The sequence below is a fragment of the Larkinella ripae genome, assembly GCF_054780775.1.
This window is the reverse complement of sequence record NZ_BAAGVR010000022.1, coordinates 346029-806084: the sequence shown is the minus strand read 5'-3', so window position 1 is coordinate 806084 and position 460056 is coordinate 346029. Positions and strand designations below refer to the sequence as shown.

407 protein-coding genes and 1 pseudogene (2 of these 408 running past the window's edge) are annotated in these 460056 nt (G+C 54.5%); 231 read left to right on the top strand and 177 right to left on the bottom strand.

From position 1 onward, the window contains the following. The 3 genes in view from ACYVHX_RS16305 to ACYVHX_RS16295 are tightly spaced (at most 38 nt apart) and all read right to left on the bottom strand, a layout consistent with a single transcriptional unit that may run on beyond the window. Positions 1-739 carry the 5' portion of an adenylate/guanylate cyclase domain-containing protein gene (locus ACYVHX_RS16305; RefSeq protein WP_460672725.1) on the bottom strand. It extends 308 nt beyond the left edge of the window, so only the first 739 of its 1047 coding nucleotides appear in the window; it begins with the start codon at positions 737-739; its stop codon lies off the left edge, out of view. Continuing rightward, the gene (locus ACYVHX_RS16300; RefSeq protein WP_460672724.1) at positions 736-1110 is read right to left on the bottom strand and encodes a response regulator; all 375 of its coding nucleotides are present in this window, start codon (positions 1108-1110) and stop codon (positions 736-738) included. The genes ACYVHX_RS16305 and ACYVHX_RS16300 overlap by 4 nt, the downstream gene beginning before the upstream one ends. A gap of 38 nt (positions 1111-1148) precedes the next feature. Next, on the bottom strand, positions 1149-2498 hold the full coding sequence (locus tag ACYVHX_RS16295) for a sensor histidine kinase (protein WP_460672723.1): 1350 nt from the start codon (positions 2496-2498) through the stop codon (positions 1149-1151). Between the two features lie 219 nt (positions 2499-2717). On the opposite strand from ACYVHX_RS16295, the gene ACYVHX_RS16290 reads away from it, so the two are divergent. Beyond that, on the top strand, positions 2718-3743 hold the full coding sequence (locus ACYVHX_RS16290) for an aldo/keto reductase (RefSeq protein ID WP_460672722.1): 1026 nt from the start codon (positions 2718-2720) through the stop codon (positions 3741-3743). A 93-nt stretch (positions 3744-3836) separates the two neighbouring features. Here the strand turns inward: ACYVHX_RS16290 and ACYVHX_RS16285 are convergent, their stop codons facing one another. After that, positions 3837-4283: a PaaI family thioesterase gene (locus ACYVHX_RS16285; protein ID WP_460672721.1), complete on the bottom strand. Its 447-nt coding sequence runs from the start codon at positions 4281-4283 to the stop codon at positions 3837-3839. Positions 4284-4424: 141 nt separating this feature from the next. Between ACYVHX_RS16285 and ACYVHX_RS16280 the strand changes: the two genes are divergently transcribed. The 3 genes from ACYVHX_RS16280 to ACYVHX_RS16270 all read left to right on the top strand — a co-directional run bounded on the left by ACYVHX_RS16280 (position 4425) and on the right by ACYVHX_RS16270 (position 6582). Next, positions 4425-5216 (top strand): phosphosulfolactate synthase, encoded by a 792-nt coding sequence (locus tag ACYVHX_RS16280; RefSeq protein ID WP_460672720.1) that lies wholly within the window; start codon positions 4425-4427, stop codon positions 5214-5216. 21 nt (positions 5217-5237) lie between these two features. After that, positions 5238-5888 carry a DedA family protein gene (locus ACYVHX_RS16275; protein WP_460672719.1) on the top strand — a complete coding sequence of 217 codons (651 nt, stop codon included), beginning with the start codon at positions 5238-5240 and terminating at the stop codon, positions 5886-5888. A 115-nt stretch (positions 5889-6003) separates the two neighbouring features. Then, positions 6004-6582 carry a peptidylprolyl isomerase gene (locus tag ACYVHX_RS16270; RefSeq protein ID WP_460672718.1) on the top strand — a complete coding sequence of 193 codons (579 nt, stop codon included), beginning with the start codon at positions 6004-6006 and terminating at the stop codon, positions 6580-6582. A 201-nt stretch (positions 6583-6783) separates the two neighbouring features. Here the strand turns inward: ACYVHX_RS16270 and ACYVHX_RS16265 are convergent, their stop codons facing one another. Further along, positions 6784-6978 (bottom strand): cold-shock protein, encoded by a 195-nt coding sequence (locus tag ACYVHX_RS16265; RefSeq protein WP_460672717.1) that lies wholly within the window; start codon positions 6976-6978, stop codon positions 6784-6786. A gap of 287 nt (positions 6979-7265) precedes the next feature. Here ACYVHX_RS16265 and ACYVHX_RS16260 point away from each other — a divergent pair, with 287 nt between their 5' ends. The 4 genes from ACYVHX_RS16260 (at position 7266) to ACYVHX_RS16245 (ending at position 14109) form a co-directional block, all read left to right on the top strand. Then, entirely contained in the window at positions 7266-7859 is a 594-nt protein-coding gene (locus ACYVHX_RS16260; protein ID WP_460672716.1) for an RNA polymerase sigma factor, read from the top strand. 143 nt (positions 7860-8002) lie between these two features. Continuing rightward, positions 8003-9013 carry a FecR family protein gene (locus ACYVHX_RS16255; protein WP_460672715.1) on the top strand — a complete coding sequence of 337 codons (1011 nt, stop codon included), beginning with the start codon at positions 8003-8005 and terminating at the stop codon, positions 9011-9013. Positions 9014-9068: 55 nt separating this feature from the next. After that, entirely contained in the window at positions 9069-12497 is a 3429-nt protein-coding gene (locus ACYVHX_RS16250) for a TonB-dependent receptor (RefSeq protein ID WP_460672714.1), read from the top strand. Positions 12498-12591: 94 nt separating this feature from the next. Then, complete coding sequence (locus ACYVHX_RS16245; protein ID WP_460672713.1) at positions 12592-14109, top strand: RagB/SusD family nutrient uptake outer membrane protein; 1518 nt, start codon at positions 12592-12594, stop codon at positions 14107-14109. Between the two features lie 145 nt (positions 14110-14254). On the opposite strand, the gene ACYVHX_RS16240 is transcribed toward ACYVHX_RS16245, so the two are convergent. Continuing rightward, positions 14255-14497: a type B 50S ribosomal protein L31 gene (locus ACYVHX_RS16240; protein ID WP_114406759.1), complete on the bottom strand. Its 243-nt coding sequence runs from the start codon at positions 14495-14497 to the stop codon at positions 14255-14257. A 487-nt stretch (positions 14498-14984) separates the two neighbouring features. Between ACYVHX_RS16240 and ACYVHX_RS16235 the strand changes: the two genes are divergently transcribed. Further along, positions 14985-17444 (top strand): ribonucleoside-diphosphate reductase subunit alpha, encoded by a 2460-nt coding sequence (locus tag ACYVHX_RS16235; RefSeq protein WP_460672712.1) that lies wholly within the window; start codon positions 14985-14987, stop codon positions 17442-17444. 473 nt (positions 17445-17917) lie between these two features. On the opposite strand, the gene ACYVHX_RS16230 is transcribed toward ACYVHX_RS16235, so the two are convergent. From ACYVHX_RS16230 to ACYVHX_RS16215, 4 genes are all read right to left on the bottom strand, one after another. Continuing rightward, positions 17918-18148, bottom strand: coding sequence for a PspC domain-containing protein (locus ACYVHX_RS16230; protein ID WP_460672711.1), 231 nt, complete (start codon positions 18146-18148; stop codon positions 17918-17920). 141 nt (positions 18149-18289) lie between these two features. Further along, positions 18290-20434 (bottom strand): FUSC family protein, encoded by a 2145-nt coding sequence (locus tag ACYVHX_RS16225; RefSeq protein ID WP_460672710.1) that lies wholly within the window; start codon positions 20432-20434, stop codon positions 18290-18292. 73 nt (positions 20435-20507) lie between these two features. Continuing rightward, the gene (locus tag ACYVHX_RS16220; RefSeq protein WP_460672709.1) at positions 20508-20732 is read right to left on the bottom strand and encodes a hypothetical protein; all 225 of its coding nucleotides are present in this window, start codon (positions 20730-20732) and stop codon (positions 20508-20510) included. Between the two features lie 489 nt (positions 20733-21221). Continuing rightward, positions 21222-21656: a hypothetical protein gene (locus ACYVHX_RS16215; protein WP_460672708.1), complete on the bottom strand. Its 435-nt coding sequence runs from the start codon at positions 21654-21656 to the stop codon at positions 21222-21224. Positions 21657-21788: 132 nt separating this feature from the next. Between ACYVHX_RS16215 and ACYVHX_RS16210 the strand changes: the two genes are divergently transcribed. The 3 genes from ACYVHX_RS16210 to ACYVHX_RS16200 all read left to right on the top strand — a co-directional run bounded on the left by ACYVHX_RS16210 (position 21789) and on the right by ACYVHX_RS16200 (position 25254). Then, positions 21789-22805 (top strand): AraC family transcriptional regulator, encoded by a 1017-nt coding sequence (locus tag ACYVHX_RS16210; RefSeq protein WP_460672707.1) that lies wholly within the window; start codon positions 21789-21791, stop codon positions 22803-22805. A 168-nt stretch (positions 22806-22973) separates the two neighbouring features. Continuing rightward, a complete protein-coding gene (locus ACYVHX_RS16205) occupies positions 22974-24080 on the top strand; it encodes an AI-2E family transporter (RefSeq protein ID WP_460672706.1) in 1107 nt (368 codons plus the stop codon). 49 nt (positions 24081-24129) lie between these two features. Then, positions 24130-25254 (top strand): DmpA family aminopeptidase, encoded by a 1125-nt coding sequence (locus tag ACYVHX_RS16200; RefSeq protein WP_460672705.1) that lies wholly within the window; start codon positions 24130-24132, stop codon positions 25252-25254. A gap of 8 nt (positions 25255-25262) precedes the next feature. Here ACYVHX_RS16200 and ACYVHX_RS16195 read toward each other — a convergent pair whose 3' ends face one another. After that, the gene (locus tag ACYVHX_RS16195) at positions 25263-26036 is read right to left on the bottom strand and encodes an NUDIX hydrolase (RefSeq protein ID WP_460672704.1); all 774 of its coding nucleotides are present in this window, start codon (positions 26034-26036) and stop codon (positions 25263-25265) included. A gap of 87 nt (positions 26037-26123) precedes the next feature. Here ACYVHX_RS16195 and ACYVHX_RS16190 point away from each other — a divergent pair, with 87 nt between their 5' ends. From ACYVHX_RS16190 to ACYVHX_RS16180, 3 genes are read left to right on the top strand one after another with little or no spacing between them, the layout of a single operon-like run. Continuing rightward, positions 26124-28892, top strand: a complete 2769-nt coding sequence (locus tag ACYVHX_RS16190; RefSeq protein WP_460672703.1) for a PQQ-dependent sugar dehydrogenase — start codon at positions 26124-26126, stop codon at positions 28890-28892. 14 nt (positions 28893-28906) lie between these two features. Then, positions 28907-29932: a TIM barrel protein gene (locus ACYVHX_RS16185; protein ID WP_460672702.1), complete on the top strand. Its 1026-nt coding sequence runs from the start codon at positions 28907-28909 to the stop codon at positions 29930-29932. 20 nt (positions 29933-29952) lie between these two features. After that, positions 29953-30795: a ThuA domain-containing protein gene (locus ACYVHX_RS16180; protein ID WP_460672701.1), complete on the top strand. Its 843-nt coding sequence runs from the start codon at positions 29953-29955 to the stop codon at positions 30793-30795. 12 nt (positions 30796-30807) lie between these two features. Here ACYVHX_RS16180 and ACYVHX_RS16175 read toward each other — a convergent pair whose 3' ends face one another. Next, a complete protein-coding gene (locus ACYVHX_RS16175; protein ID WP_460672700.1) occupies positions 30808-31860 on the bottom strand; it encodes a methyltransferase in 1053 nt (350 codons plus the stop codon). A 122-nt stretch (positions 31861-31982) separates the two neighbouring features. Further along, a complete protein-coding gene (locus ACYVHX_RS16170; protein WP_460672699.1) occupies positions 31983-32528 on the bottom strand; it encodes a DUF4833 domain-containing protein in 546 nt (181 codons plus the stop codon). 162 nt (positions 32529-32690) lie between these two features. On the opposite strand from ACYVHX_RS16170, the gene gldG reads away from it, so the two are divergent. The 3 genes from gldG to ACYVHX_RS16155 all read left to right on the top strand — a co-directional run bounded on the left by gldG (position 32691) and on the right by ACYVHX_RS16155 (position 38879). Further along, positions 32691-34346: a gliding motility-associated ABC transporter substrate-binding protein GldG gene (gene gldG, locus ACYVHX_RS16165; RefSeq protein WP_460672698.1), complete on the top strand. Its 1656-nt coding sequence runs from the start codon at positions 32691-32693 to the stop codon at positions 34344-34346. Between the two features lie 161 nt (positions 34347-34507). Beyond that, positions 34508-35644 carry a DNA polymerase III subunit beta gene (dnaN, locus tag ACYVHX_RS16160; RefSeq protein ID WP_460672697.1) on the top strand — a complete coding sequence of 379 codons (1137 nt, stop codon included), beginning with the start codon at positions 34508-34510 and terminating at the stop codon, positions 35642-35644. 235 nt (positions 35645-35879) lie between these two features. Beyond that, complete coding sequence (locus tag ACYVHX_RS16155; protein ID WP_460672696.1) at positions 35880-38879, top strand: DEAD/DEAH box helicase; 3000 nt, start codon at positions 35880-35882, stop codon at positions 38877-38879. A 6-nt stretch (positions 38880-38885) separates the two neighbouring features. Here ACYVHX_RS16155 and ACYVHX_RS16150 read toward each other — a convergent pair whose 3' ends face one another. Next, positions 38886-39377 carry a GtrA family protein gene (locus ACYVHX_RS16150; RefSeq protein ID WP_460672695.1) on the bottom strand — a complete coding sequence of 164 codons (492 nt, stop codon included), beginning with the start codon at positions 39375-39377 and terminating at the stop codon, positions 38886-38888. Between the two features lie 208 nt (positions 39378-39585). Here ACYVHX_RS16150 and ACYVHX_RS16145 point away from each other — a divergent pair, with 208 nt between their 5' ends. From ACYVHX_RS16145 to ACYVHX_RS16130, 4 genes are all read left to right on the top strand, one after another. Then, complete coding sequence (locus tag ACYVHX_RS16145; protein WP_460672694.1) at positions 39586-40752, top strand: 5-(carboxyamino)imidazole ribonucleotide synthase; 1167 nt, start codon at positions 39586-39588, stop codon at positions 40750-40752. A 65-nt stretch (positions 40753-40817) separates the two neighbouring features. Beyond that, positions 40818-41300: a 5-(carboxyamino)imidazole ribonucleotide mutase gene (purE, locus tag ACYVHX_RS16140; protein ID WP_460672693.1), complete on the top strand. Its 483-nt coding sequence runs from the start codon at positions 40818-40820 to the stop codon at positions 41298-41300. Positions 41301-41400: 100 nt separating this feature from the next. Next, positions 41401-42180 carry a LysM peptidoglycan-binding domain-containing protein gene (locus ACYVHX_RS16135; protein ID WP_460672692.1) on the top strand — a complete coding sequence of 260 codons (780 nt, stop codon included), beginning with the start codon at positions 41401-41403 and terminating at the stop codon, positions 42178-42180. A gap of 72 nt (positions 42181-42252) precedes the next feature. Continuing rightward, a complete protein-coding gene (locus ACYVHX_RS16130) occupies positions 42253-42639 on the top strand; it encodes a Dabb family protein (protein WP_460672691.1) in 387 nt (128 codons plus the stop codon). 93 nt (positions 42640-42732) lie between these two features. Here ACYVHX_RS16130 and ACYVHX_RS16125 read toward each other — a convergent pair whose 3' ends face one another. Next, a complete protein-coding gene (locus ACYVHX_RS16125; RefSeq protein WP_460672690.1) occupies positions 42733-43302 on the bottom strand; it encodes a YcxB family protein in 570 nt (189 codons plus the stop codon). Between the two features lie 178 nt (positions 43303-43480). Between ACYVHX_RS16125 and ACYVHX_RS16120 the strand changes: the two genes are divergently transcribed. Beyond that, the gene (locus ACYVHX_RS16120) at positions 43481-43990 is read left to right on the top strand and encodes a phosphoribosyltransferase family protein (RefSeq protein ID WP_460672689.1); all 510 of its coding nucleotides are present in this window, start codon (positions 43481-43483) and stop codon (positions 43988-43990) included. Positions 43991-44025: 35 nt separating this feature from the next. Here the strand turns inward: ACYVHX_RS16120 and ACYVHX_RS16115 are convergent, their stop codons facing one another. From ACYVHX_RS16115 to ACYVHX_RS16095, 5 genes are all read right to left on the bottom strand, one after another. Continuing rightward, positions 44026-45273: a hypothetical protein gene (locus ACYVHX_RS16115; protein ID WP_460672688.1), complete on the bottom strand. Its 1248-nt coding sequence runs from the start codon at positions 45271-45273 to the stop codon at positions 44026-44028. Positions 45274-45332: 59 nt separating this feature from the next. Further along, positions 45333-45638, bottom strand: a complete 306-nt coding sequence (locus tag ACYVHX_RS16110; RefSeq protein ID WP_460672687.1) for a winged helix-turn-helix domain-containing protein — start codon at positions 45636-45638, stop codon at positions 45333-45335. Positions 45639-45720: 82 nt separating this feature from the next. Further along, positions 45721-46347, bottom strand: a complete 627-nt coding sequence (locus ACYVHX_RS16105; protein ID WP_460672686.1) for a hypothetical protein — start codon at positions 46345-46347, stop codon at positions 45721-45723. Positions 46348-46499: 152 nt separating this feature from the next. After that, positions 46500-48254: a M14 family metallopeptidase gene (locus ACYVHX_RS16100; RefSeq protein WP_460672685.1), complete on the bottom strand. Its 1755-nt coding sequence runs from the start codon at positions 48252-48254 to the stop codon at positions 46500-46502. A 96-nt stretch (positions 48255-48350) separates the two neighbouring features. Continuing rightward, positions 48351-50033, bottom strand: coding sequence for a M14 family metallopeptidase (locus ACYVHX_RS16095; protein WP_460672684.1), 1683 nt, complete (start codon positions 50031-50033; stop codon positions 48351-48353). A 121-nt stretch (positions 50034-50154) separates the two neighbouring features. Here ACYVHX_RS16095 and ACYVHX_RS16090 point away from each other — a divergent pair, with 121 nt between their 5' ends. Beyond that, entirely contained in the window at positions 50155-51087 is a 933-nt protein-coding gene (locus tag ACYVHX_RS16090; protein WP_460672683.1) for a sugar phosphate isomerase/epimerase family protein, read from the top strand. Here the strand turns inward: ACYVHX_RS16090 and ggt are convergent. The 3 genes from ggt to ACYVHX_RS16075 form a co-directional block, all read right to left on the bottom strand. Then, positions 51081-52781 (bottom strand): gamma-glutamyltransferase, encoded by a 1701-nt coding sequence (gene ggt / locus ACYVHX_RS16085; RefSeq protein WP_460672956.1) that lies wholly within the window; start codon positions 52779-52781, stop codon positions 51081-51083. The genes ACYVHX_RS16090 and ggt overlap by 7 nt on opposite strands. 178 nt (positions 52782-52959) lie before the next feature. Continuing rightward, complete coding sequence (locus tag ACYVHX_RS16080) at positions 52960-54189, bottom strand: ABC transporter permease (RefSeq protein ID WP_460672682.1); 1230 nt, start codon at positions 54187-54189, stop codon at positions 52960-52962. 6 nt (positions 54190-54195) lie between these two features. Beyond that, positions 54196-54822, bottom strand: a complete 627-nt coding sequence (locus ACYVHX_RS16075; RefSeq protein ID WP_460672681.1) for an ABC transporter ATP-binding protein — start codon at positions 54820-54822, stop codon at positions 54196-54198. A 74-nt stretch (positions 54823-54896) separates the two neighbouring features. Here ACYVHX_RS16075 and purN point away from each other — a divergent pair, with 74 nt between their 5' ends. Next, positions 54897-55490, top strand: coding sequence for a phosphoribosylglycinamide formyltransferase (gene purN, locus ACYVHX_RS16070; protein WP_460672680.1), 594 nt, complete (start codon positions 54897-54899; stop codon positions 55488-55490). Then, positions 55490-55921, top strand: a complete 432-nt coding sequence (locus tag ACYVHX_RS16065; protein WP_460672679.1) for a hypothetical protein — start codon at positions 55490-55492, stop codon at positions 55919-55921. The genes purN and ACYVHX_RS16065 overlap by 1 nt, the downstream gene beginning before the upstream one ends. Positions 55922-55924: 3 nt before the next feature. On the opposite strand, the gene ACYVHX_RS16060 is transcribed toward ACYVHX_RS16065, so the two are convergent. The 5 genes from ACYVHX_RS16060 to ACYVHX_RS16040 form a co-directional block, all read right to left on the bottom strand. Beyond that, on the bottom strand, positions 55925-56161 hold the full coding sequence (locus ACYVHX_RS16060; protein ID WP_460672678.1) for a DUF4834 domain-containing protein: 237 nt from the start codon (positions 56159-56161) through the stop codon (positions 55925-55927). A 66-nt stretch (positions 56162-56227) separates the two neighbouring features. After that, entirely contained in the window at positions 56228-56662 is a 435-nt protein-coding gene (locus ACYVHX_RS16055; RefSeq protein ID WP_460672677.1) for a putative toxin-antitoxin system toxin component, PIN family, read from the bottom strand. Positions 56663-56672: 10 nt separating this feature from the next. After that, the gene (locus tag ACYVHX_RS16050; RefSeq protein ID WP_460672676.1) at positions 56673-56888 is read right to left on the bottom strand and encodes a hypothetical protein; all 216 of its coding nucleotides are present in this window, start codon (positions 56886-56888) and stop codon (positions 56673-56675) included. A 101-nt stretch (positions 56889-56989) separates the two neighbouring features. After that, on the bottom strand, positions 56990-59884 hold the full coding sequence (gene carB, locus ACYVHX_RS16045) for a carbamoyl-phosphate synthase large subunit (RefSeq protein WP_460672675.1): 2895 nt from the start codon (positions 59882-59884) through the stop codon (positions 56990-56992). A gap of 276 nt (positions 59885-60160) precedes the next feature. Continuing rightward, a complete protein-coding gene (locus ACYVHX_RS16040) occupies positions 60161-60943 on the bottom strand; it encodes a class I SAM-dependent methyltransferase (RefSeq protein WP_460672674.1) in 783 nt (260 codons plus the stop codon). A gap of 192 nt (positions 60944-61135) precedes the next feature. Here ACYVHX_RS16040 and ACYVHX_RS16035 point away from each other — a divergent pair, with 192 nt between their 5' ends. The 4 genes from ACYVHX_RS16035 (at position 61136) to ACYVHX_RS16020 (ending at position 65124) form a co-directional block, all read left to right on the top strand. Further along, positions 61136-62614, top strand: a complete 1479-nt coding sequence (locus tag ACYVHX_RS16035) for a hypothetical protein (protein ID WP_460672673.1) — start codon at positions 61136-61138, stop codon at positions 62612-62614. 10 nt (positions 62615-62624) lie between these two features. Beyond that, positions 62625-63422 (top strand): class D beta-lactamase, encoded by a 798-nt coding sequence (blaOXA, locus tag ACYVHX_RS16030; RefSeq protein WP_460672672.1) that lies wholly within the window; start codon positions 62625-62627, stop codon positions 63420-63422. 432 nt (positions 63423-63854) lie between these two features. Continuing rightward, positions 63855-64526: a DUF4369 domain-containing protein gene (locus ACYVHX_RS16025; protein WP_460672671.1), complete on the top strand. Its 672-nt coding sequence runs from the start codon at positions 63855-63857 to the stop codon at positions 64524-64526. 91 nt (positions 64527-64617) lie between these two features. Continuing rightward, a complete protein-coding gene (locus ACYVHX_RS16020; protein WP_460672670.1) occupies positions 64618-65124 on the top strand; it encodes a hypothetical protein in 507 nt (168 codons plus the stop codon). 30 nt (positions 65125-65154) lie between these two features. On the opposite strand, the gene ACYVHX_RS16015 is transcribed toward ACYVHX_RS16020, so the two are convergent. The 3 genes from ACYVHX_RS16015 to recG form a co-directional block, all read right to left on the bottom strand. After that, positions 65155-66087, bottom strand: a complete 933-nt coding sequence (locus ACYVHX_RS16015) for a sugar phosphate isomerase/epimerase family protein (RefSeq protein WP_460672669.1) — start codon at positions 66085-66087, stop codon at positions 65155-65157. 81 nt (positions 66088-66168) lie between these two features. Next, the gene (locus tag ACYVHX_RS16010) at positions 66169-66354 is read right to left on the bottom strand and encodes a hypothetical protein (RefSeq protein ID WP_460672668.1); all 186 of its coding nucleotides are present in this window, start codon (positions 66352-66354) and stop codon (positions 66169-66171) included. 82 nt (positions 66355-66436) lie between these two features. Further along, entirely contained in the window at positions 66437-68539 is a 2103-nt protein-coding gene (gene recG, locus ACYVHX_RS16005; protein ID WP_460672667.1) for an ATP-dependent DNA helicase RecG, read from the bottom strand. Positions 68540-68776: 237 nt separating this feature from the next. Here recG and ACYVHX_RS16000 point away from each other — a divergent pair, with 237 nt between their 5' ends. Continuing rightward, positions 68777-71176: a gliding motility-associated C-terminal domain-containing protein gene (locus ACYVHX_RS16000; protein ID WP_460672666.1), complete on the top strand. Its 2400-nt coding sequence runs from the start codon at positions 68777-68779 to the stop codon at positions 71174-71176. Positions 71177-71394: 218 nt separating this feature from the next. Beyond that, complete coding sequence (locus tag ACYVHX_RS15995; RefSeq protein WP_460672665.1) at positions 71395-71847, top strand: response regulator; 453 nt, start codon at positions 71395-71397, stop codon at positions 71845-71847. Here ACYVHX_RS15995 and ACYVHX_RS15990 read toward each other — a convergent pair whose 3' ends face one another. The 5 genes from ACYVHX_RS15990 to rplU form a co-directional block, all read right to left on the bottom strand. Beyond that, complete coding sequence (locus ACYVHX_RS15990; RefSeq protein WP_460672664.1) at positions 71848-73050, bottom strand: OmpA family protein; 1203 nt, start codon at positions 73048-73050, stop codon at positions 71848-71850. 12 nt (positions 73051-73062) lie between these two features. Further along, complete coding sequence (locus ACYVHX_RS15985) at positions 73063-74487, bottom strand: DUF5723 family protein (RefSeq protein ID WP_460672663.1); 1425 nt, start codon at positions 74485-74487, stop codon at positions 73063-73065. 82 nt (positions 74488-74569) lie between these two features. Continuing rightward, positions 74570-75172, bottom strand: a complete 603-nt coding sequence (locus tag ACYVHX_RS15980; RefSeq protein ID WP_460672662.1) for a NifU family protein — start codon at positions 75170-75172, stop codon at positions 74570-74572. 144 nt (positions 75173-75316) lie between these two features. Beyond that, positions 75317-75619, bottom strand: a complete 303-nt coding sequence (gene rpmA / locus ACYVHX_RS15975) for a 50S ribosomal protein L27 (RefSeq protein WP_460672661.1) — start codon at positions 75617-75619, stop codon at positions 75317-75319. Between the two features lie 115 nt (positions 75620-75734). Further along, positions 75735-76046: a 50S ribosomal protein L21 gene (gene rplU, locus ACYVHX_RS15970; protein ID WP_460672660.1), complete on the bottom strand. Its 312-nt coding sequence runs from the start codon at positions 76044-76046 to the stop codon at positions 75735-75737. 281 nt (positions 76047-76327) lie between these two features. Between rplU and ACYVHX_RS15965 the strand changes: the two genes are divergently transcribed. Then, positions 76328-76957, top strand: coding sequence for a thioredoxin family protein (locus ACYVHX_RS15965; RefSeq protein ID WP_460672659.1), 630 nt, complete (start codon positions 76328-76330; stop codon positions 76955-76957). Positions 76958-77091: 134 nt separating this feature from the next. After that, a complete protein-coding gene (locus ACYVHX_RS15960; protein WP_460672658.1) occupies positions 77092-77607 on the top strand; it encodes a sll1863 family stress response protein in 516 nt (171 codons plus the stop codon). Positions 77608-77798: 191 nt separating this feature from the next. Here the strand turns inward: ACYVHX_RS15960 and ACYVHX_RS15955 are convergent, their stop codons facing one another. From ACYVHX_RS15955 to cysS, 3 genes are all read right to left on the bottom strand, one after another. Then, the gene (locus ACYVHX_RS15955; RefSeq protein WP_460672657.1) at positions 77799-78164 is read right to left on the bottom strand and encodes a hypothetical protein; all 366 of its coding nucleotides are present in this window, start codon (positions 78162-78164) and stop codon (positions 77799-77801) included. 73 nt (positions 78165-78237) lie between these two features. Beyond that, positions 78238-79239 carry a M28 family peptidase gene (locus ACYVHX_RS15950; protein ID WP_460672656.1) on the bottom strand — a complete coding sequence of 334 codons (1002 nt, stop codon included), beginning with the start codon at positions 79237-79239 and terminating at the stop codon, positions 78238-78240. A 15-nt stretch (positions 79240-79254) separates the two neighbouring features. After that, on the bottom strand, positions 79255-80757 hold the full coding sequence (gene cysS / locus ACYVHX_RS15945; RefSeq protein ID WP_460672655.1) for a cysteine--tRNA ligase: 1503 nt from the start codon (positions 80755-80757) through the stop codon (positions 79255-79257). A gap of 186 nt (positions 80758-80943) precedes the next feature. Here cysS and ACYVHX_RS15940 point away from each other — a divergent pair, with 186 nt between their 5' ends. Both ACYVHX_RS15940 and ACYVHX_RS15935 read left to right on the top strand, forming a co-directional pair. Then, positions 80944-82128: a hypothetical protein gene (locus ACYVHX_RS15940; RefSeq protein WP_460672654.1), complete on the top strand. Its 1185-nt coding sequence runs from the start codon at positions 80944-80946 to the stop codon at positions 82126-82128. 87 nt (positions 82129-82215) lie between these two features. Next, positions 82216-83133, top strand: a complete 918-nt coding sequence (locus ACYVHX_RS15935) for a PfkB family carbohydrate kinase (RefSeq protein WP_460672653.1) — start codon at positions 82216-82218, stop codon at positions 83131-83133. A gap of 77 nt (positions 83134-83210) precedes the next feature. Here ACYVHX_RS15935 and ACYVHX_RS15930 read toward each other — a convergent pair whose 3' ends face one another. Further along, on the bottom strand, positions 83211-84323 hold the full coding sequence (locus tag ACYVHX_RS15930) for a T9SS type A sorting domain-containing protein (protein ID WP_460672652.1): 1113 nt from the start codon (positions 84321-84323) through the stop codon (positions 83211-83213). Positions 84324-84448: 125 nt separating this feature from the next. Between ACYVHX_RS15930 and ACYVHX_RS15925 the strand changes: the two genes are divergently transcribed. From ACYVHX_RS15925 to ACYVHX_RS15910, 4 genes are all read left to right on the top strand, one after another. After that, positions 84449-85273 (top strand): enoyl-CoA hydratase/isomerase family protein, encoded by an 825-nt coding sequence (locus ACYVHX_RS15925; RefSeq protein WP_460672651.1) that lies wholly within the window; start codon positions 84449-84451, stop codon positions 85271-85273. Positions 85274-85387: 114 nt separating this feature from the next. After that, a complete protein-coding gene (locus ACYVHX_RS15920; RefSeq protein ID WP_460672650.1) occupies positions 85388-85714 on the top strand; it encodes a hypothetical protein in 327 nt (108 codons plus the stop codon). Further along, complete coding sequence (locus tag ACYVHX_RS15915; RefSeq protein WP_460672649.1) at positions 85711-86379, top strand: ATP-binding cassette domain-containing protein; 669 nt, start codon at positions 85711-85713, stop codon at positions 86377-86379. Before ACYVHX_RS15920 ends, ACYVHX_RS15915 begins: the two co-directional genes overlap by 4 nt. Positions 86380-86439: 60 nt before the next feature. Beyond that, positions 86440-87192, top strand: coding sequence for a hypothetical protein (locus ACYVHX_RS15910; protein WP_460672648.1), 753 nt, complete (start codon positions 86440-86442; stop codon positions 87190-87192). A 19-nt stretch (positions 87193-87211) separates the two neighbouring features. On the opposite strand, the gene ACYVHX_RS15905 is transcribed toward ACYVHX_RS15910, so the two are convergent. Continuing rightward, entirely contained in the window at positions 87212-88105 is an 894-nt protein-coding gene (locus ACYVHX_RS15905; RefSeq protein ID WP_460672647.1) for an outer membrane beta-barrel protein, read from the bottom strand. 38 nt (positions 88106-88143) lie between these two features. Between ACYVHX_RS15905 and gldB the strand changes: the two genes are divergently transcribed. Genes gldB through ACYVHX_RS15885 form a run of 4 tightly spaced genes read left to right on the top strand, consistent with a single transcriptional unit; the run spans position 88144 to position 93235 of the window. Next, entirely contained in the window at positions 88144-89118 is a 975-nt protein-coding gene (gene gldB, locus ACYVHX_RS15900) for a gliding motility lipoprotein GldB (RefSeq protein WP_460672646.1), read from the top strand. Positions 89119-89159: 41 nt separating this feature from the next. Further along, the gene (locus tag ACYVHX_RS15895) at positions 89160-90974 is read left to right on the top strand and encodes an ABC transporter ATP-binding protein (protein WP_460672645.1); all 1815 of its coding nucleotides are present in this window, start codon (positions 89160-89162) and stop codon (positions 90972-90974) included. 24 nt (positions 90975-90998) lie between these two features. Further along, positions 90999-91424, top strand: a complete 426-nt coding sequence (locus tag ACYVHX_RS15890; protein ID WP_460672644.1) for a Fur family transcriptional regulator — start codon at positions 90999-91001, stop codon at positions 91422-91424. Then, the gene (locus tag ACYVHX_RS15885; RefSeq protein WP_460672643.1) at positions 91424-93235 is read left to right on the top strand and encodes a MutS-related protein; all 1812 of its coding nucleotides are present in this window, start codon (positions 91424-91426) and stop codon (positions 93233-93235) included. The genes ACYVHX_RS15890 and ACYVHX_RS15885 overlap by 1 nt, the downstream gene beginning before the upstream one ends. Here the strand turns inward: ACYVHX_RS15885 and ACYVHX_RS15880 are convergent. Together ACYVHX_RS15880 and ACYVHX_RS15875 are read right to left on the bottom strand one after the other, a co-directional pair. Continuing rightward, positions 93225-96332, bottom strand: coding sequence for a GEVED domain-containing protein (locus ACYVHX_RS15880; protein ID WP_460672642.1), 3108 nt, complete (start codon positions 96330-96332; stop codon positions 93225-93227). The two genes, ACYVHX_RS15885 and ACYVHX_RS15880, sit on opposite strands and share 11 nt — an antisense overlap. Before the next feature lie 430 nt (positions 96333-96762). Continuing rightward, positions 96763-97974 carry an ATP-grasp domain-containing protein gene (locus ACYVHX_RS15875; protein WP_460672641.1) on the bottom strand — a complete coding sequence of 404 codons (1212 nt, stop codon included), beginning with the start codon at positions 97972-97974 and terminating at the stop codon, positions 96763-96765. A 385-nt stretch (positions 97975-98359) separates the two neighbouring features. Between ACYVHX_RS15875 and ACYVHX_RS15870 the strand changes: the two genes are divergently transcribed. Then, positions 98360-101191: an outer membrane beta-barrel protein gene (locus ACYVHX_RS15870; RefSeq protein ID WP_460672640.1), complete on the top strand. Its 2832-nt coding sequence runs from the start codon at positions 98360-98362 to the stop codon at positions 101189-101191. 23 nt (positions 101192-101214) lie between these two features. Next, the gene (locus ACYVHX_RS15865) at positions 101215-101961 is read left to right on the top strand and encodes a GLPGLI family protein (RefSeq protein ID WP_460672639.1); all 747 of its coding nucleotides are present in this window, start codon (positions 101215-101217) and stop codon (positions 101959-101961) included. Positions 101962-102044: 83 nt separating this feature from the next. Here ACYVHX_RS15865 and ACYVHX_RS15860 read toward each other — a convergent pair whose 3' ends face one another. Further along, positions 102045-103772, bottom strand: a complete 1728-nt coding sequence (locus ACYVHX_RS15860) for a GMC oxidoreductase (RefSeq protein WP_460672638.1) — start codon at positions 103770-103772, stop codon at positions 102045-102047. A 63-nt stretch (positions 103773-103835) separates the two neighbouring features. Here ACYVHX_RS15860 and ACYVHX_RS15855 point away from each other — a divergent pair, with 63 nt between their 5' ends. Continuing rightward, complete coding sequence (locus tag ACYVHX_RS15855; RefSeq protein ID WP_460672637.1) at positions 103836-104096, top strand: transposase; 261 nt, start codon at positions 103836-103838, stop codon at positions 104094-104096. Positions 104097-104105: 9 nt separating this feature from the next. Further along, entirely contained in the window at positions 104106-104450 is a 345-nt protein-coding gene (locus ACYVHX_RS15850; RefSeq protein WP_460672636.1) for a transposase, read from the top strand. Positions 104451-104512: 62 nt separating this feature from the next. Here the strand turns inward: ACYVHX_RS15850 and ACYVHX_RS15845 are convergent, their stop codons facing one another. After that, the gene (locus ACYVHX_RS15845; protein ID WP_460672635.1) at positions 104513-105229 is read right to left on the bottom strand and encodes a S24 family peptidase; all 717 of its coding nucleotides are present in this window, start codon (positions 105227-105229) and stop codon (positions 104513-104515) included. 118 nt (positions 105230-105347) lie between these two features. Here ACYVHX_RS15845 and ACYVHX_RS15840 point away from each other — a divergent pair, with 118 nt between their 5' ends. The 3 genes from ACYVHX_RS15840 (at position 105348) to ACYVHX_RS15830 (ending at position 108253) form a co-directional block, all read left to right on the top strand. Beyond that, on the top strand, positions 105348-106625 hold the full coding sequence (locus tag ACYVHX_RS15840) for a DNA polymerase Y family protein (RefSeq protein WP_460672634.1): 1278 nt from the start codon (positions 105348-105350) through the stop codon (positions 106623-106625). A gap of 177 nt (positions 106626-106802) precedes the next feature. Further along, on the top strand, positions 106803-107366 hold the full coding sequence (locus ACYVHX_RS15835) for a thioredoxin family protein (RefSeq protein ID WP_460672633.1): 564 nt from the start codon (positions 106803-106805) through the stop codon (positions 107364-107366). Between the two features lie 176 nt (positions 107367-107542). Beyond that, positions 107543-108253: a DUF3291 domain-containing protein gene (locus tag ACYVHX_RS15830; protein WP_460672632.1), complete on the top strand. Its 711-nt coding sequence runs from the start codon at positions 107543-107545 to the stop codon at positions 108251-108253. 32 nt (positions 108254-108285) lie between these two features. Here ACYVHX_RS15830 and ACYVHX_RS15825 read toward each other — a convergent pair whose 3' ends face one another. Then, positions 108286-109065: a 3-hydroxyacyl-CoA dehydrogenase gene (locus ACYVHX_RS15825; protein ID WP_460672631.1), complete on the bottom strand. Its 780-nt coding sequence runs from the start codon at positions 109063-109065 to the stop codon at positions 108286-108288. A gap of 6 nt (positions 109066-109071) precedes the next feature. Further along, positions 109072-109764 carry a YjjG family noncanonical pyrimidine nucleotidase gene (locus tag ACYVHX_RS15820; RefSeq protein WP_460672630.1) on the bottom strand — a complete coding sequence of 231 codons (693 nt, stop codon included), beginning with the start codon at positions 109762-109764 and terminating at the stop codon, positions 109072-109074. Between the two features lie 515 nt (positions 109765-110279). Between ACYVHX_RS15820 and ACYVHX_RS15815 the strand changes: the two genes are divergently transcribed. From ACYVHX_RS15815 to nth, 3 genes are all read left to right on the top strand, one after another. Then, positions 110280-110879: an RNA polymerase sigma factor gene (locus ACYVHX_RS15815; protein ID WP_460672629.1), complete on the top strand. Its 600-nt coding sequence runs from the start codon at positions 110280-110282 to the stop codon at positions 110877-110879. Further along, positions 110854-111090, top strand: a complete 237-nt coding sequence (locus ACYVHX_RS15810) for a hypothetical protein (protein WP_460672628.1) — start codon at positions 110854-110856, stop codon at positions 111088-111090. Before ACYVHX_RS15815 ends, ACYVHX_RS15810 begins: the two co-directional genes overlap by 26 nt. A gap of 135 nt (positions 111091-111225) precedes the next feature. Continuing rightward, positions 111226-111933: an endonuclease III gene (gene nth, locus ACYVHX_RS15805; RefSeq protein ID WP_460672627.1), complete on the top strand. Its 708-nt coding sequence runs from the start codon at positions 111226-111228 to the stop codon at positions 111931-111933. Here nth and ACYVHX_RS15800 read toward each other — a convergent pair. Beyond that, the gene (locus ACYVHX_RS15800; RefSeq protein ID WP_460672626.1) at positions 111930-112349 is read right to left on the bottom strand and encodes a nucleoside-diphosphate kinase; all 420 of its coding nucleotides are present in this window, start codon (positions 112347-112349) and stop codon (positions 111930-111932) included. The two genes, nth and ACYVHX_RS15800, sit on opposite strands and share 4 nt — an antisense overlap. A 108-nt stretch (positions 112350-112457) precedes the next feature. Here ACYVHX_RS15800 and ACYVHX_RS15795 point away from each other — a divergent pair, with 108 nt between their 5' ends. From ACYVHX_RS15795 to rdgB, 4 genes are all read left to right on the top strand, one after another. Continuing rightward, positions 112458-113474: a DHH family phosphoesterase gene (locus ACYVHX_RS15795; RefSeq protein ID WP_460672625.1), complete on the top strand. Its 1017-nt coding sequence runs from the start codon at positions 112458-112460 to the stop codon at positions 113472-113474. Between the two features lie 164 nt (positions 113475-113638). Next, positions 113639-114553: an FKBP-type peptidyl-prolyl cis-trans isomerase gene (locus ACYVHX_RS15790; RefSeq protein ID WP_460672624.1), complete on the top strand. Its 915-nt coding sequence runs from the start codon at positions 113639-113641 to the stop codon at positions 114551-114553. Between the two features lie 116 nt (positions 114554-114669). Then, positions 114670-115578 carry an FKBP-type peptidyl-prolyl cis-trans isomerase gene (locus tag ACYVHX_RS15785; protein WP_460672623.1) on the top strand — a complete coding sequence of 303 codons (909 nt, stop codon included), beginning with the start codon at positions 114670-114672 and terminating at the stop codon, positions 115576-115578. A 66-nt stretch (positions 115579-115644) separates the two neighbouring features. Beyond that, positions 115645-116217 carry an RdgB/HAM1 family non-canonical purine NTP pyrophosphatase gene (gene rdgB / locus ACYVHX_RS15780; RefSeq protein ID WP_460672622.1) on the top strand — a complete coding sequence of 191 codons (573 nt, stop codon included), beginning with the start codon at positions 115645-115647 and terminating at the stop codon, positions 116215-116217. A 131-nt stretch (positions 116218-116348) separates the two neighbouring features. On the opposite strand, the gene ACYVHX_RS15775 is transcribed toward rdgB, so the two are convergent. Further along, the gene (locus tag ACYVHX_RS15775) at positions 116349-118457 is read right to left on the bottom strand and encodes a peptidylprolyl isomerase (RefSeq protein ID WP_460672621.1); all 2109 of its coding nucleotides are present in this window, start codon (positions 118455-118457) and stop codon (positions 116349-116351) included. Between the two features lie 271 nt (positions 118458-118728). Here ACYVHX_RS15775 and ACYVHX_RS15770 point away from each other — a divergent pair, with 271 nt between their 5' ends. Next, complete coding sequence (locus ACYVHX_RS15770) at positions 118729-119739, top strand: sterol desaturase family protein (RefSeq protein WP_460672620.1); 1011 nt, start codon at positions 118729-118731, stop codon at positions 119737-119739. A 262-nt stretch (positions 119740-120001) separates the two neighbouring features. Beyond that, positions 120002-120904, top strand: coding sequence for an alpha/beta fold hydrolase (locus tag ACYVHX_RS15765; RefSeq protein ID WP_460672619.1), 903 nt, complete (start codon positions 120002-120004; stop codon positions 120902-120904). Here ACYVHX_RS15765 and ACYVHX_RS15760 read toward each other — a convergent pair. Together ACYVHX_RS15760 and ACYVHX_RS15755 are read right to left on the bottom strand one after the other, a co-directional pair. After that, positions 120901-121767, bottom strand: coding sequence for an alpha/beta hydrolase (locus tag ACYVHX_RS15760; protein ID WP_460672618.1), 867 nt, complete (start codon positions 121765-121767; stop codon positions 120901-120903). The genes ACYVHX_RS15765 and ACYVHX_RS15760 overlap by 4 nt on opposite strands. A gap of 126 nt (positions 121768-121893) precedes the next feature. Beyond that, a complete protein-coding gene (locus ACYVHX_RS15755; RefSeq protein WP_460672617.1) occupies positions 121894-122445 on the bottom strand; it encodes a DUF4142 domain-containing protein in 552 nt (183 codons plus the stop codon). A 658-nt stretch (positions 122446-123103) separates the two neighbouring features. Between ACYVHX_RS15755 and ACYVHX_RS15750 the strand changes: the two genes are divergently transcribed. Continuing rightward, on the top strand, positions 123104-123457 hold the full coding sequence (locus ACYVHX_RS15750; RefSeq protein ID WP_460672616.1) for a hypothetical protein: 354 nt from the start codon (positions 123104-123106) through the stop codon (positions 123455-123457). Then, positions 123441-124052 carry a DUF1684 domain-containing protein gene (locus tag ACYVHX_RS15745; RefSeq protein ID WP_460672615.1) on the top strand — a complete coding sequence of 204 codons (612 nt, stop codon included), beginning with the start codon at positions 123441-123443 and terminating at the stop codon, positions 124050-124052. Before ACYVHX_RS15750 ends, ACYVHX_RS15745 begins: the two co-directional genes overlap by 17 nt. Before the next feature lie 65 nt (positions 124053-124117). Here the strand turns inward: ACYVHX_RS15745 and ACYVHX_RS15740 are convergent, their stop codons facing one another. Beyond that, entirely contained in the window at positions 124118-125590 is a 1473-nt protein-coding gene (locus ACYVHX_RS15740; RefSeq protein ID WP_460672614.1) for a mandelate racemase/muconate lactonizing enzyme family protein, read from the bottom strand. A 302-nt stretch (positions 125591-125892) separates the two neighbouring features. Between ACYVHX_RS15740 and ACYVHX_RS15735 the strand changes: the two genes are divergently transcribed. From ACYVHX_RS15735 to ACYVHX_RS15725, 3 genes are all read left to right on the top strand, one after another. Beyond that, the gene (locus tag ACYVHX_RS15735) at positions 125893-126825 is read left to right on the top strand and encodes an RraA family protein (RefSeq protein ID WP_460672613.1); all 933 of its coding nucleotides are present in this window, start codon (positions 125893-125895) and stop codon (positions 126823-126825) included. Positions 126826-126965: 140 nt separating this feature from the next. Further along, complete coding sequence (locus ACYVHX_RS15730) at positions 126966-127898, top strand: RraA family protein (protein ID WP_460672612.1); 933 nt, start codon at positions 126966-126968, stop codon at positions 127896-127898. Between the two features lie 157 nt (positions 127899-128055). Then, entirely contained in the window at positions 128056-128520 is a 465-nt protein-coding gene (locus tag ACYVHX_RS15725; RefSeq protein WP_460672611.1) for a regulatory protein RecX, read from the top strand. A gap of 74 nt (positions 128521-128594) precedes the next feature. Here ACYVHX_RS15725 and ACYVHX_RS15720 read toward each other — a convergent pair whose 3' ends face one another. Beyond that, the gene (locus tag ACYVHX_RS15720) at positions 128595-129584 is read right to left on the bottom strand and encodes a ribonucleotide-diphosphate reductase subunit beta (protein ID WP_460672610.1); all 990 of its coding nucleotides are present in this window, start codon (positions 129582-129584) and stop codon (positions 128595-128597) included. 255 nt (positions 129585-129839) lie between these two features. Between ACYVHX_RS15720 and ACYVHX_RS15715 the strand changes: the two genes are divergently transcribed. Beyond that, positions 129840-130628, top strand: coding sequence for a glycosyltransferase family 2 protein (locus ACYVHX_RS15715; protein ID WP_460672609.1), 789 nt, complete (start codon positions 129840-129842; stop codon positions 130626-130628). Positions 130629-130786: 158 nt separating this feature from the next. Continuing rightward, positions 130787-131848 (top strand): zinc-binding metallopeptidase family protein, encoded by a 1062-nt coding sequence (locus ACYVHX_RS15710; RefSeq protein ID WP_460672608.1) that lies wholly within the window; start codon positions 130787-130789, stop codon positions 131846-131848. A gap of 6 nt (positions 131849-131854) precedes the next feature. On the opposite strand, the gene ACYVHX_RS15705 is transcribed toward ACYVHX_RS15710, so the two are convergent. Next, on the bottom strand, positions 131855-133681 hold the full coding sequence (locus ACYVHX_RS15705; protein ID WP_460672607.1) for an ABC transporter ATP-binding protein: 1827 nt from the start codon (positions 133679-133681) through the stop codon (positions 131855-131857). Between the two features lie 216 nt (positions 133682-133897). Between ACYVHX_RS15705 and ACYVHX_RS15700 the strand changes: the two genes are divergently transcribed. From ACYVHX_RS15700 to ACYVHX_RS15690, 3 genes are read left to right on the top strand one after another with little or no spacing between them, the layout of a single operon-like run. Next, entirely contained in the window at positions 133898-134776 is an 879-nt protein-coding gene (locus tag ACYVHX_RS15700) for a PE-PGRS family protein (RefSeq protein ID WP_460672606.1), read from the top strand. A 50-nt stretch (positions 134777-134826) separates the two neighbouring features. Beyond that, positions 134827-136320: a 1-hydroxycarotenoid 3,4-desaturase CrtD gene (gene crtD, locus ACYVHX_RS15695; protein ID WP_460672605.1), complete on the top strand. Its 1494-nt coding sequence runs from the start codon at positions 134827-134829 to the stop codon at positions 136318-136320. Between the two features lie 53 nt (positions 136321-136373). Next, positions 136374-137552, top strand: coding sequence for a cation:proton antiporter (locus ACYVHX_RS15690; protein ID WP_460672604.1), 1179 nt, complete (start codon positions 136374-136376; stop codon positions 137550-137552). Positions 137553-137563: 11 nt separating this feature from the next. On the opposite strand, the gene ACYVHX_RS15685 is transcribed toward ACYVHX_RS15690, so the two are convergent. After that, positions 137564-137899 carry a hypothetical protein gene (locus ACYVHX_RS15685; RefSeq protein WP_460672603.1) on the bottom strand — a complete coding sequence of 112 codons (336 nt, stop codon included), beginning with the start codon at positions 137897-137899 and terminating at the stop codon, positions 137564-137566. Between the two features lie 236 nt (positions 137900-138135). Here ACYVHX_RS15685 and ACYVHX_RS15680 point away from each other — a divergent pair, with 236 nt between their 5' ends. From ACYVHX_RS15680 to map, 5 genes are all read left to right on the top strand, one after another. Continuing rightward, positions 138136-139542 carry a M16 family metallopeptidase gene (locus ACYVHX_RS15680; RefSeq protein ID WP_460672602.1) on the top strand — a complete coding sequence of 469 codons (1407 nt, stop codon included), beginning with the start codon at positions 138136-138138 and terminating at the stop codon, positions 139540-139542. Between the two features lie 34 nt (positions 139543-139576). Further along, positions 139577-141670 (top strand): M16 family metallopeptidase, encoded by a 2094-nt coding sequence (locus ACYVHX_RS15675; RefSeq protein ID WP_460672601.1) that lies wholly within the window; start codon positions 139577-139579, stop codon positions 141668-141670. A gap of 123 nt (positions 141671-141793) precedes the next feature. After that, positions 141794-142288, top strand: a complete 495-nt coding sequence (locus tag ACYVHX_RS15670; RefSeq protein WP_460672600.1) for a hypothetical protein — start codon at positions 141794-141796, stop codon at positions 142286-142288. A gap of 117 nt (positions 142289-142405) precedes the next feature. Continuing rightward, complete coding sequence (locus ACYVHX_RS15665; RefSeq protein ID WP_460672599.1) at positions 142406-143008, top strand: type 1 glutamine amidotransferase family protein; 603 nt, start codon at positions 142406-142408, stop codon at positions 143006-143008. Between the two features lie 153 nt (positions 143009-143161). After that, positions 143162-143923 (top strand): type I methionyl aminopeptidase, encoded by a 762-nt coding sequence (map, locus tag ACYVHX_RS15660; RefSeq protein ID WP_460672598.1) that lies wholly within the window; start codon positions 143162-143164, stop codon positions 143921-143923. A 717-nt stretch (positions 143924-144640) separates the two neighbouring features. On the opposite strand, the gene ACYVHX_RS15655 is transcribed toward map, so the two are convergent. Continuing rightward, positions 144641-145840: a hypothetical protein gene (locus tag ACYVHX_RS15655; protein WP_460672597.1), complete on the bottom strand. Its 1200-nt coding sequence runs from the start codon at positions 145838-145840 to the stop codon at positions 144641-144643. Between the two features lie 131 nt (positions 145841-145971). On the opposite strand from ACYVHX_RS15655, the gene ACYVHX_RS15650 reads away from it, so the two are divergent. The 5 genes from ACYVHX_RS15650 (at position 145972) to ACYVHX_RS15630 (ending at position 151982) form a co-directional block, all read left to right on the top strand. Then, positions 145972-146346, top strand: a complete 375-nt coding sequence (locus ACYVHX_RS15650) for a hypothetical protein (RefSeq protein WP_460672596.1) — start codon at positions 145972-145974, stop codon at positions 146344-146346. 130 nt (positions 146347-146476) lie between these two features. Continuing rightward, positions 146477-148837, top strand: coding sequence for a TonB-dependent receptor (locus ACYVHX_RS15645; protein WP_460672595.1), 2361 nt, complete (start codon positions 146477-146479; stop codon positions 148835-148837). 23 nt (positions 148838-148860) lie between these two features. Continuing rightward, positions 148861-150054: a sialidase family protein gene (locus ACYVHX_RS15640; RefSeq protein WP_460672594.1), complete on the top strand. Its 1194-nt coding sequence runs from the start codon at positions 148861-148863 to the stop codon at positions 150052-150054. A 37-nt stretch (positions 150055-150091) separates the two neighbouring features. Then, a complete protein-coding gene (locus ACYVHX_RS15635) occupies positions 150092-150877 on the top strand; it encodes an MbnP family protein (protein ID WP_460672593.1) in 786 nt (261 codons plus the stop codon). Position 150878: 1 nt separating this feature from the next. Then, positions 150879-151982 carry a cytochrome-c peroxidase gene (locus tag ACYVHX_RS15630; protein ID WP_460672592.1) on the top strand — a complete coding sequence of 368 codons (1104 nt, stop codon included), beginning with the start codon at positions 150879-150881 and terminating at the stop codon, positions 151980-151982. 12 nt (positions 151983-151994) lie between these two features. On the opposite strand, the gene ACYVHX_RS15625 is transcribed toward ACYVHX_RS15630, so the two are convergent. The 8 genes from ACYVHX_RS15625 to ACYVHX_RS15590 form a co-directional block, all read right to left on the bottom strand. Further along, positions 151995-153053 (bottom strand): LacI family DNA-binding transcriptional regulator, encoded by a 1059-nt coding sequence (locus ACYVHX_RS15625; protein WP_460672591.1) that lies wholly within the window; start codon positions 153051-153053, stop codon positions 151995-151997. Between the two features lie 133 nt (positions 153054-153186). Continuing rightward, on the bottom strand, positions 153187-153951 hold the full coding sequence (locus ACYVHX_RS15620; protein ID WP_460672590.1) for a glucosamine-6-phosphate deaminase: 765 nt from the start codon (positions 153949-153951) through the stop codon (positions 153187-153189). A gap of 30 nt (positions 153952-153981) precedes the next feature. After that, positions 153982-155202 carry an N-acetylglucosamine-6-phosphate deacetylase gene (gene nagA / locus ACYVHX_RS15615; RefSeq protein ID WP_460672589.1) on the bottom strand — a complete coding sequence of 407 codons (1221 nt, stop codon included), beginning with the start codon at positions 155200-155202 and terminating at the stop codon, positions 153982-153984. Further along, complete coding sequence (locus tag ACYVHX_RS15610) at positions 155168-156547, bottom strand: sugar MFS transporter (RefSeq protein ID WP_460672588.1); 1380 nt, start codon at positions 156545-156547, stop codon at positions 155168-155170. Before ACYVHX_RS15610 ends, nagA begins: the two co-directional genes overlap by 35 nt. 11 nt (positions 156548-156558) lie before the next feature. Further along, complete coding sequence (locus tag ACYVHX_RS15605) at positions 156559-157941, bottom strand: Gfo/Idh/MocA family protein (RefSeq protein ID WP_460672587.1); 1383 nt, start codon at positions 157939-157941, stop codon at positions 156559-156561. Positions 157942-157981: 40 nt separating this feature from the next. Then, complete coding sequence (locus ACYVHX_RS15600) at positions 157982-158182, bottom strand: hypothetical protein (protein WP_460672586.1); 201 nt, start codon at positions 158180-158182, stop codon at positions 157982-157984. A gap of 128 nt (positions 158183-158310) precedes the next feature. After that, positions 158311-159327, bottom strand: a complete 1017-nt coding sequence (locus ACYVHX_RS15595) for a Gfo/Idh/MocA family protein (protein ID WP_460672585.1) — start codon at positions 159325-159327, stop codon at positions 158311-158313. Between the two features lie 277 nt (positions 159328-159604). Next, on the bottom strand, positions 159605-159985 hold the full coding sequence (locus tag ACYVHX_RS15590) for a MerC domain-containing protein (RefSeq protein ID WP_460672584.1): 381 nt from the start codon (positions 159983-159985) through the stop codon (positions 159605-159607). A 175-nt stretch (positions 159986-160160) separates the two neighbouring features. On the opposite strand from ACYVHX_RS15590, the gene ACYVHX_RS15585 reads away from it, so the two are divergent. Further along, positions 160161-160730 carry a hypothetical protein gene (locus ACYVHX_RS15585; protein ID WP_460672583.1) on the top strand — a complete coding sequence of 190 codons (570 nt, stop codon included), beginning with the start codon at positions 160161-160163 and terminating at the stop codon, positions 160728-160730. A gap of 76 nt (positions 160731-160806) precedes the next feature. On the opposite strand, the gene ACYVHX_RS15580 is transcribed toward ACYVHX_RS15585, so the two are convergent. From ACYVHX_RS15580 to ACYVHX_RS15570, 3 genes are read right to left on the bottom strand one after another with little or no spacing between them, the layout of a single operon-like run. Next, complete coding sequence (locus tag ACYVHX_RS15580) at positions 160807-161232, bottom strand: hypothetical protein (protein WP_460672582.1); 426 nt, start codon at positions 161230-161232, stop codon at positions 160807-160809. A gap of 54 nt (positions 161233-161286) precedes the next feature. After that, a complete protein-coding gene (locus ACYVHX_RS15575; protein WP_460672581.1) occupies positions 161287-161598 on the bottom strand; it encodes a hypothetical protein in 312 nt (103 codons plus the stop codon). Positions 161599-161619: 21 nt separating this feature from the next. Next, positions 161620-162240, bottom strand: coding sequence for an RNA polymerase sigma factor (locus ACYVHX_RS15570; protein WP_460672580.1), 621 nt, complete (start codon positions 162238-162240; stop codon positions 161620-161622). Positions 162241-162702: 462 nt separating this feature from the next. Between ACYVHX_RS15570 and ACYVHX_RS15565 the strand changes: the two genes are divergently transcribed. The 8 genes from ACYVHX_RS15565 to ACYVHX_RS15530 all read left to right on the top strand — a co-directional run bounded on the left by ACYVHX_RS15565 (position 162703) and on the right by ACYVHX_RS15530 (position 171066). Continuing rightward, the gene (locus ACYVHX_RS15565; RefSeq protein ID WP_460672579.1) at positions 162703-163293 is read left to right on the top strand and encodes a gluconate 2-dehydrogenase subunit 3 family protein; all 591 of its coding nucleotides are present in this window, start codon (positions 162703-162705) and stop codon (positions 163291-163293) included. Positions 163294-163435: 142 nt separating this feature from the next. Further along, complete coding sequence (locus ACYVHX_RS15560; RefSeq protein WP_460672578.1) at positions 163436-165154, top strand: GMC oxidoreductase; 1719 nt, start codon at positions 163436-163438, stop codon at positions 165152-165154. 141 nt (positions 165155-165295) lie between these two features. Next, positions 165296-166558: an Ig-like domain-containing protein gene (locus ACYVHX_RS15555; protein ID WP_460672577.1), complete on the top strand. Its 1263-nt coding sequence runs from the start codon at positions 165296-165298 to the stop codon at positions 166556-166558. A gap of 74 nt (positions 166559-166632) precedes the next feature. Then, positions 166633-167184, top strand: a complete 552-nt coding sequence (locus tag ACYVHX_RS15550) for an RNA polymerase sigma factor (protein ID WP_460672576.1) — start codon at positions 166633-166635, stop codon at positions 167182-167184. After that, entirely contained in the window at positions 167171-168577 is a 1407-nt protein-coding gene (locus ACYVHX_RS15545; protein WP_460672575.1) for an outer membrane protein, read from the top strand. Before ACYVHX_RS15550 ends, ACYVHX_RS15545 begins: the two co-directional genes overlap by 14 nt. 118 nt (positions 168578-168695) lie before the next feature. Further along, positions 168696-169244, top strand: a complete 549-nt coding sequence (locus ACYVHX_RS15540) for a hypothetical protein (RefSeq protein ID WP_460672574.1) — start codon at positions 168696-168698, stop codon at positions 169242-169244. Positions 169245-169313: 69 nt separating this feature from the next. Next, a complete protein-coding gene (locus tag ACYVHX_RS15535; protein ID WP_460672573.1) occupies positions 169314-169589 on the top strand; it encodes a hypothetical protein in 276 nt (91 codons plus the stop codon). 178 nt (positions 169590-169767) lie between these two features. Continuing rightward, positions 169768-171066, top strand: coding sequence for a glucuronyl esterase domain-containing protein (locus ACYVHX_RS15530; RefSeq protein ID WP_460672572.1), 1299 nt, complete (start codon positions 169768-169770; stop codon positions 171064-171066). Positions 171067-171152: 86 nt separating this feature from the next. Here ACYVHX_RS15530 and ACYVHX_RS15525 read toward each other — a convergent pair whose 3' ends face one another. The 3 genes from ACYVHX_RS15525 to ACYVHX_RS15515 form a co-directional block, all read right to left on the bottom strand. Continuing rightward, positions 171153-172244: an alkene reductase gene (locus ACYVHX_RS15525; protein ID WP_460672571.1), complete on the bottom strand. Its 1092-nt coding sequence runs from the start codon at positions 172242-172244 to the stop codon at positions 171153-171155. Between the two features lie 73 nt (positions 172245-172317). Then, complete coding sequence (locus tag ACYVHX_RS15520) at positions 172318-172605, bottom strand: ArsR/SmtB family transcription factor (RefSeq protein WP_460672570.1); 288 nt, start codon at positions 172603-172605, stop codon at positions 172318-172320. 339 nt (positions 172606-172944) lie between these two features. Beyond that, entirely contained in the window at positions 172945-174078 is a 1134-nt protein-coding gene (locus ACYVHX_RS15515) for a hypothetical protein (RefSeq protein WP_460672569.1), read from the bottom strand. 189 nt (positions 174079-174267) lie between these two features. Here ACYVHX_RS15515 and ACYVHX_RS15510 point away from each other — a divergent pair, with 189 nt between their 5' ends. The 3 genes from ACYVHX_RS15510 to ACYVHX_RS15500 all read left to right on the top strand — a co-directional run bounded on the left by ACYVHX_RS15510 (position 174268) and on the right by ACYVHX_RS15500 (position 176160). Continuing rightward, complete coding sequence (locus tag ACYVHX_RS15510; protein ID WP_460672568.1) at positions 174268-175224, top strand: helix-turn-helix transcriptional regulator; 957 nt, start codon at positions 174268-174270, stop codon at positions 175222-175224. A gap of 91 nt (positions 175225-175315) precedes the next feature. Beyond that, positions 175316-175771, top strand: coding sequence for a GyrI-like domain-containing protein (locus tag ACYVHX_RS15505; protein ID WP_460672567.1), 456 nt, complete (start codon positions 175316-175318; stop codon positions 175769-175771). An 11-nt stretch (positions 175772-175782) separates the two neighbouring features. Then, positions 175783-176160: a VOC family protein gene (locus tag ACYVHX_RS15500; protein ID WP_460672566.1), complete on the top strand. Its 378-nt coding sequence runs from the start codon at positions 175783-175785 to the stop codon at positions 176158-176160. A gap of 61 nt (positions 176161-176221) precedes the next feature. On the opposite strand, the gene ACYVHX_RS15495 is transcribed toward ACYVHX_RS15500, so the two are convergent. After that, positions 176222-176725, bottom strand: a complete 504-nt coding sequence (locus tag ACYVHX_RS15495) for an NUDIX domain-containing protein (RefSeq protein ID WP_460672565.1) — start codon at positions 176723-176725, stop codon at positions 176222-176224. A gap of 84 nt (positions 176726-176809) precedes the next feature. Between ACYVHX_RS15495 and ruvX the strand changes: the two genes are divergently transcribed. From ruvX to ahcY, 5 genes are all read left to right on the top strand, one after another. Continuing rightward, on the top strand, positions 176810-177223 hold the full coding sequence (gene ruvX / locus ACYVHX_RS15490; protein WP_460672564.1) for a Holliday junction resolvase RuvX: 414 nt from the start codon (positions 176810-176812) through the stop codon (positions 177221-177223). Beyond that, positions 177223-177795 (top strand): peptide deformylase, encoded by a 573-nt coding sequence (def, locus tag ACYVHX_RS15485; RefSeq protein ID WP_460672563.1) that lies wholly within the window; start codon positions 177223-177225, stop codon positions 177793-177795. The genes ruvX and def overlap by 1 nt, the downstream gene beginning before the upstream one ends. Positions 177796-177909: 114 nt before the next feature. Beyond that, positions 177910-178680, top strand: coding sequence for an amidohydrolase (locus tag ACYVHX_RS15480; RefSeq protein ID WP_460672562.1), 771 nt, complete (start codon positions 177910-177912; stop codon positions 178678-178680). Between the two features lie 134 nt (positions 178681-178814). Continuing rightward, positions 178815-180032, top strand: coding sequence for a pyridoxal phosphate-dependent aminotransferase (locus ACYVHX_RS15475; RefSeq protein WP_460672561.1), 1218 nt, complete (start codon positions 178815-178817; stop codon positions 180030-180032). A gap of 167 nt (positions 180033-180199) precedes the next feature. Then, positions 180200-181516, top strand: a complete 1317-nt coding sequence (gene ahcY, locus ACYVHX_RS15470) for an adenosylhomocysteinase (RefSeq protein ID WP_460672560.1) — start codon at positions 180200-180202, stop codon at positions 181514-181516. A 78-nt stretch (positions 181517-181594) separates the two neighbouring features. Here the strand turns inward: ahcY and ACYVHX_RS15465 are convergent, their stop codons facing one another. From ACYVHX_RS15465 to ACYVHX_RS15395, 15 genes are all read right to left on the bottom strand, one after another. Further along, a complete protein-coding gene (locus ACYVHX_RS15465; RefSeq protein WP_460672559.1) occupies positions 181595-182878 on the bottom strand; it encodes a M16 family metallopeptidase in 1284 nt (427 codons plus the stop codon). Between the two features lie 87 nt (positions 182879-182965). Next, a complete protein-coding gene (gene porV / locus ACYVHX_RS15460) occupies positions 182966-184222 on the bottom strand; it encodes a type IX secretion system outer membrane channel protein PorV (RefSeq protein WP_460672558.1) in 1257 nt (418 codons plus the stop codon). Between the two features lie 115 nt (positions 184223-184337). Then, entirely contained in the window at positions 184338-187757 is a 3420-nt protein-coding gene (gene porU, locus ACYVHX_RS15455; protein ID WP_460672557.1) for a type IX secretion system sortase PorU, read from the bottom strand. Next, a complete protein-coding gene (locus ACYVHX_RS15450) occupies positions 187732-188334 on the bottom strand; it encodes a SprT-like domain-containing protein (RefSeq protein ID WP_460672556.1) in 603 nt (200 codons plus the stop codon). The genes porU and ACYVHX_RS15450 overlap by 26 nt, the downstream gene beginning before the upstream one ends. A gap of 66 nt (positions 188335-188400) precedes the next feature. Continuing rightward, on the bottom strand, positions 188401-188592 hold the full coding sequence (locus ACYVHX_RS15445) for a hypothetical protein (RefSeq protein ID WP_460672555.1): 192 nt from the start codon (positions 188590-188592) through the stop codon (positions 188401-188403). A 124-nt stretch (positions 188593-188716) separates the two neighbouring features. After that, a complete protein-coding gene (locus ACYVHX_RS15440; protein ID WP_460672554.1) occupies positions 188717-189202 on the bottom strand; it encodes a GtrA family protein in 486 nt (161 codons plus the stop codon). 99 nt (positions 189203-189301) lie between these two features. Then, positions 189302-190693, bottom strand: coding sequence for an NADH-quinone oxidoreductase subunit N (locus ACYVHX_RS15435; protein WP_460672553.1), 1392 nt, complete (start codon positions 190691-190693; stop codon positions 189302-189304). Between the two features lie 98 nt (positions 190694-190791). Next, positions 190792-192246, bottom strand: a complete 1455-nt coding sequence (locus ACYVHX_RS15430) for a complex I subunit 4 family protein (protein WP_460672552.1) — start codon at positions 192244-192246, stop codon at positions 190792-190794. Positions 192247-192295: 49 nt separating this feature from the next. Continuing rightward, on the bottom strand, positions 192296-194209 hold the full coding sequence (gene nuoL, locus ACYVHX_RS15425) for an NADH-quinone oxidoreductase subunit L (protein WP_460672551.1): 1914 nt from the start codon (positions 194207-194209) through the stop codon (positions 192296-192298). A gap of 123 nt (positions 194210-194332) precedes the next feature. Further along, complete coding sequence (nuoK, locus tag ACYVHX_RS15420) at positions 194333-194680, bottom strand: NADH-quinone oxidoreductase subunit NuoK (RefSeq protein WP_460672550.1); 348 nt, start codon at positions 194678-194680, stop codon at positions 194333-194335. Positions 194681-194834: 154 nt separating this feature from the next. After that, positions 194835-195644, bottom strand: a complete 810-nt coding sequence (locus tag ACYVHX_RS15415) for an exonuclease domain-containing protein (RefSeq protein WP_460672549.1) — start codon at positions 195642-195644, stop codon at positions 194835-194837. Between the two features lie 109 nt (positions 195645-195753). Further along, entirely contained in the window at positions 195754-197253 is a 1500-nt protein-coding gene (glpK, locus tag ACYVHX_RS15410; protein ID WP_460672548.1) for a glycerol kinase GlpK, read from the bottom strand. Positions 197254-197319: 66 nt separating this feature from the next. After that, positions 197320-197826 carry a hypothetical protein gene (locus ACYVHX_RS15405; RefSeq protein WP_460672547.1) on the bottom strand — a complete coding sequence of 169 codons (507 nt, stop codon included), beginning with the start codon at positions 197824-197826 and terminating at the stop codon, positions 197320-197322. A gap of 55 nt (positions 197827-197881) precedes the next feature. After that, positions 197882-198721, bottom strand: coding sequence for a rod shape-determining protein MreC (gene mreC, locus ACYVHX_RS15400; RefSeq protein WP_460672546.1), 840 nt, complete (start codon positions 198719-198721; stop codon positions 197882-197884). Positions 198722-198815: 94 nt separating this feature from the next. Then, on the bottom strand, positions 198816-199841 hold the full coding sequence (locus ACYVHX_RS15395) for a rod shape-determining protein (RefSeq protein WP_460672545.1): 1026 nt from the start codon (positions 199839-199841) through the stop codon (positions 198816-198818). A gap of 239 nt (positions 199842-200080) precedes the next feature. Here ACYVHX_RS15395 and ACYVHX_RS15390 point away from each other — a divergent pair, with 239 nt between their 5' ends. From ACYVHX_RS15390 to lon, 7 genes are all read left to right on the top strand, one after another. Continuing rightward, positions 200081-201583, top strand: coding sequence for a GH3 auxin-responsive promoter family protein (locus tag ACYVHX_RS15390; RefSeq protein WP_460672544.1), 1503 nt, complete (start codon positions 200081-200083; stop codon positions 201581-201583). Positions 201584-201587: 4 nt separating this feature from the next. Beyond that, a complete protein-coding gene (locus ACYVHX_RS15385; protein WP_460672543.1) occupies positions 201588-201899 on the top strand; it encodes a nucleotidyltransferase domain-containing protein in 312 nt (103 codons plus the stop codon). A 26-nt stretch (positions 201900-201925) separates the two neighbouring features. Next, complete coding sequence (locus tag ACYVHX_RS15380; RefSeq protein WP_460672542.1) at positions 201926-202327, top strand: HepT-like ribonuclease domain-containing protein; 402 nt, start codon at positions 201926-201928, stop codon at positions 202325-202327. Beyond that, positions 202320-203489 (top strand): 1-deoxy-D-xylulose-5-phosphate reductoisomerase, encoded by a 1170-nt coding sequence (locus ACYVHX_RS15375; RefSeq protein ID WP_460672541.1) that lies wholly within the window; start codon positions 202320-202322, stop codon positions 203487-203489. The genes ACYVHX_RS15380 and ACYVHX_RS15375 overlap by 8 nt, the downstream gene beginning before the upstream one ends. Positions 203490-203759: 270 nt before the next feature. Continuing rightward, positions 203760-205097, top strand: a complete 1338-nt coding sequence (gene rseP, locus ACYVHX_RS15370; protein ID WP_460672540.1) for an RIP metalloprotease RseP — start codon at positions 203760-203762, stop codon at positions 205095-205097. A 55-nt stretch (positions 205098-205152) separates the two neighbouring features. After that, a complete protein-coding gene (locus ACYVHX_RS15365) occupies positions 205153-205683 on the top strand; it encodes a DUF6702 family protein (RefSeq protein WP_460672955.1) in 531 nt (176 codons plus the stop codon). Positions 205684-205890: 207 nt separating this feature from the next. Next, positions 205891-208410: an endopeptidase La gene (lon, locus tag ACYVHX_RS15360; RefSeq protein WP_460672539.1), complete on the top strand. Its 2520-nt coding sequence runs from the start codon at positions 205891-205893 to the stop codon at positions 208408-208410. 190 nt (positions 208411-208600) lie between these two features. Here the strand turns inward: lon and ACYVHX_RS15355 are convergent, their stop codons facing one another. Both ACYVHX_RS15355 and ACYVHX_RS15350 read right to left on the bottom strand, forming a co-directional pair. Further along, entirely contained in the window at positions 208601-210055 is a 1455-nt protein-coding gene (locus tag ACYVHX_RS15355; protein WP_460672538.1) for a SusD/RagB family nutrient-binding outer membrane lipoprotein, read from the bottom strand. A 103-nt stretch (positions 210056-210158) separates the two neighbouring features. Further along, the gene (locus ACYVHX_RS15350) at positions 210159-213365 is read right to left on the bottom strand and encodes a SusC/RagA family TonB-linked outer membrane protein (RefSeq protein WP_460672537.1); all 3207 of its coding nucleotides are present in this window, start codon (positions 213363-213365) and stop codon (positions 210159-210161) included. Between the two features lie 273 nt (positions 213366-213638). Here ACYVHX_RS15350 and ACYVHX_RS15345 point away from each other — a divergent pair, with 273 nt between their 5' ends. Further along, positions 213639-215012, top strand: coding sequence for a methyltransferase RsmF C-terminal domain-like protein (locus ACYVHX_RS15345; protein ID WP_460672536.1), 1374 nt, complete (start codon positions 213639-213641; stop codon positions 215010-215012). A 64-nt stretch (positions 215013-215076) separates the two neighbouring features. Further along, complete coding sequence (locus tag ACYVHX_RS15340; RefSeq protein WP_460672535.1) at positions 215077-215904, top strand: enoyl-ACP reductase FabI; 828 nt, start codon at positions 215077-215079, stop codon at positions 215902-215904. 90 nt (positions 215905-215994) lie between these two features. Here the strand turns inward: ACYVHX_RS15340 and ACYVHX_RS15335 are convergent, their stop codons facing one another. The 3 genes from ACYVHX_RS15335 to ACYVHX_RS15325 all read right to left on the bottom strand — a co-directional run bounded on the left by ACYVHX_RS15335 (position 215995) and on the right by ACYVHX_RS15325 (position 221171). After that, the gene (locus ACYVHX_RS15335; RefSeq protein WP_460672534.1) at positions 215995-219075 is read right to left on the bottom strand and encodes an AAA family ATPase; all 3081 of its coding nucleotides are present in this window, start codon (positions 219073-219075) and stop codon (positions 215995-215997) included. Further along, the gene (gene sbcD, locus ACYVHX_RS15330) at positions 219047-220309 is read right to left on the bottom strand and encodes an exonuclease subunit SbcD (protein WP_460672533.1); all 1263 of its coding nucleotides are present in this window, start codon (positions 220307-220309) and stop codon (positions 219047-219049) included. Before sbcD ends, ACYVHX_RS15335 begins: the two co-directional genes overlap by 29 nt. Before the next feature lie 76 nt (positions 220310-220385). Further along, on the bottom strand, positions 220386-221171 hold the full coding sequence (locus tag ACYVHX_RS15325) for a UDP-2,3-diacylglucosamine diphosphatase (RefSeq protein WP_460672532.1): 786 nt from the start codon (positions 221169-221171) through the stop codon (positions 220386-220388). 116 nt (positions 221172-221287) lie between these two features. Between ACYVHX_RS15325 and ACYVHX_RS15320 the strand changes: the two genes are divergently transcribed. Next, on the top strand, positions 221288-221923 hold the full coding sequence (locus tag ACYVHX_RS15320) for an acetyltransferase (RefSeq protein ID WP_460672531.1): 636 nt from the start codon (positions 221288-221290) through the stop codon (positions 221921-221923). A 48-nt stretch (positions 221924-221971) separates the two neighbouring features. Here the strand turns inward: ACYVHX_RS15320 and fcl are convergent, their stop codons facing one another. Further along, entirely contained in the window at positions 221972-222913 is a 942-nt protein-coding gene (gene fcl / locus ACYVHX_RS15315) for a GDP-L-fucose synthase (protein ID WP_460672530.1), read from the bottom strand. A 114-nt stretch (positions 222914-223027) separates the two neighbouring features. Here fcl and ACYVHX_RS15310 point away from each other — a divergent pair, with 114 nt between their 5' ends. Beyond that, the gene (locus ACYVHX_RS15310) at positions 223028-223969 is read left to right on the top strand and encodes a toxin-antitoxin system YwqK family antitoxin (protein ID WP_460672529.1); all 942 of its coding nucleotides are present in this window, start codon (positions 223028-223030) and stop codon (positions 223967-223969) included. Position 223970: 1 nt separating this feature from the next. On the opposite strand, the gene ACYVHX_RS15305 is transcribed toward ACYVHX_RS15310, so the two are convergent. From ACYVHX_RS15305 to ACYVHX_RS15295, 3 genes are all read right to left on the bottom strand, one after another. After that, complete coding sequence (locus ACYVHX_RS15305; protein ID WP_460672954.1) at positions 223971-224600, bottom strand: SGNH/GDSL hydrolase family protein; 630 nt, start codon at positions 224598-224600, stop codon at positions 223971-223973. 191 nt (positions 224601-224791) lie between these two features. Then, the gene (locus ACYVHX_RS15300) at positions 224792-225901 is read right to left on the bottom strand and encodes a hypothetical protein (protein WP_460672528.1); all 1110 of its coding nucleotides are present in this window, start codon (positions 225899-225901) and stop codon (positions 224792-224794) included. After that, positions 225858-227117 (bottom strand): asparagine synthetase B, encoded by a 1260-nt coding sequence (locus ACYVHX_RS15295; protein ID WP_460672527.1) that lies wholly within the window; start codon positions 227115-227117, stop codon positions 225858-225860. Before ACYVHX_RS15295 ends, ACYVHX_RS15300 begins: the two co-directional genes overlap by 44 nt. A gap of 239 nt (positions 227118-227356) precedes the next feature. Between ACYVHX_RS15295 and ACYVHX_RS15290 the strand changes: the two genes are divergently transcribed. The 3 genes from ACYVHX_RS15290 to ACYVHX_RS15280 all read left to right on the top strand — a co-directional run bounded on the left by ACYVHX_RS15290 (position 227357) and on the right by ACYVHX_RS15280 (position 229859). Beyond that, entirely contained in the window at positions 227357-228358 is a 1002-nt protein-coding gene (locus ACYVHX_RS15290; RefSeq protein WP_460672526.1) for an ankyrin repeat domain-containing protein, read from the top strand. Then, complete coding sequence (locus tag ACYVHX_RS15285; protein ID WP_460672525.1) at positions 228355-228936, top strand: hypothetical protein; 582 nt, start codon at positions 228355-228357, stop codon at positions 228934-228936. Before ACYVHX_RS15290 ends, ACYVHX_RS15285 begins: the two co-directional genes overlap by 4 nt. Positions 228937-228998: 62 nt before the next feature. After that, entirely contained in the window at positions 228999-229859 is an 861-nt protein-coding gene (locus ACYVHX_RS15280) for a DMT family transporter (RefSeq protein ID WP_460672524.1), read from the top strand. Here the strand turns inward: ACYVHX_RS15280 and trxA are convergent. Together trxA and ACYVHX_RS15270 are read right to left on the bottom strand one after the other, a co-directional pair. After that, entirely contained in the window at positions 229856-230182 is a 327-nt protein-coding gene (gene trxA / locus ACYVHX_RS15275; RefSeq protein ID WP_460672523.1) for a thioredoxin, read from the bottom strand. The two genes, ACYVHX_RS15280 and trxA, sit on opposite strands and share 4 nt — an antisense overlap. Before the next feature lie 83 nt (positions 230183-230265). Next, positions 230266-230745 (bottom strand): Cif family virulence factor, encoded by a 480-nt coding sequence (locus ACYVHX_RS15270; protein ID WP_460672522.1) that lies wholly within the window; start codon positions 230743-230745, stop codon positions 230266-230268. Positions 230746-230866: 121 nt separating this feature from the next. On the opposite strand from ACYVHX_RS15270, the gene ACYVHX_RS15265 reads away from it, so the two are divergent. Further along, positions 230867-231670, top strand: a complete 804-nt coding sequence (locus tag ACYVHX_RS15265; RefSeq protein WP_460672521.1) for a methyltransferase domain-containing protein — start codon at positions 230867-230869, stop codon at positions 231668-231670. Between the two features lie 136 nt (positions 231671-231806). Here the strand turns inward: ACYVHX_RS15265 and ACYVHX_RS15260 are convergent, their stop codons facing one another. The 3 genes from ACYVHX_RS15260 to ACYVHX_RS15250 all read right to left on the bottom strand — a co-directional run bounded on the left by ACYVHX_RS15260 (position 231807) and on the right by ACYVHX_RS15250 (position 234878). Further along, positions 231807-232733: an FKBP-type peptidyl-prolyl cis-trans isomerase gene (locus ACYVHX_RS15260; RefSeq protein WP_460672520.1), complete on the bottom strand. Its 927-nt coding sequence runs from the start codon at positions 232731-232733 to the stop codon at positions 231807-231809. Between the two features lie 90 nt (positions 232734-232823). Next, the gene (locus ACYVHX_RS15255) at positions 232824-233882 is read right to left on the bottom strand and encodes an MBL fold metallo-hydrolase (RefSeq protein WP_460672519.1); all 1059 of its coding nucleotides are present in this window, start codon (positions 233880-233882) and stop codon (positions 232824-232826) included. 9 nt (positions 233883-233891) lie between these two features. Then, a complete protein-coding gene (locus ACYVHX_RS15250; protein ID WP_460672518.1) occupies positions 233892-234878 on the bottom strand; it encodes a fasciclin domain-containing protein in 987 nt (328 codons plus the stop codon). 185 nt (positions 234879-235063) lie between these two features. On the opposite strand from ACYVHX_RS15250, the gene ACYVHX_RS15245 reads away from it, so the two are divergent. Beyond that, positions 235064-235666: a 3-keto-disaccharide hydrolase gene (locus ACYVHX_RS15245; protein WP_460672517.1), complete on the top strand. Its 603-nt coding sequence runs from the start codon at positions 235064-235066 to the stop codon at positions 235664-235666. A gap of 70 nt (positions 235667-235736) precedes the next feature. On the opposite strand, the gene ACYVHX_RS15240 is transcribed toward ACYVHX_RS15245, so the two are convergent. The 3 genes from ACYVHX_RS15240 to ACYVHX_RS15230 all read right to left on the bottom strand — a co-directional run bounded on the left by ACYVHX_RS15240 (position 235737) and on the right by ACYVHX_RS15230 (position 239188). Continuing rightward, complete coding sequence (locus ACYVHX_RS15240) at positions 235737-237545, bottom strand: serine hydrolase domain-containing protein (RefSeq protein ID WP_460672516.1); 1809 nt, start codon at positions 237543-237545, stop codon at positions 235737-235739. Between the two features lie 52 nt (positions 237546-237597). After that, a complete protein-coding gene (locus ACYVHX_RS15235) occupies positions 237598-238611 on the bottom strand; it encodes a family 43 glycosylhydrolase (protein ID WP_460672515.1) in 1014 nt (337 codons plus the stop codon). 184 nt (positions 238612-238795) lie between these two features. Continuing rightward, positions 238796-239188, bottom strand: coding sequence for a DUF5991 domain-containing protein (locus ACYVHX_RS15230; RefSeq protein WP_460672514.1), 393 nt, complete (start codon positions 239186-239188; stop codon positions 238796-238798). Positions 239189-239405: 217 nt separating this feature from the next. On the opposite strand from ACYVHX_RS15230, the pseudogene ACYVHX_RS15225 reads away from it, so the two are divergent. The 7 genes and pseudogenes from ACYVHX_RS15225 to ACYVHX_RS15195 all read left to right on the top strand — a co-directional run. Then, positions 239406-239735: pseudogene (locus tag ACYVHX_RS15225) on the top strand (alpha/beta fold hydrolase); the annotation flags it as partial. A 44-nt stretch (positions 239736-239779) separates the two neighbouring features. Then, positions 239780-240241 carry an alpha/beta fold hydrolase gene (locus ACYVHX_RS15220; protein WP_460672513.1) on the top strand — a complete coding sequence of 154 codons (462 nt, stop codon included), beginning with the start codon at positions 239780-239782 and terminating at the stop codon, positions 240239-240241. A gap of 228 nt (positions 240242-240469) precedes the next feature. Next, positions 240470-241804 carry an MFS transporter gene (locus ACYVHX_RS15215; RefSeq protein ID WP_460672512.1) on the top strand — a complete coding sequence of 445 codons (1335 nt, stop codon included), beginning with the start codon at positions 240470-240472 and terminating at the stop codon, positions 241802-241804. A 130-nt stretch (positions 241805-241934) separates the two neighbouring features. Next, positions 241935-242270, top strand: coding sequence for a PadR family transcriptional regulator (locus tag ACYVHX_RS15210; RefSeq protein ID WP_460672511.1), 336 nt, complete (start codon positions 241935-241937; stop codon positions 242268-242270). After that, entirely contained in the window at positions 242267-244897 is a 2631-nt protein-coding gene (locus ACYVHX_RS15205) for an ABC transporter permease (protein ID WP_460672510.1), read from the top strand. The genes ACYVHX_RS15210 and ACYVHX_RS15205 overlap by 4 nt, the downstream gene beginning before the upstream one ends. 118 nt (positions 244898-245015) lie before the next feature. Then, positions 245016-245882: a macrolide hydrolase EstT gene (gene estT, locus ACYVHX_RS15200; RefSeq protein ID WP_460672509.1), complete on the top strand. Its 867-nt coding sequence runs from the start codon at positions 245016-245018 to the stop codon at positions 245880-245882. A 67-nt stretch (positions 245883-245949) separates the two neighbouring features. Next, positions 245950-248286, top strand: a complete 2337-nt coding sequence (locus ACYVHX_RS15195) for an ATP-binding cassette domain-containing protein (protein WP_460672508.1) — start codon at positions 245950-245952, stop codon at positions 248284-248286. A 7-nt stretch (positions 248287-248293) separates the two neighbouring features. Here the strand turns inward: ACYVHX_RS15195 and ACYVHX_RS15190 are convergent, their stop codons facing one another. The 14 genes from ACYVHX_RS15190 to ACYVHX_RS15125 all read right to left on the bottom strand — a co-directional run bounded on the left by ACYVHX_RS15190 (position 248294) and on the right by ACYVHX_RS15125 (position 266807). Further along, positions 248294-249085 (bottom strand): SDR family oxidoreductase, encoded by a 792-nt coding sequence (locus ACYVHX_RS15190; protein WP_460672507.1) that lies wholly within the window; start codon positions 249083-249085, stop codon positions 248294-248296. Further along, on the bottom strand, positions 249085-250008 hold the full coding sequence (locus ACYVHX_RS15185) for a Gfo/Idh/MocA family protein (RefSeq protein ID WP_460672506.1): 924 nt from the start codon (positions 250006-250008) through the stop codon (positions 249085-249087). The genes ACYVHX_RS15190 and ACYVHX_RS15185 overlap by 1 nt, the downstream gene beginning before the upstream one ends. Positions 250009-250058: 50 nt before the next feature. Continuing rightward, positions 250059-250958 carry a hypothetical protein gene (locus ACYVHX_RS15180; protein ID WP_460672505.1) on the bottom strand — a complete coding sequence of 300 codons (900 nt, stop codon included), beginning with the start codon at positions 250956-250958 and terminating at the stop codon, positions 250059-250061. 129 nt (positions 250959-251087) lie between these two features. Then, on the bottom strand, positions 251088-252122 hold the full coding sequence (locus ACYVHX_RS15175) for a hypothetical protein (RefSeq protein ID WP_460672504.1): 1035 nt from the start codon (positions 252120-252122) through the stop codon (positions 251088-251090). A gap of 9 nt (positions 252123-252131) precedes the next feature. Beyond that, positions 252132-253397 (bottom strand): MFS transporter, encoded by a 1266-nt coding sequence (locus ACYVHX_RS15170; RefSeq protein WP_460672503.1) that lies wholly within the window; start codon positions 253395-253397, stop codon positions 252132-252134. Positions 253398-253425: 28 nt separating this feature from the next. After that, the gene (locus tag ACYVHX_RS15165; protein WP_460672502.1) at positions 253426-254631 is read right to left on the bottom strand and encodes a sialidase family protein; all 1206 of its coding nucleotides are present in this window, start codon (positions 254629-254631) and stop codon (positions 253426-253428) included. A 190-nt stretch (positions 254632-254821) separates the two neighbouring features. Next, positions 254822-256459 (bottom strand): glycoside hydrolase family 32 protein, encoded by a 1638-nt coding sequence (locus ACYVHX_RS15160; RefSeq protein WP_460672501.1) that lies wholly within the window; start codon positions 256457-256459, stop codon positions 254822-254824. Then, positions 256456-258255: a hypothetical protein gene (locus ACYVHX_RS15155; protein ID WP_460672500.1), complete on the bottom strand. Its 1800-nt coding sequence runs from the start codon at positions 258253-258255 to the stop codon at positions 256456-256458. The genes ACYVHX_RS15160 and ACYVHX_RS15155 overlap by 4 nt, the downstream gene beginning before the upstream one ends. 33 nt (positions 258256-258288) lie before the next feature. After that, a complete protein-coding gene (locus tag ACYVHX_RS15150; protein ID WP_460672499.1) occupies positions 258289-259647 on the bottom strand; it encodes a sialidase family protein in 1359 nt (452 codons plus the stop codon). Positions 259648-259694: 47 nt separating this feature from the next. Then, positions 259695-260423, bottom strand: coding sequence for a sialidase family protein (locus ACYVHX_RS15145; RefSeq protein ID WP_460672498.1), 729 nt, complete (start codon positions 260421-260423; stop codon positions 259695-259697). Beyond that, complete coding sequence (locus ACYVHX_RS15140; RefSeq protein WP_460672497.1) at positions 260399-261034, bottom strand: sialidase family protein; 636 nt, start codon at positions 261032-261034, stop codon at positions 260399-260401. The genes ACYVHX_RS15145 and ACYVHX_RS15140 overlap by 25 nt, the downstream gene beginning before the upstream one ends. 38 nt (positions 261035-261072) lie before the next feature. Next, positions 261073-262554 carry a RagB/SusD family nutrient uptake outer membrane protein gene (locus ACYVHX_RS15135; RefSeq protein WP_460672496.1) on the bottom strand — a complete coding sequence of 494 codons (1482 nt, stop codon included), beginning with the start codon at positions 262552-262554 and terminating at the stop codon, positions 261073-261075. Positions 262555-262567: 13 nt separating this feature from the next. Next, on the bottom strand, positions 262568-265789 hold the full coding sequence (locus tag ACYVHX_RS15130; protein WP_460672495.1) for a SusC/RagA family TonB-linked outer membrane protein: 3222 nt from the start codon (positions 265787-265789) through the stop codon (positions 262568-262570). A 145-nt stretch (positions 265790-265934) separates the two neighbouring features. After that, entirely contained in the window at positions 265935-266807 is an 873-nt protein-coding gene (locus tag ACYVHX_RS15125; protein ID WP_460672494.1) for an AraC family transcriptional regulator, read from the bottom strand. A gap of 199 nt (positions 266808-267006) precedes the next feature. Between ACYVHX_RS15125 and ACYVHX_RS15120 the strand changes: the two genes are divergently transcribed. The 11 genes from ACYVHX_RS15120 to ACYVHX_RS15070 all read left to right on the top strand — a co-directional run bounded on the left by ACYVHX_RS15120 (position 267007) and on the right by ACYVHX_RS15070 (position 277572). Continuing rightward, positions 267007-267396, top strand: a complete 390-nt coding sequence (locus ACYVHX_RS15120) for a RidA family protein (RefSeq protein WP_460672493.1) — start codon at positions 267007-267009, stop codon at positions 267394-267396. A 14-nt stretch (positions 267397-267410) separates the two neighbouring features. Beyond that, a complete protein-coding gene (locus tag ACYVHX_RS15115; RefSeq protein ID WP_460672492.1) occupies positions 267411-268388 on the top strand; it encodes a 3-hydroxyacyl-CoA dehydrogenase family protein in 978 nt (325 codons plus the stop codon). Between the two features lie 7 nt (positions 268389-268395). Next, entirely contained in the window at positions 268396-269715 is a 1320-nt protein-coding gene (locus tag ACYVHX_RS15110) for an aspartate aminotransferase family protein (RefSeq protein ID WP_460672491.1), read from the top strand. A gap of 38 nt (positions 269716-269753) precedes the next feature. Then, entirely contained in the window at positions 269754-270722 is a 969-nt protein-coding gene (locus ACYVHX_RS15105; RefSeq protein ID WP_460672490.1) for a 3-hydroxyacyl-CoA dehydrogenase family protein, read from the top strand. Continuing rightward, on the top strand, positions 270715-271797 hold the full coding sequence (locus tag ACYVHX_RS15100; RefSeq protein ID WP_460672489.1) for a dipeptidase: 1083 nt from the start codon (positions 270715-270717) through the stop codon (positions 271795-271797). The genes ACYVHX_RS15105 and ACYVHX_RS15100 overlap by 8 nt, the downstream gene beginning before the upstream one ends. Positions 271798-271812: 15 nt before the next feature. Continuing rightward, positions 271813-273207, top strand: a complete 1395-nt coding sequence (locus ACYVHX_RS15095) for a hypothetical protein (protein WP_460672488.1) — start codon at positions 271813-271815, stop codon at positions 273205-273207. A gap of 16 nt (positions 273208-273223) precedes the next feature. After that, positions 273224-273973 (top strand): phytanoyl-CoA dioxygenase family protein, encoded by a 750-nt coding sequence (locus ACYVHX_RS15090; RefSeq protein ID WP_460672487.1) that lies wholly within the window; start codon positions 273224-273226, stop codon positions 273971-273973. A gap of 1 nt (position 273974) precedes the next feature. Then, a complete protein-coding gene (locus ACYVHX_RS15085) occupies positions 273975-274937 on the top strand; it encodes an NHL repeat-containing protein (protein ID WP_460672486.1) in 963 nt (320 codons plus the stop codon). A gap of 69 nt (positions 274938-275006) precedes the next feature. Next, positions 275007-275813 carry an HpcH/HpaI aldolase family protein gene (locus ACYVHX_RS15080; RefSeq protein WP_460672485.1) on the top strand — a complete coding sequence of 269 codons (807 nt, stop codon included), beginning with the start codon at positions 275007-275009 and terminating at the stop codon, positions 275811-275813. A 1-nt stretch (position 275814) separates the two neighbouring features. Continuing rightward, complete coding sequence (locus ACYVHX_RS15075; protein WP_460672484.1) at positions 275815-276771, top strand: aldo/keto reductase; 957 nt, start codon at positions 275815-275817, stop codon at positions 276769-276771. A gap of 24 nt (positions 276772-276795) precedes the next feature. After that, complete coding sequence (locus ACYVHX_RS15070) at positions 276796-277572, top strand: SDR family oxidoreductase (RefSeq protein ID WP_460672483.1); 777 nt, start codon at positions 276796-276798, stop codon at positions 277570-277572. 12 nt (positions 277573-277584) lie between these two features. Here the strand turns inward: ACYVHX_RS15070 and ACYVHX_RS15065 are convergent, their stop codons facing one another. From ACYVHX_RS15065 to ACYVHX_RS15050, 4 genes are read right to left on the bottom strand one after another with little or no spacing between them, the layout of a single operon-like run. After that, entirely contained in the window at positions 277585-278283 is a 699-nt protein-coding gene (locus tag ACYVHX_RS15065; protein WP_460672482.1) for a GDSL-type esterase/lipase family protein, read from the bottom strand. Positions 278284-278288: 5 nt separating this feature from the next. Then, positions 278289-279302, bottom strand: coding sequence for a D-2-hydroxyacid dehydrogenase (locus tag ACYVHX_RS15060; protein ID WP_460672481.1), 1014 nt, complete (start codon positions 279300-279302; stop codon positions 278289-278291). A 3-nt stretch (positions 279303-279305) separates the two neighbouring features. Then, positions 279306-280562 carry a mandelate racemase/muconate lactonizing enzyme family protein gene (locus ACYVHX_RS15055; RefSeq protein ID WP_460672480.1) on the bottom strand — a complete coding sequence of 419 codons (1257 nt, stop codon included), beginning with the start codon at positions 280560-280562 and terminating at the stop codon, positions 279306-279308. A 15-nt stretch (positions 280563-280577) separates the two neighbouring features. Then, positions 280578-282377, bottom strand: coding sequence for a glycoside hydrolase family 10 protein (locus ACYVHX_RS15050; protein WP_460672479.1), 1800 nt, complete (start codon positions 282375-282377; stop codon positions 280578-280580). 392 nt (positions 282378-282769) lie between these two features. Between ACYVHX_RS15050 and ACYVHX_RS15045 the strand changes: the two genes are divergently transcribed. Continuing rightward, positions 282770-283279 carry a hypothetical protein gene (locus tag ACYVHX_RS15045; RefSeq protein ID WP_460672478.1) on the top strand — a complete coding sequence of 170 codons (510 nt, stop codon included), beginning with the start codon at positions 282770-282772 and terminating at the stop codon, positions 283277-283279. A gap of 519 nt (positions 283280-283798) precedes the next feature. Here the strand turns inward: ACYVHX_RS15045 and ACYVHX_RS15040 are convergent. Then, a complete protein-coding gene (locus ACYVHX_RS15040) occupies positions 283799-284587 on the bottom strand; it encodes an AraC family transcriptional regulator (RefSeq protein WP_460672477.1) in 789 nt (262 codons plus the stop codon). Between the two features lie 828 nt (positions 284588-285415). Between ACYVHX_RS15040 and ACYVHX_RS15035 the strand changes: the two genes are divergently transcribed. Then, a complete protein-coding gene (locus tag ACYVHX_RS15035; RefSeq protein WP_460672476.1) occupies positions 285416-287026 on the top strand; it encodes a sensor histidine kinase in 1611 nt (536 codons plus the stop codon). A gap of 30 nt (positions 287027-287056) precedes the next feature. Here ACYVHX_RS15035 and ACYVHX_RS15030 read toward each other — a convergent pair whose 3' ends face one another. After that, positions 287057-288274 (bottom strand): hypothetical protein, encoded by a 1218-nt coding sequence (locus ACYVHX_RS15030; protein WP_460672475.1) that lies wholly within the window; start codon positions 288272-288274, stop codon positions 287057-287059. Positions 288275-288305: 31 nt separating this feature from the next. Next, positions 288306-289478, bottom strand: coding sequence for an FAD-dependent monooxygenase (locus ACYVHX_RS15025; RefSeq protein WP_460672474.1), 1173 nt, complete (start codon positions 289476-289478; stop codon positions 288306-288308). Between the two features lie 368 nt (positions 289479-289846). Here ACYVHX_RS15025 and ACYVHX_RS15020 point away from each other — a divergent pair, with 368 nt between their 5' ends. Genes ACYVHX_RS15020 through ACYVHX_RS15010 form a run of 3 tightly spaced genes read left to right on the top strand, consistent with a single transcriptional unit; the run spans position 289847 to position 294778 of the window. After that, positions 289847-291241 (top strand): Kelch repeat-containing protein, encoded by a 1395-nt coding sequence (locus ACYVHX_RS15020; protein ID WP_460672473.1) that lies wholly within the window; start codon positions 289847-289849, stop codon positions 291239-291241. Between the two features lie 57 nt (positions 291242-291298). After that, positions 291299-292387 (top strand): DUF4249 domain-containing protein, encoded by a 1089-nt coding sequence (locus tag ACYVHX_RS15015; protein ID WP_460672472.1) that lies wholly within the window; start codon positions 291299-291301, stop codon positions 292385-292387. A gap of 18 nt (positions 292388-292405) precedes the next feature. After that, complete coding sequence (locus ACYVHX_RS15010; protein WP_460672471.1) at positions 292406-294778, top strand: TonB-dependent receptor; 2373 nt, start codon at positions 292406-292408, stop codon at positions 294776-294778. 18 nt (positions 294779-294796) lie between these two features. Here ACYVHX_RS15010 and ACYVHX_RS15005 read toward each other — a convergent pair whose 3' ends face one another. Then, the gene (locus ACYVHX_RS15005) at positions 294797-297304 is read right to left on the bottom strand and encodes a family 16 glycoside hydrolase (RefSeq protein ID WP_460672470.1); all 2508 of its coding nucleotides are present in this window, start codon (positions 297302-297304) and stop codon (positions 294797-294799) included. A 39-nt stretch (positions 297305-297343) separates the two neighbouring features. After that, positions 297344-299425 carry a glycoside hydrolase family 127 protein gene (locus ACYVHX_RS15000; protein ID WP_460672469.1) on the bottom strand — a complete coding sequence of 694 codons (2082 nt, stop codon included), beginning with the start codon at positions 299423-299425 and terminating at the stop codon, positions 297344-297346. A gap of 125 nt (positions 299426-299550) precedes the next feature. On the opposite strand from ACYVHX_RS15000, the gene ACYVHX_RS14995 reads away from it, so the two are divergent. Then, entirely contained in the window at positions 299551-300528 is a 978-nt protein-coding gene (locus ACYVHX_RS14995) for a GntR family transcriptional regulator (protein WP_460672468.1), read from the top strand. Between the two features lie 23 nt (positions 300529-300551). Beyond that, the gene (locus tag ACYVHX_RS14990; protein ID WP_460672467.1) at positions 300552-300998 is read left to right on the top strand and encodes a DMT family transporter; all 447 of its coding nucleotides are present in this window, start codon (positions 300552-300554) and stop codon (positions 300996-300998) included. 61 nt (positions 300999-301059) lie between these two features. Here the strand turns inward: ACYVHX_RS14990 and ACYVHX_RS14985 are convergent, their stop codons facing one another. The 3 genes from ACYVHX_RS14985 to ACYVHX_RS14975 form a co-directional block, all read right to left on the bottom strand. After that, on the bottom strand, positions 301060-301545 hold the full coding sequence (locus ACYVHX_RS14985; protein WP_460672466.1) for a DUF2306 domain-containing protein: 486 nt from the start codon (positions 301543-301545) through the stop codon (positions 301060-301062). Positions 301546-301776: 231 nt separating this feature from the next. Next, positions 301777-303342, bottom strand: coding sequence for a SusD/RagB family nutrient-binding outer membrane lipoprotein (locus tag ACYVHX_RS14980; RefSeq protein ID WP_460672465.1), 1566 nt, complete (start codon positions 303340-303342; stop codon positions 301777-301779). Positions 303343-303360: 18 nt separating this feature from the next. Further along, on the bottom strand, positions 303361-306762 hold the full coding sequence (locus ACYVHX_RS14975) for a SusC/RagA family TonB-linked outer membrane protein (RefSeq protein ID WP_460672464.1): 3402 nt from the start codon (positions 306760-306762) through the stop codon (positions 303361-303363). An 834-nt stretch (positions 306763-307596) separates the two neighbouring features. On the opposite strand from ACYVHX_RS14975, the gene ACYVHX_RS14970 reads away from it, so the two are divergent. The 12 genes from ACYVHX_RS14970 to ACYVHX_RS14915 all read left to right on the top strand — a co-directional run bounded on the left by ACYVHX_RS14970 (position 307597) and on the right by ACYVHX_RS14915 (position 319398). Further along, the gene (locus tag ACYVHX_RS14970; RefSeq protein ID WP_460672463.1) at positions 307597-308028 is read left to right on the top strand and encodes an SgcJ/EcaC family oxidoreductase; all 432 of its coding nucleotides are present in this window, start codon (positions 307597-307599) and stop codon (positions 308026-308028) included. 60 nt (positions 308029-308088) lie between these two features. Further along, positions 308089-308733, top strand: a complete 645-nt coding sequence (locus tag ACYVHX_RS14965) for a hypothetical protein (protein WP_460672462.1) — start codon at positions 308089-308091, stop codon at positions 308731-308733. 18 nt (positions 308734-308751) lie between these two features. Beyond that, a complete protein-coding gene (locus ACYVHX_RS14960; protein WP_460672461.1) occupies positions 308752-309882 on the top strand; it encodes a sensor histidine kinase in 1131 nt (376 codons plus the stop codon). Then, the gene (locus ACYVHX_RS14955; protein WP_460672460.1) at positions 309879-310145 is read left to right on the top strand and encodes a hypothetical protein; all 267 of its coding nucleotides are present in this window, start codon (positions 309879-309881) and stop codon (positions 310143-310145) included. The genes ACYVHX_RS14960 and ACYVHX_RS14955 overlap by 4 nt, the downstream gene beginning before the upstream one ends. A gap of 3 nt (positions 310146-310148) precedes the next feature. After that, on the top strand, positions 310149-310916 hold the full coding sequence (locus ACYVHX_RS14950) for a LytR/AlgR family response regulator transcription factor (RefSeq protein WP_460672459.1): 768 nt from the start codon (positions 310149-310151) through the stop codon (positions 310914-310916). Between the two features lie 422 nt (positions 310917-311338). Continuing rightward, positions 311339-311494: a hypothetical protein gene (locus ACYVHX_RS14945; RefSeq protein WP_460672458.1), complete on the top strand. Its 156-nt coding sequence runs from the start codon at positions 311339-311341 to the stop codon at positions 311492-311494. 274 nt (positions 311495-311768) lie between these two features. Beyond that, on the top strand, positions 311769-312482 hold the full coding sequence (locus ACYVHX_RS14940) for a LytR/AlgR family response regulator transcription factor (protein WP_460672457.1): 714 nt from the start codon (positions 311769-311771) through the stop codon (positions 312480-312482). 275 nt (positions 312483-312757) lie between these two features. Next, positions 312758-313498: an isoprenyl transferase gene (locus tag ACYVHX_RS14935; protein WP_460672456.1), complete on the top strand. Its 741-nt coding sequence runs from the start codon at positions 312758-312760 to the stop codon at positions 313496-313498. Between the two features lie 3 nt (positions 313499-313501). Next, positions 313502-316144, top strand: a complete 2643-nt coding sequence (gene bamA, locus ACYVHX_RS14930; RefSeq protein ID WP_460672455.1) for an outer membrane protein assembly factor BamA — start codon at positions 313502-313504, stop codon at positions 316142-316144. 116 nt (positions 316145-316260) lie between these two features. After that, a complete protein-coding gene (locus ACYVHX_RS14925; RefSeq protein WP_460672454.1) occupies positions 316261-316902 on the top strand; it encodes an OmpH/Skp family outer membrane protein in 642 nt (213 codons plus the stop codon). A gap of 10 nt (positions 316903-316912) precedes the next feature. Further along, complete coding sequence (locus ACYVHX_RS14920) at positions 316913-317551, top strand: OmpH/Skp family outer membrane protein (protein WP_460672453.1); 639 nt, start codon at positions 316913-316915, stop codon at positions 317549-317551. A gap of 227 nt (positions 317552-317778) precedes the next feature. Beyond that, a complete protein-coding gene (locus ACYVHX_RS14915) occupies positions 317779-319398 on the top strand; it encodes a hypothetical protein (RefSeq protein ID WP_460672452.1) in 1620 nt (539 codons plus the stop codon). Between the two features lie 29 nt (positions 319399-319427). Here the strand turns inward: ACYVHX_RS14915 and ACYVHX_RS14910 are convergent, their stop codons facing one another. Then, a complete protein-coding gene (locus ACYVHX_RS14910) occupies positions 319428-319781 on the bottom strand; it encodes a hypothetical protein (protein WP_460672451.1) in 354 nt (117 codons plus the stop codon). A gap of 322 nt (positions 319782-320103) precedes the next feature. Between ACYVHX_RS14910 and ACYVHX_RS14905 the strand changes: the two genes are divergently transcribed. Both ACYVHX_RS14905 and ACYVHX_RS14900 read left to right on the top strand, forming a co-directional pair. Beyond that, positions 320104-320688, top strand: coding sequence for a hypothetical protein (locus ACYVHX_RS14905; RefSeq protein ID WP_460672450.1), 585 nt, complete (start codon positions 320104-320106; stop codon positions 320686-320688). Continuing rightward, positions 320685-321680: an alpha/beta fold hydrolase gene (locus ACYVHX_RS14900; RefSeq protein WP_460672449.1), complete on the top strand. Its 996-nt coding sequence runs from the start codon at positions 320685-320687 to the stop codon at positions 321678-321680. The genes ACYVHX_RS14905 and ACYVHX_RS14900 overlap by 4 nt, the downstream gene beginning before the upstream one ends. A 21-nt stretch (positions 321681-321701) precedes the next feature. Here the strand turns inward: ACYVHX_RS14900 and ACYVHX_RS14895 are convergent, their stop codons facing one another. Continuing rightward, complete coding sequence (locus ACYVHX_RS14895; RefSeq protein WP_460672448.1) at positions 321702-322382, bottom strand: hypothetical protein; 681 nt, start codon at positions 322380-322382, stop codon at positions 321702-321704. A 147-nt stretch (positions 322383-322529) separates the two neighbouring features. Between ACYVHX_RS14895 and ACYVHX_RS14890 the strand changes: the two genes are divergently transcribed. Next, on the top strand, positions 322530-323381 hold the full coding sequence (locus ACYVHX_RS14890; protein WP_460672447.1) for an aldo/keto reductase: 852 nt from the start codon (positions 322530-322532) through the stop codon (positions 323379-323381). 138 nt (positions 323382-323519) lie between these two features. On the opposite strand, the gene ACYVHX_RS14885 is transcribed toward ACYVHX_RS14890, so the two are convergent. The 4 genes from ACYVHX_RS14885 to ACYVHX_RS14870 all read right to left on the bottom strand — a co-directional run bounded on the left by ACYVHX_RS14885 (position 323520) and on the right by ACYVHX_RS14870 (position 330300). Continuing rightward, complete coding sequence (locus ACYVHX_RS14885) at positions 323520-323861, bottom strand: hypothetical protein (protein WP_460672446.1); 342 nt, start codon at positions 323859-323861, stop codon at positions 323520-323522. A 190-nt stretch (positions 323862-324051) separates the two neighbouring features. Further along, positions 324052-325554: a SusD/RagB family nutrient-binding outer membrane lipoprotein gene (locus ACYVHX_RS14880; RefSeq protein WP_460672445.1), complete on the bottom strand. Its 1503-nt coding sequence runs from the start codon at positions 325552-325554 to the stop codon at positions 324052-324054. Positions 325555-325579: 25 nt separating this feature from the next. Next, positions 325580-329164 carry a SusC/RagA family TonB-linked outer membrane protein gene (locus tag ACYVHX_RS14875; protein WP_460672444.1) on the bottom strand — a complete coding sequence of 1195 codons (3585 nt, stop codon included), beginning with the start codon at positions 329162-329164 and terminating at the stop codon, positions 325580-325582. A gap of 38 nt (positions 329165-329202) precedes the next feature. Then, positions 329203-330300 carry a FecR family protein gene (locus ACYVHX_RS14870; RefSeq protein WP_460672443.1) on the bottom strand — a complete coding sequence of 366 codons (1098 nt, stop codon included), beginning with the start codon at positions 330298-330300 and terminating at the stop codon, positions 329203-329205. A gap of 177 nt (positions 330301-330477) precedes the next feature. Between ACYVHX_RS14870 and ACYVHX_RS14865 the strand changes: the two genes are divergently transcribed. From ACYVHX_RS14865 to ffh, 3 genes are all read left to right on the top strand, one after another. Further along, on the top strand, positions 330478-331038 hold the full coding sequence (locus tag ACYVHX_RS14865; RefSeq protein WP_460672442.1) for an RNA polymerase sigma factor: 561 nt from the start codon (positions 330478-330480) through the stop codon (positions 331036-331038). 14 nt (positions 331039-331052) lie between these two features. Then, positions 331053-331409: a VOC family protein gene (locus tag ACYVHX_RS14860; RefSeq protein WP_460672441.1), complete on the top strand. Its 357-nt coding sequence runs from the start codon at positions 331053-331055 to the stop codon at positions 331407-331409. A gap of 257 nt (positions 331410-331666) precedes the next feature. Further along, positions 331667-332986: a signal recognition particle protein gene (gene ffh, locus ACYVHX_RS14855; RefSeq protein ID WP_460672440.1), complete on the top strand. Its 1320-nt coding sequence runs from the start codon at positions 331667-331669 to the stop codon at positions 332984-332986. A gap of 54 nt (positions 332987-333040) precedes the next feature. On the opposite strand, the gene ACYVHX_RS14850 is transcribed toward ffh, so the two are convergent. After that, on the bottom strand, positions 333041-334723 hold the full coding sequence (locus ACYVHX_RS14850) for a S41 family peptidase (RefSeq protein ID WP_460672439.1): 1683 nt from the start codon (positions 334721-334723) through the stop codon (positions 333041-333043). 170 nt (positions 334724-334893) lie between these two features. Next, positions 334894-336936 (bottom strand): acetoacetate--CoA ligase, encoded by a 2043-nt coding sequence (locus tag ACYVHX_RS14845; protein ID WP_460672438.1) that lies wholly within the window; start codon positions 336934-336936, stop codon positions 334894-334896. A gap of 192 nt (positions 336937-337128) precedes the next feature. Between ACYVHX_RS14845 and ACYVHX_RS14840 the strand changes: the two genes are divergently transcribed. After that, positions 337129-339069, top strand: a complete 1941-nt coding sequence (locus ACYVHX_RS14840; RefSeq protein ID WP_460672437.1) for a pseudouridine synthase — start codon at positions 337129-337131, stop codon at positions 339067-339069. Between the two features lie 392 nt (positions 339070-339461). Here the strand turns inward: ACYVHX_RS14840 and ACYVHX_RS14835 are convergent, their stop codons facing one another. Both ACYVHX_RS14835 and ACYVHX_RS14830 read right to left on the bottom strand, forming a co-directional pair. Continuing rightward, entirely contained in the window at positions 339462-340085 is a 624-nt protein-coding gene (locus ACYVHX_RS14835; RefSeq protein ID WP_460672436.1) for a hypothetical protein, read from the bottom strand. A 2-nt stretch (positions 340086-340087) separates the two neighbouring features. Further along, complete coding sequence (locus ACYVHX_RS14830) at positions 340088-340837, bottom strand: response regulator (protein ID WP_460672435.1); 750 nt, start codon at positions 340835-340837, stop codon at positions 340088-340090. Positions 340838-341155: 318 nt separating this feature from the next. Here ACYVHX_RS14830 and ACYVHX_RS14825 point away from each other — a divergent pair, with 318 nt between their 5' ends. The 7 genes from ACYVHX_RS14825 to ACYVHX_RS14795 all read left to right on the top strand — a co-directional run bounded on the left by ACYVHX_RS14825 (position 341156) and on the right by ACYVHX_RS14795 (position 350323). Beyond that, positions 341156-344632: a response regulator gene (locus tag ACYVHX_RS14825; protein ID WP_460672434.1), complete on the top strand. Its 3477-nt coding sequence runs from the start codon at positions 341156-341158 to the stop codon at positions 344630-344632. Next, positions 344629-345456, top strand: coding sequence for a CheR family methyltransferase (locus ACYVHX_RS14820; RefSeq protein ID WP_460672433.1), 828 nt, complete (start codon positions 344629-344631; stop codon positions 345454-345456). The genes ACYVHX_RS14825 and ACYVHX_RS14820 overlap by 4 nt, the downstream gene beginning before the upstream one ends. Before the next feature lie 151 nt (positions 345457-345607). Next, a complete protein-coding gene (locus ACYVHX_RS14815) occupies positions 345608-346183 on the top strand; it encodes a chemotaxis protein CheB (RefSeq protein WP_460672432.1) in 576 nt (191 codons plus the stop codon). A 6-nt stretch (positions 346184-346189) separates the two neighbouring features. Further along, positions 346190-347302, top strand: a complete 1113-nt coding sequence (locus ACYVHX_RS14810; RefSeq protein WP_460672431.1) for a sensor histidine kinase — start codon at positions 346190-346192, stop codon at positions 347300-347302. Positions 347303-347321: 19 nt separating this feature from the next. Then, positions 347322-347744 carry a response regulator gene (locus tag ACYVHX_RS14805; protein WP_460672430.1) on the top strand — a complete coding sequence of 141 codons (423 nt, stop codon included), beginning with the start codon at positions 347322-347324 and terminating at the stop codon, positions 347742-347744. 111 nt (positions 347745-347855) lie between these two features. Then, on the top strand, positions 347856-348059 hold the full coding sequence (locus tag ACYVHX_RS14800; RefSeq protein WP_460672429.1) for a heavy-metal-associated domain-containing protein: 204 nt from the start codon (positions 347856-347858) through the stop codon (positions 348057-348059). Then, positions 348056-350323, top strand: coding sequence for a heavy metal translocating P-type ATPase (locus ACYVHX_RS14795; protein ID WP_460672428.1), 2268 nt, complete (start codon positions 348056-348058; stop codon positions 350321-350323). The genes ACYVHX_RS14800 and ACYVHX_RS14795 overlap by 4 nt, the downstream gene beginning before the upstream one ends. A gap of 46 nt (positions 350324-350369) precedes the next feature. Here the strand turns inward: ACYVHX_RS14795 and ACYVHX_RS14790 are convergent, their stop codons facing one another. From ACYVHX_RS14790 to ACYVHX_RS14775, 4 genes are all read right to left on the bottom strand, one after another. After that, positions 350370-351107, bottom strand: a complete 738-nt coding sequence (locus ACYVHX_RS14790) for a nuclear transport factor 2 family protein (RefSeq protein WP_460672427.1) — start codon at positions 351105-351107, stop codon at positions 350370-350372. 464 nt (positions 351108-351571) lie between these two features. Then, positions 351572-352705 carry an Ig-like domain-containing domain gene (locus ACYVHX_RS14785; RefSeq protein WP_460672426.1) on the bottom strand — a complete coding sequence of 378 codons (1134 nt, stop codon included), beginning with the start codon at positions 352703-352705 and terminating at the stop codon, positions 351572-351574. Next, positions 352689-353798, bottom strand: a complete 1110-nt coding sequence (locus ACYVHX_RS14780; protein WP_460672425.1) for a hypothetical protein — start codon at positions 353796-353798, stop codon at positions 352689-352691. Before ACYVHX_RS14780 ends, ACYVHX_RS14785 begins: the two co-directional genes overlap by 17 nt. A gap of 185 nt (positions 353799-353983) precedes the next feature. Beyond that, complete coding sequence (locus ACYVHX_RS14775; RefSeq protein ID WP_460672424.1) at positions 353984-355102, bottom strand: Gfo/Idh/MocA family protein; 1119 nt, start codon at positions 355100-355102, stop codon at positions 353984-353986. A 243-nt stretch (positions 355103-355345) separates the two neighbouring features. On the opposite strand from ACYVHX_RS14775, the gene ACYVHX_RS14770 reads away from it, so the two are divergent. From ACYVHX_RS14770 to ACYVHX_RS14760, 3 genes are all read left to right on the top strand, one after another. After that, a complete protein-coding gene (locus tag ACYVHX_RS14770) occupies positions 355346-357802 on the top strand; it encodes a TonB-dependent receptor (protein ID WP_460672423.1) in 2457 nt (818 codons plus the stop codon). Positions 357803-357817: 15 nt separating this feature from the next. Then, positions 357818-358738 (top strand): DUF4249 domain-containing protein, encoded by a 921-nt coding sequence (locus ACYVHX_RS14765; protein ID WP_460672422.1) that lies wholly within the window; start codon positions 357818-357820, stop codon positions 358736-358738. 253 nt (positions 358739-358991) lie between these two features. Then, entirely contained in the window at positions 358992-359513 is a 522-nt protein-coding gene (locus ACYVHX_RS14760) for a hypothetical protein (protein WP_460672421.1), read from the top strand. Positions 359514-359617: 104 nt separating this feature from the next. Here ACYVHX_RS14760 and ACYVHX_RS14755 read toward each other — a convergent pair whose 3' ends face one another. After that, a complete protein-coding gene (locus tag ACYVHX_RS14755) occupies positions 359618-361690 on the bottom strand; it encodes a ComEA family DNA-binding protein (protein WP_460672420.1) in 2073 nt (690 codons plus the stop codon). Positions 361691-361805: 115 nt separating this feature from the next. Beyond that, a complete protein-coding gene (locus ACYVHX_RS14750) occupies positions 361806-362708 on the bottom strand; it encodes a polyphosphate kinase 2 family protein (RefSeq protein ID WP_460672419.1) in 903 nt (300 codons plus the stop codon). 271 nt (positions 362709-362979) lie between these two features. On the opposite strand from ACYVHX_RS14750, the gene msrA reads away from it, so the two are divergent. From msrA to ACYVHX_RS14695, 11 genes are all read left to right on the top strand, one after another. Beyond that, on the top strand, positions 362980-363567 hold the full coding sequence (gene msrA, locus ACYVHX_RS14745; protein WP_460672953.1) for a peptide-methionine (S)-S-oxide reductase MsrA: 588 nt from the start codon (positions 362980-362982) through the stop codon (positions 363565-363567). 158 nt (positions 363568-363725) lie between these two features. Beyond that, the gene (locus tag ACYVHX_RS14740) at positions 363726-364859 is read left to right on the top strand and encodes a tyrosine-type recombinase/integrase (protein WP_460672418.1); all 1134 of its coding nucleotides are present in this window, start codon (positions 363726-363728) and stop codon (positions 364857-364859) included. A 3-nt stretch (positions 364860-364862) separates the two neighbouring features. Continuing rightward, positions 364863-365879: a hypothetical protein gene (locus ACYVHX_RS14735; RefSeq protein ID WP_460672417.1), complete on the top strand. Its 1017-nt coding sequence runs from the start codon at positions 364863-364865 to the stop codon at positions 365877-365879. Between the two features lie 111 nt (positions 365880-365990). Further along, positions 365991-366362: a helix-turn-helix domain-containing protein gene (locus ACYVHX_RS14730; RefSeq protein WP_460672416.1), complete on the top strand. Its 372-nt coding sequence runs from the start codon at positions 365991-365993 to the stop codon at positions 366360-366362. Further along, positions 366359-366754 carry a hypothetical protein gene (locus ACYVHX_RS14725; RefSeq protein WP_460672415.1) on the top strand — a complete coding sequence of 132 codons (396 nt, stop codon included), beginning with the start codon at positions 366359-366361 and terminating at the stop codon, positions 366752-366754. The genes ACYVHX_RS14730 and ACYVHX_RS14725 overlap by 4 nt, the downstream gene beginning before the upstream one ends. Next, on the top strand, positions 366751-367173 hold the full coding sequence (locus tag ACYVHX_RS14720; RefSeq protein WP_460672414.1) for a hypothetical protein: 423 nt from the start codon (positions 366751-366753) through the stop codon (positions 367171-367173). The genes ACYVHX_RS14725 and ACYVHX_RS14720 overlap by 4 nt, the downstream gene beginning before the upstream one ends. Positions 367174-367213: 40 nt before the next feature. Then, positions 367214-368833, top strand: coding sequence for a primase-helicase family protein (locus tag ACYVHX_RS14715; protein WP_460672413.1), 1620 nt, complete (start codon positions 367214-367216; stop codon positions 368831-368833). Between the two features lie 116 nt (positions 368834-368949). Beyond that, the gene (locus ACYVHX_RS14710; protein ID WP_460672412.1) at positions 368950-370113 is read left to right on the top strand and encodes a hypothetical protein; all 1164 of its coding nucleotides are present in this window, start codon (positions 368950-368952) and stop codon (positions 370111-370113) included. Next, complete coding sequence (locus tag ACYVHX_RS14705) at positions 370110-370490, top strand: hypothetical protein (protein ID WP_460672411.1); 381 nt, start codon at positions 370110-370112, stop codon at positions 370488-370490. Before ACYVHX_RS14710 ends, ACYVHX_RS14705 begins: the two co-directional genes overlap by 4 nt. A gap of 153 nt (positions 370491-370643) precedes the next feature. After that, positions 370644-371156, top strand: coding sequence for a phage terminase small subunit P27 family (locus ACYVHX_RS14700; protein ID WP_460672410.1), 513 nt, complete (start codon positions 370644-370646; stop codon positions 371154-371156). Positions 371157-371574: 418 nt separating this feature from the next. Then, positions 371575-372288, top strand: a complete 714-nt coding sequence (locus tag ACYVHX_RS14695) for a hypothetical protein (RefSeq protein WP_460672409.1) — start codon at positions 371575-371577, stop codon at positions 372286-372288. A 565-nt stretch (positions 372289-372853) separates the two neighbouring features. Here ACYVHX_RS14695 and ACYVHX_RS14690 read toward each other — a convergent pair. Further along, positions 372854-373159, bottom strand: a complete 306-nt coding sequence (locus ACYVHX_RS14690) for an HNH endonuclease (protein ID WP_460672408.1) — start codon at positions 373157-373159, stop codon at positions 372854-372856. Between the two features lie 3 nt (positions 373160-373162). Continuing rightward, positions 373163-373480: a hypothetical protein gene (locus ACYVHX_RS14685; protein ID WP_460672407.1), complete on the bottom strand. Its 318-nt coding sequence runs from the start codon at positions 373478-373480 to the stop codon at positions 373163-373165. Between the two features lie 180 nt (positions 373481-373660). Here ACYVHX_RS14685 and ACYVHX_RS14680 point away from each other — a divergent pair, with 180 nt between their 5' ends. From ACYVHX_RS14680 to ACYVHX_RS14645, 8 genes are all read left to right on the top strand, one after another. Then, positions 373661-374041, top strand: coding sequence for a hypothetical protein (locus ACYVHX_RS14680; RefSeq protein WP_460672406.1), 381 nt, complete (start codon positions 373661-373663; stop codon positions 374039-374041). Positions 374042-374064: 23 nt separating this feature from the next. Further along, positions 374065-374412 (top strand): hypothetical protein, encoded by a 348-nt coding sequence (locus tag ACYVHX_RS14675; protein ID WP_460672405.1) that lies wholly within the window; start codon positions 374065-374067, stop codon positions 374410-374412. A 3-nt stretch (positions 374413-374415) separates the two neighbouring features. Beyond that, positions 374416-374829, top strand: a complete 414-nt coding sequence (locus ACYVHX_RS14670; RefSeq protein ID WP_460672404.1) for a hypothetical protein — start codon at positions 374416-374418, stop codon at positions 374827-374829. 5 nt (positions 374830-374834) lie between these two features. After that, positions 374835-377774 (top strand): tape measure protein, encoded by a 2940-nt coding sequence (locus ACYVHX_RS14665; RefSeq protein ID WP_460672403.1) that lies wholly within the window; start codon positions 374835-374837, stop codon positions 377772-377774. Between the two features lie 3 nt (positions 377775-377777). Beyond that, positions 377778-378245 carry a hypothetical protein gene (locus ACYVHX_RS14660; RefSeq protein ID WP_460672402.1) on the top strand — a complete coding sequence of 156 codons (468 nt, stop codon included), beginning with the start codon at positions 377778-377780 and terminating at the stop codon, positions 378243-378245. Positions 378246-378251: 6 nt separating this feature from the next. Beyond that, the gene (locus ACYVHX_RS14655) at positions 378252-378479 is read left to right on the top strand and encodes a hypothetical protein (RefSeq protein WP_460672401.1); all 228 of its coding nucleotides are present in this window, start codon (positions 378252-378254) and stop codon (positions 378477-378479) included. After that, positions 378469-378663 (top strand): hypothetical protein, encoded by a 195-nt coding sequence (locus ACYVHX_RS14650; RefSeq protein ID WP_460672400.1) that lies wholly within the window; start codon positions 378469-378471, stop codon positions 378661-378663. Before ACYVHX_RS14655 ends, ACYVHX_RS14650 begins: the two co-directional genes overlap by 11 nt. 84 nt (positions 378664-378747) lie before the next feature. Continuing rightward, the gene (locus ACYVHX_RS14645; protein WP_460672399.1) at positions 378748-378948 is read left to right on the top strand and encodes a hypothetical protein; all 201 of its coding nucleotides are present in this window, start codon (positions 378748-378750) and stop codon (positions 378946-378948) included. On the opposite strand, the gene ACYVHX_RS14640 is transcribed toward ACYVHX_RS14645, so the two are convergent. Next, a complete protein-coding gene (locus ACYVHX_RS14640) occupies positions 378945-379682 on the bottom strand; it encodes a hypothetical protein (protein WP_460672398.1) in 738 nt (245 codons plus the stop codon). The genes ACYVHX_RS14645 and ACYVHX_RS14640 overlap by 4 nt on opposite strands. A gap of 177 nt (positions 379683-379859) precedes the next feature. On the opposite strand from ACYVHX_RS14640, the gene ACYVHX_RS14635 reads away from it, so the two are divergent. The 9 genes from ACYVHX_RS14635 (at position 379860) to ACYVHX_RS14595 (ending at position 387031) form a co-directional block, all read left to right on the top strand. Next, positions 379860-380531 carry a hypothetical protein gene (locus ACYVHX_RS14635; RefSeq protein WP_460672397.1) on the top strand — a complete coding sequence of 224 codons (672 nt, stop codon included), beginning with the start codon at positions 379860-379862 and terminating at the stop codon, positions 380529-380531. 474 nt (positions 380532-381005) lie between these two features. Beyond that, positions 381006-381338, top strand: a complete 333-nt coding sequence (locus ACYVHX_RS14630; RefSeq protein ID WP_460672396.1) for a hypothetical protein — start codon at positions 381006-381008, stop codon at positions 381336-381338. A 200-nt stretch (positions 381339-381538) separates the two neighbouring features. After that, positions 381539-382438 (top strand): NUMOD4 motif-containing HNH endonuclease, encoded by a 900-nt coding sequence (locus tag ACYVHX_RS14625; protein WP_460672395.1) that lies wholly within the window; start codon positions 381539-381541, stop codon positions 382436-382438. A 39-nt stretch (positions 382439-382477) separates the two neighbouring features. Next, a complete protein-coding gene (locus ACYVHX_RS14620) occupies positions 382478-383395 on the top strand; it encodes a hypothetical protein (protein ID WP_460672394.1) in 918 nt (305 codons plus the stop codon). A 120-nt stretch (positions 383396-383515) separates the two neighbouring features. Then, complete coding sequence (locus tag ACYVHX_RS14615; RefSeq protein ID WP_460672393.1) at positions 383516-385021, top strand: hypothetical protein; 1506 nt, start codon at positions 383516-383518, stop codon at positions 385019-385021. 306 nt (positions 385022-385327) lie between these two features. Continuing rightward, positions 385328-385486, top strand: coding sequence for a hypothetical protein (locus ACYVHX_RS14610; protein ID WP_460672392.1), 159 nt, complete (start codon positions 385328-385330; stop codon positions 385484-385486). 24 nt (positions 385487-385510) lie between these two features. Then, positions 385511-385723 carry a hypothetical protein gene (locus tag ACYVHX_RS14605; protein ID WP_460672391.1) on the top strand — a complete coding sequence of 71 codons (213 nt, stop codon included), beginning with the start codon at positions 385511-385513 and terminating at the stop codon, positions 385721-385723. A gap of 47 nt (positions 385724-385770) precedes the next feature. Then, the gene (locus tag ACYVHX_RS14600) at positions 385771-386007 is read left to right on the top strand and encodes a hypothetical protein (protein WP_460672390.1); all 237 of its coding nucleotides are present in this window, start codon (positions 385771-385773) and stop codon (positions 386005-386007) included. Further along, positions 386000-387031 (top strand): hypothetical protein, encoded by a 1032-nt coding sequence (locus tag ACYVHX_RS14595; protein ID WP_460672389.1) that lies wholly within the window; start codon positions 386000-386002, stop codon positions 387029-387031. Before ACYVHX_RS14600 ends, ACYVHX_RS14595 begins: the two co-directional genes overlap by 8 nt. Positions 387032-387043: 12 nt before the next feature. Here ACYVHX_RS14595 and ACYVHX_RS14590 read toward each other — a convergent pair whose 3' ends face one another. The 4 genes from ACYVHX_RS14590 to ACYVHX_RS14575 form a co-directional block, all read right to left on the bottom strand. Beyond that, positions 387044-387472 carry a protein-export chaperone SecB gene (locus ACYVHX_RS14590; protein WP_460672388.1) on the bottom strand — a complete coding sequence of 143 codons (429 nt, stop codon included), beginning with the start codon at positions 387470-387472 and terminating at the stop codon, positions 387044-387046. Next, positions 387469-387711 carry a hypothetical protein gene (locus ACYVHX_RS14585; RefSeq protein WP_460672387.1) on the bottom strand — a complete coding sequence of 81 codons (243 nt, stop codon included), beginning with the start codon at positions 387709-387711 and terminating at the stop codon, positions 387469-387471. Before ACYVHX_RS14585 ends, ACYVHX_RS14590 begins: the two co-directional genes overlap by 4 nt. Before the next feature lie 4 nt (positions 387712-387715). Then, a complete protein-coding gene (locus ACYVHX_RS14580) occupies positions 387716-388243 on the bottom strand; it encodes a hypothetical protein (RefSeq protein WP_460672386.1) in 528 nt (175 codons plus the stop codon). A 144-nt stretch (positions 388244-388387) separates the two neighbouring features. Beyond that, positions 388388-388960 (bottom strand): restriction endonuclease, encoded by a 573-nt coding sequence (locus ACYVHX_RS14575; RefSeq protein ID WP_460672385.1) that lies wholly within the window; start codon positions 388958-388960, stop codon positions 388388-388390. An 86-nt stretch (positions 388961-389046) separates the two neighbouring features. On the opposite strand from ACYVHX_RS14575, the gene ACYVHX_RS14570 reads away from it, so the two are divergent. Both ACYVHX_RS14570 and ACYVHX_RS14565 read left to right on the top strand, forming a co-directional pair. Next, positions 389047-389853 (top strand): hypothetical protein, encoded by an 807-nt coding sequence (locus ACYVHX_RS14570; RefSeq protein ID WP_460672384.1) that lies wholly within the window; start codon positions 389047-389049, stop codon positions 389851-389853. A gap of 10 nt (positions 389854-389863) precedes the next feature. Further along, positions 389864-390286, top strand: coding sequence for a hypothetical protein (locus ACYVHX_RS14565; protein WP_460672383.1), 423 nt, complete (start codon positions 389864-389866; stop codon positions 390284-390286). Between the two features lie 331 nt (positions 390287-390617). On the opposite strand, the gene ACYVHX_RS14560 is transcribed toward ACYVHX_RS14565, so the two are convergent. From ACYVHX_RS14560 to ACYVHX_RS14550, 3 genes are all read right to left on the bottom strand, one after another. Then, on the bottom strand, positions 390618-391001 hold the full coding sequence (locus ACYVHX_RS14560) for a hypothetical protein (protein WP_460672382.1): 384 nt from the start codon (positions 390999-391001) through the stop codon (positions 390618-390620). 7 nt (positions 391002-391008) lie between these two features. Then, on the bottom strand, positions 391009-391353 hold the full coding sequence (locus ACYVHX_RS14555) for a hypothetical protein (protein WP_460672381.1): 345 nt from the start codon (positions 391351-391353) through the stop codon (positions 391009-391011). A gap of 688 nt (positions 391354-392041) precedes the next feature. Then, the gene (locus tag ACYVHX_RS14550; RefSeq protein WP_460672380.1) at positions 392042-392752 is read right to left on the bottom strand and encodes a recombinase family protein; all 711 of its coding nucleotides are present in this window, start codon (positions 392750-392752) and stop codon (positions 392042-392044) included. Between the two features lie 191 nt (positions 392753-392943). On the opposite strand from ACYVHX_RS14550, the gene ACYVHX_RS14545 reads away from it, so the two are divergent. The 9 genes from ACYVHX_RS14545 to ACYVHX_RS14505 all read left to right on the top strand — a co-directional run bounded on the left by ACYVHX_RS14545 (position 392944) and on the right by ACYVHX_RS14505 (position 406762). Beyond that, a complete protein-coding gene (locus tag ACYVHX_RS14545) occupies positions 392944-393105 on the top strand; it encodes a hypothetical protein (RefSeq protein WP_460672379.1) in 162 nt (53 codons plus the stop codon). Between the two features lie 333 nt (positions 393106-393438). Further along, complete coding sequence (locus ACYVHX_RS14540; protein ID WP_460672378.1) at positions 393439-394209, top strand: hypothetical protein; 771 nt, start codon at positions 393439-393441, stop codon at positions 394207-394209. A 225-nt stretch (positions 394210-394434) separates the two neighbouring features. Beyond that, complete coding sequence (locus tag ACYVHX_RS14535; RefSeq protein WP_460672377.1) at positions 394435-395049, top strand: RNA polymerase sigma factor; 615 nt, start codon at positions 394435-394437, stop codon at positions 395047-395049. 92 nt (positions 395050-395141) lie between these two features. Beyond that, positions 395142-396212, top strand: a complete 1071-nt coding sequence (locus ACYVHX_RS14530; protein ID WP_460672376.1) for a FecR family protein — start codon at positions 395142-395144, stop codon at positions 396210-396212. A gap of 352 nt (positions 396213-396564) precedes the next feature. Continuing rightward, positions 396565-400044, top strand: coding sequence for a SusC/RagA family TonB-linked outer membrane protein (locus ACYVHX_RS14525; RefSeq protein ID WP_460672375.1), 3480 nt, complete (start codon positions 396565-396567; stop codon positions 400042-400044). A 12-nt stretch (positions 400045-400056) separates the two neighbouring features. Then, on the top strand, positions 400057-401730 hold the full coding sequence (locus tag ACYVHX_RS14520; protein ID WP_460672374.1) for a SusD/RagB family nutrient-binding outer membrane lipoprotein: 1674 nt from the start codon (positions 400057-400059) through the stop codon (positions 401728-401730). Positions 401731-402120: 390 nt separating this feature from the next. Continuing rightward, on the top strand, positions 402121-402780 hold the full coding sequence (locus tag ACYVHX_RS14515) for a hypothetical protein (protein ID WP_460672373.1): 660 nt from the start codon (positions 402121-402123) through the stop codon (positions 402778-402780). 184 nt (positions 402781-402964) lie between these two features. Then, complete coding sequence (locus ACYVHX_RS14510) at positions 402965-406102, top strand: ATP-binding protein (protein WP_460672372.1); 3138 nt, start codon at positions 402965-402967, stop codon at positions 406100-406102. A 33-nt stretch (positions 406103-406135) separates the two neighbouring features. Beyond that, positions 406136-406762: a DUF3575 domain-containing protein gene (locus tag ACYVHX_RS14505; RefSeq protein ID WP_460672371.1), complete on the top strand. Its 627-nt coding sequence runs from the start codon at positions 406136-406138 to the stop codon at positions 406760-406762. 483 nt (positions 406763-407245) lie between these two features. Here the strand turns inward: ACYVHX_RS14505 and ACYVHX_RS14500 are convergent, their stop codons facing one another. Then, on the bottom strand, positions 407246-407926 hold the full coding sequence (locus tag ACYVHX_RS14500; RefSeq protein ID WP_460672370.1) for an OmpA family protein: 681 nt from the start codon (positions 407924-407926) through the stop codon (positions 407246-407248). Positions 407927-408228: 302 nt separating this feature from the next. Here ACYVHX_RS14500 and ACYVHX_RS14495 point away from each other — a divergent pair, with 302 nt between their 5' ends. After that, entirely contained in the window at positions 408229-408453 is a 225-nt protein-coding gene (locus ACYVHX_RS14495) for a hypothetical protein (RefSeq protein ID WP_460672369.1), read from the top strand. A 708-nt stretch (positions 408454-409161) separates the two neighbouring features. Here ACYVHX_RS14495 and ACYVHX_RS14490 read toward each other — a convergent pair. From ACYVHX_RS14490 to ACYVHX_RS14455, 8 genes are all read right to left on the bottom strand, one after another. After that, entirely contained in the window at positions 409162-410745 is a 1584-nt protein-coding gene (locus ACYVHX_RS14490; RefSeq protein WP_460672368.1) for an FAD-dependent oxidoreductase, read from the bottom strand. Between the two features lie 39 nt (positions 410746-410784). Then, positions 410785-411663, bottom strand: coding sequence for an SDR family oxidoreductase (locus ACYVHX_RS14485; RefSeq protein WP_460672367.1), 879 nt, complete (start codon positions 411661-411663; stop codon positions 410785-410787). 132 nt (positions 411664-411795) lie between these two features. After that, on the bottom strand, positions 411796-412962 hold the full coding sequence (locus ACYVHX_RS14480; protein WP_460672366.1) for a zinc-dependent alcohol dehydrogenase: 1167 nt from the start codon (positions 412960-412962) through the stop codon (positions 411796-411798). Positions 412963-413097: 135 nt separating this feature from the next. Next, the gene (locus tag ACYVHX_RS14475; protein WP_460672365.1) at positions 413098-414168 is read right to left on the bottom strand and encodes an alpha/beta hydrolase; all 1071 of its coding nucleotides are present in this window, start codon (positions 414166-414168) and stop codon (positions 413098-413100) included. 552 nt (positions 414169-414720) lie between these two features. Beyond that, positions 414721-415428 carry a DUF4097 family beta strand repeat-containing protein gene (locus tag ACYVHX_RS14470; RefSeq protein WP_460672364.1) on the bottom strand — a complete coding sequence of 236 codons (708 nt, stop codon included), beginning with the start codon at positions 415426-415428 and terminating at the stop codon, positions 414721-414723. Between the two features lie 7 nt (positions 415429-415435). Next, complete coding sequence (locus ACYVHX_RS14465) at positions 415436-416215, bottom strand: DUF4097 family beta strand repeat-containing protein (protein ID WP_460672363.1); 780 nt, start codon at positions 416213-416215, stop codon at positions 415436-415438. 36 nt (positions 416216-416251) lie between these two features. Further along, entirely contained in the window at positions 416252-417016 is a 765-nt protein-coding gene (locus tag ACYVHX_RS14460) for a HEAT repeat domain-containing protein (protein ID WP_460672362.1), read from the bottom strand. Beyond that, entirely contained in the window at positions 417000-417518 is a 519-nt protein-coding gene (locus ACYVHX_RS14455; protein WP_460672361.1) for an RNA polymerase sigma factor, read from the bottom strand. The genes ACYVHX_RS14460 and ACYVHX_RS14455 overlap by 17 nt, the downstream gene beginning before the upstream one ends. Positions 417519-417848: 330 nt before the next feature. Here ACYVHX_RS14455 and ACYVHX_RS14450 point away from each other — a divergent pair, with 330 nt between their 5' ends. Then, positions 417849-418388 carry a hypothetical protein gene (locus ACYVHX_RS14450; RefSeq protein ID WP_460672360.1) on the top strand — a complete coding sequence of 180 codons (540 nt, stop codon included), beginning with the start codon at positions 417849-417851 and terminating at the stop codon, positions 418386-418388. A gap of 86 nt (positions 418389-418474) precedes the next feature. On the opposite strand, the gene ACYVHX_RS14445 is transcribed toward ACYVHX_RS14450, so the two are convergent. Continuing rightward, positions 418475-420565, bottom strand: coding sequence for a prolyl oligopeptidase family serine peptidase (locus ACYVHX_RS14445; RefSeq protein ID WP_460672359.1), 2091 nt, complete (start codon positions 420563-420565; stop codon positions 418475-418477). A 312-nt stretch (positions 420566-420877) separates the two neighbouring features. Here ACYVHX_RS14445 and ACYVHX_RS14440 point away from each other — a divergent pair, with 312 nt between their 5' ends. The 10 genes from ACYVHX_RS14440 to ACYVHX_RS14395 all read left to right on the top strand — a co-directional run bounded on the left by ACYVHX_RS14440 (position 420878) and on the right by ACYVHX_RS14395 (position 434724). Continuing rightward, positions 420878-423781, top strand: coding sequence for a putative Ig domain-containing protein (locus ACYVHX_RS14440; RefSeq protein WP_460672358.1), 2904 nt, complete (start codon positions 420878-420880; stop codon positions 423779-423781). 290 nt (positions 423782-424071) lie between these two features. After that, the gene (locus ACYVHX_RS14435) at positions 424072-427236 is read left to right on the top strand and encodes a ligand-binding sensor domain-containing protein (protein WP_460672357.1); all 3165 of its coding nucleotides are present in this window, start codon (positions 424072-424074) and stop codon (positions 427234-427236) included. 14 nt (positions 427237-427250) lie between these two features. Continuing rightward, positions 427251-427586, top strand: coding sequence for a winged helix-turn-helix domain-containing protein (locus ACYVHX_RS14430; RefSeq protein WP_460672356.1), 336 nt, complete (start codon positions 427251-427253; stop codon positions 427584-427586). Between the two features lie 338 nt (positions 427587-427924). Beyond that, positions 427925-428698, top strand: a complete 774-nt coding sequence (locus tag ACYVHX_RS14425) for a ferritin-like domain-containing protein (RefSeq protein ID WP_460672355.1) — start codon at positions 427925-427927, stop codon at positions 428696-428698. 15 nt (positions 428699-428713) lie between these two features. Continuing rightward, on the top strand, positions 428714-429550 hold the full coding sequence (locus ACYVHX_RS14420) for a ferritin-like domain-containing protein (protein WP_460672354.1): 837 nt from the start codon (positions 428714-428716) through the stop codon (positions 429548-429550). Positions 429551-429971: 421 nt separating this feature from the next. Further along, positions 429972-430340: a sugar 3,4-ketoisomerase gene (locus tag ACYVHX_RS14415; protein ID WP_460672353.1), complete on the top strand. Its 369-nt coding sequence runs from the start codon at positions 429972-429974 to the stop codon at positions 430338-430340. Continuing rightward, positions 430337-431428: a DegT/DnrJ/EryC1/StrS family aminotransferase gene (locus ACYVHX_RS14410; protein WP_460672352.1), complete on the top strand. Its 1092-nt coding sequence runs from the start codon at positions 430337-430339 to the stop codon at positions 431426-431428. The genes ACYVHX_RS14415 and ACYVHX_RS14410 overlap by 4 nt, the downstream gene beginning before the upstream one ends. Then, a complete protein-coding gene (locus ACYVHX_RS14405; protein WP_460672351.1) occupies positions 431428-432393 on the top strand; it encodes a glycosyltransferase family 2 protein in 966 nt (321 codons plus the stop codon). Before ACYVHX_RS14410 ends, ACYVHX_RS14405 begins: the two co-directional genes overlap by 1 nt. Then, positions 432374-433096, top strand: coding sequence for a class I SAM-dependent DNA methyltransferase (locus ACYVHX_RS14400; protein WP_460672350.1), 723 nt, complete (start codon positions 432374-432376; stop codon positions 433094-433096). Before ACYVHX_RS14405 ends, ACYVHX_RS14400 begins: the two co-directional genes overlap by 20 nt. Next, positions 433096-434724: a hypothetical protein gene (locus tag ACYVHX_RS14395; RefSeq protein WP_460672349.1), complete on the top strand. Its 1629-nt coding sequence runs from the start codon at positions 433096-433098 to the stop codon at positions 434722-434724. Before ACYVHX_RS14400 ends, ACYVHX_RS14395 begins: the two co-directional genes overlap by 1 nt. Here ACYVHX_RS14395 and ACYVHX_RS14390 read toward each other — a convergent pair. Together ACYVHX_RS14390 and ACYVHX_RS14385 are read right to left on the bottom strand one after the other, a co-directional pair. Beyond that, positions 434714-437134 (bottom strand): alpha-L-rhamnosidase-related protein, encoded by a 2421-nt coding sequence (locus ACYVHX_RS14390; protein ID WP_460672348.1) that lies wholly within the window; start codon positions 437132-437134, stop codon positions 434714-434716. The two genes, ACYVHX_RS14395 and ACYVHX_RS14390, sit on opposite strands and share 11 nt — an antisense overlap. 82 nt (positions 437135-437216) lie before the next feature. Next, on the bottom strand, positions 437217-438242 hold the full coding sequence (locus tag ACYVHX_RS14385) for a YpdA family putative bacillithiol disulfide reductase (RefSeq protein WP_460672347.1): 1026 nt from the start codon (positions 438240-438242) through the stop codon (positions 437217-437219). Positions 438243-438668: 426 nt separating this feature from the next. On the opposite strand from ACYVHX_RS14385, the gene kefF reads away from it, so the two are divergent. The 4 genes from kefF (at position 438669) to ACYVHX_RS14365 (ending at position 443071) form a co-directional block, all read left to right on the top strand. Continuing rightward, positions 438669-439265 (top strand): glutathione-regulated potassium-efflux system oxidoreductase KefF, encoded by a 597-nt coding sequence (kefF, locus tag ACYVHX_RS14380; RefSeq protein ID WP_460672346.1) that lies wholly within the window; start codon positions 438669-438671, stop codon positions 439263-439265. 9 nt (positions 439266-439274) lie between these two features. After that, on the top strand, positions 439275-441161 hold the full coding sequence (locus tag ACYVHX_RS14375) for a monovalent cation:proton antiporter-2 (CPA2) family protein (protein ID WP_460672345.1): 1887 nt from the start codon (positions 439275-439277) through the stop codon (positions 441159-441161). A 216-nt stretch (positions 441162-441377) separates the two neighbouring features. Beyond that, on the top strand, positions 441378-441752 hold the full coding sequence (locus ACYVHX_RS14370) for a DoxX family protein (protein ID WP_460672344.1): 375 nt from the start codon (positions 441378-441380) through the stop codon (positions 441750-441752). A 191-nt stretch (positions 441753-441943) separates the two neighbouring features. Next, the gene (locus tag ACYVHX_RS14365) at positions 441944-443071 is read left to right on the top strand and encodes a serine hydrolase domain-containing protein (RefSeq protein ID WP_460672343.1); all 1128 of its coding nucleotides are present in this window, start codon (positions 441944-441946) and stop codon (positions 443069-443071) included. 111 nt (positions 443072-443182) lie between these two features. Here ACYVHX_RS14365 and ACYVHX_RS14360 read toward each other — a convergent pair whose 3' ends face one another. Continuing rightward, positions 443183-443344 (bottom strand): hypothetical protein, encoded by a 162-nt coding sequence (locus ACYVHX_RS14360; protein WP_460672342.1) that lies wholly within the window; start codon positions 443342-443344, stop codon positions 443183-443185. 57 nt (positions 443345-443401) lie between these two features. Between ACYVHX_RS14360 and priA the strand changes: the two genes are divergently transcribed. Next, the gene (priA, locus tag ACYVHX_RS14355; protein WP_460672341.1) at positions 443402-445906 is read left to right on the top strand and encodes a replication restart helicase PriA; all 2505 of its coding nucleotides are present in this window, start codon (positions 443402-443404) and stop codon (positions 445904-445906) included. A gap of 61 nt (positions 445907-445967) precedes the next feature. Here priA and ACYVHX_RS14350 read toward each other — a convergent pair whose 3' ends face one another. The 4 genes from ACYVHX_RS14350 to ACYVHX_RS14335 all read right to left on the bottom strand — a co-directional run bounded on the left by ACYVHX_RS14350 (position 445968) and on the right by ACYVHX_RS14335 (position 447119). After that, entirely contained in the window at positions 445968-446147 is a 180-nt protein-coding gene (locus tag ACYVHX_RS14350) for a hypothetical protein (RefSeq protein ID WP_460672340.1), read from the bottom strand. Between the two features lie 4 nt (positions 446148-446151). Next, on the bottom strand, positions 446152-446613 hold the full coding sequence (locus ACYVHX_RS14345) for a pPIWI_RE_Z domain-containing protein (RefSeq protein ID WP_460672339.1): 462 nt from the start codon (positions 446611-446613) through the stop codon (positions 446152-446154). Positions 446614-446718: 105 nt separating this feature from the next. Next, the gene (locus ACYVHX_RS14340; RefSeq protein WP_460672338.1) at positions 446719-446892 is read right to left on the bottom strand and encodes a hypothetical protein; all 174 of its coding nucleotides are present in this window, start codon (positions 446890-446892) and stop codon (positions 446719-446721) included. 59 nt (positions 446893-446951) lie between these two features. Further along, positions 446952-447119 (bottom strand): hypothetical protein, encoded by a 168-nt coding sequence (locus tag ACYVHX_RS14335; RefSeq protein WP_460672337.1) that lies wholly within the window; start codon positions 447117-447119, stop codon positions 446952-446954. 132 nt (positions 447120-447251) lie between these two features. Here ACYVHX_RS14335 and ACYVHX_RS14330 point away from each other — a divergent pair, with 132 nt between their 5' ends. Then, entirely contained in the window at positions 447252-448301 is a 1050-nt protein-coding gene (locus tag ACYVHX_RS14330) for a helix-turn-helix transcriptional regulator (RefSeq protein ID WP_460672336.1), read from the top strand. 294 nt (positions 448302-448595) lie between these two features. On the opposite strand, the gene ACYVHX_RS14325 is transcribed toward ACYVHX_RS14330, so the two are convergent. From ACYVHX_RS14325 to ACYVHX_RS14315, 3 genes are all read right to left on the bottom strand, one after another. Next, positions 448596-448925, bottom strand: a complete 330-nt coding sequence (locus ACYVHX_RS14325) for a hypothetical protein (protein ID WP_460672335.1) — start codon at positions 448923-448925, stop codon at positions 448596-448598. A gap of 30 nt (positions 448926-448955) precedes the next feature. Next, entirely contained in the window at positions 448956-449393 is a 438-nt protein-coding gene (locus tag ACYVHX_RS14320) for a DUF3592 domain-containing protein (protein ID WP_460672334.1), read from the bottom strand. A 74-nt stretch (positions 449394-449467) separates the two neighbouring features. Beyond that, the gene (locus ACYVHX_RS14315; protein ID WP_460672333.1) at positions 449468-450556 is read right to left on the bottom strand and encodes a hypothetical protein; all 1089 of its coding nucleotides are present in this window, start codon (positions 450554-450556) and stop codon (positions 449468-449470) included. A gap of 590 nt (positions 450557-451146) precedes the next feature. Here ACYVHX_RS14315 and ACYVHX_RS14310 point away from each other — a divergent pair. Beyond that, entirely contained in the window at positions 451147-451452 is a 306-nt protein-coding gene (locus ACYVHX_RS14310; protein WP_460672332.1) for a hypothetical protein, read from the top strand. 217 nt (positions 451453-451669) lie between these two features. Here ACYVHX_RS14310 and ACYVHX_RS14305 read toward each other — a convergent pair whose 3' ends face one another. Further along, positions 451670-452281, bottom strand: a complete 612-nt coding sequence (locus tag ACYVHX_RS14305; protein ID WP_460672331.1) for a TetR/AcrR family transcriptional regulator — start codon at positions 452279-452281, stop codon at positions 451670-451672. Positions 452282-452366: 85 nt separating this feature from the next. Between ACYVHX_RS14305 and ACYVHX_RS14300 the strand changes: the two genes are divergently transcribed. From ACYVHX_RS14300 to ACYVHX_RS14290, 3 genes are all read left to right on the top strand, one after another. Then, entirely contained in the window at positions 452367-453053 is a 687-nt protein-coding gene (locus tag ACYVHX_RS14300) for an FAD-dependent oxidoreductase (protein WP_460672330.1), read from the top strand. Further along, on the top strand, positions 452960-453496 hold the full coding sequence (locus ACYVHX_RS14295; protein WP_460672329.1) for an FAD-dependent monooxygenase: 537 nt from the start codon (positions 452960-452962) through the stop codon (positions 453494-453496). The genes ACYVHX_RS14300 and ACYVHX_RS14295 overlap by 94 nt, the downstream gene beginning before the upstream one ends. Positions 453497-453781: 285 nt before the next feature. After that, a complete protein-coding gene (locus ACYVHX_RS14290; RefSeq protein ID WP_460672328.1) occupies positions 453782-454060 on the top strand; it encodes a hypothetical protein in 279 nt (92 codons plus the stop codon). A gap of 254 nt (positions 454061-454314) precedes the next feature. Here ACYVHX_RS14290 and ACYVHX_RS14285 read toward each other — a convergent pair whose 3' ends face one another. After that, positions 454315-454767, bottom strand: a complete 453-nt coding sequence (locus ACYVHX_RS14285) for an OsmC family protein (protein WP_460672327.1) — start codon at positions 454765-454767, stop codon at positions 454315-454317. Positions 454768-455276: 509 nt separating this feature from the next. Between ACYVHX_RS14285 and ACYVHX_RS14280 the strand changes: the two genes are divergently transcribed. From ACYVHX_RS14280 to ACYVHX_RS14270, 3 genes are all read left to right on the top strand, one after another. Next, the gene (locus ACYVHX_RS14280) at positions 455277-455771 is read left to right on the top strand and encodes a hypothetical protein (RefSeq protein ID WP_460672326.1); all 495 of its coding nucleotides are present in this window, start codon (positions 455277-455279) and stop codon (positions 455769-455771) included. Positions 455772-455957: 186 nt separating this feature from the next. Further along, positions 455958-456803, top strand: coding sequence for a hypothetical protein (locus tag ACYVHX_RS14275; RefSeq protein ID WP_460672325.1), 846 nt, complete (start codon positions 455958-455960; stop codon positions 456801-456803). Between the two features lie 304 nt (positions 456804-457107). Continuing rightward, positions 457108-460056 carry the beginning of an amino acid adenylation domain-containing protein gene (locus ACYVHX_RS14270; RefSeq protein WP_460672324.1) on the top strand. Its footprint extends 3036 nt past the window's final position, so the window shows 2949 of its 5985 coding nt (coding positions 1-2949); its start codon is at positions 457108-457110; its stop codon lies beyond the right edge, outside the window.

Genomic DNA, 460056 nt, shown 5'->3' with positions numbered 1-460056 from the left:
TGTGATTCCGAACGGCCAGCGCAGCTTCAATAGCGCGGTCGAGGTGGTATTCGCCCCGGAAAACCGCCATCACGGCATCGCCCATGAACTTGTCGACAAAACCGCCCTGGGCAATGATTTCCTTCACCATCACATCGAAATAAAGATTGATGAGCTTCACCACCGTATCGGCGCTTTCCCGTTCCGTAATGGCCGTAAACCCGCAGATGTCGATAAAAACCGCCGTGGCTTCCACGGTTTCGTTCATCATCAGCGAGGACTCAAACTCCCGGCGATCCATGAAATTCAGCACCGACTCGTCGACGTACATCCTGAGAATGTTGTTCTCCTTGATGGCTTGCAGCGTTTGGCGCAGCTGGGCCACGTGCCGGAGCGTTTTCTGCATGGTTGCGTCCAGATCGTCGAAATTGACGGGTTTACAGACAAAATCGAAGGCACCCCGGTTCATGGCCGTCCGGATGTTGATCATGTCGCCGTAGGCCGACACAATCACGGTTTTGGTCAGGGGGCTCACTTCCGTGAGTTTTTCGAGCAGGGTCAGCCCATCCATTTCGGGCATGTTGATATCGCTCAGAACAATATCAATATCGGGATGCTCCTGGAGTTTGACCAGCGCATCGACGCCATTGTAAGCAAAAACAAACTCGTATTGCAGTTCGCGGATTTGCCGCCGGAACTTCTGCCGAATCAGCAGCTCCAGGTCGGTTTCGTCGTCCACGACCAGAATCTTAGACTTCATAACGCGTTTTTGAGTTTTTCTTTCAGGTTAGAAAAGTCGAGCGGTTTGGTCAGAAACGCGTCGGCTCCCAGTTCCATCGCCTGATCATGACTATCCGTATCTCCGTAGGCCGTAATCATCATCACGACGGGTGGGGGAGTCGGATACGTAGTCCTGATCAGCCGCAGTAATTCCAGACCGCTCATGCCGGGCATGTTGATATCCGACAGAATCAAGACGTATTCGGAAGGGTGTTCGTTCAAATAGTTCAGCGCTTTTTCGCCCGAATGGGCAAATGCAAACTGGATTTCGCCCGCGCGGATCTCGCGCCGGAAGCGTTGTTCAAAAAGCAATTGTACGTCCGTTTCGTCGTCTACAACCAATACTTTCATGTCGGCGAAGGGGTAAAAGGTATCTTCAAAGATAAACATTAACTAGGTAACCAGATGGTGAATTCCGTAAATTCACCTTCTTCCGTCTCAACGGTCAATTCGCCACCGTGGCCTTTGGTAATGATATCGTAGCTGAGCGACAGGCCCAGTCCGGTACCCTGCCCGGTGGGTTTGGTGGTAAAAAAAGGCTGGTAAATTTTGTTCAGCACGGCCTGCGGAATCCCGCAGCCATTGTCCCGAACTTTGATTTCAATCTTGTCGTCTTCGCGTAGCGTACTGACCTGCACCGTCGGTTGATAACCGGCCAGCCCGGTTTTTCGTTTTTGTTCCGTTGCGTAAAAAGCATTGGTGAACAGGTTGAGCAACACCCGTCCCATATCCTGGGGCATCACCAGAACCGGCCCCAGCTGGTCGTCAAAATTCATGACCAGTGTGGCATTGAACGATTTGTCACTCGCCCGCAGCCCGTGGTAGGCCAGCCGCAGGTATTCGTCGGCCAGGGCGTTCAGGTTGGTGGGTTCCCGTTGCTGGGTGCTGGCGCGGGAGTGTTGCAGCATCCCTTTCACAATGGAGTCGGCCCGCTTGCCGTGGTGCGTGATTTTTTGCAGATTTTGCGCAATATCGCCCAGAATTTCTTCTTCCAGCTCCGCATCCCGTTCGTCCTTCCGGCGTTCCTCCTTTAATTCCTCAATCAACTCCACCGACACTTCCGAAAAGTTATTGACAAAGTTGAGCGGGTTCTGAATCTCGTGGGCAATACCGGCGGTCAGTTCCCCGAGCGAGGCCATTTTCTCCCGTTGAATGAGCTGATCCTGCGTTACTTTCAATTCGGTCAGGGCCTGCTCGAGTTCTTCTTTCTGGCGCGTCAGTTCGGCGGTTCGTTCGGCCACCAGTTCTTCTAGGGCGGCATTCTGCCCGGCAATAATGCGGTTTTGCTCTTCTTCCTGCTGCCGTTTCAAGCGTTCTTTTTCAAGGGCTTTCTGCTGTTTCTGGCTGCTGATCCAGGTGGCAATCAGCCAGACGAAGGCCGAAATCCGGGCAATGTCAACCACGCTATCGATGGTTTCATAAAAACTCCTGGAAATCAACTGCGCCAGATCGCCGAAAAGTGATACCACGATGTACGGCCCAACCGCCAGCCAGACGTTGCGAACCGGCCGGAAATCTTTCAATAAATAAGCCGCACCCACCATGCCCAGCAGCAGCAGGTGCCAGAGCCACTTGGTAAGGTCGGTATCCAGAAAAACTTCCGAAGCCAGCAAACCGGTGGCCGCATATTGGACGATGGTCAGCATCCGGTCCCACTCCGGAAATCGCTCGGCGGTCTGGAGCGAATTTCGGATGTACCGAATCATAAAAAAGACAATCAGAAACGAAGCTACTTCCATAGACGGTCAACGGTGGTGCGCATGAAAGCCGATTTGGCCCCTCAAATTAAGTTTTCCGGCGAAGAGTTACAATGAATGCATCGACGGACTTTGGTCCGGGCGGGGTTGAAGCCCGTGGATGAACAGAAATCTCACCCCCTTTCGTCCGTCGGTACGACAGGATTTTCTAACTTGACACCGTTTAACAACCTGTTCTTTAAATCGCTTAGCACTATTGGTATGGAATACAGGCAATTAGGAGGTTCTGGGCTAAAGGTTCCGGTCCTGAGTTTCGGCACCGGGACGTTCGGGGGCGGAACGGAATTTTTTAAAGCGTGGGGCGCTACGCAGGTCGAGGAAGCTACCCGGATGGTCAACCGTTGTCTGGATGCCGGTTTGACCCTGTTCGATACGGCCGACGTCTATTCCCGGGGGCAATCCGAAGAAATTCTGGGCAAGGCGCTGAGCGGTTTGCGGCAGAAAGCCCTGATTTCGACCAAGACGACGTTTAAAATGGGCGATGGGCCGAATGATTTTGGCTCGTCGCGGTTTCGGCTGGTGAAAGCCTGCGAAGACAGCCTGCGCCGGTTGCAAACGGATTACATCGACATCTACTACATGCACGGTTTTGACGGCCATACGCCGGTGGACGAAACGCTGAGCGCCCTGAACGATCTGGTGCAGAGTGGTAAGGTGCGCTACATCGGCTGTTCCAACTTTTCCGGCTGGCATTTGATGAAATCGCTGGCGGTTTCCGAGCGCTACGGCTGGGCGAAGTACGTGACGCATCAGGCGTATTATTCGCTGCTGAGCCGCGAGTTTGAGTGGGAGCTGATGCCGCTGGGCCTCGATCAGCGGGTGGGAACGATGGTCTGGAGCCCTTTGGCCGCCGGACGACTGGGCGGAAAATACCGCCGAAACAATCCCGCACCCGCCGAAAGCCGGATTGCGCAGGGCGGGGGCGAAGGGCCGCCGATTCCGGAAGAATACTGGTTTACGATCATGGACACGCTGGATGAGCTGGCCGCCGAAACCGGCAAAACCGTGGCGCAGGTGGCCCTGAACTGGGTGCTGCAACGACCAACGGTGTCGAGCGTCGTCATCGGAGCGCGTACCGAAGAGCAACTGATTCAGAACCTGGGCGCCGTGGGTTGGAACCTCTCGAAGGAGCAGGTCGCCAAACTGGATGCCGCCAGCGACAAACCAACTATTTATCCGTACTGGCACCAGCGCATGAACCCGGATTTGAATCCGCTGCCGGTGTAATTCCTTGTTCATTATTCGTTATTCGCCATTCGCTATTCGTTGTTCAGGGTTGAAGAATATTGAATACTGAATGTTGAATAACGAATGGCGAAGTTAATGCTTCATCGACGTCTGAACCAGGTTCGACGCGGCTTTGGCAATGAGTTTGCCGTCGGCTGCGGTAAGGATGCATTCAACGTGAATGATATTTTTTCCCATCCGGACAAGGCGGGTCTGCGCCGTGATAACGTCGTCCAGCCGGGCGCTGTGCAGAAAATCGACGTTCAGATTGACGGAGGTATAGACGTATTCCCGGTTCAGGACGTAAACCGTCGCGCCAATCAGATCATCAATAATGGCCGAAACCGCCCCGCCGTGCAGAATCCGCATGGGGTTGGTCATCTCTTCCCGCACCGTGTAATCGATGGTCAGCGACCCTTCTTCGACAGCTCGCAGGGTGCCATTGAGCCAGCGACCCAGGGGGGAAGGACTTTGGCTCATATCCTCCCCAATCAGGGAGCTAAAAAAAAGCAGACGCGGGTTCTCTTCGGAAGTGGACATAAATCCTGAATGTTTTCACAAAAATAGCATTTAACTAAGCCGAATGGGCCTCAATTCACGATAATCTGTGGATTTTCTTGGGAGGTAGCCGCACAAGTGTTACTTTTGGGCGTTTTTGCGCCTATACGCTATCCCCTCAAAATGAATTATACGCTTTCCCACATTCCGGAACGGACCGTGAAACCCCGTCAGAATGGCCTGACGATGGTGATGGACAAGGGATTAAGCATCAGACAAGTCGAAGATTTCCTTTCTACCTCTGATGCGTATGTCGATTTGGTGAAACTGGGCTGGGCCACCTCCTTTGTAACGCCTAATCTGAAAGAAAAACTGAACGTTTACAAAGAGGCTGGCATACCGACGTATTTTGGTGGTACGCTTTTTGAAGCATTCGTGATCCGGAAGCAGTTCGATGAATACCGCCGGGTGCTCGACACCTACGATTTGCAGTACGCCGAAGTGTCGGATGGTTCGATTGAAATGAACCAGGACGAAAAATGCGGCTACATTTACGAGTTGGCCAAACAGGTAACGGTTTTGTCGGAAGTGGGGTCGAAAGACGAAGCCAAGATCATTCCGCCTTATAAATGGATTCAGTTGATGCGGGCCGAACTGGAGGCCGGCGCCTGGAAAGTGATCGGCGAAGCCCGCGAAGGCGGAACCGTCGGTTTGTTCCGGTCGAGCGGTGAGGTCCGGCAGGGGTTAGTGGAAGAAATTCTGACCCAGATTCCCTCCGAGAAAATCATCTGGGAAGCTCCGCAGAAAGAACAGCAGGTCTGGTTTGTCAAATTGCTGGGCGCCAACGTCAACCTGGGTAATATCTCGCCGAACGAAGCAATTCCGCTCGAAACCATCCGTTTAGGTTTGCGCGGAGACACCTTTTCCCATTTTCTGAACGGTCTCGGGTCCAATGGCCTGGGGGCACACCATTAATCAACCAAGCTATTCACACGTATGGAATTCATTCAGTCGGTTCTCGACTTCTTTTTGCACCTGGACAAGCATCTGGCCGACATCATCAATGAGTATGGTACGCTGACGTACGCCATTCTGTTTCTGATTATTTTCGTCGAAACCGGCTTGATTGTCATGCCCTTACTGCCGGGCGACTCGCTGTTGTTTGCCGCTGGCGCACTGGCGGCTTCAACCGGCGCGCTGGACATCAAGATCATGATTCCGCTGCTGATCGTAGCGGCCCTGATGGGCGATAACGTCAATTATTTCGTGGGCAAATTCCTCGGAGGACAGATCAAAATGCGGGAACGAATTCTCTTTTTTAAGCGGGAATACATCACCGAAACCGAAAATTTTTACCACAAGCACGGCGGAAAAACCGTCATTATGGCCCGGTTTATCCCCATTGTCCGCACGATCGCGCCATTCGTAGCCGGCGCGGGCAGCATGGACTATCCGAAGTACATCGGTTACTGCGTGGCGGGTGCGATTCTGTGGGTAGTCGGTGTTACGACGCTGGGCTATCTGTTTGGTAATCTGCCTTTTATCAAAAATAACTTTGAACTGGTCATCTTCGGGATCATCGGCCTGTCGATTGCACCCATCATTTTCCAGTTTCTCAAATCGAAATTTCGCCGGGCCACGGCCTAAGACGTTCGCATTCAAAGCAAAAACCGGGTGGTTGAACGGAAATACAGTTCTGTTCACCATCCGGTTTTTTGTTGGGAATCGGGCTATTTTTGAAAACCGCCAAGCTCCTGATTGCATGAAGAACGTCGTAGTACTCGCGCTCCTCCTGCTGGGCCTGAACGTTCAGGCCCAGCGCGTCCGGCTGGAAACCGAAGCCGGTTCAATCGTGCTGGAACTTTATGCCGACAAAGCGCCCGTTACGGTGGCTAATTTCCTGCGGTATGTGGACGAAAAACGGTATGACGGCGGCCGGTTTTACCGCGTGGTCCGGATGGACAACCAGCCGAACAATGCGGTGAAAATCGAAGTGATTCAGGGCGGTTTTCAGGACGATACGACCCGGCAGCTGCCCGCTATTCCGCAGGAAACCACCCGGAAAACCGGGTTGCGGCATTTGGATGGTACGCTCTCGCTGGCCCGGGCGCAGCCCAGCAGCGGAACGTCCGAATTTTTCATCTGCATCAACGGGCAGCCGGAACTGGATTTTGGCGGTAAACGCAATCCCGACGGGCAGGGCTTTGCCGCTTTCGGGCGCGTAGTGGAAGGCATGGACGTGGTTCGCCGGATTCAGCAGGGCGAAACCGGCGCGGAAGGAAGTGCATTGCAAATGCTCCGAAAACCGGTCCTGATTCGGACCGCCCGGCGTGTCAACTAGGCACTAGCCGTAAATTTCTTCTTAAAAACAGACCATACCCTTTCGGCCCGTTCCTTTTTGGAAGAACGGATTGGGAACATACCGCAAAAAACAGTGGTGGGATCAATCACAGGAAGCGACGCACCTGTGATCTTACGTAAAGACGGGAAAGCCGGTTAGCCCGGGAAAAGAAAGTTTCCGGAGGCTAACCGGCCATCGGGGTTATCGAGCCCGCTTCACGTTGGTTGCATTCAATCCTTTCGGTCCGCGCTCAACTTCGAACGTTACTTTGTCGTTCTCCCGGATTTGGTCCTGGCAGGCAGAAACGTGAACAAAAACGTCGCCACTTGCATCATCGGGTACAATAAACCCGAATCCTTTGTTCTCATTAAAAAACTTAACTGTACCCGTTGGCATGATTGTCAAAAATAAGATTGAGCTGTAAGGTAAGAGTTTCTGGCCGGTAGTCCTTACTGTCGGCACAAAAAATTAGGTTGAGGACTCAAAAAAAAACGATCAATGCGCCTGTCCATTAAAAACAGGCGGTTTTACCCCGGGTTTTCGGAAGTGGCTGGCTTCAAAGTCTTTAGCAAACGGTTTGGACGAAGGCATTTTTTCTTATCAAAATGGTGGTAGTATTACTAAAAAAAATGATACTTTCGAGTTTGTATTGCCCCTTCCCAACCTATGATAAAGACTCAACGATGAAGCGTTATTACCAGACAGAAGACGACATCGGATTATTTCAGCGAATGCAGCAGGATGACGCCCGGGCTTTTGAAGAAATTTATTCCCGGTATTTTCTGAAGTTGTCCAATACGGCGTTTAAGCGGCTTCAGGACCGGGAAACCACCGAAGAAATTGTTCAGGAACTGTTTGTGAACCTTTGGTTGAAACGTCACCGGCTTCCGGTGCTGAAATGCCCCGAAAGTTACCTGAGAACCCTGCTCCGCAATGCGGTGATCGACTGGTTTCGGGCGCAGGCCCGCCAGGAAGGTTTTGCCACCGAATGGCTGGCGCAACCGGATCGGCAGGTCATCAACGCCACCGAACAGCACGTTTTGTACACGGATTTACAACAGGCCTACGAATCGACCATTGATCAACTGCCGGAAAAATGCCGGCAGGTATATGGCCTCCACCAACAGGGCCACATGGTAGCCGACATTGCCGGGCAACTTCAAATTGCGCCCAAAACCGTCGAAAGCCATCTGCTTAAAGCCCACACGACCCTGCGGCATTTGCTGAAAGAGTATTCAGCCGCGACCATTACGCTGTTTCCCCTGCTCCTGACGTAACCGGCACTCCGGCAGCGCGTTGCCGGAGTGCCGATTAAAAAAATCAAAAAAATAGTTCTCGCCGACTAAGGTTTTCCAGACACTTCTTCGTCTTATGGTAAATGGATTGGACTTTCCCGTCATAATCTATTAACCTGTACAGAATGGAGAACCGCTACCCTTCGCCCGAATTGCTGGAAAAATACCTCGCTGGTCGTTGTTCTCCCGACGAAGCCTGGCAGATCGAGGCTTGGTATGACTCGTTTGAAAACCGGGATGAGTTAACCCAACGTCATCCGGAGACGCAGGAACCGGCCTATGCCCAGAAAATGCTGGAAGAAATTCGGCAGCGGATCGAAGACGCCGAACCCAACCCACTCCGCCGGTTCCGGCTTGGCAACAACTGGCTCTGGACGCTGAGTGGCGTTGCGGCTGCGCTGTTCCTGCTGGCGGTGGGCATCTGGCAGTTTCAGCGAATCGAGCAGGCCCAGCAGCCGAAAATCAACGGGTTGGCGATTTCCCCGGTAGCTACGCTTGAAAACAAACGGAAAACAATCCTGCGGCATGAGCTGGCCGACGGCAGCGTGGTCTGGTTGAGCCCGGCCACCCGCCTGCGTTACCCGAAACAGTTTGCCGCTTCCATCCGGGCCGTCCAACTGGAAGGCGAAGCTTTTTTTGAGGTCCGCCGGGACGCGGCCCGCCCGTTTGTGATTCAGGCCGGCAAACTCAAAACCGAAGTGCTGGGCACCACCTTCAACGTCCGGGCCTACCGCAACAGCCCGCGCTTCGAGGTGTCGGTTGTCACCGGAAAAGTGGCGGTGAGTGTGTCCGATAAAAACCGGGTGTTGCTGACGGCGCGCCAGCAGGCGGTTTTTAATCCCAAAGCCGAATCGCTCGCCAAAACCGGATTGCCGCGCACGGCCAAACCCAAACTGTGGGAACCCGCCACGGTCGCCTTTGAATGGGCGTCGCTCCGGCAGGTGGCCGATGCGTTGGAGGACACATTCGGCGTCCGGATTCAATTCCGCAACCCGGCGCTCCGCAATTGCAGGCTGCGGGCCGATTTCACAAACATGCGGTTGCCCGTCATTCTGAATTTACTCTGTAAATCGACCGACGCGACGTATACGCTCAACGGGCAGGAGATTGAACTCGATGGCCCGGGTTGCCTTTGAAAATGCTTTCTAATCAATACCCAATTTTTATTAACCTGTTTCACTAATTACTGCTATGAGCAATCAATTTTACGCCCCGCCAGGCGGCACCGCATCACCTTTCCGGTTGACATTCGTCCAACTGCTGCTGGTGGTTCTGTTGTCGTCTGCATCCTTTGCCGGCAATCGGCCCGGGCAGGATGAACTGAGCCGAAAAGTGGTTTTGAAGGTTGAAAACGTCATGCTGCGCGAAGCCCTGCTGCAGATTGAGCGGAAGGCAAACATCAAATTTGTATACAGCAGCCGGATTATTCAGGAACAGCGCGTGAGCTTCCAGACCCAGGGCGGTCGGCTGGCCGAAGTGCTGGATAAGCTGCTGATGCCGCTGGGTATTTCGTACGAATTGGTCGATAACCAGATCGTCTTGTCCAAAAAGGAAGCGTCCGCAACGGGCACGACGGCTCCGGCACCCGAAGCAACGGCGCAGGGTAGTCAGCCCCAGGCCGTAGTTTTTGCGGTAAGAGGGGTGGTAAAAGAAGCCAACGGCTCTCCGCTACCCGGCGTTAACGTCGTTGAAAAAGGCACCACGCGCGGAACCAACACCGACGCCAACGGGGCGTTTCAACTGGATGTGTCGGACGGAAATGCCACGCTGGTGTTCAGTTCGATCGGCTACGCGAAAAAAGAAGTGGCCGTTGGGAACCGGAGTTCTGTCGAAGTAAGCCTGGACGCCGATAACCGCAGCCTGGAAGAAGTGGTCGTGATTGGCTACGGAACCGTCAAGAAAAGTGACCTGACCGGTTCGGTGGCCGCCATCAAAGGCGACAAGCTGCTCGACCGGCAAGCCGCCAACGTGGCCCAGGCGCTGCAAGGCCGGATTCCGGGCGTTGACGTGATGGTGAACTCCTCGGCACCGGGCTATCAGCCCCGCGTGCGGATTCGGGGGGTTGGTTCCATCAACTCCAGCCTGGAACCGCTGTACGTTGTGGATGGCATCATTGGGGTGAGTAACGCCAACCTGCTGAACCCGAACGATATCGAATCACTCGAAGTGCTGAAAGATGCCTCGGCAACGGCCATTTACGGGGCGCGGGGTGCCAATGGGGTAATCATCATCACCACCAAACGCGGAAAATCCGGCCAGTCGCAGGTTTCGTACGACGTTTGGGGATCGGTCATTACACCGGCTCGTTACATCGGTACGCTGAGTTCCGATGAATTCATGTCGGTCTACAACAAGGCGTTCGACAATGCGGCCAAATACGATCCGGCCGGTTTTGCCAGCGGTAAATTTGTCCGTAACGACCCCAAAAACTTCCCCAACCTGTTCGATGGGAGCGGAAGGCCGTTGTACAACACGGACTGGGAGCGTGAAGTGTACAAACCGACCGGTGCCCAAAACCACGAGTTTGCGGTACGCGGGGGCAGCGAAAAAACGTCGTATAGTCTGGGTCTGGGCTACACCGATCAGGGCGGTTTGATGCTCAACTCCTGGTTCAAGCGGTATTCGGCCAAGTTTACGCTGGACAACGAAGTAAACAAATGGCTGAAAATTGGCGGAAGCATGTTCCTGACCAAAACCAACCAGCGCGAAGTGGACGATGCTTCCGGCGGCTTGAACGTGCCCCGGATGGTGATGGAAGCCCTGCCGATTCTGCCGATCCAGTATCCCGACGGAACCTGGGGCCGCAACAAAGACTGGCCCGGCATGGAAGGGGGTGAAAACCCGGTTCGGATTGCGAATCAGCGCATGCGGATCAACCCCAAAACGCAGTTGCTCGGACAGATTTACTCGACGCTGACCTTCACGCCTGACCTGACGCTGCGGACCAACTTCGGGTACGAATTGAAGTACGAGAAAAACAACTTCTATTCGGGTCGGGATCTGAACGCCCTGTCGGCCGACCAGAAAGGAACTGCCGATATCTGGTCGAATACCGAGTATTACTGGCAGTTTGAAAACTACCTGAACTGGAACAAGACCATCGGCACCGATCATACGATTTCGGCCCTGGGCGGTCTTTCGTGGCAGAAACGGAGCTGGGAGCAATACCTGGCGGCTGCGCAGAATTTCATCGACGATTTCTGGGGCTATCACAACCTCAACGTCGGAACTACCCTGGTAAAACCGACTTCAACCGATCAGGAGTGGAGCCTGAACTCGTATTTTGCCCGTCTGAACTACAACTTCAAGGATAAATACCTGGTGACGTTCACCGGCCGGTACGACGGGGCGTCGAAGTTCGGGGAAAACAACAAGTTTGCCTTCTTCCCGTCGGCGGCCGTTGCCTGGAACGTGAGCCAGGAAGAATTCCTGAAATCAGCGACCTGGTTGTCGAACCTGAAACTGCGGGCCAGCTACGGAAAAACCGGTAACCAGGAAATCGGTCAGTATGCGTCACAGCAATTCCTCGGCACGGGCGATGTGCTGCTGAATGGCGCCCGGCGGACCGGAATCTGGCGGAGTTCGTTCGGAAACCCGGATTTGCGCTGGGAGTATACGAACCAGCTGGACGTGGGTGCCGACATCGGTTTGCTGAACAACCGGATCGACCTGACCATCGACTACTACCACAAAGTGACGAAAGACCTTTTGCTGAACGCACCCATCCCCTGGTCGACGGGCTTGAGCACGGTAACGCAGAACATCGGTTCGGTGGAAAACAAGGGGCTGGAACTGGGCATCAACACCCGCAACATCAGCACCAGTAATTTCACCTGGTCAACGAACATCGCGTTCTCGACTAACAAGAACAAAATTCTGAAGCTGGGTGTGAACGGTGACGATATTTTCCCCGGTCCTAACTTCTTGGGTAACACCAACATCCTGCGCATTGGCTACCCGATCGGGACGATCTGGGGCTACAAACGACTGGGCGTGTTCGGAACGAACGAAGCGGATCTGGCGGCTAAATACAACAAACGGCCGGGCGACCTGAAATGGGCGGATTTGAACAACGACGGCAAAATCGACGCGCAGGATGAAACCATCATCGGCCGCTCGTATCCGAAATGGACGATGAACCTGGCCAACTCCTTCCAGTTTGGCAAGTTTGACCTGTCATTCGACATCCGGTTTGTGATCGGGGTTAACACCGTTAATGCCACCAAACACTCCGTGGAAGACCGGCAGGCCATCGCCAGCAGCGCACGGACGGTTCTGGGCGCCTGGACACCCGAGAATCAGAACAGCATGATTGCCGAAATCCGGCACTACAACGCCGGTTATTCGACCCACATGGACGACTGGTGGATGGAAGATGGCTCGTTCATTCGCGGCCAGAACGTGGTGTTAGGCTATTCGTTGCCGACCAAGTTTGGTAAAGTGAATTTCCAGCGCCTGCGGGTGTACGCCAGCGCGCAGAACTTCTTCCTGGTCGACAAATACTCGGGCTACGATCCGGAAGCACTGACCGGTTTTGGCGGGCAACTGGTGGCCAACATGGAGTTCTTCCAGTATCCGCGCCCCCGCACGTTTAACCTGGGTCTGAATGTGACATTTTAAGGTTTACGGTTTTGAGTTTAACGGTTGAGGGAGCTTACCTTTTGCCTTAAACGTTAATCCTGAGCCGATAAACGAAGAAAATTTAATTTCAATTATGAAAAAACACTTGATTTTACCCATACTAGCGGCCGGTTTGACGCTCACGTCCTGCGAAGACTTTTTAAAGGAAAATCCAACCGGTTCGCTCACCACTTCTTCGTCGGTTTCGAGTGCGGAAATTGCCCGCGCGTTTGCCGACGGAGCGTATTCGAACATCAACACCTGGAACAACGGCGGTGGAGGCTGGGGGGGCAACAACGCGTCGCTGCTCGAATACATGACCGGGAAAGCCGACGGCAACTCGCAGACGGAAGCCTTCAAGTTCTACAACCTGGAGTATACATCCAACGCCTTTTACATCGACAACTGGTGGTCGGGGATGTATTCGGGGATTGCCCGCGCCAACCTGGCGATTCAGAAGCTGAACGAATTCACGACGCTGCCGGCGGCTACGAAAGCCAACATGCTGGCGGAAGTGAAAACCCTGCGGGCGCTGTATTATTTCCAGCTGGTGCGGATGTACGGCGATGTGCCCAAACTGACGTCGCTGGTTTCGGAACTGGGACAGGTCACCACGCCCCGTTCGCCGGTGAAGGAGATTTATGACGAGATCATCATCCCGGATCTGCTGGAAGCCGAAAAATCGACCTTGCCCTGGCGCGAAACGGGCGGCCAGATTTCGATGGGTGCGGTTAAGTCCATTCTGGCGGACGTGTATCTGACGTATGCCGGTTTTCCGGTCAAAGCCGGAACCCCCGCGTATGTGGAGTCGGCGAAACGCTCGAAAGAACTGCTGGACAATGGCTCCTACACGCTGTTCACGGAGTACACGGATATGATCAATCCGGCCAACCGCAACCAAAAGGAATTCATTCTGCAGGTGCAGCACGAGAAAGACATCCGCAACAACGGGATGACGCCGGTTACGCTGCCGACGCTGCGCGGCATTGCCCAGTACTCCGACGAATACGGCGGTTTGATTCCGCGGAAGGAGTTTGTGGAGAGCTACGAAAAAGGCGACAAGCGGGTGGAAGAAAAGCAATTCTACTACACGTTCTACAAAGGCCACCCGACGGATTATCCGCTGGGCGACGCGCGTCGCGACCGGCTGGATCTGGGCGGCTACTACATTTATAAGTACTTCGACAAGCAGGCCGTCGACAGCGATGCTAAAGCCAACATCAACTTCACGATTTATCGCCTGGCCGACGTGATGCTGATGTACGCCGAAGCTTCAAACCGGGCGGAAGGCAAACCGAATGCGCAGGCTGCCAAAGCGCTGAACGACATCCGGGCGCGCGCCAAACTGGCCCCGGTGACCACCACGAACGTGGATCAGTTTGAGCAGGCGGTGTGGGCCGAGCGGTATTTCGAGCTGGCTTACGAAGACAAGATGTGGTTTGACATGCTCCGGACCCGGAAAGTGCGCAACGATGTGACCAAGCAGTGGGATGACTTTGTGGGGCATAAAACCGTGTATGGCAAAACCTTCACGGCCAACCAGTTACTGTTCCCGATTCCGCTGCGCGAGATCAACAACAACCGGAATCTGGTGCAGAATCCCGGTTTTTAATCGTCCTTCTGACTGCCCTAAACCCAACCCCGACGGAGCGCTCCGTCGGGGTTTTTTGCGTCCGTGGCCTCTAGTCCGCAGGGCGGAAAATAAAAAACCGTCACCGGACGAATCCAGTGACGGTTTTCAGAAAGACGGGTCCGGTTTATTTCTTGCCGTACCGTTTCAGGAATTTATCAACGCGACCCGCGGTGTCGAGCAGAACGTTCTTACCCGTGTAAAAAGGGTGTGACTCGGAACTTACTTCGACTTTAACCACCGGGTAGGTGTTGCCTTCGAACTCGATCGTTTCTTTGGTTTGAATGGTCGAGCGGCTCAGAAATTTGTGATCGCTGGTCAGATCCCAGAACACAACATCTCTGTATTCTGGATGGATGCCTTTTTTCATGACAATATAAAAAATACAAAAATGAATCGGTTGACAATTGCCCCGCCATCGGCACCCGCGTGGTGGCGTGACGGATTTAAGGACTGCAAAGGTACAGACATTTTGTGTGGTTTCCAACCGATTCGGCAGCTTTTGTTTGATTGAAAAAAAGTATGTTATTCTGGGTTGATTTTCTATTGCTTTTTCGGCAATTTGGCTAACAATTCGGTAACAATCAGTGTTTTAGAAGAGCGACACAACCATTAACTAAATTATCCCTATCAAGTTTTTTAGACTGTTTTCCCGATAGGCTTTTCCTAAGTTATTCTGCGTAAGCTCTTAACAGTTTCTTAACATCACCCTTGGTTAGAACATTTCTAAGTTGCTTTGGTTGGCGTGAACATTCCGCTTTGCTTTGTTGTACTACTGCTTAGTACCTTTAAGGAATCATAAAAGACGAGTCTCCTATTTTTGTATATATCTACTACAACATCTCCCATAACATACTATGTACGTAATCAAGCGTGACGGCCGCAGGGAATCGGTCAAACTCGACAAAATCACCGCACGGATTGAGAAACTGTGCTACGGTTTGGACCCCGCCTATGTTCAACCGATCGAAGTGTCGATGAAGGTAGTCAACGGGATTTATGACGGCGTAAAAACCACCGAGCTGGACAACCTGGCGGCCGAGACGGCGGCTTCGATGACCACGCGCCACCCGGATTACGCGATTCTGGCGGCCCGAATGGCCATCTCCAACCTGCACAAAGAGACCAACAAGTCTTTTTCGGGCACCATCAAACGGCTGTATAATTACGTCGATCCGAAGACCAGCGAAAATGCCGCCCTGATTTCGAAGGAAGTCTACGACGTGGTTCGGAAAAATGCCGCCCTGCTTGATTCAACCATCATCTACGACCGTGACTACGGTTACGATTATTTCGGCTATAAAACGCTGGAAAAATCGTATCTGCTGAAGATGGACGGCAAAATTGCCGAACGTCCGCAGCACATGCTGATGCGCGTGGCTGTCGGGATTCACATGAACGATGTCGAGGCCGCGATTGAAACCTACAATCTGCTGTCGGAAAAGTGGTTTACGCACGCAACGCCGACGCTCTTCAACGCCGGAACGCCCAAACCGCAGATGTCGAGCTGCTTCCTGCTGACGATGAAGGACGACAGCATCGAGGGCATCTACGACACACTGAAACAAACCGCCAAAATTTCGCAGTCGGCGGGCGGTATTGGTCTGAGCATTCACAACATCCGCGCAACCGGCACGTACATCAAAGGCACCAACGGAACCTCGAACGGGATTATCCCGATGCTGCGGGTTTTCAACGATACGGCCCGCTACGTCGATCAGGGCGGGGGCAAGCGCAAAGGCTCGTTTGCGGTTTATCTGGAACCTTGGCACGCCGATATTTTCGATTTCCTGCAACTGAAGAAAAACCACGGCAAGGAAGAACTCCGCGCCCGTGATTTGTTCTACGCCCTCTGGGTTCCGGATTTGTTCATGAAACGGGTGGAAGACAACGACGTCTGGTCGCTGATGTGTCCGCACGAATGCCCGGGGCTGGCGGATACGCACGGCGACGAATTTGTCGAGCTGTACGAGCAATACGAGCGCGAAGGCCGGTTCCGTCGGCAGGTAAAAGCGCAGGATCTGTGGTACGAAATTCTGGAATCGCAAACCGAAACCGGCACTCCCTACATGCTGTTCAAAGATGCGGCCAACTCGAAATCGAACCAGAAAAACCTCGGAACGATCAAGTCGTCGAACCTTTGCACCGAAATCATCGAGTATACCGATGCCGACGAAGTAGCGGTTTGTAACCTGGCGTCGATCGCCCTGCCGAAATTCATTACTAAAGGACAGGACGGTATTCTGCGCTTCGATCACCAGAAACTGTATGATATTACGAAGGTTGCGACCAAGAACCTGAATAAAATCATCGACATCAACTACTATCCGGTCGAAGAAGCCCGTCGGTCGAACATGCGCCACCGCCCGATCGGAATTGGGGTTCAGGGCCTGGCTGATGCGTTCATCATGCTGCGGATGCCGTTTGAATCGGACGAAGCAAAGCAGTTGAACAAAGATATTTTCGAGACGATTTACTTTGCCGCCATGACTTCGTCGATGGAGCTGGCGAAAGTGAACGGCCCGTATGCAACCTGGAAAGGTTCGCCGATCTCGCAGGGAATCTTCCAGTTCGACATGTGGGGCGTTACGCCGGAGTCGAAGCGCTGGGATTGGGAGTCGCTGCGGAAAGACGTTGTGCAGCACGGCGTTCGGAATTCGCTGCTGCTGGCCCCGATGCCGACGGCTTCGACCAGCCAGATTCTGGGCAACAACGAGTGTTTCGAGCCGTTTACGTCGAACATCTACCTGCGTCGTGTGCTGTCGGGTGAGTTTGTGGTCGTCAACAAATACCTGCTGAAAGACCTTGTGAAACTCGGCATGTGGAACGACCGCATGAAAAACATGCTCATTGCCGCCAACGGTTCGGTGCAGAACATCCCCGGTTTGCCGCAGAACATCAAGGATCTGTACAAAACCGTCTGGGAGATCAAGCAGAAAACCGTCATCGACATGGCCGCTGACCGGGGTGCGTACATCTGCCAGTCGCAGTCGCTGAACATTCACATGGTGGATGCCAACTTCGGCAAGCTGACGTCGATGCACTTCCACGCCTGGAAGCGCGGACTGAAAACCGGTATGTACTACCTCCGCACGAAAGCTGCCGCCGACGCCGTGAAGTTCACGGTCGAAAAACAGGCCGACGCGCAACTGGAGCCGGTTTTGGTCGAGACGATGGAAAAACCGCTGAACTACGAGAAGTTCGCCCAGGAAGGAGCCGCTGCGCACCCGGTGCAGGTCAGCGAAGCCGAAGCCGCCTATGCCGCGATGATCTGCTCGCTGGACAATCCGGAAGGATGCGAGGCTTGCGGAAGTTGAGAGCTAAATAAGTAATTCTAATAATCAAAAAGCCCTGTAAAACAGGGCTTTTTGATTGAAGATAGGTTTAGTCTTTATTTTCCACCATCATATGGATACTATACTTTTTTCTAAATGTCCAATTACAGATTTGAGAGCTGATAATTCCCAACTATCGAGTGGAAATATCTCTTATCTAATCATTGTTGATAAAATTGAACAGAGAATTTTAATACCCGTTGACTATGCCACTTGGTCGAATGATTTATTTTTGCGTAACCATAAACACATAATAGCTGGCCTGTTGTTGAATGAGCAATTATTTAAATTCAGCTCATATGGGCAAATGATATCCTTGGACTATATAAGTTGGAGCAAACAGAAGCTTCTTTATCTTCCTGCTGCATCAAGGACAGTACATGGAATAGTTCACGACGGGTAACAACCAAAAAACCGCCCCAGACCCGGGGCGGTTTTTTGGTGTTACCCGATGATTATCTGGCATGGTTATCCGGTTGCGCTTCGAAATACCGCTCGCCTTTCGGCATGACGATCCACAACACCAGGTAGATCAGAACCATCGGAACGGGGTTCGGTAAAATAACCGTCAGCACAAAGAGCAGACGGACCAGAACTTTATCAATACCGAAATAATCTGCTAAGCCGGCGGCAACACCCCCTAACATGGATTCGGACGGAATGCGGTGCAATTGTTTCGTTGTCATGGTCGTAATTAGTTTAGTTGTTTACTTTTTTATCGGTTTGTTGTTACTGTTGATCCAAAGGTACTAGGCAATGCCCAGTAGCGAAAGAACTTCCGTACAAACGGATTTGGGCTTACATGACAGGTGAAAAACCGGGACGGATCAGGCCAGAATCGTGTCCGTGAGCTTGCCGATATCGTGGCTTACTTTCTGAATAAAATCCAGTTGCTCTTTCAGCGAACGGTCGTCGGCAACGGTCGGCTCCGGTTTTTCGGAAGGCGCCGGTTCGGCGACGGTTGAATCCAAAACCGACTGGCCCGGAGCCGGGTCGAGTTTTTTTAAACTTTCATTTAAAACCGTCAGCGACCGGCGAACGGGCCGTAACAGCTCGGGTGGATACACCACCGGGCGTTCCGCCGTCAGCCGGGCCGAAGCAATGGTGGCGATGTTGGAGGATAAAATGTGGTTCAGGACCACAAATTCGTAAATGTCATTCTTGTGCCACTGTTTGCTCTGTGGTTCGGAGGTCATCCGCTGAAAAGCCGCCGACAGGTTGGCCGAATTGACGTACACTTCCTTACGGGCCAGTTTGTACTCCGTCAGCGTCAGCGGTTTTCCCGACAGACTGTCGGCCAGTTTGCGCAGGTAATTGCGGTTGGCGTCGAGTACGTCGCGCAACAGCCCCTTCAACTGCTGCGATTCCCAGCGCGGAAACAGGTAACTGGCCGCAAACGCAATGACGCAGCCGATCAGCGTATCGAGCACCCGCTCTTCAACCAGACGGATTCCGCCCAGCCCCAGAAAGTGGAGCAGAATCAGAATGTAGGGCGTCATCAGAATGACCATCACGATGTAATGAGTCCGCTGAAAACTGTACGCGCCGAGCATGAGCGGCAGCATGACCCAGAACAAAACCGTGTTGTTCGGTGCCAGCAGCAGAATAACCACCCCGATCAGCCCGCCCGCTATGGTGCCGATAATCCGTTCGTAATTGCGTTGCCTGGTCAGGCTGAAAGCCGGTTTCAGAATCACCGACGTGGTGAGCAGAATCCAGTAGCCGTGGTGTCCGTAGGCAATTAGTTTGGCCACCACAAAACCGACCAGACAGGCAATCGTCACCCGGAGCGAATGCCGGAAAATAGAAGAACTAAGCGTTAAATTACTGCCAATCAGTTTGGGGTCGATTTCCTGGTGCGACACAAAGCGGGCATACTCGGTCACTTCGCTGGCCTGCGGTTTTTCGCGCAGAACCGTTGCCGAATACGCATGAATATCGGTCAGGCGCTGGTTCAGGTTGCGGAGCGTGATCAGGATTTTTTTTAGCACCAGGTTGCTGCCTTCCTGCTCGCCAATTTCGTCAATTTTTACTTTCAAACGCTCCAGATGCCGCATCAGGTCGTTGCGGTTTTTTTGCGGACGATTGGTTTGAATCGCCAGCCCCATGTAATCCATTTCGATGGCCAGCTGCCGAATCATCCGGGCGATATCGTCCAGAATCCCGGTTTTGCCAAACCGTTCCCGGATCGAATCATAATCGTAATACATCGCCACAATCTGCTCGTAGAGGTCCACAATGTCACCAAACGTCAGCACCAGCAAACGGCCCGGCCAGGTCGATTCCTTCATGAACACCCGGGTTTTGAACAGCAGCTCGCGCACAGCGTCCTGCTTCTCGCTGACCACGGCCTGTTGGGCCACCAGTTTGCGGTAATCGTCCTGCAGATCGGTCCGGATGCTGTAGAATTCCGCCTTGATGAGCAGAAATTTCGAGATTTCGTGAATGCATTCGCCCAGGGCCTGCTGAGCCGCCCGGTAGGGCAGCAGTTGCGAAAATGAGAGACTAATGGCGGTGTACCAACAGCCGCCGGCAAAAACCAGCCCGCCGTAGGTCCAGACTTCGGCCGGTTTCAGTTCCCGGTCCATCATCAGAATCATGGCCAGCAAACCGGCAGTGCCCACGGACGTAGCCCGGTTGCCGTAGATGGCAAATAGCGAGAAGAAAAAGCTGAGCAGCGCAATTTCGGCGCCCAGCAGCCAGACGTTCATCCGGATGAACCCGGTCATCAGCGAGACGAGCACCACCACCAAGTTGCCGACCAGCATCCCGTTCCGGCGGTGCATCACGGGCCCCGGCGCATCGGTAATGCTTACCCACAAGGCACCCAGCGAAATCGGCAGGCCGGTCTCGAAATGCCCAAACTGATAAAAAACAACGGAAGGAATCAGGATGGCGAGCGTGATCCGCACGCCATCCGAAAAATGCTGACCGGATAGAAAATACCGGATTTCCCGGATCTGCTTTTTCATGTTGGCAAGGTAGGCGGTATTGCCCGGCTAACCAACTCCGAAAAACAGGAATGAGCGCGAAAAGGAGTTATCGCTACCGAACAGCGACGGGATAACCGGCTTTTTCCAGTTGCCTCGCCCACTGCGGAGGCACCACACAATACCGCATTTTGTCCAGCCGGATGATGCTGTGCAGTTCTCCGGTGCGCTTGTCGATGCATTGACGACGGTAGAGCGCAGCGGAAAGGCAATCGAACTGAGGAAATGTTTTGATGAAATCGGATGATTCAGCTTGTTGCTGGGTCAACGGGAATGACATACACTCGTAACGTAAAAGGGTCGCTTAGTTAACACGGATAAAAACGCTTCAGAGAATGTTACGGTGGGGAAAGAACAACTATAAACGGGTTCTTTTAAAGTGGTTACAAAAGTACTGCTTTTATTCGATAAATGCAACTGTTTATCGAGATGATTTTTGTGTCAATAATATAATTTTAGCGCTATTTTTTACCGATAACTAACCAGTTGCTATAAAAATCCGGAGTTTGTGTTTGATGTTGAATCCCCCTGTCGAAAATAAATCTATTCAAAAATATACTATTTTCCTCGCCGATTTATCAGACGAAGCTCTCCAAGCCGCCTGCTGCTGGTTTCACTGAAGCTGATGTAAAAAAACCGCACCTGATGGTGCGGTTTTGGATAGGTAGGAAAAAAATCGGTGCTGAATTCGTGATTATGGCATACGGCCCCGGGTTTTTATGATGCTGTAGAGGCCCTGCAAAACCGGGGCGCAGAGCACCGCGGGCAATCAGTAAGTCTGGGGAGCGACGGTTTTTAGAGAAGTTCGTGCTGCCACCGGCTTCTTCGAAAAAACCGCCCGCAAGCCCACGATCTGCGCGATGGCCAAACCGGCGACCACAACTGCGTCGAGTAGCAGAAATTCCGTAGCGAGGGCCGAAACCGCCGGCCCCCAGAGCAACAGCTCGACGTAATAGCCGAACAGCAGGACATTCAGCGCCACGATCACCTGCACCAGTCGGCGGGATTGGGCCAGGCGCAGGGCCGCATACGTCGCCAAACCGGCCAACGCCAGCAACTCGATACCGACTAAAACCGGCCGGCCACCCGCCAGTTCATTCACAATCGGAAATGTACGGGCCAGAAAGAGAAACGCGACGGCGCTGAGTTCAGCAAAAATAACATTGGCCCACAGGGCTTTCCGCAAGACAGTTGATTTTTCCATGTTCGTGTTTGTTTGAGTGATGGGACAAAAGTAGAGCGGGCCCGGCGGTCAGCGCTTACCCAAAGCCGCCAATCACTTACCATTTGGCGACAGTGGCATCCGGCCTTCTCGGAGAAGGAGTACCTTTGCCGCATGGAAAATCCACCGAAACGATTTGTGCTGAGTTTGCTGGCCTATGCCGCTCAGAAAGATGTCGCGCCGGAGCGGTTGTGCCACTTGTCGGGCCTTGATTTAGACGGGCTGAAGGGCAAACCGGAGGTGGCGGTGACGTCGAAACAAGTCAGTGATTTGTGGCTGAATGCCGTTCATCTAACCGGCGATCCGCTGTTTGGGCTGCACTTCGGCGAGTCGTTGCAACTGGCGGCTCTGGGCGTGGTGGGCCAGCTGGTGCAGAGTTGTGCCACCGTTGGCGAGGCCCTGACGCAGGCGGCCGGGGCCGTTCACCTGATTACGGATTTGGTTCGGATGGAAATAAGTCACACCGGGCGGGCGTTCACCATTCGGTTTGTGCCCGACGCCCAGCGCGCACAGGAACAGGCTCCCGTGCTGCGGCAGGTACTGGAGTTTTTGATGGTTTTTACCCTGCACGAAGCGGACGGTCTAACCTTGCAGAAAATCAGGCCCAGAACCGTTACGCTATCCTACGAGCGATCGAATCCAGCGGAATACGAGCGGGTGCTGCGCTGTGAAATCGGGCAAAAACCGGGTGACTATTCCCTGGAATTTGAAAACCGCTACTGGAACGAGCCCATCCTGACCGCCCATTACGAACTGCAACGGCTGCTGCTGAAAAAAGTAGCCGAACAAAACCGGGCGTTTGAAAGCGCCACGGCGTTCCGGGAACGCATCCGCCATTTTCTGCTGACCAATGCCTACCTGGGCATTCCGACGCTGGAGCAGATGGCGGCTAACCTGAACACCAGCGCGCGCAGCTTGCAACGCCGGCTTCAGGAGGAAGGCGTTACGTATCAGGAAATTGCGGATTCGGTGCGCAAAACGCTGGCTCTGAATTATCTGTCGTCGGGTCGCTATCCGGTCAAGGAGATTTCGTACATTCTCGGCTACAACGAGCTAAGCGCCTTCAGCCGGGCGTTCAAACGCTGGACGGGCACCACGCCGGGCCATTATCAGAAGGGGGCAATTTCCTAGTTCGCAGAAAAGACAATCGGCCGAAAACCGGCTAACGCCCAAGGCGTTGGGCGGTTTTGAACAAATCCCCCCTAATCCCGTTTATCAGGGGTTGTTTCTGACCGAACCGGGCGTGACGCGAGCTTCGATCAGGAACGTGAAACAGAATTTTAGTTAAAATCGCCTGGTATGCCGTCAACCTCTACCCAACCGTTTTATCACCGCCTTTCGCACACGCTGCTGGCGCTGGGCCTGCTCATGGCCGCTTTTTATCTGGGTCAGGATATTATCGTTCCGTTCGCAATGGCCGGTTTGCTGGCGGTTTTGCTGCGGCCCGTCGAAGCCTGGATGATCCGGAAGGGCGTTCCCAAAACCGTTGCCATCAGCCTGGCGCTGTTGCTGGCCATTGTGGTGCTGGTTGGGCTGACGATGATGATTTCGATGCAGCTGGCCAATTTTACCGACGACTGGCCGAAGCTGAAAAAGAACCTCAACGATTTCTACAACGACGCCCGGCGCTGGATCCGGCAGGAATACAACCTCAGCTACAGCCAGCAGGAGCAGTATCTCAAAAAAGCCCAGGCCCAGACGATGGATACGCTGCAAGGCTCCGGAACGCTCGGCGTGATTACCGGGCCGTTGGGAACGTTGCTGATCCTGCCGATTTATATCTTTCTGCTCCTGTATTACCGGGCCATGCTGATTCAGTTCATCATCCGTTCGTTTGCCGATCAGCAGGCCGAGCGCGTGCGCGAAGTGCTGGGCGAAATCCGGTCGGTGATTCAGAGCTACGTCGTCGGGCTGGTCACCGAAACCGCCTGCGTGGCGGTTTTGAACTCCGCGGGTCTGTTGATTCTGGGCGTTCAGTACGCGGTTTTGCTGGGCGTGATTGCCGCCATCATGAACCTGATTCCGTACATCGGGGGGCTGGTGGCAACGGCGCTGGCGGTGGGCGTCACGTTTGTCAATCACCCCGAACCGGCGACGCTGGCGGGCGTGGTGGCGGTTTTTCTGGTCGTGCAGTTTATCGACAACAACTTTCTGGTGCCGGTGATCATCGGTTCCAAAGTGCGGATCAACGCGCTGGTTTCCATCGTGGGCGTTTTGCTCGGCGGGGCGCTGGCGGGCGTTTCCGGCATGTTCCTGTCCATTCCGATCATTGCCATCCTGAAAGTGATCTTCGACCGCGTCGAAGGAATGGAGCAGTGGGGCATTTTGCTCGGCGACCAGACCACCGAGGAAGACATCAACAAAATGCTGCGGTTGCGCCGAAGAAAAAAGAAAATGCCCGGTTGATCCGCCTGCCCGCACTTGGAAACCCGTGCCTCAGTGCGTATTTTCCGTCATGAAAACGGTTTCCTGTCTCATTCTGGTGGTCCTGTGCCTAACGGGTGAATACACGGCATTGGCCCAGGCCCCCAAACGCCCCCGCGATTACGGTATTCGCTTCGGCGTGTTGCCGACCGGCGCCCTGAACGCCATCACCGACGTGCCGGGTGTGCGCGTCGGGCAGGTGACCCTGCAGGAAGGGCCGGATGTTCGGACGGGCGTCACGGCGATTCTGCCCCATACCGGCAATCTGTTTCAGGAAAAATGTCCGGCGGCCATTTACATCGGCAACGGGTTTGGCAAGCTGACGGGCTACAGCCAGGTGGAGGAACTCGGTACGCTCGAAACCCCGATTGTGCTGACCAACACGCTGGGCGTTCCGACGGCGGCCGACGCCGTGATCGACTACACCCTGGCCCAGGCGGGCAACGAGCAGGTGCGTTCGCTGAATCCGGTGGTGGGCGAAACCAACGACGGCGGTCTGAACGACATCCGCAGCCGCCCCGTCACGAAACAGCACGTTCTGGAAGCGATTAAACAGGCCAGAACCGGCGCGGTGGAAGAGGGCAATGTCGGCGCGGGAACGGGTACGGTTTGCTTCGGGTTCAAAGGCGGCATCGGTACGGCTTCGCGCAAACTCCCGGCTTCGCTCGGCGGCTACACGGTGGGTGTGCTGGTGCAGACCAACTTTGGCGGGGTGCTGCAAATCGCGGGCGTGCCGGTGGGCGTGGAACTGGGGCGGTTTTCGTTTAAAGAAAAACTCGACGGCTCGTGCATGATGGTGGTGCTGACGGATGCGCCCCTGGACGCCCGAAACCTGAAACGACTGGCCAAGCGGGCGTTTATGGGGCTGGCCCGCACGGGCGGCATGGCGTCCAACGGCAGCGGGGATTACGTCATTGCGGTTTCGACCGCCAACCGCATTCCGAACGTCTCAAAATCCTCGCTCGACGCAATGAATGTGCTGCGCAACGACGACGCTTCGCCCTGTTTTCTGGCCGCCATCGAAGCCACCGAAGAAGCCATCATCAATTCCCTCTTTGCCGCCAGAACCGCCACCGGCCACCGGGGCGTCAGGATCGAACAGTTGCCGGTCGAGAAGGTCGTGGAAATCATGCGAAAAGCCGGACAGGCGAAATAGGCGGTTTTTCAACTGGCAAAAAACATTCCCTCATCCAGTGCCTGCTTATACCTGTCGGGGTTAAACCGGTACAGATACGGCGCTTTGTGGGCTACCCCTTTTTTGGTTTCGGAAAGCCGTTCCAGAATCCCGTAGCTCAAAATCCGCTTCTGAAAATTCCGGCGGTCGAGCGGGCGGCCCAGAATGGTTTCGTACAGCCGTTGCAGATCCGGCATCGTGAATTTTTCGGGCAATAGATTGATCCCGACGGGCTGGTAGCTGAGCTGCCGGCGGAGCGTTTTCAGCGCCAGCGCAATCATATCGTTGTGGTCGAAGAGCAGAATCGGCACCTGCGAAAGGTCCCACCAGCGGCATTCTTCCGTAAAAACATCGGGGGTCGGCACCACTTCGGCGTAATCGACCAGCGCGTAATATCCGACCGACACATCGCGCTGAAACGACTGCTCGTCGAGTTCGAGCAGGATGTTCAGGCGGGAAAGCGTCTCGCGTTTATCAAAAAACTTGTACCGCTCGACATCCCCGAAGGTGTAAAACTGTTCCAGAAAAACCGTCGTCAGGCCCGTGCGCCCCTGCAAACTCCGGTAGGCGGCATCGTTCAGGTTTTCATCGTGCCGAATCCGCCCGCCCGGAAGCAGCCATTCGTCGGTGCCTTTCCAGCGCAGCAGCAGCACTTTTAACTGGCCTTCGTGAAAACCGAAAATGACCACATCCATCGAAATGTGGAGCAAATACGTCTTATAAATTTCCTGAACCAGCTTTTTAAGTTCCGAATTGTATTCCATAAAGATTAAATTAACTATTTTCTATTGCGTACTCAGTACGCATTGAAAAAATAGTAGTATCATTGTGGTGAAAATACACAATGGAAGATGGGAGACAAACTTTATTCATGGAAAGCGTACGGACCGGTGGCTCTACTGACTGGGCTGGCTTTCGGGTTGTGGTCGTATTCGGCGAAACCGATTGCGCCGAACGGGAGCGAGGAACCGGAAGAAAACCGGTTTACGAAAGTGGTGCTGGCCGAAAAACTAAACGAACCGCTGGAAATGGTAGTCCTGCCCGACGAACGGGTGCTGCTGGTGGAGCGGCATGGCGCCGTCCGGATTTATTCGCCCGCGACGAACGACCTGAAAACTGTAGCGACCCTTCCCGTCAGCACAAAATACAAAGACAGGGAAGGCAAGGAAACCGAAGCCGAAGACGGTTTGCTGGGCGTTAACATCGACCCGAATTTTGCGCAGAATCACTGGATTTACCTGTATTATTCGCCCGAAGGACCGGAGCCGAAAAACATCCTGACCCGCTACGAACTCCGGGGGGACGAGCTGGTGCTGGCTTCCAGAAAAGTGCTGCTCGAGGTGGCGGTGCAGCGCGAGCAATGCTGTCATACCGGTGGCTCCATCGACTGGGACCGCGCCGGCAATCTCTACCTCTCGACCGGCGACAACACCAGCCCCCGCGCCACCCTCTACGCGCCCATCGACGAACGGCCCGACCGCAGCCCATGGGATGCCCAGAAGTCGTCGGGCAACACCAACGATTTGCGCGGCAAAATCCTCCGCATCCATCCCGAAGCCGACGGCACCTACACCATTCCGGACGGCAATCTATTTCCGAAAGGCACCCCGCAAACCCGGCCCGAAATCTACACGATGGGCCACCGCAACCCGTACCGCATTTCGGTGGACAAACGTACCGGTTTTGTGTATTGGGGCGACGTGGGACCCGATGCCGGAGCCGATTCGGTGAACGTGGGACCGATGGCGGAAGACGAATTCAACCAGGCCAAAAAACCGGGTAATTTCGGCTGGCCGTACTTCGTGGGCGACAACAAAGCCTACAACGACGTGGATTTTGTCACCAATCAATCCGGCGCAAAATTCGATCCGGCGCATCCGATCAACAATTCGCCGAACAACACGGGGATGCGCGACCTGCCGCCCGCCAATCCGGCGATAGTTTCCTACCCGGCTTCCGAAACCAAACGGTTTCCGGTCATGGGCACCGGGGGCCGCAGCGCGATGGCCGGACCGGCCTACTACCGGGATGATTTCAAAACCGCCAAACGGCCTTTCCCCGACTACTACAACGGCAAAGTATTCCTGTTTGAGTGGATGCGCGACATGATTCTGACGGCATCCTTCAACGAGCAGGGCGACATGACCAAACTCGAACGGTTTCTGCCGAACATGCCATTCAGCCACCCCATCGACATGGCGTTCGGCCCCAACGGCGATCTGTACGTGCTGGAATACGGCACGGGCTGGTTCGTGAAAAATGACGATTCGCGGCTGGTGCGCATCGAGTTCAACGGCGGAAACCGCAAGCCCGTGGTCGAAGCGGCTGCCAGTCAGAAAGCCGGAGCGGTTCCGCTGGCGGTCAAACTTTCATCGGCCGGCACCAAAGACCTCGACGGAGACGCCCTGACCTACCAATGGAAAATCACGCCCAAAGCGGGCGGCTCCCCAACGGTTCTGAACGATCCGAATCCCGCGTTCACGTTTCAAAAACCGGGTCAGTACAAAGCCGTGTTGACGGTGACGGACGCCAAAGGCCTGAAAGAAAGCCGGGACCTGGAGATTCTGGCCGGAAACCAGCCCCCGCAGGTGTCGCTGGACGTAACCAAAGGCAACAAAAGTTTTTACTTCCCCGGCCAGCCGATTGCCTATCAGGTGAAGGTGACGGACAAAGAAGACGGCAGTCTGGCCAACGGACGGATTTCGGCCAAGCAGGTGATGGTGCGGGCCACGCAGCAGAGTGATGCCACGGCTTCGGCCGGTGCGGGACACCAGTATGCCGAAACCGCTTACCTGGGCACCGGGCAGGCTTTGGTCGAAAAAAGCGATTGCAAAGCCTGTCATTTTGTGGATAAAAAATCGGTCGGTCCGGCTTTTGCGGATGTGGCGAAACGCTACAAGGGCAATGCCGAGGCCGTTGCCAGCCTGTCGAACAAGATCATCAAAGGCGGTGGGGGCGTCTGGGGCGACGCGATCATGACGGCGCACCCGCAGCTGAGCCCCGGCGACGCGGGCGAGATGGTCAAGTACATTCTGAGTCTGTCGGAACAGAAGGCGGCTGTGCCTTCGCTGCCGGTGCAGGGAACGTACACGCCCGCTGCCGGTGAAAAAGCCAGTTTGCTGCTGGAAGCCAGTTACAAGGACAAAGGAGCCGGCGGTTTGCCCGCCCAGAGCGCCCGCCAGACGTTGTTGCTGCGCAATCCGGTGGTGGCGCTGGGGTCGGCGGATAAAACCTCCAAAGGCATTACGCTCTTCAAAATGGGGGGACAGCCGTTTCCGCTCGTGATCGTTTCGGCGACGGATACGTACGTGCAGTTCGACAAGATCGATCTGTCGGGCATCAAGGCGCTGGAGTTTGCGGTTTCCGTTCCGAAACAGCTCAACGGCGTGGGCGGGCGAATCGAAGTGCGGACGGGCTCGCCAACGGGCGCGCTGCTGGGTCAGACATCCGATTTTGGTCCGGACACCAGCGATGATCCGAATGCGATGTTCAAGCCCCAGATGGCGAAAATCCCGCTGACGCCGACGACGGGGTCGCACGATCTCTATTTTGTCTTCAAAAATGAAAAAGCCGGGAAGAGTTCACTCTTTGTGCCCGTAACCGTTCAGTTTATCAATTAACCAACGACCTTCTCATGCACCTATCACGTCGCCATTTTCTGACCCAGTTGGGGTACACCACCGCCGGACTGGGGCTGGCATCGGCTCTGCCCAACCCGGTTTTTGCCAAAACCGCCCACGAAAAATTCACCTTTGAGATTTCGCTGGCCGAGTTCTCGTTTGCGCCCGAACTGATGACCGGCAAAATGACCAACATGGAATTTCCGGCCAAAGCCAAAAACGATTTCGGCATCAGCGTGCTCGAATACGTTTCCGGTTTTTTTAAGGAAAAACACACCGATCAGGCTTATTTAAAGGAACTGAAACAGCGCTGCGACGATCTGGGGATGAAAAACAACCTGATCATGGTGGACGGTGCCAACATCGCCGATCTGGACCAGGCCAAACGCCAGCAGGCCGTTGAATCGCATTACGCCTGGGTCGATGCCGCCAAATTTCTGGGCTGCAATTCGATTCGCGTCAACCTGGGCGACGCTATGAAAGCCATGTCGGGAGCCGCCGATGACCCGGCCGAGGCAGCCGCCCAGGCCGCCGTCGATGGCTACAGCAAACTGCTGGAGTATGCCGCCAAGGCGAAACTGGACGTGATTGTGGAGAACCACTTCGGCAATTCGACCGATCCGGACTGGCTTTTGGGCGTTTTGAAGCAGGTGAAGAAACCCAACGCCGGGCTACTGCCCGATTTCGGGAATTTCTGCGCCCAGCGGAGCAAACCGGAGACCAATGACATTCAGGGCATGATCAACACCAAATGCCTGAAAGAGCACGACCGCTACGACGGTGTTCGGAAAATGCTGCCGTACGCGAAGGGCATCAGCGCCAAGACGCACAAATTCGACGCGGCTGGCAATGAGGTCGAAACGGATTTTCGGCGGATGTTCAAGATCATCCGGGACGGCGGTTTTAAAGGCTACGTCGGCATCGAATACGAAGGCGGTTTTATGAATATGTTCAAGAAAGACGCCGGGTATCTGCCCAGCGACGAAGGCATTCGGGCCACCAAAAAGCTCCTCGAACGCGTCCGGACCGAACTGGCGTAACAAGCGATCAAGCGAAAACGATGCTGCGAAAACTACTGAAAATGCTGCTGGGCCTGGTGGGCGTGCTGGTCGTTCTGGCGGGCGGGATGGTCGTAGTTGGAATGTACATGACGCGCCAGTTGCCCTGGCAAAAACCGGCCTTTGACACCGTTCGGCCCGCCGATCCCGGCACGGTTGGAGCCAAAGGCGTCCTGATTTTTTCAAAGACGAACGGTTTCCGGCACGCGTCCATCGAGCCGGGGATCGCTGCGCTGCGGAAAGCCGGGCAGGAGCGGGGCTGGGATGTGCGGGCCACCGAGAATGGCGCGTTTTTCAATGGCGAATACCTCCGGCGCTTCAAGGTGGTGGTTTTTCTGTCGACCACCGGCGATGTGCTGACGCCGGAGCAGGAAAAAGCCTTTGAGCAGTTTGTGGAAAACGGTGGTGGTTACGCGGGCATCCATTCCGCCAGCGAGACCGAATACGATTGGGAGTTGTACGGCCACCTGCTGGGTACGCATTTCCGCGATCATCCGCTGTTTCCGGAACACACGCCCGAAGCGGAGGTCATCACCGATACGCCAGTTCACCCGACCACCCGGCACTTACCCAAAAAATGGCGTAAAATCGACGAGTGGTATAACTTCCGGCAAAGCGTTCGGGGCCAGGACCGCATCCAGGTTTTGCTGACGCTCAACGAAGCCACCTACCCGGCCACCTGGCCGAAAGCCATGGGCGGAGATCACCCGATTTCGTGGACGAACACCGTTGGCAAAGGACGGATTTTCTACACCGGCATGGGCCACACGGACGAAACCTACACCGATTCCCGGGCGATGCCGCACATCACTGCCGGAATCGAATGGGCCGGGCGATTCGACTGATTCAGGCCGGTTTTACGGTTTTCGCGCCCAGATCAGGCCGTAATCCATTTGCGTCGGAATGTTTTCGTCGGTCGGTTGTAAACCGGCCTGCGTGAACCAGTGGCGGTATTCCTGGCGGCTGTAGCAGCGGCCTTTGGTGCCCCAGAACAACTGAGCCGAATAGTCGGTAACGGGCAGCGGGCCGTCCAGCGCGTCGTTCAGAAAGGCATCGTGCGCCCACAGTTCACCACCGGGCCGGATGGCGGCCGCAAAGCGGTCGGCCAGGAGCCGGCAGGTTTCGGTGGGCCAGTCGTGGAACAGGCTGGCCGCCAGCAGCAGATCGGTTGGGGGTAAGGCATCGGTCAGCATGTCGCCGGGCTGGAACGTCACCCGGTTTTTAACGGTTTCGGCCCCCGGCCGGCCGCTATTCGCAAATTCTTCCAGCAATTCGGCGGCCACCTCCAGCACCGCCGGGCGGTCGAACAGCGTGGCCGTTGCGGAGGGATTGACCAGCAGCCATTCGTAGGTATAAAAACCGGTTCCGCCCGCGACGTCGAGCAGGTGGCCGCTGCTTTTGGACAGTTTGCCGGCGACGATGGGCGCGAGCTTGCGGGCGCGTCCGGCCAGCCCCAGCGTGAACATCCGGGACAGGTCGGCATCGTCCATCGGCGATGGATCATCGCCTTCTTTCACGTACGAAATACCGCCGGACGTATCCAGCGACCCGTCGTTCCGCAGCCGGACGGCCATTTCCACCGCGCCCGGATCGTCCTTCTCCAGGCCGACATACCCAATCAGATTCGGCGTCTGCGCCTGCGCCAGATACCGGCCTAATTCCGTGAGCTGAAGCGCGCCGGTTTCGTGGTAGTCGAGCAGCTCCATTGCGCAGAGGGCCGGAAAAAGGACGCTGGCCGGGCGGTTTTTCAGTCCTATCCGCTGACTCAGGTCGGCGACGGAAAGCGGGCCGTTGCTCAGGGCTTCAAAGACGTGCAGGTGGTGAACGGCGGCAATCAGCAGGCGGGAGCCAAACATGGCGCGCAGATGGCGGGTGATGGGAGCGAGGTCGGGGTGAAACGTTGATGGCATTCGCGTGTCGGCAATGGATGAAAACGAAATATTAAATGTAAAATGGCGAATGTAAAAGTAGCTCCGCGCTCCAACACTTTTACATTCGCCATTCATCATTTTACATTCATCATTCAATTTCTTTACACCCGAATCCGCTCATAAACCGGCACGCCAGCCACCGGATCGATGCCGAAGAGTTCGACGTACTGGACTTTGGGGATCAGGCCGGACTCCGATTCCAGTTGCACAAAAACTTTCCGCAGGCAGGCTTTCCGGCCGTTGATGGTGGTCAGGGCCGTGGGTTTGCCTTGTTGCAGATCGACCCAGATGGTGCGTTTTTTAAACGCATTAAGGTGAATTTCAAACCCGTCGTTCTGCCGGCTCACCAGCTGGTGTTTGTATCCGTACGCCATTTTCCACTGAAACATCGACAGTTGTTCGCGCTGTCCCTGCTCGGCGTACCGGATCCAGTAGACGCTGACCGGTTCGTCCGGATTCAGCCGCTGGTTGTTCAGCAGGTTGGCTTCGTAAATGACGGTGTTGGTGTTGTTGCTCCGCTGAATGTAAAACAGGCGGTTGGGCGCGGAGGGCGGCACCGGAAATTCTTTTTCGGCGGCCAGAACCGGGCTGCTGGAACGGACGAGTTCCAGCAGCAACAGAAGCAGAAAAAGCGGACGGTAATTCATGATCGTTGTTCAGTAGTATGTTGTTGTATGCCCCTAAGACCGCCCGCCGAACCGTTCCCCCTACGTCTTTGCAAAAAAAATTAGCCGGGAGCGAATCATGCGGTCCGTCATTTTTTCTTCTACTTTCGCACAACTGAACCGTTTTCAGCGTTTTACGCAGGTATGAAGTCATTCTTGTTTCGTTTTGGCGTGGTGCTGGCCGTTTTGGCCGGCGTCAATCTGTTGTCGTCGTTTTTGTTTTTTCGGGTCGATCTAACCCAGGAAGGCCGCTACACGCTTTCGGAAGGAACCGAAAATCTACTGGCGGACCTCGACGATGATCTGCACGTCAATGTTTATCTGGCGGGCAACCTGCCCCCGGCTTTCAAGCGGCTGGAAACCAGCATCCGCGAAACGCTGGCCGAATTCCAGGCGCGGGCGAGCCAAACGCTGACGTACCGGTTTATCGACCCGACCGCCAATCCGAACGAAAAGCAACGGGCTGACTTTCAGACCCAGCTACTCAATAAAGGGCTGACGCCTACCAACCTGCGCTCGACGGCGGAAGGCAGCCAGCGGACCGAACAACTGATTTATCCCTGGGCCATCGTGTCGTACAAAGGCCGGGAGCTACCGGTTTTGCTGCTGCGCGGCAACCGCTCCGGTTCGTCGGAAGAGCAGTTGAACCAGTCGATTGAAAACGTGGAGTACGAACTGGCATCGGCGATCCGGCGGCTGACGGCCCGGGAGAAAAAAGTGCTGGGCGTAACGGTTTCCTACACGGATGTCGAACCGCTGCGGCTGTCGGATCTGCTGGCCACTTTGCAGGAATTTTATACCATCAAACTGATTGATCTGCAGGCGTCCCGCGATCTGGTGGGGCTCGACGGTCTGATTGTGCCCAAACCCGACCGCCCGTTTTCGGAAGCGGATAAGTACAAAATCGACCAGTTTGTAGTCAACGGCGGCAAGGCGCTGTTCTTTGTCGATGGGCTGAAAATCGACAGCGTCGGCCGGGAGGGAACCTACGCCCAGCCGCTCGACCTGAACCTGAACGATCTGTTTTTTCGCTGGGGTGTTCGGGTCAATACCAACATTATCAAGGATTTGAGTTGCGCCTTCATTCCGCTGAATGTGGGCAATATGGGCGACAAACCCAATATTCAATTGCTGCCGTGGCGGTTTTTTCCGTTGATTAACACCTTCGGCAACAGCCCGATTGTGCGGAATCTGGACGCCATCTACAGCCGGTTTACCAGTACGCTCGATACGGTTCAGGCACCGGGCATTGCAAAAACGCCCCTGCTGATGAGTTCGCAATACACCAAAATCCTGAAAGCGCCCGCGCTGGTGAGTTACAACGAAGCCCGTCAGCAGCCCGACCCGCGCACGTACGACAGTGGGGTTCAACTCATCGCCTGTCTGCTGGAGGGGCGGTTTTCGTCGCTGTATGCCAACCGCATTCTGCCCGGCGATCCGCGGGCGGCCGCGTTCAAAGCGCAGGGGCAACCGGCTAAAATCGTGGTCTGTTCCGACGGCGATTTGCTGATCAACGACATCAATTACCGCAACAACACACCCTATCCGCTCGGCTACGAGCGGTTTTCAAAAAACACCTTCGCCAACAAGGATTTCGTGGTCAATGCCGTCAATTACCTGCTGGACGACAACGGCATTATTACGGCCCGCGCCCGGCAGGTGACGCTCCGGCCGCTCGATAAAATCCGGTTGCAGGAAGAGCGCCTTCCGTGGCAGGTGCTGAACCTGCTGGGGCCGATCGTTCTGGTTGGTTTTGTGGGGGTTGCGTGGCAATTCGCGCGCCGAAAGAAATACGCGTGAGAGGGTTTGGGTTATTTCGCGGAGTTGAGCAGGGAATACCAGCGTTTAGCGGAGAATGACTCTGCTTACCTCTAAGAAACTCCGCGAAATAGTCTCCTTATTTTCGACTATTTTTCCTACTTTTGTTCTTATTGGACAAACGGCCCCAAATAAAATTGCATATGAAATTTATCGTTTCCTCCTCCGTACTACTCAAGCAACTTTCGGCCATCAACGGTGTGGTGGCAACGAACCCGATTGTGCCGATTCTGGAAAACTTTCTGTTCCGGCTGGAAGACGACAACCTGACGGTGACGGCTTCCGATCTGCAAACGACCATGATCACGAACATTGCCGTTGAGTCGTCGGAGAAGGGAGCCATTGCCATTCCGGCCAAACTGCTGCTGGACACGCTGCGCGGTTTGCCCGAACAACCGATCACGTTCAACGTCAATACGGAAACCTTCGGAACGGAGATTCTGACCGACAACGGCCGGTATAAATTGTCCGGTGAAAATCCGATTGACTTTCCGAAAATTCCGACGGTAAACCGCAGCCTTGCGGTCGAACTGTCGTCGGATGCCTTACTGAGCGGCATCAACAACACGGTTTTTGCTACCAGCACCGACGACCTGCGCCCGGCCATGACGGGGGTGTACCTGCAACTGACGGACGAAAGCGCCACGTTCGTGGCCACCGACGGCCACCGGCTGATTCGCTACCGCCGGACGGACATTACCTCGCCGAGCAACAGTTCGATGATCATTCCGCGGAAAGCCCTGACCTTGCTGAAGGCATCGCTGCCCGAAGCCGCGCCGGTGAAAGCCGAGTTCAGCCAGTCGAATGCGTCGTTTACGTTTGCCAGCTCACCCACCGGATCGACGCAGATGATTTGCCGGTTGATCGACGAGCGGTTCCCGGATTTTGAAAACGCCATTCCGGTGAACAATCCGAACGTGATGACCATCGGCCGGACGGATCTGCTGAACTCGCTGAAACGGATCATGATTTACGCCAACCGGACGACGCACCAGATCCGGCTCGCGCTGAAAACCAATTCGCTGACGATTTCCGCCGAAGACCTGGACTACAGCAACGAAGCCAATGAAAAACTGCTCTGCGACTACGATGGCGAGCCGCTGGAAATCGGCTTCAACGCCCGGTTTTTGACCGAAATGCTCAACAACCTGAGCGCTAAAATGCTTTCCTTCGAAATGTCGGCCCCCAACCGCGCCGGTCTGATCATCCCGGCCGATAAGGAAGAAAACGAAGATATGCTGATGCTGGTCATGCCGGTGATGCTCAATACATACGCCTAAGCGGAGTCAACACATTCCATTTAATCATTTCTAGCCCGGAACCCTGGTTTCGGGCTTGTCTTTTTTGGGTGGATTCGTATATTTGAGTTTGTTGCTCATTATAACCCGACAGCAAACCGCTCCTCTTGCCTGCTTTTCAGAAGCTTACCATCAGGGGCCGGAGATCCGGTTTCTCCGGAGAATCGTCGGGTGCGGTGGATAGGCAATTCGTACGGATACACTCCCTTAATTTGTTATGAAAGTATCGCCTGCGGAACCGTTTCAATTGGTGTACTCGCTCCTGGAGCACGAGTTTTTGGGCTATTTGTTTGAAGCGTTCGTCGTGCAACTCAATCCCCGGGGTGAGCTGACGTTGCAGAATCAGACATTGTCGGCCAAAAACGCGGGCGAATTTGCCAGTGAGTTAGACGAAGCTGATTTTGAGCTGGTGCGGATCATCGACGAGATTCAGCAGGATGTGATTCTGAAAAAATTCAATCCGAAGAAACTGCCGGCCGTTGATTTTTTTCTGAAGGTCTACGATACGCAGAAGGGCGATAAAGAATTGCGGGACCGAATCTGCGAATACCTGGAAGTGCGCCGGGCGCTGATTCTGGAACGGCTGGCCAACAAAAAGTTATTCGTCATGGGCAGCGACGGCAATCCGGCCTGGATGGCCATCGAACAAATGCCGGAGAAGGCCCGCGTTTTTTTTAATTTCGACCGCAAGGAAACCGCTACCGAATACTACCCGACCATCAAGTACAGGGGAGAGCGGATTGATTTCCAGTTTAAAGATGCCCTGCTGATCTGCGACGAACCGGCCTGGATGATGGTCGGAAACCGGCTGTTCCATTTCGAGAACAACGTGGACGGCAAAAAGCTGCGGCCATTTCTGCAAAAACGGAATATTGTTATTCCTAAAAATATTGAAGATCAGTACTATAGCCGGTTTGTTGCTCCGCTCATCGCTTCTTACGACGTATATGCCCGGGGATTTGAGATCCGGAGCGAAAAGATGCCGCCCGCGCCGGTTTTGACGGTTTCGGAACAGCTTGACGTGCAGCGCCACGTTCCGGTACTGTTCGAGTCGGCCATGCCGGCCGGCAACGGCCATGGCCCGTCCGAACGCATGAGCAGCGTGCTGACGGAGATCGCCCACGCGGCCCCCGCCGACGATTCGCAGGTGGTTTTTGATCTGTTGTTTCAGTACGGCCAGTTTACGTTTCGGTACGACGGTTTCTCGGATTCGTCCAACGTGAGCATTGAAAAGAAAGGCGACGACTACGTTTTCCACAAGATTCAGCGGGACATTTCAAAAGAAAAATCGACGCTGTTCTGGCTCAAGGAGAACGGGCTGGAACTGAAAGACAACGGCCATTCGCGTTTGGGCAAAGCTGCGGCTTTTGAGTGGCTGCAACAAAACCACAACCTGCTGATGGAAGCCGGTTTTCAGGTTTCGCAGCACGCCAGCGACGCTAAGCGGTATTTCCTGGGCTATTCGTCCATTGTGGTCTCGATCAACGAAACCCGCGACTGGTTCGATATTTACGCCAAGGTGCAGTTTGGCGAGTTCGAAATTCCGTTTATCAAGTTGCGCACGCTGATTCTGAACAAAAAGCGGGAGTTTACCTTGCCCAACGGCGAGATTGCGGTGATTCCGGAAACCTGGTTTACGAAGTATTCGGAACTGTTCGCGTTTATGGAACACGAGATCGACAGCGATCGGTTGGTGCTGCACAAACACCACATTTCGCTGGTACAGGAATTGCAGGAAGAGAGCCTGGCGTCGGCGGTGATCAGTCGGAAACTGGAGAAATTGCGGAGTTTTGAAGAAATCAACGCGCATCCGTTGCCCAGCCGCTTCAACGGGTCGTTGCGACCCTATCAGAAGGCGGGCTACGACTGGCTGCAATTCCTGAATCAATACCGCTTCGGCGGTTGCCTGGCCGACGACATGGGACTGGGCAAAACCGTGATGACGCTGGCGATGTTGCAGTCGCAGAAGGAAGCCGGTTTTAAAGAACCGACGCTGCTCGTCATGCCGACCTCGCTGCTCTACAACTGGGAGCTGGAAGCCCGGCGGTTTACACCCGACCTGCGCGTGATGGTGTATACGGGCACCTACCGCGACAAGAATACCGCCCAGTTTGATGATTACGACCTGATTCTGACCTCCTACGGCATTGTCCGCATCGATATCGACCTGTTGAGACTCTACCGGTTTCATTACATCATCCTGGACGAATCGCAGGCCATCAAAAATCCGTCGTCGCACATTACGCGGGCGGTGATGCAGCTTGATTCGGCCCACCGGCTCATCCTGACCGGCACGCCCCTGGAAAACAGCACGATGGATTTATGGACGCAGATGACGTTCATCAATCCCGGTTTGCTGGGCAGCCAGACGTTTTTCCGCAACGAGTTTCAGGTGCCCATCGAGAAAAAGAACGACGAACAGAAAACCCAGCGGCTGTACGGCATCATCAAGCCATTTATGCTGCGTCGGCACAAGTCGCAGGTGGCGCGGGATCTGCCCGAAAAGGTCGAAAACGTGCACTACAGCGATATGTCGCCGGAGCAGGAAAAGCAGTACGAAGAAGCCAAATCGTATTACCGGAACCTGATTCTGGAACGGATCGAAGAAGATGGCGTTGCCAAGTCGCAGATGGTGGTGTTGCAGGGTTTGACCAAACTCCGGCAGATTGCGAACCACCCGCGCATGATCGACGAAACCTACGAAGGCAATTCGGGCAAGCTCGACGACATGGTGATGCGGCTGGAAGGCGCGATGGCGGACAATCACAAGATTCTGGTATTCAGTCAGTTTATTAAACACCTGGACGTGGTTCAGGAGTATTTGCAGGAACGCGGAATTCAGTATGCCTACCTGGACGGATCAACGCAGGACCGGCGTGGTCAGGTGCAGCTGTTTCAGAACAACGACGCCATCAAACTGTTTTTGATTTCGCTGAAAGCCGGTGGGTTGGGCCACAACCTGACGGCGGCCGATTACGTTTTTATCCTCGATCCGTGGTGGAATCCGGCCATTGAAGCCCAGGCCATCGACCGCGCGCACCGCATCGGGCAGCAGCGAACGGTTTTTACCTACAAATTTATTTCGCGCAACACGGTTGAAGAGAAGATTCTGGCCCTGCAACGCTCCAAGCAGAAACTCGCCAGTGACCTGATCACGACCGAAGAAAACTTCATGAAATCGCTGACCAAAGAAGATATTATCGCGCTGCTCGAATAGGCGGTTTTACTCCAGATTCAGCAGGGATTTCAGCTTTTCGTAAAAACCGGTGTTGCGGAAGGTAAAGGTTTTGTGCAGGATGTAATTGGAGATGAAACTCAGACCCATACCGAACGTGTGCGAGAACAGCTTGTTGATATTCACGGTTTTAACCGAACCCGGGAGGGTGAACGTATAAATGCCGTTCTGGCTGACCGAAAAGGTGTATAGGGCCGACGCTCCGTAAACCGTAATCAGACAGGAAATCACCGACACCATCGCGAACTTGGCCATTTCCCGCCGGGTTTTGGCGGAGTTTTTGGCGTTGAACGCCAGCAGTTTCGTCAGGAAAAAACCGATGAAGAAGGAACTGATGTAACCGATCAGGACGCCATTTTCGTAGGAAACCTGAAACCACTCCTGAAGCAGCGAACTCACTATTATTTGCAGGGAGGCACCAATGGCCGCAACAATGAAATACGCAATTAAGTCTTTTTGATTGAAGAGTTTGTTCGCCATAATGGATGCTTTCCGGGTGCGGATAAGACCCGCAAATTAATACGAAGACTTGAAAGTAGCGTCATTCATCGGTTATTGGGCGAATGGCTTTAGGGAACGGTTGTGTTCGGTAGAAGAGCAATGGCGGTTTTTGGCGGTGAATATAGTCGGTTGAAAACTACCATAAAGCCGTAAAGAGGACTACTTTTGCAGACGGATTTTGATACGTATGTCTACATTTAACCCCAATACCCGGATCGGTATTCTCGGCGGAGGTCAACTGGGCCTGATGCTGTTGCAGGCCGGTATCGACTGGAACCTGAACGTCCATATCCTGGACCCGGATGCCGAAGCGCCCTGCCGTCCTCTGGCCACTTCGTTCACCCAGGGTTCGCTGACGGATTACGATACGGTTTATCAGTTTGGTCAGCAGGTCGAGGTGTTAACAATTGAAATTGAGCGCGTTAATGTTGAAGCCCTGGAAGCCCTGGAACGCGAAGGAAAGCGGGTTTTTCCGCAACCGTCGGTGATCCGGATCATCCAGGACAAGCGGGAGCAAAAGCAATTTTACCGGGAGCACAACCTCCCGACTGCCGATTTTATCCTGACCGAAAACCGGGCCGATGCAGCCCGGACTTTAGCCCGTACCCCGGACTTTCTACCGGCGTTTCACAAGCTGGGGCGCGACGGCTACGACGGGCGGGGGGTGCAGCGCATCGCCACGGCCAGCGATTCTGAAAAAGCCTTTGATGCGCCGGGGGTGCTGGAAAAAGCCGTGGACTTCGCCAAAGAACTGGCCGTCATTGTCGCCCGCAACGAACAGGGCCAAACCGCCACGTTTCCGACGGTCGAGATGGTTTTTCATCCCGAACAAAACCTGGTGGAATATTTGTTTGCGCCCGCGGCCATCTCCGAAACCGTCGATCAGCAGGCGCAGGCCGTGGCCCGAAAAACCGCCGAAGCGTTCGGACTGGTGGGTTTGCTGGCCGTTGAACTGTTCCTGACCAACGATGGCCAGATCATTGTCAATGAAGTCGCCCCGCGTCCGCACAACAGCGGGCATCACACGATTCGGGCCAACGTCACCTCGCAGTTTGAGCAACACTGGCGGGCCATCCTGAACCTGCCGCTGGGCGACACCACCGCCCTGACGCCAGCCGCGATGATCAACCTGCTGGGAGAGCCCGGCCACAGCGGCCCGGCCCACTACGAAGGCATGGAAACGCTGCTGGCCATGCCCGGCGTGTTTCCGTTTCTGTACGGTAAAAAAATCACCCGCCCGTTTCGCAAAATGGGCCATATTACCGTTATTAGTCAGGATTTAGAGCAACTCCGGCAAAAAGCCGAAACCGTTAAGGAAAGCATTAAAGTAAAAACGATGAATGAGGAACGATGAACGATGAATCAGGTTGTGCGTCAGCCCATTCATCGTTCATTGGTCCTCTTTCCTCATTCAAAAATATGGTTGGAATTATCATGGGGAGTAGCTCGGACCTGAAGGTCATGCAGGAAGCTGCCGACATATTGACCGAGCTGGGCGTTTCGTACGAAATCGATGTGGTTTCGGCGCACCGAACCCCGGAGAAAATGGTGGACTACGGAAAAACCGCCCGTCAGCGGGGCCTGAAAGTCGTCATTGCCGGAGCCGGTGGCGCAGCCCACTTGCCGGGCATGGTGGCTTCACTAACGACGTTGCCGGTGATTGGCGTGCCGGTCAAATCCAGCAATTCAATCGACGGCTGGGACTCGGTTTTGTCGATTCTGCAAATGCCGTCGGGCGTTCCGGTGGCCACGGTTGCGCTGAACGGCGCCCGCAACGCCGGAATTCTGGCCGCTCAGGTTGTGGGAACGTTTGACGAAACGGTGGCACAGCGCTTGCAGGCGTATAAGGACGAGATGAAAGTGAAAGTGGAGCGAATGAGTCAGGAAGTCAAGAATAGTTAATAGGGTTTACGGTTTTCAGTTTCCGGTTGGCTGACGCATTTTGTTTGATGCTTGCGTCAGCCAACCGGAAACTGAAAACCGTAAACTGTAAACCGTAATTATGGAAACCGAAAATGCGAAGCGTAACCCCCGACCAGCGGAGGGATCTAGTTTGCCGACCGTCACGCTGGTCGTGCTGGTGCTGACCATCCTGGCACTGTTGTACGTGGGCTATGAGTACGTCGCCGATGATACAAAAGGATCGGAGGAGTTAACGAGCGTCGCGCTGGATACGACGGTGCAGAAACCGGCGGAACTGCCGATTGAGCCGGAGCTGGTGGCACCGATCGAAATTGACACTTCAAGCCGGAACGCGCCGGTTGATCTGTCGCAGTCTACCCCCCCACCCGCCGAAGAGGAGAAAAAGGAAGAACAGAAAAAACCGGCTTTGGATTCGGAAGAACGTCCGGCAAAAGGTGTGGCTACGGCGGAAAAACCCAAGGAAGAAAAACCGGCCCGGGAGGAGAAACCGGTTGCGGAGAAACCCAAGGAAGAAAAGAAAGAAACCCCCAAAGCCAGCGTTCCGGCGGGTGGCGTCGCGATGACGCACACGGTAAAACCGGGTGAAACGATTTACAGCGTCGCTACAAAATACAACCTGAGTGTCAATACGTTGAAAGCACTCAATCCGGATTTGCAGGACAACGGCGTGAAGGCCAATGTGACGAAGCTGAAGGTGAAAGCGCGGGCGTATCACACCGTCGGGCCGGGCGACATTTTGCGGGTGGTTGCCGATAAATACGGCGTTACGGTGGAGGCCCTGATGAAAGCCAACGGAAAAACCAAAAACTACGCGGCCCGGGGCGAAAAACTGGTTATTCCCTATGCCGAACGCCAGTAGGAAGTAGTTTCCGAAACGAATGATCTTTTTTTAACTTGCTGCGCACGCAGATTTACTGACCATCCCGATTCCATGAAAACCGTTTTTGCCACCCTTCTTTTTTTCGGTCTCGCCCTGACCGGCGCGACCGCCCAAAGCAAAATGAAGAAAACCGACCTTCAGCACGTGGTGCTGTTCAAGTTTAAGCCCGAAACCACGCCCGAAAAAGTAACCGAAATTATCACGGCTTTTGAAGCACTGCCGTCGAAAATCAAAGAAATCAAAGGGTTTAAGTGGGGCACCAACAACAGCCCGGAGGGACACGACAAGGGATTGACGCACGCCTTTATCCTGACGTTCGACAACGAGAAAGACCGGGACACCTATCTGCCGCACCCGGCCCACAAGGAATTCGGTAAGATTGTCGGCCCGTGGCTGGCGGATTTGACCGTTGTCGATTTTACGAATAAAGCCAAATAAGGAGGAGAGGAGAAAAGGGAGGAAGGGATGAAAGGAAAAGGGGAATGGTTTCGTCCCCGGTTCTTTTCATCCCTTCCTCCCTTTTCTCTTTTTTTATTCCTTTCCTTCCGCTAGAAAGCCTTTCCGGCGCAGGAGGGCATCCATGAATTTCAGTTCGTTTTCGGTCGTGAAGATCGAATACGGAAGGTAGAGGAACTGCGCATCTTTCATGCCTTTGGCCACGATTTTGGCCAGCCAGTTCACTTTCATGCCGTTCATGGCCTGGTCGTTGGAAACCACCAGAACGTACGCTTCTTTATCTTTCTTCGCGCTCCGGATTTGGTCCCACTTCAGAATACCGCCTTCGCGGGCGTTAAGCTTGAGCAGAATCTGGCGGCTGTCAATTTCGTAAACGTATTTTTGAAACAACGATTTCGTTTGCTCCATTTGCGTGATGCCCGTAAACTGCACGGCCCAGAACAAGACGTATAAAATGGTGAGCAGCGCAATGACGAGGTAGATCCACCAGTTCGGATAAACGCCGGTTATGTTCAGAACGGCGTTGGCAAAAATAAGACCCAGCGGGACAAAGCCCCAGTACCAGTTGTGTTTCACCCAGCTACGCATCGCCAGACTGATGTAGGTTTTCTGGTCGAGGGCGTATTTTTTGGTTTTAATAATCATTGAAATGGATAACTTAATAGACCGGCGACATTAAACAAGAGAACGAAGCGGAAAACCCAGGGCCTTTCAGCGCTTGTCGCGCTGCTCTTGTCTAACGAAGTTGCAAAAGTACGAAAAGGCTTTGTTTATTTTGAGCCTTCGGCCTTTTCGGTTAATTTTCATTTTTAATAAAGGGAGTATGACTGCCGAGATGACCCAGATTCTGACGCGCGTGCAGGTGGAGCAGAAAATCCGCCGGATTGCGTTTGAAATTTACGAGAACAATTTTGAAGAATCGGAGGTGATTCTGGCCGGCGTATCGGGCGAAGGGTACGTTCTGGCCCAGCGGCTGGCGGAAGTGTTGCGGCAGATTGCTCCGCTCCATAGTACGGTGATGCAAATCGAGCTGGATAAAACCATCAAGCAGCAGCCGCCCATTCACCTGGATGCGGAAAATACGGTTTTTACCAATAAATCAGTGATTGTCGTCGACGATGTTCTGAATTCGGGCCGGACGCTGGCTTTTGCCCTCCAGCCTTTTTTGAACGTTCCGCTGACCAGCCTCAAAGTAGCGGTTATTGTGGATCGCGACCACAAACGCTACCCCGTTGCGGCCGATTACATTGGTTACAAACTGTCAACGACGCTGACCGAGCACGTCGAAGTGGTGCTCAGCGACGGGGAGCGCATGGGCGTGTATTTGCGGTAAAACCGGCCAACGAAGCGCCGACCGGTTTTTTGATTTTATTTGAACCCGAAGAACAGCGGAAACAGGAAGGTGACCACGGCGCTCCACAGACTGTAAACCGGCAGGAACAAGGCCACGGATTTGCCCACCAGCGCGAGGTCGGTTTTTCGGGTTAAAGCCCCCATGAGTTTTACGCTTACGTACAGCAGGTGGCTGAGCATCAAAACGTTTGCTCCCAGCACCGCGGCCCGGTTGGGCGTCAGTCCCCATTCCGAAATCCGGAACAGAACGGCCGACAGGGCAATTCCGTTCACCAGCAGCGTAACCAGCGACAGGAGAAACAGAATCAGAATCTGGGTTGAATTTTTGCTGGTGGGCGAGGTTTCGGCGACCGAAAAGAAAATGAGCGCCATGACCGCAACCAGCAGCGCGTTGAAAAGCAGCAGAAAATCCCGGTCATGGTAAGGGTCCTTGTCCGCAAACAGCATGGCCGCCAGATACACCACCAGCATGACCAGCGCCACCGGGCTGAACAGGTTTGCAATCACCGGCGAGACTTTATTGACCAGCGTGGGCTGGGTCTGGGTCAGAAACGTAGCGACCATGGGCAGCGCGGCCAAACCACAGATCACGATGTAATTGAAGTAAAACGCCTGGATGTCCCAGCCAATCAGCCTGAATAAATTAATGGTGATGGCCGTGGTGAGCCCGCCCGCAATCAGCAGCAGAACCGCCATGACGGCCAGCTCCCCATTGTACCGCAGAAAACCCAGCCAGCCTGCCCCGTCGCTTTTCAGCTTTCCTCCGCCAAATGTGAAGCCCAGAAAAGACCACAGCAACAAAGGCAAATGAAGACACGACAGAATCAGGGTGTCGCCGGGCTGGCTCTGGGGAAGCCAGTTAATGAAACCGACGGCAATCAGGATGAAGCCCGCCAACCAGGCCGCGGTTTTTGGGGAAATCCGGTTTTTCCAGGCAAAGTAGCCAATCAGGAACGGAAAAACGATGAAGCCAATGTTGCGCTGATAATAAAATTCTTCGTTCAGGGCTAGCAATTTCGGCAGTTTGGCCAGAAAAGCCGCCAGCAACGATGCGGTTACTACCAGCAACCGCTCCTGCGGGGTACCCCAGAACAAATCTTCCGCGCTGTAATTCAAACGTTGGTGCCAGCCCTCGATCAGCGGATCACCCTTGAGCTGGGGATAAAGGGCGTTCAGAGCGGTTTTGAAGCTCGGTTTGTTGCTCCGGTACAGTTTTTCCAGTTGACCGGGTTTGTCTATGTTCGACAGGATTTCCTGGTGCATAAAAGTTGGTGTTATAGATATAAAGTACTTTGTTTTTCAAAGTTAAAAAACGAAAAAAGTCAGGGTCTTTTGTTGGTCCGGATCAGGCGCTCCAGGGCATCCAGGTGGTTTCTGAATGCCGCATTTCCCTGCTGGGTGGCCTGGTACTGCGTGTTCGGTTTACGGCCGATAAACTGCTTTTCAACCTGCAGATAACCCACTTCTTCCAGCGCCCGCAAATGACTCGCCAGATTGCCGTCCGTAAGTTCCAGCGTCTCCTTCAGCAAATTGAAATCGACACTTTCCGATACCATCAGAATCGACATGATGCCGAGCCGGGCCCGACTCTCAAAATCTTTGTTTATATGTTTCAGGTAATCTTTCACCGGTTCTTCATCAGGGCATAACACGGTTTGCCGTTGCGATTGGTTAAACGTTTTTGCCGGCGAAAAACCGGCGGTTAGCGGCTCATTTCCGTTCGTATTTATAGACAATCAGGGCTCCATACAGCATGTTCAGCCCGCCAAAGCCCGCTCCCCAGGCCAGTAAACCGTATTCAACCCGGAAGCAGGCCAGAAGACCCAGCGCCATTTCGCCCAGGCCCAGATAGCGGATTTCCGGAAAAGTATACTTGCTGCTCTGGATCATCGCCAGACCATAAAAGATCAGCATCGAAGGCGCGACGAGGTAGAAAATCTGGTGGTACAGCAGCACCAGACAAAAGACGCCCCCGGCCGCCAGCGGAATGCACAGGTTGCTGAACATGCGCTGCCCGGCTTGCTGCCAGAGCGGCTGGTTTGCCTTCTGCGCCTTGAACCGGCTCAGAATGAGCACCGAGCAGAGGGCCAGCATCAGCACAACCGCCGTGACGATCAACAGAAAGGTGCTGGTTTCCGGGCTAAGAGCGCCCTGATAAACCGCCTGATACGTCAGGTGCTCCCGGTTCAGCTTCCAGTTGACCACCTCCACACCGGCCAGCGCCAGCAGGCCCACCACGATTCCGGACAAACCGCTCAGGGACGTGAAGCGGGTGGAGCGTTCCATGAGGCTGCGAATCTCCTGTAGGTTCGCGAGCTGTTCTTGATGTTGTGTCATATAAAGTACTTTGAAATTCAAAGTTAACAATTCCTTTTTATCATGCAATACCAACAGGCCAAAAATTTTTAGGATGTGCTTCCCAGTAAAAAACCGCATCATTCGCTCAGGACCAGAACCCGGCAAACGATGCGGTTTCTGAAAATCGGGGGTTACAGGGTCTTTTCCACAATGCCGCCCTTGCGGCTATCGACCGAAACCGTGTATTTACCACTGCCGCTGCCTTTCACGATCCAGCGGACTTTCACGTAGCCCATCCCCGGAATGTTGGGCACTTCCAGCGTGGCGGGGTTGTTTTTTTGCTCGCGGGTGATGTTCAGATCGGCATTCTCGACAATCATAGCGGCAACCGGAGTGGCGCCTTTCAGGGTGATGTAATCGGGTCGTTCGATCCTGAACCGGATGTCGTGCGACGAATGCGTCGGAATGACGCGCTGGTTGACGACCGTGGCCGTTACTTCCGTCAAGCCGTTGCCCAGCGGTTTCGACGTGATGGCCTGAACGTCCAGTTTGGGCGTCTGGTGGGCGTGAAAAAGCGTGAACGCCATGTTCCGATGGGCGTCTTCTTCCAGCATAAAACCGGGGTGGTTGCGGATGTAGTTTTTTTTGGGACCGCCAATTTCAATGTCGCCGTACTGCGGGTGTTTGAACGGTTTCCAGGTCACGTAAGCGTCGTCCATCAGCAGGTATTTCCCGAATTGATTGTACTCATCGTTCTGAAAGCGGTTGCTCTCACCCGGTTTTTGCCGAAACAGCAAATAAGACGTCATCAACTCGTTCGAGAACGTAAAAATGCCCCGACCCAGCGCCAGCCAGTCGATTTCGCCCCCGTAAACCGTGTACAAATCCTTGTAAATCACGTAGTAATTGTAACCGGGAATAATTTTTTCGCCCGTTCGCCCGATGACGTCATACACCTCGATATCGCTCGGGTTGTAATACTGCTGATCTTCTTCGGCCCCCGGCCCGCGCAAAAACTGACCGCCGTAGTTGTGGTAACTCTGCGCGCCCGCGATGTTCGGACGGCTCATAATGTACTTCTTGATGGCCTGCGTTTCGGGCAGGGTGCCCGGGTAAAACAGTGCGCCGTTCTGGACGTAATTGGGTTGCCAGCCCCAGCCCCAATCCCGGTTGGGGTCGTAGTAGCCCACCACGTCTTCGTTCACCAGCCCGTCGCCGTCGTTGTCAATGCCTTCGTAACCCAGCATTTCGTATTCCCCCGGCTCGTCGGGTTTGGCCGGAATCATGCGCGTCGGGTCGTTGGGGTCCTGTTTCATGCGGCCCAGTGGCGTTTTTCGGCGCATCAGTACAATGTTACCATCGCCGTCCAGGTCGTCGTATTTGTCTTCATCGGCTTCCCCGTCACCATCATCGTCGAACGGCATCATGCCCGAACGGGGCGAATTCGGGTTGTTCGGGTTCTTGATAAAATCCTCCCGCGCATCCGGGTTGATGGTGGGCGCGATATAAAACACCTTATCTTTCAGCAACTGCGTCGTGAAATCGACCTGATTAAAGTTCTCGGCCAGATACCAGGCCGTGTACATCGCGATTTCCGAGCCCTGCAACTCGTTGGAGTGAATGTTACCGTCGATGTAAAAACCCGGTTTTCGGTCCACGGTGCCGGTTTTGAAATCACTGACGACCAGCACCCACAAATCCCGGCCCTGAAACGTTTTGCCCATCGACTCCACGCGGACCAGATTCGGGTGCGCTTTCGCCATGTCCTGGCAAAATTTCGTGATGCCGGCGTAGTCGTTGTAGTGGTTCCAGCGCATCGGCACTTTCGGATTGGCGGGTGACCCCACGGCCCGCAAGCCCGTCAACTCATCGTTTTGAGCCGGTTTTTGCTGCGCGAAAGTCGTGACCGATAAAAGTGTCCAAAGAACTATAGATAACTTTTTCATACCTGTCTCTCTGATTGCCTCCGGTGTTCCCTGATTAACTCTGCGCTATAACGGTTACACAGAGCTGATCAGAGAACACCGAAGGCAATCAGGTTTTTATTTTAAGTTGATGTCGATTGCTTTAATGCCGGTCATGGCGTTGCCTGCTTCGAGGGTGGCCCGGCCCGTGCCGGAGACGAGGAACGTAACTTCCATCGACTCGCCGGCCGCCATCGGATTGCGCAGAATCCGCTTCCGGCCCGACACCACGGTCTGGCCGTTGCCGGTTTTTAGTTCCACTTTCATTTTGGGCACAAACCGCACCCGGTCGCCGATTTCGGAGCCCGTTGGCAGCAAACCCCGGTTGATGACCTGCGCCGTCACGCGCGTTAGTCCGCCCGCCAGCGCTTCCGTCCGGAGGTTCACCACATCGATTACGGGCATCTGCCGGGCAAAAGCCGTCAGAAAATTCAGGTGTTTGTCGGCCGCTTCGTTCAGAAACGAAACCGGCGGATTCAGTCTGGCGAATGGGACAATACCACCCACTTCCGCTTTCCGGCCCGGAAAATCCGGGTGCTCGATGGGTTGCCAGTTGACAAACACGTCGCGGAGGTTGTTGGCATCCGCCCATTTCAGGAACTTTATTTCTTCGTTATCCGACGGTTTTGGCCCACCCGGCGCCTTGGTTTTGGCGGTATCGGCGGGCGTACCGGTTTTGGGCACCCACCAGCCCGGCGTGGAAAAGCTGAATCGCCCGTAGTGGTAGTAGGCGGTTTGGGCAAAATTGCCTTTGGCGGGCGGCATGGGGGGAGCGTCTTTCAATCCGGTCTGGCTGTTGTAAAGCCGGGAAACCTGGTCGCCAACGGGAGCGTCTTTTTCCAGCACCCCGGTGATGATGCGCCTGACGGTTTTGGTCCGGTCGAACTTAGGGGCTTCCGAAAGGTTGTTGTAGGGTCCGAATGTAAAAACCGCATAAACATTGGGCGTTTTGTACAGAAAGTCGAGCAAGGCCCGGTTTTCGGGTTCGGATACCGGCATTTCGCCCGATTCCGGGGTGAAAAAGGGATAATCGAAGGTGAAGTTTTTGTCCAGCGCGACGCCCCCCGCCCCATCTTCGTTGAACGTGCCATCCTTGTCGTTGTCGGTTCCTTCCGAAATGAGAAGGTAGCGACCGGTTTCACCTTTGGCCGGATCGGCTTTGACCAGAACGCGCGGATCGTCCTTGCTCGGCAGGAAGGCGCCGGTGGGGTCTTCCACCCGGATTTGCGTAATCAAACCGTCTTTGTTCAGATCCTCCAGGGGATCTTCGTTTAAGCGACCATCGCGGTCGTCGTCGGTATCGGCACCGTTGCCGGTCCGTTCGTAGCGCGGCTTGGCCCCAAATTGTTCCTGCGCATCGGGGTTAACGCTGGGAAAAATATAAAACGTTTTGCTGGTGAGCAGCCGCGCCACACTGTCCTGGTTCGAAGCCGCCAGCAGTTTTTCAGCCAGTTGAACCGCCAGTTCCGTGCCCGCCAGGTGTGGGCCATGCACCCCGGCCACCAGGGCCACCGCCGGTTTTTGGGCGGCCGTTCCGCGTCCCAGCGTGAGCAGCCAGACGTCTTTTCCTCCGCGTGATTTTCCAATGGATTGCAGCGTGGCGAAGGCTCCGTAGCGACTGCTGAGGGCCTTCAGGCGGGTAGCCAGTTGAGCCGCGGAAGGGTATTGTCCCGCCGGTCGCGTTTGGGCCACCGAGTCCGTGCAAACCGCAGCGCAACTCAGCAGGCCCGCCAGCAGGGACGGGAAGAAACGGTATTTCATGAAAAACGGGTAAACAAATGGTTGAATAACGAAGCGAAGCCTTAAATTTAAATAAATTGCTGTAAAATTGCCCGAAACAGGTCCACCGAATCCCAACAAAACCACCCCCTTTCCTGAAAACATGACTGCTGACCGCCGTACTTTTTTACAATCGTTTGCGGCTCTGGCCGGACTCATTCATTTTACGAATCTGGATGGCCGGGCCGACCACAAAACCGCCCCCGCCGAGCCGCTCATTGCCTGTAACCAGTATACTTGGCACACGTTCTACCAGCGGCAGGGCCGCGACTGGGGCGCGAATCTGGATGCGTCGCTGGCTGAATTTACCAAATCGGGACTGGTTGGCTACGAACCGTCGGTCAATTCGGCGGATGAAATCCGGACGCTGGCCCCTTTGCTCCGAAAACACAAGTTGCAAATGCAGTCGCTGTATGTGAACAGCACCCTGCACAAGGCCGACGAAGCCGACAAAACCCTGGCGACCGTCACCGCTATTGCCGATGCCGCCCGGCCACTGGGGGTTACCATTGTGGTCACCAACCCCAGCCCGATCAAGTGGGGGAGTGCGGACGACAAAACCGATGCGGAATTAGCCACCCAGGCCGCGAATCTGGACCGGCTGGGCGCGGAGCTGAAAAAACGGGGCATGACGCTGTCGTACCACACCCACGACGTTGAAATGCGCAATTCGGCCCGCGAATTTCACCACATGATGCTGGCGACCAATCCCGCCAATGTCTCGCTTTGCCTGGATGTACACTGGATTTACCGCGGTTCCGGCAATTCGCAGGTGGCCTTGTTTGACATTGTGAAATTATACGGCAAGCGGATTACGGAACTGCACCTCCGCCAGTCGAAAAACGGAATCTGGTCGGAAACATTCGGTGAAGGCGACATCGACTATCCACGTTTGGCGAAGGAACTGAAAACGCTCGGTGTCCGGCCGCACGTGGTGCTGGAGCAGTGCATCGAAAAGCAATCGCCCAACACGATGGACGCCGTGACGGCCCACCGGCAGGATCTGGCCTATACCCGGGCGGTTTTTGGTCAGTAGCCCACCGCCTGGCCGTCTTTGCGCATTTCCGAGGCTCCGTGGTAAATTTTCTGAACGGGATCAATTAAAATGGCCTGATAACCCCCGAAAAAATCTTTTGAAATCAGGTGATGACCCCGGCGCTCCAGTTCGTCGCGGACGGCCTGCGGAATGCCACTTTCGAGCGCCAGATGGCCGCCGTCCAGCATCATCGTGCCGATGGGTTCGCTGCTGCCGGAATGGCTAAACCGGGCCGCGTCACCGGCTTCCTGCACGTTCATGCCAAAATCGATGATGTTGCACAGAATCTGGACGTGGCCCTGCGGCTGCATCGCCCCGCCCATCACGCCGAAACTCAGGAACGGTTGGCCATCCTTGAGCACAAAAGCCGGGATAATGGTGTTGAAAGGCCGTTTGCCCGGTTGGTATTCGTTGGCGTGACCGGCCTGCCGGCTGAAACTGGTGCCGCGGTTATGAAAAACAAAGCCCAGCCCGTCGGGCACCAGCCCGCTGCCAAACTCAAGCATATTACTCTGGATGAGCGAAACGACGTTGCCTTCGTCGTCGGCCACGGTCAGGTAAGTGGTGTCGCCTTCTTTCAGGATCGGAACGCTGGCATCAATGCGCCGGGCGGCCTGTTTCGGATCAATTAATTTCCGGCGTTGGGCGGCATAGTCGTCGGAGAGGAGCCACGACAGCGGTATTTTGGAAAATTCCGGGTCGGCAAAATACCGTGCCCGGTCTTCAAAAGCCAGCTTTTTAACCTCCGTGAGCAAATGCAGGTAATCGGCGCTGTTGTGGCCCATCCGCCTGAGGTCATACGGTTTTAGCAGGTTCAGCATCTCGAGTACGGCAACGCCCTGCCCGTTGGGCGGCAGTTCATGCACCTCGTAGCCCCGGTAAGTAACCGAAACCGGATCGACCCAGACACTCCGGTGGGCGGCCAGGTCTTCTTTGCGCAGGGGCATCCCGGTTTTTCGGGCGTAGCGATCCATCGCGTCGGCCAGCGCCCCTTTGTAAAAGACATCCCGTCCGCCGGTGGCAATTTTTTCGTACGTCGTAGCCAAATCCGGATTTTTGAAAACCTGGCCCTCCCGGGGCGCCTGCTGGTCGATCAGAAAGGTGCGACGAAAACCAGCCAGCTCCTGAACCGTTGCCTGATTTGCTTCCAGCCGTTTAACGGCCTCCTGCCACGAATACGCAATCACGGCCGGAACCGGTGCTCCCTCGCGGGCGTACTGAATGCCGGGGGCCAGCAGCTTTTTCATGGGGAGTTTGCCAAACCGCCGGTGGAGTTCGAACCAGCCATCCACCGCGCCCGGCACCGAAACCGACAAAGGCCCGTACAGGGGAATCGGCGCGTTACCGACCAGAACCGCCTGTAGTTTTTCAAGGGTCAGCCCTTTCGGGGAGCGGCCACTGGCGTTCAAACCGTACAATTTCCGGTCTTTTGCCGACCAGACCATGGCGTACAGATCGCCACCGATGCCGCAGTTGTTGGGTTCCAGCACGCCCAGCGCAGCATTGGCCGCAATGGCGGCATCAACGGCGGTTCCTCCCTGTTTCAGAATGTCCAGGCCAACCTGAGAAGCCAGAGGGTGGGCGGTTGCGACCATGCCGTGACGAGCCAGAACCGGGCTGCGGGTCACGAAATTCGGGCCGCTGATCCGGTCGCCTTTGCCCGGTTGCGCCAGCGCCGGGACCACGAGCAGCATCGGGAGCCAGAAACCGCAAAATAGAGAAGAGATCAGTTGCCGAAACGTCATTTTTTAGAGCCTCATCAAAACAAATCCTGTACGAAGAGATCGTTGCCCGAGCACCCAACACCCCGGCGGCCGGGCGATGTACCGACGATCCGGCGAAAACCGAAAACCGTATCCCGAAAACCAGGCTCTAGTCTTCCGCCAGCGTCCGGGAAATGTTCATGCGGTAAACACCGAGCGCCGGAAGGGCGGCCGCCAGAATACCGATTAAAACCGCAACCCCCAGCACCAGCCACTCTTCGGGCAAAATGCTGACGTTGCTCAGGCTGTAGTGGAAATTCTGCTCGGCCCGCATGGACAGCAGCAGCAGCCCGACGCGGCTCAGAACAATGCCCAGCACAAAACCGATCAGCGATAAAACCAGGCCTTCCAGCAGCAACATGCCGAACAGCTGCGTTCGTCCGGCCCCCATCGAAAGCATCAGGGCCATTTCGTATTTCCGTTCTTTCAGCGAGTTATAGAGCGACACGAACACGCTGATGCCAGCAATGAGCATGATCGCAACGGCCAGCCCGCGCAGGGTATCGACGCCCACGCCCAGCAGCGAAAACAGCCGGTTGATCTCGATGGAAGGCAGAGCCGCCTGCAATTTGGAATTGTTGTTGATGCCCCGGGCGATCATCATGCCCAGCGGATTCCGGAATTTGATCAGCATGCTGGTGATTTCGCGGGCTTCTTCGCCTTCGTGCTCGTGCTCATGATCTTCTTCCAGGGCTTCCACGTCATCGCCGGCGTGTTCTTCGTGGTGTTCGTGGATAGCCCAGACACTCGATAAGGGCGTGAGAATCAGTTGATCGATGACGGTATTGCCCGGGTTGAAAATGCCGACGACCTTGTACTTCGTCTCGCCGTGTACGTCGCCTTCGCCGTCCAGCCCGTGGGAGCCGGAGAACGTATCGCCCAGTTTCAAACCGGTCACCTCGGCCACGCGGGCGCCGATGGTCACCTCCAGATCTTTCTGGAATAACGTACCCTGGCCGACGGTGGCTTCAAAATGATCGACGTATTTTTTGTTGGTACCGACAATCCGGAACGTCTGGTAACTATCGCCCATCGACAGCGGAATGGCGGTTTTGATCATCGGGTTGCGGGTCAGCCGCTCGGCTTCGTCCAGCGGAATGTTGCCCGTCGGCGAGTCGATCTGGTAAATACTCGACAGAATCAGTTGCAACGGACTGCCTTTGGCGCCCAGCACCATGTCAATGCCCCGGACGTTCCGGGAAAACTGCTCGTCCAGTTGCTTGTTGAGCAGCAGCAGCAGCGAGATGATCGTGATGCCCAGGGTCATCAATAAACCGCTCAGGAAGTTGCTGAGGGGCTTGTCTTTCAGATTGGCCCAGCTTATTTTTAAGAGATTCATAACAGATTACAGCATCACCTGATTCGAAAATTCGTCTTTGAGCCGCTGATCGTGCGTCACCACAATCAGACTGGCGCCGATCTGCTCGGATTGTTCGCGCAGCAGCGACACCACCAGCTCACAGTTGACATCGTCGAGGCTGGAGGTCGGTTCGTCGGCCAGAATCACACCCGGTTTGTTCATTACGGCCCGGGCAATGCTGACGCGCTGCTGCTCGCCCTGGCTCATCTGGTGCGTTTTTTTAGTTAGATGATCGGCAAAACCGAGGTGGGAAGCCAGCTCCCGGGCCCGATTTTTGTCCTGCGGATTTTTGGCCAGGTAATTGGCCAGCAGCAAGTTATCCAGCACCGATAGCGAGCTGACGAAGTGCGGTTTCTGATAGATGATTCCCACATGGTCGGCCCGGAAATCGGCCGTTTTGGCCGGTGATAACCGGGTCAAATCCGTCTGATCGATGGTGATCGAGCCGTTTTCGGGCCGCAGCAGCAACGCCAGTAAATGCAGGAGCGTCGTTTTACCGGTACCGGATTTCCCCAGAATCAAAACCGCTTCGCGATCGTTGCAGTGGATGTCCGGGAAGGAGAACCGCTTGGTTGGCGAATACGAAAAGGTCAGTTGATGCGATTGAAGCATACGGCTAAGATCATCAATTTTTGCTAAAGATACGTAGGTTTGTAGCGTAATTGCGTTTTTCTACTGATCAATCCATGAAGCGAATTGCCATTTTTGCCTCCGGTTCGGGAAGCAATGCCGAGAAAATTGCCGGTTACCTGACCGATCATCCCGCCATTGAAGTCACGCTGATTCTGTCCAACAATCCCAAAGCCGGGATCATCGACCGGGCGCGGAAGGGGTTCGGTCCCGACCGGAAGCTGCACGTTCCGGTGCTGGTGTTCGACCGGCCGACGTTTTACGAGAGTGACCGCATCGTGGAATTGCTCCAGAACCAGAAAATTGATCTGATTGTGCTGGCCGGTTTTATGTGGTTGATACCGGAAAGGCTGGTGAAAGCGTTTCCTCAACGGATGGTCAACATTCACCCGGCCCTGTTGCCGAAATACGGTGGCAAAGGCATGTACGGCCATTTTGTGCACGAAGCCGTGGTGGCCGCCGGGGAACCGGAGTCCGGCATTACGATTCATTACGTGAACGAACGTTACGACGAGGGAAACATTATTTTTCAGGCTTCCTGCGCGCTCGATCCGGGGGATACGCCGGAGGATGTGGCCCAAAAAGTGCAGGTATTGGAACACCGGTTTTATCCGGAAATTGTGGAGAAAGTGTTAATGACGACCGACTAATGAACAGCGAATATCGAATAGCGAAGGGGAAGCAGTACGGTTTGGTGAGTTTGGTCGCCCTGCTGATGGGGCTGGCGGGGTGTTTTCGGCCGTCGATTCCGATTTCGATGTCGCCCAATTACCCCGTCGACGTGTTTTACGAAAACCAGCAGCCCGACCGACCGTTTACGGAACTCGAATGGCTGGAATACAAGGAGGAGTTTCCGCTGGCCGACCAGCAAAAACCGCTCAAAGGCCGGATGGTGAAACGGGGCAATAATGTGGAGCAGAAGGAGTTGCTGCTGGCGCGGCTGACGATGCAGGCCAAAAAGCTGGGTGCCGACGCGCTGATTGCGGTCCGGTACCAATACTACAGTTCGGCTACCGTCAACGGGTATTCGATGCGGGGAATGGCCGTCAGGTACCAGAAAGAGCGGGAAGTAGCGCAGTGAGCCTTACTTTACTTCGTCATAATCCACATACTCGCCACCTTTCAGTTTGGAGTCGGCAGCGCCGGACGCGGTGGTGTGGACCCGGGTTTCGCCTTCGCGGGTTCCCCGGTTGAAGTGCTCATTGGCTTTGCGTTGCTCTTTGGCCAGTTGCCGACCCACCAGCAACCAGAAGAAAAACCGGCGCACCGGCGGTACAAAAGCGATCAGAAGCAGAAGAACGAATAAGAATTTGAAAATCATGCTGAACAACAATCGGTGTCGGTTCTGAGATACAAGTATAACGCTAAAGGCTGAAAAACAGTTGCTCTACTGCTCAATATATCTGTCATGGAATTCGCGCGGTGACAAAATAGCGGTTCCATCGAAATTTACCAGCTCCAGCAGGCCCGCATCGCCGGTGATGATAAAGTCAGCGTTTATAAATTGGGCCAGTTGCAAAATGTGATTATCGTCGGGATCACGGTAAAGGGAAGGGAGCTCGTTTTCGGGAAAAATCAGTTCGTTGCGTTCCCGAAGTGTTGGGATAATCGTAGCTCGACGTTCGGCGGAGCAGCGAAATTTTGGCAGTGCCAGCTTCCTTTCCAACTCATCAAGAATCCATTCGGAGGTGAACAACGTAAAGCGAATGGAACAGAAATCATACACTTTGGCCGAAAAACCTGGAAATACGAAGGTAGAAATGAAGACGTTGGTGTCGAAAATAAGGCTGGTAAAAGAAGGTAAATTGGAACGCGTTTCCACATCAATCACATCAGGAAATTTCTCGAAAAATGTCTTCTTCCGATTGAAAACCGGCTTTTTCGGCAAACCCTTTCATTTCACGGCGAATCCTGTCCATTTTTTCCAGATACAGATAATCAGCTATAATCTTTTGCACCAGCTCTTCTGACGATACATTAAGTTGCTTTGACCGCTCCTGCAAGTCATTGAAAGCATTCTCTTCAATGGATATAGACAGAACGGTCATAATTCTCTTTTTATAAAGTTCCGATTCTATAACGTAAAAACAAAAAACAGTTGAGCTCACCGAAAAGGGCTAACTCAACTGTTTTGTAAGTATACGTTAATTTACCGGCTCAGATACAGATTCCGCTCGGAATACACTTTCTGGAAAAAGTCGTCTTCCAGGTCATCGATGAAATAGATTCCCTCGCCGGTCGATTTCATTTCGGGGCCGAGCTCCTTGTTTACGTTCGGGAATTTGCTGAACGAGAACACCGGGATCTTGATGGCGTAGCCTTTTTTCACCGGGTTGAAGTCGAAATCCTTTACTTTTTTCTCGCCCAGCATCACCTTCGTCGCGTAGTTGACATACGGTTCCTGGTACGCCTTGCAGATAAACGGCACCGTCCGCGATGCCCGCGGGTTGGCTTCGATGATGTACACCAGCTCGTCCTTCACGGCAAACTGGATGTTGATCAGCCCAACGGTTTTGAGCGCTTTGGCGATGGTGCGCGTGTGTTCTTCAATCTGTTTGATCACGTTTTCGCTCAGATCGAAGGTCGGCAAAAGTGCGTACGAATCGCCGGAGTGAATACCCGCCGGTTCGATGTGTTCCATCACACCGATGATGTACACATCTTCCCCGTCGCAGATGGCGTCGGCTTCGGCTTCAATGGCGTTCTCCAGGAAGTGATCGAGCAGAATGTTGTTGTCCGGAATATCGTGCAGAATCTTGACGACGTGCTGCTCCAGTTCCTGCTCGTTCAAAACGATCTTCATGCTTTGGCCGCCCAACACGTAGCTGGGCCGCACCAGCAGCGGAAAACCGAGTTCGCGCGACAGTTCAACCGCTTCGTCGGAGTCGCGTACGGTCCCGAATTTCGGATACGGAATGTTGTGATCCCGCAGCAGGGCGGAGAACCGGCCCCGGTCTTCGGCCAAATCCAGGGATTCGTAATCCGTACCGATAATCTTGATGCCGTAGCGCGTCAGCTTTTCGGCCATTTTCAAGGCGGTTTGCCCACCCAGCTGCACAATGACACCCACCGGGTTTTCGTGCATGATGATGGCGTGGACGTGTTCCCAGAAAACCGGCTCAAAATACAGTTTGTCGGCAATGTCCGGGTCGGTCGAGACGGTTTCGGGGTTGCAGTTGATCATGATCGTCTCATAACCGCATTCCTTGGCCGCCAGCACGCCGTGTACGCAGGAATAATCGAATTCGATGCCCTGCCCGATGCGGTTTGGTCCTGAGCCCAGAATGACGACCTTTTTCCGGTCGCTGGTCACCGACTCGTTGCCCGCCAGCGCCCCAACCGGAAACGCGCCTTTTTCGGGCGTTTCGCTGCCTTCCAGCGGCAATTGCGGGCTGTTGAACGTCGAATAATAGTAGGGTGTCCGGGCTTCAAATTCGGCGGCACAGGTATCGACACACTTGAAGACCCGCCGGAGATTGTGCTCCTGCCGGAAATCATATACCTTGCTTTCCTTGACACCCAGCAGGTGCGCCAGCTGGCGGTCGGCGTAGCCTTTCTGCTTGGCTTTCAGGATTAAAGCCGGTGGAATGTCATCCAGATCATACTGAACGATTTCGCGTTCCAGCTCCACCAGTTCCTCAATCTGAAACAAAAACCATTTATCAATTTTGGTCAGGCTCTGGATCGTTTTGAACGATAAACCGGCCTTGAACGCGTCGTAAATATGGAACAGGCGGTTCCAGCTCGGGTGCGCCAGACTTTGTTTGATGGCTTCCTGATCGGTCAGCTCCTTGCCATCGGCGCCCAGGCCGTTGCGCCGGATTTCGAGCGACTGACAGGCTTTTTGCAGGGCTTCCTGGAAGTTGCGGCCAATGCCCATCGCTTCGCCCACCGACTTCATTTGCAGGCCCAGTGAACGGTCGGAGCCCGGGAATTTGTCGAAATTCCAGCGCGGAACTTTCACGATCACGTAGTCGATGGCGGGCTCGAAGAAGGCCGAGGTCGAACCGGTAATGGGGTTCATCAGTTCGTCGAGGTTGTAGCCAATCGCCATTTTGGCCGCGATTTTGGCAATCGGATACCCGGTGGCTTTGGAAGCCAGCGCCGACGAGCGGCTCACGCGCGGGTTAATCTCGATGGCAATAATGTCGTCGTTGGCCGGATTGACCGAGAACTGCACGTTACAGCCGCCCGCAAATTTGCCAATACCGTCCATCATTTTGATGGCCAGATCGCGCATTTGCTGGTAGAGCGTGTCGGGCAGCGTCATGGCCGGGGCCACGGTGATGCTGTCGCCCGTGTGAATCCCCATCGGGTCGAAGTTTTCGATGGAGCAGATGATGATGAAGTTACCGGCCCCGTCGCGCAGCAATTCCAGCTCGTATTCTTTCCAGCCCATCACGCTTTGCTCAATCAATACTTCGTGAACGGGCGACGCATGCAAACCGTTGTTCAGCGCTTTGTCAAACTCTTCGGGTTTGTCCACAAAACCGCCCCCGGTTCCGCCCAAGGTGAAGGAAGGGCGAATCACCAGCGGAAAGCCGATTTCCTGCGCAATTTCCTTGCCTTCCAGGAACGAACGGGCCGTGCGGCCCTGGCAAACGCCAACGCCCAGCTCGAGCATTTTCAGCCGGAACTTCTCGCGGTCTTCGGTGGTCTCGATGGCTTTGATATCCACGCCGATGATGCGAACGCCGTACTTTTTCCAGATACCGGCTTTATCGCATTCAATGGCCAGGTTCAGGGCCGTCTGACCGCCCATGGTGGGCAGAACCGCGTCAATGGGATGGCCTTCTTCCTGGTGCGCCTTGAGAATCTCGACAATGGATTTTTTCTCGAGCGGTTTCAGATAGACATAATCCGCGTTGATGGGGTCGGTCATGATGGTGGCCGGGTTCGAATTGATCAGCGTCACTTCGATACCTTCTTCGCGCAGGGAACGGGCCGCCTGAGAACCGGCGTAGTCAAATTCACACGCCTGACCAATAACGATGGGGCCAGAACCGATAATGAGAATCGAACGAATGGAAGAATCTTTGGGCATTACAGTGAGGAAAATGAATAATGAATTGCACGGCAAACCGTAACAACAAACAATCACTATTCCTGACCCCCTGAAACGTACTGGCCCGAAGCGAAAACAGGTTGGCACAGCGATCGGAATGCAGACCCGGGGCGAACCGTTTGGGTGCTTTCGAAGCCAATCTGTTTCGGTGTGGTCAAAAATCCCACAAAATTAGTGGATGCCGACGAATTCGGAAGAAAATTTTTAAATGTTTTTGCCGTTGTGCCGCTGATCCGCCCCACAACGGCAAAAACGCTATTTTTTGGTGATGAAAAGCAGGTCCTGGTAATCCACGGTGTTGGCGCGGCCGCACCAGTTCCCGAACTTGATGTCCTGGATGCCCAGCCCGAATCGGGCAAACGCTTCGCGGGCGTAGGTTTCGTCGAAGGCAATCATGCTTTCGGGCAAATCCTGCAAATACACCATCGTTTTGTCCGTGAACGGCGTCAGGTGACGTTCGTATTTATTTTTTCCGTCGGCGTTGAGTTTCCGGGATTCGTCGTTTAGCAGGAACATCGTGATGTAGCCCCGCGCTCCTTTTTTCAACACCCGCGAAATTTCGGCCAGATACCGCTCAAAATCCGCTTCGAGCATGTGCGTGAACACCGAATTGAGAATCACAAAATCGAAGGTCGATGACTCGAACGGAAACCGCAGTTCGTGGCCCTGCATGGTTCCCTTCGGGTTATACATTTTATTGTAAACGTTCAGGTGGTGAAAGTTGAAGTTCGGGAAGCGTTTGTGCACTTCCTTGGTACACCAGTCCACGCCTTCTTTCACGATCTCAATGCCGTCGTAACCGCCGGGAGTTTTCAGGTAGTCGGTCAGCGGAATCGCCAGCCGGCCAATGCCGCTACCCACGTCCAGAACACGGTCTGTCGGCTTCAGATTGCCCATTTCCCGGATGCGGTCAATCGTGAGTTTGCCCACCTTTTTGAAGTCACCATCCCCAATAAAGATCATGCGGGAGGGTGGGGTGAGGGCATCCCGTTCGCCGGTGATGATCTCCAGCTGGTCGATCACCGAAATCGGAATCACATTTTTTAAAGCCGTCTTTATTGAGTTGGGAATCAAGCTTTTCAGACCCATTATATGAATTGCTTTTGGTTTAAATAGCGGGCAAGTTAAACATTAAAGCCATTATTTTGTAAACTTATCCCCAATTTGACGTTTTGAAAGAAACAGATTTTATTCATCGGATACAACCGGTAACTAAACTTTTCAGGGAACATGATGATACGTCGACGGGCATGGATTTTGGTAGGGCTGGTGGGTCTGACGATGGCAGGCTGTTATAAATACGAGGAACGGGTCTGGCGGGCTCCTTCCAATCAAACCGGCGGCCCGGGCAGCGATCCCAACAATCCCGGTTCTCCGAACAACCCCGGAGCGGGCGGCCCCGGCACCTCGCCCATCACCGGTTTGCCGAACCCCCCGGGCCGGCCTTCCTACATTGACAACGGCTCGATCCGGCTGAGCATCGACCTGAACATGGGCGGGGCCATCACCTACCTGGCGGCTTCGGCCAACGGCCAGAACCTGGTGAACAACTGGGACTCGGGCCGGCAGATTCAGGCGTCGTTTTATTCGGGGCCCACACCTTTTGCGCCCAATGGCAAACAGCCGCATCCGGAATGGAAAGACCTGGGCTGGAACCCAATCATGTCGGGCGATGTGTTTGGCAACCGCTCCAAAGTGCTCGAAACGCGCAACGACGGCCGGGAGATTTACGTCAAAACCGCCCCCATGCTCTGGCCCAACGACAACGAACCGGCCGAATGCACGATTGAAACCTGGATTAAACTCGACCAGAATACTGTCAAGATTCGCCACCGGCTGAACAACAACCGCTCGGATACAAAGCAGTATTCGGCCAAACCGCAGGAGCTGCCCGCCATTTTTCTGAATGCGCCGTACCGGAACATCGTTTCCTACACCGGCACGCGCCCCTTCACCGGCGACGCCCTAACGAAAGCCACGAGCCAGACGGTCAACGAGATTTTCGGCGGAAAAGCCATGCTCTCGCCCGAAAACTGGATGGCGATGGTCAACAGTTCGGACTGGGGACTGGCGGTTTACAAACCCAATCATCAGTATTTTATCGGCGGCACCTTCGGCACTTCGCCGATTGGGGGCGAATTTGATTTTACGACGGGCTACATTACCCCTTCGGCTTACGAAGTGATCGACCACAACATTCAGTATGACTACGAATACACGCTGATTCTGGGTACGCTCGCCGAAATCCGGAAGTATGTGTATGACCAGCCCCGCCCAAAAACCGCCCCGGATTACCGCTTCGTGGCCGACCGGCAGTCGTGGTGGTATTACCTGGGGGCTGACCGCGGCTGGCCCATCAAAAACGAACTGGACATTCCGCTCGACAACGGGAGCTTCCTGCTGGCGGGGCCGAACGAAATGTGGCAGGCTGCCGACATGCCGAAGATTTACGTGCGGGCCGCGTTCAAAACCGACGCGACGCAGGCCCGGCTCCGGTGGCTGGCCCCCGGCGATCCCGAATTCGTTCCGGCCCACCTGGTTGATTTTCCGATCATCGGCGACGGCCAGTACCGGACCTACGAAATCGACATGACGAAAGTGCCGAACTGGAAAGGAACGATTATTGAACTGGGTTTTGAACCCGCGCTGGGCGAAAAAGGCGGAGCCGGGAAATTTGCCAAAATTCAGTCCATTTCATCCAAACCATAATTTCTCCTGCATGAAAACCGTAGTGATTGCGCTGGCAGCGTTTTGGCTGCTGAGCTACCGGTCGGCCTCCATCACGGAACGGCCCGATTTCAGGCGGTTTTTTGCCGACAAAAAGCTGAACGGTTCTTTTCTGCTTTACGATCCGCAGCGTGATCACTACACGGCCTACCAGTTTGAGCGCACCCGGCAGCGGTTTTTGCCCGCATCAACCTTCAAAATTCTGAACACGCTGATCGGGCTGGAAACCGGCGTACTGACGGACGAAAACACAGTGATGAAGTGGGACAGCGTCAACCACGAGGAGGAGGCCTGGAACCGCGACAACACCCTCGAAACCGCCTTTAAAGTATCGTGCGTCCCCTGTTACCAGGCCGTAGTCCGGAAGGTGGGCCTGAAACGGATGCAGGAATGGGTGGCAAAAACCGGCTACGGCAAAATGGACATCAACGCCGACAACCTGGACAAATTCTGGCTGGAAGGGAAATCCGCGATTTCGCAAGAAGAACAGCTCGACTTTTTGCGCCGGGTCCACGACGGCAGGGTGCCGTTCTCGAAACAGCATCTGGCGACCCTCAAAAAAATCATGCAGCTTGACGAAAAACCGGGCACGAAGCTCTACGGCAAAACCGGCTGGGCGGGCGGCAGTATCAACCCCCACATCGGCTGGTTTGTCGGTTACGTCGAAAAAGGCGACAACGTCTATTATTTCGCTACCAACATCGAAAGCCCCAAACCGGTGCCCGAAATCTTTGTTCCGGCCCGGCGGCAAATCACGGAAGCCATTCTGAAAGAGCTGGGAGCGCTGTAGGGAATGATGAGGTATGAATGATGAACGATGAATGGTAACAAGCGTCAGCCCATTCATCGTTCATCATTCATACCTCATCATTAAGCTTTCATCATGCCAAAAACGGCCTGTTCATCATCAGAATGCCGAGCAGGGCAAATCCCCGGATGACATCAACGGTTTGGATTCAGTCGGCTTTGGCAACGGGTTGAGCCCGTTCGCTGGCCGGCAGTGATTCGAGGGTAAGAGTGGCATCCATGTACGGCGGGCGACGGGGTTAAAAGGGATTGTTTTGATTTGTACAGACCAGAGAATAAGTTTACTACCAAATACCGAAACCAAACACAGACAGAACGGCGGTTATTTTGGTTATGTACTCGTAATGTAGACGGTTATGGCCTGAAAATCAAACCGTTTTAGGTTGCGGACTTCCAACAGTTGCACGATTTACAAATGAAAAAAGCTTTGTTTTTGCTCGCACTGCTAACCGGTCTCGGCGTTTCGCGGTCGAGCCTGGCGCAAAAAAATGTCAAGTTGCAGGGCAACATCAGCGGTCTTGGCACCACCATGATTTACCTCAAAAAAACCGATAATTCGAACAGCCGCCCGGTCGTTGTCGATTCCACCCGATCGGTCGATGGCAAGTTTGCGTTTAGCCGCAGCATTCCCGAAATCGATTTTTACAACGTGGTAGCGGCCGGTTTGCCAGGGCAGGTGCAGTTCATCTGGGACGGTGATCTGACGCTCGAAGGTTCGCGCGATCTGTTCCGGGAATCGGAAATCAAAGGGTCTCCGCTGACCGCCAGCTGGCTGAAATTTCAGAACGAAGTGGACCGGCCTTACCGGGATGTGCTGATGGATCTCTACAACGACCGCCAGCGGGCCACCAGCGACACGGCCATTGCCAACCGCGTCGCCCGGGAAGAAAAACGCTTGAAGCAGGAGCAAATTCAGAAAGTGGCCCAGCAGATCCGGACCAACCCGGATTCCCAACTGAGCCTGTACTTACTGAACTGGTACTGGAATCAGTTTCCGAAAGCCGAAGCCCGCACGATGTACGACAAACTGAGCAGTTCGTTCAAAAGCCACACGCTGGCCAAACGCCTGCAGAATCAGCTGAGGTAAAAGGCGGTTTTTACCCCCGGTTTTTTAAAATTTGTGTGATACCAAAGACTTTTGGTACTTTCGATCAGCTCTACTCATTTCCCCTGATCCAATGGCACAGCAACCGAGCAAGGCAATTCAGCAGTTACACCAGAAAGCCCAACTCCTGAAAGAGGCATTCGAAAAAGCGCAGAGTCATCGCTACTACTGGGAAAAGAAAACCAAACCGCTGCTCGACCGGGTTTTAAACGAGATCAAAAACGAAACGGCCCTGGTCTGCACGTATCAGGAAGTCAGCCCGGAGTCCGTGCGGTTTACGATCAGCGACGAGCAGGGGAAGGAAGCGGGTGTGCTAACGTTTATTTTAATGCACGACAGCCGGGTCGCCATCGATATGAGCTATTACCTGAGGGCCTATCATCCCGAAAGAAACGTTCAGAATTTCTTTAACCTGAATAATCTGGAACCGGGTTTGGTCGACGAAGACCTTATTTATACGAGTGTCACCCGGTTTCTGGATGTAATTCTGGCCGATTATAGCGCCAAACCGGTTACGTTCAAGAACTTGACCACGCAGCCGGACAGGCAATACATCCGCATGAGTGCGCCGGGTAAGTAATAAGTCGCCAAGGAGCGGTTTTAGCGCCGGTTACGCCAGCGGAACGCCCGCTTCGGCGGCTTTCCGAATCACGTAGGCGCGGGCTTCGTCGTAGTCTTCCGGTGTGCGCAGGTGTTCGAGCAGAAACGGGGTTTCCTGCGGCAGAGCCGTCACATTCCGGATGTAGGCGATGTAGTCGAGTGCCCCGCGTCCCGGCATGGTTTCGGCGAAATGAACGTCTTTGCCGTGGACGTCTTTGGCGTGAACCGACACAATCCAGCGGCCCAGCTTCCGGAACGTTTCGTTGATCAGGGCGGAGTTTTGGTAAAACCGCTCGGGCGTATTGACAATGTTGGCGATGTCGATGTGGGCCGCAAACGCCGGGCGGTCGATGGCTTTGATGAATTTCAGGTACGAATCCGGTCCGTCGGGCCAACTCCAGCCCATCATTTCCAGCGCAAACCGGGCCTTCTTGGGCTTGACGGCATCGATGACTTTCCGGCAGTTTTCAACCGTCGCGTCGAAATAGTCTTTCGTCAGATTGCGGGCATCCGGCCCATCCCATTGGTTCGGATTGTACGAACCGCCGATGTTGACGCAGGTCAGGGCGCCCACTGCGTCGGCCAGCGCCAGCCGCTCCGTCACGTAGCTCATGTTTTTAGCCCGCTTGCTGGCATCCTGCTCCAGCATATTCACCCAAGCTCCCACTTCGGCGATAAGCACATTCTGGGCGGCAAAGGCTTTCCGAATGGCTTCAATCCGGGTCGTATCGTTCAGGGTAACCATCGGTACGTAAGCCGAACTGTACTGCAACCGGCGGTGTTCCCGCGCCAGTTCCTCCGGATCGTCGCTTTTCAGGAAGATCGGCCCGCCCAGCCGCAGCGGTTTTTGGGCGGTTTTCAAAACCGGGCCGTTCGGAATCGCCAGGCTGCCCGCCAGCAGGGAAGAGGACTGGATAAATGCGCGCCGGGAGACGGTTTTCATGACGTTTCAGGAAAGGGTTAGTGACCGACAAATTACGCCAAAAACCGAAACGCACAACGCCCGAAACACGTTCCGACGGAATCAGGCGACGGTTTCCAGGGCCGCCGGCCTGATGACCATGCGGCTCGGCAGGAATGAATTGGTGTCGAAGGAAACACCCGTTTCCGTTGCTTTGGCAATTCGGCGGTTGTTTTTTGGCGTGCCGAACCAGCCGTTCGCAGCCTTCCGGCCGGTAAAACAACAATCGGTACAGCCATCGTGGGACATGGTTTTATCATAGATCGACTGGCGGGCAGAGGCAAGGTTGACTCACGGGAAGTGGCTGTACAGTATAACCTAATGGCGTCGGTTAACTAATCCGGCTCCAGTTCGTTTCGCCTTCCCGCTGCACGTCCACCTGATTCCGAACCGGTGCGTACTGGGGCAACACCAGCCCCGGGTCTTCTTCCAGAATCCGCTGGGCCGACTCGCGGGCGGCTGTCAGAATGGCCCCGTCTTTGGCCAGATCGGCCAGCACCAGGTCGGCAATGCCGCTTTGCTGCGTGCCCGAAAGATCACCGGGACCCCGGAGTTGCAAATCCACGTCGGCAATTTCAAAACCGTTGTTGGTTTTCACCAGCGTTTCGATGCGCATGCGCGTTTCCTTGCTCAGTTTATAACCGGTCATCAGCACACAGTACGACTGCTCGGCCCCCCGCCCCACGCGCCCCCGCAACTGGTGCAACTGGGCCAGCCCGAAGCGCTCGGCACTTTCAACCACCATCACGCTGGCGTTCGGCACGTTAACGCCCACCTCGATCACCGTCGTGGCCACCATAATTTTGGTTTCCGCCTTCACAAACCGCTCCATTTCAAAATCCTTGTCGTACCCCGTCATCCGGCCGTGCAGAACACCGATCGGGTGATTCGGAAACGCCCGGACAATGCTTTCGTAGCCGTCCATCAGATCCTTGAAATCCAGTTTTTCGGACTCCTCAATCAGCGGATACACCACGTATACCTGCCGTCCCTGCTCGATCTGCTGCCGCATAAACCCGAAAACCTCCAGCCGGTGCGTATCGTAGCGGTGTACGGTTTTGATCGGTTTCCGTCCCGCCGGAAGTTCATCAATCACCGAGAGGTCCAGGTTGCCATACAGCGTCATCGCCAGCGTCCGCGGAATGGGTGTGGCCGTCATCACCATCATGTGCGGGTAAATGTCCTGGTTTTTGTTCCAGAGCCGGGCGCGCTGGGCCACGCCAAACCGGTGCTGCTCGTCGATGATGCACAGGCCGAGGTTTTTGAACTGGACCACATCTTCCAGCAGCGCGTGCGTGCCGACGATGATGTGCATCATGCCGCTCTGCAACTGCTCGTGGATGATCCGGCGGCCTTTCGTGCGGGTCGAACCGGTGAGCCGCCCGATGGTCAGCCCGAGTTGATCGGCAAAAACTTTCAGGCCGTAATAATGCTGGTCGGCTAGAATTTCGGTGGGAGCCATGATGCAGGCCTGCGCCCCGTTGTCGATCGCCATCAGCATCGCGATAAACGCCACGATGGTTTTGCCGCTGCCCACATCGCCCTGCAACAGGCGGTTCATCTGCCTGCCGCTGACCAGATCCGTATGAATTTCACGCAACACCCGCTTCTGGGCACCGGTCAGGTCAAACGGCATGAACTCCTTGTAAAACCGGGTCAGCAGACTCATGCTCCGGAATACCTGTCCGGGGTATTCGGTTTTGTGAACGAGCTTGTTTTTGATCAGTCGTAATTGGTTGTAAAACAGCTCTTCAAACTTCAGCCGCCGTTCGGCCTGTTTCAGCCAGGCCTGGCTGCGGGGCAGGTGGATGTTCTCAATGGCGTCGGCTTTCGGAATCAGCCGGTATTGTTCGAGCAGCGAATCGGGCAGCGTTTCGTGAATGTGCGGATACGCCACTTCGAGCAGCTGGCGGATGGTGCGGGCAATCAGTTTGCTGTCCACGCGCATTCGGCGCAGCTTCTCGGTCAGGTTGTAAACGGGCTGAAACGTGTTGTTCTGCTCGCTCTCCGGCGTCACCGGGTCCAGTTCCGGGTGGGTGATGCTGTAGGTGCTGCCAAAGGCGATGGCTTTGCCGTAGGCGACGTATTCGGCTCCGGGCCGCAGAAATTTTTCAAAGTGCGTAATGCCCTGAAACCAAACCAGATCCATCGAACCCGTATGGTCCGTAAACGTCGCCACCAGTCGCTTTTTAGGGCCTTCGCCCACCACCGTCCAGTCCCGGACCCGCCCGATGACCTGAACGGCCGGCAGTACATCCGACAACTCGGCGATGGTATAAAACCGGGTGCGGTCTTCGTGTCGGAACGGGTAATACTGGAGCAGGTCCCGGTAGGTGAAAATATTGAGTTCGGTATTGAACAACAACGCCCGCTGGGGACCGACTCCTTTTAAATATTCAATTTTTGTATCGAAAAACGTGATGCGCTCCGTCATACCGCTGTTTGTAGAACAATTTCGTTGGCGCGTAATCGTTTTGTTGCCAGGTTCTGTAAGGAATCAAAGCTACAAATTTTTGTAAAAGATACGGTTTTTCGGCTCAATTGATACCGATCAGGGGGCTGAATTCAGAATTGTCAGACGTTTATCTCCGAAATTGTATGGGCTGTTCTTGTATTTTTTTAGACAATGGCTTGCTTTTTGTAAGAGTTGAGCTGGGATAGCATGTGGTCTATGGCTCAACGTAATACTCTTCTTTTATTCTTATTTCTGCTCGGTTTAAACCGCTGGGCATCCGCTTCTCACATTGTGGGTGGCAACGTCCGGCTGGCGGCTAAAGCGACAGGCGGGCAGTATACGTTGTCACTGGATTTGTTCATCGACGAACAGAACAGCCGCGCGGGCGACATCAAGCCGACCGTGAAACTGGCGATCTACCGCCGGAGAGACAACCTGAAAATGGGCGAGTTCGAGCTGGCGCTGCTCAGCCAGAAAGCGCTGGCGGTTTCCAACCAGGCGTGTGCCCAGCTCCGGCCCCTCAAACTCGGCGAAGTGATTTACAGCAAAGATATTGAGCTGGACCCGGACCGTTTCGACGATCCGGGCGGTTATTACGTGGTCCACGGGGTTTGCTGCCGCAGCGGAGCCATCGATAACATCACGCTGGCCGACGAATCCGGCATGGTTTTTTACCTGGATTTTCCGGCGATAAAAACCGTCCGTAACTCGTCGCCAACTTTTTCGGTGCCGACGGGCGAATACGCCTGCAAAGGCCAGCCGTTTACGTTCAGTTTCAAAGCGACCGATGCCGACGGCGATCAGCTCAAATACTCGCTGGTGACGCCCTACAAAGGCTTTACGAATCAGGGTGTTGCGTTTGATAATCAGGCTAGTACGAGCTATCCGACGGTGGTCTGGAAACCGGGCTTCGGCGCTGAAAATGCCGTTCCGGGCACTCCCGGTCTCCGCGTCGATGCCGGATCGGGCCAGCTCACCGTCACGGCCAGCCAGATCGGGCTGTTTGCCTTTGCGGTTTTGTGCGAAGAATTTCGGGATGGCAAACGGATCGGTTCGGTCCGGCGCGACTTTCAGCTGGCCGTGGTCGATTGCCCGACCAACACGCCCCCGGCTCCCATGATCGCCCTGGAAAAAGCCCCCGTAAACGCCCAGATTGGCAAGGCCGCCAACGGCGGTGTCACGAGTGTCTCCGCCTGCGAAGGGCAAACGATTACGCTAAAAACCGAGTCGTCGCCGAACTGGTCGTTTCAGTGGCAGCGCGACGGGCAGGATCTGGAGGGCGACACCACCGCCAGTTTAGTGGTCAACGAATCCGGGGAGTACGGCGTTATCAAGAAATTTCGGAACACCTGCGGCAAGCCCAGCCCGGCCCAGACCAGCGTTAAAGTCGATCTGTTGGAAGCCGAAAAAATCAAGCTGACGGCCAGTGGCCCCACCTCGTTCTGCGATGGAAAATCCGTTATTCTGAAGGCGCCTGAAGGTAATTTTACTTACGCCTGGTTCAAAGACGATCGCGCGATACCGGGTAGCCTGGAATCCTTTTACCAACCCCACGAAACCGGCGAATACAAAGTCCAGATTTTCAGCGCCGTTACGGGTTGTACGGTCACCGACAGTGTTCAGGTCCGGGTTCATGCCAAACCGCTGGCTACCGTTCAGAAACCGGCGCTGACGACGGCTTGTTCGGGCGATACCCTTCGGCTGAATGCCCCGGCTCAACCGGCTTACCGCTACCAGTGGTCGAATACCGGAACCGTTCTTGAGCGGGAAACCGGAGCCACCCTGGCCGTGACGCAGGCCGGGCATTACGTCCTGACCGTGACCGACACCAACCAGTGCCAGTCGGTGTCCGATGCGGTTTTGCTTCAGTTTAAAACCGCCCCAACCGTCTCGATGGCCCCGCTGCCGGCCATTTGCGAGAACGCGAAGGAAGGCTTGACGCTGAGTGCCACACCCGGTGGCGGAACCTTTGCGGGCGTCGGACGGGCGGCTGGTGCCGTCACTGCCGCCGAATTTAATCCGGCCCAAACGGGTCCGGGGCAGTTTGTCATTACGTACACCCTGACGGAATCGGGAAACACCTGTCCCGGCCGGGCGCAGCAAACGGTGGCGGTTTTGCCCGCTCCTGCGATTGCGGTTTCCGACGCAACCGTCCGGCGGGGTAGCGAGGTGCAGTTGAACCGCAACAGCGTCGATACGCTCAGCTATTACTGGACCCCGTCGGTGGGCCTAAGCAGCCCGGTGGCGGCCCAGCCCTTTGCCAGTCCCGACACCACGACGACGTACCTGGTTCGGGCGACCACGCCACAGGGTTGCGAGTTTACCACCCGCTTGACCGTGACGGTGGTTACGGCCCTTTTTATTCCGGATGCGTTTACGCCCAACAACGATGGTCTGAACGACAATTGGGTGATTCGGGGGATCAACGAGTATCCGGATTGTACGGTAGAGGTGTATAACCGCTGGGGAAACCCGGTTTTTGTCTCAAGGGGCTATTCCCAACCCTGGGATGGCCGCAGCGAGGGCCAGGATTTGCCCCCGGCCGTTTACCAGTACGTCATCAAGCCCGGTGGTTCGCAACCGCACCGCAGCGGCAGCTTAGTCCTTACCCGTTAAAATCGACCACGCCTACCGTTCTTGCGGATCGGGGGCGGTTTTTAGTCCGCATGGAGTATGACCGGTGGGCAGCCGGTTTTCGCCGTGGTGGTTCGGCATTGGACCCGTCCAATTGTTTAGATGTTCTTCAACAGATTGGTCTTTTCCTATTATATGGGCTTCGGAATTGGCGTAGAATGGCGAATTTTGGCCATTCTTGTGAACAAAAGCTGGATCGCATGGAAACAGGCTCTACAAAACCGGGTACCCAACCCATCATTTTGCTGGTAGATGACGATGAAGAAGACCGGATGCTGATGCGAATGGCGCTGGAGTCGATGGAGTTGTCCGCACCCATTCAGGAGTTTGGCAGCGGAAACCAGTTATTGACCTACATGGAGCAGGCCCCCCACAAAACCGCCGATTCGTGGATTGTTATTCTGGACAAATACATGCCTGGTCTGAGCGGCTTTGATACGCTCCGGCAGCTGAAAGAAAATCCGGCCTGGCAGCGCATTCCGGTGGTTTTGTTTGTAAACACCCAAAACGATGGCGAAATGGAGTTATGCATGGCTCTGGGCGCGACGGTTTGTATTAACAAGCCTCTGTATTTCGAGGGCATCAAGGCCCTGATGCGGGAAGTTTATCAACACTGGCTGGAGTCGGTTTCCAGTCCGTCGGCCAATCAGTAGTTAGTTCTCCAATAGCCGCACTTCGACCCGCCGGTTTTTCTGTTTATTCTCCTCCGAATCATTGGCCGCAATCGGGAGCGTCTGGCCGTAACCCCGGAAGCGCAGGCGGTTTGCGGCAATTCCCTGGGTCATCAGGTAGGTGGTAATGACCCGCGCCCGGTTTTCCGAAAGCGCCAGGTTCAGGCGCGGATCGCCGACGTTATCGGTATGACCCGAAATTTCAATCTTCAGTTCAGGGCGGCTTTTCAGTAAACCCACCAGCTGGTTCAACTGCGGGTACGATTCCGGACGCAGCAAATAACTGCTCTGATCGAAGTAAACGTTGTTGAGCGTCACGGTTTTGCCCGTTGCCAAGGTCGATAAATCGGTATTGATCGGAGCCGGGGAGCGCGGTGGGGCCGGTTTTTCGGCTAATTTATCCGGCGAAACCGCCTTTGGTGGGCCAGTGGTTGTGGCGGGTGCTGTTGCAGGGACGGGCGCTTCGGCTATTGGCGGGGCCGTCGTTGGGGCCGGAGCGGTTTCAACGGGCGGGGTGGTAGTTAGTGGCGCGGGCTCCGTCGCGGGCGGTTCCTGAGCCGCTACCGGGTTTCGGACCCGCTGAAGCGGAATGGTGATGTCGTGCTGCTCCTTGACATCGACGGTGTACTCGTACGGCTGATACCCGGCGGTTTCAACAATGAACCGGATTTTCTGCCCGAATTCGGCCAGAAACGTAAACCGTCCTTCGCGCGGTGGGCCGGTCATAATCACCCGTTTTCCGTCAAATTCCTGGATTTGTACATTGAGCCGCTGCCGGATCAATTGTTTGGTATCGTAATCGATCACGGTGACATTGACGGGCGATTCCGACGAAATTTCCCGATTCATTTCCAGCACAATGGTTTGCCGGGCCTGATTCGGGTCAACGACCCGTTCGAGTCGGAGCACTTTCTGGGTGGGGCGATACCCCGTATGCGTGGCATCGAGTCGGTAAACGCCACCGGCGGGCAAGGCCACCGTGTAAGAACCCGACTGGAGCGTACCCCGCTGAACCTTTCGGGTTTTTTCGTTGGTGATGGTCAGCGTGGCCGGGAGGGCCCGCCCGTTGCGGTCTTTGGTTTCAATCCGGATGGTGTATTCTTCCACCGGAATCGGTTGCCCGAGGCAAATTCCGGCCTGCACAACTGAAATCAGCAAAACCGCCAAAGCTTTTAAATACCTCATCTCGCTTCCTGACTACGGTTTCCGACGCAGGCTTGCCAGCGCCAGTCCGGCGTAAATATCGGCCCCGCGCGGGCGCAATTTGTTTGAATTACTACCAATCATGCCGAACAGGTTGTCGGTTCCCAGAAAAACCGGGCCGATTCGGATGGAGGCACCCGCAACAAAGGAATTGTTAATCAGCGTGAGCGGAACCGCCACACCAAAGGCCGAGGTTTCGAGCCGGGGCGACACCGAAACAAGCGAGGGCTGCCGAATGGCAATGGCGTCTTTAGCCCGCATATCCTGGAGCAGGGTGCCGGTCAGGTAAAAACCGCTGCCGAGGTGAACATCGGCGTTGACCGAAAGCGCCGTTGGCAAACCCGACGTAAACTGCCCGCTGTTGTTGGCTTCGGTCAGGTTGAGCTTGTCGCGAAGAACGTTGGCAATGTCTTCGCTGCCACTTACTTCGTTAAAGTCATCCGAGGTAAACCGCTGGTTCGTCGTGTTGATCGAATACTGCTGTACATAGCGGGAGTTGCGGTAGCGAACGGCGCCCAGATCCGTCAGGGCGACGCCGACACGGAGCGCGTACCGATCGGAGTCGTCGGATTTTAACTGGTAGGAAAGACCAATATCAGCGCCCCAGCCCCGGCCGGGGTTGTTACCATCGAAAAACTGACGGACGGAAACCGAGCGGTTCTGATCCTGTAAATAAGTAGTGTAGCCCAGTTCGGCGTTGATCTGATCGACCTGCAGGTAATAGTTGTTCACACCGGCGGTGTCGGCCAGGACCCGGTAGGAAAGACCGTTGTTTTTCAGAAAACCGGCCGTAATGCCCTGGAGTCGTTTTACGGTAACGCCCAGCGAAAGTTGCTGATAGTCGTCCTGAAGAATGGCGGCTGCCAGCGTCAGGCCCACTTCCGCGTAGGTATTCGTGTTGATGGTGACCTGGTTATCGCGGCTCGGAATGTTGTAGAGCCGTTCGTCCTGCAAGCCCGCCCGCACCACCGACAGCAGCGATTCGGATGCCTTGTTGAATTGGGCAGCGGCCCGCAGCCGCGTGGTCAGTCCGACGGCCAGACCGTCGCCCAGCCGTAGCAGGAGCGAAGGGCCGCGCAGATCGGTCCAGGCCGTGCCGGATTTGGATTTGCCGTTGGCGGTTTCGCCCAGATAATCGGGCTGGAACAGAACCGTCCCATCGGATAGTTTATAGGAATCGGGAACCCGTTTCAGAACGAGCGAGGTCAGCGAAAACGGAGCCTGGTACCGGAAGTAGTCGTTGTTGAGGTGGGCATTTCCGGCGCCGAGATTCAGGTAAAAGCCGTATTTCGAGTCCGCAGCAAAAGCCGGGTTGAGGTAAGTGCTCTGCGTACCCCCGTACGGACTGGGCGCTACGCCCAGAAAATTCTGAGCCACCACCGACGACGAAAAAAGACAAAATAGCAGTACAAAACGCATCAGCTTACGAATGATGGATTACGGATGATGAACGATGAATGCGATTGCGTCAGCTCATCCATCGTTCATCATCCATCATTCTTTAAACGCCTTCTGCTTCGACTTGTTTTACTTCGGGGACTAATCGTGTCAGGAGATTTTCGATACCGGCTTTCAGCGTGAGCGTTGAGGAGGGGCAGCCGCTGCACGAACCTTGCAGCAACACTTTGACCGTTCCGCCCTCCGTATCAAAGGAATGGAAACTGATGGCCCCGCCGTCGGATTCAACCGCCGGGCGGATATACTGGTCAAGAACGGCTTTAATTTTCTGCACCGTCGGCGAGTCGGCTTCCACCTTGGTCGTGTTGGCGTCGATCGTCTGCTGGGCAAAAACCGGCTTTTGGTCGTTGAAAAACGAGCGGATGAAGTCCTTCACTTCAAACAGAACGTCTTCCCACTCGGTTTCGTCGTCTTTGGTAACCGTGACGAAATTGCTGGCGATGAAAATCCGTTTCACAAAATCGAAGCCGAACAGGGCCACCACCAGGGGCGATGATTTGCCGTTGAGCAGTGCTTCCGAAGCGTCGGCGTAGTCGAACGAAAGTCCTTCGGGCGTCAGCGGAAAGTTCACTACGAACTTCATCGAGTTGGGATTCGGGCTGCTTTCGGTATAAAGCGAGAGTGCGGGATACAGTGTCGTTGTCATTGGTTTACAAATTCAGGGTGAGTCAGAACCGGTAAGGAAGAAACAGCAGCCTGCCACGATTAGTTTGCAGAAACGAAAAAACCTGTCTGGCTCCGCCAAACAGGTTTTTATCGCCGGGTTATCCGTACGAATAAACCGGAAAACTTATTCTGCCGCTACGGTTTCAACCGGAGCCACTTCCACGGCTGACGGACCGGCAGCGATGATGCTGACGAACGAACGGCCGCCTTTGCCTTTGCGGAAATGAACCTGGCCATCGACCAGCGCAAACAGCGTGTGGTCTTTACCGATACCGACGTTTTTGTCGGGGTGATGCTGGGTGCCACGCTGACGAACGATGATGTTGCCGGCAATGGCGGACTGGCCACCGAACAGTTTCACGCCCAGGCGCTTGCTGATCGAATCCCGGCCGTTCTTGGAACTACCTACACCTTTCTTGTGTGCCATTTTTTAGAAAGTTTACGGTTTACGGTTTACGGTTTACAGTTTATGGTTGGCTATTACATTCGGGACAAGCGCGTGTCAACCAACCGAAAACCGTATACGATCTACCGAAAACGATTTATACTGTGATGTCTTCGATTAATACTTTGGTCAAATACTGACGGTGGCCGTTTTTCTTTTTGTAGCCTTTCCGACGTTTCTTTTTAAAGACGATGACTTTTTCGCCTTTCAGGTGTTCCAGAATTTTACCGGAAACCTGGGCGCCAGCGACGGTCGGGGCACCTACCGAAACAGTACCGCCATTGTCGACAAGTAAAACCTTGTCGAACACAAGTGCAGCGTCCGTGTCGCCTTCCAACCGGTGGGTGTAGACGTAACGGCCCTTCTCAACTTTAAATTGCTGCCCTGCGATCTCTACGATTGCGTACATGATTGATACAGAAAATGTTGTTTCTCAGAAATGAGGTGCAAATATAGAAGTTTTTGTTTGAAAAAAGAAACCAGAACCTTCTATTCCTCAGAAATGTTTCCTTAGCAGGAAACGCACTGGTTTTATGTCAGTTAGCACGGATTTTGCACAGATTTCCGGGCAGAGCGGTTTTTCAGCCCGTAGGAATGAAAAACCGCTGGGTACCTGGCCGAAAGCAAGCAATGGGTTTCGGCGGTGTATTCTCCTACGGTGAGATGTTTCGGATTGATAACAACTGAAGTATGAAAGCATGGATAAGTTTGCTTGCTGTGCTGATGAGTACGGCGGCAGCCACGTTTGCGCCGTCCTCCCGTTTCGACGAAAAGAAAGTATACACCATCGGTGATGCCGTACAGGATTTTAAGTTAAAAAACGTCGACGGCCGCCTGGTTTCGCTGGCCGATTACAAAAACGGCAAAGGGGTTATTCTGATCTTTACGACCAATCACTGTCCCTTTTCGAAAATCTACGAAGAACGGATCATCGCGCTCGACCGCAAATACGCCCCGCTGGGCTTTCCGGTGGTGGCCATCCAGCCCAACGACCCGACGGCGTATACCGAAGATTCGTTTGAGAACATGAAAAACCGGGCGCAGGAAAAGAATTATCCCTTTCCGTATTTGTGGGACGACTCCCAGAGTGTGGCTAAAGTATTCGGCGCGACCCGCACTCCGGAAGTATTCGTCCTGAAACACGTCGGCGACCGCTTCACGGTGGAATACACCGGCGCCCTTGACGATAATCCGCAAAATGCTGCGGGGGTGAAAAGACGGTACGTGGAAGATGCCGTCAGTAATGTGCTGTCCGGTCGGCCGGTTGTCACCACCACCACGCGCGCCATCGGTTGCGCCATCAAATGGAAAAGCGTTTAAAGGGAATGATGCGCTAAGACGGGGCCGCCCGCGCGGTGATGAACGATGAATGGGCTGACGCCTGTAGCTCATCAGGCGTCTTTGGCACTGGTTTTGTCAATTGCCTTTTCATAAACCAATCAATCAGTACTCTTATGAAAAAGGTGATAATGACGTTCAAACAGATTCGTATCCTGGCTGCGGCCGCTTTGGTAGTGGCTTCGTTGGGGCTGACGTCTTGTCAGAATGATGGAAAAAATGAATCCCGGACCGAAGATGCGGTGGAAAATACCGGTGAAGCGGTGGAAGCCGACGCGGAGAAAGCCGGTGATAAAATAGAGGCCGAAAGCAATGAAGCAGCGGCCGATTTCCGGGAAGAACGCGATAAAGCCGTTGCCAACATCAAGGAAGAGCAACGTAAACTCGACGCCCGGATTGATGAATTACAGGCCGATATCAAGCGGGAAGGCGCTGAAGCAAAAGCCAAATCGCGCGAAAAACTGGCGGATCTGGAACAGGAACGCAAGGAACTGGGACAGGATCTGGAAGATGCCCAGAACGCTACGGCAGCCGCCTGGAAAGACGTGAAGAAAGGATTTAAACAAGCGGGCAAAAGCATCGGTGATGCGTTCGACAAAGCCGGTGAAAAGCTCGATAACGACGGCAATTAGTACGTAGTTTTCAGTTAGGTAGTTCCAAAGCCGCTCCAACACCCCTGATTTGGAGCGGCTTTGTTTTGTGGAAAAATGTCTACAATCTTGTTGGCGTAGCTAAACAATCCAGCGCGGGAAGCCGCTGACCTGCCGGGCGGTTTTCAAGAACCGCAAAAAATAAAACCGGGAAACGTTTTCAAAAACCACCGCTACGGTCGGCCCCGTTGAAACGTGATTTCGGTCACCAAACCGATCGCGCTGATGCGCAGGGCTACGGAACGGCTGTTGGTTTTGACTTTTGGGTCCTGACAATGAGGGCCTTTTTCAAGGAAATAGATGTAAAATTTCTGATTCCGGTCGTCGAGTTGCTCGCTGTCCGGTCGACCCAGAATTTTGCCGATCTCATTGGCCGACTGGCCTTTCACCTCCTGCCGAACGGCCTTAAAATCGTCCAGCAGCAACAGCCGGCTACCCCGACAGCCACCCCGATCCGCCCGCCATTTCACCAGATCCAGATTCCCCAGCCGGTCGGGCGGTGCCGAACAATTTTGAATGAATAAGGAACTGTGAACCATGAAGGCTGAAAAAAGGAAGTGACGCAACCGGGGCAATAAACGCCCGGACAAGTGTTCATTATTCATGCGTTCACTATTCATTATAAAGCGTTTGCAGCAACACCTGCCCGACGGCTTTAAGCGTTCCGCGGTCGATGTTTTCCAGCCCGTCGCCGGTGGTGTGCCAGTCTTCAAAGAAGCTGCCGGAGCCAACGTGCAGGTGAATAATGTCGATCATCGGGATTTTGCCGACCCGGTTTACGGGCAAATGGTCGTCGGTGATGGCCGGACCTGACTGGCCGGTGTCGACAAAAAACTGGTTGTAGCCGATCTGGCTGGCCGTTTCCCAGACCTTATTGGCCACCGTGGGCGCATACTGCATCGAGTGGCCTTCCTTCAGGAAAGTTGCTCCTTTGGCACCCACCATGTCCAGCAAAATACCGTAATAGGCGGTGTAACCCGGTTTATGCTTGTTGGCGGCCCAGTACTGCGAACCCAGGCAAAAACCGCCGTATTCGTCGCGGGCCAGCTCGGAATTGCCCCAATCCTCCGCGTCGAAGAAAATCAGGTCGATGCCGACCTCCGGTTTGGTGCCGGATTGCTGAATACTCCGGGCCAGTTCGAGCAACACGGCTACTCCGCTGGCCCCGTCGTTGGCACCCAGCACGGGTTTGGTCCGGGCCGAGCTGGTGCTGTCCTGATCCGCAAACGGGCGGGAATCCCAGTGCGAAGCCAGCATGATGCGCTTGGTGGCCTGGGGGTTGATGCTGCCGATGATGTTCCGGGAATTCAGTTTGAGATTATCGTAGGTCGTGGCCGTGAAGTTCTGAACGGTTACTTCGCAGCCGAAGGCTTTCAGGGCGGCAATCAGGTAATCCCCGCAGCGCCGGTGGGCGTCCGTATTCGGCACCCGTGGACCAAATGCGACCTGCTTGGCCACGTAGGCGTAGGCAGAATCGGCATTGAAAGACGGTGCCGTAACGGTTTTGACCTCGGCGGCCTGGTTTTCCTGCTGATCCTGCTTTTTGCTTTTGCAGGCACTGACAGTGACAACCGCAACCAGGCAAATAAGAATAAGTGTTCGGTTCAGGTGCATGGTTTATCCTCTAGATTACTCTTCGTAAGCCCAGTCGATCCGGTGCTTCATGTCTTTGATCGCCAGCCTCTGCGCCTTGAAATAGGAACGGACCTGATCCACTTTATCGTATTGCTTTTGTTCTTTGTATTCGCGGTATAAACTCAGCATTCCGTTCAAAACCGCATCACTGCTGTCGGTTTTTTCTTCGATCAGGCCCAGTACATCCTCCATAAACTTGACGAAAGAACCGGTCAGCAGGTTAAACACGTCTTCGCCCAGGGCCGACGCCGGAAGCTGGTTGAGATACAGCATGTTGATGTATTTCAGCAGCGCAAACAACTGCGCAATACCAACCGCCGTGTTCAGATCGTCATTCAGGGCGCCGTAGAAATCGTCGACGGCTTTGCGAATTTCCTGCTGTTTTTTCTCGTCAATGGTGCCGTCCGCATCGGCCGTATACGACAACGTTTTGACAATTCGTAAACCGTTCGCCAGTCGTTTGTAGCCCTTCTGGGCGGCTTTGAGGGCTTCATTTGAAAAGTCGAGGGTGCTCCGGTAGTGCGACTGCAACATGAAAAACCGCACGGTCATCGGGCTGTAGGCCTGTTCGAGCAAATGGTGCGAACCCGCCACCAGCTCCGACGGCAGAAACGAATTACCCAGCGATTTCGACATTTTCTGCCCGTTCACCGTCAGCATGTTCGAATGCATCCAGTAGCGGGCCGGTTCATTGCCGTAAATGCTTTTGCCCTGCGCCATTTCGCATTCGTGGTGCGGGAATTTCAAATCCATGCCCCCGCCGTGAATATCGAACTGTTTGCCCAGATACTTGGTACTCATGCAGGTACACTCGAGGTGCCAGCCGGGAAAACCGTTGCTCCAGGGCGACGGCCACCGCATCAGGTGGTCGGGGGCGGCTTTTTTCCAGAGCGCAAAATCCAGCGGATTCCGCTTTTCCGACTGCCCGTCCAGGTCGCGGGTTTCGTTCAGCAGATCTTCCAGAACCCGCCCCGACAATTTGCCGTAATCACCACCCTGCTGGTTGTAGCGGGCGATGTCGAAATAAACCGACCCGTTCGACTCGTAGGCCAGGCCTTTGTCGATCAGCGTCCGCGTGGCTTCAATCTGCTCGACCATGTGGCCGGTGGCGGTGGGTTCGATGCTCGGCGAAAGCAGATTGAACATCGCCGTTACCGAATGAAAATCGTTTGTATACCGCTGCACAATTTCCATCGGCTCGATTTTCTCCAGCTTCGCCATCCGCCCGATTTTGTCCTCGCCCTCGTCGCCGTCGCCCACCAAATGCCCCACATCCGTAATGTTGCGGACATACCGCACCGTGTAGCCAATGTGCTTCAGGTAGCGAAACAGCGTGTCGAAGGTCAGAAACGTGCGGATATTGCCCAGGTGCACGTAGTTATAAACCGTCGGGCCGCAGACGTACAGCCCCACGTAGGGCGACCTAATGGGCTCGAACAGTTCTTTCCGGCGGGTAAGCGTATTGTATACCTTAAGCGGTTGTGTCGGTGTTGTCATTCTTCAATCAGTCGGTCCGCCGAAGCGGCTATTGGCAGCCACAAATCTACACAATGTTCGGCGGAAGTCAGCACGGTCTGCACAGCGGCAAATGCAGTAGTTTTCCTATCTTCGCACACGGTATCAACGCAAACGAACGCCGTTCGGTTGGCCGGATCAGTTATTTTTCACTTAGTATAGTGCCGTATGCAACTCGTCGAAGTTGGTGAAAATCCCGCTTATCAGAAAGAATTTTTACAGATGCCGGTTCGGTTATACCGGAATAATCCGTGCTGGATCCGGCCACTCGACAACGACATCGAAGAGGTTTTCAATCCGGCCAAAAACAAGTTCTTTCAACACGGCGATTGCATCCGCTGGCTGCTGCTCGACGATCAGCGGCAATCCATTGGCCGGATTGCCGCTTTTGTCAACCGCGACACCGCCAACCGCAACAACGACCAGCCCACCGGTGGCCTGGGTTTTTTTGAATGCATCGACAACCAGCCGGCGGCTTTTCACCTGTTCGACGCGGCCAAAAGCTGGTTGCAGGGCCAGGGCATGGAAGCCATGGACGGCCCCGTCAATTTCGGGGAGCGCGATCGCTGGTGGGGCCTGCTGGTCAATGGGTTCGATAAAGAACCGACTTACGGAATGCCCTACACCCAGCCGTATTACGTTCCGTTTTTTGAAAATTACGGGTTTCAGGAGTATTTCCGGCAACTGACCTACCTGCTGCCCATGCGGGAAGACAAAGTGCGGGCGCTGATTCATCCGTCGGTTTTCGAACGCTCGGTCCGGACCCTGGAGGACCCGACCTACACGTTCCGGCACATCACCAAACGCGAACTCGAAAAATACGCGGACGATTTTCGCTCCATCTATAACAAAGCCTGGGCGCGTCACCTGAGCGTCGGGGAGATGTCGGCGGCCCAGGCGCGGTCGCTGATGCTGCGCATGAAACCGATTCTGGAAGAAGAACTCATCTGGTTTGGCTACCACAACAACGAACCCATCGCGTTCTTTATCGTGCTGCCCGAACTGAACCAGATTTTCAAGCACGTCAACGGCAAGCTGAACCTGATCGGCAAGCTGAAGTTTTTGTATCACAAGGTGATGAAAACCAACAAGAAAGCCTTTGGCGTAATTTTCGGCATTATTCCGGAGTACCAGGGCCGGGGCATCGAATCGGCCATTGCGCTGGCGTTCACGCGGGTGGCCTGGATACCGGGCTATCAATACGAAGAGCTGGAGCTGAACTGGGTGGGCGATTTCAATCCCAAAATGATGCGCTTTGCCCGGATGCTGGGCGGGGTTATTCACAAAGAACACAGCACCTACCGGTATCTTTTTGATCGGAGCCGGGAATTCAAACGGCACCCGGTCATTTGAAAAATCCAATATTTTGCGGACTTTTGGCCGTTCATTCATTCTCTTATCTCACATCCGGTTTATCAAAACCGCCTTTATCCAATCAGCATGAGTCTGTTAACCGTTGGTTCAGTGGCCTTCGATGCGCTGGAAACGCCTTTCGGCAAAACCGATAAAATCATTGGCGGAGCTGCCACCTACATTACGCTGTCCGCATCGTATTTCACGAATAAAAACAACCTGGTTGCGGTGGTCGGCGACGATTTTCCGCAGGAAATGATCGATATTCTGAAAGAGCACGGCGTTGACACGACGGGTCTGGAAGTCCGGCCGGGCGAGAAAACGTTTTTCTGGTCGGGAAAATACCACAACGACATGAACACGCGCGACACCGTGGATGTGCAGTTGAACGTGATGGGGACTTTCGACCCGGTTATTCCGGAACGGTACGGCGACTGCGAATTTCTGATGCTGGGCAATACCGCCCCGGCCATCCAGAAACTGGTGATCGAACGGCTGCCCAACCGCCCGAAACTGATCATGCTCGACACCATGAATTTCTGGATGGACAGCGCCTGGGATGATCTGATGGAGGTCATTAAGTTAGTGGATGTGCTGACCGTCAACGACGAGGAAGCGCGCCAGCTGTCCAAACAGTATTCGCTGGTGAAAGCCGCAGCCGCCATTCAGGCGATGGGTCCCAAAACCGTCATCATCAAAAAAGGCGAACACGGCGCGCTGCTTTTCCACGGCGACAGCATCTTCTTTGCCCCCGCTTTGCCGCTGGAAGAAGTCTTTGATCCCACCGGCGCGGGCGACACGTTTGCGGGCGGTTTCATCGGCTATCTGGCCAGCACCGGCGATGTGTCGTTCAGCAACATGAAACGCGGCATCATCTACGGTTCGGCGATGGCGTCGTTCTGCGTCGAAAAATTCGGGGCCGAACGGCTTTTCAACCTGACGCCGGAAGAAATCAACGAACGGGTCGCGAAATTTGTGCAGCTCTCGGCGTTTGAAATTCAGTAACGGACCTGCGGGCTTTAGCCCATAGTTTATCTTTTTGCTATTTTGGTCCTGATTACGGGCTAAAGTCCGCAGGTTCGTTACTTCTTCAGGACCTTGTTTGTAAACGTTCGGCCCCGCGCCGAAGTGCGAATGAGGTATAAACCGGGGGCCAGTTGGTCGGTTCCCAGATGCTGCTGATGTTCCCGGGCCGGGGTGTTCGCCGTCACTTCCTGAATGAGTTTGCCCTGGCTGTCCAGCAATTGAAAGGTCGCCGTGGTCGGTTTCTGGCTTTTCAGCAGAACCTGAAACCGGGTTTGGGAAGGGCTCGGAAAAACCGTAAGGTTCAAATCCTCTTCATCAACCCGCTCGTTGACGGCCGTCAGCAGGCCCCGCTCCAGCACGGGCTCGTAGGGCGGAATCGTTCCGGGCGTACTACCCGGTTTGTCGATCACCTGCGTCACCAGATCAAAAAGCGTGGTGCTGATCCGCTGCCCGTTGCGCCATTCTTCGGCCACCACCGCAAAATCATACAGGCCCGTCTGCGTCGGGGCGTCCCACGTCAACTGCCCGCTTTCCGCGTCGATTTTGAACGCACCCCGGCGGGTGACCTCGTTGGGGAAAACATAGTTGGCAAGCGGCTGGCTGCTCTGCTGGCATTCGGCCTTGCGAATCCGGACCAGGTAATGCGCGACGCTGTCGCCGTCGGTTTCGGTGGCCCGGAGATTATAAGTGGCTCTTTCGTTGACCGGAACAATCAGGCTGGCGGGCGTAGGGCCCTGAAAAACCGGCAGGCTGTTGGTCAGCGTGGTGGAAAACGTCGTTTCTAGGTAAAGCGGCTGCGTCAGCGCGTCCGGCAGGTTGGCGAGCGGGGAGCGGTTCGGAAGTTGGGTCGAAACGGTGTATGTTCCCGAACCGGTGCCGTTGTAGGTGTGCGTCACCTGATACCGGTTCAGGGCGGTGAGCCGGTCGAGTGGGGTGCGGCTCTGGCGGAACGCCTGGATCGTTCCGGAACCGTCGCCGGTACAGAGCGTCACAAAATCCGCCTGACTGGTGGCATTTTGACCACTCACTTCATTGGTGTAAATGTTGACCGTAAATTCAAACGTGAGCGAAGCCGAGGTCCGTTTAACCTGAATGTAACCGCCGAGCAGGTGCGTTCCGCAAACCGGAAAAGCAAAAACCGTCAACACCAGCGTAATGATCTTTTTCATAAGGTTGGAGCAAGGAAAGGATGGACTGATAAACACCGTTGATCATACTACTCTTGAAACGGAAAGCACAAATTTGTAGTATTACGAACGGCGACTATTCGCCCGAATTATTTGGCTGAGAACGAATGCTTTATACGCCCCAGCAAACCGCCGGTTTTGCCACCCAAAAGTTCCGGTTTTTGCGGACCGAACTGGACGACCACGTCCTGACGCTGACGCTCAATCGACCGGAGAAAAAAAACGCCCTCAACGCGGCTCTGCTGAACGAACTGGCTTTTGCCTTAACCTACGCGCATCAGGAAAAAGCCGTCTGGCTGGTGGTGCTGGCCGCTGCGGGCGATGTGTTTTGCGCCGGAATGGACTTGAAAAGCCTGTCGGCGGGCGAAGAAGCCGCGGAAACCGTACCCGCTCCCGCCGGTCCCGTGCGCCTGGGCGAGTTGCTGGCCGACCTGCAAAAACCGTGTCTGGCCCGGGTGCAGGGGGCGGTTTACGCGGGCGGTTTTTTGTTGCTCGGCGGCTGTACGCACGTGGTGGCGGCCGATACGGCCACGTTCAGCCTGCCGGAAGTAAAACGCGGCCTGTTTCCGTTTCAGGTGATGGCGAGTCTGCTCGAGATCATGCCCGCCCGCAAAGCGCTCGATTGGTGCCTGCGCGCCCGGACGTTGTCGGCCCCCGAAGCGCTGGAAACCGGGTTGGTGACGGAGGTGGTTTCGCCAGAGAATCTGGAGCAAGCCGTTCAGCAGTGGACGGACGAGCTCAAACAGTACGCGCCAACCGCCCTGCAAGCGGGTTTGCGGGCTTATCAGCAGCTAAAAAGTCTGCCGCCGGACCAGCACCAGGCGTTCCTGCACGACCAATTCCGGCAGATTCAGCAAACCGCCGACGCCAAAGAAGGCATGGCGGCTTTTCTGGAAAAACGATTGCCGAACTGGGGCCGGAATGCGGACTAAGCACTGACCTTAAAACTGCCTGGTTTCTGCGCGGCCAACCCTCCCGGGATTTGATAAAAAATGTTAAGCGTTTCGCGGGGATGATCGGCCGGTTTATCTTGCCGAAAAACGGCCATGCTTTTTCGGAAACTAACGCTTATTTTCCTGTTCTACCGGACGTTCTGGGTGTTCAGCAATGCGGTCACGCTGGCGTTGATCGGCGTCAGTGTGATCCGAATGGTCGATTACTTTTCGCTTTTTTTCGTTTATTTCTGCTGGTTCAAACTGTTTTCCGAAGGCGTGGTCTGGTACCTGACCCGCCGGCACTACCGGGCGCGGTTCTGGTTTTACCACAACCTGGGTTTGTCCGAAGCCGTCCTGTTCGGCGGAGCTTTTGTGCTGGACATTCTGATGGCCCTGTTCCTGATTTTTGGTGCGTATCATCTCCTGCTCCTGCTATGAATCCTCACCCTGCGGTGCTGGAAGCCGACGGCATCTGGCTGGCATTCGGCGGCCGAAAAATTCTCCAGAGCGTCTACATCCGGCTGGACGTAGGGCGGATTACCGGTTTACTGGGCCGCAACGGCTGCGGAAAATCCTGTCTGCTGAAAAGCGTGATGGGTTTGATGCCCACCGAAACCCGGTCGGTGCGGGTCGATGGGCAGTACGTCGAAAAACCGTATCGGCAACCGGCTTTGATTCGGTATCTTCCCCAGCACCCGTTTGTTCCACCTTCGCTGACCGTTCAGACGGCTTTTGCGTGGTACGGCGTCGATTTGACGGAACTAGCCCGGGAGTATCCCCTCATCGACCGACTCCGGCACCGGAAAATCGGGTCGCTGTCGGGTGGTGAAAAACGCCTGACCGAAATTCTGCTGATTCTGAAATCCGACAGTGCGTTTGTGTTGCTGGATGAACCGTTTTCGCACCTGATGCCGGTCCAGATCGAGCAGGTTCAGGAAACCATCCGGCACGAATCCGGGCGCAAAGGCATCCTGCTCTCCGATCACCTCTACCAGTCGGTACTGAAGCTGAGCGATGCGGTTTTTTACCTCAACCCGGGCGGGCGCACCACGCGGCTCCGTTCGCCCGAGCGCGATCTGACCGATCTGGGCTACATAAAGTAGCAGGGCCGCGTACCGGTTTTTCGACTAGTTTTGCGGTTTGGTTCTACCCGAACGCAGCGGATGCATCTTTTCCTGATCAAAATAACCATCATTCCGGCCGTGATTGCGCTGGTGGCGCTGGCCGCCCGCAGATGGGGCAACAAAGTTGGCGGACTGATTGGCAGTATGCCCTGGACGGCGGGCCCGATCCTGCTGTTTTTCATTCTTGAACAGGGCAAAGCGTTCGGAATTCATTCGATTCAGGGCTCCATGACCGGTATTCTGGCCCTGATCGGCTTCGGCTACAGTTACGCATCGTTTTCCAGAACGTGGCGTTGGCTGCCCACGCTGCTGCTGTCGTACGTTTTCTTTGCCGGTTTTGCGGTGCTGTTCAATTCCCTGCAACTGAGTTTGCCGGTGAGTTATGCGCTGGTGATTGGCGCCGTGTTGCTGGCCCTCCGGTTTTTTCCGGTGCCCACAACGCAGCCCGCGGGCGTCCGGCGGTTGCCCTACGATATTGTGATCCGGATGGGCGTTGCGACCTTGTTTGTGGTGCTCATCACCGGTTTAGCAAGCGTACTGGGGCCTAAGTGGAGCGGTATTTTGACGCCCTTTCCGATCATGACGTCGGTTCTGGCCATTTTTTCGCACCTGCTGGGCGGCAGCAGTGCGGCCATTGCCACGCTGCGCGGGTTGCTGATCGGCTTATTCGGGTTTACGACCTTTCTTTTTTTGCAAGCCTACTTGCTAAACGAGTTTACGGTGGGCGTGTCGTTCGGGCTGGCCTTTATCGTCAATACAATGATTAATCTGGTCGCCAGCCGGGTGTGGTGATGCGTAGCAAACCGATTCCTTAAAATTTCAGTCCCAGATCCAGCGAAACCGCGTGGTTCTTCGAAACCAGATCGCGCGCCCGGGCCACGTCCGTCAACCCCCGCTGGTAGCTGACGCCCAGCAACAGGGCCTGGCTCTGGTTCAGCCGGTATTGAATGCCGGTGCCGAGCAACAGACTCAGGCTGCACCGGCTGTATTGCCGGCTGTAGTTTCCGTCCTCCTCCGCAAACTGGAACAGGGCGTTGTGGGCTGAATCAAGCGGTTTTTCGGCCAGTTTGGTGTTGATCAACCCGCCGGTCTGAATGTAAAACCGGGCGTTCGGAAACAGATTGTTGGCGTACATTTTCACCGAAGCCGGAATCTGTAAATACTGTAAATTATAGGTCGACTGCTGGATTTTGGCCCCCGGGTCCCAGACCGGCTGCCCAAACTGCCCCGGAATCCGGTAGCCCGACCGGTGAATCGTATACCAGAGTCCGGAGCTGAACGAATACCGGTCCTTGAAAAAGAAATAATCAATCGTGGGTCCGAGGCTCATGCGCATGGCGGCACCGTTGTCCCGAAAACCGGCGTACGAACCGAAGCCTTCCGCCGAATTGAACGTCACCGAAGGTGCCACGCGGAAACTCATTTCAATCAGTTTTTGCGGGGGGGCATAGTCAATCTCATCCGCCTGAATTCGCTGAAAAACCCGGTCCGTTGCGCGCCGGGGCCGTTCGCGCTCATCGGTTCGGCGGTTATTTTTGCGGGGCGCTGGCTGGCCCCAACCATCATCGTCCGACGTTCGGTTCGGCCTGTTGGGTTCCTGAACGGTGACCCGGCCCTGACCGTGAGCGTTCCCGATAAGCACCAGAATGAGGGTCGCTGCTGCAATCATCTGACCGGAACGCCGGTATGAACCCAACTTTTTCATAAATTTGTATGTTTCCAAGAGAACGCCCATTAGCAGGAATGAAGATCTGGTCTGTTGTTTTTAGCTTAGTAAGTATACTCATTTTCAACGCCTGTTCCAAAACCGAGGAACTGGTAACGATTGAGCGGCCGGAGCAGGCGCTTTTTGCCGCCCGAAAGCCCGAAGCCGTTCGCGAATGGCTGAACGAGCACAAGGCGGTTGCTCAGGCGTATTTCGGGACCACCCGCTTCGGTCAGGACACGGCGCTGGTGAACGAATTGCTCAAACGAGTTAACGATAAGGAGCTTGACGTATTGTACAAGCAGGTAAACACCGAATTCGGAACGATGGGCGACATTCAGGATCAACTGTCGGGTGCGTTCAACCGGATGCACGAAAATTTCCCGGAATTCAAGCCGCCGAAAGTTGCCACGATGGTGTCCGGTTTTATGGGCCCCGATCTGGTCATCAGCGACACCCTGGTCATTATTGGATTGGATTATTTCGCGGGGCCGACGGCCAAATACCGTCCGCGCGGTTTGCCGGCCTACATTCTCCGCCGGTATCAGAAGCCGTTCATTGCGCCCACGATTGTTACCGCCCTGTCCGGACGGTTCAACAAAACCGATCAGCAGGACCAGACATTGCTGGCCGATATGATCTACTACGGCAAGGGGTACGTGTTTACAAAACAAATGCTGCCCGACGTGCCCGACAGTCTGATTATTGGCTACACCGACCGGCAACTGACGCAGACTTACAACGTTCAATCGGACATCTGGGCGTACTTCATCGACGCCAAACTGCTCTACGAGGTGAACCCGGCGACCAAAAACCGCTACCTGTCCGAGCGCCCTTTTACGGCGGAAATTGGCTCGAAAAGCCCCGGCGCCATCGGCCGCTGGCTGGGCTGGCGGATTGTCGGAAAGTATTTCGACGAAAAAGAACCGGGGGTTAAGGCCCTGATGGACAACGCCAACGCCCGGCAGCTTTTTGAACAATCGGGTTACAAAGGATTTAAAGACGAGGACTAGTACAATAAAATGGAGGGTTAGCCGACCTTACCGGAAAACGAATGGCAAAGCGAGGAAGAAGTTCGGAGGAGAACGAAGAAGATAAAAAAGTGAAAGTAACCCGGGATGCGCTGCAGAAGTCGCTGCGGTTGTTCCGGTTTATAAAACCGTACCGCTGGTATTTCATCACCGGAATGGTGTTTCTGCTGCTGTCGTCGGCCACCACGCTGGTGTTTCCGAAGCTGTTGGGCGATATCCTGAAGGTCGTTGAAAACAAGCTGGCGGCCGGGTCGCTCAACCAGTTGACGCTGCTGTTGTTCGGCTTGCTGGTGGTGCAGTCGGCGTTTTCGTTTGCGCGCGTGTATCTGTTTGCGCAGGTCAGCGAGCGGGCGATGGCCGACGTTCGGCGGGCGGTTTACAAAAAAATCATTACGCTGCCGGTTTTCTTTTTCGAACAACGGCGCGTGGGCGAACTGACCAGCCGGATTTCGTCGGACGTGACGCAGTTGCAGGACGTGTTATCGACGACCCTGGCCGAATTTCTCCGCCAGATCATCACCCTGCTGGCCGGGGTGGCCCTGATTTCGTTTACGTCGCTGAAACTGACCGGTTTTATGCTGGCGACGGTGCCGGTGGTGATTGTGGCGGCTATTTTCTTCGGGAAGTTCATCCGGAAACTGTCGCGGAAAGCGCAGGACGAACTGGCCCAGGCCAACGTGGTCGTGGAAGAAACCCTGCAATCGGTCAGCGTGGTGAAAGCCTTCACGAACGAACCCTACGAGGTCCGGCGGTATTCGACGGCGCTGGAGAAAGTGGTGCAGAATTCGCTGCGGGTAGCCAATTTCCGGGGCGGTTTTGTCTCGTTCATCGTTTTTGCCCTTTTTGGCGGTATTGTCGGCGTGGTTTGGTACGGCGCGCAACTGATGCTGGCGGGCGAACTGACCTTTGCGCAACTGGTGACGTTTGTGATTTACACGATGTATATCGGCGGGGCCGTGGGCGGTCTGGGGGATCTTTACGCCCAGATTCAACGGACCATCGGCGCGTCGGAACGGATTCTGGATATTCTGGAAGAGCCCGCCGAGGTGGAACTGCCCGCGCAGGAACAGGCCACCCTGGCCGTGCCGCTGCACGGCGACATCGCGTTTAATGCCATTCGGTTCTCGTATCCGTCGCGGCCCGATGTGGAGGTGTTGAAAGGGATTTCGCTGCGGGTGCCGTCGGGGCATAAAATTGCGCTGGTGGGGCAGAGTGGCGCCGGAAAATCGACCATTGTGCAGTTGTTGCTGCGGTATTATTCGATCAACGGCGGTTCCATCACGGTCGATGGTCGGCCCATTCAGGACATCGACATCCGGTATCTGCGCCAGAACATCGCCGTGGTGCCGCAGGAAGTGATTCTGTTCGGCGGGACGATCCTGGAAAACATTGCCTACGGAAAACCGGGTGCGACCGAAGCCGAAGTAATTGAAGCGGCCCGCAAAGCCAACGCGCTGGAGTTTATCGAGTCGTTTCCGGAGAAATTTGGGACGGTTGTGGGCGAACGGGGCGTTAAACTGTCGGGTGGCCAGCGGCAACGGATTGCCATTGCCCGCGCTATTCTGAAAGATCCGGCGATTCTGGTGTTGGACGAAGCCACCAGTTCGCTCGATGCCGAGTCGGAGCGGCTGGTGCAGGAAGCGCTGGACGAGCTGATGCAAAACCGGACCACGATCATCATTGCGCACCGTCTGGCAACGATTCGGAAAGTAGACACCATCTACGTGATTCGCGAAGGCCAGATCAGCGAGACCGGCACGCACGAAGAATTGAGTATGCTCGAAGACGGTTTGTACGCAAATCTGGTTAAATTACAGTTTGAAACAACGGATAGTTAAAATGCCAAACCGGCTTTTAAACTTATGAACGCAGCCATTAAACAGACGCTGGACGACTTTCATCTGCGGCACACGAGTTGTCGCGAGGGCGTGCTGGATACGTTTTTTGCCGCCAATTACGCGTTGGCGCACCACGATATTGAAGAAAGCCTGAAAGCGGATTTTGATCGGGTGACCATTTACCGAACGCTCAGAACGTTTGTCGATAAGGGCATTCTGCACAAAGTGCTGGACGACGAGGGCGGTTTGAAATACGCCCTCTGCCGGGAAGCCTGCGCCCACGATCACCACCACGATCACGTTCATTTCAAGTGTGAACAGTGCGGTTTGACAACTTGTCTGGAAAATACCCTGATTCCGGCCGTTAGCCTGCCTTCGGGCTACAGCCGCAAAGAAACCAATCTGCTGATTCAGGGCGTGTGTTCGCTTTGTAATAAAACCGCTGTGTAATGCCCCAGTCGATTTTTGCGGAACGTGAAACCCGGTTTTTACAGGAAGAACTCAAAGCCCGCGCGGGCTACAACCGGCTGGCCATCATTCGGGTAATTTGGTTCATTAGCGCGGCTTTTGGGCTTTATTTTTTGGTTGATCGCGGAGAAAACGCCCTGGCGCTGGGCCTGGGTCTGGTGTCGATCAGCGGTTTTCTGGTGTTGCTGAAACGCCATCAGGCCGTTCAGCGCCGTCGGGACCGCGCCCGCTGGCTGGCGTTTATCAACCGCGACGAAACCGGCCGACTCGAACGCAAATTTCTGCGCCCCGAAACCGGCGCCGGTTTTGCGGACACCAACCATCCTTACGCCGGCGATCTGGATATTTTTGGTAACCATTCGCTGTTCCGGCTCCTGAACCGGACGCATACCTACGAGGGCAGCCGCAAACTGGCGTCTTTTCTGGTATCGCCGGTCCCGATCAGCGAAGTCCTGCTTCGGCAGGATGCGGTCGCTGAATTAAAACCGCTGCTCGACTGGCGGCAGGAACTGGCCGCGCTGGCGTACCTCAATCCGACCGTTGGCGACTCCCCGCAGGAGCTGAAAAGCTGGGCCACGAAACCCACAGAACCCTTGCCGGTTTATACAACGATTGCCCGCTGGGTGTTTCCGGCCCTTACGCTGGGGCTGATCGGTTTGTGGCTGAATGGAATTTTGCCGGGCTGGGCCGTCACGGCTTCGCTGCTGGTGCACGGGTTGGTTCTGGGTCAGGTGGCCGAGCGGGCTAAAAACGTCAGTGAGCAGACATTTGCGATGTCACAGGCGCTGAAAACCTACCGCGATTTGCTGAAACACCTCGAAACGCCCCGGTTTCAATCGGCTGTTCTACACCGTTTGCAGGCGGTAACGAATCTGGAAAACCGCCCGGCTGCGGCTGCGATCGGCCAGTTGAGCCGCCTGGTGGAAAATCTGAATTTCCGCCGAAATCCGTATTTCTTTCTGCTGGTCGGTATTTTCACGCTTTGGGATATTCATTATTTGCAGGCGCTGGACCGCTGGAAGCGCCTTTACGGTCCGCACCTGAACGCCTGGCTCGATGCGCTGGCCGAAGCCGAAGCCCTCAGCAGTCTGGCGGGGTTGGCTTACGCCCACCCGGAGTATGTCGTTCCGGAATTTAACGAGGAAACGCTGGAACTGGATGCGCGGCAGGTTCGGCACCCGATGCTGCTGGCAAACCGCAGCGTAGCCAACTCGCTGCCCATCCACGGCAACGGGCAAACCATTCTGATTACCGGTTCCAATATGTCGGGCAAAAGCACCTTTCTGCGCACCGTTGGCACCAATGTTGTGCTGGCGCTGGCGGGCTCGGTGGTGGCGGCTGAGCGGCTGGTCTGTTCGCCGGTGCAGGTCTTTACGAGCATGCGAACGCAGGATTCGCTGGAAGAGAATACCTCCTCGTTTTACGCCGAACTAAAACGCCTGAAAACGCTCATCGACCGCACGCGGCAAAGCTCCAACTGGCCAGTTTTGTATTTCCTGGACGAAATTCTGAAAGGGACCAACTCCGCCGACCGGCACCGGGGGGCGCGGGCGCTGATTCTGCAACTCCACGAAACCACGGCCTCCGGTTTTGTGTCGACCCACGACGTGGAACTGGGCGAACTGGCGGCCACGCACCCCTTCGTGCACAATTACAGTTTCAACTCGGACGTTGTGGATGGCAAGCTCCATTTCGATTACCAGTTGCGGAATGGGGTCTGCCGGAGCTTCAACGCCAGCCAGCTGATGCAGTCGATCGGCATTCAGATTCAGGACGATGCGCTTACCGAATAAGCAGGATTTTCTCTGATTCCGGTAAGCCGGTTTGTTTCAACATCAGCCCATACGAACCGGGCGGTAATCCGGCCAAACTAAGCGAAACGGTATGCCATCCTGCCGTTGGGGCAATCTTTTCCAGTAAAGTCTGCACCACTGTTCCCGACAAATTAACCAGGGCCAGCGTCACGGGCCCTGCCCGACGGAGCTGAAACTCGACGGTTAGTGCACCGGCCGTCGGATTGGGATAGGCGCGCAACCGTTTCGCGGACCCGAATTCATCCCCTGACCCCATCATCTGTTGTTTCTCCGCATCGGACAGGAGAGCTTCCGAGACCAAAAAATCCGGAAGGGTCGAAGACGCAAACCGGCCATTAGGCGTTTGAACCGTCACCACGGCGCTTCCGGCGGTTGTTCCGGAGCCGCAGGCGGTCCGAACCTGCGAAATCTGGTAGGTGGTGGTTTGGCGCGGAGATACGTAGAGAAAAAAACGACTGATGGGCATTGTAAAGCTGAACGTTTCGCCCGTGCTGGCGCTGACGGTCAGGCTCCACGGCCCGGTTCCGGCCAGCGAAAGGGCCAGTGGCGTACTTTGCCCACTGGTGATCGTGCCGTTTCCGGCGAGGGTGGCCGTTACTCCCGGACAAGCGGTATTGGGTACTACCGCAACCGTTGCCGAACCGCTGGCCGTTCCGGTGCCGCACGCATTGCTAAGGCTGGCGATGGTGTAGGTGGTGGTCTGCGCCGGGCTGACCGTGAAGCTAAACGGGCTCTGGACCAGATTCGTAAAGGCTTGCCCATTCGATAAGGTGAAGGCATACGGGGCAGTTCCGGTAAAAACCGCCTGGAGCGTTGCGGGCTGACCCGCCGTCAGCGTGGTGCTGCCCGTTAAGGTGGCCGTTGGCGCGGTGCAGGGCGTTCGAACGATGATGGTCGCCGAGCCGGAAACGGCACCCGCTCCGCAGCCGTTCCGAACCTGCGTGATCTGGTAGGTGGTGCTTTGCCGGGGGGCTACATACAGGTTGAACTGCGGAGTCGGCATGGTAAACGAATAGTTTTCGCCCGAGCTGGCGGTAATGGTCAAACTCCACGGCCCGGTGCCGCCCAGCGAAAGGGCCAGCGGTACACTTTGCCCGCTGTTGGTGGTCGAACTGCCGCTGATGCTGGCCGTGGCGGGGGCGTTGACGGTAAAAACCGTGCTGGACTGACTGGTGATGGCCGGATTGGCAGAAACGACGCGGACGCGGTAGCCCGTACCCGCCGGTGTACTGGCGGGGATTGTAGCCATCAAGGGACTCGCCGTTCCGCTCGTGGGAATAGCCACAAAGTTGATTCCGGCCGCATTCGACAGCTGCACGCTGAACGTAGTGCCCGCCTGGAAAACGCCGGTGGTTGAAAACGGAACGCTCAGCTGAGCGCCCGCGCAAACCGCCGGGACCAGGCCGACGCTGATGACCGGTGGGGTCGCCGACTGAAGGGTCACCGCATAATCTTCGGCTTCGCCTTTGCCGTACAGCAGGGCGCAGGGGTCGTTGACCTCGGTGGGGTCCGGCGGAACCAGGCTGGCTACACGGACGCGCATATACGTTGGGCCCGCTGTCACACTCGTCGGGATGGTAAAGAGTGCCGTCAGTGTGCTGCCGGCAATCAGTTTCTGGACCGGAGCCAGAATCCGTTCGGCAGTACTGAAGACACCATCGCGGTTGTAATCCATCCAGACGGCGACGTTGGCCTGGTTGAGGGTTTCAAATTTGCCTTTCAGCGTGAGTGAATAACTTTGACCGGCGGTGAGCGTGGGCGGTGCGAGGGTGGGCGAATAGTCGATGTAAGAACCGGCCGCAAAACCGGAGCCGGTATTCGTGAGCAAAACCGCACTGGTGCTGCGCAGCACCACATCGTCGATGCCGACGTTGCCGCTGGCGACCGGATTCGGATAAGGCGCAAAATACCGGGGAATGCAGTAGAGCAAACCGGCGTTGAAGGTCAGCGTGTTACTCAGCGAACCTGTGGAAGTGTTCGCGGGCCGGATGCGGTAGTGATACGTTGTCGATGCGGCAATTCCGGCGTCCGTAAAGGTTGCGGTATTGGGAGCGACGCCACCAATAGCGCTGAAATTTTCGGGCGTTCCCACGGCCCGTTCGATGAGAAAACCGGCTTCGTTGGCCGAGTTGTCGCGCCAGGTAAGCTGCGCTTTTCCGCTGGTTTTCGTGACCGAAAGCAGGGTTGGAGCCGTTACGGCATCGGGAACGCGGGTGTAATTTCGGATGGCCGTCGGGTTCTGAAGCCAGTAGGCCAGATTAGCGGCCATCACCTGCTGCTGCCCCGCCGTAAACCGGGCCGCGAGCGTGCGGGAGCACTGCCAGCCCGACATCACATTGTCCATCATGGGTTGGTAAGGTCGTCCCTGTGCGTCGGTCAGACCGCCCCTGTAGGTGCAGCTTCCATCATCGGTATTGCCACCGCCGGGCAGATCCCAGGGGTCGGCGGGGGTGTCACAAATCAAGTCGGCTGTCGTGGCACAATTCGCGCCCGAAACCAGCTCCTGGCCGTTTCCAAAGGGGTGAAGCAAGCCGAAATGGTGCCCGAACTCGTGCGTGAGCAGGGCGGGCGTCAGGCTCGAAATCGTCATGATCACGTAGTCGCCCCCAAAACCGCCGTAACTAACGCCGTTGATGGTCAGTGAATTAACTACAAACAGGTTAGCGGCTGCCGGATCACGATTCGCTGCGAGAACCGGCTGACTGCTTGACCAGTCAAGGTTATAGACCGACGAATTATTGATCAGGTTGGGAGCAGAACCGACCAGGTAAAATTGAATACCGGCGGACAAAAACTGGGTGTTCAGACCCGCGAGGGCCGTCATCAGAGTCGTCACCGGCGCCCCGCCCGTTCCGTCATTGTTGCGAACCAGATGCACTTTCAACGGGATATACGTAAGGGTCGTGGCGGTTGTCCGCAGCTTTTTTGCCAACGCCTGATCGGCTGTTCGGACGGTTTTGGTCTGGTGAATCGGTTGGGCCGGATTGGAAGCGTTCCCGCAGAAAAACTGGGCGTGACCCACCAGGCTCATTAGGGTGAGCCAGAAAATCAGATTGCTGGTAAAGGATGCTTTCATAGTCTGATAAGTAACCAGGTATGATCTAAACGGGCTGTTCGCTAACGGGCCGTTGTGTGCCGCCGGCGAATCGCTAAGAACGATAGTCCAGGCTGAGTAAACGAAAGGCAGTGGGTAAGAACCTTTTTCTCGTTACTGGTAATTATAAATTTACTGAATTGATGTTTGTATAACAAAATATACTTTGTTCTGTTCAGATTAAATTTTTAGAAAAAAGAAAACCCGCTTCTTTGGGGCGGGTGTACTGGCAAGTCAGGGCTTTGAATACGGTTTTCGGGGCGGTTTTTGGGGGTTAAAAAGGGACGGAACTGTCGATCGGTATTTTAAAACGGACTGATAAAGTCGTTTAAAACCGGCCTTGCGACCCGGTATTCCCGTTCGGTAAAAGATTAGTTTTTGCCCGCAGAAAAACCTGGAAACCCAGACCCGATCAATTGGTGGGCCGGTCCGGAACGGGGGCAGAAGCGTGGAATTCCTGATAAATGCGGTTCATGTAATCGTCGAGCAGTTGCAACACCCGTTCGCGTTCGGGCGCTTTGACAATGAAGCCGACGTGGTATTCCTTGTTCATCCGCCACACGATTTCTTCATCCGTAAAACCGGCGGTGTTGGGCCACTGCTGGCGGGCTAGGGAAATGATCAGACCGGCGTACTGATTCTTTACTTCCGGCAACTGATACGGTTCGTTGCGAGCCATGGCACTTTCGAGCCGGGCCCACTCGCGCCAGAGGTTAATGCCCGACGATATGTCCACCAGTTCGGCAATGTTGGCGCCACCCACCCGCGATGAGGTTTCCAAAAAGTAGTATTCGCCGTCGTGATCACCCCGGATGTATTCGGAATGCGACGCGCTGGATTGCATCCGGAAGGCGTTCAAAACCGCAGCATTCAACGCGTACAAGCTTTGGGCTTCGTCGGAATCGAACGGCAAAACCGCCGTCCGGAACACGCCCCCGCCGTGGGCGACCTCCATCGGCGTGGCCAGATACTGACTCGCGCGGGTGAATAAGACGCTGCCGTTCTGCGAGAGCGAATCGACGTGAAAAACCCGCCCCGGTTTGAACTGCTCGATCAGAAACTGATGGCGGTTGTCGCCCAGCGAATGAATCACCTGCCAGGCTTTGTCCAGCGAGTGGACTTTCTTAATGCCGGTGGCCGAGGCTTCCGAACGCGGTTTGATGAGCCAGGGCGCTTCCGTCGTGCGCAGAAAGTCCGTAATCGTTTCGTCGTGAAACAAACTGCTGAAGGCCGGAACCCGAATGCCGTCGGCAGCCGCCCGCATCCGCATCGCCAGCTTGTCGCGGAAAAACCGGGCCGTGGTCTGGCCCATGCCGGGAATCCGGAACGTTTCGCGCACCAGGGCCGCTTTTTCCACATCAAAATCATCCATAGCCACCACCCGATCGATTTTCCGCGACCGCATCGTGTACGCCAGACCGTTGATCATCCGGTCCAGGTTTTGCGATGAATTATCCTGCGACGGCAGGTAAAAAAACTCATCCACGGCTTCCCGGGGCCAGGGGTGGTCGGCCAGTTTCTCGTAGGTCAGCAAATACACGGTATTGCCGGCTTCCTTGCAGGCTTTCAGAAACGCTTCTCCTTTGAAGTACGTCGAAATGCAGAGAAAAGACAGATGGCTCATGGCTGTAGAGGGTTTGAAAGGCGGTTGCGCTTGCCGAACGGGCTGATGAAGGTAAGCGTTTTAGGGAGTCAATGATTAATGGGGACGGATTGTTTGAGCCGGGTGGCGGTTTTTCACAAAAATAAACACGCTGTCCGAAAACCCATGCAAAGGTTCCAAATCCAGTTCAGGGGTTCAAAAAGGTCGATTCGGGTGCAACATTGTCGAAATGAAGCCTGTCTTTGGTGCGTTTTCAGTCCTTTCGACGGCGTCCTTCCTGAGAGGCACACCTATAAAAATAATTTTTTAACTACGCTTGTAGTTGTTTTATTAAAAATTGTTAACTTTCAGCAACGAATGATAATTCTTTACAACTTGCTGGCGCTACGCTAGCTTCCTATCCCTTATGAAAAAAATTCTCCTGCTGCTGTTGCTGACGGTTTGTTGTCGTGCGGTTTTTGCCCAACAGTCGGCGCGTATTTCCATCCGCGGTTCCATTACCGACACTTCCAAAGCGGCTATGCCCGGTGCAACGGTCATGCTGCTGACTCCTAAAGACTCGGCGCTGGTCAATTACGGACGAACAAACGACAAAGGCGGTTTTGAGTTTCGAAACGTCAAACGCGCCCCGTATATTCTGAAAGTATCGTATGTCGGTTTTCTGCCGCTGCAGGAAGTGGTCAATCCCGCAAATGGGGAGGTCACCGACATGGGCGACTTGCCGATCAAACCCATTCAGAAAGAACTGCTGGAAGTGGTGGTCAAAACCGCCCGCGCTCCGCTGAGCATCCGGGGTGATACGATTGAGTACAACGCGGCTTCGTTCAAAGTGCCCCCCGGATCGACGGTGGAGGAACTGCTGCGGAAACTGCCCGGTGTGCAGGTCGATCAGGATGGCAATATCAAAGCTCAGGGCGAAGATGTCAAAAAAGTAACCGTTGATGGCAAAACTTTCTTTGGCACCGATCCGAAACTGGCGACCAAAAACCTGCCGGCCGATGCCATTTCCAAAGTGCAGATCTTCAACGACAAGACGGAAGCCGCCAAAACCACGGGCATCGACGACGGCAAACGGGAAAAAGCCGTTAACCTCGAACTGAAAGAAAGTCACCGGAAAGGCGGTTTTGGGAAAATAACGGCGGGTGCGGGGACGAAAGACCGGTTTCAGCTGCGGGGCAATTACAACCGCTTCAACACCAAAGAACAAATGTCGGTGCTGGGTTTTGGGAACAACATCAACCAGACCGGTTTGTCGTGGGACGATTACCAGGATTTTCGGGGCAGCCAGTCGTTCAACTGGGACGACCAGGGTGATTTCGGATTCTACAGTGGCGGGGTGATTTTCTTCGGGGGCGACGACGGTTTTGGCGTGCCCGTTACGGGCGGCTACAGCAGCAACCGGGGGTTTTCGCGCAACTACGCCGGTGGGGCCAACTACAACTACGATACGAAGAAGACCAAGCTGAGTTCCAACTACTTCTACAACCAGTCGGGGCAAACGCTGAATTCAACCCTGAACAGGGAAACCTTCGTGCCCGGCTCCAGCTCGTTTTTGACGAACGAAGGAAAGAGCCAGGGCAATTTCTCCCGCAACCACCGGGCCAGCGCCCGGTTTGAGCAGAATCTTGACTCGCTCAACACGCTCGTTCTCATCGGAAACCTGCGGGCCAACAGCGGCAACAGTTTCCAGTACAGCGATCAGCTCTTCTACCGGATGCGGGACACCAGCCAGACGGTTTTTAACAACCGCAACGATTTCACCGGACTGCAGGTGGCAACAACCGCCATTTTTCGGCACAAATTTCGGAAAAAAGGCCGCAACTTTGCCGCCAGTGCCGCTTTCAACCTGAACGATACCGACGGGTCGGCCAACCAGCGATCCACCAACACCTTTCTCAGCGACACGACGGGCACCGGCATCGGCGCTCCCGTAACCCGGATCGCTCAGGACAACACGACCACCAGCCTCCGCACCGAAATCAAATCCAGCCTGCACTACACCGAACCGCTGTCGAAAGTGATGTTCTGGGAAACCTTCTACAACGTCAGCCTGCGCAGCGACAAGGTGGATCGCAATGTGTTTGATGTTACCGATCAGGGATTAGTCCGCAACACGAGCCTGAGCCGGTATTACACCAACGACTTTGTGTATAACCGGGTGGGTTCCCTGTTCCGCTATTCGGACAAAGGATTCAATGTATCGGGCGGTTTGGCGGGCGTCTGGTTTAACCTGGCCGGACGGTTTGCGGTGGACCAGACGTCCTCGGAGTTTACCAACGTCAACCGGAAGTATTTTACCGTGGTGCCCAACTTTTCGGGTAGTTACCGGATCAAAAACAAGTACTACGGGTTGTACTACAGCGTCAACGTGCAGCAGCCCCAGACCACCGACTTGCAGCCGGGCGTGGTCGACAACAGCAATCCCCGGTTTATTCGGGAAGGGAATCCCAACCTGCTGCCGGCCCTGTCTCACCAGCTCAACGGTTCCTACAGTAGCTTTAATCCCGGAAGCTTTGTCAATTACTACATTAGCCTGAACTATAATTACAACATCAACCAGATTATCTACAACCAGACCGTCAACGAAGCGCTGGTGACCACCTCGCGGCCCGACAACATCAGTGGGGGCACGCGAGTCGGGTCGTATTTCAACCTGGGCTTTCCCCTGAAAAAGACCAAAGCGACCCTGAACCTGGGCGGTAATCTGAACTTCAGCAAAAATCCGACGTACATCAATGCGGTTTTTAACAACACCAACAGCGATAATTACAACTTCAGGGTCAGCCTCGATTTGACGCCCAGCGAAAAATTCACGTTTTATCCCAACTTCAACTGGAACTTCACCGACACCCGGTATTCCATCAATACCGCCCAGAACCAGAAAATTTACAACTATAATTACGGCGGTACAATGAACGTTCAGTTGCCAGCGGGTATTTTCTTCAATGGTCAGATGAACTACCAGATTTACAAGCTCAAAAACGAACAGTTTCCGTTCACGCAACGGCTGCCCATCCTGAACCTGTCGGTGTACAAACTTTTCCTGAAAGACAACAAAGCGGAGGTGCGGTTAACGGCCTACGATGTGTTCAATAAAAACCAGGGCATTACGCAGCAGGCCAATCAGAACTTCGTTCAGAAAGAGCAGGTTCAGACGCTGGCCCAGTATTTTATGCTCACCTTTACCTACAACGTGCGGGGCCTGAAATCGCAGATGCGCCGGAACAACATGTTTTAACGCCTAAAAATGCTTTGATAAAAATGAAAAAACTGCTGATCTATTGTTTCCTGCTCCTGAGCATCCCAGCGATGTCCCAGCCCCTGCAAGGCGTGGTCACCTACGAGCGCACGGAAGATCAACCCAAAATTATGGCCCGGCTTTCGTTTCTGAGTCTGGACCAGAAAGAGCGGATGAAGGCTACCTGGAAGAATTACAGTGATCATAAAAATAAAATGATTCTGTATTTCAACGCCGATCAAAGTCTGTATACCAACGAAAGCGAATACTGGCGCAGCGACGACGGCAAGTGGTCGTACCGCAACAGTGATTACATCATCCGCCGGGATTTTAAGCAGGAAACCCGTTCGGATGTTATCGAGATGCTGGGAAAAACCTACATTGTGGAAGATTCGCTGAAAGCGTCCTCCTGGAAAATCCTCAACCAGTTGAAGGACATTGCCGGTCATATCTGCATGAAAGCCGAAACCGAAGACCCCATCCGGCAGCAGAAAATCACTGCCTGGTTTGCCCAGGATATTCCGGTTTCGGCCGGCCCCGAGCAGTACTCCGGCTTGCCGGGCCTGATTCTGGAGCTGGATCTGAACGACGGCGATGCCGTCATCACGGCAACTTCTGTTGCGATGAAAGACGTTTCGAAGGAATTGGCGCCCGGCAAAAAAATCAAAGCCAGAAAAATTAAAACCGCCGATTACGATAAACTGATCAAAGACCATATCCAGACCAGCATAAAAGCCCAGGAAAACCCGTATTGGTCGATACGGTATTAATTGAATGATGGATGATAAATGATGAACGATGAATGGGCGGACGCAAGTAATTCATCGTTCATCATTTATCATCCATCATTCAATCAAAGATTTCCCTTCTTTAGCTCCGAAACCGCGTGATTGGCGGCCCGGGCGGTGAGGGCCATGAAGGTGATGGAGGGGTTCTGGTTGCCAACCGAGGTCATGCAGGCGCCGTCGGTGACGAACACGTTTTTGACGGTATGGAACTGATTCCACCCATTGAGCAGCGAGGTTTTCGGATCTTTGCCCATCCGGACACCGCCAATTTCGTGAATGTCCAGACCGGGGTTGCGGTGATCGTCACGGGCCGAAATGTTTTTACAGCCCGACTTTTCGAGCATTTCGGCGCCCTGCACCAGAAAATCGCCGATCACCTTTTCGTCGTTGGCGTCGTAACCGACGGACGTAATCAGTTGCGGAATGCCGAAGGGATCCTTCTGATCGGGACTCAGGCGAACGTGGTTTTCGTATTTCGGCACGGTTTCGCCCTGCATCATCATGTACACGCTCCAGTCGCCGGGGGTGAGCAGACTTTCTTTGAATGCCGCCCCAAAACCGTCCTGACTGTTGCCCTGCTGCCACCCGGCGCGGCTGGCGCTGAAAGCCACCATGTAGCCCCGCTGAAAGTCGGTTTCCTGTTTTTTGACATTCCGAAACGAGGGCATGAAGGCCGTCGTAGGCCGGCGGCCGTAAAAATACTGATCCTGGTAGCCGTCGAACGAAGCCGTCAGACTGCCCCGGTAATTATGGAAAGCGACGTAGCGGCCCAGCAATCCGTTGTCGTTGCCCAGACCGTTCGGAAACCGGTTGGAGGTGGAATTCAACAGAATCAGATTCGAGTTCAGACAAGCCGCATTGACGAAAATAATTTTGGCAAAATACTCCGTCGCCTGTTTGGTGTTGGCGTCGATCACCCGAACGCCGGTTGCCCTCCCGGACGTTGACCCGGTTTTTTTCTCGTCGTACAGGATCGAATGCACCACCGAATCGGGCCGGATGGTCAGGTTGCCGGTTTTGGCTGCCCACGGCAAGGTCGCCGAATTGGAACTGAAATAACCGCCGAAGGGGCACCCCCGGTAGCACAGGTGCCGGGCCTGGCACTGCCCGCGCCCCTGCTGCAAATGAATGGGCTGCGGTTTGGTTAAATGGGCGCAGCGGCCAATGATCACCTGCCGGTCGGTATAATTGGTTTTAACGGCTTTCTGAATGTGTTTTTCGACGCAGTTCAATTCGAATGGCGGTAGAAACTCCCCGTCGGGCAGCGTATCGATACCGTCTTTATTTCCGCTGATGCCGACGAATTTTTCGACGTGGCTGTACCAGGGCGCAAGGTCGGCGTAACGAATCGGCCAGTCGACGGCAAAACCGTCGCGGGCGGGCGCCTGAAATTCGTAATCGCTCCAGCGCTGGGTTTGGCGCGCCCAGATCAGCGATTTTCCGCCTACCTGGTAGCCCCGAATCCAGTCGAACGGTTTTTCCTGAATGTAGGGATGGTCGGCATCTTTCACAAAAAACTGCTGCGTCGCTTCGTCCAGGGCGTAGCATTTGGTGGCAACCGGATTGGCGAGGTCAAAGCTGTCGGGCATCCGGTTGCGGTGGGGCAAGTCCCAGGGGTTGGCCATCGCGGTCGGGTAATCCGTCCCGTGTTTGACCATGCGGCCCCGTTCGAGTACCAGTGTTTTCAGCCCTTTTTCGCACAGCTCCTTGGCCGCCCAGCCCCCGCTGATGCCCGAACCGATGACGATGGCATCGTAGGCGTTTTGACCTGTGGCTTTTGTGGTAGTGTACATATAATCTGACAAACCGGCAAGCTCTTTGAGAGCTTGCCGGTTTTTTCGTCTAATATATGAAATTTGAACGTTGCTACGGCTGAAACCTATCCACCTTTACTGGCGGATCATTATTACCACATTTATAATCATGCCAACGGCACCGAACTCCTGTTCCGCGAACCGGATAATTACCGCTATTTTCTCAAAAAATACGCTGACCACTGCATATCCATCGCCGATACGTTCTCGTATTGCCTGATACCCAATCATTTTCACGCCATTATCCGCATCAAAACCGTCGCTGAATTAATCGCTCATTTTGAAATTCAGGAACCGTCCTGACCGGCGGATTTGCAGGAATGGGTATTGCTGCAACTGAGCCGGCGGTTTTCCAATTTTTTCAACGCCTACGCCAAAGCGTATAACAAACGTTTCGAACGACGAGGGGCTTTGTTTATTGATCGTTTCAAACAAAAAGCGGTGACGGATGAGCGGTATTACAACCAGCTCATTTACTCCATTCATCACAATCCGGTCAGGCATGGATTTGTCCGTGAACTATCCAGATGGCCGTATTCATCGTTTCAATCGCTTCTTTCTGAAAAACCGCCCTTACTATTTTGGGATGAGGTGCTGAACTGGTTTGGCGGCCGGGAGGCCTTTGTCGGTTTTCACGAAAGTGTCGATATGGGATAGTAATAAAAAACCTGCCAGGTCTTTGAACCTGGCAGGTTTCGCTCGTTTGCTTTTTTCTTGATCTACTCCACCGGTGAGTCAATTACCCGCACGATTTTCCAGATGCCCCGAATGTCTTTTAACGGAACCGTAACGCTGCCGCCGTTCGGATTGTCGGAGTGCAGGGTCAGGCGCTGTTTGGTCAGCAACTCGTTGTCTTTGATGCGTTTCACCACAAAAAAGTCGCGGTAGATGACGGCGTAAATACCGCCCGACTGGTATTCCCAGTTCGTGGGATCCACCAGAATCGCCAGCACTTTCGCTCCGTTGGCCAGTTGGGGTGTCATGCTGTTGCCGGAAACCTCGATGACCACCGGATCTTTGTGATTACCGACCAGATTAACCGGCACCCGGTAGGTCTCCATCTGCGCCATGCTGATTCCTTCGATGTAGGTCTCGACGAAACTGGCGTAAAAGCGCGTCGGTACGAACGGGAGGTCGGTGTAACGAACCTCCAGCTCAATAATCTTTCCGTTTTGCTCCGGCTCGTCCAGAACGGGCCGCTGACCCCGCAGCAGAAAATCGGCCCGTACCTGCGGATATTGCTCCAACAACCGCATGATGGTGTCATACGATGGTTTGGCGCGTCCGTTCAGGATGTTGTAAAATTTAGATGAGTTCTCGCCCAAGTCTTTCGCAGCCTGGTAGATACTGATTTCCAGTGCGTCAAATACCTGCCGCAGCCGCTCCTGAATCGGCTCCAAACCCTCTTCAAAAGATTTTCCCGGTTCGTTCAACATAATATAAGTATTGACTTTTATAATATAAGTATTATATATTGTGATCAAATTTACTAAATAAAACAACAAATCCGACGACAACTGCCAGAATAATATTATACACAACCTGAAAAATAAAATGAAACGGCTGGGAGAGTACACGAATCCGACGGTTCTGTTCGTCGATATGAACAGCTTTTTTGCCAGCTGCGAGCAGCAGGTCAACTATTCCCTCCGAAACCGCCCGGTTGCGGTCTGTGTCTACACCGGAAAGCAGGAGTGCATTATTGCCCCTTCCATCGAAGCCAAACGGCTGGGCGTCCGGTTGGGCATGCGGCTCGACGAAGCCATTCAGCTTTGTCCGGAGCTGATTCCGGTGGAAACCAACTCCCAACGGTACCGGGAATTTCACGTGGCGATTGTTGAGGTGCTGCGTCAGTTTACACCCGACGTGTTGCCCAAAAGCATTGATGAGGCCGTGGTTGATCTGACCCATTGCCAGTTGATGTACAAGGATGTGCTGGAGGTCGCCAGACAGATCAAAAGCGATATTCGGACGAAAGTAGGCGACTGGCTTCAGTGCTCCATCGGCATTGCGCCCAACGCGTTTCTGGCCCAGTTGGGCTCCGATCTTTACAAGCCCGACGGTCTGGTGGTCATTACGCCCGAAACGATTGACGAAGTGCTGAAAAAGCTGAAACTGACGGATCTGCCCGGCATTGGTCACCCAATGGCGAAACGCCTGGAAGAGCAGGGCATTCTGACGCCCCTGAATTTGCGCTATGCGTCACCGGAGCGGCTGCGGGCGGTTTGTAAAAGCATCATTGGCTGGCACTGGCACCTGCGGCTGAACTTCGGGGGCGAAGTCGACCTGGACACCAACGCCTGCAAAAGCATGCTGGCCATGCGGTCCATTTCGGCCAACCAGCGCCGGTCGGCCGAACAACTGGATGAGTTGCTGCAATCGCTCTGCCTGACGCTCGAACGGCGGATGGTGAAGCAGGATGTTTTCTGTCAGGTGGTGCTGTTTTATTGCCAGTACCGCGACGGGAGAAAATACACCGACGAAATCAAACTTCCTGAACCTAAGCAGGATAGCATGGAACTCTATCGCCTGATCCGGCAGCGCTTCGAACGGTTTCAGCGTGTCAACCCGCGCGAGCCGGTTTTAAACCCCTCAATTCGGAGCATGAGTGTCAGCGTGTTCCATTTTATGGCCTCCCAGCTGGTGCCGTTCCGTTTATGTGAGGACAATACCCGCAAAAACACGCTTCGGAAAACGCTTTACGAAGTGAAAGAGCGATTCGGCCGCGACAAGCTGATCCGGGCCACCGAACTGCGCGATAACCCGGTTTTTCGGGAGGTGATTGGCTTCGGGTCCATCAAAGATCTGCACGATGACCAAAATCCGTTTTAGAGTGTTACCTTGCGCGGCCAAGCGATTTTTATCCGCCAAATTGGTTACCATTTTCGGATACCGGAGTCAAAATGAGGACTACGAACTTCGTGGGGCGGCATACGGTTTTTTTGCACCTTTCGTTATTCAATGCAGCACAGCGAATCGCAGGAGCGGTTTCGTACAAATAAGCAACTCATGAATAAATTATTCACGTTCACGATCGTGACCCTGCTGATGGCCGGCAGTCTGGTTGCGTTCCGGCCCCATCCGGAAGCCAAAGGAGACGCTAAAATCAAGTGGATGACCATTGAGGAAGCCTTCGCCCTGAATCAGAAAAAGCCCAAGAAAATCTTCATCGACGTTTATACCGACTGGTGCGGCTGGTGTAAGGTTATGGATCGGGAAACCTTTACGAATCCGTCCGTGGTCGATTACATCAGCAAAAATTATTACGCCGTTAAGCTGAATGCCGAGCAGAAAGAAGACATCACGCTGGGTACGGACAAATTTGTGTACGTTGCCCAGGGGAGCCGGGGATATCATCAGCTGGCAGCCGCCCTGTTGCGAAATCAGCTCAGCTATCCGACGGTGGTCTTTCTGAACGAGAAATTTCAGCCCATCCAGCCGATCCCGGGTTATATCAAAGCACCGGAATTTCATCAGATCATTACGTTCATCGGCGGGGATCACTACGGGAAAGAGCCTTTCGACCAATTCAAAGCCAAAACTTACCCGCAGAAATATTCCGCCAAATTATAAACACGGGCAGCCTCAGTCTGCAAAGAGCGGTCCGGTTTTATGAGCCGGACCGCTTTTCGTTTAGCGATCGCACCGGCTTGGGAAGGGGCCGGGTTGCTTTTCCGGTTATTACAAAACAAACGGGCGTTCTCGGTGGTATATTCCTACAGACTGAGTAACCAGCGGTTGACCTTGAGGTGATTGTTACATTTACGGTATTGCGGTATCCGCTCCGCGGTTGGTACGGCGCGTTTGCCAACATGGGGCGCTGGCTCATGCGTCCTTTTCAGGCAGAGGGCTTGCGGTTTCAGAAAATGATGGGTTGCGGTAAAAACTTCGGCCTGATGCCCGATTTTTCGGCGTATGTTTTTCTGGGGGTCTGGAACGACGAAGAAGCCGCCCGGTTTTTCTTCCAATCCAGACGCTGGCAACACGTTTGCCGAAATACGGAGGAAGTGGGCACGCTTTACCTGCGTCCCCTGCGCTCACACGGTTTTTGGGATGGACAGAACCCGTTCGAACCGTCGTCGGGACCGCGCACGAATGCGGGCGGTTTTCCGGTGGCGGTGCTCACCCGGGCTACCCTCCGGCTGGCGGCTTTGCCCGATTTCTGGCGGCATATTCCGCAGGCCCGCCAGCGCCTGGAAGCCCATGTCGATGATGTGTTGCTGGCGCTGGGCGTGGGCGAAAAACCGCTGGTGCAGCAATGTACGATCAGCGTCTGGAAGGATGAAAAAGCAATTGAGCAGTTTGCCTACCGGCAGAGCGGTCACAAGGAAGTCGTCCGGCGAACGCGCGAACGGCGCTGGTATTCGGAAGAATTGTTCGCCCGGTTTGCGGTCGAGAAAAGCGAAGGCACGTTTTTCGGAAAACCGCTGGCCGTGGAAAAGGTGTATACAGACCGGTAAGGGTTTAGGAAACCGGCGGCTTGCCGGTTTTCTCACTTCGGTGCCATCCGAATCGCGCCATCCAGGCGGATCACTTCACCGTTCAGCATGGGATTTTCCACAATGGCTTTAGCCAGTAAGGCGTATTCCTGCGGGCGTCCCAGCCGCGACGGAAACGGCACCTGCTGGCCGAGCGAAAGCCGGGCTTCCTCGGGCAGACCCAGCAGCAGGGGCGTTTCAAACAAGCCGGGAGCGATGGTCATCACCCGAATGCCGGTTCGGGCCAGATCCCGCGCCACCGGCAGCGTCAGGCTGGCAATACCGCCTTTGGAAGCGGCATAGGCCACCTGCCCGATCTGGCCGTCGTAGGCAGCGACCGAAGCCGTATTGATGATTACACCCCGTTCTCCTTCATCATTCGGCGCGTTTTTCTCCATCGCAAAAGCCGCCAGCCGAATCACGTTAAACGTACCGATGAGGTTGATTTTGATTACTTTCTCAAAAACCGCCAAGGAATGCGGGCCGTAGCTGTCGTCCACTTTGCCAAGGGTTTTACGCGCTTCGGCAATCCCGGCGCAATTGACCGCAATGTGAAGGCTCCCAAACTCCTGAACCGCCAGATCAACTGCGGCCTGCACGTCCGTTTCGCTGGTTACATCGGTTCGGACAAAGCGGGTGCGGTCCAGCAAGTCGGCGGCCAAAGCTTCGCCTTTTTCTTCGTTCAGGTCCAGGATGACCACATTGGCTCCCAGCGCGTGAAATTGACGAACGGTCGCTTCGCCCAGCCCGGACGCTCCGCCGGTAACCAGGGCCGTGGTGTTGGTAAAGTGCATATCGGTTTACAGAATAGCCATTAGTTCTTTCAAATGGCGGATTTCGTAGGTAGGCGCCGGACCATTGATCGGGCGGTTTTCGACGTTGTAATAAACGACATCCATGCCCGCATTCTGGGCCCCGCGCACATCGGCCTCGTAATTGTCACCAATCATCAAACTTTCGTTTACTGCAGCACCCGACCTGGTGAGGGCAAACTCGAAAATACGCGGGTCCGGTTTTTTGGCTTCGGCATTCTGGATGGTAATGATGTGCTGAAAATAGTCAGTCAAGCCCGAACTGGCCATTTTCAACGCCTGAATTTCGTCAAATCCGTTGGTGATGATGTGCAGCACATACCGATCTTTTAAATACTCCAAGAGCTCCGCAGCCGACTCCATCAGGTGCGGTTTTCGGGGGAGCAGCTGAAGGTAAGTCTCGTTCATGTCATCACAAAGCGAATGATCCGAAACGCCGATGGCTTCCATCACCATCCGAAACCGGCGGTAGCGAATATCGCTATGACTCAATCGATTATTATCGTAATCGCTCCAGAGCTGGCGGTTGATGGTACAAAAATGACGGTTGAAAACGTCCGCGGACTCGATACCGATCTCCGCCAGTCGATACTGGTCATACAGCTCGCTAATCGATTCGGCGGAGTTCCGGTCAAAATCCCATAACGTATGATCGAGGTCAAAAAAAATGTGTTTATACATACGGAAAGCGGGTGTAAGGCAGCGCCCGATTGCCCGGTTTCGGCATCCCGGTTCTGCGCTGCTTCTTAACTATCAAATAACGGTACGTATTTTTAAAATTTCATACGTTCATGCAATCTTGAAACCGTTATTTTTCGTATATTAGATGCGTGCTACAAAATAAAGGTCCGGTCTAATTGGCTGGTTATTTATCCCCTGCTTTTTTGAAACAATTTTGGACGGTTTAAACCCTTTGGCATCATTTTGGGTCTATTCAACGAGTCGGTAAAAAAAATACAAAGTATTCACCGAATAAGCCTGAATCGTCAAAATTTCGAAAAACAAGAGTTTTTTTTACAATTTGCACAATAAAGTGTTGTATTTTGACCCATAAGTATGAAAATAATTTCTCCGGCTATTGCAAAATAAAATGAAAATAGTTTATTTTGAGACAAACAATCAGATCTTTCACTAAAAATCCCAACGCTCACACACTATCGATACAACGCTCTACGTTACCTAACTGATTACTGAAAATGGACAAATTGCAGGTTAGCGACAGTGAGCTTATATCCCTGTACATCCGCGGTAGTGAAAAAGCCTTCGAGAAGTTGGTTCTGCGCCACAAATCGAAAGTTTATACCACGATTTATCTGATTGTAAAGGACCAGTACGTTGCCGAAGATTTAATGCAGGATACCTTCATCAAAGCGGTTGAAACATTAAAATCGGGAAAGTACAACGAAGAGGGTAAATTTTTGCCCTGGATTATTCGGATCGCTCACAACCTGGCTATTGATTTTTTTAGAAAGGAAAAACGCTACCCCAATGTAGTGTTTGAAGATGGGAGTAATGTCTTCAATACGCTGGAATTTGCCGAAGACTCGATCGAGTCGGTGCAGATCCGGCAGGAGACCCACGAACATCTGCGTGAGCTGATTCAACGGCTGCCCGAGCAGCAACGGCAGGTTCTGATTATGCGGCATTACGAGGAAATGAGTTTCCAAGAAATTGCCGATGCAACCGGAGTCAGTATCAATACGGCATTGGGGAGAATGCGTTATGCTTTAATTAATTTGCGGAAGCAACTAAGCAAACGTTCCCCATACTATGATACAAATTTTTACCAACGATGACGTAGTCCGGTATGTCTACGAAGAAACTTCAGCCGAAGAAAATCTGTTGATTGAAGACGCTCTGATGGCAGAACCGGAATTAATGAGTTTTTATCTGGATGCGCTAGAAATCAAATGCTTGATGAATAAAATCGAACGCACTCCCTCGAATTCCGCCGTCCAGAACATCCTGAATTTTTCGAAAAATTACGCACCAAACCCGTCGGCCTGACTTCACGGCCCGACGGGTTTTTGTTTCTCCGCTTAACTCTATACTTCCCTGTTCAAATCCGCGAACTAGTTTTAAAATAGTTTCGCAGAGTTGAACAGGGAAGTATAGAGTTAAGCGGAGAGGCCTATTTCGTATATGCAAAAGAAAGAGCGCTTTCGCCTGTTTCTCGATTACTTCACGACGAACTTTCCGGAACCCAAAACCGAACTGAACTACGGCAATCCGTACGAGTTGCTGGTGGCGGTTATTTTGTCGGCCCAATGCACCGATAAGCGCATCAATCAGGTAACGCCCAAACTGTTCGAGCGGTTTCCGGAGCCGGAATCTCTCGCGGCCGCATCGGTTGAGGAGGTGTTTGGCTACATTCGGAGCGTGTCGTATCCTAACAACAAAGCCAAGCACCTGGTTGGTATGGCCAGGGTGCTCACAGAAGAGTTTGGATCGGAAGTCCCGGCGAAGGTAGAAGATTTGCAGAAGATGCCGGGGGTGGGCCGAAAAACCGCCCACGTCATTGCGTCCCTGATTTTTAATCAGCCGACCATGGCGGTCGATACGCACGTTTTTCGGGTGTCGCACCGGCTGGGGCTGGTTCCGAAAACCGCCACAACCCCGCTGGCGGTTGAGCTGGCTCTGGTGAAGTACATTCCGAAAGAATATGTGCCTAAAGCGCACCACTGGCTCATTCTGCACGGACGTTACGTCTGCATCGCCCGCTCCCCAAAATGCAACGATTGCGCACTAACGCATTTTTGTCAGTATTTCCTGAATTTGGATTACACAGGGAAACCGAACCAGCGGAGCGGGATTAATCTGCGTAATCCAAATTCAGCCCATTCCGACTAGAATTGCTCGATCCCGGCAAAAAAGAAATCGCCTTCGATTTTCGCGTTTTCGTCGGAGTCGGAGCCGTGGATGGCGTTGGATTCAACCGATTTGGCAAACCGTTTGCGGATGGTTCCCTCTTCCGCCTGGGCCGGGTTGGTGGCTCCGATGAGCTGGCGGAAATCGGTTACGGCATTGTCTTTTTCCAGAATCATCGGAATAATCGGCCCCGACGACATATAGGTGGTCAATCCGTCGTAAAACGGCCGCTCGCTATGGACCGCGTAGAACAGCCCGGCGCGTTCTTTGGTCAGTTGAACTTTCTTTACGGCAACAATCCGAAAACCGGCTTCTTCAATCATTTTGATGATTGCTCCGGAATGGCCCTCGGCAACGGCGTCGGGCTTAATCATGGTAAACGTACGGTTGGTCGTCATCAGGAAGTAAACAAAATATTATTTGGCTTCAAAGGTATAAAGATTACATAACAATTCTTCGTAATTTTGCGAATTGATACCTGCCCGTTCCACCGGGATAATTTGTAAATGCAAGACTTCGACGCCATCCGTGAATTGATTGAGAAGCCCCAGACGGTGCTGATTACCACCCACCTCAACCCCGATGCCGATGCAATGGGTTCGTCGCTGGGTCTGGCGGGCTATCTGAAAAAACGGAACCACCGGGTGACGGTGGTGGCACCGACCGATTATCCCGATAATCTGTATTGGTTGAGCGGCAACGAAGAGGTGATCGTGTTCGACGAAAAGAAGCGGGTTGAAATCACGCAACTGTTCGAGCAGGCCGACGTGATTTTTTGCCTTGATTTTTCGGTGCTGAATCGGATTCGGGATCTGGAACCGATGGTGCGGCAGTCGCGGGCTAAAAAGGTAATGATTGATCACCACCTGGAGCCGGAGTCATTTGCGGATTTTGTTTACTGGGACACAACGGCTGCGGCCACGGCCCAGTTGATTTTTCAAATGATCGATCAGATTGGCGATAAACCACTCATCGACGTGCCCATTGCGGAATGCCTTTACGCCGGTATTATGACCGATACGGGTTCGTTCCGACACGCCAGCACGACGGGGGCTGTCCACCGGGTTGCTGCCGACCTGATTGATATCGGCATTAAAGTGAGCCCAATTCACCGCCGGATTTACGACAATGTTTCGCTGGATAAACTGCGGTTTACGGGCTATGCCTTGTCGGAAAAGATGGTGGTTCTGCCCGAATACCGGTTTGCTTACATCACCATTACCGACGCCGAACTGAAGCGGTTCCGGTCGAAAATGGGAGATACCGAAGGGTTGGTGAATCAGGCGCTGGCGGTCGAGGGCGTCATCATGGCGGCCATTCTGATCGACCGGGGTGACGAAGTCAAAATGTCGTTTCGGTCGGTGGGAGACTTTTCCGTGCGTGACCTGGCCAGTCAGCATTTCAACGGCGGAGGCCACAAAAATGCCGCCGGTGGCCGAACAACACTGACCTTGAAGCAGACGGAAGAAAAACTATTGAAGGTGTTGCCGGCGTATCAGGACCAGTTGCTGGAATCGGTTTGAAGAAGGTATCCGGTTTTCGGTATGCCGTTTACGGTGGGCTGACGCGCGCTGCTGCCAACGAAAACCGTAAACTGTATAATAAATAAGTCAATAAAGCAGGGTTTGTGGTGTGTAGTTAACCACAAATTCAAACCAAAATCTACGAACTACAAACGCTAAATTTCATGAATCTGAAATCCATTAGTAAACTCGCTCTGCTGGTTGTTGTGCTGGCTTCCTGCGACAACAACCGGGTGCAAGTAACCGAAAACGGCTTGAAGTACAAATTTCACGAAGATGCCGAAGATACGCGTAAGGCAAAGGTCGGCGACGTGATGACGTTTAACATAACGGTCAAAAACAGCAAAGATTCCACGCTGGGCAGCAGCTACACCAACGGTTCGCCGGTGAAGCAACCCCTGCAGGCTTCGACGTTCAAAGGCAGCCTGGAAGAAGGCCTGGCACTGTTGAGCAAAGGCGACAGCGCCACCATCTACGTCAATGCCGATTCAATCGCGGCCCGGTCCATGCAGCCCCTGCCGCCGTTCATTCCGAAAGGCTCTGACATTGCCTATACCATCAAGGTAATCGACATTCAGTCGATGGAAGAATTCCAGAAAGCCCAGGTTTCCATGCGGGAAAAGCAGAAAGGTTCCGATGACAAAACCATCGCTGATTACGTCACTAAAAACAAACTGACCGGGCAAAAAACCACATCGGGTCTGTATTACGTCATTACGCAACCCGGCGCGGGTCCGCAACCCGGTTCGGGCGATGTCGTGAAAGTGAAGTACACCGGCAAGCTCATGAACGGAAAAGTATTTGACAGCTCGGACAAAAATCCGCAAACCCAGGCCGGTATTGATTTTCCGCTGGGTCAGGGAGCCGTTATTCCGGGTTGGGATGAAGGCGTTCGGCAGTTGCGCAAAGGCGGCAAAGGCGTTCTGATTATTCCGTCGGGCATGGCCTACGGCACGGAAGGACACCCCGGGGTTATTCCCCCTAACTCGGTGCTTCTGTTTGACGTTGAACTGGTTGACATCAAGAAAGGAGCCGCGCCTACCCCCCAAATGCCACAGATGCCGCAAGGCGGGCGTTAATCCGAAAATTGGCCAATGAGCCCGATACCAAAGCCGTATCGGGTTCGTTGTTTATACATAGAGCGAGAAACGCAACACAAGCCGTGGGAAAAACCACATTGATCGATACGAGTAAAATGAAGGTGACAAAAAATTGGCCGAAACGGGCACTGGCTGTTTCGCTGATTGGGTTCATGGTCGCGCAGTTCGGTTGCCAGCCCGATCCGGGCGAAGCACTGAACGATCGGAAACGCCGGGAAAACGAAGAAGAAATTAGCGCTTACCTTGATCAAACGAATCTCAAAGGCAAGGAGTACAGAGATGATGTAACCGGCCTGTACGTTATCAAGACCAAAGAAGTCACCGGTGGGCAGACGCCGGTGGAAGGCGACGAAGTAAAGTATTATTTTACGCAGAGTCGCCTGGACAGCGTCATTGTCGACAGTTCGGAAACGGCAGCCGGTAAACCGAGTATCGCAACCATCGGCGCTCCGATCGAGGGCGTAATTACGGCCCGGCTTTACAACAGCCTCCAGTTGCTGAAAGAAGGCGAAGAAGCCATCGTGCTGGCTTCGTATGACCCCACCGATAACAAAAGCGGCAATTTGCTGCTACCGGCTTACACGCCCGTTCGTTACGACATTGAAATCGTCAGCGTCCGGACCGAAGAGGAGCAGATTCAGGATTACCTGGTGGCAAATAAGCTGACGGCAGCCGAGAAGACCACTTCCGGGTTGCGGTTTTTGTTGACCAAAGCCTATCCCGATTCGGCCCTGGTGAAAACCGGACAAACCGCCAAAGTAAAGTACACCGGCAAGTTGTTGAATGGGACCCAGTTCGATACCAATTCGAGCGGACTGGACTGGAGCGTAGGAACCGGACAGGGTATTGCCGCCTGGGACGAAGTACTGGTGAAAATGCGGGTGGGCGAAAAAGCAACGATTGTGCTTCCGTCTTCCATTGGCTATGGCTCAACGGGCCGAAGTCCCAGCATTCCCGCTTACGCTCCGCTACTGTTCGAAATGGAAGTCGTCAGTGCTAAATAACGGTTCTTTCTACTCCATTCAGGCTGCCTTTTCAACGGGGCAGCCTATTTTTTTAATCCATTTCTTATGACACTTTGTTTTGCTACCAATAATGCCAGCAAACTGGCGGAGATTTCGGCCATGCTGGGTGATCGGTTTGAGCTGAAAACCTTGCAGGATATTGGTTGTCGGGAAGAAATTCCGGAAACGCAGGACACGATTTCCGGCAACTCGCGGCAAAAAGCCGAGCACGTCTGGGATCATTACCGCGTCAATTGTTTTGCGGATGATTCGGGTCTGGAAGTCGATGCGCTGGACGGTGCGCCGGGGGTTCATTCGGCCTATTATGGGGGTCATCCGCGCAGTTACGAACGAAATCTGAATGCGCTGTTGACCAATCTGGCGGACGCATCAAACCGGTCGGCCCGGTTCCGAACCGTGATTACGCTGGTGATCGACGGCCACTATACGGTTTTTGAAGGCGTTGCCGAAGGACGCATTCTGACGGAGCCGCGCGGCACGGGCGGTTTTGGCTACGACCCGGTTTTTCAGCCACACGGCCACGAACGGACGTTTGCCGAAATGAGCATGGAAGAAAAAAGTGCCATCAGCCACCGGGGAAAAGCGTTTGAAAAACTGATTGCGTTTTTGAAAGGCTGAGGCCTTTTCCGGCCGTTTTATCAATTTGATACCAGGCGGCTTGCGGACTTGTTAATCGTCACAATGGCCAGATCAGACACAAAAAAAACCGCCCGGTTTGGGCGGTTTTTTTTGTGCTTATTTCGAGTTGATTAATAAAACTTCGCCCGGCGATCCTTCACGTTGGAATTGTCACGAATGGCTTCGTTGATCATAAAACCGGCGCGGCTGCTGGCATTTTGCTGCAACTGATTCTTGTAGATCGCGTAATCCGCTACCGCCGGCGCGGGCGTCAGCTTGGTCGTCTCCACGATTAGCACCCCGGCATCCCCCGCGAATGGCTTCGACCGTTTCCCGGTTTTCAGACCGAATACTTTACCCACCGCCAGCGGATCAACGCCCGCGCTTTTCAGAAAGCCGTTGGCCATGTTGATATCCGGTACGGTTTCGACCAGGGCACCGGCGCCGTATTTCTGCGCGATGGATTCGAGAGTCCCGGAAGCACTGCCCAGCTTGGCAATGATCTGTTCGGCTTTGATCTGGTTACGAACTTTGGCGGTCAGTTCCGGACGGAAATTTTCGATACTGGTTTCGTCTTCCTTGGTTTCGCCGGTCAGAACGGCGACCACATACTGATCATCAACTTCAATGGCCGAAGAAACATCGTTGAGGTCCGTATCGTCGTTGAAAGCCCAGCGAATCAGCTCCCGGGCGTTGCCAAGGGCGTTAACACTGGTCGCGTTATCCGGAATCCGTTCGGCAGTTGCCACAACCAGCGATTTGTCTTTCTTCGAATTTTCGTCAAAATCCGCCTTAGTTTTGCTTTCCGTGGCAAATTGCTCGGCTTTGCGATACACTTCATCGCGGGTGGCCTGGCTGGGCGTGATGGTTTTGCCAATCGTCGAAATCCGGTAAAGCGTATTGGTTTTCGGTTCGGTGATTTTGATGATGTGAAAACCGTATTCCGTTTCCACCAGGCGCGGAATCAAACCGGCGCCGTTAAAGCCGAAAATTGCATCCTGGAACGGTTTTACCATCTGGTTGTTGTTTTTGAAATAACCCAGATCACCACCGACCTGACGCGAACCGTCGTCGCTGTTTGCCTGCGCCAGTGCCTCAAAGTTCGCACCGCCCTGGATCTGTTTCAGAATGCCTTCGGCGCGAATGCGGGCTGCGGCCTTGGCCGAATCACCCCCCGCCGAACGAATCAGGATGTGGCTGGCCCGAACCGTAAAGCTGGTGTCTTTCTTCACGCCACCGTATTTGTAAATAAAATAGGTGTTACCTTCTTTGTATGGGCCGTATACACCACCCGCTGCAAACGTACTGACGGTTGCTTTCAATTGCTCGGGCATTTCGCCGAGCGTCATGTACAACGGAGCCTGAATATCGGAATTCATCCGGGCATACGACGAATCGTTCGGTGCGCCGGCCAGACCCCGGGCCAGGGTTTTAATCTGCTCGTACAAGGACGTGCTGTCTTCTTTCGAAGGGGCCACCGGGAACGTTACGTATTGAATCGTCCGGCTGTTGATGCTCTTGTACTCGTCTTTATGCTTGTCCAGGTAGCTCTGCAGCTGGCTGTCGGTTACTTTCACCGTTGTATCCGGGACGGCGTAATAAGGAACGATAAGTACCTTGGCATCGGCGCGGGTATTCTGCGCCTGATACTCCTTCTGCGCTTCAGCCGTGGTGACAAACGACGACAGCCGCAGCAGGTTTTCGTACTTGGTCCGGGTGCGGTCGGCGCTCAGGTTCTTCTCGAAATTGGCCCACGCCTGTTGTTGTTCCGCCGGGAGCGTTTTAAGGCTTTTCAGGTAATTGATAACGGTATTTTTATCAAACGCCCCGGTTTTAGGGTCCGTAAACGTCTGCCGGATCGCCGGGCTGATGTAATTGCCCTGTACCATATCGACCAGTTCCTCAGGCGTCACACTCAAACCGAGCGCATCGTATTCTTTCTGATAAGCAATGTCTAAAATAAACTGGTTCCAGGCCTGATCGCGGAGCTGAACCTGATCCTGTTCGGTGGCAGGCCGACCGGTTTGTTGTTCGTAAGCAGCCCGGGCTTCATCGACTTTGGCATTAAATTCCTGGTACGAAATTTTTTGTCCGGCAATCTCGCCCACGTTCTGATCCTGCCCGCCAAACAAACTCTGCGAACCGATCAAATCCCCTCCTACAATAAATAAAATCAAACTGACGGCAATAATACCGACTGCAATGCCTGACTTTTCTCTGATCTTGTTAATTAAAGCCATTGTTCGTTTTACAAAAATTGACCCGCAAAATAACACTTTTTATCACAGAAATACAAGGCAAAAGCCGGGCCAAAACGCTGAAATACTTCCTTGTACCGGGACCGATAAGGTCCGATCAGCCAATCTTCATAACCCGGAAGTAAATCTGGTGGCGATTCAGCCGCGAGACGGTTTATTCTTGGACACACGCCAGAAAATTTGTATTTTTGCATGAAAATATTTTTCAATACGGTCAGGTTATCTCTGTATTTAACTAAACCACTTGACGGCTATGGATTTTTTTCAGACGATCTACAACGAGATCCTTTCTTTTTTCGGGGTCGGATCATGGCTTAAAATGTTTAAATCCGGCGATTATTCTTCCCTGCTCACCTGGGAAGGAATCCGGTCGGCCATGTCACCGCTGATTCCGCTGTTGTTACTTATCGAGATCACCCGGGCGGCTTTTTACAAGCGGTTTAAGGTCGAGAACTATAAAATTTCCCTTTTCATTATTGTCTTCAACCGGTTTATCGGGCGCTACATTTCGTTCGCGATGGTGGCCCTGTGCATCGGTTTTTTCGAACAATACGCCCTCATCAAGACCACGCCGACCTGGTACTGGTTCATTTACGGCTATATTGTCTGGGAACTGGCCCACTTTGTTTACCATTATCTGGGGCACAAAGTGCGGCTGTTCTGGTGTCTCCATTCGACCCACCACGCCCCGGAAGACATGAATCTTTCGGTGACGTACGCCCACTTTTTCCTGGAAGCGCCCTACGCCGATATTATCCGGACGACGATCTGTATATTGCTGGGGGTCAACCCGGTGCTTTTGTTCCTGATCATGTTTGTCGATGGCACCTGGGGCGCCTGGATTCACATCGGCGAGAACGTGCTGAAGGATGGCCGGTTGGGCTTTTTGCATAAAATTATCCTGACGCCTTCGCACCACCGGGTTCACCACGCCAAGAATCCTTTGTACATGGATACCAACTTCTGTAACCTGCTCAACATCTGGGACCATGCCTTCGGAACCCTGCAACACGAAAAGAAGGAAGTGCCGATGCAATACGGGATTACCCGGGAGATGAAACCCGGCAATTTCTGGGATGTTTACTTTGGTGAATTCTATGCGCTGGGGAAAGATATTCGGCGGGCACCCGGTTTTAAAAACAAGTTCCTGTACATCGTTATGCCGCCGGGCTGGAGCCATACGGGGGAGCATAAAACCGCAAAAATAGTCAGAACAGAGTTTATCAAAGAAACTGATCGTCAGCCGCTTGTCAATGCCTCCTGAGGCCGGTTTTCTGCCGTTCGTATTGTCATCCACCGTTTGTGCAATACGAACGGCTCTTCAGAACGCGGGGATTCAAAAAACCGCAACGTCTCAGCTGCGGGCCGGATTGCCAGCGGTTTATACGGGCACCGGTTTTTAATGAAGTAAGCTGATAACCAGATTTCAGCTTGCTGATTTTCTGCGCTAAAAAGGTTGGTTTATACCAATTTTTTAGGGGTACGTACCCGGTAAATTAGTGACCTCATTCAACCTGTTCCGAACGATGTTACTTTCACCCGCCTGGCTCGATACAAACGAGTATCCTTTCCCCGCTAATTTTCTACTGATTAACGGTCAGCAACAGCACTATATTGATGTTGGCGTTGGCGAAATCCTGCTGTTTATCCACGGCACTCCATCCTGGTCTTTCGACTTTAGAAACGTCATCAAAACGCTTTCCACTCATTACCGCTGCATTGCAATGGATCACATTGGTTTTGGATTGTCCGACAAACCGGAAACCTATGATTATTCAACCCAGCAACATGCCGTTACCTTACAATTATTTATTGATTCTCTGCAAATAAAAGACCTAACGTTAGTTATGCATGATTTCGGCGGACCCATTGGATTCCACTACGCCATTGCCAATCCGGAGAATATAAAAAGACTGGTTTTTCTGAACACCTGGTTGTGGAGTAGCGAAGGTGAGCCTGCGTTTAAAAAAATGAAGAGAGTGTTAAAAAGTCCGCTTCTTGCCTTTTTGTATACGTATTTTAATTTTTCGGCTAAGTATTTATTACCATATTCGTTTGGTAATAAATTTAAGCTTTCTGCGCATATTCATCAGCATTATCGGAAACCTTTTTCGTCGCCGAAACGACGAAAAGGACCCCTTGCTTTTGCGAAATCACTGCTCAATGATCAGGATTGGTTTGAGCAGCTCTGGAACCGGAAACAGCCGTTGATTGAAAAACCGGTTTTACTACTATGGGGCCTTAACGATCAATTGGTTACACCCGGTTATTTAAGGAAATTTCAGCGCGCGTTTCCGCAGGCTCAGACCATCGAACTACCGGACTGCGGCCACTTTCCCCAGGAAGAGGAAAGCGGAGCCGTGGCGGCTGGAATCCGGACTTTTGTAAGACAGAATTCCGACCGGCCGACCGGACCGTTCGCCGATTAAAACTGATGAAAAGCGGCCGAAACAAATTCCAGAACTGTCGGCAGCGAGGCTCGCCAGTAGGTCCAGGTGTGGCCACCCTCCCGAATCCGGAATTCATGGGGAATTTCCTTTTTTCGCATGGCAATGTGCACCAGAGAGTTCCCTTCGTAAAGAAAGTCGTCGTCACCGCAGTCAATGTACCAGCGAACCGCTTTTTTCTGATCATCCGGAACCGCATCGATCAGCTTTAAAACGCTCTGCCGGTTAAAATAGGCCTGTATTTCCTCGTCCGTTGCGGTTTGGTTGTTGCGGGTCAACTGGGTTTTGGCTGCTTCCAGCGTGGCGGGTCCGGTTGCGGCACTGAGCGGGCAGGCCGACGAAAACAGTTCCGGGTGGTGCAGGGCGTAGGTGAAAGTTCCCCCGCCCCCCATCGACAGGCCGGAAACCGCCCGAAACCGCTTTTCGGCTTTGATCCGGTAGTTTTTCTCCACAAACGGCATTAATTCTTCAAAGAAAAAATCTTCGTAGCGCCATTCGCCCTTCGGGTCATTGCTGTAGCCACGACGGCCCGTATTGGCGTCGGGCATGACAATGATCATGGGCGTTGCCTTGCCCTCCGCGATGGCTTTGTCAGCAATGTGCAGTACTTCTCCAAACTGGACCCAGCCTGTGTGATCATCTCCGGCACCGTGCAGCAGGTATAAAACCGGGTACGTCCGCTGAGACGACTCATAATCAGGCGGTAAGTAGATGGCAAACTTCCGTTCGCTTTTCAGAATCTTACTTTTCAAGGATTGATTGTCGAGTACTTTGCCGGTTTGGGCAAACAGCAGTGTAGGCAAAAGAGCCAGAAAAACCAGCGCCCTGAAAACAGGTCGATTCATTCAGATAAGGGGGTTAGGAAGGTTTGAAGCCGGTATCCGACAGGGCACAAGATACGATAAAGAACGAAAAAAAGAACGCTGGCGAGCCAGCGTTCTTTTTTAATGCACCCGGTTTCAAGGGGGATATTACATGGCGTCCTGAATCGCTTTCACGGCGTCGTAATGCTTCTGGAGCGTGGGCAGTGTTTTGCCGGCAAAAGCCTTTACATCAGCATCCTTGGCGTTAAACGAAGCGTCCTTGAATAAGTCGATATCCTCTTTGTGATCATCGACCATCAGTTTGATGTATTCTTTATCAAACTCCGCGCCCGAGAGCTTGGTTAAGTCGTCGACGTGCTTCTGGTGATCTTCACTCAGCGTGGCCGGAATGGTGATGTTTTTAGATGCCGCCAGCGCTTTTAATTCTTCGTTGGCTTTCGAGTGATCGGTGACCATCATCGTTCCAAAATCCTTTACTTTCTGGTTTTGCCCTTTCTGGGCGGCCAATTGTCCCAGCTCGACTTCCATCATCCCACCGCTTGCTGCTTTCACCGCAAATTCGGAATCGTCTTCGGGCTTATCTTTCTGATCATTAGCTTCTTCAGCCTGTTCAGCGCTGTCTTTATTACTGGAGCTATTACACGATTGAAAGGTCCATGCGCCTACCACAAGCAGCAGGAATAAGCTTATCTTTTTCATACCTATTGAGTTTTGTTAATGCTTTTTATATCTGATTCATTAGTAAAACTCCAAGGCGAAACGAATGTTCTTTTGAACGCTTAAATATTATTCAAAGGGATAACCGGGTGTCCAAAAGTTCCAGGCTTTAGTGAAAGCAAATCCCGGCCTGGGTGTTTAATTCGCTACGCGCTGTTTTGAAACAGGTCTTCGTGTTCAGCCAGAATTAAAATCAAGTTAAATATTACTATGAAAAAAGAGGTAGATAAGCAGGGTACGAAAAAAATACGTTGGTAAAATAATAATCCTGTTTGCCCCTTTTACTTACGTATTTATTTCTGGTTACCGAACTACCATTGAGAAATATCCTGCAATTGAAGATCTGAATAGTTAAATTTATTGGCAATAAATCCGTAGAAATCGGTTCCTGATTTGAAGAAATTGATCTATGAATAAATGGCGTATTCGTCGGAATTGATGAGCAGAAAAATGACTTTTATAATTTTGATTAACTGAAATAATCAGGAAATTAAACAGAATTTTATAGCTTTGCACGCAAACATATTTTTTAACACACCCGATGAAGGTAAAGCCAAACAAGATCCGATTTTTTTCCCCCGTGGATAATTCGGATGAAGCCCCAAAAGTAACTCCGAAAGAGACCACATTCACCACATCCGTGACCAAAACCGGTCGCCTGGCATTTCCACAAAAGCTGATGGATGGGCTGAACATTGATCCGACGAAACCCTTTTATAAAGTAGGGACCGTTAATCGCCGGAAAGGTGTGAAAGCGCTGTATTTAATTCCTACTGAACAAGGTGATGCTGAAGCTTTTGAATTGTCAAAAACCGGCCGCGGTTTTTCCATTCCGCTGAAAGGTGTGCTTCAGAAAATAGGACTTAATTTCCAGGATCAGGAGTATACCTTTACGATCAAACCGTACGATTACGGTGATGGTGTTTCTGGGTATGAACTGGTTTCGGATCAGCAAACGCCCCGCCCCGGCGCGTCCGATGAATCCGAAGAATAAGACCCGAATAGCCGGAACGGTCATTGCCTGGTTGGTATGCCTTTCCGGCTTTTCTCAAACGCCCTACTCGCAGCAGATTGCGGAGCACCGGGAAGACTATAAAGCCGATTTTCTGAAATCGCCGAAAAGTCCGCTCCAAAAAGACGATTTAAAAAACCTGCGGTTTTTTGAACCCGATTCTCTCTACCGGGTCGAAGCAACGGTGCAACGCACGCCCACTGCCGAACCGTTTGAGCTGCCCACCTACGACGGCCAGAAAAAGACGTACGTCAAGTATGCGGTCCTGACATTTGCGTTGCAAGGGAAACCGTATCAGCTTACCCTCTACCGCAGCCTGCAACTGGCTCGCCTTCCCCAGTACCGCGATTATCTTTTTATGCCGTTCAAGGATCTGACCAACGGCAAAGAAACCTACGGCGGAGGTCGTTATCTGGACCTGCGCACGGGAGCCATCAAAGACGGGAAAATTCAAATCGATTTCAACAAAGCTTACAATCCGTACTGCGCCTACAGCGACGGCTATGCCTGTCCGATTCCGCCGAAAGAGAACCATCTGGCGGTGAAAATTGAAGTAGGCGAGAAAACGTATAAGTGATGAATTAAAAGAGTGCGTCAGTCAACGCAGCACTTTTAACCCATCACGTATAGTTCGTCACCTTTCTAGCTCCACTCGCGGTCGGCGGAGTCGCGGGTGTTCCAGGTATCGGTCGGAGCGAACCAGGTAGCGCCTTTTCTGAGGAATTTCTTGGCCACTTCTTCGTTGAGCTCAACGCCCAGACCCGGTTTATCCGGTACTTTCACGAAGCCCTTTTCGACAATCGGTTTGATGCCGGTTACAATGTCTTCCCAGCCGTCCACATCGACGCCGTGGTGTTCAAGGGCCACAAAATTTTCGGTGGCGGCTGCGCAGTGAATGTTCGCCATCATACAGATCGGCGAGCCGGCAAAGTGCATGGCCATCGGAATACCGGCTTCTTCGGCATAATCACCGATTTTCTTCGTCTCCAGCAACCCGCCCGACGACGCCAGGTCCGGGTGAATCATGTCAACAGCCTGCGCGTCGATGAGCTTGATAAACTCCTTTTTACCAAAAATATCCTCACCCGTCAGCGTCGGCGTATCGATCGCGTCGGAGATTTGTTTCCATTGATCGGTATAGAACCAGGGGACCAGATCTTCGAGCCAGGCCAGCCGGAACGGTTCCATGGCGTTTCCGATCTGGATGGCCGTGTTGACGTCAAAATGCCCGAAGTGGTCGGCGGATAAGGGCGTATCGTACCCCACGATGTCCCGCACTTTGCTGACGTGGAGCGCCAGCGCGTCAATCCCTTTTTTTGTCACCTGAATGCGCGTAAACGGGTGTTTGGTTTGGGCGTAGTTGCCCATTTTGCCCGGCTGCGCGTCATTCCACTGCTGTTTGACGCTCCAGTTTTTGGCGCCCACCAGCATACCCGGCGTGTCGGCCAGCATGCCGATGCCAAAGTCCATTTTCAGGAACGTATAGCCCTGATCCCGGCGCCGAACCATGTGCTTGGCAAACTCGTCGTAATCCCGGCCTTCGGGCGTATCGGCATAAAGCCGGATGTAATCCCGGTATTTACCGCCCAGCAACTGGTAAGCCGGAACGTTGTAAGCCTTACCGGCCAGATCCCAGAGCGCCATTTCAACCCCACAGACGCCACCAGCCGCCCGGCTATGGCCGGCGAATTGCCGGATTTCTTTAAAAATCTTCTCGACATTGCACGGATTTTTGCCCAGCAGCCGACTTTTCAGCATCAGCGCATAATTGGGGCTGGCGCCGTCGCGCACCTCGCCCCAGCCTACCAGACCCTGGTTGGTATCGATCCGGATGATGGGGCTGGAAAAAGGAACGCCTTGCAAAACCGCCACGCGCAGGTCCGTAATTTTCAACTCCGAGGGTTTGGAATCCTTCTTGACTTTCTGCGTAATGAACTCCAGTTCACGCTCCGGTTTTCCGTCGAACATCAGTCCCAGCGATAAACCGCCCAGGGCCGAATTGCGGAGGAAATTACGCCGGTCGACGCCGGAAGCTGCATGGACCGGTTCGGGCGCAACCGCCGTCGGAGCCGGATATTTCTTCAGTAACTCAAGTAGATGTTGAACTTTTTTCATTCGTTTGACTGGATTTAGGGGTGTAACCCGCCGAAGTGGCATTTAACAGAAAAGGAATCTTTGGTCTGGGTATAATTCAAATTATTGGGAAAGTTAATGAAAAAGCCTATTTTCCGACTTCCAAAGCCTATTTTTTTCTAAACCCGGTCTGGGTCAGTATTTTACTCATCCGATCGTCTTTTTGACGAATAAAACTGGGTTTTGTGAAGGCAAACCCGGTTTTTCGCAACCCGTTCTTTTTAGTTTTGCGGGTCTTGTCAGAGTATATTTTTAGTGCTATCGCATCCTTACCCTTATAAGCAATGATTAAGAAAACAGTACTAGCATTGGCGGTTGCCCTATCAGGAGGCTTTTTGGCTCAGGCTCAGCGCATTGGCTCCTCACCCGAATACGTGACGGAATTGACCGCGAACTGGAAAGGCGAACGATTGCCGGATGGCCGGCCGAAAGTGCCGGATCTGGTGCTCGAACGACTGCAAAATTGTACGCTGGAGCAGGTCTGGGGCTATCTGGGCAACAAAGGATACCGCAATCAGGTCGAAAAAAACTGGATTATTCTGAAACCGGGTGAAACCATGACCGGCCGCGTGGTCACCGCGCAGTTCATGCCGACCCGGCCCGATCTCGACAGCCTGATCCGGAAAAAAGGCAAAGCCGAAGGGCGTTCGCAGAAGGGCGGCATTAACATCTGGCCGATTGACCTTCTGACCAAGGGCGATATTTACGTGGCCGACGGATACGGCAAGGTGAAAGACGGCACGCTGATTGGCTCCAGCCTCGGAAATGCCATCTACGGAAAAACCGGCAAGGGCGTGATTTTTTACGGTTCCATCCGGGATATGCAGGAGCTGAAAGACACCAAAGGGTTCAATGCCTGGGTGAAAGGCCACGATCCATCGTATATCAAAGACATGACGCCGACCTCGATCAACGCACCGATTCGCGTGGGCGACGTGACGGTTTTTCCGGGCGATGTGGTGTTTGCGAACGAATACGGCGTGGTGTTTATTCCGGCTCATTTGGTTGAGGGGCTGGTGTCGGCGTCGGAAATGACGGCCCTGCGCGATGAGTTTGAGCGGGTGCTGTTGCAGCAGGGCAAATACCCGTCGGGCGAAATTCACGGCGACTGGTCGGCCAAAATCAAAGACGAGTTCCGGGCGTGGGTTGGAAAATACCCCAAAAAATTAGCCATTACCCCCAAAGATCTTGAAGCGTATCTGGCCAAAGACCATTAGAAAGGAAATAATAACTATCAACCGGGTCGCCGGAGCGATGAGGAACGCTAAATGTAAAAGTAGTTTTCAATCCAACGCTTTTACATTTAGCGTTCCTCATTTTACATTTGATATTCTTCACCAATTCATTAATTGCCCGTATGAAATCCAGCGTTGCGTTTCTCCTTTTTCTGGTTGCCTGTTTAGTCGTTAGTCGGGCGTCAACCGCGCAAACCATTCCGAAAGACGAACTGGTCTTTTTGACCTCCGAATGGAAAGGTGAACGCTTCCCCGACGGTCGCCCGAAAATTTCGGATGCGCTGGTGGAACGGGCTAAAAAGATCGGAATTGATGATGCCTGGACGGTTTTAAAAAATGAAGGATATCTGAACCAGTTTGAAGGCGGCTGGAAGTTTATTCACGACGATGTCGTGGTGGCCGGACGGGCCGTGACGGCGATGTTCATGCCCAGTCGGCCGGATGTAGAGAAAAACATTAAGGATCGCGGCATCAGCAAACAGGGCCGCAAAGGAAACACCAACACCTGGCCGATTGAAACCCTCACGAAAGGCGATGTCTACGTGGCCGACGGTTTTGGGAAAATCGGTGGCGGAACCCTGGTCGGCGCCACGCTGGGCAATGCTATTTTCAGCAAAACCGGCAATGGTGTCGTTTTTAACGGAGCCGCGCGCGACTTGCAGGAGTTGCAGAACATCAAAGGATTCAACGCTTTCGTGCGCGATTTTCACCCGTCGTTTCTGGAAGAAATGGTGCTGATGGGTCTCAATAGCCCGATCCGGATGGGAAATACGATGGTGTTGCCGGGTGATCTGGTGATTGCCCAGCGCGAGGGCGTGTTGTTTGTTCCGGCGCACCTGGCCGAGCAAGTCGTGACAACCTGCGAATTTGTGACCCGCAAAGACCAGTTCGGCTTTGAAATGGTGAAGTCAAACCGCTACACCACCGGTCAGATCGACAGCCAGTGGACGGACGAAATCAAGGCGGAGTTTCTGAAATGGCTGACGCAGCACCCGGAGCTCGGCACCATGACCCGCCCCGAACTGGATAAAGTAATGAGCAAACGCACCTGGTAATTCCCGCGAAAATAAGGGAACGGCCGGAGCTATCTTCGGCCGTTTTTTGTTTTCAAAGACAGGAGAAGTGAGCCAGAAAAAAACGATAAAACCGCCTTCGTTGTGCGGGATTTCAGGCTCCTGGCGCCTATCGAACCTCTTTTATTTTGTCTACAAAATGACCGATCAAACGAAAGATATTCTGCGCCGGGCGGCTTCGTTTTGCGCCTATCAGGAACGGACGCAGCGGGAAGTGCGCGAACGACTCAACGAATGGGAGGTATACGGCGACGAAGCCGAAGAAATCATTGGCTGGCTGATCGAACAGAATTACCTGAACGAGGAACGGTTTGCCAAGACGTTTGCGGGCAGCAAGTTCCGGGTGAAACGCTGGGGGAAGCACAAGATCAAGCAGCACCTCAAACAACGCGGCATCACGGGCTACAACCTCGATCAGGCCATGAAAGAAATCGAATCCGACGATTACCGCCAGACGCTGGTCGATCTGCTCGATAAAAAGAAACGAAGCCTGCAGGGCGAAAGTCCGCTCGTTATGAAGCAGAAACTACTCCGGTTTGCGATCGGAAAAGGCTACGAAAGCGACCTGATCTGGTCGGTATTAGGGGGGGAGGAAAAGGAATAACAAAAGAAGGAAGGGAGGAAAGGAATAAAGGAAGAACGTGTCCTTCTCATCCCATCCTGCCTTCCTCTCCTTTTTTAAAAATCCGCGTCGAAGGTGATTTTTTGATCTTCTTTTTCTTTGGTCGATCCCATCACGCCCGCTTTCTGGTACTCACCCACGCGTTTTTCGAAGAAATTGGTCTTGCCTTGCAGCGAGATCATGTCCATGAAATCGAACGGATTGGTCGAGTTATAGACTTTCTTCAGACCAAGCGACACCAGCAGGTGATCGGCGACAAATTCGATGTACTGCTTCATCAGTTCGGCGTTCATGCCGATGAGCGAAACCGGCAGCGACTCGCTGACAAACTCCTGCTCGATGCTGACGGCGTCTTTGATCATCGCGTACACCTCCGATTCCGGCAGTTTATTCTGGATGTGTTCGGTATAAAGCATACAGGCAAAATCGCGGTGCAGACCTTCATCGCGCGAAATCAGCTCGTTCGAAAACGATAAACCGGGCATCAAACCGCGTTTTTTCAACCAGAAAATCGAGCAGAACGAACCGGAGAAGAAAATTCCTTCCACGGCCGCAAAGGCCAGCAGACGCTCGACGAATGAACCGTTTTCGATCCACCGCATGGCCCAGTCGGCTTTGCGTTTCACGCACGGAATCGTATCAACCGCCCGCAGCATTTTGTCTTTTTCGACCGGATTTTTGATGTAGGTATCGATCAGCAGCGAATAGGTTTCCGAGTGGATATTTTCCATCATAATCTGAAAACCGTAGAAGCATTTGGCTTCCGCATACTGGACCTGAGACAGAAAACCGACTGCCAGATTTTCGTTGACAATGCCGTCGGAAGCGGCAAAAAAAGCCAGTACGTTGGAGATGAAATGCCGCTCGCCATCGTTCAGATTCTCCCAGTCGCGCTGGTCCTGCGAAAGGTCGATTTCTTCGGCCGTCCAGAACGACGCTTCGTGCTGTTTGTACATTTTCCAGATGTCGTGGTGGCGGATCGGGAACAGAACAAACCGGAGCGGGTCTTCCTGCAGGATCGGTTCGAGAGCTTCAGTTTGAGCCATGATGTATTGACTTATTTGTAAGATTGACGTGTAGTTAACTAAAAAGCGAGCTAACAAAGTTATCGGATTAGGGCAGGAATCCAACCGAAAAATGAAAGGGTGAAAGTGACGTTCCAATGGCGGGTAGAATAACTCTATAACTATCAAACAGTTGTTGAATTCGTGGAAAAATAACTTCTTAGAAATCTGCTAAAATTTGATTTTTGCATTGAAAAACAGTCATTTGTATTCCTATCCAGATTTTTTTAGTCGTATATGTCTCCGTTACCCGTGCCTGCATCTCCGCCGGTTAGTGCCGTTCTGATTACGTTCAATTCCGCCCGGATTTTGCCCGCCGTGCTGAACGCCTTGCAGTGGTGCGCTGAAAGGGTGGTGGTCGATTCGGGCAGCACCGATCAGACCCTGGCGATTGCGGAGCAGGCGGGCTGCCGGATTATTCACCGCGGCTTTGAAGGATTTGGCTTGCAGAAAGGATTTGCCGTGGAACAGGCCCGGCATCACTGGGTGCTGGTGGTCGATGCCGACGAAATCGTGACGGAAGAACTCCGGACGGAAATTCAGCTTCGGCTGGCGGAGGTCGAAACCGGGACGCTCGATTTCAGGGGATTTGAAGTGCCGATTTCGCTGGTTTTTCTGGGGCGGCTGATGCGCCACGGGGGCGAATACAAAATGCCCCATTTGAGGCTGTTCGACAAGCGGTTCGGCAACTACAATGCGGCCCGGGTCCACGAGGATGTGGTGCTGAACGCGCCCGTGGGCCGACTCACGCACCACATGCTGCACGACAGTTACGGGAGCCTCCACGAGTATTTTGAAAAGTTCAACCGCTACACTACCGCCGGCGCCCGCGATCTGCAAAGCCGGGGCAAATCGGACGCCGTTGCCCAGGTCGTTTTCCGGCTGCCGCTCACGTTTCTGAAAGAGTATATTCTCAAACGAAACGTCCTGAACGGCTATCCCGGTTTTGTCTGGTCGCTGTTTTCGGCCATGTATCCGGTGGTGAAATACGCGAAATTGCGGGAGTTGCAGCGAAACGCCGGGTAGGCCGGGCGGCCTTGTTGCAAAAACGGGCGGTTTTTTGCTCGCTTGTCCCGCATAAAATGCCCACGATCGAACCATTTCAGGACGGAGACGTTACTATGAAAGTTATCAAAAAAGCTTTTTGGGGTGAGGGATTCCGGAATCCTCCTCTTTGCTGAAGGATGAGACTTTTTAAATGTACGCACTGCGGAGAGACGAATTATTTCGAAAATACCCGTTGTCCCCAGTGTGAATATCCGTTGGGATTTGTGGCCGGGCAACTCGAACTGCTGCCGTTGATTGCCAACGATACCGATACGTTTCAGATCTACGGACAGAGCGAAACGCGCTATCGGTATTGCGCCAATCAGCAGTACGGGGTCTGTAACTGGCTGGTGGAAGAAACGCATAAATCGCGCTACTGTGAAGCCTGCCGGCTAAACCGCACCATTCCGAATCTGAGCAAACCGGAATACCTGCAGCGCTGGAAGGTGATAGAAACCGCCAAACACCGCCTGATTTATTCGCTCCGGCGCATGAACCTGCCGCTGATGAGCAAATCGGTCGATCCCGATAACGGCCTTTCGTTTGATTTTCTGGCCGACTGGACGCAGCGGCCGGTGCGGACGGGCCACAAACGGGGCCTGATTACCATCAACATTGTGGAAGCCGACGACATCGAGCGCGAGATGACCCGCCAGAAGATGGACGAGCCCTACCGCACGGTTTTGGGCCATTTTCGGCACGAAATCGGCCATTACTACTGGGATCGCCTGATCCGTGGCACCGACCGGATCGACGCCTACCGCGCGCTGTTTGGCGACGAGCGCCAGAGCTACAAGGACGCCTTGGCGCAGCATTACCAGCAGGGACCTCCGGCGGGCTGGAATCTCCACTTCATCAGTGCCTACGCCAGCGCCCATCCGTGGGAAGATTGGGCCGAAACCTGGGCGCATTACATGCACATTCTGGATACGCTCGAAACCGCCTACGCCTTTGGCCTGAGCGTTCAGTTTCAGTCCGTTGTGGACGCGATGGACGTGATGCAGGAAGAGAAAATTGATCCGTATGACCCGGAGGATTTCAAGACGCTGATGGATTTGTGGGGACCGTTGTCGTTTGCCATGAACAACCTGAACCGCAGCATGGGCCATTCCGACCTGTATCCGTTTATCATTCCGCCCGGCGTCATGGAAAAGCTGAGTTTTATTCACCGGATTTGTTACCAGACCCGCCGAAAATAAGTTTGCTTACGCGGTCAGCCGCCGGTAAAATCCTTCTTCCCGTTCCAGCAGATCCCGGTGCGTACCGCGCTCGACAATCTCGCCGTTTTGCACCACCAGAATTTCGTCTGCGTGCTGAATGGTGCTCAGCCGGTGGGCAATCACCAGGGTCGTGCGGTTGGCCATCAGGCGCGTCAGGGCTTCCTGCACCAGTTTTTCCGATTCGGTATCCAGGGCCGAGGTGGCTTCGTCCAGAATCAGAATGGGCGGATTTTTCAAAACCGCCCGGGCAATGCTGATGCGCTGGCGCTGTCCGCCCGACAACCGCCCGCCCCGGTCGCCAATGACGGTCTGGTAGCCCTCCGGCTGAGCCATGATGAAATCGTGGGCGTTGGCAATCTGGGCCGCCCGCACCACCTCCTGTTCCGTGGCTTCGGTGCCAAAAGCGATGTTGTTGAAAATGGTGTCGTTGAACAAAATACTTTCCTGCGTCACAATGCCCATCAGATTCCGGAGGGAATGCATGCTGCAATCGCGCAGGTCAACGCCGTCGATCAGAATCCGGCCGTCGGTCGGGTCGTAAAAACGCGGAATCAGGTCGGCAATGGTCGATTTTCCGCCCCCCGATGCGCCGACGAGCGCGATGGTTTTTCCTTTTTCGAGTGTAAACTCAATGCCTTTCAAAACCGGCCGATCCGGGTGGTAGGCGAAGGACACGTTTTGTACTTCAATCGTTTGTCGAAAACCGGGTAGCGCCAGGGCGCCGGGTTTGTCCTGAATGGCCGGGGCCGTATCGATCAGTTCGAGCACCCGCTCGCCCGACGCAATGCCGCGTTGCGAACCGCTGAAGGCGTTGGAAATTTCCTTGGCTGGGCGCGTAACCTGCGAGAAAATCAGGATAAACGTAATAAAATCTGACGCCGACAAATCCGACTGTTTCGTCAGCACCAGCGACCCGCCGTAGAGCAGAATAATGGCAACGACCAGCACGCCCATAAATTCGGAAAAAGGCGACGCCAGCTCCCGCCGGTTGGCCAGCGACCGGATGGCGTTCCGGTAGCCGTCGTTTTCGGTCTGAAATTTTTGGGTTACAAACGCTTCGGCATTGAAGCCTTTCACAACGCGCATGCCACCGAACGTTTCGTCGAGTAAGCTCAGAATTCCGCTCAGCCGCTGCTGCCCGGCCTGCGCATCCCGCTTCATGCGCCGGACGAGCATGGCAATAAAACCGCCCGAAACCGGAATGACCAGCAAGGCAAAAAACGTCAGGTTGGCCGAAATGTTGAACAGCGTAATGATGTACGCAACCAGCAGAAACAATTCTTTGGAAACCGCCGAAAGGCTGTTGGCAATGGAGTTTTCGACTTCCTGCACGTCGGTCAGGATGCGGGCGATGAGGTTGCCTTTGCGTTCGCTGGAGAAAAAACCGAGGTGCAACCGCAGGGCTTTGGTAAAAACCGTCTCGCGCAGCCGGGCCACCATCCGGGCTTTGAACGACTCGAGTTGCCGGACCGATAAATATTTGAAAATATTGTTGAGCAGCACCGAGGTTACGACGATCACGCAGACGAACTGAAGGGCGCCGAGCTTGCCGTGTTCCCGGAAAAAAACCGCAAAATAGTATTGAAAAAGCTCCTTCGGTGAGGTGCTGAACGACAAAACCGGGGCGGGCCGGCTCAGCAGTTTTTGCAGTTCGGCCGGGTCCACTTTATCAAAAAGAACATCCAGCAGGGGAATGAGCAGCGTAAAGTTCAGTACGCCGAACAGGCTGGCTAACAACGACGTGAGCAAAAACGGCGTCAGAAAGCGGCCCAGCGGCCGGGCGTACGAAAGCAAGCGAAAATAAGTCTTCATGTGGCCGCAAAGATACGTCCCGGAAGCAGGATTACCGCGATGGGTGGCATTAACTGTGCCCCGCCTTTGGTCCGTGCCATTTCTTGACGAAAACCGGTAAGGCTGACCAGACCAGGAAAAAGCCCGTGGCGCGGTACGTTCAATCAAAATTTGTTGCCGATACAATTAGATCAGGCGGTTTTGACGTTATTTGTAGCATACAACCTTGAGAAACGAATGCATTACCGTCATCTGGCCGTTAGCCTGCTGCTTGCCCTGTCCTCCTGCGGGATCATTTCACCCGATTCGTCCAAATCCGACCGGTTTTCGACCAGCCCGGATAAATTTTCCGTTCAGCCCGGACAGGTCGATGAAGCGTCGGGCATTGCCGCCAGTCGCACGATCGACGGCCACCTGTGGGTCCAGGAAGACAGCGGAACGCCCGCCCAGATTAACCTGATGACCACCGACGGCAAGCTGGTGAAACGGTTTCCGCTGTCCGGTATCGCCAACCGCGACTGGGAAGATCTAGCCATCGGACCCGGTCCGCAGGATGGTGTTTCGTACCTCTACCTGGCCGACATCGGCGATAATTTCCGGCAAAACGACGTGAGCTACATCTACCGGTTTCCGGAACCCAAAAACCAGAACGAAACCGTCGGCGGAATCGAGCGGATTAGCTTCCGGTATTCCGACGGCCCGCGCGATGCCGAAGCGGTTCTGCTCGACCCGCAAACCCGCGACCTCTGGATTGTGACAAAGGCCGAAGAGAAAGTCCGGATCTACCGCTTGCCGTATCCGCAAAATACCGCAGACGTGATGAAGGCGGATTATTACGGCGAACTGCCCCTGAATTTGATTACCGGCGGAAGCGTTTCGGCGGATGGCGACGAAATTCTGCTGAAGTCCTACCTGGGAACCTACCACTGGCGCCGGAAAAGCGGGCAGTCGCTGGCGGATGCGTTGCAGAAAAATACCTACCAGTCGCTGGCGGCCGAACCACTGGGCATTCAGGGGGAAGCCATTTGTTTCGATAAAAACAGCAACGGCTACTACACCCTCCCCGAAAAAGGCAATCAGGCGGCTGTAACCCTGAACTACTACAAACGGTTATAGGGACGGGATCGGGGAAAAGTCCGTTCCAACTCCTTAAACGCTTCATCATTTTGTCAAAAACCGCTGCTATCATTGGGGCCGGTATTGCCGGTATCGCGGCAGCTATCCGGCTGGCGGTCAAAGGCTACCGGGTTGATGTGTTCGAAGCCAATTCGTATCCCGGCGGTAAGCTGTCCGGTTTTGAGCAGGCCGGTTTTCGGTTCGATGCCGGGCCTTCGCTGTTCACCATGCCGCAGCTCGTGGACGAATTGTTTCAACTGGCGGGCCGCCATCCCGGCGATTATTTTACGTATAGCCGACTGGACGAAACCTGCCGGTATTTCTGGGACGACGGCACGCGCCTGACGGCCTGGGCCGACCGACTTGCTTTTGCCCGCGAAGTCGAAACGCAGCTGGGCGAATCCGCCGAGCACCTGCTGGCGCATCTGGACGACAGTGCCACCAAATACGGGATTACCGAAAAGCTTTTCCTGCACCGCTCGCTGCACAAATTATCGACCTGGTTTAACCGCGACGCGCTCCACGGGTACCTGAATCTGCCGAAACTGGAGGTGTTCAAAACCATGAACCGGGCCAACGAGCAGCGGTTTCAACATCCGAAACTGGTGCAGCTCTTTAACCGGTATGCCACCTACAACGGCTCCGATCCCTACCAGACCCCGGCCACGATGAACATCATTCCGCACCTGGAATACAACATCGGCGCTTTTTTTCCGAAAGACGGCATGATCGGCATCACCAACAGCCTCGTCCGGCTGGCCGAAGACCTGGGCGTCCGGTTTTGGTTCAACACCCGCATCACGGAACTGGTGACGAACGGCGCGCGCATAACGGGCGTAAAAACCGGGGTGTCCGGCGAACCGATCCGGGACTACGACGTGGTCGTTTCCAACATGGATGTGGTCAGCACCTTCCGCAAACTCTTGCCGAACGCCCGGCAGCCGGAGCGGATTCTGCGGCAGCCCAAATCGAGTTCGGGCCTGATTTTTTACTGGGGAATCCGGCGAAAATTTCCGGAACTGGGTTTGCACAACATCTTTTTCAGCCAGGATTACCGCGCCGAGTTCGACCAGCTTTTTAACCGGCAAACGCTATCGGACGATCCGACCATTTACCTGAACATTACGTCCAAACACAAACCGGACGACGCGCCCCCCGGCTGCGAAAACTGGTTTATCCTGATCAATGCCCCGAACAATTCCGGTCAGAACTGGGACGACCTGATCGCCAAAACCCGGCAGAACGTGATCCGGAAATTAAGTCAGAATCTGCGGGTTGACGTAAAACCGCTGATTGAGTGCGAATCCGTTTTAGACCCGCGCTCGATCGAAATCCGCACGTCGAGTTCGCAGGGGGCGCTGTACGGCAACAGCTCGAACAACCGGTTTGCGGCTTTTCTGCGCCACGCCAATTTCTCGCACCAGTTCCACAACCTGTATTTTGTGGGCGGCAGCGTGCATCCGGGGGGCGGCATTCCGCTGTGTCTGTTGTCGGCCAAAATTGCGACGGATCTGATTCAGGGGCCGGGTCTTGAGGGTAGCTGACCACCGAAAGACCGAAAACCGTATATTGCGTTTTTGCACCGAAACTCGACGGCATGGATACTTCGTACCTGATTATTGTTTTCAGTTTATCGGTTCTGATTTCCTACGTTTTCGACCTGCTCAGCAGTCGCTACAAAACGCCGTCGGTAATTCTGCTGCTGGCGTCGGGCATGCTCATGCGTCAGGTCACGAATTACTTTGCCTTTCAACTGCCGTATGTCGATACGATTCTGCCCACGCTCGGCACGCTGGGCCTGATTCTGATCATTCTGGAAGGGGCGCTGGAACTCGAACTGACGGGCGATAAACTGGGCATGATCCGGCGGGCCTTCTGGTCGTCGCTTTCGTCGATTCTGGTGACCTCGCTGCTGATGGCCGCGCTGTTTTACGTGCTGATGGAAGCATCTTTTTTCAAATGCCTGGTGGCCGCCATGCCCTTTGCCATCATCAGCAGCGCGGTGGCGGTTCCGGGCGCCCGGAACCTGAATCCGGCCAGCCGGGAGTTTGTCGTCTACGAATCGTCCCTGTCCGATATTCTGGGCGTCATGATTTTTAACTTCCTGGTTTACAACGCTTCCGGTGGTATTTTTTCCGTGCTGTCCTTTGCGAAAGATACGCTGATCATGGTGGTCATCTCCCTGATCTGCTGTTTTTTTCTCCTCTATCTGATCAGTAAAATCAGCCACCACATCAAATTTTTACCTATCATTTCGGTCCTTTTCCTCGTCTACGCGGTCAGCCGGATTTACCAGCTTTCCCCCTTGCTGTTGATTCTGGTTTTTGGGCTGTTTCTGAACAATACCGAGCTTTTCATCCGGGGCCGGCTCGACCAGATTTTCAAGAATGATCTGTTTGAAAAAGAACTCGACCAATTCAAGAACCTGACCGCCGAGGGAGCCTTCATCGTCCGAACGTTTTTCTTTCTGCTGTTTGGCTATGCTTCGGATTTTCAATCGCTCATCGAAGCGGATGCGTTGATTGTCAGCTTTTTGCTGCTGTTGCTGCTCTACACCGTGCGGGCGGGCGTGCTGCGTTTATCGTTGTCGGGGAGCATCAATCCGGTGGTTTTTATCGCTCCGCGCGGCTTAATTACCATCCTGCTGTACCTGAGTATTCCGGACAACCTTAAACTGGTCGGTTTTCGCGACGGGATTCTGATGGCCGTGGTGCTGCTCACCGCGCTGGTGATGATGGCGGGCGTTGTCAGCTACCGCGAAACCGAACCGCTCTGACGGACTTGTACCTACAGGCCACCCGGCGGTTTTTGGGTCCGGTAGTTCAGAAAACCGTACCACTTCCGGGTTTTCCAGTACGTCAGATTGTGTTCATTAGCAAAGGCTTCGCGCTCGAAGCTGATGTTCCGGTAGGCGGTGTAATGGTCCCGGTATTGCCAGCGACGGATGAGGTATTCCAGCAAATACCAGACGTAAAAAGGAAGGAGGCCCAGTTCCAGCTGCTGCCGGAGATGGATGCGCTCGTGGTGGAGCAAAACCGCATCCGGCCGCCTGGTCCGCACCAGAACAAAGGGAAACAAGGCCATTCCGCTAACCCATAAAAACGGTACCCGAACCACGATCATACACAGATTTTTAACAGGCAGCGCCGGACTTGCCGGCAAAAAAAACGTTGGCTACACCGGTTTTCAGTGGGCAGGCAACCCGGCCCGGTTTTGCCGTTCACCCTTCATTTTCAGCCTTTTGAAAAACTTTCACAATTGGGTTTTCAGAAGATAGTTTCCTCCAATAAAAACAATTGTATATTTGAGAAAGACCGGATTGCCGGAACGAACCCATTCTACATTTTAGTGAACAATTTATGAAAAAAACCGTGCTTTATGTTGCGTTAAGCCAGTGCCTGCTTTGGTCGGCGGTGGCGCAAACGCCCAAGAAACCGACCCCGACCCGGCCCGCGCCCAAACCGGCCGCAGCGGCTTCGACAGCACCACGCATTAAATTTACGGAATACGATCTGCCAAACGGCTTGCATGTCATTCTGCATCAGGATAATACGACTCCGCTGGTGGCCGTGACGATGATGTATCACGTCGGATCGAAGAATGAACAACCGGGCCGGTCGGGCTTTGCGCACTTTTTTGAGCACCTGATGTTTGAAGGTTCCGACAACATCAAGCGGGGCGAATACATGAAGATCATCAAAGGCGCGGGCGGGCAACTGAACGCCAATACCTCCAACGACCGGACGTTCTACTACGAAATTCTGCCGTCGAACAAACTGGAACTGGGTCTTTACATGGAGTCGGAGCGGCTTTTGCACGCCAAAGTAGATGAGAAAGGCGTTGAAACCCAGCGCGAAGTGGTGAAGGAAGAACGGCGGCAGCGGTACGAAAACCAGCCGTATGGCACCTTCTTTCCGCAGGTTCTGGCGCACGCCTACAAGGTTCACCCGTATAAATGGGCGCCCATCGGCTCAATGGAAGACCTGAATGCGGCCAAAATCGGCGAGTTCCGGGATTTTTACAAGGAGTTTTACATTCCCGGCAACGCCATTCTGTCCATCGCGGGCGACATCAATCCGGATGACACCAAAAAGCTGATCGAGAAGTACTTCGGCGAAATTCCGAAAGGACCGAAAACGCCGTACCGCCCGAACGTGAAAGAACCGGCGCAGAAGGCCGAAGTGCGGGATATTGTGTACGATAACGTTTCGCTGCCGGGCGTATTTCAGGCTTATCACATGCCCGCGCAGGGCGATCCGGATTATTACGCGCTGGATGTGTTGCAAACCCTGCTGGCGGCTGGCGAAAGCTCCCGGATGAACAAGGAACTGGTTGATAAACAGCAGAAAGCCGTCCAGACCGGCGTGTTCCCGCTCTCGACCGAAGACCCCGGTCTGTTTATTTCCATCGGTATTGCCAACATGGGCGTTAAGGCCGAGGACCTGGAAGCCGGAATGAATGCCGAAATCGAGAAAGTAAAGAAAAATCTGGTGACGGACGAAGAATTTCAGAAGGTGAAAAACCAGATTGAAACCAACTTTGTGAACCAGAACGCGGGCGTGGCCGGAATTGCCGAGAGCCTGGCCAACTACAAAATGTACCTGGGCGACGCCAACCTGATCAACACGGAGCTCGAACGCTACAACAAAGTGACGAAGGAAGACCTGCGCCGGGTGGCCAACAAATACCTCACGAAAGAAAACCGGGTGGTGTTGTATTACCTGCCGAAAGCGATGGAGCCGAAGAAAGAAGGCAAAGGCGATTAAGAAAAACACGGGATAACGAATTATTGAAGAACGAATGATGAAAGCAAACTATATTCTGGCTGCGGGGCTGCTGGCCCTCGGTCTGTCGACGCAGGCGCAAACGCTGGATCGGTCGAAATTGCCCGCTGATGGCCCGGCGCCCGCCATTAAAGTGGGAAAACCGGTTTCTTTTACGCTTGCCAACGGGTTGAAAGTTTTTGTGGTGCAGAACAACAAATTGCCCCGCGTGGGCTTTAGCCTGTTGTTTGATTACCTGCCCATCCGGGAAGGCGAGAAAGCCGGTTATGTGAGCATCGCCAGCCAGTTGATCAAAACCGGGACCAAAACCCGCACGAAAGACCAGATCGACGAAGCCGTTGATTTCATTGGCGGCAGCCTGAACACCTCGCCGACCGGCGTCTATGCAATGTCGCTCAAAAAGCATACGCCCAAAATGCTCGAACTGATGGCGGACGTAGTGCTGAATCCGAAGTTTACGCAGGAAGAACTGGACAAGCTGAAAAAGCAAACCAAATCGGGGCTGGCTTCCCAGAAAGACAATCCGGGAGCCATTGCCACCCGGGTCAGCAGCATCCTGGTGTATGGCAAAGACCATCCCTACGGCGAGCCGGATTCGGAAGAAACCGTTGACCGCATCACGCTGGACGATTGCCGCAAGTTCTACGAAACCTATTACCGGCCCAACATCGGGTATCTGGCCGTGGTGGGCGACATTACGCCCGAAGAAGCCCGGCCGATGGTGGAGAAGTATTTCGGAAAATGGCAGCCGGGCGAGGTGCCCAAACCGACGTATGACCTGCCCAAACCGCCCGCCAAACCAACCGTAGTGGTAGTCGACCGGCCCAGTTCGGTGCAGTCGGTGGTGTACATCACCCACCCGATTCAGCTAAAACCGTACACCCCGGAGTCGATTCAGGCCAGTCTGACCAACGACATCCTGGGCGGGGGCGGGGGCAACGCCCGCCTGTATAACAACCTGCGCGAAAAACACGGCTATACTTACGGCGCCTACTCGTCGCTGACCAGCGACCGGCTGGTGGGCCGTTTCCGGGCCAACGCCAACGTTCGGAATGCCGTGACGGACAGTGCCGTGGCGGAATTCATAAACGAACTGAAAAGCATCCGGGATTCGAAGCCGAAACCGGAAGAACTGAGCAGCACGAAAAATACGTTTGCCGGTGACTTCATCTTTACGCTGGAAGACCCCGAGACGATTGCTAACTTTGCCATCAACACGGCCCGCTATCAACTCCCGGAGGACTTTTTCTCCAATTACCTGAAACAGGTCGATGCGGTGACGGATGCGCAGGTGCAAACCACGGCCAGCAAACTGATTGACCCCGAACACGCCTACATTGTGGTGGTTGGCAAGGCTTCGGAAGTGGCCGACAAACTGAAGCGCTTTGGCGATGTGGTGTATTACGACGCCAACGGCAACAAAGTGGAGGCTCCGGCTGCGGGCAAACTGACCACGTCGGCGACGCCCGCCGGTTTGACCGCCGATCAGGTGGTTGCCAAGTACCTCACGGCGGTGGGTGGCAAAGACGCCATTGCGAAAATTACCGACCTGACCCAGAAACTGACCACCGAAATGCAGGGCACTAAAATCGACATTGAAAGCAAGCAGAAAGGGCTCGACAAGTTTTCGCTGGCGATAACAGCGATGGGTCAGGTGGTGCAGAAAGTGACCTCCGATGGCGCAAAAGTGAAAATGGAAGGCGGAGGGCAGTCGAAAAGCCTAGCCAATGACGAAGCCAAAATGGAGATCCTGAAAAATGCGGTTTTCCCCGAGCTGCTGTTTTCGACGCTGGGCGCAAAAACCACGCTGGCCGGCACGGAAAAAGTTAACGGAAAAGATGCGCATAAAATTGACGTGTCGCTTGGCGCGAAAACGCTTGCCCTCTTTTACGATGCCGAAACCGGTTTGAAAGTGCAGAACACCACAATTGAGCAGACTCCACAGGGCGAAATGGCCGTTAACACCAGTTTCAGTGATTACAAGGAAGTGAACGGCGTTAAATTTCCGTACACGATCAGCCAGAATTTTGGGCCGATGGTCATGAAAATGCAAACGCAATCGCTGGTGGTGAACACGGGCCTGACCGACAAGGATTTCATGGTGCAGTAAAGGCGGTTTTTGCGCTGACACCCCCTGGTGGTGAAAACCGGAAATAAACCGCTCAAAACGGGCCAGTTGACACATCGACTGGCCCGTTGATTTTTAGACCCGCGAAAGAAAACCGTAGACCGCATGATTCGAATGCAAGGGCGGCATATCCTTTTAGCCTGTATGTCCTGCGACAAACCGGATACTTTAACGGCTTCCCTCGATCCGGTGAGTTGGTTTGGTTCCGGAGACGTTACCGAAATCCACACCAAAGAAAATGCAACCTGCCTGGTTGATCGGTTCAGCATCGTGGTTCGGACGGATCTGCCTTTCGATGAACGCCTTTCTAAGACCACGCCGAAAGCAACGGGCTGCCTGGGGCCGTGTACGCAGACGCAGGTGCTGGGCTTTTTTCATATACCCCTGGAAAAAGGCACCCATACTCTGGCGCTGCCCGACACCTGCCTGCCCACCAAAATCGCCCGCTCGTCGGATTCCTTTCAAGTTGGTGGTAAATCTACTTTACACATCATGGATGCAAAAACCGGACGTGTACGGATGTACTACGATTTCAGGGACGGCGATCGGGGGTGGGTGAACGTAACGAAACTCAACGGGAAAAATACGGGGCCGGTTTGACGTAACCCTGACAAGGTCGACCGGACAGACGATTCGCTTTACGAACGGGAAGTTCAGGGGCCGGGTCGAACGGCAATGAATGCGGGTCAAGATTGTTGATTATAAAACCGGAAAATCATGCGAGATACCGTTTATCTATTCGTTTTCGACAACTACGCGGATTGGGAGCCCGCTTACGCGCTTGTTGGACTGACAAAGTTCAGTCCTTATCAGGTGAAGACTTTCGCGCTTGACAAAAAACCGGTTTGTTCGATGGGTGGCCTGTCTCTCCAGCCTGATCTGACGATCGGGGAAGTCGATCCAGCCCGGGCTGCCCTGCTGATCCTGACGGGCGGCTATAACGTGTGGGAGCAAGGGGGAAATCCGGAAATCGTGCCCCTGGTGGCGCAATTCATTCAGCAGCAAACGCCCGTAGCGGCCATCTGCGCGGCTACCACCCTGCTGGCCCGGCACGGTTTTCTGAAAGGAATCCGGCACACGAGCAATGCCAAAGAATACCTGAACGGCGTTGTGCCCAACTACGCCGGGGCCGATTTATACCAGAATGTGCTCAGTGTCGCTGATCAGCATATCATTACGGCCAACGGAACCGCAGCTCCTGAATTTGCGGACGCGATTTTTGCGGAGCTCAATTTGACCGGCGATCCCAAACTGGAAGAATGGTTCCAGTATTTCCGGCTCCGGCTGAACCATTCGTTTTCTGCCCCCCAGACCGAGTAAACCGCCCGGGCTGAGGTTACTTGTAATTTTGCTTCCCCTGCCGAACGTCGGCCCACCGAAAACCGCATTCCGGAAACCGCATCCGTTGATCGTGCGTTTACCGGGAAAGAAGTCACTAACGTTGGAAACATAAACACCAAAAACCGCAACGGTATGTCATTGAAATCGGAAGAAGATCTGATCGGAATGCAGCAGATTAGCCAGGTGGTTGGCTCAACCCTCAGGCACATGCAGCAGTACGCCCGGCCGGGGATGTCGACGCTGGAGTTGGATCAATACGGACGGCAACTGCTCGAACAGCACGGTGCCCGGTCGGCCCCCAAGCTCACGTACGGCTTTCCGGGCTGGACCTGTATCAGCGTCAACGAAGAAGTCTGTCACGGCATTCCTTCGGCCAAACGGCTGCTGCGGGAAGGGGATGTAGTCAATATTGATGTTTCGGCCGAATTGAACGGGTATTGGTCGGACAATGGCGGCTCTTTTGTGCTGGGGCAGGATGTTCATCAGCGCAGTGACCTGGTGGAAACCTCGAAGCGAATCCTGGCCAAAGCCATCAGTCACATCCGGGGTGGCGTCCAAATCGCTGAGATTGGACGTCTCATCGAAACGGAAGCCCGGCGAAGCGGCTACCGCGTCATCAAAAACCTGGCCGGGCACGGAATCGGGCGGAGCCTGCACGAAGAACCGCTGGAGATTCTCTGCTACTATGACCGGTCCAACAAGGCGCGTTTTCGAAAACATTCGGTTGTGGCCATCGAAACGTTTTTATCAACCAAAGCCAGTTACGCGCAGGAAAAAGGGGATGGCTGGACTTTGATCGCCCGGGACAGCGTTGCCGTGCAGCACGAACAAACCATCGTCGTTACCGATCAGCAGCCCATCATCCTGACGGCCGCCAATCACTTGTGGGGGTAACGTCCGGAATGGCTGATCATGAAAGTCCTTAAACAACGTTGATTGGTATTCGTATTTATGACGTCCAGCGGTAACAATCCAGCAAAAAAGATAACTAGTGGATGCTCTACCCTCATTGTTTTCTTTGCTTTTTTTCTTGCATTTAGCTTTTGGAACGTCTTTATAGCTCCGAGGTATGACGAGGTGGAAATTGACCCAACAGACAAGCCGACTGAACTGATTGTATCCAGGAGCTGGCTTAGATTCAGGAATCCTGTTTTTATAGAATATGCAGTAACAGGAGAAACAGCGTGTAATTTCAAACTGACCTTTATTCGGCCAATAGAAGCATCCAGAGAGAATTCTAATTACGTTTCAGCTGTATTTTTGACACCTGGTGAGATAAACAAAATCCATACAGTTGATTTTTACGAAGGCTCTGAAATTAAAATCATCTGTAAAATTGACTCCTGTGAATTGCCAAATAAAGGACGTCTGAAGCTACGGGCACGAATCCTATAGCTTCATTAAACATCAAAAGATCGATTGAATTCATTCACGAAGGTATCTTTCAGGAAGAAGCTCCTGGCATAGTCTAAGCGGTAAAACCGCCCGACGAAAGCATAAAACAGTGAGCGGGAGCCGAGGTGCAGTTCTCCGATTCGGTTAAACACTCAATAGGCTGAAAGGAAAACAGGCGTCAGCCACCGAAAACCGCATACTGAAAACCGGACACGTTTACCGCCCAATGGGCCGGATGCCGGATTTACGAACGTCGGCGACGACGATAAACCGGTAGCGGGGATCTTTGTCGAATGAGCTTTTCGACGTGCGGTAATGCCGCTGGGCGCGCTGGCGGGCTTCGGTAAAGAGTTTCCGGGACGCTTTCCGGCGCCGTACCGACATCACTTTCCGCAGGTCTACATCGCCAATCATCGACGTTTCCAGACAGGCCAGGTCTTTGTGTTCGGCGTCGCGGTAATACCCCAGCACGCAATGGTCGGCCATCAGCACCAAAACCGGGTCGATGTGAATGGAGCGCAGCACCGACGCCATCAGCACCATGCCGTCGACGCAGTTGGCCTGCCGGTTGTTCCAGGTCTGGTCGATGGTGCGAATGCGCTGGCTGTACAGGTTGGGCGAAACCCCCGTGCTGGAGTTGGTCGAAATGGAACTGTATTTGATGCCCCGTTTCTGCAGCGCGTACCAGACCGAAAAAACCTGATCATCAACCCGTTTTTTGTCGCCGGTCTGGTAGCCGTCGAAGGCATCCACAATATCATTTTGCAGGGCCTGCGCCAGCACCTCATCCACCACCGGATCATCTTCGTTGATGTAGGCCACATACATGTAATTCAAATCCAGATCGCCCATGCCGGTTTCGTCGTCTTCCCAGTAATACGGGCAGTCGTTGACCGAGCGCATGGTGGCAACAACCGTCCGGTGGCTGATCTTTTCGTTGTCGATGTACGTCGTAACCGTGAAGTTAACGGGCGTGGGTTGCAGCAGACCGCGCAGTTTTTCGAAGTTCCAGGCAATGCGGGGCGAAATTTCGTAGTCTTTGTCGGCTTCCTGCAAAACGCCCTCATACACCGTCGCTTCGCTGAAGGGCGTGGCCCCCACTTCCACCCGCACCGACGTGTTCAGGCCCGGATTGTGGAACACCACCGACACGTTCCCGTCGCCGTCGCCCAGCCGGTAGTTTTGGGTTTTGGCCGACATCGTCGCCCGCGCCAGCAGATAGGAGGGGAAGAGCTGGTGTTCCATGCCGACCACCACCGAAACCCGCTGCCGGTTTTTCAGGGCTGCCTTGGCGGGAGCAACCGTCACCTGGGCGATTGTTTCACTGGCGGTTTCCACAGACGCCAATTGCGCAAAACCGGTGGCGCAAAACAAATTAAACACACTAAAAATTAGTGCATTGCGGAATAACGTCATTTTTGGTTAAGCAGTTACGATATATTCTTCGGTCGGTATGCGAAAGTACAAATTATAACAATTTCAATCAATAAGTAACATCGGGGCGGTATCAACTTTTTTTTGTACTATTGTGCGGATTTTTATTTCGTATGCGCGTCGTTCTGGCTTATATCCTCCTGATTGCCACGCTACTACCGACTTTTAGTCAGTGGGGGACCATCGCGTATTACCATGCCAACAAGTCGTATATTGCCAAAGTCCTGTGCGAAAACCGGGCCAAACCGCAGCTGCATTGCGATGGTCAGTGTTATTTAGCCAAAAAGCTCAACGCCCAGCAGGAACAACAGGATCGAGCCACCACCGAACAGGTCCAGAAAACGCCTGATTTTCAGTTGTTTTGTCAGGCATCGGCCCCGTTTTTGTTTCAGGCAAAAGCCGTAGGGTCCGCAACGAATGTGCCGGATTACCTGCTGAAACCTTATTCATCGCCCTTCTCGCCTTTATTCCAGCCACCCCAGGTTTGAGGTCGCGGAAACCGTCCGATTATTAAAACCGGACGGTTTATCGAGTTGCTTAAGGCAGCGACCCAACAAATCGGTCGGTTTCAAAAACCGGTCCGGTTATCATTTCCAGTTTCATCAAACCTGAACGTTCATGAATTTTATATACCGGCTGGTTGCTGCGGTTTTCGTGGCAATAGTGCCTTCCTGGGTGGCTGCCCAAACCATCCAGGGCACGGTTTTCGACGCCCGCACCAAAGAGCCGCTCACGGGGGTTGCCATTTCTACCGAAGACCACAAAACTGGCACCACCACCGACGCCAGCGGCCAGTTTACCGTTCAATCCGCAACGGAAACGATCCTGGTTTCGGCCATTGGCTACCAGTCGCAAAGCCTGAAAACGTCGGAAAACGCCCTGCGTGTGGCCCTCGAGCCGGCCGTTGAAAACCTGCAAACCATCGTGGTCACCGCCAGCCGCGAAGCCCAGAAACGGACCGAAGCGCCGGTGGCCATTTCCCGCCTTTCGCCCACGCTGATCGACGAAACCAAACCAACGCTGCTGGCCGAACTGCTCAACAAAACGCCGGGGGTGGTGATGCTCAACTACAATAACGAGCAGCACGGTATGGGTATACGTCAGCCATTTGGCACCAATGCGTATTTCCTGTATCTGGAAGACGGCCTGCCGCTTCGACCCATGGGCGTGTTCAACCACAACGCGCTGATCGAAATGAACGTCTTTACGGTCAGTGCCGTGGAGGTGGTGAAAGGACCGGCTTCGTCGCTGTATGGGCCGGAGGCCGTTGGGGGCGCCATCAATTTCATTACGCAGCGCCCGACCGCCGTGCCGACGTTCCGGATTGGCATTCAGGCCGATCAGTGGAATTACGGCCGGATTCAATACGGTGCGGGCGGGATGCTCACCAAGAAGCTGGGCGTTTACGCGGGCGGTTTTTTCGCCCGGCAGCGCAATAGCTGGCAAACCCGCTCCGACTACGATAAGGTGTCGTTCAACGGGCGGGCCGAATACGCATTCACGAACCGCACGCGGCTGACCGGCACGTTTTCGTACAACGATTATTACTCGCAAACCGGCGGCAGCGTCGACAGCATTGCGTTTTACAACCGCGAATACACCTCGACCTCCGATTTTACGTACCGAAAGGTAAAGGCAATTCGGTCACGGCTGACGCTCGATCACCAGTGGAAAAACGGATCGGACAGTTACCTGACGGTTTTTTACCGCGACAATTCGATCGGGCAGAACCCCAGTTACGGCATTCGCTGGACGAGCGGTTCGCCGAAAGCCACCGGCCAGATCAACGTCAATGCCTTCAGCAGTTATGGACTCATCGGGCAGCACAGCCAGCGGCTGCCATTCTGGAACGGTCGTTTGCTGGCCGGTTTGCTGGTGGATGCGTCGCCGACCACCTACAACGCCTACCAGATTGAACTGGAAGCGCAGTTGCGACCCGATAAAAAGTCGGTAGAGCAGTACAAATTGGTGAAAGAACGTCCCGACCTTCAGCTGGCCGATTATGCTGCCGACATTCTGAATTCGGCGGTTTATGCCCAGCTCGACCTGAATCCGCTGCCGGCTTTGCGGCTCTCGCTGGGCGGGCGGTTCGACCAGATGGCTTTCGATTACGACAATTACCTGGACCAGAGCACCGGCCGAAAAGCGTACCGCCAGTTTACGCCGAAAGTAGGCGTGACCTACGATCTGGGGCAGGATCGCGGCCTGTACGGAAATTACAGCCGCGGCTTTTCGCCCCCCAGCCTGACGTCGATTTTTACGAAGCGCGTCAACGCTCAGCCCGGCGAATCGCTGTTTTATTACAACCTGGAATCGGCCTACTTCAACAACTACGAAATAGGCGGCTGGGCCTCGCTGCTGAACCGGAAAATCTACGTGGATATTGCGCTCTACCAGATGGAGGGCCGCAACGAACTGCTTAACATCCGCCAGCCCGACAACAGCACGGATTACCAGTCGGCGGGAAAAACGCTGCACCGGGGCATCGAATACAGCCTGACCTACCGCCCGTCGAGCCAGTGGTTTTTCCGGTTCGGCGGCACCAACTCCGTCCACCGGTTTGTTGATTTTGCCCTGAGCACCCGGGCGTCGGATGCAGTGAAAAACGTGAACGGTTTTGACATGCCGCAGGCGCCACGCTGGGTGGCCAATACGGAACTGACGTATAAACCGCGCTGGGCGAAGGGGCTGCGGCTGTCGGCGGAGTGGCAACGGGTTAGTTCGTGGTACCAGAACCAGATCAACACGGTTTCCTACAACGACCGGGGCGCGTTCGGCGGGCGGGGCATCAGCGTCGTCAACCTGCGGGCCGGTTATCCGCTTAAGCGGTTCGAAGTGTTTGCCAACCTGCTGAATACCACCAACGAACTGTACGCAACCTCGGCCACGCGGGGCAACAACCCAACCGACCGCACCACCTACACCCCGGCCGCCCCGCGAACGCTGGTGGGCGGAATCCAGTACAATTTTTCAAAGTAAGAACCGAAAACCTGAGCGCAGCCATGAAAAACATCCTTCTGATCATCACCACGTTTCTGGTCGGCTTTGCCGAAAAACCGGCTCCCGAAAACCGGCTCTCGAATCCGCAGTTTGTGGGCGTGACGCCACGTCTGACCACCGACCACCGCAACCAGCCGGTGCTGAGCTGGACGGAAAAAGCGGGTGAAAAAGTCCACTTTTACTTTTCGGTTTCGGCGGACGGCGGCCAGACGTTCGGCGATAAAATCCGGGTGAAGACGCCCCCGGTTTTTTCGGCCCACGCCGAAGGCATGCCGAAAGTAGCGTTTAAAAAAGACGGCACCGTGCTGGCGACTTTTGAGGTGGCCAGGCCGACGGAAGACGCGCCCCGCGCCAGCGATTTGCTGTATGTTACCTCGACCGACGGCGGACAAACCTGGTCGGAATCGAAAACTGTACACCGTGACACCACGCCGGGCAAAGGCCATTCGTTCAGCAACATGAACCGGCTGCCGAACGGCGAAATCGGCATTGCGTGGCTGGACGAAAAAGCGCCCAACAAGGAAGGGCGAACCGTCAAATTTGCCCAGACGGTGGCCGGGGGCGGTTTTGGGGCCGACGTGCTGGTGGACGACAACGCCTGCCAGTGCTGCCGGACGAATGTGTTTGTTGATCAGCAAAACCGCATTCACGTTGCGTACCGGGATTTGCTGGACGACGGCGCCCGCGACATCAGCCACGCGGTTTCGACCAACGGCGGGAAGTCGTTCACCCGACCGGCCGTCGTTTACAACGACGGGTGGAAAGTGAATGCCTGTCCGCACACCGGTCCCGACGTGGCGCAGGTCGGCAACGAGCTGTTTGTGACCTGGTTTTCGGGCGGTGAAAAAACCGGTATCAAGCTGGCGCGGCTGGGGGCGGAGCAACTCGTGGCGGGTATCGTGTCGGAGCGGACCAAACATCCCCAGCTGACGGCGGTCAACGGGCAGTTGGTCTGGGTCTGGGACGAGTCGATGGAGGTGAAAAATCCGGGCGGTGAAAGCCGGTTTATCCAGCGAATCGGGATGCGGAAGATCGTGAACGGCAAAGCGTTGCCGGTTACGTACCTGACGCCAACGACTGTCAATGCGGCTTTTCCGGTGGTTCTGGCGACGAAAAAAGGTCTTTTAGTGGCCTACGAACAGCAGAAAGAAGGCCAGAACAGCGTTATAGTAAGTAGATGGGTTGAATCTTTGTAAGCAACGTTAGCGTATGAAAAATTCTTTTCTCTTTTCCATGATAAATGCATTGTTGTTTCTGGTGGTGTTGTGGGCGTGTCAGAATGATCCGCTTGAACCGGAATTTGGCGCTATTCGACTGAAATTTGATAATGTGGTTGGCGCGCAGGACTTGAAAACAGACAGCAGCACCAGCTACACCAACGGCAGTGGGGAAACGTTCTCGGTTTCGAAACTGAATTATTTCGTGAGCAACATTCGCTTGAAAAAAGCCGACGGCTCGGAATATGTGGTGCCGCAGGACAGCAGTTATTTCCTGATTACGGAAACGAATCCGGCGTCGCAGTCGATTTCGCTGCGCAATGTTCCGGTCGATAGCTATACTGGCATTACCTTTGTGGTAGGAGTGGATAGCTTGCGAAACACCATGGGCGTTGAGAAACGGACCGGGGCGCTGGACCCGGCGGGGACGGCTGCGGGGATGTACTGGGACTGGAATTCAGGGTATATTTTTCTGAAACTGGAAGGAACGTCACCGAAAGCACCGGTCGATGCCACCGGCAAACGGAATTTTACGTACCACGTTGGGTTGTTTGGCGGCTACCATTCAAAAACCATTAATAATCTGAAAACGATTCAGTTAGCGTTTACTCCGGAACCGGCTCACGTGTCGGTGAACGGCACGACGAGCGTGACCATCAAGGCGGATGTGATGAAGGTATTCGACGGAGCGAAACCGCTCAGTATTGCTAAAAATTCAACCATCATGGTTTCTCCGCTGTCGGCGGATGTGGCGGCAAATTATGCGACGATGTTTAGTGTCAGTAACGTTCAGGTAGATTGATATGAAGCCTTGGCAACACGCCGGAGTCCTCGCTGCCATCGTTTTTTACGGTTTTGCGGTTGGCTGTCAGAACGATGCGGGCTCCGACGGCCCCATTGAGCCGGATCCGGGCACGAAACCGGTGGCGTTTCAGACGACGCCTTACAACTGGAAAAAACCGGCCAATTTTGAGGACCCGCATTATGACCTCTCCAAAAATCCGCTGACGGTCGAAGGGGTGGCGCTGGGAAAAGCTTTGTTTTACGACGGCATCCTGTCGAAAGACGGAAGCGTGAGTTGCGCCTTCTGCCACCAGCCAACGGCGGCTTTTGCGCATACCGACCACCAGCTCAGCCACGGTATTGGTGATAAAATCGGCACCCGCAATGTGCCCGGCATTCAGAATGTGGCCTGGAAAAAGGCGTTTTTCTGGGATGGCGGTATCGTTGACCTCGACCTGCTGCCGATTTCACCGATTCAGAATCCGGTCGAAATGGGCGATTCACTGGCTGGCGTCCTGACGAAAGTGCGGACCAACGGCCGCTATCCGGCGCTGTTCAAAGCGGCTTTCGGAACGGAAGAAGTTACGACCGAGCGGTTTTTGAAAGCCCTCTCGCAATTCATGCTGACGATGGTTTCGGCCACTTCCAAATACGACAAATACGTCCGGAAAGAAACCGGGGCGGCCTTGGGCGAACACGAATTACACGGAATGGCCCTGTTTCAGCAGCATTGCGCGGGTTGCCACACCGGCGAGCAGTTCACCGACCAGACGTTCCGCAACAACGGCCTGCGGATGCAGCTCGCCAACAGCAAGGACTACGATCTGGGGCGGTATCAGATCACGCTGAATCTGGACGATTACAACAAATTCCGGGTGCCGAGCCTGCGGAACGTTGAAATTACCCCACCGTATATGCACGATGGCCGTTTCCAGACGCTGGAGCAGGTGCTGGAACATTACATCAACGACGTGCAGGACACGCCCCAGCTGGACCCCCTGCTGAAGAAAACCGGCAAAACCGGCATCCCGCTGACGGCCGACGAAAAGTCCGACGTGATTGCTTTCCTGAAAACCCTGACGGATTACGACTTCCGGAACGACCGGCGTTTCCAGCCGGATTAAGCGGTTTTTGGATCAGTTTCGGTAGTAAGCCTGGTTTTCCCGCGTCACAATGTCAATCGGCATGTACTGTTCCTTGTCGGTGGGTTTGGAAAAAATCAGGAACTGGTAGAGGGTCATGATGCTTCGATACCCCTGGTCTTCGGGCTGGTGGCAAATCAGAAAACTGATCAGGCCGTTGTCCAGATACTGGGCATTTTCCTTGATCAGATCGTAGCCAATCAGCAGCGGTTTTTGCGGCCGGTTGGTTTGTTCCAGAAAACGCGCCACCAGAAAAGACCGGGAATTGGTCACAAACAGCACATCGATCGTGGGATTGGCATCAAATAGCGGCTGGAGCGTGCGGAAAACGGATGGCTCATCGGTCTGGTGAATATCGACCCGCAGGATTGGATACGGTTTGGTATGATCGGCAAAATAAGCCCGGAAACCCTCTTCGGTTTGCTGGTAGGTGTAGCTGTCAATGGCCGTCGCAATATTAACCACCAGCAACTGGCTGTTCTCGCGAAGCGCGTACGTGCTTAATTTCCCGGCCAGGTAGCCACTCTGGAAAAGCGGAGGGCCGATGTAAGAGAGGTTCTGCTGGTCAGGCAGGTTCGAATCGATGAACACGTAGGGGATTTTTTTGTCCTGACAGACCGCAACGAAGGCCTGAGCCTCCCTGATAAACATCGGGGCCAGCACGACGCCGTCGATGGGAGATTCCAGAATGGCGTTGGCCTGCCGAACGAAAGATTGCGGGTCGCTGAGATCAAAAAAGAACCGGTCAACCTGTAAACCGTACTGGCTGATTTCGGTGGTGGCCCGCTGAATACCCCGCAGGGGCGCGTCCCAGAACTCGGTTTCTTCGGTTACGGACGGAATCAGGACGGCCAGCTTGATGATTTTACCGGACGCCAGCCGCCGGGCCAGCATATTGGGCTGGTAATTGAGTTCCGCAATGATCTTGTTGATTTTGTCGCGCGTCTTGACCGAGACACCCGCCCGGTTGTGAATAACCCGGTCAACGGTCGCAATGGTCACATTGGCCCGGCGGGCAATTTCCTTCACGCCCTGTAGTTCTTTTTTTTCCATAATAGACTCTCCGGAACGACAAATATACTTTCAAAAGTACGGAGCAAAAAACCGCCCGTCGGATCGGGCGGTTTTTTGCTCCAAGCATCTCCACTATGCCGGAAAGTCAGTGCGTCCGTGCCACCGAACCGGGTCAGGATAAGCGGGATGCGCTGTCGGCATCGGTAAAAAGAACCGCGTCTTCGTGCAGCCGCAGAATCGTGGAAGGATGCTGCTCACTGACGGGCGAATAAAGCGTGTGGTAGACGGCCTGGGCTTTGTTAATCCCGGGCACCATGCAAAAAACGTGGGGGGCCTGCATCAGGGCCGGAACCGTCAGTGTCAGGGCGTGCGTCGGAACGTCTTCCAGCGCATCAAAACACGCATCATTTACCTGCTGCTGCCGACAGGCGTTGTCCAGATCGACTATTTTGACCAAAACCGGGTCGTTGAAATTGGCCACGTGGGGATCGTTGAAGGCAATGTGGCAATTTTCGCCAATGCCCATGCACACCACATCGACGGGCTGGTTCCGCAACAGGCTGCTGTACCGCTCACATTCAGCCGCCAAATCCGGCGCGTTCCCGTTCAGATACTCAACGGTTCGGAACGGAAGCCGGTCGAAAAGCCGTACTTTCAGGAAATTGCCGAAACGTTGCGGAGCCTCGTCCGGCAATTGCACGTATTCATCCATGTGAAAGGCGTGGACCCGCCCCCAGTCGATGCCTTCCTGCCGGCACAAAGCCGCCAGAAATTCCTCCTGCGATGGGGCCGCGGCAAAAATCATGGAAACCGTCTGCTGCCGCGTTAACAGGTTTCGCAGGCAGTCGCCCACGTTCTGGGCGGCATTTTCACCCAGTAAGGCCCGGTTTTCAAACCGGCGGAAATCAAGTTGGTTGGTATTCGATTGACTGATCATTCGGTTGGATTCTAATGTTCACAGTAGGGTTCAAAGGATGGCTGCCGGTTCCCGCCGGAATACAATCCGGCCTTCAACCATGGTCAGTTGCACCGAAATGTCCGCGTCGAAAAAGACCAGATCGGCGTCTTTTCCCGGTGCCAGGATTCCTTTCTGATCCGCGACGCCCATAATGCGGGCCGGCGTACTGGTGATCATGCGGATGGTATCGAGCAGCGGAATTTCGGCGATGGTAATCATGGTGCGCACCAGCCGGTCGGCGGTGGCAACACTTCCGGCAAAGGCCTGGCGATCCGGCATTTTGGCCACGCCATCTTCCACCAGCACTTCGATGCCGTCGTGGAGACTGCCCAGAATGCTGTTGCCCGGCGGCATCCCGGCGGCCCGCATGGCATCCGTAATGAGAGCCGTCCGCTCCGGCCCTTTGATTTTATAGGCCAGTTTGAGCAGGGGAGCCGGTAAATGAACACCGTCCGCAATGAGTTCAACATCCATCTGATCCAGCAGATAAGCGCTTTCGACGACCCCGGCGTAGCGGAAGCTGTTCCGGCGGGTGACCCCCGACATCCCGCTGTAAAGATGAGTGGCCAAACTATACCCATTTTCGACGGCGGCCAGTACTTCGTCGTAAACCGCATCCGTATGGGCCACGGCAGCCAGCACACCTTTCGAGCGGAGATACTGGCCGAACGGAAGCGCCCCGTTCAGTTCGGGGGCGGCACTCCAGCGGGAAACCGCCGACGAACGCTCCAGTACCTCCTGGTATTCGGCGGGGTCGGGGTCGCGAATGTACCGCGGGTCCTGGGCTCCGCGCTGACTCATGGCGAAGTAAGGCCCTTCGAGGTGCATACCCAGAAACCGGGCGCCGGCCGTGTTCCGGGCGTTGGCTTTGTCGTAGATTTCCAGCGTATCGAACAGGCCCTGCCGGCTGCTGGTCAGGGTGGTTGGCACCATCGCCGTGGTGCCGTACCGAGCGTGCAGTTCGGCAATTCGCAGAAAAGCTTCTTCGCTGCCGTCCATAAAATCGTGGCCGCCCCCGCCGTGCACGTGAAGGTCGATAAAACCGGGCGAGACGTACGCTCCCCCGGCATCCAGTTCCAGCGCATCGGGGACGTCGATGGGGTGGTCGCTGACTTCCGTAATGGTTTTTCCGGTGATCAGAATCGTTCCGTCGGGAATAAGCCGGTACGGAGTCAGAATGCGGCCGTTGATTATTTTAATGCGTTGGGGTGCGGTGCCGGTTTGGTTCATGAACAGTCGGGTTGGCGGTCCCGGAAATACGCCATCGGCGAATCCGGTGACCATAAAAGGCATAATAAGCCAAACATAAGTAGCAGGGAAACAGAACCCAATAGGCTTCCCGCAGACCGTATTGATCCGCCAGATAGCCGTAAATCAGGGGCAGGATGGCATTGCCGCTCAGGCCCATGATCATCAGCGCTGCGCCCACTTTGGTAAACCGCCCCAGGCCATCGAGGGCCAGCGGCCAGATGCTGGCCCAAACCAGCGAATTAGCCAGCCCCAGCAAGACAATAAACCAGATGGAAACATCCGCCTGATGACCCAGAAACGTGACGCTGCTTTTGGCAAAAATAATGAGCAGGGTGAAGGCCAGCCCCAGCACCGTACAGATGCGGAATACATTCACCTGACTGATGCGTTTGGGAATCAGGATAATCCCCAGCAGATACCCGCAAATGGAGGCTGACAGCGTATACGACGGAAACGTTTTGGCTTCCAGCAGGGAGATGCCCATCGAACTGGCGTACCCGATGATGGTATCGATGGAAATCACCTGCGTGCCCACGTGCAGAAAAATGGCCAGCGCCCCCAAAACCAGGTGCGGAAACTGCAGGACGGACGTCTTTCCGAGGTTGGCAGCCGCTACTTCGGTGGTTTCCTGCTCGGTATTGATTTCGGGTAAAGGCGAGTAGCGCACCAGAATGCCCAGCCCGATCAGCACGCAGCCCATCACCGAGTACGGCACAATGACCCGCCGAACCAGTTCGTCCAGCGCCTGGGCTTTTTCGGTGGCCGACATGCCCGGCAACTGGCTGAAAAGGTCGGTGTCGGTGGCCCGCAGAATAACCGCAGCAAACAGGATGGGCGCCAGAATCCCGGCGGCTTTGTTGCCGATGCCCATGATGCTGATGCGCTGAGCGGCCCGTTCTTTCGGTCCCAGCACCGTAATGTACGGATTCGCAGCGGTTTGCAGGATGGCGAGTCCGACGCCAATCAGAAAGAGACCCAGCAGGAAAATCTCGTAGGTCCGCAGCAGGGCCGCCGGCACAAAAACGAAAGCGCCCAGCGCCATCACCCAGAAACCGACCATCATCCCCTTCTTGAAACCAACGGCTTTCAGCAGGTACGACGACGGCACCGACATCAGGAAATAGGAAATATAAAACGCGAACGTAACCAGGTACGACTGAAAATTCGTCAGTTCGCAGGCAATCTTGAAATACGGGATCAGAATGGCGTTGACCCAGGTGACGAACCCGAAAACAAAGAACAGCAGCCCGATCAGCGCGATGGAAATGCGCGTGTCCCGCTGACTCAGTGAGCCTACTTCAACAACTTTTGCTTTATTTTTCATGAAAACAACGGCTAAACGGTGGGTTCCCAGCCCCGCTGGTATTCGCGCTTCCAGTATTGCTGCGCCTGGCGGTTGTTCCTGATGTGCCCGTTGGCAGGGTCAATTTCCAGCGTTCCGCCCGACCGCAGGGCAATGTTCCCCAACTGACACAGCAACGTGCTCTGGTGGCCGCTCAAAATGTCGGCGTTCAGGGCGGTTCCCTTTTTGATGCCGTCGAAAAAATTCTGGATGTGAATCGCGTCCAGCGCCTGCGACGGATTCATCCGGTCGCGGGCGTTGATGACCACGTTGTTTTTCACCTCCTTCACCAGTTTGTTTTCCAGGTCGTAAACCGTGTAGGCATTGTTTCCGTCGATTTGCAGCGAACCGGTATCCCCGTAGAAAACAACGCCAACGCTGCTGCCTTCGATGGTGCGTCCATTGCAGCTCCGGCCTTCCCAGGTCATGGCCGTGTTGTTCGGAAATTCCAGGTTAATTACCTGGGTATCCGGCGTTTCCCAATCGTCTTTGAAGCGATACCGCCCGCCCGACGAAGTGACGCGGTTGGGGTAGGTAACGTCGAGACCCCAGCGCATCAGATCCAGCATGTGGGTTCCGTTGTTGAGGGCTTCGCCGGTTCCCCAGTGCCAGAACCAGTGCCAGTTGTAGTGCACCAGATTATCCTTAAAGGCTTGCCGGGGGGCGGGTCCCTGCCACAACTCATAGTTGAGCCACGACGGAACGGCGGCTTCTTTGCCGATGCCGATGGACGCCCGGTTGTTGGTATACCAGCCCTTGGCGAAATAAGCCCGCCCGATCACCCCGTCCCGAACCGCCCTGACCCCAGCCGCGACGTTGGGCCACGACCGGCGCTGGTTGCCCATCTGAATGACGGTTTTGTACTTTTGGGCGGCCGCCACCAGAATTTCGCCCTCGTTTGGATTGTGACTACACGGTTTTTCCAGGTACACGTGTTTCCCGGCTTTCGACGCCAGAATTGCGGCCGGTGCGTGCCAGTGATCCGGTGCGGCCACGACCAATGCATCCAGGTCCTTGTCTTCCAGCGCTTTCCGGAAATCGGGCACGGCCCGGGGTTTGGCTTTCTGAATGCCCTCAACGGTGGTGATGCACTTGTCGGCTGCGCGGGTATCCACGTCCGAAACCGACCGAATTTCGCAGTTGGGCTGGAGGGCAAAATTGCTGGCCAGTGCCAGTCCGCGGCTGTTGACCCCCATCATACCCACCTGAATGCGTTCGTTGGCTCCCAGAATCCGGGCGTAACTTTTGGGGCTAAAACCGGGCAGCATTCCACCCAGACTCAACGCAGCCGTTCCGGCCAGCGTCTGGCCCAGAAACGTTCTCCGCGATTGGGCAGAACGGACCGTGTTTTCTGTTTTCTGTTTTGATTGGGTCATGGTACTCGTTTTGTTTTACGATTAGAAAAGCTGACCTTCTTTACCGATGGCCTGATTGGCTCAAAACCGTGTTGGTGGCCACTTTCTGCAAGCCTTCCGCTTTGACGGACGAAACCGAACCGGTCAGTTCACGTTTGAACGGAGTTTCGCACCCCACTACTACCACTTCATTGAGCGAAGAAGCCGTTTGGGTCAGAACCACATCAATCGTCGTCTGCCCTTCGCCTTTCACCTCCTGCATGACGCGTTGTTAAGCAGTTGTCATTATGTAAAGGATTGAAGCCTGGGGAAAAACCAGGCACTGAAATAGGGGAAATCGATCAAAATCGTTTGCGGGTACGTACCCGCAAACGACGTAAAAAAATGCAATCAAGAATTCTGGGCTTTTTTCAGGACGCTGGCGAGGGTCACCGCGGCTCCACCCTGACGTTTACTTTCGTCGGCGGCTTCCATGAAAGCGAAGATTTCGAGTGTCTCGGCGGGTTTGACGGGAGTTTCGCCGGTTTCGAAGAAATGGATAATGTCCTTTAAAAGGGGATTATACCCTCCGTAGGGCCCCAGCGTTACGTTGCCATTTTTGGTGTAAACCGTACCCCCGTATTCGTGCTTGCCCGTTCGGGTTCCGCGGAAAGTACCGACGCGCCCATCGCCCCAGGTCCCAATGACAATATCGGTATCGGGCGTATTGACCCGGCTTACGCTCTGACAGCCGGTTCCCATGGCGGTAAACAGGGCTTCGACTCCGTGAACACCGTACCAGAACAGGTCGGGATGGGTTTTTTCCAGAACCGCCGGGCTATACGTGTCGGCGCCCACCACCTGACTCTTGTCAATGTCCTGCATTCCCTTGATGTAGCGCAGCGACGATGCGGAGAAAACCGGTACGCCTTTTTTCTTGGCGGTCTCAAAAATAGCAACGGCGTCGGCGAGGGAAGCGGCAACAGGCTTGTCAATAAAAACCCGTTTGCCGGCCGAAAAGACTTTCGTTGCCTGTTCCCGGTGCAGCCGGCCGTCGTTGGTTTCCAGCATGACCACATCCACTTTCTTCAACAGGGCTTCAAGGGAATCGACGATTTCGACACCCAGTTTTTTGACTTCCTCGATGTAGCCGGGAATTCGTTTTACACTGCTTTCAATATCGTTACTGCCTTTGGGATAGGCCGCCACCACCCGGTAACCCATCCAGTCCGGATTCGGTGTCGGATTGTTCAGCTCTTTCGTGAAGGCAATGCTGTGGGACGTATCTAGCCCAATAATTCCCACTTTTTTTCCCTGAACCTGCCGAGCGGACGCAAAACTATGGGCATCGACAGGGAAAAGATAGGCTCCCAGACCGGCGGAAGCCGCCAGCATGGAAAAATCTCTACGGGTTAGCGTATTAGCCATATAATATTCTAGTAAGGTAAGGGTTTGGAATAGCGTGTACGTACCCGAAAGATTACCGACAAAATTTTATAAAGCAAGTATTTCCCCTCTTATTGTAATCATTTAATTTGAAATACAAATAAGGTAAACAATTTTAGGCTGAGAGCCAGGGAAGGGCGTCGGGAGCGTTCTCGCATTTTGCAAGCGACATCCGGGTTGAGGCAATGCAAAGGGGTAGACACCCAAAAGGGCAGGACTGATCCTGCCCTTTTGGGTGTGGTATAGAAGGAAATTGCTGTTAATGCGTGTGCCGCAACCGGTGAAAACGGATGTTGGTGAGGTGCGTCAACACCAGACCGAGCGATGCGGCATAACCAACGTATTCAAACGTTTCGCTGACGTCTTCGAGCAGGATGGCGACGGCAAAAACGGTCAGGAAAAACCACAAACACGTTTTGATGGCGGGCGTCGTGAAGTGCCGGGTGGCGAAATAAACCGCCAGTATATTGACCCCGATAAAAAGATAATCAAGACTCAGAAAGCCCACCCGAACGGTATCGTTGGTCAGAAACGAGGAAGAAACCAGCAAAACCGGGGTGATCAGGCAATGGATAATACACAGGACGGATCCACTGATTCCGATGTAGTCGGCTTTTCTGTTTAGCGCTTCTAATTTCATAATCTCCGGTTTCACTGACTTGGTATTGCAAAATAAGCAGATGGTCTTGTACGGGACAAAATTATTTGCAATAAAGTTGCATTTATTTTTGCAACGTTGTTGCGAGTTTCTAATTTTGCCCCCGCTGAGTAACAAAAATCGCTGGAAAACCGCCGGTTTAAACACGCTGAATGCTATGAAAATAAACGCAAAACGAATCCGTCAGTGGATGTGGGTGGCAACGCTGGGTGCGTCGATGGCCGCAATGATAAGTTGCAGTGACAAGGCGGACGAGCCCGAACCGGCCGATGAAAACGAACTGATTACGACGGTTAATCTGAAATTTACGGAGCAGGGAACCACAACGACCCAAACCTTTTCGTACCGCGATGCGGACGGCGACGGGGGCCAGGCACCGACCAAATTTGATAAAATTACGCTGAAACCAAACAAAACTTACGACCTGGCGGTGGAATTGCTGGACGAAAGCAAAACGCCAGCGGACAATATTTCAAATGAAGTGCAGCAGGAAAGCGATGAGCACTTGTTTGTTTTTACCGTCAATCCAACGACTCTGGCAACCTATACGTACGGCGATAAAGACGTTAATAACCTGCCCATCGGCCTGAAAGGAACGCTAAAAACAACGGCCGCCGGAACCGGAAAACTGCGCGTTCAACTGCGCCACCAGTCCAATTCAAAAAACGGAACGGCGGCCCCGGGCAGCGACGACGTGAATCTGGAATTTGACCTGACCGTCCAGTGATGGTTTTTTACTACCCGGTTTTTAACCAAAAAGGTCGTCGGAATCGTTCCGACGACCTTTGGTTGAAAAACCGGCCTTAAAGTTGCGTGGCGGTTGGCTCCTGCGGATTCGCCGGTTCCGGTTCCTGCCCCCAGCGACGGCCGGGGCCGAAACGGGGGCCGCAGCCGTTGCGCCACTGCTCCTTCATTTTCTGCTTGAACTCCTGACGTTCTTCGGGTGTCATGTTCTGCCAGCGGTTCGACATTTTCTCCCGCCAGTAGGCCGGTTGCGGATGCCCGTGACGGCCCCAGCCGCGACCTCCCCGCCAGCCCCCGCGAAAACCGACCAGCAACCGGCTCAGCAGCAAAAGGCCCAACGCCTGGCCGAACGTGATGACGGGGCCGGTGAATAAAGCCGGAACGAGCCAGTTCCAGAGATTCATGACAACAAAACCGGCCAGGCCGACAAAGAGCAGACCGAAGGCCAGAAAACCGAGTCCGCGTTTAATCCAGAATAATTTCATGGGTTGATTTCTTTAAATGAGTGTACTGGTTCGATGGTTGAGTGGTTCAACCCGTTAGTGTTCCGGCATTTTTTCGGTTTTTGATTGACCCGGCGCCGGCTCATAGGGCTGGCAAACAGCGGCATGATGGCGGTCAAAACCGTGCTGCCCGCGCCAGTGTCCGCCGTGCGCTCCGCCAAAACCACCGACCAGCAGCCGGGTGAGAAACAGCAGGCCCAGCGCCTGCACAAACCGGATGCGCGGTCCGTTAAAAACCGAGGGCACCAGCCAGTTCCAGAGCCGCATGACGATCATCGTCACCAGCATAAAAAAGCCAATCCCGAGGGCGAAAAAGCCGATTCCTTTCAAAATCAAAAGAGGTTCCATACGTACGTGATGTTTTGTTTTTTAGTTTGTAATCCATTCGTTGTATAAGGTTCGCAGGCGCTCCCGGAGGTACAAAACCGCATACCGTTTGCGGGACAGCAGGGTATTGATCGGCACGCCGGTTTCGTCGGCCATTTCGCGAAAACCCTGGCCGTCGAGTTCGTGCCGGACGAAGACCTCGCGTTGCTCGGCGGGCAATTCCGACACGGCTTCCATCACCGCTTCCATGAGGGCTTCCCGCATCAGTCCTTCGTCGGGCGTTAGCTCATCGGTGGGCAGGAGGGCCGCCAGCAGCAAGGGTTCACCATCGTCGTCGGCGTAGCCCGCGAATTGATCTTCCAGCGAAACCGTCCGCTTTTTCCGGTACCAGTCGATGATTTTCCGGCGGGCCACCGCGAACAGCCAGCCTCCCAGGTGTTCGATCGGTTGCGTCCGGCGCTCGATCTCGGCCCAGTCCATCAGCACGTCCTGCAACAGGTCTTCGGCATCCTCGCGCGTCGGGAGCCGTCGACGGATAAAATCCAGCAGTCGCGGGCGTTCGCGTTGCACCATCCGGGCGGCTCCTTCCGAACCACCCGGTTTGGGTGCGGAGTTTTCGGTTTCCTCCGGCTTTATTGACACAGACAGCGCAACGTTTCTCATACACTAGGGAAGTCGGATGAAAACACCGGATATTGTACGGGCGGTGCCGAAAGCCGGTGAAAGAAGGATGAGTGGTGTGGGAAACCGGATGAAAGGCGGTTTTTGGGGGAGGGCGTAAACGGAAGGCAAGCGATACTAGGCTCTGCGCCCGCTCTTCCTGCCGCGAACGACGGGCGTACAGGTTTGATTATCAGTTTGAAAGATCCCCTCTGAGACGTACAAATCGCATCGTTCGCGTTCCATCCAATTCTCTGGTCAACGCTGTTTATTCTGATAAATAAACAGCGGTTTTTCAGTAGCTTTAAAAGACCGTTCGGATTCGTGCCGGGCTAAACGGTTTTAATCGTCAGTATTTATTGCGAAACGGGCCAAACGCCGTACAAATAGCCAACCGATTGCCTATATTTGTCATGGATTATTCCGTTAGTTTTTTGAATCTCACTAACTTTTACTCAATAAATTATGAACAGAAGAGATGCCTTGATGCGGGTTGCGGGTTTGATGGGAACCGCTCTGACGCTGCCTGCACTCGCGGATACGCTCGAAGCGTCGGCCGCTAAACGGGCCCTCAGCGGAAAGCCTCTGTTGTTTACGGCCGACCAGGATGCGATGGTGGCTGAAATGACCGAAGTCATTATCCCGACCACCAGCACGCCCGGTGCCAAAGCAGCCAAGGTCAATGAAATCATTGATATTATCCTGAAAGACTGTTATCCGCAAAAAGATCAGAAACTGTTTCTGGATGGGCTGTCGCATACCAACGAATTGAGCCAGGCCGCCTATAGTAAGAATTTTGTGGCCCTCGATGAAAAGCAGCGGGCCGACATCATGACCAAACTGCAGGCCGAAGCCGCCGAACAACGCAAAGCCATGGCTTCCGTGCCCGCCGAACAGCGCTACACGCCTTTTTTCAACACCCTGAAGTCCCTGACGCTGAACGGCTATTTCACCTCCGAAATTGGCGCCACCCAGGCGTTGGAATACATTGCGGTTCCGGGCCGTTTCCAGGGCTGCATTGATCTGAAACCGGGTCAGAAAGCCTGGGCTACTTAGAACGCAATGAACCGCCCGGGCGGCCCGGAATTGACAATGAATCCGTAAAAGCAAATCACCCGTTGATTGCAGATTCATTAGTCGTCCGGAATCACCCGGCAGGTTGTTCATTCCTCATTATTCATTCTTCATTCAGAAAACCATGAATCTCAATATAGACAGTATAAAAGCAACGACCTACGACGCCATTGTGGTAGGATCGGGGATCAGCGGAGGATGGGCGGCCAAAGAGCTAACCGAGAAGGGCCTGAAAGTGCTGATGCTCGAACGGGGGGAAGATATTAAACACATCGAAGGCTATAAAACCGCCATGACCGATCCCTGGCAGTTTCCGCACCGGGGCCGGGTACCTTCCGAAATCGCGGAAGAACAGGCGGTTCAGGCCCGGACGGGCTACACGGTTTCGGAAGCGACCGGTTATCTGTTCGTGAACGACAAGGAAAACCCGTATCTGGAAGACAAACGCTTCGACTGGATGCGCGGCTACCACACGGGTGGGCGATCGCTGATGTGGGGACGGCAGAGTTACCGGCTCGGCGACCTCGACTTTGAAGCCAACCTCAAGGAAGGCGTGGGCGCCGACTGGCCGATTCGCTACAAAGACATTTCGCCCTGGTACGATTACGTCGAGAAGTTCATCGGGGTGAGTGGCTCCCGCGACGGTCTGCCGCAGTTGCCCGACGGTCAGTTTCAGCCGCCAATGGATATGTACTGCCTTGAAAAACACGTCAAGGGCGAGGTAGAAAAGAAATTCAAGGAGCGGACGATCACGATCGGGCGCGTGGCTCACATCACCAAACCCACGGCGCAGCAAACCGCACTGGGGCGCGCGCAATGCCAATACCGCAACCTTTGTAGCCGGGGTTGTCCGTTCGGTGCGTATTTCAGTACGCAGTCGGCGACCTTGCCAGCCGCCATGAAAACCAAACGCCTGACGCTCCGCCCGCATTCCATCGTAACGTCCGTTATTTACGACGAAGCCAAGAAAAAAGCGACGGGTGTGCGCGTGCTCGACCAGTTGACGAAAGAAGAACTGACGTTCAACGCCAAGATCATTTTCCTGTGCGCGTCGTCGATGGCATCAACGTACATCCTGATGAATTCGATTTCGAACCGCTTCCCGAACGGCCTGGGCAACGACAGCGGGGCGCTGGGCCATTACGTGATGGATCACCACTTCCGGGTCGGAGCCAGCGGTGTCTACGAGGGTTTCGGCGATAAATATTATTACGGACGGCGGGCGAATGGTATCTATGTGCCGCGTTTCCGCAACCTGCCCGGTCAGGAAAAACGCGATTACCTGCGCGGTTTTGGCTACCAGGGGGGCGCGGCCCGGATGAACTGGGGGCGTGGCTCGGCGACGGAAGGCTTCGGCGCTGCGTTCAAAGACGAAATGACCAAACCGGGGCCGTGGACGATGAACCTCGGCGGTTTTGGCGAGTGTCTGCCGTATTTTGAAAACAAAGTTGTGATCGACAAGTCGAAAAAAGACAAATACGGGCTGGCGGTGCTGCGTTTCGATGCCGAGTTCAAGGACAACGAAAAACGGATGCGGAAAGACATGGGCAACGATGCCGCCGAAATGCTCGAAACCGCTGGTTTGAAGAACATTACGATTAACGACAACGGCTCCTGGCCGGGCCTGGGTATTCACGAAATGGGCACCATCCGGATGGGGAACGATCCGAAGCAGTCGGTGCTGAACAAGTTCAATCAGGTCCACGCGGCCAAGAACGTGTTCAATACCGACGGCGGTTTTATGGTTTCGGCTTCGTGCGTCAACCCGTCGCTGACCTACATGGCTATGACCGCCCGTGCCGTCAACTATGCCGTGCAGGAACTGAAGCGGCAAAATCTTTAAGGAAGGATGAATTAGGAAGGGTGAACGATAAATGCTTGGCGTCAACTCATCATCGTTCATCCTTCCTCATTCATTCTTCTTTTTGCAACCCTTTCGTTATCAGCCTTGTCCTGACTTTCAGAGGATGGTTTCGACGACGGTATGACTAAAGAAAGATTATACAGTACGGTTTTTACGGTTTTGCTGCTGAGCACGGTAGCCTGTGATCGGATTGCTCAGGACGCGGCACCCGGTCCGGATTCTGTCGATACCGAAGAAATCGAGTATTATACCCTGCCCGATCAGCAGGTTGCCATCGATCTTAAGTCAATTTCGGGCCTTAGTTCCGTCACGACGCTGCAAATCACGCAAAACCCCCGGCTCGGATACGCCAAATTCAATGGCAGCGGGTTGTTGGTGTACACCCCCCATTCAACCTTTGTGGTTGGCGAAGACCAGTTTGCCGTCAGCGCGACCACCGCATCAAAACTGGCCAAATCGTTCCGGATCAACATGGCCGCCGACAGCACCCGGATTCCCTGCAACGCCGGACCCATTCCGGACTGGTACCGAACGGCCGAGAACCAGGCCATCCGGATGGATGTGCTGAAAAACGACCGGTTTTGTGATGCCACCGTCGATCTGGCGAGTCTGGAGATCGGTCAGCAACCGGAAAATGGCAGGCTAACGGTTGAAAACGGCAAGGTTACGTACACGCCCAACGCGGGTTTCAACGGGTTCGATTATTTCTTTTACAAAGTAAAGGCGGTTTTTCCGCAAAAAAACCGCACGTTTTTGGCGCCGGTTCGGCTGGGGGTGGGCGACCCGTATAAGGACTGCAAAATTGTCCTGAAAAACGATGACGTATACTGGAAACAGTGGTTCATTACGGACTCGCTGCGTGTTCCGGTATTGAGCAACGACCAGCTTTGCCGCTCCCGTTTTGACTTGCCGGTGACCATTACGAAAGCACCCACGAAAGGCACCGCCCGGGTAGGAAAAAACAATATGGTGATCTATTATCCGACAAGCAGTTTCACTGGCGAAGACCAGTTTACCTACCAGCGGTGCGACAATGGCGAATGCCTCGAAGCGACCGCCCGAATTGCAATCAGCAGCCCGGATGCGGCCTGTCAGTTGGCCGCCCGCAACGACAACGGACAAATCTCGGCGGCCGTACTGCCCACGGACCCAATCAAGCGAATTGTTTACATCTATCCGCTTGGTAATGACCGGGTTTGTGCGCCTTTGCAGCAGCTGGTGATTACCGATAATCCGGCTCAGGCCGATTTGCAGATTTTGCCAAATGGGGTCATTCTGTACCGGCCACCGCTGGACTTCAGAGGATCTGTCAATTTTAAGTATGAATTAACAGACGTAAAAAATAACAAATCGTTGGCGACGGTGAGTCTTGCCATAAAATAAAATACAAAGCGTTAATTTGTTCACTCAACGAAAAAAACGTAATTCGTAAGAACTCTACCGCCAGCGAGAACCCTTTGTCAGAAATCGACTTGTTGCAGGCATGCCAGCGTCATGACGCTCGGGCCCAGACGGCTTTGTACGAACGTCACAAAAGCCGGATGATGGGTCTTTGCCGTCGGTATGCCCGTTCGCGACCGGAAGCGGAGGATATGTTTCACGAAGGGTTCATCCGCATCTTCCAGCAGATTCATACCGTTGAGCAGCCCGAGCGCCTGTTGAACTGGATGAAACGGGTGATGGTCAACACGGCCATCAACTGGTACCACAAACACCACCACCAACAATCCGAAACCGATTACGAAGAAGCCTGGGAAGCCAGCAACACCGATCATACCGACGTGCTGGCGCGTATTTCCACGGACGAGCTGCTGGTGCAGGTTCAGGACCTCGCCGACGGCTACCGCATGGTGTTCAACCTGTACGTCATTGACGGCTATAGCCACCTGGAAATTGCCCGTCTGATGGGCATTTCGGAAGGAACCTCGAAGTCGCAACTGGCCCGGGCCAAAGAAGTTTTAAAACAGCGATTGAAAAAAATGGGAATTGTCAGCTATGGCAACTACTGAAGATGAATGGGAGAGGCTCTTCCGGCAGCGGCTCGAAAAGTATGAGTCGGAGCCGGATGACGACGCTCTGGAACGTATTTTAGGGGCCGCCAATTCGCCAGCCGCCGAAAAACCGGGTGCAAAACCGGGTTATCGCTGGGGCTGGAGTCTGGCCGGATTGAGTCTGCTGGGTGGTGTGACGGTCGGAATCTGGCACTACCGGGCACCTTCGTCGGCTGCGGTGGTGAAAGCGCCGGCTGTGGCGCAGGCCGAAACAACAGACAAACTTGCTGAACCGGCGTTTCTGAACACCAAGGAACGTTCCGGGCAAAAAACCGGCTCAACCCAACCGGCAGCCGCGCAGCCTGACCGCCGTCTGGCTTTGGGCCGGGGCACAAAAGCGCCATTGGAACGGCTGTCGGCGGCCAGCAGACGGTTTTTCAGTGTACCGACGAGCGACCATCGTTTACAAAAACCGGCCCTGACGGAACGGCCATTGGCTAAATGGAATCAACCGCCAACGGCTCCCCAAAACCAACCGGAGCGGATTCAACCAACGCCCGAACAACCCACGGATGCCTATGCAATAAATACCTTTACGACCTCTTCCTTACCCGTTGCCACAACGCCCGAAACCGCAGGGGCTCCATCACCGCTCAAACTCGGTCTGATCGCAGCCAGGGCGACCCGGCCTTCCTTCCCTTTGTCGGTTTTACCGGCGGTTTCATTGGCGACAGGCCCGCAAAAACCGCTGATTGAGCCTGTTGGCCCGGCTACACAACCTTCGTTTTTTGCCAGCGTCATGCCCTTGTACACGTTCCGGCAGGTGACCCCTACGCAGCAGGATGAGGTGGTGATGGAAAAAATCCGACCGGCTACCTCGCTGTCATCCCGAACGGGCTGGCGGATCCAGGCCGGGGCCGAATGGTCGCTGAGCCGTCGGTTTTCGTTGCGGGTTGGCGCGGTTTATCAGCAATTACAGCAGGAACTCACGTATACGGCCCGGGCATTGCGGTCGGATTCATCGAAAATTGAATGGGTCGACAGCCAGACCATCAAGCTGACCCCGCTTTATAAATCGCAGGAACGCCGGAGCATTTCGATCTGGCAGTATGCCGCCCTGAGTGCCGAGGGTCGTTTTCTCCTGAATCCGGGGCAGACCGGTATGCGGCATTACGTCTCGGCGGGCGGTAGTCTGGGGTATTTACTGAGCGGCCGTTCCAAACAAAATTGGCAACCTTTTTTGCAGGCTTCCTACGGCATCGAACGTCGTTTAACGGAAAATCTGCACCTCCAGGTCGAACCCGGAATTGTGTATAATTTAAGCGAAATCAGCGATAATTCGCGTTGTTTCAGCGTTCGACCCTACAGTTATGGCCTGGTTATCGGACTGCGCTGGCAGCCGGATATATGAACAGTCCTTCGTCCCGCTGGCTCAAAAAATATAATTTTTTCTGAACAACTTCTTTCAGGCCCGAGTTTGGTTTACAATTGGTTCGAATAAAAACAACCATCATAAAACAAACTCGACGATGAAAAAGATAGTGATGATGGGGGCTATGTTAGTGGCGGTTGCCCTCAACGCCAAAGCGCAGAATACAACCGGAACAACGACCGGAACGGGCACAACAGTAAATCCGCAGACGCAGACGACCAGTCCGCAGTCGGCACAACCGACGGTAGGAAATCCGTCGACAACCACCTATCCGCAGGGACAGACTACGCTGGGCTCACAGACGCCCACGGGTTCTACGGCTAATCCACAGTCACAGATTCCGCAATCGCAGTCTCAGCTTCCGCAAAACCAAAGTGGGGTAGCGACCAGCCCGCAAACGACGCAACCGTCGACAACCGGTACGACAACGTTACCACAGACCCAGGATCAACAAGGTCAGATGAGCCGCGAACGCCGTTCGACCGATCCGACATCTAACCAAACCGATTCCGTTCAGGGTTCGACGTCAACGAATCCGAGCATGAACTCCACCAATCCGAACATGAATTCAAATGATCGGAAAAACCGGAGAAACCGGAACCGGAATGATTCGAAAATGAAGCGTGATACGCTCCGCGATAATTAATAGAGAATCAGTTAGGTAATCTATGAAAAGCAGATATCAATCGATATCTGCTTTTTTCTCTTTAACACGATGAAAAAGCTACTGATTGCCAGCCTGGTCGGACTGACCCTCCTCGGGTTCTCCGACTCAACAACCGTTTTGGGAATGACGCCGACGGCATCGCTCCGACAAACCGTACCGCAGGACACCCTTCGGAAAGATACGAGCCGGCAACGGCAGACCGACCGGATGCGCCGGGGACAGATTGACGACCGGCGACCCACCGGCGACCCGAATCCGAAACAATTGCGCCCGGATTCACTCCGCCGGGGTGGCGCTATGAAAGTCGACACAATCCGGCGCTAACCTTTCGCGGTTTTTGTGGGTTGGTCAGGACTCGCGTCGATGCAGTCCTGACCCTACTCATCGCGGATTTTAAATCCGATCAGCAGCCTGATTGCACCAAATTTTTAGTTCAACTGGTAAAAGAACGGTAGAGACGTCTTTATGGGGTAGCGGATTTACTAATCCGGTTTTGAACGCCATGCAGACCTACGCCCCCAAAGTCCTTCTTCTTTCAGGAATCCTTTGCTGTTCACTCGCTCTTCACGCGCAACCACCCGGTTTTAATTACGATGAAAGCAAGGTGTCTCCTTACACCTTGCCGGACCCACTTGTGACGCCCGCTAAGATCCGCGTGACAACCGCTCGTCAGTGGGAAAAAGAGCGACGGCCGGAACTGCTGAAACGGTTTGCCACTGAAATTTACGGCCTGACACCGCAACGGCGGCTGGCGACCCGCTACGAAGTAAAATCGGTGGATTCGTCGGCACTGAGCGGAACGGCCATCCGCAAGGAAGTTGCGGTCATCTGGACCGAATACCCGGATCTGGCTCCGCTGAATATTCTGCTTTATGTGCCCAAAAACCGCCCCGGAACCCAGCGCCCCCCGGTTTTTGTGGGCCTCAATTACATGGGAAATCACAGCATCAGCACCGACCCCGGCATTACGCTTTCTACGCGCTGGCTTCCCAATCGAACCGATGGAAAAGTAGTGAACAACCGCGCCACGGAAGGCGCGCGGGGTGTGCAGCAAAACCGCTGGCCCCTTGAGTTGATCCTTTCAAAAGGGTATAGTGTGGCGACGGCCTACTACGGCGACCTGGAACCCGATCATCCGGAAGGCTGGAAAACCGGTATCCGTTCGGTGCTGGACCCGCCAACTTCGGGCAAAAGCGACCATTGGCAGGCCATCGGCGTCTGGGCGTGGGGCATGAGCCGGATGCTGGATTACCTGGAAACGGACCAACTGGTGGACGCTAAAAGAGCCGTGGTGATGGGCCATTCCCGCCAGGGAAAAGCCGCTTTGTGGGCCGGAGCGCAGGATCAGCGGTTTGCCGCCGTTATTTCGAACGATTCGGGCGAAGGAGGAGCGGCATTATCACGGCGGATATTTGGCGAAACCATCGAGCGGCTGAACACCACCTTTCCTTATTGGTTTTGCCCAAAATACCGAACGTATAACAACCGCCCCAATGCGCTTCCCGTCGATCAGCACGAACTGCTGGCCCTGGTGGCGCCCCGGCCGCTTTACGTCGCCAGCGCGCAGGACGACCACTGGGCTGACCCCAGAGGAGAGTTTCTGAGCGCCCGGCAGACCGATCCGGTTTATCAACTATACGGTAAAACCGGCATTGGCACCGATGCCTGGCCACCCATCCATACGCCGGTTGGCGAGACGGTTCGCTACCACATTCGGGCGGGCGAACACGACGTGAAACGTTATGACTGGGAGCAATTCATCGCTTTTGCGGATACCGTTTTTAAAGGAAAGAAAAAATAGAGGAAAGGCGGAGGGGAAGACCGGTTGGAAAGTGATTCTTCTCCCTTCCTCCTGTCTTCCCCTCCGCCTTTCCTTCTTTTCAGTCCTTACACTTCCGTTTCAACCAGAACCGGATAATCGACGAAGCCTTTTTCTCCGCCGGCGAAATGGGTGGCAGGGTCCGATTGGGCCAGTTCGGCACCGCTGCTCAGTCGCTCGACCAGATCCGGGTTGGCAATGAACGGAGCGCCAAAAGCAATCAGGTCGGCAAGGCCACTTTGCAGGTCGGTTTCGGCCCGTTCTGCGTTGTACTGGTTGTTCAAAATCAGCGTATTGCTGAATTTCCCGCGAATGGTTTTAAGCAGCGGCCGGGTGGTTTCGGCCCCGTTCAGACCCGCCGTATCGACCAGGTGAAGGTAGACGATCCCGAGTTCGTTCAGTTTTTCGGCCAGGTAGGTGTAGGTTTCCGTAACTTCCGGATATCCCCCCATATCGTTGTAGACATTGTAGGGCGAAAGCCGGATGCCCACACGTTCTTTGCCAATCGCCTGGACCGTCTGTTCTACGGCTTCCAGCACAAACCGGATCCGGTTTTCAACGCTGCCGCCGTATTCGTCGGTGCGCTGGTTACTATTCGGATTAATAAATTGTTCGATCAGATACCCGTTTGCGCCGTGAAATTCAATCCCGTCAAAACCGGCTTCCACGGCATTTCTGGCGGCTTGCACAAACTCCTGAATGGCCTGTTTTACCTCCACCCGGCTCAATTCGCGGGGTGTTGCATTGTCCTGCAAACCTTCCTGATCGGTCCAGATCGGACCTTTGGCCGGAATGGCCGAGGGCGCCAGTACTTCCGCACCGGCCGGTAAATTCAGCGAGTGACCAATGCGACCCGTGTGCATCAGTTGCGCAAAAATGTGTCCGCCTTTTTCGTGGACGGCCTGCGTAACCGGTTTCCAGGCGGCAACCTGCTCGGCACTGAACAGGCCGGGAATTCGGCTGTAGCCCAGCCCGTTGGGCGAAGGCGCCACCCCTTCGGTGATGATCAATCCTGCCGACGCACGCTGGCCGTAATAAAGAGCAATCAGGTCGTTCGGAAGGTTGTTGAAAGCCCGGCTGCGCGTCATGGGCGCCATGGCAATGCGGTTGGTGAGGAGTATAGAGCCGAGTTGGGCCGGTGAAAATAGTAACGTACTCATTGTTTTTTCGTCTTGGTTCGGCGAGATAACACATCCATACATTTAAAAGTTTGGATGTGTTAATAAAAAAATTTTAGGTCAGTTTACTCAGGAAGCCCGACAAATCTTTTAATCCTTCTTTATTTAAACTCAGGTTTTGGTTCCGGCCTTCTTTCTGGGAATTCACCAAGTCGCTGTCGATCAGCATCTTCACGTGGTGGGAAACGCAGGGCTGTGACAGTCCGGTCATTTCCTGAATATCAGAATTATTCAAAGTGCCTTTTTCAGAAAGGGCCAGCAAAATTTGCAAGCGGTATTTGTCGGCAATGGCCCCAAAAGCCTTTTCAACAAATTTACAACTGGTAATTTGATGTGAATCCATGATCTGGTGTCATCAAAATTGATGCTTTACCTCTACTACATCGCGCCGGATGTGTACGTTCATAATCCTGCAAAATTGGATAACTTTCTTTACATATTCTACAAAATCAGGCCGGAACTTTTGCGGTAGTTAGCAGAGCGTCAAAATCTTACGCAGCTGATCCGGCGGCCCCGGGCGGGCTGCCGGTTTTTTGTGAAGGCCAGGGTCAGGTATAACCGTTGGTCGTGAAGCCGCAAAAACCGTATAGACCGGAATAAAATAAAAATCGGTTGAAAGGTAAGCCTCTCAACCGATCCGGTTTTGCCCTGCGAGCGGGCTGGTTTGCTACAACAGTATCGATTAAAACTGAATGCCGATGTTGAGACCCGGCCACATCCGGACGCGCACCTGCTCGTCGTCCCACCGGCGGGCGAAGGTCTTGTCGTACACGCTCCACTTCACCCATTCGGTGCCAACGCCTTCGCCGGTTTCAAACTCGGTCACCTGCACGTTGAAGGTCGGCGTCACGGTCAGAGCCAGGCGGTTGTGCAGCGGAAAAATGAAACTCACCCGGGCCTGATTCAGCATATTGAGTTCGTCCCAGTAATTGCCTTCTTCCTGAATCTGGTAGGCAATGGCTTCGATGCTGATCTGGTTGCGTTTGCCGATGTACTGGTTGGCGCCGATTCCGTAGCCATAGCCCCAGCGGAGGTTATCCCACCGAACGTTGTTGCCTTTGGGCCAGGCGGCTCCGGCTGCGAAGATGTTGTAAAACTTGCGGTTACCGCCCATTTTGTAACCGATGTTGGCGTGCAGCGCATCACCCGCCCAGACTTCAACCCGGTGGTAACCATTTTTGGAGAGACTAATGAGCCCGATCTGAGCGCCTTCAACGTTTTCGGCAATGTTGATCAAACCGATCTGGGTGCCTTTTACCCGTTTGGCCACGTTGGCAATGCCCGCAATCTGCACCCCTTCCACCGACTCGGCCACGTTGGCAATACCGGCAACCTGAGCGCCTTTCACTTGACCCCCGGCAATGTTGGTAATGCCCGCCAGCTGAGCGCCTTTAACGGTTTTTCCGACGACATTGGTAATGCCGCCAAACTGGGCGCCGTACAGCGGGCCGCCCACGATGTTGGTGATTCCGGCAAACTGGACGCCATCGACCTCATTTCGGACGCCGTTTAAAATGCCCGAAAACTGCGCTCCTTTTGCGTAGTCTTTTTCCAGACTGAACCAGCCGCTAAACTCCACCCCGTCGAGAGCAGCGGCATAGCCGCCGAAGACATTCAGCGAAAACCGGTTGCTGACAATCGCGTTGCCCATTCCGTTGGTACTCAGGGGCGGAATGATGCCAATCTGGGCGGGGCGTTTGACATACCGCCCCTGCCGGGATTCGTTCAGGTGGGAACGCAGTGAATCCGTATCCTGCGAAAAAGCAGAGGAAGAGGACCAAAAAAGGATAGCCGTAAATAGAAGTAACTTTTTCATGGGGTTCATTAGCATTAAGTGTGTTTACTGTTGGATCGGATCAGCGTTGACGAAACGGGACTTCCCCGAATCTGCCGGTATGACCGCCGTATCGGATGACACCCCTATTCGGTTTTAAAAAAAATGTAAACCGCCCGCACCCTTCCGGAATCCGTTGCTCGATTACCTTTGTAAAAAACCGCCCCCTGCATGAACCGCATCGACCGGCTAACCGCCATTCTAATTCATCTCCAAACCAAGCGCGTCGTGAAAGCGCAGGAGCTGGCCAAACGGTTCGGCACCAGCTTGCGGACGATTTACCGCGACATCCGGTCGCTGGAAGAAGCGGGGGTGCCAATCGGGGCCGAAGCCGGAATCGGGTATTTTCTGGAAGATTACCACCTGCCGCCGGTGATGCTGACGCGCGAAGAAGCGACGGCGTTGCTGTTTGGAGCGAAGGTGATTGAGAAGTTTGCGGATGCGTCGATTCGGGCGGAATTTGAGTCGGCCCTGTACAAAATCAAATCGGTGCTGAAACGGGCCGATCAGGAACACCTGGAGGATCTGGAGCCGCGTGTTCACGTCGAGAAACGACCGACAACACCCCCGTTTTCGGATATGCTGCTGGCGGATATTCAGCGCGCGATCGGCATGCGGCAGGTGGTGCAGCTGGATTACCGCTCGGCGTACAACGACGAAACGACCGTCCGGCTGGTCGAACCGGTGGGCTTGTATCATTACGGTTCGGGCTGGCACCTCATCGCGTTTTGCCGCCTGCGGCAGGATTACCGCGATTTTCGCGTCGACCGCATCCGGAAACTGGATCATACCGGACATACCTATTCCAGTCAGAACCTGCTTTCTTTACCGGCTTACCTCGCGCAAATTCAGCAGAATCAGAACCTGGAAGAAGTGATTATTTTCTTTACGAAAAATGTGGTGCGGCACCTTCAGGAAACAAAATACAGCTATGGCTATGTGTCGGAAGAACCGGTGGAGGGCGGGATTCAGATGAAATTTATGACGCAGTATCCGCAGGGAGTGGGGCGGTGGCTGCTGATGTTTGGCAATCAGGTTCGGGTCGAAAAACCGGAATCGCTCAAGGAAACCATGCGGACGCTGGCGCTGGAAGTGCAGGCGCATTATCTTGTTCTGAACCCGGATTAATCTGCGGAATCCGGGTTCAAGACTACTGACACACCGTTGTCACAAGCGGGCGTTTACTTTGGGGCAACATTCGACCAAACACCGTTTTGTTATGCAAATCAAAGAAGCCAAACCGCTGACCACGCTCGCGTTTTCGACCCGCACCACCCTGCCGGAATTAAATCATTTTGTGCGGACAATCGCCCGGCAATTATACCGGGAAGCCATTCGGTTGGATCTCGAAATTACCGGACCGATTGTCTGGCAATACGACGGCGTGGACGGGAATCCGGAAACCGTGTTTGGGCTGGACATTGTCCTGCCCGTTCAGCAGTTTCAGGGTGAACCGGCCGACGGGCTGGCTTTCAAAAAACTGGAGGGCTGGCAATGCGCCTATACCGAACACGACGGCGGTTGGGATCAGCTGATGACCACCTACGGGCCGTTTATGAACGGTCTGGTGCAGGGCGGTTATCCGATCGGTTCGCTAAGCCGGGAAGCCTACGTCAACGTGGATTTTGAAAATCCGGCCAACAATGTAACCCAAATTTATCGTCAAATCCTATAAAACCACACGCCATGAAACTAAACGCAGGCATTGTTACCGACAAGCTGGCCGAGACCAAATCGTTTTACCAGACGGTTCTGAACTTTGGCATCACGTTCGAAAATGCTCATTACGTGGTGCTGCACACGCCCAATCAACAGGCCGAGTTGAGTTTTCTGCTGCCCGATCATCCCTCGCAACAGCCCATTTTTCAAAAACCGTTTGCGGGCGCGGGCGTCTACCTGACCATTGAAGTCGATGATGTTGACGCTGAATACGAGCGCATCAAAGCCCTGAATGTGCCGTTTGAAATCGAGATCCGCGACGAACCCTGGGGCGACCGCCATTTCGCCATCGTCGATCCGAACGGGATCGGAGTTGATGTGGTGACGTTTACACCACCGGCTTGAAGTGTCTTGAACCTAGAGTACGCCGATTAAAGGATTAACTGAGATATAAAATAAATCGTAGTTAATCCTTTAATCGGCGTACTCTAAGTTCAAGATAATCCTTCACTGCCAAACCCGTTCCGAACGGCCACGGTTTCAGTTCGTTGATGGGCACGAGTTTGTACGCCTGAAGTTCTTCTTCGTCAATCTGAATGGTACCCCGGGCGCGGACGTGGTAGGCCATAATCACTTCGTTGCGTTTGTAGAAGGTATACACGCCGAGCCGCTCCACGATTTCCGCATCCAGGCCCGTTTCTTCTTTAATTTCCCGCAAAACCGCCTGATCCGGCTCCTCGCCCGCTTCCAGAAAACCGGTCACCAGACCGAACCAGTCGGCGGGCCAGCCCCGGTTTTGAATCAGGATCACGGTATCGTTATCGTACTCGACAATGGCCCCCACCACCGGCAGCGGGTTGTTCCAGAAAATGTAACCGCAGGCGGCCGAGCAAACGCGCCGTTGGCGCCCACCCGCAAAACCGGAAACCAGCGGATGGCCACATTGGGGGCAAAAATTCATCTTCGGCATAGCGTCGGACAAGGATATTGTGGTGAAGATAAACAGCCCCGTTTGGATTTCCGTATATTTGCAACTCATTTAACAAAAGTTACTTTGCCGAGATTGCTGGCCCTCGACCACGGAACCAAACGCACCGGTTTGGCCGTTACGGACCCCTTGCAACTGATTGCGACGGCCCTGGAAACCGTTCCGACGTACCAGTTGTTGGACTACCTGAAACGGTATGTTGCGGGCGAGTCCGTCGAAGCATTTGTGGTGGGCCTGCCCAGGCGCCTGGACGGAACCGACACCGACAACACGCCCCGGGTGCGGGGGTTTGTTGAAAAACTAAAGGCGGTTTTTCCGGACATTCCGGTGCACTGGCACGACGAGCGGTTTACGTCCTCGATGGCCTTGCAGGCCATGATTGCGGGCGGTACCAAAAAGAAGGACCGGCGCGAAAAAGGCAACATCGACAAAGTAAGTGCAGTGATTATTTTACAATCCTTTATGGAATCCAGACGGTAATGGTATACCCAATAGTAGCGTATGGCGACTCCGTTTTGCGGAAACGGGCGCAGGACATCGAAAAAGGCAGCATCGATGTAAAAAAATTCAGTGACGACCTCTTCGAAACGATGTACAACGCATCGGGCATCGGGCTGGCGGCTCCGCAGGTCGGCAAAAGCATTCGGATGTTTGTAGTGGACGGCACGGCGCTGAATGAAGATGAGCCGGAAGACGAAAAAGATCCGAGTCTGGACGGTTTCAAAAAGGTATTCATCAATCCCGAAATTCTGGAAGAGGACGGCGAGGAGTGGGGCTTTGAAGAAGGCTGTCTGAGTATTCCGCAAATCCGGGGCGAAGTGTTCCGGCCCGAAATCGTTAAAATTCAGTATTTCGATACCGACTGGAACGAGCACGTTGAAGAATACGACGGCATGGCCGCCCGCATCATCCAACACGAATACGACCACCTGGAAGGCAAGCTCTTCACCGATTACCTGCCCCCGCTGAAACGCCAGTTAATCAAAAAAAAACTGTCCGACATCACCAGGGGAAACGTGAAGGCGGATTATAAAATGAAATTTCCAAAGTAGAGGAGGAAAGGACGGAGGGGAGAAAGGGATGAAAGGAGTTGGCCTATTCGCCAGGTATTTCTTTCCTGATTCCTTCCTTTCCTCCCTTTCTCCTGTCCCTCCTTTCTCCTCTCCATGCACCTTACGCTCATTCAGACCCCGCTTCACTGGGAAAATCCGACGGCAAACCGGGCGATGCTGGAAGAAAAAATCTTCGCCCTGCCGGAAAAAACCGACCTTATTGTGCTGCCGGAAATGTTTACGACCGGTTTTACGATGAACGCCCAGACGCTGGCCGAACCGATGAACCTGACCACCTTCCGCTGGCTGAAGCAGATGGCGGCCCAAACAGATGCGGCCGTGACGGGCAGTTACATTGTGCAGGAAAAAGGCCAGTTCTACAACCGCCTGATCTGGATGGAACCCGATGGTTCGTTCGAGCAGTACGACAAACGGCATCTGTTCCGGATGGCGGAAGAGGACCGGACGTACACCGCCGGCGCAAAACGGTTGGTAAAAGCCTGGCGGGGCTGGAATATCTGTCCGCTGATCTGCTACGATTTACGGTTTCCGGTCTGGAGCCGAAACGCCGGTTTGGCGTATGATCTGTTGCTCTACGTGGCCAACTGGCCCGCGCCCCGGAGCACGGCCTGGAAGGCGCTGTTGCAGGCCCGCGCCATCGAAAACCTGGCTTACGTGGCCGGTGTCAACCGCGTGGGCGAAGACGGCAACGGGCACTTATACGCGGGCGATTCGTCCCTGATTGACCCGAAGGGGGAGCTTCTTTTTCGCCAGAGTCAGGCGGAGACGGTTTACCAGACTACGTTATCGCTGGACGATCTGAAGGCGTATCGGCAGCGGTTTCCCGCCGATCGGGATGCGGACGCTTTTCAAATTCTTGGCTAAAAACCGTCCTATTCTGCTCATTTTGCCTGCCGTTGGTATAAATATTTAAATTATACGCACTTATCATTAGATAGTTAGTAATTTTGTGGTCGGGATAAAAAAGCCCGGTTATTGAATTAATCACATCATATCTCATGTCTGCATCGGTAGAAACTGCCAGTTTACTGGCAGACCGCATCATCGCGCTGGAGGAATCGTCGACACTGGCGATGACCAAAAAAGCCCGCGAACTGGCCGCTCAGGGCCACAAAGTGATCAGTCTCAGCGTTGGCGAGCCTGATTTCAAAACGCCGAAACACATTTGCGAAGCTGCCAAACAAGCCATCGACGAAGGCTACCACGGCTATTCGCCCGTAGCGGGTTATCCTGATCTGCGGAAAGCCATTGCAGATAAGTTTAAACGGGAAAATAACATCGACTGGAAACCGGAAAACATCGTGGTGTCAACGGGTGCCAAACACTCGCTGGCCAACGTGATTCAGGTGCTGGTGAACCCCGGCGACGAAGTGATTATTCTGGCGCCGTACTGGGTGAGTTATTCCGAAATGGTGAAACTGGCGGAAGGCAAGTCCGTCGTCCTCGACGGCGCGTTTGACAACGACTTCAAAGTGACGGCTGACCAACTGGAAGAAGCCATTACCGATCGGACCAAAGTCGTGATGTATGCGTCGCCGAATAACCCGACGGGCTCGGTGTACAGCGAAGACGAACTGCGCGCCATCGGTGAGGTGATTGCCCGGCACGAAAACCTTTTCGTACTGGCCGACGAAATTTACGAACACATCAATTTTACGGATAAAGGCCACTTCAGCATCGGTTCCATTCCGGAAATTAAAGACCGGGTTGTTACTGTTAACGGCGTTGCGAAAGGTTTTGCGATGACTGGCTGGCGGATTGGTTACATCGGAGCCGCCAAATGGATTGCCGATGGCGTTGAGAAATTGCAGGGTCAGGTAACCTCCGGCACCAACTCCATTGCCCAGCGGGCTACGATTGCGGCCCTGAACGGCCCCACGGAACCGACGGTGGAAATGGCCCAGGCGTATGAGCGTCGCCGGGATCTGGTGGTGAAATTGCTGAAAGAAATACCCGGTTTTAAGGTGAACGTGCCGGAAGGCGCTTTTTATGCCTTCCCCGATATCAGTTATTACTACGGCAAGTCGGACGGAGAGATAACCATCAATAACTCCGATGATTTTGCGCTCTGGCTGCTGAACAAGGCGTTTGTGGCCACAGTGGCCGGTTCCGGTTTCGGAGCTCCTTACGGCTTACGGATTTCAACGGCCGCTTCGGATGAAGCGCTGGCCGAGGCTGTTCAGCGCATCAAAGACGCCGTAGCCACGTTAAAGTAAACGGTTTTCGGTATACGGTTTTCAGTTTTCGGTTGGCTGACGCATTCATTCAGCGTTTACCATTCAATATTCATTATTCGCTATTAAGAATGAATGCGTCAGCCACCGAAAACCGTATACCGAAAACCGAATCCCTCTCTTAATTCAAGCATTAATTTACACTTCTTATGTCTACAGAAACATCCACCTACGTTCCTTACAAAGTTAAAGACATCGCACTGGCCGAATGGGGCCGCAAAGAAATCCGTCTGGCCGAAGCCGAAATGCCGGGTTTGATGTCACTCCGCAAAGAGTTTGGACCGTCGAAACCCCTGGCCGGTTCCCGCATTGCCGGCTGTCTGCACATGACGATCCAAACCGCCGTTCTGATTGAAACGCTGGTGGAACTGGGTGCCGAAGTAACCTGGTCGTCGTGTAACATTTTCTCTACGCAGGACCATGCCGCAGCCGCCATCGCAGCCGCCGGTATTTCGGTGTACGCGTGGAAGGGCATGAACGAAGAAGAGTTTAACTGGTGTATCGAGCAGACGTTGTTTTTCGGGGAAGAGAAAAAACCGCTGAACATGATTCTGGACGATGGGGGTGACCTGACCAACATGGTTTTCGACCTGTATCCGGAACTGATTTCGGGCATCAAAGGCTTGTCGGAAGAAACCACGACCGGTGTTCACCGCCTGTACGAGCGAATGAAAAATGGCACGCTTCACCTGCCCGCCATTAACGTCAACGACTCGGTAACGAAATCAAAATTTGATAACAAATATGGTTGCCGGGAGTCGCTGGTCGATGCCATCCGTCGCGGAACCGACCTGATGCTGGCGGGTAAAGTGGCCGTTGTGGCCGGATATGGTGATGTGGGCAAAGGGTCCGCGGAATCCCTGCGGGGCGCTGGTTGCCGCGTACTGGTGACGGAAATTGACCCGATCTGTGCGTTGCAGGCGGCTATGGATGGCTACGAAGTCGTAACGATGGACGAAGCCGCTACCCGCGCGAACATCTTTGTAACCGCAACCGGTAACATCAGCATCATCAAAGATCGTCACTTCAAGACGATGAAAGACAAAGCCGTGGTTTGTAACATCGGTCACTTCGACAACGAAATCGACATGGCGTGGCTGAACCAGAACTACGGGTCGAGCAAGAGCCAGATCAAACCGCAGGTCGATCTGTACGAAATTGACGGCAAGGAAATCATCGTTCTGGCCGAAGGCCGTCTGGTGAATCTGGGCGTGGCAATGGGCCACCCGTCGTTTGTGATGTCGTGCTCATTCTCAAACCAGACGCTGGCGCAACTCGAGCTGTGGAGTAATTCGGAGAAATACGAAAACAAAGTATACATTCTGCCGAAGCACCTGGACGAGAAAGTAGCCGCCCTGCACCTGGACCACGTCGGTGCGCAGCTGGAAAAACTGGATCAGAATCAGGCCGAATACATCGGCGTAACCGTCGAAGGGCCGTTCAAATCCGAACTGTATCGCTACTAAGAAGTAAGGGTGAAAAGTGATGAGTTAAGAGTTACGTGCTCCGCAGAATCAATGCGTTAGCCAACTCTTAACTCATTTTTATTTTCCGCCGACGACCACTTCGATTAGTGAACCGTCGGATAAGTAACGGTTGGCCATTTCCTGCACCTGGTCCGCCGTAACAGCCTGAATCCGTTCAATGTAGGTGCTGATGTAATCGGCGGGCAAACCATCGAACAAAACCGCCTTGTAGCGGTCGGCAATTTCAAACGGCGTATTGAGCGAACCGACGTACGACCCGGCCATGTAGTTCCGGACGGTTTCCAGTTCGTCGGCAGGCACGGGTTCGTCGCGCAGCCGCCGGATTTCCTTCCAGGTTTCGTCGAGCGTCTGCTGCGTATTTTCGCGTTTCACGTCCGTTCCGATCAGCAGATACCCTTCGTTCGGGAACATCGACAGATTCGACCAGATTCCGTACGTGAATCCTTTCTCTTCCCGAATGTTTTTCATCAGCCGGGAGCCGAAATAACCGCCCAGTACTTCGTTCAGCACCAGCATCGGGAAATAATCCGGGTGCTGGCGGGTAAACAACAACCGGCCCAGCCGGATCGACGACTGAAGACTATCCGTTTTGTCGATTAAAACCGGCGACGGCTCACTGACAACCAGCGGGTCCGCACCGGATTTCAACGGCCCCGGCTCGACGGCCTGCTGGCCAAAATACTGATTAAGCAGGGCAATCTCCGTCTCGGTAATGTGGCCCGCTGCCACAATTCGGAAAGGCCGCTGCCGGATTCGTTGCCGATAATAGCTTTCAATCACATCGCGCTGAATGGTTTCCAGCGTCTCCGGCGTTTGATTGTGACCGTACGGATGCGTGGGGCCAAACACTTTTTCCCGAATCAGGCGCCCGGCCACGAAGCTGTTTTTCTCCAGATTGACCCGCAGGTTCTGGAGCGTAAGGTTTTTCTGGTGGTTCAGTTCTTTCTCCGGAATCACCGAATCCGTCAGCATCTCCTGAATCATCGGCAAAATGGCCGGTAAGTGTTTCGCCAAACCGTAAACCATCAGGCTGGCGCGGTTGCTGCCGCTGTGTTGTTCCAGAAAAGCGCCGTACCGGTCAAAATACTCACTGATCTGCGCCGATGTGTGGGAATGCGTTCCTTCTGCCAGCATTTTCAGGGCCAGCGACGACGCCCCCGCCAGGGGTTCATACCAGGCCCCCGCTTCAAACACAATCTCCAGCCGGACGACGGGCTGCTGCCCCGCATTGATCCAGTAGAGTGGCTGCCCATTGTCCAGCGTCAGGCTTGATACGGCCGGGACTTTTACTTCCTCAATTTTTTTGTATTCGGGTACCTGCGTTCGATTTACCAATTCCATTGTGCTCTCCATTGTCCTGCTCAAGCGCTAAAAAAACAATGGCACTTCCGAGGAAATGCCATTGCCAATTTTAAATTTTATGTCTGGTTATTCCAGGTTGCCGCCATCCTCTGCATCGTCGGTTTCGGCCGAACGGGCTTTTTTGTCGATATCGATGATCAGCGAAATCCGGAAGGTTTGGGCCAGCGGACTTCCCTGCGTCACCGGAATCAGGTACGCGAAGTCAACCCCGTATTTTTGTTGCAGACGGATGCCTAAACCGGTTGTAAAGAATTTCCGGTCGCCTTTCACGCGGGGTTCGTGGTAATAACCCAGCCGGGCGGCAAACTGCTCGTTATACCAGTATTCGATCCCGGTGGCAATGTTGATTTCTTTCATTTCTTCCGAAAAACCGTCGGGCGCATCGGAGAACGAGCCAAAGATGGAGCTCAGCGTCGCGCGGTTCGGATTTTTTCCCTGTGCGATAATGGGCGCGTTGCCGTTGTACTGCACCACTCCGTTAACAGTTTTATAAACCGGAGGAGTAGGTACCATCAGTTTATTCAAATCAAGCACGAAATTGAACTTGTTGAATTTATCGGGATACAGCGACAGGGCGGTTCCCAGCTTCAGGTTGGTCGGGATGGGGGAGCGCTCCAGCGTACCGTAGGACACTTTACCACCGATGTTGGAAATAATCCCACCGAATGACCATTTGAACCCTGCGCCGGTGATGTCATCGCGCACTTCGTTCTGGTAGAACGCACTGATGTCGAAAGCGGCCGTCGAAGCCGGTTTGAGCGACATGCCGTTCACGGAGTAATTACCGGAAAGGTTGGAGTTGATATACCGCAGGTTAACGCCCATCGAGAAGTTCTGAAACAACCGGCGGGAATACGAAGCCGTGGCGGCATACTCCCGGGAGTTGAACGAACCGGCGGGTTGCCCCAGAATCGTCGTGAAATCGATCGTTCCCATATCAAAATACAAGAGGGAAAGGCCAATGACATCGTTCCTGCTAACCTTTTTGTAACCGGACAGGTAGGTAAAATACATATCGTCTACGCCGATGCTGCGCAGCCAGGGCGTATAAGACAACGCCAGCCCCTGGTCTTTCTGGGCAAAAACCAGCTTCGCTGGATTCCAGAAAACGGCATTTGCGTCAGGACTCAGTGCAACACCCGCTTCGCCCAGCCCGGCACTCCGCGCATCGGGTGTAAAATTCAGGAAAGGCACAGCCGTCTGCGGAATCCGGTACGCCACCGTATCCTGCCCCGTTAAAGCCCCGCCAGCACCCTGGGCGTTTGAAAAGAAAGGAAGTGTCAGGCAACCGAGTAAACAAATAGACGATAAGGTACGTGTCATAGAAGAGGTTAATTAACTCCCGAATAGCGCGTTCGTTGGGTAACCACCGTAAGAACGTCAAATGTACGATGTTTAAGACAAAATGTAAAAGGTAGTTCGGAATATATTTTTATAACTATCTAGCATAGAGCAACTTGCCTATGCTCGTTGCCACTGATCCGTCCGATTTGGAACGCAAAACAAGCCGGTATACGTACAGGCCGCGCGTTACTGCGGCTCCACTGGCCATGCTTCCGTTCCAGTTTATCCCCGTCAGGGAGGCATCGCAGCCAAAGCAGGGATAAACTCGCTCGTTCACTACGCGTCCGCTCAAATCGGCAATCATTAACGTGGCTTCCAACTCGTCGCCCGGGCGGTTGTGCTGGACCCGGAAGTTGGCTTGTTCCTGAAATGGGTTGGGTGTTACATCAACCGACCGGATGACCAGGGGCGGTTGTTTGGAAACTACAAATTTCAACGTAGTTTCCGCCGGATTATTGTAAACATCCCACGCTTTTAAACGAGCCGTATACGAGCCTGGCGGCAAATTTTCCCAGACGTACTGAACGGTCCCGCGACGGTAATTATCTGGCTCCGCTGTGAAATAATCGTTCACCACAACCGGTGGATCATCGTTCAGCCGGAGCGTTATTTCATGACCAATACCGTTACGGGCAATATTGATGCCATTTTCGTCATTTAGTTTGGCGATCAGTGTAGTAAACGGTCCCAATACGGTTCCGCCGTCTACGAAAGACGTATCGTTAACATACAGTTGAATGACCGGTGGTTTCGTATCCGCAACGGAGTTGGGCAGGCTACTACCGATAACTAAATTGTCGTAATTCCCGGCCGCTTCCAGCAAACTGTCGGTCCGAATCGCGTAGAGGAACACCTTTCCCAGACCGATCCGGTAATCCAGATCCTTCGGCAGCACAAACTGACAAACGAATTTGCCGTTCTGCACGCGGGCCTGACCGGTATACAGCGGGTTGCGGTATTCGGCGTAGCGCATGGGGGGGCTGTACTCGGTTCCTTTGGTCGTTAAGGTATCGGCTTTGTCGAACAGCGTAATTTTCACCTGACCGCTGAACGCGCTGAGCACCTGCCCGCCCTGCTGAACTTCGCCTTCCAGCCGGACGGTTTCCAGCGCCCGGAGTGTATCGGCTTTGGCTCCGACAGCGTTCCCCTGAATGCGGGTCAGCACGGTTTTTGCGGCTGGATACGCCAGCTGCATCGACGGGTCGCCCAGCAACGTAAAATTGCGGTTCAGACTACCGCTGAGGCTGTTGTTTTTAGTCAGCCGAATCAGTTCACCCAGGCGGGGCGCACCGTTGGCGGTTTGCTGGCCCAGAGCCTCGTAAAAAGCGGTGTTCAGCAGGTAATTCGTGCTGGCATACACCGGGCGGGCCGTTGTCAACAACGCGATGCTGCCTCCTCGTGGGTTAAGCAGCGCAATTTCGGCCCCGGAATTCAGGCCCGGATCGTCGTATCGCCCAAACTGGCAGGTGGCCGTGACAAAAACCGGCAGCCGCTGGTTCGTCCAGCCCAGAATATCCTGCAGGGTAACAATCTGCTCTTCGGCCCAGCCCGATTCGCCCCCATGACCCGTGTAATTGACAATCAGCCGACCGTCGTTCAGCGTTTTCGTAATGGCCTGATTCATCACCGGAGCCCGCTGGCCTCCCGCTCCCGATTCCTGCGTAAAACTGTCCAGATACAGTTTTTCTGTCCGAAACGGCGGCCGCAACTTCGCAATCAACTGGGCCAGTTTGTCGGCATCGGTCTGGTGAATATTCGGGAAATCGCGGTCACCATCGTCGGCCACGAACGAAATCTTGGTCTGCCAGTCGCCCGGCAGGCTGGAAGTGGCGGCATACCGGACGAGTTTATCCACCACCGTCTGCGCTTCACCAAGCGACTTGACGGGCAAACGACCCACGCCAATATCGAGCGAATGATCGCCGGAGAAATCTTCATTCCAGTCGCCTTCCGGCGTTTCCAGAAAGCCAAAGTAATCGTCGGAACTGTAACTCAAAACCGGGTGCAGCGACTCCCGGCTTTCGTAGGTCGGAATGGTGGCGGCCAGTTGAGCCGGCGACAGCAGGTTGGTGTAGTTTTTATAATCGAAGGTAGCGTCGCCAAAAAGCAGGAGGTATTTCAATTTTCCGGCGGTCTGGTTATTCAAAAACCGGGCGAAATCCCGAATGGCCGTCGGGTCGGGCTGGCCGGAAGCAAACTCGTTATAAACTTCCTGCGTGCTGACCACCAGCACGTCCAGTCTGTCGTTTTGCCGCCGGAAATCGGCCAGTCGGTCGGCCTGCGTCCGCCAGTTCGCTGCCGTAACGATCAGCAGATCGGGCGTGGCGCTGGCGTGAAGGTTTTGGGTCGTCACGGGTCGGGCAACAACCGGCGTTTGGGCTTGTTCCGGCGAAAAAACCAGAAATTCCCGCAGAACTTTGCCGCTGGTAGTAACCACCCCTTCCTGCTTGTCATTGATGGTAACCGGCATCAAAACCGGGGTCTGCCGGTTCGTCACTTCCCAGACCTGCATGCTGGTGTTTGCTTGCCGGATGACGTACTGCACGAGCGCGTGCCGGGTCGATTCCAGCGAGCGGAACACAAACGGATCGTTGTAGCGCCGAAGCTCGCGCCGGGTCTGGAGCGCCAGCGATTGCAAATAGCCCTGCCCGGTTTTGTCGTAGGTCAGCGCCAGCGGGACGGGACTGGCCAGGGAGGTAGGTAAAACCGTGAAGGTTTGGCGATTTAAACGGCCTTTTCGGTCGTACGTGTAATCGGTGACTTTTTCAATGTCCTGGGTTCCAATGCTCTGCGCGCCCCATTTCAACTGGAATTGGGTGTTGACCAGGGCGCGACCCACGACTTCCGACGTTACGCGCACCGAATCGGAGACCAGGCCGGGCAGATCGAAAGACACGGTTTTGGTGGTGCCGATGCCGAGGTATTCCAGCCACTCCCGACCCGACCGAACCGGGTTGGTCATTTCGCCGGACGGTTTGTAATAGGCGTAATCGTCAAATTCGGTGATGACCGTTCCCGGCTGCGAAACCGGGGGCTGGGCGGTAATCCGCCGGCCGGTTTTTGGTCCGAAGGTTAAAAAATAATAGGTGGTATCCGAATAGGGATTGATCCGGTGCGTAAATCGGCGGGCGCTCGAATCATACGAAACCGGGTGGGGGCTTTCGGCAAAGAAATACAGGGCATCGCCCGCATCGAAACGGCCATCGGCTTCGCCGGTTACCCAGATCGCGTTTTCGGTGAGGTCGCGCGGGCGGGGTTTCTGATTCGCCTGTGGCAGGGCCGCGCCCCCGTTGCCAAACAGGCGGAGGGTGCGTGGGTCGAGCGCCGAAAGGCCAAAACCCGATTGCGTGAGAAAAGCCGCATCCAGTTTGTAAACACCGGTTTTGGTGATGCCGATTTTCAGCCACGGGCCATCGGCCAGAACGGATGGTTGCGCCTGGGCAGGCAGCCACCACGCGCTGACAATCAGGCTAAGGAGCCAGTTGTATTTAGTCCGCTTTTTCGACCCAAACATGCGCCCAAATCGACACTTTCAAACCTGTCATCTTCTCAGTACAAACGACGCGGGTCCGCCGTTTCATGCCCCGAACGTATTCTTTCTGTAAAAAACGAAACGTTTCCCCTTCCGGCATTTCGATCAGGAGCTGCTGGCCGGAGGGCTGCGCATCCAGTTGCCGCAGGGCCCGCGTTAAAGTCGGGTGCGCGCCGGTCGAAGCCGCCGGATTTTTCAGGTAGTCTTTCAACGGAACCAAAACCGTCGCCGGAAAAACCGCTTCGTGCAACACGGGCTGCATCACATCCCGAAAGGCTTTTTTCCAGGCCGGGCCGTGGGGTCGGCCGAACCAGCGACTGCGCTGATACACCATTAGGTGCGCCACTTCGTGCAGGTACGTGATCAGAAAGGCGTACGGGTTGAGGTCGTTGTTGACGGTAATCGTAAATCCTTTGCCCGGCTCGGCGCGAAAATCGCCCAGTTTCGTATGGCGCGGGCGCGATACGTAAAACACGAAGGAGTTAGTTTTCCATAAATCGTAACAATACGCAACGGCATTTCCCGGCAGGTGTTCTTCAAAAATACTCCGTACGTCCATTCTCACGGTCAACAAAAAAGCCCTACCATAAAGATAGGGCTTTTTTGTCAGTTTCAGACGGTCTGATTACTTCGTGGTATCAGCAGCCGCGCTGTCAGCAGGAGCAGCCGTTGCGCTGTCAGTAGCCATCGTGCTGCTGTCGGTCGACATAACCGACGTGCTGTCCGTTGAAGTCGTTTCTTCTGTTTTGGGTTTGCTTTGGCAGGCAGCAAAAGTCAGCATGCTACCAACGAACAGAAGTGCGAATACTTTTTTCATTTCGTTCCGGGGCGTTTAAGGTTTGAGCCGCAAATTTAACATAAAATCAAATAATACAATAACCTCCTAGCTTTCAATAGAAAAAATATGGGAAAGGCTTTTAAATTTCACATTCACGATAGCATTATTCGGGTTCCCGGTTTGACCGGGCCCGGAACTTATCGTACATACCGGTGCTGCGAAACGTCAGCAGTTTGTGGCCAAAATAATTCGCCAGAAAACTGAAGCCCATACCCACAACGTGCGATGTTTTTTCCCGCAGGAATATGGAACTCGTTGGAAAATACGGATTAGCCACCCAGTTCAGCGTGGCCACCGCCACCCCCACCTGCACACCCCAGGCCACCAGCGCAATCGCCAGAAACTTGACTAGTTCCCGGCCGGTATTGCCGGTTCCTTTGGCCGCAAACGCGTAATTTTTCGTCGGCATGAAACTAACGACCGTCGCCGTCAGGTAGCCCAGCAGAACGCTGGTGTCAAAATTGAAATACCTCCGGTAGATAATCTGGGAAATGAAGTTGACGGCTGCTCCCAAAAGCGCGGTTAAAAAGAATGTAAAAAAGCTTTTTACATCTTTCGTTTTCGATTCGTTGCTATTCACACTAATCACCTTGGCGCAGGAAGTTTAGTTGTCTGAAAACTCAAAGGTAAAGAACGACGCCTTTTACTCCTTATGCTTCAATTGTTTATGAGCCAATGGCCTCGGCAGTTAAACTAAATCCTGAAATAAACCGGGTAGAAGTCCCAGAATGAGCGTCAATACGGTGGCGGCAATCAACACAAACCGGTAAAAGGGCGCGACCTGAATCCGGGTCGATGAACCTTCCCGGAAATACATCGCAATGACCACCCGGAAATAATAATAAATCCCCACGGCCGACATCAAAACCGCCAGCACCAGAATCCAGACCATGCCCTTGTCGACAGCCGCCGAGAAAACCATGAACTTACCCCAGAACCCGGCCGTCAGCGGAATACCGGCCAGCGACAACATGGCGACCGCCAGAATAAAGGCAAGAAGCGGATTCTGACGGGACAGTCCGTTAAAAGCCGTGTAGGTATCGTCGGGCCGACCATCGACCGTGCGCTGTTTGGCGACCACCAGCAGAATACCGAAAGCCGCAATGGTGGCAACCGAATACGCCAGGGAGTAGAAAACCAGCGCCTGTTTCGACTGTTGACCCAAAGCGGCCAGCCCAATCAGGAGGTACCCGGCGTGCGAGATGCTGGAATACGCCATCATGCGTTTGAAGCTGTTCTGATAGGCCGCCGTCAGGTTGCCAATCAACAGCGTCAGTACCGTAATGACGGCCAGCATGAGCCACCAGAAACCGTAGATCGCACTGAAGGAAACCGACAGCAACTGCAACAAAGCCGCAAAACCGGCGGTTTTTACCACCGTCGACATGAAGGCCGTAAACAGGGTTGGAGCTCCTTCGTATACGTCGGGCGTCCAGAAGTGGAAGGGGGCCGCCGACACTTTAAACAACATACCGATCAGAACCATCAACACACCCAGATACAGCAGCAGCGAAGGACGGCCCTGCGACAACGCAATGTAGCCTTTAATATCGGTCAGGGTAAACGAACCGGCCGCGCCGTAGAGCAGGGCCATGCCGAACAGCATGATGCCCGTGGCAAAGGCCCCCATCAGAAAATACTTCAGAGCGGCTTCGTTGGAGCGCAGATTTTTCTTGTCGCTACCCGTCAGAACGTACATGGAAACCGACAGGATTTCGACCCCGACAAAAAGCATAATCAGGTTTTCGTAGCCGATCATCATGATCGCGCCGACAATCGAAAACAGCAGAATGGCATAATATTCGGCGGGTTGCGCGGCTTCGTCTTCCAGAAAGTCGCCCGACAGGGCCACAACCATGAAGGCCGACACCAGCACAATGCCGGTGAAGACAATCGCCAGGTTGTTGACCATCAGCATGTCGCCGAAGTAGAGGTACGATTTATTCCACTCCGTGAAACCGGCTGCCAGCGCAACCAGAATAAACAGAAGCGTAGCCGGCAACAGAACCGCCCGGGATTTCAGGAAGCCCAGATACAGGAGTACGATTCCAGAGATTGACAGGAGTATAATCGAAAGCATAGTTGATTCGTTTGAGGAATTCGGTTTAACGGTTTACGCGAAGGGGTGCTTGACGCGGTCTTTATCCTTGCACTTCAAACGCCAAACCTCAAACTGGTTTATTTGATAAACTGTAACAGATTCGTAACGGCGGGTTCGGTCAGTTTCAGGAAGGAATTGGGCACCAGACCAATCCAGAACACCATGAAACAGAGCGGAATGAAAACCCAGCTCTCGCTGCCGGATACGTCGTTGAAACCGGTTGTGAAATCACTGGTTTTGCCAAACATGGCTTTCTGAAACATTCGGAGCATGTAAACCGCCCCGAAAATGATGGTCAAACCGGCAATGGCGCCCAGAATGGTATGCCGCTCAAACACCCCCGCCAGCAGCAAAAACTCCCCGACGAACCCGTTGGTCAGCGGCAGGGCCACACTGCCCAGCAACAGAATCATGAAATAAACCGTCAGCTTCGGCGTGTAGCGCGTAATGCCCCCCAACTGATCGAGCAAGCGGGTGTTGGTGCGGGACAGGATGATATCGGCCACGAAGAACATCCCGACGACGTTGATGCCGTGCGCCAGCATTTGCACGAGCGCGCCCTGAATGCCGTAGGCGGTTTGCGAGAAAACCCCGGCCGCCATCAAACCGACGTGCGAAAACGATGAATAGGCAATCAGCCGTTTGATGTCGCGCTGGCGAATGGCAATAATCGCTCCGTAGACAATTCCGATGACGGACAGCACAATCGCCGTGGTGCCCCAGATGTTGACACCTTCGGGAACAATGGGCAGCAGGAGCCGGATGACGCCGTAGACCCCCATTTTCAACATGATGCCGGCCAGCAGCATCGTCGCCGGCGTCGGCGATTCGACGTAGGTATCGGGCTGCCAGGTGTGGAACGGAAAAACCGGCATTTTGATGGCAAAGGCGATGAAGAACGCCCAGAAAATCCAGGTTTGCTCGGTGGCGCTCAGTTTCAGGTTATACAGATCGGTGATGGCCGACGAATGCACACCGGCTGCGGGTGAGGTCTGGAAATAAAGGTAAACCAGGGCGACCAGCATGAACAGGCTGCCAAAAATCGTATACAGGAAAAACTTGAACGTAACCGGAATCCGGTTTTCACCGCCCCACGAAGCCGCCAGAAAATAAATGGGAATCAGGGCTGCTTCGAAATACAGGTAGAACAGAAACGCATCGCGCGCCGTAAAAACGCCCATTAAAGCCGCCTGCATGAAGAGAATCAGCGAATAAAAAGCCGCCGGGCGGTCGTAGGTACGCTGAAAAGCCGACAGAATAATGAGCGGGGTCAGTAAACCGGTCAGCACGACCAGCAGCAGGCTGACGCCGTCGATTCCGGCACTGAAGCGAATACCGCCCGCAGCCAGCCACGGATAATCGAAGCCAAATTGGGAGGTCGCGTCCGGTACAAAACTCAGAAAGGCATACGCGGATAAACCCAGTTCGATCAGCGCACCGACAAAAGCGATTTGTTTGGCCTGTTTGCCTGCCACCGCCAGTACCAGCAAAGCCGCCAGAATGGGAAAGAGCAGAATAGAAAGTGTAAGCATCTACTAGTTTATGATTAGTGATGGGAGACTGTTACCAATCGCCAATGGACTAAAATTTCACGAAAAACCGCAGCCAGAGAATGGCCGCAATGCTGACAACCATCGCGAATACGTAAAACCCGATGGAGCCGGTTTGCAGTTTCCGCAACTGCCCCGACGTTTCTTTGACGGTCCAGGCCGTGACACCGACCAACCCGTCGACCATGAATTCGCCAAAACTGTAGAACGCATCCGACAAGCCCCGAATCGGTTTCACAACGATGGTTTCGTACAGCTCGTCGATGTAGTATTTGTTGTACAGCACTTTTTCGACCACCGGCCGGTCCACCGTATCGGCTTCGGGCAGGCTCACGCGCTGGATGTAAACCACGTAAGCCGCCAGGAGCGACAGAATGGCCACGCCCGACGACACGCCCATCAGCACGTATTCTTCGCTGTGGGTCAGCAGGGTTTCGCCAAACGCTTTGGGATTTACTTTATGCGACAAATCGAAGATCGGGTTGAGGAATTCGGCCAGTTTGGCGCTGCCCCCCAGCACTTCCGGTACGTTGAAAAAACCGCCGATGACCGATAAAACCGCCAGCACCAGCAGCGGAACGGTCATCGAAGCCGGTGATTCGTGCAGGTGTTCACGCGTGTGCTCGGTGCCCCGGAACCGCCCGAAGAACGTCAGGAACAGCAGCCGGAACATGTAGAAGGAGGTCATGGCCGAGCCGATTACGCCCAGCACCCACAGGATTTTGTTGTGCTCGTAGACGTGCATCAGAATCTCGTCTTTCGAGAAGAAACCGGCAAAGGGCGGAATCCCGGAAATGGCAATGGTGGCAATCAGGAAGGTCCAGTAGGTGACGGGCAGGTATTTTCGTAAACCGCCCATTTTCCGGATATCCTGCTCATCGGCCATCGCGTGGATGACGCTACCGGCGCCGAGAAATAACAAGGCTTTGAAGAAGGCGTGGGTCATGACGTGAAACATGCCGGAGGTGTAACCCATCACGCTTAATCCCAGGAACATATACCCAAGCTGACTCACCGTCGAATACGCCAGCACTTTCTTGATGTCGTTCTGCACCAGCCCAATCGAAGCCGCCAGCAGGGCCGTGGCAATGGCGATGCCGCCCATGATTTCGAGGGTAATGGGCGACAGGGTGTAGAGGACGTTCGAGCGAACCACCATGTAGATTCCGGCCGTTACCATCGTGGCCGCGTGGATCAGGGCCGAAACCGGCGTTGGACCGGCCATGGCGTCGGGCAGCCAGGTATACAGCGGAATCTGCGCGGATTTCCCCATCGCGCCCACGAACAGCAGCATCGTGATGGCCACCACCGTCGGATCACTGATCGGAAAACCGGCGGCCTGTTCGAACACCTCGCGGTATTCCACCGAACCGAACGCGCCCATGATCATGAAAATACCGAGCAGAAAACCGAGGTCACCGATGCGGTTCATGACAAAGGCTTTCCGGGCCGCGTTGTTGTAACTCGTGTTTTTGTTCCAGAAGCCGATGAGCAGGTACGAGCACAGCCCGACACCCTCCCAGCCGATGAACATGATGACGTAGTTGGAACCCATCACCAGCAGGAGCATGAAAAACAAAAACAGGTTCAGGAACGCCATGAACTTGCCGTAGCCGTCGTCGTGGTGCATGTACCCGATCGAATAGATGTGGATCAGCGAACCGACGCCGGTCACGATCAGCAGCATGATCAGCGAAAGCTGGTCGATCTGAAACGCAAACGGAATGTTGAAATGGCCCACCGTGATCCAGTCGAACAAAACCGTATGGATAGGGCCGGTAAAATTGGTGAACAGGAGCAGAACACAGGCAAAAGCGGCCAGAGGCCCTGCGGCAGCGAGGATTCCGACCAGACCGGTTGGCACTTTTCGGAACCCAATTCCATTGATAATGAATCCGATTAAGGGTAACAGCGGAATCAAAAGTATCAGTAAATCCGTCTGCATGTTTGAGCTATAGCGTTGTTTTGAATGATGAATGATGCCCGGTGAATGGTGAACTAAACAGGAACATCCTGCGGTGATGAATTGGATTCATCGTTCATCATTTAGCGTTCATCATTTGGGATTCTACCACTTCAGTTTATTGAGCAATCCGACGTCAATCGAGCGGGTATTGCGGTAAATCATCACGATAATCGCCAGTCCGACGGCGACCTCGGCCGCAGCGACGGCCATGATGAAAAAGACGAAAACCTGGCCGGTAGGATCGGCCCGGTAGGATGAGAAAGCAATTAGCATCAGGTTAACCGAGTTGAGCATCAGCTCGATCGACATGAAAATGATGATGGCGTTGCGCCGGGTCAGAACGCCGATGATGCCGATGACGAACAGCGCCGTGCTGATGATGAGGTAATATTTCAAGTCAATCAGTTGGATGACTTCAGGAACGGGAAGCGGCACTTGGGTTGGCTGCATACAACACTGAGGTTCGATGACTACTCGTTACGGTCTGGTGGGGCTTCTGCCCGAACGCCGGAAAGACCCGGCAAAGTTACGTATTATTCCCGCTTACTCAAACGGTTTGGGAATTTGGAATCAGTACAGCTTACCGGGTGAGGCTCTTGGCCGGTCAGCGCTTGTTGAACATCCGCAGTTTGATCTCCGTGAGCTTTCGTTTGGTGTCCAGCGGAAAATCACTTTTCAGAATCCAGTCGTAAAAAGACGGTTCTTTCTGCAGCACGTCGACCACCAGCGTGCCTTTGTGCTTGCCAAAGTTGACGACCTCTTTGCCGTCTTTGTTGTAAACCATATGCCCGCGCAGATCGACGTTGTTGTTGAGCATCAGTTTATTCAGAATGTCAACGTCGTTGCCAATGATGATTTCGTTGCCTTTTTCGTCGTTGACAATGGCGCCGTCGTAGCGAACGATCATGGATTCCAGAACCTCGAACGTGGCCAGCGTATCGGCTTCGGCGCTGTGGGCGTTGGTCAGGTCCTTGTTGCAATAGAATTTATAGGCGGCTTTCAGCGTGCGCGGCTCCATGAAGTGGAAAATCCGCTGGACATCGATCAGTCGCCGGTTTTTGAGGTCAAAATCGACATTGGCCCGCAGAAACTCCTCGACCAGCAACGGAATATCGAACCGATTGCAGTTATAGCCGGCCAGATCGCAGCCGTCCAGAAACTGCGCCATCGTGCGGGCGACGGTTTTAAACGGGGGTTCGTCTTTGATATCTTCCTCGTAAATCCCGTGGATCAGACTGGTTTCGATCGGAATCGGAACGGTGGGGTTGATGCGCTGGGTTTTGATCACCACGTCGCCGTTGGGCAGCGCTTTGGCAATACTGATTTCCACGATCCGGTCCTTCATCGGATCGATGCCCGTGGTTTCCAGATCGAAAAAAGCCAGTGGTTTTTTAAGAATAAGCGTATGCTTCATAGCCGGTTTGCGTACCTAATCCGTTAGGTAAGGCTGCAAAAGTACGCAGGAGTACGGTTTTTGCCTTCGTGTGGTCACCGAATTAATTCGGTGACCACGCAAGAACCGCTTAGTTCTCCCAGCCAAACGAACGCTCAACGGCTTTTTGCCAGCCGCGGTACAGGCGCTGCTGATCGGTTTCGGCCATTTGGGGGTCAAACGTTCGGTCGATGCCCCAGTTCTGCCGCAGGTCGTCGAAGCTGCTCCAGTAGCCAACGGCCAGCCCGGCGGCATAAGCCGCGCCCAGCGCCGTGGTTTCGGTCATTTTTGGACGAATCACCGGCACCCCCAGCATATCGGCCTGAAACTGCATCAGCAATTCGTTGACGGTCATGCCGCCATCCACCCGCAGGGAGCTCAGTTGAATATCCGCGTCTTTTTGCATGGCCTCTACCACGTCCAGCGTCTGGTAAGCCGTGGCTTCCAGAACCGCCCGCGCCAGGTGGCCCTTGTTCACAAACCGGGTCAATCCGGCAATGACTCCCCGCGCATCGGCCTTCCAGTAGGGGGCATACAAACCCGAAAAAGCCGGAACGAAATACGCGCCCCCGTTGTCGGCCACGGTTTGGGCCAGCGTGTCGACCTCCGCACTGGTTGAAATGATTCCGAGGTTATCGCGCAGCCACTGAACCAGCGCCCCCGTGATGGCTACGCTGCCTTCCAGGGCGTAGTGGACGGGCTGGTCGCCAAAGCGGTAGGCCACGGTGGTCAATAAACCGTAGGTGGAATGGCGCAGTTCGGTGCCGGTATTCATGAGCAGAAAGCAGCCGGTTCCGTAGGTATTTTTGGCCTGACCCGGCTCAAAACAGGTCTGCCCGACCAAAGCCGCCTGCTGGTCACCCAGAATTCCGGCAATGGGCACGCCGGGCAGCACTTCCGAAACCACCGGGCCGTACACCTCGCTGCTCGACCGGATTTGCGGCAACATCGCCCGCGGAATTGTGAAAGCCTGCAACAAGGCGTCGTCCCATTCGAGCGTTTCCAGGTTCATCAGCTGGGTACGGCTGGCGTTGGTCACGTCGGTAATGTGCAAGCCGTTGTAGGTGCCGCCCGTCAGGTGCCAGATCAGAAAGGTGTCCATGTTGCCAAAGAGGGCCAGACCCCGTTCGGCATCTTCCCGGACCTCCGGAATGTTGTCCAGAATCCACCGGAGTTTCAGGCCGCTGAAATACGTTGCCAGGGGCAGGCCGGTTTGGGTCCGGAAACGATCCTGCCCGCCCTCTTCGGCCAATTGCGCGACCAGACTGCCGGTTCGGGTATCCTGCCAGACGAGGGCGTTGTAATACGGTTTTCCGGTTTTCCGGTTCCAGACCACGGTGGTTTCGCGCTGGTTGGTGATGCCGACGGCGGCAATGTCGCTGGCCTGAAGCTGGGCTTTGATGCGGGCCAGGGCAATCACTTCCTGCGTATTGCGCCAGATCTCTTCCGGATCGTGTTCGACCCAGCCGGGTTGGGGATAAATCTGGGAGTGTTCTTTCTGGCCAATGGAAACAATCGTTCCCTGCCGATCAAAGACGATGCAGCGGGTGCTGGTGGTGCCCTGATCGATGGCGGCTATGTAGGAGGGCATAGAATGGCTTTTAATGAATAAGGACTTTAAGCTCCAAATATCATTGATTGCCACGAAAACGTTTTATTAATTCCGCGAAAAATACTGAACCAGCATAATCGTCACCGCCGTAAAGAGCGTGCTGGCCAGAATTTTCACCATGGCCGGCAGCACCAGCAGAATGTTGTTGGCTTCGACCAGGAAGAGGACGAAGTGGTGGATGAACGTCAGAATCAGGATGTAATAGAAGAAATTGCGAGCCCCCATTTCGTGGATGGAAAAAATAATCCGGCTGTCGAAGCCGCGCTGGGCCGTTTGCAGGCGCACCACCACCGGACGGATGTACGCCATCAAAACCGTGGCAGCCGCGTGCATACCCAGCGTATTGTAAAACGTATCGACCACAATACCGACCCCAAAAGCCGTCAGCAGGGTCGCCGACAGGCTCATTTCCATCGGCAACATCAGGATACAGCCGACGTAAATGAAACAAAACGCCACATCGAATAACACCAGATTCCGGACAATCAGAACCTGCAAGGACAGATACAGCAAAAAAAGAAAAATTACATTCAGTATTTCGCGTAACGTCATTGGGATGGTATTGAGCTTATCGGGCGGTTTTAATTCGTTCGTGTTTCAGGAGGGCTTATTTCCGTTCGGGTTCGGTGTCTTTTTCCAGTTTATCCTGTTCGGTCTGTAACTTGTTGGCCACCACGTACACGAAAGACAGGTTGTTGAAATCCGTTCCGACGGTCAGGGTTACATCGTGGAATGTCTGGTCCGGCATTTCCCGAACACCAATGACCCGGCCCACCAGAATTCCGGAGGGGAAAATCGAGTTATATTCCGACGTAACGACCGAATCGCCCCGATACATCTTGGTATTTCGCGAAATATACAGCATTTTCATCCGGGTCGGATTGATACCGTCCCACTTAGCCGGACCGATGTAATTGGCTTTTACGAGTTTCGAAGCAACCATGAAATCGGAGTGCAGAATGGACGTTACGACGGACATATGCTCGGAGCAGAGTTTTACTTTACCCACCACGCCCGTGGGTGAGATGACGCCCATGCCCGGCCGAATTCCGTCGGCGGTGCCTTTGTCCAGCGTAATGTAATTATTGGGGTGCTGCGTCGTGTTGTTGATCACCCGCGCCACGGTATACTGAAACCGGGTGGCAAAGATGGAGTCGGTTTTATACTTGACGGGCCCCTGCGTTTTCAATTGCTGAAGCTGGGTGACGAGCGTATTCAGCCGCCGGTTTTCTTCGGCCAGATCGGTGTTGACCTGCCGCAACTGCGCGTATTCCTTGGCCTTGTTCGACCAGTCCAGAATCTTAGCCGCGTAGTAATTCGACGTATTAAAAAACCGGATGCTCCAGTAATTACTGTTGTTGATGATAAAATAAAAGCTCAGCACCTCCAGCAGAACAAACAGAATGAAGTTCCGGCTTTTGATGATGAACTGAAATAACTCAAACATAGGGAGCTGAATGATGAATGATGAACGATGAATGATGAACGATGTACAGTAACGCATCATTCATCATTCATCGTTCATCATTCATCGTTCATAATTAGCTGATAAGCACTGATTTATACATGTCGAGGTTTTTGATGACCTCGCCGGTGCCCTTCACGACGGCTTTCAGCGGATCGTCGGCCACGTGAATCGGCAGTTTGGTTTTGGCGCCAATCCGTTTGTCCAAACCGTGCAGCAACGCGCCCCCGCCCGTCAGGTGAATCCCGTTGGTGTAAATATCGGCCGAGAGTTCCGGCGGGGAAATTTCCAGCGCCTTCATGACGGCTTCTTCAATCTTCGAAATCGATTTGTCGAGCGCGTAGGCAATCTCGCTGTAGGTGACCTTGATTTCTTTCGGAATCCCGGTCATCAAATCCCGGCCCCGGATTTCGTAGTCCGCCGGGGGCGTGTCGAGTTCCGGCAGGGCCGAGCCCACTTCCATTTTGATCTGCTCCGCCGAACGCTCACCAATCAGCAGGTTGTGCTCCCGGCGCATGTAATCGACAATATCGCGGGTAAACACGTCACCGGCAATCCGGATCGACTGTTCACAGACGATGCCGGAGAGGGCAATGACCGCGATTTCGGTGGTTCCTCCGCCGATATCCACGATCATGGTGCCGTTGGGCTGCGTGATGTCGATGCCGATTCCGATGGCCGCGGCAATCGGTTCGTGCACCATGTAAACTTCTTTGGCGCCGGCGTGTTCGGCCGAATCCTTCACCGCCCGTTTTTCCACTTCCGTAATCCCCGACGGAATACAGATCACCATGCGGTGGGAAGGTGAAAACAGCCGGTTTCCCGTATCAATCATCTTTATCAACCCGCGAATCATCAGCTCGGCCGCCGTAAAGTCGGCGATCACACCGTCTTTCAGCGGGCGGATGGTCTTGATATTCTCGTTTGTTTTTTCATGCATCTGCATCGCCTTATGACCGATCGCCAGGACTTTTCCGTTGATTTTGTCCATGGCAATGATCGAAGGTTCATCCACCACAATCCGATCCTTGTGAATAATCAGCGTATTGGCAGTGCCAAGGTCAATTGCAATATCGCTGGAGAGAAAGTTAAATAGTGCCATTCGTTAAATTTGTGCAAGCACGGGGTAGCATCTGTTTTTGGAGGTGCAAAAATATAGATAATTTAAGACAACTTCCGCGAGGTAAGTAGGATTTTGTTACTTTTTATAGATGCCAATTCGTTCATGAATCCCGTGACGACCACGGGGCCGACCGGTGGGCCGCCGTGATTTTCCGGAAATAGAAGGGCCGTTACCGCATACGGGATACATTCGCGTAAAACTTGTTACCTTTGTAGGCTATGGGAATCCGATCAGTTTTGAGCAAGCCGCTGGCGCAGTATGTTGTGCAGCGGCAGCAGGAGTGGATGCACCGGCCCGGTGAGACGCAGCAGCGCTGGTTTCGGGCGTTGCTCGACGGCGCTCAACAAACCGCCTTTGGCCGGGATCACCGCTTCAAAGACATTCATTCGTATCCCGAATTCCGGCAGGCGGTTCCGATCCGCGACTACGAAGACCTGAAACCGTATATCGAACGGGTTCGGGAGGGCGAGTCGGATGTGTTGTGGCCCGGAAAGCCGGTTTATTTTGCCAAAACCTCCGGCACGACCTCGGGCACGAAATACATTCCGATCACCAGAGAATCAATTCCCAATCACATCAATTCGGCCCGCGACGCCCTGCTGAACTACATCCACGAAACCGGGAATGCGGCTTTTCTGGATAAGAAGCTGATTTTTCTGTCGGGCAGTCCGGAGCTGGTGGTCAAAAACGGCATCAACGTCGGGCGGCTTTCGGGCATCTCAAACCACCACGTTCCGTCCTACCTGCGCACCAACCAGTTGCCGTCGTTCGGAACCAACATCATCGAGGATTGGGAAACCAAGCTGGAGAAAATCATCGACGAAACACTGACGCAACCGATGTCGCTCATTTCGGGCATTCCGCCCTGGGTGCAGATGTATTTCGACCGGATTCAGGCCCGGACGGGCAAGAAAATCAAGGACGTTTTCCCGGACTTTTCGCTGTTCGTCTACGGTGGCGTTAACTTTGAACCCTACCGGGCCAAGCTATACGAGTCCATCGGAAAAAAAATCGATAGCATCGAAACCTACCCGGCTTCGGAAGGCTTCATCGCCTACCAGGATACGCAGACGGAAGAAGGGCTGCTGATGATGCTCAACAGCGGTATTTTCTTCGAGTTTATTCCGGCCGAGGATTATTTCTCCAAAAACCCGCGCCGACTGACCATTGAGCAGGTGGAGCTGGGCAAGAATTACGCGGTTGTCATTCACAATAACGCCGGTTTGTGGGGCTATTCCATCGGCGACACCGTCAAGTTTGTCTCAAACGATCCGTATCGGCTGATCGTCACGGGGCGCATCAAGCACTTCATTTCGGCCTTCGGCGAACACGTCATCGGCGAGGAAGTAGAAAAGGCGTTGCAATACGCGATGGAGCAGCACCCGGAAACCGAGGTGGTTGAGTTCACCGTTGCCCCGATGGTATCGCCCGCTGAAGGCCTGCCGTACCACGAATGGTTCATCGAGTTTGCCACGCCCCCGCACGACCTGGATGCGTTCACCCGGGCGGTCGACCAGCGGCTGACCAAGCTGAACACCTATTACGACGACCTGATTTCGGGCAGCATCCTGCGGCCGCTGAAGCTGACGGTTTTGCCCCGCGACACCTTCCGCAATTACATGAAAGCGCAGGGCAAGCTGGGCGGCCAGAACAAAGTGCCCCGGCTGGCGAATGACCGGGTGATTGGCGAGGGTTTATTGCAGATGGTGCAAACGGTTTGAAGAAATGGAAAAGTCAGCGATTGATAAGCAGTTTATCTTGCAAATCCTGCTGGCAAACCGGGACCGGCTGCGGATCGAATTTGGCATTGAACAGATTGGACTTTTTGGCAGCTTTGCCCGCAATGAACAAATCGAAAAAAGCGACATCGATCTTGTTTATAAACTAACCGATGGGCACTCCCTTTATTTGGCTGAAAAAGAACGTTTGCAACGTATTTTAAGACGGAAATTACGCCGGAAGTTGGATTTAATCGATCAACGCTACCTGAATCCGTTTACGAAGTACACCCTGCAAAAAGAGGTTATCTATGTATAACAGCAGAAATCTTGCCTATGTGGTGTATGATGCTGGAATGCATTGAGAAGATAATTCTTTATAGTCGTTCTTTTACCAATGTAGAAGAGTTTGTTTGGGCCAACGATCAGCAAAATTATAATGCTTCCTGGGGTTTATTCCTGGTAATTGGGGAAGAAGCAAAACAACTGGATTCCGGCTTGAAAAGCGCTCATCAGCAGATTCCCTGGCGCAATATTGCCGGAATGAGGAATTTCCTGGCTCACAATTATCGGGGTATTGATTACGACCTTGTATATGAAGTGATTAATAATTACCTGCCATCTTTAAAAGACGTATTAATCAAAATGGTGGATCAAATAGAATATGAGAAAGAGCTTTTAAAAACCGCTCTGGACTCCCCTTATTACCGCCATATTCAATATTTACGCAGTAAGTTAGATGACTAATCCCAAACGCCATATCGCCATTCTGGGCTCGACGGGCTCCATTGGAACGCAGGCCATCGACGTGGTCCGGGCGCATCCGGATGCTTTTGACGTCGAGGTGCTGGTGGCCAATACGAATGCCGAACTGCTGATCGAACAGGCTGCGCTGGTGCGGCCCAATGTGGTCGTGATTTGTGACGAAAACCGGTACGATGCGGTTTTTTCGGCGCTTGATCCGCTGGGCATCAAAGTCTACGCCGGGGCCAAAGCCGTGGCGTCGGTGGTGCAGATGGAGACTATCGACATCGTCCTGACGGCGATGGTGGGGTATGCCGGTTTGCTGCCGACCATCAAAGCCATCGAAGCCGGAAAGCACATTGCGCTGGCCAACAAGGAAACCCTGGTCGTAGCGGGCGAACTGATCACGAAACTGGCGCAGGAAAAAGGCGTCAGCATTCTGCCGGTCGATTCGGAACATTCGGCGATTTTTCAGTGTCTGTCGGGTGAATTTCACAATCCAATCGAAAAAATTATCCTGACGGCGTCGGGTGGTCCGTTCCGGGGAAAAGCGCGGGATTTTCTGAAAACCGTTACGAAAGCCCAGGCGCTGAAACACCCCAACTGGACGATGGGCGCCAAAATCACCATCGACTCGGCCACGCTGATGAACAAGGGGCTGGAAGTGATCGAAGCCAAGTGGCTGTTCGGGCTGGAACCCGCCCAAATCGAAGTGATTGTTCACCCTCAGAGCATTGTTCATTCGCTGGTGCAGTTTCAGGACGGGAGCCTCAAAGCGCAGATGGGACTGCCCGATATGCGGTTGCCGATCCAGTACGCGCTGGCGTATCCCAACCGGTTATCCGCCGATTTTCCGCGGTTCAGCTTCCTGAATTACCCGTCGCTCACATTCGAACCGGCTGATCTTGAAACATTTCGTAACTTGCAACTCGCCTTCGACGCGCTCGGGCGCGGGGGCAACGTTCCCTGCATCGTCAATGCGGCCAATGAAGTTGCCGTAGACGCCTTTCTACGCGACGAAATCGGTTTTCTGGAGATCTCCGAAATCATCGAAGAAGGCATGCAGAAAGTAGCGTACGTGGCCCGGCCAACGTACGAGGACTACGTCCGGACGGATGAAGAAACCCGGCGCGTGGCGACGGCCCGAATTAAAAGTTTCGTTTAAGTGTTTCCCGGTAAACCCCAAATAAATTCGGGGGCATCGAAAATTTTTTGATCACGCAACGTTATTCAGGTATGGACTTCTGGCTTTGGTTTATCGTTGGTCTGCTCATCGGCTTTCTGCTGCTGAAAGTATTTCAACGGAAGAAAGATCAACCTTAAGCAACCATCTGATTCCGTTCCGGTTTTGCCATCGATCGAACGAAACAGCGACACAACCAATCATAGTTAATTAAAAAAGCCGTCGGCTCACCGATGCACTCAGTTTAGACGAATGGAAATAGCAATCATGGCGGGACAGCTCATTCTGGGCCTGTCAATTTTAGTGGGTTTGCACGAATTGGGGCACCTGTTGGCCGCCAAAGCGTTCGGCATGCGGGTTGAACAATATTTTATCGGTTTCCCGCCGAAAATCTGGAGCATCAAACGCGGAGAAACCGAGTATGGTCTGGGAGCCATTCCCCTCGGCGGTTTTGTAAAAATCTCCGGGATGATCGACGAGTCGCTCGATACGAAGTCGATGCAAAGTGAGCCGCAACCCTGGGAGTTTCGCTCGAAACCGGCCGGGCAGCGGTTGATTGTGATGTTGGGCGGCATTATCGTCAACGTCATCACCGGTATCGTCATTTTTGTGTCCCTGACGTATAAAAACGGGGAAACGTATCTGTCGGCCCGCGACGCGCAATACGGAATTGTTGCGTACGATCTGGCGAAGGGAATCGGCCTGAAAACCGGCGACAGGATTACAAAAATCAACGGCCGGTCGTTTGAAGATTTCAGCGATGTCCGGAGTTCGGAAGTTTTTCTGGGCTCAGACAGCTATTATACCGTAGAACGCCAGGGAGCCGGCGGTAAAGTGGAGCAAGTTACCATTGATATTCCGAACGACTTCATCGATAAATTATCCGATAAAAAGAACGCCGGGCAGTTTATTGAACCCATTCAGCCCTTCCGCGTTGGTGAGGTGATGCCCGGAATGCCCGCCGAAAAGGCCGGTTTGCAGAAGGGAGATGTCATCACGGCGGTAAACGGGCGGCCAACCCGCTTCTACCACGAATTTCAGGAGGTGGTGAAAGCCAACAGCAATAAACCGGTGACCCTGAGCGTGCAACGGTCGGGCAGTACCCAGCCGGTTACGCTTAGAACGACGGTGACGGACAAAGGCCAGATCGGTTTTGGGGCCGAAACCCTGCTGAAGAAAACGCACGTTGACTATACGTTCGGGCAGGCGCTGGCGAAAGGAACGGAACAGGCCTTCAGCGTAGTGTATGATAATATCAAAGGCTTCCGTAAAATCTTCCAGGGCGATGTTTCCGCTTCCAAAGCCCTGAGCGGCCCGATCGGTATTGCCCAGAACCTTTTTGGGGGCGTCTGGATGTGGGAGCGGTTCTGGTTTGTAACCGGTCTGCTGTCGATGGCGCTGGCTTTCATGAACGCCCTGCCGATTCCGGCGCTGGACGGCGGGCACTCAACGCTGTTGCTCTACGAGATTGTTTCGGGCCGCAAGCCGTCGGACCGGTTTCTGGAAGGAGCACAACGGGTTGGAATGGTGATTCTGCTCGGATTGATGGCGTTTGCAATCTTCAATGATGTATTCAAGGCGGTTTTTTAAGAAAGAGTTATTTCGCGGAGTTAAGCGGAGATGGACAGAGTTAAGTAGAGGATTTATAAGAAAATCCTTACTCCCCTTAACTCCTTTTTTCTCTGCTCAACTCCGCGAAATAGCCTTTGTCTTTTTCTCACTTTTTCTCTTCACAGCCGCGCATCCGGTGCACACCAGCGTAACGCAGATGCAGTACAACGCCAAAGACAAGACCTTTGAAGTGAGTTTGCGGGTGTTTACCGACGATCTGGAAGAGGCCCTGAGCAAAGAAAACAACAACCAGCGCGTCCGGCTCAACGACAAAGACGCCAACGGTCCGCTGGTCGAACGCTACGTCCGCAAACATTTCGGGTTGACAACCGCCAACCGGCAGCGCAAACCGTTTCAGTATGTCGGTAAAGAGCAGGAAATGGACGCTACCTGGATTTACGTCGAGATTCCCTGCAACGAGTCGGTTCAGGGCAGTTTGCTCCAGCAATCCCTGTTGATGGAGCTTTTTGATGATCAGATTAATCTGGTCAATGTGTCATACCTGTCAGAGAAAAAAACCGTACTGTTCCGGAAAGGAAATCCGCAACAAACCCTGACCTGGTGACGGGCCGGACCGTAAGCGCATTGATTCTCCGCTTGTTTTGAGTTTCATTTCCTTTTTCGTTACTTGTAATCGGTACCGACAATTCAACAGTGTTTTCGGCTGACAATCGTTTGGCATACCCCTTGCGTTATCTATAAATCTTTGTATCTCAGTACCCATCAAGCCTGTATACGACACTAAAACTGTCAGTTTGGCAGGCACCTGACTATGAGTGTAACCAATAAATACGATACCCAATTATGGCTGGCGGAGTCGGATCTGGACAATCTCGAAATTGTTCCGCTGGGATCAGCGGATGATGCCGACGACGACTATATTGTACCCAACGACCTGTCGATTCTGCCCGTGCGAAATACCGTACTCTTTCCGGGTATGGTCATTCCGGTAACGGTAGGTCGGCAGAAATCGATCAAACTGGTTAAGAAAGCCTACAAAGGAAACCGGATCATTGGCGTGGTGGCGCAGTCGAACCAACAAAAAGACGAGCCAACGGCTGATGATTTATACCGCCTGGGAACGGTCGCTTACATCATCAAAATGATTACCCTGCCCGATGGCAACATTACCATTATCATTCAGGGGAAAAAGCGGTTTGAGATTGTCAGTTACCTCCAGGAAGAACCGTATCTGACGGCCAACGTTCGCCAGATCGACGACCATTTTCCGAATCCGAACCGCAAAGAATCGAAAGCCCTGATTCAGTCGCTGAAGGAGTCGGCCTATAAGATTCTCCGGTTGAATCCGGAAATTCCGCAGGAAGCCCGGATTGCGCTCGACAACATCGAAAGCCCGATGTTTCTGATGCACTTTCTGTCATCGAATATCGAGGGCGAAGTGGCCGACAAACAGAAATTACTGGAAACCACCGAAGGCGCTCAACAGGCCACGCTGCTGCTGGAATTCATGCTGCGGCAAATTCAGTTGCTGGAGCTGAAACGCGAAATTCAGACCAAAGCCAGCTCGGACATCGACCAGCAACAACGCGATTATTTTCTGCGTCAGCAAATCAAGGTGTTGCAGGATGAGCTGGGAATGGACAATCCCGACCGCGATCTGGAAGAAATCCGGTTGCGGGCGGCCCGCAAAAAATGGCCGGCCAGCGTGCACGCCCATTTCGACAAAGAGCTCAATAAACTGCAACGCATCAACCCGATGGCGCCGGAATACCCGGTGACGATGAACTACATCGAGTTGATGGTGGACCTGCCCTGGAGCGAGTATTCCAAAGACAATTTTGACCTCAAGCGGGCGCAGAAAGTCCTGGACAGCGACCATTTCGGATTGGAAAAAGTAAAAGAACGGATGATTGAATACCTGGCCGTTCTGAAACTGAAAAACGACCGCGCGGCCGAGGGCATGAAAGCACCGATTTTGTGTCTGTACGGCCCTCCGGGTGTCGGGAAAACGTCGCTGGGTCGGTCGGTCGCCAAAGCTCTGGGCCGGAAATACATCCGAATGGCGTTAGGCGGGGTGCACGATGAAGCCGAAATTCGCGGTCACCGGAAAACCTACATCGGCGCCATGCCGGGCAAAATCATTCAGAACATCAAAAAGTCGGATTCGTCGAACCCGGTTTTTATTCTGGACGAAATCGATAAAGTAAGCTCCGATTTTCGGGGTGATCCGTCGTCGGCTTTGCTCGAAGTGCTCGATCCGGAACAGAACTCGACGTTTATTGATAATTACCTGGAAGTCGAATACGATCTGTCGAAGGTGCTGTTTATTGCCACCGCCAACTCGCTTGACACCATTCACCCGGCCCTGCGCGACCGGATGGAGATTATCGAGCTGACGGGCTATACGGTGGAAGAAAAAATACAGATTGCCAAGAAATACCTGATTCCGAAACAGCGGAAGGAACACGGTTTGAAGCCCAAAGACCTGATGGTCGACGACAAGGCCATTCAGCGGATCGTGGAAGGATACACCCGCGAATCGGGCGTCCGGACGCTGGAACAGAAAATCGGGGCGCTGGTCCGGAAAGTTGCCAAGTCGATTGCGCTGGAAGAAGAGTATCCGAAAAATATCAAACCGGCGGACGTGCTGAAAATGCTGGGGGCCGAGATTTTCGACCGGGATTTATATTCTGACGATGACATTGCCGGTATTGTGACGGGTCTGGCCTGGACGCAGGTCGGGGGCGAAATTCTGTTCATTGAATCGAGCCTGAGTCGCGGCAAAGGCAACCTGACCCTCTCGGGCCAGTTGGGCGATGTGATGAAGGAATCGGCGATAACGGCTTTGTCGTACCTGAAAGCGCATTCCGATCAACTAGGTATTGATTATAAGATCTTTACTTATTACGATCTGCACGTTCACATTCCGGCCGGCGCGGTTCCCAAAGATGGTCCTTCGGCGGGGATCACGATGCTGACGTCGATGGCGTCCATTTTCACCCAGCGAAAAGTGCGCCCTTTTCTGGCCATGACGGGCGAAATTACCCTGCGCGGGAAAGTGCTTCCCGTGGGCGGTATCAAAGAAAAGATTCTGGCGGCAAACCGGGCCGGTGTCAGGGAGATATTGCTGTGTTCAAAAAACCGGAAAGATATCGAAGAGATCAATCAGAATTACATCAAGGATTTGACGTTTCACTACGTCGATACCGTCGATCAGGTGCTGGAAACCGCGCTCTTATCCCAACAGGTATCGAAACCGATGAAGTTTGTTTTTCCGAAAGAACAGGATAGGGAACCAGAACCGATGCCGGAAAAAGTTACGGTTTTGTAAACCCAATCCGCTTTGATTCACAAAAAAACCGCCTGATTGTCAGGCGGTTTTTTTGTGGACTTACGGTTTTTTCATCCCACCAGCCGCCGACATCCTGATCATTTTCATTCCTGATGGGGAGGTACAAAAAATCCTCTCCGCCTGAGCGGAGAGGATTTTTGATGACAAATCGTTTACAAAAACCGTATCCTTATTGTTTATCCCACCACACGCGCGTGTATTGGGTATCGGGACCCTGGCTGGCAATCACCGCATTATAATTGGTCGAGTTCAGCGTACCCTCCGTCGAAACGGGATAAGCCAAACGACGCGGAATTTCCGTACCACCGTTGAGGGTTGAAGGTGCCGGTTTCAAAACCGGGAAGCCCGTCCGACGCCATGAGTTCCAGGCCTGCGTTCCCTGGAAGAACAGGGCAATCCAGCGCTGTGTGGCAATCAGTTCAATCGCTTTGGCGTCCGCGTAAGCCACATCCGGTTTGGCAATATAGGCTGTGTAGGCAGCCTCCGTATAGGCTGCACCCATCCATTGTTGCAGAGAAGCCTTAACCGCCGATTCATACAAGGCCTTGGCGTCGCCCGTGGTCCAGCCCAATTTAGCCGCTTCGGCCTGGGCAAACAGCACTTCAGCATAGGTTATGACGTTGACCGGCGCACTTTGGGTGGCAATCGTAGAAGCGGCCAGTGAGAAATTCTGGGCCGGTCCGGCCGGCGGGAAAGCCGCATAAGGCGCGCCAGCGTATTCACCTTTCTGATTGGTCGCTGCGATGTAAGGTAAACGAGGATCACTCACCTTTTTCAGGTAGTTAATGAACACATCACTGACCGCGAAATCTTTCCGGTTACCCGTCACATAATTATTGTATAAGGGGTTTTCATTATTGGCATCGTTGAGGAAGGCGTAGCGCACGTTATCCGCATTGGAAGCCAAAACGCCGTCAGCCAGAGCGGCTGCAAACTCGGTTTTACCTTTAGTCGGGTCAACTTTGGAAAGCTGCAGCGCCATCAGCAACCGCTGAGAAGCCGCAAATTTTTTCCACTTCGCGGCATCACCGTTCAACAGAATGTCGCCTTTCACCGCCGTTCCGGCATCAAACTGAGCAGCCGCTTCCTTAAACTCCTTGAACAGGTCATTGTAAATATCCTGTTGTTTGTCAAAAGCGGGTGAAAAGTTTTCGGCTCCCTTCAACGCCTGCGAATACGGAATATCACCCCAACGGTCCGTCATCCACCGAAAGATATAGGCTTTCAGAATCCGGGCAACGGCAATCTGGTTGTTATTCGATCCTGATACCGCTACGGCGTTTTTGGAGTCCTCATTCGTGTTTTGATCGATAATCGCCTGCAGGTTGACCAACGGGCCCGCGTACAGACCGTTGTAACTGAAGTTGATCGTTTTATACCGTGAATCCTCGATGTAGGTCACGTCGCTGAACTGCTGGACGTACAAAGCCGGGGTGATGTTAAAACCGGCCGGACCAACCTGGCTGTTAGTGGTGCCAATACCGGTGCGAATGGCCCCCGTAAACAGGTTCGCCGTGTTGGATTGCGACGGGCTGTTGGGGTTGACGTTCATATCCTCGAAGTCGCTGCACGCCACCGTCGTCAGCATCAGTCCTGCAAAAAGAACGGACTTATATAGTTTCATGATGTCTGTTTTGAATGTTTGTTGTGATTGGAAATTCAGGATCGAATGCTCTTATTTACTAACGTTAATTCGAGCGGTTTTTGATCCCGACACCTCCTTATTTTTAGAGACCAAGACGCAGGTTAACACCGAACGAACGCACCGGCGGCAACTGGCCACCTTCGTACCACAACGTCTCAGATTCTGAGATATCAATACCACCACCAACGGCGCTGTAGATCAGGAACGGATTGCGGGCGATCAGCGAAATGTTGGCCGATTTGATGAACTTGCCCAGGATATTTTTGGGGAAGTTGTAACCCAGCGCGATCTCCCGCATTTTGATGTAGGATTTGTCGTAAATCCAGTACTCGTTCAGGCCAAACAGCCAACCTTCATACAGCGTTTGGGGATCCACCCGGGTCGTGTTCGGCTGACCGTCTTCGGTGACGCCTTCGAGCAGAACACCACCGCCGGTGGCCGGATCATCCCGCAACGGTTTTCCGAGTTCGTTCAAACCGGCCGTTTCGGCACCCAGACCCGAGTAGTTGTTGAACATCTTGGTCGTCGAGAAGAACTTGCCGCCGGCAATGAAGTCGGCGTTGACGCGCAGCGAAACCCCTTTGTAGGTGAACGTGTTCAACCAGCCTCCTTTGAACTTCGGCAGCACGGAGCCCAGCTCGACATTTGCTTCCTTGATGTACAGACCGGCATTGGCTCCGCTGCCATACACCAGCTTGTTGCCGTTGGCATCCTTCTTGATTCCCTCACCGACCAGAACACCCCAGTCTTTGCCTTCCCGCGCATTGAGCGTCAGCGTCCGCCATTGCGGACCATCGATCTGGTAGTTGGTCAGACCCTCCTGCAACTCAACCACTTTCGAACGGTTGCGGTCGAGGTTGATATCAAATTCCCAGGTGAAACCGGAAGCCGACCGTACCGGCACGGCATTAATGTGCAATTCCAGACCGCTGGTTTGAATCAGACCGGCGTTGATAACCGCATTGTTGTAGCCACTGGTTGGCGTAACCGGGATCGGAATGATCTGGTTCTTGTTATCGTTGCGGTAGGCCGTAAATTCAAAACCTAAGCGGTTGTTCAGGAAACGCAGGTCGATACCGCCTTCATAGGAGGACGATAAACCGGGTTGCAGGTTCAAATTGGGCAGTGTTCCCGGTAAAAACAAGGTGGCGTTGCTTCCGTAAGACGTACTGGTGCTGTAGGCCAGAGCCGTTTGATAGGGGCCAACGTCCGTACCCACCTGGGCGTAACCGGCCCGGATTTTACCGTACGACAGGATGTTGTTCTGCGGAATCAGTTCAGAGAACACCAGACCGGCCGATACCGACGGATACAGGTACGAATTGTTTTCTTTTGGCAGCGTCGAAGCCCAGTCGTTCCGGATCGAAGCTTCTACGAACACGAAATCTTTATACCCAACGCTGACGTTTCCAAAAAGGCTGTTCACCTGACGCTCGTACAAATAGTTGTTCGCGATGGGTCGGTTGATCGAAGCGGCAATGTTGTAGAAATTCGGGGCCGAAAGACCACCGACCGTGGCCTGGAACTGGCCTTCAATCCGGTTGTAGCGGATGTTACCACCCACGTTTGCCACCAGCGACCAATCGGCGATGTCCTGGTTGTAGCTGATCAAGCCTTCGTAGTTGTTCTCCCGGGCGCTGGCTCCGAAGGTTGCGTAGGCACCCAGACCACCGGCGTTCAGCGTTCCCTGCGCCACGCGCGATTCCTGGCTGAAGTAGTTCTGATCCCGACGAACGGTTGCCGACGCTTTCAGGAAAGGCGTAAATTCATACGTCAGGCCCAGGTCACCAAACAGCCGGTCGCTCCGGTTGGTGTTGGTATTTTCGTACACGGACGTATAGGGGCTATCCCAGTATTTCGGACGCGCGTCGGTGGGGCTGCCGATGTTCCAGCTCCGGTAGGTTCCATCCGGATTTTTGTAGTTGCGCAGGTCGTCGATGCTCAACTGGCGCTGGAACCACTGGTTGAAGGAACCAACCGTCTGGTTGTAACCGTTCAGCGTGGCGTTGGAAATACCCAGCGGGCTGTTGGAAGGCGTTGTACCACCGGTTGATCCGTAACGGTCAGCGGGCAGGTTGTTCGTTTTAAACGCCGTATAATTGATGTTCAGGTTGGCCGACAGTTTGTTGCCAAATTTGATCGTGTTTTTCGCACTGACAAAATCCCGGGTCTGCGATGAGTTCGGAATAATCCCGTTGTTGATAATGTGCGAATAGGAAATCCGGCTCTGGAAGGCGTCCGTGCCGCGCGAGAAAGCAATGTTGGTGTTGTTACTGATCGGTTTGGCGAAGAAGTCGCGCACGTTGTTGGGGTTCGCCGAGAAGGGGGTCAACTGACCGAACTGCGGTCCCTGCTGCCAGGAGAAAGCCGAACGGTGCGGCTGACCATCGAGCCGGGGTCCCCAGCTTTCATCCGCCGAATAATCCAGAATACGCTGACCATTGAACGAAGCCCAGGAAGCTGGGTGAAGCGCCGGATCGTATTCAAACGTGGCCCACTCCTGCGAGTAACCCCCGCCGTATTCGTTCTGGTATTTGGGCAGTAGACCGACCATGTCCAGCGTTGTGCTGTGGTTGATATCCAGCTTGGTTTCGCCGGCTTTGGCGCGCTTGGTCGTAATGACGATAACCCCCGCCGAAGCCCGGTTTCCGTACAGTGCCGTTGCCGAAGGTCCTTTCAAAACCGAAAGGGTTTCAACATCGTCCATATTCACCTGGCTCACGTCGGTCGGCGTTCCGTCCACTACGTACAGCGGATCACCACCCGTCAGGGAGTTAACCCCCCGAATCCGGATGCTGGGGCTACCGAATTTGGCGGCTGACTGGCCCAAAACCTGCACACCGGCGATTTTACCCGCCAGCGCATTGGCCACGTTCTGGTCGCGGGCGATGTTCAGTTTTTCCTGCTTCAGCTCCTGAACGGCGTAGTTCAGGGCTTTCTTTTCGCGCGAAATACCGAGGGCCGTAACGACAATTTCCTGAAGAGTCGAAGCGTCCGGCTGTAAAACGAGGTCGATCGTCGAACGGTTTCCGATGGAAATGTCGGTCGTTTTAAAGCCGATGAAAGAAAACGTTAATGTTCCGGCGTTGTCCGGTACACTGAGCGAGTATTCGCCGTTTGCGTTGGAAGTCGCTCCGCGGGAAGTCCCTTTTACCACAATGTTAACACCGGGAAGGGGAGAGCTGTCTTCAGATGAGGTTACTTTGCCCGAAATGGTACGGGATTGCGCAAAAACAGTGCCCATCGTACCGAGTAGGCACAATGAGGCAATCAGTAAACGTTTTAACATGTTTTTAGCTTAGGTTAATGAAACTGTGTAATCTGTATTGGGAAGTGAAGTTACTACAAAATTTTCTTTTGTCAATAACTACAAATAGGTAATTAAAAGGTTAGTAATTGGGAAAATGCAATTGCTGAATTTCAAAAAGACCAGGATATTTATATTAACTAATTGTTATTCAATCAATTGTATTATAATTGAATAACTTTACATAATGATAAAATTTTGGTCATTAAAATCTGATTAAGTGGGATCGTAACTTGGCTAAATTATATTTGTCAGATGATTGATACGCAGTTACCCAAACCGTTCCGCGAGCAAATGCAACAACAACTGGGTGCCGACTACCCGGCATTCAGCGACGCTTTGCAGCAGGAACCTCCTGTCAGTATCCGGGTCAATCCACAGAAGAATGTTCTGCGAACGGATGGGTTAGAATTGGTGCCGTGGTGCCCGGAAGGGTTTTATTTGCCGGAACGCCCGGTTTTTACGCTCGATCCGCTGTTTCAGGCCGGGGCGTTTTATGTTCAGGAAGCCTCGTCGATGCTGCTGGCCGAAGCACTGCAACAAACCGCCCGTTTGCAGCGGCCCCTGCGCGTGCTGGATCTGTGCGCGGCTCCCGGCGGCAAAAGCACCCTGCTGGCGTCGCTGCTCCATGCCGACAGCCTGCTGGTTTGCAATGAAGTCATTCGCAGCCGCGTGCCGGTTTTAAAGGAAAATCTGGAGAAATGGGGACTTCCGAATGTGGCCGTCAGCAACCACGATCCGGACGATTTCAAGGCGCTGCACGGTTTTTTCGATCTGGTGCTGGTCGATGCGCCCTGTTCGGGGGAGGGGCTGTTTCGGAAAGACCCCGAAGCCACGCGGGAATGGTCGGAGGAGAACGTCCGGATTTGTGCCGCCCGGCAACAGCGGATTCTGGCGGCTGCGGTTCCGCTGCTGTGTGATGATGGGCTGCTGCTCTACAGCACCTGTACCTATAATGATGAAGAAAACCTGCAAAACGCCCGCTGGCTGAGCGAACACGGTTTTGACGGGGTGAAGTTAACCCTGCCCGACGACTGGGGAGTCACCGCAAAAACCGCCGGCGATACCACCGGGTATCAGTGTTATCCGCACCGGACGAAAGGGGAAGGATTTTTTCTGGGCGTTTTCCGGAAGAAACAGCGATCAAGCCCGGAAATGGGCGTCCCGCGATCGTTTCGGTCGTTAAAACCGGTACCGAACTGGCAGGTCCGGGTGTTGCAACCCTTTCTCACGACGCCGGATGCCTTTGCCTTTTACGTCAAGCCCAACGGCGAGGTGTTTGCCATTCCGGAAGCGGTTTCGGCGGAGTTGCGCGTTCTGGATGCGGCCTTGCACACCAAAGGATTCGGGCTGGAGATGGGAACCTTCAAAGGCAACGACTTTATTCCGTCGCACGCGCTGGCTTTAAGCACCGCCATTGCTAACCACCTGCCTGCCATTGACTTGACGAAAGAAGAAGCCGTGCGGTTTTTCAAAAAAGAAAACCTGGTGTTGAACGAACCGGTGCAAGGCTGGCGACTCGCGCGCTATGAAGGGCTGAATCTGGGCTGGCTAAAAGGCGTGGGAAACCGGGTCAATAATTACCTGCCGAAAGAATGGCGCATCCGGATGGACATCAAAGAATATTGAGAAAAAAGTAGTTACTTTGCCCCCGTCTGAATCGACACAATCATCGAAAAAAGCAACTTTATTCATGGCTTACGGATTATTGAAAGGCAAGCGAGGAATTATCACCGGAGCATTGGATGAAAAATCCATTGCCTGGCAAATAGCACTGAAAGCAAAAGAAGAAGGCGCCACATTTACGCTTTCGAACGCGCCGATTGCGATGCGAATGGGTGCCATCAAACAACTGGCGGATCAGTGCGAAGCCGAAATCATCTCGGCCGACGCCACGTCCCTGGAAGATGTTGAAAACCTGTTCACCAAGTCGATCGATGTGTTGGGCGGCAAACTCGACTTCGTGCTGCATTCCATCGGCATGAGCCCGAACATCCGCAAAAACCGCCCGTACGGCGATCTGAATTACGAGTGGTATCAGAAAAGTCTGGACGTTTCGGCGCTGTCATTCCATAAAATGATGCACGTCGCCGAAAAGATGGATGCCATCAACGAATGGGGTTCGATTGTCGCCCTGAGCTACATTGCCGCTCAACGGACGTTCCCGTTCTATACCGATATGGCCGACGCCAAGGCCGTTCTGGAATCCATCGCCCGGGGCTACGGCTACCGCTTTGGAAAATTGAAAAACATCCGGGTGAACACCATTTCGCAATCGCCGACGATGACAACGGCGGGTTCCGGAGTGGGCGGGTTTGACGTTTTCTACGAATACGCCGACCTGATGTCTCCGCTGGGCAATGCCACCGCCGAAGATTGTGCCAATTACGCCATTACGCTGTTCAGCGACTTCACCCGCAAAGTAACCATGCAGAACCTGCTGCACGACGGCGGTTTCTCCAGCGTCGGAATTTCCGAAGACATGGCCACGAAACTGATGCAATTGAATCAGCAACAATAAAAGGGAAAGCAGAAAAGGGAGGACGGGAATACAGGAGGAAAGCAGCCAGTTAAGCCTTTCTTCCTGTATTCCCGTCCTCCCTTTTCTCTTTTAAATCTCCATCACCTTAATCTTGCTCTTTCCGTCCATGCCTTTTTCCACCTGAATCTGCACGCTGATCCGCTCCTTGATTTCGTGCCGGTGGGAAATAATTCCGATGGTTTTCTGACTGTCGTGCTGGAGTTTTTCGAGCATCACAATGGCCGTGTCGAGGGCGTCAGGATCGAGCGTTCCGAAGCCTTCGTCGATGAACAGGCTGTCGATCTGCACGTTCTGGGAGGCCAGATCGGACAACCCCAGCGCCAGCGCCAGGCTGAGCGTGAACGTTTCGCCCCCCGACAGACTGGAAACCGTGCGTTCGGTGCTGCCCTGGTAAAAATCCACCACGTAAAGCTCGTCCTGCCCGTCGCGCGGTTTCAGGAGCAGATACCGGTCCGACAAATCTTTCAACCGGCGGTTCGCCAGACCAATCAGTTGCGCCAGCGTCAGGCCCTGCGCAAACTTGCTGTAATCGTCACCTTTGGCACTGCCGATCAACCGGTCCAGCTCGCGCCAGGGCCGGGCTTCGGCTTCGAGCTTTTCCAGTTCTTTCAGGAGTTGCTTATGATTCCGGCGTTTTTCCTTGTCTTCCTCCAGTTGACGCTTGAAATAGCCGATGTTTTCCCGCTCGCGGGCTTCTTCCTGTTTGGTGGACAGCAGCTTGGCCGTCACCGCGTCCAGCAGCAGCTCCGTCTGGCAGGCTTCGGCGGCTTGTTGCCGTTTTGCGGTTTCTTCATTTTGCTGCCGATCAAGGTCGCTGGCTTCTTTTTCCAGGGCGGTTTTCAGCTCCTGCAACTGACGGACCGTTGCGGTTTCGAGCAGACACGCACGGGCGTCGGTCAGCTCGTCAAAACCGCGTTCCCGTAACACCGGCCGCAATTCCGCCGTCAGCGTCTGGTAACTTTGATCCGAATGTTCGCAGGCCAGAACGGCTTTTTCGAGTAACGTTCGCTGCGTGCTGATCCGGGTCCGGATGGTATTGAATTGATTGACCAGCTGTTCACACTGAAACCGCACATCATCCCCGGCAAACAACCGTTCTTTCTGCGCTTTGATTTCCTCTGCCTGTTTCTTGCTTTCCTGAACCGTTTCCAAATCGCCGGAAAGCCGTCGCAGCAGCGTTTCCTGTTCCCAGAGTGCCTGAATTTCATTCAGTTCCGTCCGCTGGAGTTGAATGAGTTGCTGCGCATCCCTGACCTGTTCCGGCGAAAGTTCGGGATCCAGCGCCAGCGTCGTGAGCCGGTTGGAAATAACGTTTTTCTTTTCGGAATACGCTTTTCGAAGCACATTGCGCTGCTCCGAATACGTTTCCAGTTCCGACTGGATTTTCAGCAGTTTTGCCTGCAACGCATCATGCTCTTTTTTCCGGTCCTGCCAGTCCCGCGTGGCGAGTTGCAGTTCGAGTTCCAGCTTGCCGGTCTGGTTGATGTAATGCTGGGCGTACGGATGGTCCAGCGAACCGCACAACGGGCAGGGTTCGTCGTTCTGCAGGGCTTTTCGCAGTTCCTCCAGGTTGGCTTCGGCGGCCAGCCGCTGTTTTTTACGCTGAAGCTCGTCAATTTTTGCCAGAAGATTCTCCAGCTCGGCGGCTAACAGCGCCAGCGGTTTTTGATTTTCGTCCAGAAAAACCGTGTGATCATTGATCTTCCCGTTCAGCGTGGTGCCGTCGAGTAAGCGTTCCTGCTGCTGAATCAGGAGGGTACGCAGTTCGGTCAGATTCCGGTCCTGCTCAAGCAACCGGTTTAATTCGGTCTGGACCGAAGCCGAGGTCAAGGTCGGATACTCCTGCTCAATCTGAACCAGTTTGACATTCAGTTCGTGCAATTTCCCGTTGACCCGTTGGCCCATGCCGTCGATGTCCTGCGTGTCGAGCGACCGGAACCAGTCCAGTTTGGTATTGTCCAGTTCCTTTTTGATGGAAGCGAAAGCCGGTTTTGCCTTTTCGCGCTCCGCCAGGTAGTGGTTGGTCAGGTCCAGTACCTTTTCCCGAAAATCGTTCAAATCCTGTCCGAACGTTGCTTCGGATAAACCGGGGTTCCGGGTTAGCGTTTGGGCTTTGCCAATCAAAACCGTCTGCTGCTGCTGCAACTCGTTCAGGCTGTTGCGGGCGGTTTGCTGCTCCTGTTCGGCGGTTTTTCGATTCCGTTCCGCGTTCAGAATATCGGAAAAGTGGGCCGCTAGATCCGCCACTTGTTCGTGCCGTTGCAAGCGCTGCGCATCCGGCACAAAGGCCCGCTTTTTCGCTTCCGATAGTTCCCGGCGCCGGGCCAACTGAAGCAGTTGCTGGTCGGCATCGGCCATTTGTCGCCGGTTTTTTTCCTCGTTCGTATAATACCCAATTTCCCGGCCCAGTTCGTCCAGCCGGAGGCTGATGGCTTGCTGGCGGGTTTTCAGCTCCGCAACCTGCTCGTCGCTCAACATCCTGATCAGATCGACGCCTTTGCGTTTATCCGTCATTTTCAGCTCAAATTCGCGGTTGACTTGGTGCGCCCGCTGGCTCAGTTGCCGGTAAATTTCGGTGCCGGTGATCCGTTCAAGCATCTTGCTGCGCTCGGCCGCCCGCGACTTCAGAAACTGGTCGAAGGCCCCCTGCGCCAGCACAATGGAACGGATAAACTGGTCGTAGGTTAGGCCAATCAATTCTTCATTTTTCTTCGGAAATTCACTCAGGCCTTTGATGGGCAGCAGCTGGCCTTCCGTTTGCCCATCGGGCAGAAAGGCAATTTCCATTTCGTAGTTGTTCCAGTTGCCGTTGCGGTTTTTCTTGATCGACCAGCGCGAGCGGTACGCCTTGCCGCCGACCTCGTATTCGATCTCGGCATAGGCGGCCGTGGCGGGTTCCAGCGCGGCTTGCTGGTTTACCAGCAGGCCTTCGTCGGTGATGCTGGTGTTGGAAATGGCGCCCGAAATCCGGGGCACCCGGTTGAACAACGCCAGCGTGATGACATCCAGCAGCGTCGATTTTCCGGCGCCGGTAGGACCGGCAATGACAAACAAACCGGTGCTTTTCAGTAACCCGTCGTCAAACCGGATCGGCGGGTGTTCACCGTAAAAAGAATTGATATTACGAAAGCGTATTTGTCGGATTTTCATGCAGTTGTACGGGATGAGTCGCCTGTTCCGTCACCAAACGATACAATTCTTTGTAGGCTTCCAGGAGCGCCGTCCGTTCGTCCCCGTCGACCTGCGAGGCATCCAGCCGCCGGTTGAACACGTCGAGGTACGAAAGATCCTGGAGGTTCGTGTCGGCCACGTACAGGGCGTCCAGCCCTTTGAGTTTGTTGCGAAACGTCAGCCGGGTTTTGGCAATCTGGAAAGGAGCGCTGGCGTAATCGCGTTGCAGTTTTTCGAAATGCTGCCGAATCACCAGGCTCTCGCTTTCTTCTTCCACCAGCACCTCCACCAGCGTGGTCAGGTCGTCGGTTTCTTCCAGTTTTTCCAGCAGGTCCCGGACGAAATCCAGCGGCCCGGCCACCTGCCGCAATGACCGAAACCGGGGCACCGGCACGGACTCAACGGTTGTGATCTTCCCGTTTTCGACGGTCAGTTCCAGCACCTGATGCCGGTTGTCGCGCTCGCCAAAACTCAGCGGCAGCGGAGAACCGCAATACCGCACGGTTTCGACCGCGCCAATGATTTGCGGCACGTGGATATGGCCCAGCGCTACGTAATCGAAACCGGCCGGAAAGTGCTCAGACGAAAAAGCCGCCTGCCCGCCCACGGCATGAATCTCCCGCTCGCTATCGGGCGAAACCGTGGCGCCGTTGACGTATAAATGGCCCATAGCCAAAACCGGCACGTCGCGGTATGCGGTGTGGCAATGGTCGATGATGCGTTCGTAATGGTTTCGGATGCCCATGCGCACAGCTTCCACCCGATCTTCGTAGGTCTGGCCGGAAATGGATTGCCGCAAATCGCTGTCGCGCAGGTACGGAACGGCGGCTACCATCAGATCGGCAGAACCGTGCGTTAAGCGGATGATTTCGTCGGTACAATCGCCGGTGGTGCAGCCCACCACGTGCATGTTCAGGTGCCGGAGCAGTTCGCGGGGGGCATTGAGTTTGCTGGGCGAATCGTGGTTCCCACCGGTGATGATGATTCTCCGTTCCAGGGGCAACATCCGGGTCAGAAACTGGTAATACAGTTGCATCGACCCGTCGTTGGGATTGGTGGTGTCAAAAACATCCCCGGAAATGATCAGAACGTCGATCGCGCGGTTTTCCATCGTTTCCGACAGCCAGTCCAGAAACCGGACGTGGTCGTCGCGCAGATCGTGCTTGTAGAGTCGTTTACCGAGATGCCAGTCTGCGGTGTGCAGAATTTTCATAGTTGCCGTATTTCTAACCGGAAGTTAGCTAAAAATACCGGATGCTGGCAAGTTCTTGCGCCGGGAAAATGCGGAATCAGGAATGATAGAGGGCGGGCAGCGACTCGGCTTTTTCGAGTTCGGTGCTATAATACAGCAGGTTCCAGTTGCCGTCGTGGTCTTCGACCAGGGCGCTCAGCGATTCGACCCAGTCGCCGGAATTCATGTAAATCAGGTCGCCGAACTGGCGAATGGCCGGCTGGTGAATGTGGCCGCAAATGACGCCGTCGCAATTGCGGGCTTTGGCGAGTTCGGTTAGTTTTTCTTCAAAATCCGAGATGTAGCTCACCGCCTGTTTCACCCGGCTTTTGATTTTCTGCGAGAGCGAGTAATACGGCAAACCCCGCCAGGCGCGGTACTTGTTGTAGAACTTGTTGACCCAGAGCAGAAACGTGTAGCCAATGTCGCCCAGGTAGGCCAGCCACTTCATTTGGGTAGTCACCGTATCAAAAACGTCGCCGTGGGTGATGTAAAACCGCTTTGCGCCGGAACTCAGCACGTAATCTTTCCGGATCGAGAAAAATTTGCCCAGCCGCAGCGGCATGATCTGGTCCAGAAAATCGTCGTGGTTGCCGCGCAGGTAAACCACCCGCGTGTCGTGCTTGTCCATCGCCTTCAAAACCGCCCGCCAGAACGCCGTGTGTTTCTTTTTCCACTCACCCCCCCGGCGCAACTGCCAGCCGTCGATGATGTCGCCGTTGAGAATTAATTTCTGACAACTGTAGTACTTCAAAAAATCCGTTACTTCTTTTGCCTTCGAACCGCTCGTTCCCAAATGCACATCCGAAACAACGATCGTCCGGAAATGAGTGTTGTGTTTCATGTCCGAAAATACGATCTGATTGTGAAGCCGTTGTTGCGGCAATTTTACCGGAATGCAAACTTTTTCATACCGCTAAGCGGTTTGTTAACAATACCATAATAGTAATTGAAGCGATCATGGAGAATCCGGTTCTCATTTTTGGAGCAGGCAGTTTGGGCGTTACGGCCCTGGATATTTTCCAGCGGAACGGCGTGGTGGTCTACGGCCTGCTGGATGACAATAAAGATTTACACGGCCGGGAGTTCGGCGATGTGTCGGTGCTGGGTGAAACCGACGACGACGGGTTTCTGAAACTCATCGGGCAAAAGTGCGAAGCGTTCGTGGCACTGGGCGATACGCGTGTCCGGAAAAAGCTCGTCAAACTGCTCAATGACCGGCGGCATATACAGCCCGTCAACGCCATTCACGACACGGCGACGGTTTCAGCACTGGCCAACATCGGCCACGGCAACCTGATTGCGGCCCGGGTGGTGGTTAATCCCTTTGCCGAAATCGGGCAGCATTGCATCATCCAGTCGGGCTCGGTCATCGACTCGCAGGCCAAACTCGGCGATTACGTCCACATCGGCACGGGCAGTTTCGTCAACCCGGCGGTGACGATTGAAGAAGGCGCTTTCATCGGCACGGGCGTGACGATCATCGCGGGCGTCACGATTGGCAAAAACGCCCGGATCGGCGCGGGCTCGGTCGTCATCGAGAACGTGGAAGCCGGAACGACGGTGTTTGGTAACCCGGCGAAGAAAGTTGGGTAATTGAGTTATTTCGCGGGCGGCCCCGTCCGCGAAATAACTTTTTAACTCTTACACTACGTACACCTCTTCATGGGCCAGAAAATCCTGGTACGTCACCTCCAGGCCGTCTTTGAGCGACGTGGTGTGTTTCCAGCCCAGGGCGTGCAGCCGCGAAACGTCCATGAGTTTGCGGGGGGTGCCGTCGGGTTTGTCGGTATTCCAGTGGACTTCGCCTTCGTAACCGACCACCTGCCGCACCTGATCGACCAGCTCGCGGATGGTTTCGTCTACGCCGGTGCCGATGTTGACAAACAGTTCGTCGTCGTAGTTTTCCATCAGGAAAAAACAGGCATCAGCCAGGTCGTCGGCGTGCAGAAATTCCCGGCGCGGTGAACCCGTTCCCCAGACTTCGACCGTCGGCTGGTTGTTGGCTTTTGCTTCGTGAAATTTGCGGATCAGGGCGGGCAGAACGTGCGAATTCTGCAAATTGTAGTTGTCGTTCGGGCCGTAGAGGTTCGTCGGCATGGCCGAAATGAAGTTGCAGCCGTATTGCCGCCGGTACGATTCGCAGAGCTTGATGCCGGTAATTTTGGCGATGGCGTAGGGTTCGTTGGTTTGTTCCAGAAAACCGCTCAGCAGATATTCTTCCTTCAGCGGCTGCGGAGCCAGTTTCGGGTAGATGCAGGAGGAACCCAGAAACAGAAGTTTTTTGACCTCCGTCCGGTACGCCTGGTGAATGATGTTGGCTTCGATCAGCAGATTCTCGTACAGAAAATCAGCCCGGTAGGTGTTGTTGGCAACAATGCCGCCCACTTTCGCGGCTGCCAGAAAAACATAATCCGGTTTTTCGGTGGCAAAAAAGTCTTCAACGGCGGCCTGGTTCCGTAAATCCAGTTCGGATGATGTGCGGACCACTAAATTTTCAAAACCTTCGGATTGTAATTTCCGGACCAGTGCCGAGCCGACCATGCCCCGGTGCCCGGCTACGTATATTTTCGCGTCTTTTTCCACAATTCAGTATTTTCGAACGAAGTTATGCACGGTTTTTGAGAAATAAAACCGGACGGAAACCGTTTCAATAAAGGATTAATCCGTTCAGGCCGCACAGGCTGTTTTTACTGCTGCATGAAACGCATTACATTACTCGGGTTGTTGCTGGGGAGCTGGCAGGTTGGGATGACCCAAACCACCACCTCGCCGGTGCAGAACTCTTTTACGACAACGCAGGCGCCCATTACCGACAAATCGGCGAAAGGGGATAAAACCGGGCCGTCGCTGGTGCCTTCCGGCGTTGAAACGCTGATGAGCGAGACCCTGCCGGACCTGGGCCTGAAAGTCAAGCAATTCAAAAAAGACCAGAAAGACAAATCCGACCGCCGGAAGAAGGAGAAGCTGTCCCGCACGGAATACGAAGGCATCCCGATTGTGGAACAATACACCAAATTCGGCAGTGGCGACCGGACAATTATCGAAAAGTTTACGGTTCTGAAGCAATACCGCCCACCGAATGCGTACGTGCGTGAAACCTATTGGTTCGATCCGAAAGCCCAGCGCGTTTCGGCTTCGCTGATCAAAGACAAGGAAAAAGTGATGATCCTGCACGGGCCGTACAAACGCTACCAGAACGGTATTCTGCTCGAGGAAGGCTTTTATTACGTGGGCGCGAAAGACGGGCGCTGGGAAAAATACGACGCCAATTACAAACTGCTCGACAAGCAGAAATGGGAGCGGGGCTTTCCGGCGGAATCCGAAATTACGTATTACGACTCCTCGCACACCAAAGTCAAAGAGGTGGTACCAAAGGAATTTGGCAAGGTCAACGGGCAATACATGGCCTTTTACGAGGGAGGCCAACTGGCGGCCGAAGGAAAATACGACCAGGGCGTGAAAGTCGGGCGCTGGACGGAGTACTACCAGTACCGGCGGCAACGCAAAAAAATCACCCAATACGCCCGCGACCGCTGGTCGGAAGAATTCGAACCGTACGTCATCAGCGAATGGGACGATAAAGGAAAAGTCATTTACGAGCGGCCCAAAGAAAAAGAAGTGGCCGAAGACGACCAGTAAGCTACAGCAATTTTTTCACCACCGGCAGCGATTTTTCGGCCCACTGGCGGTATTGTTTCCCCGAAAAGTGCAGCCCGTCGTCCGCAATTTGGGTCGCATCGGTGGCCGTGCGGGAAATGGGTGTAATATCGACGTAGGCAATCCCGGCTTTCTGGCATTCTTCCTGCGCCACCGCGTTGAACGCATCAATTTCTTTCGCAATCTGCGAGCGGTCGCGCCCTGCTCCGGCGGCATAGGGCGTTACGCCCCAGTCCGGAATCGACAGCACAAAAACCCGCCCCGGTTGGTTGCCCGCAAAGCGCGTGGCGGTTTTTAATAACGCCTGAAATTCGGTTCGGTACCGTCCGACGTCCTGCCCCCGGTACTGGTTATTGACCCCAATCAGCAACGAAACCAGCGCGTACGTTTTTTGATTTCCGCTGGATTTGATGGCGTCACTCAGTTCGGCAGTGGTCCAGCCGGTGCGGGCAATAAGGTCGGGGTCGCCCAGGTCAACGCCGTCTTTTCGCAACAAACCGGCAAGCTGCACACTCCAGCGGTCGGCGGCCGGAACGCTTTCCCCAATCGTATACGAATCGCCGAGGGCGAGGTAGCTGTATTGATGCGCCGACGCATCGGGGTTGGTCACCATCTCATCGTCTTCTGCGCCGGGTCGGGCACAGGCCAGGAGAAAAAACAAGGCGAATAGATTCACGAAGCGTTGCAAAGGAAACCGGTTAGCGTACAGAGAAAAACCGTTGATAACGGAAACGATATGCTCTAAACACCAAAACCGGCTTTTATGTTGACGCGGTTTTCCGGCCTGCCGAATTCCGGTTTACCTTATGGCTGGAGAAAAAGCTGCACGTAGCGCTTTTCCCGGCCCGCGCCGGCCTTATCGTCCCGGACATCGGTAACAATGACGGTATGCAACCGCTCCGGCGGGAGTTTGGTCAGCTCGGTGGCCGGAACTTCCCTGCCGTCGATCAGCACCGTCGCGGTGTCGGGCTGGTACAGTTGAAGGCGGTTTTCTGCGTTGATAAACACCCCCAGGTTTTCGTTCCGGCGCTCCCGGTTTTCGCGCAGCCACTGGCCGGTTGTCGTCGAACTGCTGCCCGGCCCGGTTTTTCGATTTTTCAGGATAAAATAGGCCATCCGGTTTTCGGCCACCTGGGCCGCCACGGCTTTTTCGTCGTCCTTCGCCAGTTGTTCCAGGGCTGCGGGCATTCCGAAGCTCGACTGGCCGTGCAGTCCGCCCAGGCCGAGCGAACCCCGGTCGCTGAGGTAGCCACCGATGGATTGAATGGGGTCGTCGTTCTCTTTGCCGGCAAAGGTGGAGCCCGCGCTGTGTTTTTCCTGGTGGATTTTTACCTCGATGGCGTCGATGTAGAGCTGCAAAGGATCGAATTTAATTTGGCCGAAATCAAACGTGAACCCACTGTTTTTCTCGATCGTCTGCTTCAGGTCGATGAGTTCGTTGAACGTCATTTTCGGCGTAATGACCCAGTAGAGCAGGTTGCCCTGCTGCATCACGTACCGGCTTTGCTTCGGGGGTGCCACAACGGTCACTTCCGCCAGATCCCGGACCGAATCCAAAACCGCCCCCGGTTTTTCGGCTAATTCCGCTTGAAATGCCGGGTTGAAGGCCCGATTCGCTTTCAATGGGTGGTGCGCACGAAGTGATCGAGCCGTGGTTCGGGGCGCGGGAGCCGGTTTTTTCTGAACCCAGCCCGGCGTTGTTTTTTTCTGCTTCTGGACCGCAGCCATCGTGGTGACCAGACCCATAACGGCCACCAGAAACACATAGACCGGCCACGACCGACGGTATTTAGCCGTCTGGTTCATCATCCGAATCCGGTTTTTCAGAAACCGGGGGCCAAACGGATTGACGAAGCGGAAGTGCTCCGGGCTACGTCTTTCTTTTTTTCTTTTTAGCGGATGGGAAAAGGACATTGTTCAGAATTAAGCGGTAACCCGGGGAGTTAGGATGTAAGTTCAGGTCGGTGGCCATGCGCCAGCCGCCACCCCGCGTTCCTTCGGGGTCGTGGCCGCCGTAAAAGGTCCATTGGCCGATGCCGCATTCACCGTAAATATAGCGGTCGGAGGAAGGACTCGTGCCCATCACCAGCACGTTGGGTTTCACGGTGCTTTTGCGAAACGCCGTGGTCTGGCCGTGGAATTCCTTGATGTTCGACTCGTGGTTCTGGACCAGCATGGCCGGAATCATGTCCCACTTGGCCGAAAAGTTGAACAGGCTGAAGTAGCCCGAGGGCTGGTCCCAGCCACCGCCAAACCGCCCCGCCGAACTGTTGATGTCGGAAAACGCCATGCCGCCGTAGCCGTTGTCGAGTTCCAGCGTGAAGTTTTGAAACGCCACGGTTTTGGTAAAATCCAGTTTCGACTGCGCATTGGGGTCGATGCCGTCGCCGTCGTAGGTGCTGCCCACAATGTCGATTCCCTCGGCGGCCAGCGCGATGTCAAAGGTTTCGGCCCCCGAACACATGGCGAACAGGTACCCGCCCCCGGCGCAGAACTCCCGGATTTTCTTGGCCACCGCCAGCTTCATCTGCGACACCTTCGGGTAATTGAACCTTCTGGCAATGTCTTCCTGCGCCTTGATGTCTTCGGTCGACATTCGGCGCGTGTTTCGGCCGTACTGCCCCGTAAAATCTTCGTGGTGCAGGTGGAGCCAGTCGTATTTGAGCAGATCGCCCTTCAGGATTTCTTCGTCATACACCACCTCGAACGGAATTTCGGCGTATTTCAGCACCAGCAAAACCGCATCGGTATTTTCAAACTCGGAGGGACTGACCTTGATGGGCGAATACACCACGATTTTGGCCGCCGTCACCAGCTTCACCGACGCCATATTCAGATCCGGATTGGCAATCTGCTGCTGAATGGTGTTAGCCTCAGCGTCGGATATGATCTCGAAGGAAATCCCGCGAACCCGGCACTCGGTTTCGACGGTCGGGCTGTGTTTGATCAGAAAACTGCCGCCCCGGTAATTGAGCAGCCAGTCCATTTCCAGTCCGGCTTTCAGAACAAAATAAGCAATACCGTATGATTTGAGATGGTTTTTCTGGCGATCATCCATCGGAATCAGGATGGAATTGGCGCGGGCGGCCACCGCGAGGAAGACCAGCAGAAGCGTGAGAAATCGTTTCATAACGGAGTAATTTTCTGGAAAGCACCGGAACGCAAAAAACTCACTGTGTTACAGATACCTAAGTTAGGTTAAGTTTGGGCAAAAACGGTGGCCGGCCGCATAATTTTATCCAGGAAACCTATCCAATGAAAACCGCCGGATGCCGGGAATGGTTGGCGCCGGACGTTACGTATTCACTCAACCCCGCTCGTTGTTGATTTTCAGTGGCTTTGGCTGAAGAAAAGGGCCACCTTCGGGCTATGAAAACGATCACCATTACAAACTGGATCTTTATCGGACTGTATCTGCTTCTGATCCTTTACACCTTGCTGGGAGTAAACCGTCCGGGCAACGATGCGGCCGGTCGGGGCATGGAAACCGGCTTTGTGGTTGTCGGCGGTTTTGCCGTGGCGGCCCTGCTGGTGCTGAATGTGCTCCCGTACCGGGCCACGAAGATCATTGCGCTGGTCCTGATGGCGCTGCCGGGGCTGATGATCCTGTACAACGTCATCAGCAATTACCTGGTGGCGCGGCAATACGACCAGACCGAAGAAGCGCGGATGAATGGCACCCTGTTTTTTGACGATGCGCCCCGCCGGGAACTGGCGGCAGCCATCGCGGCTGCCGATACCGCCCGGCTGCGGACGTTACTCCAGAAACCGCTTTCCAACCTGAACGAATCGGGCCATCAGGGCACCACCCTACTCGATTTTGCGGCCCAACACGCCATCCACAGCAGCGCTCCGGAGAAAAGCATGCGGTGCCTGGACATCCTGCTGGAAAAAGGCGCTACCATCCAGAACGCCGATTCGACCCATAAACCGACGCATTACCAGATTTGCCGGACCGGTTCGGCCGCCCTGCTGGAGTGGTTTCTGAAAAAAGGCGCCGATCCGAACGCCAAACCGTATGATTCCAGCCCGCTTATTTTCGAGGTGATGGGATACGGTGAGGAGCGGCTCGAAAAAGTAACGCTGCTGCTCGATTACGGCGCGGATCCGGACACGCCGGCTACCAATACCGGGTACGCCATCCGCGACTGGTACACGCCCCTGATGCACGCGGCTCAGGAGCAGTTGTGGGACGTTTGCCATTTGTTGCTGGAAAAAGGGGCCGACCCCACCTACCGGACTCCGCAGGGCGAAGACCTGAAAAAAATCATGACCCGGCGCGAAGAACTGTACGCGGATATGAACGACACGCCGGCGACGTATACCGATTTCAAAAAGGCCCTGGAGGCCGATTCTACGAAAAAACCATGATCAGGGGAGCGGTTTTAGGATTGTTGATAGCGCTGTCGTGGGCCGGCTATCAGGCCGATCAGAAGCAGCAGCGGGTGGCTTATCAGGCGGTAGCCCGTGCTGCCGCGCCGAAGGATTCCGCGCTGGCCGTGCGGGCGGTGGTGACCTTCCTCAACTGGTATAAAAACCGCATCGATTCGGTGAGCCGGATTGCGCTGGTTGATCAAAAACCGGGAAAGGTTTATTCGGTGAATTTCAAAAACGGCGAAAAATACCTGGCCTGTCTCCGCAGCAGCCGCCTGTTGACGGATGCCTACCTGAACGAGTGGCGGGTGTATTTTCGGGAGCGGCAGCAGGGTTTTCAGCTGTCGCGCCAACGCGAAGGGACGCCCACCGGTTTTGAATACGATCTGGTATTGCTCAGTCAGGAAGCAAAGTCGGAGTTGGCGGAACTGAAAACGGTGAAAATCGATCAGGTAACGCTTCAGGAAGACCGCGCCCGGGTGGAACTCGACTTGCGGGACAGTTACGAATTCCGGCTGGTTCGCAAAAACGGGGTCTGGCTGATCAACGAAATTCTGAATCTGAGCGCCGAATAAGTGGCAGACCAGAACCGGATGCGTACCTTTGGCCTTCGTACGCGTCCTTTTACAAAACCGTAATGCCGGCCCGCCTGAGTCTAGTCATCGGAATCTTTTGCATCAGTGTTTTCCCGCTTTTGGTCAAAGTGACTCCGCTGTCCGGGATCAGTGATGCGTTCTACCGCATGAGCATTGCCGCCGTCCTGATCTGGCCGTACGTGGTGCTTCGTAAAAAATGGGACGCGGTTGCCTGGCGGTTCTGGAAACCGATCACCGTCTGCGGCATCTTTTTTGCGTCGGACATCGCCGTCTGGAACCTCTCCATCCAGTATTCGTCGGCAACGCAGGCCAGTCTGCTCACCAACCTGTCGCCGATCTGGGTGGGCATCGGCGCGTTTCTGTTTTCCACCGAAAAACCGACGAAATTCTTCTGGCTGGGCGCTTTCATCGCTTTTGGTGGAATGGTGCTGTTGATGGGAATCGAAACCGTGGTCAACCTGCGGTTCGACAAAAGTTTCTTTCTGGCGGTGCTGTCGGGTCTGTTCTACGCCGGTTACATCGTAGGCAGCCGGACGGTTTTAAAAAAGCTCCCGATTCTGCTGTTCATGGTGTGCAGCATGACCGTTTCCAGCCTGTACCTGCTGGCCGTTTGCCTGCTGCTGGGCGAACCGTTGTGGGGTTTTGCGCCCCCGGTCTGGGGCTCCCTGGTGATCCAGAAGCTGGTCTGCCAGCTTCTGGGCTGGTTTTCGGTCAGCCACGCGCTGCAACGCATCGACGCCCAACGGGTTTCGCTGAGCTTGCTGAGTCAGGCCCTGGTGACCGGTTTGCTGGCCTGGTTGCTCATCGACGAACAAATCACCGTCCAGATGGTGCTGGGGGGCGTCATCATTCTCTTGGGCATTGCCATCACGTTCCGCCGACCGGCGGGCGGCTCCGTTTAGCCCGTCACCTGGCGCACCATCGCTTCCAGCTTCTGGAGCGGCAGAACGCCCGATTGCCGCCAGACGATTTTACCTTTGTGGAACAGAATCATCGTCGGTACGCTCTGGATCTGGTAGGTGCCGGACGCCCAGCGGCTTTTGTCGACATCGACCTTGATGATGCGGAGTTTGTCGCCGGTTCGTTCGGCGAGTTGCTTCAGCGTGGGAGCCAGCACTTTACAGGGCCCGCACCAGTCGGCGTAAAAATCGACCAGTACGGGCTTGTCACCCCGGATGATGTCGTGGAAAGACTCGGTTTTTGTCTCGTTTGTTGCGTTGTTCATGGCAAAGGCCGGGCCGTTAGCATACCCGTAAATCCATAACAACGCAACAGGTCCGGAAGTTTTCCGGGGCCAATCGGAGGGGTTTACTGGCCCGCTTGCGCCGTCAGCCGGTTCAGGTTGGTGAGCGCCGTGACGTGGATGATCCTCCATTTGCCGTCAATCTTTTCCACCACGCGCGATTCCTTCGAGTCGGTTTTGCCGTGGCTGTCCAACAGGGTCTGGTCGTACCAGACAAAAGCCATGTTACCGTTCTGATGAATCGTATAATTGGAGTTTTTTATCGTTACCTTGTCGCCGGGCCGCCCGGCTTTGAACTGGTTTCGAAACTGCTTCTCCATATTAGTCCATCCTTTAATCAGCGTAAAATCACCACCGTACAGATTGGCCGCAAAGGAAATGTACGGGGTATGAGCCCAGCAATCCGCCCACTTGGCCTTGTCCCGTTTAAAGAAACCCACCGTTTCGTTGTAGAGCACATTTTTGATGGCCGTCTGATCATCCTGCCCCCAGCCGGGGAGAATGGGGCCAACCAGCACGACGCATAAAATCAAAAGCTTTTTCATGATCGTATCGGGGAATGGTGTACCCTGAAGATACGGACAATTATTGTAGTAATCAAATAATATTTTGTATTTTATCTGTTCGATTGGCGGAACTAAACGCTTCTCCGTACTTTCGAGCGCTATGTCAAACGAAACCGCAGCCAACCGGGCGGCCATGCCCACGGCGACCAATCCGATTCTGGAACGAAGAACCGTTGCGAACAGCAACCGCAATTTGCTGAAACACCTGAAACCGGGCCTTTCGGTGCTGGATGTGGGGTGTGGATCGGGCGCCATCACGCGCGGCATTGCCGAGCAGGTGGGGCCACAGGGACGGGTGCTGGGCATCGATCCCGGCGAAACCCTGATTGCGCAGGCCCGGCAGCAGGCCGATGCGCTTCCGCAACTCGAATTTCAGCAGGCGGATGTCTACCGCTTCGCGACCGACGAGCGGTTTGATCTGGTCACCTGCGCCCGCGTGCTGCAGTGGCTGAACCGGCCGGAAGAAGCCTTGCTGCGGATGAAGGAACTGGTCAAACCGGGCGGTTATCTGGCCATTCTCGACTACAATCACGAAAAAGTAGAGTGGACGCCCGCACCGCCCGCGAGCATGCGGAAATTCTACGACGCCTTTCTGACCTGGCGCCGGGAAGCCGGTTTTGATAACGCCATCGCCGATCATCTGGCCGGACTCATGCAGCGCAACGGCCTGGAAGATGTGACGGTGGAACCGCAGGTTGAGATCTGCCGGAAGGGCGAACCGGGTTTTGCGACCGCCAGCCGGATCTGGGCGGAGGTAGCCGAACTCCGGGGGCCGCAGCTGGTTAACGACGGGTACATCTCGGAGGAGGACCGCATCCGGGCGATCGAAGACTATGATCAGTGGATTGCCACCACCGGCGAATCCATGCAATTGTATCTGCTGGCCGTAGAGGGGAAGGTGTGAAGTGTACGGTAACCGGTTTTCGGTATCCGGTTTACAGTGGGCCGTCGCGGTAACTGATCGGGACCGGGCAGCCGGAGCCGCGCAAATCCCGATCAGTCCACCATAAACTGAAAACCGGATACCGAAACCCCAAAACTTACTTGGCCGATTTTACGGTTACTTCAAAAGCCAACGGCGTGTAAGGCGGCACGACGTAATATTGTTTGTTCTGGTCGTAACTGCCCTGGGAGCCGTACCCAATGGCGGAAGGAAACACCAGCCACGCCTTGTCGCCCACATTCAGGGAAACAACACCGCGATCGAAACCGGCTATGTATTGCCCGGAGCCGGTTTTGAACGTTAACGAATCACTCTTGTCAAACGGCGTGGGCGCCCGGAACGTGGTACCGCTGTAGGCAACCGTTACGGTTTGTCCCGAAACAACTTTCGGGCCGGTTCCTTTGCTGATGGGGTAGACCCGGATTTTATTGGTGTCACCCGCTACTTCCGAATTTACCAGCGTCGGCGTGCCCAGTTTCTTGATCGTTGCGTAATCCTCAATCTGCTGCGCTTCCGAACGTGAGCGGATGAGTTTCACATCGAAGATAACGGGAACGTAGGTCGGCATCTTTTTGCCACGGTCGTCACCTCCGAAACCGATGTTCGACGGAATGAAAAACTGCCCCCGCTGGCCTTCTTTCATCAAAGTAAAACCTTCTTCCAAACCGGCAATGACAACACCGGGCAGAAAGGGAATGTAAGCGGATTTGGTTTTGTTGGCGCTATCGACCAGAATAGCCTTATTGGCATCGATATACGAGAGCGTGTAGGTAAATTCCAGTTCTTCGCCCGCCTTGGGGGTTTTAGCGGTTGCGGCCACCTGAGCGGGCGAAATGATGTGGTACAACCCCGAAGCGGTGGCGGTTACCTGGCCTTGTAATTGATTGGCGTTGAGGTAATCTTTAATCTGCTGGTCGTTCTGGGCGGCTTTGCCGGCGCTCTCGTCGTTGAAATTATTCATACAAGAGGACAGGCTCACCACCAGAAACAACGCAATAAGGAAACTGAACTGTTTAGACTTCATACGCGCGATAAAAAGAATGTACGGATTGATAAAGTAGTAACTAAATCAATGACCCCGGCGTTCGCGAAAGCGTTGCAATCCGTCCGAAAATTACGGCACTAAACGGCCTTCGCCTTCCGGTAATACCCAAAATTTTTCGGCGAGCTGCGGCTTGTTTTTGAGCGCTTTCCGCAATTCGTCAACCGGTTCGGTTTCGCCATCGTCGGCCAGCGGAAACGTGCCGTAATGAATCGCAACGGATTGCTGCGACCGGATATCTTCGTGAATCTGAACGGCTTCGGCGGGCGAACAGTGGATGGGCGACATAAACCACGAGGGCCGAAACGCCCCGATCGGAATCAGCGAAAGCCGCATGGGGCCGTATTGTTCTCCAATGGTTTTGAAAAAGGAACCGTAGCCCGTATCCCCGACAAAGTACAATTTTCCGGCAACCCGGCTATCCACAATAAAACCGCACCAAAGCGTGGCATCGCGGTCGAACATGCCGCGTCCGGAAAAGTGCTGCGCCGGAACGCAGCGGATGGTGGTGTGGTCGTTGTAGGCCAGCGATCCGTGCCAGTCCATTTCGGTCACGTTTTGGCAGCCCTGCTCTTCCAGAAACACCTTGACGCCCAGCGGACAATAGACCCGCGGCTGGTCGCGCTGGCAGATTTTCTGCACGGTGGCAATGTCGAGGTGATCCCAGTGGTTATGACTGAGCAGCAGAATGTCGATCTTCGGCAGATCGTCAAAGCGGATGCCGGGCGGGCGGTTTCGCTCCGGTCCAATCCACTGATAAGGGCTGGTGCGGTCGTACCAAACCGGGTCGGTTACCACGTTTAACCCGTCAAACTGGAGCAGAACCGTTGAGTGATTGACAAACGTGACCCGCACCTGCGCACTGTCGATGCGCCCGGGGGGCGGTGGTCCGGGCGGAATCGCGTGAAAAGGCGGCCACGGTTTTTTGTCCCGACCCGAGAGCATCCACTTCAAGGCCTCTCCGAATCCCCGGGCTGCGGCCCCGTTGTAGTTATGAAATTGCTTGCCGTCGAAATGATCGGTCACCGGCCCCTGGTAAGCCGGGGCCGAAATCAGATACCCGAGCGTCAGGATAACGACAGTCGCCACCACGATGACGATCAAAAGACCCAGAAGAAGTTTCGGGAGCATACGACCTGATTACAGCAGTACCTTGTCAATTTTATGGACCACACCGTTGGTGGCCGTTAGGTTGGCGCTGGTCACCGTAGCCGGGGTGGTGATGCCGGTGCTTTTCACCGTAACCGGACTGCCCGCGTTGATGGCCAGTTTTGCCTTGCTGTAGGCCGTCACATCGCCGGTCGTCAGGTTGTTGGCGTAAAACCGCCCCGCCACCACGTGGTTCGACAGAATCGTGGCCAGCGTGGCCGCCGGTACCTTATTAATCGTATCGGGTGTGCTGAGTTTCAGAGCCCGGAAGGCATTGTTCGTGGGGGCAAACGTGGTGTAGGGCTCCGTCCCGGACAGGATGATGGCCAGCATGGGACTGGCCGCTGCCACGCGCAACGCCACGGTTCCGAGCAGCGACAGGCTGGTGTCGGCCGCAACGACGCCCACTAGTGTCCCTCCTCCGCCACCACCCGAGGGCGGGGGTAACAGAATGCGGTCAATGACGTGAATAATGCCGTTGGCAGCCGGCACGTCGGGCGTGATTACCTTCGCACCGTTGATAAAAAGACCGGCCGGACCGTTGGAGACGTAGGCTACGATGGCCTGATTATTAATGCTCAAGGACGTCTGAACGGGTTTGTTGGTTTCCATCGGAAAACCGGACGAAGCAACGGCCGCTTTCAGGACGTGGTATTGCAGAATGGCCGTCAACTGCGGCTGCGTGAGCGTGGCCAGGGCCGTGGCATCCGCAATGCCGGAAGCGCGAAAAGCCGCATCGTTGGGGGCAAAAACCGTCAGATTCGGATTTTTGAAGGCATCGAACTGACCCGCCTGCCGGATGGCCGCTTCCAGAATGGTGAAATCGCTGTTTTCAACGATGTAGTCGGCTGCGGTTTTTGGCTGCGCGGACGCATCATCGTCTTCTTTGTCACAACTCGTTGTGAAGGCTAACAGAAACGCCAAAACCGGCAGGGTCAGGGCGCGGAATCGGAAGGCGCGGACGTACGTTGTTTTCATGTAAAAGCAATCAAGGATTGAAGATTAAGTGGCTCAATTCATGCGGACAGAAGTTCCGGCTTGCTATCTTTATGCCGGTACTTTTCAAAACGAACCGGTATTGCGTTTATTGAATGGAACAAACCGGCACCAACTACTTTACAAAACTATTAAATCCTTTGTTAAACTTACTTTTTTGATAACCCATGAAAGAAAAATTGCTCGTATTGGCTCTCCTGCTTGTGGTGGCCGTTGGCTTTATGGCACCGACGAAAAAAGTCAAACTTTTCAACGGAAAAGACTTGACGGGCTGGAAAATCTACGGAACGGAGAAGTGGTATGTTGAGAACGGCGAACTGGTCTGTGAAAGCGGCCCGGACAAAGGATACGGGTATTTAGCCACCGACAAGCCTTACAAGAATTTTGACCTTTCGGTGGAATTCAAGCAGGAAGCCAACGGCAACAGCGGAGTCTTTATCCGTTCGACGGTCGAAGGCACGAAAGTAAGCGGCTGGCAGGTCGAAGTGGCCCCCCCGAACCACGATACGGGCGGTATTTACGAATCCTACGGCCGGGGTTGGCTGATCCAGATTCCGGACGAAAAAGAAACCATTCTGAAACCGGAGCAGTGGAACAAACTGCGCATACGGGCCGAGGGCGACCGCGTGCAGACCTGGCTCAACGGAAAGGAAATGGTCGACCTGAAAGACGAAAAAATCGGCAAAGGCGAAGGCGGAGTGGCGCTGCAAATCCACGACGGGGGCGGCATCAAGGTGCGCTGGAAAAACCTGGTCCTGCAAACGCTGTAAGCGAATGATGAATGAGGAGTGATGAACGATGAGTTGCATTAGCCATTCATCGTTCATCACTCCTCATTCATCATTCATTTCCTCGGACAACGGCTTCGTAGAAGTGATTCAGGAGTAAGGCCCGCAGATTCATGACGGGCTTTCCGTACGTCTTGGAATCGTCCGGATAGACCCGGTTGGTCAGGCAGATGTACACCAGGTTGTACTTCGGATCGACCCAGACGTAGGTTCCCGTGTAACCGGAATGGCCGTACGCCTGATCGGAAGCATACGCCTTCGTCACTTCGCCAGAGAGCCTGGTCCGGTCAAAACCGTAGCCCCGGCCGCTTCCTTCCGATTGCCGGGCCGTAAACAGGTCCACCGTGGCCGGTTTGAAGAACATCTGCCCGCCGTACGTACCTTTGTTCAGATAAAGCTGGTAAAGAATCGCCAGGTCGTTGGCGTTCCCAAACAGACCGGCATGCCCTTCGACCCCCCCGGCCATCGCGGCCCCCGGATCGTTGACGTAACCCTGCACCCGCATGTTCCGAAACCAGTTGTCGTTGTCGGTGGTGGGCGCGATGCGCGAACGCGAAAACCGGGTTCGGGGCAGAAAACCGGTGGCCTGCATCCCCAGCGGGCGGTAAAATTCATTCAGCACAAACTCATTCAGCTTCTGGTGGGAAACCGTTTCGACGACTTCCTTCAGCATGTACATGCTCACGTCGCTGTACACGTATTTGCCGCGCGTCGTGACCGGCGACCGCAGCGTGACGGGCCACATCACCTCCTCAAAATAACGGGCCCGCAGAAAATAGCGGTCGGCCACGGGGGTCGGAAATGCCGCCGACGAGTCGGCACTCAGGTCCAACGGGCGCAGTTGTTCGTAAAATTTGATGTAGGGCGTGTAGCCCGCTTCGTGCAGCAGCGCTTCCCGAATGGTGATCGTGGCTTTGTCCGGAATCCGCCGGGTCTGGGCAACATACGTACTGATGGGATCGGTCAGCCGCAGGCGGTTTTGGTCCAGCAGGCGCATGATGGCCGGGGTGGTGGCGCTCACTTTGGTGATCGAAGCCAGGTCGAAAATGTCGTCCGGTTTCGTCCTTTCCGGTTCCGAGTAGGTGTGATGTCCGTACGCTTTGTGGAAAACCACCTGCCCGTCTTTGGCCAGCAGCACCACGGCTCCGGGGGTTACATGCTGCGCGATGGCCACCTGAACCAGCGAGTCGATGGCAGTCAGCCGGGGGCTGGCGATGGAAACCGCTTCGGGCAGGGAGTAGCCCAGCCGGGTTTTGACCGTCGCGTAGCCGCTGCCCTTCTGATAAACCGGACTAAAGGCGGTTTCCAGGCGGTGCGTAGCGGCCATTCCACCAAAAACCAGCTGAGCTGCGGCCGAGGCTCCCTCGGCGGTGTTGGTGGGGTACCAGATGAGGGGGGCCGGCACGGCATCAAACCGGGCCAGGTTTTTTCCAGTTCCGCTCAGGACCACCACCACCGGATGGGTGGCTTGCAGTTGCGTGATGAACGAGAACAGATGGGGGCTCAAGGCGAACGAATCCGAAACCGTGATCAGCACCAGGGTGTAGAGTTTGAGGTGATCCCGCAGCGCCAGCCAGATCGAATCGGCGGAGGCCGGGGCGATGGAAAAACCGGTAATCGGGGCGTATTTGGCGGCCAGGCTGTCGAAAACCGCCCGATGCCCGAAGCCGCAGTGAACGCTGGCAATGCGGGCCGCCGGTAGGTTTTTAACCGGGATCAGGCCGGACGAATTGTTGAGCAGGGTGACGTGCTTTACGGCCTCTCTCCAAGCCAGCAGGCGGTTTTGTGGGGCAGACTGCGGTTGCGCGGTGGCGATTCGTCCACCGAGGAAGATCAAAAAAATCAGCAAGCTATTTTTCATACGGGGCGCCAGTGAATGCCCAAATAGTATTTTCAAAAATAAGAACCTCCAGCTACGGCAAAACCGGGCGGGTGCCTTTCCAGCTCAGTTTTTCGTTGGACAATAGCCAGGTGCGGCCTTTGTCGTTGTTGCCCTGGTAAAATAAATACGTTTTTCGGTTACCGTCTTCAAAAATATGCGGATGCCCCGATTCGCTGGCGTTCCAGCTGCCCGGAGCGCCGTTTTTCAGAAACGGTTCCGACTGCATCCGTTCCCAGTGCAGCCCGTCTTTGCTGTGGGCAATGCCAATCTGTTGCGGCCAGTTGTTGTAGGCTCCGGCGTAAAACATCACCAGTTCGCCGTTTCGTTCGATCACCGAAGCGCCTTCGATGCACTCGCCTTCCCAGGGGAGCTCCGGTTTCAGAATCGGCCCGTCGGTGGACAGTTGTTGCCATTCGTCGCGGTTGAAGGCGGTTTTCAAGGGCGTGACGGCTACGCCCAGAAGCTGGTATTTGTAGGCCGGATCGCGGGTGGCGAAATACAGAAAATACTGATTTTTAAACCGGTACACTTCGGCGTCGATGGCCCGGCCGCAGTTCCACGAACCCGTCGGGCGGAAAACCGGGTTGGTGGCGTTGCGCGTAAAATGAAGGCCGTCGTCCGACCACGCGTGGCAGATGGCGTCCTTCGGTCCGCCCCCGTACGTCTGGTAAAACAGGTGCACTTTCCCGTCTTTCAGCAACGCCCCCGGCGCGCAGATGCCCGCTTTTTCGTAGTCGGCAGCGGGCGGAATTTCGGCAATTTTCCGCCAGTCGATCAGGTTGCGGCTTTCGGCCACCCCAATGCCCCAGCCGTGCTTGACGCCACTGGAGTCGGTGTAGGCCGGTACGGAAAAATACATCAGGTAACGCCCTTTGAATTTAACGACGTGGGGATCTTTCGCATACGGGCGACCCAACCGTTCCCGGTCGCCGTACAGCATCTTGCCGGGCTCTTTTTCGTTAACGAAATTCGGGCGCAGCCAGCCGCTGCTCAGGGTCAAAAGCAGAATCAGGACGACCGGGCCCGTAAAAGGGGAATGTTTCATGGCAGCGTTCAGCGGTTTCGCCAAAGTAACGGACAATTTCGGATTTTGGAATTACTTCTCCTGCAGAACCAGGCCACCGTACCCGCGTTTTTCAACCAGGAGACCGGTACGGACAGCGGCTGGTGGATCGGGTGCTGTCTGACGGGGAGGGCGGTTTTTTGAAAGGCGCCGTTATTTGTTTTGGTCAGCGTTGTTTGCGAATGGCTATTTTTCCGTCGAATATCTGCTGCCACTGCCAGCTGGTTTGGCCTTTTTCGCGCGTCAGAAGAACGAAGGGCTCATTCGGTTTCACCCGGTTTCCCGCGTAAAAGGCCCCCGCCAGCGTGGACCGGTAGTAGACCTTCAGGGTACTGGCGTTGCCCGTTGCCCAGCACTCCAGGCGGTAGGACGTTTGAATTCCCTCAGCCTGAATTTCGCACAGATTCATGCCGCGGTACTGGTCCCGGACCTGAATGGTGTAGGTTACGCCCTCCGGATGCTCGCCCGACCATTTGCCGAGCCAACTGTCCGTTTGCCGAAAACTAAAAAGGACGGAAACCGTAACCCATAAACCCAGTAAAGCCGATCGTTTGTGCATAGCCGCCAGGAAAGGTAAATGAACTGCTCACCCTTCCATTGACTACCGAACGGGGTAATTTGTTTTGGTTTTTCGGCACCGGCAGGGTTTCGTGCGCCAGGGCCGTTCTGGAACCATCCCAAAACAAAACCGGATGGCACCGGGTTATTTTTCACAGGAATGAGTTCGCTAAGCACTTATAACCGAGAACCGTAAGCCTGCATTAACTCCGAAAATCATGACCGAGAACGGCAGTCAAGCAACGACCCACCAGCCCAAAAACCGGGGGGCTATCTCCGAAGCAAAGGACGGGGTAAAAACCGGTTATTTTGCGGTCAATGGCCTGAACCTCTACTACGAAATCCACGGCAGCGGCCAGCCGCTGGTGCTGCTGCACGGGGGCGTCTGCAACATTGAGATTACCTTCGGGGCCGTGCTTCCGACCCTGGCCCGATCGTGGCAGGTGATTGCCATCGAACAACAGGGGCACGGGCACACGGCGGACATCGACCGCCCGATGAGCTTTCCGCAAATGGCCGACGATACGGCGGCTCTCCTGCGCCATCTCGGCATTGACAGGCGGATTTTTTCGGACACAGTGACGGCGGGAATGTGGGCCTGGGCGTGGCCATCCGGCATCCCGAACGGGTGCGGAAGCTGGTGGTTGTCGGCACCAATTACAACAACGAGGGGCTGGCACCCGAGGTGCTGGAAAGTTTTAAAACCGTCAACCCCGACGATCCTGATTTCCGGCGGTTGAAAGCGTCGTACGAGAAGGTCGCTCCCAGACCGGAGGACTGGCCCCGGATGGTCAAAAAAGTTTTTGAAATGGCGCTGGCTTTTCCGGGCTGGAAAGCCGCCGAACTGCAAGGCATCCAGGCCCACACCCTGACTATGATCGGGGATGCGGACGTGATTCGCCCCGAACACGCGGTTGAGCTGTTTCGCTTGATTCCGCAGTCAAAACTGGCCATCCTGCCCGGCTCCGATCACAGCCTGCCAATAAAACGGGCCGATTGGCTGGTGGACCAGCTGACGGATTTTTTGCAGGCTCCTGGGCCAGCCGCTTCCTGAGCCTGCTTCCGGGCTCTAGCCGGTTTTGGGGATTCGGCTGGTGAACGAGGGGCGCAAACGGAGACTTGTTCGTCCACCATACGACCCGGTTTTGGCAAAAAAACGCCGGTCGGTCGCTAAAAGGGCGGAAATGCTAACAAAACGCCGGCGCGGAGGCTGGTGGCAAAACATTCTGCTTCAGCAAATGGTCTACCTGCCATTCCATCATCCGTAAAACCGCCTTTGTGTATGCCGGTCACGCTTCCTGGGCCTCTGGTTCTGTCTGAGAGTCGCCCCCTGCGTTATGTTGTTTTCTTTTATCTGTACCTGATGCAGGGCATTCCGGCCGGTTTTTCGCTGACTGCGCTAGCCAATTATTTAACCGCCGAAGGGGTCAAACCGTCCGTCATCGGTTCGTTTGCGGCCGTGGTGGGACTGCCCTGGGCGTTTCAATGGGTTTGGGGGCCGCTGATTGACCGCTACCAAAAGTCACCCATGGGGCGCCGAAAACCCTGGGTGATTGGCGCGCAGCTGCTGGCGCTGCTGGCTTCCCTGGCCATGCTTTTCGTTCACAATCCCATCACAGAGCTGCCGACGCTGGTGGTCCTGTTTCTGGTCCACAGTATTTTTGCCGCTGTTCAGGATGCGAGTGTTGATGCCATGGCCATCACGGTTATTCCGCAGCACGAACGGGGCCGGGTGAACGCCTTCATGCGGGCGGGTTTTCTGGTCGGAACCGGGGTCGGCGCTGCGGTTTTTTCGCAGCTTTTGCGCGAACACGGTTTTTTCGACGCAGCCCTCACCCAAAGCCTCTGCCTGTTCACCCTGACCCTGCTGACGTTCTTTATCCGGGAGCGCCCCGACGACCGGTTTCTTCCTTTCCTGAAACGGCGAGGCCCCGACGGGGAAATTCCGTCGCTGCAAAACCGCCCGAATCCGACCTTTCGATGGTTGTTTACGGAATTGCGAAAAGGCATTTTCGCGACCCGAAACCTGCTGTTATTCGGCTCGGTAATAGCCGCCTACGTCAGCATAAGCTTGTTTTTGCGGTCCTACAATTATCACCTGATTCAACAACTGGGCTGGGCCGATACGTCGATTTCGCTGCTTACGGGCACGTTCGGGATGGTGGTTGCCGCCACCACCGCCCTTTTCGGGGGCTACCTGGCCGACCGGATCGGCCCACCGCGTATGTTGATTCTGGGGCTGGGGCTGGTGGCGACCTATCTACTGGTTTTCAATTCGCTGGAAGCGACCTGGACTGACCGCACCGTTGCCCAGACGGGATTGGTGGCCCTGTATTTCATGGACCCCGGCATCAGTGTCGCGGCCATTCCTCTGCTCATGTCCATTTGTCGGCCGGGGGTCGAAGGGTCGCAATTCACGACCTATATGGCGTTTGTCAATTTGTCGGACATTGCCGGATCGTACGTTGCCGGTCAGGCGTTGGCGTACGTCCAGGCTCCCACCATTGGCCTCGTAGCGGGCGGTCTAACCGGCCTGGCCATGATCGGAGTGATCCTGGTTTTACGGCGTTACCGGACGTTCCATTTCAAAGAAACCCAGCCCGGATTAAAACCGTAACCCTGCTGAATCAGGCGGCTCAGTCTGCGGCATCGCGATAAGACGCCGGATAAATATTTTACATACAAAGCATGAGTTTATAGATTTATATTACATACATTTGGAGAATTAATATAGCCTGAACAAAACCATGAAGGGAGCCAATCTGGGTGAATTTGAGGAACTGGTGCTGCTCACGATGGCGGCACTCGGCCGGGACGCCTACAGCGTTGCCATCTGTGACGAACTGGAGCGATTTACCGGCCGCTCGGCCAAGCTGGGGGTGGTTCATGCCGTGCTCTCGAGGCTGGAGGAAAAGGGTCTGGCAAAGAGCTACCTGGGCGAAGCCAGCGCCACCCGGGGCGGAAAACGCAAGCGGTTTTACGAAGTAAGTCAGGCCGGCAAAGTGGCCTTGATGCGCGCCAAAGAAATGCGTGATACAATCTGGCGCAATATACCCGGTTTTAACCTCGAAGGCTCTTTATGAAAAAACCGGAACGCGACGTTACGCCCCCGCAGTGGGCGACCGCTTTTCTGCACTGGTACTGCCGGCCCGGCCTGGCCGAAGATCTGGAGGGCGATCTTTATGAATTTTTCATTCGCAACGTCCGGCAAAAGGGCGCCCGGCGGGCCCGCTGGATTTACGTCATCGACGTTCTCAAGTTCCTGCGCCCCTATACCATTCGCAACATCCAATTCCTGACCTTTTTAGCCCAGTTTATCATGATCGGCAGCTACCTCAAAACGTCGAGACGCAACTTAGTCCGGAACAAATTATTTTCGTTCATCAACATCACCGGCCTCGCGGTGGGCATGTCGGTGGGACTGCTGGTGATTGCCCTTTTAAGTGACCTCCGCTCGTACGACGATTTTCACGAAAAGAAAAACCGGATTTACCGGGTCGTTACGCACCACCAGAGCGACGGCCGATCGGTGATGAAACTGGCTTCGACATCCGTTAAAGCCGGGCGGCAAGTTCGGGCGTCGATTCCGGGCGTGGAGGACGTGACGATCCTGCGGACCGGTTTTTCGGGCGACGCCCACATCGGACCGACCGCCTTCCCGCTCGAAGGCGTGTGGGCCGACCAGTCGTTTTTTACGGTTTTTACCTTTCCGCTCGTGGCCGGCGACCCCCGCACGGCCCTGAAAGAGCCCTATTCGCTGGTGCTCACCGAAGAAACCGCCCGGAAGCTGTTTGCCGACGCCGACCCGCTGGGCCAAACCGTCCGTTTCGACACGCTCGACTACCGGGTAACCGGCATTGCCCGGAACGTTCCCCCGCTTTCCCACCTCCGGTTCGACGCGCTGATTTCCTTCGCTACGGTGGACGCTACCTACGGAAAAACCCAGCCGGCATTCTACGACTGGGACAACATCTGGCAAAACTACGTGTACCTGACGTTGCCGGAAGGAAAAACCGCCCCGGGCCTGCAACCGGCTCTGGATCAATTCAGTGCGGAAGAGAACAAGGCCCTGGAAGGCCAGCAGGCAACGGTTTCGCTGCAACCGCTCAAGGCCATTGCGTTCGGAAAAGACTGGTCCAACAACATCGGCCCCACGGCGGACCCGCTCCTGCTGTGGGTGTTGGGCGGTTTGGCGTTCGTTGTCATTCTTTCGGCCTGTTTCAATTACACCAACCTGTCCATTGCCCGCTCGCTGCGCCGGTCGCGCGAGGTGGGAGTCCGCAAGGTCATCGGGGCCCGGCGCAGCCATATTCTGGGTCAGTTTATGGCCGAATCCGTGCTGATCGCCCTGCTGGCGCTGCTGATTTCCTTCGGTCTATTCCTGTTTTTACGGCGGGAATTTCTGGCGCTCTCGCCCGATATTTCCAGGCTGGTTACGCTCGACCTGTCGGTCCGGTCGGTGCTTTATTTTGTCGTGCTGGCCACGCTCACCGGTCTGGCCGCCGGTTTTTTGCCGGCCTTGTTTTTCTCGCGAATCAGCGCCGTATCGGTAATGAAAGACACCGGCGGAATGAAACTGTTCCGCCATATCGGACTGCGCAAAGCACTGATCGTCATCCAGTATACCCTTTCGCTGACCTTTATTGCCACGACCATCGTGGGGTATGGGCAGTACACCGGTTTTCTGAATTTTGACCTGGGCTTCACGACCGAAAATGTGCTCAACATCAAACTGCACGGCACGGATGCGTCGGTTCTGAAAAAGGAACTGGGCGAACTGCCCGAAGTAAAGGACATCGCGCAGTCGATGATGATCACCAGCCTGGGGAGCTTCTACGGTTTTCAGATGAAATACCAGCCGGGCGATTCGGCCCTGGTCTGGCAGAATAAAGTGGACGAACACTACCTGCCCGTCCACCAGCACCGCCTGCTGGCCGGAACGAACTTCACGCTGCGTCCGGAGCCGGGTCAGGAAAGTGAGATTATTGTCAATCAGCAGGTGCTGAAACGGTTCAACATTGCCGGTCAGGATGCCCGGAAAGCGCTGGGCCAGGTTGTAACCGTAGACGGGAAAAAGCTGACCATCATTGGGGTGTTGAAAGATTTTCATTACGGTACGATGGAGCACAAAATCGAACCCGTGATGCTCCGGTATTCCCGGCAGGAGCCCTGGGGGTATCTGAATCTCAAAATTGCTTCAAACGACCTCGGGGCCACGCTGGGGAAGATTGAACAGGTCTGGAAAAACGTGGATCCGGTACATCCCCTGAAAGCCCGTTTTTACGATGACCAGATCGAAGAAGCCTACCAGCAGTTTTCGGTGATGGTCAAGGTGATCGGCTTTGTTGCCGTTCTAGCCATCTGCATTGCATCGCTGGGCTTGTTCGGGATGGTGGTGTTCACGACCGAAACCAGACGGAAGGAGATCAGCATCCGCAAAGTGCTGGGTGCCAGCGAAACCGGGCTTATTTATTTTCTTTGCCGGGGGTTTCTGCTGCTCCTGGTGCTGGCGGCCGCCATCGCCCTGCCGGCAACGTACCTGTTCTTTGACCGGATTCTTCTGACGCAGTTTGCCTACCATCAGCCGATCGGGTGGACGGAACTATTCGGTGGCGCTTTCCTGGTCATGGTGCTGGCGCTGCTGATGATCAGTCTGCAAACCGCCAAAGCCGCCCGCAGCAATCCGGCCCGGGTGTTGAAAAGCGAGTGAGGTGCGGGGAAAGCCGAATTTTGTTCAGCGCTTTCGAACCGAAAAACGGTATCAGGGTTACAAACAAAAGGCGGGCCGGGTGATTACTCATTAAAAACCGTCTTTTCCTTGACCCGCTATGCGTGAAAAACAGATCATTCATCAGGACATCCAGGTAGCTACCCAGCATTTTGGCCAACCCGATCAGCCCGTCATTCTGCTCCTGGCCGGCGCGACGGTGTCCATGCTCTTCTGGGATGAAGAATTTTGCCAGCGTTTAGCCGATAAAGGCTTTTTCGTCATCCGCTACGATAACCGGGATGTGGGCCAATCAACGACCTATCCGCCCGGCACCACCCCCTACGACATCGTGGATCTGGTCGATGATGCAATCGCTATTTTAGACGGCTACCAGTGCACCAGCGCCCATTTTGTGGGCGTGTCGCTGGGCGGGCTGGTTGCCCAGATCGCGGCTTTAAAAGACCCGCAGCGCGTTGCATCCCTGACCCTCCTGGCAACGGGCCCCTGGGGTGATTCCGATCCGGATATTCCGGAAATGGACCAGCGGATCGTGACGTTTCAGGCCAGGGCCGAATCGGTGGATTGGACCGACGAAGAAGCGGTCGTTCGGTATATGGTGGAGGGGGCGGCCCTGATGAGCGGGCAAAAACCGTTTAACCGGAAACGGAGCGAAGACCAGATCCGGGCGGAGTTTCGGCGCGCCAACAACTACAGCAGCATGTTCAATCACGCAGCTCTGCAAGGCGGGGAAGCCTATTACGGGCGCATCCGGGCCATCCAACAGCCCACGCTGCTCATCCACGGAACCGACGACCTGATCTGGCCTTTTCAGCACACCCGGGTGCTGCTGCGGGACTTGAAAAATTCAACGCTCCTGCGGCTGGAAGGCACGGGGCACGAACTGCACGAAGCCGATTGGAATACGATCATTGACGCCATTGCCGATCACGTGTCAAACGCCATCAATCCAGGCGAAAAACCGTAAAAACCGGTTTTTGCCAGTCAACCGGCGGCATCGAAAACCGGGCAGAAATCGCTAACTGACCCACTTCATGAAACAGGCAAAAGCGGACCGTCCATCGTCGCAATCCTTTATCCGGATCGTCGGAGCGCGGGAGAACAACCTGAAAAATGTCTCGCTCGACATTCCGAAAAAAGTAATTACGGTTTTTACCGGCGTTTCGGGTTCGGGAAAATCGTCGCTGGTCTTCGATACGATTGCGGCCGAATCGCAGCGGCAACTCAACGAGACGTTCACAACCTTTGTCCGAAACCGCCTGCCCCACTACGGCCAGCCGGAAGCCGAACGGCTGGAAAATCTCTCGCCGGTTATTGTGGTGGACCAGAAGCGGCTGGGCGGCAATTCGCGCTCGACGGTCGGGACGATTACCGACCTCTATTCACTGCTGCGCCTGCTGTTTTCGCGCGTGGGCCAGCCGTCGGCGGGCGAGTCAACGGCGTATTCGTTCAACGACCCGCGCGGCATGTGTCCGGAATGTGGCGGCACCGGAACGACCACGACGCTCGACGTCAAAAAGCTGATTGACGAAACGAAATCGCTCAACGAAGGCGCGTTTCGCTTTCCTTCGTTTGCTCCGGGCACCTGGTACTGGAAATACTTCACCCGCTCGGGCTTTTTCGACAACAACAAGAAACTGAAGGACTACACGGCGGAAGAACGCCAGACCCTGCTCTACCGCGACGATACGCAGACGAAAGCAACCGACAGCAGCGGCAGGCGCAAAACCAAAGCCTATAACCCGCTGATGGCCCACAATGAGGGCGTGGCCGATGCCGCGTATGAAGGACTGGTTCCCAAATTTGAACGCATTTTTCTGAAGAAAGATGCCGCCCGAATGAAAGGCGAGCGGAAGGAAGCGTTCGAGCAGATCGTTACCCAAAAAGTGTGCCCGCTTTGCCGGGGCGCGCGGCTCAACCAGAAAGCGCTCGATTCCCGCATCCAAGGGAAAAACATTGCCGATTGCGCGGCCCTGCAGGCCGACACGCTGCTGGCATTCGTCAGCACCATCGAATCGAAATCGGCGGCCCCGGTGGTCAGCGCCGTGAGCGAACGACTCGCCCACCTGGTTTTCATTGGCCTGGGGTATTTGAGTCTGGACCGCGAAACCGCCACGCTTTCGGGGGGCGAATCGCAACGGGTCAAAATGGTGCGCCACCTGGGCAGCAGTCTGGTCGATATGCTGTACATTTTCGATGAACCCAGCGTGGGGCTGCACCCGCGCGACGTGTCGCGGCTGAATGACCTGATTATCGGTTTGCGCGACAAAGGCAACACGATTCTGGTGGTCGAACACGACCCGGACGTGATTGCCATTGCCGACCACGTCGTGGATGTCGGGCCGCTGGCCGGTGAAAAAGGCGGTGAAATTATGTACCAGGGCAAGCTGGAAAACCTGTCCCGCACCGACACGCTAACGGGGCGGTTTTTGCGGAAAAAGAACACGCTTAAAGCCACGTACCGGACGCCGACCGGTTTTTTGAGCGTTAAAGACGCCAGCCTGCACAACCTGAAGCGGGTCAGCGTCGCGATTCCGACCGGCGTGTTGACGGTGGTGACGGGCGTGGCCGGTTCGGGTAAAAGCAGTCTGATCAATGGCGTGCTGACCGAAACCTATCCCGACATCATTTCGATTGACCAGAAGGGCATTCACGGCTCACGGCGCTCCAACGCGGCCACGTTTACCGGGATGCTCGATTCCATTCGCCGGTTGTTTGCCGACGCCAACGGCGTCAAAGCGTCGCTGTTTAGCTTCAATTCCGAAGGGGCGTGTCCGGAATGCAACGGCCTGGGAGAAATTGATTTGGACCTGGCGTTTATGGATAGTGTGGTCACGACCTGCGAAGTCTGCAACGGGCGCCGGTTTACGGAACAGGTGCTGGTCTACCAGTTGCGCGGCAAATCGATCGACGAGGTTTTGCAAATGAGCGTCCGGCAGGCGCGGGATTTTTTCGCTGAAAAAGACCTTCGCCCGTCGCTCGACCGGCTGATCGAAGTGGGGTTGGAATACGTCACGCTCGGCCAGTCGCTTGACACGTTTTCCGGGGGCGAACGGCAGCGCCTGAAACTGGCCGTCGAACTGGAAAACGAAGGCCGGATTTACATTTTCGACGAACCCACCACCGGCCTGCACATGTCCGATGTGGACCGGCTTTTGAAGTTGTTGAACCGTATCGTCGACCGGGGCAGCACGGTTATCGTCATTGAACACAATCTGGAAGTCATCAGCCAGGCCGACTGGATCATTGACATGGGACCCGAAGCGGGCGATGCGGGCGGAAGGGTGATTTTTGAAGGAAAACCGGACGAGCTGATCCAAACCAAAACCTCCGCAACCGGCACCTACTTAAACCGCTACCTGGTGGATTGAAGAAGCCTTACCAGCTGGTCCAGCCGCCGTCCACGAACAGATTCTGACCCGTTACGTATGAAGCCGCATCGGAGAGCAGGAAAGCCACCGCTCCGGCCATTTCCGGCGATTGCCCAACGCGCCCCAACGGGGTTTTCTGCGCCAGCCGTTCCACAAACGCCGGTTCGTTTTGCTGCACGGCCGGGTTGGGAAACGGCCCCGGCGAAAGGCAGTTGCAGCGCACGCCCTGCCGCCCCCAGTGCACGGCCAGATACCGTGTCATCTGAATGATTCCGGCTTTGCCAACACCGTACTCAATCGGATTTTTGTTCATGGGTGATTCATACGCGGCCGGGTCGGGCGAAACCGATCCGTACATGCTGGAAAACAGAACCATACTGCCCCGCCCCAGCCGCGCCATTTCCTGCCCCACCTGACGCGTCAGTAAAAAGGTAGCGGTCAGCCCGCCGTGGTTGACTTCGTCAAAATCCTGCTCGGTCAGGTCTTCCATTTTTTTGCCGGTGGAGGCAAACGCCAGATTGACCAGGCCGTGCGGCACCCCCCGGTTTTTGATGTGTTCGGCGACAAATGCCGGAATGGCCGAACCCTGCCGGATGTCGAGCGTGGCCGGGCTCACCTGGGGGGCGAGTTGGGCGTCGTTGACAAAAACCGTCGCCCGGTTTTCCAGATCGGCGCAGAGGACGCGGGCTCCGGCGGCCGCCAGCAGCCGGACCGTGGCCTGACCCAGATAACCCGCCCCGCCGATGACCCAGATTTCTTTGCCGGTCAGCCCGAACGTGTCCGCAAACAGATCAGTCATTACGAATTCAGATAAACGGTTTTGCCGCCGTTGGCCAGACTTTCGTGGGCCGCCAGCAGCGTTCGGATGATAGTTTCGGTTTTGGCAAAGTCGAGTCGCGGCTGGTTTTCTTCCACCGACCGGATGAATTCGATCAGGTTGTCGCGGAACATCCCGAACCAGTTTTTGACTTCAATCAGCCGCCAGCCGTCTTTGCCAAACAGCGAAATCTGGAACGTCAGCGCAATGTCCATAAACAAATGCACCGTGGCCTGAAAACCGCCGGCAAATTCGAGGTACACCACATCCCCGCCCTCACGCCCGACGTGCCGGACCGAAACCGGCGTCGGATCGCCCAGCACCATGAACAAGCCTTCGAGCATATGAACCCCATACCGAATCCAGTCTTTCTTGCCCACCGCCGTCGCCAGCTGCAACGGGCCCAGCGCCCCGAATTCATTCTTGACCGCCCGCAGCTCCGTCGCGTAGCGCATCGACGAACAGGACATGATGAACTTGCCGCGGGCGACCTGCTCCGCGAAATACGCCAGGTCTTCCAGGCTGCCGGCCAGCGGTTTGTCGATAAACAGCGGCACGCCCGCGTCGATGAACGGTCTGGCCATTTCAGCGTGGTTTTCCGGGTCGTCACGGCCCAGAATAACCGCATCAACCTGCCCGATCAGATCCGTCATTTCATCCACTACGTGATCCACCCGAACGGCTTTGGCGATGCTCTCCGAAATGGCCCGGTCCTGCGCCCAGACGTGCGTCACCCGCGCGCCCGGAATCCCCAGCAGATCGCGGTTGGCCGTCAGGTACGCCGACACGCCGGGATACCCCACCCGGTTAATTTCGTCGGCATCAAAAAAACCGTTGATGAGGGCCGACCAGGAGTAGGGGTGGGCGTTGCCCGCACTCATGCCAATGATTCCTAATTTTACCACAGTTTTATCGGTTGTATGCATACCCCGGCGGGGTCGTTTCGAACGGTAATCTACTCCTTTTTCGCTTTGATTTTCAGGATGGCGTACGCGGCTCCGGCGCGGAGGTCGGCATTTTCGTGCTTCAGGAAGGGGACTAAAACCGGAACATCGGTCGCCGTGCCTTTTTCGGCCAGCGCGGCCGCCAGTTCCAGCTGATCCCCAACGACCGCCGAATGTTGCGTGGCCAGCAGCTTGACCCGGAGCAACCGGTACGGTTCCGACCGGCTTGCCTCCGCCGGAGCCGTTACCAAAGCCGTGTGCACCAGATTGAGCTGAAGACCCGAGGACACCGGTTCGGCCAACGCGGCTTCGGCCAGTTGCTTCCATTCGGCGGCCGTCACCCCACCCAGTTTGCGGAGAATGAAAGCCCCGAGCTTCCGGGGGGCGGTTTCTTCCTGCCGGTTCAGGGCCAACTCCAGAAATTTCCGGCGGTTAACCGGGGCGGTTTTCGCGTCGGCCAAGGTGGCGCTCCAGAGCGTGTAAAGTGCTAAGGGGCGGTTTTCGCCCGCGATGGCTTTCCGGCTTGCTTCGGCAGCGACGGTGGCGGTGGAAATGCCGAGTTTGGCCAGCGTTTCGGCGGCATGGATGCGGTCCGGACCGTTGGGGTCTGCAAACGCGGCCACAATCCGGTCGGTCCAGGTTTTCTTTTCCGCCGGTGTCGCAGCGGCCTGGGCCAGCACCCGCCAGATGCCGATGCGGTAGGGCGACTGGGTCTCAAACTGACGCAATTCATTCCGGTAGACGTCCTGAACACCCGCCGGTTGACCGAGCCAGAGCAGGTATTCGGCGGCATGCACCTTGACCCATTCGCGCTCCGTTTGCAAAACCGTCCGCAATTCCTGGAGACACTGGTTTTGCAGCGCATCGGGGGCGGCCTGAGCCGCAGCGGAATGATGAGCTCCATCAATCATAAGCAGGGCAATAAAAAGTAAGGTTCGGACCTGTTTCATGCGGGCACAAGGGGTGAAAAAACCGAAGTCAGGTTTCGCGCTCCGGCCCGCGCGGGCGAGTCGCCGATGCGGTTTTTGTCACCATCGGCTTTAGTAAAGTTTGTCGAGCGGAACCTGCGCCAGGTAAATGGCCGATTTACCGTCGTGGGTCGAATAATACGAAATCCAGAGTTTGTTCTGGTGAATCACCATGCCCGGATAACTGGCGTCGCCACTGCTCGGAAACGGAATTGTTTTTGTAATCGTCCCGCTCCGATCCGCCAGAAATAGGGCCATTTTGTTCGGCGAGGCATAATTGCGGGAGCCGATGACCAGCTTCTGATCGTTCAGAAACAGAAAGTTGGGACCGCCCAGCCGGATGTCCATCTTGTGGTACGTCCAGTCGGTATACGGGGCCGGACTCTCCGCCATGACACCCATCTGGTCTTCGGATTCGCGCCGGATCAGGACGGACATCCTGCCGGTTTTGGCGAAGCGAATGGTCGATTCGTTGGGCTTGCCGCTCACGGCCAGATCCGAAACTTTGTCGTACCGAATCCCGTCTTTGGTTTTCAACAGGTAAATCACCCAGTTGTCGTCGGTTACCACCTGATAGTCGATGGCGTAACCGATGCCGTTGTGCCAGGTGGTGCGCCAGATCCAGTCTTTGGAAGGCGAAATGGCCGGGTCCAGCGTGGACTTCTGGGGTGCTGTGAAATTCGCGCCTTTTTTGTCGGAAAACGAAACCATCGGCGCAATTCGCTGCACTTTGTTTTTGTTATTGACCGAGGCAAAAACCGCTCCGGCCATCGTCACCATCAGCTTTTTGTCCGGCGTAATGGTCAGTTTCGGGTCGCGCAGGTCGATTTTCGGAATGGCCAGCAGTGCGACACTTTCCCAGGCTTTTCCGTCGCTGGATTTCAGCACGCGCACCTTGCCGCTGTTGGTCGTATCGACGTGCGAAAAGCCTTCCCGGAAGGTGCAGTAGAACGCATTGTTGAACCGCACCAGATCCGTAAACGCGCTGTGGGGTGGCTGGTCCCAGATTTTGGTGACGCTCACATAATCCGGAAACGGGCCGTCCTGCGCGAGCGTCAGGCGCGTACAGCAAAAAAGCAGGGCGAGGAATAGCGGTATTTTTTTCATCGGAATGGGTTAGGCTTCAGCTTTTAGATTCGGGTGTGATTTAAGCCAGAACAAAATGGCCGCGCAGAGCAGCAGCAACACGGCCGCAACCTGGAATAATTGATTGAAACTCACCTGCGCGTCGCGCAATGCCCCGCCCGCGTACAGCCCAAAACCGCCCACGATGCAACTGCCCAGGTTCAGGATGCCGTAGCCCGTGGCCCGGTAGCGCTCGTCGGCAATCAGGCACAAAATCGGCATCATGTTCGTGTCGCTGAACACCCGCGTGAAGGCGTAAAAAATGAAGCCGATGATGGCAACGGGCAAAACCGTGGTGGTGCTGGCCAGGAAGATGGCCGGGGCGGCAATGCAGAGCGCGATGGCCGGGACCAGAATCCGGCCCCGCGGGTTGTGGCGGCTCAGGCGGTCGGTGAGGGCTCCGCCGGTCAGCACGCCCACCAGCGCAGCGGTGTGGAAATAACCGGTGGCGTAAAGGCCGGCCTGCGACTGGGGCAGGTTAAACTGCTCCTGGTAAAACGTGGGCAACCAACCCACGATCAGCCAGCCCACCACGCCCAGCAAGGCCCAGAACAGCAGCAGCAGACTGAACGCCGGTTTGCTGAACAGCGTCCGGACCGCTTCGCCAAACCGGACGGTTTCGGCGGTTTTCGTCACCACGGTTTCGGTTTCCGCCGGTTTGGGGGCGTCGCGCAGAAAGAAAACGAGCACCGTAGCGTAGCCGATACCAACCAGCCCGAAAACGCTGAAAGCCGCGCTCCAGTCCCGGTTTTCGGCAATCATACCCCCCAGAAAACCCAGACTCTGCCCCACCATCACCCCGGCAATGTGAATGCCCGTCGCCAGCGAGCGGGTTCGGCCTTTGTGGTAATCCACGATCAGGGCCATAGCCGCCGGAATGTAGCAGGCTTCGCTGATGCCCATCAGCGCCCGCGTGGCCAGCAATTCCTCGAAAGTGGTGGCGTGGGCCGTCAGCCAGGTAACGAGCGACCAGACGAACAAACTGCCGATGATAACCCGGCTGCGGTTAAACCGGTCGGCCAGAAAACCGGCGTAGGGACTCAGCAACCCGTAAATCCAGAGAAAAACCGCCGTCAGCAAACCAAACTGGGCGTCGGTCATCGGAATGGCCGCCTTGATCGAATCGCGCATGGTCGTGATCATGATCCGATCGAGGTAATTGAGGCAGCCCACCACGCAGAGCAGCGCCACCACCAGCCAGGCCCGGGCCGGAACAGCGGAAACTTTCGGGGTACTGGCGAGCGTTTCGGTTTTCATAGCGAGTCAGCGGGCGGTCAGAAATTCCTTAGTTCAGTTCCAGAATCGATCCGGCAATGTGGCGGGTGCCGTTGTCCAGGTTGTAATAATACACCACCAGCACCCGTTTTTTGTCGAGTTGTACCGACCACGGATAACCGATGTCGCCGTTGCCGCCGTCTTCCCGCAGCACCATTTCGGGGGCGGTTTTATAATCGGTACACTCCGCGTTAAGGATGCGGGCGCGGATGCCAAACGGTTTATGCCGGTAGCCGTAGACCAGCAAAACCCGGTTGTCGGCCAGCCGCGTGGCCTGCATCGGATGACCCTGAAAACCCATCGATTCCCATTTGAAACTCTTGCCGCCGTCGGTCGAGCGGGCTATACACGCCTGATCGTCCAGGTTGGCCGTGCGCAGAAAACCGATGATATCGCCTTTGGGCGTTTCGTAGGCCGAGGCCTCGTTGAACGATACTTTGTCGTCGGTAGCCACCACACTTTCGTATTTCCAGGTTAGCCCTTTGTCGTCCGACACAATCAGGTGGTTGGAGGTTTTTTTGTTGGGTGCATTGGCATCGCTGGAAGCCACGACCCAGTAAATCCGGCCCTTTTTTCCTTCGTACAACGCCCCCCGGTTGTAGGCCGGAAGGGGCACTCCGCCGAGGGGGCTCAGGTTGATTTCGGGCGCAATGTGCGTGGGGTAAATCGGCCCCTGCCAGTTTTTGCCGCCGTCCGTCGAACGCACCAGATAACCACCCAGAAAAACGGCCCCAGACGTTTCAAAATACGGTTTTTTCAGATTCGCCATGCCGTCGGGACGGAGGAACGCCCAGCCGTAGCTGGCGCACAGAATATCGCCGTTTTTCAGTTGCAGCAAACACGGGTCCTGCGAGCCGCCGAAGGCATGCGAATAAATCAGTTCCGGTTCTTTCGTCCAGGTTTCGCCATCCTTCGAGCGCAGGCCCACCAGGTAACTATTCGGATCGACGTGGTTCGTTCCTTTTTCGCTGAACCCTCTGCGCTCCGGAGCGCGCCGAAACGCCACCAGGTATTCGCCATTGGGTTTTTTGATGATCGACGGAAACGTGGCATAAAACCGCTCGTCCTGGTAAATCACGAAATCTTTGACCTTCCGGGCCGGAGCCTCGTCAGTCAGGGGGGCCGGGGCGTTGTTCGCAACAAACGACGTCAGGCCGAGGGCCACCACGCTCGAAAGCAGCAAAAACGAACCGGCATTTTTCAGGGTAAGAATCATGGAATAGGATGTTTTTTGGTGACCAACGTTGCTTCAGTCGGTATTTTATTCGTTGCGATCTAGCGTATGCAAAATTAAGTTTTGTCGATTAGCGAACCTGCTACTTTTATTTCGATTTAATGTACTATTTTTCAATGTTCCCGGCAAGATCCCCGCCCGCCCGGGCGGTTTTTGAAGAATTGTACAGGTCTTACGGTTTGGCGAACAGGTTTTCCATTTGCCAGGCTTCCAGCGTTTTCAGGCTTGCGTTACTGCCGTGCGCCCGAATCGACACGCCCTGGCTATCCGCGCGGCCCGGATAAACGCGCACCGCCACGCACTGGCGGCCGTTTACAAACACTTCGACGATGCTCTTGTCAACAAAAATCCGCAGGTCGACCAGCTCGCCTTCCTTCAGGAGAACCGAAGCGGTTTCGGGCACCCGGGACCGCACCCCCGCCAGCGTCGAACCCGTGGAGTTGTCGATCGTAATGGCGCTGAGTTGCACGTTTTTGGCTTCGGACCGGTCCCAGAAACCGCCGTTTTTGTAAAATAAAATCCGGGTGTATTCTTCTTTTCCCGGCGACCGGAGCACGTTCAGTTCAATCGTGGGCGAATTTTTTGGGTCAATAAGGGCGTGCATTTCCAGCGCATTTCCGGAAACCGTCGGCAGCACAATTTCCTGATTGGCGGGCAGCGCCTGTTCAGCAACGCTTACTTTTTTCGACCGCAAAGACGCCAGGTCGCCGGTGGGTTCCTGACGGAGTTTCCCGGTTTCGTCCAGCGTCAACAGCCGGGGCAGCGTCATGATCCGACCCCAGGTTTTGTCGGTTTTGCCTTCGTTGCTGTTAAAAATGGCAATGATGCCGCCTTTTCCGTCGGGATAGGCCGAGGGCGCGTGCACGCCGTTGGGCAACATCGGCCCGTGGTTGAAATTACCGCCGTCGGTCACGATAAATTTGTCATTGACCTGATCGTAATCGCCCAGCATATACTTGCCGCCACTCATGTGGCTGAAATGCAGGAGAATATACTTCCCCTTGTCGCCGATCGGCCAGAAATACGGACAGGCGCCGTCGTCGCCGACCATCCCGTAACCGTCGTTTTCGATGAACGGGTGCAGGTACTGCCAGGTGGCCAGATCCGGCGAGCGGAACAGAAACAGCGCGCGAACCAGTTTGCCGCCCGGCCCCACCGGCCGTCGCCCGGCCAGCACGCTGTAGTAGTGGTCGCCCTTCTTCCAGATGGCCGGATCGAAGACGTTATACGGCAACGTTTCACCCGGTTTTGGAATCGGGATGACGGGCTTGTTGCCCACCTTGGTCCAGTTCAGCAGGAGCGGGTCGGTAGCGGTTGCCACCATCGTTCCGGAGCCCACGCCGTGGTACATGGCAATCACCCGGTTTTTTTCCACGAAGGTCGAGCCCGAATACACCCGGTCTTCGGGGTTCGGGTAAATGGCGTACGGCAGGTCGCGCCAGCGAACCAGATCAGTACTGACGGCGTGGCCCCAGTGCACCCGCGGGTCTTCCGGCGGAAAGCCCTGGTAGAACAGATGCCAGCGTCCCTGCCAGAAACACAACCCGTTCGGGTCGTTCATGATGCCTTCCGGGCTGACGTAATGATACGTCGGCCGGTGGTGATCGTTGGCGAGTTGTTTGCGGACAGCGTCAAATCGCTTCAGCAACGGATTGGCTTTCAACTGCTTTTCCTGCTCCGCCAGGGTGGTTCCGAAGGTGTAGAACGGCACCTTCGACACGCGGCTTTCCTGCGCCAGCAGGACGTTGCCAGGCAGGGTCTGGGCTACCAGGGCCATCATTCCTACTGTACCCGCCCATCGTCCGGTCATTTCGCATCTTTGAGGTTAAAAGTGGTGCTGTGGGCCATCGACACGATCATCTGCTGGTCCTTGACGGCATTGCTGCTGCCGACGGGTCGGGTCACGTCCTGAATCCAGGCGACAATGCGCGTCTGCACCCGGCCTTTGATCACCGTCCCGGTGTCCCGATCCACCCACTGCTCGCGTTTGTAGAGAATTTTACCGCCGTGTTCGTTGAAAAACCGGTACTGCGGTCCGCCCACCCGCCGGACCTGTTCGTCGGGCAGCAAATCGGTAATCTGGACGCCCAGATCGCTGAGCCAGACCTCGCCCGTGGCCCGAATCAGGCGGCAGGCGCGGCCCTCCAGTTCAGTATCGCTGATGTACGTCAGGCTCATGGTCGTTGGTTTAACGGGCGGCAAATCGGTGCCGTTCAGCATCGGAACGCGCACGGTTTCCAGGCTTTCCCAGCGGTCGCCCGGCCGGATGCCGTCCACCGGCAGCAGCGGCACCAGAATCGAAACATCCGGCGCGAGCCAGCGGGCTGCGTGGCCCTTCGCGTCGATCTGGCCTGCTTTTCCCTGCCGGCTGGCCACAAAATGAATCTGCTGCTTTTCGTGCGCTTCCTCTTCAAACCACCGAAAATCGGCCAGGTCGGCCATCAGCGGGGCGGCTTCCCCGGGGCCGTGCGCGCCGACTTTCAGCGTCAGATTGGCCGTCGCTTCCAGATACGGCATGTTTGTGGCCGGTCGGGGCGAAAACATTTTAAAGTGCGGATGCTCAATGTCCTTGAGCGAATTGGTAACCGGAATGCCCTGCAACTCGGCTACCGTCACACGGTACTGGAACGTCTGGCCCGCCGGTAGCTGGGGCGGTTTCACGCCCTGATCGGGTTTCAGGTAGCGGAACAGCTGCTTCAGAATTCGCTCGTTCTCGGCCCAGGGGCGCGACATGTTGCCGGTCCACGAGCCGTTATCGCCCACCAGAATGAATTTGCCTTTGCCCGGTCGGGTCATCACGATGCCGGGGCCTTTCACGTTGCGGTCGGGATAGCCCGCGTCGGAAGCGACCTGCATCAGAACCGTGGGATTTTTCGCTTCCGGCAGGATCTTCAGCGTACAGCCCGAGCCGTAGTGAAAAATAGGCACATCGTAGAAATAGGGGTGATTTTCGCCAATCACCACGTCCGAATAATGCGTATCGTCGCTGTTCCAGTCGAGCCCGAAACTGCGGACCAGCTTGCGCAACTGCACCCCTTCAAAATCTTCGGCGGCCCGGTCGTCGCCCCCGCTGTTGATCATCACCATCAGACTGCCGCCTTTCTCGACGTAGCGCCGGAGCATCGCAATTTCGGCATCGGTCAGAACGCGCGCGTCGGGGTCGAGTTTCGGGTTGTCGGGGTTAACGATCACCACGGCTTGTTTCTGGGCCAGCGTCGCTTCGGAATACGGTTCCTGCGCCATCGAAATGGCAAATTCTTTTTCCAGCGCCACAAAAACCGGGTCGAAGGTGTTGGTGTGCACAAAATCGTCCCAGCCGTAGCGCCCGTTGATCGTGGTCCAGGCGCCGGTCACCATGAAATTGCCAACTTTGGTGCTGGGCCCTTTGCGGTGGTAATAATCGAATAGTAAGCGGGGCGACGGAGCCGCCGGGGGGCTGTACAAAAACGGGACGGGTTCTTTCTTCGCCTGTTTCGTTTTGGCCGTCCGGCTTGAATCGGCGAGTGCCGGTTTTATGCTTCGCCCGATTCCGACGCCATTGACGGTGCCGGCAAAAACCGTATAGCCGAAACTTAGAGCCAGAAAAAGCCAGTTGCGATGCTTCATGTTGCGTAGAGTTGCGTGCGCTGAGCCGGTTTTTTACAGCGGAGAAACCGTGACCTCGCGCACCTTGATGGCCTTGCGGACCTGGCCCTGCGAATTTTTGTACTTGAAATCCGAGTAAACCACCAGAAAGGTGTTGTCGCCCGTCGGCAATACGCCCGTGTAACCGCAGGAAACGTGCTGGAACGAAGACGGGTCATTTTGGTTAAACGGCAGCATTTCGAAGGCATTGGTCCAGGTTTTTCCCTGGCCGTCACTGGAAAACCGGAGCTGAACGCCCGGCCGGCCGGAAGCCGTTACCACCACGCCGTTTTTCAGTTGCAACAACCGCGGGAAGACGCCGTTCGGGGCAAAAACCGCCGGTTTGGTGAACGTTTTGCCCTGATCGGCGGAGCGGCTGGCGTACATCGGGCCGCTGTAAATGTCGTGGGAGCGGATGACGCTGAGGTAGATGCCGTCGGCCAAAACCTCAAACGCCGGTTCGGTAAACCAGAATTTATTGACGCCGTTCGTATCGATTTTGGTATCGGGCTGGTACGGAATCCGGCTCAGGATTTTCCAGGCGTGGCCCGCATCCGTCGAACGGTAAAAAAACACGCCCCCTTTCGGGTCCAGGCTCCCATCGTCGCGGAGGTGGAAGCCCGGGTACACGCAGGCCACCACCGACCCGTCGGCGGCCACTTTCATATCGCCCCACCACACCACCGGCACCATGCCGCGCAGGCTGTAACGCAGCGCCTGCGGGTCGTCGAGGAGGGCCTGTTCGTTCGTCCAGTCCGGCGCGCCTTTTTTCCGGCGCGCCAGAAAAACGCCCTGCCGACTGGGGGGGAGTTCGCCCAGTTTATAAAACGTGTGTTCGTAATTTCTTCGTTTGAACGAGCCGACCGGCCGGGGCATTTGCAAGTCCGATGCCTTGACCGGTGTTGGCGTCACGATTTTGATGCGGTCGCCGTTGGGCAGCAACACCCCTTCCTCCAGCCGGGCGTGTTCCCAATCCGTCGGGCCGGGCTTCCAGGTTTTGCCGCCATCGGTCGAAACCGCCGTCGGCGAGGAGGTCATTCCGTAGGATTCCATCGCATCGTTGGCCATCTGCCATTTCACCGCGATGGCTCCGTCGAGCGTGCGGGCAATGTCCGGAAACTGAAAGTGGCCCCATTTCTCTTCTTTGTCGGCCACGCTCACCACCACCGGTTCGCCCAGCGTGACCCGGTATTTTGGGTTGCCATTCTGGTTGTACTGAACCGTGGTTTGGCCGTACGCCGGAATCCCGTGCGTGATTACCGAAAGCGGCTCGTGGCTCCGTTCGGTCCATTCAGTGGCGGGTGTTGCCGTTTTCTGAGCGGTTTTACACCCGCAAAGGCAGATTCCGAGGAGCAGAAGACAGATTTTATTCATAAGGAATTGACGGGTGTTGGAATAAAGGAAAAACCGGCATCCGGCGGCTACAGCGGAGTGACGGTGACTTCCCGGACTTTGATGGCTTTCCGGATGTGGCCCTGCGCGTTTTTGAATTTAAAATCGGAGTAAATGAGCAGAAATTTGTCCGGGCCGGTAGCCAGCAGATCCGGATAGCCGCAGGAAACCGCGTCTTTGTCTCCGTTAAACGGCAGCATTTCAAACGCATCGGTCCAGTGCAACCCGCCCGAACCGTTGGAAAACCGGAGCTGCATACCCGGTCGGCCGGCGGCCAAAACCGTCACCCCATTCCTGAGCTGGAGCAGCTGGGGCAATACGCCGGTGCTGGTGAAGGCTTTCGGCGGGCTCCAGGTCGCGCCCTGGTCGGTCGAGCGGCTGACGTACATGGGGCTGTTGCCCAGACCGTCGGAGGTGCGCAGAACGCTGAGGTACGAACCGTCGGCCAGAATTTCGAACGCCGGTTCCGTGAAGCCCAGCGCGAGCCGTTTGTTGCCGTTGGGGTCGTTGGTCAGGTCCGGTGCGTACGGAATTCGGCCGACCACCTGCCAGCTTTTGCCCGCGTCGGCGGAGCGGTAAAAAATAACGCCCGATGCGGGGACTTTCCCGTTTTCCAGGAAAAAACCGGGGTAGATACCGGTGACAATCGTCTTCGCCGGTTCCACTTTCATGTCGCCCCACCACACCAGCGGGAAAAGCTTATCGTCGGTGTAGCGAACCGCCGTCGGATCCATCAACCGGCTGTGTTCAGCGTCCATTCGTTCTGCCCTTTTTTCAACCGGTTCAGGTAAACGCCCTGTAAGTTCTCCGGCAGCTCGGCCATTTTGTAATAGGAAAACGTTCGTCCGTAGTTTTCCGAAACCGTACCCACTTTTTTGGGGAGCTTCAGGGTAGCGGTGTCCAGCGCGGGCGGGGTGTAATTCCGGATGATATCGCCATTGGGCAGTAACAACCCGTCGCCCGGCGGTTTGGCTCCGCTCCGGCTGGTCCAGGTTTTGCCGCCATCGGTCGAAACCGCAAAACCGTCGGTGTCCTTGCCGTAGCTTTCGGCGTGGTCGGTGTGCATGGCCCAGGTCGCAACCAGCGCGCCGTCCACGCTTCGGTACAGATTCGGAAACTGGTAAAAACCCCATTTTTCCTCGTTGGGAGCCACTGTAATCACGACCGGTTCGCCCAGCACCACGTTGAACTGCTTTTTACCGCCCTGCTTATACTGAAGGGCGGTTTTTCCGTACGTCGGAATTCCGGGTTTCGGGCTGGTCAGGCTGGCGGTTTTCTGTTCCTCCCAGGTCGTAGATGACGAGGGCTGGGCCACCGTGGCCCAGCCTTGACACAGGAAGCCGATGAGTAAAAGCGCAGGCTTTTTCATGGGCGGGGTTGGTTGCGTTAGGGTTTAGGAGCAGTCGGTTAATAACCGGGATTCTGCTTGATCTTGGGTTCCAGACTGAGCACGTTGCTGGAAATCGGGAACAGCAGCAGGTGATCCTTGCCTTTCTGCGTCTGGAGCGAGGGCACCAGGTCGAACGCTTTGCCAAACCGGACCAGATCCCACCAGCGTTTGCCTTCGAGCATCAGTTCCAGCAGTCGTTCCTTCAGGATCGCGGCATCGTTGGCTTCTTTGGTGCCGTTTACGAATTTGTAGGCGTCGAATTTTGCCCCGTAGGCCCGCTGGCGCACCAGATTCATCTCCGGGCTGGGGTCCTGTCCCAGGCCGTTTTTGGCTTCGGCTTTCATCAGCAGTACGTCGGCGTAGCGGTACAGAATGATGTCATCGACAAAAAACCGCACCCCCCCTTCGACCGTTCCCTGCCCCTTGAGTTGCACCGAAATAAAGTAGTTGCGGGCGCCATTGGTGCCGGTGGTGTAGATTTCGTGAAAGGTGCCATTGCGCCGTTGGTCATCCGCCGTAAACTGGTTGCGGACGAGCGCGCTGGGCTCCCAGACGTTGTTACCGCCCGAAACGCCCACAATGGTTTTCGAAACGGCTTCGGCATTGGCGGGCAAAGCCCCCACCGACATGTACATGTTGTTGAAGTAGTTGTCCGTCACTTCGAGGTACCGGAATCCCGACGCCATCAGAACCTCCTTGCTGCCTTTGTTGGTGTAGCGGAAGAGGCTGCTGAAATCCGGTAGCAGGGCCACATCGGCCTTGGCCACTTCGTCGCAGGCCGCCAGCGCGGTCGTAAAATCGGCAGCTCCGCCATTGGCGCGTTTGGCCGTCCACAGAAACACGTCGGCCTTCAGGGCGTTGACCGACGCCCGCGACCATTGGGCCCGCCCGGTTGGGAACGCATTGTCCGGGAAAAGTTGCAGGGCTTTTTCGAGGTCTTCTTTGATCAGCGTGAAAACCGCCGACGCGGGCGAGCGTTCCAGAAAGGTTGTTTCCGGGTCGAAGCCTTCGGTGGGGGTGGTCCGCAGCGGCAGGTCGCCCCAGGTTCTGACCATCACAAAGTAAAGAAACGCCCGCATGGCATGCGCCTGCGCCAGGGTGCTGTTTTTCGTATTTTCCGAATTGAACGGGATCGACGGAACGTATTTCAGAATCAGGTTGGCGGCATTGACGCCCGAATACAGACCAATCCAGTCGGGGGCGGTGGCGGCCTGGTTGAGCGTGTTCAGGTAATAGCGGTCGTAGTCGAGCGTACCGGCCAGCGACTTTTGCATGACCTCACTGCGGCCTTCCCCGTAGATGAACAGATTGAGCAGGGCTTCGTTGCGCAGCTTGACGTACATCCCGGCCAAACCGCCCCGGGCGTCGTCCTCGGTTTTCCAGAACGAAGCGTTGGTGATCACACTCGTCGGGTCGAGCACCAGCTGATCCGTGCAGGAGGAAGTGCTGACCAGCAGGCCCAGCAGGATTCCCGAAAAGAGTTTATGGGTGAATTTCATGATGGGTCAGTCGTTAGAACGTTAATGAAGCACCAAAGGCGATGTTTTTCGGAATCGGATACCGGCCGTTGTCGCGGTCGCCGTCTTCCGGGTTCAAGCCTTTGTAATTGGTGAAGTAGTGCAGGTTGCTGCCGGTCAGGTTGAAGCGCAGGTTGCTGATTTTGAGTTTCTGCAAAACCGCCGTCGGCACGTTGTAGCTCAGCGTCACTTCCCGCAGGCAGAGGTAGTCGCCGGATTCGTAGTAGGTCGAGTTGGTCGTCAACTCGTGCCAGGCGGTTCCGCGCCAGTTGCTGTAGTTTCCGATGCCCGGCTGGTACTGCACCATGCTGGCCACATCACCCTGCTTTTTCCAGGATTTTTCGGCCATCTCCTTGGTCATGCTCACGCCGGCCCACTGCCCGTCCATGAACGCCCGGGCGTAGTTGTAGATGGTGTGGCCCGTGGCGTAGTCGAGCCGCAGCGAGAAGGTGAAGTTTTTGTACGACAGGGTGTTGGAAATGCCGCCGGTCCAGACCGGGAAGGGATTGCCGACGTACACCCGATCCCGCTCGTCGATGATGTTGTTGCCGTCGACATCCTGAAAAATGGCATCCCCGCCGTATTTGGTTTTGTCGGCGTAGGTGATCAGCTGATCCACCGGTGCGGCTTTGGCGGCCTCGTCCGTGGCATACACCCCGATCTGGTTCCAGGCATAATGATCGCCAATCCGGCCGCCTTCCCGCAAACCACCGCCCCAGACGTAGGTGCCGCTGGCCGGGTCGTAGACATTGTAACCACCGATGCGGTTATTGAGCGTGCCGTTGTAGGGCAGCGTCAGGATTTTATGGGTGGTTTTGGCGGCATTCAGGCCGATCTGCCATTGCAGGGGCGAGGACGGCGACAGCACCTGCGCGCTTAGTTCCAGCTCCACGCCTTTGTTTTCCAGACTGCCGAGGTTCGTGAAAATGCTGGAAAAACCGGTCGATGGGGGCAAAGTCAGGCTGGTGAGCAGGTTGTCCGTCACGCGCCGGTAAACATCGACAATGACGTTCACCCGGCTTTTAAACAAACCGAGGTCGGCCCCGACGTTGAAGGTTTTCGATTGTTCCCATTTAAGCGACGGGTTCGGAATGACGGTATTCTGCACCGCCGAAATACCCAGATACCGGGCACCGACGCCGTATTCGCCCTGCGACTGGAAGTCCGTCAAGCCGGTAATATTTCCGTTGACCCCGTAGCTACCCCGCAGTTTCAACTGGATCAGATCGGCGGGCAGCGCATTCCAGAACGCTTCCCGGTGCAGGTTCCAGCCGACCGACACGCCCGGGAAAAACCCCCATTTGTGGTTGGCCCCGAGGTTGGAAGCGCCGTCGTAGCGGGCGTTCAGCGAGAACAGGTATTTCTGTTTGTAGTCGTAATTGATCCGGCCAAAATAGCCCAGAATCACCTGGTCGCTGTTGGTCCCCAGCACCGAAACCGGGGTTGCAGCCGCATTCAGAGTCGGAATCAGGTCCGTGGCCGCTCCCTGTCCATTGGCGCCCAGGGTAAAGATGTTTCGCCCAAAGTACGAAAAACCGGCTTTTACCGAAATGCTGTGGAACGAGGCAAGCGTTTTGTCGTAGGATAAAACCGCATCGGCCTGCCACTGGGTAAAGCGCGAGTAGTTCGACGAAGCCGCGCGGGTGGTTACGGCCGTGGTTCCGTTGAAAAATGAAGGCAGGAACGTGTAATTATCGGCGGTTACTTTATACATCGAAATCTGCGGATCAAAGGAAAGCCCCGGCAGAATATCCCAGTGACCGCCGACCGACAAGGTCATGTTTTCGATGGAATTGCCGCGTTTGTCTTTGTTCAGGAAGTAGAGCGCATTCCCGTTGCCCCGGTTGGCGCCCGGTGCCAGGGTGCCATCTTCGTAATACAGCTTGGAGGTGGGCACGTTGGCGGCTGATCGGTAAAAAATCTGCGAAATGTTGTAGACCTCGTTGTTGGTCGAGCGGGTGAACATCGTCCGGCCGAAGAACGTCAGGTTGTCGCGCACCTTGAGTTCGCCGTTCAGGTTGAACGTCAACCGGTCGTACTTGGTCGTAATCACGGTTCCCTGGTTGTTCAGGTACCCGACCCCCGCGTTGAAGGTCGCTTTGTCGGAACCGCCCGTCAGCGCGACATAGTGGTTGTGCGAAACGCCGTTCTGGTAAATCAGTTTCTGGTAATCGGTATTCTGGAAAATGATCGTCTTGCTGGAATCCAGCGGGTCGGGCATGCTTTCCCAGCCTTCGTTGAGCTTGTGCTGGTTCTGGGGACTCAGGTATTGGGTGGTATAAATCGTGTTGTTGGTCAGGTCGTTACCGGTTCCGGCGCCGGTCGCCAGGGTCAATTGCCGCGTGGCGGTGGGGTCTTTTTTGGCCGAACGCACCGCCCCGAGCCGTTGCAGGTAAATGTATTCCCGGGCGTTGGCCATTTCGTACATTTTGCCCGGCTGGGAGAACACCAGGTCGTAAGAATAGGTCACCCGGGTCTTGCCGCTTTTGCCGGTTTTGGTGGTAATAATCACGACCCCATTCGAGCCGCGCGCGCCGTAAATTGCCGTTGAGGCCGCATCTTTCAGCACTTGCAGCGACTCAATATCGTCGGGGTTGATGTCGTTCATGTTGGCCCGGATGATCCCGTCGATGATGTAGAGCGGAGCCGCGCCGTTCGGGTTGTTGATGGACGTTCCCCCGCGAATGATGATCCGGGGAGCCGCGCCGGGTTGCCCGCCGTTGGCCGGGGCCTGCACCCGAACGCCGGGCAGGGTTCCCTGCAGGGCCGAAGCCGCGTTGGCGTACGGGATGTTTTCGAGCACTTTCGTGTCAAGCTTGGAGACGGAGGTGGTCAGCACTTCCCGCGACTGGGTTCCGTAGCCCACCACCACGACCTCATTCAGCGTTTTGCTGTCGCCTTTCATGATGATGTCCAGCAGGGACTGGCTGCCGATGGTAACTTCCTGGGGTTCGTAACCCAGAAAGCTAAACACCAAAACCGCCTGATCATTGGGAACCGAAAGGGTATACTGCCCGCTGGCGTCCGTCGTAGTACCGGTGGTGGTGCCTTTCAGCACGATGCTGACGCCGGGTAACCCTTCGTTGCGCTCGTCGGTGATTTTCCCTTTGACCGCGCGCGTTTGCTGGGCGAAAACAGCCAGGCTACCACAAAGAAAGGCAACCAGCAGAAAAAAGCGCTTTTCGATAAAAAAAGCCGGTAAAGTTCTCTTTTTCATAGTATCCCAAATAGAAAGTCGTGCCGAAGTTGACGAAAGCAAAATTAAGTTCTGCCCTTATCGGAATCTGCTACTTTTATCTGTATTTGTAATACTATTTTTCGGAAAAACCGGGCCGGTACTTTTTTTCGCCCGGAAACCGAACTCAGACGGCCGCGTTCAGTGCCCGGCGGTATTCGCTGGGCGTCATGCGTTTGATTTTTTTGAACTGGCGGTTAAAATTTGCCAGGTTGTTAAACCCGCTTTCGCTGGCCGCTTCTACGATGTTCAGGTCTTTTTCGGAGATTAATTTGCAGGCATGACCAATCCGCACGGTGTTTAAATACTCCACAAACGAGACGCGGTAATGGTCTTTGAAAAAACAGCAGAAGGTCGTCAGGGCCATGTTGGCCACGCTCGCAATTTCCGGCAGGGAAATTTCCTCCTGAAAATTCTGCATGATGTACTGGTTGATCTTCCGGAGGTGATCGGACGATTTGAGGTTGTGATTCTGCACGTAGCCGGGACTGGCAAGCATTTCATAGTCAGCCGTATGGGCGAGAAGGTCGAAGATGGACAGCAGGGACGAAAGCCGTTGCAGACCGTTCATGGTGAGCATGTTTTTCATCAGCTCGGTGATCTTTTTCCGGGTCGGGCCGGTGAGCGCCATGCCCCGGTTCGAGCGTTTCAGAAACTGGCGGAAGGCTTCCATTTCCGGAACTTCCATGAACGGTTTGCCCAGAAAATTGTCGACAAACTGCACGACAATGGCGTTGGCCTGGTACCCGGCTTCGCCCTTGAAAAACTCCGGATCGTTCACCCAGACGTGGGGCAGCGACGGCCCCATGAACACCAGATCGCCCGCGTCGAAATAGCCAATGTGATCGCCCACCATCCGGCGTCCGGTACTTTTCAGCACCAGCACCAGCTCGTATTCCGGGTGGTAATGCCAGGGACAGGGAAAAAATTGGCCAATCTCCTGAAACACGATAAAAGATTTGTCGTATTCCTGCGGCAGCCGAACTTCTACGGTTTTCATGGCGGTAAGGGCTTACATTCTAAAAGAGGTGAGTAAGTATATCGAAAATTCCGGATTTGCCGGAAGCTTTTGAAAAATAGTATCAGAAATATGGATAAAAGTAACAGGAATAGCAAACTCCCGCGACTACTTTTGTTGTGCGCTCCCGGTCCGGTAATTCCGGATTCCCGACGACCACCTTTCGACCTGCTTTTCACGCATGCCTAAAACCAAGATAATCCACCCCGATCGTGATCCTGCCTTTGCCACCGGTGCCTATTCCGACGGGGTCGTCGCTGGCGGCTTTCTGTTTGTTAGCGGCCAGGCCGCCGTCGATTTCAAAACCTCCCGGTTTGTGCTCGGCACCATCGAAGACGAAACCCACCGTACTTTACAAAATATCCAAACCATCGTTGAATCGGCGGGCGCCAGCCTGGACGATGTCGTCAAATGCACGGTTCACCTGGCCGACATTGCCGAGTTCGACCGCTACAACGTGGTTTACGCCCGCTATTTCCCGGGAATTAAACCCGCCCGGACCACGGTGCAATCCATCCTGGCAGAGGGGCTGAAAGTGGAAATTGACTGCATTGTAAAACTCCCGGCCTGAAAACTGATCGGCGAATGGATGAAATGATACAAACCAAGGAGATCAGCGTGGGCGTGGTCGGGCTGGGATTGATGGGCAGCAGCATTGTGGCGGCCCTCCTGCTGGCCGGCCACCCCGTCAAAGCCATCGCCCCGCTGCCCGACGAACTGGCCGACGCCCCGGAACGGATTCTGAGTCAGCTCAAGCACGGCGAAGAAGCCGATTTGCTGACCCGATCGCCGGACGAATACCGGACGCAGCTCACGGTTTCGGCGGATTACAGCATCCTGCGGGATTGCCGGCTGGTGCTGGAGTGCGTCACGGAAAAAATCGCCATCAAGCAAACCGTCTACCAGAAAATTGCCGGCGTGGTGGCCAGCGACGCGGTCATTGCCAGCAACACCTCGGCCATTCCGATCAGTATGCTGCAACAGTACGTGCCGCATCCGGAACGGTTTATGGGGATTCACTGGGCCGAACCCGCCTACATGACCCGGTTTATGGAAATCACCTGCGGCACCCAAACGGCGCTGGAACGGGCCAACTGGGCGTTTGAACTGGCGCATCACTGGAAAAAAGAACCCACGCTGCTGCGCAAAGACATTCGCGGGTTTGTCACCAACCGGCTCATGTACGCCATTTACCGCGAAGCCTTTCACCTGGTGGAAACGGGCGCGGCCACGCTGGAAGATGTGGACAAGGCGTTCCGCTACGATGCCGGTTCGTGGATGACGATGATGGGCATTTTCCGCCGGATGGACTACACCGGTTTGCAGGATTATCCGGAAATCTTCCGGCGGATTTTTCCGCTGCTGTCCAATTCAGAGGAGGTGCCGGCCCTGATGAAACCGCTGGTGGAGAAGCAATTACGGGGAACGCAGAGCGCGCGGGGCCTGTACGACTATACCGAAGAGGAAGCAAAGGAATGGGACAATGCCTTTGCGGTTTTTAACAAAGATATTTTTCAACTGGCGGCCCGGTATCCGTTCCGGACCGACCAGCGAATCGGCTAAGCCTACCATGACACAGTATACCGAATCGGCGGCCCTGCTCGAGCGGGCCAAAAAAGTGCTGGCCGGGGGCGTTTCGTCCGAATTCCGCAAGTACAACCACCCGCACGCCATCTTTTACACGCACGGCAACGGCAGCCGGATTTACGACGTCGATGGCAACGAATACCTGGATTTTACGCTTAGTCAGGGGCCGCTGCTGCTGGGGCATTCGCATCCGGAGGTGTTGCAGGCCATCCACGACTATTCCGAACGGGGGCAACTCTTTGCCGGACAGCACATCCGGGAAATCGAACTGGCCGAGAAACTGGCCGACCTGATTCCGTCGGCTGACCTGATGCGGTTTTGCCTGGATGGGTCGGAAGCCGTGCAAACCGCCTTTCGGGTGGCGCGGGCCAAAACCGGCAAATCCAAATTTCTGCGGTTTGAGGGCCACTACCACGGCTGGCTCGACAACGTGGCCTGGGGCCTTTCGCAACCCTCCGCCGACGCCCTGGGCGAGCGTGAAACTCCGGCGGTTTTTCCCTGGAGCGCCGGTCTGGCCGACCACGCCCGCGACGAGTTTATCATCCTGCCCTGGAACGATCTGGATCTGGTCCGGAAAACCGTCGCTGAACACCAGCACGAACTGGCCGCCATCATCACCGAGCCGATCATGTGCAACAACGGCTGCATTCTGCCCAAAGACGGTTTTTTGCAGGGGCTCCGCGACCTGTGCGACGAGTACGGCATCGCGCTCATTTTCGACGAAGTGATCACCGGTTTTCGGGTGTCGCTCGGCGGGGCGCAGCGGCATTTCGGCATCACGCCCGACCTGTCTATTTTCGCCAAGGCCATCGCCAGCGGGTATCCCATCAGCGCCATCGTTGGCAAGCGGGCGTGGATGCAGCTCATCGAAGACGCCAAAGTCATTCACGCGGGCACCATGAACGCCAGCAACCCGACCGTGGCGGCTGCCCTGGCTACCCTGCAGGTGCTGGAACGGGAGCAACCGTACGAACGGCTGTACCAGTACGGTCAGAAACTGATGGCCGGTTTGCGGCAAGCAGCCGCCGAAACCGGGCAGAATCTGCTCGTGCAGGGGCTGGGACCCATGTTTCACGCCGGTTTTACCGATCAAAAAACCGTCACCGATTACCGGGGTACGCTGGCCTACGACAAAGCCAAACTGGGCAAATTCATCGCCGGGCTGCACGACAGGGGCGTTCGGGTGATTGGCCGGGGCTTGTGGTACATCAGCGCGGCCCATACCGAAGCCGACATCGATCACGCCATCGATGCGGCCCGCGAACTGCTGGAAAGCCGGACGCTGGAAGCGATCAAGAACTGAGGGCGACTCTCGCGATGAGCCTGTTTATGCAATAAATTATGGGGAATAGAGCCACTCAAAGAGACGCTATTTTAGTAACGGGCTGGTGCAAAACGACGGAGGGCATCATTGCCTGTCTGCGGCAGGCCGGGCATCCGGTAACGGTCTATACCGGCAACGGGTTTGATTCCGCCGAGTGCGAGCCGGTTTCCGCCCCAACGCTGCGAATACAGGCGTTGGACCGGGCCGTCAAGGTGACCGACCGCCTGGCGGAAGTGGGTGATTTTGGGCTGGTGATCGCGTGTACGGATGAGAATGAGTTTCAGAAACGGGCGCTGATCCGGCAACTGGAAGTGGTGCTGGCCCCGGATGCCCTGATTGCCATCACGACCGAAAGCATTCCGCTGAGCAGCCTTCAGCGGGAGGCCCACCACCCGGAGCGCATCATCGGCGCCAACTGGACCGAACCCGCCGACACCACCTTTTTTCTGGAAATCATTGCCAACGAAAAAACCGATCACCGGCTGGTGAACGACTTCCACAACCAAGCGAAACTGTTCTGGCAGAAAGATCCGTACGTGGTCTACAGCGATACCGGGATTCGGACCCGGATGCTGTGCGCCATGATCCGGGAAGCGTTTTTCCTGCTCGAAAACGACTACGTTTCCGTCGAGGACATCGACCGCGCCTGCCGGAACGATCCGGGCTATTACCTGCCCTTCAGTGGCCATTTCCGGTACATGGACCTGATGGGGGCGTTCATCTACGGCGTGGTGATGCAGGATTTGTTTCCTGAACTGTCGAAAGCCCGGCACGTACCCCGGTTTTTTGAGGAACTGGTGCAGGACGGCGATGTGGGAATGGCGACCGAAAAAGGGTTTTATTCGTACGAAAAAGGCGAAGTTCAGCAGTGGGAAGCGTCGTTTCGGGAGTTTAGTCAGCAAATCCGGCAGGTGATCAGCCACTATCCGTTCCAGTACAAAGAAAGCCCGGTTCCGGCGGCACAACACCCGGTTGTTCATGAATAAACGGCTGATTTTCGACGCCCACCTCGATCTGGCGATGAACGCGCTGGAATGGAACCGCGACCTTTCGCGCCCGCTGGACGAAATCCGGCAGCGCGAAATGGGAATGCGCGACAAACCAGACCGGGGCCGGGGTACGGTTTGTTTGCCCGAACTGCGGAAAGGCGGCATCGGGCTGGTGGTGGCCACGCAACTGTCGCGGGTGACGCCTTACGGCAGTTCGCTGCCCGGCTGGCATTCGCCCCAGCAGGCCTGGGCCATGACGCAGGCGCAACTCGTCTGGTACCGCGAAATGGAAGCGCTCGGCGAAATGGTGCAGATCACCAGTCTGGCCGAACTGGACGGCCACCTGGCGCTCTGGAACGATACCGAAAAACCAGACGAGGGAAAACCGGTGGGCTACATTCTGAGTCTGGAAGGCGCGGATTCGCTGGTGGATATTTCGTACCTCCACCGGGCCTACGAATACGGGTTGCGGGCGCTCGGTTTGTCGCATTTCGGACCGGGCCGCTACGCGCCGGGGACGAAAATGGAAGGCCCGATTACGCCCCTCGGTCTGGATTTGCTGAAGGAAATGGGCCAACTGAACCTGATTCTGGACGTGACGCACCTGACCGACGAAGGGTTCGATCAGGCGCTGGACCGGTATCAGGGACCAGTTTGGGCCAGTCACCACAACGTCCGGGCGATTGTGCCCACCCAGCGCCAGTTGACCGACGGGCAGATCAAACGGCTCATTGAACGGGATGCGGTGATGGGCGGGATGCTGGACTGCTGGGCGATGGACATCCGGTTTATCGACACGGTTTCGGACCCCTGGCAACTGAACATCCGGCTGGAGCAGCTCGTCGATCACTGGGATCACATCTGCCAGCTTGCCGGAAACAGTCGGCACGTGGCCATCGGCAGCGATCTGGACGGTATTTTCGGGACCGAACAATCGCCCTGGGATCTGAATTCAATTGCCGATTTGCAAAAATATGAGGACATTCTGACCCGGCGCGGTTACCAGCCCGCCGACATCGACAATATTTTTCACGGAAACTGGCTGCGGTTTTTACGCCGGGCCTGGAGTTAAACGACAGCAGTTGCTATGGAAGGGCACGATTTTCAGGCCGGTGCGGCTCAGGTAGACATTACCCCCCCGTTGGGCACGCTGATCAACGGCGACTTCATTACGCATTACGCCCGTTCCATCCACGATCCGCTCCACGCCAAAGCGCTGGTGCTGCAAGGGGGCACGACCACCATCGCCATCGTGATTGTTGACATCTGCGCCATGCAAAAGGATTTGCTGGACGAAGTAAAAAAAAGCATCCAGAGCGAAACCGGGTTGCTCCCCCCGAACATCCTGATTGCCAGCACGCACACCCACGCAGCCGGTTCCGTCGCCAGCCTCCTGCTGGGCGCGGCTGATCTGCCGTACCGCCAGAAGCTGCCCGGCCTGCTGGTCGAATCGGTGAAGGCGGCTTTGCAAAACCGGCGTCCGGCAAAAATCGGCTTCGGGGCGGTGGAAGTGCCGGAACACGTGGTGTGCCGCCGGTTTTTCATGAAGGAAGGCTACCAGGCCCACAACCCCGTGACGGGCGGGCTGGACGAGGTGAAAACCAACCCGTTTGGTGACGAGCAGCAGATTGACCGCCGGGTGGTTCCGGTGGACCCTGAAGTCGGTTTTCTGGCCGTCAAAGGACTGGATGAGCAGTGGATCAGCGTCCTGGCGAACTACTCGCTGCACTACGTCGGCGACTGGGAAAACGGCACCCTTTCGGCGGATTACTTCGGCGTGTTTTCCACCGAAATCGGTCGGCTGCTGGGGGCCGGTTCCGGTTTTGTCGGGATGATGAGCAACGGTACCAGCGGGGAAGCCAACATCTGGGATTTTCTGGAACCGGACCGCTACCCGAAGGCGCATTTTGCCAAAAGCGCGCTGATCGGAAAAGACCTTGCCGGAAAGGTGTTTGACGCCCTTCAAACCATGAACTGGCAGACCCATCCGGTTTTATCCGCGCAGTACGCCGAAGTGGTAACAGGCGTCCGGAAACCGTCGGCCGACGAGCTGGAAGCGGCTGAAAACCTCGTGGCCGAATCGTATTACGAGAACATTCAACACCTGGATAGGGAGGTGCTGCGCCGGATTTACGCCCGCGAGCAGGTGCTCCTGAATGCGTATCCGGATACGAACGTCTTTCCGGTGCAGGCCCTCCGGATCGGCGAGGGTCAGATTGGGGCGCTGGGAGCGGAGTTTTTTGCCGAAACCGGCCTGAAACTCAAGCAAAACCGTGCGTCGTATTTTACGATCACCATGGCGAACGGCTACATCGGCTACGTGCCGCCCGCGCACGAACTTTCGCGGGGGGGCTACGAAACCTGGCGCTGCCGGACCAGTTTTCTGGAACCGGGCGCCGAAGAAACGATCCGGACGAAGCTGGACGAATTGCTGCAAACCGACGCAGACCGTCCGGTGTATCAACCCGGCCAAACGCTTTAAAACTGTTCAAATTCCTATGGAAACCCCTGACCTACAAGCCCTCAAAGCGTCCTTCCGGACCAACGGGTACGTTTTCCTGCCCGGTTTTTTGTCCGCCGAAGAAGTGCGCGAACTGAATGAGAACGTGAAAAACTTTATCGGTACGCAGGTGGCCGGTATGCCCTGGAATCAGATTTTTTACGAAGACAAGGCCGACCCGACCACCCTGAAGCAGCTGATCGATATGCAGAAGTACGATGCGTATTTCGATATCATGCTGAACAACAGCAAGTTCAAGCAGCTAGCCGAATCCCTGCTGGAGGACGAGGTGGTGCCCAAAACGCTGGAATATTTCAACAAACCGCCCAGAATTGGTAAGCCGACGCCCCCCCACCAGGACAATTATTACTTCATGCTGAAACCCGCCGAAGCCGTTACGATGTGGCTGGCGCTGGAGGATGTGGACGCCGAAAATGGTTGCGTCCGGTACGTGACGGGTTCGCACCAGCACGGCGTTCGACCGCACGGCCGGACCCAGACCCTCGGTTTTTCGCAGGGCATCACGGATTTCGGGACCGACGACGATCAGGCTCAGGCCATCGCTTTTCCGGCCAGACCGGGCGATCTGCTGATCCATCATTCGATGACCATCCACTGGGCCGAAGCCAACCGGAGCGAGCGAACCCGCAAAGCCATCGGCCTGATTTACTGGGCCAGGTCGGCGGAGGAGGATACGGAAGCCAAGGCGGCCTACCAGCAGAAACTGAAAGCCGAACTGAGCCTGTAAGATGGTCGCGGAACCCCTTGCTATCGGCCACGGAAGCCACCGCTACCGGGTTTTTCCGGACTGGGGAGCACTGGACCCGGCGACGCATCCGGTCAACGACTGCCACGAAATGGTGCTCGACGCCCGCGGGCGGATTTTTCTGCTGACCAACGAAACCCGGAATAACATCCTGATCTACGACCGCTCGGGGAAGCTGCTGGATTCGTGGGGCAGTGACTATCCGGGCGGCCACGGCTTGACGCTGTCGAACGAAAACGGCGAAGAGTTTCTGTTCATTACGGACATTGAACGCCATCAGGTGATCAAAACAAGCTTGCAGGGCCGGGTGGTGATGGTGCTGGATTATCCGAAAGAAATAGGTCACTATGCGTCGGCTGAGCAGTTTTTGCCCACCCAAACCGCTGTCAATCCCGCCAACGGCGATTTGTACGTGACCGACGGCTACGGCTTGCAGTACGTCATTCAGTACAACCACCGGGGCGAATACATCCGGCACTGGGGCGGCAAAGGCGATGCCGACGACCAGTTCGATTGCGTCCACGGCATTGCGCTCGACCCCCGAAAACCGGGTTCGCCGACCCTGTTGATCACCTCCCGAAATCACAATGTACTCAAGCGGTTTACGCTGGACGGGAAGTATCTTGGCACCATTCCGCTGCCCGGCTCGTTTGTCTGCCGCCCGGTCGTTCACGGACCATACGTTTTTGCTGCGGTTTTTCGCTCGGCCACCAACCGGAATTTCGGCTCCGGTTACCTCACGATTCTGGACGAAACCGATGCGGTTATTTCCACACCGGGCGGAACGGAACCGGTCTATCGGGATGGTTTGCTGCAACCGCAGACCCAGGCGCAGCCGGTTTTCGTGCATCCGCACGATGTGTGCATCGACGCCGACGAGAACGTTTACGTTTGCCAGTGGAATGCCAACAAGGTGTATCCGATGCAATTAAAGCGGGTGCTGTAAAAACCGCTCGCTAACCCGAAATAAACCGTTAAATAGTGCCATTTTTGAAGGCATAAACCGAAATTGACCATGAAAATGCGCGAAAGCCGGGTGCTGAGAAAGCTCCGGGCGGGTGAAGTTGTCAGTTGTTTTAAAGTGAATTTTGGCGACGGTCAGGCGTCCGAGCTGGCGGCCCTGTCGGGTTTCGACTGCGTCTGGATCGACCGGGAGCACCTGGCGCAGGACTGGTCGGTGGTGAGCGCGCACGTCTGGGCCACCAAAGCCCACGATACCGACATCATGGTGCGGGTGCCGCGCGGCAGCTACAGCGACTACGTCAAACCGCTCGAACTCGACGCCACCGGCATTCTGGTGCCGCACTGCATGGGCGTAGAAGATGCCAGACGGGTCGTAAAAATGACCCGGTTTCACCCCACGGGCCTGCGGGCCATCGACGGCGGCAGCGCCGACGGTTTGTATACCAATCTGAATTTCAACGAGTATCTCCAGCAGGCCAATCAGCAGCGGTTTGTGGTGCTCCAGATCGAGGACCCCGAACCGCTCGACGAGCTGGACGAGATTGCCGCCCTCGAGGGCGTGGACATGCTGTTTTTCGGCCCCGGCGATTTCAGTCAGGCCATCGGTGCGCCCGGGCAATGGCATCACCCCAGACTCGAAGACGCCCGCAAGCGCGTGGCCGAAGCCTGCATCCGGCACGGCAAGTTTGCCGCCACCACCGGCAGCATCGACCGGCTGGAAGAGTTTGTCGGCATGGGCTACAAATTCGTCAGCGTCGGGGCTGATGTCGTCGGCGTAAGCACGTATTGCCAGAGTCTGGTCAGTCGGTTTACCAAAGAAACTACAACGGCACAACCGGCCCAGGGCGGTTACAAATAAGATGGGAAAACGAGCTTTAGGCCATACGGGCATTACGGTTTCCGAACTGGCTTTCGGGGGCGTTGAAATCGGAATGCCCTACGGCATTGGCGTTAACGGCAAGGAGGATATGCTGTCCGAACCGGACGCGATTCACCTGCTGCACGCGGCTATCGATTCGGGGGTCAATTTTTTCGATACCGCCCCGCTGTACGGTACGAGCGAAACCCTCATGGGCAAGGCGTTCCGGGACCGGCGCGGGCAGGTGATCATCGAAACCAAATGCCGCCCGTTGCGGGACGCCAACGGCGAACTGCCCGACGAGGCCACGCTGAAAAAGATCATCAAAACCTCCCTGCTGGAAAGTCTGACGGCCCTGCAAACCGACTACGTGGATGTTTTCATGCTCCACCAGGCCGATCTGGGCATTCTGGCAAACGACGAGATTCCGCCTGTTTTTGCCGGTTTAAAGGCGCAGGGAGCCATTCGGAGCACGGGCGTTTCGACGTATTCCGCCGAAGAAACCGCCAAAGCCGTTGAAACCGGCGTCTGGGATGTGGTTCAGTGTCCGTTTAACCTGATGGATCAGCGGCAGGCGGCTTTGTTTGCGCGGGCCAACGAAAATGGCGTCGGCATCGTCATCCGGTCGGTGTTGATGAAGGGACTGCTGACCAGCAAAGGCGGGCACCTGCACCCGGCTTTGGCGGAGGTTGAAACCCACATCCGGCGGTTTGAGGAACTGGTTCAGGAGCCGGTTTCTGATCTGTCGACGCTGGCGATCCGGTTTGCGCTGGCCTTTCCGGAGGTGTCGGCGATTCTGGTCGGCATCGACAAACTGGAGTACCTGAACCGGGCGCTGGCGGCTGTCAACGGCCCCGAACTGACACCCGAAACCGTGTTGCGCGCCCAGCAACTGGCCTATCCCGATCCCCAATTTCTGGACCTCCCGCACTGGGACCGCATGGGCTGGCTGACCTAGCCCCCAAACAAACCGTTTACCTGTATGCATGTCAAAGACTTACTGAGTTTAAAAAATAAAGTTAGCCTGGTGACGGGCGGGGCCGGCAACTACGGCAAATGCATTGTGGAAGGACTGGCCGAGGCCGACTCCACGGTGTTGATGGCATCCCGGAATCTGGAAGCCGGGCAGGACGTGGCCGCCCGGTTTCGGGCGCAGGGACTGGACGTTCACGCCCTGCCAGTCGATCAGGGCGATCCGGCGTCGGTGCAGGCGCTGAAAGAACAGATTCGCGCGCGGTTCGGGCGGCTGGATGTGTTTGTTAACAATGCGGTTTCCCGGCCGATGAAAGGGTACGACGCACCCATTGCGGACTTTGCCGAGTCGATGCGCGTCAATGCCACCGGTTCGATGGATATTCTGCGGGAAATGGCCGACCTGATCGTTGAAAGCGGGGGGGGCAGCATCATCAACATCGGCTCGATGATGGGCATGTTCGGCCCGGATTTGTCCAATTACGAAGGCACCACGATGGGCACCCCGCCCCCCGATTATTTCTTTCACAACGCCGGTTTGCTAAACCTGACGAAATACCTGGCGCAGGTGCTGGCGGGGAAAAACGTGCGCGTCAACTGCATCAGTCCCGGCGGTTTGTTCAACCACCAACCCGAACGGTTTCTGGAAAATTACACCAAAAAAGTGCCCCTGCGACGCATGGCCAACAACGACGACATCAAGGGGCTGATTGTGCTGCTGGCGTCGGAGGCCGGGGCCTACATCAACGGCGAAAATATTCTGATGGACGGCGGATTAAACGCCTAATAAACAACGGATTTAGCGGAGGTATTTGCCGGTCCGCAGCACCTGCGCCCACTTCTGATACCCCGCCAGCGTCAGGTGAATTCCGTCCCAGGTATAGTCCTGTTTAAGCTTGCCGGCTGCGTCGACAAAGTGCGGGTGGAGGTCGATCAGGGTAAACCCTTCCGTCGGGGCCATCGCTTTCAGAGCGTCGTTCAGATACCGGATGTGGTCTTCCTTATTATAATGGGTTTTGAGTTTCTGAAAGGTCTCGTTGGTCGGGAGCAGCGTCTGGAAGTAAATCCGGGTTTTCGGCGTCCCGGTTTTGATCCGGCGAACCATCCGGCGGTAGTTGTTCAATACAACGCTGTCGGGAATGTTGCGGGCCAGATCGTTGATGCCGATCAGGATCAGCACTTTTGCCGGGCGCCCCTGAATCACTTCGTCCAGCCGCTCCAGAACCCCGAACGTTATATCACCCGGAATACCCCGGTTTTTGTACCGCGTGTTGCCCAGCAAATCGCTCCAGTCGGCCCAGAACGTCAGGCTGTTGCCCAGAAAAACCACGTCTTTGCGGGCGTGCGGCAGCGAACGGAACAAATCCACCCGGGCCTTGTAAATATCCGGCCGAACGGTGCTGTCCCATTTGATCGCCTGGGCGGTGGCAAAGGGAATCCTGAAAAACAGCAGGGCCAGCAGCACCAGTTTTCCTTTGAAGCGACGTTGACGATTCATACGCATCAATTTCCCGCCAGTTGCGATGGCGTCAATTCGTTCAGCAAAGTTTCACCCCGCTGAAACCGCTCGACATTCTGCAAAAAGATGGATGAAACGCGCTCCAGAAACCGGGGGCTCAGGCTGGAACCGGAAATGTGGGGTGTCAGGATGACGTTTGGGAATTTCCAGAGCGGATGGTCCGGCGGCATCGGGTAGTGGTAATGGGTGTCGAGGGCCGCGCCCGCCAGCCAGCCTTCCTGCAACGCCCTGATCAGCGCCGGTTCCTGAATGAGCGGACCGCGCGCCGGATTGAGCAAAAAAGCCGTCGGTTTCAGCATCCGCAACTCGGTTTCGCCCATCAGCCCCGTCGTGGTAGCGGTTTGCGGCAGAGCCATCACCAGAAAATCCAGTCCACGCAGGAACGCTTCTTTTTCGGAACTGTAAAACACGCGGTCGGGCAGCGTACCTTCGCGATCGCCCGTGCCGGGTACGCAGTAGGTCGAGTCGCGCTTCGGGATTGGTTGCCGGACCAGGACGTGCACCGTCATGCCGAGCGCTTTGGCCAGCCGGGCGGTTTCGCGCCCAATGCCGCCGTAGCCCCAGATGCCAACCACCGAACCCCGAATCTCTTTCTGAAATCGGGCCGACCGGTCCCAGATCTGGGCCTCCTGGTTTCGGACCAGCCCGCGCAGATCCCGGGCCAGATTGACCATCATGGCGATGTTCCATTCGGCAATCGGCACGTCAAACACGCCCAGCGAATTGCAGGCCCGAATGCCCCGTTCCGTCAGGTTTTTGCCGAACAACTGACTGTAGCCCGCCGAACTAATCTGCACCAGTTTCAACTGCGTCATTTCGGCGTGGTTTTCGGGCAGAAACGTGCCGAAAAAAAGATCGCAATTCCGAATCTGGTCGGTTGGCAAGGGCCGGGGCTTTTCTTCCGGCCGGGCCACCACAGCGACCGAGACCTCAGGCAACGCCCGCAATTCCCGGAGCACGGGTTCGTACACCGGCATATCAATCAGAATGTTCAGCATGGCTCAGGTGGTCAGGATTTTGCCGGGAACGCTGTTGAATTCGCCGGTGCCGGGAATAAACGGAAACTGCCGGATCGTTTTGTCCGTCAGCTCAATGCCCAGACCCGGTTTTTCGGGGCGCTGGACGTAGCCGTTTTTCAGTTGGAAACTATCGCCAATCACTTCGCTGTGCAGCGGACCGTAGGCCGGAGCCACTTCCAGGATGACGGTGTTGGGACAGGCAAAACCGGCGTGGATGTTCTGCATCTGCGACCCGCCCGCGCCCCAGGCGTGGGGCGCAATCTTCTGTCCGCGCCGGGCCAGGCTGGAAGCCACCTGCATGAACTGATCGAGTCCGGCGGTAAACGAGGCATCCGGCTGCCCAACGCCGAAACTGTCCTGCTCGATGAACGTCTGCCATTCGCAGACCGCCGTCAGGCATTCGCCCCCGGCAATGACGGTTTTGGTGTTCCGGCGCAGTTCGGCGTAGAGGTCGGGGCGGGTGTAGGGGAGCGGTTCTTCCAGAAAAAACAGGTTGTACGGTTCCAGCGCCCGGGCCACGGCGGTGGCGGTTTCGAGGCCCCAGGTGAGCGTCGGACTGTTGCCCATGTGCGCGTCGAACAACAGCCGGAGGTCGTTGCCAAACTGCGCACGGACAAACGCGGCTTTGCTGGCTTCCAGATCGGCGGCTTCGGCGGGGTCCACGGAAACTTCAAAACCCCGCTCTTTCCAATACGCCCCGGCGCCAATCTTGACGCCCTGAAAACCGAGTGATTGGTAAAACGCGATTTTATCGGCCAGTTTTTGCAGCGGATAGTTGCTCGGCCCGCCCGTTGCGTAGGCCGGAATCTGGTTTTGAGGAGCAAACGGCGTTTCGGCGGTTTCCGGAAAACCGCCTTTCCAGGCATCGCCCAATAGTTTACAAACCGGCACGCCCAGCGCCTTTCCTTTCAGGTCCCAGAGGGCGGCTTCGATACCGGCCAGCACAATGGCACCCAGGCCAACCCGGCACCAGAAATTACCGCACTGGTACATCCGTTGCCACAATTCCGGAATGTCATCGACGGTGTTGCCCAGCAGAATCGGTTTGAAAAAGTCCACGATGGCGGGTACGCCTTCCGGGAAAAAGTAGCCCGCGTAGGTTTCGCCCAGGCCCGTGAGTCCGGCGTCGGTTTCGATGCGGATGAAAGCGGCACTGCGGAGTTGGCGCGCTTCGGAAAGATACGGATCGTTGGTGCAGGGACCCGTCAGCAGAATCGTTTGAACGTCGGTAATTTTCATGCTTATCCGGCCTTGTCAAACCGCTTTGGGTTGCACGGCGAGTTCGATGGCGGCCACCGTAATGGGTTCTTTACTTTGGTTTTCCACAACAATTTTGTTCCAGCCGTCGGTGACGAGCGAAACCGGAAACCGGTAGTTGTAGGCTACGTGCTCCGGGCTGTGGTGCGTCAGCGAACCGCAGGGCATGAGCAGCTTCTGGCTGGATTCGTTTTTGAGATTCGGCCAGCAGCCGTTGACCGAAACCGGCAAATGGGTCGGCTTGTCGCCGGTTTTCAGCACCACCTGCACCACCAGTTCCAGATTCTGGTCGGCGGGTTCGGCGCACATCGCCAGTTGGAAAGGGCGCTGCGCAAACGGGCCGATGCTGGCGGGCATCTGCGCCGGTAGCTCAAACGGCGTTGGGTTAAAAGCCGCTCCGGCGGTGCTGAAACAGTAGTGCTTGGGTTTGCCGCGCAGAAACGCCAGCTTGTGAATATCGCGCAAGGCCGTGTAATCCGCCTTGATTCCCGACAGGCGGTTTTGGTCCGCACAGAAAAAGTTGAACCACTCGATGCCGTGGACGCCCATCGCCAGTTTGCCGGCGGCATTGGCCCGTTCAATTTCCGGGCTGGCTCCGATATACCGCATCCGCTCTTTGACCGTTCCGGCTTCGTTCTGCGTGGGCAGGCTGTTGGCCCCGTCGTCGATGGAACCGTAAATCGTTACGCGCTCGCCCAGGCGTCGGCGGAATTCGTCGTGCGGCATGTCCCAGGTCGTAGGCCAGTATCCACCCGGAATGACAAAGTCGAGGGTGCCTTCCTGACAAAGCGTTACCACATCCACGCCAATGGCTTTCAGCTGGTCCAGCGCTCCGGGAATGCGCATCCCGAACGGATACGGTTTTCCGGTTTTTTTGGCCTGCCGTTGGGTGAGGGCGCGAATCTGGCGGAACCAGTCGTTCATCACCGCGATGGTCTGAGCCGAAGCGCCGGGCTCGCAGCAGAGCGGTTGCCGCCACCAGTCGAGTTCGAGTCCTTCGAAGTCGTAATCTTCCACCACCTCCCGGATCTGCTCGAGCATCAGGGCGCGGACCTCCGGTTTTTCGTAGTTCAGTCCGATCCGGTCCTGGGCGTTCTGCAAACCGTACGAAGCGTGCTGAAGCCGCATTTCTTTCTGCTTAAAAAGCGGGAGGTTGAAAAAGCTGCCTTCGGGGTTGCGGCTGCCGTGCATGTCGTTCATCCGGATGCTGACCCAGGGCGAAATCTTCCGGCGTCGGCACGCCTTCGAGGTTTCGGCCAGCCAGTCCACGCCCGCATCGAGCAGGTCCTGGTAGCGGTTCATGAACAGCGTGAAGTTGTCAAGAAATTCCTCCACCGCTTCCGGTTCCGTAATACCCTGGCAAATGGCGTGGCCGCGAAAAAAATCGCGGTCACCGCGTTTGTACCCGTCGAGAATGCTGGGGATTTTCTTGCTGGGATACCAGGCCCGGTTCGCGTTGGCGTTGATGACGAAGGTGTCAATGCCGTTGTCGGCCAGCAGGTCCACGTAGCGGTGGATGGCTTTAGCCTGGAAGGGGCCGCCGACGGCGTTAGGCTTGGTGCCCATCTTGCCGGTGCGCGGATTGACCACGGTTTTCATGGTGTAGTCTTCGGGTTGCCAGAGCTCCGGATTGTAGAAGTACACGCAGGTGTCGCCGTTGAACAGGTTGCGGTGCTGGTCCAGCGCCGGTTTTTTGGGCGGCCGGTTTCCCGGCCCATCGGCGGGCAAACCGGGTTGGCGGTCCGGCGAACCCGTCAGCACATTGGGCAGGACGGGAACGACCGCGGTGCTGAGCATACCCGTACGAAGAAAGTCCCGCCGGTTTTTCCTGGTTTCAGATTTCATGGCCGCGTGCGAGGAGATCGGTGATTAACAAGTTGGTTCAAGGCTACTTTACAAAGGTAATTTTGGCTTTCTGTCCGTCCTTTTACTTTTATATGGATTTATGGTATTTTCTTTCACATTGAAGGCATCGGAAAGAGAAACCCTGCCGACGCGGGCGCAGGCATCGAACGGACCGTAAGCAGGACTGGAATCACAGGGCCGGGCATCCGTCTTCAACCGCCCGCAACCCGGGCGGGGTACTGCGCAAAATTTTCGAGAAAAAGTGACCAATGAAATCATCCGAAGTCTAGAGATAGTAATGCCAATGCGTTTTTGTCAGCGTAGCTATGCCTTTTCGGATGTATATGAAGCAAAAATTTTACCTCCTGGTGGGTCTTTTTTTAGGTCTTGTCGGCACCTCCTTCGCGCAGAAGGGAAGATTCCACGTCCGGTTTACAGTGAAAACCATCGACTGTAGCACCGCGAAAGCGGTTATCCAGCTTCAGGTGAGAGCCAGTTCAGCCGACAGCACCTTTCTGATGGGCGATGCCAACTACCGGTTCGACTACGATCCGCGCATCATCAACAATCCGGCCATTGTCAGCCAGGAAAATTTTTCCAGTCAGATCCCCGCCAGCGACAACCGGTATGGGGTGCAGAACCTGAACGGCAGTACGTTTGGCCCGACCAAAGGCACCGTCTCGCTCAATACGACCTACGGCGGTTCCGGCACGGGAGCGGCCCCGGTTGGCACGAACTGGGTTACGGTTTCCTGCATCCAGTTTGACATTGTCAACACCCAGCTGATTCAGAATAACTGCTTTCCGCTGGTCTGGCACACCAACACGGATTTTCCAACCTGGATGCTGACGTGAACTTCTCCGACAGCGTACTCTGGAAGAAAAATAACGGTCGGTACTCGAAAGTGCCGCATTAACAGGAAAAAGAGAAGGAGCAGTACGTTTCGGTACTGCTCCCATCTAACCAGCCGTTAACAAGATTGAACAAAAATGCAATGAACGTGAATGAGTTCTTTTCCTGCAGTCTGCCTGTCGCTGCGGACTCAGGCCCAACCTGATCGGTTCGATGTCCGGAGGCAATTCAAAAAACCGGACGTCGCCAAGCAGAAAATTCAGTTTGCCGTCAAAATAAAGGCGTGCAGGTGGATTTAGTTTAAACAGGTCGGCGGTTCGCGGGCTGAAGTTTCCCGGCAAGAATACTTTTTTTACATCTCGCAATAGTTCGGAAAGCCGATCAAGACTCCTTGTCGGCTTTTTTTAATTGTCCGTTTTGAAAGGGATCATTCAGCCTAAGGCCATTCTCCGTAGACCAGTGGTTGCTCTGATCGTGACAATCACCAACGGTTTTTACCGGAAGCAGCAGAAAGTCGGTGATCAAAGAAATTTGCAGTCTCTGAGCAAATATTTGGGAGGGATGCCAAATATACGTTTGAAACGCTGATTAAAGTGAGGTTGATCGGTGAAGCCGAGCTGAACACAAGCTTCCGCCAGGGTAACGTCGGACGTCGTAGCAAGGGCCAGGATTTGCCGGATGCGCTTCCATATAATGTATTGCGTGAAAGGGGAGCCCGTTTGCCGGGCAAACAGATGACGCGACCGTTCGGGGGAGAGATTAAGGAGATTGGCCAGATCGTCCAGGTTCCACGGTTGGTGCAGATTCTGGTCAATGCGGTCCAGAGCCGCTTCAATGCGCTGATCCAGGGCGGTTTCCGGTTTTTGTTGCGCAGCCAGAATCGTCTCCAGAAAGGCCTGACCAAAGGGCGTCAGCTCCGGGGCCGTTCGGGCGTTGTAATCGCTGGGCAATACGGCATCCAGTTGCGCGTCGGTTAGCACCGTTCCCAGGTCCAGAAACGGTTTTCCGCCCAGAAACGTTTTGAGCTGTTTCCCCCAGGAACTGTTGGGGTCAATAAAATAAACGATTACATCGGTATTGAATGAACTGCACGTATGCGGAGTTTTCTGATTGGCTACGTAGCCCCGCAAACCCGGCAACGCATCGCCGTTCAGTTCGCAATCAATCGTTCCGTTTAGCGCGACAACTATTTTATAGCAATTGTGATAATGAACCCCAACCAACTCAACGGTAGCAACAAACGAAAGAACCTGATCCCACTGGTAGGCGGTTGATTTTTGAGGTGACGCAATGGCAGACGGAGCTTGCATACAGACGAAGGTTGGTGGTGAGAGAATGTATAAAGGTAAATCTAAATCAGTAAAGGAACACCATCAGCGAGGATCATAAATGCTTGTATGTAATTTATATCATTAAAATGGCCTGAAACGTATATGAATAATCGGTAACACCGCCGGTTGCTCAAACAAATAGCCGTTTTATACAAGTATTATCATTCGTCAGCCTATAAATTTGTTTACCCTAATTGATATAATAGTAACATAGTTAGTCAGGTAACGATTCTGCAAAGCATCAGCGACTTAATTACTGGACGGAAAATAAGTTTTATGTCATTAAGACTATTTTTAGACTCGCTCAGTGATCGCTGATACTAGTTTTTGCTCCCGAATACCATCGTAACGTGGTTTATTCTCAGTGGTGTATTGCCTTATGCTATTCGTTGTACGATGGTTTTAGCCCGACGATTGCCTGCCTGTATAGTTAGAAATAGCCTGTGGAGTATCCTTCTTTTTTGCTCAATCCCTGATGCGCTGAGCCAGCCGGGTAACTCACTGCAAAGTCAGTTGCGGGCGGCCCGGCACGACTCCACCCGTGTACGCATTTATTGCGACCTAGCCGATTCGCTGTATCGTAAGGGCAACCAGGATTCGATGTATCAAGTGGTTCAAAAGGCTTTTCCTTTGGCTACCCGTCTGCGTGCAACCAACTCCCTGGGCCGGCTGTATTTTCGGTTAGGAGGCTACTATGGTAAAAAACGTTTGCAGGACAAGAGCATTCCCTTATTCCAGCAGGCCCTGGTCTGCTTTCGGCAAACCAGGGACAGCACACGAATTGGAAGTAACCTGTATGGGCTAGCCATGGAATATGCCGCAAAATCCGATTACGAGCGGGCCATTAAGCATTCGTTGATGACGCTGTCGTTTTCCGAAAAAACTAAAAATAATGGTCTGATCGGTGCAGTATACAGCCTGCTGATTTCGATCTATTCGGACATTAAAGACTTTCGTTTGCAGCTTTTTTACATCAATCAGTACCTGCGATTTGCCGAACGATGGAAAATCCCCTTTGATGTCTGTAACGCTTACCTCTTAAAAGCGGAGCTTTACGAGCGACAGGGCCAGTATCGTGCCGCCTGGCCTTTGTACCAAAAGGCTCTTGAAATCACGTATACGTATACGTCAGATAAAGTATATTATTTAACGGAAGTGATCCGGGCAATGGAAAGTAACCTGCGCCATCGCGGAAAGTACCGGCGTGGACAGGTATTGGTCCAGCAGGCCATTCGGCTGAATGAGCAAACCCAGGATCTCCAGGGGTTGGCCAATCTCTGGAAAGCACTGGCCGAAAATTACCAGTGTCAGCGTTTGTCCGCTCAAAGTCTTCAGGCTGCCACCAAAGCCCTGGACTACGCCCACCGGAGCACAATACCCAGCATTTTGCTGAACGTTCTGCCCACGGCCATCGCCGTTCAGGAAGCCAATGGCCAGCACCGGCAGGCGTTAGTCAATCAGAAAGCCTACATGGCCCTGAAAGATAGCCTCTTGAATCAGGAAAAAAACGAGAGAATTGCGCACATCCAGGCCCAGTACGAACTCGAAACAAAAGAACAAACCATTCAGCTGCTGAATAAAAATGTTCAGTTGCAGCGCTTAAAGGCCGACGAGCAGGATCAGCAACGATTCGTGCTGCTGCAAGGGATTGGGGCGCTGGTTTTCCTGGTGGGAGTGACCGGTTTTTTTCTCCGCCGATCCTACCTGACGCAGCAGTTGCTGAGTCAGCAGAAAGGGGCGATTGAGACCCAAACCACCCAGCTGGCCGAAGCCAACCGGCTGAAAGACCGGCTGTTTTCGATCATCGGACACGATTTGCGGAGTCCCGTTGCCAGCCTGAAATCCAGCCTGATGCTTTCCCGCTCGCATGCCGGTGTAACGGATCGGGTCAAGCTGGATGGTCTGGAGCGGGAAGTGAATAATCTGCATCACACCCTGGATAATATTCTCTATTGGTCGCTCAGTCAGCAGAACGGGTTGCGCGCACTGATCCTTCCGGTTAACCTAACGGATGTCGTTGCGGACGTTCTCGAAGGATTTGAAGGCTTCATTCGGCAGCGGAGACTGAACGTTAGCTTTGATGAGCCACCGGTTGAGGTGCGTATGGACGAGAACCTGACGGTTTTGGTGCTGCGCAATATCCTGCACAACGCCATCAAGTTTACGCCCATCGATGGCAGGATCGACCTGCGGATCCACCACCAGCCCACCACCGTCGAACTCACGATTGCCGATACCGGCACGGGCATGGATGTGGCGGATCACAACCCCCAAACGCACAAAGAAGGGCAGGGCACGGGCCTGGGCCTGACCCTTTCCGAAGAACTCATGAAGCGAAACGGCGGTAGCCTTCGGCTAAAGAGTACGATTGGCCAGGGAACGACGGTGACGCTTAGCTGGCCTGCGAACAGCCAGTAGGAAACGGCAGCAGACGGCCGGCTGACCCGATTACGCCGAATCCTGAACTTTTCCCCGACTCATGGAAATGGCTTTGTACCGTTCGAACACCCGGTTTTGGTCAAATAAGTAGCGGTACGTAATGTGCCTGCGCACCGGAACGGCGCCCAGGGCGGTTGTCAGGCGGTTTATCTTGGGATTAAAATCCCCCGTCCAGCGCAGTTCCGCATTCGTGAATCCCAGCCGCCGAATGCCATCGGCCGAGGTCATGATCATGCCGGCTTCCAGGCCGTATTGCTGAAATTTGGGTTTGATGCCAATGGCAACTACGTGGCCTCGGGTCAGGATGCCCCGTTTGCGGTACCAGGCAAAATCGTTTCGCCGGCGCCACATAAACAGCAGGAGTTGCCAGGCCGTCAACTTCCCCCGGAGCGGTTTGAACACCTGATTCAGATCGGGCGTACAAACCAGAAAACCGGCCGGTTCGCCGTTGACAAACGCGAAGGTGAGCATGGCTTTGACGTATAGAAAGCCAATCTCCTTGGCAAACTTCAGGGATTGGGCTTCGCTGATGGGCTTGTAGGCTTCGTGAAAGCGCCAGGCTTCGTTGTAAATTTCCCGAAAATAGCCTGCGTAGGTGCTCAGCTCGTTTCGCTCGGGGTGCCGAATCCGGATGTGCTCTTTCTGACTGATCCAATCCCGTATTTTTTCAAAGCGCGGGTCGAACGGTTGGGCCAGGCTGAGGTCCGTGCTGATCATCTGGTAATAATCCCGAAAACCGTACGTTTCAAACAGGCGCTGGTAATACGGCAAATTATAATTCGTCGTGAAGGGTGGTTCGGTGTAGCCGTCCACCAGCAGGCCCCAAAACCGGTCGTTTTCTCCGAAATTGATGGGGCCATCCATCGCTTCCACCTGATGCGTCGTCAGCCAGTTCCTGGCGGTATCGAACAGGCAATTGGCGGCCTGCTGGTCGTCGATGCACTCAAAAAAACCGACTCCGCCCGCCGTTACCTCGCTGTTCTGCTTTTTGTTATCGTCAATAAAAGCCGCAATTCGTCCCACCAGATGCCCCGTTTGGTCCTTCAGAATCCAGCGCTCGGCCCGGCCATGCTGAAAATACGGATTGGTAGCGGGTTCAAAGATCGCGTGCAGCTGCCGGTCCAGCGGACAAATCCAGTTTGGGTCCGAGCGGTAAATGACGCGGGCAACCTCTAAAAATTCCTGCTTTTGGGCAGCGGTTTTTACGGACTGAATCGTGAAAGGCATTCGTTTGGAAGGTTACAGAATAAAGGCTTGCTTACAATTCCTGATAGGCCAGTAGTTTTTTTAGGTCATTTTGAATCCAGCGATCCGGAATTCGTTTCCAGCAGTAATTGCGCAGGTTACAGAGGGCGGGCGTGCTGATTTGACCAATTTTTCCCAATAAGTTCGATTTTCGCTGGATGGCGTTGACCCGCTTTTTCCGGGCGTTGTAGAAAGCCGAAAGGGCGGTTTCGGGCGTGGCACACCTAGCCAATTGCGTGGCCAGCACCCAGGCATCTTCGATGGCGAGCGAAGCGCCCTGCGTCATGTTGGGGGTCATTCCGTGGGCCGCATCCCCCATCAGCAGCACCCGGCCTTTATACCACTTTTTTACGTGAACATCCTCCAGGTCGTTGTAAATCAGGTCGCTGCTCTGTTTCAGGGTGGCCATCAACTGGGGGACGTAACCGCCGAATCCGGAAAAAATTTTCCGGAAGGCCGGAACGCTGATGCCCCGGTTTTCAACCGAATTTTTTCCGGTGTTGACCGACGCAAAACAGTGCACCCGGTTTTCGGTCAGGGGGACAATGCCAAACCGCTGCCCTGTGCTCCACATTTCCGTAACGGTAGAATAGTCCAGATCGCCCACGTCGGGGGCCACAAACCGCCAGGATGAATAGCCGGCATACTTGATCGTTGCGGTGGGAAAAAGGGCGGATCGGACGGCGGAATTGATGCCGTCGCAACCCAGCACCAGGTCATACCGACCCGTAGTGCCGTCCGTAAAAGTCACGGCTGCCTGATCAGGCAGTTGCTCGATCGCTCGGAAACCGGTGCCGAGCTGAACGTGGGTCGTGGTCAAACCGTTCAACAGAATCTGGTGCAGGTGGGGTCGGAAAATAGTAACGGTTTTGGCGTAAGAAGCCGCGTAATCATCCAGGTGAAACGAAGACAGCGTGCGCCCGACCCGGTCCGCAATGGTAATGGTTCGAATCTCATTGGCGCACCGCTCGATCTGGGGCATGAAACCCAGTGATTTTAGCAGGCGAACCCCGTTAAGTGTCAGGGTGATGCCGCCCCCCACCGGTTTCCACTCGTCGCTTTTTTCAATCAGCGTGACGCGGTGCCCGTTTCGTTCCTGCAGGATGGCCGACAGAAGGCCGGAAATACCCCCTCCAATGACCAGAATAGCCAGCGGGTTGACGGCGGGATTTGCTTTAATCAGCATCGTTGATGCAATTGAGAGTCTTTAATTAAGACTAAATAAAAGACAAGTTAACTGTTTTCCGAAAAACCGGGTGAATTATGAGCAGGAGGGCTCAATCAATCGGTTTTGCGCTGCTCAACTTCGCCCGAAACGGGTCTAATACGACGCCTTATTCACCAAAGTAGAGAAATAGAATAAATTGTATACCATCTTCTTATATTGCAAAAAGAACCACTTCATTGAACAGGATGAAACCGCACGGATACCCACCGGCCTGGCGTACCGACAAAACCGAAAATCGGTCCGGCGCCAATGGGCTATGGATCGGGAATTTCCGGCCGGCCAAAGGAGAGAACGATACACCAGCATTTCATGCCTGATTTGCACGAATGAACAAGCTGATTCACGGGTATACGGCGCGGATGTGCTTCGCCCTGGCGATGGGAGTGGCCTCCTGCCAGACCGATGGGAATCTTGTGCCGATCCAGGTTCCTGACCCCGTTACGGCGGCCCAGGCCTCGCTGGTGAGTCTCCTTTCCACGGGCGCCACGTCGGCGGAAGTCGTGGTGAAAAGCATCCGGCTCGAACCAACGGCCTGGCGGCTGACGGCCAGTACGGCCGAGGGAGGTATCGTCACGCTCCCGCCCGGTGAAACGAAAGACCTGACTGATTTCAGGCTGACGACCATCCGGCTGAACGGTCTGGTCGGCGGGCAAACCTATCAGTTTCGCCTGTCCTTCCGTTTCGCCGATCAGGATTCCATCACGGCGCTCCGTTCGTATACGCACCAACTCCCCACCACGCCCCGCTGGACGCGGCTGGCCCCTGCAACTTTCAGCGGGGGCGATTACACGGCTTGCCCCGTAGCGGTGGATGGCATTTGTGGCCCCAATCCGGACAATGGCTGTGGCCATCCCGGCACGGGGGCCTACGTCGGAAACCGGGTGCAACTGATCCGGTACGCCGGGCCGCAGCAGGATCGGCTGGAAACCAAGTTCTACGACCGGGCAACCGATAGCTGGCCGTTTTTTGCGAATAGTGATATCAGAACCCCCCGGCAGGGCGTGATTCAGTACAACCTGTTTTTCATGGGCGTAGACCGCTACCAGTTCAGCGGCCTGGGCTATATCACCGAGGAGCGGTCTGCCAGCAAATATTTTTATTACCGGGATATGGCGGCCCGGTTTCCCGTTGGGGGCAGCCCCGTCAAACCCCTGTATGGTGGCGAAGACGGCGAAGTGGCTTTTTTTACCACCACCGACGAAGCCTACTTCCTGACCCAGAATGGCTCGCCCGCCATGCGGAGTTTACACGCTACCTTCACGCAGACGGTCCGTGCGCCCCTGCCCGAACCGCCCGGGACGCTCGCTACGTTTTCCATCCGCAGCATTGGGTATGTCGTCAACCAGCGTCCGGGTCAGCCCACGCGCCTTTGGGCCTACGACCCCACCACCGACGCCTGGACCCAACGGGCGGTTTTTCCGGGGGCGGCCCGCCAGCGCGGCACGGGCTTTTCGCTGGCACGTACCGGTTATTTTGGGCTTGGCGTGGCGCCCGACGGGCAGGGTTTGCGTGACTTGTGGCAGTATGACCCCGGCGCCGACCGCTGGCAGTACGTGACCGAATACCCCGGTCAGGGAAACCAGTTGCTGGCCGTGTTCAGTGCGCCCGACGGGGCCAAACCCGAACGGGTGTACCTGGGCTGGGGATACGAAGCGCAACGAATCAGCACGGGTATCAACCGCATTGTGGGCTGCACCGACTGGTGGGAGCTACGACCGTGAATGGGGCGGTTTTTGAAATCAGTGAAACGATTGACGACGAACCTTTTCGACCTTGAAATGATACTTCTACCTTCTTTGATCGGCCGGCTGACCCGGTTTTTTACGGTTTGCCTCCCGCTGGTCCTCGGGAGCTGCGTTGACCCGGTTGAGTTGCCCATCCGGCAAACCGAGCGCCGGCTGGTGGTCGATGGGTTGATCACCGACGAAGCCCCGCCGTACATTATAAAGCTGACGTATTCGGGCAACCTGAACCGCTCGCTGCTGATTCCCGACGAACTGGCCATCAACGGCGCCCGGGCCACGGTGGAGGACAACCTGGGCAACCAGGCGACGCTGGTACAGGACCCGCTGAACCCGGCTTTCTACTGGATGCGCGATGCGCGGCTTCAGGGAGTTCCGGGCCGGGCCTATACGCTGCGGGTGCAGTTGCCCGATGGCCGCCGTTACGTTTCCCGGCCGGAGGTGCTGGCTCCGGTTCCGGCCATTGAAAAGCTCTACGCCGAATACCGCGTATCGGACCCCAACCTGCTGGCATTCAATTCGTTTTTAATCCGCATCGATGCCCGGGATCCGCCCGAATCCGGCAATTTCTACCGCTGGCAGGCCCTGAGTTATATGCCCATCTGGAGCGGCAACGATCCGCAGGGGTACTATCACCCGTCCCAGTCTGCGGGCGAAGGGTCCTACGCACCCTTCTATGGTCCGCTGACCAACGTCCTGAGCGACCAGCTGATCAACGGAAACCGGCTCACGGGGCAGTTGGTCTTGACGGCTCCGCTGGTGGCGTTGGGCACTCAGTACGTGGAAGTACGGCAGTTTTCCCTCTCAAGGGCGGCTTACCAGTACTGGGTTCTCTACCAGGAGCAACTGTCGCGCACCGGCACCATTTTCGACCCGCAACCGGCCAGCATCGAGGGCAACGTCCGGGCCGAAGCGGACACCAGCCAGCTGGCGCTGGGCTTTTTTGGAGCGTCGGCCGTCAGTCGGCAGCGCATGATCATTCCCACCGACACCATCAACTACGCCCGGTTTGTCTCGCGGTTCGGGCCCCTGCTGTTTAGCAACGCCAATCCGGTGATTCCGGGTCTGGCGCGCGAACAGGCGCAGGCGGCCCCGCCCACCAAATGGCTGACCTACGGAAAATAACGCTGACCGGATACTACGATGCGCCACTTCACTGTTCGATCGAGTTTAACCGCTGCGCTGCTGGTGCTGGTCGTATCCGGTTTGCTGGCCCAAAACCGGTATCAGATCCGGGGACGAATTACCGATGGCGCATCGGGCCGGGGACTGGCGAATGTGTCCGTGGCCGACAAAAAACAGAATCTGGGCACGCTCAGCGACAGCACCGGTTTTTACAGCCTGCGCGTGCTGCCGGGGCTGTATAGCCTGACTTTTTCCCGGCTTGGCTACTACAGCCGGACCCTTCCGGCCGATGTCAGCCGCGCCGATGAGCTGCTGAACGTGACGCTCAATCCGGACATCCGGCAGTTGGAAGAAGTCAACGTGACGGGCCGCGCGCCCGACGCGAACGTTTCGGCCGCCCAGATGAGCGTGGTCAAGCTCGATATGAAGAATTTACGCAACATTCCCGTCGTTTTTGGCGAAACCGATATTCTTAAAGCCCTGACGCTGCAACCGGGGGTCAGTACGGTCGGGGAAGGAGCGGGCGGTTTTAACGTGCGGGGTGGTCGTACCGATCAGAATCTGGTGCTGCTGGACGGCGCTCCGCTGTTCAATACGAGCCATTTGCTGGGGCTGCTGAGCAACCTGAACGCCGATGCGATTCAGGATGTCACGCTGTACAAAGGCGGAATTCCGGCCGCTTACGGCGGGCGACTGTCCAGTCTGTTGCTGATGAATACCAAAACCGGCGGAACCGACCGGCTCAGCGTCAACGGGGGAGTTGGCTTAATGACGAGTCGGCTGCTGGTGCAGGGGCCGGTCACGAAAGACAAGAAACTGACGGTTCTGGCCGGTGGCCGCATCGCTTATCCGTCGCTGTTGCTCGGGCTGTTTCCCGCTCCGACCAACCAAAACCGGGCTTCGTTCTACGACCTGAACGGCCGCATCACGTACCAGTTTAGCCCGAACGGCCAGCTAACAACCACCTTCTACCGTTCTTTTGATACCTTTAAATTCCCCCAGGATACGCTCTACACCACCCAGTCGACCCTGCTCACCGCCCGGTATAGCCAGCGTTTCAACCCGCAACTGTCGGTCAATCTGACGGGGACGCAAAGTGACTACCGGTTTTTTTTAGATGGCCAGGGCGCGGTCGATACCTACCGCTACCGCTCGACGCTCCGCCAGCGCGACGTCCGGCTGGACGGACTGTGGACGCCCCTGCCGGCGCACCGGCTTGAATTTGGCGGGACGCTGACGACCTATTCGCTGCTGCCGGGCGCCCTAACGCCCACCGGCGAACGCTCCAACATCGTCGCCCAGACCTTGCCGGCCGAACAGGGTCGCGAATGGGCGGGTTATCTCTCCGACGAATGGACGCCGACCCGGGGATTGTCGATTCAGGGGGGGATTCGGTACGCCCGGTTTACCAACCAGGGGCCGGGAGTCGGTTATCAGTACGCCGAGGGACTGCCGCGCAGCCGCGAAACCATTACCGATACGCTAACGTACGGGAGCGGAAAACCGGTCGCGGACTACGGCGGCTGGGAACCGCGGATGACGGTGCGGGTTTCGCTCACGAAGGCCAGTTCCGTCAAAGTGAGCTACCACCGCACCCGGCAGTTTCTGCACCTGATCTCCAACACCACCGCGATTTCACCCGTCGATTTCTGGAAGCTCAGCGACGCGCTGGTGCCCGCTTCGGTGGCGGATCAGTGGGCCGTGGGGTACTTCCACAACTTTCGGGAAAACGTCTACGAAACCTCGTTGGAAGTGTACAGCAAGGAGATGACCGATCTGGTGGAATACCGCAACGGTGCAACGCTTTTGCTCAACCCGGCCCTGAATGCGGACCTGCTGCGGGCGCAGGGGCGGGCCTATGGGGTGGAAGTGAGCCTTCAGAAAACCCGGGGGCTGCTGACGGGCCTGCTGGCCTACACCTACGCCCGGACGCTGGCGCGGGTCCGGACGCCCTACACCCGCGACCGCATTAACGACGGGGCCTGGTACGCGTCTACTTTTGACCGGCCCCACAATCTGACCGTTGCGACGCAGTGGAAATGGAGCCGGGGGTGGACCTTCGGCACCAACTTCGTTTTCACCAGCGGCCGGCCGACAACCTACCCGGACGGCACCTACCGACTCAACGGTACCAAAGTGCTCGATTATTCGCAGCGCAACGCCGACCGCATTCCGGACTATCACCGACTGGATGTGTCGTTTACCAAAGACGGCCGGCGGTCGCCGGGGCAGCGTCGGTACAGCAACTGGTCGGTGTCGCTCTACAACGTGTACGCCCGCAAGAATCCGTATTCGATTTATTTTCAGCGCGTAAACACGACCACCCGGAGCTACCGGCTTTCGGTTTTTGGCACAGTCATCCCCTCGTTGAGCTGGAATTTCAACTACTAAAACCGCCTGAACTCCCTTTCATCTAGTGAATTTTATCATCGTATACGAATGCGCGGGAAAACGGTAGACGGGCGTTTCTTCGCGCATCGGTACGGTGGAAGCCACCGTTTTAAACTGAGCCGGATCGGACGGCGTATTGCGGGCGGTCAGATCACCGGCTAAGACAAAAACCTCGGCGCCGGGCTGTCTGTTTGTAAAGCCGTTCAACCGGAGTTTCGTGTCGATGGCTTCCGCGCCCGGATTGACAACGTGCAGGATCAGGGTTTTGGCGTCCTCACTGCGGGTGGCCGTTACGTCCAGCCCCCCTTCAACGGTGCTCCGGACACGCAGGGGCAAATGGTTTTCGGCCTGCATTTGCTGGGCATAAAAAGGCGGCATTCCCCAGGTCTGGTCCGGCGTGAAGAAAATCTGGCCCTGATCCCAGTCGTTGTCATTCTGTAAATAGGGTTGCAGGGCGTTGGCGGGGCTCGACGTCAGGACGTAATCGCTGTGCCGCCGGATGGCATTCAGGTTGGTGGCATGGCCCAGCGCCCGCTGCATCCCGTGTTTGCTGCCGTTTTCTTCAAAAACCGCAATTTTCATGGTTGTTTTCGGGTCCCACTGGTTAAACAGCTGCCACATCCGGGTCAGTTGCCGGTCCGTTTCCAGGCCCGCTTTCGGATCGTCACCGCCGACGTGCAAATCCCAGTAATCGGCCAGTCCGTTCAGCGCCCGGAACACATATTCCATGTTGGGCGAGTCGGGGCGCCACCAGGCCGACTGAATGAGCTGAAGGGAGGGGTCTTTTTGCTTCATGGCCCGGTGGAGGATTTTGTACCGGTTCACGTACTCCTCGTAGCCGTTCCGACTGTTGCGGTTAAAAAGCACTTCTTCGTTGCCAATCTCGATGTATTTCACTCCATACGGTTTTGGGTGGCCGTTTCGGGCGCGCTGGCTCCCCCATTTCGTGGTGGCATCGCCGTTCAGGTATTCGACCATATCGGCCAGGTCCTCGGGCGTTTCGTAAATGTTGACGGCAAAACAGGGCGTTATTTTCGTCGCTTCGCAAAACTTCAGAAACTCCTCGATGCCGAAGCCGTTCGTGCTGTAGTGGTTCCAGTGGCCGCGGTAGGGAGGGCGTTTGTCGGGGTCGCCAATCATGGTTTTGAACCGGTATTCCGGCGAATTCACCATCGTCCCGGCGTAGCGCAGAAAGGTCAGTCCCTGCGCCACCAGCATCCGGCCAAGGTCGGCCCGGATTGGTAAACCCCGAAACTGATCGCTTCCGTTGGCCATCAGCACGACCTGATCGACCCAGAGTTTGCCTTTCGAGCTTAAATAGATCGCCAGTCGGGCGTTCGGATCGGTAGCGCCGGATGTCAGCGTAAAAGGAAACTTCTTCCAGGCGGTGTTGAGGTTGGTCAACGTCCGGACGGCGTAGGTTTTGCGGCCATCGGCACTTTCCAGCGCCACATGAACCGGGCCCGTCAGCCCGTCGGCTTTCAGGTAAAGCCGCCCCTGAAAGGTCTGGCCCTGGCGAACGGCGATGCCCCAGCGGTTGAGGCCCCGGTTGGCAATGCCGGCTTTTCCGGTGCCGCCCAAAAACCGGATCACCTGCGACGTCTTCCCGTTGTAGGCCGTTGTGCTGTCCGGTTCAAAAACCGCCGTCGCGCCCTTGGACTGGACCCGGTCCCAGTTGTAACTCACGTTCTGATTCTGCGCCGTCACCAGCGGCAGGGAGACGGTTTTTCCGTTTTCCTCCACCGTGATGCCCCGAAATTCCATCGCTGATTTCCAGGTGCGCAGGCCAATTTTTCCGGTCAGCAGGGGCGCGTTCGCGTCGCGGTAGGACAGAACCGGTTTTTCGTTCAGGAAAACCGTTAATTCAGGGCCGTTGAGCGTCACCTTTACGGTATTCCAGGCTTCGGGATTCACCGCCACCGCAGCTTCCCGGAGCCGTTCGAAGTTTTGCCGGTGTTTGCCGAGGGCGACCGTTTTACCGTCGCGGCTCAGGCTGATTTCGTAGCCATCAAAACCATCATGCCCGACGCCCGCATTCGCCACCCGAACCAGCAGGGCTCCGCTCTCGCCTTTTCCGATAAACCGGATTTGAGCCTGCACCGTGCCGTTGGCGTAGTCCCGGGGCTCGTAGATGAGCTTGGCACTTTGGTCGGGCTCAACACCCAGCGGGTGGATGCCGTTCATGAACACCTCGCTCGTGGTGTTTCGGCCGGGGATGATCGTAACGGCGTCCGCGGTTGCCGTCCAGTAGCCGGTATACCTCCGCCAGCGGCCCAAATCGACTCCGGTGGCCGGTTCTTCGAAACTCTCGCCAAAAATCCGCTGGTCATAAAAACCGCCGTAGATTTCATGGTTCACATCTTCGATATTCGATCCGTACAGCAACCGGCTAATTGTATTTTCCACCTGATCGCTTTCGACCGTGATGTGGGCCGTCTGGGCCTGGCCCGGGGTCGAAAGTTGCGTCGCCAAAACAGCAAGCGACAACAGAATTTTCGGAAAACCGCCCGTTGTATCGTTTTTCATGAAAAACATGGGAAGGTGAAGGACCCGACTGACCCGACTTTAGCGGTTGGCGGGCAGCCAGACTTTATAGCCTTTCTGCGGGCGGTTGCCCGCGGCATAGTAGGGAACGGCGGTGAAGGTTTTCGTTTCGCCCCGCTTGTTTCTGACCTGGCCGGTAATGACGTTGACCCCCTTGAGCAGGTCCTTCCGGTAGTCCAGGTGCAGGGGGGCAGCCGCCGGAATTTGCAGGGAATCCAGCTGGGCGTTGTCGCTGCTTTCCAGGCAGTAGACAATCGGACCCGATGCCAGCGCAACCAGCCCCTGCAAATCCCGCACCTGCTCGTTGGCCGTGATCCGGCGTGGTTTCATGGGCAGCTCCAGGTCAATCCGGTCCCCTTTTTTCCAGCTCCGGCCGACGACCGCGTAACCTTCTTCCAGCCTGACGGTCTGCGGCTGCCCGTTGACCCGGATGGCAAACGCCTGTTGCAGATCGGAGCGGTACAGATCGTAGGGATTTTCCTTGCCGCGCGCCCAGCCGGGAATCCGGACCCGAACCTCGAACGATTCCGGCTTTTCGGGACTGATCGTCAGACTGATTGTCCCGTTCCAGGGGTAGTTGGTTTCCTGCCGGACCGCGACCCGGTTTCTGGCCAGTTGAACCGTGGCCTCACTGCCGATAAACAGATTGACCAGTACCCGGTTTTCCGCCGAGGCATAAATGAAATCGGGCAGCGCCGAAACCATTTTCAGGAACATGGGCGGACAGCAGGGGCACGAATGCCACGCCCAGCGGGCATGATCGTGGGCGTTGAGCGGATTCTGGTACGTATACTGGGTGCCCGACAGCGAAACGCCGGTCAGCACATTGTTATACAGCGTCCGCTCAAATTCGTCCATGTACTTGCCATCGCCGGTCAGTTCGTTCATGCGCTGGCTGAAAAAACCGGCGCCGACGGCGGCACAGGTTTCCAGGTAAGCATTGGTGGGCAGAAAGTAATCGGGTCCAAATTTTTCGTCGTTGTGAATCGCCCCGACTCCGCCGGTTACGAACATCCGCCGGCCCACCATGTTGTCCCACCAGAGATCGGCGGTTTCGAGGTAGTGCGGAGCCTGGTTTTCCAGCGCCATCGCCGTGATGCCCGTAGCCAGTAAAGTGGCCCGCACGGCGTGACCTTCGATGGTTTTCTGCCCAAAAACCGGGGTCGAGTCCTGGGCGTAGTCGCCCCAGCTCGGCCGGGTGGCCGGGGTGCTCGCTTTGTATTGCTGGTCTTTGATCCATTTCTCCGATTTCTCATTGCCCCAGCTAAGCCAGAGCGGATAACCGGCATGTTTGCCCCGGTTTTCGAGCCAGAACCGGGCCAGCCCGAGGTAAGCCGTTTCGTTGACCGGAACACCCAGTTTTTTCTTCAGATCCGGCTGTTCCTTCAACAACCAGTACAGTTTCAGGACGGCTTCTTCGGGTCCGGAATGGGCGGGGACGATATTCTGTTTAGGGGCGGGGCCCATCAACCCGCTCATGTAATTGGCATACCGGGTGGCCACGCCCAGCAGTTTGGTTTTGCCGGTTGCTTTGTAGTAGTGAACCCCGGCTTCGATGAGCATCCCGGCATTGTAAACATCGTGTTGCCAGCGCAGAAAACCGCCATTTTCGCCCCAGCGGTGCGTTGGTTCCATCAGATCGGTGTAGGTGTTGAGATACCCATTGGGGTCGGTCTGCTGGGCGGCCGCAATGCGGTCGATGTAGCCATCCAGCCGGGCCTGCAAAACCGCATCGGGATGCAGCCGGGTCAGGTCGCCGATGCCCCGGATGGTTTCGTAGATCAGGCCGTCAAACCAGGGCAAACCGGCGTGCTGGCCCCCGCCTTTTTTTCCGGCGGCTATCTTGTCAAAATTGCCAAAGACATTGTTTTTGCTCTGTTCTTCGGCGGTGCTCAGGTGCTTGCCTTCAAATTTATCGAGGACATCGGTGGCGGTTGTTGTGCTCCAGAGTTCCAGTTTCGGACTCCAGAACGGATCCCGGATGGTGGCGCGGTGCACCTGGTAAAGCGGGACCTGCGGCTTGTTGCTGCGGTTTTGTGCCTGACCCGGGCCGGTGGTCAGCAGGAAGCCAAGGAGGCAAAGGGAAGTAAGGTACTTTTTCATGGCGATGCGTTGCGTGACCCAAATATAGAACTCTTTTTCAACTGGTACGAACTGGTACGATTTTTATTTAAATTCACGAATCAGTACCGAGAAAAAAGTACCTTTGCGGGGTACCCAGTCCGGCCGTGAAAGAAAATAAATCAAAATACAAACGGGTGGTCAGCCACGTTACCGACCGAATCCAGTCCGAAGCCTACAAGAGTGGCGACCGCATTCCCTCCATCAATGAATTCCGGGGCCTCTACAACCTGTCGCGGGATACGGTTTTTGCGGGCCTGCGCGAACTGATTGCCAAAGGACTGGTGGAGTCCAATCACGGGATCGGTTATTTTGTAACCAGTACGAAAATCGAAGCCCGCCATCACGTGTTTCTGTTGTTCAACGAATTCAATGGATTCAAGGAAGTATTGTACAACTCGTTCATGGAGTCCGTCGGCAGTTCGGTCGCCGTTGACCTGTATTTTCACAATTACAACCGGAAGATTTTTGAAACGCTGGTCCGCGACGCCAACCACAAATACACGGATTACATCATCATGTCCGGGAAGTTTCAGGGCCTTGGTCCGCTGCTCGAATCGCTTTCGGGGCGGGTGTTTCTGCTGGATCATTTTCACCCGGAACTGAAAGGAACGTATTCGGCCGTTTTTCAGGATTTTGAGAAGAATACCTACGAAGCCCTGACGTCGGGGCTGGCGTTAATCCGCAAATATGGACGGATTTTGATGGTTCAGAAAGAGGAAAAGGAGCCCGAAGAACGGTACGAAGGACTCAAAGGCTTTTGTCAGCAACACGGTTTTGACCACGATTATATTTCGGAAACCGCCAACCGGAAGATCCGGAAAGGGGATTTGTACATCACGGTGAAGGACGAGGACCTGGCGGCTCTCCTGAAGCAGGCCAGCCGGCAACAGTTCCGTCCCGGCACGGATTTCGGCATTATTTCCTACAATGACACGCCCCTGAAAGAGGTGTTGGCGGGCGGCATCACCACGCTGTCCACGGATTTCCGGCGCATGGGCAAGACCATGGCCCAACTCCTTGACACCAAAGCCATCTGCACCATCGAAAATCCCTGGCAGCTCACGGTTCGCCAATCGCTCTGATGGCGGCTGTTAGTTAAAGGGGAATGTGTTACCTTTGCCGGGCCAGGGGCGGTTTTCCCGCTTGCTGGCTGCGCATTTTCTGGAGGACGACCTCCCCCACGATGGGAACGGATTCGGGACGGCCCGCTCACGAAGCAAACGTTTCGGTCATGTCCTGGATTTATTTAGTTATTGCCGGCCTGCTAGAGGTCGTTTGGGCGTATTCGATGAAACAATCGAACGGTTTTACCCGCCCGCTGCCCACCCTCATCACCCTCGTTGCCATGATCGCCAGTTTTGGCCTGCTGGCTGTCGCGATGCGAACCTTGCCGCTGGGCACCGCCTACACGATCTGGACCGGTATCGGTGCCCTGGGCGCTTTCCTGCTCGGCATTTTCTTCCTGGGTGAACCCATTAACAGTACCCGTCTACTGGCGGCCTTTCTCCTTCTGGCCGGGCTTGTCCTGATGAAACTTTCGGCAACGCCTTAGCCGCAAAAACCGCCCACTGGGCGAGACCGCGGTCCATAGGCGGTTTTTTCAGCCGGGAAAGTCAACGGGGCAGGTTGCTGCCGGCGGGTGCCAGAAAGCGGCTGGCGTTTTTCCGGATGAAATACGAACCCACCCCGGTGGTTACGCTGGTGGCTGCCAGCACGAGCGCCCAGAATTGCCCCATCGGCAGGGTGCGGGTCAACAGTTCGGCCCAGAAGGCAGCGTAGAGCCCCACGACGGACCACGTCATGAAGTAGTAGTGCCAGTGCAGCCAGTTTTTGACGCGCTTGCGGGCCAGGGCGGGGACAAAACCGCCCAGGATGGTCAGCATACTGAACAGGGCCAGAATGTGAAAAGGACCGAAGCGGCCAAACAAATGATAAATCTGAAAAGCCGTGCCGTTCAGGATCAGCATACTGATGACGTACAGGTAGCCCAGCCGTCGGTGCAGCTGGTTCCTTTTGGGCAGCGCTACCACGAACGCGGCCAGCAGCATGGCGCAAAAGGCGGAAGCAACGTGAATGAAACCTACGGTAGAATGAACCATAATGGATGGAATGAACAGGCCCCAAACTTACTCGTTGACCGGCAAAACCGGATCGCTGGTTCGATGAACCGGGCGGGAAAGCGGGTAAAACCGGGTATTTACCGGATGACTTCGGGACCTCCGGTCCGGAGCGCGGCCAGGAGGTAGTAAAAAACCGCCTTTCAAAAAAATAGCACCAGGAAGATCCCGGTGCTATTTCATCTACAAGTTAATTATTCTCGAACCTTCTCATTATTTATCCCACCAGACCACGCTGGAGAGCGTATTGGTGCCTCCCTGCCGCGTCCGGGCTTCGATAAAATTCGTTTTGTTGTACGTTTCTTCGGAATCCGGAATCACAAACCGGGTCGGGATTTTACCGCCCGTCAGATTGCCCGGATAGTTGGTCGGGGTCAAAACCGGGTAGCCCGTCCGGCGCCAGTTGGCGAAAATCTCGTACTCATCTTCCAGAAACAGCGACACCCATTTCTGCGTAGCGATCTGCTCGATTTGCTGGGCGGTTGTTCCGGCGATTTTATACGGATTGAGCGCCAGGTAGGCATTCATTTTAGCCTCCGAGATCACCCCGCCGGTGCCGAACAACGCCCACTGCCGCATCCCGGCCTTGACGGCGTTGCCGTACGCCGTGGCCGCCGTCGCTCCGCCACTGGCCCAGCCGCGAACGGCCGCTTCGGCCAGCAGCAGGTTGGTTTCCGCATTGCCGAATACGATCAGGGGCGCGCTGTATTTCAGCAGGGTATTCGGGTTGGGTTCCGAGAACGAGTTGAAGTTGGCGGGCAGGCTGTTGTAAGCCGCGTTGGGCATTCCGCTTTGCAAAGCCGTCGTCGTGTCCGCCGTGAACGTTTTGCCGTCGGCCGAACTCCAGACAATCGAAATTACGTTCAGACGCGGGTCTTTCGTGGTTTTCAGGTAATCGATCAGCGTTTTGGCCAGCTTGCCGCCTTCCACATTGTCGCCACCGGGCGTAATATAGTCGGTGCTCAATAAACCGTTGGCGATAAAATTCCGGCTGGCGGTTTGCGAGCCGTCCACGTACCCAATCACGGCGCGGTCGGCATCGTCCAGAATGACGCCCCCGGCGACGGCTTTTTCCACCCAGGTTTTGGACAGGGCGGCATCCACCTGCGTCAGCCGCATGCCCAGCCGCAGCATCAGCGAATAAGCGAATTTTTTCCATTTGGTCACATCGCCCCCGTACATCAGGTCGGCCGCTCCGAAAGTCGGTTTGGTGGCGTCAAAAGCTGCAATGGATTGTTCCAGCTCTTTCAGCAAATCGGCGTAAATGGCCTGCTGCGTGTCGTATTTGGGGCCGTAGTTTTTGTCCGAAAGGGCTTTCCCGGCGTCGAAATACGGAATGTCGCCGTATACATCGGTCAGCCGGTGGAAAATGTACGCTTTCCAGATCCGGGCCGCCGACAGTTTATTAACATCCGCCGGATTGACCGACACCTTGTCGATCACCTGGCGAACCGAGATGACGGCGCCCTGGCCGGCGGTGGTTCCGGCGTAGGCGCTCCAGCTACCTTGCGAATAACTAAAGTTGAAGTATTTGTCGCCAGCCGCCGGCACCTCCTTGTAGGTCGCAAAATGCTGCATCGACTGCCCGATGGTCAGGTAAGCCGCGCCCGTAAAATTGGTGCTGACGCCGTCGAGCAGGGCCCGCGTGAACAGGTATTCGGGCACAACTTCGGAGTATTTGTTTGGGTCAACGTTCATTTCCTCGAAGCCTTTGTCGCACGAAGACAACAGCAGGAACAACGGAGCCGCAACGCATATTTTTTGAATCAGACGCTTCATCGTGAGATAGTTAGTTGATTAGAATTTCACCATTAAGTTCACCCCAAGGCTCCGGGTTCTGGGAACGCCAAAGGCTTCCAGCCCCTGCGCGTTGGTGCTCGTGTAGCCCGATTCCGGATCGAAGTACTGGTTCTTCTTGTCCTTGTAAAGAATGGCCAGGTTGCGGGCCACCAGCGAAATCGACGCGCCCTGCAACTTCAGGAACGACAGCTTGCCGGCGGGCAGGTTGTAGCTCAGCACCAACTGACGCAGTTTGACGAAATCGTTGTTGAACATAAACATGGCGGTGTAATTCTTGTCGTTGTCGTAGTAGGTGTCCACCTCTTCTTTTTTCCAGGTTTTGGTGAACGGATTGCCTTCCGGCGTCACCCCCGTCACGGTTACCCCGGTTTCGCGACCCGGCAGCGTTTCCTGCGGCAGACCGAAGCGGTAGGCGTACTGATACAGGTTCGAGTACACGATGCTGCCGAATTTGCCGTCGAGCAGGACGTTCAGCGAGAAGTTTTTGTAGCGGAAATTGTTGGTAATCCCCATCGTCAGCGGGGGCGTTCCCTGGCCGATTTCTTCCAGATCACCCCGAACCGCGTAGCCACTGGCCGTATTGAAAACCACGTTGCCGTTAGCGTCGGTTTTCTTGCGGTAGCCCCAAACCGTACCGTAAGGCCGGTCCAGCACGTTCCGGACCAGACCACCACCGACACCGGCGCCGACATCGATGCCGGTCAGTCCTTCGGCCAGCCGCTCGATCTTGCTTTTGTTGTAGGCCATGTTGTAACTCACATCCCAACTGAAATCCGCTTTGCTGACGGGCGTTCCGGTCAGCAGCAACTCGATTCCTTTGTTGCTCAGCTCACCCACGTTCAGCAGGGCCGAGGTGTAACCCGAAGAAACCGCAATGTTGGTCGTAACGATGTCGTCGGTGGTTTTCCGGTTATACAACGTCAGGTCGATGCCCAACCGGTTGTTCAGGAACTTGGCTTCGATACCGGCCTCCGCCGTAGTCGAGGTCAGCGGTTTCAGATCAGGGTTTGGCACCTGCGACGACGACAGCACCTGCACCGGCCGGCCGTTGTGCCCCCCCTGCTGCATCGAATAATACTGGTAAATCTGGTAGGCGTTGACCGTGGCACCACCCACCTGCGCCCACGATGCCCGCAACTTGGCGAAGCTGAAGGCTTTCGGCATCCGGAACGCATCCGACAGAATCAGCGAGCCGCCAATCGACGGGTAAAATATGCTGTTGCTCTTCGGGTTCAGTACCGAAAACCAGTCCTGCCGACCCGATAAGGTCAGGTAGGCCACGTTTTTGTAGCCAAAATCGACCGAACCGAAAACCGAGTTAATCGCACTTTTCATGTACGTCGGCGTGGTGGTCGATGCCCCGAGGTTGGTGTAGCTGTAGAAGTAAGGCACCGTAAATTCGCTCCCGGCAATAACCGTCTGATCGTAGATGGCCCGCTGCACATTGCCGCCCAGCAGCGCCGAAAAGCTCAGGTTGTCGCTGAAGAAATCCGTGTTGTAGTTCAGCGTCAGCATGCCGTTGGTTTCCGACGACGTCACCTTGCGGGCATCGTACGTGCCGAGCGGCTGGAAGGCGTTGTTGGTCGGCTGGACGTATTCCGAAGCAAAGCTGTAGTAATCCTGGCTCACGCTGCCTTTGATGAACAGGTTGTCCAGAATGTCGTACCGGATGCTGCCCTGGCTTAAAAACCGGTGTTTGGTATCGTCGTTTTTGAATTTATTGATGACGAAGTAGGGGTTGGGAGCGGCCGGAACCGGGTTCCATTCCATTTCCTTGCCCGTAACCGGATCGTAGCCCGGCGACAGGCTGCGGATGTCCACCACGTTGGCCACCAGATACGTCGCCCAGTGCGGGTTCATATCGGCGTAGCCCACTTTGGGGCGGTTTTTGCCTTCCTCCTGGTTGTACTGGAAAACCGTCTCGATGCTCAGTTTTTTACCCAGAAACGCGTTCAGGTTCAGGTTGGCGATGCGCCGGTTGAACGAGGAGTTCGGAACAATGCTCTTGGATGCGGTATTGTTCAGGCCCAGCCGGAAGTTGACCGATTCGTTGCCGCCCGTGAACGCTACGGAGTTGATGTAGTTGGTTCCGGTGCGGTAAAAATTCTTCAGGTTGTCTTTCTGGGGCGAATATGGATGCAGCTGGCCGTCCACCTGAATCGTGGGCTGGCCGTCCATGCGCGCGCCGTACGAAAGCCGTCCCGTGCTCTTGGCTTCGGTCACCGTCGTCGGTTTTTTTCCGTCCAGCCCCTGACCGTATTCATACTGCCAGTTCGGAATCACGGCAATGTCTTCAAAGGTCGTGTTGCTGTTCACTTCCACGCCGATGCCTTTCTGACCCCGGCCTTTTTTGGTGGTGATCAAAATGACCCCGTTGGAGGCCCGGGCGCCGTAGAGAGCCGCAGCCGGACCGCCTTTCAGCACACTGATCGACTCGATGTCGTCGGGGTTGATCCCGCCGATCCCGTCACCGCGGTCGACGTTCATCCCGTTGCCGTCGGCGGCCGTACCACCGCCCGGAATGCTGTTGTCCATCGGCATCCCGTTGATGACGTACAACGGCTGGTTGTTGCCGTTGAGCGAGCCGTTTCCCCGAATGATGATCCGGCTCGAACCGCCGGGACCGGTCGCCATCCCCGTCGCGTTGACCCCGGCAATTTTACCGGTCAGGGCGTTGGCGACGTTGTTTTCGCGGGCCTGCGTGAATTCACTTCCTTTGACTTCCGAAACCGCGTACGCCAGGGCTTTTTTCTCCCGGGCAATACCGAGGGCGGTCACCACCACTTCGTTCAGGGATTTGGCTTCCGGACTCAGTTGTACCGAAATCGTCGTCTGGTTGCCCACCGTCACTTCCTGGGACGTGTAACCGACGAAGCTGAAAATAAGAACGGCGGTTTCGATGCCCTGATCCGGCATTTCCAGCTGAAATTTTCCTTCCGAATCCGACGACGTACCGCGCTGGCTGCCTTTCAGCAGGATGCTGACGCCGGGAAGTCCGGTCCCGGTTTCGTCCGCAACTTTGCCGGTGAGGTTGCGTTTGGGCGCTTCCCGGACGCCGGTCGGGCTGGCTTCGGGTTGCGGCACAGCGCGTTTGAGAATAATCCGGTCGTGCACCACCTCGTAGGTTACCTTGTGCGGGGCCAGAATTTTCTCCAGGACTTCCGACAGGGCTTCGTTCTGGAATTTGAACGAATGTTTCTGACTGCCAAAAATCAGCGGATTGTACATGAACTTAACGTTCGTCGCATTCTCAATCCGGTCGAGCGCTTTCTCGATTTCGGCGTTGGTCAATTGCAGGGTAATTTTTTGTTCCAGCACGCGCTGGCTGCGCACGTCATGAGCGTGCACCAGGGAGGTAATAGAGATGGTAACCAGAGCTTGGTACAGAGCAAAGCGCATCAGGGTCTGTAAAGCTTGATGAAATTGTACGATTCTTGACATAATCTTAATTTGGTCGGTTAAAAAGCGGCACAAGACTTTCCCGTCATCCGTTGCAGGCGTGTAGCGAATTGAGCGTAAAATGCAGGGGGCGGGGCCGGTCGTGCAAGGCACCACTGACGCCCGAATACTCAGTAATAGGCGTTCAGCATCGGTTTCATTGAATTTCAGAATCAGTTAGGTTAGAAATGGTTATGCAAAGGTTTTTTTGACCGCTTACCGGAAATTAGTCAGTCATTGGGTTTACAGCGGCTGGAAACAGGACCGGTTTTTAGGCGGCTGGGCTGTAAATACTAAAAAATGCATCCTGGGTGTGGTATACGGTATCGTATGGCAGATTTGGGGTAAAGATGCAGGAACGGGTAGCCGATACTCTTTTCAGAGAAATTATTTTTTGAAAAATTTTAAAAACTTGAAATAATCTATGGTGCCGCCGGCAAGTGGCGGGTCCTGGATGCGCTTTTTACCCTAAAACCGCCAAAACCGATTTCAATCATCCCGCCAGAAGCCCGGTTTACTCCCCTGAATCCGTCGTTCGTCGGAAACCGCTCCCGTTCCGGCCGCCGGGCGGATAATTTTGAACCAGCATTTGAAGTGGTCCGCCACGAAACGACCGTTCCCCGGCTGCGCGCTGCTTTTTCCGGCTTCGGCTGGGCCGCAAACCCTGATCGCCGGCCGGAACGAAAAGGGGCTGCCCGGCGCACAACAGATGGGAGTCTTTGTGAACCGGACCTGAAAAGCCCTTGATCCTGAGGTGATTAGTAATTCTAATTAACGTTAAAAGCGTAGTGGAGTATGTCAAACGAAGAAAAAGAGATCCGGCAGGTTTTCGACGCCATGGCAGCCGCCTGGGACAAGGGCGATGCGGAATGGTTCAGTTCCTACTTCACCGAGGATTGCGATTACGTCACCTTCGCGGGCGATCATCTGGTGGGCCGAAAAGCAATCGCCGATGCCCACGAGACGCTGCTGCACGGAATTTTGCGTGGATCAAGGCTAAAAGGGAGCATCAAAAAAATCCGGTTTTTAACGGCCGATGTTGCCGTGGTTCATGGCGTTGGCGTGGTGCAGCTGCGCTGGCAGAAAACCGCCCCCAAAGGCCGCGAATCAATCAACACTACGGTGTTTGTCCGGCAGAACGGCGAATGGAAGGCAACGGCTTTTCACAACTGCCGCATCCAGAAACCCGGTTTTTTTCAGAAGCTGTTTATGAAGCTACTCAGTTGATTAATCGTTCGTTAACCGCTCTTTTTAACCATTGAAACCATTTTCAACCCTCTGAACATTATGAAAAACAGTCTGCTTTCCCTGACCCTGATGCTGGCGGTTTTTAGCGCTGCCCTGGCACAAAACGAAACGTACACCAAGGCGATGGAAGCGGCCATTGCCAACGTCAAATTCATGACGCCCACGCCGGAGTTGCAGCAGGCCGCCGGGCAGTTGGAGCGCATTGGCAGCGCCGAAACCGCCGAATGGCTCCCGGCTTACTGGGCGTCGTACACTTATATTTTGCTCGCCGTGAAGGAAACCGACGCGGGCAAAAAAGACGGCCTGCTCGATAAAGCGGCCCATTTCTACAAAAAAGTGGCGCAGCAGCAGGCCGACAACGACGAGACGCTGGTGCTGGCGGCCCAGCTGGCAGCCGCGCGCCTGTCGATCGATCCGGAAAACCGCTGGCAGCAATACCTGCCGGAATTTGAAGCGGCCCTCACCAAAGCCAAACAGAAGAATCCCGAAAATCCGCGGATTTACGCCTTGCAGGGACAGTCGCTGTTTTACACGCCGGAAGAGTACGGCGGTGGCAAAACCGCAGCCCGTCCGCTGCTGAAACAAGCCGCTGAAAAATTCGCTACCTTCAAACCGGCATCGACCCTTCACCCCAATTGGGGCCAGGACACCAACCAGTATCTGTTGAGTCAGTGCGGACAGTAAAACCGGGTTTCTCGAGGCATGAATATAATTCGTCAGGTATCGCAGCGTACGCCCGTTGGTATTCTGCTTTCCGTGCTGGTCTGTGTCATGGGCGTATACGGCGGTAGTGCCATTATTTACTTCACCACGGAACTGCTGCTGGGCGGGACGGATGTACACGCGCCGGTTTTGTTTGTGATCGTCAATAACCTGTTCGATGCCCTGATGGCCGTGCTGGTGAGTCAGCTCATGCTGCGAATGGGCGACCGGATTCCGTCGGTCGGGATGCGTCATCTCCTGCTCACGGTTCTGATTGTTGCGCTGGGCGCGCTGGAGAGTGTCTTTTTGTTTTGGCTGGTGGGTAAGCCGCCGGTCAGTGCAGCGGAATTTCCCCGGTGGATTAATTTTTTCTACCTGATTCCGGCCCCGCTGATTGGAAATCTGCTGTATTACTTCCAGCGGCAGGCCCGCAGCGTGACGCGCAAAATTACCGAGCAGGAATACCAGCTTCTGCACCTGGAGCAGCAGAAAACCCGGGCCGAACTGGAAGCGCTGCAAGCCAAAATCAATCCGCATTTTCTGTATAACGCGCTGAATTCCATTGCCAGTCTGGTGCACGACGAACCCGACCGGGCCGAACGGATGGTGCTGCTGTTGTCGAAACTGTTCCGGTATACCACCGGCCTGAAAAACCGCTATTTCAACACCGTGGCCGATGAGCTGGAAATGGTGCGGACGTACCTGGATGTGGAACAGGTGCGCTTTGGCGACCGGCTGAGCTACCGCATCGACCTGACCGACCCGGCCCTGAGCGAGGTGCAGATTCCGCAGTTTCTGCTGCAACCGCTGGTCGAAAATGCCATCAAACACGGTATTTCGCGGGTGGCCGGACCGGGAGCCATCATTCTCCGGATTACGGAGGAAAGCGGTTGGCTGACGGGCCGGATTCACGACAACGGCCCGGTTTTTCCGGAAGAACTCGTCGCGGGCTACGGCCTGCAAAGCATTCAGGATAAATTGAAACTGCTGTACGGCGACGATGCCCGGCTGCTGTTGGAAAACCAGCCGCTGAAGGAGGTGGTGGTGCAGATCCGAAAAGAAAGACTGAACACCGCGCCGGATGCCCTGCGCCCGTCCTGGCCGGCCCAAACCCAACCCGTTGAACAATGAAAGCCGTTACGGAACGCCTGATAATCCGCTGGATTCACCTTCTGGCCAGCATTCCCATCCTGGGGTACATTTACGGCCCCGTGTCGGAAATTCCCGAAGCGGCTTTTGTGGTGAAAGCCGGTATTGTGCCGCTCGTGACTCTGTCCGGTTTCTGGCTCTGGAAAGGCCACTGGTTTAAAAAATGGGTTGGCCGTCAACCCCAGAAGAATCTACCGCCGGGCTCCCGAAAACCGGGAACGCGCCCTTTGAAACTGAACGCCTGAACCATGACGCCCCAATTCCCACTCCGAACGCTGCTGGTCGACGACGAACCATTGGCCCTAAACCGCCTGCGACGCCTGCTGAAACGGTATGAAGATACTTTCCAGATCGTCGGCGAAGCCGTCAACGGGCTGGAAGGACTCAAAGCCGTGGAAGTGCTGGAGCCCGATCTGGTTTTTCTGGACATTGAAATGCCGGGCCTGAACGGGTTTGAAATGCTGGCGAAACTGCCGTATCTGCCCATTGTGGTGTTTGCCACGGCCTATGATGATTATGCCGTGCGGGCTTTCGAGGAAAACTCCATCGACTACCTGCTGAAACCCATCGAACCCGAGCGGCTGGAAAAAACCGTTGAGCGCATCCGCAAAATCCGGTCGGCGCCGACGGGTGCCAACCCGGATTTACGGCACGTGCTCGAACTGCTGAAGCCTAAAAAAGAACTGCACTCGATTTCGGTGAAAACCGGTGACCGGATTTTGCTGATTCCGCTGACCACCATTGCCTACTTCGAAGCCGAGGATAAGTACGTTTTTCTGCATACGGTGGACGGCCAGCAGTTTCTGACCACGCACACGATTGCCACGCTGGAAGAAAAGCTGCCCGACACCTTCACCCGCATCAGCCGCTCGACGCTGCTGAATTCGCGCCATATTCAGGAAATTCAGCGGCACTTCAACGGAAAGTTTGTCATCATCATGCGCGACAAGAAAGCGACGCAGTTGATCACCGGCAGCAGCTTCACCGATAATCTGAAGAGTCTGATGGAGTTGTAGCCGCGTCCGGAAGTGGGGCCGAAACCTCGACTGGGCGGAGAGATAGGACACCGGCCAAAACGCAGGAGGAACAGCCCCGTCGTGGACCGTCTACAGCCGGTTTTCCTGCGTATACGGGTGGGCGGAAAACCGGTCAGTTGATCAGCCGCTGGTAGATCTGGCGCTGGCAGCTAGGAACCGCGTCGGCCCGGGAACGGATCTGGAAATGGCGGTTGGTACAGCCTAATGATCCATTTCCAAATCGGTGGTGTCGGATGAAATGGTTATAAAAAGCGCATTTTTTTAAATGGCGAAATAATTTTAGTGTTTAAGCAGGATTTTCATCGTTTACTTTCCTTATTTGCAACTAAGTAAAAGAACGCATCTCCTATACGTGTCTGGCGAAGTTATAGAATATCATTCTGTCCAAAACTTTTGTACGTATGCATCTTCCGATCGATTGCTCCTTCAAAGGTCGTAATCACGGCGATCATTACCTTCTTTTCATGAACGCCACGACCGCATCCATTCCCCATTCCTGCGCTGCTTCAAAAACGCGGCACTGGACATCCCTGCCCGGAAAAAAGGCGGGTGATTAGCATCCCCAATTTCTTTTCCCGTTCGCACTGGCAGTTCCCAACTGCCTGACTGGAACATGCTGTTTTCATCGGCCCGAATGCCTGAAAAGCGGAACGTATACGCATTTCAGCAAGGTACGGCCCGGTGAGAGCCATGTGATTCGACCGGTTTTCCGGGTCGTCGGTTTCGTTTTTAGCACCGACCGGCTTTTCTGGTTTCATTCTGTCGCAGCTCTCGGCTGTCACACCTTATTATGTGCATACATCAACACCAACCTCGTCCACTTTGAATATTATGGGCTCACAGCAATGCCTTATCATTGAACAATCCGCCACGGCCGTGGCGGAATTAAAGGAATACGTCAGCCGACTCCCCTTTTTCTCGACACCCGATATTTGCGCGTCCGTTTCGGAAGCCTGGGAATTGCTGCGCAGCAAGACCTACAGCCTGGTGTGTTTGGATATCAACCTGCTGGACCTGTCCACCGTTGATCTGATTCATTCGTTTGCCAAACAGGCGCCGGTTATTGTTACCTCTGTCCACGCGGATCTGGCCGTCGACGGTTTTAACCTGGGCGTTGTCGACTATTTGCTCAAACCATTTACATTTCTCCGGTTCACCCGGGCCGTAAACCGGGCGCTGAGCATTCAGATTGCCGCCCAGGACGAAAACGCCCATCCCTTTCTGTTTCTGAAAAAAGGACACACGTTTCAGCGGTTCGATTACAGCACCATTGAATACATTCAGGCTTACGGTATTTATTGTAAAGTCATCGGTCCCCAGAAGGTAGACGTGGTCAACGAGACGATCTCCAACCTGGAGCAAGTGCTCCCCAGTCAGCAATTTCTGCGTATCCACAAATCGTACATTGTCAATCTGGCGATGATTACCGGTTATTCGTACCGGAGCATTTCCGTGGGCGCGCACCAGCTCGCGCTCGGAGCGGTTTACCGCGACCGCTTCGAAGGTTTTCTGAGTTTGCTCGGCAAAAGAAACGAAGACTCGTAAGCGCCGAACCGACCATCCCGCCCCACCGCGCGGAACCGCTAACGCTCCGGCGACGATTCAACATCGGAAACCGCCGGCGCGTTAGCGGTTCCGCGCGGTGGAGACGCTGAAGGAGCGGAGGAATAAAGGAGGAAAATATAAATCCGTTCCTTTATTCCTTCGCTCCTTATACCTTTTAAATCCCTGTGCTTTTTAGTAACTTGCAACCTGATTTTGAACGGCCCACCTCGTCGGGCCGTCTTTATGTTAAAGTTTGTTAAAACGAATCTGGCTGAATGAAAGAACTCATTGACCTGAGCAATCTGCCCCGACATGTGGCCGTTATTATGGACGGAAACGGACGCTGGGCCAAAAAGCAGGGCGCTGCGCGGGTATTCGGCCATCGAAATGCAATCAAATCCGTCAGGGAAGTGACCGAGGGATGTGCGGAACTGGGTGTAAAATACCTGACACTCTACACGTTTTCAACGGAAAACTGGAACCGGCCTAAACTGGAAATCGATGCACTCATGCATTTGCTGGTGCACACCATTCGGGCCGAAGTCCCCACGCTGATGGAAAATAACGTCCGGCTGACGGCCATCGGCAGCATTGATACCTTGCCGAAAGATTGCCGGTCGGAGCTGGCCGAAGCCATGCGGCTGACCGAAAACAACGACGGTCTTAACCTGATCCTGGCGTTGAGCTACAGCGGCAAATGGGATATTCTGGAAGCCACCAAAAAGCTGGCCCGCCAGATTCAGAACGGCAGCCTGACGCCCGACCAGATCGACGAAGAGGTGTTTGCCCAGTCGCTGGCAACGCAGGGAATCGACGAAGTCGATCTGATGATTCGGACGGGGGGCGACCATCGCATCAGTAACTTTATGCTCTGGCAGTTAGCCTACGCAGAACTCTATATTATGAATGACGTGTTGTGGCCCGATTTTCGTAAACCGCACTTGTGGGAAGCAATTCTGACGTATCAGAACCGGGAACGGCGTTTTGGGAAAATCAGCGAACAACTCGTAAAGTAACCTATGAAAGTAAGCACTACCCCCTTGGTAATCTGGAACAGTAAAGTCGTTCGGGCGGGCCTCAGCTCGTTGCTGCTGTTCGTTGCGTTGTCGGGCCAAGCCCAGATTCGACCCGGTTTTGGGGGCGGACGCATCACGACCACCCCGGCAGCCCCCAGTTCATCGGCGGCTCTCGATCTGAATTATGCCGATCCGAAAGAATACGAAATTGCCGGTTTGACCGTAACGGGCAACAAGTACCTGGACCCCAACTCCCTGCTTTCCCTGACGGGTTTAAAGGTGGGCGACAAAGTTCGGATTCCGGGCGAAAGCATCAACGGAGCCATCAAGCGACTCATGGCGCAGGGGCTGCTGGAAGATGTCGAGATTCTGGCCACGAAAGTCGAAGGCGATCAGGTCACCCTGAACGTGTCCATTAAGGAACAGCCCCGTTTGTATAAAGTTACCTTCGTCGGCATCCGCAAATCGGAGCAGGACGCCCTTAAAGACAAGGTGAAGCTGAATCTGGGTCGTCTGATCTCCAACACGTTGATCAAGAATACCCAGCTTAGCGTCAAGAAATATTTCGTGGAGAAAGGCTACCTGAACACGAAAGTTAAAATTCTGTCCGTACCGACCGATAGTACCCGCAACCAGGCTACGATGCGGGTTTCCATCGAAAAAGGCGGCAAGGTCAAAATCAATAACATTGACATTCGGGGCCGTGAACTGGTGGAGGAATCAAAAATCCGGCTGAAAATGAAAGGCACCAAACAGATGCGGTTTGGCCGGTTGTTCACGCCTTCCAAGTTTGTTCCCAAGAAGTTTGAAGAAGACAAACAGAAGGTTATCGAGTATTATAACAAGCAGGGCTACCGGGATGCGTCGGTTACCTTCGACTCGGTTTTTGCCCACGACGGCCGGACGGTGGACATCATTATGAACATCGACGAAGGTCGGAAATACTACGTTCGCAACATCAGCTGGGAAGGCAATTACCTGTATCCCGACGAGGTCCTGACGGAAGTGCTGGGCGTCAAAAAGGGGGACGTCTACAGCAAAGAAGAAATCGAGAAAAAGAAAAACGGTATTCCCGGCAGTGACCTGAGTTCGGCCTACATGGACAAAGGGTACCTGTACTTCAACGCGGAAGACGTGATCAAAAGCGTCGACGGCGATTCGCTGGATCTGGAATTCCGGATTTTTGAAGGCAAGCAGGCCACCATCAACCGGATTATCCTGAACGGAAATACGAAAACCAGCGACCACGTGGTGCTGCGGGAAATCCGGACGCTACCCGGCCAGAAATTCAGCAAAACCGACATCATCCGGACCCAGCGCGAACTGGCAACCCTGGGTTATTTCGATCCGGAGAAAATCGGCATCAACCCGGTTCCGCAACCCGACGGGACGGTGGATATTGAATACACGGTGGAAGAAAAACCGAGTGACCAGATCGAGTTGTCCGGTGGCTGGGGTGGTTATGTCGGTTTTGTCGGCACGCTGGGTCTGGTGTTCAACAACTTCTCGGCGCGTAACATCACGAACATGAAAGCCTGGCGGCCCCTGCCGGCGGGCGACGGCCAGAAACTGGCGCTGCGCTTTCAGGCCAACGGCCGGCAGTTCCAGACGTATTCGCTGACGTTTACCGAGCCCTGGCTGGGTGGTAAAAAACCGAATGCGCTCTCTGTTAGTGTGTCACGGACGGTTTACCGGATTTCGGATATTACCCAGTTGTACAGTAACCCGAGTGCGTACGGTAAAAACTTCCTGGGTTCCTACGGCAACACGATGGTTTCGCTCGGTTTGGGCCGCCGGTTGCGGTTTCCGGACGATTACTTCCAGTTGAGCAACTCCCTGACCTATCAGCGCTATGAGTTGAACAACTACGATATTTTCGGGATCGGCCTGCGGGACGGAACGTCCAACAGCATTACGTTCAACACCACGCTGGCCCGGAACAGCATCGATCAGCCGCAGTTTCCGCGTTCCGGTTCGTCGATCTCGCTGATGGCCACGCTGACCCCGCCGTATTCGGCGTTCTCCAACAAAACGACGAACACCAACGTCGATATCCGGGATCGCTACAAGTGGGTTGAATACCACAAATGGATGTTCGACGCGAGCTGGTTTGCCACCGTAACGGGCAAACTCGTCCTGAATGCCCGGGCGCACATGGGCTTCTTGGGCCGGTATAATTCCCGGACGGAGTTTAGCCCCTTTGAGCGGTTTGTCCTGGGTGGTTCGGGTCTGGCCGGTACGGGGCAGTTTGCGCTGGCGCAGGACATCATCGGTTTGCGGGGCTACAACGACCGGGATGTGTACACCGGGATGAACGGCGTTTCGCCGACGCCTTTGGAACGCCAGCGGGGCGGTCTGGCGTTTAGTAAGTACGTCATGGAACTGCGCTACCCGGTATCGCTGAACCCGTCGGCCACGATTTTCGTGCTGACGTTCCTCGAGGCCGGAAACAACTGGGGAAATTTCAAGAATTACAATCCCTTTGATCTGAAACGGGCCGCCGGAGCCGGAGCCCGGATCTTTATGCCCGCCTTTGGGTTGATCGGAATTGACTACGGATACGGTTTCGACCGGATGCCGGGTTCGCCCACCCGTACGGGGCCGGGCGGTCAGTTCCACTTTACAATCGGGCAGCAGATCAGATAAGAAATTGGTCTTTGCGACGTTATTAATAGATGCAAACCAGGCACTAAATTGAGCGTAATTGGTTCATGCAGAATAAAATAATGTCGGAGCGTTCCGGTTTTGTTTCAAAAAATGTCATGATAAAAGGACTAATTTTTGTAACTTTGCTCTCCTTTTCGGCCCTTGGGTCGGCACAGGCGCAGAAACTGGGGTATGTTGATTCGGAATTTATTACCAGCAAGATGCCCACGTACCAGAAAGCCCTGACGGAGATTGACAAGTTTGCCGAAAAGTGGTCGAAGGATATTCAGGATAAGTATTCGGAGATCGACAAGTTGCAGAAAACGTACCAGGCCGAAGAAATCCTGCTGACGGAAGATATGAAGCGGGATCGGCTGCGAATTATCAGTGAGAAGGAGCATGAAGCCCGGGAGTATAATAACAAGGTGTTTGGCTACGAAGGCATGCTGTTTAAAAAACGGCAGGAGTTGATGAAACCGGTGACCGAAGTGGTGATGCGGGCCATTGACAAGGTAGCGACCCAGAAACGGCTGGACATGGTTCTGGACAAAGCCAGTGAGGGTGTCGTCATGTTGTATACCAATCCCAAACACGATTATACCGACTACGTGATGGAAGAGCTGGGCCTGACGGCTGATCCGAAAGCCAAAAGTACCGCTCCCGCCGAAGCCATCAGTACCAATCCGACGGAGAGGGAATTAAACCCGGCGAGCAATTCTAAATCAAATACAAGTAAACCGACAAAACAACCAAAATAACAAAGAGAGAATGAAAAACAAACTCATTGCACTGGCAGTAACTCTGCTATTAGGCGGTAGCCAGGTGTGGGCACAGGCGCAACAACCGGCAGCAGCCCCGGTGGTTTCTGTGAAGATTGGCTATACGAATATGGAGTTCATCCTGCAAAGCATGCCGGAATTCAAGGATATTCAAAATCAGCTTACCATTCAACGTACGCAGTTAGAGAAGAATTACGGTGATATGTCCAAAGAGTTTCAGGACAAACTGGGTGCTTACGAAAAAGGTCAGGCCCAAATGTCGGACGTGATCAAAGCCGATAAAGAAAAAGAGTTACAGTCGCTGCAACAGCGGATTCAGGAGTTTCAGTCCAACTCGTCAACGCAATTGCAGACGAAATACAACCAGTTGGTGAATCCGGTGATGCAAAAGATTCAGACCAATATTGATGCCGTAGCCAAAGAAAATGGCTTTAACTTCGTCTTTAACCTGGACGCCGGCTCGGGCACCATTCCGGTTTTGCTGGTGGCTCCCGAAGAGAACAACATCTCGGATCTGGTATTTAAAAAGATGAACGTACCCATTCCGTCGAAACAGGCGGCTGCTCAGCCAGCACCGACAACGCCCGGCAAGACTACGACGGCTCCGGCTCCCAAGAAGAATAAATAAGACTGATTATGATGCAGAGAGCCGCCTAAAACTAGGCGGCTTTTTGTTTTTACGGTCTTTTCAACACCTGGTTACCGGAAAAACCGGATTGAACTTTTTCTTGAATAAATACAAATAAGGGTTCATTTCAGCGCGCGGTGAATCAATAAAATCGTATGTTTACGGTTTCCGTAAAATCTATCTGGTATTTTTGCGTTACACTTAAAAACCATCGGTGACGATTCCTCATGTTGCAAAAAATAGGGAGTATAGTTGCTTTACTTATATTCTTAACCCGGCTAAACACGTTTGCACAGGAAGTAAAGCCCCTTCAAATAATCCTACCGAATCAGGCAGATCGCCAAAACGCGGGCTGGAATCAGATCGCTGAAGGGCAAACCCTTACGTTTACCATCCGGGCGGCAGGCAGCAAGTCTGATTCGCTAACCTATGCTATCAAACAGGGGCAAATGGAGGGAATGGTGCTGGACTCGCTGGGCCATTTTCGCTGGACGCCGGGCTTCGACATTGCCGACCGGATCAATACGACCAAAAGCATTCCGGTCATCTTCGAAATCCGGAATAAACAGGGCGAAACCGCCACCCAGTCGGTGGATCTTAAAGTGCAGCACGTAAACCGCCCTCCGTTGATTGGCGATTTGCGCCCGTTTTACGTTCGGAACAAAACTCAGAATGTTTATAAAATTGATGCGTCCGTAGTTCGGGACGAAGACAACGATCCGGTGGTGTTTATTCCCATTCCGGACCAAATGCCGGAGAATGCTAAACTGACGGCGCAGGGCGAGCTGAGCTGGCAGCCGTCGTTGAACCAGTTCAATCAGTTGAAAGCAAACAAGGCGCAGTACATTGAGTTCTGGGTGGAAGACCAGCCCGCCAAATCCCGCACGAAAGGCCGCCTGAAACTGGAAGTGACGCAGATGGATGTGCCGCCCGAGATTACGCTGATTCCGGAAGAACCGCGCGTCCGAATCAAGGAAAATACCACGGTTAACCTGAAGTTTTACCTGAGCGATCCCAACGGTGACGACGACATCAAAACGTTCGATTTTCTGTCGGAAAGCCAGGATGTGCCAAAAAGTGCCCTGCGGAAAAATACGGCCACCAATTACGAATTTATCTGGAAACCGGATTATGATTTCGTGAAAGATCCGCACGATTCGCTCTCGTTTCAGATCGTGTTTTTTGCGCTCGATCAGGGCCAGAACCGGGCCGAACGGAAAATTAATTTCACGGTTTACAACGCGATCAACGAAGACGAAAAAGACCGGTATTATTACGCTCAGTACCGCCAGTCGCTGGTCACCGCCTGGAACCTGTTGAGTCAATTGGGCGAAAAAGAAGAGGAACTCAAGCGGAGCTACCGGAGAGCAAAAACCGGGAAGCGGAACCGCTCGGTGGCCAATGCTGGTTTGGGGGCGGTTACGGGCGTTACCCCGGCGGTGGTGGCCAATAACCAGAATACCAAGATACAGACCAACATGCGGTACGTATCGGCGGTCGGCGGAACGGCCGTTTTGACAATGGGAACGCTCGAAGCAACGGAAGTAATTGGGAAATCGATGAAGGACCTGCTCGACCGTTTTAATTACGTGATGAGTAAAAAGAGCGAATTGCAGAACAAAGGTGATGTCTTTGCCCGCGAATTTGCCCTGAAAGCCACCCGCCGGAATCATGACTTTGTCAAGAAGCTGGACGATTTCCGGGCCGCCATGAGCCTTTCCGGACTGGTCGCGCTCGAACTGGATGCGGCCTGGCAGAGCAAAACCGAAGTAAATGATAAGGGCTTGAAACGCATGTTCAAAGACTTTGCGCCCATGGAAGAAGCGCAGACGAGCAGTCGGCAGTAGAATTCCCCGTTTTACGTTTCGCCGTTCGTTCAGGCAGCAATCAGGAGCGGCTGTTCCCAGGCAAAATGAGGCATGGTTAGTTCTTCCCATTTCCGCACGGGAATAACAACGCCCTTCGTCGCTTCCGCTGAAACCCGGCGCACCAAAACCGGGATCGACCGCAACCGGTTATAGGATTTGAGTTCCCGCATGAAATTCAGCCCGGTATCGGTGGACCGGGACAGGTCGATTACCACCAGATTGGGCAGGCAGGTGGTCGTTGGCCGCAGGAGTTTATCCAGCAGGTTTTTGGTCGAATTGTAGATGACCACCGGGTAGGTGGCAAAGTAAGTTTCCATGCCCGGTACGACAAACAGACGGTTGTCGGTTACGCGGGTAATCATCGCTAAATAACCAGTGGTAATTTCTACAGAGGGAGACACGGTTTTACGAATCAATTGAGTTAGTACTGGTCAAACCCGCGCTGCCGAAAATGGTTCTGTTTTTCTGATTCATTGAGCATACGGCCCAGAACCAGGTTTTTGTACCTTTTCTGCCAGTAGTTTTCCCCATCAGCGCACCGCCGTTTTTTCATGTTCCCCCAAAACCGCAACCGGCTGGAGCTGGTGAAACCAACTGAGTAATCGGTTGGCGATTGTCGTCTTCTGCCATCTTTCAGCTGGGTAGAATTGCCCAACTTTGTGGCCGGATAGACAACACTACACCATGAACGTTAGCATGTACCTCATCACCAGCCTGCTGGTCCTGGCGGCTTTGATGACCCTGCCCGGTCCGGAAGCCTGCGCCCAGCAATTGCGGGTTGCTTATTTTGGCGAAACCGTAACGCATTATGGCCTGAAAGTCGCTTACGAACACCCGCTGATTACCCGCATCAAAACCCGCAACACGGCCCGAAAAGAATTTCTGCTGACGCCCGGTCTGGCGGTTTACAACCATCCCGATAACCACGTCGGCGTGATTCTGTCGCCCGAACTGGCCTACCAGCGCACGGGTCGGCGCGGAGGAGTGTTTGAAGTCTCGCTTTCCAATTCCTATTTCCGGTATTTCCTGGCGGGAAAAACCTTCGAAGTAGCCGAAAACGGCGGTTTTCAGCGCGTAAAATGGGCGGGCCGGGGAGCCTATCTGCCAACGGTCTCGGTCGGTTTTGGCCGGGATCTGTCGGTTCGGCACAACCGCCCCTTGTCCTGGTATGCGCGGCTGAACCTCATGCAGCAGCGACCCTACAACGCATCCCGCCTGATTCGCTTTGGCATCGAATGTGGCATCCGTAAACCGCTGACTGGCCGATGAGAACGCTCCAAAAATACCTGCTTTTTCTGGTTGTGGCTGCCTTGCTTGCCTGCGAAAAAGACGACGCAACAACCGCCGATCAGACGCTTTTCCTGCGGCACAAGGGCGCGGAGATGCCCATCTGGGTGCGCGGCAATCTGGCGTCGAACAAACTGGTGTTGTTTCTGCACGGCGGTCCCGGCGACTGCGCCATGTGCTACCGTCATTACCTCAAAAACCTGGAAAAAGAAGTCGCCGTGGCCTATTGGGATCAGCGGATTGCCGGATCGTCGTCGGGGAAAGTGGATGTGAAAACGCTGACTTACGAGCAGTTCGGCGAAGATGCGTATTACGTGGTCAAACTGCTGAAAGAGCAATATCCCAACACCCGGATTTATTTGCTGGCCCACAGTTTCGGCGTTGAGCTGGCCTGGCAATTTCTGACGACGAACGATAACCAGCAGATGGTGAGCGGCTTGATGGCCGTCAACGGCACCTTCTCGACTTTCCGCTGGCTGGTTCAGATGCGGGAGTGGGTGTTGCGCGAAGCCCGGTGGCAGAACAATACGGCCATCGAAACCTACGCCGAAGCCAATCCGGTGACCCGCGAAAACCTGGGAACCTACCAATGGCCCGAACTCTACAAGCGGATGCTCGATCTGGGCGGCAACCCGGTTTCGATTTACGACGACAAATCGTTTGTTATCAATTACCTGTTCGCGTCACCCAATACGCCGCTGGGCCAGTTCTCGCACCCGAAAGCGTATACGGATTACGGGAATCACGAAATCCGGACGTACGAAAAGAGCGCCCTGCTGAAAAACATTCAGATCCCGGTTGCCCTGTTCTGGGGTAAAAAAGACGGCGTGGTCCCCATCGAGATCGGCCACGAAACCCGGGATTTGCTAACCAAAACCGCCCCGACGTTGGTTACGTTCGAGCAGTCGTACCACGAACCGTTCATTAGCGAAACCGACCGCTTTGTGGCCGAGGTGCTGAAGTTCGTCCGGTAAGCCGGTTTTGCCGATGCGCTGCTATTGATAGTGGTTAACAATGAAATGCGTTAGCTGCCCGTTTTTGAAATGCAACTGAACCTCATCCATCGTTTTAGCCCCGGTGCTGTACGCAAAATACCACTGGGGCGACTGGCGCATCACCGGATCGTAGACCGTTGCCAGGTTTTTGGTCAGCAGAAAGATGCGTTCAAATTTATTGGCGTAGATGCGTAAGTTCCTGATCGTGACCAGTTTCTCGTACAAAGAACTGACGGAATCGCCGGTGCGAATGGCGGATGCGGTTTTTAAGGCCGCGGGCCACTGCCCGAGTTTCTGGCCGCTGTTGAGAAAAATACTTTTGACCCGGTTGGCTTCGATGGTGAGCTGCACCCCCGAGTCGGTTCCCTGGTGCTGGTCCAGCAGAATGTATTGGTAGAGCGGAAGACGGTCGCGGACCTGCGTCAGATCGGAAGCGATGTTGCTGACCACGTTCAGGTACGTAACGCCTTTGGTTTGCTGAAGCGACTGAATCACTTCGTACGCCCTGACGGCTTCCGAACCAACGGACATACCCAGGTAACTGCCCGTGGCAAGGCTATCGCGGCTGACGACATGCAGCGTCGGCGTAGTAGACTGGGTCTCCGGTGAAACCGATAAATTTTTCTGGCAACCGGCCAGGAGGAGAAACAACGACAGGCTTGGGAGCAGGAAATTTTTCATTCGACGGGCGAGTTGACGCTTTGTTCATGTATTGACCTCGGTTGTTTACGGAGGGTTGGAAGGGCCACTGGGTAAATTTTCATTCGGTCCTGGAACCGGGAACCGGCTGTTGGGTGTGTTGGTGGTGATCACGTAGACACAACAAAAATGAGTAAGAACACAGAACAGGCGGCTTCAACCTTTCAAATTGGGGGTGAGCTGGAAATCAATCGCCTGGGATACGGCGGTATGCAGTTGACTGGTTTTGGCGTTTGGGGCGATGCGCCCAATCGTGAAACGGCGAAACAGGTGCTGCAAACCGCCGTAGAGTCGGGCGTCAATTTCATCGATACCGCCGACTCGTACGGCCCGCACACCAACGAAGTGCTGATTGCCGACGCCCTGCATCCCTATCCCAAAGGGCTCCTCATTGCCACCAAAGGCGGTTTTGTCCGCACCGGACCGAATAAATGGATTACGAACGGCGATCCAAAATACATTCGGCAGACAATCGAGGGAAGCCTGCAACGACTCAAAGTCGATACCATCGACCTGTGGCAACTACACCGGGTGGATTCGGAAGTGCCGGTCGAGGAAACGCTCGGACCGGTTCTGGAAGCCGTTCAGGCCGGTAAAATCCGGCACGTCGGGCTGTCGGAAGTGGGTATCAGGGAGATTGAGCGGGCCGAAAAAGTGCTCCCCATCGTATCGGTGCAAAACCTGTATAACCTGGGCAACCGGCAGTGGGAGGATGTTGTCGATTACACCGCCCGGCGCGGCATGGCATTCATTCCCTGGTATCCGCTCGCGTCGGGACCGAACAAACTGGCCGCTAAAATTCAGACCATTGCGCAAAAGCACCAGGCAACAACCGCCCAGATTGCGCTGGCCTGGCTGCTGAAACAATCCCCCAACATTCTGCTGATTCCGGGCACCAGTTCGCTGGAACACCTGAAGGAAAACCTGGCCGCCGAGCAGATTACGCTGTCGGACGAGGATTTTGCAACCTTGTCGGAATAGGTTTTACGGGACAAAAATGCACGGTTATCTTATCGTTCCGGTAGGGGCACCCAATCAAAAAGCGGTACTGAGACAGCCTCAGTACCGCTTTTTGATTGTTTTTATTTACTTCGTCTGCTTACCCTTTGGGAGCCCGGCTTATTGGTCGCAGCCGTATTCATAAAAGTTGGTTGCGTCCGCAATTTTGATCCCATTGGCTGTGCTTTCAACAACAGGATTACCCTTGAAAAAGCATTCTGACCCCATTGATTTAAGATCATCGGCCGTAAGGTAAACCGGTTCAGTCGGAGCAGAACGAACACTGGTTTTTTGGTTAACAATGGCAAGTAAGCGGTACCCCGTTTTGCAGCTGGCCAGGAGTGATTTTACCTCTGAACAGGACTCTTGGGGAGCGTAATGATCCGGCATGGTACAACGCGCAAAGAGACTGCTCAGAAAAACAAACCATACGGAGGCACGGGCCACCTGTGTAAATTTCATACGCATACGTGTAAAGGCTAATAGGTGATTAGGGAGATAAAGTTGAAGCTGCGAACTTACCTATTTTTTAATAATTCCAATAGGCATCGGCGCGAAAAAATAGAGCTTCCCGGTGTCTGGCAATGACCCGAAAATAAAAAATCCCCGAAGCCAATTCTCCGGGGATTCAATAACTCATAGAACAGCCGTCTTACTTCTTATCCCACCAGACTTTGCTCAGGTAGGTATCGCCGTTGCTCAGCCGCGACGAGGCTTCGGTGTAATTGGCGGCATTCCGCAGCCGCTCGGTGCTGGAATAGACGCCCCGGCGCGGAATCTGGCCGTTGGTGGTGCCGGGGTTTGGACCCGGTTTCAAAACCGGGTAGCCCGTCCGGCGCCATTCGGCGTAGGCTTCGTAGTGCCGCATGAACAGGCTGATCCATTTCTGGGTCATGATCTGTTCCAGTTGCTGTTCGGGCGTTCCGCTGAGTTTGCCTTCCCGGCCCAGGTATTCGGTGATGGCGGTTTCGGCGATGGAATACGGCTGAAGCTGCATCGTGGCCCGGATACCGGCCTGGTAGAATCCTTCGGCCTGCGCGGCCGTTAAACCGCCCCAGCCCAGCAACGCGGCTTCGGCCTTGAAGAAACAGTTGTCCGAATACGCCAGAAATACGTACGGAAAGGTGGCTTTCCGGTCGTTGTAAATTGAAATGGTTCCGTACGAATAATCGTCGCGGTTGATAATGACGCTGCCGCCCAGCGCAACGCCCAAACCGCGATAAAGCGGTTTTCCGGCTTTTTTGGAATTCTCGGTCGGTTCGGCAATGCGCGGCAGCCGGGGGTCATTTTTGGCCAGCAACACATCGACAAACGGAGCCGCCAGCTGGTTCAGTTCCTTGCTGCTGTTGTAACCGGCAATGGTTGGGTGGTAGCCAAACGGATTGCCGTCCTGCGTCACCGTCGGCATGGCCCCGTTGTCGGCATTGCTTTCGATCAGGGGCGCTTTCAGGGCTTCTTCCACGGTTTTGCGGGCCAGGGCCGCATCGGCGTAGCGCAACCGCATCCCGAGCCGGAGTTTCAGCGAATTGCCCAGTTTACGCCATTTGGTTACATCGCCCTTGTACACAAAATCCGCGTTGCCGTAGGATACGTCCGTTGCCGTCAATTGACTTAGGGCCGCATCCAGATCCGTAATGAGTGATTTGTAGATGTCTTCCTGCTTGTCGTATTTCGGCAGGAGAATCAGGTTGTCGTCGGGCAAACCGGCCTGCGTATACGGAATATCCCCCCAGAAGTCGGTCATGCGTTGCCAGAAATAGATTTCCGTAATCTTAGTAATGGCCAGCCTGGTGCGGCCGTTGGGCGTTCCTTCCTGGCCTTTCAGGATCTGATTCCGGATTTGGGCCAGATTCTTGATCAACTCGTAATGCGTGGTCCAGTTGTTGGTTTCGTAAATGTCGCGGTCCTCGAGGTATTGCGAGGGCGCCGACAGCGAACCGCTGGCCCACTGCTCCACCCACGAACCGACCTGCCACCAGTTGGTGCCGTCGGCCAGAAAACCGTTGAGCTGGGCCTGCGAATACAAATACTCCGCCGGAACGTTGCGGGGCTGCGTGGGGGAGGTGTTCAGCTCCTCAAAATTATTGGTACAGGCCGATGCCGTCAGGAGCAAACCGAGTACCGAAAACCGTATTTTTTTAGCGAATCGTTTCATGATTAAAAGGCAGTTTGGGGTCCGGTCAGAAGCTCAGGTTTACGTCCACACCAACGGTCCGCATCAACGGCAGCGAATGCTGTTCCATGCCCATCGTGCCGGAGTTGACATTGATTGACGAATTCTCGGGTGAAAAACCGTCCGTGTGCCGCTCGATATAGCCCAGATTCCGGCCGTAGAACGCCAGTGAAGCGCCCCGGATTACTTTGTTATTTTTCAGGATCGTGGACGGAAGCTGGTAGGCCAGCCGAACTTCCCGAATCGCTATATAGCTGGCATCGTACAGGAATTCTTCGGCCACGGCAAACCCTTTGTCCGACGCCACGCGGTTCCAGTAGGCCTGGGCCGTAACCGGAATATCGTTGGCCTGGCCCGTGCTGATCCATTGGTTGCCTTCCCGGCGGGCCTTCACACCAGCGGCAATCAAACCGCCTTCCCGGCCTTCCAGCGTGCGTTTCGAGGTTCCGTAGGCGGCTTCCTGCACCCGGCCCTGCGAGAAAATCTGACCTCCCTGCCGAATGTCGATCAAACCGCTCAGTGACAAGCCCTTGTAGGAAAAGCTGTTCGTCAAACCGCCGATCCATTTGGGGGTGGCATTGCCGATGGCGACGGTTCCGATGCTTTGAACGATGGGTAGCCCCTTGTCGTCGATCAGGCGGTTTCCGTTCTGATCTTTCAGCCAGGCGTAGTCGGCGGCTTTCAACTGGCCGTAAGGTTCGCCCGGCGCAGCCACCACCCGGATGTTGCGGTCGGAACCGACAACGATCTCATTCACGCCGTCGATGAGTTCCAGAACGTTGTTGCGGTTGGCCGAAAAGTTAAAGCCGATGTCCCACGAAAAACCGTTGCCCAGTTTGACGGGCGTTCCGGCAATCAGAAACTCGACGCCTTTGTTCTCGATCCGGCCTGCATTGGTCAGTTTGCTGCTGTAACCCGTTGATTGCGAGATCACGATGGGCAGAATCTGGTTGCTCGTCACGGAGTGGTAGTAGGTGAAATCCAGACTCAGGCGGTTTTTGAAAAACCGTAATTCGGCCCCGGCTTCGTACGAGGTTTTCAGTTCGTTTTTCAGGTTCGGGTCCACCACCGTACTGGTGTACGTCGCCAGCGGCTGGTTCAGGAACGTGTTGGCGTTCAGGTTGTAATAGCCCAGCGTCGAATACGGATCGCCTGAACGGCCGGCCTGGGCGTAGGAAGCCCGCACTTTGAAATAATCAAGCGCCGGGATGTTCAGACTGAACGCATCCGTGACGGCCCAGCTCAACCCAACCGACGGATAAAAGTAGGAGCTGTTGGTGATCGGAAGCGTGGACGACCAGTCGTTGCGGGCCGAAACGTCCAGGAACAGGTAGTTGCGGAAACCGACGCTGACCTGGCCAAAAACCGAGTTGATCACCGACTCGGCCACGCCCAGACGGGGCGTGTTCAGAACCGTCCGGCCAATCGCGTACAGGCCCGGAATGCTCAACTGCGAACCGGCATTGCCCGTAATCCGGTACCGGCTGCTCAGGTGGTTGCCCCCGAAGTTGGCGTTAACCGAGAAGTCACCCACTTCCCGGTTGATCATCAGCAGAGCATCGACGTTCTCGGTTTTGTTAAATTCCATGTTTTCAGCTACTTCGCCGGTCTGTGAGGTCCGGGTGCCGACGGCTTTCCAGCCAAACTGCCGTTCGTAATACAAGTCCGAACCGTAGCGTAGCTGCACGTTAATGCCTTTTGCGATCTCGTAATTCAGCTTGGCGTAGGCAATGATGCGGTCGCGGGTGTCTTCGTTGTGCGTGTTGTTGACGGTCCAGAAGGGGTTGGAGGTCACGGAGTTGCTCTCGAAAATTTTCTCACCGCCGACGAAAAAGCCGTTCCCGCCCAGATCCTGCGAGTAGCGGATGTCTTTCGCCGAATATTCGTACCGCTTCAAACCGTCCATGTTCAGGCTGCGCGGTACGTACAAAAACCGGTAAACCGGGTTCATGCCGTCGTCGCCCACATACGGGCGGTTGTTGACCTTCTGGTTGATGTAGTTCACCTTCGTATCCAGATTCAGACCCTTGGCAATATCCGCCGACAGCTTGACGGTCACCGAGTTGCGGTTGAGCTTGTTGGTGGGCACAAAACCGCTGTTGTTCAGGTTCGTCAGCGAAAAATAGTAGTTGACTTTCTCGCCCCCGCCGTCGACGCTCACCGTGTTGATGGCCTGTTTTTCGGGCTGAAAGAACGCTTTGTACGGATCGGCAATCGGCGAATAGCTAACCGTATCGCCCCACATATCCTCGATGGTCTGGCCCTGCATTTTCGGCCCCCAGCTCCCGCGCGTCGTCGGGTTCCGGCCCGCGCTCAGTTTCGGAATACCGCCCGTCAGGTTGGCGTTAAAAGGCACCACCGTACCGTTGGCCTGGCGGTAGAACGTAAACTGTCCGTTGTAGCCCTGTCCGTATTCGTTCTGATAATCCGGTTTTACGAGCGCATTCCCGACGGAATAACTGCCGCTGTACTGGATCGTCGGACGGCGGTTGCGCCGACCCGATTTGGTCGTAATAATCACCACCCCGTTCGCACCCAACTGACCGTACAAAGCCGTTCCGTTGGGACCTTTCAGGATGGTCATGGATTCGATGTCGTTGGGGTTGATGTTCGAAATGCCGTCACCACCGTCCAGCCCGCCCTGCAACTGATACGAACTGATCGCCCGGCGGTTGGAATTGTCGATCGGGATACCGTCGATCACGTATAAGGGCTGCGAATTTCCGGACAGGGAGGAATTTCCGCGAATCACGATCCGCGACGAACCGGTGGCCCCGCCCGCCGAGGAAGTCACCTGCACCCCGGCCACTTTTCCCGACAGGGCGGTTCCGAGGTTGGTCACGTTCGACTGGGCCAGGTCGCTTCCTTTGATTTCGCCGGCGGCATAGGTAAGCGCCTTTTTCTCCCGTTTGATCCCCAGGGCCGTCACCACTACTTCATTCAGCGTTTGGTCGCCGGGCTGCAACCGCACCGTGATCACGCTCTGGGTTCCCACGGTAATTTCCTGTTTGGCGTAGCCGACAAAACTGAAAACCAGCACGGCAGTACCGTCGGCCACGTTGAGTCTGAACGCGCCCTGGGCGTCGGTCGTAGTGCCCTGCGTGGTTCCTTTAATGGTGATGCTCACGCCCGGCAAGCCCTCGCCCTTGTCGTCCGAAACCGTTCCGGAAACCGCCTGCTCGACGGCTGCGGTGGTCGTGGGGAGTTCCGCAGACGGCAATTCGCCGGTTTTGCCTTTGGTCAGGATGATGCGGTTTTCGGCCACTTCATAGCGGATGCCCAGCGGATTGAGCAGCCGTTCGAGCACGCCGGCCAGCACCTCGTTCGTGGCATCGACCGAAATGTCGCGGTCGGCACGAATGTTTTGCGGAACGTAAATAAACTTGATCTGCGTCTGTTTTTCGATGGTGGCCAGGACCTGTTTCAGCGATTTATTTTTCAGTTGCAGGCTGATGCGCTGGCTCAGCAGTTCTTTCGTGGCCTGATCCGGACTGAAGGCAAAACTGGTCCGGGAAAGGCCGAGCAGCAGGAGCAGGTACGTCATTCGGTGGCAGAACCGGACGAACGGTCGGGTTGGTAGTCGTTTTTTCATGGTTTGTTTACGAAAGGTGTCGCATGCATTATTGGGTTTTAGTCGCCACATCCGGTTGCCAGGATGAGTATTTTGCCGTCGGTTACTTCGTAGGAACCCTCGAGCGATCGGCTGATCAGCCGCAATTGTTCGTAGAGCGTCAGGCCGGTCAGCGAAGCCGTCAGTGTACATTTCTGCAACAACGATTCGTTGTACACGATGTCAATTTCGTACGTGTCCTCGATGCGCCGGAACACCTCGGCAATGGGAACGTCCTCGAATTCAAAGGAAAGCGTTGCCGCTTCGCGGTGGATGGAAACCGGTTTTTCGACCAGTTCTTTCCGGAAAATTTCCTCTTTCGCGTTGAAGACCACCTGCTGGTTGGGCGTCAGCACCACGCCCGTTACTTCCGGTTTTTCGACGTTCCGCTGCTGCTCCAGTTCTTTTCGGGAATACACCGTCACGCGCCCGGTCCGGACGGCCACCGTCACCTGCGGATTCTCCTCGTGGGCTTTCACCGTAAAGCTGGTGCCGACCACGCGCGTCACCACATCGCGGGCGTAGACCAGAAACGGCACTTTTGGATTCGGAACGACCTCAAAAAACGCTTCCCCCGTCAGGATAACGGCCCGCACGCCCTGCCCAAATGCGGCCGCGTGCTGAATCCGGCTGCCGGGCTGGAGCCGAACCGTGCTGCCGTCCGGCAAGCGCACCTGAACGGGTTTGCCGGTGCGGTTGACCTGTTCAACCAGGCCTTCATGGGTTTGGGCCACCGGCATGGCGTTTCGCAACGAAGGAACGCTCGGAACGACAAGCCAGGCGAGCCATCCGGCACCGACCAGCAGGGCGACGGCGGCCGCGAGCCGGTACCACCGCCCGCCCCAAACGGTCCGGGCCGGTTTTTCGGGGGACTGACGAACCCGGCGGAGAATCTGGTCCGTCTCGTGCGCCAGCGTGGCATCGCTCAGGTCGCCATCCGGGAGCTTCAGGCCTTCCAGCATGTCTTTGGCCAGCAGGGCTTCGGCCCGGTTCGGATGCGCTTCGGCCATCCAGCCACACCAGAAAGCCGTCGCGGTTTCGTCGCGGTCATACACCCAGGCGATAAACGAATCGTCGGTCAGAAAATCTTCGGCTTTGTAGTTCAGGTACGCCCGCATGGAGAGATGGTACGAATTCCGGTTGGCTATCTGGAGATAGGACGGTTTTTTTCGTCCATACCCACTCCGCGTCCTTTTTTTTATGGGTCGTAATTTCCGGGCTTAGTGTCATTTTTTGCCGATTTTCCGCTACTTTGTAGGGAGTAAAAACCACCAGATGCGAAATACGTCGTCCGTATGAAAATAAATTTACCGGATTCAGATCTTTGGGAGCAGGTGCGGATGGGGGATGAGGTGGCCTTTGAAGAACTAATCCGGCGTTTTTATCGTCCGTTGTATCATTACGGCCTGAAGTTTACCCGCGATGGGGATGTGCTCAAAGACGGTATTCAGGATTTGTTTGTGGAGTTGTGGGCCTACCGGCGGAACATTGTCCAGACCGAGTACGTGCGGGTGTATCTTTTCAAGTCGTTACGGCGGAAACTCTACAAGGATGCGCTCCGGCGCGGGTTGACCGAACCCCTGAAAGAAGGCTATTCCGACGGTTTTTTATACGAAGAAAGCTACGAGGACGAGCTGATCCGGACGGAATTGTCGGCCTACCAGCGCAGCCGCCTGGAAAATTTGCTGAAAACCCTCACCGACCGCCAGCAGGAAGCCATTCACCTGAAGTTTTTTGCGGCTTTAGGCAATGATAAGATCGCGGAAGTGATGGGCCTGAGTTACCAGTCCGTCGGCAATCTGCTGCACCGGGCCGTCAATAAACTGCGGGAGGGCTGGCATGGGTTGCTTTTATAATAAAATCCGGATACATGACACCTGCTATTCAATGGTTTGAAATTCCTGTCGCCGATCTGGCGCGGGCGGCTGGTTTTTACGGCCACGTGTTCGCCACTCAAGTCATGCACCTCGATTTGGGTGATTTGAAAATGGGCTTGCTGCCCGGTGGAAAAGGCGCCCTGGTGCAACATCCGGCCTACCGGCCATCGCACGAGGGGCCGTTGGTGTACTTTGACGGCGGGGACGACTTATCCGTTTTCCTGGAGCGCGTGGAACCGGCGGGTGGAAAAGTAATCCGGGCCAAGACACAAATCAGCCCGGAGCAGGGTTATATGGCCCTTTTTGAAGATACCGAAGGCAATCGTCTGGGACTTCGATCCAAAGCCTGAACGAGGGAACTCCGGATGTGCGGTTTTACGCGGACAACGCTTTTAGACCACAGGAAATCCCGTCAGCCCGTTCGAAGGCAATTCCCCTGCCATAGCCGACGCCAAGGTGTTTCAACCTGCTCTAAAAATCATTAACTTTGCAGTTCTCCGCTTAACGCGGCATCCTCTGCTTAGCTCCGCGAAACAACTCTAAAAGCTATTTCGCAGCGTTAAAAGGAGAAAAAAGAGTTTAGCGGGGATAAATTAGAAATTGAATCATGTTTGAAAATCTTCAGGATAAACTGAATCAGGCTTTCAAGACCTTAAAAGGTCAGGGCCGGATTACGGAAATTAACGTGGCCACCACCGTGAAGGAGGTGCGCCGGGCCTTGACCGATGCCGACGTTAACTACAAGGTCGCCAAGGAAGTAACCGACCGGGTCCGGGAAAAAGCCCTCGATCGCAAGGTGCTGATCGCCGTCGAACCGGGGCAGCTCTTCGTCAAAATCGTTCAGGAAGAGCTGACCGACCTGATGGGCGGAGAAGCCCAGAACATCAACCTCAAGGGCGATCCGGCCATTATTCTGATTGCGGGTTTGCAGGGTTCGGGGAAAACGACGTTCTCCGGAAAACTGGCGGCTTACCTGAAAAAACAGGGCCGGAATGTCTTGCTGACGGCCTGCGATATTTACCGCCCGGCGGCCATCGACCAGTTGAAAGTGCTGGGCGAGCAGGTTGGCGTGGAAGTCTACGCCGAGCCGGAAAACAAAAATGCCGTTGAAATTGCGCAGAACGCCCTAGCGCACGCCCGTAAAACCGGCAAGAAAGTGGTTATTGTCGATACCGCCGGCCGTCTGGCTGTCGATGAGGTGATGATGAAGGAGGTGGAAAACCTCAAAAAATCACTGAGTCCGACTGAAACGCTGTTTGTAGTTGACTCGATGACGGGGCAGGATGCGGTCAACACCGCCAAGACCTTCAACGACCGGCTGAACTTCGACGGCGTGGTGCTGACCAAACTCGACGGCGACGCCCGCGGTGGGGCCGCGCTTTCGATTCGGGGCGTGGTGCAGAAACCGATCAAGTTCATCAGCACCGGGGAAAAAATGGAAGCGCTCGACGTATTCTACCCCGATCGGATGGCGAGCCGGATTCTGGGCATGGGCGACGTGATTTCGCTTGTGGAGCGGGCGCAACAGGCTTTCGATGAGGAGGAAGCCAAGCGCATTAGTTCCAAAATGCGCCAGAACAAGTTCGATTTCAACGACTTCCGCGGCCAGTTGCAGCAGATCAAGAAAATGGGGAACATCAAAGACCTCATTGGTATGATTCCGGGCATGGGCAAGATGATGAAAGACGTCGATATCGACAACGACTCGTTCAAACCCATCGAAGCCATCATTGGCTCGATGACGCCGAAAGAGCGCGAACGGCCGGACATCATCGACGGAAACCGCAAAAAACGCATTGCCAACGGGAGTGGCACCTCTATTCAGGAAGTCAATAACCTCCTGAAGCAGTTCGATGAAATGCGGAAAATGATGAAGAAAATGAACCAGATGCAGTCCTCCGGCAAGCTTAGTAAAATGATGAAGTAAGCCGGTTTTGGTGCAGCAGGGATAAAAAAGAAGGCGGGGATGACCCGCCTTCTTTTATTTTTGAGAAGTATAGTTGCCCCGCTCCAGGCTTCGGGCCCGGGCAAAAAGCGTGAGGGCTTTCTTGTAGGTTTCGTCGCTTTCCGACAGCATCTCGAAGAATTCGTTGTTCAGGCCGTCGCGGTGGCCGTTTCGCCAGGCGTATTGGGCAATGTAAGCTTTCAATTGCGTCTGGATGTATTTTTTCGAACGTTTGAACTCGGCTTCGTTGAACTTGATGCCCTGCGCCGTGGCATCGTCCGTCAGGCGTTTCAGCAGCGCATCCGTGATCACGAAATTCTTTTTATAGCTGGCAAAACCGTCTTTTTCCAGTTGTTTGCGGTGATCATTGGCGTATTCCATCGCCTGTTCGCGCACAATGTTCTTGTTATACAACTGAATCAGGTATTTGGTCATGAACAGCGTATCGCGGGGCACAAAAACATCGGGCGTAATCCCGCCAGCCCCAAAAACCGTCCGGCCACCCGTGGTTTTGAATTTGTATTTTTCGTTGTTCTTTATGCTGTCGGCAATGTAATATTCGCCACTCTTCGAACGGGCTTCCAGTTCTTTTTCGTAGTCTTCGCCGTGGCCCGCCGTATACGGTTTCTGGATGCTCCGGCCACTGGGTGTGTAATACCGCGAAATCGTCAGCCGCAGTTCCGAGCCGTCCGACAGCATCACCGGCATTTGCACCAGTCCTTTGCCAAACGACCGCCGTCCGACAATCAGCGCCCGGTCGTGATCCTGCAAAGCTCCCGCCACAATTTCTGACGCCGACGCACTGCCCTCGTCCATCAAAACGATCATCGGGCCGTCTTCAAACTGGCCGGCAATCCGGGCTTTGGTCTGGCGGTCGTAGCGATCGTCTTTGCCGTCGGTATACACCAGCAGTTTATCACCGGAAAGAAACTCATCGGCCAGGCTCGTGGCACGGTCCATGTAACCACCGGGATTGTTGCGCAGGTCGAGCACCATCTGGCTCATGCCTTTTTGTTTCAGCGAACTCAGGGCTTTTTTGAACTCATCGTACGTGGTTTCCGAGAAGCGGTTTACTTTGATGTACCCGGTTTTGTCATCGACCATGTAAGCGGCATCCACCGAGTAGGTCGGAATCCGGTCCCGCTGCACCGTAAACTGGAGCGGTTTTTTCTCGCCTTTCCGCAGAATCGTCAGTTTGACCGGCGTTCCTTTTTTGCCCCGCAACACTTTGAAAACGAGTCCGTTGTCAAGCTTGCTGCCGGTCATTTCTGTGTTGTCAACCTTGATGATTTTATCACCGCTCAAAATTCCGACGGTTTCGGAAGGACCACCGGCCATCGGCGTAACGACGTATACCGTGTCCTTGTAGATATTGAATTCGACGCCGATGCCGTCAAAACCGCCTTCCAGCTGCGTCCGGGCCGCCACGGCGTCCTGCGGATTCATATACGTGGTATGCGGATCGAGCTTTTCCAGCATTTTTGTGATCGAATAGTCCACCAGCTCCTCCGTATTGACCGAGTCAACGTAGTTATTTTCAATGAGTTGCAGGACTTCCTTAAATTTCGAATAACCGCGTCCGATGTTGTTGAGGCTTTTGCCGCCCCCAAAAAACGTAGCGCCGATCAACACGCCGGCTGCCAGTGTAATGCCCAGTAACATCGGCAGTCGGACGGTGGCCTTGTCGTTCTGGATTTTTTCGCGTTCAGGTTCTCTCATAAGTAAACGTACCGACGGACGTTAGTCCGTATTTTTGATTCATGCAACAATTCTTTCTCCCGATTTGCACGGACGTTAGTCCGTGGGTACGTGCCGTCTGCATAACGTCAAAATGGCACCAAAATGTTTATCAAAAGGGAAGGTAATATAAACAATTTATTCCGGCGGGCCTACTTGACCAGTAAATCCGATTTTAAGGTATCGGCCAGGTGAATAAACGGGTCCAGAGCCGACGGGTTGCGGAGCGTATCCCGGCTGGTGACGCGCTCGGGCGAGAGGCCCATCAGAATCTTTTTGATCGGGGCTTCCACTTTTTTGCCGCTGATCGTATACGGGATTTCCGACACCTGATAGATCGCGTCCGGAACGTGCCGGGGACTGTAGTGCGTTCGGAGCGCCTGCCGGATCTGGTTGGCCGTGTCCTCATCCACTTCGGTCGCCGATTGGCCGGTTTGATTTTTCAGGACCACAAACAGGGGCATGAAATACCGCCCGCCGTGGAGTTCCAGACAAACCACCAGACTATCGGCGATGCCGGGAACCCCCTCCACGGCGCTGTAAATTTCGCTCGTGCCGATCCGTACGCCGTCGCGGTTGAGCGTCGCGTCGGACCGGCCGTAAATGATTACGGTTTTGCGATCCGTAATTTGAATCCAGTCGCCGTGTCGCCAGATTCCGTCGTAGTTCTCAAAGTAACTCGCCCGGTATCTCCGGTTATCGTCGTCGTTCCAGAAATAAAGCGGCATCGACGGCATGGGTTCCAGAATCACCATTTCGCCCAGTTCATTCCGCACCGGTTGGCCCTGTTCGTCAAACGATTCCAGTTTACAGCCCAGCATCCGGCACTGAATTTCGCCTTCGTACACCGGCAGCAGCGGACAGCCGCCCACAAAACCGCTGCAAACGTCGGTGCCGCCACTGAGCGACACCAGCCAGACGTCTTTTTTGACCGACTCATACACCCAGCGGAATCCTTCGGGCGGCAGGGGCGAGCCCGTTGAGCCGATGGTGCGCAAATGGGAAAGCTTCAACTGCCCGGCCAGCGACAGATTCGCCCGCATGCAGGCCAGCAAATAAGCCGCCCCGGTCCCAAAATGGTTGATTCTGGCGTTTTCGGCCAGATTCCAGAGGACCTCCAGGTTCGGATGCCCCGCCGAGCCATCGTACAGCACCAGCGTAGCCCCCGCCAGCAACGAGGCCACCGAATAATTCCACATCATCCAGCCCGTGGTCGAATACCAGAAATACCGGTCGCCGGGCTGAACGTCCTGATGCAGCACCAGCGCTTTCAGGTGTTCGAGCAGACAGCCGCCGACGCTGTGCGTGATGGCCTTGGGTTTGCCCGTCGTGCCCGACGAGAACAAAATCCAGATCGGGTGTTCAAACGGCACCGGTTCAAAGGTCAGCGGACCGGCCGTGTCGGCCTGTAAAACCGTGTTCCACAGGATGGCTTTGCTCCGGGGCGCGGGCAGCGGCTCGAAAGCCGGATCGAGGTTGGCCACCCAAACCACGTTTTTCAAACTGGGCAGCGCCGACTGCAAATCCGTTAAGAGGCCGGTTTTGTCAACGTTTTTTCCGTTGTAGACATAGCCATCAACGGCAAACAACACCTTGGGGGCAATTGGCCGGAACCGGTCAATGATGCTGGTGGTGCCAAAATCCGGCGAGCAGCTCGACCAGACGGCTCCCACGCTGTTGACGGCCAGAAAAGCCGCGACGGCTTCCGGAATATTGGGCAAAACCGACACCACGCGGTCGCCGGGCCGGACGTCGTTTTCGCGCAGGAAGTGGGCAATGGCCGCGACCTGGTGCTCCAGATCCGACCAGCTCACCGACGCCAGCGCGCGCTGTTCCGACTGAAACAGCAGGGCCGGGCGCTCGTTGGTTTTGTTCCGGAAAATATGTTCGGCGTAGTTGAGGGTGGCGCCCGTAAACCAGCGGGTCCCAATCAGGCCCGTGGCCGGTTTTTCGATCACGTCCTGGTAATCGCGGTGGCTTTGTACGTTGAAAAACTGCCAGATACTCTGCCAGAAATCTTCCAGGTCGGTCGTTGACCAGTCCCAGAGGTCGTGGTAATCGCGGAAATACAGGCCTTTTTTGACGAACAACCAGTCCAGATACCGCTTCATCTGGGATTGATCGGTGAACCGTCGATCCGGTTTCCAGAGCGGTTTTTTGGAATCCGAATGCGGGGACGGGGTTGCAGCAGCCATGTTCTATCAGAGGTCAGGATCGTAATTCGTAGTGGTTCGGAATCGTTTCGGGGTAAATACTGTTCCGTTTCTGAACAAAGCCAGAAGTTACGCTAAAATACGCTAACTTTGCAGCCCATTTCAGAGTACGTTTTGAAACTGGCTGATAATCAATTTAGTTAATCTAACTACAGTAGGGATACTGCAACTTTTATGAGCAAACGGAGAGAAGAATCGGGAGGACGCCGGGAGGGCCGGGCCGGTGGGCCGGGTCGGCCGGAAACAGGCACTAAATTCTACAGCAAATTTGATAAAGACGCCGACCGCCGGGACAGCAATCCCCGCGGAGAAGAGCGTCGGGAACGCAGTTTTGACAAGCCGCGCGCGGAACGTCCGTCGGATGCCGGACGCCGGTTTGGCGACAACCGCTCCCAAAACGATACCCCACGCGGTGGCCGCTTTGAAGGCGGAGGACCCCGCCGGGATTTCGACCGCCCGCGCGACGAAAACCGGGGGTTCCGCCGGGAGGGCAATCGGGATGAAAACCGCCCGAGCCGGTTCGAGACTGATCGGCCACGCCGGGAGTTTGATCGGCCGCGCGACGAAAACCGGGGATTCCGTCGGGACGATGAGCGTCCAAATCGCGGTGAGCGTTCGTCGGATACCGGACGCCGGTTCGATGAAAACCGTTCCCGCAATGGTCCTCCGCGCGGCAATCGCTTCGAAGGCGGAGGACCCCGCCGGGATTTTGATCGGCCGCGCGACGAAAACCGGGGATTCCGCCGGGAAGATGAACGTTCCGACCGGAACGAAAACCGGAGCCGTTATGGCCGCCCGGACCCGCGCGATGAAAAACCGCGTTTCGATCGTTCCGGTGAGGCCGAACAACGCACCGGACGGTTCGGAAGCGAGCGTTCGTACGGCGATCGGTCGCAAAATTCGGACGCCCGTTCTGAACGGCCCGAACGCCGGGAAAGCCGGTTTGGCAACGAGCGCGGCTACGGCGAACGGTCGGACCGGAACCGGGATGATGAACCCCGTCGGGAGCGTCCGTCGGATACCGGACGCCGGTTTGGCGACAACCGCTCCCAAAACGATACCCCACGCGGTGGTCGTTTCGAAGGCGGAGGACCCCGCCGGGATTTCGATCGGGATCGTTCCGAGCGGCCGCGTTCTAACCGGGACGATGACCGCGGATTCCGTCGCGATGACCGCGAATCGCGTTTTGAGCGTCCGCGCCGGGACGAGGGCGACGACGCCTATAGAAAGAAAATTGAAGACAGCCGGGAACGTCAGGTAGGCCGTTCGCGGGCACCGGAGTACGACGTTGACAAAATGCGGGAAAAAGCGTTCAAAGGCCGCGCCCCGCGCGATACCAAAGGGAAAAGGCCGGGTTCGGCCGGGCGCAGCGATCGGAATGAAAAGCCCTCCCGCGAAAAGGAGGACGGCACGATTCGCCTGAACCGGTACATTGCCAACGCCGGGATCTGTTCGCGCCGGGACGCCGATGCTTTGATCGCCCAGGGCGACGTGAGCGTGAACGGCAAGGTGATTACCGAGATGGGGTATCAGGTGAAACCGACCGATGTGGTGAAATACGGAAACCGGGTGCTGAATCCGGAGAAAATGACGTATGTGTTACTGAACAAACCCAAAGATTACATCACGACCACCGACGATCCGAACGACCGCAACACGGTGATGGACCTGGTGGCGGGTGCAACGCCGTACCGGATATATCCGGTGGGTCGGCTGGACCGCAACACCACGGGGCTGCTGCTGCTGACGAACGACGGCGAACTGGTGGAAAAGCTGACGCATCCGTCGAACGAAATCAAGAAGGTATACCAGGTGGAAATTGATAAACCGCTGACGAACGAGCATTTCGAAGCCATTCGCGCGGGGGTGGAACTGGAAGACGGACTGATCAAACCCGATGATCTGGGCATTGTCACGCCCGACGCGCAGGTGATTGGCATCGAAATTCACAGCGGCCGAAACCGCATTGTCCGCCGGATTTTCGAGCATTTTGGCTACGAAGTGACGAAGCTGGACCGCACCACCTACGCCGGTTTGACCAAAAAAGAACTGCCGCGCGGTTCGTGGCGGTATCTGGACGAAAAAGAAGTGATTCGGCTGAAGTTTCTGTTGTAGTCGATTCTGAGAAAAACCGGGCAGCATTCAATGCTGCCCGGTTTTTATTTTAGAGCCAATCGCTACCGATCTATTTCGCTGCACCCTCAGTTTATTTTCCCCAATTGACGTACTGTTCAACGGGGTTGAACGACCTGGTTTCGTAGCTGGCCCGGCCCCCGCTCTGGTGACTGCAACGGGCGGTAACGCCAGCACACGCCCGCTGGCAAGGGAATTTGCAGGACCGCATTCTTACGTTCAACGGCCTCATAGTCAGCGGTGGCTCAGCCCGCTTTTGAAAGGGTGTTCGGGTGGTTGAGTTGATTTTCAGCGGATTAAACAATACCCGGTTTTCGGAGGAACGGGTGATGCTGGAGAGCATGCGGTGGTGAAAAGTCGATCCGGAAAAACCGTCAGGCCACCGACGAATTCGTTTGGGCGTTGATTTCCGCCAGCCGGAGCAGCAGGTCCAGTTTCGCCCGAAATTGCTCTTCAGTAGGAATCAGCCGCGGACTAACATCCGCTTCGTAGGCCAGCGACGCGTTGGACCGGGTATAGGCCACAATCCGGCCCTGCCCCCAACCCTGCACGGTGGCTTCCAACTCGGCAATCAGGGCGGGATTTTCCAGGCGGTGGCGGAGCGTCGCGTTTTCGGTAACCACATACCACTGCTGTTTACCCCGAAACGCATCAAGGAGGTTGGCGTTGCCGTAGTTGAGCGACCAGTCGTGCTGCCCTGGTTCTTCTTTCAGCGTAATGGTAAAGGAATTGTATTTAAAACCGGATTCTCCGCTGTAGACGTTGCGCTTGGGAAACATCACCATCCAGAAGGTACGGCCCCGGTATTGGCCTTCCATCCAGCCTTTGTTAAAATCGCCGTCGATCTTGCCGTTGACGATCGGCGCCAGCGGGGCCATAATGCGCCTAAACCGGGCCTGATTGATCGCAGCAAGAAGTTTGCCGACCCCGTAAACAACCAGCAGAAACAACGCCAGGATCCCGGCACCCCACCAAAGATCGGAGGTTTCCTGATCCATTGTCAGTGACTGGCCACCTCGTCCAGCGTCTGCAAACCGAGCGTAATCTGGTCGAACAAAAGGGTGAGCTGCGCCCGGATTTCGTCTTCCGAAAGGGTTTGATTCTTTTCCAGCTTTTTCAGACTGGCGGCTCCGTCCAGCATGGCCAGGGAGTTGAGCGAGGAACGGAAGCGATGGGCCAGATGATCGAACTGATCGCGGTCCTGCCGGGCGAGCGCGTCGAACAGGGCCGTCCGATTGGCCGCGAGTTCATTCTTGAAAAAATCGATTAAGCTAATCAGCAGTTCCTTGTCGCCCCCGGTTATTTCCTGCAAATAGGTCTGATCGATGACCGAAGTTCCGGGCTCATTCAGGTTTAAAAACCGCGCCAGGATGGCTTCCAGCTGTTTCTTCTGAATCGGTTTCGCCAGAAAATCATCCATCCCGGCTTCCCGGCAGCGGGGCCGGGCGTCGTGCTCCGGATTGGAGGTCACGGCCACCACCGGAATGGTCAGGCCCAGTTGCTGCCGAATCTGCTGCGTCGCCGTCAGGCCATCCATGATGGGCATCTGAATGTCCATTAATACCAGATCGACGGTTTCTCTTTTTAGAAAATTGACCGCTTCCAAACCATTACCAACGACGACGCTCGGAATGCCATACTTGCGTAAAAGCGTTACCAGAAAGGCCTGGTTGATCTGATTATCTTCAACAATCAGAACCCGAACTGCCAGGTCGGGTTTTCTGGATTGTTGGGTAATCGGTTGGTTCATGTCTGATAAAAAGAGTGTAAAGAGCTATTGGAAGACAACAGTACAAATTTTTTTTGAGGATATGGCGTCCGATAATTGAGATTCGATATTAGTTTTAGCGGATTTTATTATATGCGCTAATTTGTGAATATAGTAACAATAACGGTATGGTTTTTGCCCTCCGGTATAATTTAATCGTCTTTGAAACCGGTTTTCATCATGCGTAGAATCGGGCTGTTGGCAAGCCGGATTTTTTCCTTAAACTAGCTGTTGGTTAATCAGTGATACTGCTCCGCGTACGTTCTCAGCCTGTACCCGCCGTTTTTACGTTTTAGATCTATGAAATTATCGTCGACCGATCGGTTGTATATTGGTATTGCATTCGCTCTTTTTCTGCTGGCGACGCTGGGCTTCATTGCCTACCGCACCATTCGGAACCAGTCGGAAGAAGCGCAGTGGGTCCGACACAGCTACCGGGTGCTGAAACAGATTGCGAGCACCGAACAACTGGTGATCGACATGGAAACGGGCCGGCGCGGCTTCCGGGCCACCAACGAAAGGCGGTTTTTAAAACCGTATTACGAAGCCATCGGGAAAATCCAGCCGTCGGCCGAAACCATTCGCAGTCTGATCCTCGACAATCCCGAACAGACCCAGCGGGCCATTCAGCTCGAACGGCTCATCCGGGATTTGCTGGAATACTGGCGGGAGCTGGGTACGGATGCCAGCGAGTACACCCGGGCCGACATCATCCGGATCACCGACGGCGAGAAAGCCCTGATGGACCAGATCCGCCAGCAACTGACCAACATGGTGGAGATTGAAGAATCGCTGCTGGCCAATCGGGAACGGGAAAGCGACAAGGCCGTCGGGACCGCCGTTCTGGTGTTTACCTCCGGCGGAATTTTTCTGTTGATCCTGGCCACGGTTATTTCCATTCTGTTTGCTTATGAAATGAAAAAGCGGCAGAAAGCGGAAATAGGACTTCAGCATAACCTGGACGAAGTGGAACAGCTCAACCGGGTCAGTACGGAAAAAAACTGGATGCTGACCGGCATGGCCCAGGTGAACGATGCCGTGCAGGGAACCAGCGAAATGGACTCGCTGGCGCAGGCGGTTTTGCAAAGCCTTACCCAGTATCTGGACGTACCGGCGGGCGGTTTTTACTGCTTCGACGAAGAAAAACACCGGCTGGAACTGAATGCGTCGGTGGCCTTTCCGACCCAGGCTCCCCGGTCCTATGCGCTGCAGGAAGGGTTGGTTGGGCAGGCCGCCACCGGAACCGACCTGCTGGTGACCAAACACGTTCCGGCCGATTACTGGAGCATTCAGTCGGGCAGCGGAAAGGCCGTGGCGGGTCAGGTGATCCTGGCGCCACTCTGGTATAAAAAAGAACTGAAAGGCGTGATCGAACTGGGTGCTTTTCAAGCGCTTAGCGCAACGCAGCTGGATTTGCTGACGGCGGTTTCCAACAGCATTGCCATTGCGCTGAACGCGGCCGATGCCCGCAAGCGCGTCAACCGCCTGCTGGAACAGGTGCAGGAACAGAAAGAAATTCTGGTCAATCAGCAGGAAGAACTCCGGCAGTCGAACGAAGAACTGACGCGGCAGGCCGAAATCCTGCAGGCGTCGGAAGAAGAACTGAAAGTGCAGGAGGAGGAGCTGCGCCAGATCAATGCCGAACTCGAGGAGAAAAACGAGGCCGTGGAAGTGGGTCGGCAAACGCTGGCGCTGAAAGCCCGCGAGCTTGAGGAAACCGGGCGGTATAAATCGGAGTTTCTGGCGAATATGTCGCACGAATTGCGCACGCCCCTGAACAGCGTGCTGATTCTGGCCAAAATGCTGTCGGAAAACAAAACCAGCAACCTGACCGCGAAGCAGGTTGAGTACGCCAACGTGATTCATAAATCGGGTTCGGATTTGCTCAATCTGATCAACGACATTCTGGATTTGTCTAAAATCGAAGCCGGTAAAATCGACATGCAGGCCGAAAATACGACGGTCAGTGGCATGATTCACGATCAGGAGCAGTTGTTTGGCGTCGTTGCGGAGCAGAAAGGTGTGCAACTCGTTACCCGGGTCGACGAATCCGTTCCGGCGGTTTTGTTTATTGCGAAGCAGCGGATCGAACAGGTGATCAAAAACCTGCTGTCCAACGCCTTTAAGTTTACACCGCAGCACGGGACGGTTACGCTGTCATTCGACACCCACGATCCGATGAGCGGTTTTACCAACGAACCGCTCCGGAAAGCCAGTCGCCTGCTGGTCATTGCGGTCACGGATACGGGCATTGGCATATCGGCTGAAAAACAACAGCTTATTTTTGAAGCGTTTCAGCAAGCCGACGGCTCGACCAGCCGGAAATACGGCGGCACCGGCCTGGGGCTCTCGATCAGCAAGGAACTGGTGAAGCGCATGGGCGGAGAAATCCGGCTCCAGAGCGCGGAAGGCCAGGGCAGCACCTTTGCCTTGTACCTGCCGTTGGTCGAACCTCCGGCCAACGGGGCCGCGAAACCGGAGGTGCCGAAAGCGAAGAGCGAACCGAAAACCAAACCGGATCAGGCCATCGTAGCGCACCTGCAAAAGGACATTGTAGAGCAAAATGCGTTGAAAGACGACCGGAATGTGCTTCAGAAAGGGGATAAAGTGATGCTGATTGTGGAGGATGACCCGGTTTTTGCGGCTGTGGTTCAGGATTACGCCCGCAGCAAAGAGTATAAAACCGTGGTGGCCCTGCGGGGTGACGAGGGCATTCATTACGCCCGGAAGTATAAACCGTCGGCCATTATTCTGGATATGCAGTTGCCGGTGGTCGATGGCTGGAGCGTGCTCAACTGGCTGAAAAACGACGATAGCCTGAAGAGCATCCCGGTGCACGTGATGTCGGCGGCCGACGAACCGAAATCGGGTGTTGGGAGCGCGCTGGCTTACATGCGAAAACCGGTCGATAAAAATGATCTGGAAAAAGTGTTCGGACGCATCAGCGATCACTTGCAGGGGCAGATCAAAAAAGTGCTGGTCCTGTCGGGAAACTACCTGAACGACGATTCATTGCAGGAAGTATTCGGGCAACGGCAGCTCGATCTGGAGTGCGACTACGCGGCTACCAACGCCGAAGCCCTGGAAAAACTCGGCCACCATGCGTACGATTGCCTGATTGTAGACATGGGGGGCGACCTGGAACTGGGCGTGCAGCAGTTGAAGGAACTGCGGGAGTCGATGCCCTCGGAATCGCTGCCGGTGATTATTTACATGGATAAGGATTTGAAACCGGCCGACGAATGGAAGCTGAGAAAGCTCTCCGACGTGGTGATCCGGGAGTCGTCGCAGGCCATCGACCGGCTGATGGACGAGCTGGAATTGTTTCTGTATAAAGTAGAGGAAGTGGAAACGAAGGAATTGCCCAAACCGCTGGCCAAAATCGACGATCAGAGTTTGCAGGGCAAGAAAGTCCTGCTGGTCGACGACGACATGCGGAACGTGTTTGCCCTCAGCACCTTGCTGGAAGAACAGCAAATGAACGTTATTACTGCCGTCGATGGCCGCGAAGCGCTCGACCTGTTGCAGGAGCATCCGGATACCGACATTGTGCTGATGGACATTATGATGCCCGAAATGGACGGGTATGAAGCGACCCGGCGGATTCGCAACGATTTGAAAAAAACGCATTTGCCGGTGATTGCCCTAACCGCCAAGGCCATGCCCGGCGACCGTGAGAAAACCATCGAAGCCGGGGCTTCGGATTACATCACCAAACCCGTTGATAGCGGCAAATTGTTTTCATTGATGCGCGTATGGTTATCAGTAAAGGTATGACCGGACACCTACATATTTCGCCGGAAGAGCTTGATGAAGTGGTACACCTGATCCGGCGGCAGTATGGCTATGATTTTGGTGATTACGCCCGGGCTTCCCTCCAGCGCCGGGTGGTGCGCTGCATGCAAAAGGCGAGTTGCCGGACGGTCTACGAACTCAAATACCAACTGACCAACGATCCCCGGTTTTTTGCCTGGTTTATTGAGTCGCTGACGGTGAACGTGACGGAAATGTTTCGCGATCCGGCTTTTTACAAGGAATTGAAAAATACCGTATTGCCCAAGCTGGCGTCTTACCCGACCATCAAAATCTGGCACGCGGGTTGTTCGACGGGTGAAGAGGTGTTTTCGATGGCGATTCTGTTGCACGAAGCGGGCCTGCTCGACCGGACGCGGCTCTACGCCACCGACCTGAATCCGGCCAATCTGGAGCGCGCCCGGCAGGGAATCGTGCCGTTGCAGCACATGAAGGATTACACGTCTAATTACATTCAGTCGGGGGGCGCCAATGATTTTTCGTCGTATTACACGGCCCGCTACGAAAACGCGATCATTCACAAGGAATACCGGAAGAACCTGGTTTTTGCGATCCATAATCTGGCGACGGATCAGGTTTTCAACGAATTTCAACTGATTTGTTGCCGCAACGTCCTGATCTATTTCAACCGGGATTTGCAAAACCGGGTCATGACGTTATTCAGCAACAGCCTGTCGCCCCGGAGCTATCTGGCGCTGGGAATGAAGGAATCGCTGTTGTTTTCGGAAGCCCGGCATCAGTTCGATGTGGTGAGTCCGGCCGTTCGGATTTACCGGAGTAAAAAGTAATAGGGTTTTTGGTTTTCGGTGGCTGAGATTATGAAGAATGAACAAAGAACCAAAATGAAATAAAGCATAGTGGCTGACAAGCTGCTACCAAACGCGTCAGCCAACCGAAAACCGTAAACCGAAAACCGTAACCTGTAAACCGAATAACCCAATGACCGGAGACAAAGTGGTGGCAATTGGCGGTTCTGCCGGAAGCATTCCGGTGGTGACGACCTTGTTGCAGGCTTTGCCGGGCCATTTTCGATTTAGCGTATTCATTATTTTGCACCGACTGAAAAACGTTTCCAGTAGTCTCGACACGATTCTGGTTACCAAAAAAGAAGGCATTCGCATCAGCGAGCCCAACGACAAGGAAATGATTCAGAAAAACCGGGTGTATCTGGCTCCGCAGAATTACCACCTGCTGGTTGAGGCCGATCAGACGATCAGCCTGGATTATTCCGAGCCGGTTCATTACAGCCGCCCGTCGATCGACGTGACCTTCGAAAGCCTGGCCGACGTGTATGCGGAGCAGGTGGTGGCGGTGTTGCTGAGCGGAGCCAACCAGGACGGGGCCGATGGCCTGCGGGCCGTTGCCGAGCGGGGCGGGGTTGCCATCGTGCAGGACCCCGCCACGGCGGAATACCCGGCCATGCCCCAGGCGGCCATCAATCGCAACGCGCAGGCCCTCGTCCTGACACCCGAACAAATAGCATCTTATCTACAAACACTTGACGAAAACCTCTGACTACTCATGGTAACGACCGATAACTCCCCCGATATGACGATCATGCTGGTCGACGACCGGGAGGAAAATTTGCTGGTGCTGGAAGAAATGCTGGCCAACGAGCAGCGAACGTTTATAAAAGCCACCTCCGGTAACGAAGCCCTGCGTCATGCGCTGAAAAATGATCGGATCGGGCTGGTGATGCTCGACGTTCAAATGCCCGAAATGGACGGTTTTGAAGTGGCCCGGCTGCTGAAGTCGAACCCCAAAACCAAAGACATTTCGATTATTTTCGTCACGGCCATCAACAAGGAAGAACAGTACATTCTGAAGGGGTTTGGCGAAGGGGCCGTCGATTACCTGCAAAAACCGCTGGACGTAAACGTGACCAAAGCCAAGGTCAACGTGTTTGAGCAGCTATACCATTATCAGCAGGAACTGAAGCAAACCGCCCAGCAGCTTGAAAAAATCAATAAGCAGCTGGAGAAGTTTGTGTACATCGTGGCCCACGACCTCAAATCGCCCCTGGTCGGGATGATTGCCGCCCTCTCGCTGCTTGAGATGCGCAACGAAGAAGAGGTGGTTCCGCGCAACGAAATTCAGGAATACGTGGGCCACTCGAAGTCGGCGGCTTTTCACCTCTCCGATATGATCAATTCGCTGCTGGAATACTCCCGGAAAAACGTGGCGCAGCAAACCGTCGAGGAGGTCGATGTGCAGGAACTGGTGGAGCAGATTGCGCTCCTGATTTTCCCGCCCCGGCATATTTCCATCGAGATCAAAGGACGGTTGCCCCGCCTGAAAACCCGCAAAATCAAGCTGCACCAGATCTTTCAGAACCTCATCAGCAATGCCGTCAAATACAGCAATAAGGAAGAAGGCCTGATTGAAGTCGGTTACCAGGACCGCGGTCCCTGGATCGAGTTTTACGTCAAAGACAACGGGCCGGGCATTTCGGAGGATGATCAGGAGTCGATTTTCAAATTGTTTCACACCACAACGAACACCGCCCAGACCGAGACCAGCACCGGCGTGGGCCTGTTCATTCTGAAAATGCTGGTGGAAGAGCAGGGCGGCAAAGTCTGGGTCGAATCGACCGTCGGCCAGGGGACGACCTTTTATTTTGAATGGATGAAATAGCCAATACGAGATGGAACCAATGATTACATTTTATGTCGTGGAAGATGATCAGACGGATTTTAACTACATTGATCGGGCCATTCACGAAATCCAACCGGATCTGAAAATCCGGCGGTTTTTGCACGGAGCGGCTTTGCTGAACCACCTGCAAAGCATCAGCCCGGACGAATACCCGTCGCTGATCATGCTGGATTTCTACATGCCGGTTCTCGACGGCCTGAAAACCCTGCGGCAACTGAAAGTCAACGAGAGTTTTCAGCAGATTCCGGTCGTCATGTGGTCGGGTTCGTCGCGGCCCGAAGACATCAGCCAGGCGTATTGGCTGGGCGCGCGGGCGTTTCACACCAAGCCGGTTTTGTTTGAAGACTGGCAGGAGCAGCTTCAGACGACGCTGCGGTATTGGCTGAGAACCGTGGAACTGCCGCACCTGGCGGAGTATTAAAGCGCCGGTTTGGGGAATGCACACAATTCTGCACCAGCCCGCCGGAATTCTGTAACAACCATTCGTGTTCTGTGAATGACCTTTGCAGGACTTAATTTGTCGAACACGATCATGGAAAAGCTTATTTTTAAAACCAATATCAAGTGTGGTGCCTGCGTGGCCACCGTTACGCCCTTTCTGAACAAAGCTGTCGGTGAAACGAACTGGCAGGTGGATACCCAGAATCCGGATAAGCTGCTGACCGTCGAAGGGGCCACGGTCGATCAGGTGAAAGAAGCCCTGAACGAAGCCGGATACAAAGCCGAGCCCGTATGAGCACCTGGGCCGCCACCGCAAAACCGGGTCGAACCGGCGCGAAGTCGGTGCGGAAAACCTACCCCGTGCTTGAAATGAGCTGCGCAGCCTGCGCCGTCAGTGTGGAGTCGATGCTCAAGCACACGCCGGGCGTGGCCGGCGCGGGCGTGAATTACGCCAACCAGCAAGCCTGGGTCGAGTTTGATCCCCAGACCGTTACGCAGCAGGCCCTGCAAAATGCCGTTCGTTCCATCGGCTACGACCTGATCATCGACGCCGAAGACCCGCAGGAGGTGCAGGCCGAAGCCCGGCAACGGCACTACGAATCCCTGAAAAACCGCACGATCTGGGCCGCCGTTCTGTCGGTGCCGCTGCTGGTTATTGGCATGATTTTCATGGACCGCGACGGCGGACCGTTGCCCTACGCCAACGAAATCATGCTGGTGCTGTCGGCGCCGGTGGTTTTTGGCCTGGGCCGGACGTTTTTTGTCAACGCCTGGAAACAGGCCCGGCACGGCCAGACCAACATGGACACGCTGGTGGCGCTGTCGACCGGCATTGCCTTTCTGTTCAGTGCCTTCAACACGGTTTATCCGGAATTCTGGCACCGGCGCGGCATTCACCCGCACGTCTACTTTGAGTCGGCCGCCGTGGTGATTGCCTTTATTTTGCTGGGAAAACTCCTCGAAGAACGCGCCAAATCGAATACGTCCTCGGCCATCAAGAAGCTGATGGGCCTGCAACCCAAAACCGTTCGGGTGCTGGAAAACGACCTCGAATCCGAAATTCCGGTGGCGTCGGTGCGCGTGGGGCAGGTCATTGTGGTGCGGCCGGGCGAGAAAATTCCGGTCGATGGCGTGGTGGTGTTCGGAGCGTCGTTCGTGGACGAAAGCATGATTTCGGGCGAACCGGTGCCGGTGGAGAAAAAACCGGCTCAGAACGTTTTTGCCGGAACGATCAACCAAAAGGGCAGTTTCCGGTTTCGGGCCGAGAAAGTCGGGGCCGATACGGTTCTGGCGCAGATCATTCGGCTGGTGCAGGACGCGCAGGGCAGCAAAGCACCGGTGCAGAAACAGGTCGACCGGATTGCCGGGATTTTCGTACCCGTGGTTATCGCCATTGCGGTGTTGACGTTTGTCGCCTGGCTGGTTTTTGGCGGAGAAAACGCCTTCGCGCAGGCCCTGATGACCTCCGTTACGGTGCTGGTCATTGCCTGCCCGTGTGCGTTGGGGCTGGCCACCCCCACGGCCATCATGGTCGGTGTGGGCCGGGGGGCCGACCACCAGATTCTGATTAAAGACGCCGAAAGTCTGGAGCTGGGCCACCAGGTCAGTGCCGTGGTGCTGGACAAAACCGGGACAATTACGGCCGGAAAACCCGCCGTCACGAACCTGGCGTGGCAGCAGCCCGACACCGCTCAGGTAGCGTCGATTCTGTACGCTCTCGAAAGCCAGTCCGAACACCCGCTGGCCGCAGCCGTCGTGGACTATCTGAACGGGTTTCAGACCAAAACAACGACCCTGGAACGCTTCGAAAGCCTGACCGGACGCGGGGTGGCCGGGCGGCACAACGGCATTCGCTACCTGATCGGAAACCGCCTTTTGCTGGAAGAACAGGGGGTTTTGATCCCGCCAACGCTGAAAAACCGGGCCGCACAATGGCAGCAGGACGCCCAAACGGTGGTGTATTTTGCCGATGAGAAAACCGTACTGGCCCTCATTGCCATTGCCGACCCGATCAAGGAAACCTCCAAAGCCGCGATTCAGACGCTGAAAAACCGGGGCATCGCGGTGTATATGCTGACGGGCGACAATCCGCAAACCGCCGAAGCCGTGGCCAAAGCCGTCGGGCTGACCGATTTCCGCGCCGAAGTGATGCCGTCCGACAAAGCCGCTTTCGTGGCCGAATTGCAAAACCGGGGGAAAGTCGTGGCGATGGTGGGCGACGGCATCAACGATTCGCAGGCGCTGGCGCAGGCCGACGTGAGCCTGGCGATGGGCCAGGGGTCCGACATTGCGATGGATGTGGCCCGGATGACGCTCATCACCTCGGACCTGGGCCGGATTCCGCAGGCCCTGGAACTCTCGCGCCGAACGGTGCGGGTGATTCGTCAGAACCTGTTCTGGGCGTTTATCTACAACCTGATCGGCATTCCGATTGCCGCCGGGATTCTGTATCCGATCAACGGGTTTTTGCTGAACCCCATGCTGGCCAGTGCCGCCATGGCGCTCAGTTCGGTGTCGGTGGTCAGCAACAGTTTGCGGTTGCGCAACGCCCGCTTGTAGCCAGCAATAGTTTGAGCCGCCCCCGGTTTTAACCGGGGGCGGCTTTTTAATTCTTCTGTTTCACACACCACTGCTCCACGATTTTCCCGGCGCTCAACCGAAAAATGTGGAAAAACGCGTACGGTTTTTGATCGAACCGCCCTTCCGATTGCACCACCACGAAATTGCCTTCGGCCAGGATTCGGTGGACCTGCTGAACGGTGAAGTCCTCTGTTTTTAGTTGCAAATACTGCTGTAAACCGGCCATTCCGTCCGCAATTTCGGGCTGATGCTGAATGAGGTCCGGCGAAACAAAAGCGGGTAGTCTTTCGAATGTCCGGTCAACAAAAACCGCCTGAAAAAACGCGCTGGCGATTTCCTTGTTTTGTTCAGTTAAACCGGCATCCTCGATTTCGGTGGGACCTTCCAGCATGGGATGACCGTTCCGCGTGGTGTCGGGCTGGTCTTCGATGGCGTCCCAGTGTTCAACAAGTTGCCCGTTCCGGAGCCGGAACAGATCCACCATGGCTTTGCGTTTTCCGCCCTGTTCGAAACTCAGGTTGGTGACCACGTAATCGGCTTCGGCCAGAATCCGCATAAATGGTTTGGACGGCGTCGGCGGTTTGGGCAGTTGACTTAGGTAGCGCAGGGCTTCGAGTAAGCCGGTTTTGCCCGGTTTCACCGTTGGGCTGTGTTGGATGTAATCGTCGGCAATGAGTTGCTCGGCCAGGTCGAGATCGCCCAGGCCAACGACGCGCCGGTAAAAATCCCGGACGATGGATTTATGGAGTTCAATGGATTGCATGTTGCGGGTGTCCCGGGGTTGTACCCCGAGTCAGCTAAAGTCAGGTCCTGCGGACCTGGTGAGAAAAGAATGGAAAGGGGGTTGCGCGTCAACCTAAAGCGCGCAGGAAGGCTCCTACCGGTTTTTGGCAGGAATGCGGGTTGCAACGGGGCCGTATGAGCGAAGCATCAGTTTCAGGGAAGCAAAGGTAAACCAGACGGCTTTAGATTGCAACTTTTCATTGGTTTGCCATCCGGTCAGTCAGGAAAATGAGGGGGAGCGTGACCGAAATTCGCCGTTTTCGTCGGCCACCACTGGACTGCGCCAGACGCTGGTATTGGGTCAGGATGGACGAAAACCGACTCCGTTGGCAAGCAGCGTTCCTGGTAAAAGATGCGCGGCAGGCCCACCACGGTAGCCTGAATTACGAATGGACGGATAGTGGTCAGATTTTGGTAAATTCGGGAAAACAAGCGGGCGCCGGTTCAGGGGGCAATCCGGAACGAACGCTCAAAAAAGCGGTCGGTGGTTACGGTTGCGGTTTTTTGCGTTACATCCCGGTCGAACGGACGATTGAGGTTATTGCCGGCCAAATCTTCCAGCCGGGCTTCAATCCGGAGAACGTACCGACCCGGTTTCCAGCGCTGTGCCGGTTTGAACCGGGCGGTTTTTTCTTTATCGGCCAGTTGCCAGCTACCCGCAACGGGTTTTCCGGCTTCGTCGCGGATGTGCAGCGTTTCGGCCAGTAAACCGGCATCGAGCGGTTCGTTAAGAACGACTTCGAGGGCCTGCGCTCCGTTGGGCCGGGGCGGTTTTATCTGCCAGCGGCCGGGGCTGGGCGATAGGCTATCGCGCGGAACGGTAACGAACACTTTGGTGTAGGTTTTCGGCAAAACCGCCCCCTGCTGATCGGGCCATTTTTCTGAAACGACGAGCTGGTACCGGGAGCCGCTTTGCAGCGGTGCGCCGAGCCGTTTGTTGGGTTGCAAATCGCGTTTGATCCGGCCGGGATCGAGCCAGAGGGTCAGCACCCTGCGGTCGGAATTCCAGAGTTCCGGTTGCAGATCGAGGAAAGCACCCTGCACGGTATCCGTGCCATTTTTCAGCAGAGCGACATACCTGAGCGACTGCCCTTCGCGCATGGGCCGCGAAAACCGCAGGTAGATTTTCAACAGATTATCGGGCAGCGAATCCGACGACGGAAAAATAGCGAGCAGCTCCGGCGTTTGCCGGGAGTCGGCGACCGGAACCGAAAAACCGCCCAGTGGCTCACCTCGCAGCCACACTTCGTACGACAAGCCCCGCGTAAACGGAATCAGCGGCTCAAACAGAATTGCGTCGGTAAGCGGGCGGTAAGTGCCCAGAATGGCGGTTTTTGAACTATCATCGACCCGCCGGATCTCCAGAAGTCTGGGCAGGGAATCGGTCGGGAAAGTGCCCGTCCGACTTTTCGGAATGAGCAGGCCGGTGGCGCGTTCGTTGCTCCAGCGCAGCGTGATGTCGGTGGTTTCCGGCGCGTTTCGGCAGGCCCCTAGTCCGGCCAATAAAAAAAAGATCAGGCTACGCCAGCCGCCTAGCCTGATCGTCTTGAAAAACTGCCGGTTACAAATACCGCTCACCGGAGGTCCACAAATCGAGGTTGCCGTTCGACCAGCGTTGCAGTAGAATCATCCGCGTGTCGTCGAGTTTGTCGAGCTGGATGACGTTGGTCACCGGCAGCGAAACAAAATCAAGCCCGGCGGTCGCAAAACTTTCTTCCACGGGCGTCGTCAGCGAGCCCTGATAGGCTTCCACGGTTTTGTATTTGACCTTGAAAACCGGCCGGCTGGAATTGGCCATGACCAGAAACGATTCACTGCCTTTTTTCATCGTCACAATGTCCAGGGGGGTGTTACCGCTGCCCATTTCGGCCACCGTCCGGCCTTTGACGTGGCTACCCGGTTTTAGCTCATCCATCGGGAACAACACCAGCGGAGTGCAGGTATAACTGGCGACCAGGTATTTCCTGCCCTTAATTTCGGCGGTGGTGAAGGTCTTGATCGGCGACAGCGTTTCGTATTTTCCGTGGGCCGCGTGGTAAATTTCGAGCGATGCCTGCTCCTGCTTATCGGTAAACGGAAACGGAATGCTCCGGAACGTCGAGTTAAATTCCTGCCCCGACAACCCGCTGACCAGCAGTTTTCCGTCGGCAAACCCCATGTCGGAAATGGCCGCAACCCGGATGGACTCGCCCCGCCGGTCTTTGGCATCAGCCGAGGGGACGTTGTTCAGCGCCAGACTGGCAAATTCGACGTTCTGGGTCGAAACCGGCTGAATTTTATCACCCTCAATCCGGAGCAAAACCGGCGTACCGTCGCTGTGCAGCACCGCGATGTACGGTTTTTTGGAAACGGGATTGACGGCAATGTCCTGAATGGTGATGTTTTGCACCTGTGTGCCTAAAAGGGCGGCAATTTTCTGGTCGATGTTCTTGATTTCGACCGCTGCCGCCTGCTCAACCGGTGCCGCATCCTGGGTATTGATGGCGAAGATGGCCCCGCTTTTGGCGTCGCCAACGAACAGAATACCGCCCGGGCCAAACGTAAGCGCGTTGATCGACTTGATTTCGGGCGTTCCGGTCGTCAAACCGTACGGGTTTTTCGACCGGCTGGTTGTGGCCAGCAACACCAGACCGGCAACGCCAACCGTCAGCAGGAAATACAGCTTTTTCATGGTATAAAAAGGTTTATGGATACAGGCCCAAAACGGGTTTTTCGCTTCCCCTTAATTGCATCAGGGGAAGCGACTTGTAAGTTACAGAAAGTTTCGATACCACCGGCCTCACCGCTGCAAGTCCGGCAGGTTCGGGTTGCACCCTGACTTCAGTAGCGTCAAGCTTGCAGGCTTGCAGCAGCCCTTCATGATCTTCTGTGGGCCATCTGGTCGGCTTCCACGGCGGTCAGCAGGGAGACGAGGCCGTTCTGCTCGGTGATTTTCCGGTGCGTTTCGGGATAATAAATGTAACTGGTCTGGTCGCGGAACATCAGCCGGAGCAACTCGCCGTAGAGGTGCATTTTGTTGTGGTCAAAACCGTACCGAATCTGAACATTCTGGGCAATTTCAAATTCCTTGTTCCGGCCGCGCGTCTGCCGGTCTTTGCCGCCGTAGTTGTTTGTAACGTCCAGAATCGAGCCCGGAAAAAGATCCATCAGCGCGCGGGTTCCGGCCTCGTCCACCAACCCCCGAATCACGGCCCGCGTCGGCACCCACTCGTGCAGCGTCACGTCGCCCCGCTCGAACAGCAAGCGCATTTCCTGCCGGTCCATCCGCCCGGTTTGCGTAAAACCGTGGTAGAAATTGACCAGCGTATCGCCGTAGCGCACCGTCGCCTGCACCTGGTCTTCGAGTTCGGAGCCCGGGCGCCGGCACACCTGAGCGGCTTCCACGGTTCCCGCGCCGAGCCAGCCCGCAAACATATCAAAAAAGTGAACCCCGTGTTCGATAAAAATACCGCCACTCAGGTCGCGGTTCCAGAACCAGTGCTGGGGGGAAAGGCCTTCGTCGCCCGCGTAGTTCTCGAAATAACCGTGCAGGAAATCACCCAGAATTTTCTTGTCAATCAGCGCCTTGATGCGTTCGTACATCGGGTTGTAGCGTTGCATCAGGTTGGTCACCATCAGCAGCCCCCGGCTTTCGGCGTAGGCCACCATCTCGCGCCCCTGCTCGGGATTCATCGCCAGCGGTTTTTCGCAGATGACGTGCTTTCCGGCCCGCAGCGCCTGCATCGACTGTTCGTAGTGCAGAAAAGGCGGAGTGGCAATGTAAACAATATCGAGATCCGGTTGCGCCAGCAGCTCGTCGATGGTATCGAAATGGGTGGCCCCGAAGCGGTCGGCGGCCCGCGTTGCTTCCTCGCGCTGCGAACCGGCAATGCCAATCAGTTTAACGTGGGGAGTTTGCAGAAAATGCTGGGCGGCAAAAAGCCCAAAACCGCCAAAACCAATGATGCCCAAGCCAAGTTCTTTTAGTTCACTCATGATGCGTTTATAGGTTGTCTGGTCGTATTCTAACTACAATCCGGCGGAACTGTTGAAAGGATTTAGGCAATAGCCCCGCGAAGGGCAAACGGCGGTGGATTTATGCTATGCTGACTGCCTTTCGGACGGGAATTTTGCCGGTTCATCACTTTTTTGTCCTACATGATGAGGGGAAAGACGACCTTTGCTGTCAATCCGGAAACGCCTGCTGGCGGATTCGTTTTCGTTATCCCAACCTATTTTATGAAACAGTTCTTACAACTAGGGTTTCTGATGCTGCTGGCCGTCACTGCCGCGCGGGCGCAGGAAACGGTCGACCCGGCTCCGGCAACCCGACGAACGAGCAACCAGGTGACGGTGAGCGGTTACATCAAGGATGCGGCCAACGGTGAGGGGTTGATTGGCGTCTCGGTCTACGTGAAAGAAGCCGCCACGGGCGTTACGACCAATTCGTACGGTTTTTATTCGCTGACGCTGCCGGTCGGTACCTATAATCTGGTGTATTCCTACGTCGGTTTTTCCAAACAAAACCGCACCGTCGATCTGACGGGCCAGAATGTGCGGCTCAACGTTGAATTGCAGGAAGAAGGGCGCGAATTGCAGGAGGTGACCGTTTCGACCAAGCGCGAAGACGACAACGTGAAGAGCATTGAAATGAGCGTCAACACGGTTGAAATGAAAACCATCCAGAAAATGCCGGCCCTGCTCGGCGAGGTCGATGTGATCCGGAGCATTCAACTGCTGCCGGGCGTTTCGACGGTGGGCGAGGGCGCAACCGGTTTCAACGTGCGGGGCGGCAACGTCGATCAGAATCTGGTGTTGCTCGACGAAGCGCCGGTTTACAACTCCTCCCACCTGTTTGGATTCTTCTCGGTTTTCAATCCGGATGCGGTCAAGGACGTGAAGCTGGTGAAAGGCGGTATTCCGGCCCTCTACGGCGGGCGGATTTCCTCGATTCTGGACGTTCGGATGAAGGAAGGCAACTCGAAGAAAACCACCGTTTCGGGCGGCATTGGGCTTATTTTCAGTCGGCTGACGCTGGAGCAACCGCTTTTTAAAAACAAGGAAGGACAGGCGCGAGGCTCGTTCATCATCGCCGGTCGCCGGTCGTACGCCGACGTGCTGGCCAAACCGTTTCTGAAGGGCGATCTGAAAGGGGCCCGGTTTTTCTTTTACGACCTGACGGCCAAAGCCAATTACCGCATCAACGACAAAAACACCCTCTACGCGTCGGGGTACCTGGGCCGCGATGTGTTCGGGGCGGATTTTGGCTTCAACTGGGGCAACACCACGACGAGTCTGCGCTGGAACCACGTTTTCAGCGACAAACTGTTTCTGAACACCACGGCGTTTTACAGCAACTACGACTACCTGCTGGACAGCGACCTGAAGCGGAAAAACCAGAAGGATTTTTTCAACTGGAAATCGGGCATCGTCAACTACAGCCTGAAACCGGATTTTACGCTGTTCCTGAAAAACAATACGCTGACTTTTGGCGGGCAGGCCATCCTTTACGACTTCCAGCCGGGCCTGGCGACGGCTGCCAGCGGGGGAGAAGTGCGCTCGTTTGGGCTGGAAAACAAATACGCCGTCGAGAGTGCGCTGTACATCGGCAACGAGCAGCAGCTTTCCCGGCGCGTCCAGTTGCAGTATGGCCTGCGCTACTCGCTCTACCAGTACGTCGGCCCCGGCGAAGCCTACGAGTTTCAGACCGGGGTGTCGCCGGGGCAGCGCCGGTTTCCGGTTTCGACCACGAAATACGGCCGGAACGAGCCCATCCAGACCTTCGGAAACTGGGAGCCCCGGTTTTCGGCTAAATATGAGCTGAACGAGCTGAGTTCGCTGAAACTGAGCTACAACCGGCTGGCGCAGTACATTCACCTGATCTCGAACACCACGGCTTCGACGCCCCTGGATGTCTGGACTCCTTCGACCAACAACATCAAACCGCAGGTGGGCGATCAGCTGGCGGGGGGCTATTTCCGGAATTTCGGCAAAACCGGCCGGGAGTTCGAAGCTTCGGTGGAGGTCTACTACAAATGGCTGCAAAACCAGGTTGATTACATCGATGGGGCCGAATTGCTGCTCAACAAATATCTCGAAGGCGACCTGTTGAACGGCAAAGGACGGGCCTACGGCGCGGAGTTTTACGTGAAAAAAAACCGGGGCCCGCTGACGGGCTGGGTGAGCTACACGCTGGCTAAAACCGAACGGTTTGTGGACGGAATCAACAACAACCGCTGGTATCCAACGCGCTTTGACAAACGCCACACGCTGAACGCCGTGGCCTTGTACGACCTGAACAAACGCCTGAGTTTTTCGGCCACCTTCGCGCTGGCGTCCGGTACGCCGGGGACGTTCCCGACCAACGGGTATCTTTTCCAGGGCTATCTGGTGCCGCACAACGCCGAAAATTCCCGGAACAATTACCGCATTCCGCCCTACCACCGCCTGGACCTGTCGGCGACGTTGGAAAACCGGAAGCGAAAACCGGAGCAGCGGTGGGAAAGTAACTGGGTTTTTTCGGTTTACAACGCCTACGCCCGGAAGAATCCGTTCTCGGTTTTTTTCCGGCAGGCCGAAGACAAGCGAACCGTCACGCTGAACGGCGAACCGGTGCAGATTCCGGTGGCCGAGGCCGTGCGGTATTCCGTTTTTGCTACGGTGATTCCGTCCGCAACGTATAATTTCAAGTTTTAAGAATTTCGTGTTGCTATGAAAAACACTCATCTATACGGTTTTTCGCTTGTTCACCTCATTTTGCTGGGGCTGCTGGTCCTGGGTCTGACCTCCTGCGAAGATCCGATTGATATTAACCTGCAAACCGGCCCCTCGCAACTGGCCGTCGATGCCTGGCTGACCGACCAGCCCGGTTCGCAAACCATCCGGCTAACGAAAACCGCCGGTTATTTCGACGCGGCCCAGCCCCCGGCGGCTCTGGGGGCCACGGTGATTGTGGCCGACGAAGACAGCGTTATTCACGAATTTACGGACGTAAAAGGCAACGGTACTTACGTCTGGACGCCCAAAACTGGCGAGACATTCGGCAAAATTGGCAAAAAGTATCTGCTGGGAATTCGGTACGAAGGGCAGGAATATTACGCCATCGCTCAGATGCGCCGGGTTCCGGCGGTCGATTCCATTGTGTTTCGGGAGCAAAAACCGAATCCGCTGGAAGACCGGACGGCGTATCAGGGCGAATTTTACGCCACCGATTTGCCGAACGAAACGGATTACTACTGGATTCGGACGTACCGCAACGGCAAACGGCTCGACGGCACCAACAACATTGTGGTTTCGTACGACGGTTCATTCAATAATTCCGCCGACACCGACGGTCTGTTGTTCATTCAGCCGATCCGCTGGTCGATGAATCCGGACAGCCTCTACAACCTGAACGATTCGGTGAAGGTGGAGGTGCTGTCGATTACGCCGGATGCGTTTTACTTTTTTCTGCAACTGAGCACGCAGATCAACAACGGCGGTTTGTTTGCGTCTCCGCCCGCCAACGTGCCCACCAACGTCGTAAACCGCAACGCCAGCGGTCCCAAAGCGGTCGGTTTTTTCGGGGTGTCGGCCCTGAGCAGCAAAACCGTACAGGTGGAACCGGTGAATATCCGCGCGAAAGAGGATTAGAGGAAAAAGGAGGGAAAGGTTGAACAGGAAGAAGGGAGAAAAGGAAAGCAACAACCCGTTTCTCCCTTCTTCCTGTTCAACCTCTCCTTCCTTTCCTAAAACCGTTGGCTCATTCAGCCCGGCAGTGGCCTGTTTGAGACGGTTGGCGCGTCGTTTTGTCCGGTCCGGAAGGAGGCTTTTCAAATCGCTGGCTGGTGGGGGATACCTTTGTTGTGTTCATTCAAAACCACAACAAATACACAATATCCACACCATGAAAAAGATTCTTTTAGCCCTCAGTCTGGTTTGGGCGGCAACCGCCTGCCAGCAGCCGGACGCGACCATTGCACCGCTGAAAAAACCGGCCGCTGACGAACCGGCGACCTCCTCCCGACCCATCAAGCTGGATTTGCCGGATGGTGTTCAACTCAATCCGACGCCATCGGCCACGCACGGCGTTCTGCTGCTTTACACAAACGCCATTGGTCGGCCGAGCTACAGTGCCGCCATGCCCCACAAAGGGGAAATTGTCAAGCGGGTAAAACTGTCGCTGCTCGATCCGCTCACCAACCGGCTCGTAAGCGGTTTTGCCGGCCCCCTGACCGAATCGTGGCCGTCGAATACGGCACCTACGCCGGGCAATTCGCCTTCGGAAAAGCTGATCTATAGCCAGGTGCCCGCGGGCCATTACCGGCTCGGTGCCTGGTACTACAATGTCGATGGCGTTATCATTGACTACAAGGAATTTAACCTCAGCATACCGGCGCGGAAGTACACCATCTACGCTTTTTATTAAGTCGTTATTCGTTGTTTACTGGCAAAATCCGGGTCTGGAGAACCCCGGTTTTGTTTTATGGCAGGAGTAAAAAACGGGTTCTGTGAATCCGTTTTTTCTGGTTTTTAAAACCGCCACCGCACCTGCACTTTCACGTCGCTTTTGTGCGGTTTGGCAATTTCGTCGAGGTCGGAGCCGACGGTTTCCTGCTGGCGGAAGTCGGTGCGGCTCCAGCGCAGCCAGAGATCCAGGTGTTTGTTGAAGGTATACTGAATCAGCAGGTAATTCCGGATGCCCTTGTCGGCGTAAGCGGGCATCGAGAAGGCCAAAAACACATCCCGCTCGTAGACGTACTGCCGGCTGTCGTAACTGTCCGTCCGGAACCACGCCAGCCGCCCGCTGATGGACAACCGTCCGAAATCCGCGGTGGCATCCTGCACCACCGCCAGCCCGTTCGACGCCGGAAAACCGGCATACTGAAAACCGCCCCACTGCACCCGCGTCCGCAGCGACCAGATGCGCGAGGGCAAATAATCGGCGTTGAGAGCGTAGCTTTTCCGGACGGTTTCGACGGTTTGCTTCGCCTTGCTCAGCGCCATCGGCAGGTTTTTCTCCTTGTGTTCTTCGTGGTAAATCCCGTAAACCGCCAGTTTTTTGGTGGGCGTGTAGGTGGCCTGGAGCAAATAATCGAAACCCTGCGACGGTTTATCGACCAAATATTTCCACCACGGAAACCGGAAATAATCGACGAACGCCCCCAGCGTCAGCTTCCGGTAAATGACGTACCGAAAACCGGTGTAAAGGCCCCGTTCGTTGCTGTTGCGGGTGTTTTCACCGAACGCATTGGCGTAGAAACTGTGAAAATTCCGGTCATAAAACCGGCCCAGAACGGCCGCATCCAGTCGTTTGTTCAGGCTGGCGACCGCACCACCCACGGCCCCAATGCCTCCGCTGGCCGAGCGCGCGGCTTCCCCGAAAAAGTTGACGTTCCGCCAGACGTAGCTGCCGTGTAGGCCGACAACGGTGTTTTGGTTGCCCGCAAACTCGTAGCGGTTGTAAGGCAAATTGCGTTTCTGGAGGGTCTTGTCGAAAACCGTGTGCAAAACCGTGGCGCCAAGTTGCAGCCGCTGGTCGGTATGATAGAGCACATGCGCGCCCAGGTTCTGTTCGAGCAGGATGGCGCGGTCGGCGAGTTCGGCGGGGGTCCGGTGCAATCCGCTGGTCTGGAGCGAGCTGATTTTCTCTTCCTGACTTTCGGCGTCGGCCACCACGTTGCCATCGCGCCGGTTTCGGGCCGCCAGTAGCGTAACATCCCAATTCTTGCTGAGCGCATACGTCGCCGTCAAACCGCGCAGAAAACCGGATTCGGTCAGGGAGGTGTAGGGCCGACTCCCCAGCGAAGGCCGCCGGACACCCGCAACCGTTTCAGTGCCTTTGCCGAGCGAAAAACCGGAGGCCAGCACGAGTCCCTGCCCGATTTGCAGTTGATAATCGCCGATCAGGACATTGCGCCAGCGGCCCCGGTTCTGGAGCTGGGCGTGAAACGACAGGTAATCCGGGCCGTACTGATACCGGTCCGGTTTCCAGCGCAGCGGTTCGCCGGGGTCCTGTTCGAACGTAAAGCCAAAACTGAATTCGCGGGGGCGGCTGTAGCGGTACCGCCAGTAGCCCTGTTGCCGACTGCCGTCGTAACGCCGGGGCTGGTTGCCGTTTTTATCCGGCTCGGTGGACAGAAACCCTTTTTGTCGTTCCAGAACCCGCTCGACCCGCAGGATCAGGTAATGATCGGTAGGGTTGCGAACCGAGAAAGAGCGGCTTGAGGCATCGGCGGTGATGAAGGGCAGCAGTCGGTGGATGGTTGGCAGGTCGAAATCCGGAACCGCCTGGAGTTCGTACACCGACAGAAAGTTGCCCAACTGCGTGCGGTGGTCGAACAGGCTGTTGAGCTGGCGTTCGGTGAGCAGGTTAGTAGCCGCCAGTTCGTCGCGGGTGGCGGTATTGAGGTTGAGCGGATGGGCGTAAAGCTGATACAGGTTTTCGTAGACGGACTGATAATCAACGCCTTCGGTCTGGACCGGAAACAGATGCGGTAGGAAGTCCGTGAGGTTGGTTTCGCGCCGGTGGTATTCCTGGGCGGATGCCAGCGAACCAACCAGCAGAAAACCGCTGACGAACCAACGAATAACCCGGTTTTTCAATCGTCGTTGCACTGGGAAGACCGCACCTTTGCCGGACGGCCCGATCCGGCTGAAAGAAACTCTTTCAGATGCTTAGACGATAAAAAAAGCCGGAAGACACGCCGGCCGGGCGCACTTATTCGTTTTTAATCACGCCAACCAAATCCTGCAAACTTTTTTGTTGCCGTTTGTTCACTTTTGGGTACTCCATGTGCAGGCTTTTCAGGTGTTCGACCAGAATCTTGGCGACAATGAGCCGCATGTTTTTTTTGTCATCGGCCGGAATAACGTACCAGGGTGCTTTGGGGGTGGCGGTTTTGTTGATGGCTTCTTCGTAGGCCAGCATGTATTGTTTCCAGAAACCGCGTTCGATGACATCCTGATCGTCAAATTTCCAGTTTTTCGAGGGGTCTTCGATCCGGTCGATCAGCCGCGCACCCTGTTCCTTTTTCGACACATTCAGGAAAAATTTCAGGACCGGAAAACCGTTGCGGGTCAGGTAGGTTTCGAAGTTGCGAATGTCTTTGTAGCGCTGTTTCCAGAGCTTGTCGAGATTGGCGGTCCGCTCGTCGGGCAGCCGCTGGGTTTTCGTCAGAATTTCGGGATGAACCTTCACTACCAGCACTTCTTCGTAGTAGGACCGGTTGAAAATGCCGATGGTGCCGCGTTCGGGCAGGTTGATGGTGTTCCGCCAGAGGAAATCGTGGTCGAGTTCCTGATCGGTGGGCCGTTTGAACGAATGCACGCGCAGACCGAGCGGGTTGACGCCCGAGAAGACGTGCTGAATGGTGCTGTCTTTCCCGGCGGCATCCATCGCCTGAAAAATCGTAACCAGCCCGTAGCGGTTGTGAGCATACATTTTTTCCTGCAAATCGTTCAGTTCGGTCGTCAGATTCCGCAGCAGGGATTCGTAGTGCTCCTTGTTTTCGTACAGATCGTCAAGTTGGGTGGGAATATCGGCCAGAGCGAATTTTTCCGTTTCGCCCGTGAAACAAAACGTTTCCGTATTGAGGTTCAGGGTGTCGTTGAAGCTGTTCAAGGTGCTGTAACTTTACGGACGGCGAACCGTCTTAAAACAGATTGTGTTTTTAGAAAACCGGGTGCTCAATTCCTGCGTAGATAGACTGCCGGGAACTCGCTTTTGTTATACCGGTATACTGTCGAAATAAACCTTTCAACTTCGTACTATGTTCAAATCATTGTCATTCAAACGCCGACTGAGCTGGCTAATGGCGCTGCTGCCCATGGTGCCGCTGTTGTCGTGCGGGCAATCATCCAACCAACAATCAACCGAGCGAAAAACCAAAGTTATGAATACCAGCAACTCAACAATTGCCCCCGGCCTGGAAAAAGCAACCTTCGGAACCGGCTGCTTCTGGTGTACAGAAGCCATGTTTGAAGCCCTGGACGGGGTGTCCGATGCGGTTTCGGGTTACGAAGGCGGGGCGAAAGCCAACCCTACCTACAAAGAAGTCTGCACCGGAAATACCGGCCATGCCGAATGCGTCGAGGTGATTTACGATCCGAAAAAAGTGACCTACGCCGAACTCCTGCAAGCCTTTTTCCGGAGCCACGACCCGACCTCGCTGAACCGCCAGGGCGCCGATGTCGGCACGCAATACCGGTCGGTGATTTTTTACCACAACGCCGAGCAGAAGCAACTGGCCGAAACCGTGAAGCAGGAACTGAACGCGTCGGGTGCGTACGACAAACCGATTGTGACGGAAATCAGTGCGGCCAGCACGTTTTACGTGGCCGAAGACTATCACCAGAGCTACTTCGCCAACAATCCCGAGCAGGGCTACTGCTCCTTTGTGATTGCGCCGAAGCTGGACAAATTCCGCAAGGTGTTTAAGGATAAATTGAAAGGCAGTGATAAGGCAACAGCAAATCACTAATAAAATGCAGAAATTGGCCCCGAAAGGGGCTTTTTTCTTTAGTATAGTACTACTTTAGTGAGTAATAGAATTGGGTTATTCAGTACTTATTTGTACCTTGTTCGTACCCTTTGAACGGGCGCTTATTATCGAGGTACAAACCTGTTGCCTGCATTACCATGAAAGCTACATTACGGGAAAAGCCAATCTCGGGCGGGCGCAAAAGCCTTTACATTGATTACTACCCAGCTATCCCTCATCCTGTAACGGATAAGCCTACACGTAGGGAGTTTCTGAGCCTCTATATCTTTCATAAGCCCCGTACCGATCTGGAGCGGGAGCATAACAAGGAAACCAAGCTACTTGGTAAGAATATCTGCGCCAGGCGGCAGCTTGAGATCCAGGGCGGACACTTTGGTTTTTTGGTCAAGAAGAGCGAGGACGCAGATTTTCTGGCGTATTTCCACCGAATCGCCAAGGACTACCTGGAAAGAGGACAGGCCGAAGACAGCCAGAGCAAAAACAACTGGATGACGGTTTACGGACATCTGGAAAAGTATAGCAACGGACGCGCGATGGCGAGCGACATTGATGCCGACTTCATCGATGGCTTTCGTGCGTACCTGGTTAAAGCCCGGTCGCTACGGAAGGGAAAGAAGAAGTTAGCCTTTAACTCTGCCGTAAACTACTTCACCATCTTTATGACCGGCATTCGGCGGGCGTATGATGAGAAATTGATAGCAGTAAGTCCGGCCGACGGTATCGAGCGGCTTCAGCGGAAAGAGTCACAGCGTGAATTTCTTACCAAGGATGAATTACAGGCGATGGCCAAAGCCGAGTGCGAATGGGACTTTCTTAAACGGGCGTCTTTGTTTTCGGCCCTGACAGGTCTGCGGTATAGCGACATTGCAAAGCTTACCTGGGGCGAAGTTTATGGTGATAAGGGCGATCATTACCTGCGGTACCGCCAGAAAAAAACGTCATCCGTTGAAACGCTTCCAATCTCTGCTTCGGCCTACCAGATGTTAGGCGAACGTAAGGCGCCGAATGTCGTAGTCTTCCCTGAACTGCTTTATTCTTCCTGGCAGAATCAGAAGCTACAGGAATGGGCGAACCGCGCCGGGATAATCCGAAAGATTACCTTTCACACGTTTCGGCACACTTACGCCACATTGCAGCTTACCCTGGGAACCGACATTTACACGGTCTCGAAAATGCTCGGGCACCGGGATCTAAAGACTACCCAGATTTACGCCAAGATCGTAGACCAGAAGAAGCGGGAGGCCGCCGATAAAATCACTATTGAACTTTGAGCAATGGAGAACGAAGACCAAAAGCCGACCGGTAAAACCTCAAAACTTACTCTTGAGATTTTAGAGAAAATGCATCGGGGTGAAATTCCTATGACCAAAGAAGGGGAAAGATGGATAGAGTTTGGCAAGAGTAGCGCAGAGTTTGTAAAACAGATGCAAAATGCTACCAAAAACATTCCAGGCTCTTTGGTGGCTGAACTTACTTCGATGGCTAAAAGCAACGCATCGATGTTTAATTCCGTGAATAAAGCAGCAATATCTCCGATTTCGTCTTTATACGCTCAGATGATGGAGCAGAGTAAGGAAAGGGCGGAACGTTTCAAGTTGGTTGCTGAGCAGGTAAAAAAGATTAAATCTGATTCCCTTACGGTCTATGAGAACGAGCACGGCCGTTATTATATACGCAATGGACTTAAAGTCCCATATGATAAGTTCTGGAGCTGGTTTTTAGATAAATATCAGGGAGAAACCGTCATATGGGTAGTTGAGAATACCAATTACGACTCTCTGGCTAAAGACTTTCTTCGATTTATGAATCTCGAAAAGCTGGATCGGGAAGAGGAAGAGGATAGGGATTATGAGGAGTTAAAAAAAGCCAGGCAATCCCCCATTTTACAGAGTGAATCATCGCAGCAGGAAGATGAGGTTAATGTTTTTAATGGGATGCGGCTAGAAAAAGTTGAGGAGTTCTTTATGCAGCTTGCAACCAAATATAACAGTATTGGAAAGCCCTTTCTCTCAAAAGCTGATGTTAGGAAATTTATCAATAAGGCGTTTCGAGGGCACAACAATATACCCAAACTTACACTAGAAATTGGTCCAGGAGAGACAATGGCTGTGAAGGGTCTATTCTATAAATACTTTCAGGACTGCATTCATGATTACGCAGTCGAACCAACCAAGCAATGTCGACCAAAATACATCGCCTTGGTTGTTGATAATTTTACGAACTTCAATAAAGAAACCCTTGAGAATGGGTTTAACAACTCTTGGAGAGTCGGTAAAAAAGTATGGAAATAGTACTGTTTTAGTCCCGGTGGTACTGATTTAATCCCGCTAGTCCTACTTTTCGCCAGCCCCTTAATATCACTATACTATTGCCAACAGATTCTGCAAAACGAACTGTTAGCAATGGAAACACCCCCGCTTACCTTCGACCAGTTGCCCGCTTATGTTTATCAACTGAATGGCAAGGTCGACCAACTTCTGGCCCTCTTGGGGTCACAGCCCGAAGCCGCTGCAACAGCGACCAATCACTGGTTTAACATTGATCAGCTTTGCGATTACCTGCCGAGTAAACCAGCTATCACCACAATTTACGGTAAGGTGCAACGGCGCGAAATCCCGTTCTACCGGGAAGGCCGTAGCCTGACCTTCTTAAAGTCAGAGATTGACGAATGGTTGGCTACGGGGCGCGTTAAAACAAAAGCTGAGATCCGCGACCAAGCTGAGCAATTTACTGAGTCACATCCGCGTAAAGGAGGACGCCGCGCAGCCGCATGATTTCTGCAATCGAATCAGCATCCTCTCTGCTGGACATGAACACCGTTCAGCGCGACCTCTGCACTCAGTTCAGAAAGAAGTCCCTGGGAATGGCTGACTTTCTGAACGCCTTCCACCAGCTCCAGGCCCGGGCGGACGAGTGTCGCCTGATTTATCACGGCCGTTATGACACCTTCGCTCCCCTGAATGAGAACCCCGGAAAACTGGAGCGCATGCGCCAACAGGCCGCGGACTTTGATACGGTGGAGGAGCTACAGAAGCAGGCCGATTTACTCCGAAGCGGTATCCACGGATTGGATGATACCGACTGGCAGTTAACCTGGGCGTTTCTGCTCGCTCGCGGTGCGGACCTGGGCATCTTTTGGAACTCCGAAACCAAGTTATTCAAATGACAGGCGCCGAACAACTATCCGCGCTGCTTCTGGAGCAGAAGCGCCGGAAATACCCCAACGTGCCCGATCATGCCGTACCCAAGCCGAAGGTCAAGATAAACGACTCCAATAGCCTGACCAGGGCAATCATTCAAACTTTCGAGGTTCACGGACTGTATTGCACTCGAACCCAATCTCAGGGACAGTTTGACCCCAGAACAAAGCGGTTCCGAAAAGGCACCACCAAACGGGGAACTGCCGATGTTCACGGCATCATCAATGGGCAGCATATTTCGGTGGAGGTCAAATATGGACAGGATCGAATGAGTAAGGCCCAGCGGGGAACCCAGCAGCAGGTGCATGCATCGGGTGGAGTCTACTACATCGCCCGGGATTTCGAGGCTTTTTGGAACTGGTTTCAGCAACTAAAAAAAGGGTAGCCGCGCACCACCACAGCTACCCCACAAAGATCAATAATTTATGACTACCGAGAGCAAATATACAAATGAACCGCCATTATTTGGCATGTCGGATGAGTATTTAGCGCAGACGGCCGAAATGGAACTCGATGAGCCTGAGCCGGATTGGGGTGAAATCATCCTGCTGCGTAAAGACGAGGTTGCGGTTGACCTCTGGACTTTCGAGCGGGACAACAAGACCGATGATTGGGTCATCACCGGCATCTACCGAACAGGCGTGTTCCTCCTCCTGGAAGGCAAACAGTTCGGCAAGCGGTTTCGACCGGATAAGGGCTCTACGTTTCTGATACAGGGCGATGTAATTATCAAGCCGGTGATCGACACGTTGATGCGCGATGAGCTGAAGGCGTATATAGAGTCCCGGCAGGAGAAAATGAAGGTTCGTTACGTCTCAGCCACTTTTGAAGGCAGACTTGAAATCTTCAACCGCCAGCAGCACCTGACCATTAATCCCAAGAGCCTCGAAGCCCTGACGACCCACACCCGCCCACTGCTGCGCGATACCGAAAGCGAGTGCTTTATTCCTTATCGAAACGGCATCGTCAAAGTGACCGGCGAGTCGTTATCCATCCTGCCTTATTCGTTTCTGGAGGATCGCTGTGTTTGGCAGTCACAGGTGCTGGAACGGGAGTTTGACCCGGCCGCCAAAGGGGGAGAATGCCATTTTGCCCAGTTCATTCGCAATGTCACCAACAACGAGCCCGACCGTTTGCAAGCCTTTCGGACTGCAATTGGCTACCTGATTCACCATTACGGCAACGCAGCCGAAGGCCAGGCGGTCATCTGTTATGATGAGGAAATAACTGACGCCCGCAAGCCCGAGGGCGGTACCGGAAAAGGCCTGTTCGCCAATGCCATCCGGCAGATCCGTCCGATTGCCGTTATCGACGGAAAGAAGTTTGACCAGAACGACCGTTTTTGTTTTCAAGAGGTCAACGAGGATACGGCAGTAGTCTGGATTGATGACCCGGTGGTCAATCACCCCAAACCCGAGCGCCGGTTTACGCTGGAGCGCTTCTTTTCGCTGCTTACCGAAGGATGGGCCATTGAAAAGAAAAGAGAGCATGCATTCCGGATTCCCTTCAAAGAAGGCCCCAAACTATTGATATCCTCGAACGTGGTCATGAATAACGAAGGGTCGAGCAACATCCGTCGGCAGTTCATCATTGAGTTCGGTAATTTTTACAAGAGCAAGATCAAACGGGGCAACGAGCGGCCGATCCAGGCTGTACACGGCTGCATCTTCTTCTCCGATGATTGGAATGCCGACGAATGGAAGCGTTTTGATCGCTATATGATTGGGTGCGTTTTGGATTACCTGCGCCTAGGCTTACAGCCCTACGGATTGCGCAGCGCCGATCAGAACCGGCTCCGGCAAACGGCGGGTGAGGAGTTTTACGAGTGGATCACCACGTATAAAGGGGCAGGCATTTTACCGGACGAAGTTTACAACCGCGACGAGGTTTTCCGGGATTACAAAACCTTCGCCGGCCTGAATGATACCTCCACGCCAAACAGAGGCTTTACCAATAACATCACCCAGTACGCTAAAAGTAAAGGCTGGAAATACGTTCGCGGAACCGACCCCCGGATCATCACTTTTATGCTCAAATCTCAATAATCTGTATTTAGCATTTAAGGATTACACACCGGGGGGTGTATGTGTGCACGCGCCCGTATATATACCCCTAAACAGTAGGTTCCTTAAATGCTAAATGTAAAAAGGCTCAAATTCGTATGGAAACAGCCCTTTTGGATTTACCCATCAGTTTTTTCGAATACGATCACCAGCGCAACACCTTCGGGAATGTGCCCACCCAAAAGACCACGCTCCGCCGGATGGTCAAAACCCGGTATTACCGCGAGCAGATCGAAGCGATCCGCCATGAACCGGATAAGGTCAAGCAAGATGAGCTTAAAAAGTACCTGCCCGCCTTTACACCGGCTGCTTTGCTGAATCACCGGAAGAAAGACACCACCTTTGCCGAGAAGGTCATTGCACAACACCCGCTACTAATGGGTGACGTCGACTTGAAAGACAATCCCGGCATCGATATGGCCAGGCTCAAAGAACACATTCCCCGGCTACCGTATGTTCTGCTTTGTGCCTACTCCGTGCGGGGTGGCCTGTGGTTTGTCGTTCGCCTGCCGGAGGGTCAGACGCCCGAAACGTTGGCGGGCCACTTTCGCTATCTGCAAAAGCTGTTTAAGGAGCGGCTCGGAGTGAAACTCGATAGTACCAAAGGCGGTAATGCGACGGACTTACGCTTTGTCAGTTTCGATTCTGAGCCATTCCTTAATGAAGAAGCTACCGAAATGCGCGGGCAGTATACGCCCCCTCCCCAGCGCCCGGTTGTAACGCAGTGGAAGGCAAAAGATCCCAACGACAAGAATCTGCTAACCCGCATTGTCAGCCACGTACAAAAAGCAGCCGATGGCGAGCGCCACACCTCCTTATTGAAAGCCTCCCGGGTAGCTGGTGGTTACGTTGGTGCGGGCCGGTTGGATGAGCAGACGGCAACCCTGGCACTGGAGACGGTAGCGAGTGATTGGCCCAACTTTTCCAAGTCACAGAAGACCATTCGGGATGGCATCCGAAACGGCAAGAATGCGCCCATTTACGACACCGAAACGGTTAACCAACCGTATGCCCGGTCACCACCACAGAAGGCCGCACAGCCCAAACCAGCCGCTTCAAAATGGGATAATCCTATCATTGAATACATACCGGTTAATGTCGATGAGGAACTGTCCGACTATCCGGCAAGCTGGGATGTATCAGCTTACCAACAGCCGACGGTTAAGCTCGTACCAAGTCCAAGAAGGGCCGAGTGGGCCAAGATACTCAACGTGCCCGTAGAAGTTATACCATTACTCACTTTAGAACCCATCAACCCATGAAATGGACTGATCAATTTGATAACACAACCGTAGACGTTGAGGTAGTTAAACACGCTATTGCCCGTCCGGCTTTCAGCTTCTACGACCATGCCGCCCAAACCATGGATTTGACCAAACACGAAATGGGCGTTATGTTCTGCATCGACCGCATTAATATGTTCCTGGGCTGGTACGTACTGGGCACTGAGAAAACGCTGAGGGAGGTATACTGGACCATTGGAGAAGCCCGCCGGTATGATGCCCGCCTGGCAGAAGCTACCTTGCCCATCTATTTCGATACCTACTTTCCCAATATGCTGACTGATCTGGAGCTCTACGAACTAATGCCAAGGTTCCAAAAGGCAAGAGCCAAAATCAAAGCCCGCTATGGCTTTTGAATGGTCTTTCAAGGTTTGTACATGCAAGAGGGGAGGGGTGGGTCAATTCCTAAACGAAGCCCGATCACCTGAACCGCTCCGTAGTCTTTCACGCATGATGTCAAAACTCTAAGGGGGGTAGGCACAATTTTCATATGTCAAAATCATCAACCAATGCGACCCGCGAAACCAACCGAGATTAAGAAGCTGCAAGGCACCGCCCGCGCAGATAGAACACTGGGGAATGAGATGCAGCCGACAAGCGTTTCCCTGCCGCAGGCACCGGACTGGCTTTCGGAATTTGCAAAAGAAGAGTGGTACGTCGTCACCTCTGAACTTGAAGCGCTGGGTATGTTAACGAAGGTGGACTTGTTCATGCTTTCTAATTACTGCCAACAGTGCGGCATTATCCGCCAGGCCAATGAGCAGATGCAAAATGATCCCGACTGGAGCGACCTGGTGATTGCTACGCCCAACGGCGCCCTGCAACCCAACCCACTGCTCGGCATTATCAATAAAGCATCGGATATTGTCCTGAAGATTGCGGGTCAGTTCGGCTTTACGCCCTCGGCCCGGACTCGGATCGGAGTACAGAAGAAAATCGAGGAGGAAGATCCGTTTGAAGCATTCTTAACGGGAAACGTAGCAATTAGCGCCCGCCATACACGTCCTGAACCACTAGGATAACGAAAGGATCGCACTTGCAAAAATGAAATCTAAAAATTGGGTTTGTTTTAAAATAACTCAAAGACATTCAGCCTTTGGCAGAAAGGAGATTGATTATTTCAAAGCTTGGTATTGAACGCTATGCCAAGCTTTAATTTTTAAGATTGAAGATCGTTACATTCCCCCAATTGAAGAATATTGGTGGCAAGTATATTATATACTTAAAGTTAAAGGCGATGTAGGTTCGTAGAGGTCCTTTATATAGGGGCTTTATTTATCCGCCCATAATCTGTATACAAAATAAGAAAAGATGATATATTTGAAAAGAAAGTAATTTGCTAATTCAGTGCTAAAAGTTCATTCATTATTTTATTCGATAAAATCTGTTTAGGGCTTATTTTGAACATTAATTCTTTAAATCATATAGGCAAAAAAACAAATGAAGAATCTGATCAAAGGTTCGAATGCAATTTGGATAATTGTGTTACTCATATTTACACTGTCCCTATTTGCTGTTACGATTACGCTCTATTTGTATTTTTCTACTTTTAGGGCTGACGTAGTTCGCTTTAGCTGGCTAGAAAAGGCCATTACAATTGCTGTTTCAGTCGCAGGCTTTAGCTCGATTATTACGAGTGTAATTATTTGGCAGGAAAGTGAAAAAAAACAAATTGGATTAGTGACAATTAGTTTATTTGAAAGATTTAGAGAGCCAGAATTTAGGGAGTCAAGAGATAGAGCTTGGCAAATTCGGAATCGATGGTATTTAGAAGAAGGATATAAAGAGCGCGTTGTTGAATCCTCAACAAAAACTTTTGAGGAGTTTAAGGATAATTTTTTGATGCAGGAAATGCGTCCCGTTAGGGAGCTGATTGAGTTTTACACTTTATTGAGTGAATATAAAGGAAGAGAAGATGTTATCAAGCGATGCAGGTATTTTCACTATGGCTATTGGAGGCATTTTCTCTATGAGATAGCTGAGGCTCATGACAATTACAATAAACTATCGCTTCAATCTTTTGGTCAGGCATATCCTGAAAAATATCGTGAATACTTTGAAGGAATATCGTATGTTAACACACTTCAAAGAATGGATGATTTGCTTGGCTTAAACGATTTAAGCAAGAATGTTAAATTTCATGAATTTAATTAATCATACTTGCATTATTTTTTAAGCAATGGCCACATTTCCATAGTGTATATTCTCGTCAAATACTCTTTTCATTTATTCGATAAATCAGTCATTTTTACTTGTCAGGGAGGGGTAGCTAAAATAGCAGGACATTCCCAATCAATGAACCGTCCTGCACGTTCACGCATACTCGTGCGAAATTAGCAACAGGTGGCAGCCCCCTCCTTAATATGTGCCCCAATTCGCCAGAAATGGCGTTTTATGCCCAATGGATCGCTACCGGAAGCCTATCCGAACGGCATCCGAAGCCTCCTCGAACAGTACCTCAACCCCATAATAGTTTGGATATTTTGGTCGTTTTCGCCCTAAAAACGCATAAAATGACCCCTTTTGACCCAAAAAACAGTGTTTTTCTGGTGTTTTTCAGTGATACATTTACACGTAACAGATTGATATTGAAACAATTGAAACATATGAAAGGAATATACGCCCCCCTATGCTAAAGTGACACGGATTTTTTTCCGGAGTACATACGGTTCAGGGGCCGAAAGGTTCTGAAGATTTGACCCACCCCTCCCCTTGCCGTCTATCCCCTGCGCTCAGCCTGGGACTTCTGGGCATGGTGACGCTCGCAGATCGGCTGGCAGTTATCGGGATCAAGGGCAGCCCCGCCCATATTGATTGGCACAATGTGGTCGACAATGGTAGCCACTGTGAATGTTTTCTCCTTCAGGCATTCCCGGCAGTAGGGCTCCTTCTTTAAGATGTATGCCCGTAGCCTCCGCCAGGGCGCGCGCCGGTAGAACTGAGTTTCCTTATTACCTCCTCGGCTTTCATTCTTTGGTTTAGGCTCAGGCTCCCAAGGCCGCCGTATTTTACTCACAGTTGGCATAACTCAGTTGGATGTGGTGAGAGGATGGACCGCCAGCTGCGCTGTGCTGATGGGCTCACAGTGGGGGTAATACTCGGGAAAATGCAGTTTTAGTAGGTTGTCCAGCTCGTTCATATCGCCTTCGAAACAGATGCGGCAGTGGATCGTCATCAAACAGTCCAGAAACACCTCCACATCCCGGTTAGTGGGCTGACTCTCGTACCGCTTCTCCAAGTCATCAATGAACTGGTGAAAGTAAGCTACGTACTTCTCCAGCAGGGGGTTGGTGCGGATATAATCGGGCATTTCCGGTAAATCATCGTCGGTCGCTTCGGCATTCATGGGCGTATGCAGATTGATAGATTTTATCTATATATTATGATTCATCCGTTCGGCACAATAATGATCTAATATACAGAAAATAAGCAAAATAACCTTTAATCGGCGCGGATATCTAATAGATTTTGTCTATATTTAATCAGAATAATTGATAAGACTCACAGCAGTAATTGCTAAAAACACATGGAACGGAAAACCACCTTAGAACTTAACATTGGCGGCCAGATGCGCCCCTTACGCTTTGACTTTGCTTTTCTGGATGCACTGATCGATCTGAAGCCCCTGAAGGAAATTGACGAACTATCTGAAACTAAACCCTGGCGGGTGATCCCCATTGTCGCCACGGCAGCCCTGATCTCGGGAGCCGAATATGCCGGACTGCCTGTCACTTTTGATCAGAAAGAGGTAGGCGACTGGATTCAGCAACTGGAAGACCCCGAAGACGCCCACCAAATTCTGATGGCCTATCAAACGAACATGGGTTTTTTCATGGTAGCCCTAGCGGGGGCCGCAAAAACCGCCGAACTCGTCAGCGGAGGGGCAAAAAGCGCCGGGAAGAAATAAAGGACCCTGATTGGGGCGAGCTGTTGATCACGGCTTTTGAAATGGGCCTGACGGAAAAGAAGTTCTGGCGGATGACCCCGCTGAACTTCTACCGCTTGCAGGAGGGCTACCAGCGCCGAAACCAGCGGGCCGGGCTCTACTTCCGGGAAACTTACGCCCTGCTGTGCAACATCCACCGGGGTAAAGGGGCCGAGCTCGTTAAGGGTACCGATGTACTGAGGTTGCCCGGAGACGAACAGGCCGGCAGTGGTCTACCCAAAGGCGCAAGGGTGTCGAAACATCCGGGATCTGAAAGGGCGCTTACCTTTTCCAGGAAAAAGCTGGCTAAGCTCGAGGCCCGGTTTAACCCTCCACCCAAAACAGCAGCATAAGATATGGAACGGAAAGATATATTCACCCCATTTACTGCCGGCTCACACAGTCACTTTGCCGCGCAACAGCAGGCCGCTAACGATGCGATTCTGTCCGCAACCGCAGGATTTGCCGCGCTGGTATCAGCGGTTTATCAAAAGCCACCAGCCTCGCCATTCAAGGCAATGGTAGAATCTATGTCATTTCTGAAGGCGGAGCCGCTGCGGTTGGGGTTTGGTATAGCCGCCGAGATGAGGGCGGCTAAAATTGGCTCTAAAGCCCTGCTGTCGCCTGCGCCCGCCTGTTTTGGTGTGAGCCAACTTGTGAATTACAAGCCATCGCCGTGGCCCAGGACACTCATAGAGGCTATGGAGCCCCTGCACCGTGAGGTGTTGTATCCGAAGGGCTTTTTCATTCAGGAAAACGTTGACCGTTAACGAATATGGCAGCAGGAGCCGTTAACATCAAACTAGGCGCCATTGTCACCGACTTTGTAAAGTCGTTTCAGGGCGCAACCGCTGCCGTCGGACAGTTTACCTCGGGACTGAACACCAAGCTGGCCACCGCCTACGCGCAGGCTGACCGGCAGAACCGCACCTTTGCCAAGGGATTCGGCCGCATGGCGTCGGATTTGCAGGCCGCCGGCAAAAGCCTGTCGTTAGGCGTCACCGCCCCGGCATTGCTTGGTGGTGCCAGTGCGTTCAAATCGTACGCCGATATCGAAGGAAACATTCGGGGGCTAACGGCCCTGAGCGGGTCGATTGAGATTGCCAAAGCGCAGTTCAAGGAGTTCAAGGAGCTGGCCAAACTGCCGGGTCTGGGGCTGGAAGAAGCGCAGGCGGCCGGACTTCGTATGGAAGCACTGGGCTACTCGACGGCCAAAGCCACCGACTACCTGACGCAGTTCGGAAACGCGGTGGCGCTGGGCGGGAAGGGCAAGACCGAGTTTGACCAGATTCTCAACCAGGTCACCCAAATGGGTAGTAAGTCGAAGGTGTTGGCCGAGGACTTGAAACCCATTGTCAACGCATCGCCCGTTATTGCCAAGGCCATCCGGGAAATGTTCGGATCGGTCGACTCCGAGCAGATCAGCGCTAAGCTCCAGGCGGCCGGCAAAGGTCCGGCGGACTTTCTGGATATGCTGGTGCAGAAGCTGTCGACGGTCGAGCGGGTGTCGGGCGGTCCCAAGAACGCGCTGGAGAATCTGGCCGATGCGGGCAAAATTGCCAGCTTTGAGTTCGGGCAGGCAGCCGATAATGCGCTGGGGTTAACGGAGAAAATCGACGGACTGGGTAACACGCTGGTAAGTGCCGCCGAAGGATTTGGCAAACTGTCGACGGGTATGCAGGGCACAATCCTCACCATCGGCGGGGTTGCCGCTGCCATTGGCCCGCTGGCATTGGGACTCGGTACGCTGGTCAAAATAGGGCCGACTGTAGCCAAAGGTTTTGGTGCCATTAAGACCGCTGCTGCAGCAATAGCGACCCCGATCGGTTTAGCCGCTGCCGCATTGGCATTTCTGGCTTCCGGGGCTTACTCGCTGTATTCATTCAACAAGGCGATTGAAAGCACCCACGATAAAGCCAAACTGCTGGCCCAGGTCAACGACAAAGTAACCGAGTCGGTCACGGCCGAGACCACCAAGCTCCAAGCCTACCTGAGTGTAGCCAATAATGAGAAACTGTCCAAAGAGACCCGGATTAACGCGATCAAGGAGTTAAACGCCCTGTCTCCGCAGTATTTGGGCAACCTGTCGCTGGAAACGCTGCACACGAAGGAGACGGCGGCAGCCATCAATGATTACGTTAAAGCGATTACCCTGAAGGCCAAAGCGCAGGCACTGGAAAACAACCTGATCAAAGCGGAGGAACGAAAGTCGGAGTTGATCAAGAAGGGTCTTCAGGATCAAGTTGGCCTGCTTGACCAGTTCGGAGCCGCTATTCAGTCCGGGTCTATTGTCGGCGGGCTGGTCGGCACTAACCAGGCGGCAAACCTGGCGATGAAGGGACTGGAGCGGCAGACGGTGGCGATTATGGACGCGGCCAAGGACGCGGATTTCTATTCCAAAGCTTTGCAGGAGGTGCAGAAGGAAATGGCGGCCCTCAACGTCACTGCACCCAAAGTCAAGATTGCCGACTTTACCAACGTCTCCGGAACCGCAGCCAAGAAAGGCAAAAAGCCGGACACCTGGGCCGAGGGAATGCGTAAAAACCTGACGGCGGTTGAGGGACTAATCAAGGAGTTTCAGGCCAAGTATCCGAACGGAGAGGTGCCTTTGTTCCTGAAACTACAAAAGGGGTACTATCAGGACAATCTAGGGATTCAAGACCAGGACTTTAAAGCGTTTAAGGGACTGACCGACAACCTGAATGAGATTAAGTCCACCACTAAACGGGAACTGGCCGCTCTGGGAACGGATCTGCTACCGATTGCTCAGGAGAGCTGGGGCAAGTACTTCGAGGTGGGCATAAACGGAGCCCGAAAAATGGCCGTGCCGCTGGAGATGCTGCTGCGAACCGCCGAGGAGGGGATTCAAAAGGTAGCGGACTTAAAGCGGGCCACTGGCGAGTACAACAACGTAGACGCTGGCCAGGACGCCCGGGCGGGAGTTGCGGGCATTAGAAATACACTCGACCGGGCTGAATACGCCGGAGGGCTGGCGGGTATGCTATCGGGAATGGTTGATCCCGACCTTCTGCAAAAAGCGTATGAGGCCGGTGACATTGGCGTCGAGACGATCAACAACATTGGGCAGAAATTACAAAACGCGATGAACCTGCTTTCAACTGGCTTGCAGGATACGGCCGGAGAAGCGTTTTCGGGCTTCTTTGACGCCATTGGTTCGGCCTTGGGCGGCGATAACAAGGGTTTTCAGAACTTCGGTAAAACGGTGCTGAATTTGATTGCGGGCCTGGCGCAGCAAATTGGTAAGGCGTTGATTCTGCTCTATACCCCGATGCTGCTGAGCGGCCTGCTGTCACCCATTGCCATCAAGGGACTAGCGATTGGGGGCGCAATCCTGGCGGCCGGGAGTCTGATCAAGGCGGTGGGTAACAAAGACCAGGCGCCGGGCTTTGCCAAGGGGGGGATATTTAGCGGTGAGAATACGATCCGGGTCGGTGAGTATAGTTCGGCATCGTTTAACCCAGAGGTAGTTTCCCCGCTGCGCGATTTGCAGGGTATGTTGCAGCCAATGGTTCGGGGCTCGGTTCTGTCCGCCTTTAACTCGGGTTTCCAGGCCCCGCAGGTTAGCCCGTACTCATCCTTCCCTAGCGGAGGAAGAACGGTAGATGTTCGGCTTTCCGGCGAAGCTCGGGTTAGCGGTTCAGACATACACTTATCGATTAAGCGGTATGAAAAGTTCTTAAATGAAGTTGGTTAAGTCATGAAATTTGGATTTGACATAAGCGAACTGCGGAAGATTGACCGGGCCCTGGCGGGTTCGGTCAAGACCGTTACTGATAAACGACTGGCGGGCTCGGCCATGCGCAAGGCTTTAAAGCCCATGATGGGCGAAATGAAGCGGCAGGCCCCGGTGGGCAAGTATGCGCCTAAACGCGGGGTTCGGGTTGCGCAGGGGCTGCCGATGCGGCAGGGCGGAGGCACCCGGGCTGATATACGCATCAAGATTGTACGGGGCGAAGCCGAGGAAGTGGTGCGGGGGCTGGTGGGCGTTTCCAAAGAGCGGGGTAAGGCCGGACGCCGGACGCACCTGATCACCCGGCGCAACAAGAACCGCCGGGTTGCCAACGACTTTATCAAGCGAACTCTTCGGCGAAAAATTGAAGAAACCACCGAGCTTTACGGGCGGGCGGTGCTAAGTGTGGTCAAAGGGATTTTAAAACGGATCTAGGCGACAATGGAACGAACAAGGCAAACGGGGGCGGGCGTGGAGAAGCTGCCCACCTTCACCCAATACTTTGACAAACTGGTGAGCCAAAAGAAGCAGCAGATCCACAAGGCCAGCGATGAAGACGCCTTTGATGCCGCGGTAGAGGAGATCGGACGAAAAATGGGCTGCCGTCCTAACTCGGGCTTTAGTGCCTACCAGAAGCGTAAAAACGCCCGGAAACACCATGCTGACTAACGAGCAGGCGGGGCTATTGACGTTCGAGGGGTTTGTGAAACGCTACCGGCTGTACGTCAGCCAGGGCAACGCGGAAAGCCGGGCGTATGAGCTGACCGAGCGGGACCAGTCGGCGGTCAGTCAGCAACGGCGGTATGGTGACTTTGTGGAGTTTGAGCGGCTGCTGAAACGGATTGGTAAATAGTGGCAATTTAATGTAGATACATTAGTTGCTAGGGTAACTAATGTGTATGTAAAACAAAAAGTCAGCCGGTGGGCTGATACGACTATGAAAATACTAATAATTTGCCTATCAATAGGACTAGCGCTTTACGACATTATGTTGGCTGTTGCAGCGCTCTTGCAACCTTTTGTAAAAGAAAATATGACGGCCGAAGAAAAGTCTAAAGCAAGGCGGGTCGCTTATAAGTTTTTAGCAAATGCAATCATTGTCACGATCCTGCTTGTTTTCACAATCGTGGGCTATTAAAGTGCATCGGCCGCATCGCCAGCTTCACCTAACATATATTTGATAGCTCCTTTTGCTAATTCCTTAACAAACTCGGATTTAAACACTTCCAAGAATTTTAATCCTTTCTGCCGCGCCCATGCCCAAATCCCCGTCAGCTTTTTAACGGTCTCATTTTTAGTGGACTGTGTTTGGGTCTCTTTTAGTTCGGCACATTGCTCTAATAGTGCCAGGTAAATTGCTTTATCGCTTTCCGAAACCTCTGAATCTGATATCTTGTCCTCGATCTTTTTAATCGAACCATCTAGGTACCGATCAATGATAATTTGTTTTTCCAGATCAAACGGTTCACTGTCTGCATCTTTGTCAATAATTTCAAAGTTTTGAAAAAATTCATTCTGGTAGGACTCAAAGATTTTTTTTTCCGGAGCATCGAAATAGAGCATTTTATGAAATGTAATTACATTTTCCTTCCAGCTCTCAAAAAACGACAGGAGTTGATCATCTAGCACCTCTATTCCCGTTTCGGTTGCCCCTTTTAAACCAGCTGGCTTTTTAGCGACAACAAACATGACTTTGCCTTCACGATGCACGTCCCCCTTCATAATCTCAAAGAAGTAATCCGTATCTGGGGCGCCATCAACGAGCTTATAAAGTGACTTTTGGGGGTCAACAACAAGGAATGGCGATTTATCCGCCTCCATAAACGGCTGCATTTTTATAAGCGCAGCCAAAGGTATATCAGACTTCTTCACATTAATTCAGTTTCCCTCCAACCTACGCATTCCCCACGGCTAAAAGCAAGCAGGGATGGAAAAATACGGGAAATTTCCCGGGGTATTATGCTTTGCAATATTTATCGCAGGTATATAAATTTTCTCTATTATTGATCTCCAAAACGCTGATTCACAACTGTCTAAATCTACCTTTTTATGGCTGCCTTTAATAACGACAACGATCCTTTGTTGATAATAGCTTATGCTTTTGGATTCGCATTAATAATTGCTTCAGCCGGCTGGGCCCTTACACAGATCATTCCATCTATCGGCGTCTTTATTGCAATCATAGCGCATGGAACCGTGATTGGTATGGAGGTCGCTCCAGCGTTCGGGCAAGTTGCTTCCTGGTCCACAGGAATCGCCGGGGCAGCGGGCGCAACCTTAATTGTCTATAAAACTATCGTTCTTGTCGAGAAGGACGTCTTCAAGTGGACAGTGGGTATTTTAAGTGTTGTAAGTGGGTTTATGGTCAAAATCTGCGACGAGTATTATGATGGCTCCGTTTTCGCTTGGTACGTAATGTCCGCCATTGCAGCACTCCTGACCATTGTCGGAGGCGTTTTGTACGAACAAAAAGCTATAGGATTAAAAGTTGCAGCTTTTTTCGCCCACCTTCTGATTCCAGGAATTGTACTGTATGGGATAATATTCAATCCAGTTGCCAAATCAACTGTTACAGGTAATGGGCAGACACAACCATCTTTAGCTGTCGATGTTGCGGCAGTACCTTTATCTATCTGGGGGATTCTTGCCGCACTACTTGTCATTTCTATCATTCTTGCCATTATGGCTCACCAGGGTGACAAAAAAGAGAGGTATGCCTAGTCTGAACTATGATTACCGATATTGATGTATGGAACTGGTAAAGTAGAGTTATGCTGGATTAGCTAATTGTCTAAGCCCTGCCTGCCCGGTAGGGTCTTTTGCTTTCTGGTAAATATAGCTAAAAGTGTTGCAAAGGGAGCGAGCACTTCTTTGGGTGAATAGGTAAGCCCTTTAGTGAATTTGTCTCACGAAAACGGGCGTGGCTGTTGCACAACTCAATCTGATTCTTTCTTTACTCCTAAACGGCCTGAATTGCCGAAGTAGATGAGGCAATTTCTGATCAAATTGATACGGCATAGGGCGGCTTTTATTTCAATTCGATCCGCATTTGGCGTTGTGCAACAGCCACGCCCGTTTTTCCGCGACAACAATCAGCGTTTTCAAAATCCACCAAAAAAATGTTCAGCAATCTCAAATTGCCATCTCTCAAATCTATGTCGCACTTTAAGAGTCGCCTAATTTTGTGAGACAAAGTTGGCCCTGCTGGATGGCTCGGCTTTTTTGTGTTTGATGGTAAATACAAAGAGGGCTATAATAACATATCAGCGTATTGCCTTGCATTTGTATGTAGTGTATCTTTACTACATAACAATAATTGATATGGCAGCCCCAAAGTCCTTCCGACTCACCGACGAAACAATTGATCAGATCAAAGTGCTGGCAGAACTCTTAAAAGAAACGGAACTGCAAATACTTCAAAGGGCAGTTCAAGCACTTTATGATAATCGTGTATCAATTGTAGAAGAAGACGCAAAGTCCAGAATATCAAAGGCAAAGGAGTCGACAGAAGGTTCTCGTAATAAATAAATGTAGTCTTTGTATTGCTTTGTATTTGTCTGTTTACTATATTCGTTAAAGAATTAAGACGAAAGACAAAAATCGCATAGGCCCGCAAGGGATGCCCGATGAAGTATCCTTCGTGTTAAGTCAATAAAAACAGCAATCCCCTCCACATGTGCCCTAGGAAAGCCGTGGAGGGGATGAGTATCAACTAAACTTTCATTCAGATGACGGACGCAAATTACAGCGTTTGGCTGGAAAAACCATGCCCAACTTATCAAACGGTAGGCGAAACACCACAGCCTTCCGAAAATAGGGACGAACGGCAACAGATGCCCGTTGAACGTCCGGTACGATCTCCCACAATAAACCCTATTCTAGAGAACTGGCGGACGGTCTCGGGCTATGAAGGATTATACGAGGTGTCCGATCTCGGCAATATTCGTCGCATGCTCCGGTCAGGAGGGTCCAGACAGTTGAAGCCACTACTTTCTAGCCACCACAAGCCCGCCATTGAACTTTACAGGCCTGGTGTACCGTGTAAAAAACGTTCATTGTCGTTGCTTGTAGCGGATGCCTTCGTCCAGAATCCGGAAGGCGCTACTGTCGTTCGCCATTTCGACGGCAACCCTTACAATAACGCAGCCAATAATCTTTTTTGGGTGCTACCCATGAAGGTGCAAAGGTGCGGCATTGGACGAAAAGACAAGCTGGCGGCCATTGATTTACCCGGCGAAGAATGGCGGGCAATGGTCGGCTACGAAGGGCGCTACGAAGTTTCAAATCTGGGCCGGATCAAAAGTGTCCCATTTGTGCACCCTAGAACTGGCAACACCTTGCGCGGAAATCTACTACGGGTATCAACTAACAAAGATGGGTATTCGTACTTCCGGGCATTAGGATCAAAGAATATTCGCGTTCATCGGGCTGTTGCAATGGCGTTTCTGCCTAATCCCAATGCGCTGCCCGAGGTTAATCACATTGATGGCAACAAGCAGAATGCTCGCTTGTCAAATTTAGAGTGGATAACCAGAGAGGACAATATTCAACACGCATTAAGGACTGGCTTAATTGACCTTGATCACGTGAAGCGGCTCCCATCTTACCGGAAGGCTCGCCGTTCGTAATCATATCTTCAGATTCTTCACTATTAAAAAATCACTTCAATGAATACCAACAATAACGCCCCAGCTATGGGTAAGGGATCGTCTGGCTCTACAAATGAGCAAACGGTAATATCTTCAGCCGTTCAATCAACATCCTCTTCTTATGGCGGTCCTCCGCTCACTATTAAGCTACCCGATTTCCTGGCCAACCATTGCAACTCGGAAGAAAACGGCAACGGTCTGCGCGATTTGATCAAGCAGGTATTTGATGCTGCACTGACTGGGCCTGCGATGAAGCCCGAAGGCGATCACGCCGACTTTCTCAAAGAGTTCGAAGATTCGCTTTATCAGCTTGTTACCCGGGGAATGACTGCACACGAGGCCGTTTTTGCGAAACCTGCAAAGGTCAAAGACAACACCCCTCCGCTGGCCAAAACTATCAATGATCTGATCGAGCAGCACATTTCCCATTTCGGGGATGAATTGGGAATGGGCAACACTGAAGAGCGTTTTAATGACCTTATCGGTACACTTCAGGATGAGGTAACAGCAGCCTTTGGCGGCAAGACCGTCCGGACCCCTAAAAGCGACAATCCGAACGCAAAGATTGTCATTCGCGTAAATCTGAATTTGAGCCTTTCCAAAAATCACCCCGACACGCTGAGTGAGGCTGAACTGGTTCAAATGGCCCTTCGCAAATTCCAGTACGATTACACCCGCAAGCTGGTTAACTACACGTTTGACGACCTCCACGACTACGCGGCCAAAATCGCCAGTGACCTGCGAACGGCTGACGTAGTGGCGGCAAAACTGTTCCGGGGGATGAGCAACACCATCGAACTGCTGAACAACTCGGTGCTGGGTCTGGTCCCCAGAGCAAAAGACGTCGTTTACTCCGGATTTGAAGATAATGTAAACCGGCTCTTTCAGGATAGCTACCTCGGATACAACGACGACCCGGAACGCCCGGGCGTTTAATCGGCCGCTCACCGCATGAAAGCCACGGACAACGCCCCCGACTCAAACCGGGCGGGTGGCGTTGTCTTGCCTTACTCGCTTCACTGAAAAATCTCACAACATCAAAACTGACTCCAAGCAATGAATACCCCCAGCTATATCATCCAACAGGGCAATCAAGTCACCTTCAATATGCGGGCGCTTTACGGGCGTCTGGGCTTCAAAGACCGCAATTATGCCGATTGGTTCAAGGATCGCCAAAGCCAGCTCGGATTGCAGCCCGAAAAGGACTTTTCGACCCGCCCCGACGGATCTAAAATCAATCACCTGGTACCGCTGCCGGTAGCAAAATCAATCCTTGGCGTGGTGTTCAAAAAGCGGGCCGCACCCCTTTTAATGGAAATTGACGCTTTCTTATCGGCACCCGCACCGGGAGAAGTAAATCAGGACCAAAACAGACCCGCAGACTCGCCGAAAGCTGAAATCAGTGCGAATACCGAACCGGAGCCCGATAAGGGTGTAAAGTTCCTGTTTGACGGCCCGGTTGTGGTTATGCTGATCGAGGGGCGGGCGGCAATCAAAGCCAGCGACTTAATGAACCTGTGGAATCCAGGCCGCTACGTCAAAGGGTGGATGGAATACCGGATTGAAAAGCTGGATTTGCTGCTGGGTAAGCATTATGCGGAGTTCGAGGTACGGGCCAAGCGTGGCATGACGCCCGATTATATCTTAAGTCTGGATGCGGCCGTATCAATTGCCGACAGCGAGAAAAAAGGACAGGGCCGCGATGTGGTTAAATACCTGCTCGGCATCAAAAAGAACCTGACTGCTCAGAAGCTGCCGGCCAAGGCCAAACTATCGGACTTCATTGGCGCAGAGCCCGTAAATAAGCCCGTTTCAGGCCCGCAAGGCACCGAACCGATCACCGACACCACCGAAGGGCAGAAATTGGCTCAAACTGGCCTTTTTGACCAAAGTATCCAAACTATCGGGGAAGGCGCGAGTCAGACGCCGGCTGAAAGTCAGGAGCCGGAAGGGGGCGCCGATACTGTCGAAAGTCCTGCCGAGGTAGTTTCCCCTGAATCGGTGGAAAACCCCAATCCGGAGCAAGGGGAGGTTTTTACCCAATCGGTTGAAAACCCCGAACCGCAAGCTGGAGACGCTACCACCGGCAGCCAGGAGCCCGCGCCGACTGTTGACCCCAACGCGCCGACGGTCTTTGATTTGATGGTGCAGATGGCGCAGAATAACTTGCAGCAGGCCCAGGCGTTGGCAAAGCTCTACCGGGATCTGGCCTTAACGCAGGGCACGGTCAGCGAAATGGTGTTAATTGAGCAGGCCGCAGCCCGCCACAAACTGGGACTCTATCCCGGCACGGCTGTACTGCCGAATGTGACGCTACGGGATAAGATCAATTACGCCGTCAGAAAGCGGGCGGATGCCACCGGCGAAAAGCACGAAGATATTTTTAAGGCCGTCTATGCCAGGTTAGCCAACGATTACGGGTACAGCGTCCTGGATATGCCCCGCAAAAAAGGTCAGTCACACCTCAACGTCTGCGAAGAGCTGGGCCTGATTAGCATTGTGTGGGATATTGTCAACAGCCGGGCATTTAACCAGTACGGCCCACAACGTCAGGCGGCTTAAAATACTGAATGAAAGTTACGGTTAAGTCGAGTTGTAAAGGCCCGGTCAATGGCCGGGTTCTTTCTCCCTGCTTAACTTACATTTTAAAGTAAATGGAGCACACGCATAAAACGCCAATTACGGCTATTAGGATCAGGACAGCCCACTCGGCATTTCGTTTCCGGAAAAAATAGCTTCTAGTCATTTGTCTTTTTGTTGGAGGTGCCACAAAACTAGCTTACTGAAAATCATAAGCAATTGATTGTTAAACAATTAACTAATCTTTAACACGTATTAAAAGGGCGTTAATAAGAGCCCTACTTCCCCATGTCTCACAAACGCATTCTATGCCGATTCGCCCGCTGGGTGGACCGCTACGATGGTCACGTCCTGACGTTTTACTACATCGTCTTTTTCGTCCTAATGGCGGCCGGTTTCGCCTTCTCGGTCGAGCCCATCACCGCCCTGCTCTGGAAGAGGCGGTAACGTATAATAATACCCGTAAGCCCCATGAGCAACGCTGTACCTTACCGGCAGATGGCCCAGAAAGCTATCCGCCGGGTGATCGAGAGTAACCCGGCATCCCGTCTATCTGAGCTGCGCCGGAAGATCCGAAGCGCCTACCCTTTTGGCTATCCAGACCGCCAGATTATGCAGGTCTGGAATGATGAGGTAGCCCGCCTGCTAGCCACCCGGAAACGGCCGAAAAGATGTTCGCAATAACCTAGTTTAATGATTGATTGTCAACGCATTAATTCGTAAATTGAATCATGGCAAAAGTAATTCAGCCTATTGAAAAAGTGCCTTTTGTTCGGCAGATCAATACCCACATCAATCCGGACGCTCCCATACCAAGCATCGAAGGAAAGCAGAAGTACCAGGTGTTCGGCGAGGGCATCCTACGGCCGGTGTGGATTTACTTCTTCCCGCACCAGTTTGCCGCCAAACAGAAGAAGTACAAAGAACGCGGTCAGTGGCTATTCGGGCCGTTGCCGACGGATGAATAAAAAAACAGCTACACGATTTATAGAAAATGCTATTTGCCAAGAGTGGGTAAAGATGATCCACTTTAAATATCCAAAACACGTCACCTACTGCGCTGCTAAGTTTGCCCGTACGGGCATGGGCCACCGGGAAATGCTCGAAGTGCTTGCCAAAGAGCCAATTATTGATGACGACTGCATTATTGAGTCTGTACCGGCAGGGCAACTACCCGACTTTGTGGAGGGTCCCGAAGACCGTGCATATTTAGCAGAGCTTTTGGAGTCTACCGGACTAGTCGGTGCCGGCCGGGTTTTTGAAAGTCCCATCGACGTGAACCCGTATGAGCACCTGGGTTTTGAAAGGGTAATGGCAACAGGGCCAAATCATTACGTTTACCGCCGGGAACGGGTGACGTATTGCTCACTGGGCTACACCTTCACCAGCTACGGGGTAAAGGTAAACGCACTGTTCATATCGTTTTTGATGAGTCTGGACACGGAATCTGATATTGACCTGATTTGGTTTGTCACTACAACTGACAAGGGCGTAAATCCGGCTTTTGATATTCTCTATGATGCCCGGTTTCAGGAGTACATTATCAAGATCGGCCGAGACTTTCAGGCTCGCTTTGTGGATCACAACGAGGATATACCGCCTGCGGAATCACTGCTGCTATCGGTTAAGCCGGAACCGGAGCCCGTTTACTCAACTGATCCGGTAGACGTGATTTACGGGGAGTACTTCGGCGACGTGCGACTCGATGCGGCCATGAGCCAGGGGCAAGACAAAGAGCAGTGGCGGATAGCAACCTACGCCGACGAGGTTGATATGGCATTCCGTCGGTGGCTGGTGAAGCCAAATTCCAACCTACGGAGAACTTACAAATTCGCCAGCTTATTGTTTAAACACGCCCAAGACAAAGCCCCGGAGTTACTTGGCGAGGTATACGGAGGTCTTCGTAAGCAACTCATTGACTGGGAGTTTTACGAGTTTATACCCCGCTTTGAGAAGGGGTGCGCCAAGATGAAGAAGCGGTACGGAGTTTAGAGAAGCTTTTTGTTACTCAGAGACCTGTTCCTCGCTCACAACAATATTTTTCCTCAGTAAATCAGCCATATTGTGCAAATTCAATGTAGGCAGAATGATTGGTTTGATGCCTGATTGTGCTGTCAATGTGCTTATGTAAGCCCTGATGTAGGGGTAGGCGATTGCTGGAGCGTTTTCAGTAAATACTGGATTGTTGGATATATCCTCTATATTCTCATAACTAAAAAACGAGAGTGCAACGACTTTTATGTTTGCGCTCTCGTTTTGGTCAATTGCTTCAAATTCTAATTGCAAGCGGAAACGATTCTGCCTGGTAAAAACTACACCAGATGGTTTGATAGCGAGTTCAAACTCGTACTCTGCCGCATTATTCAATACAAAGTGACTTTCCTTAATAAGAAAATCATTAAATTGAAAAGACGCTTTTATAACATTGCTCATGCTGCCATTGCATAATTGTATTTACCAGCGTCATAAGTACGTTCTGCCACAAAGGTAGCTTTGCTCAGAGAAAAAGACACATTGGTTGCAGCAGCGGAAAACGCAAAGCCCGCTACGAATTCATCAGCAGTTGGACCTTCACTTCCCTCGCTTCTAATTTCCTTCCACATAGCCTCAAGTTCGGCGTCTGACATACTGGAGAGGAAAGCTTCAAAACGTTCGATCATAACAGTTTTCATATATCTATTGAACGTATTTTTCGGGAAAAACAATCCGAAAAGTGTGCGAAAGTAGATTGTTTTTGTCAAGTAAACAAATTTGCACCCTTTGGTTAACAATCAACACTTCAGCTTTGTGTTTGTTATATTTTACAGTAACAACATCTTTTGGTTCATCAGCAGCACGGATACCGGAGTAGGCAAAATGGCCGCTTCTTACTAGAAATGCTAAAACCTCACGAGCAACGATAGGCCTGCCCGTAGGTGGCCTTTTCTTCAATAATTCTAATGCGGACTTGAAAGCTGCCTGATGATTTACGTTCCCCCACAAATCGAAAATTCTTTCATTGTATACAATCTGGGCTTGGCAAATGATGTATCCGTTTTTCGTATATACTTGTCCCCAGCTCTCTGCCCATTGAATATTGCTATCCCAAAAATAATATCCTGTGCCTAGCCAAGCGTCACTTCGGGAACAGATAAACGGACCGTTTTTCTCTACATCATCGGGATTGTCCCGATCTTCTAATGTCTGATAACACTCAAGAATCATGCCCTTTACTTTGGACTTCTAACATAGCCTAAAAATTTGTAAATCTATAATCCTTTATCTTTTACCAAAAGAAATTAGGAAAATACTCAGCTATTATCCTATCAAGCTCTTTAAATCAATTAATCTAATTTTAGAAATGATATTCTATTGATGCGAAAAGAAATCGCTCAATCCATCCATACAGCCAGGTTGTAGACTATATGTACATTCTAAACCTTCGTCCGTGAAGTATGTGTAAAGGCCAACGAACTTTGGTAGGCTAACCCAATCAGGAATTTCAATCTCTTCCTTCTCCTGAGATTTGGTCATGTAGGTAAACTTCCCTTCGATAACCCAAACGAGGGCGATTTTATGCCGTTCAGCATAGGTTAGTGCCCCTTTCTGAAAGCCAGAGGTTGAAAAGATCATTCCTTTATTCGCACCAATCGACTTGAGCCGACTGTTCAGGATTTCAACCTTTTCCCGTTTAACTTTTGACTTGTAAAGTTTGCATTCTACCAGAGTAATGAATTTGCTTCCGCCAAACGCTTCAAATTCTGCCCTTACATCAATTTGGTAGTCGCCATCATCAACGTCGCTTTGTACATTATGCTGGACGGTCAACTCGGGGAGCCCCTGGCCTGATTCTTTAAGATAATTACACACCAATTTCTCAAACTCCGTGGGGGTAATCGGAGTGACGTAGCCAGGTGGAAGATTACTCTCAATTCCTGGCATTGGTGAGAGGTGCGGTTGATATTGCAAAATACAATTAATATGATGTATTTTAATAACAAGGCGTAAGTGCCCTTGCCGAGAAGAAGATGCCCCCAGCAAAACGAGGACAGACTAAAAAAGCGAAACCTAACTGGTCAGCGATTTCAACAATCATAGCCGCAGTGGCGTTAGTTATCTCTGCATGGTTCTCTTACCGAACTCTTGACCTGATGGAGAGCCAGCGAAAGACAGGACTTCGGCCGGACTTGTTTGTTGCCCCCACAACGATAGGCTCTGTATGCATAATAAAAGACGAGGATAATTTGCCCGCTTTATTTGGATACAAGTGCTTTCTTAATTGTGATCTTGATGTTGGCATGCCGCCCATACTTCCTGAAAAGATTCCCACATATAAAGAATGTCATTTTCCGCTTGAGATTCAAAATAAGGCTATAGGAACAGCTAAGCAAATTAAAGTCTCATGGAATTACGATAAGCAATTAGCTCATAATCTTTTTACAGAAACGTTTAAAGACGTGAAAATTGATTACAAGCCAAAGCACTGGAAGGTCTCAGTCAATAATTCGAGGACAATATCTGGTACAGTCCAATCTGATGAGATTTTAGAATTCGGCTTTGTTGCTCCTAACGCAAGCATTTCTGTTGATCTACCATTTGATTATATTGAAACCTATTTTTCAATATTGATCGATAGTCAAGATAACGAAATAGACGCAAAGTTTCCTAACCTTACTCTTCAAATAGAATTTAAAGATATAGAAGGTGAATTATTCAAAAAGTCGTTTTCTGTAAAACCGGAATGGACAAAGTATGCACTTGGTTCCTTTCCTGGTATGCTCACTATACGGTTCGAATTTGTAGCCCGCGAAGTTGAAAATAGTACCCAACCATAAAAGCAAATAATTGGCATCAAAACGAGTCTTAGTAGAAGCCCCCGAGGGCGTTATTTTTGAAAATCACACTGAGTCGGTCCCTCGGCAGAAGCCTGGGCAGATCGGTTATAACATCCGAATCGAAGTCAGCAATAAGGCGCGTGCCCGCATTGAGGTAGTCAACAACGATGTGGTGCTGTGGTTAGACTATGGATCGGCGTTCCGGCGCAGACTTTCCGGCATCGGCATCTGGCTACCGCGCGAAAGTATAACCTACATGCAGAGCGACACCGAGGGCGTTATTCTGGTAGTTGACGGTAGCAACGAAACAGGAGCCGCATTTTGCCGTAAAGACTTCAAAAAGTACGTGATCAAAGAACAGCCTCCGCACTGGCTAAAAGGAATAAGTCCGAGCCGAATAAGTGCAGTAGCTCCCTATACCGTTTCCATTTGACGGACATCATGCAATAGTAGTTGCCGCAGCAGTAGAAATTTGTACATGCAAATTTTTGGGCATTACCGGCAATGTATTGCTACTTCTGACAAGTCCGGCGCTCGGTGTTTGGCATTTCCAACATATCCAGAACCAAAGTCAGATTTTATGACTTTGGTCTAATTGTTAAAATGAAACCGGATTTCTGTTAAAATATAGTCAATCAATAAACTGGTGTCTTATGCTTTCCCAGCTTGGAGAGTAAACTGTGTAAACGAGAAATTGGGATTTGTAGGCCCAATTTTTTACTTTTAATCAAACACAGTTTATGATATAGTGTCAGGTAAGGATATTAATAATGTAAATTATCTGACTTTAAAGAATTGCTTTGCATTTTGAAGGTGTTTATTACGTCTATTTCATTTTGAATTGATTTTGCACTATCAATTTGACTTTTCAAAATATATTGTTCTTCTTTTAATTCCGGCACACGACTTTTTCTAATAAAATCCACTTTCCTTATTTCTTTTTCTTCTATTAAAAAATTACATGAATATATTATTATAAATATTAGCCCTACAAAAATTTGCACTTTAATAATAATTGAATTTACATCAGAGGCCAAAAGGAAATCACCTATATACTTAAATAAAGAAAAATATTTATTTGATGTTTTGAATTCATCTAACCCCAATGGCTCAGGATTACCTGTATTCGAAGCTATTTTTTTTTTCATTAGACAGTTATCTTTTCTTCACCCTTATAGTTGTATCTTCCTTTTCCATAATTCTATTTAATAACATTTTTCCATCATAGGTTGTTTTTAGCACTTCGTGTTTTAAGTCAAGATTTTCATTTTTGATATCTTTGATTTCCTTTTCCAAGGTTTCTATTTTTGAAGTGGACTCTGTAAGCCTATTATAAGCAATACCGATTTGGAAAGATGTAACAATCAGGCCAACAACCACAATTAATATACTTCCAACATTTGCCATAGTCAACTTTACCACTGTCTTATCCGTTACTGGACTTGACGATGGCCTTCTTTTTGGTGGATCATTGAGTTTATCTTCGTCAAAATTTTTCATTTGAAATCTTTCGATATAGACTAAACAACGACATATTGCAGTGGGTAAAAAAATCCTTGTTAAATTATAGAAAAAGTTTCTTTTTCCCTAAATTTCGGGGATTATTCATCTATCTTTTTTTCGGATAGTTGAATTGGAGTAGGTAAGAAAAGTTCGCCGAGTGGATGCTCCGAATCATCAATACCCTATACCTGTTCAATTTTGACGTATCGAGCGATGATAGAAGGTGTCGCCCGCCCTTTACTAATCAACTCTGTGCTCGAAAGGTCAAATCTTCTCACCATCGTACGGCATCGATCCAGACCGCCCACCGATCAGCTCGTTGGTGCAGTTGCAGCAACAGCAGGTGAACACCTCCTCCCGGTTCTTTTCTAATCGTGCTCGGCAAATGGCTGAACAATTGTCGGCGGCCAGGTCGTTCGACATGAACCAAAGTTGGTATCTGTAGCCGTCCTGTACTCCAGTTTTTATTTAAATGATTTCTTCTTCATTCTCGATCATTACGTGTATACCGTCATCAAGAATGAATGCCCTTTCGATTAACCGGCCACGGTGATAAACTGTCCCACCGACCCCGAGCTCGTACGTGATCATTAATAAGTCATTCCGCCACTGTCCGCCCCACTCACGGAAAATTCTTCCGGTATGATTGGTCATGATTATTGTGTTTTGTTTCTGTATTTATCAATCACTTTTTTGCCAATTCAGCCCGTTTGTGCAGCCGCATCGCCTGGGTAGCCTGGAACTGCTTACCGGTTGAGGTCTTAAAGCCTGCTCCATTTAGCTCGGCCGCAATGGCCGCAAACGTTTTGCCCTGACTGCGGAGCATGGCAACCATGGCCGATGCCCGGCGGTTGTTTTCGTTGTCGGATGCGATTTCTTTTGCAAGCTGAGCGCCGATCAGTCCGGCGGCTGCCTTTTTCTCGTTGGGGCCTTTGATCCTCCACTCGCCAAACTTTAGCCGCTTCTGTTCGAGTGCCTGCTTGGTCCGTATGGCGATCAGTTCGCGCTCCCGGTCGGCGATAGCCATAAAAAGCGTCAAGGTGAATTTGTCCAGATTCGGAATGTCGCATGACTCCAGCCGCCCCTCCAGATCCCGGTAGATGGAAAGTGCTTGCTCGGTGTTCCGGCTCAGGCGATCAATCTTTGCCACTACCAATACAGCGTTCTCGGCTTTGCACTGTTTGAGTGCTTTTTGGAGTTCGGGCCGCTTGTGAATCGTCTTACCGCTTCTAATGTCGGTATACTCGGCAATAATATTGGCCTTGCTGTAGAAGTGATTCACATAAGACTGCTGTGCTTCCAAGCCGAGACCGGATTCGCCCTGTTTTTTAGTGCTGACTCGGAAGTAAACCACGTACTTTTTATCAATGGTGGGAGTAAGTGAACGCTTTGCCATGTTCAGGAATGATGAGGTTTGGGACACCTGAATATAGCAGAAACTTGTAGATATTACAAACCCATAACGACCGTTAAGGCATTGTAATAAGCATATACGGCAAACGTCCGTACAATTAACTACCTGATTTATACGTATATTAACCGGAAAATTCGCTATCTTTAGATGTAGGCCACATAACAATAAACACCATGAAAGACAGCCGTTTAGAGATCAAGATCAGCAGCAAACTGAAAGCCTCTTTTATAGCTCAGTGCGAGGAACGCGAAATCAGTGCATCGGACGCCATCCGCGATTTAATTGCAAAAAGTGTAAGAAATCACAAGAATGGAAGAGAGAAGGCAAGCGAATGATACGAACGACCGATTAACTCTTTTAAGGAGATTGTTAAATCACATGATAATTTTGGCGCTCATTTGTACCTTGAACTTATTATTACTTATTAATACATTAACTATCAATTAGTTAATATTGGTTTCAATTAGTTAAGGATAAATTGAAAGGCAGTGATAAGGCAGCAGCAAATCACTAACAAAATGCAGAAATTAGCCCCGAAAGGGGCTTTTTTCGTTTCAATGTAGTCGCTCCTAGTAATTACCTGGCTATTCGGGTTTCTGCCGGTTTTTGATTCCCGGTTTTGTAAGTAGGGAAGGAAATCGTCATCTTTATGGTCAAACGTTCCGGCCATGAAACCTGTTCATCTGCTGTTCCTCAACCTCTTAGTCTGGCAATGTAAGCCCGCCAGCCGCGGGCCCGATCCGGCCGCGATTCCAAAACAGCTGAAGCGGATCACCAGCGGTGGGATAACGATTGACTTTCAGTACGCTACGAATAAGCTGTCGGGCCTTACCATGACCAGCGGTGAGATTGTGGAGCAAATTGAATACACCCGCCACCAGGACGGTCAGGTCGCGACAATGGCCACCCGGCTCAATAACCGGGAAACGGGCACGTATCGTTTCGAAAGGGATGATAAAAACCGGGTGGTGAAAATATCAATCCCGCATCAAACCCTTTATGAATACCAGTATGACGCGCAGGGGAACCTCTCGACCGTTACCAATACAATCTACAAGGTAACGGAAGAGTTATCCTATTCCGGCAACAACCTGGTTGCTTTCGGTTATAAGCCCTCGCTTCAAATCCCGTATCCCATTCAATTCAAGGCTGTTAACTGGGATGAAAAACCCAATCCCCTGTATGAACTTAACCGGCAAGAGGGGTTCATCTTCCCAATGCTGATGGACATGAGCAATTCCGGTCTTCTGCACACCTACTCCCCCGTGCTTGACAAGAATAATGTGTTGGAAGAAGTTTACTACGACACCGGTAAAGTCTACATGAAATATGAATACGAATACCAGGATGGCTGGCCGGTCATCCGCAAAACCTTTCAGGCAGGCCCCGGCAACAACCTCATGGAGGTGAAATTCTTTCGCGTGACCTATGAATATTGACTGGTGCCCGGATTGGCCAATTCAACCGGTGATTGGGGCATCACCAGACCCGTACCCTACGTTCGGCGGGACGGCTTTGTGAGGTGTTTACATTTTCTTAACACAAAGATGTTGACGTATCGCCATTTTGATTAGTACTTTTCTTAAATTGAACGTATACTTATACAAACACTTCAAAGGGCGCCAACCCCTTCAGACCCACTAACATCAGCCGAGCCCGTAATCATGTCCAACCTGCCTGAAACCAACCGATCGAGAGATTCCCGGCTCTGGAACGATCTTGTGCTTGGTAATGAGCAGGCGTTGGGATCGCTCATGCGGCTTCACTACCGGTCTTTGCTGAATTACGGGCAGAAATTTATCCGGGATGAAGAATTTCTCAAGGACTGCATCCAGGAGCTGTTCATCGAAATCTGGAACCGGAAACTGACGCTGTCCAGCCCCGATAACGTCAAAGCGTATCTCTTTACGTCGCTCCGGCGCAAAGTGTACCGGGAGGTTCAGAAGCACCAGCTCTTTGTGCATCACGAAAGCGCGGACGCCGAAGACAGCGGGCTGCACGTTGAATTTTCCCCGGAATGGTGGCTCATTGAAGAAGAAAGCCTGGCCGAACGCACCCGAAAACTGGGTCATCTGCTCAACCTCCTGCCCAAGCGCCAGCGCGAGGTGATTTATCTAAAATACTATCAGGAACTCAGCCGGGAAGAAATCGCGCAGGTCATGACCATTTCGCCCCAAACCGTATCGAACCTGATTCACCTGGCTTTCACTAATCTGCGGGACCGGATCAAGACGGTTGCCATCAGTCTCTTCGCCCTGCTAGCCCTGCTAATAAGCTAGGAAGGCCACTTCTTTATAAAATTCAAAAAAATAATGCAAAAATCTGGTATGTGAGACGCATTCCCTGCATCTCATAGGAGAAGCGCATTGCTATGACCGATTATCACAAGTATACCGTCGAAGATTTTCTGACTGACACGCGGTTCCGGGCCTGGGTTCTGAACGGCGACGCCCAGGCGGAAGCGTTCTGGCAACACTGGCTGGCCGACCATCCCGACCGGTCGGAAATAGTCCAGGATGCCCGGGCGTTTTTGCTGGCTATGGCTGAAAAAAGCGAAATGCTATCCGACTTTGAACTCGACCGGATTGTGGAAAGCACACTGGACAAGCTCGGGAGTGAAACGGCCCGGCCGCTTGGCGGGCGGTTGTATCGGGTGCTGGCCCGAATGGCAGCCGTCGTACTGCTGGTAGCCGGGCTTGGCTGGCTGGTTTACCAGATTCCGGGGGATGTTTCTCCTCCTGCCATCTCCACAACGTCTCCGCCGTCAAAAATCCGGGTGGAACGGGCCAATAACACCAACCGACCGATGACGGTGCTGCTGGGCGACAAGAGTACCGTGCTCTTGCAGCCGGGCAGCCGGCTCTCGTTCAGTGCAACGTTGGAAAAAGAGACCAACCGGGTCGTTTATCTCGACGGCGAGGCCTTTTTTGATGTTGTGAAAGACCCGGCTCATCCTTTTTTCGTTTATTCAAATCACCTTATTACCAGGGTGTTAGGGACTTCCTTTCGGGTGGTGGCTTACGCGCGGGAAAGACAGGCGTCGGTCAGCGTGCTGACGGGCAAGGTGACGGTATTTACGAAAAAAGACCTGGAAAAAATAGATAAAATGGCGTCTGGGGAGCTGGTTCTGTCGCCCAACGAGCAGGCCACATTCAGCCAGAATAAGGTCCGGCTGACCAAATCCCGGATTCAGGGACTGGCGAACCTGTATCATCCGCCCCGGTTTTCGTTTGACGAAACTCCCGTTACCGAGGTTTTTAACGCCCTTGAAAAGGAATACGGAATCGACATTGACTACGAGCCTGAAAAGCTGGCCCCGTACCGGCTGACGGCAACGTTTTCGGAGATGAGCCTGCACGACGAGTTGCATCTCATCTGCCGCATCATCAAAGGGACCTATCATATTGAAGAAGGCAGGGTGATTATTGAAACCGAGCCGTAACCGCCTTCAGAAGATTCAAACCATTCACGAAAACCCACCTGAACCGTATGAATAGAACCTAATCTACCAAAAAAGAAGGATGGCGCAACCATCAGCAATTCCTAAACCCCATTAACATCTTCCGTTGACTAGCCTTGACCCGGGTAAACAAACCCTTCGTTTTCCCACGCATCAAGTGTTGCAAAAACATTCAGATATGAACCCAAACCAGCGTTTCAAAACTCTATGGCGCACTAGTATGAAACTATCGGTACTCCAGCTCTGTATCGCCCTTGTCTTTTCCAGCCTTTCTTTCGCCGGCGCGCGTGGTCAGGAAATTCTTGAGAGAAGAATCAGTCTTCAAATGGAGGGCATGACCTTGAAAAAAGTGCTTTCAGCGCTCGAAACCCGGTCGGATGCCCGTTTTATGTACAACCCCAGTGAAATTCAGTCGTCGCTGGTGGTCAATATCTCGGCCCGTCACGAGCGGCTGAGCGATGTCCTGACCAAACTTCTTGGGCCTTTGCACACCTCGTTTGAGGTAAGAGGGAAACAAATCCTGTTGTTCAAGAAGATCAGCTACTCACCCGAAGGAGCGGGGCCGGTAACCATCCCGGTAGCCGAAGCGCGCACCGCGCCGGCAAAAACCGTAACCGGCGTGGTGACGGGCAGCGGAGACAAATTGGGAATACCGGGCGTAAACGTCATCCTGAAAGGATCCCAATCCGGTACAACCACTGATGCGAACGGTCGGTTTTCCCTGGACGTAACCGGTGAGGCCGCCGTGCTGATCTTTTCCTACATCGGGTACCAGACCCAGGAGGTGACGGTCAATAACCGCAGCGTGCTTGACGTGGTAATGGTCGAAAGCGTGAACACGCTGCAGGAAGCGGTTGTGACGGCACTCGGTATCAAGCGCGACAAACGATCGCTCGGCTACTCGGTCGGCACAATTGAAGGCACGTCCGTTACCCAAACGCCCCAGAATAACGTGTTGAACGCCATGGCGGGCAAGGTGGCCGGGGTCCAGATCTCACAACTCGGCGGGGGCGTTGGGTCTTCGGTGAGCATGATCATCCGCGGTGCCAACTCCCTGAATGGCGACAACCAGCCGCTGTTCGTCATTGATGGGGTGCCGGTCGCCAACAAGCTCTCCAACGGTTTTGCCGGCGCCGATATGGGCAATCCCATTTCGGACATCAATCCGAATGATATTGCCAACGTATCCATCCTGAAAGGCCCCAGTGCCGCTGCACTCTATGGTTCACGGGCCGGTAACGGGGTCGTGCTGATCACGACAAAATCCGGCACGGGTGGTAAAAAAGGAATTGGAGTATCCCTGAACACCTCCGTGGTGGCTGATGTTCCGCTGGACTATGTGGCGGTTCAGAATAAATTCGGATCGGGCAAAACCGGGGCACACATCCTGGAGGAGCCGGAAAATGAAAGCTGGGGCGCGGCACTCGACAAAGGAGAGCAGTGGGTCTTGTGGAACAGCAATGGCCAGAAAGTACCGCTGGTTTCCTACCCCAATCGTTTCAAGGATTTTTTCCAGACCGGGATTACCAACACGAACAACATTTCGGTCAACGGGAACTACGAAAAAGGCAACTTCCGGCTGTCGCTCGGGAACATGAAAAATACCGGTATCATCCCGAACACCGATTTGTCCCGGCTGACACTCGCCCTGAACACCACCTACAACCTGACCGACAGGCTGCGGGCATCGGTGAACATGAACATCACCGAATCGGGTTCCAACAACCGGCCGATCATCGACCAGAGTCGCAATGACGTCGTCCGCAGCGTCTACGAAACCGGATCTCAGGTCAACATCAACGACCTGCGTGACTACTGGCTTCCCGGCCAGGAGGGCATCGCGCAACGGAAATACAAAGACAAGCAAAACAACCCTTTCTACCTGGCGTACGAGAATCCCACCGGTTTTAAGCGCGACCGCATCGTGAGCAAGATCCAGCTCGACTACGACATCACGAAGGATTTTTCGCTCACCGGCCGCTACTCGCGCGACTCGTACGAAGAGATTCTGGAAGCGAAAAAAGCGTACAACAACTTCGAGGCTGTGAATGGTGCTTATCAGGTATCCAATAACTACAACAAGGAAACAAACCTTGACCTGATCCTGAGCTACAAGAAAAACTTTGGCGATGCCTGGAGCCTGAACGCCCTGGCCGGGTTGAACCGGCTGGAGCAATACGGACGGAGCCTGGCGACGGCGGCAACCGCGCTGGTGGTGCCCGGTGTTTACAACATCTCCAATGGCGCTCCCGGAGCCGTGGCCTACAACAGTTTGCTGAACCGCAAGAAACTGTACGGGGTATACGCATCCGCTTCCGTTGGATTCAAGGACATGGTTTACCTCGATCTGACGGCGCGGAACGACTGGACCAGCACCCTGCCGAAAGGAAACAATTCGTATTTCTATCCGTCGGCTTCGCTCAGCGTTATCGCTTCGGAAATGTTTACCATGCCTCGTTGGGTCAGCTTTGCCAAAATCCGGGCGGGCTATGCGCAGGTGGGTAATGACGTAGCGCCTTACGCTTACAGCCGCATCTACCAGACCGCCCTCGACTGGGGTGCGGCCAAAAGCATGTACATGGGCGGAACGCTCACCAACCCGGACCTGAAGCCTGAGATTGCCACCTCGGGCGAGATCGGGGTAGACCTGAAGTTCCTCAACAACCGCCTGGGACTGGATGCGACTTTCTACCAGCGGGGGAACAAAAACCAGGTTTTGTCGATCGTAACGCCCATTGAATCCGGTGCGAACACCAAGCAGATCAACGCCGGACTCGTGGAAAGCAAAGGCTTCGAGCTGGCGCTGTACACGACGCCGGTCAAAACCGAGACCTTTACCTGGGACATGAACATCACCTTGACCCGGAACCGCACGTACATCACCCGCCTGGCGGACGGCATCAAGTATTTCTCGTTTACCTCCTACTCCGGGGCTGAAGTACGGACGTACGAAGGAGGTCAGGTGGGTGAAATCTATGCCGCGCCGATCCTGCGGGTGAAAGATACCAATTCGCCTTATTACGGCTATCCGATCGTGACCAATGGCGGCCTTTACCAGACCGACAACGATGTGAACAACCTGAAAAAGATCGGAAACTTTAATCACAAGTTCCTGATGGGCGTTCAGCCATCGATCACCTACAAAAACATCACCCTGTTCGCCAATGTCGACTGGCGTCTGGGCGGGTCGTTCTACTCCAATACGATGATGTTCCTGGGCAACAACGGGCAGCTGGAAGAAACCCTGACCGGTGAAAGCTACGATCCGAACCGGAGCCTGGCCGAGCAGATCAAGGAAAATCCGGACAAATACCTGGGTAGCTGGGTAGGCGGCCGCAATGCCGAATACCACGGTTTTGCCTGGCCGGAAGGCAGCGTGGAAGCGGGCCGGCGGGTGCAGGATGCCAGCCTTAACCCGGGCGTGCTGGCCACCAAAGATGCCAACGGCAACACGGTTTATACCGAAAACCTGGGCGGAGCCGGCAGCAAGTGGCTGGATCCGTTCAGTGCCTACCGCTACGCCAACCGTCCATTTGCCGAGAAGAACATGTACAGCGCCACGTACGTGAAAGTGCGGGAAATTTCGATTACCTACCGCCTGCCCAAAGGCTTTGTCAACCGGCTGCATTTGCAGAATGCATCGGTTGGGTTCGTGGCCAGCAACATTTTTATGTGGACGGCCGCGGGGATCAAGGGACTCGATCCCGAGCGGGCTTTCCGGCCCAACGGTGCGGGCTGGTCGCAGGGGGTGGAGTATTACAACGTACTGCCTTTCACGGGTTCGTTCGGGGCTAAATTGAATGTGGACTTTTAATTGGACGTACTAATGAAAACGATAAAAGCATTGCGAATTGCCTTGCTGGCGATGATGGTTCTGTGGCTATCCGCCTGTGAGGATCTTACGGAAGTTAACAAGAATCCCAACAGTCCCGAAAACGTGTCTTCCAACTACGTCCTCACCTATTCACTGGTCAACAGTGGAAAGCTGGTTTTCGGTCTGGGTAAGAACAGTTCCAAGATCGCGGCTGCCATGCAGTACATGCAGGCGGGAACGAACGAAGGGGCCGCCGAGACGAACCAGTATGCCTGGGGGCAGGAAAACTGGGGCGGTTATTACGATATCCTGCGAAACGTGCAGATCGTTTATGACAACGGCGTGCGGGATGACAACAAACTGTTCCAGGGAATCGGGCTCACCATGCGCTCCATGATCTTCGGCTTGCTGACCGACATTTACGGCGACATTCCGTACAGCGAAGCCCTGAAGGCCAGCACCGGAGCCTTTTTTCCAAAATACGATAGCCAGGCGGATGTTTATAAAGGCATTCTGACGGACCTGAAACAGGCGAACGCCCTGCTTCAGAACCTGACGGCCAAGGATGTGGTGAGCGCAACTTCCGATGTGATGTACAAGGGGGACGCTGCCAAATGGCGGAAGTTTGCCAATTCGTTGCGGCTGCGTTACGCCCTCCGGCTGGCGGATAAAAAGGCCGAAATGGCGGCATTGGGCATCAATCTTGAAACCGAGTTTAAAGAAGCGTCCGCCGGAGCATTTACCAGCAAGGCCGATGATGCCACCATTGCGTTCCTGGGGACCAACTCCGACAACGCCCAGCCCGGCGGTCCGCTGGCCTCGGCCACCTTCAACTGGCTGACCAAACCGGCAAAACCGCTCGTTGACAAGTTGCTCCAGCTGAAAGATCCGCGGTTGCAGCGCTGGGCCAATCCGGTGCGGAGAAAATGGGATGCCAACGTGACTGCGGTCACCACCAAGTCGGTCACGAATTTGTTCGGGGAAACGTATTCCGTCGTCTATGTGCCGAGCGTGGCCTCCAGTGCCGATACCAACCTGTATGTCGGTTTGCCGGTCGGCCTTCCCATCACGCAGGGCATCGTCTACAACAAGGGCAACGATGTGGCGGTTTATCCCAACGAGCAGAATCCCTACATTTCGTTTATTCATGACCGCTACCGGAAAAATACCGATCCCTACGTAGCGATGAATTTCATGAACTATCCGGAGGTTGAGTTTATCCTGGCGGAGGCTGCCCTGCTGGGCGGTTTTGGCGCCACCGACGCGGAAGATCACTACAAAAAAGCGGTTCAGGCGTCGATGGACAAAGAAGGGGCGTTGACGGCCACCGCGTTCAAATTTGATACGTATTACGCACAACCGGGGGTCAGCTACGCCAGCGCGGGGAACAAGCAGGAACGGATTTTAGAGCAAAAATGGATTTCGTCCTGGTTCAGCATCCAATCCTGGTTCGACTGGCGACGGACGGGCTTTCCCGCGCTCAAAACCGGCCCGGTGGCCCAGTTCGGTCCGGCCCTGCCAATCCGCTACATGTACCCGACTCCTAACCTGGATCCCAAGTACATTGCGAATTACAATGATGCCGTAAGCCGGTTGGGCACCACCAACTTCATCCCTGCCGGGCAAAGCAAGGATCACCACTACGCCAAAATGTGGCTTATCCAGGGTACGAATAAACCGTATTGAAAAAAGGCCCGGTCGCTTGCGACCGGGCCTTTTTTCTGTTCCCGGTTCCTGCGCATTCAGAAACCGGACCGGGTCGATTTCCCAAATCGACCAACAGCTTAGGCGATTACCGGCGGATTCTGCCAAGTGGTAAAACCGACCGCATCCAGCCGGTCCGCTTTGAGGCTGCAAAAAGTGGATGGCTCCCCGCACAGGCATCCTAAATCTCTTTCAGAAGGCAAATTTTACGGGCGAAACATTTTCAAAGGCTTTTGCAACATCCCCAAAAGCCGGTTTACTGGTCACTGCGTTGTTTTGTAGACAGGGAAAATCGGGCTAATCAGTCCGGCTCGAGGGTGAGGAGTTTACCCGCCTGAGCCATCCCCGTGTCCACTTCTAACCAGTAAGGCTATGCGGGCTCTTCTGCTTATCGCTCCAGTACTGACCCTGTTTCTGCTGAGTTGCGAACGGAATGAAAACTTCCCCGAACCCACTACGCCTTCGACGGGCGGAGGCCCCCGTACGCCAACATCCGGCAATACCATCCCGATCTCGGCGACCGACTGGCGGTTTTTTGTGGGGGATGTGGGAAACCGGAGTAATCCCAATAACTACCAGCAATCCGTTCGCACCAGCAGCGTCGGAACCACGTCACCCATCGGGGGCACGGGTCTGGCGGGCGTTCCGGCCAGGGCGGTTTCGTTTACGCTAGGGATGGGAACTTCCACGCTGGTCGATACCACCTCCTACTGCTACTGGACCTACCGCTTTACTCCGCCTGCGGCCCTGCGGGTGGGTCGCTCCCTGACACTGACTGCGAAGGTGCGGCTGGAACAGGTTCAGGGGCAGGGTGTATCGCTGGTGCTGCGGGGTGACCGCAACAGCCAACCCTCGGTGCTGTTTGCCACGACTGAAGGAAAAACCCCCGTGAAGGGCACCGCCGATTTTGCGGAGTACGCCGTCACGCTGCCGTATTCAGCGGGCGTCGATGAGCTGTTCATCTATTTGATCCTGCTGCCCCACACGACCGGCACGGCCACCTTTACGGATGTTTCCCTGGCGATTCACTGATTTCCGAATGGACGTGTAGCGGTTTTTTGAAATTGGCCAGATTGAACCGCTGAGCACGGCGGAAAGCACGCCATTTTTGCGAAGGCGGTTTTTTCGGTACACAAGTGCATGGCTTACGCAAAACGACTAAGGAATAAAAAACCGCAGCCTCCTGAATACGCAGCAATTTTGATAACTTTCTAACATGAGACGGATTAGCACAGTTCTGAGCAGCATTTCCCACCCGGGGAGCCGACTGCTTTTCTACATCCTGATCGGCTGGCTGAGTGGGTCCCAGAGCCGGGGACAGGTTCAGGTGCAGCCCCTGTCGTTGACGGTTGACAGTTTGCTAAAATACCCCTGTTGCGGCTATTCGCTACGGCGGGAGCAGGTTACGTGGTTATTTCACTCCGGCCATGATGCGCAGTGGGCCAAACCAACCTTTGATGACCGCACCTGGTTGCCCCACCGCAGTGCGTTTGATTTGCCGGATACACCGCCCGGCTGGACGGGCGTCGGCTGGTTTCGGCTCCACTTCCGGGTTGATTCGAACCTGGTGGGGCCAGAACTGGCTCTGCGCGTTGTCCAGCGAAGTGCATCGGAAATATACCTGGACGGAGAGAAAATTGGCAGTTACGGAAAAATCGGGAACACCCCCGCGACCAACACCGACGTTCAGGTTCAGTTTGAAATCCTGTCTTTCCGCCTGACCCGGCCCGGCGACCATGTGCTGGCCGTTCGACTCTCCGCCCGCCAGCCTTATAATTCCCGCACCATGTGGAATGAGCAGGGATTCCGAATGCAGATCGGCCTGCATGAAACCTTGTCTAAACTCGTTGTCAGCCTGGCCCGGGCTTATACGTTTCCCCTGGCGCTGGCGTTTGCCACCGGCTTATTTGCCCTCCTGCACCTGATTCTGTTTGTCAGCTATCCCCGCCAAAAATCAAATCTCTACTACAGCGGCTGGCTGATCCTGTCGACGATCGACTCCGTCTGCGCCTATCTGGACTATGTCCTCCGGGACCCCGCCTGGCAGAATGCCGTTGCCAAACTGGCATTTTTCACAAACTTTGCGCTGGCGGTCACCTCGGTGGCCTTTATCTATTCGGTCGTTTATAACCGGCAACCCCGACGAATCTGGGCATTTGCGGGGCTGGCCATGCTGGTCAACGCCTATCTGCTGCTGAATCCGCAGGTGCTGCCCTTCTATATTTTGTTTGGGTTCATGTTCGTCTGTACGCTGGAAGTGGCCCGGGTCGTTGGGCTGGCCATCCGGCGTCGGCAGCCCGGCGTGTGGTTGATTGGTGTCGGTATCCTGTTCGTTTCGATCGTATTTTTCGTCGGGACCGCCGATCTGTTTGACGTTTGGATAACGGCAAACCGGGTGAATGATCTTTATAATCAGACGCTGTTTACCACGTTTGGCTACCTGGTTTTACCCCTGTGCACTTCAATTTATCTGGCGCAGGACGTGGCCCGCACCAACCGGAACCTGTCCATGCAGCTCAATCAGGTCCGGGATCTGTCGGCCAAAACCCTGGCCCAGGAAGCCGAAAAACGGGCGCTGGTGGCCCACCAGAACGAGCAACTGGAACAGACGGTCCGGGAGCGTACCGACCAACTGCAGCAGCAAACCGATAAGTTGCGGGAGATGGACGGGGTCAAATCCCGGTTTTTCACCAACCTGACCCACGAATTTCGCACCCCTTTGACGCTGATGCTGGGACCCGCCGAACAGGTGCTGGCCCACACCCGGGAAGAACACACCAGGCAGCAGGTGGGTCTTTTGCAGCGCAACGCCCAGCGCCTGCTCCGGCTCATCAACCAACTTCTGGAACTGAGCAAGCTGGAAGCCGGTAAGGCCCGGCTCGCGCTGGCGCCCGACGATTGGGTGGGGCTAGTCCGGGGCACGCTGCACTCCTTCGAATCACTGGCCCGCCAAAACCGCATCAGCCTCCGGTTCACCTCGGATCGGGAGGAGTGGACTATGGCGATGGACCGCCCGAAGCTGGAAACGATTCTGTACAACCTGTTTTCCAATGCCCTCAAATTCACCCCCGCCGGAGGCACGGTATCGGTTGACCTAACCTGCCGGGATGAGGACGAACCTGCGTGGGTCGTGCTGCGGGTTACCGACACGGGCGTGGGAATCCGGGCGGAAAAGCTGCCCTACGTCTTTGACCGGTTTTATCAGGTCGATGCCTCGGACACCCGCGAGCAGGAAGGCACCGGCATTGGTTTAGCGCTGACCAGGGAATTAGTGGAATTGCAGGGCGGTTCCATTGCGATAGTCAGTCGGGAAGGGTTTGGGAGCACCGTCACGGTTCGGTTTCCGATTCGCCCGGAACCGTCGTTTGAGAAAACCGGCCCGGCCGCAGATCAGTCCATCACATTGCTGCCCGAAAGTACAGAGTCTGTCCCATCGGAGCGAACCGGCCTACTGCCGCACCACCCGGTGGACCCGGCAGCCACCCTTCCGCTGGTGCTCTTGATCGAGGATAACGAAGACGTGCGGGTTTTTATCCGCTCCTCGCTGGGCGGCAACCCGCTGGGCGGCAACCCGCTGGGCGGCAACCCGCTGGGCGGCACGTACCGCATTCTGGAAGCGAGCAACGGTGAAGAGGGTGTCCAGCTCGCGCAGGAACACGTCCCCGACCTGGTTATTACTGACCTGATGATGCCCCGCATGGACGGGTATCAGGTTTGTACGACACTCAAACAGGATGAGCGCACCAGCCACATTCCCGTCATCATGCTCACGGCCCGGGCCGATCTGGAGAGCAAGCTGGAGGGCCTCGAAACCGGGGCCGACAGTTACCTGGCCAAACCTTTCCATCAGCGGGAACTGCGGGCCCAGATCACCAACCTGCTGACGGTGCGGCAACAGTTGCGGGAACACTATAGCCGGGTTGTGCTGGGCCCGCCCCAGCCTGACCCCCAGAATTTTTGGAAACCGGAGGCCCGTTCGATGCCCTCGATGGAACAGGTCTTCCTCAGGCGGGTTGGGACGGCGCTGGACAGCCATCTGGATGATGAACACTACAATGTGGACCGGTTGTGTCAGGAAGTCGGCCTGAGCCGGACCCAGCTTCACCGCAAACTTAAAGCGCTGCTGAACCAGACGCCCGGCGACTTGCTGCGCGCCTTGCGACTCCAGCGGGCCCATGAGCTGTTGAGCGGGAACGTCGGGACGGTGGCCGAAGTGGCCTATCAGGTCGGTTTTGGCAATCCGGCCAATTTCTCAACGAGTTTTTCCCGTCAGTTCGGGTATCCCCCCAGTGAGGTGCGCAAAAAAGCAGGGGCCAAGCCATCGGTCAAAAGTGACCTGCGGGGTGATAAATAGAACGGCTGAACAACAATTCCTACCTACTGATTTATGAGACCTGCATGGGGTATTCGATGGACGGCGCTCGGAGGCATCCTGTTCTTTTTTCTACTTTCCTCACCGAAGGCATCTGCCCAGGATACAACCCGGCGATGGGTCTACCCCAACGTTTTGAAAACGAATGCCCTGGCACCCCTCTCGCTTTTCTATGAACGGGCGTTGACGCGCCGGTTTGTTTTCCGGACGAGCGCCCGGTGGTGGCCCCGCAGCCTTGTGTCGGGGGGTGGGCGGTTTTACAACGCTACCCTCGAAGGCAAAGTGTATACGGCCCGGCGATCCCGCCTGCTTACCAGGGCGCACCCGACCGGTTTTTTTATCAATCCGTACCTAAAAGCCCGCACCTTGCGGTACGTGAGTTCGATCAGTACGGGTGTAGGAAATGTGTCGGCGCGGGATGAAAAGGACGTCCGCTCGCTTGGGTTTGGGTTGGCGCTTGGATATCAGTGGCTGATCAGACGAAGGCTGGTAATTGAGTTTATCCACGGGCAGGGCGTGTTGCCACCTTCGCTCACCTCGTATCGCCATACATTGCGGTATAGCACCCTGACAACCGACACCAGCAATGATTACCTAACCTTTGACTTTCGAACGGGAATCGGTCTGGGCTATGCCTTTTAGTGATCAGACGATGGAAACCGGGCTGACGGCTGTGAAAGCGGTACGTGTAGTGTCTCCAACCTGAAGGAACGCTCCGGTTCAATTGAAACCGGGTGCTTTCAAAGCCTGAATGAATGGTAAAGTTACGGTGGTTTGATAAAGAAAGGCCCGGAAAGGTGGCCGGGGGCTTCTGCCCGCTAAGACTGTTCTGACAGAAAGACGGAAGCTAAACATAAAATGCCCAGCGTGGCGATTACGCCCAGAACGGCCCATTCTGCAAATTTATTACCGGTTAAGTAGTCTTTATTCATCGATTATCGTTTCATATTTGTGCAATAAAATTACTATTTATGTAAGTATAAATAACTAATTATTAAATAATTAACTAACGTTTAACGCGTATTAAAAGCGGATTAACGGCCTGATGGCTGCCACGACATTCCAGGGCATCTTTTGCCAATTCGCCCGCTGGATTGGAGCAAGATCAGGGTGGAAGTATAAAAACTACCGGGCTGCTTTTTCGGGTTTTTCCAGCATCTGGTTCACATTTGGGTATTTGACTACCGACAACGTAACCCGGCGGTTTTTTTGCCGGTTTACCGGATTATCAGTCCCATCAGGATTCTGATTCGGTACGAGCGGTTCCTGCTCACCCCGGCCAATCGACATGATCAGTCCTTTCGTTTTAACGTTCTTTTTTAGCCAGTTGGCAACCGTAATGGCCCGTCGCTGACTCAGCTTGAAGTTGTATTGATCGTTGCCTTTGGAATCCGTATGCCCCCAGACGTGGAGCTGATCAACACCGTGAGTAGCAAAGTGTTGCTTCACTTTTTCCAGGAGAGAAACCCCTTCGGACCGCAATGCGGACTGATCAAAATCAAACAGCACATCCGTCGGCAGCAGGATATCGTAATGTGTCGCAGTACCGTTGATCTGAAGGCCGTTGCCATCGGGAGCGGCCGTGTCATTTTGCATTTCAGGGCTGGTCCGGGTCGAATCGACGGGAGGAGCTGCGACCGTTTCACCGTCTGCTGCCCGTGTCTGAGGAGCCGACGGTGAAACGGTCGTATCGGTTGCTGACGGTGTTTTTGTTGCGGCCTGTTCGTCTTTCCTGCTGTTGCTGCAGGAGGAAAACAGCAGGCAAAGCAGCACGGGGAGCGCGCCGTTTTTTAACCAGAGATTCATAGCACGATAGATCAGTTAATGCATTAACGCGGTTGGCGTATTCTTTGTTGACAGATGGATTAAAACCGGCTTAGACCTGGCATTTTGCCGACTTTATTCATCCGCCGATCAACGTCAATAAACCGCAATTCGCTTGAGGATCAAAACAAGCGGGTTACATGGCAGGACAGAAACCGCAGCGATTTAAGCTGGGGACGTTAGTTATTTTTTTGAACTAGACCGGATAAGATTAGTTAATAGAAAATTAATCCCCGGCAGTTTTTGAAGTAACTTATTTTTAATCAGCTAATTAAATTGAAATTATGGAAGAGGATCTGTTGGAAATTCAGGGAGAACTGCTGGCGATCCGGGAAACACTGGATCATTGTGCTGAGCAGAAAGAGAGCATCGACGTCTACACCCTTGGTCAAATCAAAGTTCAATTGCTGGATCTGATCACGATTACCGAACTCTTGATTGTAACCAATCAGGCCGCGATTCCACCCCAGTCCTTGGACGGGCAATCGTCCGACCACCGCAGTAACTAGGCGGGCAGGGTTGGAGACGGGCCCTGCCGGAGGTTGGTGCGTTTGAGCACCGCTCGAAGGCCGGAGATTGCGTGGTAATCAGTGTGTTAGAATGGTCCTATTTCAGTTTAACCATAAATGGCGGGAAACATACCCAACCCAAGAAACGTTGAGCTAACGATTCTACTTATACGTTCCTGATCTTTTCTTTTACGAAGTCAGAATAACCGGGCAGCGATCGCGTTTTGCGCGTCAAGCCCACGCAGCCGGGATGGCACCAAATCCAGCAGGCATGATATACCCGGTTTTTGAAAGCGGGAAATTTTGTACGCCAAAGGCGCTTTCCGGAGTGCAAGTGGCCCATCTATTGCCAGTAGACTTTCTGAACCGGGTAGCTGGCTAGAACGGTCCATCAACCCGGTTTTAACAATTGGCGGTTTCGGATGAATACATGACGCCATAAGTCCGATAAACCGGACCTCCATCTCGCTATCCGGCAACGTCGGAACCATTGAAAAGATAAATTCGGCGTGGAGGAATGCTTTTTAACCTCAAGGAGCATTATGTTGATTGCTTACGAGGAAAGAAAACCTAGCACCAGAGGAGCGACCTTTCAAGTACAGGTCGCTCCTCTGGTGCTGACAAGGGGCTTGACTGCTACTTTCAGTGACAGACGAGCGCCACAGGAGCCTGATTCGCCGGGGAGGGAAACTAAAACCGCGGCTTCTCTTAACGGTCCGCCGGGACTTCTTTTAAGTCACTCAGGGCGGGGCCATTGATCACCGCCCCTTTGCCCGTAAAACGCGACCCGTGGCAGGGGCAGTCGAACGATTTTTCGTCTGCGTTCCACTGCACCACGCAGCCCAGATGCGGGCAAATGGCCGAATGCGCGTGTAAGGTGCCTTCTTCATCCCGGTAAGCCGCTATTTTCCCGATCCCCAATCCCAGAATGGCGCCTTCGCCCCGGGGCAGATCGTTGGCGTCGGGTAACTCGCTTTTGGAAAAATAATCGCTTAGCTGCTTGGCAAAATTTCCGGCTTCTTTCAGGTAATCCCCCGTCGTTTTCAAACTGATGCGGGCCGGATCATACAGACGTGCCCACAGGTTTTCCCGGCCGTTAATCAGGTCCGTAATCAGCAAACCGGCGATGGTGCCGTGGGTGAGGCCGTTGCCCGAATCGCCGGTGACGATGTACGTATGCGTATCGCCCGGATTTCGGCCAATGTAGGCCATCGCATCCAGGGGTTCCAGCACCTGCCCGGACCAGCGATACGCCACCTCGCCCGCCAGCGGAAAATGCTGGCGTACCCAGTCGATCAGTTGCTGATAGCGGTCTTCTTCCAGAATGCCTTCTTCATCCGCCTGACCGGTTTTGTGATCGTGCCCACCGCAAATCACCAGATCAAACTGCTCATCCACCGGCTGCAACCGGACATACGTATACGGCTCGCTGATCCATTTGGATTCCAGATCGCCCGTGTCCCACCACAACGCGGGCTGAACCGCCCCTTTCGGTATTTTCACGCCCACTACATAACTCCGATACGGCCATTGTTTGGTGTGCATGGTCACCCGGTCGTTGATGGGCGAATTGGTCGCCACCACCAGATCCGTAGCCGTCACCGTCTGCGCATTGGCCTGAACCGTGTTCCCGCTGATATTCGTCACCCGCGTTTCGGTGTAAATCTCCCCGCCTAGCCGGACGAACGCTTCGGCCAGCCCCTTCAGGTATTTCAGGGGGTGAAACTGCGCCTGTTCGGGAAAACGGACACAAGCCCCTTCGTCTTTTGCCAAACCGGGTACCCCCGCCAGCAGTTCCGTTTTCAAGCCGGCTTTTTGCGACGCTTCCAGCTCCTGGGTCAGGGTTTCGGGGGTGTCGGTCGGGTGCAGAAACAGGTAGCCGTCCAGCCGTTGAAAATCACAGTCGATCTGCTCCCGTTGCGCCGTCTGCTCAATAAACCGGATCGCTTCCGTATGACTTTCGGCCGCCATCCGGGCACCCTCGGCGCCGTGGTAGCGTTCGATTTCGGTATAACGGTCGTCGAGCGCGTTGGAAAGATGCGCCGTCGTGCGCCCGGTTTCGCCACTGCCCACGTTGCCATCTTCCAGCACGACCACTTTTTTGCCGGAACGGATCAGATTATAAGCCACCGACAAACCGGAAATACCGGCTCCGATCACCACCACATCGGTTTTTAAGGCCTGCTGCAAAGGTTGATAACGGATCGGCGCAACCGAATCGACCCAAAAGCTTACATGGTTGCCGGAAGTAAAAGCACCGTCCTGGGATTGCGTATTCTGAGCGGTTTCCATAAAAGCGGTTTTTGGTTGAAACGAAGGAAACAAAGTGGGTCAGGCAATGGGCCGGCCGCCCGTTGCGCCGTAAATCATGCCCGTGATGTAACTGCCTTCCTGCGACGCCAGCAGGACGTAAATAGGGGCCAGCTCGATGGGTTGGGCCGCCCGCCCAAAGAGCGAATCCTCCCCAAAGCTTTTGGTTTTGTCTTCGGGCATTGTCGCCGGAATCAGGGGGGTCCAGACCGGCCCTGGTGCCACGGCATTGACCCGGATGCCTTTTTCGATGGCTTCTTTGGCGAGCGATTTGGTGATATTGGCGATGGCGGCTTTCGTGGCGGCATACGCCAGCAAACTTGGTTCGGGCTGATAGGCCTGAATGGACGAGGTATTGATGATCGAACTACCCGGTTTCAGGTGCGGCCAGGCGGCCTTGCACAAATAAAACAGGGCGTGAATGTTGGTCCGGATCGTCTGATCGAATTCCGCCGAACTGATGTCCAGAAACGAGCTGTGCCCCATCTGAAAAGCCGCGTTGTTGACCAGAATATCCAGCTGCCCGAATTCGTCGATAGCCTTTTGAACTACGTCCTGGCAATGGCTTTCCTCCTGAATATCACCCCGAACGGCAAAGCCTTTCCGGCCCGCTTCTTCCACCAGCCGCACGGTTTCCTGCGCATCCTGGTCTTCATTCAGGTAAGAGATCAGCACATCGGCACCTTCGCGGGCAAACGCCAGCGCCACGGCCCGCCCGATTCCGCTGTCGCCCCCGGTGATGAGCGCTTTGCGGCCGGTTAATTTACCGCTGCCCTGGTACGATGTTTCGCCGTGATCCGCTTTGGGATTCATCCGGGCATCGGTGCCGGGATGGTCCTGAGCGGGCTGTTCATACGGCGGTTTGGGATATTGGTGACGGGGATCCTGAAGAGTTTGCATACACGTTGAAAAAGTAAATAGGATGAGTTTCACCCCAACCCCCTTAAAAGAGCCCCAAAACAGGTGAAAGAAAGCTCCTTCGGGGGGTTAGGAATGAAAGAATAAAACCGCAGCCGTTTTCTGGCAGGGAGCTTACGCCCTGCCGGGTTTGAGAACGACCTTGGTGCAATCGTCTTCTTTATGCTTGAAAATATCGTAGGCCCGCGAGGCTTCCGACAGCGGCAGCGAATGCGAGATGATATCATCGAGCACCACTTTTCCCTGCACCACCAGATCCAGCAACTGGTCGATCCGTTCGTGGACGAAAGACTGCCCGAACCGCATCGTAATGCCTTTGTCGAAAATGCGGTGAATCGGGAAATTGTCGTACGGACTGCCATAAACGCCCACCACCGGCACAATACCGCCCCGGCGCACGGCCTGAAAACAGAGTTCCATCACCTTGGGCGTGCCTTTTTCAAAATTGACGACGGCCTTGGCTTTTTCCAGAAAACTCCGTTCGGCTTCCATCCCGACCGCATCGACGCACACATCGGCGCCCCGGCCGCCGGTCATTTCCCGAATGGCTTCGATCACATCGACTTCGTTGGGGTTGATGGTTTCCACCTTGTTGACGCGTTTGGCGCGTTCCAGCCGGTAGTTTACCGGGTCGATGGCTATGACGCGACCGGCGCCCTGCAACCAGGCGGCTTTCTGGGCCATCAAACCCACCGGGCCGGACCCGAAAATGGCTACGGTTTCGCCCCCTTTCAACTCGCCCCACTCAATGGCGCTCCAGCCCGTCGGAAAAATATCCGTCAGGAACAGCACCTGCTCATCGGTCAATTCTTCCGGAACGTGGCGCAGGCCGTAGTCGGCATAGGGCACCCGCACGTATTCGGCCTGCCCGCCGTTGAACCCGCCGTACAGATCGGTGTAGCCGAAGAGCCCACCGCCTTTTTCGGTCAGCATGCCACCGTCGGGACCGTAATGCTCCGGATTGGAATTTTCGCAGTGCATCTGAAAACCGTGTTGACAGAAATAACACTGCCCGCAGGCCACCGTGAAGGGCACAATCACGCGGTCGCCCTTTTTAAGGGTGGTCACCTCCGAACCGACCTCTTCCACGATGCCCATAAACTCGTGGCCGAGCACCTCGTTGTTCAGTTGCGGAATAAAACCGTCGTAAATATGAAGGTCCGAACCGCAGATGGCGGTGGACGTGACGCGGATGATGGCGTCGCGCTTCTGCTCAATTTTGGGATCGTCGATGGTTTCGACCCGAATGTCACCGATTTTGTGAAAAACTGCTGCCTTCATGGATGGAGTCGATCATGTTTAGCAATACCTCAATCGTTATTAACCCGAATAAAGAAAAGGAGTTGGAAACCGGCCGGCCTGGTGAGGGAACGGCCAGCACTCAGCGGCCTTTCTGAACGCACCAGCCGGCGGTTTTTATTTGAATGCTTCTTTCAGTTGATCTGCCGCAAAATTCTGCGCCTGCTCCGCTTTGGAAACCAGGGCGTTGGTACCGAAAAATTCGTGCGTAACGCCTTCATAATACTGGTAAGTGACTTTCACCTTGGCATTCGTGAACGCATCCCGCAGTTGTTGTCCTTCGGTCAGCAGCGGATCGATCTGGGCGGCAATGATCGTAGCCGGTGGCAAACCGCTCAGATTGGCCTTGTCCACGAGCGAAATCAACGGACTGTTGCCATCTTCCATGGTTTTAAAATACTTATCCACAAACCATTCGACCAGCGGTTTATCCAGCGGTTTGGCGTTCTGGTATTTGATGTACGATTCGGTCGTCAGGTCGTTATTCGCCACCGGATACACCAGCAACTGGTGCAAGGGGAGGGCAATGCCGCTGTCGCGCGCCATCATGCAAACGCCCACGGACATGTTTCCGCCTGCACTTTCGCCCGCAACCGCTATTTTGGCCGGGTTGCCACCCAGCGAAGCCGCGTTCGCTTTCACCCACTTATACGCCTGGTAACAATCGAGGTGCGCCGTGGCAAACTTGTTTTCGGGCGCTTTGTGGTAATCGACGGCCACCACAATGGCGCCCACTTTTTCGGCCAGCCCCTTCGCCGACGCTTCATACACCTCCGGACTGGCAATCACCCAGCCGCCCCCGTGGTAATACAGGATCACCGGCAACGGCCCCGACGCATTAGCGGGCTTGTGAACCACCGCCCGAATCGTGAGCGAACCCGGAATGAAAATCTCGCTGGATGTGACGTTGGGCATGGGCGGCTGCATCCCTTTTTTCTTCAGCACCGACAAAACCGCATCTTTCACCGACGGTTTTTTGCGGGCTTCCTCCGGCGTAAGTTTCCAGAGGGGCTCTGGATTCAGCAGGAGTAATTCGTCGATGACTTCCTTCATCTGCGGGTCAAGTTCCGCCATCCAGTCGACGGGCGCCAGCGAAGGAGGGGGCTGGTGATCCTGCAAACAGGAAGCCAGTGAGGTCAGCAGGAAAACCAGCAATCCGTAGACACTGGCTTTCGTTCTTTTCGGCATGGACAGAAAATTCGTTGTCAAATAGCGTGTGTTCAACTTTTTCATAAAACGTCGTTTGTGATATTAGTTAATCACTTTACGCGCGCGGGGTCGGTTCTGGATTTGATTCGGGTGAATAGTGAGGATCTGGCCCTAATTGAGCCTCAAATGAAACTTTTTGAGGGAAACGTGGTTAAGCCAAGTCGGCCGGATTCTGTACCGAAGCGTTAGTGCCGAAAGCGGCTAGGGCCAGGTCAGGCGCTTTGAATCCGTACGGTTTTAGAAGTCTTGCGGGTTTCCGGGCAGCGTAACTTGCACCGGGTTATTGCGGCTGATCCAGCCCGGCGCTAAGGATCGGTAAAAAACCGGGAACCGTCGTAATCGGCCGGATTATATTTGAAGTAGCTTTTAAGGTCGATCAGAAAACCGTCGAACCAGTTGAGTATAAAAGCCAGCAGAGAAGAAATTTACAGAAAAATGGTGAATGTAAAATGCTGAATGGCGAATGTAAAAGTTCTGGAGAGAAACCCTTTTACATTCGCCATTCAGCATTTTACATTCACCGTTCCCTTTTTACTTTTTCCGCCGAACGTAGACGTTGTTGCTGATCGACTCCAGCCGCACTTCCGGTCCACCGCCGTTGACGGTTCCTTCGAGCAAATAACCGACGATCGGGTTTGATTGCTTTTTGGTTTTGAGGTCGATGTTCAGATCGGAATACACTTCGCCCGTGATGGTTTTCAGGGCCAGATTCGCGCCTTTCGCTCCGGGCCAGTTCAGGTCCACAAAACCGCTGATGGTTTTGGCAAAAACCGCTTCGGTGGCGCCTTCAATGTCGATGTTTCCGTTGATGGTTTCCAGCCGCAGTTTCGCCTGGCGGGGGAGCATGACCTGATACTGGATGGTGCTGCAAACGTAATAGGTCTGCCCGTTCATTTCCGTGCGCCAGGTCGATGGCTTCTGCTTCTGGTCGGGACAATCCTCGGCCTTGCCCTGTTTGAGTATTTCGCGGTCGAAGTCGGTTTTAAGAGTGATTTCACCCGCCGTCGAACCGGATTCCACCAGCAGGGCGTCGTTCAGCTTTCCGCTGTTGATCGTAACCGCAATCCGGACCGACACTTCGGCTTTGTCCCAGTACCGGACCCGGATGCTGTCGGCAAATTTCAGGTTCAGGTTGACCAGTTGCGCGGGCGTGAACGCGATTTTTTTCTCGATAATTTTCTGAGCGAAGGTCGGGCTGGCGAGCAAACCGGTCAGGAGGAGGAATAGAAGTTTTTTCACGGTCGTATTATTTTTGCTTCCGGATGTAGATGTTGCTGCCGATCGTATTGAGCTGAATTTCAACGCCCCCGCCATTGGTCGAGCCTTCTATGTTGCGGGCTCCGCCCACTTTTGACAAACCGTCTCGGGCGCTTTTCAGACCCAGATCAAAATCCGTGTACATTTCGCCGTCGATCGACCGCAGCTTCATGTTGGTTTTGGCGTTGGCGGGCAGGGTAACATCCACGTCTCCCGAAATGGTGGTGATGGAAGTCGGTTTTTCCTGACTCAGGTTCGCAAACACGACGTTCACCTCCCCGTGGGTGGTGTTGGCAACCACCGGACCGCTTACATTTTTAAGCGTAATGGGCGAGTTGGTCGTTTTGATCTCCAGGTCGCCGTCTACGTTGCTGATCGTCACCGAACCGTTCCGCCAGTTGACCTGCCGGATCAGAATAGAGGCTTTGCGGGGCACCCGAAGGGTGTAATCAATTTCTTTGCGGGTGGCTTTTTCGATTTTCAGGCCCGCATTGTCCGGCGTAACCGCCAGCCCGATGCCCGAATTATCGACCGCCGAATAGTACAGCGGCTTGAGGCCCTTGGCGCGTTCCGGGGGCGCATCCAGCCCCGTCGATGCCCGGATGCTCACTTCGTCGCCGTCGTAGCCTTCGATTTTAAAATTACCGGCGTCCATTTCGAGGGTCAGTTTCCGGTCTTTGGCATTGCCGAGTTTGGCTTTGTATTCCTGCGCCTGGGTTTCCAGCATACAGCATAAAGCCGTGGCAATCAGCAGTGTGATCTTTCTCATTCTCATTGGTTTGGTCTAAAAGTGAAATCGGAGAAATCAGGAAGCCGAAGGGTTTTTGGGCTGGGTCAGCCGGCTCAGCCCTTCTTCGGCTTTCAGGCGGACCACCTCCAACACCTGCCGGTTTTGGGCCAGGCGCTGTATTTCGGTCACCGCCCGTTTTTCCTGAATGGAAACCAGCGCTTCGATCAGCATAATCTGGACGTACGGATCCGTCTGAATTTTAAGCGACTGGATCAGCGATTCGCGGACGCCGGGTTCGTTCGGCAGTCGCATCAGCGCCTGACAAGCCGCCAGCCGGACGTTGATGTTATCGTCGAAATTCAGGGTGTTGACGAGCAGTTGCGTAATGTCCTGACTGGTTTCCGGAAGTTCCGACGATTGATTCACGGCCTGAATCCGTTCGCTGGCCGAGGTTTGCGCCATCTGGTTGAAATCCAGCGCCTTTTTAATCGCCACCGCCGACGTGTTATCCGGCCCGGTCGGGTCAACAGTCCGGTTGCTGTAGTACAAGCCGCCCACAAAACCGCCCGCCAGCAGGGCCACACTGGCCGCCAGCCGCAAACTCCAGGTGCTCAGGCTCCGAAACCGGCCCGGTTCGAGTTGGTCGTTCAGCCGCTTGTGAAACCCCAGCGACGGTTGCTCTTTCCGGTTTTCGGCAAAGTAGCGGAACGGCCCGGCCTGGTTCTGTAAGGGGGCGGGCACCGCGTCGCCGTTGAAAAAATCCCGCAACTGCTTTTCCTCTTCCAGCGTCGTTTCGCCGGCGTAATATTTCTCCAGCAGCTTTTCAATATCCTGCTTCATAATCGTTCATCTTTAGGTAACTGTCCCGCACACGTTGCCGGGCTCTCGACAGAATCACCCGAATGTTGTTGATGGTCAGTCCGGTTACTTCTTCAATTTCTTCAAACGAATACTCCTCCACATCCCGCAGGTGCAGGATGAGTTTCTGCGATTCCGGCAGTTCGGCGATGATGCGCTGGATCAGGGCTGCGCTGTCTGATAATTCGGTCTGCTCATACGGCGAAATCCCGTGGGCCTGCGCGGACGTCAATTCCGCATCACCGTCGGTAGTCCGGTTGGCCAGGGATTTCAGCTTGTCGAGGCACAGATTTCGCGTCATCTGCACGGCCAGTGCTTCCACGCTGTTGTACGCATCCAGCTGTTGCCGTTTGGTCCAAAGCCGCATCAAAACCTCCTGCAACGTATCCTCGGCCTCTTCGCGGTTGCGCAGAAACAGTTTGGCCAGCCGAAAAAGCCGGCCCTGGACGGGGAGTACCTTTTGTTTGAAGGCTTGTAAATCCATTTCAATACCAAAGACGATTGCAACCGTCCTTCATTACAACAGGCGGTAAAAATTCTGAAATTTCTTTTCTCCCGGAAGCAAAAATGGGCAGGAGACCGAAACCGTTGTCTGGTTTATGGGTTGAAATTCATGTAACTACGCGAATCCTGCGTACCCTAATACGTAGAACTACTTGGTACTGAAACGTGAATAAGGGTTACTACTACGAAAAATTAAGGGAATTCTACCCGATTTTTGCCCAAATAAGACCAACTGACCATTCACCACTTGTAAGACGTTGATAAACTCCCTTATTTTGGCCCAAGTTTCACATCTAACTCATTCATACTAATGAAAAAAATTCTCTCCTCACTACTTGTGATGGCCCTACTGCTGGTCGGAACGCAGTCTTTTGCACAATATCAAAAAGGTGATAAATTATTGAACGCCGGTATTGGTCTGGGCGCTTACTACGGGGGCGGTGTTCCCATCGGTGCTTCGTTCGAAGTGGGTATAACCGACGAAATCAGCGTGGGTGCTCAGGCGGACTTTTATACCTGGAGTTACAATTATGGTTTCGGAGGTTCCGGGTATAGATATCGCTACACGTTCATTCCAGTGGCCGTACGCGGTTCGTACCACGTAAACGAATTGCTGAACCTGAACAACGAAAAACTGGATTTGTACGGTGGTTTGGCGCTGGGGTACTACATCTCAAGCTACAGCGATAATTCCGGTTTTTCCGGTTTTTACGATAACGCTTACGGAAACCGGGTCCTGTTTGGCCTGCACCTTGGCGGTCGCTACTATTTCAAACCCAATCTGGGCGCTTTTGCCGAGGTTGGTTACGGTGTAGCACCTTTGAAAATAGGGATCTCTTTCAAGTTTTAACAGCGAACAACAAACAGAAAACCCGCCGGGAGCAAGCTTCCGGCGGGTTTTCTGTTTAGTACCCAGAAAGGTCTGTGGCTTTTGGTCTAATAACCTTTCAAACTCTTCACGCCCATGTTCCACAGCGTGAAGGCGTGAATATCCGCCATCGTCTCGATGATTTTCCGGGTGTTGCTGGCTCCGTGACCGGAGTTGGTTTCGATCCGGATCAGCACCGGGTTCTGGCCTTTATAGCGCTCCTGCAACGTGGCCGCGTATTTAAACGAATGCGCCGGAACCACCCGGTCGTCGTGGTCGGCGGTGGTGATCATCGTGGCCGGATAACTGATGCCGGTTTTGATGTTATGAATCGGTGAGTACGCGTAGATGGCCTTGAACTCGTCGGCATTGTCGCTGCTGCCGTAGTCCGACACCCAGCCCCAGCCCACGGTGAATTTATGAAACCGCAGCATGTCCATGACACCCACCTGCGGAATGGCCACCCGAAACAAATCCGGCCGCTGGTTGATGACGGCCCCGACCAGCAAACCGCCGTTCGAACCGCCCCGGAGCGCCAGCTTTTGCGGGGTGGTGTATTTTTGCGCAATCAGGAATTCGGCCGCGGCAATGCAATCGTCGAACACGTTCTGTTTTTTGAGTTTCATGCCCTGCTCGTGCCAGGTTTCGCCGTATTCGCTGCCCCCGCGCAGGTTCACCATCGCATAAACACCGCCCTGTTCCAGAAACGGAATCAGCAACGCACTGAAACCCGGGGTCAGGCTGACATTAAAACCGCCGTAGCCGTACAGCATCGTCGGGTTGCTGCCGTCCAGCTTCAGGCCCTTGCGGTAAGTCAGGAACATTGGCACCCGCGTGCCGTCTTTGCTGGTGAAAAAGACTTGTTTGGTCTCGTAGTCGGCCGGTTTGAAATCGACTTCGGGTGCCCGAAACAGGGTAGTTTTCTGCGTAGCGATGTCGTAGCGGTAAATCGTGGACGGAAACGTGAACGACGTAAACGTGTAAAAAACGAATTTGTCGTCGCGTTCCCCGCCAAAACCGCTCACGGTGCCCAAACCCGGTAATTGCACCTCATTCTCCCGCTTGCCGGTCAGGTCAAACACGGAAATGCGGGAGGTCACATCTTTGAGGTAATTGGCAAACAGTTTTCCCCCGGCCGTGTGAACGCCGTCGAGTTTCTCCGGTTTTTCGGGAATCAGGTCGCTGATGGCCCCGGTTTTTGGCGTGGACTTCGAGACTTTGTAATTCGGTGCGCCGTTGTTGTGGTACACCAGCAGGTCGTCGCCCACGTTGTCGATCACGGAATAATTGTATTTGAAGCCTTCGAAAAGCCGCTTAAATTCCTTGCTGCCGTCTTTCTGGTCCTTATACCAGATTTCGGAGCCGTCGGTTCCTTCCGAGATGTTCAGAATTAAAAACCGCTCATCCTCGGTCGTCTGCGCGAAGAAATACCGCAGCGGATGCGCTTTGTCTTCATACACCAGTTCGTCCTGCGCCTGCGGGGTGCCTTTCCGGTGGAAATACACTTTCATGAACTCGTTTTTCGACGACAGCTCCTGTCCGGCGACCGGCTGGTCGTAGCGGCTGTAGTAAAAACCGTCACCCTGCCAGGCTGCGCCCGTAAATTTCACCCATTCGAGTTTATCGGGCAGCGTCCGGAGCGTTTGCAGATCCATCACAAAAATTTCCTGCCAGTCGGACCCGGCTTTCGAGAGGGCGTACGCTGCGTAACGTCCGTCTTTCGACAAATTGAAGCTGGTCAACTGCGTGGTGCCGTCGGCCGAAAGTTTGTTGGGGTCGATCACCACTTCGGGCGTGCCCGCCAGCCCCTTCTGCCGGTAGAGCACCTCCTGGTTCTGCAAACCGTCGTTTTTGTAAAAATAGAACCAGTCGTTTTTGCGACTTGGTGCCGAATAGCGCGGATAATTGATGATCTGATCGAGCCGGGTTTCGAGTTGTTTTCGGTACGGAATCTGCTTCAGGTAACCAAACGTTACGGCATTCTGGGCTTTGACCCACTCACCGGTTTCGGCGGAGCGATCATCTTCGAGCCAGCGGTACGGATCGGCCACTTTGGTGCCGTGGTACTCATCCACCTGATCGGTTTTGCGGGTTTTCGGATAGGAAAGCGGGCCGGAAACCGCATTGGATTGGGCCAGCGCCCCGGAAATTTCAAGCATAAGCAACAGTGCAGTCAGAAACGATTTTGGCATCATCCGATAAAATTAGGTTAAGAAGAAAACAACTCAATAAGTTCAGCTCGCCGGAAAATACCGGCTTTTCTGCGGGAATCGGCCGGATTCACTAGGTAATAACCGGCAATAGGAATTAAGTAATAAAATAATTAAGGATTTATTACTAAAAAAGCGCGATTTGCGATAGTATTGTATCCTGGAAAACAACCGCATTTTGTCTTATAAAGCAAACATTTCGGTTAGTAATCAGTCGCTTGCCTTTTTGTTGGAACCCTAAATTACTGTAAACCACATCGTATGCAAAAAAATCTATTTTTCAACGTTGGCATTTTGTTGATGATTCTGTTCGGCGCGTCCAGTCTGCGGGCGCAGGTGGTGATTTCGTGGCCGCAGAACGGGATGGTTTTTCAGCGCGGGCAAGACAACAAGTCCAGTGTCAAAATCATTGTTACGTCAACAAACGGACAGGCCATTTCGTCCCTGCAACTGTTGTTTTATAAATATTCGCTGGCCGGGGGCACGCAGGGACCGCTGAACCCCGTCAGCGGCAGCTCCCAAAGCTGGACCAGCGTCGCCATTTCCGGCGCGGGCACCTGTCAGGTAACCGCCCAGCTCGACATGGCGGGCGGAATGTACAAAGTGCGGGCCAAAGACAATAGCGGGCGCGAAACCGCCGATGTCGATGTGGGCGTGGGCGAAGTATTTGCCATTGCCGGTCAGTCCAACGGCTCGGGCTACGCCAACGACGGCAATCCGGCCTACGAAACGGGCAACGCGACCTTCGTGCGGTTTTCCAACGAAAAAGACCAGAGCAACAATTTTCAGGGGTTTGAGCAGAACGACCCGGGCAAATGCCCCGGCTGTCCACCGTCCACCATCCATTTCCAGTGGTATTGGGGCGGTTTGGGCAACAAGCTGGTTCAGGCGCTCAACGTTCCGGTCTCATTTTACCAGACCGCCATGGCCGCCACCAGCGTGGTGGAATGGCGGAACAGCAGCCAGGGCCGGAACACGCCCTTCAGCAACGGGCAACCCCGGTATGTCAACGGGTTTCCGTACCGAAACCTGAAGAATCTGCTCAGCGGAAAGGCCCGGCAGACGGGCCTGCGGGCCATTTTGTGGCACCAGGGCGAGAGCGACCGGCGCGACGACCCCAGCAAATCGAATACGGCGCCGGAAAATTCGGGCGGTATTTTTCCGCGGGCAACCCGGTATTACGACCTGCGGACTAACGCCATCAACACCTCGGAAACCAATGAGGATGTGCTGAACGAACTGATCGGGCAAAGCCGGTCGGATCTGGGGGCGGAGGTTCCCTGGGTGATTGCCCAGGTCAGTCACCAGCGCGGCTTTACTGACCCGGTCGTGGTGGCTGGCCAGGTTAAAGTAATTGGCTACAACACGCACCAGACGGACAATCCGGCGGCTCCGCCCAAAGCGTTTGGCGATCCGTTTACGTCGCCCTACGGCCGGAGCAACATCTTTACCGGACCCAATACCGACCAGTTCGGCAGCGCATTCCGGCTGGCGGACCCCGATAAAACCCACTTCAACACCCAGGGCCAGAGCCTCGTAGCGACCGAATGGAACAAAGCCCTGACGGCAGCGTACAATGGGCAAACTTTCTTCGCCAGTTCGCAGCCGATGCTGAACAAAGGCGAAACCAGCGGGGTAAGCCCGGTTTCGTGTACGCCGGCGGCAAGCTGCAATTTTGCGGTCAGCACCCCGGCCCTCAGTGCCAGTTGCAATGCGGGGGTCACGCTGACGGCGGGTTGTTCGGGCAGCGATTGCGGAGGGGTGAGCTATGCCTGGAGCGGGAATGGCGTCAGCCAGAGCGGCTCATCGGTCGGAATAACCGCCCCCGGCACGGCCGGTACGTATAGCTATACCGTAACGGCTACCAAAACCGGGTGCAGCAGCCAGACGTCCGTGCTGGCGCTGACGGTTTCCTGTACCACCAATCCGCCGGTGGTGACGGGCAATTTCGACGGCTATCTCTACGGCGCTGACTGCGAGACGTTTCGGGGCTGGGCCTGGGATGCCAACAGAAAGAATACGCCCATTTCGGTGGATATTCTGGATGGAAACACGGTTATTGCCACGCTGACCGCCGATGAGTTTCGGCAGGATTTGCAGAACGCGGGCAAGGGCGACGGTCGGCATGCGTTCCGGTACACGATTGACAACCGCCTGAAAAACGGCCAGAAACACACGCTGTCGGCGCGGGTTACGGGCAGCACGTTCGTTCTGAAAAGCGGACCGAAAGTCATTGAGTGTCAGGGTACGGGTACTCCACCACCGGCCAACAACCCCCCGCAGGCCCCGGCCGTAACGCTGGTGGCTGCCCAGCAGGGCGTGTCGTACTCCACCACCCTGCCGGTTTTCACCGATCCGGACAATGAGGCACTGACCTACAGCTTGTCGCCTTTGCCGGGCGGTTTGAGTTTCAACGCCGGAAATCGGGTGCTGAGCGGTTCGCCCACCGTCAACGGCACGTTCCCGATGACCTATAAAGCGACTGACCCGCGCGGAGGCAGCGGCACCGTTACGGTGAACCTGACCATTCAGGCGCCAACAACCCAGCCGCCATCGTCGACCACGGTGACCGGCAACTTTGAAGGCTACCTGGATAAGGTGGAGTGCGGCACCATGCGGGGTTGGGTGTGGGATCGGAACAAACCGAACACGCCGATGACCATTGAGTTTTACGCGAACGGAACGCCCATCGGAACGACGGAAGCCAACATTTTCCGGCAGGATTTGCTCGATGCCAAGAAAGGAAACGGCGCCCACGCTTACAGCTTCAATACCCCGGCGCAGTTGAAAAATAACACCACCTACCAGATCAGCGCCAAAATCCAGAACAGCACCTACGTACTGAAAGGAGCGCCCAAATCGCTGACCTGCCCGGGTTCGGCGGCTCGCGTATCGGCGGGCGTCGGCGAAAACCAACTGATGGTGACGTTGCTGGGTAACCCGGTGGACGAAACCGTTGCGGTGGAAATCCGGGGTGCCGAGGGGCAATCGCTGCGGCTGCAACTCACCGACCTCAACGGCCGGGTGGTTGCGGAGCGGGACCTGTCCCGGGCCGGAGCCGTTGAGCACCAGCAGGTGGCGGTCGGCCGGCAACCGGCGGGTTTGTTGTTGCTGCGGGTCAGCAGCGGGTCGCAGGCCGTGATGCTGAAAGTAATCAAACGGTAGACCGGGTAGGACAAACGAGGATAGCGGTGAAACCGGAGAAAAGGTCAACTCTCCGGTTTCACCGCTATCCTCGTTTGTCCATTGGCACTCCTGGCTTCCGTTGAAACCAAAAACCGTATTGGTGACCCGAAAAACCATATCACCAGACGTTTCGTTGGCGGAAGAATGAATTTTGGAATGGCAATTGCGGGTCTGATAAATAGCCGCTAAAATAAGTTGTCGTAACAACCTGATTTGCAGGTTACCATTCTATCCACTAATTTACCATGATGTTTCCGGTTCGGTGACAAATGAAACTAACCCGTATCTTGTTCCTGCTCATCTGGTTGGTTACCTTCGGGTTGCCAGACGCGTCGGGAGCCGACAAAGACCCGTTGAGCCAGTCCCTCCGGATTGACCACATCGGGGTCGATGACGGCTTGACGCAGGGCTCGGTGTATCATATCCTCAACGACAGCCGGGGGTTTCTCTGGCTCGGTACGCAGGATGGTCTGAACCGGTACGACGGTGCCCATTTTCGGCATTACCGCCCGAACGTGCGCGACTCCAGCGCGATTGTCGGCATCAATGTGTCCGGCATTGTGGAGGACAAAAACGGCAACCTCTGGGTCGGCACCGAATACGGCCTGAACTACTACGACCGGGCCACCGACCGCTTCACCTGTCTGTATTCGTACTCGAAAAACAAAAAACCGCTCAAGAGCAAAACCATTCCGTTTTACGCCAACGGGCAGGAGGTCCTGTATTACAGCGAAGCCGAAGGCATGGTTTCGCTCACGATCAAGACCCGCCAGAAACTGGTGCTGGACCCCACCATCCGCCCCACCCACGAATACGATCAGCTGAATTCGACGGTTCGGACGCCCCTGGGTGATGTCTGGCTGCATGCCCCAACCGGTTTGATTCGGTACAACCTCTACGAACGCAAAGCCCATTATTATTTCAGCAACCATCCGGCCAACGAAGCCGGGCCGTCGATGGGCGTTTTTTCGTTTCACTGCGACACGGCGGGCGTGGTCTGGCTCGGCACCGCATCCGGCCTGATCCGGTTTGAGCCACAAACCGGTCGTTATCAGAAATTTATGCCCACGGAGGGCCGTACGCTCACCTCCATTTACACGATTGCCGAAGATCAGGACGGGCGGTTGTGGCTAGGGACGCAGCGCGCAGGCATCTGGCTGTTTGATAAATCCGCCGGGCGGTTTAGTCAGGTGGGCGGTTTTACGAACAGCTCCCGGCAATTGTCGGACTACGAAATCTGCAAGATACACATCGACCGACAGGGCATCATCTGGGCCAATACCGACCCCGACGGCCTGGCGCGAATTGTGCCCGGCACCACGTTTTTCGGGGGAATGGCCGTTTCGCAGAATGAACCGCACCAGGCCAAAGACCCCACCACACTCAGCCATTTTGTGGTGCGCGGGTTTCTGGAAACGTCGCCGACGGAAATGTGGATTGCCACCGAACGGAGTCTCGATGTGCTCGACCGGGCGCAAAACCGCATTATCCGGCGGTATCTGACCCAGGCCATTCGCAGCGATCTGCCCTCGCGGACCCTCATCAAATGCCTTTATAAAGACCCCCAGGAGCGCATCTGGGTCGGGACGAACGGGGGCGTTTTTACCTTCGATAAAGCAACCTCTAGCTTCCGTAAAATCGCGTTGCCGGGCTCGGCCAACAGCAAGGTGGTCGAAAATTTTGTGCGCCGTTTGCTGGCGATTGATAACAATACGATGCTGGCGGCTACGGAAGATGGCCTGTTTCTGCTCGATGTGCGTCAGAAGAAATTTACGATCCTGCCAACGCTCTCGCACCAGAATATTTTCAGTCTCGCGAAGGACCGCGCCGGGCGTTACTGGGTGGGCACGTATTCGGGCGGTTTTTACTGCTACGAACGGCCACCAATCGGGAAGCGCGCCCAACCGCAGCGCATTGTTCACGGGCTGGATGGCTACACGGTTTTGCACTTTTACGAAGACCCGGTGCAGCCGATTGTCTGGATGGCAACGGACAAAGGACTGGCCGCCCTAAGCACCCGCACGGGCCGCATCAGCATTTTTGATCACCAGCAGGGCCTGGCCAATCCGTTCGTATACGGTATTTTGCCCGATCACCAGAACCGGTTGTGGGTGAGCACCAACCGGGGCATTGCGTTTTTTAATCCGGCTTCGAAAACGTTTAAAAACTTTGACCTGACCGACGGGTTGCAGGGCTACGAATTCAACGGGAACGCCTATTTCCGAACCCGGGATGGCGAACTGTTTTTCGGGGGCGTCAACGGGTTCAACCGGTTTTATCCCGAACAGTTCCGGACGAGTTCCTACATGCCGGCGGTGCACATCCATAAACTGAGCGTCAACGAAGAACCGTACGAGTCGGAGGGATACATCGGGGAAATGTCGCGGATCGAACTGCCTTATGATCAGAATACGGTGGCGCTCGAGTTTACGGCGCTCGATTATTACAGCAACGGCCGAAACGCGTATCAGTATCAGTTGGTGGGCTACGATGACCGCTGGGTAAAATCCGGGGGTGATACCTACGTCCGGTACGCCAACCTGCCGCCGGGAACATACATTTTTCGGGTAAAAGCCGCCAACAAAGACGGGCAGTGGAGCCCCAAGATCAAGCGGTTGACGGTGGTGATCCAGCCGCCGTTCTGGCAGCGGGCCTGGTTTCTGGTGCTGCTCGGCCTGTTGATTGGCGCCATCGGTTTTTACTGGCTGCGCCGGCGCGAAAACCGGATTCACCGGCAACACCAGCGCAACACCCGGCTGGCGGTCGAGTTGCAGGAACAGATCAAGAAAAACCTGGCCCGCGACCTGCACGATGAAATCGGAACCCAGCTGGCCACGCTCAAACTGTACGTTAGTCGCCTGTCTGATCCGCCGGGTCAGCCCCTGCGGTCGACCTCGCTGAGCGATCTGGCCCGGCAACTCATCAGTGATATTATTGGGAACATCCGGAATCTGCTGCGCGAACTGAGCCCGCGGACGCTCGAACAGTACGGGTACTCGGCGGCTGTGGAAGAACTGCTTTCCCGCATCGATAAATCGACGCTGGAAACGCACTTCTGGGCCGACGAACTGCCGTCGCGGCTGGAGGCCGAAACCGAACTCATGCTCTACCGGATTACGCAGGAACTGCTGAATAATACCCTGAAACACGCCAACGCCCGCCAGGTCAGCATCCGGCTCGTGTACGAAGAACCGCTGCTGAAATTGTATTACAACGACGACGGACAGGGTTTTGATTACAAGGAAGCCCGGCGTGGTCTGGGCATCGGTAACATCGAATCGCGGGTGGCCCTGATCAACGGCGAGATCGAATGGCAGTCGGCACCCGGCGAGGGAACCCGCGCCATCGTTACGCTGACGTTCCGCCCGTCGAACCGGTTTTTGTCGTTAAACCGGCTGGAGCGTTCTTTTCGGAAAGTGACGGCCTTGTTTTAACCAGTTTAAGGGGTATGACCGATTTACGCATCAACGGACGAGTTTGGCTGGAAGCGCAGGAGCGGTTTTTTGGGATTGGGCGCATGGAACTGCTGGAACGGATTCAGCGAACCGGCTCGATTAACCAGGCCGCCAAGGAAATGAAAATGTCTTATAAAAGGGCGTGGGAACTGGTTCAATCTATGAATAGCCAGGCCGACGCTCCGCTCGTGAGCACCCAGACCGGTGGGGAGCGGGGCGGGGGAACCGTAATTACCGAAGAAGGAATTAAATACCTCGCTTATTACCGCGGACTTCAGGAGCGTTTTCAGCAATTTCTGGCGCAGGAACTTCACTATTTGCCTTCATAACTGCGAACGGCTTTCATCTTTAGAAAGCAATTAACGCTGGCTTTCGACGTATAGACAAACCGGTGTTTTTTGTCCGGATTTTCCGTTTATTTTTCTGCCCAAACCGGTAGTCTGCGTCTTCTTTTTAGCCTTCAGGTCATTATTTTTTGAAATTATTATTTTCTGATAAACGGTCGTTTTTCCCCAAAAACGCGCTTTTCCTGTCCCGTTCCCTCGGATAGTAGCCTGAAAAAAAATAATTCGATATTTCTGAAATCCAAAAATCGGGCTGGCTCGTTCGTATGGTTGTCTTGCAAGGAACACCATTTATACACCCAATTTCCAAATAATCTTTTCTTATGGAAGAATTAACAAGTACCTCTACCCCCAAAAAAGGCCCGAGCGTACCCGCTGTTCCATCGGTTGAACGACGGATGTTTCTGCGTGCTTTAGGCTTGACAACGGTTTCGGCCGGCGCTTTTCTGACTGCCTGCCAAAATTCGCTTACCGAAACTGCGCCCAAGCATTCAGGTGCCCGGATAACGGCAGCTGGTGTCAGCTTCGGAACGGGCGATATTGCCATTCTGAACTACGCCTACGCTCTTGAGCAGCTGGAAACCGCTTTCTACATGGCCGTAATCCAAAAGAAAACGTTCGCTGCGGGTAGCAAAGAGGAAATGATATTCATGGATATTCATGATCACGAACTGGTACACCGGGAGTTTTTCAAACTGGCGATTCCGGATGGAATGCGGATCACCGATTCACTGGAGTTTGACGTGAGCAGCATCGATTTCACCAACCGTCGGGAAGTGCTGAACACGGCCCGGGTGCTGGAAGATACGGGTGTAGCGGCTTACAACGGCGCGGGTCCTTTGATCTCGAACACGGAAACGGGTCAGCTTTACCTGACGCTGGCCGGAAAAATCGTATCGGTAGAAGCTCGGCACGCTTCTTTGATCAGCTCGGTCCTGCAACCGAACGGAGCCCTGTTTGCCGGGGATTATGTGGTGGATAACAACGGTTTGGAAAGATCGCTTACCATAATGGAAGTGCTGGGCAGAGCCGGTAAATACATCAAAACAGAACTCGATCCTACTTCTCTGTTGGCACTCGAAGCATCCAAATCTTAAACCTTACGAACGATCATGAATCTCTTAGGAATATTTGCACACTTCGAAAAAGCAGATCCGGAAATTGGTGAGAAAATCGCCTACTCGCGCCGGAAAATGTTGAAAACTACGTCCGTAGCGGCTGCGGCTACTCCGCTGTTCTTTGCGGCTACAGTCAATAAAGCTTTCGCAGCAACGGGCTGTGCGGGTGACGCCATTGCCATTGCCAAGTTCGCCCTGACGCTGGAATACCTGGAACGTGATTTTTACCGGGCCGCTCAGTTCAAAGCCGGTTTGTTGCCGTCGGGTACGCGGAATTATGTCGTCCAGATCGCCAAGCACGAGTCCCAGCACGTTGATCTGCTCGAAAGCGTATTAGGTCTGAAAAAGAACGAGTTACAGCCCAAGTACAACACGGCTACGTTGAATGCAGCTCTGGCCGACTACCCAACGTTCCTGACGTATGCACAGGCACTGGAAGATACCGGTGTTCGGGCGTATAAAGGCCAGGCGGCCTGCTTGCTGGCAGAGGGGTCGGCAACTTCCAAAATGGTATTGCCGGTAGCGCTGCGGATTCACTCTGTGGAAGCGCGTCACGCGGCTGCGGTCCGTTACATGCGGGATCTGCGGGTTTGGGCGTCAGCGGGTAAAAACGGCATGGAAGCAGATCCGAAAGTGTATGAAGGCGAAGACCAGACGACACAAGCGGGTGTTGATTTGGTCGGTTACTTCAACATGGAAGTAAACAAAATGAAATTGTATGGCCAGAATAAAGTCGAACAAACCGTAGTAGAATCGTTCGACGAACCGTTGACTGCCGAGCAGGTACTGGCCATTGCCGGTCCGTTCTTCGCACCAATGACTTCGATGTAAGTTTGATTTGGAAATACATTTTAAAAAGGCTGACCCGATGGGTCAGCCTTTTTGCATTTAGGGCTAAAGTTACTGGGGCTAACTGCCCGGTTTTCAGTTCCAGTATTTAAAAAGTGAGCGGGCGGTAAGTAACAAAAGCTTGAGCGGTTTAAAAAAAGATCAAACTAGGGCAGAATTAGGTTATAGGTATTAAATAAAAAGAATAAAATCGGATTTTATGAGTAGAATACATATGTTATTAAGTTGATTTTAAAGTAAAAAGTAGGTGTAGGATTTGATATTGTTCGGGGCTGATCCTGTCGCATTTATCCGTAACCCGATGCGGTTTTTAAAGGCATTTTATAATTATTGGGGCTGCCGGTGCGATTAGTTTTTTAAAAATTAATTTATACCTATTTTCACGCCCGAAACCACCATCTCTATGCCCAGACTTGTACAATTAACTACCTTTTCAGCCGAAAAGGGCGATCTTACCGTATTTGAAAAAATCTTACCGGGTCAATTAAAAAGGGCTTTTTACATCTACAACGTAGCGACCGCCTGCCAACAACGCGCCCTGCACGGCCACCGAAAAGAATCCAATGCGCTTATTGCCCTGTCGGGTCAATGCCGGATTTTTGTCACTAACGGAAATCAGGAATCGTATTATCAGCTCGATAAACCGGATGAATGTCTGGTAGTTGAACCGGGCGATTGGCATATTATCGATGAGTTTTCCAAAGAGACCATACTGCTTGTGCTTTCGAACGAGTATTATGATCCGTCTGATTACTTTTTCGATCGTCCATGATTCCGCATTTAGATCTCAAGCTGGTAAACGAGCCGTATAAAACCGCCTTGCTGGAAACCGCCAGTCGCGTCATCGCTTCGGGCTGGTATGTGCTGGGGCGGGAAGTGGAAACCTTTGAAAAGAGCTTTGCCACCTATTGCGGAGCGAAACACTGCGTGGGGGTTGGGAATGGTCTCGATGCCATCAATCTGATTTTCAGGGCGCTGGATTTTCCGCCCGGCAGCGAAATCATCATACCGGCCAATACCTATATCGCCACCATTTTACCCATTACAGCCTTGCAGTTAGTGCCGGTCTGGGCCGAACCGGACCCCCGGACGTATAACCTGAGCGCCCGGCAGATCGAACCCTTAATTACCGAAAAAACCCGGGCCATTGCCGTTGTTCACCTTTACGGGCGATGCTGTGATATGGCTCCCATTCGGGCGCTGGCCGATCAATACGGCCTGAAACTCATTGAGGATGCGGCTCAGGCCCACGGGGCAACCTACCAAAACCGCAAAGCTGGGAATCTTTCGGACGCTGCGGCTTTCAGCTTTTACCCGACCAAAAACCTGGGCGCTCTGGGCGATGCGGGCGCAGTGGTCACCAGCGATGATGCGTTGGCGCAGCAGGTTCGGTTATTGCGGAATTACGGGTCGGAACAGAAATACATTCACCGGATTCCGGGTCTGAACAGTCGGCTGGACGAACTGCAGGCGGCTTTTCTGAGTGTGAAATTACCGCATCTGGATGCCGACAATCGGCGACGGCAAGCCCTTGCGCGCCGGTATCTGACCGAAATCCGGCACCCGCAACTGACGTTACCACCCGCCGACGGGCTGGATCAGGATGTCTGGCATTTGTTTGTCGTCCGCCATCCGCAGCGCGACGCTTTTATGGAGTATCTGCGGCAGAAACAGATTGGAACGGCGGTTCATTACCCCGTAGCTCCGCATCAGCAGGATGCCTACGCCGAATACCGCCACCTGGCTTTACCGCTGAGTGAACAACTGCATCGCGAAGTGCTGAGCCTGCCGCTCAACACCACCCTGACCGATGCCGAGGTGGAATACATCATCGAAACCATCAATAACGCCCCTGTGTGATGCTACTCTCTGTCATTATCCCCGTTTACAACAGCGAACGAACTATTTTGCCGCTGGTGGAATGCTTGACGGCCGAGCTGGCTGCCTACCCGTTTGAGATTGTGCTGGTGAACGACGGCAGCCGGGATGCCTCCGAAGAAATCTGTGAATCCCTGGCGCGGCATTACGATGAGGTTCAGTTTGTGTCCTTGCGCAAAAATTTCGGCGAGTTTCACGCCGTCATGTGCGGGCTGAACTATGCGCGGGGGGAATACTGCGTCATTATCGACGATGATTTCCAGAATCCTCCGCAGGAAATTATCAAACTGCTGCGGGCGGCCGAGCAGGGCCAGTACGATGTGGTCTATTCGCAGTATGAAAAAAAGAACCACAACCGGTTTCGGAATCTGGGCAGTTGGCTGGTAAACCGCCTGACATCCTGGCTGTTGCAAAAACCGTCGGATTTATACCTGTCGAGTTTTAAATTGTTGCGGCAGGCCGTGGTTCAGGAAATTATCCAGTACAGAGGTCCTTACCCGTATCTGGACGGCCTGATTTTCCGGACAACCCGCAACATTGGCCGCGTGGTGGTGCAGCACGAAAAACGGCAGGAAGGCGGTTCCAATTACACCCTGAAACGGCTGATTTCCCTTTTTCTGACCATCATTTTCGGCTTTTCCGTTCAACCGCTCCGCCTGCTGACGGCCCTGGGCGGTTTTCTGATCGGACTGAGCGTCGTGGCCGGGCTGGCCGAAGCCATCAGCGCAACCCTGACGCAGCATCTTCCCAAAACCGATCACCTGATCTGGCTGACGGTCTGCCTGGTGGGCGGTATTCAGCTTTTCGGAATGGGCCTGCTCGGCGAATACGTGGGCCGGCTTTTTATGCAGCAAAGCGGCTTACCGCAGTACGTCGTCAAATCGGAACATTTCAACTATGATCGGAAAACGGAGCGAGTACGAACGTATGTACCAAGTGGAGCGTAAACTCTGGTGGTACCGGATTCTGCATCACAAAGTCATTCAGCAAATTCAGGCGTATTTCCCGGATACAAAAGCCATTCACATTCTGGATGCCGGTTGCGGAACCGGCGGTTTACTCGATTCGCTCCGGCAGGCCGGTTACGCCAACACGGTCGGTTTTGATGCCTCCCCCGATGCGGTTTCGTTCAGCCGGGAGCGGAAAATCGCCGTCGAACTGCACGATTTGCGGGCCATTGCCGCCTTCCGGCCCGGCGAAACCTTCGACGTCATTGTCTGCGATGATGTGCTGTATTTTTTCGATGACGAACAGATTCGGCGGATCCTAAGCGGCTTCCGGCAGCGACTCCGTCCGGGCGGTATTTTCATCAGCAATAACAACGCTTTTCCGGCGCTGCGCGGCACCCACGACATTGCCCTGACGATTTCCCGGCGGTTTGTCAAACCCGAACTGGTCCGCTTCGCCCGGCAGTCCGGGTTTTCGCTGCAACGGATTTTTTACTGGAATTTTCTGCTGACCATGCCGATCTGGCTCGTCCGGAAAGGGCAGTTGCTGCGCTGGCGACTCCGTCCGGAGCAGCCCGTTCAGTCGGATGTACGAATGCCTCCATCCTGGCTGAACGACCTGCTGTTCCGGTTGATCGAACGGGAAGAGCGCCTGATTCCGACGCCCCCGTTCGGCAGTTCGCTTTTCACCGTCATGCGCTGATGGAAACCGTAGTTTATGCGCTGCCGTTCCGGTTTTTCAGTGCGTTCATCCTGCTTGGGTGGAGTGCCGCCGTCGGGTGGAAGGCGGTTTTTCCGGCTTCGTTCCCCCGGTTTTCAGGCCGGTTTTTTGTCGGTATTTCGTTTGTTCTTTTCATCACGATTCGCCTGTTGTATCTGCCGGATCGGGAGCAAAATGTAGACACCAGCACCTGGATTGCGACGGCCTTGACAGTCGGGCAGGCCGACGACCCGGTTTATACGCTGTTCAATTATTCGGATGGCCGACCGCTGGCCGTGCTGCCACTGGTGCTGGTCGAGTGCCTGGGGGTGCCGCTCGATTACCGGCTGACCGATTTCGTGGGTGTGCTGCTCTGGTGCATCACGCTCGGGCTGTTCGGACGAATCATCAGAAAGGATCTTTCCGCCGAAACCGCCCCCTTGCTCGTCTGGCTGCCGATTCTGCTGCTAAGTACCGTCTGGGAGCACGATTTTGCCAGTTTCAATACGGAAGTGACCGGGAATCTCTGGCTGGTGCTGGGCTTGTTCTGGCTAGTCCGTTTACCAACTCAATCGGTATTGGCGGTCCTCGGCCTCGGTTTTTGGCTGGGTTGCCTGCCGTTTGTGAAGTTCCAGACCGTGCCAATGGGGCTGGTGTTTGGCTTGTATGCGGCTTGGAAATGCTACCGCGACCGGCGGTTTGCAGCCTTGTTGGGATTGCTGACGGGAGCCGTGTTGCCGGTGTTGCTGCTGGCGGTTTTTTATGCCGCTCACCACGATCTGGAATCGTTCTGGGGGGATTATTTCAGCAATTATTTTGTCTATTCGTACACCAGTGAATACTCGGATTTATCGCCTTGGGAGCGGTTTTCGCCGGTGCGCATCGGCCGGTATCTGTTTCATTCGTACAAGATTGCTTTCTACTGGATTGGTATTTTCGGCGGTATTCTGGCCGGTTTTGGCTTCCTGAGTCGTGCTGCCGGTTTTCTGAAACCGGAACGGAAAGAACGGCTGGGGTTCGGCCTGATCTGGCTGGCGGCCAGTTTCTACGCTGCGTTGCAGGCGGGTAACACTTATCCGCATTACCTGCTTTTCCTGCTGTTGCCGAGCCTGTTTGTGCTGGCGGTTTTGTGCGCCGGCATCGGTCCGGACCAAACGCGGCTTCTCCTGCCGGTTTGTCTGGTGGTGATTGCCGGTCAGGCGGTTCTGAACACGGTTTATCGAAAACCGCTTTCCCGTCACCCCGGCGAACCGTTGTTTCAGCAGCTTACCACCGAAATTCAAAACTGCAGCCAGCCGCACGAGCGGCTGGTGCTCTGGGGCTACCTCGACCGGCTGCACGTTTCCGCCCGGCGACCGATGGGGTACCGCAATTCCAACGCGTTTTGGGTGTATTACCCAACCTCAACGCGGCCGTTTCGGATGCAGGAATTTCTGCGCGATCTGGACCGGAACAAACCCCGGCTTTTTGTCGATGTGATGTCGCCGAGAATCGCAATGTTTGCGGACGAAGCCTTCCGGTTCGAGAAATTTCCGGCCATTGACGCCTACATTCAGCGGCATTACCGGCTGGTGAAAACCGTCGAAGAGGTCCGGATTTTTGAGCGAAAACCGGCCAAAGTCACAGACTAATCGCCTGTTGGCCTTCTTTTAACACAACGGTTTTTCCTTTCCACTTCAGCGTTCCGGTTAAGCCTTCGGGCAACGTGACGGTTCCTTTCAGGCCACCGGTGGGCGTTTTGTCAAACCGCACGGCAATCTCGCCCGCCGGGTGCGGCATGGCGCCTTCCGCGAATTGCAGGTTGCCGAGGTAGGGCGTAATGACCACGGTTTGAAAACCGGGTGAGGCTGGATTGATGCCGCAAACCGTCGACAGAAATTCGTAGTTCGGGGCCGCGCTCCAGGCGTGGCAGTCGGAGCGGGTCGGCTCGGGATTTTCGGCAAAGGTCGTCAGGCCCATCGCCAGCATATCGTGCCACGGTTTCAGCATCGGCAGAAACTGATCGGCCATCCCGGTTTTTTTCAGCGCCTGAAACAGGTAAAATTTAAAGTAAAACGTGGCCTGAATCAGACCGGACGGTCCCTCGCCCCGGTCGCTCATCACTTTCTGCATCAACGCCTTTTGCTGCGCCACCGGCACGGCGTCGGTCAGAATGGCCCAGATGCTGGCGTGCTGGCTGAAACCGGTTTTGTCGGGCGTATCGGCCATCAGGCCCCGGCCCGCATCCCAGCACCGTTCGTAGACCGTCCGGGCCAGGCGGTTGCCCACGGCGCGGTAATGTTCGGCCTGCTGGTTTTTGCCGTAATGGTAAAACACCTGCGCAATCCGTTGCATCGTATACGCCTGTTGCAAGGTCAGAATGGCCGAACCGCCTTTTCGCGCGCCCTTCGGCACCCCGCCCATGCCTTCGTCCGGCGCTTCCCACTTCGCCCAGTCGACGAAGTTCCACCATTCGAGCGGACCGTTCAGACCGTTGGTCGCCAGGCGTTTTTCGTGCCAGTCCAGCACACTTGTGATGCCCGGAATCAGGGATTCGACCAGTTTATCGTCCGTGCGGTGCATCCAGTAATCGTGCACCATCGTAACCCAGAACAGCGAAAACGGCGGAATCACCTGAAAATCCGCGCTCGGATAGCGGCTTTGCGTCAGCCCGTCGTTGAACCGGCTGTGGTCGAAATCCAGGATCGCTTTCCGCATCAGCCGGTCGTCGCCGGTAACATAAAGTGAAATCAGCGACTGAATGCGTGTGTCACCGGTGTATTGCAGCTGCTCGTAATACGGACAATCGTAGTAGGTTTCGCCCGCGCACAGGCGCGCCGTTCGCCAGCCGACCGTCCAGATGGTTTTCAGACTTTCATCGCTGCTGGCAAACCGGGCTTTTTCCTGAAACGGATAGCCCGTAAAATGCCCCTTCAGGTCGTGAATTTCAACCGGGTCGCCTTTGGTTTCGATGGTCAGTTGCAGATACCGGTACGTCCGGAAAAGCAGCGGCCGGAAGGTGCGTTTCTGGCGGCTGCCATCGCCGATGAACTGGTCTTCAAAACCGATCAACTGTTTGCCTTCCACCTGATTACGGTTGCCTTTCTGCCGTTTTTCGTCCACCATCGCTTCGGCGTAGGCCATTGTAATGACCGCATCTTTTCCCCGGCTGACGGTCAGTTCCGGAAAGGCGTTGGTCAGGTAACCCTGATCGAGCAGGATGACGGCTTTGTGGTTCCGGTGCACCGTGAAGGCATTTTTACCCTGCAAAAAATCATCATCGACGTCGATACCTTCCGCCCGCCGGACCGTCGCCAGCCGTTGCGGGGTTTCTTCCATGAGCGGGATGGTCCGCGGCACCAGATTCCAGTTGCCGTCGGTGCCGAGGCCGCGCGGTTTGGCCGGCCAGCCCACCGGTTTGGCGGGCGACCAACCGGCGTCGTCGAAGGCGGTTTCTTCCCAGCCCCAGGGGTATTTCGCACCATCGACCCGGTCGCCCGCGCCGACGACGATGTAGGTTCGAAGTTTCGGAATGTCGTTGATTACCGGCGAATAGGCCGGATTTTGGTAGATTTTCCAGGTATTGTTCGTGTTCACCACCTGCTCGGCGTCGCCCTCGCCCTGCACGATGAACCCAAACTGGTAATTCATCTGAAAAAACGGCGCGTATTCGGCCATGTAGGTCACCACAGCCGCCAGCGTGTTTTTGCCGGTGGTCAGATAGGGCGCCAGGTCGACGGTTTCGTAATTCCAGTTTTGCAGATCGCTGCGGGCCGGGCCCGACACCACGGCCTTGCCGTTGACAAACAGCCGGTAGCGGTTGTCGCCGGAGACGTTGACGATGAAGCGAGCCGGTTTTTGCGCCAGCTCGAAATTCTTCCGGAAATGGTACACGCCGTACGCCCGGATCGGTGCCGTCGGGTGCCCGATCCACTGCGCCTTCCAGAAGTCGGTTTGCCAGCGGGACGGTCCGCCGGGGCGGCTGGAGGGAGGGGCGCTGGGGGATTGGGCGAAGGAAAGCGAAGCGAAGAGAACAAAGAAAAAAAGCAGCCGGGTTTTCATAAAGCTTGAGCCTGTCAGAATCGTGCCGCAAGATAAGGACAAATCCGGGTGATCGTATCGTGTGCTGTCGCGCTTGTTTTTCTCAAAGCCGCTCAATCAACTCCGCGACTTTCCGCACCGGCTTGCCGCTGATGTGGTCGATGATGGATTTGGCGTGGTCGCGGCCGTTTTCGATGAACACTTTTTCGGTGTAAATCCCGGCCATGACGGTGCCGCAGACGTACAGGCCCGGCACGTTGGTTTCAAAGGTTACCGGGTCGTAAGTCGGCACCTGCGTTTCCGGATTCAGCGCAACTCCGCACTCCTTCAGCAGGTCGGCGTCGGGGGTGTAGCCGGTCAGAATCAGGACGAAATCGGCGGGAAGTTCGCTTTCTTCGCCGGTTTGCAAATTGGTCACGCAAACTTTGCCGGACTCGATGCGGGTGACGCAGGTGCTGAACCGGGTGTGAATTTTGCCTTCTTTCACCCGGTTTTTGACGTCGGGCACCAGCCAGTATTTAACGGTTTTCCGGAAATCGTCGGCCCGGTGAATCACCGTCACGTGCGCATCGGCGCGGTAGAGTTCCAGCGCGGCTTCCACCGCCGAATTCGACGCGCCCACGATGACCACGTTCGTGTAGGAATACTGAAACGGTTCGTCGTAATAATGCGTGACGTGCGGCAGGTCTTCGCCCGGAATCTGGAGCGAGCGCGGTTTGTCGAAATAACCCGTCGCCAGAATCACCCTGCGCGACTGGTAGGTCTGGCCGTTGGTGGTAAAAACCGTAAACAGCTCGCTGGTTTCGTCGTCGTCGCCGGACGGCTGGTAGCGCGTGACGTGCTTGACTTCCGTGAAGAGCTTGAAGTTCAGGTTGAAATAACCGGCGACTTTGCGGTAATACTGGAGGGCTTCGTTGCGGTTGGCTTTCACGCCCGCAATCGGAAACGGAAGGCCGCCAATTTCAATATTTTCGGCGGTGGAGAAAAACCGCATCATTTTCGGGTACCGCCGGATGGACTCGGTCAGGCTGCCTTTTTCCAGAATCAAATGACTCAAACCGGCTTTGGACGCTTCAATGCCAGCCGCCAGGCCACACGGTCCTCCGCCAATGATAATTACGTCGTACATAGTTGGGGGCTCGGTTGAGCAGGTTGGATCAGCGAGCTATCATTAGAATACCAAAAAGAACCAAAGAAGTTCTGACCGAAGGGAGATTTTCCCGAAATTACGTCGTGAAGCGGTGGGGAAATGCCGGATGCCAAAGGTAAACTGTCGATTAGCAAATGGGAACGTGTTTTCGAATTCCGCATTTTTACATTCGCCATTCTACAGTTTACCTTTGGCATTCCTTTTTTCTCTTAGCGGGGAAAGGGCCCTGTCCCTTACATTTCCAGTAAAAACCGGGTCTGGGCGAGCGCGGAATTTTGCTGCGGTTTTTATTTCTTCACATTTGACTTAAATTTGGTTGGACAGGCATGCCCTGTACCGTTTGGCTCTTCCAATCGCCTGAAAGGTTCAGTCAATCCATTGCTTACCCTGCATTTTCCGTAACGAATGGCGTCAGTTTTAATTCTTTTTGCGCATCCCGCCCTCGAAAAATCGCGGACCAACCGGATTTTAATGGGCGCCTGTCAGTCGGTGGCCTCGGACTCGGTCACGATTAATGATCTCTACGAAGAATACCCGGATTTTGACATCGACGTGGACCGGGAACAGCAGTTGCTGCTCGATCACGACTACATTATTCTGCACCATCCCTTCTACTGGTACAGCTCGCCCGCGATGGTGAAGCAGTGGCAGGATCTGGTGCTCGAACACGGGTGGGCGTATGGCCGGGAAGGCAACGCGCTGGTCGGTAAAAAAATCTTCAACGTCATTACGACCGGCGGACCGCGGCAGGCTTACGAAGAAGAGGGGTATAACCGCTTTACGCTGCCGCAGTTTCTGGCCCCGTTCGACCAGACGGCGTTTTTGTGCAAGATGGTCTACCTGCCGCCGTTTGTGGTCCACGGCACCCACCGGCTGACCGAAGACGAAATGCACCGGTATGCCCAGAAGTACAAAACCCTGCTGACGATGCTGGCCACCGACCAGATTGATGTGGAGGACGTCCGGAAGCGTTCGTATATGAATGAAATACTTGTCGATTAATCACTACTTATGAACCAATCCATTCTGATTCAGGCCATTATTTACCTGGCCTCGGGCGTCTTGTTTGTTCCGATTGCCAAACGGCTGGGGCTGGGGTCGGTGCTGGGCTACCTGCTGGCGGGCGTCGTGATCGGTCCGGCGGTGCTGGGGCTGGTGGGCGACGAAGGGCAGGATATCATGCACTTTGCCGAATTTGGCGTCATCATCATGTTGTTTCTGGTGGGGCTCGAACTGGAGCCCGAGCGGCTCTGGAAACTCCGCGTTCCGGTGCTGGGGCTGGGCGGTTTGCAGGTGCTGCTGACGGCGGTTCTGGCCGGCGGAATTGCCTTTCTGACCGGTTTGCCGTGGCAGCCGGCGCTGGCACTGGGCATGATTCTGGCCATGTCGTCGACCGCCATCGTGCTGCAAACTCTGAACGAAAAGGGCCTGATGGCGACCGCAGCCGGTCAGAATACGTTTGCGGTTTTGCTGTTTCAGGACATTGCCGTCATCCCGATTCTGGCGATTATGCCGCTGCTGGCGACGTATCCGGTGGCCGCCGAAACCGATCACCACGCGCATTTTTCGCTGGTCGACGGGCTGCCCGGCTGGTTGCGTCCGTTCGTGGTGGTGGGCGCCGTGGTGGTGCTGGTGCTGATGGGGCGGTACGTGATGGGTACGGTTTTTCGGATCATCGCCCGCACCGGTTTGCGGGAAGTATTCATTGCCACGGCTTTGCTGATGGTCGCCAGCATTTCGGTTTTGATGGAAATGGTGGGGCTGAGTCCGGCGTTGGGGGCGTTTGTTGCGGGCGTGGTGCTGGCCAACAGCGAGTATAAACACGAACTGGAAAGCGACATTGACCCGTTCAAGGGCCTGCTGCTCGGTTTGTTTTTTATCTCCGTCGGGGCCGCCATCAATTTCGAGCTGATCGCCCGCAATCCGTTGCTGGTCGTCGGCCTGGTGGTGGGAATCATGCTCGTTAAAGCCCTGGTTCTGGCGGTTTTAGGGAAGGTGTTCAAGCTCCAGACGGATCAGAATCTGCTGTTTTCGCTCGGACTTTGCCAGGTGGGCGAGTTTGCGTTCGTGCTGTTTTCCTTCGCGTTGCAGAACGGGATTCTGGCCCGGGAAGTCGTGGATCTGATGACGGCGGTGGTAGCCATCAGCATGGGCCTGACGCCGGTGGTTTTTCTGCTCAACGAAAAGCTGCTGTTGCCCCGTTTGGGAACGAAAAAAGTGGCTGACAAAGAGCAGGATACCATTGAAGAAAAGAACGCCGTGATCGTTGCCGGTTTTGGCCGGTATGGCAACATCGTCGGGCGGTTTTTGCGGGCCAACAACATCGGAACCACGGTGTTGGATTTCGATTCGGATCGGGTCGATACGTTGCGGAAACTGGGCATGAAAGTGTATTACGGCGATGCTTCGCGCTACGATCTGCTGAAATCGGCGGGGGCTGCGGAGGCCCGGCTGCTGATTATTGCGCTGGATTCGCCGGAAAAAGCGCTGGATCTGGTCGAAACCGCCAAAAAGCATTTTCCGCACCTGCAACTGCTGGTGCGGGCCGCCGACCGCGACGATGCCTACGAACTGCTGGATGCCGGGATCGGCCATGTGTACCGCGAAACTATCGACAGTTCGCTTCGGATGGGGGTCGATGCGATGACGCTGCTGGGCTTCCGGGCGTACCAGTCGCAGCGGGCGGCCCGCCTGTTCCGGAAACACGATGAGCGGAACCTGACCGAACTGGCCGCCCTGCGGCACGACCGCAAGCAGTATTTCAGCAGCGCCCGCCAACGCATTCGGGAACTGGAGGAACTGCTTAGCTCGGACACCAACGACCGCTGGCTGAAAGACGTGGAGGATGGCTGGGACCCCGAAACGCTGCGGAACGAAATCCGGCAGATGTATAAATGACAAGCCGGTTTTGAGCCGAAAACCGTGTTGCTGAACCGCTGCCCTAACAGTCGCCCAACGCGCTGACGTTCACGCTTATTTCGATGTTTGCTACTATCCCAAAGGATACCGGTATCCTTTGGGATAGTAGTATCTTTTGTATAGTAATGCCGTCTACTTTTGCTGGGAAGTCTTTCAAACACGATCGGAAGGCTTCAGGATCTAGCCAAATTAGCCATGAATACGAAATTTAAACGAATTGCCACCCTTATTCTGACGGGCCTTGCCAGCGGAATGGTGGTGCTGAGCGGTATTATGAAATTGTCCGCTTCGCCCGAAGTGACCAGTGGATTGACTGCGGCCGGGGTCGGTCCCTATATTTCAACGCTGGGTATCATGGAAATCGTCTTTGCCGGACTTTTCATCTACCCCAAAACCATGAAGCTGGGCTTTATTCTGTTGTGCTGTTACTTCGCCGGGGCGATGGCCACCGACCTGTCGCACGGAAAACCGCTGGCCAATGCGGCTTCGGTGCTGGCGCTGATCTGGGTTGCGGCTTTTCTGCGGGAACCGGCGATCTTTCTGCCGACGTCCGTGCGCAGACCGGCTTAAAACCGGACTGCCGGAATCCTGCCGCCCGGCGGTTGTGAAATTTTCTTCCAGAAGCTCCTCGACGGGAGCTTTTTGCTTTTAGCAAAACGGCAGGTTCTGAATCGGGTTCGTCAAAATTCTGATTTTCGCCGAGTTGTGTAATGCAACAAGCCGCCAGTCGTCTTTACGGTTTAACCCCAATTTTCACCGCGATGGCGTGGATTACTGCGAATTCATGGGTACCTGTTCTTCTTATTATCTGGGTTCAGCAGCCCTTAAAAGCCCAAAATCCCGCTTCCCGAGCGGTTCAGGATTCAATTCTGGAGAAATACGCTACCGATTATTTAAAAAAAGAGGGCACGGTTGGGATCTCCATTGGCCTTGTGAATAACGGAAAAACGGCCCAGTATCATTGGGGCGAGACCGAAAAAGGAAACCGAACGGCCCCCGATTCCACCACGCTTTACTCGCTTGGTTCCATTGCCAAAACCTTTGCCGCTACCCTACTCGCTCAGGCCGTCGTTGATAAGAAATGTACGCTGCGGGACGATATACGCACGTATCTGCCGGATCGTCTGGATTTTTCCAACCTCAGTTACGGGGGTAAACCCATCCAACTGCTGCACCTGTGCAATCATACGGCCCGGATTCCATCCCAACTGGCCAACCTTCCTGCCAACTGGAACACCCGGTCCCCGGAAGAGAAATACCACTACAAAAAGAACTATACCGCTCCGGATTTTTTGAAAGACCTGCAACACTGCCGGATCGATACCCTGCCCGGCACCAGGTACGACTACTCGAATGCCGGCGTTAAACTGTTAACGCTCATTATAGAGCGGCTGTACCATCGGCCTTATGCGGCCTTGCTGGAAGAATATGGGCAAAAAGAAATCGGCTTATTGAACACCAAAGTGTTTTTAAGTCCGTCGGATTGGACCCGGTTTGCCAGTGGCTCGCAGGATAAGGAGGTGTTGATCCGAACCAAGGATCGGGATGATTTTACCAGTGGGCCGGTTTTGAATTCAACGGTGAGCGATATGCTCCGGTATCTGACGTTCCAGATGACCGAAAAAAACCGGGTTGTTCAATTAACGCATCAGAAAACCTGGGAAGATTCGAACGGTATCCGGATGGGTTTGATCTGGCGCCTGGGCAGGCTTACCGCAACGGAAGACTCTTTTTTTCATAGCGGGCAGGGGTGGGGCTGCATGAGTTTTTGCATTTTCTCGGTCAAAAGAAAAACCGGGGTGGTCGTTCTGGTAAATGATACGACGAATCAAAAAAGGCTGATTGAGCTGGGGAAACGCATTTTTCAGGAGGTCGTCAAGGGGCGATAAGGCAATCCAAGCCGTTTGGCCGGATGATAAGCGGGGCAGAATGTCGATTCGCAATCTGTTTGGTCCGGTTTCCGCTGACTGGTGTTCGTTTTCGGAAATGTAGTACGGCTTTTAGCACCGAAATTCCCCCTCGGTCAACGCACCCGGATTGGTGATGAACGCGGGCAGAGGGTCACGAGCCAGCGGCTGACGCCCGGCAATCCGTCGATCCGGTTTGATGTCGTCCTGCCGGTGGCCGGGAGCCATCCTGAGCCGCAGCGCAGAAAGTAACACAAGGAACTTATCGCGGCAATTGTTAACTTGCTATAGAAAATAAAGCCGTATCCATCTGTGCAAGCGCTGCCCCTGACCTTTGCTTTCGACGAAGAAACCACCTATTTCGCTGACCTGATCATCCCCGTTCCGATTCCGAAACTATTCACCTACCGCGTGCCGCGCGACATGGTGGAGCGGCTCAGAGTGGGAGCGCGGGTGATTGTACCGTTTGGCAAAAACCGGGTGTATACGGCGGTGGTGGGGCGCATTCACCACCAGCCCCCCAATGCGTATCAGGCCAAATACATTCTCGAACTGCTCGACGAATACCCGCTGATCACGGGGTACCAGCTGGAGCTGTTCGAGTGGATGGCCGAATATTACCTCTGCAACATTGGCGACGTGCTGAACGTGGCGCTGCCGTCGGGACTGAAAATTACGAGCCAGTCGAAAGTGCAGTACAATCCGGATTTTGATTACCCCGACTTGCTGACGGAGGAAGAAGAACGCTTGCTGGACGAGCTCAAAAAGCACCCGGCCCTGTCGTATGAAGAACTGGGGCGGCTGGTTGGGGAAACCAACGTGCCGACGACCATCAAATCGCTGGTGGGGAAACGGGCGGTGATTGTGTTCGATGAAGTCCGGGAAAAATACGTGCCGAAAATGGTGCGGAAAGTCCGGCTGACGGGTCGTTACGAAAACCGGGAGCAGGTGCTGGCGTTGATTAACGGACTGGAAAAGTCGCCGAAGCAGCAGGAGGTGGTGATGAAATACCTGAGCTACGTGCCGGTGCAGAACAACCCGATCCTGAATCGCAAGGGGCTCGACAAAACCGTGTTGAACCAGGACGATGAAGTATCGCAGTCGGCGTTGCAGACGCTGATCAAAAACCAGATTTTTGAGACGTTCGAAGTGATCGTGCCGCGGTTTGGTGAAGACGATAAGCCGAGTGTCGAGGTTAAACTAACTGATATTCAGCAGCGCGCCTGTAACCAGGTGCTGAGCCATTTCAACGAAAAAGACATTGTGCTGCTCCACGGGATTACCGGCAGCGGAAAAACCGAGGTGTATGTTAACCTGATTCAGACGGCCTTGGAAAGTGGTTCGCAAGTGCTGTACCTGCTGCCCGAAATCGCGTTGACGACCCAGATCGTCGTCCGGCTGAAAAAGGTGTTTGGCGACAAAATGGGCATTTACCACTCGAAATTTTCGGACAACGAACGCGTCGAGGTCTGGAAGGGCATTGTGGACGGGCAGTACCAGTTTGTGGTGGGCGTCCGGTCGGCGGTTTTTCTGCCGTTCGATAACCTGGGGCTGATCATTGTGGACGAGGAACACGAAACGTCCTACAAACAGCACGACCCCGCTCCGCGCTACCACGCCCGCGATGTGGCCATGATGATTGCGCACTGGCAGAAAGCCAAAGTGTTGCTCGGCTCGGCCACGCCCTCCATCGAAAGTTATTACCACGCGCAGCAGGGCCGCTACGGCCTGGTGGAGTTGCTGGAGCGCTACGGCGACGCCATGCTGCCCGACATTGTGCTGGTCAACACGCGGATCGAGAAGCAGCAGAAGAAAATGAAAAACGAGTTTTCGTCGGTTTTGCTGGATCATCTGCACCACAACCTGGAGCGGAAGGAGCAGAGCATTCTGTTTCAGAACCGGCGCGGCTATTCGCCCTACCTGCAATGCGAAGATTGTGAGTGGACGAGCCGGTGCCCCAATTGCGACGTGAGCCTGACCTACCACATGCGCGACGCCGAACTGCGGTGTCACTACTGCGGCCACCGCGACCCCGTGCCGAAAAGTTGCCCGGCCTGCGGTTCGTTCAAGGTGCGGACGATCGGTTTTGGAACCGAAAAACTGGAAGATCAGTTGCAGATTGTGTTTCCGGACGCCCGGATTCAGCGGATGGATCTCGACACGACGCGGGCCAAAAACGCGTACCAGCAAATCATTTCGGAATTTGAAGGCGGCAACGTCGATATTCTGGTTGGCACCCAGATGATCAGCAAAGGGCTGGATTTTGGGAACGTCAGTCTGGTGGGGATTTTCGACGCTGACCGGATGATTCACTACCCGGAGTTTCGGGCCGTGGAGCGGGCGTTTCAGATGATTACGCAGGTGAGTGGCCGGGCCGGACGGCGCGCCGACCGCCGGGGTAAAGTCCTGATTCAGACCAGTAACCCGCAGCAGGCGGTTTTGCTGAGAGTGCTGGAAAATGATTACAAAGGCTTGTTTGAAGAAGAAATTGTGGAGCGGCAGAATTTCAACTATCCGCCGTTTTCACGGCTGATCAAACTCACCGTTCGGCACAGCGAACAGAGTATCAGTTTGCAAGCGGCCCAGCGGCTGGTGACCCAACTGACCGAAAAGCTGGGCGATTCGCGGGTGCTGGGGCCGGAAGTGCCGTTGGTGGAGCGGATTCGCAACCAGTTTTTATACACGGTTTTAATCAAGCTCGAACGCAGCATCAGCCCCAAAGCCGCCAAGGTTTTTGTGCTCGAAAAGATCAATGAACTGTTGAGCGACAAGGGCCTGAAAGCCGTATCGGTGGTAGCCGACGTGGATTGCCTCTAGCTCCGTACGGGCTATCCAGAGTCGGGCTTGCAGCGTTGGATGGATTGGGTGGTATGGAGTACTAGCGCCGATGCAGGCTCTGGTACAGCAGTCCGCTATAAATAACGACCTGAACCCGGACCAGCAGCGCGTAACAGCTCAGTTTGAACAGGATCAACGGCTTGTTCTGGAAAATAAGCAGCAACAGGATCTTCAGGGCCATGAGCGTCGTGCCAAATGCAGCTGATGAGGTGATTTTCATGGGTTTACGAAAGAGCTTGCCGAAAGAGTTCTTCCCGATTGCGTAAAATACTCCGGCTCACCTCCGACCCGCAACTGCCTGCACTGTGCGAACAGAAGGCCCGCAGACTCGTTGGCAACGCATCGTATTTGGCCAGCGCCATCAGCCAGCGGTTCCGGTCCTGATACGGTGCCAGCAGCGCCCGGGCGCGGTTCAGGTTGCGGTGTTGACGGGGCTTCCAGACGGGGCGTTGGTCATACACCACGCCTTCGCCGTTCAACAGATCCGGAAGAGCCTGCGGAGGAGCCAGCGGTAACAATTCCGCCAGCAGAAACAGGCCCAGTTCCACATTCAGCAGGCGATTGGCCAATTGGCCGGGCAGTTCATGCTGAAACCGGAGTTGAGAAGCCAGCGGCTCTTGCCAGTGCAACGAAAACGGGCTCAACTGGCGAGCGAAGGGAGCGTTGGAGATGGGCAGTGCGTTCATACGTGTGTTGTTTACTGTCGGCCAGGTTGGCTGTTGATCATAACAAAAATGCACCCGGAAGAACGTAATCTTTTTACGTTGTCAACTATTTTTCAAACTTTTTTTTCACCCCAGTACTTTTCGCAAAACCGCCAGCCGATTGCGGGAAAAGCCCACGGTTTTTAAGCGAAAACCGCTGCGGTCGTGGCTGATGTCATACGCCTGAAGGTGGACCGGGGCAGCCACGTACGTTTCCAGGAGCTGAAGCCAGCGCGGAGAATGGGTCAGGTGCGTCAGCAAAGCCAGTCCGCGATTGCGCAGCTTGTGCTACCGGCTTGTCCAGCCCGGACTGCCGTTGTTCAGCAAACCGGGCAGCGCGTCGGGTGCAGCAGTTCGGCGAGCAGAAACAGGCCCAGTTCAACATCCAGAAGTTGGCGGGCCGACAGCCGGGTGGCCCGCCGGTGGCTGCGTTGAACCGTCGCGTGGGTGGCGTTTGGGGACTGCGGGGTGGAAAGAAGCGTGTTCATGAGCGTGTTGTTTACTGTCGGTTGGGAATTGGAACGGGACAAAATTGACGCAGCCAGAACGTAATCTTTTTACGGTCTTCTGTTTTTCTGCAGAAAAAATCTGCTTCTTTGCCGGGACAAACGTTTGGTCCGATGCCCATAACCCGTTCCGCTTTCCAACGCTATCGCCTAATTGACGAGGTGATTAGCCGGTATCCCCGCCGGTATTCCAAACAACGCCTGTTTGAGCTACTCCGCGAACATTGCGGCATTCGGTCGGTGTCGTCGCTGGAAAAAGACATCCAGCGGCTGCGCGAAGACCACGACGCGCCGATTGCGTACGACAAACGCAGCAATGGCTATTATTATACCGACCCCCAATTCCGGTTGCTGCGGCTGATGCTGACGCCCGACGACATGGAAGCACTCGATTATGCCCGCGAGGTGCTGGCGGCCACGCAGGGTGCGCCCGTGGTGGCTGAGCTGACCAACGCCCTCCAAAAAGTGCGGCAGAGTCTGGATATTGTGCGGGAAGTCCGGCCCGAAGACGGTCGGGCGTCGAACCGGAAAGTGGTTTATGTGGAGGAGAAAGTGCTGGGTGGAAACCGGCAATACGTCCCGGTTTTGATCCGGGCCGTCAACCAAAACCGGCAGGTCGAATTTCGGTACCACAAGCACGAAACGGCCGTTGCGCCGGCCGAAGCCGCGCCGACGGTTCCGGAGAAACTGCGCACGCTGCACCCGATTCTGCTGCGGGAGGTGGCCGACAGCTGGTACATCATCGGTTTTGACGACGCGACGGGAAAGGAACGCACCTACGCCCTCGACCGCATGAGCGACCTGGAGATTCTGGATGAACCCTGCGCCGTACCGGATGCGGTTTTGGCCTACGTGTCGGAATTTTTCGAACACATTTACGGCATTACGGACACCAGCGACCCAGTGGAAGACATTGTGCTGTCGTTTACGCCCCTGTTTGGCCGGTATGTGAAAGCCAAGCCGATTCACCAGACGCAGGCGGTTTTGCGCGACGACGAAACCGAGTGCATCGTTCGGCTGCGGTTGGCGCCCAACCGCGACCTGATGATGCATCTGCGCAGCTACGGCGAACACCTGACCGTGTTGAAGCCCGAAAGTCTGGTCAGGGCGATGACGGAGTCGCTACGGGCGATGCTGGAACGGTACGGAGAAAACCGCATCTAAAAACAAAACCGCCGAACCTAAATGATCACTGATCCGCTGATAAAGCCTCGCTAATTGTTTTTATAGAAGATTTTGACGCTGTTGTCGAGTGATTGATTTCTGCATTGGAATTCTTTGTTTTGTTAAAAGTCCAAAAAGGAGGGGACTCTCCGGCAAAGGCCAGCCGGGAATGAGGGGCTGACGGAAGGGGCTGAGCAACCCGGCCAAATGGGAAATCGTTCGTACGGGCACGGTAGGGAGGCCGGCCGGGGTCGGGGCGTTTTCGGGGGTGGTCCGCGTAGCGAAAGCGCCAGGTCAGTGCGCTAAAACCCAGCTTCGAACTTCGTGCAAAGGGCCTTCGTAGGGATTGGCGTTACAAACCGCTTTACCAGTGCCGGTGTTAAAATTCAGGACCAGCGAACCGGTGATGCGGCCGGGGTATTTGCGAACGCTTAGTTCGACTTCAGAATCCGTCAGCCACTGAACCCGGTCGGCGCTCCAGACCGCCCCCCGCAGATCGAAAAGGGCCGCCCCATCCGAAACCCGAATGATGCGTGGCACCTCGACCCAGTGGCTCATGCGGACTTCAAAAACATCGAACACCACCTGGTAGGTGCCGTTGGGGGAGGAATATTTCTCTATCATGGGTTCCAAGGATTCGGCCGTAGATGCGGTTTAAAGATTCATTCGTAGCCAGGCCCCAATCTGCCGGACGCATTCGGGTACACTCCAGACCGACAGCAACAGGAAACCCAGCCCCATGCCGCCGAAAATATAAATCATAAAATAATCCCCTTCCAGGTGTACATTTTCCGGCGCTTTCGGATCGTAATAGAGCGTCACCTCCTCACCCACCTGATAAACAGGCGGGTTATGCCCTTCCGAACTGTGAAAAACGCGCTGCTGACCGTCGGCTGTCTGGTAACGAATCGAAGGGGCCAACGGATACGAGTTTGATTTAACGCGGTGGAGATTAATCACCACACCCGGGGTGGCGACACCGGTTTTCGTGAGTTGCTGGCGACTGCGGAAAAGATAATAGCCGACACCGGTCAGGGTTAGGCCAACCAGAAAAAACAAGAGAAAGATTCCTTCAGCAATGGGGAATTTCATGAGTGGATTTTGCCGTAGAACGGTGGTTTGGATGGTACTATTAAGCTGATTTTGGATGAGTACGCCGTTATTGCTCAACGCTGCTTTTGCTTTTTCAGCCACTCATCCACCACCGGAGTAATGTCAAATCTGACGCCCTGAAACCGTTCGGGCGGAGTGGTGTTGAGGGCTTCCCGAAGCCGCAACACAGCCGGGTAAAAATCAACACCCCGGTTTTGAAACTGCTCGTCGATGGCCCCCAGCAGCGGGCTGATACCGTAGGAGTCAAAGCTCCAGTTTTGCAGGTTGTTGCTGGTCTGAATATCGGCGGTTACGGCCGATGCCAGCCAGACCACGCTTTCGTTGAGCGCTTCGGCAAAGGACCGGGACTGCACCACCGCGTTGCCGTCCAGGAAATAGTACACCTCCCGGTAGGTTCGTTTATCCTTTAACAGTGCCAGAATTTCGGCTTCCCAATCCGGATGGGCTTTGATTTTGGCGAGTGCCGCCTGACGAACCGTGTCCCGCTGAAAACGGTTGGTATAGACCAAAAAAGGCAGTATGGGAGCTTCCGCTGGCTGCGACGCGATGTAGTCCAGCGTCTGTCGGCTCCAGCGATCTTCCTGTTCCTGCCGGTTGGCCATTTCCTGCTGGGCTTGCCGGGCCGAATCCCGTAAAAATCCGAAAGCCAGCCCTCCGCTGTATAGCAGGCTGACGGCCAACCCGCTATAAAAGGCGGCTTTCGGCACCAGGGGCGATAACCCGGCCGACGCCGGGGGGTAAAGCGACAGAAAGCAGGCCACCAGCCACAGCAGCGGAATCCATACCTGTCCCTGCCACAAGGCCAGTTCGTGTAAAAACCGGGGATACGTTTGGTCCTCGTCACTGTGCCACTCCACCTTGAACGCTGCGCAGAAAAAAGTGGTGGCTACGATGCACAGCCAGGCCAGCAGGACGGTCGCTTTCCGGATACCGGCGTCATTGGCCACCCAATAGAAGCCATCCCGCACCAGCGTCGTAACTGTCAGCGCAAAACTGCTGATGGCAAAACCGGCTCCCAGAGACGCCAGCACCAGGCCATACCCCATGGCATTATCACCCGCCACGGAGGGTTTCGATGCGGTCAGGAAATACAGACCGGCCCATAGCAGGGCAGTAAGGATAAAAAAGAGATAGCCGAGCATAAACGGATTGTTCGATCAGCTCAAAGATGGCACGGTTCTGACCGGCGTGCAAAAGCAACTGTTTAACTGACGCAGAAAGCGCGATGACGCGTAGCGAAACGGTCATAACTCCCACCGGATCTTATAGCAATGGCACGTTCACACTAAATTTGATCGAGCTTTACAGGACCTCAACCGGAGGCTGATTCAGAAACTGATCAAGGGATGTAAGGCGGGCTAAACCCTTACAAGTTATTTTCCTCCCAGCGCACGTCATGCTGTGCGTAAATTTCAACCCTGAGCGGGCTTGCTTTGTCGATACATCGTTGAGAAGGGGAAAGTGGGTGTCAATAGGACACACCTAGTAAAACGCCCGTTCGGGATTCGTCCAAGAAATCCCGTTGACCCTCCCCAGCCAGACCGAGCCGTCGGGGGATTGCCAGCGAAACCGGCCATTCAGCGAAATTCGTACTCACCTGTCGGTGGATTCGCGTTAGTCCATCAGCATCGGCCATCTCTTTTGAATCAACTTTTCGACCCGGTAAATTGTGCCGGAAGGGCAAATAACAACGACAAATCTGTAACTTGCCCGCCACTAAAACCGCTCGACGATGGCGTTGATTGATAACGTGTACCGCAAATTACAGGACCAGTTCAAACAAGGCGTTGAGTTTGGCCCCGCTGGCCGGGTCATTCAGAGCCTGGACCAGAATAACACGGGTGAAATAATGGTGACCTTTTCGGGCCTTCTGATTTTGCTGGAAGAAGTCGGTGACCGGATTATCGTAAAAATACCGGGTGGGGTTCGGAGCAGCAACAACGACCATCCCGCTGATTGGGGGGCTTTATGTGATGCGTTCATTGCCCAGGTGAAAGCCGAGGCCGGGGATACGCCCCTTGATGAAATCCTGGTTTAGCCCAGTCAGCCTGCGCGGCACAGCGGTTTGAAAGTTGCCCGCGTTTAGGCATTCCTACGGGCGCAACAGCTTGTAGAGGTTGCCCGCGGTCCCGCCAGTAACCATACGGTTTTTAGTAGCGTTCCGTCGCTGCTTACCCTGCCTTTCAGGGGCTGAGCCGCGCATTATGCGGGATTGTTCCGCTTAAAAAAAGTCTCGTAAGCGGCATTCGTCCCTGCTACGAATCCCTGATCCATTCCAAGACCTGATTCTGGATCTGCCAATTGAAATAGGGCAGAAACAACGCCACACAAACACCCGCGTAATGCCTGATTGGGTCACTCGCAGGATACGTCTGTCGGTGCAGTTTAGCGTACTTTACCCAATTATCGGAAAGAATAAAGAACTGCTCAAAAAGCAGGGGAAAAAGCGCCGAATCCACTTCTTCACGAAATACGCCTTCCTTTTTAAACTGCTCGAAAATACCCAGAAACAAAGCTTTGCGGCTCTCGATGAGTGCCCGGTACGCCTTTTCCACCAGGGGGTATTGCTCCAGGAGTTCCGGGGATTCGGTGAAAAAGTAGGAATAGGATTGCATCACGGCAAAGCTTTGGGTAAGACTGGCCAGAATCGACTGGGCGGTTGATGCGGAGGCATCGTTCGCAAAAGCGGCAATCTGTTGCTCCATTTGCTGGAAGGTGGCCAGAATCAGGGACTCTTTGGTCTTAAAGTAGTAGCGCAAATGACCGTCACTGATGGCCAGTTGCTCGGCAATATCCCGCAAGGTCGTGTTTCTGATGCCCCGCCGATTAAAGGTCTCCCGGGCAGCCTCACTAATTTTATCTTTCATTTTTAGCTCTTTCGAGCTAAAGTACAAAATTATCCTATACCTTTGTATTAGCTCTATTGAGCTAAATTATACTAAAAATCATAACATGAAGAAAATTAGCATATTAGGCGGGGGTATCGGCGGATTAACCGCAGCGATTGCCCTGCGGAGCAAAGGGTTTACCTGTGATGTGTACGAAAGGAGCCCGGTTTTTAAAGAAGTAGGTGCGGCCATTAGTGTGTGGCCCAATGCCCTGCGGGTATTCCGGAAGCTGGACATGCTGGCGGATGTGCTGGAAAAAAGCGGGGAGATCCAGATGGCGTATATTAAATCGAGTCGGGGCAACGTGCTGACCCGGAGCCGACCCGCCTACGATTTGCCGGCGGTCTGTACCCACCGGGCGGATTTACTGAATGCCTTGCTCAAGCAGGTGCCGGCAGAAAACCTGCATTCCGGTTATGAATTACAGGATTTTACGTCTTCGGATCAGGGTGTCACCCTAACCTTTACCAACGGCCAGCAAGTAAGCAGTGACCTGCTGATTGGCGCCGACGGTATTCATTCGGTGGTCCGACAAAAAATCATTGGCGATGGCAAACCGGTGTTTCGGGGGTATAACATCTGGCGCGGGATTGCCGATCTGCGGCTGGAGCAGGCTACGCCAGCGAAACACTGGGCCGGGGCAACCGGGTCGGTATTGTGCCGCTTCGTGAAGGACTGTATGGCTGGTGGGCCACCGCCAACGAGCCGCTGGGGCAATCCGATGATCCGGAAGGAACTCGTCAGAAACTAAAAAGACTGTTTGCCGGCTGGCATGCACCGATTCCCCAGTTAATCGATCATTCCCCGCAAATCATCAAAAATAGCTTAGTCGATCGGGTGCCTGTCCGGGGCTGGAGCAGACAGAACGCCGTGCTGGTGGGCGACGCTGCCCATCCCACCACGCCGAACCTGGGGCAGGGAGCGTGTATGGCCATCGAAGGGGCTTACCTGCTGGCGGAATGCCTGGCAACCTACGGCATTTCGGAGCAGGCCCTGAAGGTGTACGAGAATATCCATTACCCCCGGACTACGACGATCACAAAAAGTAGTTTATTGCTGGGTCAGATTGGGCAGTGGGAAAATCCAATCGCAACCCGGTTCCGAAATTTGTTTTTTTCGATCCAGCCCGAGAAAGCCAGCTTACGAATATTGGATAAATACTTTGGGTACGATGTTACAAAAGCCCCTGTTTAAAGCTGCTTTTCACGATGGAATCATAGCCATTTCATTCGAAATGGCTATGCCGTTTTATAAACGGTCGGTAGACAAGCCTCGGGAAAGGATGGCAGCTCCGTGGGCCCTCATTAGCATGGTGGAACGTCCGTAGGGTGGGATAAGTCAGTGCCGCAGCGTTCAAAAAGTAGCCAGTTAACAGGTCACATCCGCCACGTATTCAATCGGGCTGGTAGACTGCGGGAAGCGTCCCTACGTTTGTGACTCATCCCAAATCGGATCGATTTTCATTAAATTTTGTCACTGATGCTTTACACGTTATATGGACTCTCGGGGCTCGCTCTCCTATTCAGTGTGAGCGGTATTTTGGTGAGTCAATTTGCTTCTAAGTTTGAAGGAGGAGCCGGAATAGGTGGTGGTTTTCTCTTTCTGATTGGGGCGGTTTTTTCGGGGGTCGCTGCCATTCTGCTCTACAGAAACTGGTCTGAACTCAGCCTTTTGCCCAAGCTCATTGGGGGGCTCGGTTGCCTGCCGCTGGTGACGGTGGTGGGGGTGTTGATGTATGTGCTGTTCGTGGCCGAATAGCGCTACTGCCTGAAAGCCGGGGAGTTAGTGCAACCATTCAACGCGAGTGACGGCCTTGACTCCCTGGTGTTCAATTCAGCTAACGGGTGGTTTAGATCCCTTTAAGGCGGCTCGCTAAACCACCTGATTTTTGTGCACCGGAATACGGTCAACCGGTAACGGGCAGTCACCAGATAACTAGCGGCAGCCCGAATTCTTTTCAGGAAAAGAATTCGGGCTGCCGCTTCCGTCTGCGTTTTATCGAATAGCTAACTTTATGCAGCAGGAGCCAGATTTGCTACCAACGTAATGGGCAGGGCCGACAACGCTTTTGACACCGGACAGACCACTTTTGCTTCGTTGGCCAGCTGATTGAACTGCTCGGCCGAAATCCCCGGCACAACTCCTTCCAGGGAAAGTTTGATACCCGAAATTCTGAACCCTCCCTCTTCCTGCTCCATCTCCACGGATGATTTGGTATGCAGGGCCGTGGGGGGAAAACCGGCTCCGGTTAACAGAAAGCTTAACTGCATCGCGTAACAACCCGCGTGGGCTGCGGCAATTAATTCTTCGGGATTGGTACCCGCTTTGCCATCTTCATTTTGAAAACGGGCTTTGAACGAATAAGGGGTTTGACTCAGGACGCCACTGGTCGATGAAAGAGTGCCGCTGCCTTCCATTCCGGTACCGTTCCAGGTGGCTTCTGATGTACGTTTGATTCCTGCCATGATTGATTATTGAATAAAGTAAATGGAATTTGGTGAAAATTACTGGGTAGTTTATTCAGGACAGGACCCTGGTAGGGTCCTGCCACCCAACTGAAAAGTGAAGACGATGTCCGCCAATTCCCTGTTGACACTACTGGGCCTATAACAGGGGTCGGATAAGACCTTGTATCCATGCCGTAAAGGTATCCGTGGCAGAACCGGCCGGGAAACAGAACTGAATAACTGGTGGTGCGAAATAGATAATAACCGTGAAATCGCTTATAACTGACAATCCGGGCAGGAATCCGTTCCACCTGCTTTCGCTGCTTTCGTGTTGGTAAGGATTCGATCCTGAAATCCGGTTTTCGCAGGTCACCCCATCCCCACTTAATTGGCAATCCGACTGACTCACCGAGGAGCTATGGTGTTAATCAGTCTGGTAAAACGACCACGTATAAACTCATTCCAGCCGCGTACCGGTTTGCGCGCGGAACCGCTCAGCGTTCCGCCTAGCTTTGGCGGAAAAAACCATGCAAATCGTCCGTTATCTAATCATCGGTCTGGCGGCTCTGAGCGTTGCCAGTCCGGCTCTCATCGCCCAGGTTCCCGACCACCCTGCGTATCTGGATCAGAAAAAACCACAGCCCAAAGGCACCCGGTTTTCCGACCTTCTACCCGCAAAAGTTGCTGATTTTGTGCGCATCAGTTTCAAAGAACCGCAGCCGGGTCTTGACGGAGAAGCGCGCTACCAGCGTGGGGAACAGGAAATATTCCTGCAGTTTAGCCTGGCCGAAAACCGGGCGGAGGTGGCCGAAATTCGCCGGACGATTCAAGACGAATTGCAGCGCGAAAGGCTCAGCCAGCCGCCCCAGTCGAGGGTGGGCAATGAACTGGGGTATAGCCGGCTCATTGGAAAAACAATCGCTTTTTACGCGTGGAACCGGGGTCTTTACTGCTTTTCGGCCGACAGCAAGGGGGGCAATAAAACCGCCCTGGACCATTTTATGCAAGCGTTCCCGTATTGATCACTCCACTTCCGGCCCCCAGGGGTGGCCATGCATTCGGTCAGCAGGTCAATCCGGTTTACCGAATCCGGCCTGCTGACCGTTGATAGCTACTTCCCATTGAATGATTGCTACCAGCTATCGGTTTCCGCTGGCCGCCCTTGGCCGGTCACCCTAGTTTTGCCACTGAAACATTCTTTTTTTATTATGCAACAAATAACTAAAACGGTCGTCGCCGTCAATGGATTCCTGCTTTGTGGCCTGTTAAGCGGCTGCCAGCCCGAACATTTTGTAACCCCTGCCCAACCCGTTCCAGCGACTTCGGAACTAGTTTCGGCTCCGGCCGGCCTGGCAGCGCCGGTCACCCGCATCCAGCACCAGTTAGTTAAACATGGCGGGAATAAATTACACTACGATAGCGCGGGGCGCCTTTGGAAAGTGGTCGCCAGTGCTACCGAGTTTACGGTTTATGGGTACAGTCCGGGAACGGTGGTCGCAACGCACTTCAAGAATGGACAGCAAACCAGCCAGATTACCTGCACGATGAACGCAGCGGGACAATGCGTCCAATCAAAAACGGTGAGCGCCTGGGAAAACAAGACGTTTGTCTATGAATACAATGCGGCCGGTCGGTTGGTGAAGCGCTACAACAAGAATGCGGTTAACGAACGTCACGAGTACGCGTACAATGCCGATGGAGAACTGGCCGTGTTGAAAACGTTCGATTCGGGCAACATGAAAGGGTTTGAAATTCTGTTTGGCTACAGCGTACCCAATGAAGGCTTGCTCCTCGATCGGTATCGGTTAAATTCAACCTTTCTGGCCCCTTTGGATGAGTACCTGCCGATTTGGGGGTCTTTTAACAAGCATCTGGTTCGGCGGATTACCTACAAGGCCTGTGGGGCCAATGATGTGGTGGAGTATCTGTGCGCGTACAGCCTGAATTCGGATGGTCTGGTAAGCGAGAAAAGCCTGATCAACATGGCGAATAATAGCCTGGTTTCTAAAACCGCCTTTGTTTATTCCGGGTATGGGCTCTTAGCCGCCAACTAAGCCCTGCTGGGTTTCAACCGTACCTGCTGAGTAAACGGTAGGTACGGTTGCCCGGTTTGAACAGGTAAAGGACTTTTGCCGGATTTTCTGTTCGTTTGGTAAGTCCCGGCCGTTGTTTGGTGGATTACAGCGCTTGCCTTAATTTAGCAACGTTGAACGTAAAAGTCCAACGTTTTTCGACGGGAAACGAACTGCTGGGCCAGCCGCTGAATATTGGTAATTAACCGGGGTGGTAAGCGCTCCTGTCGGTAGGCGAGGCTGTTTAATTCGTTCTGTATCAACCCAAAGGCCTTACCTTTTCCTTATGGCTTACACTTGCTTTATCATTGGTAAGGACACGTTACTCATCGAATGCGCCGGGATTCTTCAGCAAAACGGCTTCCAGATAAAAGGAATTATTTCCAGCGATCGTCAGGTCAGGCAGTTTTGCGCGGATCAGGCAATTCCCTTTCTGGAAATGACCGGGCCTTTTGCGTCGGTTTTAGAAGAAAATCCATTCGACTACTTATTCAGTATCGTCAACAGTTACATTCTCCCGGCTTCCGTTTTACGACTTCCCCGGTTGCAGACCATTAACTATCACGATAGCCCGCTTCCGGCATATGCTGGCGTCCATGCGACCTTCTGGGCACTTATCCAGGGTGAAAGAACCCACGGCATCACCTGGCATGGGGTCGATGCAGGGATTGATACGGGTCCCATCCTGAGCCAACGTCGGTTTGCGGTGGAGCCCGACGAAACCTCTATCCAGTTAAATATCAACTGTTACGCAGCCGGAATTGCCGCTTTTCGGGAACTGGTCGCAGCCCTACGTTCTGATACGCTTGCGAGCCTACCCCAGAATCCGGCTCAACGAACCTATTTCGGCCTCAACAAACGGCCCAATACCTTTATCGACTGGCAGCGATCCGCTACCCAGCTTGCCCGCCTGTACCGCGCCCTGGATTTCGGCTTTCACCCGAACCCGTTTGGTTTGCTTAAAGTTAGGGTAGGCCATGACGTATTTCTGGTCAAAGAAGCAGGTCAATGGCCCGATTCTCCGGAGCATCCGGACCCACCGGCGGGGACGATCGTTTGCTTTGAGCCCGATCTGCTGGCCGTAGCGACGGGCGAGGGCGTGCTGGGCCTTCGGGCGCTGGTCACCCAAACCGGTGAGGCTGTTTCGTTGTCGGCGCTCCGCCTGCAATCGGGGCTGCAGGAAGGGCAACTGATTAGCCCGCCCGAGCCGGCTTTTTGGCACCACTACCAACAATGGGACAGGCAGTGTGCGCCCTTTCAAAGGTACTGGACCGAAAAACTCAGCCGTTTCTCGCCGACATCGGTTTCGATTCATCCATCGGCGGACGTAGACGAAAACCTGAAGCAGGCCATCGAGTACCGGCCCATAATTCCCACCCCAACAGTTGATAGGGCGCTGGCCCCACTGCCGGAAGCCGATCAGGCGGATCTACTTCTTTGTGCTTTTCTGGTGGCAGTGGCCCGGATGGGCAGTCAGGCGTCCGTTGGTGTAGGGTACAGCTCGCCAACGAGCAGGCAAATAGCGGCCGAGACGGCCGGTTTGTTTTGGGATTGCCTGCCGTTTACGGTTGATTTTGACTGGGAATCGAACGCGGAAAAAGCCATATCAGCCCTTCGGCAGGAACGGGCCGCCGTTGAAAAACACTGCTCCTTTGCCCGGGACTGGTTGCTGACCCAGCCGGCCCTTCAGTCCGTGGCGCAGTTGGTAAACGAGCACCATTTTCCGATCGTAATTCACCGAATGGTGGAGGAAACCGACCGGCCCGTTCCCCGGCAGGGGCTGATCCTGATTCTTTCCGACGCGGGAACCTGCCAGCTGGCCTATGATCTGGCCGTCTGGCAGGCCAGTCAGGTAAACGAATTGATCAACCGGTGGCTGATTGTGCTGGAGAACCTGGTAAGCCACCCCTCGACGGCCTTAAAAACCGTTCCTTTACTCACCCCCGAAGAACAACAGCGCATCCTGATTGACTGGAACGCGACGGCGGTTCCGTATCCCCGCGATCAAACGGTAGCGGAACTGGTTGAAGCCCAGGTCACGAAAAGCCCTCAGGCCGTAGCGCTTCGCTGCGGACCTGTCTCCCTCACCTACGAACAGGTAAACCAGCAGGCCAATCAGTTGGCGCATTACCTCCGAGAGCGGGGGGTTACGACCAATACGCTGGTGGGGCTTTGTCTGGAACGTTCACCGGAGATGCTGGTCAGTTTGCTGGCAATCTTGAAAGCAGGTGGAGCCTATGTTCCGCTGGACCCCGATTATCCGGCTTCCCGGCTGCAGGAGCTGTGCGCGCAGACCGGTATTCAATGGATAGTAACGAAGCTAAAATGGCGGGACCGACTACCAGCCGAGGGGATTACGCCGGTTTTCCTTGACCAGGAAACCGCTTCCTGGGCTGGTGAAAAAACCGGCAATCTGGACCTGCCCAGGGATGGCAATCAGCTGGCATATGTAGTCTTTACGTCGGGCTCGACGGGCCAGCCCAAAAGCGTGGCCATTCCCCACCGGGGGGTGGCTCGCCTGGTTAAAGGGGCCAATTACGCGCAGCTTGACGAAACAACGATCCTGCTGGGAATGGCACCGCTGGCGTTTGATGCCTCCACTTTCGACGTGTGGGCCACCCTGGCGAACGGCGGACAACTGATCCTGATGCCCGAGCGCCAGCCGACCCTCGATGCCATCAAATACGCCATTCAAGCCCACCGGGTAAACACGGTTTTTTTAACAACGGCCTTGTTTAACGTCCTGGTCGATAGTGACCTTTCCGGGCTAACCACGCTTTCGCAGCTCTTGACCGGAGGAGAAGCTGCTTCGGTCAGCCACCTGCACCGGGCTCAACAGCAGTTGCCAGCCTGCAAGATCAGTAACGTATACGGACCGACTGAAAGCACCACCTTTGCCACGTTTTATCCCCTGCCGTCCACCGCCTGGGATGCCCATACCGTACCCATTGGCCGGCCACTGTCGAACACCCGGTTATACATTGTCGATTCCTTTACAAACCCGGTGCCGGTGGGTGTAGTGGGCGAATTGCTCATCGGCGGGGATGGCCTGGCCCGGGACTATCTATTCCAGCCTGAGTTGACCCGGGAAAAATTCATCGCTGACCCGTTCAGCCAGGATACGGACGGACGCCTTTACCGAACGGGCGATCAGGCGCGTTACCGGGCCGACGGCGCCATCGAGTTTATCGGGCGTCTGGATGATCAGGTCAAGATTCGCGGTTTTCGAATCGAG

What these genes read in the sequence shown, in the direction of transcription:
- ACYVHX_RS14845 (WP_460672438.1), bottom strand. Translation starts at nt 336,936, where the DNA reads ATGGCTGCTGCAACCCCGTCCCCGCATTCGGATTCCAAAAAACCGCTC.
- ACYVHX_RS16000 (WP_460672666.1), top strand. Translation starts at nt 68,777, where the DNA reads ATGGCTCAACGTAATACTCTTCTTTTATTCTTATTTCTGCTCGGTTTA.
- ACYVHX_RS14300 (WP_460672330.1), top strand. Translation starts at nt 452,367, where the DNA reads ATGAAGAAAATTAGCATATTAGGCGGGGGTATCGGCGGATTAACCGCA.
- ACYVHX_RS15035 (WP_460672476.1), top strand. Translation starts at nt 285,416, where the DNA reads ATGGAATATGCCGCAAAATCCGATTACGAGCGGGCCATTAAGCATTCG.
- ACYVHX_RS15810 (WP_460672628.1), top strand. Translation starts at nt 110,854, where the DNA reads ATGATACAAATTTTTACCAACGATGACGTAGTCCGGTATGTCTACGAA.
- ACYVHX_RS15395 (WP_460672545.1), bottom strand. Translation starts at nt 199,841, where the DNA reads ATGGCACTATTTAACTTTCTCTCCAGCGATATTGCAATTGACCTTGGC.
- ACYVHX_RS14575 (WP_460672385.1), bottom strand. Translation starts at nt 388,960, where the DNA reads ATGCCAGGAATTGAGAGTAATCTTCCACCTGGCTACGTCACTCCGATT.
- ACYVHX_RS15890 (WP_460672644.1), top strand. Translation starts at nt 90,999, where the DNA reads ATGAACGCAGCCATTAAACAGACGCTGGACGACTTTCATCTGCGGCAC.
- ACYVHX_RS15865 (WP_460672639.1), top strand. Translation starts at nt 101,215, where the DNA reads ATGAAAAAACTGCTGATCTATTGTTTCCTGCTCCTGAGCATCCCAGCG.
- ACYVHX_RS15105 (WP_460672490.1), top strand. Translation starts at nt 269,754, where the DNA reads ATGGGGAATAGAGCCACTCAAAGAGACGCTATTTTAGTAACGGGCTGG.
- ACYVHX_RS14915 (WP_460672452.1), top strand. Translation starts at nt 317,779, where the DNA reads ATGTTGCAAAAAATAGGGAGTATAGTTGCTTTACTTATATTCTTAACC.
- ACYVHX_RS15540 (WP_460672574.1), top strand. Translation starts at nt 168,696, where the DNA reads ATGAAAAAGATAGTGATGATGGGGGCTATGTTAGTGGCGGTTGCCCTC.
- ACYVHX_RS16050 (WP_460672676.1), bottom strand. Translation starts at nt 56,888, where the DNA reads ATGACCGTTCTGTCTATATCCATTGAAGAGAATGCTTTCAATGACTTG.
- ACYVHX_RS14580 (WP_460672386.1), bottom strand. Translation starts at nt 388,243, where the DNA reads ATGATTCTTGAGTGTTATCAGACATTAGAAGATCGGGACAATCCCGAT.
- ACYVHX_RS14420 (WP_460672354.1), top strand. Translation starts at nt 428,714, where the DNA reads ATGAATCTCTTAGGAATATTTGCACACTTCGAAAAAGCAGATCCGGAA.
- ACYVHX_RS15715 (WP_460672609.1), top strand. Translation starts at nt 129,840, where the DNA reads ATGTCTCCGTTACCCGTGCCTGCATCTCCGCCGGTTAGTGCCGTTCTG.
- ACYVHX_RS16225 (WP_460672710.1), bottom strand. Translation starts at nt 20,434, where the DNA reads ATGAAAAAGCAGATCCGGGAAATCCGGTATTTTCTATCCGGTCAGCAT.
- ACYVHX_RS15195 (WP_460672508.1), top strand. Translation starts at nt 245,950, where the DNA reads ATGAAACAGGCAAAAGCGGACCGTCCATCGTCGCAATCCTTTATCCGG.
- ACYVHX_RS14635 (WP_460672397.1), top strand. Translation starts at nt 379,860, where the DNA reads ATGGCTGCCTTTAATAACGACAACGATCCTTTGTTGATAATAGCTTAT.
- ACYVHX_RS15560 (WP_460672578.1), top strand. Translation starts at nt 163,436, where the DNA reads ATGAATCTCAATATAGACAGTATAAAAGCAACGACCTACGACGCCATT.
- ACYVHX_RS14860 (WP_460672441.1), top strand. Translation starts at nt 331,053, where the DNA reads ATGACACCTGCTATTCAATGGTTTGAAATTCCTGTCGCCGATCTGGCG.
- ACYVHX_RS16205 (WP_460672706.1), top strand. Translation starts at nt 22,974, where the DNA reads ATGCCGTCAACCTCTACCCAACCGTTTTATCACCGCCTTTCGCACACG.
- ACYVHX_RS14410 (WP_460672352.1), top strand. Translation starts at nt 430,337, where the DNA reads ATGATTCCGCATTTAGATCTCAAGCTGGTAAACGAGCCGTATAAAACC.
- ACYVHX_RS15390 (WP_460672544.1), top strand. Translation starts at nt 200,081, where the DNA reads ATGGGAATCCGATCAGTTTTGAGCAAGCCGCTGGCGCAGTATGTTGTG.
- ACYVHX_RS15290 (WP_460672526.1), top strand. Translation starts at nt 227,357, where the DNA reads ATGAAAACGATCACCATTACAAACTGGATCTTTATCGGACTGTATCTG.
- ACYVHX_RS14440 (WP_460672358.1), top strand. Translation starts at nt 420,878, where the DNA reads ATGCAAAAAAATCTATTTTTCAACGTTGGCATTTTGTTGATGATTCTG.
- ACYVHX_RS15270 (WP_460672522.1), bottom strand. Translation starts at nt 230,745, where the DNA reads ATGAAAAAGCTTTTGATTTTATGCGTCGTGCTGGTTGGCCCCATTCTC.
- ACYVHX_RS14585 (WP_460672387.1), bottom strand. Translation starts at nt 387,711, where the DNA reads ATGAAAACTGTTATGATCGAACGTTTTGAAGCTTTCCTCTCCAGTATG.
- ACYVHX_RS16260 (WP_460672716.1), top strand. Translation starts at nt 7,266, where the DNA reads ATGAAGCGTTATTACCAGACAGAAGACGACATCGGATTATTTCAGCGA.
- ACYVHX_RS15465 (WP_460672559.1), bottom strand. Translation starts at nt 182,878, where the DNA reads ATGGAATTGGTAAATCGAACGCAGGTACCCGAATACAAAAAAATTGAG.
- ACYVHX_RS14720 (WP_460672414.1), top strand. Translation starts at nt 366,751, where the DNA reads ATGACAGGCGCCGAACAACTATCCGCGCTGCTTCTGGAGCAGAAGCGC.
- ACYVHX_RS15165 (WP_460672502.1), bottom strand. Translation starts at nt 254,631, where the DNA reads ATGATTCTTACCCTGAAAAATGCCGGTTCGTTTTTGCTGCTTTCGAGC.
- ACYVHX_RS16125 (WP_460672690.1), bottom strand. Translation starts at nt 43,302, where the DNA reads ATGATTATTAAAACCAAAAAATACGCCCTCGACCAGAAAACCTACATC.
- ACYVHX_RS15885 (WP_460672643.1), top strand. Translation starts at nt 91,424, where the DNA reads ATGCCCCAGTCGATTTTTGCGGAACGTGAAACCCGGTTTTTACAGGAA.
- ACYVHX_RS14840 (WP_460672437.1), top strand. Translation starts at nt 337,129, where the DNA reads ATGAGCAAACGGAGAGAAGAATCGGGAGGACGCCGGGAGGGCCGGGCC.
- ACYVHX_RS15350 (WP_460672537.1), bottom strand. Translation starts at nt 213,365, where the DNA reads ATGTTAAAACGTTTACTGATTGCCTCATTGTGCCTACTCGGTACGATG.
- ACYVHX_RS15790 (WP_460672624.1), top strand. Translation starts at nt 113,639, where the DNA reads ATGAATCTGAAATCCATTAGTAAACTCGCTCTGCTGGTTGTTGTGCTG.
- ACYVHX_RS14645 (WP_460672399.1), top strand. Translation starts at nt 378,748, where the DNA reads ATGAAAATACTAATAATTTGCCTATCAATAGGACTAGCGCTTTACGAC.
- ACYVHX_RS16020 (WP_460672670.1), top strand. Translation starts at nt 64,618, where the DNA reads ATGGCACAGCAACCGAGCAAGGCAATTCAGCAGTTACACCAGAAAGCC.
- bamA (WP_460672455.1), top strand. Translation starts at nt 313,502, where the DNA reads ATGAAAGTAAGCACTACCCCCTTGGTAATCTGGAACAGTAAAGTCGTT.
- lon (WP_460672539.1), top strand. Translation starts at nt 205,891, where the DNA reads ATGAGTGTAACCAATAAATACGATACCCAATTATGGCTGGCGGAGTCG.
- ACYVHX_RS15240 (WP_460672516.1), bottom strand. Translation starts at nt 237,545, where the DNA reads ATGAAAAATAGCTTGCTGATTTTTTTGATCTTCCTCGGTGGACGAATC.
- mreC (WP_460672546.1), bottom strand. Translation starts at nt 198,721, where the DNA reads ATGTTTGAGTTATTTCAGTTCATCATCAAAAGCCGGAACTTCATTCTG.
- ACYVHX_RS14725 (WP_460672415.1), top strand. Translation starts at nt 366,359, where the DNA reads ATGATTTCTGCAATCGAATCAGCATCCTCTCTGCTGGACATGAACACC.
- ACYVHX_RS15435 (WP_460672553.1), bottom strand. Translation starts at nt 190,693, where the DNA reads ATGCTTTCGATTATACTCCTGTCAATCTCTGGAATCGTACTCCTGTAT.
- rdgB (WP_460672622.1), top strand. Translation starts at nt 115,645, where the DNA reads ATGACACTTTGTTTTGCTACCAATAATGCCAGCAAACTGGCGGAGATT.
- dnaN (WP_460672697.1), top strand. Translation starts at nt 34,508, where the DNA reads ATGAAATTTATCGTTTCCTCCTCCGTACTACTCAAGCAACTTTCGGCC.
- ACYVHX_RS14415 (WP_460672353.1), top strand. Translation starts at nt 429,972, where the DNA reads ATGCCCAGACTTGTACAATTAACTACCTTTTCAGCCGAAAAGGGCGAT.
- ACYVHX_RS15160 (WP_460672501.1), bottom strand. Translation starts at nt 256,459, where the DNA reads ATGACCGGACGATGGGCGGGTACAGTAGGAATGATGGCCCTGGTAGCC.
- ACYVHX_RS15600 (WP_460672586.1), bottom strand. Translation starts at nt 158,182, where the DNA reads ATGCAGGAGGTGAAAGGCGAAGGGCAGACGACGATTGATGTGGTTCTG.
- ACYVHX_RS15150 (WP_460672499.1), bottom strand. Translation starts at nt 259,647, where the DNA reads ATGAATAAAATCTGTCTTCTGCTCCTCGGAATCTGCCTTTGCGGGTGT.
- ACYVHX_RS14620 (WP_460672394.1), top strand. Translation starts at nt 382,478, where the DNA reads ATGAATACCAACAATAACGCCCCAGCTATGGGTAAGGGATCGTCTGGC.
- rpmA (WP_460672661.1), bottom strand. Translation starts at nt 75,619, where the DNA reads ATGGCACACAAGAAAGGTGTAGGTAGTTCCAAGAACGGCCGGGATTCG.
- ACYVHX_RS14530 (WP_460672376.1), top strand. Translation starts at nt 395,142, where the DNA reads ATGACCGATTATCACAAGTATACCGTCGAAGATTTTCTGACTGACACG.
- ACYVHX_RS14830 (WP_460672435.1), bottom strand. Translation starts at nt 340,837, where the DNA reads ATGAACCAACCGATTACCCAACAATCCAGAAAACCCGACCTGGCAGTT.
- ACYVHX_RS15100 (WP_460672489.1), top strand. Translation starts at nt 270,715, where the DNA reads ATGAATAAACGGCTGATTTTCGACGCCCACCTCGATCTGGCGATGAAC.
- def (WP_460672563.1), top strand. Translation starts at nt 177,223, where the DNA reads ATGGTATACCCAATAGTAGCGTATGGCGACTCCGTTTTGCGGAAACGG.
- ACYVHX_RS15170 (WP_460672503.1), bottom strand. Translation starts at nt 253,397, where the DNA reads ATGAAAACCGAAACGCTCGCCAGTACCCCGAAAGTTTCCGCTGTTCCG.
- ACYVHX_RS16220 (WP_460672709.1), bottom strand. Translation starts at nt 20,732, where the DNA reads ATGTCATTCCCGTTGACCCAGCAACAAGCTGAATCATCCGATTTCATC.
- ACYVHX_RS15520 (WP_460672570.1), bottom strand. Translation starts at nt 172,605, where the DNA reads ATGGATTCACATCAAATTACCAGTTGTAAATTTGTTGAAAAGGCTTTT.
- ACYVHX_RS14965 (WP_460672462.1), top strand. Translation starts at nt 308,089, where the DNA reads ATGAAAAACAGTCTGCTTTCCCTGACCCTGATGCTGGCGGTTTTTAGC.
- ACYVHX_RS16210 (WP_460672707.1), top strand. Translation starts at nt 21,789, where the DNA reads ATGGAAAATCCACCGAAACGATTTGTGCTGAGTTTGCTGGCCTATGCC.
- ACYVHX_RS16025 (WP_460672671.1), top strand. Translation starts at nt 63,855, where the DNA reads ATGAAAAAAGCTTTGTTTTTGCTCGCACTGCTAACCGGTCTCGGCGTT.
- ACYVHX_RS15140 (WP_460672497.1), bottom strand. Translation starts at nt 261,034, where the DNA reads ATGAAAAAGCCTGCGCTTTTACTCATCGGCTTCCTGTGTCAAGGCTGG.
- ACYVHX_RS14600 (WP_460672390.1), top strand. Translation starts at nt 385,771, where the DNA reads ATGGCAAAAGTAATTCAGCCTATTGAAAAAGTGCCTTTTGTTCGGCAG.
- ACYVHX_RS15295 (WP_460672527.1), bottom strand. Translation starts at nt 227,117, where the DNA reads ATGAAACGATTTCTCACGCTTCTGCTGGTCTTCCTCGCGGTGGCCGCC.
- ACYVHX_RS14660 (WP_460672402.1), top strand. Translation starts at nt 377,778, where the DNA reads ATGAAATTTGGATTTGACATAAGCGAACTGCGGAAGATTGACCGGGCC.
- ACYVHX_RS14555 (WP_460672381.1), bottom strand. Translation starts at nt 391,353, where the DNA reads ATGAAAAATTTTGACGAAGATAAACTCAATGATCCACCAAAAAGAAGG.
- ACYVHX_RS14865 (WP_460672442.1), top strand. Translation starts at nt 330,478, where the DNA reads ATGAAAATAAATTTACCGGATTCAGATCTTTGGGAGCAGGTGCGGATG.
- ACYVHX_RS14905 (WP_460672450.1), top strand. Translation starts at nt 320,104, where the DNA reads ATGAACGTTAGCATGTACCTCATCACCAGCCTGCTGGTCCTGGCGGCT.
- ACYVHX_RS16280 (WP_460672720.1), top strand. Translation starts at nt 4,425, where the DNA reads ATGAATTATACGCTTTCCCACATTCCGGAACGGACCGTGAAACCCCGT.
- ACYVHX_RS14475 (WP_460672365.1), bottom strand. Translation starts at nt 414,168, where the DNA reads ATGCCGAAAAGAACGAAAGCCAGTGTCTACGGATTGCTGGTTTTCCTG.
- ACYVHX_RS14870 (WP_460672443.1), bottom strand. Translation starts at nt 330,300, where the DNA reads ATGCGGGCGTACCTGAACTACAAAGCCGAAGATTTTCTGACCGACGAT.
- ACYVHX_RS15795 (WP_460672625.1), top strand. Translation starts at nt 112,458, where the DNA reads ATGCAAGACTTCGACGCCATCCGTGAATTGATTGAGAAGCCCCAGACG.
- ACYVHX_RS15120 (WP_460672493.1), top strand. Translation starts at nt 267,007, where the DNA reads ATGCCTAAAACCAAGATAATCCACCCCGATCGTGATCCTGCCTTTGCC.
- ACYVHX_RS14405 (WP_460672351.1), top strand. Translation starts at nt 431,428, where the DNA reads ATGCTACTCTCTGTCATTATCCCCGTTTACAACAGCGAACGAACTATT.
- ACYVHX_RS14495 (WP_460672369.1), top strand. Translation starts at nt 408,229, where the DNA reads ATGGAAGAGGATCTGTTGGAAATTCAGGGAGAACTGCTGGCGATCCGG.
- ACYVHX_RS15280 (WP_460672524.1), top strand. Translation starts at nt 228,999, where the DNA reads ATGCCGGCCCGCCTGAGTCTAGTCATCGGAATCTTTTGCATCAGTGTT.
- ACYVHX_RS15825 (WP_460672631.1), bottom strand. Translation starts at nt 109,065, where the DNA reads ATGCACTTTACCAACACCACGGCCCTGGTTACCGGCGGAGCGTCCGGG.
- ACYVHX_RS15905 (WP_460672647.1), bottom strand. Translation starts at nt 88,105, where the DNA reads ATGAAAAAGTTGGGTTCATACCGGCGTTCCGGTCAGATGATTGCAGCA.
- estT (WP_460672509.1), top strand. Translation starts at nt 245,016, where the DNA reads ATGCGTGAAAAACAGATCATTCATCAGGACATCCAGGTAGCTACCCAG.
- ACYVHX_RS14895 (WP_460672448.1), bottom strand. Translation starts at nt 322,382, where the DNA reads ATGAAAAATTTCCTGCTCCCAAGCCTGTCGTTGTTTCTCCTCCTGGCC.
- ACYVHX_RS15565 (WP_460672579.1), top strand. Translation starts at nt 162,703, where the DNA reads ATGAACAGAAGAGATGCCTTGATGCGGGTTGCGGGTTTGATGGGAACC.
- ACYVHX_RS15575 (WP_460672581.1), bottom strand. Translation starts at nt 161,598, where the DNA reads ATGGAACCTCTTTTGATTTTGAAAGGAATCGGCTTTTTCGCCCTCGGG.
- ACYVHX_RS15175 (WP_460672504.1), bottom strand. Translation starts at nt 252,122, where the DNA reads ATGAAAAAAATACCGCTATTCCTCGCCCTGCTTTTTTGCTGTACGCGC.
- ACYVHX_RS16250 (WP_460672714.1), top strand. Translation starts at nt 9,069, where the DNA reads ATGAGCAATCAATTTTACGCCCCGCCAGGCGGCACCGCATCACCTTTC.
- ACYVHX_RS14700 (WP_460672410.1), top strand. Translation starts at nt 370,644, where the DNA reads ATGCGACCCGCGAAACCAACCGAGATTAAGAAGCTGCAAGGCACCGCC.
- ACYVHX_RS15595 (WP_460672585.1), bottom strand. Translation starts at nt 159,327, where the DNA reads ATGGCTAATACGCTAACCCGTAGAGATTTTTCCATGCTGGCGGCTTCC.
- ACYVHX_RS15380 (WP_460672542.1), top strand. Translation starts at nt 201,926, where the DNA reads ATGATGCTGGAATGCATTGAGAAGATAATTCTTTATAGTCGTTCTTTT.
- ACYVHX_RS14850 (WP_460672439.1), bottom strand. Translation starts at nt 334,723, where the DNA reads ATGAGAGAACCTGAACGCGAAAAAATCCAGAACGACAAGGCCACCGTC.
- ACYVHX_RS14345 (WP_460672339.1), bottom strand. Translation starts at nt 446,613, where the DNA reads ATGAACGCACTGCCCATCTCCAACGCTCCCTTCGCTCGCCAGTTGAGC.
- ACYVHX_RS16170 (WP_460672699.1), bottom strand. Translation starts at nt 32,528, where the DNA reads ATGAATTACCGTCCGCTTTTTCTGCTTCTGTTGCTGCTGGAACTCGTC.
- ACYVHX_RS14925 (WP_460672454.1), top strand. Translation starts at nt 316,261, where the DNA reads ATGATAAAAGGACTAATTTTTGTAACTTTGCTCTCCTTTTCGGCCCTT.
- ACYVHX_RS14435 (WP_460672357.1), top strand. Translation starts at nt 424,072, where the DNA reads ATGAAACTAACCCGTATCTTGTTCCTGCTCATCTGGTTGGTTACCTTC.
- ACYVHX_RS15605 (WP_460672587.1), bottom strand. Translation starts at nt 157,941, where the DNA reads ATGACCCAATCAAAACAGAAAACAGAAAACACGGTCCGTTCTGCCCAA.
- ACYVHX_RS15090 (WP_460672487.1), top strand. Translation starts at nt 273,224, where the DNA reads ATGGAAACCCCTGACCTACAAGCCCTCAAAGCGTCCTTCCGGACCAAC.
- ACYVHX_RS15640 (WP_460672594.1), top strand. Translation starts at nt 148,861, where the DNA reads ATGAAAAACATCCTTCTGATCATCACCACGTTTCTGGTCGGCTTTGCC.
- ACYVHX_RS15580 (WP_460672582.1), bottom strand. Translation starts at nt 161,232, where the DNA reads ATGAAATTATTCTGGATTAAACGCGGACTCGGTTTTCTGGCCTTCGGT.
- ACYVHX_RS14780 (WP_460672425.1), bottom strand. Translation starts at nt 353,798, where the DNA reads ATGAAAAAGCTGTATTTCCTGCTGACGGTTGGCGTTGCCGGTCTGGTG.
- ACYVHX_RS14650 (WP_460672400.1), top strand. Translation starts at nt 378,469, where the DNA reads ATGCTGACTAACGAGCAGGCGGGGCTATTGACGTTCGAGGGGTTTGTG.
- ACYVHX_RS14525 (WP_460672375.1), top strand. Translation starts at nt 396,565, where the DNA reads ATGACCTTGAAAAAAGTGCTTTCAGCGCTCGAAACCCGGTCGGATGCC.
- ACYVHX_RS14955 (WP_460672460.1), top strand. Translation starts at nt 309,879, where the DNA reads ATGAAAGCCGTTACGGAACGCCTGATAATCCGCTGGATTCACCTTCTG.
- ACYVHX_RS14770 (WP_460672423.1), top strand. Translation starts at nt 355,346, where the DNA reads ATGAAACAGTTCTTACAACTAGGGTTTCTGATGCTGCTGGCCGTCACT.
- ACYVHX_RS16120 (WP_460672689.1), top strand. Translation starts at nt 43,481, where the DNA reads ATGACTGCCGAGATGACCCAGATTCTGACGCGCGTGCAGGTGGAGCAG.
- ACYVHX_RS14880 (WP_460672445.1), bottom strand. Translation starts at nt 325,554, where the DNA reads ATGAAACGATTCGCTAAAAAAATACGGTTTTCGGTACTCGGTTTGCTC.
- ACYVHX_RS15020 (WP_460672473.1), top strand. Translation starts at nt 289,847, where the DNA reads ATGAACAAGCTGATTCACGGGTATACGGCGCGGATGTGCTTCGCCCTG.
- ACYVHX_RS15950 (WP_460672656.1), bottom strand. Translation starts at nt 79,239, where the DNA reads ATGCACCTGAACCGAACACTTATTCTTATTTGCCTGGTTGCGGTTGTC.
- ACYVHX_RS15430 (WP_460672552.1), bottom strand. Translation starts at nt 192,246, where the DNA reads ATGCTTACACTTTCTATTCTGCTCTTTCCCATTCTGGCGGCTTTGCTG.
- ACYVHX_RS15340 (WP_460672535.1), top strand. Translation starts at nt 215,077, where the DNA reads ATGGCTTACGGATTATTGAAAGGCAAGCGAGGAATTATCACCGGAGCA.
- nuoK (WP_460672550.1), bottom strand. Translation starts at nt 194,680, where the DNA reads ATGCAGCCAACCCAAGTGCCGCTTCCCGTTCCTGAAGTCATCCAACTG.
- ACYVHX_RS14875 (WP_460672444.1), bottom strand. Translation starts at nt 329,164, where the DNA reads ATGAAAAAACGACTACCAACCCGACCGTTCGTCCGGTTCTGCCACCGA.
- ACYVHX_RS14395 (WP_460672349.1), top strand. Translation starts at nt 433,096, where the DNA reads ATGGAAACCGTAGTTTATGCGCTGCCGTTCCGGTTTTTCAGTGCGTTC.
- ACYVHX_RS15745 (WP_460672615.1), top strand. Translation starts at nt 123,441, where the DNA reads ATGAATCCGAAGAATAAGACCCGAATAGCCGGAACGGTCATTGCCTGG.
- ACYVHX_RS14980 (WP_460672465.1), bottom strand. Translation starts at nt 303,342, where the DNA reads ATGAAGCGTCTGATTCAAAAAATATGCGTTGCGGCTCCGTTGTTCCTG.
- ACYVHX_RS14505 (WP_460672371.1), top strand. Translation starts at nt 406,136, where the DNA reads ATGAGACCTGCATGGGGTATTCGATGGACGGCGCTCGGAGGCATCCTG.
- ACYVHX_RS16235 (WP_460672712.1), top strand. Translation starts at nt 14,985, where the DNA reads ATGTACGTAATCAAGCGTGACGGCCGCAGGGAATCGGTCAAACTCGAC.
- ACYVHX_RS14835 (WP_460672436.1), bottom strand. Translation starts at nt 340,085, where the DNA reads ATGGATCAGGAAACCTCCGATCTTTGGTGGGGTGCCGGGATCCTGGCG.
- gldB (WP_460672646.1), top strand. Translation starts at nt 88,144, where the DNA reads ATGAAGATCTGGTCTGTTGTTTTTAGCTTAGTAAGTATACTCATTTTC.
- msrA (WP_460672953.1), top strand. Translation starts at nt 362,980, where the DNA reads ATGAATACCAGCAACTCAACAATTGCCCCCGGCCTGGAAAAAGCAACC.
- ACYVHX_RS14810 (WP_460672431.1), top strand. Translation starts at nt 346,190, where the DNA reads ATGGTAACGACCGATAACTCCCCCGATATGACGATCATGCTGGTCGAC.
- ACYVHX_RS15210 (WP_460672511.1), top strand. Translation starts at nt 241,935, where the DNA reads ATGAAGGGAGCCAATCTGGGTGAATTTGAGGAACTGGTGCTGCTCACG.
- ACYVHX_RS15800 (WP_460672626.1), bottom strand. Translation starts at nt 112,349, where the DNA reads ATGACGACCAACCGTACGTTTACCATGATTAAGCCCGACGCCGTTGCC.
- ACYVHX_RS14370 (WP_460672344.1), top strand. Translation starts at nt 441,378, where the DNA reads ATGAATACGAAATTTAAACGAATTGCCACCCTTATTCTGACGGGCCTT.
- ACYVHX_RS15230 (WP_460672514.1), bottom strand. Translation starts at nt 239,188, where the DNA reads ATGCACAAACGATCGGCTTTACTGGGTTTATGGGTTACGGTTTCCGTC.
- ACYVHX_RS14350 (WP_460672340.1), bottom strand. Translation starts at nt 446,147, where the DNA reads ATGAAAATCACCTCATCAGCTGCATTTGGCACGACGCTCATGGCCCTG.
- ACYVHX_RS15685 (WP_460672603.1), bottom strand. Translation starts at nt 137,899, where the DNA reads ATGATCGTGGTTCGGGTACCGTTTTTATGGGTTAGCGGAATGGCCTTG.
- ACYVHX_RS15930 (WP_460672652.1), bottom strand. Translation starts at nt 84,323, where the DNA reads ATGAAAAAGATCATTACGCTGGTGTTGACGGTTTTTGCTTTTCCGGTT.
- ACYVHX_RS15995 (WP_460672665.1), top strand. Translation starts at nt 71,395, where the DNA reads ATGGAAACAGGCTCTACAAAACCGGGTACCCAACCCATCATTTTGCTG.
- ACYVHX_RS15510 (WP_460672568.1), top strand. Translation starts at nt 174,268, where the DNA reads ATGAACCGCATCGACCGGCTAACCGCCATTCTAATTCATCTCCAAACC.
- ACYVHX_RS14520 (WP_460672374.1), top strand. Translation starts at nt 400,057, where the DNA reads ATGAAAACGATAAAAGCATTGCGAATTGCCTTGCTGGCGATGATGGTT.
- ACYVHX_RS15635 (WP_460672593.1), top strand. Translation starts at nt 150,092, where the DNA reads ATGATAAATGCATTGTTGTTTCTGGTGGTGTTGTGGGCGTGTCAGAAT.
- ACYVHX_RS14275 (WP_460672325.1), top strand. Translation starts at nt 455,958, where the DNA reads ATGCAACAAATAACTAAAACGGTCGTCGCCGTCAATGGATTCCTGCTT.
- ACYVHX_RS16290 (WP_460672722.1), top strand. Translation starts at nt 2,718, where the DNA reads ATGGAATACAGGCAATTAGGAGGTTCTGGGCTAAAGGTTCCGGTCCTG.
- ACYVHX_RS14900 (WP_460672449.1), top strand. Translation starts at nt 320,685, where the DNA reads ATGAGAACGCTCCAAAAATACCTGCTTTTTCTGGTTGTGGCTGCCTTG.
- ACYVHX_RS15625 (WP_460672591.1), bottom strand. Translation starts at nt 153,053, where the DNA reads ATGGAAAAAAAAGAACTACAGGGCGTGAAGGAAATTGCCCGCCGGGCC.
- ACYVHX_RS16185 (WP_460672702.1), top strand. Translation starts at nt 28,907, where the DNA reads ATGCACCTATCACGTCGCCATTTTCTGACCCAGTTGGGGTACACCACC.
- glpK (WP_460672548.1), bottom strand. Translation starts at nt 197,253, where the DNA reads ATGCCCTCCTACATAGCCGCCATCGATCAGGGCACCACCAGCACCCGC.
- ACYVHX_RS15030 (WP_460672475.1), bottom strand. Translation starts at nt 288,274, where the DNA reads ATGCCTTTCACGATTCAGTCCGTAAAAACCGCTGCCCAAAAGCAGGAA.
- ACYVHX_RS15245 (WP_460672517.1), top strand. Translation starts at nt 235,064, where the DNA reads ATGAAAGAAAAATTGCTCGTATTGGCTCTCCTGCTTGTGGTGGCCGTT.
- ACYVHX_RS16175 (WP_460672700.1), bottom strand. Translation starts at nt 31,860, where the DNA reads ATGCCATCAACGTTTCACCCCGACCTCGCTCCCATCACCCGCCATCTG.
- ACYVHX_RS14610 (WP_460672392.1), top strand. Translation starts at nt 385,328, where the DNA reads ATGTCTCACAAACGCATTCTATGCCGATTCGCCCGCTGGGTGGACCGC.
- ACYVHX_RS15645 (WP_460672595.1), top strand. Translation starts at nt 146,477, where the DNA reads ATGAATTTTATATACCGGCTGGTTGCTGCGGTTTTCGTGGCAATAGTG.
- ACYVHX_RS14730 (WP_460672416.1), top strand. Translation starts at nt 365,991, where the DNA reads ATGGAAACACCCCCGCTTACCTTCGACCAGTTGCCCGCTTATGTTTAT.
- ACYVHX_RS15725 (WP_460672611.1), top strand. Translation starts at nt 128,056, where the DNA reads ATGACCGATCAAACGAAAGATATTCTGCGCCGGGCGGCTTCGTTTTGC.
- ACYVHX_RS14465 (WP_460672363.1), bottom strand. Translation starts at nt 416,215, where the DNA reads ATGAGAAAGATCACACTGCTGATTGCCACGGCTTTATGCTGTATGCTG.
- ACYVHX_RS15065 (WP_460672482.1), bottom strand. Translation starts at nt 278,283, where the DNA reads ATGAATCGTCAACGTCGCTTCAAAGGAAAACTGGTGCTGCTGGCCCTG.
- ACYVHX_RS15980 (WP_460672662.1), bottom strand. Translation starts at nt 75,172, where the DNA reads ATGACAACGACACTGTATCCCGCACTCTCGCTTTATACCGAAAGCAGC.
- ACYVHX_RS15480 (WP_460672562.1), top strand. Translation starts at nt 177,910, where the DNA reads ATGCACCTTACGCTCATTCAGACCCCGCTTCACTGGGAAAATCCGACG.
- ACYVHX_RS14590 (WP_460672388.1), bottom strand. Translation starts at nt 387,472, where the DNA reads ATGAGCAATGTTATAAAAGCGTCTTTTCAATTTAATGATTTTCTTATT.
- ACYVHX_RS15690 (WP_460672604.1), top strand. Translation starts at nt 136,374, where the DNA reads ATGGATACTTCGTACCTGATTATTGTTTTCAGTTTATCGGTTCTGATT.
- ACYVHX_RS14680 (WP_460672406.1), top strand. Translation starts at nt 373,661, where the DNA reads ATGGAACGGAAAACCACCTTAGAACTTAACATTGGCGGCCAGATGCGC.
- ACYVHX_RS15650 (WP_460672596.1), top strand. Translation starts at nt 145,972, where the DNA reads ATGCGCGTCGTTCTGGCTTATATCCTCCTGATTGCCACGCTACTACCG.
- ACYVHX_RS16090 (WP_460672683.1), top strand. Translation starts at nt 50,155, where the DNA reads ATGACTGCTGACCGCCGTACTTTTTTACAATCGTTTGCGGCTCTGGCC.
- ACYVHX_RS15675 (WP_460672601.1), top strand. Translation starts at nt 139,577, where the DNA reads ATGATGAAAGCAAACTATATTCTGGCTGCGGGGCTGCTGGCCCTCGGT.
- ACYVHX_RS15355 (WP_460672538.1), bottom strand. Translation starts at nt 210,055, where the DNA reads ATGAAACTATATAAGTCCGTTCTTTTTGCAGGACTGATGCTGACGACG.
- ACYVHX_RS16095 (WP_460672684.1), bottom strand. Translation starts at nt 50,033, where the DNA reads ATGAAATACCGTTTCTTCCCGTCCCTGCTGGCGGGCCTGCTGAGTTGC.
- ACYVHX_RS14820 (WP_460672433.1), top strand. Translation starts at nt 344,629, where the DNA reads ATGACCGGACACCTACATATTTCGCCGGAAGAGCTTGATGAAGTGGTA.
- ACYVHX_RS15840 (WP_460672634.1), top strand. Translation starts at nt 105,348, where the DNA reads ATGAAACGGCTGGGAGAGTACACGAATCCGACGGTTCTGTTCGTCGAT.
- rseP (WP_460672540.1), top strand. Translation starts at nt 203,760, where the DNA reads ATGGAAATAGCAATCATGGCGGGACAGCTCATTCTGGGCCTGTCAATT.
- ACYVHX_RS14315 (WP_460672333.1), bottom strand. Translation starts at nt 450,556, where the DNA reads ATGCTCGGCTATCTCTTTTTTATCCTTACTGCCCTGCTATGGGCCGGT.
- ACYVHX_RS15180 (WP_460672505.1), bottom strand. Translation starts at nt 250,958, where the DNA reads ATGATTGATGGAGCTCATCATTCCGCTGCGGCTCAGGCCGCCCCCGAT.
- ACYVHX_RS15620 (WP_460672590.1), bottom strand. Translation starts at nt 153,951, where the DNA reads ATGATCAGTCAATCGAATACCAACCAACTTGATTTCCGCCGGTTTGAA.
- ACYVHX_RS14890 (WP_460672447.1), top strand. Translation starts at nt 322,530, where the DNA reads ATGAGTAAGAACACAGAACAGGCGGCTTCAACCTTTCAAATTGGGGGT.
- ACYVHX_RS15630 (WP_460672592.1), top strand. Translation starts at nt 150,879, where the DNA reads ATGAAGCCTTGGCAACACGCCGGAGTCCTCGCTGCCATCGTTTTTTAC.
- ACYVHX_RS15080 (WP_460672485.1), top strand. Translation starts at nt 275,007, where the DNA reads ATGAAAATGCGCGAAAGCCGGGTGCTGAGAAAGCTCCGGGCGGGTGAA.
- ACYVHX_RS15305 (WP_460672954.1), bottom strand. Translation starts at nt 224,600, where the DNA reads ATGGTGACCAACCCCGATGCGTCGGCGCATCAATACAGCTACCTCGCC.
- trxA (WP_460672523.1), bottom strand. Translation starts at nt 230,182, where the DNA reads ATGAACAACGCAACAAACGAGACAAAAACCGAGTCTTTCCACGACATC.
- ACYVHX_RS14480 (WP_460672366.1), bottom strand. Translation starts at nt 412,962, where the DNA reads ATGAAGGCAGCAGTTTTTCACAAAATCGGTGACATTCGGGTCGAAACC.
- ACYVHX_RS15260 (WP_460672520.1), bottom strand. Translation starts at nt 232,733, where the DNA reads ATGAAGTCTAAACAGTTCAGTTTCCTTATTGCGTTGTTTCTGGTGGTG.
- ACYVHX_RS16150 (WP_460672695.1), bottom strand. Translation starts at nt 39,377, where the DNA reads ATGGCGAACAAACTCTTCAATCAAAAAGACTTAATTGCGTATTTCATT.
- ACYVHX_RS15590 (WP_460672584.1), bottom strand. Translation starts at nt 159,985, where the DNA reads ATGAAATTAGAAGCGCTAAACAGAAAAGCCGACTACATCGGAATCAGT.
- ACYVHX_RS16060 (WP_460672678.1), bottom strand. Translation starts at nt 56,161, where the DNA reads ATGATTTTCAAATTCTTATTCGTTCTTCTGCTTCTGATCGCTTTTGTA.
- ACYVHX_RS15010 (WP_460672471.1), top strand. Translation starts at nt 292,406, where the DNA reads ATGCGCCACTTCACTGTTCGATCGAGTTTAACCGCTGCGCTGCTGGTG.
- kefF (WP_460672346.1), top strand. Translation starts at nt 438,669, where the DNA reads ATGGCGTCAGTTTTAATTCTTTTTGCGCATCCCGCCCTCGAAAAATCG.
- ACYVHX_RS14695 (WP_460672409.1), top strand. Translation starts at nt 371,575, where the DNA reads ATGAAGAATCTGATCAAAGGTTCGAATGCAATTTGGATAATTGTGTTA.
- ACYVHX_RS15700 (WP_460672606.1), top strand. Translation starts at nt 133,898, where the DNA reads ATGCATTACCGTCATCTGGCCGTTAGCCTGCTGCTTGCCCTGTCCTCC.
- ACYVHX_RS14740 (WP_460672418.1), top strand. Translation starts at nt 363,726, where the DNA reads ATGAAAGCTACATTACGGGAAAAGCCAATCTCGGGCGGGCGCAAAAGC.
- sbcD (WP_460672533.1), bottom strand. Translation starts at nt 220,309, where the DNA reads ATGAAAATTCTGCACACCGCAGACTGGCATCTCGGTAAACGACTCTAC.
- ACYVHX_RS15870 (WP_460672640.1), top strand. Translation starts at nt 98,360, where the DNA reads ATGAAAAAAATTCTCCTGCTGCTGTTGCTGACGGTTTGTTGTCGTGCG.
- ACYVHX_RS14665 (WP_460672403.1), top strand. Translation starts at nt 374,835, where the DNA reads ATGGCAGCAGGAGCCGTTAACATCAAACTAGGCGCCATTGTCACCGAC.
- ACYVHX_RS15205 (WP_460672510.1), top strand. Translation starts at nt 242,267, where the DNA reads ATGAAAAAACCGGAACGCGACGTTACGCCCCCGCAGTGGGCGACCGCT.
- recG (WP_460672667.1), bottom strand. Translation starts at nt 68,539, where the DNA reads ATGACGGAGCGCATCACGTTTTTCGATACAAAAATTGAATATTTAAAA.
- ACYVHX_RS14760 (WP_460672421.1), top strand. Translation starts at nt 358,992, where the DNA reads ATGAAAAAGATTCTTTTAGCCCTCAGTCTGGTTTGGGCGGCAACCGCC.
- ACYVHX_RS14885 (WP_460672446.1), bottom strand. Translation starts at nt 323,861, where the DNA reads ATGAAATTTACACAGGTGGCCCGTGCCTCCGTATGGTTTGTTTTTCTG.
- ACYVHX_RS15055 (WP_460672480.1), bottom strand. Translation starts at nt 280,562, where the DNA reads ATGAAAATTACCGACGTTCAAACGATTCTGCTGACGGGTCCCTGCACC.
- ACYVHX_RS15740 (WP_460672614.1), bottom strand. Translation starts at nt 125,590, where the DNA reads ATGAAAAAAGTTCAACATCTACTTGAGTTACTGAAGAAATATCCGGCT.
- ACYVHX_RS16245 (WP_460672713.1), top strand. Translation starts at nt 12,592, where the DNA reads ATGAAAAAACACTTGATTTTACCCATACTAGCGGCCGGTTTGACGCTC.
- ACYVHX_RS14330 (WP_460672336.1), top strand. Translation starts at nt 447,252, where the DNA reads ATGCCCATAACCCGTTCCGCTTTCCAACGCTATCGCCTAATTGACGAG.
- ACYVHX_RS16285 (WP_460672721.1), bottom strand. Translation starts at nt 4,283, where the DNA reads ATGTCCACTTCCGAAGAGAACCCGCGTCTGCTTTTTTTTAGCTCCCTG.
- ACYVHX_RS14450 (WP_460672360.1), top strand. Translation starts at nt 417,849, where the DNA reads ATGAAAAAAATTCTCTCCTCACTACTTGTGATGGCCCTACTGCTGGTC.
- ACYVHX_RS16100 (WP_460672685.1), bottom strand. Translation starts at nt 48,254, where the DNA reads ATGAAAAAGTTATCTATAGTTCTTTGGACACTTTTATCGGTCACGACT.
- ACYVHX_RS15070 (WP_460672483.1), top strand. Translation starts at nt 276,796, where the DNA reads ATGCATGTCAAAGACTTACTGAGTTTAAAAAATAAAGTTAGCCTGGTG.
- carB (WP_460672675.1), bottom strand. Translation starts at nt 59,884, where the DNA reads ATGCCCAAAGATTCTTCCATTCGTTCGATTCTCATTATCGGTTCTGGC.
- ACYVHX_RS15920 (WP_460672650.1), top strand. Translation starts at nt 85,388, where the DNA reads ATGCTTTTTCGGAAACTAACGCTTATTTTCCTGTTCTACCGGACGTTC.
- ACYVHX_RS14795 (WP_460672428.1), top strand. Translation starts at nt 348,056, where the DNA reads ATGAGCACCTGGGCCGCCACCGCAAAACCGGGTCGAACCGGCGCGAAG.
- ACYVHX_RS15045 (WP_460672478.1), top strand. Translation starts at nt 282,770, where the DNA reads ATGAAGCAAAAATTTTACCTCCTGGTGGGTCTTTTTTTAGGTCTTGTC.
- purE (WP_460672693.1), top strand. Translation starts at nt 40,818, where the DNA reads ATGGTTGGAATTATCATGGGGAGTAGCTCGGACCTGAAGGTCATGCAG.
- ACYVHX_RS14790 (WP_460672427.1), bottom strand. Translation starts at nt 351,107, where the DNA reads ATGCAATCCATTGAACTCCATAAATCCATCGTCCGGGATTTTTACCGG.
- ACYVHX_RS16105 (WP_460672686.1), bottom strand. Translation starts at nt 46,347, where the DNA reads ATGACACAACATCAAGAACAGCTCGCGAACCTACAGGAGATTCGCAGC.
- ACYVHX_RS15265 (WP_460672521.1), top strand. Translation starts at nt 230,867, where the DNA reads ATGTCAAACGAAACCGCAGCCAACCGGGCGGCCATGCCCACGGCGACC.
- ACYVHX_RS14605 (WP_460672391.1), top strand. Translation starts at nt 385,511, where the DNA reads ATGAGCAACGCTGTACCTTACCGGCAGATGGCCCAGAAAGCTATCCGC.
- ACYVHX_RS16015 (WP_460672669.1), bottom strand. Translation starts at nt 66,087, where the DNA reads ATGAAAACCGTCTCCCGGCGCGCATTTATCCAGTCCTCTTCCCTGCTG.
- ACYVHX_RS15040 (WP_460672477.1), bottom strand. Translation starts at nt 284,587, where the DNA reads ATGCAAGCTCCGTCTGCCATTGCGTCACCTCAAAAATCAACCGCCTAC.
- ACYVHX_RS15895 (WP_460672645.1), top strand. Translation starts at nt 89,160, where the DNA reads ATGGCAAAGCGAGGAAGAAGTTCGGAGGAGAACGAAGAAGATAAAAAA.
- ACYVHX_RS15835 (WP_460672633.1), top strand. Translation starts at nt 106,803, where the DNA reads ATGAATAAATTATTCACGTTCACGATCGTGACCCTGCTGATGGCCGGC.
- ACYVHX_RS15505 (WP_460672567.1), top strand. Translation starts at nt 175,316, where the DNA reads ATGCAAATCAAAGAAGCCAAACCGCTGACCACGCTCGCGTTTTCGACC.
- purN (WP_460672680.1), top strand. Translation starts at nt 54,897, where the DNA reads ATGAAGCGAATTGCCATTTTTGCCTCCGGTTCGGGAAGCAATGCCGAG.
- ACYVHX_RS14920 (WP_460672453.1), top strand. Translation starts at nt 316,913, where the DNA reads ATGAAAAACAAACTCATTGCACTGGCAGTAACTCTGCTATTAGGCGGT.
- ACYVHX_RS14935 (WP_460672456.1), top strand. Translation starts at nt 312,758, where the DNA reads ATGAAAGAACTCATTGACCTGAGCAATCTGCCCCGACATGTGGCCGTT.
- ACYVHX_RS15925 (WP_460672651.1), top strand. Translation starts at nt 84,449, where the DNA reads ATGCTTTATACGCCCCAGCAAACCGCCGGTTTTGCCACCCAAAAGTTC.
- ACYVHX_RS15720 (WP_460672610.1), bottom strand. Translation starts at nt 129,584, where the DNA reads ATGGCTCAAACTGAAGCTCTCGAACCGATCCTGCAGGAAGACCCGCTC.
- ACYVHX_RS15215 (WP_460672512.1), top strand. Translation starts at nt 240,470, where the DNA reads ATGCCGGTCACGCTTCCTGGGCCTCTGGTTCTGTCTGAGAGTCGCCCC.
- ACYVHX_RS15130 (WP_460672495.1), bottom strand. Translation starts at nt 265,789, where the DNA reads ATGAAAAAGAGAACTTTACCGGCTTTTTTTATCGAAAAGCGCTTTTTT.
- ACYVHX_RS15735 (WP_460672613.1), top strand. Translation starts at nt 125,893, where the DNA reads ATGATTAAGAAAACAGTACTAGCATTGGCGGTTGCCCTATCAGGAGGC.
- ACYVHX_RS15025 (WP_460672474.1), bottom strand. Translation starts at nt 289,478, where the DNA reads ATGCTGATTAAAGCAAATCCCGCCGTCAACCCGCTGGCTATTCTGGTC.
- ACYVHX_RS15730 (WP_460672612.1), top strand. Translation starts at nt 126,966, where the DNA reads ATGAAATCCAGCGTTGCGTTTCTCCTTTTTCTGGTTGCCTGTTTAGTC.
- ACYVHX_RS15475 (WP_460672561.1), top strand. Translation starts at nt 178,815, where the DNA reads ATGTCTGCATCGGTAGAAACTGCCAGTTTACTGGCAGACCGCATCATC.
- ACYVHX_RS14970 (WP_460672463.1), top strand. Translation starts at nt 307,597, where the DNA reads ATGTCAAACGAAGAAAAAGAGATCCGGCAGGTTTTCGACGCCATGGCA.
- ACYVHX_RS15770 (WP_460672620.1), top strand. Translation starts at nt 118,729, where the DNA reads ATGGATTTTTTTCAGACGATCTACAACGAGATCCTTTCTTTTTTCGGG.
- ACYVHX_RS15990 (WP_460672664.1), bottom strand. Translation starts at nt 73,050, where the DNA reads ATGAGGTATTTAAAAGCTTTGGCGGTTTTGCTGATTTCAGTTGTGCAG.
- ACYVHX_RS15655 (WP_460672597.1), bottom strand. Translation starts at nt 145,840, where the DNA reads ATGACGTTATTCCGCAATGCACTAATTTTTAGTGTGTTTAATTTGTTT.
- ACYVHX_RS15755 (WP_460672617.1), bottom strand. Translation starts at nt 122,445, where the DNA reads ATGAAAAAGATAAGCTTATTCCTGCTGCTTGTGGTAGGCGCATGGACC.
- ACYVHX_RS15710 (WP_460672608.1), top strand. Translation starts at nt 130,787, where the DNA reads ATGAGACTTTTTAAATGTACGCACTGCGGAGAGACGAATTATTTCGAA.
- ACYVHX_RS14430 (WP_460672356.1), top strand. Translation starts at nt 427,251, where the DNA reads ATGACCGATTTACGCATCAACGGACGAGTTTGGCTGGAAGCGCAGGAG.
- ACYVHX_RS15145 (WP_460672498.1), bottom strand. Translation starts at nt 260,423, where the DNA reads ATGGACGCTGAACACAGCCGGTTGATGGATCCGACGGCGGTTCGCTAC.
- nuoL (WP_460672551.1), bottom strand. Translation starts at nt 194,209, where the DNA reads ATGCAGACGGATTTACTGATACTTTTGATTCCGCTGTTACCCTTAATC.
- ACYVHX_RS15760 (WP_460672618.1), bottom strand. Translation starts at nt 121,767, where the DNA reads ATGAATCGACCTGTTTTCAGGGCGCTGGTTTTTCTGGCTCTTTTGCCT.
- ACYVHX_RS15405 (WP_460672547.1), bottom strand. Translation starts at nt 197,826, where the DNA reads ATGACGTTACGCGAAATACTGAATGTAATTTTTCTTTTTTTGCTGTAT.
- ACYVHX_RS15285 (WP_460672525.1), top strand. Translation starts at nt 228,355, where the DNA reads ATGATCAGGGGAGCGGTTTTAGGATTGTTGATAGCGCTGTCGTGGGCC.
- ACYVHX_RS15250 (WP_460672518.1), bottom strand. Translation starts at nt 234,878, where the DNA reads ATGAAAACAACGTACGTCCGCGCCTTCCGATTCCGCGCCCTGACCCTG.
- ACYVHX_RS16065 (WP_460672679.1), top strand. Translation starts at nt 55,490, where the DNA reads ATGAACAGCGAATATCGAATAGCGAAGGGGAAGCAGTACGGTTTGGTG.
- ACYVHX_RS15525 (WP_460672571.1), bottom strand. Translation starts at nt 172,244, where the DNA reads ATGAGTACGTTACTATTTTCACCGGCCCAACTCGGCTCTATACTCCTC.
- ACYVHX_RS14320 (WP_460672334.1), bottom strand. Translation starts at nt 449,393, where the DNA reads ATGAAATTCCCCATTGCTGAAGGAATCTTTCTCTTGTTTTTTCTGGTT.
- ACYVHX_RS16035 (WP_460672673.1), top strand. Translation starts at nt 61,136, where the DNA reads ATGATGATACGTCGACGGGCATGGATTTTGGTAGGGCTGGTGGGTCTG.
- ggt (WP_460672956.1), bottom strand. Translation starts at nt 52,781, where the DNA reads ATGCTGCTCGTGGTCCCGGCGCTGGCGCAACCGGGCAAAGGCGACCGG.
- ACYVHX_RS15495 (WP_460672565.1), bottom strand. Translation starts at nt 176,725, where the DNA reads ATGCCGAAGATGAATTTTTGCCCCCAATGTGGCCATCCGCTGGTTTCC.
- ACYVHX_RS15190 (WP_460672507.1), bottom strand. Translation starts at nt 249,085, where the DNA reads ATGACTGATCTGTTTGCGGACACGTTCGGGCTGACCGGCAAAGAAATC.
- ACYVHX_RS15005 (WP_460672470.1), bottom strand. Translation starts at nt 297,304, where the DNA reads ATGAAAAACGATACAACGGGCGGTTTTCCGAAAATTCTGTTGTCGCTT.
- ACYVHX_RS15320 (WP_460672531.1), top strand. Translation starts at nt 221,288, where the DNA reads ATGGAGAATCCGGTTCTCATTTTTGGAGCAGGCAGTTTGGGCGTTACG.
- ACYVHX_RS14305 (WP_460672331.1), bottom strand. Translation starts at nt 452,281, where the DNA reads ATGAAAGATAAAATTAGTGAGGCTGCCCGGGAGACCTTTAATCGGCGG.
- ACYVHX_RS16215 (WP_460672708.1), bottom strand. Translation starts at nt 21,656, where the DNA reads ATGGAAAAATCAACTGTCTTGCGGAAAGCCCTGTGGGCCAATGTTATT.
- ACYVHX_RS15775 (WP_460672621.1), bottom strand. Translation starts at nt 118,457, where the DNA reads ATGGCTTTAATTAACAAGATCAGAGAAAAGTCAGGCATTGCAGTCGGT.
- ACYVHX_RS14515 (WP_460672373.1), top strand. Translation starts at nt 402,121, where the DNA reads ATGCGGGCTCTTCTGCTTATCGCTCCAGTACTGACCCTGTTTCTGCTG.
- ACYVHX_RS15125 (WP_460672494.1), bottom strand. Translation starts at nt 266,807, where the DNA reads ATGAAAACCGTAGAAGTTCGGCTGCCGCAGGAATACGACAAATCTTTT.
- ACYVHX_RS15300 (WP_460672528.1), bottom strand. Translation starts at nt 225,901, where the DNA reads ATGTCCTTTTCCCATCCGCTAAAAAGAAAAAAAGAAAGACGTAGCCCG.
- ACYVHX_RS15515 (WP_460672569.1), bottom strand. Translation starts at nt 174,078, where the DNA reads ATGAAAAAGTTACTTCTATTTACGGCTATCCTTTTTTGGTCCTCTTCC.
- ACYVHX_RS14510 (WP_460672372.1), top strand. Translation starts at nt 402,965, where the DNA reads ATGAGACGGATTAGCACAGTTCTGAGCAGCATTTCCCACCCGGGGAGC.
- ACYVHX_RS14390 (WP_460672348.1), bottom strand. Translation starts at nt 437,134, where the DNA reads ATGAAAACCCGGCTGCTTTTTTTCTTTGTTCTCTTCGCTTCGCTTTCC.
- ACYVHX_RS15000 (WP_460672469.1), bottom strand. Translation starts at nt 299,425, where the DNA reads ATGAAAAAGTACCTTACTTCCCTTTGCCTCCTTGGCTTCCTGCTGACC.
- ACYVHX_RS16195 (WP_460672704.1), bottom strand. Translation starts at nt 26,036, where the DNA reads ATGGAATACAATTCGGAACTTAAAAAGCTGGTTCAGGAAATTTATAAG.
- ACYVHX_RS14425 (WP_460672355.1), top strand. Translation starts at nt 427,925, where the DNA reads ATGGAAGAATTAACAAGTACCTCTACCCCCAAAAAAGGCCCGAGCGTA.
- ACYVHX_RS14655 (WP_460672401.1), top strand. Translation starts at nt 378,252, where the DNA reads ATGGAACGAACAAGGCAAACGGGGGCGGGCGTGGAGAAGCTGCCCACC.
- ACYVHX_RS14815 (WP_460672432.1), top strand. Translation starts at nt 345,608, where the DNA reads ATGACCGGAGACAAAGTGGTGGCAATTGGCGGTTCTGCCGGAAGCATT.
- ACYVHX_RS14570 (WP_460672384.1), top strand. Translation starts at nt 389,047, where the DNA reads ATGCCCCCAGCAAAACGAGGACAGACTAAAAAAGCGAAACCTAACTGG.
- ACYVHX_RS16230 (WP_460672711.1), bottom strand. Translation starts at nt 18,148, where the DNA reads ATGACAACGAAACAATTGCACCGCATTCCGTCCGAATCCATGTTAGGG.
- ACYVHX_RS15785 (WP_460672623.1), top strand. Translation starts at nt 114,670, where the DNA reads ATGAAGGTGACAAAAAATTGGCCGAAACGGGCACTGGCTGTTTCGCTG.
- ACYVHX_RS14940 (WP_460672457.1), top strand. Translation starts at nt 311,769, where the DNA reads ATGGGCTCACAGCAATGCCTTATCATTGAACAATCCGCCACGGCCGTG.
- ACYVHX_RS14945 (WP_460672458.1), top strand. Translation starts at nt 311,339, where the DNA reads ATGCATCTTCCGATCGATTGCTCCTTCAAAGGTCGTAATCACGGCGAT.
- ACYVHX_RS15610 (WP_460672588.1), bottom strand. Translation starts at nt 156,547, where the DNA reads ATGAAAAATAAAGCAAAAGTTGTTGAAGTAGGCTCACTGAGTCAGCGG.
- ACYVHX_RS15050 (WP_460672479.1), bottom strand. Translation starts at nt 282,377, where the DNA reads ATGCTCAGCACCGCGGTCGTTCCCGTCCTGCCCAATGTGCTGACGGGT.
- porV (WP_460672558.1), bottom strand. Translation starts at nt 184,222, where the DNA reads ATGACACGTACCTTATCGTCTATTTGTTTACTCGGTTGCCTGACACTT.
- ACYVHX_RS16135 (WP_460672692.1), top strand. Translation starts at nt 41,401, where the DNA reads ATGGAAACCGAAAATGCGAAGCGTAACCCCCGACCAGCGGAGGGATCT.
- ACYVHX_RS15915 (WP_460672649.1), top strand. Translation starts at nt 85,711, where the DNA reads ATGAATCCTCACCCTGCGGTGCTGGAAGCCGACGGCATCTGGCTGGCA.
- ACYVHX_RS16115 (WP_460672688.1), bottom strand. Translation starts at nt 45,273, where the DNA reads ATGCACCAGGAAATCCTGTCGAACATAGACAAACCCGGTCAACTGGAA.
- ACYVHX_RS14685 (WP_460672407.1), bottom strand. Translation starts at nt 373,480, where the DNA reads ATGAATGCCGAAGCGACCGACGATGATTTACCGGAAATGCCCGATTAT.
- ACYVHX_RS16145 (WP_460672694.1), top strand. Translation starts at nt 39,586, where the DNA reads ATGTCTACATTTAACCCCAATACCCGGATCGGTATTCTCGGCGGAGGT.
- ACYVHX_RS15535 (WP_460672573.1), top strand. Translation starts at nt 169,314, where the DNA reads ATGAAAAAGCTACTGATTGCCAGCCTGGTCGGACTGACCCTCCTCGGG.
- ACYVHX_RS14375 (WP_460672345.1), top strand. Translation starts at nt 439,275, where the DNA reads ATGAACCAATCCATTCTGATTCAGGCCATTATTTACCTGGCCTCGGGC.
- ACYVHX_RS15935 (WP_460672653.1), top strand. Translation starts at nt 82,216, where the DNA reads ATGAGTCTGTTAACCGTTGGTTCAGTGGCCTTCGATGCGCTGGAAACG.
- ACYVHX_RS15665 (WP_460672599.1), top strand. Translation starts at nt 142,406, where the DNA reads ATGCGAGATACCGTTTATCTATTCGTTTTCGACAACTACGCGGATTGG.
- ACYVHX_RS15845 (WP_460672635.1), bottom strand. Translation starts at nt 105,229, where the DNA reads ATGTTGAACGAACCGGGAAAATCTTTTGAAGAGGGTTTGGAGCCGATT.
- ACYVHX_RS15765 (WP_460672619.1), top strand. Translation starts at nt 120,002, where the DNA reads ATGTTACTTTCACCCGCCTGGCTCGATACAAACGAGTATCCTTTCCCC.
- ACYVHX_RS14690 (WP_460672408.1), bottom strand. Translation starts at nt 373,159, where the DNA reads ATGCCAACTGTGAGTAAAATACGGCGGCCTTGGGAGCCTGAGCCTAAA.
- ACYVHX_RS15910 (WP_460672648.1), top strand. Translation starts at nt 86,440, where the DNA reads ATGCATCTTTTCCTGATCAAAATAACCATCATTCCGGCCGTGATTGCG.
- ACYVHX_RS14705 (WP_460672411.1), top strand. Translation starts at nt 370,110, where the DNA reads ATGAAATGGACTGATCAATTTGATAACACAACCGTAGACGTTGAGGTA.
- porU (WP_460672557.1), bottom strand. Translation starts at nt 187,757, where the DNA reads ATGTTTGGGTCGAAAAAGCGGACTAAATACAACTGGCTCCTTAGCCTG.
- ACYVHX_RS15325 (WP_460672532.1), bottom strand. Translation starts at nt 221,171, where the DNA reads ATGAAACACAACACTCATTTCCGGACGATCGTTGTTTCGGATGTGCAT.
- ACYVHX_RS15385 (WP_460672543.1), top strand. Translation starts at nt 201,588, where the DNA reads ATGGAAAAGTCAGCGATTGATAAGCAGTTTATCTTGCAAATCCTGCTG.
- ACYVHX_RS15075 (WP_460672484.1), top strand. Translation starts at nt 275,815, where the DNA reads ATGGGAAAACGAGCTTTAGGCCATACGGGCATTACGGTTTCCGAACTG.
- ACYVHX_RS15585 (WP_460672583.1), top strand. Translation starts at nt 160,161, where the DNA reads ATGAAAATAAACGCAAAACGAATCCGTCAGTGGATGTGGGTGGCAACG.
- ahcY (WP_460672560.1), top strand. Translation starts at nt 180,200, where the DNA reads ATGTCTACAGAAACATCCACCTACGTTCCTTACAAAGTTAAAGACATC.
- ACYVHX_RS16080 (WP_460672682.1), bottom strand. Translation starts at nt 54,189, where the DNA reads ATGAATCTCTTAAAAATAAGCTGGGCCAATCTGAAAGACAAGCCCCTC.
- ACYVHX_RS14800 (WP_460672429.1), top strand. Translation starts at nt 347,856, where the DNA reads ATGGAAAAGCTTATTTTTAAAACCAATATCAAGTGTGGTGCCTGCGTG.
- ACYVHX_RS14560 (WP_460672382.1), bottom strand. Translation starts at nt 391,001, where the DNA reads ATGAAAAAAAAAATAGCTTCGAATACAGGTAATCCTGAGCCATTGGGG.
- ACYVHX_RS15530 (WP_460672572.1), top strand. Translation starts at nt 169,768, where the DNA reads ATGCAGACCTACGCCCCCAAAGTCCTTCTTCTTTCAGGAATCCTTTGC.
- ACYVHX_RS16240 (WP_114406759.1), bottom strand. Translation starts at nt 14,497, where the DNA reads ATGAAAAAAGGCATCCATCCAGAATACAGAGATGTTGTGTTCTGGGAT.
- blaOXA (WP_460672672.1), top strand. Translation starts at nt 62,625, where the DNA reads ATGAAAACCGTAGTGATTGCGCTGGCAGCGTTTTGGCTGCTGAGCTAC.
- ACYVHX_RS14825 (WP_460672434.1), top strand. Translation starts at nt 341,156, where the DNA reads ATGAAATTATCGTCGACCGATCGGTTGTATATTGGTATTGCATTCGCT.
- ACYVHX_RS14310 (WP_460672332.1), top strand. Translation starts at nt 451,147, where the DNA reads ATGGCGTTGATTGATAACGTGTACCGCAAATTACAGGACCAGTTCAAA.
- ACYVHX_RS14445 (WP_460672359.1), bottom strand. Translation starts at nt 420,565, where the DNA reads ATGCTTGAAATTTCCGGGGCGCTGGCCCAATCCAATGCGGTTTCCGGC.
- ACYVHX_RS14595 (WP_460672389.1), top strand. Translation starts at nt 386,000, where the DNA reads ATGAATAAAAAAACAGCTACACGATTTATAGAAAATGCTATTTGCCAA.
- ACYVHX_RS15545 (WP_460672575.1), top strand. Translation starts at nt 167,171, where the DNA reads ATGGCAACTACTGAAGATGAATGGGAGAGGCTCTTCCGGCAGCGGCTC.
- ACYVHX_RS14775 (WP_460672424.1), bottom strand. Translation starts at nt 355,102, where the DNA reads ATGAGTGAACTAAAAGAACTTGGCTTGGGCATCATTGGTTTTGGCGGT.
- ACYVHX_RS15985 (WP_460672663.1), bottom strand. Translation starts at nt 74,487, where the DNA reads ATGCGTTTTGTACTGCTATTTTGTCTTTTTTCGTCGTCGGTGGTGGCT.
- ACYVHX_RS15940 (WP_460672654.1), top strand. Translation starts at nt 80,944, where the DNA reads ATGCAACTCGTCGAAGTTGGTGAAAATCCCGCTTATCAGAAAGAATTT.
- ACYVHX_RS15015 (WP_460672472.1), top strand. Translation starts at nt 291,299, where the DNA reads ATGATACTTCTACCTTCTTTGATCGGCCGGCTGACCCGGTTTTTTACG.
- nth (WP_460672627.1), top strand. Translation starts at nt 111,226, where the DNA reads ATGCAAAAGAAAGAGCGCTTTCGCCTGTTTCTCGATTACTTCACGACG.
- map (WP_460672598.1), top strand. Translation starts at nt 143,162, where the DNA reads ATGTCATTGAAATCGGAAGAAGATCTGATCGGAATGCAGCAGATTAGC.
- ACYVHX_RS15880 (WP_460672642.1), bottom strand. Translation starts at nt 96,332, where the DNA reads ATGAAAGCATCCTTTACCAGCAATCTGATTTTCTGGCTCACCCTAATG.
- rplU (WP_460672660.1), bottom strand. Translation starts at nt 76,046, where the DNA reads ATGTACGCAATCGTAGAGATCGCAGGGCAGCAATTTAAAGTTGAGAAG.
- ACYVHX_RS14670 (WP_460672404.1), top strand. Translation starts at nt 374,416, where the DNA reads ATGGAACGGAAAGATATATTCACCCCATTTACTGCCGGCTCACACAGT.
- ACYVHX_RS14400 (WP_460672350.1), top strand. Translation starts at nt 432,374, where the DNA reads ATGTACCAAGTGGAGCGTAAACTCTGGTGGTACCGGATTCTGCATCAC.
- ACYVHX_RS14540 (WP_460672378.1), top strand. Translation starts at nt 393,439, where the DNA reads ATGAAACCTGTTCATCTGCTGTTCCTCAACCTCTTAGTCTGGCAATGT.
- ACYVHX_RS16010 (WP_460672668.1), bottom strand. Translation starts at nt 66,354, where the DNA reads ATGTCCCACGATGGCTGTACCGATTGTTGTTTTACCGGCCGGAAGGCT.
- ACYVHX_RS15345 (WP_460672536.1), top strand. Translation starts at nt 213,639, where the DNA reads ATGATTGATACGCAGTTACCCAAACCGTTCCGCGAGCAAATGCAACAA.
- ACYVHX_RS14710 (WP_460672412.1), top strand. Translation starts at nt 368,950, where the DNA reads ATGGAAACAGCCCTTTTGGATTTACCCATCAGTTTTTTCGAATACGAT.
- ACYVHX_RS14325 (WP_460672335.1), bottom strand. Translation starts at nt 448,925, where the DNA reads ATGATAGAGAAATATTCCTCCCCCAACGGCACCTACCAGGTGGTGTTC.
- ACYVHX_RS15820 (WP_460672630.1), bottom strand. Translation starts at nt 109,764, where the DNA reads ATGTATAAACACATTTTTTTTGACCTCGATCATACGTTATGGGATTTT.
- ACYVHX_RS15115 (WP_460672492.1), top strand. Translation starts at nt 267,411, where the DNA reads ATGGATGAAATGATACAAACCAAGGAGATCAGCGTGGGCGTGGTCGGG.
- ACYVHX_RS16075 (WP_460672681.1), bottom strand. Translation starts at nt 54,822, where the DNA reads ATGCTTCAATCGCATCAACTGACCTTTTCGTATTCGCCAACCAAGCGG.
- ACYVHX_RS14975 (WP_460672464.1), bottom strand. Translation starts at nt 306,762, where the DNA reads ATGCGCTTTGCTCTGTACCAAGCTCTGGTTACCATCTCTATTACCTCC.
- ACYVHX_RS16155 (WP_460672696.1), top strand. Translation starts at nt 35,880, where the DNA reads ATGAAAGTATCGCCTGCGGAACCGTTTCAATTGGTGTACTCGCTCCTG.
- ACYVHX_RS14990 (WP_460672467.1), top strand. Translation starts at nt 300,552, where the DNA reads ATGTGTTACCTTTGCCGGGCCAGGGGCGGTTTTCCCGCTTGCTGGCTG.
- ACYVHX_RS14460 (WP_460672362.1), bottom strand. Translation starts at nt 417,016, where the DNA reads ATGAAGCAGGATATTGAAAAGCTGCTGGAGAAATATTACGCCGGCGAA.
- ACYVHX_RS14615 (WP_460672393.1), top strand. Translation starts at nt 383,516, where the DNA reads ATGAATACCCCCAGCTATATCATCCAACAGGGCAATCAAGTCACCTTC.
- ACYVHX_RS14490 (WP_460672368.1), bottom strand. Translation starts at nt 410,745, where the DNA reads ATGGAAACCGCTCAGAATACGCAATCCCAGGACGGTGCTTTTACTTCC.
- ACYVHX_RS16275 (WP_460672719.1), top strand. Translation starts at nt 5,238, where the DNA reads ATGGAATTCATTCAGTCGGTTCTCGACTTCTTTTTGCACCTGGACAAG.
- ACYVHX_RS15875 (WP_460672641.1), bottom strand. Translation starts at nt 97,974, where the DNA reads ATGAGCCATCTGTCTTTTCTCTGCATTTCGACGTACTTCAAAGGAGAA.
- ffh (WP_460672440.1), top strand. Translation starts at nt 331,667, where the DNA reads ATGTTTGAAAATCTTCAGGATAAACTGAATCAGGCTTTCAAGACCTTA.
- ACYVHX_RS15135 (WP_460672496.1), bottom strand. Translation starts at nt 262,554, where the DNA reads ATGAAATTCACCCATAAACTCTTTTCGGGAATCCTGCTGGGCCTGCTG.
- ACYVHX_RS16130 (WP_460672691.1), top strand. Translation starts at nt 42,253, where the DNA reads ATGAAAACCGTTTTTGCCACCCTTCTTTTTTTCGGTCTCGCCCTGACC.
- ACYVHX_RS15815 (WP_460672629.1), top strand. Translation starts at nt 110,280, where the DNA reads ATGGACAAATTGCAGGTTAGCGACAGTGAGCTTATATCCCTGTACATC.
- ACYVHX_RS15705 (WP_460672607.1), bottom strand. Translation starts at nt 133,681, where the DNA reads ATGAAGACTTATTTTCGCTTGCTTTCGTACGCCCGGCCGCTGGGCCGC.
- ACYVHX_RS14765 (WP_460672422.1), top strand. Translation starts at nt 357,818, where the DNA reads ATGAAAAACACTCATCTATACGGTTTTTCGCTTGTTCACCTCATTTTG.
- ACYVHX_RS15500 (WP_460672566.1), top strand. Translation starts at nt 175,783, where the DNA reads ATGAAACTAAACGCAGGCATTGTTACCGACAAGCTGGCCGAGACCAAA.
- ACYVHX_RS15445 (WP_460672555.1), bottom strand. Translation starts at nt 188,592, where the DNA reads ATGAAAAAAGTATTCGCACTTCTGTTCGTTGGTAGCATGCTGACTTTT.
- ACYVHX_RS14500 (WP_460672370.1), bottom strand. Translation starts at nt 407,926, where the DNA reads ATGAATCTCTGGTTAAAAAACGGCGCGCTCCCCGTGCTGCTTTGCCTG.
- ACYVHX_RS15955 (WP_460672657.1), bottom strand. Translation starts at nt 78,164, where the DNA reads ATGGTTCACAGTTCCTTATTCATTCAAAATTGTTCGGCACCGCCCGAC.
- ACYVHX_RS14280 (WP_460672326.1), top strand. Translation starts at nt 455,277, where the DNA reads ATGCAAATCGTCCGTTATCTAATCATCGGTCTGGCGGCTCTGAGCGTT.
- ACYVHX_RS14735 (WP_460672417.1), top strand. Translation starts at nt 364,863, where the DNA reads ATGGAGAACGAAGACCAAAAGCCGACCGGTAAAACCTCAAAACTTACT.
- ACYVHX_RS16295 (WP_460672723.1), bottom strand. Translation starts at nt 2,498, where the DNA reads ATGGAAGTAGCTTCGTTTCTGATTGTCTTTTTTATGATTCGGTACATC.
- ACYVHX_RS16265 (WP_460672717.1), bottom strand. Translation starts at nt 6,978, where the DNA reads ATGCCAACGGGTACAGTTAAGTTTTTTAATGAGAACAAAGGATTCGGG.
- ACYVHX_RS16255 (WP_460672715.1), top strand. Translation starts at nt 8,003, where the DNA reads ATGGAGAACCGCTACCCTTCGCCCGAATTGCTGGAAAAATACCTCGCT.
- ACYVHX_RS14715 (WP_460672413.1), top strand. Translation starts at nt 367,214, where the DNA reads ATGACTACCGAGAGCAAATATACAAATGAACCGCCATTATTTGGCATG.
- ACYVHX_RS15310 (WP_460672529.1), top strand. Translation starts at nt 223,028, where the DNA reads ATGAAACGCATTACATTACTCGGGTTGTTGCTGGGGAGCTGGCAGGTT.
- ACYVHX_RS14550 (WP_460672380.1), bottom strand. Translation starts at nt 392,752, where the DNA reads ATGGCAAAGCGTTCACTTACTCCCACCATTGATAAAAAGTACGTGGTT.
- ACYVHX_RS15670 (WP_460672600.1), top strand. Translation starts at nt 141,794, where the DNA reads ATGATTCGAATGCAAGGGCGGCATATCCTTTTAGCCTGTATGTCCTGC.
- ACYVHX_RS15110 (WP_460672491.1), top strand. Translation starts at nt 268,396, where the DNA reads ATGACACAGTATACCGAATCGGCGGCCCTGCTCGAGCGGGCCAAAAAA.
- ACYVHX_RS15235 (WP_460672515.1), bottom strand. Translation starts at nt 238,611, where the DNA reads ATGAAACATTCCCCTTTTACGGGCCCGGTCGTCCTGATTCTGCTTTTG.
- ACYVHX_RS14985 (WP_460672466.1), bottom strand. Translation starts at nt 301,545, where the DNA reads ATGGTTCATTCTACCGTAGGTTTCATTCACGTTGCTTCCGCCTTTTGC.
- gldG (WP_460672698.1), top strand. Translation starts at nt 32,691, where the DNA reads ATGAAGTCATTCTTGTTTCGTTTTGGCGTGGTGCTGGCCGTTTTGGCC.
- ACYVHX_RS14485 (WP_460672367.1), bottom strand. Translation starts at nt 411,663, where the DNA reads ATGCAAACTCTTCAGGATCCCCGTCACCAATATCCCAAACCGCCGTAT.
- ACYVHX_RS16190 (WP_460672703.1), top strand. Translation starts at nt 26,124, where the DNA reads ATGGGAGACAAACTTTATTCATGGAAAGCGTACGGACCGGTGGCTCTA.
- ACYVHX_RS14950 (WP_460672459.1), top strand. Translation starts at nt 310,149, where the DNA reads ATGACGCCCCAATTCCCACTCCGAACGCTGCTGGTCGACGACGAACCA.
- ACYVHX_RS16300 (WP_460672724.1), bottom strand. Translation starts at nt 1,110, where the DNA reads ATGAAAGTATTGGTTGTAGACGACGAAACGGACGTACAATTGCTTTTT.
- ACYVHX_RS15555 (WP_460672577.1), top strand. Translation starts at nt 165,296, where the DNA reads ATGACTAAAGAAAGATTATACAGTACGGTTTTTACGGTTTTGCTGCTG.
- ACYVHX_RS14365 (WP_460672343.1), top strand. Translation starts at nt 441,944, where the DNA reads ATGGCGTGGATTACTGCGAATTCATGGGTACCTGTTCTTCTTATTATC.
- ACYVHX_RS15085 (WP_460672486.1), top strand. Translation starts at nt 273,975, where the DNA reads ATGGTCGCGGAACCCCTTGCTATCGGCCACGGAAGCCACCGCTACCGG.
- ACYVHX_RS14535 (WP_460672377.1), top strand. Translation starts at nt 394,435, where the DNA reads ATGTCCAACCTGCCTGAAACCAACCGATCGAGAGATTCCCGGCTCTGG.
- ACYVHX_RS14290 (WP_460672328.1), top strand. Translation starts at nt 453,782, where the DNA reads ATGCTTTACACGTTATATGGACTCTCGGGGCTCGCTCTCCTATTCAGT.
- ACYVHX_RS15570 (WP_460672580.1), bottom strand. Translation starts at nt 162,240, where the DNA reads ATGAGAAACGTTGCGCTGTCTGTGTCAATAAAGCCGGAGGAAACCGAA.
- cysS (WP_460672655.1), bottom strand. Translation starts at nt 80,757, where the DNA reads ATGACAACACCGACACAACCGCTTAAGGTATACAATACGCTTACCCGC.
- ACYVHX_RS14385 (WP_460672347.1), bottom strand. Translation starts at nt 438,242, where the DNA reads ATGTACGACGTAATTATCATTGGCGGAGGACCGTGTGGCCTGGCGGCT.
- ACYVHX_RS15375 (WP_460672541.1), top strand. Translation starts at nt 202,320, where the DNA reads ATGACTAATCCCAAACGCCATATCGCCATTCTGGGCTCGACGGGCTCC.
- ACYVHX_RS14910 (WP_460672451.1), bottom strand. Translation starts at nt 319,781, where the DNA reads ATGATTACCCGCGTAACCGACAACCGTCTGTTTGTCGTACCGGGCATG.
- nagA (WP_460672589.1), bottom strand. Translation starts at nt 155,202, where the DNA reads ATGAACCAAACCGGCACCGCACCCCAACGCATTAAAATAATCAACGGC.
- ACYVHX_RS14545 (WP_460672379.1), top strand. Translation starts at nt 392,944, where the DNA reads ATGAAAGACAGCCGTTTAGAGATCAAGATCAGCAGCAAACTGAAAGCC.
- ACYVHX_RS15860 (WP_460672638.1), bottom strand. Translation starts at nt 103,772, where the DNA reads ATGTACACTACCACAAAAGCCACAGGTCAAAACGCCTACGATGCCATC.
- ACYVHX_RS14335 (WP_460672337.1), bottom strand. Translation starts at nt 447,119, where the DNA reads ATGAACACGCTTCTTTCCACCCCGCAGTCCCCAAACGCCACCCACGCG.
- ACYVHX_RS16180 (WP_460672701.1), top strand. Translation starts at nt 29,953, where the DNA reads ATGCTGCGAAAACTACTGAAAATGCTGCTGGGCCTGGTGGGCGTGCTG.
- ACYVHX_RS15255 (WP_460672519.1), bottom strand. Translation starts at nt 233,882, where the DNA reads ATGCTCCCGAAACTTCTTCTGGGTCTTTTGATCGTCATCGTGGTGGCG.
- ACYVHX_RS15680 (WP_460672602.1), top strand. Translation starts at nt 138,136, where the DNA reads ATGAAAAAAACCGTGCTTTATGTTGCGTTAAGCCAGTGCCTGCTTTGG.
- ACYVHX_RS16270 (WP_460672718.1), top strand. Translation starts at nt 6,004, where the DNA reads ATGAAGAACGTCGTAGTACTCGCGCTCCTCCTGCTGGGCCTGAACGTT.
- ACYVHX_RS15450 (WP_460672556.1), bottom strand. Translation starts at nt 188,334, where the DNA reads ATGGACGTACGGAGTATTTTTGAAGAACACCTGCCGGGAAATGCCGTT.
- ACYVHX_RS14285 (WP_460672327.1), bottom strand. Translation starts at nt 454,767, where the DNA reads ATGGCAGGAATCAAACGTACATCAGAAGCCACCTGGAACGGTACCGGA.
- ACYVHX_RS15965 (WP_460672659.1), top strand. Translation starts at nt 76,328, where the DNA reads ATGAAAGCATGGATAAGTTTGCTTGCTGTGCTGATGAGTACGGCGGCA.
- ACYVHX_RS15960 (WP_460672658.1), top strand. Translation starts at nt 77,092, where the DNA reads ATGAAAAAGGTGATAATGACGTTCAAACAGATTCGTATCCTGGCTGCG.
- ACYVHX_RS15415 (WP_460672549.1), bottom strand. Translation starts at nt 195,644, where the DNA reads ATGAAGCATACGCTTATTCTTAAAAAACCACTGGCTTTTTTCGATCTG.
- ACYVHX_RS14455 (WP_460672361.1), bottom strand. Translation starts at nt 417,518, where the DNA reads ATGGATTTACAAGCCTTCAAACAAAAGGTACTCCCCGTCCAGGGCCGG.
- ACYVHX_RS15060 (WP_460672481.1), bottom strand. Translation starts at nt 279,302, where the DNA reads ATGCTGAACATTCTGATTGATATGCCGGTGTACGAACCCGTGCTCCGG.
- ACYVHX_RS15095 (WP_460672488.1), top strand. Translation starts at nt 271,813, where the DNA reads ATGGAAGGGCACGATTTTCAGGCCGGTGCGGCTCAGGTAGACATTACC.
- ACYVHX_RS16200 (WP_460672705.1), top strand. Translation starts at nt 24,130, where the DNA reads ATGAAAACGGTTTCCTGTCTCATTCTGGTGGTCCTGTGCCTAACGGGT.
- ACYVHX_RS14960 (WP_460672461.1), top strand. Translation starts at nt 308,752, where the DNA reads ATGAATATAATTCGTCAGGTATCGCAGCGTACGCCCGTTGGTATTCTG.
- ACYVHX_RS14805 (WP_460672430.1), top strand. Translation starts at nt 347,322, where the DNA reads ATGATTACATTTTATGTCGTGGAAGATGATCAGACGGATTTTAACTAC.
- ACYVHX_RS14625 (WP_460672395.1), top strand. Translation starts at nt 381,539, where the DNA reads ATGACGGACGCAAATTACAGCGTTTGGCTGGAAAAACCATGCCCAACT.
- ACYVHX_RS15335 (WP_460672534.1), bottom strand. Translation starts at nt 219,075, where the DNA reads ATGAAAATCCGACAAATACGCTTTCGTAATATCAATTCTTTTTACGGT.
- ACYVHX_RS15155 (WP_460672500.1), bottom strand. Translation starts at nt 258,255, where the DNA reads ATGAAGCATCGCAACTGGCTTTTTCTGGCTCTAAGTTTCGGCTATACG.